Origin of the sequence: Tenggerimyces flavus, from assembly GCF_016907715.1 — a bacterium.
GTDB classification, from domain to species: Bacteria; Actinomycetota; Actinomycetes; order Propionibacteriales; family Actinopolymorphaceae; genus Tenggerimyces; species Tenggerimyces flavus.
Genome location: NZ_JAFBCM010000001.1, coordinates 8,136,548 through 8,519,422, shown reverse-complemented (window position 1 = coordinate 8,519,422; position 382,875 = coordinate 8,136,548). Strand labels below are relative to the sequence as shown.

The window sequence follows — 382,875 nt, the reverse complement described above, 5'->3', positions numbered from 1 at the left end:
GCCGGGTCCGCGCTGACCACGCCGGACGGGCAGATCATCGCCGACTCGGCGCGCCTGCTCGGTGAGTCCGTGCCGCGGCTGCCGGCCAACCCGGCGGCGACGCTCGACGTGATCTCCGGCGACACGCTGGGCGCGAGCTCGCTGCGGGTGGGAGTGGCGGGCAAGGCGTACCCCGCCGTCAGCTACGCCGTCACGAGCGTGGCCAAGTACCTCGGCGGCGGGCTCTGGGGGCTCACGCCCGCCGAAGAGGTCGAGCGGCAATCCCTTGTCCAGAAGGCGAACGAGTGCCTCGCCGCGCAGTATCCGTCGGCTGCCGTGCAGGTCAACATCGACGGCTATCCCGTCGAGGTCAGGTCGAACAGCTCTCCGGTGGCCGCGCCCACCGAGGGTCCGTCGGCCGGGGTCACCGAGGACGTGCTCAGCAGGATCACGGCGCAGGAGAGCAACTGCGTTCCGCCGGAGCTGTACCGGCCGAGCGAGCAGGCGCTCGCGTACAACCGCGCGGAGACACGGCTGACCAGCCAGTGCCTGGACGGGTACGGCGTGACGTACTCGCTGGAGAAGGGGCCGGACGGGCTGCAGGCGATCCGCCCCGACGAGGTCGATCTGGTCAAGGCGAAGAAGTGGGAGACGACCAAGGGCTCGGCGTCGAAGCCGGTGCCGGTGCCCGAACCGACCGAGCGCGCCGAGTCGTCCGCGCCCACTGCCAAGCCGGAGCCGGGGACGACCGACAGGTCGGACTCCGGGGCGGCGGCCGGCGGCGGGGGCGAGCAGGTCGCGCAGCGCGCGCTCGACGCGTTCTCCGACTGCTACACGACGTCGCGGGCGCAGGCCTTGCAGCCGTACGTCGCGCCGACCGCGCTGCTCTACCTGGGGTCGAGCGAGCGGTTCGACGCGTTCTCGGCGGACGGCTGGTGGCGTACGGCGTCGACCGCGCTCGCGGTGCTGGTGGTGGCCGCGGGCATCACGTTGCTCGGCGGCCAGCGGCTCGTCCGCCCGATCCGGGCGTTGACGACGGCGGCGCAGCGGATGGAGGCCGGCGACCGGGCGGCGCGGGTGCCCGTGCAGGGCGCCGACGAGGTGGCCCGGCTGGGGCACGCGTTCAACTCGATGGCCTCGGCGATCGAGTCCGGCGAGCAACAGCGGCGTGCCCTCGTGAGCGACGTCGCGCACGAGCTGCGTACGCCGTTGGCCAATGTGCGTGGGTATCTGGAGGCGGCCGAGGACGGCGTGGTCGAGCTGGACTCGGCGCTGGTGCGGTCGCTGCTGGAGGAGGCCTCGCTGCTCGAACGGCTGGTCACCGACCTGCAGATGCTCGCGCAGGCCGACGCCGGGATGCTGCGGATCTACCCGGAGGAGTGCGACGCCTCCGACCTGACCGCGCAGGTGGTGGCGGCACACCGTGCTGCTGCCGAGGCCGCCGGCGTACGGCTGACCGCTCAGGCGCCTTCGTCGTCGCCCATCCATGCTGATCCGCATCGGATCCGGCAGGCGCTCAGCAACCTGGTCGCGAACGCGCTGCGCTTCACCCCGTCCGGCGGCTCGGTCGTGGTGGCGGTAGAGCTGGAGGGGCGACAGGTCGTGTGGTCGGTGTCCGACACCGGGCCCGGCATCGGCGAGGAGCATCTGCCACACCTGTTCGACCGCTTCTACCGCGCGGACCCGTCCCGGTCCCGGGCGACGGGCGGCAGCGGGCTGGGGTTGGCGATCGTGCGGCACCTGGTCGAGGCGCACGGCGGGCAGGTCGAGGTGGCGAGCGAGGTGGGCCGCGGGTCGACGTTCGTGATCCGGCTGCCGGTTTCGACGGCTACTTCCTGACGGGTACGGCCTCGGCGAGGCGTTCGGTGACGGTGCGGGCGTGCTCGATCAGCTCAGGTGGCTCGTGGATCTCGAAGTCGAAGCCGTACAGGGCGACGTAGAGCAGCAGTTCGTCGAGGGAGTTCGAGCCGGCGCGCATCGTGCACGACCGTTCGTCTCGCTCTTCCAATGCGCCGACCGTCGGCGGGATCCGGTCGGCGGCGACCTCGATCGGGACGTGCAGCGTGAACCTCGCGCGATAGCGGTACGCCTGGGTCGTGATGCCGCGCGAGACGAACGTCGCGAGGTCGTCGGCGGGCAGCGGCCTGGGCGTGAAGCGCGGGCCGGTGGGGATGCGCGGGTGGAGGCGGTCGACGCGGAAGCTGCGCCAGTCGTCGCGGTCCAGGTCGTACGCCACGAGGTACCAGCGCCTTCCGGTGTGGACGAGGCGGTGTGGCTCGACGCGCCGTACCGACGACGTGCCGGAGTGGCTCGCGTAGTCGAACCGCAGCTGCTCGTGGACACGGCACACGTTCGCGACCGTGGTCAGGACGGACGGGTCCACCTGCTGTCCGCCGGCCGGCATCGTCACGGTCACCGACTGCAGCGTCTCGACCCGATGCCGCAGCCTCGAGGGGAGGACCTGCTCGAGTTTCGACAACGCCCGAAGGGAGGACTCCTCCATCCCCGCGACCGAGCCGACGGACGCGGTACGCAGTCCCACGGCGACCGCGACCGCTTCGTCGTCGTCGAGCAGCAGCGGCGGGACGTTCGCGCCGGCGCCGAGCCGGTAGCCGGCGACGCCGACTGTCGCCTCGACCGGGTAGCCGAGCTCGCGCAGCTTCTCGACGTCCCGGCGTACCGTGCGAACGTCCACCTCCATCCGCTCGGCGAGCTCGGCGCCGCTCCAGTCGCGCGGCGACTGGAGCAACCCGAGGAGGCGGAGGAGTCGTCCTGAGGTTCGCAACATGGTCCGAAGTTTCGCACGAAGCTAGGACCGAAGCTGTCCTAACCGACTCCTAGAGTGGTGGTCATGACGAACAACGAAGAGATCCGGCCCTTCACGATCGACGTTCCCCAGGCCCAGCTGGACGAGCTGAAGGCGAAGCTCGACGCGGCTCGGCTGCCCGCGGCGCTGCCCGGCGACGACTGGGACACCGGCGTGCCGGTCGGGTGGCTGAGCGGCCTGGTGGAGTACTGGCGGAGCGGGTACGACTGGCGCAAGGTCGAGCGCGAGCTGAACGAGATCCCGCAGTTCACCACCGAGATCGACGGGCAGCAGATCTACTTCATGCACGTGCGTTCGGCGCATGACGACGCGTTGCCGCTGGTGCTGACGCACGGCTGGCCGGGGTCCGTCGTGGAGTTCCTCGACGTCATCGGTCCCCTCACCGACCCCGTTGCCCATGGTGGCAAGGCGGAAGACGCGTTCCACGTCGTGATCCCCGCGCTCCCCGGGTTCGGCTTCTCGGGCCCGACCTCGGAGGGCGGCTGGACAGCCGAGCGGATCGGTCGGACGTGGGCTGAGCTGATGCGCCGGCTGGGGTACGAGCGCTACGGCGTGCAGGGCGGCGACATCGGCGGCGCGGTCTCGCCGGAGGTGGCGCGGGCGGCTCGTTCGAACGTGGTCGGTGTGCACACCAACGGCGGCCCCGGCCCGATGCCTCCGTTGCCCCTGTCCGACGCGGACCGCGCGTCTCTGTCCGAGCTCGACCTCGATCGCGTCCGGCGGATCGAGGAGTTCATGCAGCGCGAGTTCGGCTACATCGCGATCCAGTCGACGCGGCCGCAGACGATCGGCTACGCGCTCGTCGACTCGCCGATCGCCTTGCTGGCTTGGATCATGGACAAGTTCCGCGAGTGGACGCACCCGTCCTCGACGCTGCCCGAGGAGATCATCGACCGGGACCGGCTGCTGACGAACGTGATGCTGTACTGGCTGACGGGCACGGGCAACTCGGCGGCGTACGTCGGTTACGCGCAGGGGATGGCGTGGGGCCAGGGCAAGGAGAACTCCGGCGTTCCCACCGCTGCCTTGGTGTTCGCGCACGACGTGGCGATCCGGAAGTACGCGGAGACGGAGAACACCATCACCCGCTGGACCGACGTCAACGACCGCGGCGGCCACTTCGCGGCCCTCGAGGAGCCCGAGCTGCTGGTGTCCGACGTCCGCGAGTTCTTCCGCGACCTCCGCTAGCCCGCCCGTTTTGTATGAAGGGCACCTTCATTCGAACCTATTGAATGAAGGTGCCCTTCATACAATCCGCCGGCGTTGAGAGTGCGCACGGCGGATGGGCTGGCCTTTGGATGAAGGGCACCCCACAGTTTGATGGGACATGGTGGGTTGGGCCGGGCTATTGAATGAAGGTGCCCTTCATGCGAAACGTGGAGCCCGGTCAGATCGGCTCGGCTTCGGGGAGCAGGCGCTTCGCGCGGTAGGCCGTCGGCGTCAGGCCGACGAGGGCGCGGAAGCGGCGGGCGAAGTACGTGGGGTCGGGCCAGCCGACCAGCGCGCCCACGCGGGCGATCGCGTAGTCGGTCCGGGTCAGCAGGGCGGCGGCGCGTTCGGTCCGGACCCTCGCCAGGTAGCCCATCGGCGGCAGGCCGAGGTCGCGCCGGAACAGCCGGGTGAGGTATGCCGCGTCGAGGTTGGCCAGCCCCGCCAGTTCGTCCATGCTCCACGGGTGCGCGGGGTCGTCGTCGATCCGGGCGGCAGTCGCGGCGACCGACGGATGGTGCCGCGGCGCCACCGGCGAGGCCTCGACCAGATAGCTCAGCACCGTCAGCAGTTGTCCAAAAACCCTTGCCTGGTTGGCGTTCGAGCCGATCAGCTCGCCCAGCTCGGCGATCTCCGACACCGCCGCGGCAGCGGACGACGGCGACGTACGTTGCCGCCACCAGCCATGCCTGCCTGGCCGAACGGGCGACCGCCAGACCAGCTCGGCGACGCCCGGGACCTCCCGCAGGAAAGCCAGCTCCGAACCGAGCGCGGCCACCGACAGGCAGGTGTTCGCGACGATCAGATGCGAGCACCGCGCGAACCCGTGCCACGCGCCCGGCCGCAGGACGAGCACGTCGCCCGCCGACAGGAGCTCCTGGCCGGACGACGTCTCGTGGAATCCCGTCCCGCCGCCCACCACCGCGATCTCCACGAAGTCGTGCCCGTGCACCTCGCCACCGTGGACGACGTCGTACACCGCGGCGAAGATGGCCGCGCGGCCGAACAGGTCGCTCTGGTGATAGGTGGGCAGCATGTCAGGATCGTACGATTGCCCGCACGGATATTCCTAGCCCTCGGCGGCGTCGAAGAGTCAGGCTGGGAGCATGACGATCAGCCCACCCGCAGAGCGAATCAGTGACGTCGACGCCGGCGGCCGGATCTCCGACGAGCTCATCGCCTCGTACCGTGACAACGGATTCGTCCGGATCCGAGGCATCCTCGAGCCCGACGAGGTCGAACGCTTCCGCGCCGGCGAGGCCGCGTTCCTCGAGGCGCACCGCGCCGAGGGACTCAACTACGACCGCAAGGTCTTCACCCAGCTGGTGAACGTCTGGCAGCACGACGAGGTCGCCCGCGAGCTCACGCTGCACCCGCGGATCGGCCGCGTCGCCGAGCAGCTCGCCGGCATCCCGTTGCGGATCTGGCACGACCACATGCTGGTGAAGGAGCCGCACAGCGACACCGCGACCGAGTTCCACCAGGACCGCCCGTACTGGCCGCACCAGGGCGACCGGCACTCGCTGTCGTGCTGGGTCGCGCTCGTGGACGTGCCGCCGGAGAAGGGCTGCATGTCGTTCATCCCGGGCACGCAGAACGTGAAGGGCCTCAAGCCGCAGAACCTGCTGGACGAGGAGGACCTGTTCCTGCACGACCCGTCGCTGCGCTGGCATCCGCGCGTCACGGTCCCGCTGCGCGCGGGCGACTGCACGTTCCACAGCAGCTACACCGGCCACATGGCGCTGCCCAACAAGACCGACCTGGCGCGGATGGCGCACGTGAACATCTACATGGACGAGGCGACCCAGTTCAACGGGAACCCGCACGTCGTCACCGACCCGCTCGGCCTCACCGCCGGCGACCGGCTCGACGGCGAGACGTTCCCGCGTCCTTGGGCTTAAGCCTCCATGCGGGAGCGGCGGAGAACGACCTCGCTCCCGCTGCGGACCCCGAGCCGCGCGGCCGCGTCGCCGCCGTTCACCGCGAGCGCGACGCGGCCGTCGGAGTCGACGAACAGCACCAGCTCGCGCTCGGGCACCTCGCCGAACGTCCTGCCCACCGTCGCCCAGGCCGCCACGTCGCCGCAGCGGACGTCGACCCGTCCCGGGCCGAGCACGTCGAGCGCGTCCGGCCCGGCGGCGAGCTGGATGTTGCCGTACCTGTTCACGTACGACACGTCGCTGGTCACCACGCCGTCCGCGATCCGCGACCGCAGCGGCGGCAGTTCGACCAGGGTGTCGACCGGCGTGGGCTCTCCGACCTCCGCCAGCGGTCTCCCCGCGGCGAGGTGGCCGACGACCGGCGCGAAGATGTCACGCCCGTGGAACGTACGGCCGACCGTCGGCAGCCAGAGCGCGGAGTTCGTGAGCACGTACGCCTCGCTGGCCCCGCCGAGCGCCGCGGCGCCGGCCGCGAGCAGGCCGTTGTCGGGGCCGACGATGATGCTCTCGCCGGCTCGTACGGCGGCCGGGCGGCGCTTGGTGCCAACGCCCGGATCGACGACCACGAAGTAGATCGCCGCTGGCAGGTAGGGCAGGACGCGGGTGAGGACGGCAGCGCCGTGACGGACGTCCATCGGCGGGACCTCGTGAGAGATGTCGAACAGCGACGTCTCCGGCGCGCGCTCGAGGATGATGCCCTGGCAGAGCGCCACGAACCCGTCACGGGTGCCGTAGTCAGTCAGCAGCCCGACGCGGATCACAGCCGAAGATTAGCGATCAGTGAGGTCGAGCGAACTGCGTGGGTGTCCCCATGTAGAACATCGACTTGATCTCGACGCTGCGGCGCGGGTTGGGCGCGTGGATCATCTTGCCGCCGCCGACGTACATCGCGACGTGGTAGATCGTGCCCGGGTCGCCGGGGTTGCGCGAGAAGAAGATCAGGTCGCCGGGGCGGAGTTCGTCCATCGAGAGCTTCTCCGACCGCCGGTACTGCCCGCGCGCGGTGTGCGGCAGGTAGACGCCGGCCTCGCCCCAGGCGCCCATGGTCAGGCCGGAGCAGTCCCAGGTACCGGGGCCGTCGCCGCCGAAGACGTACGGCTCGCCCAGCTGGGCTCTGGCGAACTGGACCGCGATCCGGCCCTGCGCGGACGTGGACTCGCCGCCTCCGCCGCCCCCACCGCCGCCGTCGTCATCCCCGTCGTCGTCGTTGTCGCCGCCACCGTCGTCGTTGGGGCTGCGGTCCCGTTCGCGGCGCTGCTTCTCCTGCTCCTCGCGCTTGCGGCGTTCCTCCTCGGCCTTCTTGCGGGCCTCTTCGGCGCGCTGGCGGGCCTGTTCCTCCAGGCCGTCCTGCCGCTGTTGCGCGAGCGTCGCCGAGATCCCCTCGAGCTGCGCGAGCCGACCCACGAGCGCGGTCTTCTCCTGCTCGATCGAGGCGACCGACGACTGCTGCTCGCCGAGTGCCTTGGTGGCTTTGTCCTTCGCCGTGTCGGCGACCTTGGCGGCGGACTGCCGGCTGTCGCGCGCCGTGGCGGCCTGTCGTTCGAGGACGCCGGCGACGACCTCGCTCGCCCGCAGGGCCGCGAGGTTCTGCGCCGCGGAGGAGGAGACCATCTCGACGGTCGAGGCCTGGTCGAGCAGGCTCTGCGGCCCGTCGGCGCCGATGAACGCCGAGAGCTCTCGCAGGCCGGTCTGGTGCTGGTACGAGGCCGCGGCGAACTGGCCGATCGCGCGGCGCTTGTCCGCGGCCGCCTTCGTCGCCGCATCCGCCTTCTGCTTCGCCGCAGTGGCCGCCTTGTCGGCGAGTTGCAGGTTGTACGTGGCCTCGTTGTACTCCTCGACCGCGGTCTGCGCCGCGATGTCGAGCTGGCGCAGCCTGTCGTTCGCGGTCGCGAGCTGGGCGCGGATCCGGCCCACGTCGGCGGCGGCGTTCAGCGCGTTGTTCTGCGCCTCGTCGACCTGCTGACGGCTGGGGATGGGGTCTTCGGGATCGGCGATCGAGGGAGCGGCCGTACCGAACGTGAGAGCGGCGGCGGCGAGTGCGACGAGACCGACGCGGAGCTGCCGAGACGAGGGGAAGGAACGGCTCGGTCGAGATCCGGTCGGCTCGTCGCTGCTCGGTCCCACGGCCCTGACTCCCTCACACAACCGCTTCATGATCACGTTCTCATTCACGGAACGTAGCGACTCGGTGTCCCAAATGGAACACCTTTCACACGAAAAACTTCTGTCACACGCGTGTCGCGTTGACAAACCACACTGATGTCATTCGTGCGGGCTCGTTCCCGACCGTCCCATGATCGGATGGCCGCGCGGTTTGTGGGAGAGGTTTCGACGATCTCGGCACTTTCGTGCAAGACCATTTACAACGTTGCCACCTATTAGGTACATGTCGGTCATGACCAGTCAGCTGCGACGTGTGGTCCTTGCCGCCGCGATTGCGGCATTTACCCTGCCGATCTCCTTGCCTGCCGCCGCGTTCGGCGCGGCAGGTCCGTCCGCCGACCCCTGCGAAGGGCTGATCCGCAGTGCTCTGGCGGGCGGCTGCTCGCCCGGAGCGACGGCGATCCCGGCGGCCGATGTCGGACGCGCGCCGGTGCCGCTTCGGCCCGCCGTCGCGGACGCGGTGATCGCCGCGAACCCGGTCGTCTGCGAGGGCGACGGGGTGTCGGGCAAGCGGGTGGAGGTGCTGTACGTACGCCAGGACTCGACGGCGTCGCGGTTCGCCCGCTTCGAGGCGTCGTTCCAGGCGTTCTCGCACGAGATGGACGCCGCGTACAACGACAGCGCGGCGCAGACGGGCGCGAGCCGGCACATCCGCTTCGTGACCGAGCCTGCCGGCGCGGGCTGCCGGGTGAAGGTGACCGAGGTCGTCGTACCGGACGGGTCGCTCGCGAACTGGGACTCGGGCGTCAAGGCCCTGCAGGACAAGGGATTCACCGACGCGTCGCGCAAGTACCTGATGTACGCCGACGCGCAGGTCATCTGCGGGCAGGGGACGCTGTACGACGACGACCGTCCCGGGCTCGACAACGCGAACAACACCAACGTCGGCTACGCGCGCGTCGACGCCTCGCCGAACTGCTGGGGCTTCAACGCCGCCGGGCACGAGCTCGGCCACAACCTCGGCGCCGTCCAGCTGTCCGCCCCGAACGCCGACAGCGGCTTCCACTGCCGCGACGAGTGGGACCTGATGTGTTACGGCGACACCCAGGTCGTGTGCGCCGAGAAGGACACCGACCGGCTGATGGACTGCAACCACGACGACTACTTCCACACCTCGCCGCCGGCCGGCTCGTACCTCGCGACGCACTGGAACGTGGCGAACAGCGACTGGCTGATCAAGAGCCCGACGCCAGACCCGGGCGGTGGCCCGAAGCACGGCGAGGCGTACGTGATCACCAACGTGGCAACGGGAAACGCGATGGACGTGATCGACGGGTCGCCCAACGACCTGGTACGGCTGTCGCATCGCGCACCGAGCGGGGGGACGAGCCAGCAGTGGCGGTTCCAGTACGAGACGGGCTGGCAGCTCGCCAACGTGAACAGCTCGAAGTGCGCGGACAGCGCGTTCAGCGGCACGGAGCCGGGAACGGAGATCCTGCAGTACAGCTGCAACGGCCAGGACGGCATGCGCTGGGCACTGAATCCGTTGGGAGACGGGAAGTTCGGGATCGTGAACTTCCTGACCGGCTACGCGATCACCGACTCCGGCGCCTACCCGGCACCGCTGACGCAGCAACCGTTCACGGGAGCGGAGAGCCAGCAGTGGGAGCTCACCCGCCTGCCGTGAGTGGCAGGCGGGCCTGACGACGGGGATGCCAGCGGCGTCTGTGACCGCGGGATCTGGATCCATCCTGCTACCGACGGTTGAGCAATGCGACGCACTCGACGTGGTGGGTCATGGGGAACGCGTCGAAGGCGCGGAGGTCGGTCAGGTCGTAGCCGCGCTCGGCGAACGAGGCGAGGTCGCGGGCCAGGGCGGCCGGGTCGCAGGCGACGTAGACGACGCGGTCCGGGCGGCGGCGTGCGATCGACTTCACGATGCGGCTGCCGGCGCCCTTGCGGGGTGGGTCGAGGACGACGACCCGCGGATCGGGGAGCTGGGCTCGGTCCAGGACAGCCTCGACGCGGCCGGCGAAGACCCGTACCTGCGGCAGGTCGGCGAGGTTGTCCGCGCCCTGTTCGGCGGCCCGGCGGTCGGACTCGACGGCGACCACGGTGCCCTCGGCGCCGACCTGGGCGGCGAGGATGGAGGCGAAGAGCCCGACGCCCGCGTACAGGTCCCACGCCACCTCGCCGGCGGCCGGGGCGGCCCACTCGCGGACGACCTGGGCGAAGGTGTCAGCGGCGGCGGGATGGACCTGCCAGAACCCGTGCGGCGCGACCGTCCAGTCCCTGCCGGCGGCCCGTTCGTGCGCCGTGGATCCGCCCGAGACGGGGCGGCGGCCCTCGGCGACGAACGTCTCGCCGGTGCTGTCGACGGCGACCGAGAGCTCCGCGCCGGCCGCCCAGTCGCGGTCGACCACCTTGTCAACCGTGCCTTGCGCCGCGATCGGGCAGCCGTCGATCGTCACGACCGCGTGGCTGCGATGCCCCCGGAATCCCGCCTTGCCGTGCGCGTCGACCGCGAGCCGTGTCCGCGTACGCCAGTGCAGCAGCCCGTCGCCCGGCAGCGCCTCGACCACGACCTCGCGGTCGATGCCGGCCAGCCGCCGGAGCTGCTCCGCGACGACGTCCGCCTTCAGCGACCGTTGCCGTTCGGCGGAGACGTGCTGCCAGTCGCACCCGCCGCACCCGCCCGGAACCGCAACGGGGCAAGGAGGAACGACCCGATCCGGCGACGCCTCCAGCACCTCGACGGCGTCCGCCCGCCAGAACGACCCCTGGCGATCCTCGGTGACCGACACCACGACCCGCTCACCCGGCAGCGCATGCCGTACGAACACCACGCGCCCCTCGTGCCGCGCCACACAGTGCCCACCGTGCGCGACCGGACCAACGGTGACCTCGAAACGGCTCAATTCGTCGCAGCCCGGCTCGTCGAAGAAGCTCCAAGAGAACATCGCGATGCCGCCCCACAGGCGGTGGCGTGCGGCGAAACTGAGCGAGCCGGGGCTGCGACCATCAGTGCTGTGAGACGAAGCGGTCACGCGACGCGACGATCTCCGCCTCGGCTTCCGTACGGCCGGTCCAGCTCGCGCCCTCGACGGACTTGCCGGGCTCGAGGTCCTTGTAGACCGCGAAGAAGTGCTGGATCTCCAGCCGATCGAACTCCGGCAGGTGATGGATGTCACGCAGGTGTTCCATCCGCGGGTCCGCCGCGGGGACGCAGATGACCTTGTCGTCGCGGCCCTTCTCGTCGCTCATCCGGTACATCCCGATCGCGCGGCAGCGGATCAGGCAACCTGGGAACGTCGGCTCCTGCAGCATCACCAACGCGTCCAGCGGGTCGGTGTCCTGGCCGAGCGTGTCCTCGATGAAGCCGTAGTCCCACGGGTACTGGGTCGCGGTGAACAGCGTGCGGTCGAGCCGGATCCGACCGGTCTTGTGGTCCATCTCGTACTTGTTGCGTTGCCCCTTCGGGATCTCGATCGTCACGTCGAAGTCCACCGCGGCCGCCCTTCTGAGTCAGAACTGGGCACGATTCTCCCGTACGCTGGTCGAACCCCCGCCGTGGGCACCCGGGGGAGCAAGCAGGCAACGAAGGTCGGGGGCTGGCCGTGACGGCCGAAAGGCTGCACCAACAGACGTGGGCGCGCGTCGCGCTCGCGCTCATCGTCGTCGGTGCGCTCGCCCTCGCCGGGTACGCCGCCGTCGTCACCGATCTGGTCGACGTCTCCTGGGGCGCGGGCAAGAGCGCCGCGACCCCGTCCGCGACCCCGTCGCACCAACCCACGCCCACCCCGAAGCCCACGCCGTCCCCCACCCGCACCCCGGCGGAACGCGTCCTCGACGCCCTCGAAACCGGCGCCCTCCCCACCCGCGAGGGGATCTTGGCCAAGGTCGCCGACCCGCTGAGCAGCCAGGGCGTCGGCCCGCACGTCGGCGTCGCGATCCGCGACGCGCTGACCGGAAAGCTCCTCTACGGCAAGGGAAACGACGCCGGGTACGTGCCGGCGTCGACCACGAAGATCGTCACCGCGACCGCCGTCCTCGCCGCGCTCGGCCCACAGCACCGCTTCGAGACCAAGGTGGTCGAAGGTGCCAAACCCGGCCAGATCGTGCTGGTCGGCGGCGGCGACCCGTTGCTCGCGACCAAGGCCGCGAAGGGCTATCCCGAGCGCGCCACGATCGAGGACCTCGCGGCCGCTACCGCGAAGGAGCTCAAGAAGCGCAAGCTGACACAGGTGGACGTCCTCGTCGACGCCAACCTGTTCAAGCAGCCGATCAGCCCGCAGTGGGAGCCGCAGTACGTGCCGGGCAGCGTCGTCTCCCGCATCACCGCGCTCTGGGTGAACGAGGGCCGCACCCGCCCGGGCGCCAGGCCTCGCTCGAAGGACCCGGCGCGGGCGGCGGGTCAGGCGTTCGCCGAGGCGCTGGTGGCGAACGGCATCAAGGCCGGCGCCAGTGAGGGCACGGCCGCGAACGGCGCCGAGGTCATCGCGCGAGTCGAGTCCGCCCCGCTGGACGAGATCGTCGAGCACGTGCTGACGACCAGTGACAACGAAGGCGCCGAGGTGCTGGCCAGGCACGTCGCGCTGAGCCAGGACCTGCCGGCCACGTTCGGCGGCGCGATCGAGGGCGTCCAGGCGGTGCTCGGACAGCTCGGCGTCGACGCGACCGACCTGCGGATCTACGACGGCAGCGGGCTGTCCCGCCAGAACAAGCTGACCCCGAACGCGATCAGCTCCGTCCTCGCGCTCGCCGCCCACCCTGACCACCCCGAGCTGCGTGCCGTACTGACCGGGCTGCCGGTTGCGGGGTTCAGCGGGACGCTCGACGAACGGTTCGGCGGCGAGGCGTCCGACCCCGGCGAGGGCGTCGTACGGGCCAAGACCGGCACGCTCACCGGCATCGCCTCGCTCGCGGGCGTGGTCACGACGAAGGACGGCGCACTGCTCACGTTCGCGCTGATGGCCGACCGTACGACGGCCGGCGACCCGCGCCTGGGCCTCGACCGCGCGGCCGCTGCCCTCGCCACCTGCGGCTGCCGCTGACGCCCACCGTTCCACCAGCCGTCACCCGAATGCCAGCCGTTGCCTGCAGACTGCGCCCATGAACGTAGCCCGCCGCCGGCTGCTGCAAGCCGCCGCTGCCGCCCCCGTCGTCGCCCTCGCGACGGACCTGCCCGCCGCCCAGGCCCAGGCGGAGACCAGCAAGACCGGCAAGCCCGCCGCCTCGACCGATCGATTCACGCTGGCGGTGCTGCCGGACACGCAGTACCTGCTCGACGAGGGCGGCTCGGACCACGAGCCGGTCCGGGCGACCCTGCGCTACCTCGTCAACGAGCGGGACCGGTCGAACCTCGTGTTCATGGCCCAGCTCGGCGACATCACCGAGCACGGCACCGAGGCTGAGCTGCGCGACGCCAACACGGTGTTCAAGACGATCGACGGACGGCTGCCGTACAGCGTCCTGGCCGGCAACCACGACGTCCCCGGCAGCACCGACGACCAGCGAGGCGACACCCCGTATCTGCGGACGTTCGGACCGCAACGGTTCGCGCGGTCGAGGACGTACGGCGGCTCGTCGCCGGACGGCTACAACAGCTTCCACCGGTTCCGCGCGGCCGGGCACGAGTGGCTCGTCCTTGCGCTGGACTGGCGTGTCTCGGACGCCGGTCTGGCCTGGACGCAGCAGGTTCTGGACAAGAATCGCCAGCTGCCCACGATCCTGACAACGCACGAGCTCGTGTGGGCGGAGGACAACGGCGAGGCACACCTGTCCGACTACGGGCAGCGGCTGTGGGACCGGCTGATCCGCGGCAACGACCAGATCTTCTTGGCGCTCGGCGGGCACTACTGGCCGCCCGGGCGGGTGACGATGGACAACGACGCCGGCAACGCCGTGCATCTGCACATCACCAACTACCAGGACCGCTACTACGGCGGCGCCGGGATGGTGCGCACGTACGAGTTCGACCTGGCGCGGAACACGGTCGACGTGTCGACGTTCTCGCCATGGCTGCGGGAGCAGGCGGAACGGTCGCCCGATCCGCTGGAGGTGGAGAACGCCGACCTCACCACCGGGGTCGACCGGTTCAACATCGACCTCGACTTCCGCGCCCGCTTCGCCGGCTTTGCGCCGCCGAAGCTGCCGGCGCCCCGTCCGCCGAAGGCCGTCATGCCGCGCGGCACGGTCGCGTACTGGCGCTTCGACCCGGCCGGGATCTCCGTCCCTGGCGCCGACGGGACGCCGATCACGAGTGGAGCGGTAGTCCGCGACCTCACCGGCTCCGGCAACGACCTCACGGTGGAGCGTCTGCACTCCAGCGGCCCGGACGCGCTGCTGTGGTCGGCCGACCACCACGACGCGCAGCCGGCGCACGCGAGCCTGCGCTTCGGCGGCGGCAAGGCCCCGGACCGCGGCGCGGTGCTGCGCGCGGGTGCGAGCGCGCCGATCAACAGCCTGAAGTTCCGGTCCGGCTACACATCGAGACGTTCGTCAAGCTGCCCGATCCGTTCGAGGGCGACCACGCGTGGATGGGGATCCTGAGCTGGGAGGGCCGCGCGGGCGACGCGGGCAAGCACAGCGGCTGGTCCGACGCCGAGCCGACCTGCAGCCTCAACCTGTCGCCGGAACGGTTCCTGCAGTTCGTGGTCTATCCCGTTCCGGTCGACGCCGACCCGACGTCGTGGAGCCACGCGCTGCCGATCGGCCGGTGGACGCACCTCGCCGTGGTGAACGACGGCAGGCACACCACGGTCTACGTCGACGGCTCGCGGATCGCCCGGAACGCCATCGAGGTGTCGAACGGCATCACCACGCTCGGCAAACCGTTCGCGATCGGCGGCACCCAGTTCGACGGGGCGTTCGGGCAGGGCTTCTATGGCTGGATCGGCGACACCCGGATTGTCGACCGCGCCCTGCGGCCGAACCAGTTCCTCCGCGTGGTCTAGCCCGGAGTCTTGTCGGAGTCCGGAGCATCCCTGGTTCGTCCCTGTGACCGGTTCCTTGGCGCTCCACACCGCGTACGGTGAACCCATGAGCACCGACGACACCACCGCGACTGCCGACGCGACCGAGTCGATGGTCGACTGGGACTTCGCCGTCAGCACGGCCCGCAGGCTCACCCGCCCCGGCCCGGACATCAGCCGCGAGGAGGCCGCGCAGGCCGTCAGCGACCTGCGTGAGTTCGCCGCGCTGTCCGAGGGGCACGTGCGTGAGTACACCGGCCTGCACACGAGCGGCGGCCGGGCGCCGGTGCTCGTCGTCGACCGGAACGGCTGGGTGCAGGCGAACGCCGACGGGTTCCGTGAGGTGCTCGCCCCGCTCGCCGCGAAGCTCCGCGAGAAGCGCGGCAGCGACCAGGGCGGCGGCGGCCCCTCTCTCGGCTCGTTCGGCGCCCGCGTCACCGGGTTCGAGGCGGGGGCGCTGCTCGCGTTCCTGTCCGGCAAGGTGCTCGGCCAGTTCGACCCGTTCTGGAACGGTGGCACGCCCAGCGCCAACGGCAACGGCCACGGCGCGCCGCCCGTCGGCCGGCTGCTGCTGGTCGCGCCGAACGTCGTCCACGTCGAGCGCGAGCTCGGCGTCGACCCGCGCGACTTCCGCCTCTGGGTCTGCCTGCACGAGGAGACGCACCGCGTCCAGTTCACCGCCGTGCCCTGGCTGCGCGACTACCTGCGCGGCCAGATCGGCGAGTTCCTGCAGCAGACCGACCTCGACCCGTCGGCGATGTTCTCCCAGCTCAGGCAGGGTCTGGAGCAGGTCGGCAAGGCCGTGCGAGGCGAGGGCCAGGAGGTGTCGTTCATCGACCTGGTCCAGACACCCGCGCAGAAGGCGATCCTCGACCGGGTCACCGCGGTGATGTCGCTGCTCGAGGGCCACGCCGACGTGGTGATGGACGGCGTCGGCCCGGGCGTGATCCCGTCCGTCGACCACATCCGGGGCAAGTTCCAGGAGCGGCGCGGTGGCGGCACCTGGCTCGACCAGCTGCTCAAGCGGCTGCTCGGACTGGACGCCAAGATGAAGCAGTACCGCGACGGCGCGATCTTCGTCCGCGGGGTCGTCGACAAGGTCGGCATGGAGGGCTTCAACCGGGTCTGGACCTCGGGCGAGACGCTGCCGACCAAGGCCGAGATCACCGACCCGGACGCCTGGGTGCGCCGGGTCCACGGGGACGCTGCGGTCGCCTAGGCCGTGTCTCTTAACTATCGCCTGGCGCGCGACACACCGCATCCCGCCTGGCCGCGGTCCAGTTCGTCACCCATAGGACGAACTATGAATTCCTCCTGCACCACGCCCAGCCGGGCGCGGTGCGCCGCGCGCCATCGCGCTACGCGCGATGACCAGCGCTACTTAAGAGACACGGCCTAGTGGGCCCCCACCCGGCGGTCGCGGCGGTCCGGCTGGCGGTTCGTACGGCGCTGGCCGACCTCTCCCCGGGCGATGTCGTGCTCGTCGCGTGCTCCGGCGGGGCGGACTCGCTCGCGCTCGCGTCGGCGCTGGCGTTCGAGGCGCCCGCGGCCGGCTGGCTCGCCGGCGGGGTGACCGTCGACCACGGGCTGCAGCTGGGCTCGGACACCCGCGCGGAGGGCGTGGCCGCGACGTTGCGCGGCCTGCGGCTCGACCCGGTCGAGATCGCCCGCGTGACCGTCGGGACCGCCGGCGGACCCGAGGCGGCGGCCCGGACCGCTCGGTATGAGGCGCTGGACGCGATCGCGGAGAAGTTGTCGGTGGCCGCTGTTCTCCTGGGCCATACGCGCGACGACCAGGCGGAGACGGTGCTCCTCGGGTTGGCGCGCGGCTCGGGAGCGCGGTCCCTGGCGGGGATGGCGGCGCGCTCGGGCACGTACCGCCGACCGTTCCTCGCGTTGGACCGGTCGACCACCCAGCGCGCGTGCTCGGAGGCGGGGCTCGCGGTCTGGGAGGACCCGCACAACCTGAACGCCGCGTACACCCGGGTGCGCGTCCGGCACGGCGTGCTGCCGGTGCTCGAGCACGAGCTCGGCCCGGGCGTGACCGCGGCGCTCGCCCGTACGGCCGACCAGCTGCGCGACGACGCCGACGCGCTCGACGAGTGGGCCACCCGGGCCGCCGAGACCTGCGTGGGGCAGTCGGGCGTGGACGTGGCCGCGCTCGAAGGCCTGCCCGCGGCGATCCGCCGGCGGGTGCTCCGGCGCGCGGCGCTGGCTGCCGGCTCGCCGGCGAACGACCTGTCCTCCGGTCACCTCGCCGCGATGGACACGCTGGTGACGGACTGGCACGGGCAGGCGTTCGTGGAGCTGCCAGGCGGCATTCGCGTCCATCGGGTCGACGGACGACTGGAGCTAGGCCGCGTCTGACGGATATCGCCGGGCTCGCGACACCCCGCATCCCGCCTGGCCGCGTTGCAGATCTGCGTCCGTATTCCCGATATGGCCTTGACCTGCACCACGCCCAGCCGGGCGCGGATGCGCCGCGAGCTGATCCGACGCTCTCCGTCATCCCCGGCCTTGGTCACGCCGGAGTGACTGACGTCACCTGTCCTTCCTGCGTTGAAAGTCAGGGTCTGCCGGGCAGGTCCCGCTTGGGTATGAAACGCTGTTCCGGCCGTACTTCTCCGCCGCACCTGGGAGCTCTCAAGGTGGACGCCGACCAGATCGATCACGACCTCGAGTCGATCCTCCTCACCGAAGAGCAGATCCGTACCCGGGTCGCCGAGCTCGCGGCCGAGATCGAACGTGACTACGAGGGCCAGGACCTGCTGCTCGTCGGCGTGCTCAAGGGCGCGGTGATGGTGATGGCCGACCTCGCCCGCGCCCTCAGCCGGCACGTCGAGATGGACTGGATGGCGGTGTCGTCGTACGGCTCCGGCACCCGTTCGTCCGGCGTGGTCCGGATCCTCAAGGACCTCGACACCGACCTCACCGGCCGGCACGTGCTGGTCGTGGAGGACATCGTCGACACCGGGCTCACGCTGTCCTGGCTCGCGTCGAACCTGAAGTCGCGCGGCCCGGAGTCGGTGGAGATCTGCACGATGCTGCGGAAGCCGGACGCGATCAAGACCGACATTCCGGTCAAGTACGTCGGGTTCGACATCCCGAACGAGTTCGTGGTCGGGTACGGCCTCGACTACGCCGAGCGGTACCGCAACCTGCGCTCGATCGGCACGCTCGCCCCGCATGTCTACTCGAGGTCGTGACCAGCGTCACTGACTAGCCGGCCAGTCAGGGCCAGCCCTCGGGAACACCAGCGGTGACCTGCGACGTTCGATGAGGGAGACGCACGCGAAAGGTACGCTGCTCGTGCGCCGGCCGTTGGCCCGGTGTACCTTCGTAGTCTCCCCACGCCGTGGGCTGTGAGCGGTGTTGGGCCCGACAGCGGTGCGGTCACCGCCGAGGGGACGCCGATCGTACTGGTGCGCCGCATCGACGACTCCCCGTCGATCGGTTACGTGGATGAGCAGGAGGGACGGAGCCCGACGCTCCGCGCTATGGACTTCAAGCGATTCTTCCGTGGGCCGATCTTCTGGATCGCCGTCCTCATCATCGTGGTTCTGCTCGTCGGCGACTTCGCCACCCGCTCCGGCGGCTTCAAAGAGGTCGACACGTACCGCATCATCCAGGAAATCGATGGAAACGATGTGCGGTCCGCGGTCGTCGTCGGGGGCACGGAGCAAGAGATCCGGATCACGACGAAGGACGGTCAGAAGCTTCGCGCCGCCTACATCGAGGGCCAACAGGTCGAGCTGGTCAAGACTCTCCAGGAGAAGACCGACAGCAAGCTGATCCCTGACGGCTACGACGTCAACATCTCTCGGCCGAGCCTCATCGGGACTCTGATCTCGACACTGCTGCCGTTCATCCTGATCGCGATCCTGTTCCTGTTCTTGATGAACAGCGTCCAGGGCGGCGGCTCACGGGTGATGAACTTCGGCAAGTCGAAGGCGAAGCTGATCAGCAAGGACACCCCGAAGTCGACGTTCGCCGACGTCGCTGGTTGCGACGAGGCGATCGAGGAGCTTGGCGAGATCAAGGAGTTCCTGCAGGAGCCGGCGAAGTTCCAGGCCGTCGGTGCCAAGATCCCCAAGGGCGTGCTGCTGTACGGGCCGCCCGGAACCGGTAAGACGCTGCTCGCCCGAGCGGTCGCCGGCGAGGCAGGAGTGCCGTTCTACTCGATCTCCGGTTCGGACTTCGTCGAGATGTTCGTCGGTGTCGGTGCGTCCCGCGTACGCGACCTGTTCGAGCAGGCCAAGGCGAACGCGCCGGCGATCATCTTCATCGACGAGATCGACGCCGTCGGTCGGCACCGTGGCGCAGGCCTCGGTGGCGGTCACGACGAGCGCGAGCAGACGCTGAACCAGCTGCTCGTCGAGATGGACGGCTTCGACGTTCGCGGTGGCGTGATCCTGATCGCCGCGACCAACCGGCCGGACATCCTCGACCCGGCGCTGCTGCGCCCGGGCCGGTTCGACCGACAGATCGGCGTCGAGGCGCCCGACCTGATGGGCCGGCACAAGATCCTGCAGGTGCACGCTCGCGGCAAGCCGATGGCGCAGGCCGTCGACCTGATGGCCGTCGCGCGTCGTACGCCGGGCTTCTCCGGTGCCGACCTGGCGAACGTGCTCAACGAGGCGGCGCTGCTCACCGCGCGGCAGAACAAGAAGCTCATCGACGACGACGCGCTCGACGAGGCGATCGACCGCGTGATCGCCGGCCCGCAGAAGCGGACGCGTCTGATGAGCGACAAGGAGAAGAAGATCACCGCGTACCACGAGGGCGGACACGCTCTCGTCGCGGCGGCGCTGCCCGGGACAGACCCGGTCCACAAGGTCACGATCCTCCCGCGTGGTCGCGCGCTCGGCTACACGATGGTGCTGCCGGACGAGGACAAGTACTCCACGACGCGTTCGGAGATGCTCGACAAGCTCGCGTACATGATGGGCGGCCGGGCCGCGGAGGAGCTTGTCTTCCACGACCCGACGACCGGTGCGGCGAACGACTTCGAGAAGGCGACCGGCCTAGCGCGCGCGATGGTCACGCAGTACGGCATGACCGAGAAGCTCGGCGCGATCCGGTTCGGTTCGGACGCCAACGAGCCGTTCCTCGGTCGCGACCTCGGACACCAGCGCGACTACTCCGAGCAGGTGGCGGCACAGGTCGACGCCGAGGTGCGGAAGCTGATCGACACCGCGCACCAGGAGGCGTTCGACATCCTGGTCGAGAACCGTGACGTGCTCGACAACCTCGTTCTCGAACTGCTCGAGAAGGAGACCCTCGACAAGGAGCAGGTCGCGCGGGTGTTCGCCCCGATCCGGCGGCGCGAGCTTCGTCCGGCCTGGACCGGCTCGGCCAGCCGCGTTCCGTCGGAGATCCCGCCGGTGGACACGCCGAAGGTGGCCATCGCGAACGGTCAGAAGTCCGGCGAGCAGGGCGGCCTGGTCATCGCGCCCTCGCCGGCCGGTGAGGCCGACGTGCACGAGAAGCGGACGCAGGACCCGTCACCGGGGCAGACCCCGGGTTGGTCCGGCGCCTGATACCGGCAGTCGAGAACGGGCATATCCCTCGGGGTATGCCCGTTCTTCGTTAGGTGAGTGGTGTGAACAGATCCGACGAGCCCGAGGGCTATGTCGACCCCGCGAAGGTGCCGCCGTTCGACCACGAACGTGCGGAGGCGGCCGTTCGGGAGCTGCTGTACGCGGTGGGGGAGAACCCGGACCGTTCGGGGCTGGCCGACACCCCGGCCCGGGTGGCGCGGGCCTACGCGGAGATGTTCGCCGGGCTGCGGATGCGGCCCGAGGACGTCCTGTCGACGACCTTCGAGCTCGGGCACGACGAGATGGTGCTCGTGAAGGACATCGAGGTCTGGTCGACCTGTGAGCACCATTTGGTCCCGTTCACGGGCGTGGCGCACATCGGCTACATCCCGAACCGGGCCGGCGAGATCACCGGCCTGTCCAAGCTCGCCCGCCTGGTCGACGTCTTCGCCCGCCGGCCGCAGGTGCAGGAACGACTGACCACCCAGATCGCGGAGGCCATAGTCCGCATCCTCGAGCCGCGCGGCGTGATCGTCGTGATCGAGTGCGAACACCTCTGCATGACCATGCGCGGCGTCCGCAAACCGGGCGCGAAGACAGTGACCTCCGCCGTCCGCGGCCAACTCCGCGAAGCCGCTACCCGCGCCGAGGCCATGAGCCTGATCATCGGCTCCTAGCGCCACCAGCCCACCCCAGACGCGACTCTGCCCGCCGCGGGTAGGCGGCGGGCAGAGTGGGGGCGACCCCGCTCGACGTCGTTTCGGGGGCGACGCCGAGCGGCGCTTTCTATATGAACCGACCGTGAGGCCGGGTGTCCAAAGTTGAGGTGACGCGGGTACTGCTATCGGGCCTAGAGGCCAACGGGAACGTGGGGAAGGTCGACCCAGAGCTGACGCTGGTGGACGTACACGCGGTCGGGAAGCTGTTCGAGCAGGGCGATCAAGTCCGGACGCGCCGCCTGGGCGTGCGCCGTCTCGATCAGCTCGCCGCGGCCGGCAGGGCCGTGAGCGAACGCATCATCGAGAACGTCGAGGATCTCGACGCGAGTAACGGGATCAATCGCGACATTCACCGTGGGACGAACGGCGAAGTCAGCGGGGGCGGTGCTCATGACGCTCCTTCCGCGATCAGTGTGGGCTCTGATCGACTTCGGGTGACCCTTCCCTCACCCATGGTCAACGCGCGAGATCGCCGGAGGCTACGGGGTTAGGAGCCTTTATCGCGAAAACTTCCATGGAAATCTGCCGACCTAAGACGGACAAATCGCCACAGAATCGAACATTTAAGGCCATCGAGACCTCCCACGAGACCACCTCCGACGATCGCACCCCCGAGCAAGCGGTGTAGAAACGGGATCTGACTACCAGGAGGCACGTGGATGATCGGACGACCGGCTCGCTACGTCGACGGCCTCCCGACGCCGCCCCGCACCCTGGTCATGGGTGTGGTGAACGTCACCCCCGACTCGTTCTCCGACGGCGGCCTCTGGCTCGAGCCCGACAAGGCCATCGCCCACGGAAGGCAGCTCGTCGAGGACGGAGCCGACCTCCTCGACGTCGGCGGTGAGTCCACCCGCCCTGGCGCCGAGCGTCCCAGCGAGGAAGAGGAGCTCCGCCGCGTCATCCCCGTCGTCACCGCGCTCGCCGCCGAAGGCGCCCTCGTCTCCGTCGACACCATGCGCGCGAACGTCGCCCGCCAGGCGATCGACGCTGGCGCCAGAGCCATCAACGACGTCTCCGGCGGCCTGGCCGACGAGCGGATGCTCCCCCTCGTGGCCGAGACAGGCGTCGCGTACGTCTGTATGCACTGGCGCGGCCACTCCCACGACATGCAGTCGCGCGCCACGTACGCCAACGTCGTGGAGGAGGTCGTCGAGGAGCTCGCCCCGCGGATCAAGGCGGCCGAGCAGGCCGGAATCGACCGCAACAAGCTCGCGATCGACCCCGGCCTGGGGTACGCCAAGACCGCCGACCACAACTGGACGATCCTCGCTGGCCTGGACCGGCTGCATCAGCTCGAACTCCCCGTGCTCGTCGCCGCGTCGCGCAAGACATTCCTGGGTAGGCTGCTAGCGGATCAAGAAACGGGCGACCTGCGCCCCACCCGAGATCGCGACGACGCGAGTTCGGCGACATCGGCATTGGCCGCGATGGCTGGGGCGTGGTGCGTACGGGTACATGCCGTACGACCGTCGCTCGACGCGGTCCGGGTCGCCGCACGCTGGGCGGCCGAACCCCACGGGGTCTGATCGGCAATCCCACCGTTCCCAGCCAGGTGACGAGGGGCACACGGGTGGTCGGATGGTTGGCATACGTCGGTACTGTCTTCCGCGGGGTCGGCGGTATGGGGTCAGGCAGGAGGTGGGACGCACGATGGGAGATCGGATCGCTCTGCGAGGGCTTCAGGCTTTCGGCCATCACGGAGTCCTGCCCGAGGAGCGCCTGAACGGGCAACCGTTCGTCGTCGATGTCGTGCTGGGCGTGGACACCCGCGCCGCGGCCAAGACCGACGACCTCGCCGAGACCGTCGACTACTCGTCCCTGGCTGGCCGCGTCGTGGAAGCGGTCGGCACTGATCCTGTGAACCTGATCGAGACCCTGGCCAAACGCGTCGCGGACGTCTGTCTCGCCGAACCCAAGGTGAACGACGTCGAGGTGACCGTGCACAAGCCCCAGGCCCCGGTCGGGGTGCCGTTCGACGACATCGCCGTGACCATTCACCGGAGCCGCACGTGACCGAGACGCCGAACCCCCACATCATCGATGCCGACACCCTGACGGGCGGGCTGCGTCCGATCCGTCGGGTCGTGCTCGCGTTGGGCAGCAATCTCGGCGATCGCGCCGCCAATCTGCAAGGCGCGTTGAACGCACTGGCGGACACGCCCGAGCTGCATATCGTCGGTGTCTCGCCGATCTACGAGAACCCCGCGATCGGCAGCCCGGACGAGTCGCCGGACTTCCTGAACGCGATCGTGGTCGCGGACACCACCCTGCAGGCACGGACGATTCTTGAACGTGCGTTGGCTGTTGAGGACGCGTTCGGTCGCGTACGTACGGTGCGGGGCGCGCCTCGTACGTTGGACGTCGACCTCATCGTCGTCGGCGACAAGGTGATCGACGAGGAGGACTTCGTGCTGCCGCATCCGCGGGCGCACGAGCGCTCGTTCGTGCTGATCCCGTGGTCGCACGTCGACCCCGACGGCGAGGTTCCGGGGCATGGCAAGGTGGCGGAGCTGGCTCGTTCGGTGGACACCTCGACGCTCACGCGGGTGGACGGGCTCGAGCTCCGGCTCGACGACTGAGCGGTTCCTTGGGTCCATACGCGAGAATCGAAGAGTGAACCCGGTTCGGACCACCTCGATCCCGCTCGTCGTCGGCCTCGTCCTGCTCGGCGGGGCGGTGGGCTGGTCGGGGGTGTCGATCATCGAGGCGACCGGTGGGACGGTGCCGCGCGCGCCCTGGTCGGCCGCCGCGGGGCTGGCCTTCTTCGCCGCGCTGCTGTTCGCCGGCGCCTGGTACATGTACGACCGGCTGCAGCGCAAGCACCGCTGGGTGGAGCCGCTCCTGGCCGTTCGCCTGCTGGTGCTGGCCAAGGCGTCGGCGCTGGTCGGGGCGCTGGTCGGCGGGGCGTACGTCGGCTTCGCGCTGCACTTCGTAGCTGAGTACGGCACCTCGACGGGCCGCGACCGGGTCGTGCTGGGCCTGCTGGCCGCGGTTGCCGGCCTGCTGGTCGCTGTGGGTGGGTTGCTGCTGGAACGGGCCTGCAAGGTGCCCAAGGGGCCTGACGACCCCGCGACGGACGACTCGCCAGCGACAGGGTCGAACCACCGCCACTAGAGGCTGACGGGGCCAGACGGCGGTAGCTGTTCGTTGCCCTTCGGCTGGGTGTCGCCGAACGCGTCACGTTCGGCGCGGTCGTGCCACGGGCCAACGGAATAGCGTCGGTCGACGACGTAGCCCACGATCAGCAAGATCACGACGCCGAGCAGGATCCAGATCCACACCATGGCCGCAGTGTGACAGGCCTCACACCCCAAGGCAACGAAGCGGTCCGGGCCTGATAGCCAGCCCGGTGACGCGCTGTCTGACGGGTGAACGTGACGTGGACACAGAGCGTCGCCCGTTTTGTGGTCGATTGACTACTTTGCGTGGCCGACAGGCCGATTGGGCAGGGGGTGCTAGCGGATCCCGGTCACACATCGTAATGTCGGCGCTATGAGTGTCGGCGGTCACCACCGGAGCCACAGCCTGGCGAGGCTGTTGGCTACTCCCTTGTTGTTGGCGGTGGCCGCGCTGGTCGGGTTCGCCGTCTATCGCGGCCAGACCGTTCTCCTCCAAGTCACCGCGGTGATGGCGCTGGCGATCGGCGTCCTGGCCGTCATCCTGTTCGACCGGGAGCTCGTCAACGCCCGCCGCGACCACGGCGCCGACCGGGCGAGCCTCGCGCGCTCGTACATGACGATGTACGCCGCCCGCGTGCGCGAGCAGGTGGAGGCGACCAGCGGCGTGACGCTGCCGCTCACCGGTGAGGAACTCGCCGCGGAGCCTGTCGCCGAGGTCGCCGAGGTCGCCGAGGTCGCCGAGGTGCCGCTTGCTGAGCCGGCAACCAACGGCATCGCCTCGCCGCTGCCGGTGGTGGTGGAGCTGGGTTCGGTCGCCGCTCAGACTGAGACGCCGGAACTGTGGGAGAACCTCCGCGACGCCCCCACGGTCGTCGATCTGATCGCCTTCGAGGAACGCGCCAAGCTCGCCGAGCTCATCGCCGCAGCCGAGGCCGCCGACGAAGCGAAGGCCAAGGCGGAGGCAGCGGAGTCCGACGAAGCCGCGGAAGCCCCAGCGGCCGAAGAGACTGCCTAATGGGAGCTGCGCGTCTCGCGCAGCAAGGTGAGCAGCGCTTCGCGAATGCCGCTTTACCTGGCGTTTGGGTGCTCTACCAGGGGTGTATCCCAGGTAGAGCGGCAAATGATCATGTAAACATGATCATTTGCCGTCGCTGGGAGCCACCGGAGAGGCATCCAGGAGCATCCGGGGCGGCCTGCTCGTCAGCCATGCCGAGATGCCATTGCGTCGCTCCAGACACGTTCGTCGCAGGCGCTAGTCGGCTGGCTGGTCCGGCTTGCCGGTCCGCTTCTGGTCGTAGGCCCGCAGGACCCTGGTCAGCAGCTCGGCCAACGTCGCCTGCTCGGCCTTCGACAGCACCGCCAGGTACTCCGTCTGCGTCTTGCGCGCCAACACCATCAGCCGCTTCGTGAAGCCCTTCCCGCTGTCCGTCAGCCCCACCAGCTGCCGCCGTCGATCCCGTTGGTCACGGAACCGTTCGACGTACCCCATCCCCTCGAGCGCGTCCAGATAGCCCACCAGGTGGCTCCGGTTGAGGTCCAGCCGCTCGGCCACCTCGAACTGCGGCATCGGCCCGAAGTCCTGCAGCGCCAGGAGCGCCGCGAACTCGGGGAACTTCAGCCGGTGGTCGTCCAGCACCCCGCTCAACGCCAGTCGCCCGATCCGGGACACGTGCCCGGCCAGGTACGACTGCAGTCCAAGCAGGCTTGGCGGTCGCACCCCGGCATCATCCATGGCGGGCATCATATCCAGCAGGCATCGTGCTTGGCGGAAAGGATGTCATGATGTAACTATATCTGCATGACATCGAATCCAACGGGCATTGATACACCGAGACGCGATGTCGGCGGGGCATTCGCGGCCCTGCTGACCGCCGTCCTGGCGTTCTCGCTGATGCAGACGCTCGTGGTACCCGCGCTCCCCGATCTCCAACGCCAGTTGGACGCCTCGACGACCGTCGTGCCGTGGGTGCTGAGCGCGTTCCTCCTCACGGCCTCCGTCGCCACCGGGCTGCTGGGCCGGCTCGGCGACATGTTCGGCAAGCGCCGCATGCTGCTCGTCGCCCTACTGGTGTTCGGCATCGGCACCCTGATCGCCGCGATGGCGAGCTCGATCGGCGTCCTCATCGCCGCGAGGGCGATCCAAGGCCTCGGCGCAGCCACGATGCCGCTGGCGATCGGGATCGTTCGCGACGTGTTCCCGCGCGATCGCGTACCCATCGCGATCGGCTGGATCAGCGCCACGTTCGGCGTGGGCTTCGGCGTCGGCCTCGTGGTCTCCGGCCTGATCGTGGCCAGCCTGGGCTGGCAGTGGATCTTCTGGCTCGGGCTCGTCGTGATCGTCGCATCGATCGCCATGGTCGCGGCATTCGTGCCCGAGTCGTCGGTCCGTTCGCCCGGTCGCGTGGACGTCGTCGGAGCGATCCTGCTGAGCGCCGGGCTCACCTTGTTGCTGCTCGCGATCAGCCAGAGTCGGGTGTGGAACGCGGTCGCGATCACCGCGCTGCTCGTCGCCGCCGCGGGACTGCTCGTCGCGTTCGTCCTCGCCGAGCGCCGGATCCGCCAACCCCTCGTCGACGTACGCTTGCTGAGCCGCCGCCCGATCCTCACGACGAACGTGGCGACGCTCATCATCGGGTTCGGCATGTTCGGGACGTTCACGCTGATCCCGCTGTACGTCGGCAGCGCATTCGGGGCGTCGGTCGTCGAGGCCGGGTTGTTCCTCCTGCCGATGGCCGCCGGCATGCTCGCCGCGGGTCCGATCGCTGGGCGGCTCGGGGCCAAGGCGGGGTTCAAGACGCCGCTGGTGCTGGCGACGACGATCGGTGTGTTGGGGTTCGCGCTGTTCGCGTTCGCGCACGACCTGGCCTGGACGATCTACGCCGGCTCGGCGGTGCTGGGCATCGCGACCGGCTTCGCGTTCGCCGCCGTCGCCAACCTCATCGTCACCGCGGTCGATCCGCGCCAGACCGGCGAGGCGACCGGCATCAACACGATCATGCGGACGATCGGCGGTTCGCTCGGCACGCAGAGCGCGGCTGCCGTCGTGGCGGCGATGCCGGGCGAGAACGGCTACACCGCGGCGTTCGCGATGTCAGCAGTTGCCATGGTGGTCGCGACGATCGCGGCGCTGGCGTACCCGCGGCTACTTGTCGATGTCGCCGACCACGAAGAACATCGAGCCGAGAATCGCGACCAGGTCGGCGACGACGCAGCCGGGGACGAGCTCGGGCAGCACGGCGATGTTGTTGAACGAGGCCGAACGTAGCTTCAGCCGCCACGGCGTCTTCTCGCCGCGGGAGACGAGGAAATATCCGTTCAGGCCAAGGGGATTCTCTGTCCAGGCGTACGTGTGACCTTCAGGTGCCTTGAGGATCTTGGGCAACCGTACGTTGATCGGCCCGGCGGGAAGCGTGCGGAGGCGGTCGAGGCAGGCGTCGGCGAGGTCGAGGGAGACGTGGACCTGTTCGCGGAGGACGTCGAAGCGGGCGAAGCAGTCGCCCTCCGTGCGGGTGACGACGTGGCCGGGGCCACCGGGAGCGAACAACTCGGCGTAGGCGAGGTACGGCTCGTCGCGGCGCAGATCGAGATCGACGCCGGCGGCTCGCGCGATAGGGCCGGAGATGCCGTACGCGTGCACGAGCTCGGGGGAGACCACGCCGACGCCGCGGGTGCGGGCGCGGAAGATCTCGTTGCCGAAGACGAGATTCTCCAACTGGGGAAGGCGAATCCGTACCGCAGTGAGGGCGGCTTCGACACGATCGAGCCAGCCGGCGGGCAGGTCCTCCTTGAGGCCGCCAACCCGGTTGAACATATAGTGCATGCGGCCGCCGGAGATCTCCTCCATGACGTGCTGGAGGGTCTCGCGTTCGCGGAACGCGTAGAAGATCGGGGTGATCGCGCCGACCTCGAGCGGGTAGCTGCCGAGGAACATCAGGTGGTTGAGCACGCGGTTGAGTTCGGCGAGCAACGTACGCGCCCAGATCGCGCGGACGGGGACCTCCATGCCGAGCATGCGCTCGACGGCGAGGACGACGCCGAGCTCGGAGGAGAACGCGGACAGCCAGTCGTGGCGGTTGGCGAGCACGATGATCTGGCGGTAGTCGCGTACCTCGAAGAGCTTCTCGGCGCCGCGGTGCATGTAGCCGACGATCGGCTCGCAGGCGACGATGCGCTCGCCGTCGAGGGTGATGCGGAGCCGGAGGACGCCGTGGGTGGCGGGGTGCTGCGGGCCGATGTTGAGGACCATGTCCTGCGTGGCCAGCTCGTCCCCGCCGCCGCGCTCGTATGTGGGCGTGGGCGCCAGCCCAGTCGCGCCGGCGCCGAGGCTGACGATGCGCTCGGTACTCACGGGGCCATGCTCGCACGTGCGATGCTGGGCGCGTGAGCGAGCTGCGGGGGAGTTCCGGCGACATGTTGGCCGGCGCGGAGATCCGCCGGCTGACGGAGCTGGCCGACCAGCGCGCCCTGGACCCTTCCCAGCCGGTGTACAACCCGATGGCGCATGCCGAAAAGTCCAAGGTGGAGTCGGTCTCGCCGGTGGAATCGGCCCGCATCAACGCCATCGACGCAGCCGACGCCGTGGAGTCAGAACGGGCGGAGCGCCCGAAATGGACCCTGGACACCCCCGTCGGCGACGAGACAGCCCGCGACGTCCTGAAGCGCTATTGCGGCGGCGAGCTGTCCGAAGCCGACACTCAGTCGCTGGCGGACTACATCAAGGACAACCGGGCCACCAAGCCGATGGTGTCGGTCGTGGACAACGCGGACCCGCTCGTGCAGAAGGTCTACATCGACCAGCTGCGAGCCGGCGGCCACCAGGCCGAGCGCCACGACAGCTGGAACGACGACCTCGCCCAAGCCGAACGCGCCCGACTGAGACTGGACACGGCCAGCCCGACCGAAGACCTCAAGTACTGGCGCGGCTCAGACGCCTTGGAGGGTCAGGACCGCTTCCACTTCTGCGCGGCGCACGCGACGCGGATCCATGACCCGGTGGCTTTCACTGTGGCAACGGCCAGATTGCTCGAGCATCCGAAGGTGAAGGCCGCGCTGGAGAGGCCATATCAGCCAGGGTTTCAGCCTCAGAGGATCAGCGACGTCACCATCGAGGAGATTCTCGACAGCGATGGTCACCTCGCATGTAGTGGCTTCCAGCTGTCGGGAGACGACACTCGCAAGGCGATGGATGATCGACGCGACTTCATGCAAGCTGTGCGGGCTGAGATGAAGAAGCCCGGTGAGGACTGCTCTGACCCGGCCGCTGATCATGAGCGAGCCGCTGAGAAGGTGCACCGCGAGACCGGAAGGGCTGCGCCGGAGATCGAGGCCATTTCGTCCTTCGAGAATGGAACGATCACCGTGTCGTTCCAGGCGAGAGCTGACATGAGCGGATACGAGGTGCATACGTTCTATCCGCTGCCGCCGAAGGTGCAAGGAGAAGGATGACCGACACATGGGTGCGCGGTGGCGACAAGCCATTCGGCACGTTGCTGAGCTATTGCGGGACGTACCTGCATCCGGACGACTACTACGGCGGTCTCGAGCAATTGAGATTGCAAGTGAGTGTTCCGGAGGAGGAGCGGCATCCGGATACGAAGCAGTTTCTGGTGGAGCTCAGGCGGGTGATCGTGGGTGATACCGAGGGGCTGCCGAAGGACGCTCTCTTCGAGGCTGCCCAGTACGACGACGGCAGCGACGATGCCTTTGTGAAGCGAGTCTGGGCGCAGCTCTTCCCCGACGAACCGCTGCCGACGAAGGGCTAGTGCCGGCTCGGACGGGGCCTGAGATTGCAGATGCTCCGCTGCCGCAGGAGGAAACCTGAGTAAGAACGATAGTTGGGTGCGCGATCGCGAGAAGCCCTTCGGCACGTTGCTGGGCTATTGCCGGACCTATGTGCATCCTGAGGTCTACTACGACGCCTTCGAGACGTTGAAGTACGCGTGCAGCCTTCCGGAGGAAGAGCAGAACGTCGACACGAAGCAGTTCAAGGTTGAGTTGCGGCGGGTCGTTGTCGGCGATCGTGCGGCGGCTATGGACCGAACTGTTCCCGACGAGCCACTTCCCACGAAGGAATAGTCGCCTGCTCGGGCGAGGCCGGTCTTTCGGCGAAGAAGACAGGACGGAGGTTGTGTCGTGAGCAGTGTGGGTGAGGCATCCGGAGAAGCCATTCGGGACGTTGTTGAGCTACCTCGGGAAGTTTCTCCATCCAGAGATCCTGGACGACGACTCATGGAGCGAGCTGAGGTCTCTGACGAGCAGGTCCGAGTCCGAGACGGATGAGCACACGCGCCGGTTCAAGGCAGAGCTGCGGCTGGTCGTTGTGGGGGATCGCGAGGAGTTGCCCGACGGGGCGCTTTTTCAAGGCCTGTTACTACGAGGACGGGAGCGAGGAGGCTTTCGTCCGGCGGCTGTGGACCGACCTGTTTCCTGGCGAGCCGTTGCCTACAAGGGGTCTAGCTGCCTCAGGAGTGGAAGAGGAGGAACGTGAGCAGTGACGTCTGGGTGCGTGACAGGGATAGGCCATTCGGCACGTTGTTGAGCTATTGCGGCACCTACTTGCATCCTGAGGTCTACTACAGCGGCATGAGGTCGCTCGTCTATGCATGCAACCTGCCAGAGGACGAGCAGCATCCGGACACGAAGCAGTTTCTGGTGGAACTCGAGCGTGTGATCGTGGGGGACGCTGAGGGTCTTGCGGAGGACGCGCTCTTCAAGGCTGCCGAATACGACGATGGCAGTGACGAGGCTTTCGTGACGCGTGTGTGGACCGAGATCTTTCCCGGCAAGCCGTTGCCGACGAGAGATTTAGGTCCCGGGTCGGACTAGGCCTGTTTCGTAGGCGAAGACGACGAGTTGGACTCGGTCTCGCAGCGACAGTTTGGCGAGGATGCGGCCGACGTGGGTTTTGACTGTGGCTTCGGAGAGGTAGAGCTTCGCCGCTATCTCCGAGTTGGACAGGCCTCTTGCCACTTCCAGGAGGACTTCGCGTTCGCGGTCGGTCAGGGAGCCGATGCGGTCGTCAACCGCGGGTTGCTGGTCCGGGAGGAAGGGGGAGAAGCGCTCCAGTAAGCGCTTCGTCGTCGAGGGAGCTACGACGGAATCCCCAGAGTGCACTGAGCGGATCGCTGACAGCAGGTTCTCCGGTGGGGCGTCCTTCAGCAGGAAGCCCGAGGCCCCGGCTTTGATGGCTGAGAAGACGTACTCGTCCAGGTCGAACGTCGTCAGCACCACGACGCGGGGGGTGGGGTCGGGCAATGTTCGGACGTGGCGGGTGGCTTCTACGCCGTCCATGCGGGGCATGCGGACGTCCATCAGGACGACGTCCGCCCGCGTTGCCAGCAGTTTCTCGATCGCCTCGCCGCCGTCGCCGGCTTCGCCGACGACGGTCATGTCTTCTTGGGAGTTCACCACCATCCGGAAACCGGCGCGGACCAGCACCTGGTCGTCGACCAGGAACACCCGGATGGTCACGACTTCTCTCCTCCAGCTGGCAACGACAGCAATGACAGCTCGGCCACGACTTGGAACCCGCCGCCCGCGCGGGGGCCGGCGGTGAACGTTCCGTTGTACAGCGCGACACGTTCGCGCATCCCGAGGATGCCTTGTCCGCGCCCGTCGTTCGCAGCCGCCGCGCCGCGGCCGTCGTCGCGGACCGACACGCGGAGCAGGGCCGGCTCGTACGCGAGCGTCACAAACGCCTTCGCTCCCGGGCCGGCGTGCTTCAGCGTGTTCGTCAACGCCTCTTGGACGATCCGGTACGCCGCGAGCTCCGCGCCACTCGGCAACGGGCGTGGGGTGCCGGTGATCTCCAGCGACACCGCCAGTCCACCGCCGCGCAGGTTGCCGACCAGCTCCTCGACCTGACCAAGGCTCGGCTGCGGTGCCAACACCGTGCTGTCGCCGTCGTTTCGCAGTACGCCCAGCAGCCGGCGCATCTCCGTCAACGCCTGCCGCCCGGTCGCGCCGATCGTCGCCAGCGACTCGCGCGCCGCCCCCGGGTCCGACGAGCCGGCGTACAGGCCGCCGTCCGCCTGGGCGATCACCACCGACAACGAGTGCGCCACCACGTCGTGTAGCTCGCGCGCGATCCGCGCCCGCTCCGCCGCCCGCGCGATCTGCGCCTGCTGGTCGCGCTCGATCTCCAGCCGGCGCGCGCGTTCCTCCAGCTCACCCACGTACGCCCGCCGGGTCCGCAGCAGGTCGCCGAGCGTCCAGCTGAACGCGACCAGCGCGCCCATGATGCCGACGCTGAACAGGAACGACCCCGTGGTCCCGAGCCAGTCGATCGACCCGAGGATCGCGCCGAGCCCGCCGACCACCAGCGCCCCGATCCGCGCCCACTGCTTCGTGGCGTACGCGCTCACCGCGTACAGCGACAGCAGGAACCCGACGTCCAGCGGGATCCACGTGTCGACCACGATCAGCTGCACCGCGCAGGCGAGCGAGATCGCGGTGAACGACGCGATCGGGTACGTGCGGCGGAAGATCAGCGGGATCGAGAAGAGCCCGATGAACCCCACTCCGACCAGGAACGAGCCCAGCACGCTCCCGATGCCGAAACCCCAGAGCGCGAGCGCGCCGGCAATGCCGACGTCCAGCACGTACGGACGCCGGCGCAGCCAGTCGTAGATCGGATGCTCACGCACAACAATCCGAGCGTACGGTGCCTGACCTGGCCGAACGTCCGTCGCAGGGATGACGCGCCGTCAGCCAGAAGATGCCGGCGCCAGACCGCCCTCGTCCGGCCAGTCGTCGTCGCGGAACAACTCCTCGAGCGAGAACCCCTCGCGCTCCAGCCGCCGGCGCAGGCGGCGGTTCTCCGCCCGCAGCCGAGAGTTCTCCTCCAGGAGCGCGTCGAGCTCGTCGTGCAGCTCCACCCGCCGGCTGCGCAGCGGCGCGTCGGACGGAAGAGACGTCAGCGGCGCGTCGCTCTGGTAGCCCTTCAGGTGCTCGAGCACCTTCGTACGCACCGTGTCCAGCTCCGCGCCGAGCTTGACGAGTGCCTGCGCCGCCACCCCCTCGCCCTCGCGCACCAGGCCCAGCAGCAGATGCTCGGTGCCGATGTAGTTGTGGCTGAACTGCAGTGCCTCGCGCAGCGCCAGCTCCATCACCCGCTTGGCCCGCGGCGTGAACGGGATGTGCCCGGACGGCGCGTGCGATCCCTCCCCGATGGTCTCCAGGACGACCGTACGGATGGCCTCGCGTTGGATGCCCAGCGCCTCCAACACCTTCGCGGCGACGCCGTCGCCCTCATGGACGAGGCCGAGCAGGACGTGCTCGGTGCCGATGTAATTGTGGTTGAGGTCTCTGGCCTCTTCCTGCGCGAGGACGACAACGCGCCTCGCTCGGTCGGTGAACCGCTCGAACATCTTCCCTGACGTCCCTTCGATCGGAGGCGGGGCCGGACCAGGCCCTGTGGGGCGGTTGCGGACGCGGTGGCGGAGCAGACCGATCACCTTGTCGAGCCGGGACAGATCGAGAACGGCGTTCAGGTGCTCGACCGGCTCCAGCTCGAAGCGGCCGCCGTTGAGTGACACGAACTGGACGGTCGCCGCGACCGCGATCCGCCGGTTGAGCCGGCGAAACGGGCGGTGCGTGACCAGGCCATGGAGCAGGACCGCGGCGGGGAACGAGAGCTCGCCGGACTCGGACGCGGACCGCGCGTCCGCCGCCGTGATCGCGAGCAGCTCGAGGTCGGTCTCCTCGACGATCTGCGTCGAGCCGCGGTCGAGGATCCGCGCGGCGATCGCGAGCAGATCGGCCAGGTCGAGGGCCCGCATCAGTCGTCCTCCCGGAGCTTGCGTAGTGATTCCTCATGGCGGGCAAGGTTCTGGTCCAGGAGCTCGGCGAACGACGTGTCGTTACGGCGTTCCTCGACCAAGCGGGCGATCGCTTCGCGGGCTACGTCGGAGACCGTTCGGCCCTCGACGTCGGCGACGGTCTGTAGGCGTTCGGCGAGCTCCGGGTCGAGTCGCAGCAGCATGTTCTTCGTTCCGCTTCCCTTGCTCATGGCTAGCAAGATATCACGATATCTATGGCGCGAAGCCCGATCCCTCAGCGAATGTGGACGTCGTCGGCCGGGTGCGGCAGAGCAGCCTCATGATCGACTTCGCGCAATCTAGTTAGCGCAATACAGTGCGCGTGGTGAGCTGGCGGACCTGGCGTGAGGCGATGACGGACGCGCTGTACGGGCCGGCCGGCTTCTACCGCACGGCGGCTCCGGTCGATCACTTCCGCACGTCTGTGCATATCTCGAGCGCGTTCGCTCGTGGCGTACTCCAGCTCGCGCGGCTCACCGGGCTTCGGACGATCGTCGACCTCGGCGCCGGCCGCGGCGAGCTGCTGGAATCCCTTGCCGCGTTGGACTCTGAGCTCACTCTCGTCGCGGTGGAGATCCGAGAACGACCGCTGGAGCTGTCGGAACGGATCGAGTGGGTCCCGACCATGCCCACAGCGATACAAGCCATGGTCGTCGCGAACGAGTGGCTGGACAACGTTCCGCTCGACGTTGTGGAAAACGGCCGCCTCGTCGAGGTTTCCCACAGGGGTGTGGAACGTCCCGGCGCCGAACCCTCGCTCCGGGATAACGTCTGGTTGGCGGAGTGGGGCGGTGTCGAGGTCGGCCACCCCCGCGACGAGGCGTGGGAGTCGGTGGTCGGGCGGCTCGAGCGCGGCGTCGCGGTGGCGATCGACTACGGGCACGTCCGTGCGGCGCGCCCAAAGGAGCCGACGCTCGCCGCCTACCGCGATGGGCGGATGGTGTCGCCGGTGCCGGACGGTTCGTGCGACCTCACGGCCTGGGTCGCGATGGACGCGGTCGCGGCGGCAGGCGTACGGGCAGGGGCGACGAGGACGCTGCTCACCACCCAACGCGAGGCGCTCACCGCCCTCGGCCTCGACGGCGGGCGCCCGCCGCTGGAGCTGGCGACGGCAGACCCGGCCGCCTACCTGAAGGCGCTGGCGAGAGCGGGCGAGGTCGGCACGCTGCTGGACCCGAACGGGCTCGGCGGCTTCTCCTGGCTAGTCCAGGCGAAGGGGATCGAGCTACCCGTCGAGCTGGGCTGAGTCCTTCTCGGCAGGCGAGTCAGCAGAGTCGGCAGCAGAGTCAGCAGGCGGCGCGGACTGCATCCAGCGCTCCGGCCCAGCGGACCGGCGCGCGTGCCGCGACCGCTCAGCCTGTCCCTGCGCCAGCTCCCGCGCAAGAGAGGCGTCCCGGTGCAGCGCGACCGCGTTCACCGGGCCGACAGGCGTGTCCACATGCACGTTCGCCAACCCGAGCCGGCGCTGGAGTGGCCCCTGCTTGATCCGCACGCTCTGCATCTTCGGGTGCGGTACGACGGCCGTACGCCGCGTCAGCCAGCCCGCGTCGGTGACGAAGACCGCCTCGTCGTACCCGTGCTTGAGGTTGCGCCACCCGATCGGCCGCAGCCACCGGGCAGACCGCGGCGCGACCGTACGCGGGATCGCGTCCACGTCCACGCCGGGCAGGATCCGCTGCAGCAAAGAGCGCGCGACCGGCCAGGGCGCGACGGGCAACAGCGTCGAGGCGTTCGACGACTCCTCACCCGTACCGCCGCCGTACCCGGCCACGTCGACGGACAGCTTCACCCAGCCCTTCGTCCGCCACAACAGCTGCTGCTCGATCTCCACACCCTGCACGCGACCCGGCGGCACCGTCTGCGAACGGGTGTCGAGCAAGCCCTTACGGATCCGCAGCCCGTCCGGCGACTCCGACACCGTAAACCCGTACTCCGACACGAACTGCCGCCAGATCACGCCGATCCCGCCCAATACCCACGGGATCAGGAACGCGAAGCCCACGATCTCCTGCATGATCAGGGAGAAGACCAACACGGCGACAATGCCCAACGAGGCAACGAGAAACGGCGCCGACAGCAGCGTCGAGGCCAGCAACGGCCCGGGCGGTACGGTCACCAGCTGCGACTCCGGAGCCTCCGGCGTCGACGCGTCCAACCCGGCTGCCCGGGCGAGCAGCTCCGCCCGCAGCCGGTGCGCGTCCGGCTCGGTCAGGTACGCCAGCGGCGCCTCCGTACGGCCACCGCCCGCGACCTCCAGGCGCAGCTCCGCCAACCCCAACATGCGTGCCAGCACCGGCCGGACGATGTCGACCGCCTGCAGCCGGTCGATCCGGATCCGCCGCGACCGGCGGAACAGGAAGCCGCTCTCGACGTTCAGGTTCTCCCCGTCGATGCGGTACTTCGTGAACCACCACGAGAACAACCCGAGCACGAGGCCGATGACCAACGCCCCGCCGAGCTGCAGCAGGAAGAGCTTGAAGTTGAGGTTCCGGACCGCTTCCTGCCCGAGCACCGCCACCGCGACCGCGAAGAACTTCCAGCCCCGCAGCAACGGCGTTGCCGGATGCAGCCGGCGCAGCTCGGTGACCGCGGCGGTCAGGTCGGCGTCCGGCGCGACGGAGAGGTCCTCCCGCATCTGGGCCGGCGCGGTTTCGGGGGACTCGGTCACAGGCCGGCCGCCCTGGCCTCTCCGAGCGCCGCGAGCCGGTCGCGAAGCTGCGCGGCTTCCTCGGGCGTCAGCCCGGGGATCTCCGCGTCGCTCGCCGGTGTCGCCGTGTGCAGCTGCAGCTTCGCGATGCCGAACTTGCGGTCCAACGGCCCCGCGGTCACGTCGACGAACTGCATGCGGCCGTACGGAACGACCACCAGCGTCTTGAACATCACGCCGTGCGTGACGAGCAGGTCGTCCTCGCGTTCGGCGTAGCCCCACGACTGCCAGTTCCGGCCGATGAGCCACCAGCCCCAGAGGAGTACGGCGCCGACCACGACCAGCAGCAGCACGCCGATCCACCACGCGACCAGCACGATCAGCACGATCGAGCTGGCGAGCCCGAGCACGCCAAGCCACGAGACCAGCAGCAGACGGCGCAACGTACGCAGCTTCGGCGACACCGCTTGCCAGCGTTCTCCAGGCGGCGCGAACAACGTGTCCACGAACGTGAGGCTATCCCGCCAACCTCAAAGGCCGACCTACCGGCGCACCAAACATGGTCGATCCGGCTCGCTCAGTTTCGCCGCACGCCACCGCCGGTGGACTGCTTCACGGTGTTCTCTTGGGGCTTCTTCGACGAGTCGAATCGACGGTGTACCGCAAATGCGTGACGCCGGTGCCCTCGGTGAGCGTCGGGCCGTCGAGGATGACCGGGACGTCCTTGAGGTTCGCGAAGAACGGGATGCCGCCGCCCAGGATCACGGGTACGAGGTCGATCCGCACCTCGTCGAGCAGCCCGAGATTCAGGCACTGCTGCACGAGATTCGGCCCGGCGACGCCGACGACCTTCTCGCCGGCCGCCTCCCTGGCCTGGGCGATCGCGCTCTCGATGCCGTCGAGCACGATCGTGAAGTTCGCCTCCGGGCGCGGCCAGCCGTCCGGCTGGGAGTGCGTGACCACGAAGACCGGCACGTGCGGCCCGGACGGGCTCACGCCGCCCCAGCCTTGGGTGAAGTCGAACAGCTTCCGGCCGATCACGTACGCGCCGGTCTCCTTGTCGCCGCGGCGTACGTGCTCCGCGCTCACCTCTGACATGTGGAACGTCCGTTTGCCGTCGCCGCTGACCACCTCGACGTCGCCGTTGCCGTACCAGTCGAACAGTGGCCCCACGTGACCGGACTCGTACGCGATGTAACCGTCGAGCGACATCGTCAGCTCGGTGACTACCAGTGCCATCTCTGGAGTTCCTCTCTAGAAGGCGTCGCCCATGCGCCAGGCCATCTCCTGCAGTGCCCAGGTGTTGCCGTCGGGATCGGCGAAGTACGCGTACTTGATCGAGCCGCCGTCGTGCTCCTCGATCTCGCCGACGTCGACGCCGCGTGAGATCAGCTCGGCGCGAGCTTCGGCGACGTCGAGGACGAGCAGGTGTGTGGACTTCACCGAGCCCGGCGGCAGCGCGTCGATCTCGGGGATGCCCTTGCTGAGCGTGATCGAGCAGGCCGAGCCGGGCGGCGTGAGCTGCACGATCCGCATGCCGTCGCGGTCGACGTCGACGTCCACGCCGAAGCCGACCTGCTCGACGTAGAAGGCCTTCGCCTTGTCCACGTCGGTGACCGGAAGCAGTACGAGTTCGAGTTTCATCTGGACCATGGGGACAGCGTGCTCGCGCCGCGGGGTGCCGCGCACGCGTACGGACCACCTGTCCGGCACGTACGCGCCACCTGCCGACGGGTTCAGGCGAGCAGCCGCAGTGTGCAGGCGTGTTCGAACGTCGCGCCGAGGCGTTCCCACTGCGCGAGCGACGACTCGAGCAACGCGCGGTCGTCGTGCAGCCGGCCCTCGGCGCGGGTGAGGCAGGCGGCGGCCCAGTCGTTCTCCTCGCCCGCCGGCCGCGCGGCGGCCAGCAACGCGGCGGCGTCCGGAAGCGACGCGACGACGGCCAGCTCCGCCGCGGCGGAGCGGGCGTACGAGAGGTACCTGCCCTGCGTCAGCTGCGCGTCCGCCCGGGCCACGAGCGCGGCGGCGTCGGTGTAGTCGCGCAACTCGACCGCCACCCGCGCGTCGACGAACGCGCCCAACGGCGACAGCCGGACCTGGAAGACGTTCGGGATCCCCGCGACCTCGGCCGCCCGCGTACGCCACAACGTCACGCCCGCACGATCGCCCCGCAGCCCGCAGGCCAGCGCGACGAAGTGCACCGTGGTCTGCAGCCAGAACGCGAGCGGCCGCCCTGCCCGCTGCCAGCCGTCCCAGGCGGACGAGGCGAGCCGCAGCGCGAGGTCCAGCTCGCCGACGAGCACGTACGCCGGGATCACCTTGCTCGTCGTCAGGTAGTCGTGCTCGGCGCGCGGATCGTCGGACAGAATCAGCCGGGCGACCGACAGCGCCGCCGGCAGGTCCCCGGCCGCCACCGCGTCGCTGCAGGCCAGCGCCAGTGTGTCCTCGATCTCCGGCGCGGCCGTCGGGTCCTCCGAGCTCATCGTCGCCAGCAACGTGAGCCGCTGGGTCGTGATCCGGTGCGCGTCCCGTGCCCGGCCGGCGGTCAGCGCGGCCGTCCGTACGGCGTCCAGGCCGGCGCTGATCAGCACCGGATCCCCGCTCGCCTTCGCGGCCTCGACCGCCACCTCGGCGAGCGCGGCGTCCGGCGTCAGCGGCGCGGGTCCCGCGGCCCACGCTGACGCGACGGCGATCCGGGCGGCGACCATCGGGTCGTCCGACGGTTTCGCCGACGCGAGCAGCGAGCGCAGCCGATCGAGCGGGATCTCCTCGCGGAACGTCGCCGGATACCGGCAGGCCAGCTCGACCGCACGAGCCAACGCGAGCGCCCGCGCGTTGTCGTCGGGAGCGTCGGAAGCCGCGGCGAGCTGCAGCTCGAACGCCAGCCCCGAGTCGTTCAGCAGCTGCGCGGTCTCCGCGGCCGCCGCGAGGTCCTGGAACGCTGCGCGTCGATCCGGCGCGCGTTCGGCCGCCTCCCGGAAGTGCCCGAGCGCCTCCATCAGGAACTGCCGCGCGAACGTCAGCCGCCCCAGGTCCCGCGCCAGGGCATGCGCACCCGACGGCGCCGACGCGAGCGCGGCGCGCAGGTCGGTCGCCACCAGGTCGAACGCGTCCCGCCATTGGCTGCTCGGCCCGGTGAACGACGCGGCCGCCTCCGTCGCCCAGGCGAGATGAAGCCGAACGATGTCAGCCCGCTCGCCACTGGCGTCGAGGCACTCGCCGGCATACGCGCGGATCGTCTCCAGTAGCCGCCAGCTCCCAGCCCGATGGGTCACGAGGCTCTTGTCGACGAGCCGCCCGAGCACATCGGCCGCCGCCACCGCGTCCCCGTCCGTCGCGATCGAGGCAGCCGCGGCCAGGTCGAACGGACCCACGAAGACAGCGAGCCGGCGGAACATCGCCTGCTCGTCTGCGGACAGCAGCTCGTGGCTCCAGTCGAGCACGCCGCGCAGCGAACGGTGCCGTACGACCGGCCCGCGCCCGCCCGCGAGCAGCCGCAGGTAGTCGCCGAGCCCGGTCAGCAGCCCGGTCGCGCCGAGCGACGCCGACCGAGCCGCGGCGAGCTCGATCGCCAGCGGCATCCCGTCCAGCCGCGAGCACAGGTCGGCGACGACACCAGGGTCCGGCGCGAACGCGGGATCAGCAGCGCGCGCCCGGTCCTCGAACAGAGCCTCCGCGTCCGACCCCAGCGGCAGCGGCGCGAGCGGTAGAGCCCGTTCGCCCGGCAGCCCGAGGCGTTCGCGGCTCGTCGCCAGCACTACGGCCGACGGGCACGCGGTCAGCACCCGGTCGACGAACGCGGCCGCGGCGTCGACGAGGTGCTCGCAGTTGTCCAGTACCAGCAGGGATCGGCCGCGGCTGAGCCGGTCGACGATCGCGTCGACGAGCGGCCGCTGGCCGCGTTCGGTGACGCCGAGTGCCGCGGCGACGGCCTCGGGCAGGAACTCGTCGCGGACCGGGACGAGGTCGACGAATGCCCCACCGAACGGAAACAAGGACGCCGCAGCCTCCGCGACCGCCGCCGCGAGCCGGGTCTTCCCGACCCCACCAGCGCCGACGAGCGTCACGAGTTGGTGCGACGCCAGCGCGGCGAGAACGTCATCGAGATCCTGAGCCCGGCCGACGAACGTCGTCCGCGACTGCGGCACCCCCACGACGTGCCCCGGCGCCGGGACCGACGCGGTGGTGGTCGAAGCGAGCGCACCGAGCTCGCGGCGGTCTGCAACGCCGTACTTGCGCAGCAGCGACGAGACATGGCCCTCGACCGTACGTACCGAAATGTGCAGCCGACCGGCGATCTGCGCGTTCGACAACCCGGCGCCGAGCGCGGCGAGGACCTCCGCCTCGCGTTCGGAGACCTCGGTGGGACCGGGTGCGCTCACCGCCACATCATGCCCGGCTCGCGGGGCACGTGGCCGCCCCGTGGTGGACACGTGGCCCGCACGGATGCCCAGCCAGTCCGGCAGATCGACGATGGCTGCATGGCCGACGACCGAGAGTTCACGATGCCGCGTCCGAGCGGCGCGCTGCGGCGGCTGGAGTTCCTGGTCGGCACGTGGCGGTCGGTGGGCACGCTCGAAGGGCCGGCCGGCACGGTGTCGGGAACGGAGACGTTCGCCTGGCTGCCCGGCGGCTTCTTCCTCGTCCACCACTGGGCCGGCGCGTTCGACGTCGGCGGCGCGACGGTGATCGACGCGGGATACGAGTTCTTCGACTTCGACCCGGTCGCGTGCGGGTTCCGGACGCATTTCTTCAGCAGCCTCGGCCCGTACGACGCGGCGAACTCCCAGTACCGCGGCGACTTCCACGGCCCCGCGCTCGTCCTCGTCGGACCGGCACGCGTCACCCGCGAGCCGGACGGCGACGACAAGGTCCGCTACGTCGGCGAGGTCCCGGACGGCAAGGGCGGCTGGGCACCCTGGCTGCGTGGCGAGCTCACGCGAGCACCGGCTCCAGCATCCGGTGCGGCTGTCGGAGCGCCACGCTGACCCGGTCGGTACGGAACGGATCGGCGCCCGGACCCGGGCGCATCTCGACCTCCGCGGGGTCGACCTGCCCGCACGTCGGGCACTGAGCGAGCGCGTCCAGCCTGGTGTCGCAGCCGACGTGGACGAACAGGCGTTTCGGCCCCTTCTCGCTGCCCAGATGCCGGTCGCCCCAGCGGGCAAGCGAGTGCAGCGTGGGCCACAGCCCGAGGCCCATCTCCGTCAGCACGTACTCGTCGCGCGGCGGAGCCTCCTGGTAGCGGTGCCTGGCGAGCACACCCGCGTTCGTCAACGCGGTCAACCGCTCCGCGAGCACGGCCCGCGGGACGTCGAGGTGGACGAGGAAGTCGTTGTAGCGCCGCACGCCGTAGAACGCGTCGCGAACGATGAGCATCGTCCACCGCTCGCCGAGCAGCTCCAGTGCCCGGGCGAGCGAGCAGTCCTGGTCGGGGTAGTCCTTGCCGAGCGCCATAACCAACACTTTACCTCAGCGGGTTCAATGAACGAACCAACTCGAGTACCTCGGTTCAGTGACCGAACTCATGGAGCCCGCGACCGCGGTCGAGACCACCGCGAAGCGATCCACGACGCTCGCGGTGACGAGCGCCGCCACGCTGCTCGTGCTGATGAACTACGTCGCGCCGCTCGCGACCATGCCGGCGATCGCGGCCGGCGTCGACGCCGGCGTGCTCGGCCGGACCTGGATCCTGAACGGGATCGCATTCGGCCTCTCGGCGCTGCTGCTGGTCACGGGCAACCTGGCCGACGCGTACGGGCGGCGCCGGATGTTCGTGATCGGGGCCGTCGTGCTGGCGTTCTCGAGTGTGGTGAGCGCGGTGGCGAACGATCCCGGCACATTCGTGCTCGGCCGGATCCTGCAGGGTGTCGCGAGCGCGGCGGTGCTGACCGCCTCGCTCGGGCTGATCGGTGTCGCGTACCCGTCCGGCCCGGCGCGTGTGCGCGCCACCGGCATGTGGGGCGCGATGATCGGCGCCGGCATCGCGCTCGGGCCGTGGGTCGGCGGGCTGTTCGCCGAGTGGGGGAGCTGGCGCGGCGCGTACTGGTTCTTCGCGGCCGGCTCGGCGCTCGTCGTCTTCGCCGGCGCACTAGTCCTGAGCGAGTCGCGCGCCGCCGTCAGGCCGAGGTTCGACGTCCGCGGGACGGTGGTGTTCGCGCTCGGCGTGGGCGCGCTGCTGTTCGCGGTCACCGAGGGCCGACTCGGGTGGACGCGGCCGACCGTGCTCGCCGGTCTGCTCGCGGCGGCCGTCCTGCTCGGCACGTTCGTGCTCGTCGAACGGCGAGCGCTCCATCCGCTGCTGGACCTGAGGCTGTTCAGGCGGCCGCTGTTCCTGGCGGCGACGCTCGGCGCGCTCACGACCGGGCTCGCGATCATCGGCGTGATGAGCTACGTGCCCACGGTCATGCAGCTCGCGCTCGGCCAGACGCCGATGATCACCGCGGCGGTCGTGCTGATCTGGTCCGGCGCGTCGTTCCTCACGTCGTTCTTCGCGCACCGGCTGCCGTTGGGTGGGCGGCACCAGCTGGCGGTCGGCCTGCTGTTCGCCGCGGTGGGCAACCTGATCCTGCTCGGCTTCGTCGAGCGCTGGTCCTGGCTGCACGCGACCGCGGGCTTCGTCGTGGCCGGGATCGGAAGCGGGCTGGTCAACGCGGCGCTGGCGCGGCTGGCGATCGAGAGCGTGCCGCCGGAGCGGGCGGGAACGGGCTCGGGCATCAACCAGACCGCGCGGTATGTCGGGTCCTCGCTCGGCGTCGCGGCGGTCGTGGCGCTGGTCGCGGCGGTCGCTGGGCCGTCGAACGACCTGTCCGCCGGCGTGAACGCCGCCCTCGTCGCGGGCGCCGGCGTGGCCCTGCTCGGCGGGGTCGGGGCGCTGCTGCTCCGTCGCTGAGGTCGACCAATTCTGGCCGTTCGCCGAATCTTGTATAACGTTGAATACAACGTAATACTACCGACCACCAGGGCACCTCCCAGATCCCCCCGAGGTCGAGTTCGGCTATGTCGGTTGTCGCCGCGCCACGCAGGACGCAGCTATGGGTATGGCTGCTATTGACGCCGACCGTCGTCGTGTACGGCGTCTACACGGTCTATCCGATCGTCGCGAGCTACTGGTACTCACTCGTCGAGTGGAACGGGTTCGAGGCCACCAAGACCTTTGTGGGATTGCGGAACTACCAGGAGGTCTTCGGCGATCACCTGTTCTGGAACGCGTTCTGGATCACCGTGCTGTTCGTGGTGGTCGTCGTTCCGGCGAAGGTCGTTCTGACGCTGCTGCTGGCGATCCTGCTGAACTCGCCGAAGCTCCCGTTCGCGACGTTCTTCCGCACCGCGTTCTTCCTCCCCGTCGTCACGACGACCGCGATCGTCGGCGTCGTCATGCAGTTCGTCTTCGACCCCGCGAGCGGGCCGATCAACCAGCTGCTGGTGAAGATCGGGCTGCTCGACCAGGGCGTGAACTTCCTCGGTGACTCGTCGGCCGCGCTCTGGACGGTCGCCGGTGTGTACGTGTGGAAATGGTTCGGCATCACGATGATCTACTGGCTGGCCGCGTTGCAGACCGTTCCCGAGGAGGTCTACGAGGCCGCGCGGATCGACGGGGCCGGCGCGTGGCAGCTGCTCCGGCGGATCACGTTGCCGCTGCTGAAGCCTTTCGCGGTCATCATCGCGCTGCTGTCGATCGAGTCGGCTCTGAAGATCTTCGACCTGATGCAGACGATGACCGGCGGTGGGCCGTTCTACTCCACCGAGGTCATGGAGATCTACATCTACCGGTGGGCGTTCACGGCGACGATTCCGCAACTGGGGTACGCGTCCGCGGCCGCCGTGCTGTTCGGCATGTTCGTCTGCGTCGTCGGGCTGCTGCAGCTGCTCGGCGTCCGCGCCGTGCAGAGGGCGAGGGTCGAACGGTGACCGCCACCACGACCGCGCCGCGACCGACGACCGAGCAAGCGCGGCCCCGGCGCAACCGCCGGTCCGGCTCCTGGCTCCTCCGCCGGCTGCCCTGGTGGATCGTCACGCTGGTGCTGCTCGGCGGCGTGCTGCTGTGGATCTACCCGTTCCTGTGGATGGTGTCGGCGTCGCTCAAGGACCCGCTGGAGATCTTCGGCTCGGGCTTGAACCTGCTGCCCGACACGCTGTTGTGGGAGAACTACACCCGAGCCTGGGTGGACGCCGACTTCAGCCGCTACATGTGGAACACCGTCGTCGTCACTGTGGTGACGGTCGCGCTGGTGGTGATCCGGTGCGCGATGGCCGGATACGCGATCGGCCGCTACGACTTCGCCGGCCGCAAGGTGGTCGTCGTCGTTCTCGTTGCCACGCTGTTCGTTCCGACCGGCTACACGATCATCCCCGTCGTCGAGATCTCGCAGCAGCTGGGTCTGCTCAACTCGTTGACCGGTGTGATCCTCGCGCTGACAGGTGGCGGGCACGTCGCGATGATCCTGTTGTACTGGGGCTACTTCCGGCAGATCCCCAAGGAGCTCGAGGAGTCGGCGGTCGTCGACGGCGCCGGCTTCTTCACGATCTTCTTCCGGATCATGCTGCCGCTCGCGATGCCGGTGACGGCGACCGCGACGTTGCTCACGTTCCTGTCGACGTGGAACGCGTTCTTTCTCCCGCTGGTGTTCACATTCTCGCGGCCGGACCTGCGCACGTTGAGCGTCGGCATGCAGGCGTTCGTCGGCGAGAACACCACCGACTGGTCCGGCATGGCCGCGGCCGCGACGCTCTCGCTGCTGCCGGTCGTGATCCTCTTCGTCGTACTGCAACGGCATTTCGTCAAAGGACTGGCAGGAGCGATCAAGCAATGACCGACCGGCCGAACATCCTGCTGATCTGCACCGACCAGCAACGGTTCAACGCGCTCGCGGCGTACGGCAACCCCGAGATCGACACGCCGCACCTGGACCGGCTCGCCTCGGAGGGCACGCTCTTCGAGAACTGCTACGTGCAGAGCCCGGTCTGCGGTCCGTCGCGGGCCAGCCTGATGACCGGCCGGTACGTACACTCCCATGGGCTGTGGGCGAACGGCGTCGCGCTGCCGCGGCACGAGCGGCTGTTCACGCGCGACCTGGCCGACGCAGGGTACGACTGCGGGTTGGTCGGCAAGCTCCATCTCGCCGCCTGCTTCGGCGGCCGGACCGAGCCGCGGCTGGACGACGGGTTCCGGGTGTTCCGCTGGGCGCACGACCCGTACCCGGGATCGTCGGAGAACGCCTACCACCGTTGGCTGAAAGCGAGCCGTCCCGCGCTGTACGAGGCGGCGCTCGATCCGGAGTCCGACGTCACGTTCGACTCGATGCCGACCGAAGGGCACTACAGCCACTGGATCGGCGAGGAGACGATCGACTACCTGCGGGCGAGTCGCGAACGGGACAAGCCGTTCTGCTTCATCGCGAACTTCTTCGACCCGCACCACGGCTTCGGCGCCCCGAAGGAGTACCTCGACCGGTACGACGCCTCGAGCCTGGCGCCGCCGCGGACGACCCCGGACGAGCTGGCGAGCAAGCCGCCGATCTACACCGACGCGTCGCGGAAGTCCTATGCGGGGCACGCGAAAGGCTACGCGGAGTACACCGCTACCGAGCTCGCGGAGACCAGGGCGGCGTACTACGCGATGGTAAGCCTCGTCGACGACGAGGTCGGCCGCATCCTCGCCGCCCTCGACGAGGAAGGGCTGGCCGACGACACGATCGTCGTCTTCACCAGCGACCACGGCGAGATGCTCGGCGACCACCAGCTCATGCTCAAGGGCCCGATGATGTACGAGTTCGCGGTGCGGGTCCCGTTGCTGGTCCGCTGGCCGGCGGTCGTTCCAGCAGGGCAGCGCAAACGCGAGCTCGTGCAGTGGATCGACCTCGCTCCGACGATGCTCGAGGCCGCTGGTTTGCCGCCGTCGCCAGCTCATCAGGGCGCGAGCCTGCTCGCGATGCTGACCGGGACGTCGGAGTGGGAGCGCGACTGGTCGTTGTGCGAGTACCGCGACAGCGGGCATCCGTACGATCCGCCCGTCCACACGACGATGCTGCGGCACGACCACTGGAAGCTCGTCGTGCACCACGGTGTTCCGGCGACCCAACGGGATCGCACCGGTGAGCTGTACGACCTCGCCGTCGATCCCGACGAGCTCACCAACCTCTGGAGCGATCCCGCCCACGCGGCCGTGCGGATCGCGCTCTACGAGCGACTGCTCGACGTTCTCGTGGGCACCGAGGACCGCTCCGCGCCGAGGGAGGCGTTCTGGTGACCGATCACGCAACAGACCTACACACACGCCGAGGTGAGGCATGAACACGTTCAGCCGTCGTCGCTTCCTCCAGGCCGCCGGCGCCGCCGGTGCGCTCGCTCTCGGTGCCGCCGCCTGCGGTGGCGACTCGGGATCGGGCTCGGGTACGGGCGGCGCGAGCGCGCTGACCTGGTGGGACCACCAGCTGCAGCTGCAACCGGCCAAGAAGCGGATCTTCGAGAAGTTCGCGAAGGCGCCGGGCGGCATGCCCGTCGACTACACGTTCAACAACCCGGAGAAGCTCGGTCAGGCGCTCCAGCTCGCCAAGCAGAGCAACCAGCTGCCGGACGTGCATTCCAATGCGGGCTTGCAGGTTCCCGCGCCGCAGCTGATCAACGAGGGGTGGATGGCGCCGCTCGAGCTCAGCAGCGAGGCGGTGGCCAACCTGAAGGACGTGCTGCTCGACGGCATCCACATCTTCGACGGGAAGGTCTACTCGTTCCCGATCTTCGACTACCACGTCTACACGAACGTCACCTGGTTCAACACCAAGGTCGCCGAGCAGGCAGGCCTCGACCCGTCCGCTCCGCCGACGACGTACGACACCTTCCGCGCCGCCGCGCGTGCGGTGCAGTCGAAGGGCGGCGGTGCTGCGCCGTGGACCTGGAACATCGGCATGACCGAACGCACCGCGGACCAGCTGAACTACCTCGCGCAGGCGGCCGGGTTCGAGGGCAACACCGGCATGCTGTTCAAGAACGGTGAGTTCGCGTATCACGACGACGCGTACGTCGACTCGCTGGACTTCCTGCTGTCGTTGAAGAAAGACAAGCTGATGATGGCCGGCTCGGAGTCCTGGGTCGACACCGACGCGCGCGGCCGCTGGAGCGCTGGGGCGGCGTGCTACTACTTCGACGGGCCGTGGTGCCCGGGCGTCGTGCTGTCGGCGGCACCGCAGTTCGCCGAATCCCTCGGCGTGGCGCCGATTCTCACCCCGTCCGGCGGCGCGGTACGGACGTACCACGGCCCGCAGAGCGGTGACTACTGGCTCACGCCGAAGTCGAAGCACGCCGAGGCGGCCAACAAGCTGCTCAGCGACTACTTCACCACGCCGGACTACTCGGTCGAGGTCGCCAACACGATGTCGCAGCCGCCGCGTGACCTCGACGCGGTCGAGAAGTCCACCGCCCATGCGGAGTACAAGAAGCTCATCGGCTGGTTCCGCGACACCGTCTTCCTCGCGCCGACCCCTGTGGTGAAGAACGTCGCGATCACCAAGGTCCAGGTCGAGACGAAGCCGGTGGAACCCAACCTGGGCACGATCATCCAAGGTGCGTTCACCGGAGACGTGCCGGATGTCAAAGCCGCGTTGAAGAAACTGAGCGACGACAGCAGCGCCGAGCGGGAACGTGCGATCAAGGCCGCGCAGGCGAAGGGCGCCGAGGTGAGCCTCGACGACTACGCGTTCCCCGACTGGAAGCCAGGCGCCGACTACACGCTCGACCAGTACAAGTAGGAGATCGCGATGACGCGCGTGCGTGTGGTCCTCGTAGTAGGTGCGCTTCTCCTTGCGTTGTTGCCGAACGCGGGAGTTGTGGCCGCTGAGCAACCCGTCTACACCAACCCGGTGGCCGACGAGGCGTCGCCGAACTTCGCCGACCCCTCGATCATCCGCGGGCGCGACGGCTACTGGTACGCGTACGCCACCGCCGACCCGAAGCAGGCCGGCGACACGTACCGCCTGATGAAGATCATCCGGTCGCGGGACCTGACGACGTGGGAGTACGTCGGCGACGTCTTCACCCCGCAGACCGAGCCCCGCTACGACGGGTACGGCGACGCGGCCCGGCGGATGTACTGGGCGCCGGACATCGAGTACTTCGGTGGCCGGTACGTCCTCTACTACTCCTACGTGGTCAACGTCGGAACCGACACCCACTGGCGCGCGATCGGGGTGGCCACCGCGCCGCATCCGGCCGGTCCGTGGACGGACTCCGGCGCGTACGTCACAGGCCCGGAGACGTACGAGCCGCGACCCGGCCAGACCGCCTGGCGGAACGTGATCGACCCCGACATCATCGCCACCGCGAACGGCGACCGGTATCTCTACTACGGCTCGGTCAACGGCGGCGTCCGCGTGGTGAAGCTGTCGCCGGACGGGCTGACGGCGGTCGGCGAACGGACCCAGCTGACGCCGTCGGATCGGTACGAGGCCGCGGACCTGGTGTTCCGCGACGGCTACTACTACCTGTTCCTGTCCGTCATCGGCGGCTGCTGCAACGGCGCCGCGTCGGCGTACCCGGTGCACGTCGCTCGGTCGAAGAGTCCGCGCGGCCCGTTCCTCAGCAGGGACGGGGTGTCCGTGCTGGACCAGAAGGGCGGCGGCACGCCCGTCCAGGTGCCGAACGGCAACCGCTGGGTCAGCGTCGGACACACCTCGGTCACCGCCGATCTCGCTGGCCAGCAGTGGCTGGTGAGTCATGCGATCGACCGCTATCGCCCGTACTACCAGGGGACCGCGAACAACCGGCAGCTCGTGATCAGCCGGCTGGACTGGATCCGCGGCTGGCCGACGGCGAACGCGGGCCGCGGTATCCAGGACGGGCCGCTGCCGGCGCCGGTGGCCGACGCGTGGATCGCGGACAGCTTCGAGTCCGGCACTTCGCCCGGCGAGCAGTGGGCTGATGGTGCCGGCTGGACTCTCTCGCGCGAGCCGGCCGGCGGATTCCTGGAGAGTCTGGGCGGAACGCTCTTCGCCAACAGGCGAGTCGAGGGCGACGTACGCCTGCGCGGAATGGTGCGCGGTGCCGCTGGCTTCGTGCTCGAGCGCGGCCATCGCTCGGTGCGGGTGGCGCTGCCGCCGCGTTTCGCCAACGAGGGTTGGCATCAGCTCGACGTACGGATCCGTGGCCGGCAGGTCACCGCCGAGGTCTCCGATGCCGGTCTCGGCGACGTGCTCGCCACTGTCAATGCGACCTTGCCTGGCGACGGCCCGCTGCGCGTTGGCCTGTCGGCGAAGGCACCTGGTGCCGCGTTCGACGACGTCACCGTGGCGAGGCTGTTCCAGCCGGTCACGCATCAGGAGCCCGATCCGCGGCTCGGCCGTCCGCTGCGCGAGCTCGACGAGGAGTTCAAGGGCGCGCTCGGACCGCGCTGGTCGTGGCAACGTACGCCGGCCGCGACCGTGGCGAACGGCCAACTGCGGTTCGCCGTTCAACGCGCGGACCTCGTCGACCGGCGCCCGAACCCCGACGACTCCGCGTCGGTGCTGTTGACCGACGCGCCGGCGGGGGACTGGGCGCTCGAGACGAAGGTCACCGTCCCGTTCGGTGACAGCGTGCCGCTCGGCTGGCCGCAGGCCGGCGTCGTCATGTACGGCAACGACGATCACTACGTCAACTTCACGTACGCGGCGCACAACCACAGCCGGCTGGTCGACTTCGGCACCGAGCTGCCGTGGGGGACCGGCGTGGTCTCCGGCGGTGCGCAGGTCGGACCGACCGCGGACACGATGTGGCTGCGGCTGCTGCACACGGTCGACGACGCGACCGGTGAGCACCGCTACCGGGCGGCGACGAGTACGAACGGCCGGCACTGGATCTGGCACGGCGCACGCGTCCTGCCCGCGGGCGCGACGCCGAGAATCGGCCTCGCCGCCTATGGGATCGAGAGTGCCGACGAGCTGACCGCATCGTTCGAATACGTCCGGTTCTCCCGGCTGAACCTATAACGTGGGACGAACCATGCCTGCCACCATCAAGGACGTCGCGAAGCTGGCTGGCGTGTCCATCAAGACGGTCTCGAACGTGCTCAACGGCTACCGCTATCTCACCGACGAGACCAGGGGCCGGGTCGAACGAGCGATGGCCGACCTCGACTACCGGCCGAACATCGCCGCCCGCAACCTGCGTCGCGGCCGCACCGGTGTGATCGCGCTCGCGCTGCCGAACCTGAGCAGCCCGTACTTCGCCGAGATCGCCCACCTGGTGGTGAAGGAGGCGGCGGCACGCGACCTCACGGTGCTGATCGACGCCACGGACGGCGACCCCGAGCGGGAGAAGCTCGTTGCCGAGGGGTTTCGCAGCCAGCTGCTCGACGGGATGATCCTGCAGCCGTGGTCGATCTCCGCGCCGTTCCTTCGGGCGCGCGTGGACAAGACGCCGCTGGTCCTGCTCGGCGAGCGGCGGGTGCCGACCGCCGACAGCGTGGCGATCGACAGCCGGGCGGCCGCTCAGGCCGCGGTCGCGCATCTGGTCGGTCTCGGCCGGCGGCGGATCGCGGCGGTCGGTGCGCCGCGAAAGCGGAGCGGACCGTTGGAGCCGGGGCGGCGGAACGAGGGATACGAGCGAGGGCTTGTCGAGAACGGGTTGCCGTTCGACCCTGCCCTCGTCGCGCATCCCGTCGGCGACCACACGCCGGAGGCCGTGGCCGCGGCGGTCGACGACCTGCTCGAGCGCGCGAAGGACATCGACGCTGTCTTCGCGTTCAACGACCGGGCCGCGCTCGGCGTGATTCGTGCGCTGACGTCGCGGGGACTGCGCGTACCCGAGGACGTCGCGGTCGTCGGCATCGACGACATCGAGGCCGCCCGGCTCGGCACCCCGTCGCTGTCGACGATCGCGCCGGACAAGCCCGGCATCGTCCGTACGGCGCTCGAACTGCTGACCGACCGCATCGCCGGCGTCGACCGCCCGGCGCGGCAGGTGGTCGCGGACTTCACGCTGATCGAGCGCGAGAGCACGCTAGGCGGAGTGCCGCACCACTAGCTCGGTGGGCAGGACCCGGGACGACATCGGCTGGCGGCGGATCAGGCCGAGCAGCACTTCGACGAGCTCTTTCGCGACCTGGTCCAGCGGCTGCCGGACGGTGGTCAGCGGTGGGTCGGTGGTCGCCGCGACGCTGGTGTCGTCGAAGCCGCCCACCGCCACGTCGTCGGGGACGCGGCGGCCGGCCCGGCGCAGCGTCGCCAAGGCTCCGGAGGCGAGCTGGTCGGAGGCGGCGAAGACCCCGTCCAGGTGGGGGTTTCGTTCCAGCAGCTCGGTCATCGCCGCCTCGCCGGCCGCGTGGCCGAAGTCGGGCGCGTACGCGACGAGGCGCTTGACCGCCTTCCGCCCGAGCACGTCGCGGAAGCCGGCGAGCCGGTCGATGCCGCCGGCGGTGTCCTGGGGTCCCGCGATGGTCCCGATCTGCGAGCAGCCCCGCTCGCGCAGGTAGCGGGTGAGCTGCCGCGCGCCCTCGCGGTCGTCGGCGGCGACGTACGGGATCGCGACGTCGAGCGGTCGCCCGCACGCGACCGCGGGAACGTTGCCGTGCTCGAGCGCGGACAGGATCGGGTCGCCGCCGTGCGTCGAGATCAGCAGTACGCCGTCGACGTGCCCGCCGCGGACGTACCGCAGCGTCCGGTCCCGCGCGGTCGCGCTCTCGGCGATCATCAGGATCAGGCTGAAGTCGTGGTCGGCGAGGGCCTTGGTGCACGCGAGCAGCAGTACGCCGAGGTTCGGGTCGTTGAACAGGTGCTCCGGCGCCTCCGAGAGCACGAACGCGACCGTGTTGGACTGGTTCGTGACCAGGCTGCGAGCGTTGACGTTCACCGTGTAGCCGATGTCGCGCACGGCTCGCTCGACCGCCGCGAGGGAGGACGGGCTGACGTACCGGCCGCCGTTGAGCGCTCGCGACACCGTGCCGCGAGACACCCCGGCGACTGCGGCGACGTCGTCGATCGTCGGCCGTCGGCGCGCGGCCCGTCGCGCGGCGCCCCTCGACTTGGGATGCGCCGGTGTGTGACCGTTCACAGCGTTCATCGTCGACCAGTGTCGGCCAAGTCTTGCCTGCGCACAACCACGAGGCGCACAGTGTCTGTGACCGCTCACAGAGGAGACTTCCATGCGCGCGATCTCTCGACGAGTCTTGCTCGGCTCGGCCCTCACCGCGTCGACGATCGGTCTCGCTCAGGCACCGGCCCAGGCAGGCGGGGGCAGGGCGCTCTCCGTCAGGGGCGCGGACATCGGATTGACCTTGCAGACTGAGGATCTCGGGATCCGGCTGCGCGATCTGGACGGCCGAGTACGGCCGATCGAACAGATCCTCGCCCGCCGTGGTGGGACGCACGTTCGTCTTCGGGTGTGGACCAATCCCCCAGCGGGGTACAGCAATCTCGCGTCCGCCCTCACGCTCGGACGGCGGGCGAAGCGGGCGGGGCTGAAGATCCTGCTCAACCTGCACTACTCCGACTTCTGGGCGGATCCGGGCAAGCAGCCCACGCCGGTCGCGTGGCGGGGCCAGGATCTGCCGACGCTCGCCGCGACGATTCGCCAGTACACCAAGGACGTTGTCGCCGCGTTCGCCGCACAACGCACGCCGGTGGACATGGTCCAGGTCGGCAACGAGATCACGAACGGCATGCTGCATCCGGTCGGCGAGCTGTACCCGACCGACGGCCGGCCGGAGCAGTGGCCGGCGTTCACCACGCTGCTCAAGGCCGGCGCGGCCGGCGCCCTCGCCGGAGCCCCGCGCGGCCGCAGACCAAAGATCATGCTGCACATCGACAAGGGCGGCGACAACGGCGCGTCGCGCTGGTTCTTCGACCACATGGAGGAGTACGGCGTTCCGTTCGACCTGATCGGCCAGTCGTACTACCCTATCTGGCACGGCTCGCTCGCCGACCTCGAGGCCAACCTGCACGACCTCGCACCGCGCTATCGCAAGGACCTCGTGGTGGTCGAGACCGCCTATCCCTGGACCAGGGCGAACGGCGACGCGCTCGGCAACTTCTACCCCGGCCCGGAGCCGCTGCCCGACGAGGCGACGTACCCCGCCACGCCGGCGGGTCAGGCCGCGTTCTTCGAACGACTGCGGAAGATCCTGCTAGGAGTTCCGCGTGGGCGCGGGCTCGGTTTCTTCGACTGGGAGCCCGGTTGGGTTCCCGGCGTCCCCTGGGCTCCCGGAGAGGCCGGGACCCCGAACGACAACCTCACCATGTTCGACTTCGGCGGTCGCGCTCTGCCCGTCCTGCGGGCTTTCCGCCGTCCCTGACAGCTTTCCGCGCCGGTGCATGCGGAAGACGGCGAACGCCGTTCCCAACGCGACCACGAACAGCCCGGCCGCGCTGAGCCAGGGCACTGACCAGCCGCGGCCGAGGTCCTCGACAGCGCCGATGCCGGTGTTGCCGAGCGCGGTGGTGATGCCCGACGCCGTGCCGAACATGCCGAGATAGGTGCCGGTGAGGGCGGGCCGGGCGAAGCCGACGACGAGCTCCTGCGTGAACGGCTGGGCGATGTCGAGACCGAGCGTCAGCCCGATCGCGGCGAGCGCGACCGGGATCGCGGCCCAGAGCGAATGGTCGTCGCCGATGAACGCCATGCTCAACGCCAGTGGGACGAACGAGACTCCGATGATCGCCAGCCCGAGCGCGACAGCCGTACCGGGGCTGGCGCGGCGGTTGAGCCAGCGGATCAGCCGTACCTGGGCGAGCAACGTGACGATCGTCGACACGATGAACACGCCGCTCGTCGCGCCGGTCCAGCCGGTGACGCGCGTCGCCTCGAGCGGCAACGCGAGATAGAACTGGTTGTAGAACAGGAACAGCACGCTGGTCGCGAGCGCGAAGCCGAGGAACGCCTTGTTCTGCAGGACTTCTCGCCAGGACGCGAGGGTCGAGCCGGTGTCCTTGTCGACGTGGTGGGCGGGCAGCTTGAACAGCTGCCAGATCGTGAGGATGCCGAAGACAGCGGCCGAGCCACCGGCAGTCCAGCGGAAGTCGATCGCGACGAGCACGCTGCCGATCAGCGGGCCGGCTAGGGCGCCGACCGTCATGGCGATGTTCTGCAGGGCGAACGCGTCCAGCCGCTTCTCGCCCGCGGCGATGGCGAGGTACGCACGCGAGGCCGGGCTGAACAGCGCGCCGGCGAACCCGACGAGCATCGAGGCGGCGATCAGGCCAGCGACATTGTCGAAGACCGCGAACATCGCGAACGCGACCGTGCGGAGTGCGCAGCCGGCGATGATCATCGGCCGGTGCCCGATCCGGTCGGCGAGCGTACCTCCGACGAGCGTGAGGCCCTGCTGGCAGAGGACGCGGAGCCCGAGGACCGCGCCGACGACCGCGGCGGCGAGCTGGAGGTTGTCGCGGAGGTAGATCGCGAGGTAGGGAAAGAGGAGGTAGAAGCCCAGCGCGATGCCGAACGTGTTGACGAGCAACAGCTGGACCGCGTCGGGCAGGGATCGGGCGAGTCGAATCGTCTTCACGGTGCTTGGCACTGTAATAACCAGTAGCGGTCTCTGCAACTTACCTGTCTGGTTCCGGCCGCACCGCGTTTGAATGAAGGGCACCTTCATTCAATAGGTTCGAATGAAGGTGCCCTTCATTCAAACGGGGAGGGGGCGGAAGGGGCCGGCCGTACGCCGGAGGTCGCATGGGGTCCGCCGCGAGGGGGACCTGATCCCCCACGTGAGGCTGACGCTGCCGACCCCGCCCGAGCCTTAGCGTCTGGCAAGTGAACAGAACCCCTGCGCCGATGCCCCCTGCGCCGGCAACCGAAACGACTGCGCGGATCGCCGCGAGTACCAGCGACGTCGTCAAGATCTACGGCTCCGGTCCCACCGCTGTCCGTGCCCTCGACGGGGTGACCGTCGGGTTCGAGGCCGGCCGCTTCTCCGCGATCATGGGACCGTCCGGGTCCGGCAAGTCCACGCTCATGCACTGCCTCGCCGGGCTCGACGAGGTCACCAGCGGCAGCGTCCGGATCGGCGACACCGACCTCACCAAGCTCAACGACAACCAGCTCACCAAGCTCCGGCGCGAACGCGTGGGCTTCCTGTTCCAGTCGTTCAACCTGCTCCCGACGCTCACCGCCGAGCAGAATCTCCTGCTCCCGTTGGAGCTCGCCGGTCGCAAGCCCGACAATCAGTGGATCGACAGCCTGGTCGAGGTGCTCAGCCTCCAGGACCGGATGAACCACCGCCCGTCCGAGCTGTCCGGCGGGCAGCAGCAGCGGGTCGCGCTCGCACGTGCCCTGATCACCAAGCCGGACGTGGTTTTCGCCGACGAGCCGACCGGCAACCTGGACTCCAAGACCGGTGCCGAGGTCCTCAGCTTCCTCCGTCAGTCCGTACGCGAGCTCGGCCAGACCGTCGTCATGGTCACCCACGACCCGGTCGCCGCGTCGTACGCGAACCGCGTGGTGGTCATCGCCGACGGGAACGTCGCGGGCGACATCGACGACCCGACCGCCGAGGACGTCCTCACCGCGATCAGCCGGCTGGGGGTCTGAGGTGCGCACGGTCGTCCTCGCCTCGATCAAGGGCCACGGCCGGCGGTACGTCGCCGGCATGCTCGCGATCGTGCTCGGCGTCGGCTTCGTCGCGGCCGCGCTGATGGTTCTGTCCTCTGCCAACTCAGCCTTGACGAAGGCCGCGGGCGCCCCGTTCGTCAAGGCCGACCTGGTCGTCTCGGCCAACGGAGACTCGCTCGACGAGAACAAGGTCACCAAGGTCGACGGAGTCGCCTCCGTCGCGGGCCTGGACCGGCCGTACCTCAAGGCCTCGTTCGGCAACGGCACCGTGAACTGGGTCCAGGCGGGAACGGTCCCCGCCAGCCCCGACCTGCGCTGGGAGCAGCTGGCGCGGGGCAGGTTCCCCACGAAGGCGGACGAGATCGTCGTCGGCAAGTTCGCCGCCGACGACCGTCAGCTCGCGCTCGGCAGCGAGGTCAGCATCTGGGGCGCGGACGGGAAGGCCAAGCAGTACGAGGTCGTCGGCATCAGCGCGGGAACGAGCGGTCGTCGTTGGGACAACGACGTGCAGCTGTTCGGCGCGACCGCCACAGCGCTCGGCGGCGAAGGCGGTCCGTCGAGGGTGCTGGTCAGCGCGAAGGAAGGCGTCGACGTCGACCAGCTCCGCGAGCGCCTCGCCGCGGCGCTCGGCGACACAGCACAGGTGAACACGGGCGCGGAGGCGGCCGAGGCGGAGGCCCTGGACGTCACCGGCGGGTTCGACGTGATGGGCGCGGTGCTGCTCGGGTTCGCGGCGATCTCGGTGTTCGTCGCTGGTCTCGTCGTCTCGAACACGTTCACGATCGTGCTCGCCCAACGGACCCGCGAGCTCGCGCTGCTGCGGTGCGTCGGCGCGAACCGGCGCCAGGTGTTCCGCGGCGTGCTGCTCGAGTCGTTCCTCGTCGGAACGATCGCCTCGCTCGTCGGTGTCGCGGTGGGGACGGCACTGGCGGCGATCACCACGCTCGGCGTCAAGCAGCTCGGACCGGACCTGCAGCTCGGCACCCTCGAGGTGACGGCCTCGAGCGTGCTGATCCCGATCGCCGTCGGGCTCGTGACGACCGTGCTCGCCGCGCTGCTGCCGGCGAGCAAGGCGACCCGGGTCTCGCCGCTCGCGGCGCTGCGGCCGGACCTCGCGGTCTCGGTCCGATCGCGCGGCGGTGTGGTGCGGCTGGTCATCGCGCTGGTGGTGCTGGTCGGTGGTGCCGCGGGGCTCAAGCTCGGCGCGGACAGTGGAGCGCTGCCGCTGGGCATCGGCGGCGGGTTGCTCTCGTTCTTCGGCATCCTCCTGCTCGGACCCGTCCTCGCGCCCGCGGTCATCCGGCTGGTCAGCCTCGTCACGACCAGTCTCGGCGGGGTGCCGGCGCGGGTCGCCTCGACGAACGCCGTACGCAACCCCGGCCGGACCGCGGCCACCTCCACGGCGCTGCTCGTCGGCGTGACGCTGATCGTGATGATGAGCGTCGGCGCGCTGACCGTGGAACGGACGACGATCAAGGCGCTCGCCGCGAACTTCCCGCTCGACATCGCGGTGCGAGCAGTGGGGGACACTCTCCCGCGGTCGACGATCGACGCGGTCGAGGGCGTGGACGGGCTGTCGGCCCAGACGGTCGTGACCGGGGCGATCGGCAAGGTCGGCGAGCAGGACCTGCAGCTGTTCGGCATCGACCCGGCCGCCGCGGCCACGGTGCTGCGCAGCACCGACACGTTCGACGGGCTCCGCGACGGCGTCGCCGTGCTGCCCGAGGGGATCGCGGAGGAGCTCGGCGTCAAGCAGGGCGGGTCACTGACCGTCAGCACGCCGGCCGGCAAGGGCATATTCCAGGTGCGCGTCGGTGGCGGGTTCAGCGAGGCGAACGGCGTCGTACTCACCCCGCGCGACCTCGCGCGGGTGGCACCGGACGCCGGGGAGGTCGCGGTCTGGGCGCGTGCCTCCGACAGCGCGGATCTGACCAAGACAGTGCACGGGTTGGAGTCCGCGATCGGCGTCGACGGCCGGATCGAGGGCGGCGCGAAGATGCGCGCGGAGTACTACGACCTGATGAACATCCTGCTGCTCGTGGCCACCGGGCTGCTCGCCGTCGCGGTGCTGATCGCGCTGGTCGGCGTGGGCAACACGCTCAGCCTGTCGGTCCTCGAACGGACGCGGGAGCAGGCACTGCTCCGGGCGCTCGGCCTCACCAAGGGGCAGCTGCGCCGCACGCTCGCGGGCGAGGCGGTACTGGTCGCGTCGGTCGCGATCGTGCTAGGGATCCCGCTGGGCCTGCTGTACGGGTTTGCGGGCGCGGCCACGCTGGTCGGCCAGGCGGTCGGTGGCAGGATGGCGTACGGCGTCCCGTACGGCACCCTCGCCCTGGTCGCCGGCGTGGCCCTGGTCGCCGGCCTGCTCGCCTCTGTCCTCCCCGCCCGCCGCGCCGTCCGCGTCAAGCCGGCCGCGGCGCTCGCCGAGGAGTAGGTCACCAGACGGTGTAGCCGCCGTCGACGACGAGAACGGACCCGGTCATGAACGAGGACGCGTCGCTGGCCAGGTAGATCACGCTCGGCGCGATCTCCTCCGGCGACGCGTACCTCTGCATCGGCGGGTCCTGCACCCAGTGCTGCTGGAACTCCGGCCGGTCGACCGGCGCCATGTCGGTCTTCACGTAGCCCGGCGCGAGCGCGTTCACGCGGATCCCGGACAGCGCCCACTCGGCGGCGAGCGACTTGGTGAGCTGGTGGACCGCGGCCTTGGAGGCGTTGTACGCGGGCTGCCACTGCGGTCGGTTGACGATCAGCGCCGAGATCGAGCCGATGTTCACGATCACGCCGCCGCCCGCCTCGATCATCGAGCGCGCGACGACCGTGCTGCACAGCCAGACGCCGAACAGGTTGGCGTCGATGATCTGGTGGAACTCCGCGTCCGGCACGTCCAGCGCCGGCTTGTGGATGCAGTCGCCGGCGTTGTTCACCAGAACGTCGATCCGCCCGAACGCCGCGAGCACCTCGCCGGTCATCCGTTCGACGTCCGCCCGGTCCGTCACCGAACCCTCGACGACGAGCCCTTGCCGGCCGCGTGCCTCCACGTCGGCCAGCACGCCGTCGGCCTGTGAACGGTCCCGCGTGGTGATCGCGACGTCCGCGCCCGCGTCGGCCAGCGCGGCCGCGAACGCGCGGCCCAACCCTCGCGTCGCGCCGGTGACGACCGCCTTCTTGCCGGCCAATCCGAACGAGTCCAGAACTCCCACTGCGCGCCTCCTACAGCTCCACGGGAACGTTGTCGATCAGCCGTGTCTTGCCCACCCGTGCCGCGACCAGCAGCCGCGCGGGGCCGGACTCCGGCGCCGGTTCCAGCTCCGGCGATCTGAGCTCCAGGTAGTCGACGTCGACCAGCCCCTCGTCCGCGAGCACCTTGCCGGCCGCCTCGAGCACGGCCTCGGCACCGTTCTTGCCCGCGGCGGCTCCTGCTGCCAGCGCCTGCGAGAGCGCCACGGCCGCGCGGCGCTGCGGCGACTTGAGGTTGCGGTTGCGCGAGGACAGCGCGAGCCCGTCCTGCTCCCGGACGGTCTCCACCGGTACGATCTCGACCGGCAGGTCCAGGTCTTTCACCATCTGCCTGACCAGCACCAGCTGTTGGTAGTCCTTCTCGCCGAACGTCGCGAAGTCCGGTTCGGTGAGGTGCAGGAGCTTCGCCACGACCGTGAGGACGCCGGAGAAGTGGCCTTCGCGTACGGCACCCTCCAGCTCGCTGCCAAGGGGGCCGGGGTCGATCCGTACCCGCGGCTGGCTGGGGTAGACGACGTCCGGCGTGGGCGCGAACACCAGGTCGACGTCCTCGGCGGCGGCGATGCCGAGGTCGGAGTCGAACGTGCGGGGGTACGTGTCGAAGTCCTCGGCGGGGCCGAACTGCAGCGGGTTGACGAAGATCGTCAGCACCACGCTGTCGGCGAGGGAGCGCGCCCGGCGGAGCAGCATCGCGTGACCGTCGTGCAGGGCACCCATCGTCATCACGACGGCACGCGGGCGCGGGAGCCCCTCGACGGCGGTCGCGAGGTCGGCGCGGCTGCGGACGACCTTCGGCGTGCTCACGGCGCGCTCCGGTCCAGCACGGCTCGCAGCTGGGCTGCGGCCTCGTCGGAGAGCCTGCCGTCGAGGACCGCGCGTTCGACGGTGGCCTCGTACAGCGCGACGTACGACGGGAGCACAGCAGGCGCGGTGAGCGAGACGGCCTCGAGGTGCGCGGCCACGGTCTGGGCGTCGCCGCGCACGATCGGGCCGGTCAACGCCGCGTCGCCGTGCGCGAGCGAGTCGGTCAGCGCGTGCTGCGCGAGCGGCCCGAGCACCGTCGCGGGATCCGGGATGCCGGCCGCGCGCAGCAGCTGGGTGGCCTGGGCGATCACGGTCACGAGGTGGTTGACGCCGTGGGCGAGCGCGCTGTGGTAGACCGCCCTTGCCTCCTCGGCGATCCAGACCGGGTTGCCGCCGAGGTCGTGCACGATGCCCTCGACGAAGTCGTGCAGCTCCGGCGCCGCGGTCACGCCCATCGCGCAGCCGTACAGCCGGCCGACGTCGGAGTAGTGGCCGCGGAACGCCATCGCGGGGTGGATCGCGGCGACGAGCGCGCCGCGCTCGGCGGCCGGCGCGAGGACGGCGGTCCCGTGCATGCCGCTCGGGTGGACGACGTACTGGCCGTCCGCCACGGCGCCCGCCTGCGCCAGTTCGTCGACCACCGGGCCGATCGCGTCGTCGGGTACGCCGAGCAGTACCAGCTCCGACGTTCGCGCGATCTCCTCGGCCGCGCCCTGGGCCACGCCCGGGAGGACGGTCGCCGCCTTCACGCTGGAATGGTCGGAGTGCGTGGAGACGCCGACCAGGTGGTGGCCGGCGTTGCGCAGGGCCAAGGCCAGCACCGTGCCGACGCGACCCGCGCCGATCACCCCGACCCGCAACCGTGACCGGGCCGTCCGGGCCATCAGCGTCGCCTCCCACCAGTTCCGTGTGCGGTTTTGCGGCGAGCGTATCGGGGCCGGAACGGGCGCGTCCCGGATCCGTCCGAGACCTCGCATCCGGGCGTGACTCGCGTCACAAACCGGGAGTGGGTCGGTGCCGCTCAGCGGTAAGCCAGGGCTTGTGATTGGCTCGTCATCCACAGGAGTTCCGGGGTTGGGCACCTTCTCGGCGCCGGCGACGTCAGACTGGTGTTGGCAATCCGGAGGGCACCCGGGGGAAACGAATGAGCGACTGGCAGTCGATACGAGCATCAGACGCGGACCGCGAGCGAGCGGCCGACGTCCTGAAAGCCGCGCTCGCCGAAGGGCGACTGGACTTCGACGAGCACCGCACCCGTCTCGACCGGCTCATGCGTTCCAGCACGTACGGCCAGATGCACCAGGTCATCGGCGACCTGCCGACGAGCGGCATCCCGATGCCCCTCAGCCCGCCAGGTGAGCTCGTCCGTCCCACGGCGGGGGCCGTCAGCCCGTGGGCGACGCCGTACCAGCCGTACGTTCACCCGAAGCCGAACGAAGGCATGGCGACCGCGTCGCTGGTGCTCGGGATCATGGCTCCGTTCTGTGGTGTCACGGGCATCCCCGCGATCATCACCGGGCACGTCGCGCTCAGCCGCATCCAGGAGTCCGGGGCGGGCGGCAAGGGCATGGCGATCGGCGGGCTGGTCCTCGGGTACGTGTTCACCGGGTTGATCCTCCTGGCCGTGATCGCCGGGATCGCCGGAAGCTGACGGAAGGGCTGCGCGCAGATGACCCACGACTCGCCCGGCATGCGGGCCTCGGACAACGACCGCGAGCGCGCGGCCGACGTCCTGAAGGCCGCCCTCGCGGAGGGCCGGCTGAGCTACGACGAGCACTCCACGCGGCTCAACGACGTGATGACCTCGCGGACGTACGGCGAGCTCGTCCAGGTCACGTCCGACCTGCCCGGCGGCCTTGGCAACCACCCGGCGCCGATGGCGAACACCTGGCAGCAGCCTCCTCCCGGCTACGCGCCCCGCCGCGAGCCCGAGCAGCTCGCCGTGGCGTCGCTCGTGCTGGGCATCCTCGGCTTCTTCACCGGGATCACGGCGATCCCCGCGGTGATCACCGGGCACCTCGCTCTGAGCCGGATCAAGCGGAACAAGACCGAGGGCCACGGCATGGCGGTCGGCGGCCTGGTGATGGGCTACCTCGCGATCGCGATCGGCGTCGTCGTGGCGATCTTCGTGGTCGGGATGATCATGTTCGTGGGAACGAGCGGCGGCTTCGACGGCGGCCCCGGCGGACCCCCGCCGATCCCCGCCGACGCCGTCCCCGGCCCGGGCGACGGCCCGGGCTAGGAGCTGTCGCGTACGCCCGGGGGGGCAAATGATCATGTAAACATGATCATTTGCCGTCGCTCAGACGACCTGCCCGGTCGCGTGCGGCCAGTGCGCGTCCTCCAGGGCCCGGAGCACCGGCTGGGAGGTCATCGACAGCGCTACCTCGTAGTCCTCGGCCTTGCCGCGCGCCTCCAGCCGGCGCAGGAAGTCGACCCCAGCCCGGCCGAACGCCGTGACTTCCCGGGTGTCGACCACCGCCCGATGCAGGTCGTCCACCCGTTCGAGCAGCCCGACCTGGTCCAACGCGGCTGACAGCTGAGCAGCCATGCCGCTGGTGATGTCACCCCGCAGGAAGACGACGATCTCGCGGCTTCCGCGGTCCACGACCTCGACCTGTCCCATGTGCACCTCCATGGAATCGCTCGCTCTCCACAGAGTGACAGGCTCAGCCGCGCTTCGCGAGCAGCTCCAGGGCCTCGTCGTCGCCGGTCAACACACCGCGCAGCCGTTCCGGGAAGTCCGACGTCACCCCGTCCGCCCCGCACCGCAACGCGTGCACGAGCTGCTCCCGCGAGTTCACGGTCCAGGAATAGATGTCGAGACCGTTCGAATGACATTCCTCGGCGAGCTCCGGAGTGAGCGAGGAAATCCCCACGCACAGCACTTCCGCACCCAGCGAACGCGCCTGCTGGATCGCGTCGGCCGGAACCTCCCCGAAGATCAGGCCGCGATGCGCTTCCGGGCAGATCCGCTGGGTTTCGGCGAGCACCTCCGGGATGAACGAGATCACCCAGACGCGGTCGAGCAGATTCCGTTCCCGAATCAACTCCACCGTCCCCGCGGTCGCCGCGGGAGCCTTGATCTCGGCCTGGACTGGAACCGTGACCACATCCAGCACTTCCGCGAACGTAGGAATGCGCTCCCCCTCGCCCGCGTCCAACTGCTTGGCTTCGGCGAGGGTAAGTGCGGAAATGTCGCCCGAACCGTTCGTCGTGCGCGCGACGTCGTGGTCGTGCAACACCACGAGTTGTCCGTCGCTGGTCACGCGCAGATCCAGCTCGACCATGTCCGCACCGACCTCGGCGGCGCGGCGAAATGAACGAAGTGTGTTCTCGGGCTCGGTGCCCAGGGAGCCACGATGTCCGACCAGAGTGAACGTCACGTCGACCTTCCGTTCCAGCTGATTTGTTGGCCTTCTCGGCAACGGGATGCCGATCACGACCCTCTCACGCCGGGACCGTAGCCTTGTCTGTCATGACCGACGTCAGTCACGATCAGCCGGCAGATTCCGAGGACGACCTCCCCGAACAGATGCGTGTTCGCCGGGAGAAGCGGGCTCGGCTGCTCGAGCGCGGCGTCGATCCCTATCCGGTCTCCGTGCCGGCCACCCACACGTTGGCCGAACTCCGCGGCTCTTACGACGCGTTACCGGCCGATCACCAAACCGGCGATACGGCGACAATCACCGGTCGGGTCATCTTTCTCCGGAACACCGGGAAACTGTGTTTCGCACGGCTTCGCGACGGCGACGGCACCGAGCTGCAGGCGATGATCGGCGTGGACCGAGTCGGCGCGGACGAGCTCGCGGAATGGAAGTCGATCGTCGACATCGGCGACCACATCGGCGTCACCGGTGAGGTCATCACGAGCCGTCGCGGCGAATTGAGCATCGCGGCGACGCGCTGGTTCATGGTGTCCAAAGCGCTTCGCCCATTGCCGGTCGCGCACAAGGCACTTTCCGAAGAGGCCCGCGTTCGGCAGCGTTACGCCGACCTGATCGTCCGGCCGGAGGCGCGCCAGCTGCTGGAGGCGCGGTCGGCCGTCGTCCGTTCGATCCGCGAGACGTTCGCCCAACTGAGCTTCGTGGAGGTGGAGACGCCGCTGCTGCAGCCGATCCACGGTGGAGCGGCCGCTCGTCCGTTCGTGACGAAGGTGAACGCGTACGACCGCGATTTCTATCTGCGCATCGCGATCGAGCTGTACCTGAAGCGGCTGATCGTCGGCGGAGTGCACCGAGTTTTCGAGATTGGGCGGAATTTCCGCAACGAGGGCATCGACTCGACGCACTCGCCCGAGTTCACGATGCTCGAGGCGTACCAGGCCTTTGCCGACTATCACACGATGGCTGACCTGATCCGGACGTTGGTGTTGGACGCCGCGAACGTGTTGGGAAACACGGTCGTTCCGGACGGCCGTGGAGGAGAGATCGACCTCGCGGCCGAGTGGCGTTGGCTGCCTATCCACGAAGCCGTTTCGCAAGCCGTTGGCGAGGAAGTGACTCCGGACACCACCGAAACGGCGCTGCAGGGTTACGCCAACCGACTTCAGGTGGAACTGCAGCCGGGCTGGACCGCTGGCGAAATCGTTTTGGAACTGTTCGAAAAGCTCGTGGAGCACACCCTGCTCCAACCGACGTTCGTCGTCGACTATCCGGCCGATGTACGCCCGCTCGCCCGGCCGCATCGCAAGGACCCGCGGTTGGGCGAGGCATTCGACCTCGTTGCCGCCGGCGTCGAGTTGGGCGTCGCCTATTCCGAGCTCGTGGATCCCGTCGAGCAACGAGACCGGCTGGTGGAACAATCCGTTCGCGCCGCCGGTGGCGATCCCGAAGCCATGCAGTTGGACGAGGATTTCCTCCGCGCTCTCGAATACGGCATGCCGCCCACGGGTGGGATGGGTATGGGAATCGACCGGCTGGTGATGTTGCTCACTGGCGTTCGCAGCATTCGCGACACGATCCTCTTCCCGCTGCTGAAGCCGGAGTCGTCGGTTTAACGGGTTGTCGAGTCCGGATCGATACCTTTGCAGGGATTGACCAGGTGAAATAGGGTGGGAAAATCCAGGCAGGTCCTTTGCTGGCCATGCCTGCTGCCTCTAAAGTTGGGCCGGCCCCTGTGTGTAGTGGAAGAAGGGAACAGCGGTGGCGACTAAGACCAGTGTCATTCTTATCGACGACCTCGATGGTAGTGAGGCCGAGGAGAGTGTGAAGTTCACCCTTGACGGCGTCTCGTACGAGATCGACCTGTCGGGCAAGAACGCACAGAAGCTTCGCAATGCTTTTTCGCAGTACGTCGATTCCGCCCGCCGGGTCGGCGGCCGGGCCGCCCGAGGCCGGGCGCCGAAGGCCGCCGCTCGCAGCGGCGGGTCCCGCAAGCCCGAGACGGCCGACATCCGGGCCTGGGCCAAGGGGCAGGGCTACGACGTCAGCGACCGGGGCCGCATCCCGGCGGACGTGATCGAGGCGTACCAGAGCAAGGGCCGCCGCTGACCCCAGGGCACATCAGCACAGCCACCGCTACGAGGCCTCCGCGGCACGATCGCCCGGGGGCCTCGGGCATGATCCGGGGCATGATCAGGGGCTCCACCGGGCATGTTCGCTCCACGCGTAACGTGTGCACTCCACGCCTACGCGAGGAACACTGAGGCTGGTCAGCCAGTTACACCGTTACAGAACGTGCTTGCTGCCACGCCCGGAAGGTCCAGTCTGCGAGACATGGGCACCGGGCGTGGTGGCGACCGGGACTAGCATGAAGAAGCAGGTGGCAGAGCCGGGGAAGGACCCCAGCCCCGCATGCCTGCTGGCACGCGACATGGACACCGGGCCTGGTGGCGACCGGGACTAGCATGAACAAGCAGGAGGCGGGGAAGGACCCCAGCCCCGAGACCGTCTCCATCCGGGGAGCGAGAGATGTTCGAGAGATTTACCGACCGAGCGAGGCGGGTTGTCGTCCTGGCCCAAGAAGAAGCCAGGATGCTCAGCCACAACTACATCGGCACCGAGCACATCCTGCTCGGGCTGATCCACGAAGGCGAAGGAGTGGCCGCGAAGGCGCTCGAGAGCCTGGGGATCTCGCTGGAAGCTGTTCGCGCCCAGGTGGAAGAGATCATCGGCCAGGGCCAGCAGGCCCCGTCCGGGCACATCCCGTTCACGCCGAGGGCCAAGAAGGTCCTCGAGCTGTCGCTGCGGGAAGCACTCCAGCTCGGCCACAACTACATCGGCACCGAGCACATCCTGCTCGGCCTCATCCGTGAGGGCGAGGGTGTGGCCGCCCAGGTGCTGGTCAAGCTCGGCGCCGACCTGGGCCGGGTGCGCCAGCAGGTCATCCAGCTGCTGTCGGGCTACCAGGGCAAGGAGACCGCCAGCGCCGGTACAGGCGCGGCCGGCGAGAGCTCGCCGCAGGGTTCCTTGGTGCTGGACCAGTTCGGCCGCAACTACACGCAGGGCGCCCGCGAGGGCAAGCTCGACCCGGTCATCGGGCGAGAGAAGGAAATCGAGCGGGTCATGCAGGTGCTGTCCCGCCGTACCAAGAACAACCCCGTGCTGATCGGCGAGCCGGGCGTCGGCAAGACCGCGATCGTGGAGGGTCTCGCGCAGCAGATCGTGCGCGGCGACGTTCCCGAGACGCTCAAGGAGAAGCAGATCTACAGCCTCGACCTGGGCGCGCTGGTGGCCGGGTCGCGGTACCGCGGTGACTTCGAGGAGCGCCTGAAGAAGGTGCTGAAGGAGATCCGTACCCGCGGCGACATCATCCTGTTCATCGACGAGCTGCACACGCTCGTCGGCGCTGGGGCGGCTGAGGGCGCCATCGACGCCGCGTCGATCCTCAAGCCGATGCTCGCCCGCGGTGAGCTGCAGACGATCGGTGCCACGACGCTCGACGAGTACCGCAAGTACCTCGAGAAGGACGCCGCGCTGGAGCGCCGTTTCCAGCCGATCCGGGTCGAGGAGCCGTCGATCGCGCTGACGATCGAGATGCTCAAGGGCCAGCGGGACCGGTACGAGGCGCACCACCGGGTCACGATCACCGACCAGGCGCTGGTGGCCGCGGCCGAGATGTCCGAACGGTACATCTCCGACCGGTATCTCCCGGACAAGGCGATCGACCTCATCGACGAGGCCGGCTCGCGGCTGCGGATCCGCCGCATGACCGCGCCGCCGGACCTGCGCGAGTTCGACGAGCGGATCGCCAACGTTCGCCGCGACAAGGAAGCCGCGATCGACGCCCAGGACTTCGAGCGTGCGGCCGGGCTGCGGGATGAGGAGAAGAAGCTCATCGCGCAGAAGGCCGAGCGCGAGAAGCAGTGGAAGGCCGGCGACATGGACGTCGTCGCCGAGGTCGACGAGGAGCTGATCGCGGAGGTGCTGTCGAACGCGACCGGCATCCCGGTGTTCCGGCTCACCGAAGAGGAGTCCCAGCGACTGCTCAAGATGGAAGACGAGCTGCACAGGCGCTACATCGGCCAGGAGGACGCGGTCCACGCGCTCGCCAAGTCGATCCGGCGTACGCGTGCGGGTCTGAAGGACCCGAAGCGCCCGTCCGGCTCGTTCATCTTCGCCGGCCCGTCCGGTGTCGGTAAGACGCACCTGTCGAAGATCCTCGCGGAGTTCCTGTTCGGCGACGAGCACTCGCTGATCGCGCTGGACATGTCGGAGTACTCCGAGAAGCACACGGTCTCCCGGCTGTTCGGCTCGCCTCCCGGCTACGTCGGGTACGACGAGGGCGGCCAGCTGACCGAGAAGGTGCGGCGCAAGCCGTTCTCGGTGGTCCTGTTCGACGAGATCGAGAAGGCGCACCCGGAGATCTTCAACTCGTTGCTCCAGATCCTCGAGGAAGGCCGGCTCACCGACGCTCAGGGTCGGGTGGTCGACTTCAAGAACACCGTGATCATCATGACCACGAACCTCGGGACCAAGGACATCGCGAAGGGTGTCAACCTCGGCTTCACGCAGTCGAACGACTCCACCGGGTCGTACGACCGGATGAAGGTCCGGGTCCAGGAGGAGCTCAAGCAGCACTTCCGGCCCGAGTTCCTCAACCGCGTCGACGAGATCATCGTCTTCCCGCCGTTCACGCGGGAGGAGATCCTCTCGATCGTCGACCTCAACATCGCCGAGGTCGAGGAGCGGCTCAAGAGCAAGGCCATGGGCATCGAGCTCACGCCGGCCGCCAAGCAGTTGCTGGCCGACCGTGGCTGGGACCCAGTCATGGGCGCCCGGCCGCTGCGCCGGACGGTCCAGCGCGAGATCGAGGACACGCTGGCCGAGAAGCTGCTGTTCGGCGAGCTCCACGCCGGCCAGTTGGTTCTGGTCGACATCGAGGGTGAGGGCGCCAAGGCGACGTTCACCTTCGTGGGGACCACCACGGCCCCCGTCCCCGAGCTCCCGCCGGTCAGCGCCTCGGCGTCCGGCAGCGAGCCCGGCCAGACGGCCCAGGAGGGCTAGGCACCCTCTCTAGTACGACGACGAAGCCCCCGGCGACCTCCACGGTCACCGGGGGCTTCGCCGTTCCCTGGCGCCATCCCCGCCACCCCCCACCACGTCGCGCCTTGTCGATTGGGTCGGGGGCACCCTCGTCCCAAACGCCGGGCCCACCCGCCCAACTGCCCCCACGCCCGTGATCATGAACGTGATCATGAAGCCGAACCGGTCGTATACGCCGGGTTTGCCTTCATGATCACGTTCATGATCACGGGCAGGTGGCGGAGGTGGGGTGAGGGGCGCCCTGGTCCCATAGGTTCGGACCGGGGTGCCCCCGACCCAAGACGTTCGCGGCCTCGCCCTGACCGAGCGGCCGATGGTGGACTGTCCCGGTCACGGTCGCGAACAGCGGTTGACAGCGACTCAACGTTGCAAAAGGCTCACCTGGCACCGCCGCGCCGCGGAAACAACCTCCGGCGCGGATTTCACGGTTCGAGGGGGAGGCCTACCGTGTCGGATCATGACGTCACCACGTCCTCGTTGAGTCTCAGCCGGCGCGACGTACTCCGCGCCGCGGCTATCGGGGCCTCGCTGGCCGCGGCCGCCGCCCCACTCGCGGCCAGCGCCAACCGCCAAGCCGGCGCCGCGGCAGCCGAACCAGCGGCAGCCGTCAGTGCGGACTGCTCGAACCTGCCGCTCGTCGGCGGCCCCGAGTTCCCGATCGGCATCTTCTGGCCGCCGCCACCGTTCGAGACCAACCGGGACCGCTACCAGGAGATCAAGGACGCCGGCTTCACGTTCGTCGTCACCGGCAACTACCTGTTCGACGAGTTCATCACCGACTACGCCCTCACCCAGGCCGACCAGGCTGGGCTCCAGGTCCTCGTCGCCGACGATCCGGGTGTCAAGGCGGTCACCAGGCTGTTCACGATCAACGACGACCGTACGGTCCCGAACTCCATCACGATCGCCGACGCCAGAACGCACATCCAGCGCGCCCTCGGCCGCTACAGCCGGCACGTCTCGTTCGCCGGCTTCAACCTGTTCGACGAGCCGTTCCCGGTGAACTACCCGACGCTCGGCAAGGCCACCCAGATTGTCCGCGAGCTCGGCCCCACCGCGCTGCCGTACTCGAACCTGCTCCCCGGCCAGGGCCCCGACTACGACACCTACGTCGGCGAGTACGTCAAGCAGACGAAGCCGCCGCTGATCTCGTTCGACCGCTACCCACTGCTGGCCGACGGATCCGACGACCTCAACTACTTCCAGAACTGGGTGCAGATCCGCAAGGCCGGGTTGACAGCGAATCTCCCCACCTGGGTGTACATCCAGACCCTCGCGTACAACAACCACCGCTCGCCGACCAAGGAAGAGCTGCTCTGGCAGATCAACGTCTCGCTCGCGTACGGCGCGAAGGGCATCCAGTACTTCACCTACTGGACGCCCGATCCCGCCCGCGGCGAGGGGTTCCAGCCGGCGCTCATCACCATCGACGGGCAGCGTACGCCGCGGTACGACTTCTCCCAGGAGATCAACACCAGCTGGCTCCCGCAGGTAGGAAGGCAGCTCAAGCCGCTCGTCTCCGAGCTCGTCGTGCACGCGAACGAGACGCACCTCCCACCGGCGACGACCCCCTTCACCCCCGACGCGTACCTGCGGTCGGTGACCGGCGGCGCAGTGATCCTCGGTCGCTTCGCCAGCCCTGACTCCGCCCAGGCCGACACGCGATGGCTGCTGGTCGCCAACCGTTCGCACAAGCAGAGCACGACGGTCCAGCTGCGCACCGAGGCGCGGAAGGTACGAAGGGCCGACCGGTTCGATCCGGGGACGAACTCCTATGTGGAGCTGCGAGATCCCAGCCGAATACCGGTGACGGTCGGGCCAGGCGCCGCCACGTTGCTGCGACTCCGGGGAGGCAGCGATGCGTAAGACTCTTGCCCAGGTGGGGATCGGCGTCGTCGCGGCAGCGCTCGTTCTCGCTGTCTTCGGCGTCGGCTCGTGGATCGGCAACCGCGACGTCGCGCCGGCCGCGACCGGCGCGGAGCTGCAGGTGATCTCGCAGGCGAACGGTGGGCTCTGGCACTCGCTGCGCCGGGCGAACGGCGCCTGGACCGCTTTCGGCAACGTGTACGGGGAAACCGGCAACCCCGGGACGACGAGCCTGGTCGCGACGACCAAGCTGGGAACGGATCTCGCGGTCGTCTCGGTCGTGTCCGGGCGGGTGTTCGTGACCGCGCGACACGCGAACGGGTTCTGGGACGGCATCGCCAAGATCGGCGAGTGCGGCGCGGTGTCGTCGGTGGCTGCCGCCGGAGTCGGCGGCGAGCTGCACGTTTTCGCAGTCACCGATGACGGAACGCGGCTCTCGTGGGCGACGCGCAAGGCGGACTTGACATGGTCGCCGTTCGTGGACGCGTTCGCCGTTGCCGGTACGCCGCCCGGCGAGGTCACCGACGTCGCGGCCACTGAGGTCGGAGGCCTGCTGCACGTGGCGGTCGTCGCCGACGGGGCGCTGCACTCGGCCACGAGGCAGGCCGACGGCACCTGGTCACCGTTCGCGCCCGTGCCCGGCCTAACGGGTACGGCGGACAAGGTCAGTCTCACCGACGTCAACGGCACCTTGACGCTGGTCGCGACGGCCAACCAGGGCGAGGCGATCGCGACCGCGACGAAGACCGGCGCGACCTGGTCGGCGTTCACGGCCATCCCGACGAACGGCGTCACCGGAGCCGTCACCAGTATCTCGGCGGCGAGCGTCGCGAACGCCCTCCACCTCGTCGTGGCGACCGAGACCGCCGTCCTGCACTCCACCCGCACTGGTGACACCTGGGCGACGTTCGGCCAGGTCGGCACCAACCAACCGCCCGGCCCGACCCTCGACCTCGGCGCCAGCGGCGTCTGACCATGACCTAGAGCAGGTCGACCGCGACCTCGTGGTGGGTGACGCGTTCGTCCCACCGGGAAAGGACACGCGCGGCCTCGTCCTCGACCACGGCCAGCTCGTAGTTCGAGCCGGCGAAGCCACGGACGGCGTCGAGTGAGTCGAAGAACGTGATCGAGGTGAACCGCACCTCGCCCGCCTCCTCCACCCGGAAGAGGCGGGCGCCGCGGAAGCCCGCGACCTGGCGGAGGTGGCTGGCCACCTCCGCCTCGTAGTGGCGTTGGTAGTCGTCGGCCGTGGCGAGTGGGGCCCAGCCGATCCACATCCTCGCGATCATGGTGGCGAACCTAGGCCATGTCTGCGACGGTCAGGGCGCCGTCGGGCAGGGTCGGGAGTTTCCATTCGGGCGACGGGCGCCACTCGCTCCAGTCGTCGGTGAACGGGCCGTTGCCATGTTCGATCAGGTCGACGACCTCCTCTCGGGCGGCCTCGACCTGCTGGTGCTCGGTGTCGTCGATGATGCCGAGCCGGCGGGCCCGGTCGTACTCGTCGAGGTCCTTCCACGCATACGTCAGGTCCTCGGCGACTACGAGGTCCAGTGCGAGGTCGAGCGTGTCGATGCCGATCGCGGTGCGCCGGAACGGGCGCTCGAAGTTCACGTACCAGCTCAGCGGCATGCCGTCGACGGGAATGGTCACGTCGACGCTGAAGTACTTGCCGGGCAGGTGCGAGATCACCTTCGTGGTCCACTGCCACGGCCAGGGGGCGAGTTCCCAGCTGTTGTCGGCGAGGGAGGCGATCGCGGACTTCCGTCCGGTGTCGTCGCCGGTCCTGAGCCAGCGGATCCAGTCCTTGTTCCCGTACCCGACCGCGCCGGGCCAACGGGCGACCACGAGCCGGGTGGCCGTGTCGGAGAGGACCCGGCACGGCCACACGGACCAGACTCTGTCGTGGTGGATGTCGCGGCGGGCGATCGAAGCTCCAGGGTCGAAGGTCACGTCCGCCAACGGTAGTGGGACGTCAGTTCGAGCAGCCGGACGTGGCGAGCTGGCCCGGCGTCGGCACCGAGGCGCCGTCGTAGATCGCCAGCAGCATCGCCTGCGGGCAGCGCAGGGCGCCACCGAAGCGGATCTGCAGGTGCAGGTGCGGCCCGGTCGAGTTGCCCGTGTTCCCGCTGTCGCCGAGCTTCGCGCCCGCCGCGACCGTAATCCGGCCGGACATCGCGCGCGCCGACAGGTGGCAGTACCGGTACTCCGCGCCGTCCGAGCCGTCGACCTGCACGCCGAGCCCGCAGCTGCTGGTCGTTCCGCCGATCGGGAACGCCGAGCCGCCGGTCACGGCGAACACGTCGGTGCCGGTCGGGACCTGCAGGTCGATCGCCGGGTAGTCGTGGTGCGGGTCGTCGTACTCGCTCCGCGGCGCGGACGCGCGCGGGATCGGCAGCGAGTGGTTGCCGCCGGAGTTGCCGGTCAGCTCGCGCCAGGTGTCGGCCTCGACGACGCCGTTGACCGGCAGCGCGTGCTTGCCCTCGAAGTCGCGTACGGCGTCCGCCGTCCCCGTCCCGTACTGCCCGTCCACGGCGACCGCGTAGCCGTGCTTGGCGAGTTGCACCTGGGCGCCCCGTACGGCGTCGCCGGTGCTGCCCTCCTGAACGGTGATCGCGAGCTGCCCCCACGTCAGCGGCCCGACGATCCCGTCCGCGGTCAGGCCCTTCGACGTCTGGAACGCCTTCACCTGGGTGGCGGTGTTCGGCCCGAAGATGCCGTCGGCGGTGGTCGCGAACCCGTGCGCGCTGACCAGGTACTGCACGGTCTGAACGTTCGGCCCGCGGTCGTTCTGGCGGACGGTCGGCCAGGCCGCGGCGGCCTGCGCGGTGGCGGACATGCACACGACGACGGCCAGGAGGGCCGCGGTACACAACAAGGCGAGGCGTCTCATCACTGCTCCCTGAACGGGTTCGATGGCAGATACCTACGGGTCATGCTCGTTCTCCGTCAGAAATTCTTCACGACTCCGGGCCAGGCAACCAGATGCCAGGCCACAAGCTGCCGCCATCGGGGGGAGCTAACCGGGTAAGGCGAAGCGTCCGTTCGGCAACGGGTCGACCAGGCCGTCGGCGACGAGCCCATCTAGCGCACGTTCGCGTTGAACGGCGTCCGGCCACACCGCCTCCAGGGCAGAACGGCGAACGGGACCGGGAGCTTCTCGCAGCACCTTCAACAGCCGGCCGCGGCACTGCCGGTCGGTCCCCTCGTACGTCTGCCTCCGCCGCGCCGGTCCGTCGTACGCCGGCCGCCCCGCCAACCGCCACGCGCACAGCGTCGCGATCGGGCAGTCGTCGCAGCGCGGGGAGCGCGCCGAGCAGACGACCGCGCCGATCTCCATCACCGCGACGCCCCAGGTCGCGGCGGTGTCGGCGTCCTCGGGCAGCAGGTCGACAGCGGTCCGCCGTTCGGTCGCCGTGGTCGACTGCGGCGGGTACTGCACACCGGCCACGACCCGCGCGAGCACGCGGCGGACGTTGGTGTCGAGCACGGGATGCCGCTGCCGGTATGCGAAGGACGCCACGGCGGAGGCGGTGTACTCGCCGACTCCGGGCAGGGCCAGCAGCGCCTCGTACTCGTCCGGCACGACCCCGTCGTGACGCGCCGTGATCGCCACCGCCGCCGCGTGCAGGCGCAGCGCGCGCCGGGGGTAGCCGAGCCGACCCCACTGCCGGACCGCCTCGCCGGGCGCGTCCTTGGCCTGCGCGGCGGGCGTCGGCCAGCGGGCCAGCCACGCCACGTACGCCGGCAACACGCGCACGACCGGCGTCTGCTGCAGCATGATCTCGCTGACCAGCACGTCCCAGGCCGACGCGTCCGGGCGGCGCCACGGCAGGTCGCGCTGGTGGGTCGCGTACCAGTCGAGCACGGGTGCGTGGAGTGACGATTCTGGCATCAAAGGCATCCTCCCACGGCGCGCTTACGTGGCTACGGGGCACAAGATCGTTACGCTCCGCAGTATGAGCCCGCTGCTCCGGCCGGTCGGGCCCCTGCCGGCGTCGGTGTACTGGGTACGCCGCGCGCTCGCACTCGCCCTGGTCGGCCTCGCCACCTGGTTGCTGATCAGCGTCCTCCCGTTCGGCGCGCCCGGATCAGGTGACGCCGCGCCGCCGGCGCCCACGCCTGGGGCGGATCGTCCGGTCACCACCACGTCGCCGCGCCCCTCGGCCTCGACGTCGACCAAGCCGGCGCCCCAGCCCAAGCCCACGGCGAAACCGAAGCCGAAGCCGAAGCCGACCGGCACGCCCATCTGCCCGGACAGCGTGGTGTCGATCGCGGCGGACGCGAAGAACAGCAAGTCCCCCGCCGGCAAGCCGGTGCTGATCGAGGTCGAGCTGGAGAACACCGCGTCGGTCGCCTGCCGCGTCACGGTCGACGCGAAGTCGCTCCAGGTCACGGTCACCTCGGGCAAGGACCAGATCTGGACCACCGAGCACTGTGTCGCGGCGATCAACCCCGGCCCGTTCACCCTGCAGGCAGGCAAGGTGCGCACGCTCGGCATCGTCTGGATGGGCGAACGTTCGAAGAAGGGCTGCCCGACCGGTCAGCAGAAGTCGCTGCCGGGCTTCTACGCGGTGGACGCGTCGTTCAACGGCATCGCGGCAAAGAAGGGCCACTTCCTGCTCGACTGAGCTCATGGCGACCGCTCGCACGCGTCGGCCGTGGCCGGCCTTGCGGCTTCGGGTCGCGGTGCTCGGCGACGCCGGGTGGCCCTGTGGCGACAGACGGCGGCCTTCGGCCGGAATGTCGTCCTCGGACCCCGGAAGCCGGCGCCGCCGAGCGTGGTCGCGACGAGGGCGGTGTCGACTAGCCCTTCGCCGCTCCCGAGGTGAGGCCGCCGATGAGCTGGCGTTCGGCGACCGCGTAGAACGCGAGCGCGGGGACCATCGCGAGGACGACGTACGCGAGGATCCTCGCGGTGTCCTGGCCGTACTGGCCCTGGAACTGCCGTACGCCCAACGGGATCGTCCACCAGCTCGGATCGTTGAACACCACCAGCGGCAGCATGAACGAGTTCCAGCTCGCCACGATCGCCAGCACTGAAACGGTCGCCAGCGCGGGGCGGGCCATCGGCAGCAGGATGCGCCAGAAGAAGCCGAGCGGGCCGCAGCCGTCCAACGTGGCCGCCTCCTCGAGCTCGCCGGGGATCGCGCGGAAGAACGTCCGCAGCACGATGATCGTCACCGGCAGCCCGAACGCGGCCTGCGGCAGGATCACGCCGAGCGGGTTGTTCAGCAACCCGAGCTCGCGCAGCAGCACGAACAGCGGCAGGATCGCCACGGCGAACGGGAACATCAGGCCCACCGCGAACAGCATGAAGATCAGCTCGCGGCCGCGGAACGCGAACCGCGCGAATACGAACGCCGCCAGCGCCGCCACTCCTACCAGGAGCAATGTGGTCGCGACCGCGATGATCGTGCTGTTCAACAGCGGCCGCCAGAACGCCGACGACGCGATGATCTCGGCGTAGTTGGCGAAGTTCCACGGTTCTGGAAGTCCGAACGGGTTGACCGACAACTGCCCGTTGTCCTTGAACCCGCCCAGGACCGCGAACCCGATCGGCACCACGACGAACGCCGTGATCGCCAGCAGCGCGGCGTAAAGGCCGACTTGACGCGCGACTCTCATGACCGCATCCCCGTCATCGCTCCCTCGAGATCACGCCGCATTACGAACTTCTGGTACAGCAGGGCGAACGTCAACGCGATCACGAACATCAGGATGCTGATCGCGCTCGCGTACCCGACCTGCGAACGGCGGAAGCCCGACTCGAACATCGTGATCGCCATCGTCTCCGAAGCGTGCAACGGGCCACCGCCGGTCAGCACCCACACCAGGTCGAAGAGCTCGATCGTGCCGAGTACCGACAAGAACACGCTGATCCGGATCGTCGGCGCGAGCAGCGGCAGCGTCACGTACCGGAAGATCTGCCACGGGCTGCCGCCGTCGATCGCGGCCGCTTCCATCAGCTCGTTCGGGATGTTCTGACGCCCGGCGAGGTAGAGGATCATGTGGAAGCCGAAGTACTTCCACGTCATCACGAAGGCGAGCGAGTAGAGCACGGTCTTCGGATCGGCCAACCAGGTCTGGCCGAGCTCGCCCAACCCCACGAGGCCGAGCAGGTGGTTGGCGAGGCCGAGGTTCGGCGAGAAGAACAGGCTGAACAGGACCGCGGTGATGACCTCGGACAGCACGTACGGCGCGAAGAACAGCAGCCGGAAGAACGCGCGTCCGCGGATCTTCTGGTTCAGCACCATCGCGATCGCGAGGGCCAGCGGAAGCTGGACCAGCAGCGAGAGCGCGATCAACGTCGCGTGCCGGCCCAGGTCGCCGAGGAAGATCGGGCTGGTCAGTGCCTGGACGAAGTTGCCCAGCCCGACGAAGTCCGTTGGCGCGCCGCCGTACCCGTTCCACTTGAACAGGCTGGTGTAGCTGGCCAAACCGATCGGCGCGAGGACGAGCAGGCTGAACAACACCAACGCTGGAAGGAGAAACAGCGCGATCGTCAGCCAGGGGACGCGCCGCCGGCGACGCGGAGGCGCGTCGGTCGCCGGCGGCGCGGGACTATGCAGCGTTGCGACACCCATCGCGCCGCGCCTACTGCGCGCTCTGGGCCGCGTCGGTGATCGCCTTCGCCACGTCCTCGGGACTGGACTGGCCGGCGATCAGCGCTGCCACGCTGTCGTTGACGGTCTGCCCGACCTCGGGCGCGTACGCCTGGTCCAGATAGAGCTGGAACTTCGTCGCCTTCGCCAGCTGGTCGACGACCATCTTCTGGCTGGGCTCCTTGACCGCGTCCTCCGCGCCCTTCACTACGGGGAGCAGCCCGCCGGCCGCGGCCGCCTTGCGCTGGTTCTCCACACTGGAGATGAACTTCAGGAAGTCCGCGGCCTCCGGCGGAGCGTCCCGCCCGACCGCGAAGCCGCCACCACCGCCGAACACGTCGGTCACCGTGCCCTTGCCACCGTCGACCGCTGGGAACGGGAAGAAGCCCAGGTCCTCGCCGAGCCCCTTCTTGTTCGCCGAAGAGTTGCGCTGCTCGCCCGGAGCCCACTGGCCCATCAGCTCCATCGCGGCCTTGCCGTTGCCGACGAACGCCGACTGGCCGTCGGGGGAGCCGAACGGCGCTCCGAGGAAGCCCTTCTGAAACGGCTGCAGGTCGACGAGCTCCTTCAGGCGCGCGCCCGCCTCCACGAACTCCGGCGCGTCGAACTTGCCGTCGGATTCCGCCTGCTTCAGAGCGTCGACACCGGCGACGCGGATCGCGAGGTATGCCCAGTAGAAGTGCCCGGGCCATTTCTCCTTGCCACCAAGGGCGATCGGCGTGATGCCGGCGGCCTGGAGCTTGCGTACGACATCGAGGAACTCGGCCCACGTTTCCGGCGGCTGGGTGACTCCAGCCTGCGCGAAGAGCTTCTTGTTGTACCAGAAGCCGACCATTCCCACATCGAACGGAACTCCGTACGTCCGCTCGTCGATCTGGTACGGCAGGAGGGCCGTCGGTGTGAACGTGTCGGCGATGTCGGCGAGGTCGTCGGTGATGTCCTTGGTGAGCCCGGCTTCGGTCTGCTGCTTCAGCACGCCGCCACCCCAGGTGTGGAAGAGGTCCGGCGGAGTGCCGGCCTGGGTGACGGTCGTGAGCCTGGCCTTGAACGCCTCGTTCTCCAACGACGTGATCTTGATCGTCACATTCGTGTGCTGCTTCTGATACTCGGCCGCCATCGCCTTCCAGATGCCGAGCATCGGCTCCTGGTTCTGGATGTGCCACCAGTCGATGGTGACGGCTCCACCGCTGCCCGCGTCGCCGCCGGTCCCGCCTCCGCCGCTTCCGCCGTTCCCACCGCAGGCGGCGACGAGCAGGGCGGCCGCCGCGCCCAGGACGGCCCTCCGATGCCACTTCGTCAGCTTCATGAGCGAGTTCCTTCCGACGGGCAGCCTGGAGTAGGTGCGAAAGTTTCGGAGAAGTATCGATAGTTACGCTCGTGTGTCCCGTAAGCTACGACCGCTCGGATGCGCGGTCAAGACCTCTTTTCACTCTGAAAGTTCCGCCTATAGTGGCGGCGTCGACGATCGGAAGGCGTCCGAAACTTTCGGAGGTGCGTATGCAGGCATCCGCTGTCTGGCGGGATCCGTCGCGGTCGCCGGCGGAACGGGCCGCCGACCTGCTGGAGCGCATGACGCTGTCGGAGAAGGTCGGCCAGCTGTACGGGGTCTGGGTCGGGCTGACCGCTTCCGAGGACGCGGTCGCGCCGCATCAGCACGAGTTCGCCGACGAACTGCCGGACTGGAAACCGTTGATCGAGAACGGACTGGGTCAGCTCACCCGACCTTTCGGAACTGTTCCGACAGATCCGGCCGTCGGTGCCCGTGCGCTCGCCCGAACCCAAACCGAGATCGTCGCCGCCGGGCGCTTCGGCATTCCGGCGCTCGTGCACGAGGAGTGCCTGTCCGGCTTCACCGCCTGGGGCGCGACGATCTTTCCGACGCCGTTGGCCTGGGGCGCCACGTTCGATCCCGAACTCGTCGAACGGATGGCCGCCTCGATCGGCTCGTCGATGCGTGGCGTCGGTGTGCATCAGGGGCTCGCGCCGGTGCTCGATGTTTGCCGCGACCCGCGCTGGGGGCGGACCGAGGAGACGATCGGCGAGGACCCGTACCTCGTCGGAACTCTCGGCTCGGCGTACGTGCGCGGGCTGGAGTCTTCCGGAATTATCGCGACGCTGAAGCACTTCGTCGGGTACTCGGCCTCGCGGGCGGGCCGCAACCTCGCGCCGGTCTCGGTAGGGCCGCGCGAGCTGGCGGACGTGCTGCTGCCGCCGTTCGAGCACGCTCTGCGCGCTGGTGCGCGCTCGGTGATGCACAGCTACACCGAGCTGGACGGCGTTCCCACGGCTGCCGATGCGTCGCTGCTGAGCGGTTTGCTCCGTGACACTTGGGGATTCTCCGGAACGGTGGTGGCGGACTACTTCGCGGTCTCGTTCCTCCAGCTCCTGCATGCTGTCGCGGACTCGCCCGCCGCGGCTGCCGGTCTCGCGTTGGCCGCGGGGATCGACGTCGAACTCCCGACCGTGCGTTGCTACGGCGATCCGTTGTTGCAAGCCGTGGTTGACGGTGCTGTCGACGAGGCGTTGGTCTCTCGTGCGGCCGCCCGGGTGCTTCGGCAGAAATGCGAGCTCGGCCTGCTGGACGAGGACTGGGATTCGCTGCCTCCGGTTGTGGCGGGCGAGGACGAGGAGGTCCGGGGAACGATCGACCTCGACCCACCGGAAGCTCGGGTGATCTCTCGGCAGCTGGCCGAGAGTTCCATCGTTCTCCTTCAGAACAAGGGGGTTCTGCCACTCCAGCACGGGCGCATCGCGCTCGTCGGGCCGCTCGCGGACGACCCGATGGCGATGCTCGGTTGTTACACGTTCCCGAGCCACGTCGGGCGGTCCTATCCCGATCTTCCGCTCGGTGTCGTCGTGCCGACGGTCCGAGCCGCTTTGGCTGCCGAGCTAGCGGAGGCGGAAGTTTCGTACGCACTGGGCTGCGAAGTTTCGGGCGCCGATACTTCCGGGATCGAGGCGGCTGTTTCGCTCGCACGGTCGTCGGACGTTTGCGTCGCTGTGGTGGGGGATCGGGCCGGACTGTTCGGTGCCGGAACTTCCGGAGAAGGTTGCGATGCCGAGGACCTGAGGCTGCCGGGGGAGCAGGCCACCCTGATCGAAGCGCTCCTGGACTCGGGCACGCCGGTCGTACTCGTGCAGCTGACCGGGCGGCCGTACGCGCTCGGCGCCTATGTCGACCGGCTCGCGGCGATCGTGCAGGCGTTCTTCCCTGGTGAGGAAGGGGCGAACGCGATCGCCGGCGTGCTGTCCGGACGGGTGAACCCGTCCGGCCGGCTACCGGTAAGCGTGCCGAGAGTTCCGGGCGGACAGCCGTCCACGTACCTCGCACCACCGCTCGGCCAGCGCAGCGGCGTGAGCAACCTCGACCCGACTGCGCAGTTTCCCTTTGGGCATGGGCTTTCGTACACGCGGTTCGCTTGGTCCGAGGCGACCGCCGCCGAGTCGTTCGGCACCGACGAGACGCTGGAAGTATCGGTCGTCGTACGAAACCTCGGGGAGCGGGCGGGGACCGAGAACGTGCAGCTGTACCTGCACGATCCCGTCGCGCAGGTGACCCGCCCGGTCGTACGACTGATCGGGTACGTGCGGGTGCCGCTCGAGCCGGGCGAGCAGCGCCGGGTGCGCTTCTCGGTCCATGCCGACCTCACCTCGTTCACCGACCGGCGCGGGGTGCGCGTCGTCGAGCCGGGCGACCTGGAACTGCGGTTGTCCACAAGCAGTGTGGACGTGTGTCACGTTGTGCGCGTGCGCATGGTTGGGTGGGAACGAGTAGTCGACCATCGACGCCAGCTCGTCGCGGGCGTCCGGGTCGAGCAGCCCACGGCCGGAGGTGACGCATGACCGAGACGACGACGACGAGGACCTGGTTCCCTGGCGGGACCGCGGTCACGCAGCTGCGCGTCTACGACTGGCCGGCGGCCGACGGGCTGCGCGGCGGCTCGCCGCATCTGCACACAGCGTCGACCGAGGGGTACGTCGTGCTGCGCGGCGCGGGAACGCTGGAGACGCTGAGCGGAGCGGGGTACGTCGAGCATCCGCTCGAGCCGGGAACGCTGCTGTGGTTCACACCCGGCACCGTGCATCGGTTGGTCGCCGCGTCGCCGGAGCTGGAGATCCTGGTCGTGATGCAGAACGCGGGGCTGCCCGAGGCTGGGGACGCGGTGCTGACGTTCCCGCCTGTGGTGTTGGCGAGCGCGTCGGCGTACGCGTCGGCGGCCTCGTTGCCGGGGCTCGCCGATCTGGAGGCCGGTCCGCAGTCGGACGATCCGCACGTCGTCGCCGCCCGGCGCCGGCGGGACCTCGCGATCGAGGGCTACCTCGCGCTGCGTACGTCCGTTCAGACGGAGGGTCCGTCGGCGCTGACGCCTTTGTATGAGGCGGCGGCGCTTCTCGTTCAGGGCAAGGCGATCGGGTGGCAGGCGTTGTGGCACGAGCGCGTGCTCGGGTCGGCCGAGCGGACCGCGGACCACCTGTCCCTGTTGGCCTCTGGGCGTGCTGATCATTTGGCCGAGTCGGCGGTGCTCACAGCCGACCAGTCGTCGCCGGTGCCGACGTGGGGGATGTGCGGGCGGCTCACCACCTGGGATCTGGAGGGTGCCTAGTGACCGTTGAGCAACAGCCGAGGGTCACGATCTCGGCCATCGCGCGGGAGGCTGGCGTCTCCGTACCGACCGTGTCCCGGGTCCTGAACGGCCGGTCGGACGTGTCGCCGGCGACGCGGAACCGGGTCGAGCACCTGCTGCGCGTTCATGGGTACAAGCGTCGGGTCGCTCGGACGCAGGAGAAGGCATCGCTGATCGACCTGGTGTTCAACGACCTGGACAGCCCGTGGGCGGTGGAGATCCTGCGCGGGGTCGAGGACGTCGCGCACTCGGAGTACGTCGGGGTCGTGGTGTCGGCGATCCACCGGCGCAGCGCTTCGGCCCGGCAGTGGATGCGCAACCTGCGCGAACGAGCCTCGGACGGCGTGATCCTGGTGACGTCGACGCTGGATTCGCCTTTGCAGGAAGAGCTTCGGCGGCTGTCCATCCCCATGGTCGTGGTCGACCCCGCGGGCGTGCCCACGCTGGACGCACCCACCGTCGGGGCGACGAACTGGGCCGGCGGCCTGGCGGCGACTGAGCACCTGATCTCGTTGGGACACAGGCGAATCGGCTTCATCGCCGGGCCGCCGCAGCTCCGGTGCAGCCGAGCGCGGCTGGATGGCTACCGCGCGGGGCTGGAGTCGGCGGGGATCGAGATGGCGGATGAGCTCGTGCGGCCGGGGAACTTCTACCACGAGTCGGGCTTCGTGGGGGCGTCCGTGCTGATCGATTTGCCCGCGCCGCCGACGGCGATCTTCGCGGCGAGCGACCAGATGGCCTTCGGGGTGTACGAGGCGGTGCGCAAGCGGGGACTGCGGGTGCCGGACGACCTGAGCGTGGTGGGTTTCGACGACCTTCCGGAAGCCCGCTGGTTCTCCCCACCCCTGACCACAGTCCGCCAACCCCTGGCCGAAATGGGCGGCCTCGCCGCCCGCACGGTGCTGCGCATGACCAGAGGAGAAGAAGTAGAGAACCCGCGCATAGAGCTAGCCACCGAGCTCCTCATCCGCGAAAGCGCCGCCCCCCTCCGCTAACCACCCACCACCCGGCCGGGACAGGAACACCTCGCCCACCCCGCCGCTCTCCGCGCTCGCGCCCTGCCTCACACATCCGCCACTCGCAGCGCGCACCGCTCGCTGCCTCGCGTGTCCACCTCTTGACCCTCGCGGAGGGCCCCTCCCCTCCACCCCGTTCGGGCGCTCCCCGCCGCTTCCCTCAGTCGCCCTCGCGGCGGTCCACCTCGCCCTCTCGCCGCCTCGCCGCCTCGCGGCGGTCCACGTCGCCCTCTCGCCGCCTCGCCGCCTCGCGGCGGTCCACGTCGCCCTCTCGCCGCCTCGCCGCCTCGCGGCGGTCCACCTCGCCCTCTCGCCGCCTCGCCGCCTCGCCGCCTCGCCGCCTCGGCCTCGCCGCCTCGGCCTCGCCGCCTCGGCCTCGCCGCCTCGCTCTCGCCATCCCGTGCGGCGATGCCGTGTCCGCGTGCTGCCTCGTGCGTCCGCCACCCACTTCACCCACTGGGCCGGGCGGCGGTGCCGACTTCACCGACCGGACCAGGCGGACGCGCACCCACGTCACCCACCCTGCCCTGCCTGGTCGGCCATCCCACTCGCAGCGCGTGCAACTGATCGAATTCGAGCGTGGCACGGAGAGCTGTTGGACAGATCTCGGCCTCTATCCCGACATCTGTCCAACAACTCCCGGGGTGCTGCTCGGACGAGCAGGCGCGCGACCCGTGCGACCCGCGCCGCCATGCCGCCTGTGGTGCCGCGCCATCGCGCACCGTTGGGCGAAACATCGCCGCGCCGCAGCCACCGGCAGCGACGCGCCGGCGAGCAAGTCGCTGGACACGACGAAACTCCGCCCGGAGGGGTCGGGCGGTGCTCGCGCCTTGCCTTATGCGTCTCGCCATTCGCCGTCGCAGGGCGTCTCGCCATTCGCCGTCGCAGGGCGTCTCGCCATTCGCCGTCGCAGGGCGTCTCGCCATTCGCCGTCGCAGGGCGTCTCGCCATTCGCCGTCGCAGGGCGTCTCGCCATTCGCCGTCGCAGGGCGTCTCGCCATTCGCCGTCGCAGGGCGTCTCGCCACCCCACGCAGCCATCCCTTGCAGCCGATCCGGCGCTCCCGTCACCACTCGCTTCGGCGTGCTCGCGCCACTGCCTCGGGCGTCCGCCATCGTCGCTGCCCCCACTTCACCCACCGGACCGGGCCGCCATCTCCACTCTCACCCTCGCGCGGGGCGCGACCGGGCCGCTACCGTCTCTCCTCGTGACTGCGCGCAAAGCTCTCCTTATCGGTATCGACGGGCTGTTGTTCCGGAAAGTCGCCTCAGTTGCGGCGCCGACCCTGCAGCGGTTGGCTTCGACGGCGGTGTTCGCCGAGTCGCGGATCTACCCGGACGGCACGACCAAGACCGTCTCGGGACCGGGGTGGTCGACGATCGTTACCGGAACTTGGCCCGAGAAGCACGGGGTGCAGGACAACGACTTCGTCGACCATCGGCTGTCGTCCTACCCGGACCTGCTGACAAGGGCGACGCGCGAAGGCCTCACCACGTTCGTGGTCGCGGCGTGGAAGCCGATAACTTCCACTGTCATTTCGGACGAAGTTTCGGTGCGGCACGACTTCTCCGAGGCGGTCGACTGGGCCGAGGCCGACCGTGCCGCGGTCGATCGAGCTACGCCGCTGCTGGCGGGCGACGTGGACCTGGCGTTCGTCTACCTCGGCCAGGTGGACGAGGTCGGGCACGCGAGCGGGGCGGCGTCGGCGGAGTACGCGGCCGCGGTCGAGAGCGCGGACGCCAATGTGGCGCGGGTGATCGCGGCGGTGGAGGCGCGACCCGAGTACGCGGACGAGGAGTGGCTGGTGGTGATCACGACCGATCACGGCCACACCCCGGTTGGCGGGCATGGCGGACAGAGCGACGACGAGCGCAGTACGTTCGTGCTGACGTACGGCGCCAGCGTTGCCGCCGAGGCGCGGATCGAGCTGGTCGACATCGCTCCCACGATGCTGTCCCACCTCGGTGTCGCCATCGACGAGCGCTGGGAACTGGACGGCCGTTCGGTGCTCGAGGGCGTAAGGGAGTAAGTGGTGTCCGACCTCCAGATTGGCGTGATCGGCTACGGCCTGCGCGGAACGTTGTCGCGCCACGCGCACAAGCCTGGCGGGGGCTCGCGGGTCGTGGCGCTGTACGACCCGGAACCGACGTCGGGGGAGCGGTTCCGCGAGGCGTACGGCGAATCGGCTGCTGTGCATACCGATCTGGCGGCGTTCCTGAAGTCCGAGCTCGACGCGGTGTTCGTGATCAGCCCGGACTGGCTGCACGAGGAGCACGCGGTCGCTGTGCTGGAGGCCGGCCTCCCCGTCTACCTCGAGAAGCCGATGGCGATCACCACCGAGGGCTGCGACCGGCTGTTGCGTACGGCGCAGACGACGGGCGGAAAGCTGTACCTCGGGCACAACATGCGGCACATGCCGTTCGTACGCGAGATGAAGCGGCTCATCGACTCCGGAGCGATCGGCGAACCGAAGGTCGCGTGGGGCCGCCACTTCGTCGGGCACGGCGGTGACTTCTACTTCCAGGACTGGCACGTCGAGCAGAAGTACGGGACGAGCCTGCTGCTGCAGAAGGGCGCCCACGACCTGGACGTGCTGCACTGGCTGTGCTCGGCGTACACGACCGAAGTGACCGCGATGGGTGCGCTGACGCTCTACGACCAGACGCAAGACAAGGGCGACGCCGACCCGTGGTGGCACGGATCGGACGAAGAGCGGCTGACCCGCTGGCCGCCACTGTCACTGACCGGGCTGAACCCGAAGATGGACATGGAAGACGTGTCGATGATGCTGATGCGCCTGTCCAACGGGGTGCTGGCGTCGTACCAGCAGTGCCACTACACGCCGGACTACTGGCGGAACTACACGGTGATCGGGACCGAGGGGCGGATCGAGAACTTCGGGAACGGCGAGCCGGGCACGACCATCCGCATCTGGAACAAGCGGCATCACGGCTGGCAGGAGGCCGGCGACCAGACGTACGAAGTGCGCCCGGGCGAAGGTGGGCACGGCGGAGCGGACCCGGAGATCGTGGGCGAGTTCCTGCGGTACGTCCGCGAGGGTGGAGCAACGGACACCTCGCCGGTCGCCGCGCGCTACTCGGTAGCAACGGGTGTCGCTGGCGCCGAGTCCTTGCGTGCGGGCTCCACGCCGGTACGAGTGCCAGCGGCAGACCCCGAGGTGGCCGCCTACTTCGCCTAGGACCTCTTGGGTAAGTCGGTGGTGCTGGCGGACGGGCACCGATGCCGCTTTACCTGGCGTGTGGGTGCCTTACGCGGGGTGTATCCCACGTAGAGCGGCAAATGATCATGTAAACATGATCATTTGCCGTCACGGGGGAGTCACTTGGGGGGACCGGAGAGCCTACCTAGGAGTACCTGGGGCGGCCTGCTCGTCAGCGATGCCGAGACGCGACTGCGTCGCTCCAGCCACTTTCGTAACAAGCGCTGGCCCCGGGCGTGGTGTTACGGACGTAAGGCGTCCGCCTTTGCTGTTATAGGTGTGAGAGATCCCGCTCGGTTGCTGCGGTTGCTGCGGTTGCGGCGGTTTGCGGGGGGTTGCGGGGGGTTGCGGGGCGGGGTACCTGCGCGTGGTGTTACGGACGTAAGGCGTCCGCTTTTGTTGATACAGGTGTAAGAGATCCCGCGCGGTTGTGGCGGACGCAGGCGGGATTGGGGCGGGTGGTGTTACGGACGTAAAGCGTCCGGATGGGCTGACCCGGCTCCGGTCAGACGTAGCGCTCGAGGATGCTGGACTCGGCCAGTCGCGACAGGCCTTCGCGAACGGTTCGGGCGCGGTTCTCGCCTACGCCGTCCACCGCTTGCAGGTCGTCGATCGAGGCCGCGAGCAGCTTCTGCAAGCTCCCGAAGTGATCCACCAACCGGTCGATCACGGTCCCCGGCAGCCGCGGCACCTTGGCCAGCAGGCGGTAGCCGCGTGGCGACACCGCCGCGTCCAGGGCGTCCGACCCATGCCCCAGAGCACGAGCCACCGCCCCGAGGTCGAGCAGGTCGGCCGGCGACAGGGCATCCAGATCCGTCAGCGCGTCCTCGACCGTGCGATGACGCCGCGAGGCAACGTGCGGCAGGTAGTCCCGCGACACCAGCTCGCGCTCCGGCTCGACCCCAGCCACCAGCTCGTCGAGCTGCAACGAGAGCAGCCGGCCGTCGACACCGAGCTCGACCACGTACCCCTGGATCTCGTTCGCGATCCGCCGCACCATCTCCAGCCGCTGAGCAACGGCGGACACGTCACGGATCGTGACCAGATCCTCGATTTCCAGCGCCGAGAGCGTGCCCGACACCTCGTCCAGCCGCAGCTTGTACCGCTCCAGCGTCGCCAGTGCCTGGTTCGCCCGGGACAGGATCTGCCCGGTGTCTTCCAGCGTGTAGCGGATGTCGTCCACGTACAGCCCGATGATCCGCATCGACTGCGACACCGACACCACCGGGAAGCCGGTCTGCTTGGCGATCCGCTCCGCCGTCCGGTGCCGCGTGCCCGTCTCCACCGTCGGGATCGACGGGTCGGGCATCAGGTGGACGCCGGCGCGCAGGATCCGGGTGCAGTCCCGGTCCACGATGATCGCGCCGTCCATCTTGGCGAGCTCGCGGAGCCCGGTCGCGCTGAACTCGACGTCCAGCGCGAAGCCGCCGGTGGACACCGACTCGACGACCTTGTCGTACCCGAGAACGAGGAGCGCACCCGTACGACCGCGAAGGACTCGCTCGAGTCCGTCACGCAAGGGTGTTCCGGGCGCTATCGCAGCGAGCGTCGCCCGCAGCCTCGCGTCCGGGCTCTTGTCACTGGCTGCCACAACTCTCCCGGGTCGTTATAGTCCGCTGCGCTGAGTCTACGGTGCCTCCGATTCCGGCGGACGGTCGCCCGTGAAACGAGAGACCGACAAACCATTCCGACTTCACCCGAGGCGTTGTGGTTTCCGTTCGCGCCAGCCTTGACCGATTGTGGTCAGTGGGGCCGAATGTGGTCGGCCAGCCCGGACCTCTCGCTGGTCTTTATCCGCGGCGGTCGGCCAGAGTGGATCTTGTTTCTGCTCATGGTGTTTCGACCAGTGGAACGGCGGGCAACGTGGCGATTTCCAGCGTGCGGCCGACCAGGCTTCGAGTCGAGTACGCGGACCAGCCGCTCGGCCTCGACGAGCCTCACCCGAGGTTCTCCTGGCTGCTCGAAGCGGACGGCGGCCAGTCCGACGCGCAGCCGCTCGCCCAGTCCGCGTACCAGGTCGTCGTCGGCACCGAGACCGCCGACGGCGAGATCTGGGACTCCGGCAGGGTCGACTCGACCGCCAACGGACAGGTCGAGTTCGCCGGCGCTGCCTTGCACTCCAGCACGATCCATTACTGGGCGGTACGAGTCTGGGACCGGGCGGGCAACGCGTCGGAGTGGTCGCAACCGTCGACATTCGAGACCGGACTCCTCGAGGTCGAGGACTGGGTCGCGGCGAGCTGGATCTCCGCACCGAGTTCGGCGTTCGACGGAATCCCGCCAGCGCCCTTGCTGCGCAGGGATTTCGAGCTTTCCCGTACCGACGTGGTCCGGGCGCGACTCTATCTGTGCGGCCTCGGGTACGGCGTCGGCTATCTCGACGGCGAACGCATCGGCACTCGCGTTCTCGATCCCGCATCGACGAACTATGCGGAAACCGTTTTGTACAGCACGTATGACGTCTCCGAGCACCTCGCCACCGGCGGCCGCCACGTCCTCGGTGTCGAACTCGGCCGCGGACGGTACGGCGAGCCGGCCGGCAGTGTCTGGTGGTGGGAACGTTCCCCGTGGTGGGATCACTCGAAGCTGTTGGCGTTGCTCGTCGTCTGGTACGCCGACGGAACGGTCCAACGCATCGGCACCGATCCGTCCTGGCGAACGATCGACGGCCCCACCAGGTACGACTCCCTCTACTCCGGCGAGCGGTACGACGCACGCCTCGCGCGTCCCGGATGGACATCGCCCGGATACGACGATGCCGAATGGGGCAACGCGGTTCAGGCCACGCCACCCGCTGGCCAGCTGAGGTCACAACAGCTCGAGCCGATCGCCATCGTTCAGGAGTTGGAGCCGGTCGCGCTGACCGAACCGACGCCCGGCACGTTCGTGTACGACCTCGGCCAACAGGTCGCCGGCTGGGCGCGGTTGACGCTGAACGGGCCTGCCGGCACCGAGGTCGAGGTGCGCTACACCGAGCGCGTCGACGCCGAAGGTCTCGTGGCGCTCGAGCAGCACTTCGTTCCGGACGGCATCCAGACCGACGTCTACGTGCTGCGCGGCGAAGGTCCGGAGACGTACGAACCGGAGTTCAGCTACAAGGGATTCCAATATGTCCAAGTGACCGGACATCCGAGCCGTCCCGAACTCTCGGATCTGCGCGCATTCGCGGTACATAGCGACGTCGCTTCGGTCGGTGAGTTCGAGTGTGACGACGATGACGTAAATCGATTGCATGCCGGAACGCGGTGGGCCGTTCTCAACAACCTGCATGGAATTCCGACGGACACGCCGGTCTTTGAAAAGAACGGTTGGACCGGCGACGCGCACCTGACCGCGAATGTCGCGGCGCTGAACTTCCACATGCCGCGCTTCTATACGAAATGGTTGGACGACTGGGTCGACGCGCAGTTGCCGAGCGGCGAGCTGCCGCCGATCGTCCCGACCAGCGGTTGGGGCTACCACGGCACGCCGTCGGGGATCGTCGGCCCGATCCCCGCCTGGGACGCGGCGTACTTCGAGATCCCGTGGGTGATGTATCAGCACTACGGCGACACCCGGATCCTCGCGCGGCACTACGACAACCAGCGGCGCTACCTCGACTTCCTGCTCGCCGACTTCGTGACCGACGGCGTCGCGACAGTCGGGCTCGGCGACTACCTGCCGCCCGGTGGAGGTGGTGTTCCGCCGGAGGGGCCGACCGTCTACGAGACCGCGTACACGTACCGGATCGTCGACCTGTTGAGGCAGATCGCGGAGGTGTTGGGGCGGCCGGAGGACCTGCCGGCGTACGGCGAGATCGCGGCGACGGTGCGTGCGGGCTTCCAGCGCGAGTTCTTCGACGGCGCGTCGGGGACCTTCCGTGGCGAGGTCGAGCTTCCGTACCGGCAGTCACCGAACGTGGTCGCGCTGGCGTTCGAGCTCGTGCCCGAGGGCGAGCGGCAGCGAGTGCTCGACAACCTCGTCGCGGACATCCACGCGCGGGACGACCACCTCGATACCGGTGTGATCGGGACGAAGTTCCTGTTCCCCGTGCTGACCCGGGCAGGGCAGGTGGACCTCGCGTTCAAGGTCGCGATGCAGCGGACGTACCCGGGGTACGGCTACTGGCTCTCGCTCGGCTCGACGGCGCTGTACGAGATGTGGCAGGCCGAGTCGCGGTCGCTGAACCACCACTTCTACGGGACGGTGGACCAGTGGTTCATCGAGGATCTCGCCGGGCTGGCGCCGGCCGCGCCGGGCTGGTCGGAGGTGCGGGTCCGGCCCGTTCCGCCCGCAACGCTCGGTCGCGCCCGGGCTTCGGTCGAGACGGTGCGGGGCCGGGTCGCGACGTCTTGGCACCGCGTCGGTAGCGGGTATGAGGTCGCGGTCGACCTGCCCGTCGGAGTGGTCGGGCACGTGCACGTACCGCAGTCCGACGGCACGCACGCCGTCCAGGTCTGCGGTCCTGGCTCGTCGGTGTTCCGGTCCGGCTGAGTCCCGGCTCAGCCGGGGCCCGGGCAGGGCGGGAGCTGCTTCTGGGCCAGGGCCTTGTCGAACCGTTGGAGGGCGGAGTCCCGGTCGAAGCCGACGAAGACCGCGACCGGCTCGTTCGCGAACCTCGACACGATGACGAACGCGGTCGCGCCGATGCGTTGGCCCTCGTGCTTGTACACGGTCGCGGTGAGCTGGCTGTCGGCCGACGCGGGCTTGTAGACGCGGGTGATGTTCACAGTGAGCTTGTTGGTGTCGCTCGTCGGGCCCGGCTGGACGTCGGTGATGACGCCGTCGACGATGAGGGTCGCGCAGGAGACGAGGCCTTCCTCGGTAAGGTCCATGCCGCCGCCGAGGGGTCGCCTGTCGGAGGGGTTTGGCGCTGCCCGGGGTGGCTCACCACCCGAGCCAGCGGATTGTCCGCCTTCACTCCCCGCGGTGTTCTGGTCTGTTCCACCGAGGAACGAGGGTGCGGCGACGAGTCCGCCGAACGTGACGGCGGCGAGGGTGCAGGCGGCAACGGCGAGGATGACGTTCCCGTTCCACCTGCCGCGTTGAGCCTTCGGCGGCTTGGGCGTCGCGGCAGCGACGAGGTGGAGGCCGCGCTTGATCGCCTCGACGTCGGCTTCAGCTTCGGCGAAGCGTGGGTCGGCTCGTACGTCGTCCGGGATCGGATCGTCGTCGAGGAGGTACGCGAGCGGGTCGCGGTCGGTCATGGTTCAGATCACCTCCGTGGCGCGCAGCCGTTCGCGTACCGCCTTGACCGCCCAGTGCAGGCGGCTCTTGACGGTGCCGATCGGCAGGTCGAGCGCGGTCGCGATGTCCTTGAGCGGCAGGTCCTCGTAGAAGCGCAGGATCAGGACCTGGCGCTGGTCGGGCGGCAGTTCCGCCAGCCCGCGGGCGACCGCGGCCGCGAGCGTGGCGTCTTCCTGGGGATGGTGGGCGGCTGCGGGAACGTACTCCGCGAGCCTGTTCGTGATGCGCCGGTCCTTCGCCGTCCGGCGGTGCCAGTCGGCGGCGATGTTGCTGGCGACGACACCGATCCAGGCATGGGCCGACCGCAGCTGCTCGGCGTCGCGCGCTTGGCGCTCGAGCAGCTTGAGGCGCACCTCTTGGACACCGTCGTCGAGGTCACCCGCGGGGACCCCGCCGAGGTACAAGATGGCGCGAACCCGATCCGCCTCAGCCGCGCTGAGCGGATCCTCGGTACTGCGTTTCAGCAGGCGCATCCAACCCTCCCGTGCTCCTAGGACGGAGACGGTAGGGGAAACGTTCGCTGGCGGCACTCGCCGTCCCGGCGAGTGCCGCCAGATCGACGGATCGGCTGACCTGGGGTGCGTGTCCGGCGGACGTGCCGGCGCAAGGGTAGCCGCTACAGTGCGCGACCCTGCCCGTACCGCTGGACTACCGCGAGCCGGACGGGCCGAAGATCGACGTCATGATCTCGCGGCTGGCGAGCCAGAGTCCGGCCAAGCGGCGAAACGGTGTGGGCGGCCGCTAGCGGCGGGCTAGGGAGGCGGCGGCGTGCATGGCTTCGGCGAGGTTGCCGACCTCCAACACGTTCATGCCGTCGGGGATGGGCCCGCTCTCCCGCGGCACGATGGCGTGGGTGAAGCCCAGCCGGAGGGACTCGCTCAGCCGGCGCTGCACCCCGGTCACGCGGCGCAGGTCGCCGGCGAGGCCGACCTCGCCCACCGCGACGAGGTGGCTGGGTAGCGGTTCGTCGGTCGCCGCGCTCGCGATCGCCAAGGCCACTGCGAGGTCGGACGCGGGCTCGCGCAGCTTCACGCCTCCCACGGTCGCCACGTACACGTCCTTGTCCCCGAACACGATGCCGCCGCGGCGTTCCAACACGGCCAGCACCATTGCGATCCGGCTGGTGTCGAGCCCCGAGTTCGCGCGCCGCGGGGACGGCAGGCTGGACTTGGCGACCAGCGCCTGGACCTCGGTAAGCAAGGGGCGCTTGCCCTCGACCGTGACGGTGACACAGCTCCCCGACACCGGCTCCGGCCGCTTGGTCAGGAACAGCCCGCTCGGATCCGGCAACGACGTCAGCCCACCGTCGGCGAAGTCGAAACAGCCCACCTCGTCGGTCGGCCCGTACCTGTTCTTCACCGCCCGCACCATCCGCAGCCGCGAGTGCCGGTCGCCCTCGAACGACAGCACGACGTCCACCAAGTGCTCCAAGACGCGCGGCCCCGCGATCGAGCCGTCCTTCGTCACGTGCCCGACCACCAACGTCGAGATCCCGCGCTCCTTCGCGACCCGGATCATCGCCCCGGCCACCTCGCGCACCTGGGTCACTCCACCAGGCGCCCCATCCACCAGCCCCGACGACACCGTCTGCACGGAGTCCAGCACGATCAGGTCGGGCTCCACCGAGTCGATGTGCCCGAGGATCGCGGACAGATCAGTCTCCGCCGCGAGGAACAGCGAGCTCTCCATCGCGTTCACTCGTTCCGCCCGCAGCCGCACCTGTGCCGCCGACTCCTCGCCGGACAGGTAGAGCGAACGGCCACCAGAACGTGCTCGCTCCGCCGCGACCTCCAACAGCAGCGTGGACTTGCCCACACCCGGCTCGCCGGCGACCAGCACGACACCACCGCGGACGAGTCCGCCGCCGAGGACCCGGTCGAGCTCGGAGATGTTCGTCTTCTCCGCGCGCGCCGCCTCGATGTCGACCTGGTCGATCGGCAACGCAGGCGACGCAACAGGCCCGGCGACCGTCACCGCACGCTTCGGCGCGCCGAGCTCCTCGACCGTTCCCCAAGCCTGGCACTCACCACATCGCCCCACCCACTTGCCGGTCTGCCAGCCGCACTCGGCACAGCGGTAAGCGGGTCGGATCGCTCGGGTCGTGCTGGTCTTCGCCACCAGCCAGACAGTACGGCGAAGCACCGACAGTCGCGCTGTCCCGCGCCGAAGCCTGTGGACAACGCCTTGGTCGACAGTCAGAACGACCTTCCCGCGCCCGCCACCCGCCTCGCCGAAGCGATACGTCCGCGCGACCCGGACCGAGAACGCGGATCATCGTTCGCTCCGCCATCCCGGGCGCGACGGTTGCCGGGCTGGCGGCGGTGGCGATCACGGCGTTTATCGTTCCTGTGTTGGGATTGGGCGTTGTGGAGATGCTCGGGTTCCTCGGCGCCGCGTTGCTCGCCGCTGCGGCATCCGGTTCAGAACCTGCGCCACCAGAGGTTGACCGCGTAGTCGACCTCGGTGCCGGCGTGCTCCTTGATCACCTGCTTGGCGATCTTGGGGCGGAACTCGATGTTCACCACGGCCTCGAAGTCCTCGCGGCGGTCGAAGCGCCAGTGCATGGTGAGGGGTTCGCGGTTCCAGCCGTGGCTGGCCCAGAACCGTTCCACGTCGTTCGGCTTGTACTTCGGGAACGCGCGCTGGAACCAGCGGCCGAACGTACTGCGCGTCGCGTCGTTGTCGATGACGAACGCGGCGCCGCCGTGGCGTACGACTCGGGCGATCTCGCGCAGGCCGGGCTCGCTGCCAGGCCCGAAGAAGTAGGCCCAGCGGGCGTGCACGACGTCGACAGAGAGCGGCTCGACGGGGAGGGTCTGCGCGGCGCCGTCGCGTACCTCGATGTTGGTGAGGAACGCGGTCCGCTGGCGTGCGCGTTGGGCGAGGTCTGGGTGGGGCTCGACGCCGATGACCTTGGTGGCCCGTTCGGCGAAGCGGGGCAGGTGAAAGCCGGTGCCGCAGCCGATGTCGAGGACGGTCGCCTGGTCCCACGTTCTGCGTGCCCACATGGCTGCTTCGAGGACGCCGTCGGGGTCGACGGCGCGGTTCTCGAGCTCGTAGACGTCGGGGTGGTTCCAGATGTTGGGGCTCGGGCGAGCTCCGTCCGCGATGCCTGACATCTCTACGAGTGCTTGGCGATCGCCTTGTCGGAGATGCGTACGGAGAGTTCGATCGGGACCGGGCCTGTACTCGCCGGGTGCGGCGCGACGCGCGGGTTGGCGGCGAGGTGCTGCTCGCAGTACTCGGCGAGCTGGTCGTACGCGTTCCGCCCCATCAGCTCGACGAGCTCGGCCTGGTTGGACAGGTAGACCGGCTCAGCGCCGACGTGGGCCTCGGTGTTGCCGGTGCAGTACCAGTTGAAGTCGTGCCCGCCAGGTCCCCAACCACGGCGGTCGTACTCGGTGATCGTGACCTCGGTGTACTCGGTGCCGTCGGCCAGCTCGACCTCGCGGAAGAGGCGGCGGATCGGGAGCTGCCAGCACACGTCGGGCTTGGTCTCGAGCGGGTGCAGGCCGTTGTTCAGCGCGTGCTTGTGGAGCGCGCAGCCGGTGCCGCCCGCGAAGCCCGGGCGGTTGTGGAAGATGCAGGCTCCGTCGACGACACGGGTCTTGCGGTCGCCGTCCTCGTCGACCTCGGCCCAGTCCTTGCGGCCCTCGTCCTTGTACTGCCACTCGTCCTTGCTGAGGCGTTTGACGAACTGGCGTACGCGCTTCTCGTCCGCCTTGTCGGCGAAGTGCGCACCGAGGACGCAGCAGCCGGCGTCGGGTTCGGTGGCGTAGATGCCCTTGCAGCCGGAACCGAAGATGCAGGACCAGCTGGAGGTGAGCCAGGTGAGGTCACACCGGTACTGCTGGGCGGCGTCGTCGGGATCTTGGAACTCAACCCAGGCGCGGGGAAACTCGAGTGCGACTTCTGGCACGTTGACACAGTACACGCAGGGGTTTCACGTGTTGGTGGGGTTCAGCGTGCTTGCTTGTTGGTGTCGATGGCGAGGGTGGTGATCCAGCCGAAGCCGATGATGACGCACACGCGTTGGAGCGCGCCGCCGTACTCGACGAGGCCCGGGGTTTGGCTCATGGCGGCGGCGAATGCGACGAAGAACGCTGCCGTCGCGATTCCCGCGATGGTGGTCGCGGTGGCTCGTGCGCGATGGCGTCGTGCGTTGACGAACATGGCCGCGATCAGGCAGAGGAAGCCGATCACCGAGAACCCGTCGTGCAGGCTGCCTTCGAGAGTGGGCTCTCCGATGGCGGGAGTGCCTTTCGGGAACCCGCTGACGGGGTCGGTGACGAAGATGCCGGCGGCGATGAGGCCGAGTCCCCAGAGCCCGATGAGTACGGCCGTCGGTTTGTCGGTCTTGCTTCGCGCGATGGCGGCGAAGGCGAGGACGAGTACGCCGGTGAGGAGGAAGTTGGCCGTTTGGATCCATCCGTGCGGGCCAAGGGCGAGTGAGCTGACGGGATGGCGGAGGGGGTTGTAGTCGGGCTTGAGGAATCCCTGCACGAGGAAGGCGGCGACGAACAGCGGCCCGGCGACGATGCCGCACCACACGGCGACTCTGGTCGCGATGTAGTGCGGGGGAGTGAGCGTGGCGGTGGTCATGCGACCCAGGCTGACAGAAATGTGCGCACTGCGCAATATTGCCCACCCCGCAACTTCAGGAGGAGGTAATCGCTCTCGTTTGAATGAAGGGCACCTTCATTCGAACCTATTGAATGAAGGTGCCCTTCATTCAAAACAGCGGGGACGGAAGGCCCGGCGTCATCTGAGCCACAAGAGACCGAGGGCCAACAAGCGACGCAAGCACGGCAGCAAACCCCAACAGCAAGAAACCTCCCCCGGGACACCTGTTCCGGGGGGAGGGGGCGGCGCGTGAAAAACAGGTGGCCGGGCCGGGGCGAGTCAAGGGCCGCTCCGCGGTCGCGAAGCGACGTCGCCCGTCTGCGAAGCCGCCGCGACCCCCTTGACGCGCCCCGGACCGGCCACCAAAATCGACCGCCGCCACAGACCCCGAGAGCACCAAACCCCCGCAGAGATCTCATCGAGGACCGCACCAGAACCAGAAGAGCTTCGCCAAGAACCCGAGCCGCATCCGTCGGACAAGATGGCGCCACGCCGAGATTCTTCGAATGAAGGGCACCTTCATCTCAACCTATTGAATGAAGGTGCCCTTCATTCAATAGCGCGCGATGGCCGCTGTCGAGGTGGCCGGGTAGTGCTGGTGTGGCGAGGGTTCGGCTGGGTCGGGGGCACCCTGGTCCGAACCTATGGGACCAGGGTGCCCCTCACCCAACCCTCGGCGCGCCACCGGTCCGTGATCATGAAAGCGAACCAGTCGCATACGACCAGTCCGGCTTCACGATCACCATCATGATCACGGTCGTACAGGGCACCCACTCTGCCCATGAAGAGGAGCGGGCGGGAACACCCCTTCGCGACACGGGATGCGGAGATGCGAAAGGGCCCGCGTCAACCAGTGGTTGACGCGGGCCCTTTCACGTTCCTACAGCCCTACCGTAAGGGCATCAGCCGGAGGTGAACCAGCTGATCGCGGCGTAGCTCAGGACCATGCAGTCGTTCTTCGTCTGCAGGGTCAGCGGACGGTTGCCCTTCCCCGCGGGCACGAGGCCCTTGGAGATGTTGCGGCGGCGGTCGTCCCAGTCGCGGCCGGCGGAGGTGGTGAAGTAGTTCCCCGGCGTGACGTTGCCGCGGTTGAACTTCATCGGGTTCTCCTGCTTCCACGACGTCGCGTCACCCACACCGAAGTGCAGGCCGGGCGCGCGGAAGTGGCGGCCGTTGCCGTACGTGTACAGCTGGGCGGACGCGGTGCCGTTGTTCGCCAGCGCGCTCGAGGCGCCGACGCGCAGGGTCACGCGGCCCTTGAGGCCGGTCGGCTTGCGGAACAGCACGATCAGCGAGGCGCCCTGGCCGTCGGTCTTGCCGGCGCCGACGCCGCTGATCGGGTAGTTGCCGTTCTTGGTGACCTTCACCGAAGCGAGGTACGTACGGTTCGGCTGACCGGTGTTGAGGTTCGTGCAGGTCGGCTTCGAAGCACCGACCAGCGCGCCCTTCGTCACCTTGCCGTTGAACGTCACCGTGGAGTCCGGACCACCGATCGTCGTCCACACCAGCTTGGCGAGGTAGACCTTCGCCCCACCGGGGATGCCGCTGATCTTGAACGAGGTCGACGACGCACCGCCGTCGCGCCGGGCCAGGCCGACGCCGTCGGAGGTCATGTCGAGCTGCGGCGCCGTGTAGTTCGCGGCGACGCGCAGGCCCGTGTCAGCCAGACGCACACCCGCGGACAGCACCCGGATGCGGCGCTTCAGCACGCCGTTGTCGTTGTCCTTCACGCCCGCGCCGGTCGCCTTCAGCACGCCCTCGATGGTCGAGACCGCGGAGCCCGGACGGATGCCCTTGAGGATCGCGAACGCGCCCGCGACGTGCGGGGCGGCCATCGAGGTGCCGTCGAAGCTGGCGTACTTGCTGCCCGGGATCGAGGACAGGATCCCCACGCCCGGAGCGAGCAGGTCGACGTAGGAGTTCGAGTTGGAGAACGAGGCCACCGAGCCGCCGTTGGTCGCGCCGACCGTGACCGCCGAGGAGATGCAGCCCGGAGCGCCGACGCCCGTGTTGGACGAGGAGTTGCCGGACGAGATCACGGTCGCGATGCGCTTCGACTTCAGCGTGTCGATGATCCGCTTGCGCGGGTCGGTGTCACACGGACGCGAGTACGTGTTGAACGAGCCGAGGCTCATGTTCGCCGACGCGATCTTCTTCGTCTTGCTCAGGCCGTAGACCCGCTCGAGCGCCTTGATCTGGTCCGACGTGTACGACAGCGCGCAGGGCGCGTTGCCGCCACAGGTCGAGTTGTCGTAGAACACCGAGAAGACCCGGAGCGAGATCAGGCCGGCGTCGCGCGCAACACCGCTCATGTCCTTGCCGCGGCCGGCGGCGATGCCACCGACGTGCGTGCCGTGGTGGCACTGCGTGGTGCCGCTGCAAGGAGCACCGACGCCGGGCTTGGTGGTGAGCGACGTGCCGCCGGGGCAGGCGCGAACGAGGGAGTAGCAGCCCTCGGCGATCACCTTGCTCTTGCCGTTCGCGAAGCGCAGGAACGGGTGGTTCTTCTGAATGCCCGTGTCGAGGATCGCGACGTTCTGGCCCGCGCCCGCGCGGCCCATCTTCCAGCTCTCGGTCGCCTCGACGCGCACCGTCGACTCGTTCAGGTTCAGCTTGTCGAGCTCGTTCTCCTGCACCGAGGACGCCAGCCCCGACTCCTGCAGGCGGTCCAGAGCCGCGGAGCTGAGCTCGAGCGCGACGTACGGGGAGTACTCGAACGTGGTCACCACGCGGGCGCCGTCACCGGCGACCGCCGCGCGGATCTGCGAGGTGCGCAGGCCGATCATCGCCCGCTGCGAGTCGGCCGCGGTCGCCGACAGGGCGCCCTCGGCCGTGTGGGACATCCGGAGCCCAGCGATGACCTGGACCTTGCCGGACTTCTCCGCCTTCGCGCGCAGCTTGGTGAACTCGGCGGGCTTGGCGATCTGGAGAGTGGTGTCGACCGCGTTGTACTTCTCGACCTCGAACTTCTCGGTGAGCTCGGAGAGCGGTTCGACGACGGGCTTGTCCGCGGCGGACGAGGACTTGGCCTCATCGTCCGCCAGCACCGCCGAAGTCGGTGCGACGAAAGTGGCGCCGACCAGGGCGGCCGCCACGAGGAAAACGCGAGGCAGCACAGTGCCACCACGACGACGGAGCATAGGTAGATCCCCCTTGCAGTCAGGGACTGAGGCCCCTCGGAGGAGGAAACCGTACCAAGGTGGCGGCAGGCGTGATCAGGCGCCGATGTCGGACCTGTGGATAATGCGGCTTGACCGCTCCCATGCGTACCTGGCGTAGCGAAACGGTAGCGTTCCCACCATGCGGCTCGGTGTTCTGGACGTGGGTTCCAACACGGTCCACCTCCTCGTGGTCGACGCACGACCAGGTGCGAGGCCGCTCCCGGCGTACTCCCACAAGACCGAGCTGCGCCTCGCGGAGCATCTCGGCAAGGGCGGGGAGATCTCCTCCGACGGCGCCAAGAACCTCGAGCGAGCGGTCGCCGAGGCACTCGAGATCGGCGAGGACAAGGGCTGTGAGTCCGTGCTCGCCTTCGCGACCTCCGCGATCCGCGAGGCCAGCAACGGCCCGGCCGTCCTCGAACGCGTGAACGACGCCACCGGCATCGAGCTCTCCGTCCTGACCGGCGACCAGGAGGCACGGCTGACGTTCCTGGCCGTACGGCGGTGGTACGGCTGGTCCAGCCGCCGGCTGCTCGTCCTCGACATCGGCGGCGGCTCGCTGGAGATCGCCACCGGGTCCGACGAGGACCCCGACGTCGCCGTCTCGCTGCCGCTCGGCGCGGGCAGGCTGACCAGGGACTGGTTCAGCAGCGACCCGCCGCACAAGGACGAGGTCCGCAAGCTCCGCCGCCACGTCCGCGCGGAGATCGCGCGGAACGCGGGCCAGGTGCTCAGGCACGAACAGCCCGACAAGGTCGTGGGAACGTCGAAGACCTTCCGCTCCCTGGCCAGGATCTGCGGGGCCGCGCCGAGCTCGGAGGGCACGTACGTACGCCGCACGCTCGCCCGCGACGACCTCGAGGACCAGCTCCCGCGGCTCGCCTCTATGTCCGCCGACGACCGAGCCGACCTGCCCGGAGTCTCCGGGGCGCGGGCACCGCAGCTGCTCGCCGGCGCGATCGTCGCGGACGCGGCGATGGACATCTTCGAGGTCGACGTGCTCGAGCAGTGCCCGTGGGCGTTGCGCGAGGGCCTCATCCTGCGGCACCTCGACACGATGGAGCCGGAGCAGAACTGATCCACCCAGCAACAGTCAACGGGGACGAGCACGGGAGGAGACGTACGCGATGAGTGTGCGGCTGGTGGTCGACGGCGGGGCGACGAAGCTCCTCATGGGGCGGCTCGAGGACACCGCTGACGGCCCGCGCGTGGCCGAGCAGGTCGAGGTCACCGGCTTCCAGTGGTCGTCGGAGGTCGATCCTGTCCAGGTCCAGTGCGACCGGATCGACGCCGCGTGGCAGCAGCTCGGCAGCCCGGCGCCGATCGAGGTCGCGGCGTTCGGGCTGGCCGGTGGCTCCGCCGATCCCGCGGGCCGGCCGATCCTCGCGCCGGCGGTCGCGAAGCGCCTCGGCGCCCGTACGGTGCTGCTCACCAGCGACGACGTCACCACTCATCTCGGCGCGCTCGAAGGCGCGCCTGGCGTGGTGATCACGGTCGGAACGGGGACGAACTGCCTCGCGGTCTCGCCCGACGGCGAGCTCTTCAACGTCGACGGCATCGGCTACCTGTTCGGCGACGCGGGCAGCGGGTTCGCGATCGGTCGGGCCGGCGTACGCGCGGGGTTCGCCGCGATGGACGGGCGCGGGCCGGCGACCGAGCTGACGGCGGCGGCCGAGGAGCACTTCGGCGCCCCGCTCGGGCTGACGCTGCGGGCGGCGTACCGTTCGCCTCGGCTGGTCGCCACCGTCGCCGGGTTCGCCACCGCGGTCTCGGCCGCGGCCGTGAACGACACGGTGGCCGCGCAGATCTGCCACGACGCCGGCCGGGATCTCGCGATCACGGTCTCCGCGGCGATCGGGCGTGGCTTCCCCGACGCGGGGATCGGGACGGTCGCGGTGTCGTGGGCGGGCAGCGTGCTCACCTCGCCGGTGATCTTCGACGCGTTCTCGACCGCGCTGACCGGCATGTGCCCGGGTGCCCTGCTGCGCGAGCCGCGCGGGGATTCGATGTCCGGCGCGGTCCGGCTCGCGTCCGGCGAACAGGTCCCGCACCTCGCCGGAGTGGTCGTCGCCCACGCCTAGACGGCCAAGGCCAGAGCGGGACGCCACGCGCCTCCTGACCGGGCGGTAATCCGGGCCCCACCGTACGCTGACTCTCGTGCACGCTGACGAGGTCGAGACTCACCGGCGGGGTAAGGATGCCGTCGTGCGTGTTCCGGATGCCCGGATCACACTGTCTTCCTCCGCGGTCTACCCCGAGTCGACGGCCACGGCGTTCGAGCTGGCGGCCCGGCTGGGGTACGACGGCGTCGAGCTGATGGTCACGACCGATCCGCTCAGCCAGGACATCGACGCGGTCCGGCGGCTGTCGGAGTACCACCAGATGCCGGTCTACTCCGTGCACGCGCCGACGCTGTTGATCACGCAGTACGTCTGGGGCGACGCGTGGGGCAAGGTCGACAAGAGCGTCGAGGCCGCGAAGGCGTTCGGCGCCGACGTCGTGGTCGTGCACCCGCCGTTCCGTTGGCAGCAGACGTACGCGCGCGACTTCGCCACCGGCGTCGCCCAGCGCGAGCAGGACAGCGGCATCGGCATCGCGGTCGAGAACATGTTCCCCTGGCGCGCCGGGGTCCGGGAGCTGCAGGCGTACCTCCCCGGCTGGGACCCGCGCGACTTCGACTACGCGCAGGTCACGCTGGACCTCTCGCACACCGCGACCGCCGGTGTCGACGCGTACGAGATGGCCGTCGACCTCGGCCCGCGCCTCACTCACCTGCACCTCGCGGACGGCTCGGGGTCGTTGAAGGACGAGCACCTGGTGCCCGGCCGCGGCAACCAGCGTTGCGCCGACGTGCTCGAGCTGCTGGCGCGGCGCGGCTACACCGGCTCGATCGTGCTCGAGGTCAACACCCGACGGTCGACGACGCGGTCCGAGCGCGAGACCGACCTCGCCGAGGCCCTCGCGTTCGCGCGGCTGCACTTCGCGGCGCCGGTCGAGCCCTCGTACGCGGTGAGCACCGACGGCACCATCGAGGTGGTCAGCGGGTTGCGCAGCCTGGGAACGGGTCCGGTCGGGTGAGCCGAGCGACGAAGTCGCGGGGTCCCGGCCGGCGGCCGGGCGCGCCGGACACTCGCGGGGAGATCATCGAGGTCGCCCGTGCGGAGTTCGCCGCCCGTGGTTTCGAGGGAACGAGCATCCGCGGCGTCGCCCGCGCGGCCGGGGTCGACCCGGCACTGATCCACCACTACTTCGGGTCGAAGGACGACCTGTTCCTCGCGGTGATGGACGTCCCGTTCGACCCGCGCGACTTCGTGAAGCTGATGGTGGACTCGCCGTACGACGAGGTCGGGACGATCGTCGTGCGTACGTTCCTCGGCCTGTGGGAACGCAGCGAGATCCAGCAGCGGTTCCGCGGGCTGCTCGGCTCGGCGTTGACGAACGAGGCCGCGGCGGAGCTGATGCGCACCGCGCTGACCCGGCTGCTGTTCGACGCGGTGGCGGACCGGATCCACGAGGAGGACGGCCGGCTCCGGGCCAACCTCGCAGGCTCCCAGCTGATCGGGCTGGCGATGGCCAGGTACGTGATCCGGCTCGAGCCGCTCGCGTCGACCCCGACCGACGAGGTCATCGCCTGGATCGCGCCCACCCTGCAGCGTTATCTGCACGGCCCGACGCCGGGCTGATCCCATGTACGCGATCAGAGCCGGCCGCGCGTTCGACGGCGAGCGCCTGCACACGGACGGGGCGACGGTGTTCGTCGAGGGCGCGCGCATCGTCGGCGTCGAGGCGCCTGGCTTCGCGGTGCCGGACGGCTACGTGGTCGTCGACGCCCTGAATGGAACAGTCCTGCCGGGGCTGTTCGACACCCACGTCCACCTCTGCGGCGACGGCGGGCTCAGCGCGCTGGAGCGGCTGCCCGACTTCACCGACGAGCATCTCGAGGACGTGATCACGACCTCGCTCGCGCAGCAGCTCGCGTGCGGCGTGACGACCGTGCGCGATCTCGGGGACCGCCGGTACGCCGTTCTCGATCGGCGCGACCGGGCGAACGGCCAAGCAGAGCCCACGATTCTCGCCGCCGGCCCTCCCGTCACCACGCGCAGAGGGCACTGCTGGAACATGGGCGGCGAGGTCTCCGGACCCGACGAGATCAGGGCCGCGATCCGCGAACGTGCCCAGCGTGGCGTCGACCTCGTGAAGGTGATGGCGAGCGGTGGCGCGATGACGCCGGGCACCGACATCCTGGCCTGTCAGTTCACCCTGGACGAGCTCCGGCTCGTCGTCGATGAGGCTCATGCCGCCGGGTTGCAGGTGACCGCGCACGCGCACGGGTTGCCGTCCGTGGAGCAGGCGGTCGCGGCGCGCGTCGACGGCATCGAGCACTGCACCTGCCTGGTGGAGACCGGCATCGACGTACCCAACAGGCTGCTGGAACGCCTTGCCGAGCAGCGGATCGCCGTCTGCCCGACGTTGGGCAAGGCCGACGGCACCGAGCCGCCAATGCCGGTCCGCGAGCTGCTGGAACGCAACGGCATCACCTGGGAGTTGCGGCAGCGGTTGATGGCGCGGATGCACGAGGCCGGCGTGCGGCTGATCGCGGGATCGGACACGGGGATCAGCCCGGGCAAGCCGCACGGTTTGGTCGCGCACGCCATCGGGGACTACGTCGCCGGCGGCATCCCGACCGAGGCGGCGCTGGCGTCCGCGACGTCCGTGGCGGCCGAGGCCTGCGGGCTGGGCGCGTACAAGGGCCGGCTGCGGGCCGGGTTCGACGCCGACGTGCTGATCGTGGACGGGGATCCGTTTGCCGACATCGCCGCCCTCACGCGCGTTTCGACGGTCTTCGCCAACGGCCACCGTCTCGACCCGCCGCAGCTTTGAATGAAGGGCACCTTCATTCGAACCTATGGAATGAAGGTGCCCTTCATGAGAAAGAGCGCTAGGAGACGGCGCTGTCGTCGCGGCCGGAGTACGGGCGCGGGGTCTGGCGCGCGGAGGCGGGAGCCGGGAGCGTGGTCCAGTCGGGGTGGTTCGGCATCGGCGGCGTCTTCGTTCCGTACGCCCAGTCGGCGAGGAACGGGGTCACCGACGGGTCACCCGAGACGTCGGCCGCGAGCGCGATGAAGTCGTCGGTGGAGATGCTCTTGTCGCGGTACCGCTTCAGATAGGCCCGCTCGATCTTGTTGAACAGCTCGGCACCGAGCTTCTCGTGCAGCGCGTACAGCACGAGCGTCCCGCCCTGGTAGCGCTGCGCGTGCCACAGCGAGGCGACGGGCGGCTTGGCGACCGGTCCGTGGTCGCGGCGCCACTGGTCGCTGAGTCCGTACGTCCGCTTCATCCGCGCCTCGAACGTCGTCAGGCCGAACTGGTCCGGCCAGCCGCGCTCGTACTTGTAGGTGAGCGCGTAGTACTCCGCGTGCCCCTCGTTCAGCCACAGGTCGTTCCAGCTCTTCGGCGACACGCTGTTGCCGAACCAGCTGTGCGTGATCTCGTGCATCATGTGCGCCGCGATCGCGGACTCGATGCCCTCGAGGTACTTCGGCTTGTACAGCGTGAGGGTCTGCGTCTCCAGACCGGTGAAGTCGAACGCCGCCGGGTCCTCGTTGTTCAACGGCAGCAGGCCGTACGCCTCGAGCGGGAAGTGGCCGAGCTGCGGCTCGATCCAGTCCAGCAGCCCTGGCGTCAGCGCGAGCGCCGGCTCGAGCAGCTCGACCTTGTGGCTGGGAACGACGTCGCGCAGCCGCGTTCCGCGTACGGTGCCGCGCTCGACGATCGTGTAGTTGCCGACGACGGCCTGCAGGATCTCCGTCGCGATCGGGTGCTCGGACCAGAACGTGTGCGTCGTCCGTCCGTTCCGGGTCTTCAGGCCGATGGGCACGCCACTCGCGACCGCGGTCAGGTCCTGCGGCACGGTGAGGGTCACGACGAAGCCGGCCTTGTCCGACGGGTGGTCGTTGCAGGGGAAGATCGTGTGCGCACCGGCCGGCTGCGGCGCGATCGCGAACCCGTCGTCGGTGGGGCACCAGCCCGAGATGACGCCGGGGACCTTGAGCCGCGGGTCGGCGGTGAAGCGGATCTTGGTGCTGAACCGCTCGCCCTTCCGCAGCTTGCGGACCGGGGTGACGAGGAGTTCCTCGCCCTGCTGGGAGAACGTCGCGCTCCGCCCGTCGACCTCGACGGAGTGGATCACCAGGCCGACCGAGTCGACGTAGAACGACGACAGGTCCTGCTGTGCCCTCGACTTGGCGGTGACGCATCCGTCGACGAGCTTCGTCGTCTCGCGGTAGTCGAGATCCAGCAGGTAGAGGTCGACCAGGTAGCCGCCGTTGCCGAGGTTCGGGAACACCTCGTCGCCTATGCCGGGTGCGCCCGGGCTGCCCGAGCCGGCGTACGCGACACCGGAGCCGAGGATCGGAACGGATGTGGCCGCGAGAGCGGCCGAACCAAGCAGAACGGAGCGGCGAGAACAGAACACGAGTACGAAACCCCCGAGGTCGATGGGTACTGCACTGCCAGGAAGAGACACCCGATCGGGCACAACGGTTGCACCTGTCGGCCAGGGAATCTTGCCTCGAACCCGTTCCTCGCGTCCATCCCCGGAGTCCCGGCCTGCCTTCGGTTACGGTGAGTGCCGTGGGTGACAACGAGCTGGCCGCGTTCGTCCAGGGACTGCCGAAAGCCGAGCTGCACCTGCACATCGAGGGGACGCTCGAGCCGGAGCTGAAGCTCGAGCTGGCGCGGCGGAACGGGATCTCGCTGCCGTACTCGACGCCCGAGGAGATCCGGGCGGCCTACTCGTTCCACGACCTCACGTCGTTCCTCGTCGGCTACTACGACGGCATGAACGTGATGCGGGGTGAGGAGGACTTCTACGACCTCGCGCTCGCCTACCTGCGCAAGGCGTCCTCGCAGGGAGTGCGGTACGCGGAGATCTTCTTCGACCCGCAGGCGCACACCTCGCGCGGTGTGCCGTTCCCGGTCGTCGTTCGCGGCCTGCGCCGCGCGCTGGTCGACGGGCGGCGGCTGTTGGGGATCCGTGCGGAGCTGATCATGTGCTTCCTGCGCGACTTCTCCGCCGAGTACGCGATGGCGACGCTGATGGAGGCGTTGCCGTTCAAGGACTGGATCCTGGGGGTCGGGCTGGACTCCGACGAACGCGACAACCCGCCGGTGAAGTTCGCCGCGGTGTTCGCGCGGGCGCGTGCCGAGGGCTTCTTCTTGACTATGCACTGTGATGTTGATCAGCAGGACACGGCCGAGAACCTGCGTCAGGTGCTCGAGGTGATCGGGGTCGACCGCATCGACCATGGCGTGAACGTGCTCGAGTCGCCCGCCCTGGTTTCAGCCGTGCTGGAACGTGGGATCGGTTTCACGGTGTGCCCGGTGTCGAACGGGTTCGTCACCGACGGTCTCAAGGCTTTGGAGGTGAAGCGGATGTTGGAGCTCGGGCTGAAACCGACGCTCAACTCCGACGATCCTGCCTACTTCGCCGGCAAGTACGTGGCGGACAACTTCGTCGCCGTGGCTGAAGCTGGGTTGAGCCGGTCCGAGCTCGTGCAGCTGGCGCGAAACTCGTTCGAGATCGCCTGGTTGCCGGACTCGGCCAGGCACACGTTCGTCGCCGAAGTGGACGCGTACGCCGGCGGCGCGTGACAGGAAGGTGCCTCGGCCATCTGTTCACCTGTCGGGGTCTTGATTTGGTCCGTCCGTACCCGTGATCCTTGTTGTCACCCTTGGTCCGGTATCGGTACCACTGCGTGACGCTTCTCCTCCCCGGACCTCGCGTCGACCGGAAGGAGAGCGGGCATGGGCGAGTCAGGACGCCGGATGCTCAGGGTCGGTATCGCGAGCGTGATAGCGCTTGCCTGTTTTGTCGCCTTGGGCGGGACCGCGCAGGCCGCGCCCGCGTACACGGCGTTGGGCGACTCGTACACCTCGGGCGTCGGCACCCGCGTGTACGCGTACGACTCCTCCAGCTGCAAGCGCTCCAACTACGCCTACCCCGTGCTCGACTCGCAGCGGCTCGGGTTGACGCTCACGTTCGCCGCGTGCTCGGGAGCGAGGGTGCCGGACGTGCTGAACCAGCTCGGCAGCCTGAACGCGAACACCGCGTACGTGACCGTGATGGTGGGCGGGAACGACGCTGGCTTCGCGCCGGTGATCACCCAGTGCGCCAAGCCCGCGCCGTACTCCTGCACGAGTCAGCTCGACGCCGCGCAGGCGTACGTCCGGAACACGCTGCCGGGGACTTTGGACAACCTGTACGACCAGATCCGCTCGCGGGCCGCGAACGCGAAGGTGGTCGTGGTCGGGTACCCGCGGATCTTCATGGGCGAGGACTGCAACGCTGGGACGTTCTTCTCCGCTTCGGAGATGACGCGCCTGAACGCGACGGCGGATCTGCTGAACTCGACGATCGCCGCGCAGGCGAGTGCGCACGGGTTCGGGATGGTGAACCCGACGCAGGCCTTCATCGGGCACGCGGTGTGCGGTAACCCGGAGTGGCTCAACGGGCTCTCAAACCCGATCGGTGAGTCCTACCACCCGAACACGCGTGGCCAGGTGGGTTACGCGGATCTCGTCGAATCTGCCCTGCGCTGAGCTTGACTCTCCTGCCGGGGGAGGCCGTTTGCTTCCTTGCATGATTACTGGACTGTTTCCTGTTCTTTGCAGCACTGATGTCGCTGCTTCGCGTGCGTTCTATGCCGAGTACTTCGGCTTCCAGGCGATCTTCGACGCCGAGTGGTACGTGCAGCTCGAGGCGCCGGACGGGGCGAAGCCGCAGCTGGGCATCGTGGCGCGCGACCACGGGTCCGTACCCGCCGCGCACCGCCGCGATCCTGCTGGGGTGCTCATCTCTTTGGAGGTCGACGACGTCGACGTTCTGTACTCGCGCCTCGTCGCGGATGGGGTCGAGGTCGCTTTGCCCTTGCGGGACGAGGCATTCGGGCAGCGGCACTTCATCGTCGTCGAGCCGAGCGGTGCGATGGTCGACGTGATCAAGCCGATCCCGCCGACAGGGGAGTTCGTCGCTTTGGACGAGGCGGCTACGTCGCCGTAGCGAGGTCAGGTCGCCGCCTTCACCGCTGGGCGGAGCAGGTCGAGCACGTACGGCACGGAGTAGATGGTCGGGCTGCCGAAGCCGACGGCATTGTCGTTGGTCACGAACACCGTGGCCTGGTTGCGTACGGCCGGGAGGTCGTTCCAGCCGGGGGTCTTCTCGAACGTCTCCGGGCCGCCGGCCAGTGGCCAGAGGACGAGGACGTCGGCTTCGAGGAGGTCGGTGCGTTCCTGGGAGACGAGGACGCGGTCGCCGCCCTTCACGACTTCCTTGAGCTTGGGGAACAGCCTGAGCCCGGTGGAGGCGATCAGCTTGGCGGCCGCGTCGCTCTCGGCGGCGACGAGGCCGATCTGGCCGTCGGCGGCGAGTTGGCCGAAGACGAACGTTTTGCCTTGTGCAGTGGGGAATTCTTGCTTGAAGTCCTCGAGCTCTTGCTCGACGTTCTTGACGAGGGCGGTGGCCTTGTCCTGCTGGCCGAAGATGCGCCCTGCTGTGGTGGTGACGTCCTGCCAGGTGTCGAGGACGGCCTTCTTGTCCATGACGGGGATCGTGGGTGCGACGCCTTCGAGCTTCTGGTAGACCTGCTGGTCGCCGACGTAGCCGGCGAGGATGAGATCGGGGTCGAAGCTGGCGAGCTGCTCGAAGTCGACCTCGCCGATGGTGGTCATCTCGATGATCTTCGAGTCGTGCTCGGGCGTCCAGGCGAAGCGATTTCCCTTGCCCGCATAGCCTTTGGTGACGAACTCGGCCGTGATGGGGACGTCGAGCGCGATGAGCGCATCGGTCCAGCTGTTCGACATCGTCACCACGCGTGCGGGCTTGGCGGGCACCTTCGCGCTGCCGTACTGATGCGCGAGCTCGAGCGGTGCGGCCGCCGCGGTCGCCGGCCCGGCCTCCCGCCCACACCCGACAGCGAGCCCCGCGAGAGCGATGATCCCCGCCGAGAGCGCCGCTCTCCTGCCGATCCCAGGGCGATGCATGTGGTTAGGCTAACCTAACCACGATCCTGACCGACGGGGTCCAGATCAACACCGACCGGCATCGGCCTACCGCAAGGGTCCCGGGTCAGCGGACGAGGATGGCGATCAGGGCGGCGATGCCGGAGGCGAGGAAGGTCGCGATGACGCCGCCGACAATCTGGACCGCCATGGGTTGGTTGGTCATCCAGCGCCAGAGGCCGCGCTTGGCCGGCGCCGAAGCCGGGGCAGCCGCGGCGGGCGTCTCGGTGACGGCGACGCCGTTCCGTCCCAGGAACTGCGACACCGCGTCGTGCAGCTCGTTGAAGTCGTCCGCGAGCCCGGAGTCGCTGTAGATCGTCACCGCCGGCTGTTCGCTGTCGCCGAAGCCCACCACCCAGACGCCGGCCTTCATGCTCTGGGCGCTCGCGTAGAACTCCACCCGGTGCGGCGGCGTGGCCAGTGCGGCCGAGGTGGCCCGGGCACTCGCGATGTCCGGATACGTGCTGGCACCCTCATCCGAGAGGACGGTCGCCGCGAGGTTCAGCTTCCAGGCGAACGCCGAGATCAGCGGCTCCACCTGGAACAACACAGGCCAACAGAGCGCCGCCCGGTCGAAAGTGAACGTGGTGCTGTCCTGGTAGTCGGCCACTCGGAGAACATAGCCACCCGCGGCGTCAAACGTCGGCGTGCCGGTCGAGGAACGTGTAAACGTCGGTCTCGTCCACGCCCGGGAACGTCCCCGGCGGCAACGCGGCCAGTACGTGCGAGTGCGCCCGCGCCGACGGCCAGGCGTTGCCTTCCCAGCGACTGGCCAGCTCCGCGGGCGGGCGCGAGCAGCACTGCCCCGACGGGCACCGCGACGTCGCGCGCTGAGTCGTCTCGCGTCCCCGGAACCACTTCGACTCCTTGAACGGCACCCCCAGCGTCACCGCGAAGTGCCGCTCGCCGCCCGGGTCCACGTGCGCCACGCACCAGTGCGTCCCGCCCGGCGTGTCGGTGTACTGGTGGAACGACGAGTACCGGTCCGGCGACGCGAACACCTGGCGCCCCGCCCAGAAGCGGCACATCCGCTGCCCCTCGATCGCCCCCGACGAGTCCGCCGGGAATGCGAGCCCGTCGTTCTCGTAAGCCTTGTAGATGATTCCGGACTCGTCGTTGCGCACGAAGTGACACCGCAGGTCGAGATACCGCGTCGCCAGGTTGGTGAACCGGTGCGCCGCCATCTCGTACGACACCGCGTACACGTCCCGCAGATCCTCCAGCGCCAGGTCCCGAGAAGCCTTGGCTTGTTGCAGAAAGTCCGCCGCCGAACGTTCCGGAACGAGCACCGCCGCGGCGAAGTAGTTCGCCTCCACCCGCTGCCGCAGGAAGTCGGCGAAGTCGCGTGGCTGCGCGTGCCCGAGCAGGAAATGTCCCAACGTCTGCAGGAGAATCGTCCGCGGCGTGTGCATGCCGAGCGACTCCCGACGCAGGTAGATCCGCCGGTTGCGCAGGTCCGTCACCGAGCGGACCGAGCGCGGCAGATCCTGGACGTACCGCAACGCGAAGCCGTTCCGCGACACCATCGCGACGACGAGCCCCTCCGACAGGGCGCCGGCGCGATAGCCGACCGACTCGAGAACAGAGACAGCGACGCGCTCGATTTCCGGAAAGTAGTTGTCCTGTTCTCGCATCGCGAGCCGCAAGTCTCGGTTCGCTAGCCGCGCCTCTTCCGGCGTCGCCGTCGGCTTCGTGTCGCGCCGCTTCAGCTCCTCGTACAGCCCGAGCACGTGCTCCAACACCTCGGTAGGGACGCGCTTGCCGACCTTGAGGTACGGAAGTTCCAGCGACCGGTAGACCGGGTCGCGCTGCGCCTCCTCGAGCTCGATCTCGAGCTGCGCACGGCGGCTCGGCGCTTCGGAAGCGAGCAGCTCGTCGACCGGAACTTGCAGCGCTTTGGCGATACCCGCGATCAGCGAAAGTTTCGGCTCGCGCTTGCCGTTCTCCAGCAGCGAGAGCTGGGACGGCGCCTGGCCGACCTGCTCGCCGAGCTGCACGAGCGTGAGGCCGCGCGCCCGCCGCAGGTGTCGGAGCCGCTGGCCGAACGTCGCCAGATCGAGATCGCCAGCCAAGAACGCTCATCCTTTCGCCTCGAAGGAGCCCGAGAATTCGCGGATCAGTAAACTTTCGCCGAATTTATCACGCCGAACGACTCCACGGCAGGCACGCCAGCGTAAAAACTGCACTTACGAGCACAGGTAGTCAGCCCAGGAGGCGATCTTCATGACCGAGACCACAGCAGCAGCCCAGGCCGCGGCCGACCTCCGCCGAAGCTGGGACACCGACCAGCGGTGGAACGGCGTCGAGCGCGCGTACTCCGCCGAGGATGTCGTCCGCCTGCGCGGCTCGATCCAGGAGCAGCACACGCTGGCCAAGCTCGGCGCCGAGCGCCTGTGGCAGCTCCTGCACGACGAGGACTACGTCAACACTCTCGGCGCACTTACCGGAAATCAGGCGGTCCAGCAGGTCCGCGCCGGCCTCAAGGCGATCTACCTGTCCGGCTGGCAGGTCGCCGCCGACGCGAACCTCGCCGCCCAGACGTACCCGGACCAGAGCCTCTACCCGGCGAACTCCGTCCCGCAGGTCGTGCGCCGCATCAACAACGCGCTGATGCGCGCCGACCAGATCACCTGGTCGGAGGGCGACGAGACCGCGCCGTACTGGCTCGCTCCGATAGTTGCGGACGCCGAGGCGGGCTTCGGCGGCGTGCTGAACGCGTTCGAGCTGATGAAGTCGATGATCGCCGCCGGCGCCGCGGGCGTGCACTGGGAGGACCAGCTCGCCTCGGAGAAGAAGTGCGGTCACCTCGGCGGCAAGGTGCTGATCCCGACCGGCCAGCACGTCCGTACGTTGAACGCGGCCCGCCTCGCGGCCGACGTGTGCGGCGTTCCCTCGTTGGTGATCGCGCGGACCGACGCGCAGGCCGCGACGCTGATCACCTCCGACGTGGACGAGCGCGACCGCCCGTTCATCACTGGGTCGCGGACGGCCGAGGGCTTCTACGAGGTGACGAACGGCATGGACCCGTGCATCGCGCGCGGCCTGGCGTACGCGCCGTACTCCGACCTGCTGTGGATGGAGACGTCGAAGCCGGACCTCGAGGTGGCACGGACGTTCGCCGAGGCAATCAAGGCGGAGTACCCCGACCAGATGCTGGCGTACAACTGCTCGCCGTCGTTCAACTGGAAGAAGCACCTCGACGACGGAACGATCGCGAAATTCCAGCGAGAACTCGGGCACATGGGCTACAAGTTCCAGTTCATCACGCTGGCCGGCTTCCACGCGCTGAACCACTCGATGTTCGCGCTGGCCTCGGGCTACGCCGCGGAGGGCATGACGGCGTACGTCGCACTGCAAGAAGCCGAGTTCGCGGCTGAAACTTCCGGCTACACCGCGACGCGGCACCAGCGCGAGGTCGGCACCGGGTACTTCGATCTGGTGAGCACGGCGATCACCCCGCAGTCCTCGACGACCGCGCTGCGCGGCTCGACCGAGGAGGAGCAGTTCGCGGCGGTGTCGTGACGAGAAGCTCGACGAGCGCACGGGCGCGGGCGGCAGGGCCGTCCGCGCCCAGCGCCTGAACGGTGGCGTACACGCCCTCAAAGACCAGCATCAGCTGGTCGGCGAGGGTGTCGCTGTCGTTTGGCCTTGTTTTCTTGGCTAGTTGGGCGAACTGCTCGCGTACCCACGCCTTGACCTCGACCGCGTGCCGGTGGATCGCGAGTTCCTCGTCGGGGAACTCGGTGAGGGCCATCAGGTACGGGCAGCCGCGGCACACCTCGGGTTGGGTCGTCGCGACCTGGGCGTCGAAGAGCGCGAGGATCCGTTGCGCCGGGTCGTCGCCGCCCCGCTCGGCAGCCGCGCTGAACCAGTCGCGGTAGTCGTTCGCGGCGTTCTCCACGTAAGCGGCGACCAGGTCGTCCTTGGAGGCGAACAGCCGGTAGAGCGTCGTCGGCGCGACGCCCGCCTCGGCCGCGACCTTGTCGACGCCGACGGCGTGGATGCCGTGCCAGTAGAAGAGCTCGTGGGCGACCTCGAGCACGTGCGTCCTGGTGTCGGCGCTCGATCGGCGACCCGTTGTCGTGGCCATGGATCCAGGGTACCGTCGTTTGTAGTGGAACGTTCCCTAACATTTGATGGAGTGAACGATATGGGCATCCTGGACGGCAAGACGGCCCTGGTGACGGGCGGCTCTCGGGGCATCGGCCGGGCCATCGCCGAACGGCTGGCTTCGGACGGGGCGCTGGTGGCGGTGCACTACGGGAGCAACGAGACCGCGGCGAAGGAGGCGGTCGCCGCGATCGAGGCGGCCGGTGGTCGGGCGTTCGCCGTACGGGCACTGCTCGGCACGCCGGGCGACGTAGACACGCTGTTCGCCGGCCTCGAGCGCGGGCTCGAAGGACGGGGCCTGGACATCGTGGTGAACAACGCGGCGATCCAGGGCTACGGGGCCTCCACGCTCGAGGGAGCGACCGAGGCGGACTTCGAGCGCACGTTCGCGATCAACGCCCGCGCACCCCTGTTCATCGTTCAGCGCGCGCTGCCGTTGATGTCGGAGGGTGGGCGGATCATCAACATCTCTTCGGGAGTGACGTGGTTCGCGATCCCGGAGGTCGTGTACGCGATGACGAAGGGCGCCCTGAACGTGATGACCCGCTCGCTCGCGCACGTGCTGGGTGAGCGCGGGATCACGGTGAACACGGTGTCGCCGGGGATCACCGAGACGGACATGAACCAGTGGCTCGTCGACAGCACGGAGTCCCAGCGCAAGGTGGCCGCGATGGTCGCCCTCGGTCGTCACGGCCAGCCCGACGACCTGGCCGACGCGGTCGCGTTCTTCGCCTCGCCGGACAGCCGCTGGGTAACCGGTCAGACGCTGGAGGTGAACGGCGGCCTCTGGCTCGGCCCGCGCGAGGAACGCTGAACCCGCCGCTACGCTCGCGGGATGGGGTTGGAGTTCGAGCAGCGTGGGTCGGATTCGCCCTATGTGGAACGGATCTGGCGGAGCCGGAGTGCGGGTCTGGACCGGATGACCTCGGTCGCCACCGCGCACTGGACGATGGTGTTCTGGGTCGAGGCGGGCGAGTTCCACGCCGCGGTGCAGGGGCCGGAGACGCGGGCGGCGTCCGCGCCGGTGCCGGAGGACGCGACGTTCCTCGGCGTCCGGTTCGCGCTCGGAACGACGATGCCGTGGCTCCCGATAGGACAGCTCGTCGACGGGTTCGCCGAGCTCCCCGACGCGTCCCGACGGTCGTTCCGGCTGAACGGCTCGAGCTGGTCGGTGCCGGACTTCGACAACGTCGAGTCCTTCGTGCGGCGATTCGCCCGTACCGGCGGTCTCGTCCGTGACGGCGTCGTCCGGGAGGTGCTCGCTGGTGGCGCTCCGGACCTGTCCGTGCGGAGCGTGCGGCGGCACTTCCTCGGCGCTACGGGGCTCACGCCGGGTGCCATCCGGCAGATCGAACGGGCCCGCCGTGCCGCGGTGCTGATCCAGGCCGGCGTGCCGATCGCCGACGTCACGAGCGATGTCGGCTACTTCGACCACGCGCACCTCGCACGCTCGCTCCGGCGCTTCATCGGCCAGTCGGCCACCGAGCTGCGCGGGGAGGCGCCCGAGCAGTTGTCCCTTCTGTACAAGCCCTGACGGCTCGGCCGGACCTATGCTCCTGGACGCGTTCCGACGAGACTTCAGGAGGCACTCGTGCGCAAGGTCGTGCTCGCCATGATGACGACGCTGAACGGCAGGTTGGACGATCCGGCCGCCTGGATGACGGGTCTGAGCGACGACCAGTACCAGGAGATCGTCGATGGCTACGCGGCGTTCGACACCGTGCTGGTGGGCCGTGTGACGTACGCGGAGATGGCCGAGGACTGGCCGAAGGCGCTCGACGACCCCAATGCCGGCGAGACGCATCGCGCGATGGGCCGGATGATGAACGACTACAAGAAGTTCGTCGTCACCGGCAGCCCGCAGGACAAGCTCGAGTGGAACAACTCCGAAGCGGCCGTCGTGACGAACGACGAGGAGCTCCGGGCCTTCATCGATGGGCTGAAAGCCCAACCAGGCAAGGACATTCATCTCTCAGGTGGAGCGAAGCTCGCCGCGAGCATGATCCGGCTCGGGCTGGTCGACGAGTACCGGCTCTTCGTGTACCCCGTCGTGTCGCCAGGCTCGACCTGGTTGGAGCCGCTGACCGGCAGGCAGCTGGAGCCGTTGGCCGCGAAGCCGTTCGAGAGCGGCGTCGTCGCGCTCTACTACCGCCCGCGGCCTTAGCCTCGGGATTTCAGGTGTTGGTGGGCGACTTTGGCCTGTGAAGACGGAAGTGCCTGCCCTGCTGGGGATCTTGGGATTGCGACCTCTCAAGTGATCCGAGCGGGAAGGCACTCCCATGGGGAAGTGTCGTGGTCGCCTTACCCGGCCAGTGCCCCCTCTACCTGGCGTCCACCCCACGTAAAGCGGCCAATGATCATGTAAACAGGCTCTTCTTAGCCAAGGGTGGTGGTGGGGCTGGTAGCAGACCTGTCGGCGTGTCTCCTCGTGAGGGGGGTCCTGTGCCGGTCAGTCTCGGTTGGTTGCGAATCAGCCGGGGCTGGAAGGAGCACAGGACCCGTGGATGACGTTACTGGGTGGACGGCCGCGTTGGGCCTTGAGGGGTTCGAGGTGACTCGGGCGGTGGAACTGCTCGGGGAGTGGAACCTGCTGATTCAGACCACGGCCGGGTCGCAGGCGTGTCGGGAGGCGTGTCGGGGGTGTGGGGCGGTCGCGTCGCCGCATGGTCGGCGGCCGGTGGTGGTGCGGGATCTGCCGATTGCGGGTAAGCCGGTGCTGCTGGTGTGGCATAAGCGGTTGTGGCGATGCCGCGAACCTCGTTGCCTGCAAGGAAGAACGACCACGGCGACGGCCACGGCCACGACGACGACGACGACCACGGCGACGGCGGTGACGTGGTCTGAGACGAGTGAGCTGATTCGGCCGCGGCGGTGTATGACCGAGCGGGCGGTGGCCGAGGCGGTGCGCCGGGTCGGTCAGGACCAGTCCGCGGTGGCGACGGTGGCCGCGGAGTTCGGTGTGTCGTGGGGCACGGTCAACACCGCCGTCGTGGCCGCCGCGAAGGCGCTGCGCCGGCCACCGGAGGCGCGTGCGGTGACCGCGGTCGGCGTCGATGAGCACGTGTTCGGGGCCCGTGGGCCGGTGCAGTGGATGCGGTTCTGCACCACCATCGTCGACGTCGGCCGCGGGAAGCTGCTCGATGTGCTGCCGGGCCGCACCGGCCGGATCGTGTCCGACTGGTTCGCCCACCGGGACCCGGCCTGGCGGGCCGGTATCCAGGCCGCGGTGTGTGATCCGCTGCGCTCCTACCGGTCCGGGCTACGGACCGGGCTGCCGCAGGCCAGCGTGGTGCTCGACGCCTTCCACCTGGTCAAACTCGGCACCGACACGACCGAACTGGTCCGCCGCCGGGTCCAGTTCGACCAACTCGGCCGCCGCGGCCGCAAGGGCGACCCCCTGCACGACACACTGCGGCTGCTGCGCAGCAAACCCGAGGCCTTCACCCCCGACGGACACCGCGCCACCCGACTGCGCACCGTCCTACTCGACCACGACCCCACCGGCCAGGTCGGCGCCACCTGGGAGATCGCCCACCGCCTCCGCCACCTCTACCAACGCGTCGACACCACGGCGAGGCAGCGTTTCCCCAACAAAACAAGGGTCACCGCACGCCTTGACCGGCTCATCGCCGACGCCCGCTACTACGCCCACCACGACGACATCCCCGAACTAGCGACCCTGGCGAACACCCTCACCGAGTGGCGCGACCCCATCCTCGCCCGAGCCGACCACCCCTACGCCAGCAACGGCCCCACCGAAGGCACCAACACCATCATCAAGAAGATCAAACGCATCGGCTTCGGCTTCCGCAGCTTCACCAACTACCGCGCCCGCATCCTCCTCGCCTGCGCCGACATAGACTGGCCACCCAAACCCGCAGCCACCCACATCAGACACCGCACACCACGCTTGGCTGCGTAGAGCCTGTAAACATGAGGATCATTGGCCCCAGGGCGGGCCGGACCGGGCGAACCCACCGCCGGACGAAAGATCGAGGTTGGGCCGTGTCTCTTAGCTATCGCCTGACGCGCGACACCTCGCATCCCGCCTGGCCGCGGTCCAGTTCGTCACCCAGAGGACGAACTATGAATTCCTCCTGCACCACGCCCAGCCGGGCGCGCTCTGTGATTTTCCTTGGGCCGCGCACCATCGCGCGGAGCGCGATGACCGGCGCTACTTAAGAGACACGGCCCAGCGAGGGGTGAGGCGGAAGGCGGGGAAGCCGGGGGCTACGGCTTCGAGCTCGGCATCGGTGGAGTTCTTGGTGAGGGTCTCGAAGAACGCGCCGACCTCCCAGCCGAAGCGCTTCAGGTATGCGCGCAGGACGGGGACCTTCGCGTCGTCCGCCAGCTCGACCGCGGTCACCGGCCACTCGCGGCGGCCCAAGGTCAACTCGGCTTCGCCGGACGCGGCGCGGAGGTTGCGGACCCACTGGGTGTGGCCGCGGGGCGCGACGAGGTACTGCGCGCCGTCCACCTCGAGCAGGTTCACCAGCGTCGAGCGCGCTTCGCCGGTCTTCCGTCCCCGGACGCGGAGCATGCGCGACGAGTACAGGCTGACGCCGTGCGCGGTCACCCACTTCATCGCGCGGTGGATCAGGGCGGCGCGCTTCGGCGGGGCCAGGTAGCGCGTGGCTTGCTGAGTCATGCGGATCACCTCTCCAAGTTTGTGAGCACTGCTCTCGTTTGAGTCCACTGTTCACGAGACTAGTGCTCTCTGTCAAGAGCAGTGCTCTCGTTTGTGTCACAATGGTCCGCATGGCCAAGGTGCGAGGAGTACGGGAACGGGCCCGCGAGGAGCTCACCCAGGAGATCAAGAACGAGGCCCGCCGCCAGCTCGGCGAGCACGGCGCCCAGGGGCTCTCGCTCCGCGCCGTCGCGCGCGAGCTGGAGATGGCCTCGTCCGCGATCTACCGCTACTTCCCGAGCCGGGACGACCTGCTCACCGCGCTGATCATCGACGCGTTCAACGCAGTCGGCGCGCACGTCGAGAAGGCCGAGGCGAAGCAGGATCGCGCCGACCACCTCGCGCGATGGCAAGCAGCCTGCAAGGCCGTACGGACCTGGGCGCACGCCCACCCATGGGAGTACGCCCTCCTCTACGGGTCACCCGTCGTCGGCTACCGCGCTCCCCAGGACACCGCGGCCCCCGCCGCCCGCGTCCCCGTCGTCCTGCTCGGCATCGTCGCCGACGCCCACCAGGCTGGCGAGCTGCAAGCCGTCCAAGGTCCGCCGCTCACCGACCAGGTGTCGCAGGAGATCGAGCACCTCGTCGCGCTCCTCCCCGCTCTCGCCCTCCAAGACGTTCTCCGGTCCAACCTCGCCGTCCTCATCGCGGCCTGGACCCAGCTCTACGGCCTACTCAGCTTCGAGCTCTGGGGCCACCTCGAAGGTGTCGTCGAGGACCGGACGGCCATCTTCGAGTACGCCACCAACCAACTCGCCCACCTCCTGGGCCTCCGGCGCCGAGGAGGGCGTGGGTAACCTGTGGTGGCTGAGCAGGACGTTTCGACGGAAGGTCACCAGGGTGTTACGTCAGGCGCTGTTGTCTGCCGCCAAGAGCACGCGGCTCAAGAAGGTGGTGTCGACGGTGCCCGTTTCGGCGAGCATCGTGACCCGGTTCGTCGCGGGCGAGACGCTGGACGAGGCCGTCGAGGCCACGCGCAAGCTCGTCGTCGACGGGCTGCAGGTCAGTCTCGACCACCTCGGCGAGGACACGCACGACCGCGAGCAGGCGGACAAGATCACCCAGTCGTACCTCACGCTGCTCGAACGGCTCGGCCGCGCCGGCCTCACCCGGGGCGCCGAGGTCTCGGTCAAGCTCTCCGCGGTCGGCCAGGCGCTCGGCGCCGAGGGCGAGAAAATCGCGACCGAGAATCTCCAGGCGATCGCGCTCGCCGCGCACAACGCCGGCACCACGGTCACGGTCGACATGGAGGATCACACCACGATCGACTCCACGCTCGGCATCCTCGCCGACGTTCGCCGCGACTTCCCGCAGACCGGCGCGGTCCTGCAGTCCTACCTCTACCGCACCGAGGCCGACTGCCGCGATCTCGCCTACGAGGGCAGCCGCGTCCGCCTGTGCAAGGGCGCGTACGACGAGCCCGCCTCCGTCGCGTACCAGAAGGACGCCGACGTCGACCGCGCGTACGTCCGTTGCCTCAAGATCCTGATGGCCGGCCGCGGCTACCCGATGGTCGCCACCCACGACCCCCGCCTGATCGAGATCGCCGGCGCGCTCGCCACCCGCCACGGCCGGTCGAAGGGGTCGTACGAGTACCAGATGCTGTACGGCGTCCGCCCCGACGAGCAGCGCCGGTTGGCCGGGCTCGGCGAGACCGTTCGGGTGTACGTGCCGTACGGCGAGGACTGGTACGGCTACCTCGTCCGCCGCCTCGCCGAGAGGCCGGCGAACATCGCGTTCTTCCTTCGCTCGTTGGTGACTCGCACATGAACCCCGGAGTGCACAAGGTCGCTGTCATCGGCGCCGGCAAGATGGGCGAGACCATTCTGTCCGGCCTGCTCCGCGCGGGTTGGCCGGCGGGCGAGCTGGTCGCTACTGCACGCCGCGAGGACCGCGCCGAGCAGTTGCGCACGCAGTACGGCATCGAGGTGCTCGGCAACGTCGAGGCCGCGCAGGCGGCGGACGTGCTGGTGATCGCGGTCAAGCCGCAGGACGCGCCGACGCTGCTCGCCGAGATCGGCCCGAAGGTGCCCGCGGGCAAGCTCGTCGTCTCGCTCTGCGCCGGCCTGCCGACCTCGTTCTTCGAGAAGCGGCTGCCGGACGAGACGCCGGTCGTACGCGTCATGTCCAACACGCCCGCGCTCGTCGACGAGGCGATGTCGGCGATCTCCGCGGGCTCCCACGCGACCGCGCAGCACCTCGAACTCACCGAGGAAATGCTCAGCCCGCTGGGGAAAACGCTTCGCGTGCCGGAGTCGCAGCAGGACGCCGTGACCGCGCTGTCGGGGTCGGGTCCGGCGTACTTCTTCTACCTCGTCGAGGCGATGACCGACGCCGGGATCCTGCTCGGCCTACCGCGCCAGGTCGCGCACGACCTCGTCGTCCAGACCGCCCTCGGCGCGGCGCTGATGATGCGCGAGTCCGGCGACCGCCCGGTCGCGTTGCGCGAGGCGGTCACGTCGCCGGGTGGTACGACGACCAGCGCGATCCGCGAGCTGGAGAACCACCGCGTCCGCGCCGCCTTCCTCGACGCCATCGAAGCCGCCCGCGACCGCGCCCGCCAGCTCGCCGCCTCCGTCGACTGAGCCCTTGTCTCGATGAGCAAGCGGCGAGTCGCCGCGGTCGTCGTCGCGGGGCTGCTGGTGCTGGCGTGGGTCGCGAACACGTCGTTGCTCGCGAGTCCGCCGGACGAGGAGCCGCGGCTGTTGGCGCACCGAGGGATGGCGCAGACGTTCGACCTCGCCGGGGTGGAGAACGACACCTGTACGGCCGAACGGATCCACCCGCCCGAGCACCCGTACCTCGAGAACACGATCGCCTCCATGCGTGCCGCGTTCGACGCCGGCGCGGATGTCGTCGAGCTCGATCTCCAACCCACCAAGGACGAACGGTTCGCGGTCTTCCACGACTGGACGGTCGACTGCCGTACGAACGGCAACGGCGTGACGCGCGACCACACGCTCGACGAGCTTCGCAAGCTCGATGTCGGGTACGGCTACACGGCCGACGGCGGCAAGACTTTCCCGTTCAGGGGCAAGGGAATCGGCCTCATGCCCACCCTCGACGAGGTACTCGAAACGTTCGACGGCAAGAACCTCCTCCTGCATGTGAAGAGCGACGACCCCTCCGAAGGCCGCGCCCTCGGGGAGAGGCTCGCGAAGCTCCCGCCCGACAGGCGAGCGAGGCTGGCGGTCTACGGCGGCGACCGGCCGATCGCGGAGCTGGCCAAGCGGCTGCCGGACCTGCGCGTGATGTCGAAGGCCACGATGAAGGCCTGCCTGCTCCCGTACCTCGGCACCGGCTGGAGCGGGTACGTCCCGAAGGCCTGCCGCCATACCCAGCTGCATCTCCCCGACAACCTCGCGCCATGGCTGTGGGGCTGGCCGAACAGGTTCCTCGAGCGCATGAAGCAGGCCGACACGTACGGCTATCTGGTCCGCGGCGGCGACGAGTTCTCCGGCGGCTTCGACTCCGCCGCCGACCTCGAGAGGCTGCCCGACGGCTACACCGGTGGCATCTGGACCAACCGCATCGACCGGATCGAGGGCCTTACGGGCGCGCGGCGTCCTCGCTGAGCTGCAGCGGCATCGCCATCCCCACCTCGGTGAGCTGCGGGTTCGACGGCAGCTCCTGGCGTTCGCCGGTGTAGGTGAAACCAAGGCGCTCGTACAGCCGCTGCGCGGACTCGTTGCCGTCGGTCACCCACAGATGGAGCCGCGCGGCGCCGAGGCCGCGAGCCCAGGCGGCGACGACGTTCACGAGCTGCTCGGCCACCCGCTTGCCGCGCGCTACCGGGTCGACCCACATCGACACGAGCTCGTAGCTGCCGTCCTCCTCGACGAAGCCGCCGGACAGGCCGATCGCCTTGCCGTCGAGGTACGCGATGAACATCGGTCCGGCCTCGAGCCGCTTCTGCCACTGCTCGTCGGACCGCGCGACCGAGTCCTCGTACGTCGACCCGAACGCCGTCGGCGCGTCGAGCAACGCCGCCAGCCGTACGTCGCGCAGCTCGCGCCAGCCGTCGAGTTCGACCTGCCTGATCTCCACCATGGGCGGCATGTTCGCAGGGCTGCGCCCGGGTCCGCCAGAGGTTATGCTCATTGCATGCGCAACGTTTGCCAGCTTGGTTGGTGGACCGCCTAGGGCGGTCCCCTCGCGTTGTGCTGCCGCCCTGACGAGGGCGGCTTTCGCATGTGTGCCCTCTGCTCAGGGCGGCTCCATCTCCAGAGCCACGAAGGAGCACAGAAACCATGCGCACGATCTTCTCCGGCATCAAGCCGACCGGACACCTCACCCTCGGCAACTACCTCGGCGCCCTCGGCCGGTTCGTCGACCTGCAGCACGAGGCGCTGTGCGTGTTCTCGATCGTCGACCTGCACGCGATGACCGTCGAGCACTCACCCGACCGACTCCGCGAGCTGACCCGCGAGGCGGCGACGCTCTATCTCGCCGCCGGCCTCGATCCCGACGTATGCGTGGTCGTACGACAAAGTGCGGTCGGCGCGCTGCACGCCGAGCTCACCTACCTGATGGAGTGCACGGCGTACGTCGGCGAACTGCAGCGGATGATCCAGTACAAGGAGAAGGGCCGCGGCAGACCGAAGACGCGGGCGTCGCTGCTCACGTACCCGGCGCTGATGGCGGCCGACATCCTGCTGTACGGAACGACGCACGTGCCGGTCGGCGACGACCAGAAGCAGCACGTGGAGCTGACCCGCGACCTCGCGGTGCGGTTCAACCGGACGTACGGCGAGGTGTTCGTCGTCCCCGAGATGATGGACGCCGCCGTCGCGGCGCGCGTGATGGACCTGCAGGAGCCGACCAAGAAGATGATGAAGTCGACGTCGGACGACTCGCTCGGTCAGATCAGGCTGCTCGACCCGCCCGACGTCGTGCGGCGCAAGATGCGGCGCGCGGTGACCGACTCCGATGGCGTCGTCCGTGTCGACCGCGATGGCAAGCCGGGGTTGACGAACCTGCTGGAGATCCTCGCGGCCGCGACCGGAGAGGAGTCCGTCGAGACGGTGGCGGCGCGGTACGCGTCGTACGGCCAGCTCAAGCGCGACACGGCCGACGCGGTGGTCGCGGTGCTGGAGCCGTTGCAGAAGTCGTACGCCGACCTCGCGAAGGACCCCGCCGCGGTCGACGCGATCCTCGCCGCCGGCGCCGACCGTGCCCGCGACCTCGGCACGCCCTACCTCGCGGCAGCCAAGGAGGCGATGGGCGTGGGCTGAACCGCTGGCCTCGGGATTTCGGGTGTTGGTGGGCGACAGTGGCCTGGGAAAGCCGGACGTGCTTGTCCTGCTGGGGAGACGGGGGGCGCCGTCTCGAGTGAGCTGGGCGGGGGAGGCACTCCGTTGGCGAAGCGTGTCGTGGTCGCCTTACCCGGCCAGTGGCCGCTCTACCTGGCGTCCACCCCACGTAAAGGGGCAAATGATCATGTAAACATGATCATTTGCACTGGGCGGGGCGGGGCGCGGCGGACCGGTCGAACCCACCGCCGGACGAAAGATCGAGCCTATGCGTCGCGCTCGGCTTGCCGCTCCGCCCGCTTCCAGTCCTCGCGCTCTGCCTTGGCTTCCTCGGTCTGGCCGAGGACGTACAGCCCGGTGTCCAGCTGGAGGTAGCCCATCGCCTTCAGCAGTCGCGCCGCCGAGTCGTCGTCCAGGCTGAGGAGCTTGCCGGCCTGAGCGGGTGTCCACTCGTGGCGCAGGGCGAGGAAGGTGCGGATCTGCCTCGGGTCGTGGATGCCCTGCCGATGCCACTGCGCGACCTGCTCGCTCGCTGTACCGGTCAGGACGTTCTCCTCGAAGCCCGGCTCGTACAGGTCGAACAGGATCATCTGGTGGTGGCCGAAGTGATAGGCGAGGCCCTGGTCGCGCTGGAAGAGCGCGAACGCCTCCTCGAAGACCTCGCGCAACGGTCGGTCGTCAGTAGCGTCGACCGTCACCGCCGGGAGCTCGTCCCATCGGATCACCCTGGTGTCCGGCTCGACGATCTCCTGGACCTCGCCGGACTCGTCGCGTTCGTACCGATGGAGGTCTCCGGTGACCGGTGAGTGGCCGCCGAGCAGCAACCTGACTTCTACGTTCACCCGCGCGAGGCTACGGGCCGGGTTCCGGATGCGGTGGCTGGGGAAGCATGATGTGAGGACTTGCGGACCGAGGGAGGTGGGCGCGTGGCGGGCAGTGCGCGACTGGTGTATGACGAGAGCCTGACCGCGTACGACTTCGGACCTGGCCATCCGCTCGCGCCGATCCGGGTCCGGCTCACCGTCGAGCTCGCGAAAGAGCTGGGCGTCCTCGGGCCGAACGGTCTGCCGACGGTCAAGGCGCCCATGGCGTCCGACGACCTGGTCGCGACCGTGCACGACAAGGCGTACATCGAGGCGGTCAGGCGCAGCAGCGAGGACCCGTCGCTGCTCGACCTCTCGGTCGGGCTGGGCAGCTCCGACAACCCCACGTTCGAGGGCATGCACGAGGTCTCCGCGCACATCGTCGGCGCGAGCGTCGAGGCCGCACGCTCGGTCTGGGAGGGCGAGGTGCTGCACGCCGCGAACATCGCCGGCGGGCTGCACCACGCGATGCCCGGCGCGGCAAGTGGGTTCTGCGTCTACAACGACCCCGCGGTCGCGATCCAGTGGCTGCTCGACAATGGCTGCCCGCGCGTGGCGTACGTCGACCTCGACGTCCACCACGGCGACGGCGTGCAGGACGTCTTCTACGACGAGCCGCGGGTGCTGACGATCTCGGTGCACGAGTCGCCGCGGACGCTGTTCCCGTACGTCACCGGCTTCCCGTCCGAGACAGGCGGACCGGCGGCCGAGGGCATGGCGGTGAACCTCGCGCTGCCGGAGAACACCGCCGACGCGGGCTGGCTGCGGGCGTTCCACGCGGTCGTGCCCCAGCTGCTCGAGGCGTTCGAACCGACCGTGATCGTGAGCCAGCACGGCTGCGACAGCCACGTGGACGACCCGCTCGCGCACCTCGCACTGTCGGTCGACGGGCAGCGGGCGGCGTACCTCGCCGTGCACGAGCTCGCGCATCAGCTGTGCGAGGGGCGCTGGGTGGCGACGGGCGGTGGCGGGTACGCGATCGCGTCGGTGGTGCCGCGGGTGTGGACGCACCTGCTCTCGATCGTGGGCGGGGCGCCGGTCGACCCCGAGACGCCGACGCCGCCGGGGTGGCGCGAGCTGGTGCAGCGGCTGTTCGGTCGGCCGGCGCCGCTGTCCATGACCGACGGATGCTCGGCGGCGTACCGGGACTGGTCGTCGGGGTACGACCCGGCCGACCCGGTGGACCGGGCGATCATCGCGACGCGGACGGCATCGTTCCCCGGACTGGGCCTCGATCCCAGCTACTGAGCGTGACCGCAAGGTCGCTTGCCGGAATTGCTCACGCCGCAACCCCTTCCCCACGCGCCCCATCTGGCACTACTCTCCCCTCACGCACGTACCTGCGAAGGCCCGGGCGCGAGGGCTCCGGCGGGGAAGCCGGAGCACGTCATGTGAGGCGAAGGCACGGTGGCCCCAATGGCTTCACCAGAACGTCCGGACCGCCCGGCTGGCGGCGGTGGTCCGATCTCCGAGGCGCGCTTCCTGACGGTCGCCGAGGTCGCCGCTGCGATGCGGGTATCGAAGATGACGGTGTACCGACTCGTGCACGCCGGTGAGCTGCCGGCGCACCAGGTCGGCCGCTCGTTCCGCATCCCGGAGCGTGCCGTCCACGACTACCTGCGGGACTCCTTCTACCAAGCCGGTTAGCTCATCGCAGTCCGGCCTCGTCGAGGAAGCCCCAAGTGAACATCGGGATGCCGCCCTGTAGGCCGTGGCGTGCAGCGAAACTGAGCGAGCCGGAGCTGCGACAAACAGGACTAGCACAGTGACCGAGCTCGTCGTCGACGCCGATGTCCTGGCGAACGCGCGGTTCGGCACGTCCCAGCTGACCGAGACCGTTGCCGCGCTGCGGATCCTGCTCACGCCGGACGTCGAGCCGTGGTTCCGCGGCTGGTACCGCGAACACCTGCCCGCGCTCCGGGAACGGCTCGCGCAGAACGACGTCGAGGCGGCGCTCGTCGAGAACGCGTTCCGGCCGGGCTGGGTCGCCGACTTCCTCACGATGCCGCCACTCGCGCCGGACCAGGAGCTCGACGACGAGCTGGCGGCGATGGTCGCGCTGGGCGACGACCGCATCCGGGCCGATCTGGCGTTCGTACGTTCGCCGCTGCTGCCCGCCCTGGCCGTCGACAACCTGGCCGAACGGGCCGCGGAGTTCCTGCGCTGGGTCTGGACCGCGACCGTGCTCCCCACCTGGCCGCGACGGCTCCGGGTGCTCCGGGCGGACGTCGTCTCGCGGACGTCGAGGCTGAGCGAGCTGGGCTGGTCCGGGGTGCTCGAGGGGCTCGGCCAGCACGTGCGCTGGCTGGGCGACGGCCGGATCCAGGTGAACGACAACACGTACCCGCCGCTGGACGTCCGCGGCGGTGACCTGATGTTCATCGCCGCGCACCGCAAGGGCGTCGGCCTCGCGTGGCGGCGGCCGGACCGGTACGCGGTGTCGTACCCGGTGACCGGGATCTTCGCCGACCACCAACCGCTCGCCGAGCCGCTGGTGCGGCTGCTCGGCAGGACGCGGGCACGCATCCTCGCCGAGGCGGCCGAGCCGATCAGCACCACCGCGCTGGTGGCGACCACCGGGCTCGGGCTGGGAACGGTGGCGGACCACCTGCGGGTCCTCGCCGACGCCGGCCTGCTCGAGAACCGGCGGTCCGGCCGGGAGGTCCTGTACTGGCAGAGCGAGACCGGCCGCCGGGTCGCGAACGGTCAGTGAACGGGCGGGTGCCACCCGCGCCCGCGCCTCGGGGTAGCCTTGGGGCCAACATTGGCGAGCTCCCGGACGTTCGGCGTCCGCGCCGAATCAGGCACTGTCAGAAGCACAAGCGTCCGGTAGAGGGGAATCCGCGTGGGTTCTGTCATCAAGAAGCGTCGCAAGCGTATGTCGAAGAAGAAGCACCGCAAGCTGCTCAAGAAGACTCGCGTCCAGCGCCGCCGCCAGGGCAAGTAAGCCCCAAGGCAGATGCCTGTCGTCCTCGTCACGGGCTGCTCCAGATATCTCGGGGCGAGGTTCGCGCGCCTCCTGGCCGCCGACCCGCGGGTTGACCGCGTGGTCGGCGTCGACGTCATCCCACCTCCGCACGATCTCGGCGCGGCCGACTTCGTCCGGGCGGACATCCGCAGCCCGGTGATCGCGCGCGTCCTCGCGCGCGAAGAGGTCGACACCGTCGTTCACATGAGCGTCATCGCGACCCCGCTGCACGCCGGCGGCCGGGCCACGATGAAGGAGATCAACGTCATCGGGACGATGCAGCTCCTGGCGGCCTGCCAGCGGAGCCCGTCTCTGCGCAAGCTGATCGTGAAGTCGTCGACGACGGTGTACGGCGCCTCGTCGAGCGACCCCGCGATGTTCACCGAGGAGATGGAGCCGCGGTCGCTGCCGCGGAGCGGGTTCGCGAAGGACTCGGTGGAGGTCGAGGGGTACGTACGCGGCTTCGCCCGGCGCCGCCCTGATGTCGACGTCACCACGCTGCGGTTCGCGAACGTGATGGGCCCGGCCGTCGAGACGCCGCTCACCCGCTACTTCACGCTGCCGGTCGTCCCGACCGTGATGGGCTTCGACGCGCGGCTGCAGTTCACCCACGAGGACGACCTGATCGACGCGTTGATCCTCGCGACGCTGTCCGACGCGACCGGCCGCTACAACGTCGCCGGCGACGGGATCATCATGCTGTCGCAGGCGATCCGCCGCGCCGGCCGGCCCGCGCTGCCGGTGCCGAGCTTCGCCGTCACCGCGTTCGGGCAGGCCTTTCGCCAGGCCAGGCTCGCGGACTTCACGCCGGAGCAGCTCGCGTTCCTCACCCATGGCCGGGGCGTGGACACCGCGCGGATGCGTTCGGACCTGAAGTTCGAGCCGCGGTACTCCTCCGCCGAGGCGTTCGCCACGTTCGTCGACGTACGCGGCACCGGGTCGTTGGACTCCGACCGGGTCAAATCCGCCGAACGGCGGGTCGCATCGGTGCTCGGCGCGCGTAGTGTCGGGAACGGATGGGAGGACAGCCATGGCTGACCACGCCCGGGTGATCCCGATCGACAGCCGCGACCGTGACCGTTCCGGTGCCGGCTCGCGTCGTCGCAAGCCGCCTGTGGAGGAGCCGCGCGAGGAAGCTCCCGCGGAGAAGCCGAACGTGCTCGTCGAGGCCGTCGGCGCGCTCGGGCAGGCCGTCGCGGAGGAACTGCTCGGGGACGAGTGGGAACGCAAGGTGCTGTCCGGCCTGGCGTTCGTCCGCCAGCGCCTGACCGGCGAGTACGAGGTCGACGAGCTGGGCTTCGACGCGCACCTCACCGAGAACGTGCTGCTCAACCTGCTCCGGCCGTTGTATCGGGACTGGTTCCGCGTCGAGGTGCGGGGGATCGAGAACATCCCGATGACCGGTGGGGCGCTGATCGTCGCGAACCACTCGGGCACGTTGCCACTGGACGGGCTGATGACGCACGTCGCGGTGTTCGACACGCACCCGGCGCGCAGGCATGTGCGGATGCTTGGGGCTGATCTGATCTTCAAGACGCCGTTCGTGGGCGAGCTGGCCCGCAAGGGCGGGACGACGCTCGCGTCGTCGGAGGACGCCGACCGGCTGCTGTCCAACGGCGAGCTCGTCGCGGTGTTCCCCGAGGGCTACAAGGGGCTGGGGAAGCCGTTCTCGGAGCGGTACAAGCTGCAGCGCTTCGGCCGCGGCGGCTTCGTCTCCGCGGCGCTCGGAGCGGGGGTGCCGATCATCCCGTGCTCGATCGTCGGCGCGGAGGAGACGTACCCGATGCTGGGCGACATCGAGCCGCTGGCTCGGCTGCTGGGCTTCCCGTACGTACCGGTGACGCCGACCTTCCCCTGGCTCGGGCCGCTGGGCATGGTGCCGCTGCCGTCGAAGTGGATCATCTCCTTCGGCGAGCCCCTGTCGACTTCGGGCTACGGGCGCGAGGCGGCGGACGACCCGATGCTGGTGTTCGACCTGACGGACCAGGTGCGGGAGACGATCCAGCACACCCTGTACGCGCTGCTACTCGACCGCCCGCGCGCGTTCTTCTAGCCGTCGCTCCCGCTTGCGGGGGTGGCGGTTGCGGGGTCGGGTGGCGAGCTGGCCGTCGTGCCGCTGCCGTCGAAGTGACTGTGCTCATCTCGTTCGGCGAGCCGCTGTCGACTTCGGGCTATGGGCGCGAGGCGGCGGACGACCCGATGCTGGTGTTCGATCTGACCGACCAGGTGCGGGAGACGATCCAGCACACCCTGTACGCGCTGCTACTCGACCGCCCGCGCGCGTTCTTCTAGCCGTCGCTCCCGCTTGCGGGGGTGGCGGTTGCGGGTCGGGTGGCGAGCTGGCCGTCGTGCCGCTGCCGTCGAAGTGACTGTGCTCATCTCCTTCGGCGAGCCGCTGTCGACTTCGGGCTATGGGCGCGAGGCGGCGGACGACCCGATGCTGGTGTTCGATCTGACCGACCAGGTGCGGGAGACGATCCAGCACACCCTGTACGCGCTGCTACTCGACGCCCGCGCGCGTTCTTCTAGCTCGCCAAGACCGCGATTTCGCATGTGGGTCGCCTAGAACGTCGCTCGGGTTAGTTACGAAACTTTCGCAGGCCGCGGATCTACTCGGCGTCAGTAGGCCGACGGTGGTGAAACTCATCGATGAGGGTCAGCTGGACGCAGAGACGCCTGGCAGGCGTCGGCGCATGGTGAAACTCACCGACCTGTTGGCGTACCGGCAACAGCGTCGTGAGCAGCAGTATCGGGCGCTGGTCGAGACTTCGATCGACTATGACGAGCCGGAAGAGAGCCCTGAGGCCATGGCCGAAAGGTTCCGGCGGATTCGCGCCGAGGTTGCCGCGGAACGGCGCGCGAAGCCCACGTCCTAGGTGGTTGAGAGGATGGCGGCCATGTTCGCCGCCCTCCTTGACACCTGCGTGCTCTACCCAGGTGAGGCGTTACGACATGGTGGAGGTCGGTGAGATCTTGGCGCCTGCACTATCCGAGGACTAGCGCACGTTCAACCACCGCTATTCGACAGCCGCGGCTAGGACCTGTTGGGTAAGTCGGTGGTGCTGGCGGATGGGTGCCGGTGCCGCTTTACCTGGCGAGCGGGCGCTTTACGCGGGGTGTATCCCACGTAGAGCGGCAAATGATCATGTAAACATGATCATTTGCCGGCTCCGGCCTAGTCGTCGCCGGGGATCGGGAGGTCGGGGAACTCCGGCAGCGGACCCTCGTTGTCCGGCGCGGGAGTAGAGGGAGCTGGCTGCGGGGACTCCGACTTGGGCTTCTTCTCGTCGACCAGGTCGTCACCACCCGGCAGCGGCAGCGGTAGCGGCAGGGACGTCGGCAGCGGCAGCGAGGTCGGCAAGGGGAGTGGGAGCTCCGGCGGCAACGGCAGCGGCAAGGACGTCGGCAGCGGCAACGGCAGCGCCGTGGGTAGGGGGAGCGGGAAGCCGCTCGGCAGCGGCAACGGCGGCAGGGGGACCGACGTCGGCAACGGGAGCTCGGTCGGCAGCGGGACGCGCGGCGACGTGGGCACCGGGTTCGGGATCGGCGGGAGAGGCAGCGGCGCCTTGGTCGGCCCGGGGTCGCGCGGGCCCGGCTCGGTCGTCGGACCAGGCCGCGGACCCGGCGGGAACGGGCCGGGCGGCACCGTCGGGATCCCGTCGAGGTTCGGCTTCGGCGACGGCGAGGTCGCTTCCTTCTTCTCCGGCGCGGGTGCCGGCGCGCTGTCGTCGGACGGGGCCGGCGAGTCGGCGCTCAGCAGCGTGACCTCGCCGCCGGTCGGGTTGGTCCCGCACTCCGGGCACAGGTCGAGCGCCTTGCCGTCGAGTGCGTCGAGCGTGGTCATCGCCTCGTCGTACGACGGCATCAACGTCGGCGGCAGGAACTGCTGCAGCGCCTGCACCTTCGGCCGCGCCTCGGAGACGAAGTGCCGGATCATCACCAGCGGCGCCTGGCGCTGGTCGAGGCGGTACGCCTCGGTGAGCAGCCCGCCGCCGCGCTTGGCGTCGATGACGAAGTCGGTGAGCGAGCCGCGGACGAGGTCCAGCTCCTCCGGCTCGGCCGAGTTCAGCGACACGCCGCCGACCAGGCCGACCGTCTCGTCGAGCCGGATCTCCGCCTGGCGGAGGAACGCCCGGCCGCGCGACTCGGAGTTGGAGGTGAAGCCGGCCTCGGTACGTTCGAGGCCGCGCTTCAACCCGTACAGCACATCGCCGGGCAGCGCTGTGCGCGCTGCCGCGGCGGTGCCCACCATGCCGCCGGCCAGGGCGACCGATGCGGCTGCCGCCACGAGCCGAACTCGTGGCGGTCGCACCGCGGACCGGGCGGCATGGGCGGGTGCCGCGGGCTCGCCGAGCGGCAGTTCCTCGGCGGCCGAGACCAGGCGCTCGCGCAACGAGCTGCGGAACGCCGGGGCTGGCTCGATCATCGCGGGCGTCAACATCGCGACCACGTCGAGCAACGGCACGATCTTGGGGTCGCGGGACTGCCTGCGTTCGTCGACGAGCCGTGCGAAGTCCTCGGCACGCCGGCGTGTCGCCAGGAGCGAGGTCATCGACGGTCTCCTTGATCGAGCGATCCGGACATCTCGACCAACGAGTCGAACCATCGCAGGGTTACGCTGCCGGCGCGTACCGTGCCAACGCCAAAGGGCCTAATGTTCACGATGCCCCCGACCGGCTCTACCGGAGGCCTTCGGGCAACAGCTTGGCGAGATTGCGGATCGCCCGAAGCTGCAGCTGTTTGACCGCCCCCTCGCTCTTCGCGAGGACGTGCGCGGTCTCGGCCACCGAGAGGCCGTTGAGGAACCGCAGAACGAGACATTCCTGCTGGTCGGCGCCGAGTTGCTTGAGCGCCTTGACCAGTTCCTCGTTCGCGAGGCTTGCGAGGACGTCGTTCTCCGGGCCCTCAGAAGCGGAGTCGTAGTCCAGGATCTCGCCGGTCGCGACCTCGAGCCGGAAACGTCCGGACTTGAAGTGGTCGGTGACCAGGTTGCGCGCGATCGTGACCAGCCAGGCGCCGAAGTCGCGACCCTGCCAGTGGAACGAGTTCAGCGCGCGCAGCGCCCGGAGGAACGTCTCGCTGGTGAGGTCCTCGGCGAGCACGTGCGTCCCGACGCGGTAGTAGATGTAGCGGTAGATCGTGGAGAGGTAGTGGTCGTACAGCTGCCCGAATGCCTCGGCGTCGCCACCCTTGGCGAGCTCGACCAGCGCGATCATGCGGCGGGTCTCGGCGTCCTCGATGGTGTCGTGCAGCCCGTCGCGCGGGTGAGCCAGGTGAGCGCCACCGGCCCTCGACCGCGCGGTCTCGCTGTGAACGGCCTGGAGGATTCCGTCAGATCGGTCGAATTCTGGCCGTGACTCAGGTAGGGGTTCGCTCGTTGACGTCTTTGCTAGCGCGTAAGCAGGCTCGATCGCGCTTGCCAGCGCGTCGTGCATCGCGCGCACAACTGCACGGAACTCCGCCATTCCCGCCGAATCGGCGAGCGCGGGTCGTGCCCTGTCCACCATCAGTTCAACTCCTGCCCCCCGAGCAGGGATCGCTCGTGGCCTCCATCAGGCATCGTAGGGAACATCCCCCGAGATGTGAACAGTCAGTAGCCGACGATTACTCTCAGTGAACGATCTCTTGGAGCCTGGCCCCGGCTCGCCCACACTATGCCGCCTGGCGGAGCAGGTCGACCCCTCCGCGGGATTGGGAAACGACCGGCTGCGGGACGCCTGTCGACGTATCCGGGCAAAGGTCGCGAAGGTGTTCCTGTCACACCGAGGGGTGCTCGCCGTGTCATGCGGGTGAAGCCAACTCACCCTCGGAAAGGACACCTCATGCGAGTCTTCGTCACAGGCGCGACAGGAGCCCTGGGACAGCACCTCGTTCCCCAGCTCCTCGCTGCCGGCCACGACGTCACCGCCACGACGCGATCGCCTGACAAGGCGGCAGGTCTGCGCGCAGCTGGCGCCGAGCCCGTCGTGCTGGACGGCCTCGACCGCGACGCGGTCGTCGCGGCGGTGGTCGCCGCCCGGCCGGACGCGATCGTGCACCAGATGACCGCGCTGGCGGACCTGCACAGCCTGACGAACCTGGACGAGTCGTTCGCCGCGACGAACGAGCTGCGCACCCGCGGCACCGACAACCTGCTCGCCGCCGCGGAGACCGCGGGCACACGCCGGGTCGTCGCGCAGACCGCCGAGCGGACGCTCTACCGTTCCGGCGCCTCGGCGAAGGTCGAGACCGATCCGTACGACGAGCCGGTCTCGGCGGCGGCACGGACGCAGGCGGCGATCCGGTACGTGGAGCAGACGGTTCCCGCGGCGGTGCCCGAGGGGATCGTGCTGCGGTACGGGACGTTCTACGGGCCGGGTGCCTCGGACTTCCTGCTGGAGGCCGTGCGCGCCCAGCACCTGCCGGTGATCGGCGGTGGGACCGGGATCTGGTCGTTCATCGAGACCAGCGACGCCGCTTCGGCGACCGTCGCGGCGATCGAGCGGGGCGAGCCGGGCATCTACAACGTCGGGGACGACGACCCAGCGCCGGTCGCGGACTGGCTGCCGTACCTCGCCGAGGTCGCCGGCGCGCAGCCGCCGGCGCAGGTGCCGGTCTCGGTGGGCGAGGAGCTGGCTGGCGAGTTCGTCGTGGTCCAGATGACGACGGCGCGCGGGATCTCCAACGAGAAGGCGCGCAAGGAGCTCGGCTGGGAGCCGCGGTTCGCGAGCTGGCGGGACGGGTTCCGGGCCTGGGTCGCCTAGAAGCCCTTGAACCAACGGCGGTGCCGGCGCTTGGCCTTTTGCCGGATCGCGACGACGGCCGCGGCCGCGCCGCCGGCGGCACCGAGCAGCACGGCGATGAAGAAGCCCAGGCGCGCGGCTCGGCGGCCGCGGCGGAAGTCGCGGATCCGCCAGTTGCGCGCCTTGGCGTACGAACGGAGCTTGCGGTCGGGGTTGATCGCGTACGGCGTCCCGACCAGCGAGAGCATCGGGACGTCGTTCGCGCTGTCGGAGTACGCCGAGCAGCGGGCGAGGTCGAGGCCCTTGTCGGCCGCGAGCAGCGACACCGCGTCGGCCTTCGCGGTCCCGTGCAGCAGGTCGCCGACGAGGCGGCCGGTGTACCGGCCGTTCTCGATCTCCGCGACGGTCCCGAGCGCCCCGGTGAGGCCGAGCCGACGCGCGAGCACGCGCCCGATCTCGACCGGTGCAGCGGTCACCAGCCAGACGCGTTGCCCCTGGTCGAGGTGCAGCTGGGCGAGCGCCCTCGTGCCCGGCCAGACCTTTGTCGTGATGACCTCGTCGAGGATCTCCTCGGCCAGCTCCTCGAACTGGTCGACCGGCCAGCCCGCGACGAACTCCAGCGCGTGCTCGCGGACCCAGGCGATGTGATCGGGGTCCTCCGAGCCGAAGATGCGGAACGACAGCTGCTTCCAGGCGGCGTTGAGGACGTTCGCCGTCGAGAAGAACTTGCGGGCGTGCAGGCCGCGCGCGAGGTAGAAGATCGACGCACCCCGCATCAGCGTGTTGTCGACGTCGAAGAAGGCCGCCGCGGTCAGGTCGGGCTCGACGTCGAGCGCGGAGCCGGGCTCCTCGGCCTCGGCAACGGCCACGACCTTGTCGACGTGATGCTCGTCGCCGGGCGTCATGAGGCCACCTTAGAGGCTCCGCTCAGCCTCGGCGTTCCTGGTGTGGCACACTCCCGTCGTGGTCTCGCCCGCCGTTGTGCAGACCGTTGCGGTCAACCTGGCTGACCTGGTCCGTCAGGCAGCCAAGGATGCCCCCGAACGAGCGGCGCTCATCGCCGGCGACCGGCGCGTGACCTGGTCCGAGCTCGATCGGGCCGTCGACGCGCTCGCGGCCGGGCTGGCGGCGCAGGGTGTCGTGGCCGGGCACCGCGTCGCGGTGGCTTTGCCGAACGGGATCGACCTCGTGACGGCGATGTTCGCGACCGTCCGCGCCGGGTTGGTCGTCGTACCGCTCAACCCCGAGAGCCCCACGGCGGAGTACGCGCGGGCGCTCGAGCACGTGCGGCCGCGGCTCGTTCTGGCTGGTCCCGGCAGCGTCGAAGCCGTGCGCTCGGCCGTCGCGACTCTGTCGTCCTCCGATGGTGACGGGCCGCGGCCCGTCGTCGTCGCCGTGGACGCGCCGGCCCAGGCTGGCGAGCTCGCGTACGCCTCGCTGCCGGGCTCCGGGCCGGCTGCCGTGCCGCCGCGCGACCCGGAGGCGTTGGCCGCTCTGCTGTTCACGTCTGGCACGAGCTCGGCGCCGCGCGCCGCGATGCTCACGCACCGCGCGCTGCTCGCGAACGTCGCGCAGATGGCGTCGATCGAGCCGCCGGCGATGCGTGCGAACGACGTCGTGCTCGGGTTGCTGCCGTTGTTCCACGTCTTCGGGCTCAGCCTGCTCGCGCTGTGCGCTCGGGCCGGGGCGACGATGGTGCTCGCGGGCCGGTTCGACCCGGAGGCGACGCTGGACCTGGTCGCCTCGGAGAAGGTCACGAACATCCCGGTCGCGCCTCCGGTCTTCGTCGCGTGGCAGTCTTTTCCGGATCTGGCTGCGCGGCTGGCGAGCGTGCGGCTGCTGCTGTCGGGCGCGGCACCGCTGCCGATCGCCGTCGCCGATGCGATCAAGGCCTCGTCGGGGCTGATGGTGCACGAGGGGTACGGGCTCACCGAGGCGGCGCCGGGCGTGACCAGCACGTTGTGCTCCGCGTCGCCGAAGGCCGGCTCGGTCGGTGCGCCGCTGCCGGGCGTCGAGGTGCGTGTGCAGGTCGACCCGGGCGCCGAGGACGCGGACGAGCCGGGCGAGATCCTCGTACGTGGCGCGAACCTCTTCTCCGGCTACTGGCCCGACGGTGTCGACGGTCCTTCTTCGGATGGCTGGTTGGCGACGGGTGACGTGGGCTACCTCGACGCGGACGGCGACCTGTACCTCGTCGACCGGGTCAAGGAGCTCGTGCTCGTCTCCGGCTTCAACGTCTACCCGCGCGAGGTCGAGGACGTGATCGCCTCGTTCCCCGGCGTCTCGTCCGTGGCGGTGATCGGCGTGCCCGACGAGCGCACGGGTGAGTCGGTGAAGGCGTACGTCGTTCCTGCTGCCGGTGCCTCGGTGATTCCGGAGGACGTGCTGGCGTTCGCTCGCGATCGGCTGGCGCGCTTCAAGTGCCCGGCGGCGGTCGCGATCGTCGAGGAGCTGCCTCGCTCGGTGGCCGGCAAGATCGCGAAGGCGCGGCTCCGGCTGGCCGAACGCGAAGCCTCGCTGGGGTTCTAGCGCTTGTGTAGGCCGAACGCGATAGCGACGGCGGCGAGTCCGGCGGCGGTCCACGCGGCGGTGGTGTAGCCCGTTCCGGTTGGCGCGAACTGGCCTGACGGCGTGTGCGCGGCGAGGAGCAGGCCGCCGAAGGCGCTGCCGATCGAGAAGCCGACGGACCGTACGACCTGGTTGACGCTCATCGCGGCGGCGGTGTCCTCCGGCGGTGTGACGGCGAGGATCGCCTGCGGCATAGCGGCCGAGAGCCCGCCGACCGCGAAGCCGAGCAGGGACATCGCGACGATCGGCCACGCCACCCCGGCCGCGCTGGTGAGCGCGAACGTGCCGCAGGCCGCGACCACCACGACGCCGCTGCCGGCGAGCAGCTTGAACGGGCCCGTTCGTTGTCCGATCTGCGGTGCCATGCGGCCCGCGACGAAGCCGAGGACGGAGAACGGGACGAGCACCAGCCCGGCTTGGAAGTCGGTGAGCCCGTAGCCATAGCCGACGGTGGGAGGCGTCTGGACGTAGCGGGTGATGCTCGCGAACAGCAGGTACATCGCGATGCCTGCCACGAGCATGATCAGGTTGGCTCTCGCGACGGCAGGATGTCTGAGCGCGCGGACGTCGACCAGCGGTCTCTGGACGCGACGTTCGACCGCCACCCAACCGGCGAGCACGGCGACGGCCGCGGCGAGGACCGCCGCGGCGATGACGGGGTGGGTGGTCCAGCGGATCGCGTTGCTGGTGACGAGCAGGACGGCGATGAGGCCGATCGAGAGCAGTGCGGCGCCGGCCCAGTCGACGGGGCCGGCCTTCGGTGCGTCCCTGTCGTCGCGGGGGATCGCGACGATCGCCGCGACGAGGGCGGCGGTGGCGACGACGAGGCCGAGCAGGTACGCGGCACGGACGCCGCCGAGCTGGGTCAGGAGCCCAGCGAGCGGATAGCCGACGCCGACGCCGACCGTCGAGGCGACCGAGAGCATCGCGATCGTGCTCGGTGCCTTGTCGCCGAGGTGCTGCCGCGCGATCGCCATCATCAGCACGGTCAGGCCGAGCCCGACGCCTTGGGCGGCCCGGCCGATGAGCAGGACGGCGAACGGCGCTTCGACGACGGTCGCGACGCTGCCGGCGACGACGATCGCCAGCATGGCGAGGACGACCTTGCGCCGGTGTCTGCCGTTGCCCAGCCTGCCCAGGAGCGGGGCCGAGACCGCGCCCGCGAGCAGGGCGATCGTCAGTGTCCATTGCGAAGCGCTGAGCGAGACCTCGTACTCCTCGGCGACGGCGGTGATCAGCGGGGCGCCGATGCTGCCGATGGCGGCGGTGACGAGGGCGACGAACAGCAGGGCCGCCCTGATCATGTGTTGCCCGTTGTAGTACTTGCCCATCGCCGTCAGCTGACCAGCCCGTGCTCGTGGGCGAAGACGACGATCTGCACGCGGTCCCGCAGCGCGAGCTTGCGCAGGATCGAGCCGACGTGGGTCTTCACCGTCGACTCGCTGACGAACACCGTCCCCGCGATCTCGGTGTTCGACAGGCCCCGAGCCACGGCGGTGAAGATCTCGCGTTCCTTCTCGGTCAGCGACTGGTACGCGACCGGCACCGAGGTCCGAGCGCGGAACGAGCCCTCCAGCAGCGAGGACAGGTCGTTCGGCGCGAGCACCGCGTTGCCCGCGTGCACCGTACGGATCGCGTGCCCGAGCATCGGCGGCGTGGTGTCCTTGAGCAGGAATCCGCTTGCCCCGTAGCGAATCGCGGTCGCCGCGCGGTCGTCGAGGTTGAACGTGGTCAGCACGATCACGCGCACCGGCCGCTCGCGCGCGACCACCCGCTCCGGCGAGAAGATCTGCCGCGTCGCCTCGACGCCGTCCAGCTCGGGCATCCGGATGTCCATCAGCACCACGTCGGGCGCGAGCGCGTCGACCAGCGTGACCGCCTCCAGGCCGTCGGACGCCAGGCCCACGACCTCCATGCCCCCTTGGGCGTTGACGATCACCTCGACTCCGGCGCGGAACAGCTCCTGGTCGTCGGCGAGCAGGACCCGAATCGGCGGCGCGGTCACGGAGCCGACCGGACCGGTACCCAGGCGGTCGTCGTGTACGTGGGGCCGCCCGCCTCGTCCCGGCGACGGACGTCGAGCCGTCCGCCCACCGCCTCGAGCCGCCGGCGCATGCCCTCGACACCCTGCCCGGCGCCGGAGTGGGCCGTACCGATCACGTTGCGCACTTCGATCCTCAGCTCCCCGTCCCAGTGGCGTTCCACGATCACCGGCGAACCGCGCCGGCCGTGCTTGATCGCGTTCGTCAGCATCTCCTGCAGCACGCGGAAGGCTACGACGGACAGCTCCGGCGGCAGTGGGCGCAGGGTGCCTATCTCCGAAGACAGCACCTCGTGCCCGCTCGCCCGGACCCCGTCGATCAGCTCGTCCAGCGCCTGCGGACGTACGGGCGGAGTCGAGCCGCCGGTCCGGGCGAGCACCTCGCGTACGTCCTGCAACGAGGTCCGCGCGGACGTCGCGATGTTCGCCATGGTCTGCTTCAGCGAGCTCGGATCGTCGAGGTACTGCGCGGACTCGGCCTGCGCGAGGATCACCGCGAGGGAGTGGCCGACGACGTCGTGCACGTCCCGCGCGAGCTCGGTCGCGGTGTACGCGCGCGCCGCGTCCGCCTCCGCCGCCTGCTTGTGGACCTCCTCCTCGCGAGCACGCGCGCTGTAGCGCAGCGACAGGCCGGCGAACCACGGCACCATCAGCACGGCCGCGCCGAGGAAGACGACCGCGAGCTGCCAGCTGTTGGTGAAGCCGATCGCGGCGTCGAAGACCGGCTTGATCGCGCTGATGTCGATGTCGCGGATCACGCCGCCGATGCCGACGAACGTGGTCGCTGCGGCGCCGATCGGGATGGACACGCCGGTCAGCGCGACCACCGTACGGCTGCCCCATCGAGCGCCGCCGAACGCGATCAGCACGAACGAGAGGTTGACCAGCATCACCTCGCCGTTGCTGATCCACATCAGTACGAACACCGCCCAGGCGAGGGCGAGCGCGAGCCCCGGCCTGCGGCGGAACATGCTCACGGCGACCGCCGTACCCAGCGCCTCCGGAGCGCCGGACAGCCCGTCGGACCACACCTCGGCCAGCCCGAGTAAGGCGACCATCGCGCCGACGAGGAGGTCCGGCGTCCAGTCCTGGAGGCGTTGGCGGTCGATCGTGATCGTCATGCGACGCGCACCCGTTGCAGCGGTCGCTCGACCAGGTGCCAGCTGACGGTGGCCATAGCGAGGGTCCCGACGAGCGCCACGATGCCGGCCCAGGCGTCCAGGTGCGGGCGGAGCCAGATCGAGAGCGGGTAGTTCCACAGGTACGCGCCGTACGAGACCGTGCCCAGCCAGGTCAGCGCACGCAGCGCCGGCGTGGTCACGTCGGTCCACGTACGCCACGACAGCAGCAGGACGCCGGTGAGCAACGCGATGGCCGGACCTCCCGCCAGATAGGTGAACGCGGTGCCTCGCAATGGAATCACGCTCTGCACGGCGAGTGCCGCCAGCGCGGCGGGAACCGCCCAGGCCGGCGGGTGGATGCGGTCGCGGTAGACGCGCGTCGCGGCGCCGATCACGAAGCAGACCGCCCAGGAGGTCGGCAGCGAGTACGCGAGGTCGGGTGCCTCCCAGAGCCAGCCGAGCGTGGCGACGCAGCCGACGACGCACGCGACACCGACCGCGACGAGGGCCGTCCGGACCTTCAGGCGCGCGAAGGCGAACGCGAGGATCGCGGGCCAGAGCAGGTAGAACTGCTCTTCGGTCGCCAGTGTCCACAGGTGGAACGTCGCGTCGCTCGCGTGCCCGAACGGCAGGTTGCCCGTCCAGGTGAGCGCGACCGCGACGGTCTTGCCGAGCTGCCAACGGTCGCCGATCGGGTTCAGCGTGAGCGTGACCGCGACGACGCCGGCGATGAGGAACAGCATCGCCGGAACGAGCCGCCGCGCCCTTCGCAGGTAGAAGTGGCGGAAGTTCACCCGGCCGGTCTCGTCGAGCTCGTCGACCAGCAGGCCGGTGATCAGGTAGCCGCTGAGCGCGAAGAACATCACGACCCCGACCACGCCGGCGCCGGCGAACTGATCGGGGAACGCGTGCCGCAGCATCACCAGCCCGATCGCGATCCCGCGAAGAACGTCGAGCCCAGCGATGCGTCCAGGTCGTGTCTGGCGAATAGCGCCGGTCATCGCGCTCCGCGCCAGGCGATCCTTGACAGACACGGCCTAGTCACGGGACCGCCAGCGCGTCGGCGATGAGCAGGTCGAGCAGCTCGGCGTACGTCAGGCCCGCGGCGGCGAACAACCGCGGCACCTGCGAGTGCTCGGTGAAGCCGGGCATCGTGTTGACCTCGTTCAGCACCCAGCCCGCGTCGGTACGGAAGAAGTCGACCCGCGCGACGCCGCGACAGTCGAGGGCGGTGTACATGGTCTGCGCCGCGTCCTCCAGCGCCTTCCGGTCGCCGTCCTCGAGCGGTGCGGGGACGACGAACTTCGCGCCGCCGCCGTACTTCGTCTCGTAGTCGAACACGCCCCCGTTGGCGATCTCCAGCGGCGGCGAGACGCGGCTGCCGAGCACGGCGATGTCGATCTCGCGACCGACCAGCAGGTCCTCGACGAGCACGCGGTCGTCGTACGCGAACGCCTCCTCCAGCGCCCGAGCCAGCTCGCCGGCCTCGCGCACGAGCGCCACCCCGCGGCTCGAACCCGCGGCGACCGGCTTCACGACGACCGGATGCGTCCACGCGTATCCGGCCGCCGAGGACCGGGTCAGCAGGACGCCTGGCGCGGTCGCGATGCCCATGGCGTTCGCGATCAGCTTGGTCGTCCACTTGTCCATCGCGATCGCGCCGGCTCGGACGCCGGACCCGACGTACCTGACGCCCGCCAGCTCGCACAGCGCGGCCAGCGTGCCGTCCTCGCCGCGCGGGCCGTGCACGATCGGCAGCACGACCTGGCAGGTCTGCAGCCGCGCGACCGCGGCGGCGAGCCCGACCGGCCGGCCCTCGTCGAGCCACAACCCGTCGCGGGTGATCGTGAGCGGTACGACCTCGTACGGCCCGGTCCGCAGCGTCGAGGCGACCGACGCCGCGGAGGACAGCGACACCTCGTGCTCGCAGTTCTGGCCGCCGCCGATGACGGCGACCCTGATCCTGGCGTTCATGCGACCCTCCGCCGTACGCGGCTGCCGATCCGCGTGACGATCTCGTGTTCGATGGTTCCCGCCCAGGTCGCCCACTCGGCGACCGTCGGCTCGCCCGCGTCGCCCGGCCCGAAGACGGTGGCGACCTCCCCGGGCAGGACGGGATCGTCGCCGAGGTCGACGACGAGCTGGTCCATGCTGATGCGGCCGACCACCGGGTGGCGCCGGCCGCGGAGCGCCACGTGCGCTGTCCCGCTGGCGCTGAGCGGCAGGCCGTCGGCGTACCCGAGCGGCAGCAGGCCGAGGTACGTCGCGGCGGGCGCGGTCCAGGTGTGGCCGTACCCCACCGGTGTGCCGGCGCGGACCCTTCGCACGGTGACGACCGGCGCTTGCAGCGTCATCGCGGGCCTGAGCCGCGTCGTGCGCGACGGGTCGATGCCGACGAGCCCGGCGCCGATCCGGCACAGCGTGTGGTGCGCGAGCGGGTCGGTGAGCGTCGCGGCGGTCGCGGCGAGATGCCGCCATCGCGGCCGCAGTCCCGCCGCCCGTGCGGTCTGCAGTCCCCAGGCGAACCGCGTCCGCGCGGTGGAGTTGGCGCTGTCGCCGGGGACGTCGGCGTGGCTGAGGTGGCCCATCACGCCGACGACCTGGAGCGTGCGGTCGAGCTCGGCCCGGCGCGCGGCGCGGCACAGGTCCGACCACGCCTCGGGCTCGGCGCCGTCGCGGGCGAGGCCGGTGTCGAGGTGCAGGTGGACGTACGCGCCGGGGCTCCTCGTTGGGTCGGGGGCACCCTCGTCCCATAGGTTCGGACGAGGGTGCCCCCGACCCAAACCACCGGCGATCGCGTCCAGGTGCTCGCGGCTGGGGACGGCGAGCTCGACGCCGGCCAGCCCGGCCGCGCCGAAGTCGGCGTCGACCGCGTTGAGCCAGCTCAGGATGGGTGCGTCGATCCCTTCGTCGCGCAGTGCCAGGGCCTCGTCGACGTTCGTCACGCCGAGCCTCGTCGCGCCGTTCGCGAGCGCGGTGCGGGCGACGTCGGCGGCGCCGTGGCCGAAGCCGTCCGCCTTGACGACCGCCATGACCGCGGCCGAGGTCCGGGCGGCGAACGTGCTCGTGTTCTCGGCGATCGCTCCCAGGTCGACGGTGAGCTCCGCGCTCTGGGTGCCGCGCGGGGCGAGGAGCACGCTCACGCCGCGGTCGGTAGGTCGACGGGTCCGTACAGCGCCGCTGGTGCGTCCGTCATCAGCGCCCAGTAGCGGTCGCCGTAGCTCCAGTGCCACCACTCGGTCGGATAGTTGACCAGGCCCACGCCGCCGAGGGCTGCCGCGAGCAGGTCGCGGTTGCGGCGAGCCCAGAAGCTGATGTTGTCGGCCGCGAAGTAGCAGGCCTTGTCGCTCTCCTCCGGCGTCGCGTCGATCGGTGTCCCCAGGTCGAGCTTCTGGCCGTGCCGGTCGACCAGCGTGAGGTCGACCGCCGCGCCGGCGACGTGCGGCGCGACCTCCAGCGGGGAGACCCACCGGCTGGTCAGGCGGTGCAGTTCGTCGGCGTCGATGCCCGGATGCGCTGCGCGCAGCTTGCGTGCGTACTGGTCGATGATCCTGAGCTGGTCGGCGGGGGAGCGGTGGCCCTCGCGTACGCGGATCCGGACGCCGCGTGGCAGATCCTTCCGTGCCTCGACCAGCTTGTCGGCCAGCGGCCGGCGGACGAGGGCGCGGGCAGGGCCGAAGTCGGGATCCAGCCGGACGAGAGGGTCGTGGTTCTCGTGGACGGGGATCGCGGCGACCCGGTGGTCGGACAGCAGGATGATCACGAACGGGAACGCTAGGAAGTCAGGGGTACCGCCGGCCTCCACCTGAGGTGCCGGACCGCTGGCCGGGAGGACAGGGTCTGGTGGCCGTCAGGGCAGGAGGAACCCTGACACGGTCTTGGCGACTCGAGGTGCGGTCTTGCCTTCGGGGCCGAAGTGGTCGAGTCCTTCGATGGTCTCGAACGTGGCGGTCTTCAGCTCATCTTGGAGTGGTTGGAAGTCTCCGCGCGACTTGGTGCCCGTGAGGACCAGGGTGGGGGTGGTGAGGTCGGCGTACCTGCCGGTCTCGCCCTGGAGGGCCGCGAGCTGCTGGTGCTCGGCGAGGCACGGCCTGAGGAGGGGGACCGTGCGGCGCCATTTCTCGCCGGGGAAGACGAAGCGCATCATCAGCCGGAGGTACCAGTCGGGCATGCGTTCGATCAGCCTTGGCGCGCCGCCGGAGCCCTTGACGAAGTGCACCAGGGCGCCTCGGGGATCGCCCCGATCCAGCGCTTGCTCGTACGGCTTCATCCAGGTGGTCGGGAACGGGTCGCTCGGCAGCCCGGGCTCATACGTGGCGACCTTGTCGAACGCGTCGGCCGCCTCGAGCGCGACGAACCCGCCGTAGCTGTGGCCGAACACGAACCGCGCGCCGGTCGCGTTCTGCACGGCGAGCAGGTCCTCGACCTCCTTGCGTACGTCGTAGTCCTTGCCCTGCGGGCCGCTGTCGCCGCGGCCGCGCCGGTCGACCGTGTGGACGGTGAAGCTGGTGAGCGCGTTGGCCAGGTCTCGGTAGTCGTCGGCTGTCTTGAGCGCGCCGCCGACGACGATCAGACCGGGTCCGTTGCCTGTGGTGCTGAAGGCGATCTTGGTGCCGTCGCGGGAGGTCGTGGTGGTCATCGCAGCACTCCGAGCAGCCGCTCAGTCTGCATTGCGTACTCCTCGTATTTCACGCCACTCGCCTCGACCAGCTTCGCGAACCTGTCCTCGAGCAGTTGCTGAGCCTTGCTGACCAGCCGCTTCCCCTCGGGCGTCAACACGAGCTGGCGTCTGTGGCCGCCGCCGGGGTCCGGGCGTACGTCGAGCCAACCGTCGTCCGCGAGCACGGCCGTCATCCGCGACACCGACGGCTCAGTGACCCCGAGACTGTCCGCAAGCGCCCGCTGCGTGGTGGCCCCGAGCTCGCCGACGTGGGTGAGCGCGAGGAACCTCCGGTACGAGACCTCCAACTCGGCACGCAGAATCCGGTCCGCCGCCCGATCGAGCAGCGCGGTGAGAACATGCAGATCAAAGCTCAAGCGACGGTTCATGGGATGAACTTAGCATGCTTAGTTAGCAAGGCAAGGTTTGAATGAAGGGACCCTTCATTCGAACCTATTGAATGAAGGTGCCCTTCATTCAAAACAGCGGGGACGGAAGGCCCGGCGTCATCTGAGCCACAAGAGACCGAGGGCCAACAAGCGACGCAAGCACGGCAGCAAACCCCAACAGCAAGAAACCTCCCCCGGGACACCTGTTCCGGGGGGCAGGGGCGGCGCGTGAAAAACAGGTGGCCGGGCCGGGGCGAGTCAAGGGCCGCTCCGCGGTCGCGAAGCGACGTCGTTTGCAAACTGCGCGAAGCGCCCGTCCAAACGGCGCCCTTGACGCGCCCCGGACCGGCCACCACCATCGACCGCCGCCACAGACCCCGAGAGCACCAACCTCAAGAAGAGCTCTCATCAAGGACCGCACCAAGACAGCACCAGACCCAGAAGGGCTTCGCCAAGCTCATGAGCGTGATCATGAAGGCAAACCCGTCGTATACGACCAGTTCAGCTTCACGATCACGCACATGATCACGGGCGCAGCGCACCCAGCGGATCGGCCAGCCTCTTGGATGAAGGGCACCTTCATACAAAGCTCCTCGAGTGAGGGGACCCTCTGCCCTTCGCGAGAGTGTGGGGTTCTGGTCGCGACACGCCGGCGTGTCGCGACCAGAACCCCACAGTTTGATGGGACATGGTGGATGGGCCGGCCTATTGGATGAAGGTGCCCTTCATCCAACGCGACAGGGTGGCTTGGGTCGAGGTGGCTGGTGTGGCGAGGTGTGGCTGGGTCGGGGGCACCCCGGTCCCATAGGTTCGGACCAGGGTGCCCCCGACCCAAACCGGGCCAGGCGAGCGGGCCGCTACGTCGAGGTGCGTAGGCGCGATGACGCCGCCGAGCGGACGACCCGAGCCAAGATTCACGCGACGCTCGAGGCATGAATCAGCCGCTTCGTTCCCGCACCTTCCTCGGCACCTCGTGGCCGGCCTGGCTCCTCGTGACCCTGATCGCGCTCGGGCTGCCGCGCACCGTCCTCTCCGACCTGGGCGTGATCGAGCCGGAGGGCTCGTTGGTCTACTACGTGCTCGCGCTGGCCCCGTTCGCCTTCTGGTTCGCGGTCGCGATCTTCCGCAGGACGCCCACCCCGATCAGGGATCACCTGGTCGCCGGAGGCCTGTATGGGCTCTCGCTCATCGCGGTGCACGAGCTGCTCTGGGCGTTCGGCTCCTCGCTCGGCCACCACCCGCCGCAGGCGGGCCTTGACCTGGCCGAACGGTTCGAGTCGCCGCTGCGCGAGCTGGTGCTGCACGGCTACACGTCCGGCATCGCGCTGGCGATCGGGCTCGGCGTCGGCGTCGTGGCAGCCGCCGTCGCCACGGGAGCCAACAAGATCCGAAGGTAGGGTCCGGAGCATGGCGAGGGTGACGTTGTACTCCAAGCCGGGCTGCCACCTCTGCGACGACGCCCGCACGGTGATCGAGACGGTCTGCGGAGACCTCGGCGAAGAGTGGGCCGAGGTCGACATCGAGCAGGACCAGGCGCTGTACGACAAGTTCTGGGAGCAGATCCCGGTCACGTACGTCGACGACAAGCAGCACGACTTCTGGCGGGTCGACGAGCAACGCCTCCGCGCCGCCCTCGCCTGACGGCGCCGGACCAGCGCGGAACCGTGTCCTTGCTGGCCAGGGCGACCTAAAACGCTTCAATTTGTTCGCACGTTCACAAAGTCCTAGTCTTGGGCGTACCAGCCCGAGCCGCTCCGGCTGGAAACCCCAGGAGAATTGTGAGCTCGTCGCGTCCCCGCAGGTCCGCCGACATCGACCCGCGCCCCAGCCGAGGGATCCCCGAGGCGACGGTGGCACGGCTACCTGTCTACCTGCGCGCGCTCACCGGGCTGGCCGAACGAGGCACGACCACCGCCTCCAGCGAGGAGCTGGCGAGGGCCGCCGGCGTCAACTCCGCGAAGCTCCGCAAGGACCTCTCCTACCTGGGCTCGTACGGCACCAGAGGTGTCGGTTACGACATCGAGTACCTCCGGTACCAGATCGCGCGAGAGATCGGCCTCACCCAGGACTGGCCGGTCGTCATCGTCGGCATCGGAAACCTGGGCCACGCGCTCGCCAACTACTCCGGCTTCGCGACCAAGGGCTTCGGCATCGTCGCCCTCCTCGACGCCGACCCGCAGCGCGTCGGCGAGCGGATCGGTGACCACACGATCCGCCCGTACAGCGACCTGGAGCAGGTCGTCCGCGAGAGCGGCGTCGCGATCGGCGTGATCTCGACGCCGGCGTCCGCGGCGCAGGAGGTCTGCGATCGGCTGGTCGAGGCCGGCATCACCAGCGTGTTGAACTTCGCGCCAGTCGTGCTGTCCGTCCCGGAGGGCGTCGACGTACGCAAGGTCGACCTGTCCACCGAGCTGCAGATCCTGGCCTACCACGAACAACGCAAGGCGCTTTCCCAGAACGGACACGTTCCGGGGATCGAAGGCCTGCCCGTGGAAGGAGTGAGCTAGCCACCATGAGTGTGCTCGTTGTCGGTGTCTCCCACCGCAGCGCGCCGATCGAGCTGCTGGAACGGGTCGCCGCACCTCGCGACGGTTTCGACAAGCTGCTCGCCGACGCCGCCGCGTCGACCCATGTGGGCGAGGCCGCGCTGCTCGCCTCGTGCAACCGGGTCGAGGTGTACGCCGAGGTCAGCCGTTTCCACGGCGGTGTCGAGGAGCTCTCCGAGTTGCTCGCCAGCCACTCCGGCGTGCCGCTGACCGAGCTCACCCCGCACCTGTACGTCCGGTACGAGGACGGCGCGGTCAGCCACCTGCTGTCGGTCGTCTGCGGGCTCGACTCGCTCGTGGTCGGCGAGAGCCAGATCCTCGGCCAGGTCAAGAAGTCGCTGCGCCAGGCCCAGGACGCCGAGACGATCGGCCCGGAGCTGAACGGGTTGTTCCAGCACGCCCTGCGCGTCGGCAAGCGGGCGCAGACCGAGACCGAGCTGGGCCGCGCGGGCGCGTCCATCGTGGGGGCCGCGCTCGACTACGCCTCGCGCCAGCTGGGCGGGTTGGTCGAACGTACGGTGCTCGTCGTCGGCGCCGGCTCCATGGCCGCGCTCGCCGCCTCGACCGCCTTCCGCGCGCACCAGGCGAACGTGGTCGTCGCCAACCGCACGCCCGAGCACGCCGTACGCCTCGCTGGCAACGTCGGCGGTCGTGCGGTCCCGATGTCCGACCTCCCGGCCGCCGCGGCCGGCGCCGACGTGCTGGTCTCCTGCACCGGTGCCGTCGGCACGGTGATCGAGGCCGACCTGATCCGCGCCGCCGCCACCGGTCGCCCGGCAGACCAGCCGCTCGTCGTGCTCGACCTGGCGATGCCGCGCGACGTCGACGAGGCCGTCGGCACGCTCCCCGGCGTCGCCCTGCTCGACCTCGCCAGGCTGGCCGAGGCGCTCGCGGACGAGGGCCGCACCGACGACATCGAGGCCGTTCGCGCGATCGTCGCCGAAGAGGCGGCAGCGTACGCCGCGTCCCGCAGGGCCGCGACCGCCGCGCCGACCGTCACCGCGCTGCGCACGATGGCGGCGAGCGTCGTCGAGGCCGAGCTGCAGCGCCTCGCCGTCCGCGTTCCCGACCTGCCGCCCGGCGAGCGGGCCGAGGTGGAGAAGACCGTACGCCGCGTCGTCGACAAGCTCCTGCACGTCCCGACGACGAGGGTGAAGGAGCTTGCCGAGCAGCCGGTCGGCACGTCGTACACCGACGCGCTGCGCGAGCTGTTCGCGCTCGACCCGAACGCGGTCGACGCGCTCACCGACCCCCAGATCCCGGAAACACAGTCGGTGCAGCCGAACGAGGGGGAGACCTCGTGACCGCGATCCGGATCGGGACCAGGCGCAGCGCGCTCGCCCTCGCGCAGAGCCAGCTGATCGTCGACGCGCTCGCACGCCTCGGCATCGAGGCCGAGCTCGTCGAGGTGACCACCGAGGGCGACCGCAACCAGACCTCGCCGCTCACCCAGATCGGTGGCACGGGAGTGTTCGTGAGCGCGCTGCGCGACGCGCTGCTCGCCGAGGAGATCGACCTCGCCGTGCACTCCCTGAAAGACCTTCCCAGCAAGGGGATCGAGCCCATCGCGCTCGCTGCCGTACCAGGCCGCGAGGACCCGCGCGACGTGTTGGTCGCGCGCGACGGGCTCACGTTGGAGTCGCTGCCCGCGGGGGCGCGGATCGGTACGGGTTCGCCCCGCCGGGCCGCACAGCTGCGGCTGCTCGCCAAGGAGTCGACCCACTTCGAGGTCGCCGACATCCGCGGCAACGTCGACACCCGCGTCCGGAAGGTCCGCGAGGGCGCGTACGACGCGGTCGTGCTCGCTCGCGCGGGCTTGGCGCGGCTCGGCCGCCTCGACGAGGTGACCGAGACGTTCGACCCGGCGGCCTTCGTGCCGGCGCCGGGGCAGGGCGCGCTGGCGATCGAGTGCCGCACGGGGGACGAGCGCATGCTCGCCGCCGTCGCGCCGCTGGAGGATCGGGAGACGCGCGCCGCGGTCACCGCGGAACGCGCGCTGCTCGCCGAATTGGAGGCGGGTTGTGCCGCCCCCGTGGGAGCATTCGCGCAAGTGCTCCCGGGGCCGGATAATGCACAGCTCTCCTTGCATGCAATAGCCGTCGCACCAGACGGCTCCGCAAGTGTCCGTATGTCCATGTCAGGGTCGTTCGGTGAGGCTCATGAGCTCGGCCGCAAGGTCGCGGCCAAGCTGCTCGCCGACGGTGCTGGCCGGTTGATCGAGGAACGCGTCACGTGACCGCCAAGAACAAGAGCAACAAGAAGCCCGTGGGCTCGGTGGCCTTCGTGGGCGCCGGCCCGGGCGATCCTGCCCTCGTCACCGTCCGCGCCCAGGAGCTGCTCGCCCGCGCCGACGTCGTCGCCGGTGATCTCGCGCTGCACGAAGGCGTGCTGCATGCGTACGTACGCGCCGACGCGATGCGCCTGGAGCTGACCGAGGAGACGGCGACGCCGGCCGAGGTCGTCCGGGTGCTCGCCAAGCACGCCAAGGACGGCGACCACGTGGTCCGGCTCTACCCGGGCGACCCGTTCGTCGAGGGCCACGCCGCCGAGCACGTCGCCGCGATCGTGCGGCACCACGTGCCGTTCGAGGTGGCGCCAGGGCTGTCGGCCGCGACCGCCGTGCCGTCGTACTCCGGTACGCCGCTCACCTCGACGAAGGTGCGCGAGGTGCGGATCGCCGACCTGACCGGCGGCGACCCCGACTGGGACACGCTCGCCGCGGGGACCGCGACGCTCGTGCTCACCGGCGTGGTCGACCCGATCAAGGACGTCGTCGACCTGCTGGTGAAGGCCGGCCGGGACGGCTCGACGCCCGCGTCGGCGACCGTCGCGGGCACCTCGACACAGCAGAAGACCGTCGCGGGGACGCTCGACACGATCGCCGCGGACCTCAAGGCCGCACGGCTGGTGGGTCCGTACGTGCTCATCGTCGGCGCGAACGTGGCTCTGCGCGACAAGCTGTCGTGGTTCGAGACCAAGCCGCTGTTCGGCTGGCGCGTGCTCGTGCCCCGTACCAAGGAGCAGGCCGGCCTGCTGTCGGACCTGCTGCGGCAGTACGGCGCGGTGCCCGAAGAAGTGCCGACGATCTCCGTCGAGCCGCCGCGCAACCCGCAGCAGCTCGACCGCGCGATCACCGGGCTGGTGACCGGCCGCTACCAGTGGGTGGCGTTCACGTCGGTGAACGCGGTGCGCGCGGTGCGGGAGAAGTTCGAGGAGTACGGGCTCGACGCGCGCGCCTTCGCCGGCTTGAAGATCGCGGCCGTGGGTGACAAGACCGCCGAGGCGATCCAGGCGTGGGGCATCAAGCCCGACCTGGTGCCGTCGGAGGACCACTCCGCGCGCGGGCTGGTCGACGAGTGGCCGCCGTACGACCGGGTCCTCGACCCGATCAACCGGGTGTTCCTGCCGCGCGCCGACATCGCGACCGAGACGCTGGTCGCGGGGTTGGTCGAGCTGGGCTGGGAGGTCGACGACGTGACCGCGTACCGGACCGTCCGCGCAGCCCCGCCGCCGGCTCCGGTGCGGGAGGCGATCAAGACCGGCAAGTTCGACGCGGTGGCGTTCACCTCGAGCTCGACCGTGCGCAACCTCGTCGGGATCGCGGGCAAGCCGCACACGACGACGGTGATCGCGGCGATCGGCGAGCAGACGGCGAAGACGGCCGACGAGCACGGGCTGCGGGTCGACGTCCAGCCTTCTGCGCCCTCGATCGAGACGCTGGCCGAGTCGCTGGCCGAGTTCGGCGCGGCGCGACGGCTGGCGCAGCTCGAGGCGGGCGAGCCGGTGACCCGGCCGTCGGAGCGGCGTTCGGCCGCTCGGCGGCGGAAGTAGGCTCTCAAGACATGGGGTTCCCCGAGATCCGGCCGCGCCGGCTGCGTACGACACCCGCGATGCGGCGCCTCGTCGCCGAGACCAGGCTGGCGCCGTCGGACCTGATCCTGCCGATGTTCGTCCGCGAGGGCGCGTCGGAGGTAGTCCCGATCGCCTCGATGCCGGGCGTCGTGCAGCACACGATGGAGACGTTGCGGAAGGCGTCGGTCGAGGCTGTCGAGGCCGGCGTCGGCGGGCTGATGATCTACGGGATCCCCACGTCGAAGGACGCCACCGGCTCCGGGGGCATCGATCCCGACGGGATCCTCAACCGCGCGATCCGCGAGGTCGTGTCGGAGGTCGGGCACGACACGGTCGTCATGGCCGACCTCTGCCTGGACGAGTTCACCTCGCACGGGCACTGCGGGGTGCTGGCCGCTGACGGTTCGGTCGACAACGACGCGACGCTCGCTCTGTACGCGGAGATGGCGCTGGCGCAGGCTTCCGCTGGGGTGCACGTGGTGGCGCCGAGCGGGATGATGGACGGCCAGGTCGGCTTCGTCCGGTCGGCTCTGGATGCCGCCGGCCGTACGGACGTTTCGCTGCTGGCGTACTCGGCGAAGTATGCGTCGGCGTTCTTCGGCCCGTTCCGCGAGGCGGTCGAGTCGTCGCTGACGGGGGACCGCAAGGCGTACCAGCAGGACCCGGCGAACGGCCGTGAGGCGATCCGCGAGGTGCTGCTGGACGTCGAAGAGGGCGCCGACATGGTCATGGTCAAGCCGGCGCTGGGCTACCTCGACGTGATCGCCCGCGTCAGCGACGTCGTCGACGTCCCGGTCGCCGCGTACAACGTCTCCGGCGAGCACGCGATGATCGAGGCCGCGGCCGCGAACGGCTGGATCGACCGCGAGCGCGCGATCCACGAAGCCCTGACCTCGATCAAGCGCGCCGGCGCCGACATCGTGCTGACGTACTGGGCCACCGAACTGGCCCAGACGCTCCGCTAGGCCGCGTCCCTTCCCCCGCCCGCCCGGGGGCCAATGATCATTTTTACATGATCATTGGCCACTTTACGTGGGGTGGACGCCAGGTAGAGGGGCCACTGGCCGGGTAAGGCGACCAACGACGCTCCCCTGAAATCCCGAGGCTAGGGCTTGCAGGCGGCGATCTTCGGCTCGTACTCCTCGGCGACGAGCAGGTCGCCGCTGTTGAGCAGCGACTGTTCCACGTCGAAGCCCGACTTCCACTTCTCCCAGAGTTCTCGGGCGCGCTTGGTGAGCACGTGGTCCAGCGAGCCGGGGAAGTCCTTCAGGATGTTGGCGGACACGTTCGCCCCGATGCCGGCCGAGAAGCTGATGTTCACGACGGCGGAGTCGCACATCGCCACCCCGAGTCCACCGCTGTGCGTCATGCCCCAGGAGACCACCATCTTCCCGTAGATCCCGCTGATGAACTGCGGCAGCCCGACGCCGACGATCACCTTGAACTCGAAGGCGAAGACCACGCCCAGCGGTCCGACCGCGACGTTGTGCACCTCGTCGAGCAGCTTGCCCAGCGTCGAGGCCTTCGGTGCCGATCCGGTGCCGATGGGCCCGGAGATCGGGTGCGTGATCTGGCCCGTCACCACCGACTTCTTCGACGTGATCCCGAACGTGACGATCGCCTTGGCCTTGATGACCGCCGACACCGGGACCCCACCCGCGAACGCCGGGCCGAACGGGGCGTCGATCGGGATCTCGAGCCGGCCCTTGCTCTGTTCCAGGCCGCCGAACTCCCAGCCGCCGGAGATGGCCTCCAGGCCGGACAGGGAGTACGACGACGACTTCGACACCTGCCCGTTCGAGATCGGCATGTTGACCTGGACGTGCGGGTTGCTCCACTTGAGCTTGACCGTGATGCCTCCGCGTACGGTCTCGCCGCCCAGCTTGCCGCTCCGCAGGAGCTGAAGGGACACCTCGTTCGGGTTGTCCTTCTTGAGCTGGGCTTCCCAGTTGCCGAGGGTGACCTTGGCACTCGAGGTGTTCGGCGCCCGGAGCGGGAGGCCGCCCTGCACCATGGCAGCCGGGCGGAGCGCCGGCAGCGTGATCCGTTCCGGCAGCTGCCGGCTCCGCGGCGACGTGGGCGTCGGACTCGCGGTCGCGCTCTTGCTCAGATCGGTGAACGCTCCCGGCGCTTCCGGGCTGGCGTCGAACGTCATCGCGTTCAGGTCGAGCGGGCTGTCGACCTTGATGACGCCGTCCTTGACGATCTCGTTGACGAGGACCGGGGCCAGGTCGACCTGGACGTCGCCACCGTTCTTGCGCACGTCCATCACCCGGCCGACCGCGCGTTGGCTCGCGAACATGATCTTTCCGGGTTCGAGGTCGCTGACTCCCCGGGCGCCGGCGTCGAGGGTCCAGACCAGACCGTTGGGCGCGACCGACCTGATCGCCTCGGGGCCGTTGTCGATGAAGACGACGTCCGGCTGGTACGTGGTCTTCGGGTCCTTGACCGCCGGCAGGCCGTACCTCGCGACGGCCTCGGACTGGGTGGTCGGATTGCCGGGCTGGTTCGGCTGGTTCGGCTGGTCGGTGGTCGTCGGTTGGTTCCCACCGCCGCACGCGGTGAGGACGACGAGCGCCGCGCAGGTGGTGAGTGCGGCGACGACCCGAAGTCGCGATGTGCCCATGGTGAGCTTCCCCCTGTGGATGGTCGGACGAGTCCAGTCCCGACCCTCCCAACTCGGGGCATACCGGCGAATCCGGAAACTCCCTCGCTATCAACCACCGAGCACGAGCCGATCGCCGAGCAGGGCGCCCCCGGATCGGGCTTCGTCACCGCGTCGGTCATCGACCCGTTCGGCAACGTGCTCGGCCTGTTCTACAACCCGCGCTACCTCGAGCTGTTCGCCGCCCGGACCAACGCGTGACCGTCCGCCCTTAGCGCCTCCGGGCCAGGTCGTACGTCGCGGCGCCGATCAGCTCTAGCGACACCTGCAGCCGCTCCTTGCTCACGTTGCCGGCGACCGTGTCCTCCGGCGTGTGGTAGACCGGCTCGAGGTTGGCCGGCCCGCCCTCGCCGCGCCAGCTGAAGTTGGCGGCGGCGACTCCTCGTTCGTGGAACGGGACGTGGTCGCTCGACCCGCGCACCACCGGGCCGTCCACCTGGTCGACGTACCCCAGCCGCTCGGCCGCCCCGGCCACCGCGCTCGTGGTCGCGTTGTGCAGGCCGTCGAGGGAGAGCAGCCAGTACGTGTTCGCCGGCGGGTGGCTCGTCGCGACCATGTCGTTCTGGAACAAGCCCGTGATCCGCCCGGTCTCGGCGTCGGTCAGCCCGTTCACGTAGAACCGCGAGCCGATCAGCCCGTACTCCTCCGACCCCCACCAGGCGAACCGCAACCCCTGCTGCACGGGCAGCCGCCGCAGCACGCGCGCCAGCTCCATCGTCAGCACGGTCCCGCTGCCGTCGTCGTTCGCGCCCGGCGACCCCGGCACGCTGTCGTAGTGCGCGGACACCATCACGACCTTCTTGTCCGGGTGCGCGATGGTCGGGCGGCGTTCGGCGAACACGTTGTACGACGTGAGCCCCGCGTGGTGCACCGTGGTCGCCACCACGTCGACCGCCCCACGGGCGAGCCGCGCCCGGAGCCACTCGCCGTGCGCCTGGCCGAGGCCGAGGATCGGCACCGGGTACGTCGTCGGGAAGCGCGGCGAGAACGCGCCGGCCTTGAACGGTGGCGCGGTCTGCACGCCGACCAGCAGCACGCCCCGGGCACCGCGGGACACCGCGAGTGCGACGCGTTGGGAGCTGTCCGGGTCGGGACCGCCGGCGACGCCGCGGTCGATCAGCACGAGCTGGCCGGCGACGTTCTCCGGGTAGTCGGTCGCGCCGCCCTGCTTGCCCTCGACGACCGGGCCGGCCACGCTGACGTTCAGCGCGCCGTTCGGCGACGAGCCGGTGTGCCAGGCGTCGCGCCCGACCTTCAGCGAGCCCATGAACTTGTCGTCGACGGCGAACGGCTGCAGCGTCACGTCGTACTGCAGGCGGCGCATCTCGTGCGCGATGAACTGGGCGGCGCGGTGCTCGGCAGGCGTGCCGCTGATCCGCGCGCCGATCACGTTCGACAGGTAGTGCAGGTCGCGCAGGGCACGCTTGGCGTTGACCTTCCCGACGACCGCGCGGTCGCCGAGGCTGAGATTGGGTGCGGCGGCCGCGCCCGGGCGGCGCCGCGTGCTGGCGGCGGCCGTTCCCGGGAGGAACGCGACGGTGGCGAAACTTGCGAACGCGGCGGCGCCGGCGAGCACGTCGCGTCGGGGAATGGTGGGCATGGTGCCTCCTCCGAGTATCCGTCGAACGTCGCACCGCCCAGCCAGGCGCGCAAGGGCACGCGGCGGGCACCTCGCGGTCGCGGTTGGCGCGCGGCTCGGCCAGGATGGCCTGCGTGCACACGGGGTTGAAGATCGCGGGCGTGGTCGTGGCGCCGTTCTTGCTGGTCGCGCTGGGTACGTCGCTGCTCCGCGCCTTCGGGGTGAGCGACGGGCCGGCGGCTGTCGCGGTCGGGCTGGCGCCGTTCGCCGCGCTGCTCTACGGCGTCCCGCTGCTGTGGTCGATCGTGGCCGCGGCCCTGTCGCGGCGCGCGGGGCCGCTCGTGATTGGCGGCGTCTCGGTCCTCGGCCTGGTGGCGCACGGGCTGTGGCTGATGCCGTTCTACGTCGAGGACGCGCCCCGGTACGGCGACAAGCTGACGGTGCTGACGCAGAACCTCGAGTACGGGCGGGCCGACGCCACCGCCCTGGTGCGGGAGATCACCCGCGCCAAGGTGGACGTGGTGGCGATCCAGGAGCTCACGCCCGACGCGGTGAAGGCTCTGCAGGCGGCGGGGATCCACAAGGTGCTGAAGTACTCGGCGCTGGCCGAGGAGACCGGCGCGAGCGGGGCAGGCGTCTGGAGCCGGTTCCCGTTGTCGCCCGGAGTGCAGGTGCCGGGGATGTCGTTCCGGAGCATCTCGACGACGATCACGTTGCCGGACGGGCCGTTGCGGTTCTACGCGGTGCATCCGTTCCCGCCGATCCCGATCGGAGACAACTCGCGCTGGCAGTCCGACCACGTGGCGCTGGCGAAGGCGCTGACGGTCGACCGGCGCAAGCGCGTCGTCGTGGCGGGCGACTTCAACGCGACGCCGGACCATCCCGCGATGCGTGCGCTGGACGAGCTGGGCTATCTCGACGCGGCCGATGTGGCGGGGGCCGGCGTGCAGCCGACGTGGCCGTTGGGGCGCTCGTACCCGCCGCTGTTCGCGATCGACCACGTGCTGGTGACCGCGTCGCTGGGGGTCTCGTCGGTGTCGCTGGTCACGGTGCCGGGGACCGATCACCGCGGCGTGCTGGCCTCGCTTGTCGGTGGTCGGGCGTAGCTTGCTGGGCATGACACTTCGGGAGCAGGTGCTGGCGAGGTACGTGGAGGTCAACGGTTCGCACCCGATGACCCCGGAGGACGACGCGTACGTCTCGACGTACTTCTCGACGGTCGAGTCGGTGGTTTCGGGTCGGTCGCTGACGGCCGACGACGTGCGGTCGTCGATGCTCGCAGGTCTGGTGCCGCTGCCGAGCTACCTGCGGTCGGACGGCACGGAGATGGTGCACGCGGACCTGCTGTCGTTGGGCGACACCGCGGGCGGGTTGTCGCTGTTGCCGGACTGGTTCCGTGCGCAGTTCGACGACGAGGCGGTCGGCAAGGAGGAGTGGTCGTCGTACCTGTCCGGCCAGTACGTGTGCCTGTGGACGGTCTCGCCGCGCACGATCCAGCGCAAGGACGTGCTGACCGAGCGCATCTCGGCTCTGCTGGCCTCGCCCCAGGCGGAGTCGGCCGCTTGGCTGGCGTCCCTGCACGAGGCGGTCGACGAGCTGGACGAGCTCGAGCCCCCGTTCACCGCGTACGACAGGCTGCGCTTCGGCGGCCCGGTCTCGCGAGACACCATGATCACCGCCGTCCGCCGCGACTACCCCAGGCCTGTGGACAGCTGAAACCGCGTCTTTGCTGAACTGGCTAGCGTTTCCCGCTCACCGTGACTGTCCGATCACCTAGGGGTGGGAATGTGGAAACGTCTACGCTTGGTCCATGGAGATCCGATGAGCACCGCGCCGTTCAGCGGGCAGCTGATGAACCTCGAGGAGTTCTTCGCGCTCGGCGAAGAGTTCCCGTATCGGAACGCTGAGCTGCAAGAAGGCCGGCTCATCTTGAACTCCGCGGTCCCTCTTCATCAACGCGCGATCTTCGGCCTCATGCGCCAGTTGGCCGACCAGCTTCCCGAAGGTTGGGAGGTGCTCTCCCAATCAGATGTCATCCTGGAACGTGAGTTCCCGCCCACAGTCCGGCAGCCGGATGTCCTCGTGACGACGACCGCGACAGTGGATTCGATCAAGAAGCTCGAGGCCCAACACGTCCGCCTCGCCGTGGAAGTCCTGTCGCCCGGCACGAAGCGGGTCGACCGGGTGCTCAAGCCGGTCGAGTACGCCGAGGCGGGGATCCCGCACTACTGGGTGATCGACCTCGATCCACCGCTCAGCCTGGCCGCGTACCACCTGGCGCCCGCGTTCGAGGCCTACCAGGAGGCGCCCGCGGTAACGGGGGAGTTCCTCACGCGGGAGCCGTTCCCACTCCGCCTCGACCTCGACCGGCTAGCTCGGCGCTAGCGATGGCGAGCCCGGTCCCGTTGGCGCGGCACCTGCTCCGCGTCCGCGACCTGATCGACCGGGACTACGCGGAGCAGCTGGATCTCCCCGCGCTCGCCAGATCCGCACACGTCTCCCGCGCGTACTTCGCCAGGTCGTTCAAGGCCACGTTCGGCGAGACCCCGCACCAGTACCTGATGAGCCGCCGGATGGAACGGGCCAAGGCGCTGCTGCGCAAGAACGAGCTCACCGTCACCGACGTCTGCCTGGCCGTCGGGTTCACCAGCCTCGGCTCCTTCAGCACCCAGTTCCGAAGGTTCGTCGGCGACAGCCCCACCGCCTACCGGGACCGCGACGGCCACGACGACCTGGCCAGGCTCCCGGGCTGCTTCGTCAAGCGCTTCACCCGCCCGGTGGGTTGAGCACTTTTCGAGAAGCCACCCCGACCGACCTCTCCCTAGGCTCGAGAAACACCAACGAGCCAAGGAGAAACCACCATGGAAACCGTCACCTCCAAAGACGGCACCACGATCGCGTACGACAAGCTCGGCGCCGGTCCGAGCCTGATCCTCGTCAGCGGCGGCAGCTGCGACCGCATGGTCGACGCCGGGCTGGCGAACGGGCTCGCCGAGGTCGCGACCGTCTACAACTACGACCGCAGGGGCCGCGGCGACAGCACCGACACCCTGCCGTACGCCGTCGAACGGGAGATCGAGGATCTCCAAGCCCTGCTCGACGTCACCGGCCGGGCTGCCGTCCTCGGCCTGTCCTCCGGCGCCGCCCTCACGGCCCACGCCGCGGCGGCGGGCCTCGACTTCAGCCACGTCGTTCTCTGGGAGGCGCCCTACCTGAACGACGAGGGCCTGCTCGCCCGCGCCAAGAAGTACCGCGCGGACCTCGCCGCTGCCCTCGCGCAGGACGACCGCGACGGAGCCGTCGCGCTGTTCATGCGCCAGGTCGGCCTCCCCGACGAGATGATCGCCGGCATGAAGCACTCGCCGTACTGGGAGATCGGCAGGCGCCTCGCCCTCACGCTCGCGTACGACGCCGCCTGCCTCGGGGACGACCGGATCCCCGCGGAGACGTTCGCGAAGATCCGCGCGAAGACGCTCGTGCTCGACGGCGACCAGAGCCCGGCGTTCATGCGCGAGGCCGCCGCGGCCCTCGCCGGCGCGATCCCGAACGCGAAGGCCGCCACGCTCGCCGGCCAGGACCACGACGTCCAAGCCGCCGTGCTGAACCCAGTCCTCAGCGAGTTCCTGGCAAGCTGATGTGCCAAGGCCTGCCGACGTCCCAGCTCCTGAGGAGACAGCCGATGATCACCGGATTCGCCCTGGTGTGCTTGAACGTTCTCGACCTCGACGAGGCGAAGACCTTCTACGTCGACACCCTGGGCTTCAAGGAGGGCATCGACATGGAGCGCGATGGCTTCCGCTGGCTCACCGTCTACCCGCCCCAGCAGGACCTGCCGATGATGCTCGTCGTCCCCGACGCACCGGTCGTGGACGGCGAGACGGCCGAGCAGTTGCGCGGCCTGATCGCCAAGGGCTACCTGGGTCTCGGCTCGATGGCGACCGACGACTGCTGGGCGACGTTCCACGAGCTCAAGGCCAAGGGCGTCGAGTTCATCGAGGAGCCCGAGGACCGCTTCTACGGCATCGACGCCGCCTTCCGCGACCCGTCCGGCAACCACTGGCGACTCACCCAGCCGAAGAACCTCGACGCGATCAGGTCCAGCTGAGGGGGAGCGGTAAACGGCGTGCCGTTCGATCAGGTCGCGGGTACGCTCCCCGGCATGACCCATCGATTATGAGCCACCCCTGATCCCGTCCGGCGGATCGGTCGCCGGTTCGTCGCGTTCTCCGGGCTCGACGACGCGATCGTGCTGTACCCCGTGTACGCGCTGCTGTTCGCCGACACCGGCCTGTCGACCAGCGAGATCTCGTCGCTGTTCGTGATCTGGTCCGCGGGCGCCCTGCTGCTCGAAGTGCCGCTGGGCGCGCTGGCCGACCGGGTGTCTCGTCGCAAGCTGCTCGCGGTGGCGGCGGTCGTCCGTGCTGTGGGCTTCGGCCTGTGGGTGTTCTTCCCGTCGTACTGGGCGTTCGCGCTCGGCTTCGTCCTGTGGTCCGTCAAGGGCGCGTTGACGTCGGGAACGCTCGAGGCACTCGTCTACGACGAGCTGGCCGCTGTCGGTCAGACGTCCTTCTACACAAGGCTGCTCGGCCGTTCGTCCGCCGCGGAGAACGTCGGCAGCATCGTGGCAGCGGCCGCCGCGATCCCGCTGATGGCGTCGGGCAGCTACCTCCTCGTCGGCCTTGTGTCGATGGCGGTCTGCCTGCTGCAGATCCCGGTGGTGCTGAGCTTCCCCGAGACGCCCCGGGTGGAGGAGGTCGGCGAGGAGGGCGGGATCCGGGGCTACCTGTCGACGCTGAGGTCGGGCGTGGGCGAGGCGGTGCACTCGCCCGTGCTGCGCCGGCTCGTCCTGATCGCGGGAGTGGTGCCGGGCCTGCTGGCGTTCGACGAGTACTTCCCGCTGCTGGGGCGCGAGTACGGGATCGCGACCGCGGACATCGTGTGGCTGAACCTCGTACCGACCCTCGCCATGATCGCGGCCGCCCTCATCGTGGCCCGCTGGCAACCAGTACTGATCCCCGTCCTGCTGACCACAGCGCTGATAGTCGGCGGAGCATTGTGGGGCTCGGTCCCGGGAGTGGTGGCAGTAGGTCTCGGCATCGGCACGTACCACCTGGTCCAGCTGGTCCTCGAGTCCCAAGTCCAGCACGCGATCCAAGGAAGAGCCCGAGCAACAGTAACCGGCGTCGTAGGTTTGCTGGCCGAGCTCAGCGCCATAGCAGTCTTCGCCTGGTTCGCCTTAGGAGCCAACTGGCTCACCACAGCCCTCCTCTTCCTCGTCAACGGAGTAGCCATCCTGCCCTTGGGCATCTACGCGACCAAGGTGATGCGAGCAACGAGGCGAACCGACGGACAGTCGGGCTAAGAGGTCGTGCGCGTAAAAGCGCACGACCCGCCGAACTCTGTTCGGCAAATTAACACCGCCGCAGCGCCGGGTCGGGGGGGAGGTAACCAGGCGCTGCGGCGGCGGTGCGGCTCGGCGCGCCCGGGGGGGTGAGGGCGCCGAGCCAGCTCGGGGTGCCGTGTAGGCACAGATCTTTCTACACGGGTGCCAGCAACAGGGGAAGCGGGATGGGCAATGGTGGCAACGGAAGTGGCAGTTCGAGCCCACCGTCGTCGTCATCGGAGGTCGGCGAAGGCGACGGAGCCGGCTTGGTCGGACCCGGCTTCGGCGGCTCCGGGCGGGGATCGTTCGGCGAAGGCTTCGGATCCTTCGAGGGAACGGGTCCCGGTACCGGCGAAGAGGGGTCAGGCTTCGGCCCGCCCGTCGGCGCGGGATCCGGCCCAGGCGCAGGGCCACCCGTCGGAACGGGGTCCGGCCCAGGCGCGTCCGGTCCGGGAGGCGCCTGCGAGTCACCCGAAGGCGCGGGGTCCGGCGCACCCGGATCCGGCGATCCCGGCGTCTTCGGCGGCGGAGGTAACTGCCGCCCGTCGGCGACCTGCTGCCACTCGCCCGCCTCGTACGCCGTCTTCACCGCGACCACCAGGTCCGCGTACTCGGGCGAGGAGTTGTACCGGCCCAGCGCCGTCTTCAATCCAGACGAGGTCGCCAGATCGTCAGAGCCCGAGCACAGATACACGGCCCCGGCGAGCGTCGCGTCGTCCACATCCTGCGGATCGAGCTTGCTGTCGCGGTCGGCGTCGATCCCGATCGACCGCCACGTCTCCGGCAGGAACTGCATCGGTCCCACGCCGCGGTCGAACGAGCCGTCCTGGTCGAAAGCGCCCTCGTCGGTGTCGGCCACGTGCGGCAGCCCCGGCCCGCCGTCGAGCGACGGCCCGACGATCGCGGGTACGGCCTTGCCCTGGCGGGTCAAGGTGGACTCGTCCACGCGCCCGTGGTTCGACTCGACCCGGCCGATCGCGGCCATCAACGTCCAGGGCAGATGGCAGGGCTCGTCGCCCTCGACCATCGCGGCCTGGGCGAGCGCGTACGCCCGCAACGCCGACGCGGGAATCCCCGTCGATTTGAGCGTGCCGACGACGTCCGCGGCGGTCGCCGTTCCGACGCCGAGCCCGAGCTCACCGGACCGACCGGGCGCGTGCGCCGGGTCGATGTACGGGTTGTCCGGAACCGGCGGAACGACCGGCGGCTGGGTCTTCGCGACCGGCTTGCGGTCGGCACCCGTGTCCGTAGGCGACGTTGGGCCCTGCATGGCGTTGATCGCCCACGCGCCCACGAGAAGAGTCAACGGAAGGGCAACGAGCGACGGCAAGAATGCGCGCGCCCGCAGCTGCTTGTGACGGCCACGGCCCCGTGGCATGCGGCGGTCCTCCCCAAAGTCCCGGTCCAAAAACGCACCCAGGAGCTGCCCTCAGTAGATCCCGGCATACAACGACCCGGCTACACGTGGGTTACGCATCACACGCAACCCGGGCAACTCCTGTTTCAGGGGGCTCGGTGACAATGGCCCGGTGACCAAGCCCCACCCTGCGTCTTCCATCCCTGCGGCGACGAACGTTACTCCAGAGTCGCCTTCCAGGACACCCGCTTCGGCCTCTTTGTTCGATCGCGCCCGGCTTGTCACGCCAGGAGGGGTTAATTCACCTGTGCGGGCATTTCGCGCGGTAGGCGGAACGCCACGGTTCGTGACGAAAGCGTACGGTCCGTACCTCGTGGACGCCGACGGCACCGAGTACGTCGACCTGATCGGCTCCTGGGGCCCGGCCATTCTCGGACACGCGCACCCCGAGGTCATCGCGGCCGTGACCCAAGCGGTCGCGAACGGGACGTCGTACGGCACCCCGACCGTGCCCGAGGTCGAGCTCGCCGAGGAGATCGTCGCGCGGACCCCGATCGACCAGGTGCGCTTCGTCTCGTCCGGAACCGAGGCCACGATGTCCGCGATCCGCCTCGCCCGCGGCGTCACCGGCCGCGGCAAGGTGGTGAAGTTCGCCGGCTGCTACCACGGCCACGTCGACGCGCTCCTCGCCCAGGCGGGATCGGGCGTCGCGACGTTCGGCCTGCCCGACTCCCCGGGCGTCACCGGCGCGCAGGCCCAGGACACGATCGTCGTGCCGTACAACGACCGGGCGGCCGTGACCGCGGCGTTCGAGCAGTACGGCGCGGAGATCGCCTGCCTCATCACCGAAGCGGCGCCGGGCAACATGGGAGCGGTCCCACCCGAGGCCGGCTTCAACGCGTTCCTCCGCGACACCTGCCACGCCGCCGGCGCGCTGTTCGTCTCCGACGAGGTGATGACCGGCTTCCGCGTCAGCCGGCGGGGTTGGTACGGCATCGACGGCGTCGAGGCCGACCTGTTCACCTACGGCAAGGTGATGGGCGGCGGCTTCCCCGCGGCGGCGTTCGGCGGCAAGGCCGAGTACATGGCGCAGCTCGCGCCGGCCGGCCCCGTCTACCAAGCCGGGACGTTGTCGGGCAACCCGATCGCGACCACCGCGGGCCTCACCACGCTGCGGCTCGCCACCGAGGACGTCTACCCCGTGCTCGACCAGACCGCGCACGAGGTCGCCCGCATCGTCGGCGAGGCGCTGACGAAGGAGGGTGTGCCGCATCTCGCACAGTTCGCGGGGAACCTGTTCAGCGTCTTCTTCGTAGACCCGACCGTGGTGCCCGTCGTACGGAACTTCGAAGACGCCCGGTCGCAGGAGCTGCATCGCTTCAAGGCGTTCTTCCACGCGATGCTCGACGGTGGGGTCCACCTGCCGCCCAGCGCGTACGAAGCCTGGTTCGTCAGCACCGCCCATGACGACGCCGCGTTGGAACGGATCGCCGCCGCGGTCCCCGACGCGGCCCGAGCGGCCGCGGCCGCGCAACCGGAGGCCACCTCGTGACCACGACCATCGTCCACCTGCTCCGGCACGGCGAGGTGCACAACCCGACGAAGGTCCTCTACGGCCGGCTGCCGAACTACCACCTGTCCGAGCTCGGACTGAAGATGGCCGAACGCGTCGCCGAGACCGTCGCCCACCGCGACATCGTGCGCGTCGTCGCCTCGCCGCTCGAGCGCGCGCAGGAGACGGCCGAGCCGATCGCCACCGCGCTGGGCAAGGACATCGGCACCGACCCGCGGGTGATCGAGGCGGCGAACGTCTTCGAGGGCCAGACGTTCGGTGTCGGCGACGGCTCGCTGAAGAAGCCGCAGTCGTGGTGGCACCTGCGCAACCCGTTCCGCCCGTCCTGGGGCGAGGCGTACCGCGAGATCGTCGTCCGCATGCTCGCGGCGATGGCCGACGCGCGCCGCGACGCCGAAGGCCACGAGGCACTGCTCGTCTCCCACCAGCTGCCGATCTGGACCGTGCGGTCGTACGTCGAGGGCAGGCACCTCTGGCACGACCCGCGCAAGCGCCAGTGCTCGCTCGCGAGCCTGACCAGTTTCACCTACGAGGACGAGCGGATCGCCTCGGTGACGTACTCCGAGCCGGCGGCCGACCTGCTGCCCGTCCGCGTCACGAAGAAGTTCGTCGCGGGGGCGTGATGTCCGTCCGCAAGCTGATCGTCGCCGCCGCGCTCGCCGCGGCGCTGGTCGGCTGCAGCACCCCAGGAGCGGGAACCGGTGCCGACTCCGACGTCCGCTACGTCTCGGGCAACGGCACCGTGACCACGATGAAGCCGGCCGAACGCAAGGCGGTCGCCAACCTGCAGGGCGAAGACCTCGACGGCAAGCAGGTCTCGCTCGCCGACTACAAGGGCAAGGTCGTCGTGCTGAACGTGTGGGGCTCGTGGTGTCCGCCCTGCCGCAAGGAGGCGCCCGACCTCACTGAGGCGTCGAAAGCCCTTGCCAGCAAGGGTGTTCAGTTCATCGGTATCAACACCCGCGACAACGACAAGGGCCCGGCGAACGCGTTCGTCCGCACGTTCAAGGTCCCCTACCCGAGCGTGTACGACCCCGACGGCGACCAGCTGCTCGCGTTCCGCGACACGCTGCCGCCGAGCAGGATCCCTTCCACGCTCGTGATCGACGCCGAGGGCAGGGCGGCGGCCCGTGTGCTCGGACCAGTGACGAAGACGACGCTGGAACAGATCGTGCTGGACGTCGTGGCGAAGTAAATGAACAACCTCGCGTCGATCGGTGACAGCTTCGCCGAGCTGGCCTTGTCGGGCTCGCTCGCGTTGGCGATCCCGGTCGCGCTCGCGGCGGGCCTGGTGTCGTTCCTCTCGCCGTGCGTGCTCCCGCTCGTGCCAGGCTACTTGTCCTACGTCACAGGGCTTTCCGGCGCCGATCTGGAGTCGGCGAAGAAGGGCCGCATGGTCACCGGCGCCCTGCTGTTCGTCGCCGGCTTCGCGCTGGTCTTCGTGTCGGCAGGCGCTCTGTTCGGCGCGCTCGGCGCGTTCCTCGGCGAGTACGACGACGTGATCATCCGCGTGCTCGGCGTCGTCACGATCGTGCTCGGGCTCGCGTTCGTCGGGCTCGTCCCGTTCCTGCAACGCGACTTCCGCATCCACAACGTGCCCGCCGTCGGTCTCGGCGCCGCGCCCCTGCTGGGCGTGCTGTTCGGCCTCGGTTGGACGCCGTGCATCGGGCCGACGCTCGGCGTCGTGGCGACGCTCGCGGCGAACGAGGGGACGGCTGGCCGCGGCGCGCTGCTGATGGTGGCGTACGCGTTCGGGCTCGGCATCCCGTTCATCCTGGTGGCGATCGGATTCCGCAAGCTGGTCGGCACGCTGAAGTGGGTGCGCCGGCACCAGCAGTGGGTGACGCGCGCCGGTGGTGTGCTGCTGATCGCGGTCGGCGTGCTGCTCGTCACCGGCGCGTGGGACGACGTCGTGGGGCCGCTGCGGCAGCTCGTGAGCGGCTTCGAGACAGTGGTGTGACCATGCAGACTCCGCCCCTGGACACCGTGCCGGCGCAGGAAGCGCCGGACAAGCCGTCGGCTCCGCCACTCAAGCCGGTCGAGTTCGCCCGCTGGATGTGGCGGCAGCTGACCTCGATGCGGACGGCGTTGCTGCTGCTGTTCGCGCTCGCGGTCGCGTCGGTGCCGGGGTCGATTCTCCCGCAGCGACAGGTGAACCCGGTCTCGGTCGTCGAGTTCCGCCGGGACAACCCCGGCCTCGGGTCGTTCTACAACGCGCTCGGACTGTTCGACGTCTTCGGTGCGCCGTGGTTCGCGGCGATCTACCTCGCGCTGCTGGTCTCGTTGATCGGCTGCATTGTCCCGCGTACGTTCCAGCACGTCCGCGCGCTCCGGGCTCGCCCGCCGGCGGCGCCGCGGCACCTGGACCGGATGCCGGAGCACCGCTCGTTCGACTCCTCCACCGAGTCCGCCGCGGTGCTCGCGTCCGCGGGCGAGGCGTTGAAGGCGGGGCGGTTCCGGGTCGTCGACGACGGCTCGTCGCTGGCGGCCGAGCGCGGCTACCTGCGCGAGGTCGGCAACCTGGTCTTCCACCTCGCGGTCGTGGTCGTCTTGCTCGGCGCCGCGATCGGCACGCTGTTCGGCTTCAAGGGCACGGCGTTGGTCGTCGTGGGGAACGGTTTCTCCAACACCGTCACGCAGTACGACGGCTATCAGGGCGGCCGGCTGTTCGACGAGCAGAGCCTCGCGCCGTTCTCGCTGAAGGTCGAGAAGTTCACCGTACGGTTCGAGACGCAGGGCGAGCAGCGCGGCGCCGCGCGCGAGTTCGACGCGCAGCTGTCGTACGTTCCGACGCCCGGCGACAAGCCGCGGGAGTACCACCTGCGGCTCAACCACCCGCTCGAGATCGACGGCTCGCGGGTGCACCTGATCGGGCACGGGTACGCGCCGCGCTTCACGGTGCGCGACGGGAACGGCGACGTCGCGTTCACCGGGCCGACCCCGTTCCTCCCGCAGGACGGCAACTTCAGCTCGACCGGCGTGGTGAAGGTGCCGGACGCGCGGCCCGAACAGCTAGGCCTGCAAGGGATTTTCGCGCCGACAGCGGTGCTCGACCCGCAGCGTGGGCCGATCTCGGCGTTCCCGGACGCGGTCGCGCCGGCGGTGTTCCTCACCGCGTACCACGGCGATCTGGGCCTGGACAACGGCATCCCGCAGTCGGTGTACCGGCTGGACACGTCGAAGCTCACCCAGTTCCGGGTGTCGAACGGTGAGCCGGTGCGGTATCAGATGGTGCCGGGCGAGACCGTCACGTTGCCGTCGGGTGCGGGCACGGTGACGTTCGAGGGCTACTCGCGCTGGGTCAACCTGCAGATCAGCCGCGACCCGGGGACGCCCGTGGTGCTCGTGGGGGCGGTGCTGGCGCTGAGCGGCTTGCTACTATCCCTTGTAGTACGTCGCCGCCGGGCCTGGGTGCGGGTATCCGAGGTCGACGGGCGTACGGTCGTCGAGGTTGCGGGCCTGGACCGCACCGAGGGCGGGGAGCTCGGCGCGGAGATCGACAAGCTCACGGCAACGATGCAGGCTCGGGTTGGATCGGCTGAGGAGGAGCGGTGACCGCCACGTTCGCGGTGCTGTCCAACAACTTCATGTACTCCGCCTCGGCGGTGTTCGCGCTGGCGATGCTGGCGTACGCGGCGGAGTGGGCGTTGACGCGGGAGCGGAAGACGTCGGCGGCCGCTGTCGCCGTCCGTACGGCGGTGCCGGTCGGCGCCGGCGCGCCGGTCCCGGACTCCTCTCCTGCTGTCGAGGCTCCCGCGGACGACCGCGGCGACCGGTTCGGGCGGATCGGGGTCGCGCTGTCGATCCTCGCGACCTTGCTGCTGGGTGCGGCCGTGCTGTGCCGCGGGCTGGCGGCCGAGCGGGTGCCGTGGAGCAACCTGTACGAGTTCACCACGACCGGCGCGTTCGTGATCGCCGTCGTGTACCTCGCGTTCCTGCCCCGGCTGCGGATTCGCTGGCTGGGGCTGCCGATCACCGCGTTCATCCTGCTGGTGGTCATGGTCGCGCTGATCCTGCTGTACACGCCGGTGTCCGGGCTGATCCCGGCGCTGCGCTCGTACTGGCTGATCATCCACGTGTCGGCGGCGGCGCTCGCGACCGGCGTATTCTCGGTCGGGGCGTTCGCCTCGGTCTTGCAGCTGGTGAAGGCCCGCGGCGAACGTCGCGCCGTCTCGTCGGGCGCGCCGTTGGGCGGGATCCTGTCCCGATTGCCTTCGGCCGAGGCGATCGACCGGGTGGCGTACCGGCTGCACGCGTTCGCGTTCCCGGTCTGGACGTTCGCGCTGATCTGCGGCGCGATCTGGGCGGAGCGGGCGTGGGGCCGGTTCTGGGGCTGGGACCCCAAGGAGACGTGGATGTTCATCACGTGGGTCGTCTTCGCCGCGTACCTGCACGCGCGCTCGACTGCCGGCTGGCGGAACAAGGTCTCCTGGATCTCCCTGGCCGGCTACGCCTGCCTGCTGTTCAACCTGATCGGCGTGAACATCCTGTTCTCCGGCCTGCACTCCTACTCCGGCATCTGACGCTGCACACGCATGCGCTGATGTTCTCCGGGACGACGCTGACCAAGCGGTACGTCTCCTGGTCTCGGGGCGAGCATCTGCGGGAGTGGGCCGTGCTCCGGCACCTGGCTCTTCATTCGCCGGGGCTGGCGCCGTTGCCGTTGTCGGCGTCGCTCGAGACGGTGCCGCCTGAGGTCGTGATGGCGGTCATCCCGGGCTCGCCGGTCCCGCCGTCCCAGCTCGACGCTTTGGCTTCGGCTCTCACGCGGCTCTGGGCAGTGCCGATCGCCGGGCTGCCGGCGGTGTGTGCCTGGGTGGACGACCTGCGCTTCGGGCGGATGCTGGTCGACGGCCCGCGCCCCTCGTGCGGGGTGACCGCTTCCGCGTACGACGCCGCCGTCGAGTGGTGGACCGGGCCGGACCCGGCACTGCTGCGGACGCGGCCGGACGCGCTCGTCCTCGGTCATCGCGACCCGAACCTCGCCAACTACCTGTGGGACGGCAGCCGGGTGCGGATCGTCGACTTCGAGGACGCCACGATCTCCGATCCGGCCACCGAGCTGGCGATCTTCGCCGAGCATCTCGCCACGCGCGAGGTGCCGCTGGAGGAGTTCGCCGCGCGCTTCGACGTGGACTCTTCGCGCTACCTGGCCGCCCGCCGGCTGTGGGCCATGTTCTGGCTGCGGCTGCTGCTGCCGGGCGGTCCGGCCGAGCCCCGCAACCCACCGGGCACCGCGGATCGCCAGGCCGAACGGGTGTTGACCCTGCTCCAGCGCCTGTGACGAACGTGGCTGGAGGCGACGCAGCGGCGGGCGAATGATCATGTTTACATGATCATTTGCCACTCTACGTGGGATGCGCGCCACGTAAAGCACCCATTCGCCAGGTAAAGCGGCCTCGGTGCCCCATCCGCCAGCGCCGCCGACTTGCGGAACCTGCTCTAGCCGTACGTCGGGTGCTGCGGCCAGCCGGCGGGGGAGTCCTCCCACTCCTCCTGGCGGCCGAACGGCGTGACGTCGAGGATGTTGTGCGTGAACAGGACCCGGTCGACGCCGCGCGACGTCGTGTTGTACGTCCGGTGGACCTCGTCGCCGTCGCGCAGGAACGCGGTCAGCATGAAGCCGCCGCCCGCGCCGCAGTCGTCGGCGAACGTGGTGCCGCGCGAGGAGTAGAACGGCAGCGTCCAGCCCATCTGCAGCTTGTAGGCCTCGATCTGGGCTAGCGGCATGTTCGAGACCGTGGCCCAGGAGATGTCGTAGTTCGCGAGCTCCGACGGCGCGTACGCCGGCACGTTGTTGGTGAAGTTGGTGCAGCCAGGGCAGTACGCGTCCGGCCCGTTGTCCATGAACTGGTACACCACCAGCTGCCGCCGGCCGTCGAACAGCTCGAGCAGCGTCTTCGTGCCGTCCGGGCCCTCGAACGGATAGTCGTTCGCGAACGCGGTCATCGGCAGCCGGCGCCGGCGTGCGGCGAGGGCGTCCAACGCGCGGGTGGCTTCCTTCTCGGCGACCAGGAGCTCGTCCCGCGCCTTCTGCCACTCTTCGAGGGACACGACAGGCGGCTGGGCGTTCGTCTCAGTGCTCATGGCGGTCACCCTGCCAGCGGCGCACCCTCGAGGCTAGGGCTGATCGGGACGTTCGTCCGGCGACTTGGAGTCCTCGCCGAGGTCACGCTCGCGGCGCTCCAGCTCGTCCTGCCACTTGCGCAGCCGCTCCTTCTCCTTGGACAGCTGCTGCTGCTTGAGCTTGTTCAGGAACTCCGGGTCGTCGTCCGGCGCCACCACGCGCCGGGGCTCGTCGCCGGGCAGGCCGCCGTACCCGCCCGGGCCGGCGCCGACGAGCGGCGCGCGGTCGTTGCGCGGTCGGCCGGCCACCAGCCAGCCGATCGACCCGATCAGCGGGATCGCCACGATCACCAGCGCCCACGCCCAGCGTGGCATCGTGCGCACACGGTCGGCCGGGCTCTGCACCACGTCCACGAGGCAGTAGATCGCCAGCGCGACCAGGATCAGAATCGGCAAAGCTCGCTGCACTAGCCTGACCTTTCCCTTCTCACTCCATGCCCCGTAAGAACGAGCGTAGCCCGCGAATGGTTGCAAGGTCGGGCGAACTCATCTCGGGTAGAGACCGGTACGGTCGCGATGTGACGCTGATCAGCCTCGCCGATGTCCAGGCCGCCGCTGAACGGATCCGGGGCGGCATCGTCCGTACCCCGCTCGTTCCCACCCTCTGGGCGGACCGGCTCTGGCTCAAACCGGAGAACCTGCAGGTCATCGGCGCCTTCAAGATCCGCGGCGCGCTGAACGCCGTCGGCAAGCTCGCGCCCGAGGTCCGCGCCAGGGGAATCATCAGCCATTCCAGCGGCAACCACGCGCAGGCCACCGCGCTCGCTGCCCGGCACTACGGCGTCAAGGCCGTCGCGGTCATGCCCGAGGGCAGCCCTCGGGTCAAGGTCGAGCGCACTCGTGCTCTCGGGGCCGAGGTCGTGATCGTGCCTCCGCAGGACCGCGAGCCGCGCACCCTCGCGCTGGCCGAGGAGCACGGGTACGTCATCGTTCCGCCGTTCGACCACCCGGACGTCATCGCGGGGCAGGGGACGATCGGCCTGGAGATCCTCGTGGATCTGCCGTCGGCCGGGACCGTGCTCGTGCCGACGGGTGGCGGCGGCCTCGTGTCGGGGATCGCGACCGCCGTCAAGGCGCTCTCCCCGGAGACCAGGGTCATCGCGGTCGAGCCCAAGTTCGCCGCCGAGCTCCAGGAGAGCCTCGAGGTGGGCGAACGCGTCACCTGGCCCGTCGACCGTACGTACCGGACGATCGCCGACTCGGTCCGCGTCGGCGTCAGCGAGCTCACGCTGGCCCACATCCGCGAACGGGTCGACGGGGTCCTGACCGTGACCGAGGACCAGATCCGGCACGCCGTCCGTACGCTCGCGACCGAGTCCCGGCTCGTCGCCGAGCCGGGCGGCGCGATCGCCGTCGCTGCCTACCTCGCCCACTCCGGCTCGCTCCCGCCTGGCGACGTCGTCGCGGTCGTCTCCGGTGGCAACATCGACCCCCCGCGCCTGGCCGAGATCCTCGGAGAGACACTGGACGGACCATGAGAACGTTCCTGATCTACAGCCTGCTCCGGGCGGCCGTTTTCGCCGGCTGCTTCGGCGTGCTGTACGTCCTGTTCGGCAGCCAGGTCTCGGTCTGGCTGGTCGCGATGCTCGCGATCGTCTTCACCGCCGGCCTGTCCTGGCTGCTGCTCCGCCAGCGCGGCGCCGAAGCCGGCGCCGAGCTGTCGAAGGCGTTCCGCAAGGTCCAGCACCGCATCGACGAGTCCGCCCGCAAGGAAGACGAGGCGCTCGACGCCCAGCCGGGTGAGGAAGCTCACCAGCCGCCGCGCCGCGAGGTGTGACACGATCGACTGGTCGGCTCCGGTCTGGGGCTGACCCGGACGAGTAGCGAGCCGTACCCGGTGGTGTAAAGACGGCCCGCACCACACCATGACCGAACAGATCGTCCAGCTCGTTGGCGCCGTCCTCGTCCTCGGAGCGTTCGTGCTCTCCCAGGCCAAGGTCGTCGACGCCAACTCGCTTCCCTACCTCCTGCTCAACGCCGTCGGCGCCAGCGTGCTCGCCGTGCTCGCGTTTCACGAACGCCAGTGGGGCTTCCTGCTGCTCGAAGGCGTCTGGGCACTCGTCTCCCTCGTCGGGCTCACACAACGGGCTAAGGCAATACGTCCGACTTCCCGTGCTGGATGAGCCACTCGCGGCCGCGTAGCTCGAGCTCGACGTCGTCGCCCTCGCCGCCGTCGATGGTGTCGCGGCCAGGACCGCCGAGCAGGACGTCGTCGCCCGGGCCGCCGCGCAGGATGTCGGGGCCGTCGCCGCCGATCAGGACGTCGTCGCCCTCGCCGCCGTCGGCCTCGAGCTGCGGCGCGGTCGACGTCAGCCCAGTCGCGTCCAGGACGTCGTCGCCGAACAAGGCGGAGAACGCCAGCCGGTCGCCGGGCTCGCCCGTCACCACGTTCACCTGCGTCGCCAGTCCTTCGACCGAGACGAGCTCCGAGTCGCCGTGCGCGATGACCACGTCGTCGCCGTTCGTCCCGCGCACGATCACGTTGTCCGGCGCCCGGTCGGCGACCTCGCCGCCGAGGAGGCCGGTGAGCTGGGCGTGGAACGTCGCCAGGTCGGTGCCCGACAGGTCCTGCACGGTGACCGTGTCGGCGCCGCCGAGCGGGTTCGCGGCGATCGACTCGACGTCGTTGAGGTCCATGACGATGAAGCCGACGTCGCGGGTGAAGCGCACCCGGCCGCCGTTCGCCGAGGCCTCGAACTTCTCGTTCGCGGCGTTGCCGTTGAAGCCGAGCTCGTCCGTCCCGTCCTGTCCCTCGACCACGTCGCTGCCGTCGCCGGGGTTCCAGACGAAGACGTCGTCACCCGGGCCGAGGAACGCGACGTCGTTGCCCTGCCGGCCGTCGACGACGTCGATACCGTCGCCACCGAGGAACACGTCGACCCCGTTGCCGCCTGTCAGCGTGTCGTTCCCCGCCCCGCCGTCGACCTGCAGCTTGATCGCCGGGTTGCCCACCGCGTCGAACGTGTCGTCACCGCCCCTCGCCACGAGGGAAAGCTCCTCCGAGGAGCCGATGTCGAGCGCGAACGGAGCGGCGCCGAGCCGGTCGAAGCGGACCCGCGTACCCACGGCCGTCGCGGTGAACCGCTCGGCGCTCTCCTCGCCGTTCACCTCGACCGTGTCGGTCCCCGCACCGCCCTCGAGCGCGTCCCGGTCGTCGCCCGGATTCCAGACCAGGCGGTCCGTTCCGGCCTCGCCGAACACCTGGTCGGCTCCACGACCGCCGACCAGCGTGTCGTTCTCCGAACCACCGAAGAGGAAGTCGCTCCCGCCGGCGCCGTTCAAGGTGTCGTTGCCCACCTGCCCGAACAGCTGGTCCGCGCCGGCGCCGCCGGTGAGAGTGTCGTTGCCGGCCGAGCCGAACAGGTTGGCGCGGGGCAGTGGGCCGTTGAGCTCGCTGAGCGTGAGCGTGTCGTTCCCGCCCTGCCCGAAGACCTGGATCAGCGTCGTGTTCTCGATCCGCGGCGTCCCGCCCGAGACCGGGACCGCGCCGCCGTTGACGAGGATGGTGCCGGTCGTACCGCGGCTGACCGTGAACGAGTTGTCCAGGTTGTCGCCGAAGACCGTGAGCACCCCGGCACCGAACGTGGCGATCGGCGCGGCGTGCGCCGGCACGCTGGTGCCGGCGACCATCCCTGCCCCGACGACGAGGCCGACGGCGAGTCGTCTGACTATGCGCATTTCTATCCCTCCCGTATGACTTGTCCGCCGTAGTGAAGTCGGTGCCGTCTAGGTGCCGCATCGGTAGAAGGTGCCTATATCGGGGAACGGGCTACTCTCGGCGCATGTCATGTACGGGCGACTCGACGCAGGGCCGGTGTGCGTTCGACCGGGCGTGGGTGAACGAGGCGATCCGGCGCGTCGAGGCCGACGCCAACCGCAGCGCCGACACCCATCTGCACGTGTTCCCGCTGCCGAGCGAGTGGGGCATCGACCTCTACCTCAAGGACGAGTCGGTCCACCCGACCGGCAGCCTCAAGCACCGGCTCGCGCGGTCCCTCTTCCTGTACGCGTTGACGAACGGCTGGATCGGCGAGGGCACGACCGTCATCGAGGCCTCCAGCGGTTCGACCGCCGTGAGCGAGGCGTACTTCGCCCGGCTGCTCGGGCTGCCGTTCGTCGCCGTGATGCCGGCGTCGACGTCGCCGGAGAAGATCGCGCTGATCGAGCTGTACGGCGGCAAGTGCCACCTCGTCGACGACGCGCGCGGCATCTACGCCGAGTCCAAGCGGCTGGCCGAGGCGACCGGCGGGCACTACCTCGACCAGTTCACCTACGCCGAACGCGCGACCGACTGGCGTGGCAACAACAACATCGCGGAGAGCATCTTCGAGCAGCTGTCCGCCGAACGGCATCCCGTGCCGGAGTGGATCGTCGTCGGCGCCGGAACGGGCGGGACGAGCGCGACGATCGGCCGGTACGTGCGGTACCGCCGCTACGACACCCGGGTCTGCGTGGTCGATCCGCAAGGGTCGGCGTTCTACGACGGGTGGCGGTACAACGACGCCGACCGGACGGGCGTGGGCTCGCGGGTGGAGGGCATCGGGCGGCCCCGGGTGGAGCCGTCGTTCGTTCCGACCGTCGTCGACCGGATGATGCGGGTGCCGGACGGTGCCTCGATCGCGGCGATGCGGTATCTCGCGCGGGTGACGGGTCGTCGTTCCGGCGGCTCGACGGGCACGAACCTGTGGGGCGCGCTGCGGTTGGTGTCGGAGCTGCTGGCGGCGGGGCGGCAGGGCAGCGTGGTGACGCTGATCTGCGACGGCGGGGATCGCTACGCGCACACGTACTACGACGACGCGTGGGTGGCGGCGCAGCACCTCGAGCTGGAGTCATACACGGAGACATTGAGCCGGTTCGGCGCGAATGGGGAGTGGGTGGAGCCGTGAGCTCGTCCTTGTACGACGACCTGTCCTTGTCCGCGTTGCGCGAGCGGCAGTCGGAGAAGTGGCGGGCGTTTCCGCCGGACGTGCTGCCGGTGTGGGTGGCGGAGATGGACTACCCGCTCGCGCCGCCGATCCGCGAGGTGCTGCACTCGTTCGTCGACCGGGGCGACACGGGCTATCCGTGGGTGGGCGAGCTGCCTTCCGCTTTCGCGTCGTTCGCGCTTGCTCGGTACGGGGTCGCTGTGGATCCGTCGCGGGCTTACGTGGTGTCGGACATCATGCGCGGGATCCAGGTGGCTCTCGAGGTGTTGACGCCGCCGGACTCGGGGGTGGCGTTCCTCACGCCGGCCTATCCGCCGTTCTTCGAGTCGGTCCCGTACGTCGGGCGCCGTGTGGTGTCGGTGCCGCTGGTCTTTGCTGCTTCGGGCCGGCCCTCGGTCGACCTGGACCGGCTGGCCTCGGCGCTGGCGCGGCCAGACGTGTCGGCGTTCCTGCTCTGCAACCCGCACAACCCGACGGGGCGGATGTTCACCGCTGGTGAGCTGTCCGCGATGGCGGAGATCGCGGAACGTTCGGACGTCGTCGTGCTGTCGGACGAGGTGCACGCGCCGCTGACATATGGCGCCGCGCGGCACGTGCCGTTCTGGTCACTGTCGTCCGACGTCGCTCGGCGGTCGGTGACGTTCGTGTCCGCCTCGAAGGCGTGGAACGTCCCCGGCCTGAAGTGCGCGATGGCCTTGGCCGGCAGCCCCGAGGTGTCGAAGGCACTGCAGACCTTGCCGGCGGAGATCCTCGTCGGCAGCAGCGTGCTGGGCATCGCCGCCAACATCGCAGCGTTCCGTTCCGGTCTTCCCTGGTTGACGGAAACCCTGGACTACCTGGCTGTCAACCGCACGTTGCTCCAGTCGCTGCTGGCGGAGAAGCTGCCGAGCGTTCGGTACGCCTTGCCGGACGCGACGTACCTCGCCTGGCTGGACTGCCGCGACCTGGGCCTCGGCCCCGACCCCGCCGCCGCCTTCCTGGAGCGGGGCCGCGTCGCCGCAGTCGGCGGCCACCACTTCGGCGTGGAAGAGGGAACGGGCTTCGTCCGCTTCAACTTCGCCACCTCGAAGGCCATCCTCACCGAAGCCGTCGCCCGCATGGCCTCCGCAGTCGAGAGCTAGTCACGGCGTCGACGGCTAAGTCATCCATCGCGCTCGTTCGTGGTCCCAACGCCCTTCGGTCACCATCGCCGTGAGAATGGGGTCCGCGAACGCGGCGACGTGGGCGACGGCGGTTCGAGAGTTGCCCGGAAGTCTCTGCTCGAGGTCGGAGCGAGCGAGGAAGCGTTTCCAGTCCGCTTGTCGCTCGTCGGCTAGCGTGACGAGAACGCTCGCGATCGAGCGAGCGGTCACACCGCGGTGGTTCGCCGTCGCGGTTATGGCCGCAGCGAGTTGCGAGGCGTCCACTGGGCGCTGATCGATCAGCAGGAGCACGTCCGCGAAGTCTCTGTCGCGAGTGTTGGCGTCGCCTCGATCGACCATCGTGACCAACTTCTCTGCCAGCACGGTTTCGGCCGGATAGCTCAAGACCTCGAACGTATCGCCCAACAATGCGGGATACGCGATCTTGGTCGGGGCGGGGGTGACGGGGTCTCCGACGCTGACATCGACCCGCAGGGTTTGACGAGCTCTGTCCACGTGCGCCGGCATGGTGACTCTGACTGCCGGATAGATCTCGTTCTCCCGTATCGCTTCCGCGGTGAGGAGCGCCGGGTCGAAGGCGACCCCGTCGTCAACGGAAAGGTCAGCTATCTCGCCGATGATCGCGGAGATGGTTGCGGTGTCGTTGGAAACCGTTTCGGCAAGAAGGTCGATGTCACGGGTGGGGGGCCGTTCCGCGATCGCAGCCAAGAGCATTCCGCCCTTGAGGACGAGCCGCTGTCGATGCCGTGAGATGGAGACGCGGAACAGGAAGCGTTCGAGCACATACAACACGAGCAGTTCGTCGGTCGACCGGCCTTCATGTCGGGCGCGCGCACGCAGGTCGAGGTAGACGCGACCGGCAGTGGTCGCCCTGGTTGGTTTGTTCATGACTGAAGCACCCTAAGCGCCGCCGAGATCGCCCCCCAGGCCCGTAGAGGCCTGGCAACTTCTGCGAGTTGTCCGGTGTTTGGTCGCTTCTGCAGATAGTGGCGTAGTGCCCCGTGCGCTAGATCCTCGCCAACGAGATGGCGAAGCCGGAACACGTCTGCCAAGGTGCGTTCCCGATCGCTGATCCAGAATGCTTCGCCTCGGTCTCCGTCCACCTTGAGTCGGCCTAGGAGGAACGTTCGGGCCGCGAAGACGTGGACGTGGGTCGGTGGGTAGTCGATGCTGGGACGATGCGACCCCTCGGGCACGGCCAGATGCACCCTCCTCGGGATCTCGTCGCTGAGCTCCCAATGGGCGAGCGCCGAGTTCAGGCAGACCATTCCGTGCGGGGCGCGCCCGCTGACGGCGACGAAGTCGAGCTCACCACCGATCGTGTCGGCCAACTGATACAACCCTCGTGAGAGTTCCAGGATCTCGCCGTCATCTCGCAACGCGTACAGGTCCCGCCATGAAACACCAGCCATGACTGCGTCCTTCGACCGGAAGGACGGGCCGATCCGACGGAGGCGGTCGAGTGCGGCTTCGCGAGGCATGTATGAAATCCTACAGAGGTTAGCTCGACCTCTGCAGGATTTCATACACAGGCTGAGCTGCGTCCCCTACCCGGTGACGAACCAGATGCCCACCGCGGGTTCGGTGCCGTCGTTGCGGTAGCGGTGGGGGGTGGAGGACTCGAAGGACACGGAGTCGCCGGGGGTGAGGTGGTGTTCGTCGAAGCCCAGGGTCAGGACGAGCTCTCCGCTCAGCAGTAGGCCGTACTCCGAGCCCGAGTGGCGCATCAGCTCGCCGCTCGACGATGACGTTCCGCCTGGGTCGTACGTGATCCGCAGGAAGTCCGTCGCGTGCGGCGGCAGGGCGCCGAGGCGTTCCCAGGTCACGCCGGAGTCCAGGACGAGGACCTGTCGCGAGGACGGCGACACCAGCGGCCCCAACCGCATGCCCAAAGACGAGCCGAGCGCCTCCAGCACCGTGGTCGGCGGTCCGCCTGAGACGACTGGGACGGCGGCGGACTCCGCCGCGTCGAAGACGTCCTCGATCGAGATCCCCAGAGCCGAGGTGATCGCGTACAAAGTGCTCACCGAAGGCCGCGACCGCCCCGTCTCGATCTGGGAGATCATGCTTGCCGAGACCCCGACCTCCCGCGCCAACGAGCGCAACGACAGATCTTGGCGGAGGCGTTCGGCGCGGATCCGTTCGCCGACGGCCGGCAGCTCACTGGGCGACACAAGTGTGAAGTGTAGCTGTTCAAGGTGTTAAGTAATACTTGACAGCGCCCACCCGCGAGCCTACGTTCCAAGTACTCCACGGGAGGTGCGATGGCCATCCGTACGTTCGGTCCGAACGCGGTCGACTGGGAGCAGCGCATCGACCTCGCCCGCCTCCGCGACGAACGCCTCAATAGGCTGAACGACAGCCTCGAACGCACCAGCCTCGGCGCCCTGCTCGCGTTCGACTTCTCCAACATCCGCTACTTCACCTCCACCCACATCGGCACCTGGGCGATGGACAAGCTGATCCGCTTCGCCCTCCTCCCACGCCACCAAGAACCGATCAGCTGGGACTTCGGCTCCGCCGCCAAGCACCACCAGCTCTACAATCCCTGGCTGGATGGCGAAAAACGCGCAAGAGCAGGCATCTCCACGCTAAGAGGCGCCTTCCACCCCGACGCCGGCATCGCCGAAGAGGTCGCCACCAAGATCGCCAACGAGCTCCGCGAGCACGGCCTGGCAGACGAGCCCCTCGGCGTCGACCTGATCGAGCTCCCCATCCTCAAAGCCCTGCAAAACAAGGGCATCGACGTCGTCGACGGCCAGCAAACCTTCCTCGAAGCGCGCGCCATCAAGACAGCAGACGAGATCAGCCTGCTCGCCCAAGCGGCGGCGATGGTCGACGCCGCGTACGAGGAGCTCTACACGTTCCTCCGCCCCGGCGTCCGCGAGAACGAGTGCGTGGGCCTCGTCAGCAAGGTCCTCTACGACCTGGGAAGCGAGTACGTCGAAGGCGTCAACGCCATCTCCGGCGAGCGCTGTTCGCCCCACCCGCACGTCTACTCCGACCGGCTGATCAGACCAGGCGACCCCGCGTTCTTCGACATCCTGCACAGCCACCTCGGCTACCGCACCTGCTACTACCGCACGTTCGCGGTCGGCAGCGCGTCCCCAGCGCAACGCGACGCCTACAAGAGATGCCGCGACTACATGGACGAGTCGATCGCCCTCGTCAAACCCGGCGCCACCACGGCGGACATCGTGAACGTCTGGCCACGCGCCGAAGAGTTCGGTTTCCCCCACGAGGAAGCCGCATTCGCCCTCCAGTACGGCCACGGCGTCGGCCTCGCGATCTGGGAGAAGCCGATCTTCAGCCGCCTCGTCTCCCTCGACTATCCCGAGATTCTCCAAGAGGGCATGGTGTTCGCGCTCGAGACGTACTGGCCCGGCGCGGACGGCTGGTCCGCCGCGCGGATCGAGGAGGAGGTGGTCGTCACGGCCGATGGCTGCGAGGTCATCACGAAGTTCCCCGCCGAGGAGCTGCTCGTCGCCGGCCGCAAGTACTGGACCGCCACCGGCCCACTCGCCGCGACGCGGGAGAGCCAGTCACATCTCAACACCACAAGGACATCCGGCAATGGCCACGCCGCCGACTGAGGCCGAGCTGCTCACGATGTACGAGCAGCTCGCGCTGATCCGTCGCACCGAGAAGGCCGCGTACGACCTGTTCATGGCCGGACTCGTCAAGGGCACCACGCATCTTGCCGCCGGGCACGAGGCCGTCGCGGTCGGCGCCACCGCTGCGCTCAGACCGGACGACTACGTGTTCGCGACGTACCGCGGCCACCACCACGCGATCGCCCGCGGCGCGACACCGGAGGAGTGTCTCGCCGAGCTGATGAGCAAGGCCACTGGGCTGTGCGGCGCCAAGGGCGGCTCGATGCATCTGACCAAGGCGGACCGCGGCATGCTCGGGTCGTACGCGATCGTCGGCGCGCACCTCCCGATGGCCGTCGGCGCCGCGTGGTCGGCGATGCTTCGCGGCACTGGGCAGGTCGCGGTCGCGTTCTTCGGCGACGGCGCCACCAATATCGGCGCGTTCCACGAGGCCCTCAACCTCGCCGCGGTGTGGAAGCTGCCGGTGATCTTCTGCTGCGAGAACAACCTCTACATGGAGTACACGCCGATCGCCTCCGTCACGGCGGTCGCCAACCCGGCAGCAGATCGAGCGTCCGCGTACGGAATGCCGGCCGAGCTCATCGACGGCAACGACGTCCTCCAGGTACGCGACGCGTTCGCCCGCGCCGTCACCAGAGCCCGCGCGAACGACGGGCCGACGGTGATCGAGGCCCAAACGTACCGCCACTACGGCCACAGCCGCACGGACCCCGCGAAGTACCGCACCGAAGAAGAGCTGAACAGCTGGCTCGCCAAAGACCCACTGCTGAAGGCGGCAGGGCACCTCCGTCAAGCCGGCATTGACGAGACAACCATCGACAAGGTGAACGCCGACGTCGAGCAGGTCATCGCCGAGGCGATCGAGGCAGCCAAGCAGGCACCAGCCCCAGATCCCAAACAGGCGTTCACCGACGTCTGGGCCGACGGGAGCTCCACATGGCGGACGTGACCTCTCGCCGTCAGCTTGGACTGGGTGAGGGTGCCCCCGGTCCGAACCTATGGGACAAGGGTGCCCCCGACCCAAGCCCTAGCGCCGACGGGAGCTCCACATGGCGGACGTGACCTATCGCGAGTCCGTCGCCGAGGGGATCGCCCGGGAGATGCGGCGCGACCCGACCGTCGTCTGTCTCGGTGAGGACATCGGCAAGGCCGAGGGCGTCTTCAAGACCACCGTCGGCCTGTACGAGGAGTTCGGCCCGAAGCGCGTCTGGGACACCCCGATCTCCGAGCAGGCCATCGTCGGCGCCGCGATGGGCGCGGCGATGACCGGCATGCGGCCCGTCGCCGAGATCATGTTCTCCGACTTCCTCGCCTGCTGCTGGGACTACCTGGCGAACGAGATCCCCAAGGTCCGCTACATGACCGGCGGCCAGGTCACCGTCCCGCTCGTCGTCAGGACGGCGAACGGCGGCGGCCTCGGCTTCGGCGCGCAGCACTCCCAGGCCGTGGAGAACTGGGTGTTCACCGTTCCAGGCTTGAAGATCGCGGCCCCGTCGAACCCGGCGGACGTCGTCGGCATGATGGCCGCCGCGATCCGCTCCGACGACCCGGTCGTGTTCTTCGAGCACAAGGGCCTGTTCGCGACCAAGGGGCCAGCCGCCCCGGACGGCCACGTCGTCGAGCTGGGCGAGGCCGCCACCGTACGCAGCGGGACGGACGTCACGATCGTCGCTCTCGCGTCGACCGTCCCGCTCGCCACGCAGGCGGCCGAGATCCTCAGCCAGGAAGGCATAAATGCCGAGGTCATCGACCTCCGCTGCCTCATCCCGCTCGACCTCGCCACCGTCCTCGCCTCGGTCCAGAAGACCTCCCGGCTCGTCATCGTCGAGGAGAACCCGTACCAAGGCGGCTGGGGCGCGACCGTCGCCTCCGTCGTCGCCGACAAGGGCTTCGAGAGCCTCGACGCACCTATCCGCCGCGTCGCCGCCGCGAACGTGCCGCTGCCGTTCGCCGACGCGCTCGAAGCCGAAGTGATGCCCACCACCGAGAAGGTCGCCGACGCGGTTCGCCGGCTCGCGGCCTACTGAGGCAACGCCGCAAAGGAGCGTCATGACCAAACGAACGCTGGTACGGGGTGGCCAGATTCTGTCCATGGACAAGCAGATCGGGGACCTGCCGCGCGGCGACGTCCTGATCGAGGACGACCACATCGTCGCGGTCGAACCGCGGATCGACGCCGACGCCGAGGTCATCGACGCGGCCGGACACATCGTCATACCCGGCTTCGTCGACACCCACCGGCACACCTGGGAGGCCGCGATCCGCGGCAGCGCGCCGAACGCGACCCTCGACGACTACTTCGTCGAGATCCTCGACACGTTCGCGCCGCTCTACAGTGCCGAGGACGTGTACGCCTCCAACCTCGCCGGCTCCCTCGAGTGCCTCAACGCGGGCATCACCACGCTCGTCGACTGGTCGCACATCAACAACACCCCCGAGCATCCCGACGCCGCGATCCAGGCCCTCACCGAGACCGGCATCCGCGCCCAGTACGCGTACGGCAGCGCCAACACCTCGCTCGCCGACTACTGGTTCGAGAGCAAGCTCGCCATCCCCGGAGCCGACGTCCGCCGCATCCGTGATACGTACTTCGCCAGTGACAACGGCCGGTTGACGATGGGTCTCGCGACTCGCGGACCGGGCTTCTGCCAGGAAGAGGTCGTCCGTGCGGAGTGGGCGCTCGCGCGCGATCTCGGCATCCCGATCACCGTCCACGTGGCGATGGGCAGGCTCGCCGGTCGGTTCGGCATGGTCAAGCAGCTCAGCGATCTGGGCCTCCTCGGTCCTGACACGACGTACGTCCACTGCTGCTACTTCAGCGACGAGGAGTGGCAGCTGGTCGCCGACAGCGGCGGCACGATCTCGATCGCACCGCAGATCGAGGTGCAGATGGGCCACGGCTGGCCGCCGGTGATGAAGGCGATCGAGTACGGGCTGCGGCCGAGCCTCTCGATCGACGTCGTCACCACCGCTCCGGGCGACATGTTCACCCAGATCCGGTCCGCGTTCGGCACCGAACGCGCCCGCGTCAATGCCCTTGCCTGGCAGGCGAACGAGAACGTACCCGACACGATGCTGACCGCCCGCCAGCTGCTCGAGCTGGCGACAATCAACGGCGCGCACGTCGCCGGCGTCGAGGACCGTACGGGCTCGCTCACTCCCGGCAAGAAGGCCGACCTCGTGCTCATCGATGCCCGAGCGCTCAACGTCGCGCCGGTCCTCGACCCCGTCGCGGCCGTCACCCTCAGCGCGGACGTCTCGAACGTCGACACGGTGATCGTCGACGGCGTCATCCGCAAGCGCGGCGGCAAGCTGGTCGCCGACACCGAAGCCGCACGCCTGCTCGTCGAAGCGGCCAGCGAGCGGCTCGTCGCGAGAGCGGCGGACAAGGCGGCCGCGGCGGTATGACCTCCAGGCACGCGGTCTTCCACGCCGGCGACGCCGTCCTCGCACCGACGGACGGCGCCGCCGGCTACCGGCGCTGGACGCCGATCGGCGAGTCGAACGCCGTCCACACCGGCTTCGGGCTGTGCGAGCTCAATCCCGGCAGCGCGGTGGGAGCGCACGTGCACTCGTTCGAGGAGAGCGTGTACGTCCTGGGCGGCGCCGTGATCGTCGAGACCGAGGAGAGCGCGACGACGCTCGGACCTGGCGACTATGGGCTGCTGCCGGTCGGGACGCCGCACGGCCTGCGCAACGACGGCGCCGTGGCCGCGCGGTGGGCTGAGATGCTCGCACCGCAGCCACGGGCGAGAACGAACGGCGACACGTTCGCCCTTCCACCGTTGACGTTCCGTACCGCGACACCGATCGACGTCCGCGACCCGCGCAACCGGCTCTTCGGCCACGTCGACCCCGCGAACCTCGACGCGGCCAAGCAGACCCAGGACCTGCTCGCGGTGTCGGCGAGCATGCGGACCGCGCTGCTCGTCTACAGCGGGATCAGCGTGAAGCTGATGGTCGACTCCGACCTCGGGGCGCAGCTGTCGACGATGTTCATGGTGCAGTACGAGCCGAACGGCGTCGCGGGGCCGCACGACCACCCGTTCGAGGAGGTCTACCTGTTCCTCGAGGGCACGGCGGAGGCGACGTTCGACGACGAGCGGTACGAGCTCGGGCCGGGCGACCTGGCGTTCGCCGGGGTGGGGTGCGTGCACAGCTTCCGCAACCTCGCCGGCGGTCCGCTGCGCTGGTTGGAGACCCAGGCACCGATGCCGCCGCGCCGCCACTCCTACCGGTTCGCGCGGGACTGGGACTATCTACGCAGGAACCTCGAAGGGAGCTGACCAGATGGGCGCGATCATCATCGTCGGGGGAACCTCCGGTCTGGGACTGGCCGTCGCCGAGCACTTCGTCGGGCAGGGCCGCGAGGTCGTCGTGACGGGCCGCGACCCCGACCGCGCCAAGTCGATCGCCGCGGAGCTCGGCGCGGCGGGCGGGCTCGGCTTCGACCTGTCCAAGCCGGAGCAGATCGCGCCCGCGCTGGCCGAGCTGGGAGCGGTCGACCACGTCGTGCTGATGGCGATCGAACGTGACGCGAACTCGGTCGGCGCCTACGACCTGACCCAGGCCCTGCAGCTGGTGACGATGAAGCTGGTCGGCTACACCGAGGTCGTGCACGCGCTGCAGGACAGGCTGTCCGAGCAGGGTTCGGTGCTGGTGTTCGGTGGTTTGGCGAAGGACCGCCCGTACCCGGGCTCGACGACCGTGTCGACCGTGAACGCCGGCGTGCTGGGGCTCACCCGGACGCTGGCGGTCGAGCTCGCTCCGATCCGCGTGAACTCACTGCATCCGGGCATCGTCGGTGACACCCCGTTCTGGAGCGACAAGCCGGCGGAGGTGCTCGAGGGTCACCGCAAGGTGACGTTGACAGGGCGTCTCACTGCGACGAAGGACATCGTCGGCGCGGTCGCGTTCCTGCTGGAGAACGCGTCCGCGAACGACGTCCACCTCAACCTCAACGGAGGCATCCGCTGGTAGTCGCGATGATCGGCACCGGCCGGATGGGTGCCGCGATGGTAGGCCGGCTGCGTGGCGCCGGTCATCCCGTGGTCGTGTGGAATCGCACGCCAGCAAGGGCGAAGGGCCTCGACGCCGACGTGGCCGCGACCGCTGCCGAGGCCGCGGCGGCGGCCGACGTGGTGCTGGTGTCGCTCGCCGACGACGCCGCGGTGCTCGCGATGTACGAGGGCCCGGACGGGCTCGTCGCCGGGCTGCGCCCGGGCACGATCGTCGTCGACACGAGCACGGTCGCGCCGGCAACGGTCCGGAAGGCAGCAGCGCTCGTCGCCGAGCGCGGAGCCGTGCTGCTCGACGCCCCAGTTTCCGGAAGTGTTCCGGTCGTCCAGCAGGGCGCGATCACGTTCCTCGTCGGCGGTCCGGCTGACGCGTTGGACAAGGTGCGGCCGATACTTTCGGCGTTCGCCACCCGGATCTTCCACCTCGGCGACGTGGGTTCCGGTGCGACGATGAAACTTTCGGTCAACTCCGTCGTCTACGGGCTGAACCAGTCGGTCGCCGAGGCGCTCGTGCTCGCCGAGAAGGCCGGCGTGGAGCGGGCGGTGGCGTACGAGGTGTTCGCCAACAGCGCGATCTCGGCGCCGTTCGTGCACTACAAGCGCGAGAGTTTCGAACGGCCCGCCGAAACTCCCGCCGCGTTCATGCTCCAGCTCGTCGTGAAGGACCTCGACCTGATCGGCGCGCTCGCGGACGAGGTCGGCGCGCGGATGGACCAGCGGGCGACCAACCGGAAGCTCGCCGCCGAGGCGCTCGCCGACGGGCTGGGGGAGCGCGATCTGAGCGTGGTCGCGGAGTTCCTACGCCGCCAGCACGAGGCCGACGGTCAGTAGCGCGGAGAACGCCAACTCGGAGACGCCGGTGTCGCGCAGAACGGGGATCAACGCGCGCCCGGTGATGCCGCTGAGCATGATCCGGATGGGCCGAATCGCCAACGGGAGCGCGAGAAGCGCGAGTAGCACCCACCACGAGGTGGTGACCGCGAGCACGACGACCGCGACGTACCCGAGCGCCTGCAGCCCGACGTAGAACTGGCGGCTCGGCCCGTCGCCCATGACGACCGCGAGCGTGCGCTTGCCGCTCTCGGCGTCGGTCGGGATGTCGCGCACGTTGTTCGCGACGAGCAGCGAGCAGGTCAGCGCGCCGACCGCGATCGCGCCGGCGACCGAGGGCCAGGTGATGCCGCCCACTTGGACGAACGTCGTGCCGAGCACCGCGACGAGGCCGAAGAACACGAAGACCGAAACCTCGCCGAGCGCGCGATAGCCGTACGGGCGATCCCCGCCGGTGTAGAACCACGCGGCGGCGATCGCGACCGCGCCGACCGCGATCAGCCAGATCGCGCTGGTGAGCGCCAGCACGAGGCCGGCTACGGCGGCGACGGCGAAGCAGACGAACGCGGCGGTCCGTACGGCTGTGGGCGTGGCGACGCCGGAGCCAACCAGACGCAGCGGGCCGACCCGCTGGTCGTCGGTGCCGCGGATCCCGTCGGAGTAGTCGTTCGCGTAGTTGCAGCCGACCTGGATCGCGACGGACACGACCAGTGCCAGCAGCGCCTTCCACCACACGAAGCCGTCCGCCGCCGCGGCCGCGCCGGAACCGACGAGCACGGGCGCGATCGAGGCCGACCAGGTCCGCAGCCGCGCACCCTCGAACCATTCACCAGGAGTCGCCACGATTTCATCCTGTCAACTCGGCTCCGCCGCGCACCACCCTGGGTGCTCCTGGGTCCTCCTGGATGGCTCCCTAGCCGGCCAATGATCATGTTCACATGATCATTTGCCGCTCTACGTGGGATACACCCCGCGTAGGGCACCCACTCGCCAGGTAAAGCGGCATCGGTGTCTCTCCGCCAGCACCCCGGCTTACGCAACAGGCCTACGGGTGGCCGGCGTGGGGTGCGGGTGCCTGCCAGGTGCTGACGATGCCGGTCTCGGGCCCGGTGGTGAGGCGTTCGATGTTCTGCTCGAAGCCCTCGTCCATCCGCCATTCGGCCGACAGCATGAAGAGCGTGCGGCCGTCCTCACCACCCAGCGTGCAGGCGAATCCGAAGCGGTCCAGCGGCACCGTCGCCAGGAGTTCGCCACCCTCGGCCACGCGCACGCAGACGGGCTTGCCGTCCGCGGTCATGCACGGCGTCCATACCGCACCCTCGGCGTCGAGCACGATGCCGTCGGCCATGGCCTTAGCCCACACGCGCCGGTTCGCCAGGCCGCCGTCCGGCTCGATGTCGAACGCGGTCAGGAGGCCCGCGAACGACTCCGCCACGATCAGCGTCGACCCGTCCGCTGTGACCGCCATGCCGTTCGGGAACGCGAGCCCGTCGGCGACCTTGCGCACGGCACCATCCGAGGTGACCAACGCGATGTACCCCGGCGCCTCGCCCTCGTCGGGGTGGAAGTCCGTTCCGCCGTTGACGTACACGTTTCCGCGACCGTCCACCACGATCTCGTTCAGCCCACCGCCGACGTCCGCGAAGTCGACCAGCGAACCGTCCGGCTCCTGGCGCAGCACCCGGCCGGATGGTCCCGCGGCCACCAGCAGCGTGCCGTCGGGCAGCCAGTCGAAGCAGAACGGGATCGTCACCGGCACCCGCGCCATGACCTCGGTCGAACCGTCGGCGTCGACGGCGAGGATGTCGTGCGTACCCCAGTTCGACAGCCACAGCCGGCCATCGTGCCACCGTGCGGACTCTCCGATCTTCAGACCGGTCACCAGAATGTCGCTCATCGGAGCCTCCCTCGTCACCGTTCACACGAACGGCAGGGGCCCGGATCGACAGGGTCAGAGAATTCGCAGCGCCGGCCGGTCGACCTTGCCGGACGGGAGCAGCGGCAGTTTGTCGATGACGACCAGCTCGCGAGGTGCGTGCGTACGTGGCAACGACTCCGCCACGTGGTCGCGGACCGCCGCGAGCGTGGGCGCCGGAACGTCCTTGTGCAGCACGAGGTGCGCGACCACCCGCGTGCCCCACTCGTCGTCCGGAACGCCGACCGCGGCCGCTTCGGCCACGCCGGGCAGGGTGGCGAGCGCGTGCTCGACCGCCGTCAAGGGGATGTTGACGCCGCCGGAGATCACCACGTCGTCGACCCGGCCGAGGATCCGCAGCACACCGTCGGCGTCGAGCTCGCCGAGGTCGCCGGTGCGATGCCAGCCGTCGACCAGCGCCTCGGCGGTCAGGTCCGGCCGCAGCCGGTAGCCGGCGAACAGCACCGGCCCGCCGATCAGCACCCGCCCGTCGGCGTCGAGCCGGACCTCGACGTCGCGCAGCGGGCGGCCGTCGTACACGCAGCCTCCGGAAGTTTCGGTCATCCCGTACGACCGGACGACCGCCACGCCCGCCTCCTCGGCCCGGGAACGCAGGCTCGGCGGCGTGGACCCGCCGCCGAGCAGGATCGCGTCGTACGACCGCAGCGCGTCGGTCGCGGCGGCGTCGGCCAGCAGCCGCGCCAGCTGGGTTGGGACGAGCGACACATACCTACGCGTGCTGTCAGACAGGCGTTTCGAGGCGGCGACGAACGAGTCCGCCGTGAGCTTCTCCTCGAGGACCGTCGGCTCGGTCCCCGCGACGATGCCGCGAACCAGCACCTGCAGGCCGGCGACCCGCGTCGGTGGCAGTGCGAGCAGCCAGCTGCCCGGTCCGCCGAGCCGTTCGTGGGTCGCGTACGCCGAATGCAGCAGCGCCGACGCGGGCAGCAGCGCCGCCTTCGGCTCGCCCGTCGAACCCGAGGTCGGAAGGATCGCGGCGATGCCCGGAAGTTCCAGCGGAGTCTCGGGAGCGAGAACGTCGAGCAACCGTTTCCGCTCTTGGCCAGATGCCACCGGAGCGACTGCCGAGCCGCCATCGAGCGCGGACCGTAAGGGCGCGAGCACGGCTTGTGCGTCGAACGGAGTCGACGCGACCTCAATCACGTAAAGGTCACGATCGATCCCGGTCACGTGTCTAGGCTACGAGGGGAGTTCGTGACAGTCTGTAGCGCTATCACCATTTCACTGGTCAAAACGGCACGGGCTGGACGAAGCAGGAGGCTGCGGTAATGGTCACGCGTGGGGACGGGACCCCTCTCGTCTTCGCGATCGGCATGCGTACCCGGTTCCGGGGCATCGAGGTCCGCGAAGGCGTGCTGCTGCGCGGCCGCGCTGGCTGGGGCGAGTTCAGCCCGTTCTGGGACTACGACGCCGCCGAGTGCGTGCCCTGGCTCCGCGCCGCTCGCGAGGCGGCCGACGAGGGCTGGCCCGCGGCGGTGCGTACGAGCGTCCCGGTCAACTGCACGATCCCCGCCGTCGGCCCCGAAGCCGCCCAGGCGGTCGTCGCCGCGAGCGCCGGCTGCCGGACCGCGAAGATCAAGGTCGCGGAGCCGGGGCAGACCGAGGCGGACGACCTGGCTCGGGTCGAGGCCGTCCGCGATGCGCTCGGTCCGGGCGGCAGGATCCGCGTCGACGCCAACGGTCTGTGGGACGTCGACACCGCCGTCCGCATGACGCGCCTGCTCGACAAGGCGGCTGGTGGGCTGGAGTACGTCGAACAGCCCTGTCGCACGGTCGAAGAGCTGGCCGTTGTGCGCGCGCACATCGAGGTGCCTGTCGCGGCGGACGAGTCGATCCGGCGGGCGGCCGACCCATACCGCGTGGTCGAGCTCGATGCGGCCGACGTCGCCGTGCTTAAGGTCCAGCCGCTCGGGGGAGTCCGGGCCTGCCTGGAGATCGCCGCGCGGATCGGGCTACCGGTAGTCGTGTCCAGTGCGCTCGAAACTTCCGTAGGTATTTCGGCCGGCTTGGCACTTGCAGCCGCCCTGCCGGAACTTCCGTACGCCTGCGGGCTCGCGACCGGTGCGTTGCTGACCGGTGACGTCGTCGACGCGCCGTTCACCGTGGTCGACGGGGCCTTACCGGTAGCTCGACCGGAACTTGCGGAAGTTCCGGCCGCAGCTCCGGAAACGATGGCGCGCTGGACCGAGCGCCTCGCCGCGGTGGAGGCGCTCGCGTGAACCCGTCGACCGCCCTCGCCCGCGTGCTCGTCGACGAGCTCTGCCGGGTTGGCGTCCGCGAGGCGGTCATCGCCCCAGGGTCGCGGAACGCCGCGCTCGCCTTCGCCCTGCACGCCGCCGACGAAGAGGGACGGCTCCGGCTGCACGTCCGCATCGACGAACGCAGTGCCTCGTTTCTCGCGCTGGGCTTGTCGAAAGTCAGCCGCCGGCCGGTTCCCGTCGTGTGTACGTCGGGTACGGCGGCGGCCAACCTGCACCCGGCCGTGCTCGAGGCGTTCCACACCGGCGTACCGCTGATCGTGATGACCGCCGACCGTCCGGGCGACCTGCGCGGCGTCGGCGCGAACCAGACGACGGACCAGGTGAAACTTTTCGGTGACGCGGTCCGGATGTTCCACGACGTTCCGGCGCCGGAGCGTCGGACGGGCCAGAACGCGTACTGGCGCGAGCTCGTCGGCCGCGCCGTCTCTACCGCGCGCGGCTTCCGCGACCGCGATCCGGGGCCGGTGCATCTGAACATCGCGTTCCGCGAGCCGCTCGTGCCCGACGACTCGGCGGCGCGCCCGTGGCCGGAGTCGCTCGACGGCCGGCCCGACGGAGCGCGGTGGACGCGGGTCGAACGGCTCGTCACCGATCGGATCTCCTGGCTCGAGGCCGGCCCGCGGACCGTGGTCATCGCCGGTGACGGCGCGGACGCGCAGGCCCGGTGGCTCGCGGAAACAGCGGGGTGGCCGCTGCTCGCGGAGCCGACGAGCGGTGCGCGTTCCGGGCCGAACGCGTTGGGTCCGTACCAGCTGCTGCTGCGCGCGGACACGAGGCTGGCGCAGGCGATTGAAAGGGTCGTGGTCTATGGACGGCCGACGCTGTCGCGGCCGATCACCCGACTGCTGGCGCGCGAGAACATCGAGCTGGTGATGGTCGCGCGGCGGCCGTCGTGGCCGGATCCGGGGCACAACGCGTCGCTGATCGCGGCGACCGTGGCGTTGGAGGGAACGGTCGACGGGGCTGGACGTTCGGAGCCGGACGAATGGCTCGCCGCGTGGCTGTCGGTCGACGCGGCCGCGCGGATCTCCGTCGACAAGGTGCTGGCCGACGAGCCGACGCTGACCGGCCTGCACGTCGCACGCGAGGTCGCGGCACAGCTGCCCGGCGGCGGCCTGCTGGTGGCGGGCTCGTCCAACCCGATCCGCGACCTCGACATCGCCGCGATGCCGTGGGACAACCGGCTCGTCGACGACGCGGGCAGGATCGACCCGCGCGACCACCGCCGGGTGATGGCGAACCGCGGGCTCGCCGGCATCGACGGCACGGTGTCGACCGCGATCGGCTCCGCGCTCGTGCACCGGCTCGGCCCGGCGTACGCGCTGGTGGGCGATCTGACGTTCCTGCACGACGCGAACGGGCTGGTGCGCGGACCGTACGAGGCGCGGCCGGATCTCACCATCGTGGTGGTGAACGACGACGGCGGCGGGATCTTCACGACGCTCGAGCAGGGCGCGCCGGAGTACTCCGACGCGTTCGACCGCGTCTTCGGCACGCCCCACGGCGTCGACCTCGCGGCGTTGGCGGCGGCGACCCGGACCCCGTTCGCCCGGGTGCGCAACCTGTCCGAGCTGCGCGGAGCCTTGTCCCGCGCGCGGGGTCTGCGGATCGTCGAGGTGCCGGTGGACCGTTCGGGCCTCCGCGACCTGCACGCCCGCCTCGCCGCCGCCGTGTCCGACGCGATCGCCGACTAGAACCTCCTTGCGGCGTTGGCCGCGTCCTCCTCGGCCTGTCGCATGGCCTTGTCTGGGTCGCCCGTGAGTGTCGGGTGGTACCGGATCTCGCGGAGGTCGTCGATGCCGGTCCAGCGCAGCCAGTCGTTGAAGAACGTGGACTGGAAGTCCACGCCGAACGCGCTGGACTTGTCCGGTCCCCACACCGCGCTGGTGTAGATGATGGCGGCGCGTTTGCCCTTGCCCGCAAGGAGATGCTCGTAGCCATCGTACGGGTCGACGCCGAAGATCATGCCAGGTTGGGAGATCACGTCGATCAGTTGTTTGAGGATGTACGGGATGCCGGCGTTCCACATCGGGACGCTGAACAGCAGGCGGTCGGCCGAGTCGAACCGGGCGAACGTCTCCTCCGCTCTCGCCCAGTAGCGCGCCTGCTCGCCGGTGGGCGTCTGGCCGGCGAAGACGGTCATCTTGGCGTGCGCGGCGGCGGGGCCGAAGTCGGGCAGCGAGCCGTCCCAGAGGTCCCAGTGCTCGACGGTCGCGTCGGGCTGGGCGTCGGCGTAGGCAGCGAGGAACGTCCGGGCGATCCGCAGCGACGCGGAGGCCTCGCCCCGAGGCGAGGCGGAGAGGTGCAGCAGTTTGGTCATGTGTGACACAAGCGGACTCTGGTCCGATTCTATTCCCATGCGGTCGCCGACGTGGGAATGGCAGGGTGGAGCATGCGCTGCGAGACGACGAGTGATCCGAACGCGTTCTGGGAGCTGGCCGGTGAGTTCCTGCTCTCCGATCCAGTCCGGCACAACATGATCACGACGAACGTCTGGTCCCGCCGCGGCGGTGTTCGCGAAGGGGAGGAGCCGCTGTTCGTCGCGGTCCTCGACGGTGACGAGGTCGTCGGCGCGGGGATGCGGACGAAGCCGTTCCCGCTGACCACGACGCCGATGAGCGAGCAGGCGGTCGCCACGCTGGTCGAGGAGGTCTGGCCGGTGGCGGGCGACTCGAGCGGCGTCGCGGGCCCGGTCGAGACCGTACGGCCGCTCGCCGAGCGCTGGTCCGCCAAGGCGGGCAAGGAACTCGTCGTCACCTCGCGCCAACGGCTGCACCGCCTCGACGAGGTCGCGCCCGTTCCGTCGCCGCCCGGCACCTGGCGCCACGCGACGAAGGACGACCGCGAGCTGCTGGTCGAGTGGAACGTCGCGTTCCACGAGGACGTGGGCATGCGTCCGCCGCTCGACCCCGCCCATGGGATCGACGCGAAGATCGAAGCCGGGCACGCGTTCTTCTGGGAGGACGGCGGCGAGCACGTCTCCCACGTCGCCACCCACGAGCCCGTCGCCGGCGTCAGCCGAGTGGGCCCGGTCTACACGCCGACAGAACGCCGCGGGCGTGGGTACGCGACCGCGCTGACCGCCGTCGTCAGTCAGCTGCTGCTCGACAACGGTTCGATGGCCTGCTCGCTCTACACCGACCTCGCGAACCCCACGTCGAACAAGATCTACGCGGCCATCGGCTATATCCCCGTGCTCGATGTCGAGGTCTACACGTATGCTTGAACCTGTCGTCAACTGAGGAGTTCATTTGTGACCTGGTGAGAAAGCCGACCCTGCGGACACGTGTGTCCGCTCGTTCTCGCATCTCACCGGAGTGTCATGTCCCTCGGAACTATTCATATTCGCGACGTCCAACTTCACCTCGGCCCGCAGGCCGTGCTCGCTGGCGTGTCCGCGGTCATCGGCCCTGGCGTCCGCCTCGCCATCGTCGGGCCGAACGGCGTGGGCAAGACCACACTGCTCCGCCTCGCCGCCGGTGAGCTCACCCCTGACGAGGGTGCGGTCGACCGGCGGCCGACGACCGCGACCGTCGGTCTGTTGCCGCAGGAACGTGACGCCAGGCAAGGCGAAACGCTGCGCGCGTACCTCGCCCGCCGCACCGGCGTAGCGGCCGCCGAGAACGAGCTCGATGCCGCGACGACCGACCTCGCCGCCGGCGCTGCTGGCGCGGACGACCGGTACGCGCTCGCGCTCGACCGCTACCTGAACCTCGGTGCGGCCGACCTCGACGCTCGCGCGCCGGCCGTCCTCGCCGACCTCGGCCTCGATCCGGAGAGGCTGCCGTCGCCGGTCGAGGGCCTGTCCGGCGGGCAGCTCGCGAGGCTGGCGTTGGCGTCGGTTCTGCTTGCCCGCTTCGACGTTCTGCTGCTCGACGAGCCGACGAACGACCTCGACCTCGCCGGCCTCGAGCGCCTGGAGAGCTTCGTGCTCAGCCGAGACGGCGGCGTCGGGCTGGTGTCGCACGACCGCGCGTTCCTGGAACGGGTCGCTTCGGACGTGTTGGAGATCGACCAGTTCAGCCGGCGGGGGAAGGTCTACGGCGGCGGATTCGCCGCGTACGTTGAGGAAAGAGCCCGAGCGCGAGCGCAGGCACAGGAGGCGTACGACACGTACGCCGAGCAGCGCGACGCGCTGGTCGACCAGGCGCGCCGGCAGCGCGAGTGGGCGCGCCAGGGTGCGGAACGGGCGAAGAAGAGCGGCGAGACGGACAAGTTCATCCGGCACGCGGCCATCTCGGGAGCGCAGCGAATGGGTGCGTCGGCGGCTAAAGCCGATCGAAACTTAGAGCGACTCGAAGTTGTCGATGAGCCCAGAACTCCATGGGAGTTGAGGATTCGGCTCGACCAGGCACGACGTTCTGGCGAACGAGTGCTCGGACTGTCGGAGATGGTCGTGACACGGGGATCGTTCACGCTCGGCCCGGTGTCGTTGGACATCCGGTATGGCGACCGCGTGGCGGTCGTCGGTCCGAACGGCTCGGGCAAGTCGACGTTGATCTCCGTGCTGCTTGGCCGGTTGGCGCCGTCGTCGGGCACGCGGCACCTCGGTCGCGGCGTGGTCGTGGGTGAGATCGACCAGGTGATCCGCGGCGTCGCGGCGGACGAGACGTTGCTTGACGCGTTCCGTTCGGTCACCGCGCTGGACGAACCGGAGGCGCGCAGCCTGCTGGCGAAGTTCGGCCTGGAGGCGGACGACGTTCTGCGTCTCACCGGCTCGCTCTCGCCGGGCGAACGCACCCGCGCCGACCTCGCGCTGCTGATGGCGCGGCAGGCCAACCTACTGGTGCTGGACGAGCCGACCAACCACCTCGACCTCCCGGCGGTGGAGCAACTCGAGCAGGCCCTGGCCGCGTACGAGGGGACGATCGTCCTCGCCTCGCACGACCGGCACCTGCTGGAGGCGGTCCACGCCACCCACGTCCTGCACGTGTCCGACGGACAGGTGAGTGTCGAAGCGCGCTGAGCGTCGGATCAACGAAGTTGATGAGTCGCCCGCGGAACTGGCATTGGACGTCATGGCTCTCCTGGGCCATCGTGGAATTACGGACGAGCCGTGGAGCGGGCCAGCCCAGCGGAAACGGACCTCGAAACCACGGAATCGGACCTCGCGGAACCTGCGACTTGCGACTCCTTGAAACTGTGTCTATGGTACACAGTGTCCTAGGGACGCAGTTTTGCGAAGAGCTACGAGAAGGGCAGAACGATGAGCACAGGTGCGGGCAGGGTGACCAGCGAGTTGACGATCTCGGCCGACGGCTACGCGGCCGGGGTCAACCAGACCGAGCAGCGTCCGTTCGGTGAGGACGGCGGCGACGGCTGGGCCGACAAGCTGCACGGCTGGTACAACGACGACGACACGGCGACCACGGACATCGACCCGGCGGCGGCGCCCGGGGCGTTCATCATGGGCCGCAACATGTTCGGCCCGATCCGCGGCGAGTGGGACCGGCCGTGGACGGGGTGGTGGGGCGACAACCCGCCGTACCACGTCCCGGTGTTCGTGCTCACCCACCACGAGCGCGAGCCGCAGCCGATGGAGGGCGGGACCACGTTCTACTTCGTCACCGACGGCATCGAGTCGGCGCTGAAGCAGGCGCGTGAGGCGGCGGGCGACCGCGACGTCAGCGTCCAGGGTGGCGCACAGACCATCAACCAGTACCTTGCCGCCGGTCACCTCGACGAGCTGCGGCTGCACATCGCGCCGATGCTGCTCGGCGGTGGCTCCCGGCTGTTCGACGGCGTCCCGCTGCAGCACCTCGAGCAGGTGGAGTCGCGTACGGCGAAGAACGTCATCCACGTCACCTACCGCGTGCTGAAGGGGTGATCGCGATGCCTGACGCCGAGCTGCAGGCCTTCATCGACGACGTGGAGGTCGTGCTCGCGAAGACCGACGACCAGTACGAGATCACGAAGCTGCTCGCCGAGCGGCTGTCGGCTCTGCTGGCTTCGGGCTACCAACTCCCGCCGGCGTTCACGCGTCCGTCGCCGGAGCGGCACCTGAACTACCCGCTCTACCTCGCGCCGGACGAGAGCTGGTGCCTGGTGTCGGTGGTCTGGAACATGGGCCAGCGCACCCCCATCCACGGCCACGAAACCTGGGGCGTCGCGGGCGTGTACTCGGGCTCCGAGCGGGAGTTCCGCTACCTCAAGCCCGCGATCGCGGGAGAGGGCGGCCCACTCGAGCCGGCCGGCGAGGAGCAGTTCGAGCGCGGCCAGGTGACCGTGTGCTGCACGACCGACGACGACGTCCACTCGGTCGTGGCCGTCGGTGACGTGCCGACGATCGGGATCCACGTGTACGGCGGCAACATCGGCACCCTCAACCGCCCCGCCTACGACCCCGAGACCGGTGCGGTGCGGTGGTTCGTGTCGCCTTGGGATACGCCGACAGTGGATTAGGCAGCAGCCGCCGCACGCCCGCGGTCAGCCCTTGGCCGTGGACGCGCGGTGGCGGCGGGCTCGAAAGGTGGCGCACCCTGGAACAAACCCGCTGATGGGCCCGTTGTTACCGACGGGTAAGATATGCCCAGAGCGGGGCCTGAGGCCCAGGGAAGGACACCTTCATGCAGATGCCCGACCTTCCCGACCTGGGAGCGGCGGTCAGTGACGTCGCCAAATCCGTCAAGCCCAAGCTCCGCGGGTGGTTGCACGCCGGTACGTTCCCGCTCGCTGTCGCGGTCGGTGTCGTACTCGTCATCCTCGCCCCGAGCGTCGAGGCCAAGGTCGCGACCGCGATCTTCGCCGTCACCGCCGCCCTGCTGTTCGGCGTCAGCGCGCTCTACCACCGCGGCAAGTGGTCCCCCAAGGTCGCGGCCGTCCTGAGAAGGCTCGACCACGCCAACATCTTCCTGATCATCGCCGGCACCTACACGCCGTTCACGCTGCTACTCCTGCACGGCAACCAGGCCAAGATCCTGCTCAGCATCGTCTGGATCGGCGCGCTCATCGGCGTCGCGTTCCGCGTGCTCTGGCTCGGCGCTCCGCGGTGGCTCTACGTTCCGGTGTACGTCGCCCTCGGCTGGGCCGCCGCGTTCTGGCTGCCCGACTTCTGGGCCAACGGCAAGGCAGCGATCTTCTTCTCGATCATCGTCGGCGGCCTGCTCTACTCCGCCGGCGCGATCGTGTACGCCACGAAGAAGCCGAACCCCTCACCGAGGTGGTTCGGCTTCCACGAGGTCTTCCACGCCTTCACCGTCGCCGCGTTCGTCACCCACGTCGTCGGCGTCTCGCTGACCCTCTACGGCACGGCTTAGTCGAGTCCGGCTCGTCGAAGAAGCTCCCAGCACATCGGTCATGCAACTGACAGGCCGATGGCTCTCGAACCCGCGAAACTGAGCGAGCCGGACTCGACCAATGTGTGGCTAGGCGATGTACCAGCCCAAAGCGCGCGGCTCGAAGAAGAACGAGGGCTGCGACTCGCCGGGCCAGGTCGCCTCGTTCGTCGAGCCGCTGTCGATGCAGCCCTCGCCCCACCAGTAGCTCACCAGCTTGTCGGTGAAGTTCTTCGCCGAACGGACGACGTACGGCAGTTCCTCGCACGTCACCGGCGGGTTGACGTGCTTCGTGCCGGTGTAGTTCGGGCCTTCCCACACGCACAACTGCCCTTGCGCGCAGCTCGAATCCGCCGCCTGCGCGGGGATCGCGACCGCGACGAACGTCGTCGTCGCGGCGAGGACCAGGCTTGCTCCGACGGCGACAGCCGCCTTGCGAATACGCATCGAACGCCCCTCCCTAGTAGATGTAGCTGCTGATGGACCAGGCGGTCGGTACGTCGAGCCGCGGGCTCTCCTCGCCGGGTCGGAGTACGTCGTTCCACGTGCCGCTGAAGATGCAGTCCTCGCCGACCCAGAAGTTCGCGAGGGTGTCGGAGTAGTTCTTCGCCGACTGCGCGCCGTACCCGAGGTACGTGCACTCCGAGCGCTCCGGGTCGACGTGCTTCGTACCCGTGTAGTTGGCGCCCTCCCAGACGCACAGCGAGCCGGCCGGACAGCTGCTGTCCGACGCGAGTGCCGTGGATCCGGTCAGACCGGTGATCGTGAGGACCAGCCCGGCCGCGCCCGCGAGGGCGAGCGTCCGCAGCCGGCCAGGTGAGTTGCCCATGACCGCCTCCCCTGTGATGTGCAACGTGAGAAACCCAAGCTAGCGATCTGGAAAATTCCTCCGCAACCCTGGAAGACTGCGAATGAGACTTACATGCGGCCGGGAGGGGACAGCGAAGATGAGGCTGCGGATCGCGATCTGCGTGTTCGCGCTGCTTTCGGCGGTGGTGCCGGCGACGGCCCACGCCGAGCCGAACTGGGTCGAGTCGACGCTCGCGCGGATGACGTTGGAACAGAAGGTCGGGCAGCTGTTCAACGTGTACGTGTTCGGCTCTGACGCCACGAACCCGAGCGCGTCCGACCGCGCGCAGAACCTCCGCTACTACGGCCTCGAGACGCCCGCGGAGATCGTCGACCGCTACTCGCTCGGCGGCGCCACGTACTTCGTCTGGGCCAACAACCTGCCCGATCCTCGGCAGACCGCGGTGCTTTCGAACGGGCTGCAACGGGCCGCGCTCGGCAGCAGTGGCGCGCCGATGATGATCGCGACCGACGAGGAGCAGGGGTACGTCCATCGCCTGCCCGCTGCGGCGACGCTGTTTCCGGGCAGTATGGCGCTCGGCGCTTCAGGGAGCGCTTCCGACGCCTATCGGGCCGCCCAGGTGACCGGTGCGGAGCTGCGCGCGATGGGCATCCACGACGCGTACGCGCCCGTCGCCGACGTCCACCTGAACCCGATGAACCCGGTCACCGGCGTGCGCGCGTACTCCGACGACCCGCTGCTGGCGGCACGGCTGACGGCGGCTCAGGTGCTCGGCTTCCAGCAGGGAGCGAACGTGGTGGCGACGCCGAAGACGTTCCCCGGGCACGGCGACACCGACAAGGACAGCCACGTCGTGCTGCCCGTGATCGACCACACGCGGGCGGAGTGGGAGCGCCTCGACGCGCCGCCGTTCCGCGCCGCGATCGCCGCGGGTGTGGACACGCTGATGACCGCGCACGTGGTGTATCCGGGGCTCGATTCGTCGGGCGAGCCGGCGACGTTGTCGCGGACGATCCTCACCGAGCTGCTGCGGGGCGAGCTGGGCTTCGACGGCGTGGTGGTGACGGATGCGCTGAACATGCAGGGCGTACGGAACAAGTACCCGGACGACCGCGTCCCCGTGTTGGCTCTTCAGGCGGGCGCGGATGTGCTGCTGATGCCGCCGGACCTCGATGTGGCGTACTCCGCGGTGCTGGCGGCGGTGCGGTCGGGTGAGCTGACGGAGGCGCGGATCGACGCTTCGGTGCGGCGGATCCTTCAGCTGAAGGTGAAGCGGGGGTTGGTTGCTTCGCCTTACGTGTCTGAGAATGCGGCCGTCCGGGACGTGGGCTCGGCGGCTCACCTCGCGGTGGCGCAGCAGGTGGCAGACCGTACGGTGACGGCGGTGCGCAACGCCGACGGGGTGCTGCCCTGGTCGCCCGCCGGGCGGCGTGCGTTCGTGGTGGGCTTCGACAACGTGGCGAACAAGCCGATCGCGACGCTGGTGTCGTCGTTGACCACTTTGGGCGCCTCGGCCAGCGGGTTGGCGACGGGCATCCGGCCCTCGGACGCCCAGATCGCCTCGGCGGTGGCGGGAGCGGAGCAGGCGGATCTCGTTGTGGTGTTGACGAACCGGGCGTGGGAGCAGGTACTCAACGACCCCGACAAGCGCCAGGCACTGCTCGTCTCGTCGCTCCAGGCGACCGGCAAACCGGTGGTGGTCGCCGCGGTCCGCGACCCGTACGACCTGGCCGCCTTCCCCACGGTGCCGACCTACCTGGCGACGTACTCCGCGGCCCAGCCGTCGATGTCCGCCCTGGCCCGGGTCCTCACCGGCAGCGTGCGCCCACAGGGCAAGCTGCCGGTCCCCATCACCGCCCTCGACGACCCGTCCAAGGTGCTCTACAAGCGCGGCTTCGGCATGACCTGGTAACCCGCCCGCTAGGAGAGTCGGGGGACGGTTGTGTACCTCCACTGGTCTGCTTGGTAGGTCGCTTGCATGCCGACGGCTTCGTACAGACGGAGCGCGCCGGTGGCGTTGTCGACGTCGAGGGAGATTCGGGTCGTTCCGCGACGATAGAGGTCAGAGAAGGCGGTCTGGAGAAGCAACTTGGCCAACCCACGACCGCGGTGCGCGGTTCGAGTGCCGACCCAGCCGATCCAACCGTCCTGGTCCGGGAGTTGGCGCGCGATGACGGCCGCCGCGGGCACGCCCTCGCACTTGGCCAGGTACCAGAGGTCTGGGTCATGCCCGGTGGCGGCTTGCTCGTCTCTGAGGAACTGGCTGGCCTCCTTTAGGTGGTGGTCCCAGGTGCCGGCAAAGGCGGCTTCTAGCGTGGCGTGAACCTGCCGTTGCCCCGCGTCGTCGCTGGCCGCTTCGACGGAGGTGCCGGGCGGAGATGAAGGCCGAACCGGTGGCTCGGTGAGCTCCGCAACCAGGTGGCTGAAGCGCTGAACGGCCGTCCACCCACGATGGAGGAGTGCAGGCTCCGCGATCGCACCGGGAAGCTGCCAGGTCACAGCTGCTGCCTCCGACCACCGATGCGTCCGAGCGCCCATCCTTGCCTGCTGCTCGACCCAAGCAAGGAGGTCGTCGGCGACGCGTCGCGCGTGCGTCAGGTCGATTCCCAGTGTTGCGCGAACGTAGCGGCGCTCGTCGAGGCGTTCAAGTGTGGCGAAGCCCACCGGCCGGCCTTGTGGATCCAAGAGAATCCTGCTGTCTTCTCGCAGGTCGATGCCGGGCATTCCCAGGATCCGCGCGACATTTGTCTCTGTCGTCGTCGCCTGCCCGGTCTCGGCGAGATCCATGTCGCGGAGGAGGCCGAGCACGACGCGCGCGTCGTCGCGCGTGACGGCCCTATGACCGAACCCGCCGATTCTGCGTGCCACCCGCATGAGCCTATGCGCGCTCCCACCCGCCACGTCTCCAGCGAGGGAGGCGAGCCAATCCTTGCTGGCGGACCAAGGCCGCATCCTGCTTCCCTTGCGCCCATGAGTGCCGAAGGGGCGCATGAGCATGAGCCGCACAAGGAAGGGCTGGCCCAGCGGCTGAACTGGTTGCGGGCCGGGGTGCTGGGCGCGAACGACGGGATTGTCTCCGTTGCCGCCGTGGTGGTCGGGGTCGCCGGGGCCACCTCCTCGCGGCCGGCTGTGGTCACCGCCGGCCTCGCCGCGCTCGTTGGCGGGGCAGTGTCGATGGCGCTCGGGGAGTACGTCTCCGTCAGCAGCCAGCGGGACAGTGAGCGCGCGCTGATCGCGAAGGAGCAGGAAGAGCTCGAGGAGATGCCGAAGCAGGAGCTCGAGGAGCTCATCGGCATCTACGAGGAGAAGGGCCTCAGCCCCGAGACCGCCCGTACCGTGGCCGTCGAGCTGACCAAGCACGACGCGCTCGGTGCCTATCTCGAGGCCGAGCTCGGCCTCGACCAGGACGACGTCGTCAACCCCTGGCACGCCGCGTTCGCCTCGGCCGTCGCGTTCCTCACCGGCGGCCTGCTCCCGCTCCTCACGATCCTGCTGCCCGCGAACGCCCGCGTCCCCCGTCACCTTCGGAGCCGTCCTCGTGGCCCTCGCCATCACCGGCGCGACCGGCGCGGGCATAGGCGGCAGCTCCAAGCGCAAGGCCGCCACGAGAGTCGTCGTCGGCGGCGCGCTCGCGCTCGGCGTGACGTACGGGTTAGGCACTCTCCTCGGGACCACCGGGCTTGTCTGACCGGCGCCGCCGCAGCAGCCGCGTCACGAAGATCCCGAGCCCGACGGACACCACCGCCGCGACGCCGGTCTCGACCCGGTGCTCGCTCACCGTACGGCGGATCCGCGACAGTCCCTGCCGGACCGGCTGCTGCAACGTCTGGAAGTCCCGCTCGTCGTGCCCGAGATACCCGATCGCGATCGGCTCCGCCGCGCCGTTGTCACCTGCGTAGATGCGCACCCGCACGGTCGGCGCGATGCGTTCGTGCTCGTCGTCGTGCGGATGGTGCACCGGGTCGTGCACGACGATGCGCTCGCCGCCGTCCAGCTTGCCCGGGTGGTCGATCACCCACGTCTCCAGCAGCGCACGCGCGACCGCGGGCGCCGTGCGGGAGAACGTGTCCGAGTCCCGGGCCGTTCGCCGCCACGTCGTTCCGTCGTGGGTCGTCTCGATCTCGTACGTGTACCGCTGCCGCATATTCACTACCCTAGGCCGCCGCGCGCACCTACGCTGGCGAGCCGATGGAGCTTCTGAGACGCAGTGACATGAACGAGGTCGTCGAACAGTGGCTGTTCGCCGAGCTCGAGTCCTCCCGCTTCCAGGCCCAGCTCGAGGCGCTCCTCGACGGTGAGTCGCTGGACGATCCGGCCGTTCAGCTGCGCGTTCTCTCCATGTTCCGGCACCAGGACGTCCCGGAAGTGAAGGGCGCGACGTACGTCGACGGCCTCCCGGTGTCCGAGATCGACTGGTGGTGGGCGACGCTGGGCCGGGAGGAGCTCGCCGACGTTCTCTACATCGACTGGGAGTACTGGCTCGAGGTGACGAACGGCACCCGCAGGCCGGGCGACTTCCTCCGCCACCTCGAGCAGGAGCCGAACGACGCGATCGCCGCCATCGCCGCTGGCCTCCGCGCGGGCTCCAAGCCGCGGCCGATGATCTTCGTCGACGCCGGCCCCGGCACGCGCCTGGTCGTCGCCGAGGGGCACTTCCGGCTGACCGCGTACCTCCTCGCCGAGATCGACCAGGTCGACGTGATCCTCGGCCGCTCACCGCTGCTCGAGGACTGGCCGGATTACTAGAGCTTGCGGAACGTCTCCACGTGCAGTCCCTCGGCCTCGTAGATCGCCCGCAGGACGACGCCGTCGCCGATGCGGTCGGTCGACACCAGCTGCTCGAGGGGCGCCGAGCCCAGCCCGTCGTGGTAGCAGTCGAGGGCCGCACGCTTCGCCGCGGCGGACGCGTCCGGCGACTCGATCGCCAGCACGTCGCCGGTCACGCCGCGGACGCCGCCGTCGCCGATCGCCTTGCCCGGCGCCAACGAGGCGAGACGCGAGGTGCCCGCCTCGAAGGCCCATTGACGTACGCAAGCGCCCAGGCCGAGGACCGTGGGCGGCAAGGCCGCAGCCACCGCCTCGTGCATGCGAACGTGGTCGGGATGGTTCGTCACGCCGTCCGGTCCGACGGTGATCACCACGTCCGCAGTGGCCGCTGTCAACACGTCCTTGACAGCCCGAACGACGTCCACCAAAGGCGCGTGCGCGAGCGATCCCGGCACCCCGCGCGGCACCAGGTCCTGCCACGGACCGACCCGCGAGCCAACCTCGACGCCCAACGCGGCGCAGGCCGACGCGTACGCGTCCATCCGACGCGGACCGAGAGCCTCGCCGGCCGAGAACGTCACCAGCCGGACGTCGCAGCCGTGCGAGGCGTACGTCGCCAACGTCGAGCCGGCGAAGAAGGATTCGTCATCTGGGTGGGCGAAAAGGCCCAACACCCGAGTCGAGGAGCCACGCGGCAGCGGCAGCAAGGCTCAGGTCTCCAGCGCGTCGCGGATCGGCACCAGCTTCGCCTGGGTCTCCGCGAGCTCGGAGTCCGGTACTGAGTCCGCGACGATCCCGCACCCGGCGAACAGCCGTAGCCGCGACGGATCCGAGGGCGACACCTCGGCGCAGCGCAACGCGATGCCCCACTCGCCGTTCCCGGCCGCGTCGAGCCAGCCGACCGGCCCGGCGTACCGGCCCCGGTCCATCTGCTCCAGCTCGGCGATCAGCGAAAGCGCAACGGGGGTTGGCGTTCCGCACACCGCGGCCGACGGGTGCAGCGCAGCGGCGAGCTGCAGCGACGACGAGTCGTCGGACACGACGCCGGCGATGTCAGTGGCGAGGTGCATGACGTTCGGCAGGTGCAGGACGAACGGAGACTCCGGCACGTTGATGCTCGTGCAGTGTGCGTCGAGCGCCTCGGCGACGGAACGGACCGCGTACTCGTGCTCCTCCAGGTCCTTCGACGACCGCGCCAACGAGGCCGCCAACGCCAGGTCGTGCGCGTCGTCGTCGGACCGCCGGATCGTCCCCGCCAGCACGCGGGAGGTGACGAGGCCGTCCTCGAGCCGGACGAGCATCTCGGGGGTCGCGCCGAACAGGCCGCGGACGGAGTACGTCCAGCAGGCGGGGTACTGCTCGGCCAGGCGGTTGAGCGGCCACCTGAGGTCGAGCGGGGCATCCAGCTCGGCGAGCAGGTCGCGGGCCAGCACGACCTTGTCGAGCTCGCCCGCGTTGATCCGCTTGACGGCGTCGGCCACGACGCCGACCCACTCGGTCCCGGTCAGGGCGCCGTCGGCGAACGACACGTCGTTCGGGCGCTCGACGGGGGCGGCGGCCTCGGCCAGGGTGTCGAGGCGGGGGACGAGCGGCAGCGCGGGCTCGACGGCGACCGTTGTCAACCAGGACTTGCCACTGCGCCGGCCGACGACGACGTTCGGTACGACAAGCGACGAATCCCCTGGTGTGGAAGCGAAAGCGAACGAGCCGAAGCCGACGAGCCCGGTGCCCGGTGCGGACACCTCATCTCGTACCGCCGCGGCGGCGACCAGATCCTCCCACCAGGCAACGGCATCCTCGAAGCGCGTCGGCCCGGAGGCGTCGAACCGCACGGCCTCGCCGATCCCGATGAACCCCTCACCGCGGCGCGTCCAGACCGTCGCCCCGTCGCGAGGCAGCAGGTCCATCAGCTGCACGTCGTGCTGGAGCTCGACCGTCCGGACCACGAGCCGGGGAGCCGCACTCGGATACTCGCCCTGTCGCAGCGCTGGCGTACTCGTCACGGCTCTCAGCGTAGGACGGACTCCGTTCGATGCGACGGGGGAGGCCGTGAGACATTGACCACGTGAGCCGTCCCAGCCTGGAGAAGAGCCCGCAGGACGTGGCCGCGATGTTCGACGACGTCGCGCCGCGCTACGACCTGGTCAACGACGTGTTGTCGCTCGGCCAGGACCGGCTGTGGCGCCGCGCCACGGTGCGGGCCGTCGACGCCCGGCCGGGCGAACGGGTGCTCGACCTCGCCGCCGGAACGGGTACGTCGACGCAGCCGATCGAGGACGACGGCGCGTTCGTCGTGCCGTGCGACTTCTCGCTCGGGATGCTCGAGACCGGCAAGCAGGTAAGGCCGTGGCTCCCGTTCGTCGCCGGCGACGCCCTCGCGCTGCCGTTCGCCGACGGGTGCTTCGACGCGGTGACGATCTCGTTCGGCATCCGGAACTTCGCCGACGTCCCGGCCGCGCTGGAGGAGCTGCGCCGCGTCACCCAGCCTGGCGGGCGGCTGGTGATCTGCGAGTTCAGCCAGCCCACGTTCGCGCCGTTCCGGACGGTGTACACGGAGTACCTCATGCGCGCGCTGCCCACGGTGGCGAGGGCGATCTCGTCGAGCCCGGACTCCTACGTCTACCTGGCCGAATCCATCCGCGCCTGGCCCGACCAGCAGGGCCTCGGCGCCCTCATCGGCGAAGCCGGCTGGACCGCAGTCCAGTGGCGCAATCTCTCCGGCGGCATCGTCGCCCTGCATCGGGGGACGGCCGCCTGACCTGGGCCGAAGGAGCAGGAATGTTCGACCGCATCACTGTCGAGCCCGGGAAGATGGACGGCCGGCCGTGCGTCAGGGGGATCCGGCTCACGGTTGCCCAACGTCGTACGGCTGGTCGCTGCCGACTGGACATCCGATCAGATCCTGGCTGAGTTTCCCGACCTCGAGCGCGAGGACATCCGTCAGGCTCTGTTGTACGCGGCCGACTCGGCGGAGGTTGCGCTCCTCCCGCGTCATGACTCCGCGTGAGATGTTCTGGTCGACCAGAACATCGCGCACCGGCTCTGTCGACCACTCGAGTCCGCTGGTCACGACGTCGTGCATGTTCCTGACCTCGCACTTCACGAGGCCGAGGATGTCCTGCTCGCAGCAACCAGAGCGGAGGCCTTCGGTCATTCTCACGCGAGCGATCTTGGAGATGCCGGCGCCTGAGATGGCCGAGCTTCTGTTGGCGAACCTGGACGCGATCGAGGACGTCCTAGCCGCCGGGCGCCATAGTTGCTGTCACCCGACGCGGCATGCGAGTGCGCCGGCTACCCATCGGCTGAACCCTCGTCGCCCGTGATCATGTACGTGATCGTGAAGCCAAACTGGTCGTATACGGCGGGTTTGCCTTCATGATCACGTACATGATCACGGGACAGGGCGCGCCGAGGGTTGGGTGAGGGGCACCCTGGTCCCATAGGTTCGGACCGGGGTGCCCCCGACCCAGTCCAGCGGTCGCTCGTGATGGCCTCATCGGGGGACGGCTGGGTGACGTTTCGGATGCGGCCCATCGGGAACGGTTTCCCTCATAGAGGGAGGCCAACCATGCCGCTTCGAGCACGAGGGACGCACCGCAGGCACGTCGATCGGGACGCGATGCGGGAAGAACACGTCGAACGCGTCGCTGCCTACGAGTCGCCGTACAACCCGCGCCACCTGCGCCCGCTCGACGAGAAGGTCGTCGACGACCACCACCAGGTGCCGCGCGAACAGGTCGAGGCTGTCCGGACCTGGATGGAGTCGCCACGCGCCACCGGCGAGCAGTAACCCCACCGAGCAAAACGGGCGAAAGCCCCCATCGGATCCCTTTCCCGATGGGGGCTTTTCCGCAACATATAGATCGCGTAAATCCGCAGGTCAGCAACGGTGTGGGCGGTTTACCCAGTCCTTGAACGACCCTTTAGACTGTCCCTCGTCAGGGTCTCGTGAACTGCTTCACAATCTCACAGCCTCGAACCTCACGCACCAGTGCTGAAGGACCGATGAGCCGCACCAGCCCGCCGCAGCAGACCGCGCTCGATGCCGATGTCATCGTCGTAGGCGCAGGTCCGGCCGGGTCTACCGCCGCGTTTCACCTCGCCAGCACCGGCCTCGACGTCCTCGTGCTGGAGAAGACCAGCTTCCCCCGCGAGAAGGTCTGCGGCGACGGCCTGACCCCCCGCGCGGTCAAGAGCCTCGTCAGAATGGGCGTCGACACCAGCGAGGAAGCCGGCTGGCTGCACAACCACGGCCTGCGGATCTACGGCGGCGGCATGCGGCTGGAGATCCCCTGGCCGGATCTGGCCGAGTACGGCAACAAGGGCCTCGTCCGCCGCCGCCTCGACTTCGACGAGACGCTCGCCCGGCAGGCCGAGAAGGCAGGAGCCCGCCTCCAACAGGAGACGAACGTCACCGGCCCGGTCCGCGACGAACGCACCGGCCGCATCGTCGGCGTCACCGCCAAGCCCAAGGGCGGCGAGGAACGGACGTACACCGCCAATCTCGTCGTCGCCGCCGACGGCAACTCCAGCCGGCTGTCCGTCAAGGCCGGCAGGCAGCGCCTGGAGAACCGCCCGATGGGCGTCGCCGTACGCACGTACTTCGACAGCCCGCGGCACGACGACGACTGGCTGGAGTCCTGGCTCGAGCTCTGGGACGGCACGCCCGGCCAGAGCAACCTGCTCCCCGGGTACGGCTGGATCTTCGGCATGGGCGACGGCACCAGCAACGTCGGCCTCGGCCTGCTCAACACCACCAAGGGTTTCGCGAACGCCGACTACAAGGGCCTGCTGCACAGTTGGCTCCAAGGCCTTCCGGAAGAGTGGCAGTTCACCGAGGAGCACCAACAGGGCAAGGTCCTCGGCGCCGCTCTCCCGATGGGCTTCAACCGCAAGCCGCACTACGACGACGGCCTGCTGCTCGTCGGCGACGCCGGTGGCATGGTCAACCCGTTCAACGGCGAGGGCATCGCCTACGCGATGGAGTCCGCGGAGCTCGCGGCCGACGTCATCGCGCAAGCCCTCAGCCGCCCCGAGGGCGCTCTCAGGGAACGCGCGCTGCACAACTACCCGCGCGTTCTCAAGGACTGGTACGGCGGCTACTACACGCTCGGCCGCATCTTCGTGCACCTGATCGGAAACCCGAACGTCATGAAGATCGCGACCAGGCACGGGCTGCCGCACCCGCTGCTGATGAAGTTCACGATCAAGCTCCTCGCCAACCTCACCGACCCTCGGGGTGGCGACGCGATGGACCGACTGATCAACGCCATGTGCAAGCTCGCGCCGGCAGCCTAGGCCATGTTGCGAAAGGATCGCCTTGCGCGCGACACTCCGCATCCCGCCTGGCTGCGTTGCAGGCCGGCGGACGTACAGACGAGTACGACCTTGACCTGCCCCACACCCAGCCGGGCGCGCTCTATGAATTTCCTTGGGGCCGCGCGCCATCGCGCGGCGCGCGATGACCGGCGCTACTTTCGCAACACGACCTGGGGGTGGCGCGCAAGTGTCGATGAAGATCACTCCTAAGATGAGCGACCGACCCGCGACGACGCGGTCCGGGATCCCAGCAGCCAACGGGAGAGAGGCATGAACCTCTACCTGCCGATTCTCGTGCTCGCCATCCTGGGCGGCGGCTTTGTCGTCGTCTCCGTGGTGGCCGGCCTTCTGATGGGTCCGGTGCGCTACAACCGGGCCAAGGTCGACTCGTACGAGTGCGGTATCGAGCCCACCCCGCAGCCGATGGGCGGCGGCCGGTTCCCGGTGAAGTACTACATCACCGCGATGCTCTTCATCATCTTCGACATCGAGATCATCTTCCTCTACCCGTGGGCCGTCTCGTTCGACCAGATGGCGCTGTTCGGGCTGGTGGAGATGGTCCTGTTCATCCTCACAGTCTTCGTGGCGTACGCGTACGTCTGGCGCCGCGGCGGCCTCGAGTGGGACTAGCTATGAATGGTCGCGGATCGGCTCGCTCAGTTTCACTTCGCCGCGGTGGCGGGAGTGGAGCAGGCCAGGGGCTCCCGCTGCTTCGACGAGCCGACCGCGACGAAGGGGTGTGTGAATAGCCATGGGCATAGAGGAAAAGCTGCCGGCAGGCATGCTGCTGACCACGGTCGAAGGCCTGATCGGCTACATGCGCAAGGCCTCGGTGTGGCCCGCGACGTTCGGCCTCGCGTGCTGCGCGTTCGAGATGATGACGATGGGCGCGCCCCGCTACGACGCCGCCCGCTTCGGCATGGAGGTCTTCCGCGCCTCGCCGCGCCAGGCCGACCTGATGATCGTCGCCGGCCGGGTGAGCCAGAAGATGGCGCCGGTCCTGCGGCAGATCTACGACCAGATGGCCAACCCGAAGTACGTGCTGGCGATGGGCGTCTGCGCCAGTTCCGGCGGCATGTTCAACAACTACGCGATCGTGCAGGGCGTCGACCACATCGTCCCGGTCGACATGTACCTCCCGGGCTGCCCGCCGCGGCCGGAGATGCTGCTCGACGCGATCCTCAAGATCCACGAGAAGATCCAGCACGCGAAGCTCGGCGTCAACCACCGCAAGGAGCTCGTCGAACGCGAGCAGACCGCGCTCGAGGCGGCGTCGACGATCGAGATGAAGGGCTTGCTGCGATGACCGAACAGCAGGGCCCCGACGAGACCCTGGACAGCCGGCTCCCCGACACCAGGGAGCCGAAGCCGGACGTGATCGGTGTCCAGAAGGGCTCGTTCGGTGTGCAGGGCACGCCGGACACGTCCGGGTACGGCGGCCTCGTTCGCCCGATCACGTTGCCCGGCTCGACCTCGCGCCCGTACGGGGGCTGGTTCGACGCCGTCGCCGACCGGCTCGCCGAGGTGATGCCCGAGGGCGACGGCAGCACGTACGACGAGGCGTTCGAGAAGGTCGTCGTCGACCGGGACGAGCTCACGTTCTACGTACGCCGCGAGTCGCTGCTCAGCGTCCTGCGGACGTTCCGCGACGACCAGGAGCTCCGCTTCGAGTTCTGCAGCGGCGTCTCCGGCGTGCACTACCCCAATGACAAGGGTCGGGAGCTGCACGCGGTCTACCACCTGCTGTCGATGACCCACAGCCGGCGCGTCCGGCTCGAGGTGACCTGCCCCGACTCCGACCCGCACCTGCCGTCGGCCGTCGGCGTCTACCCGACCGCCGACTGGCACGAGCGCGAGGCGTACGACTTCTTCGGGATCATCTTCGACGGGCACCCCGGACTGACCCGGATCCAGATGCCGGACGACTGGCCGGGACACCCGCAGCGCAAGGACTACCCGCTGGGCGGCATCCCGGTGGAGTACAAGGGCGCGACGATTCCGCCGCCCGACGAGCGGAGGGCCTACCGCTGATGACTACTGACAACGTCACCGATCCGTACGCGAGCGTCCGCGACACCACCGAGGGACAGGTCTACACGGTCACCGGGCAGGACTGGGACTCCGTCGTGGCCGGCGTCGCCGAGTCCGGCGACGAGCGCGTCGTGGTCAACATGGGACCGCAGCACCCGTCCACGCACGGCGTGCTCCGGCTCGTGCTCGAGCTCGACGGCGAGACCGTTCGCGACACGCGGCTGATGGTCGGCTACCTGCACACCGGCATCGAGAAGAACATGGAGTACCGGACGTGGACGCAAGGCGTCACGTTCTGCACTCGCATGGACTACGTGATGCCGTTCCACAACGAGGCGGCGTACGTCGGCGCGGTGGAGAAGCTGCTCGGCATCGAGGAGCAGATCCCGACCCGCGCGCACGTGCTCCGAGTGATGATGATGGAGCTCAACCGGATCTCCTCCCACCTGGTCGCGATCGCGACCGGCGGCATGGAGATCGGCGCGATCACGGTCATGACGATCGGCTTCCGCGAGCGCGAGAAGGTGCTCGACCTGTATGAGCTGATCACCGGGCTGCGCATGAACCACGCGTACTTCCGGCCCGGCGGCGTCTCGCAGGATCTGCCGCCGAACGGCCTGCAGGAGCTCAAGGACTTCTCCAAGTGGATGAAGAAGCACCTCGGTGAGTACGCCGACTTCTGCAACGCGAACCCGATCTTCAAGGGCCGCCTGAAGGACGTCGGCTACCTCGACCTCGCCGGCTGCATGGCGTTCGGGGTCACCGGGCCGACGCTCCGCTCGACCGGCTACCCGTGGGACCTGCGCAAGAACCAGCCCTACTGGGGTTACGAGACGTACGACTTCGACGTGCCGATCCACGAGGGCTCCGACGCGTACGCGCGGTTCCGGATCCGCCTCGACGAGATGCACGAGTCGGTGCGGATCATCGACCAGTGCATCAAGCGGCTCGAGGAGCCCGGCCCGGTGATGATCGAGGACAAGAAGATCGCCTGGCCCGCGCAGCTCGCGATCGGCGCGGACGGCATGGGCAACTCCCTCGACCACATCAAGCACATCATGGGCGAGTCGATGGAAGCGTTGATCCATCACTTCAAGCTCGTGACCGAGGGCTTCCGCGTTCCGGCGGGGCAGTCGTATTTCGCTGTCGAGTCGCCGCGCGGTGAGCTAGCGTGCCACGCCGTGTCCGATGGTGGAACGCGTCCGTACCGCGCGCACTTCCGCGACCCGTCGTTCGCCAACCTCCAGGCCGCGGCAGCGATGTCCGAGGGCTGTCAGGTCGCCGACGTCATCGTGGTCATCGCCAGCCTCGACCCCGTCCTGGGCGGAGTGGACCGTTGATCTCTGAAGAAACCAAAGTCGAGCTGCGCGCCATCATGGCGCGCTACCCGCAGCCGCGGTCGGCGCTGTTGCCGATGCTGCACCTGGTGCAGAGCACGGAGGGGTACGTCACCCCCGAGAGCATCGAGGTCTGCGCCGAGCTGCTCGAGCTGACCTCGGCCGAGGTGGCGGCGGTCGCGACGTTCTACACGATGTACAAGCGGCGTCCGGTCGGCGACTACCACGTCGGCGTGTGCACCAACACGCTGTGCGCGGTGATGGGTGGGGACTCGATCTTCCAGTCCCTGAAGGAACATCTCGGCGTCGGCAACGACGAGACCACCGAGGACGGCAAGGTCACGCTCGAGCACATCGAGTGCAACGCTGCCTGCGACTTCGCGCCGGTCATCATGGTCAACTGGGAGTTCTTCGACAACCAGACGCCGGACTCCGCCAGGGCGCTGGTCGACGACCTGCGCGCCGGCAAGGAGGTCCAGGCCACCCGCGGTGCGCGCGTTTGCACGTTCCGCGAGGCCGAGCGCGTGCTCGCCGGCTTCCCCGACGGCCGTGCCGACGAGGGCGTCACCGCCGGTCCGGCGTCGCTCGCTGGTCTTCGGCTCGCCGAGGAACGCGGCTGGGCCGCGCCGGAGTCGTCGAACGGCCGTACGCGCCGCAAGGCTCCGGAGCACACCCCGGCGTCCGCGGTCGCGCAGGCCGACACCAAGCGCGCGGAGTCCGAGACCCGCCAGGCCGAGGTCGGCTCCGGCACCGGCGCCGGTGGCCCGGACAAGCGTGGCGACGCTCCGCACGACGACACCGCGAAGGGGGAGGGCTGATGGTCGACCCACTGGGGCCCGTCCTCACCGCGAACTGGGGCCAGGACCGCGCGTGGACGTACGACGCGTACGTCGACCAAGGCGGCTACGACGGCCTGCGCGCCGCCGTCGCGCTCGATCCCGACGCCGTCATCCAGATGGTCAAGGACTCCAACCTGCGCGGCCGTGGCGGCGCGGGCTTCCCGACCGGCATGAAGTGGGGCTTCCTGCCCCCGCTGGGCGACAAGCCGCGCTACCTCGTGGTCAACGCGGACGAGTCCGAGCCAGGCACCTGCAAGGACATCCCGCTGATGATGGCCAGCCCGCACACGCTGGTCGAGGGCGTCATCATCTCCTCGTACGCGATCCGCGCGCGGCACGCGTTCATCTACGTGCGCGGTGAGGTGCTGCACGTCGTCCGCCGGCTGCAGCAGGCGGTCGCGGAGGCGTACGCCGAGGGCTACCTGGGCGAGAACATCCTCGGCAGCGGCTACGACCTCGACATCATCGTGCACGCGGGCGCCGGCGCCTACATCTGCGGCGAGGAGACCGCGCTCCTCGACTCGCTCGAGGGTCGGCGCGGGCAGCCGAGGCTGCGTCCGCCGTTCCCCGCGGTCGCTGGTCTGTACGCGTCCCCCACAGTGATCAACAACGTGGAGTCGATCGCCAGCGTTCCCGCGATCATCGCGAACGGTCCGGACTGGTTCTCCTCGATGGGCACCGAGAAGTCCAAGGGCCACGTGATCTACTCGCTGTCCGGGCACGTCACGAACCCCGGCCAGTACGAGGCCCCGCTCGGCATCACGCTGCGCGAGCTGCTCGACCTCGCCGGCGGCGTCCGCGAGGGACACCAGCTGAAGTTCTGGCACCCCGGCGGCTCGTCGACGCCGCTGCTCACCGCCGAGCATCTCGATGCCCCGTTGGACTTCGAGGGCATGGTGGCGGTCGGCAGCATCCTCGGCACCCGCGCGCTGTCGATCTTCGACGAGACCGTGTGCGTCGTACGTTGCGCGCTGCGTTGGACCGAGTTCTACAAGCACGAGTCCTGCGGCAAGTGCACCCCGTGCCGCGAGGGCACCTGGTGGCTGGTGCAGATCCTCGAACGGCTGGAGAAGGGCGACGGCAGCGAGGAGGACCTCGAGACGCTGCTGGACCTGACCGACAACATCGCCGGCCGCGCGTTCTGCGCGCTCGCCGACGGTGCGGCCGCGCCGATCCAGTCGTCGATCAAGCACTTCCGCGACGAGTACCTCGCGCACTTCGAGCACCACGGCTGCCCGTTCGACCCGGCCGCTGCCCAGCTCTTCCCGAGCGAGCAGCTCGTCGGAGCGTCCGCATGACCACAGCCCTCGCGCCGGTGCTCACCGCCAACTGGGAGCAGGATCGTGCCTGGACGCACGACGCCTACGTCTCCCAGGGCGGCTATGAGGCGCTGCGCAAGGCCGTGACGCTCGACCCGGATGCCGTCGTCCAGCTGGTCAAGGACTCCGGCCTGCGCGGCCGCGGCGGTGCCGGCTTCCCCACGGGCATGAAGTGGGGCTTCCTGCCGCCGCTCGCGGACAAGCCGCGCTACCTCGTGGTCAACGCGGACGAGTCCGAACCGGGTGCCTGCAAGGACATCCCGTTCATGATGGCGAGCCCGCACACGCTGATCGAGGGCGTGATCATCTCCTCGTACGCGATCAGGGCGCGGTACGCGTTCGTCTACGTCCGTGGCGAGGTGCTGCACGTCGTCCGCCGGCTGCAGCAGGCGGTCGCGGAGGCGTACGCCGAGGGCTATCTCGGCGACAGCGTGCTCGGCACCGGCTACGAGCTCGACGTGATCGTGCACGCCGGCGCGGGCGCGTACATCTGCGGTGAAGAGACCGCGATGCTCGACTCGCTCGAGGGCCGTCGTGGCCAGCCGAGGCTGCGGCCCCCTTTCCCCGCGGTGGAAGGGCTGTACGCCTCGCCGACCGTGGTCAACAACGTCTGCACGATCGGGACCGTGCCGGCGATCGTGCGCGGTGGCGTCGAGGAGTTCCGCAAGCTGGGCACGGAGAAGGCGCCGGGGACGGCGATCTACTCGATCTCCGGGCATGTCGTGCGACCCGGGCAGTACGAGGCGCCGATGGGTACGACGATGCGGCAGCTCCTCGACTACGCCGGCGGCGTCCGCGCCGGGCACCAGCTCAAGTTCTTCACCCCGGGCGGCTCGTCGACGCCGATGTTCACCCCCGAGCAGCTCGACGTCCCGCTCGACTACGACTCGGTCGCCGCGGCCGGCTCGCAGTTCGGGACCGCCTCGCCGATGGTGTTCGACGAGACCGTGTGCGTCGTGCGGTGCGTGCTGCGCTGGATGGAGTTCTACAAGCACGAGTCCTGCGGCAAGTGCACGCCGTGCCGCGAGGGAACGTTCTGGATGACCCAGATCCTGCAGCGGCTGGAGAACGGTGAGGGCGGCGAGCAGGATCTCGACACGCTGCTCGACCTGTGCGACAACGTCTCCGGCCGGTCGTTCTGCGCGCTCGGGGACTTCGCGGTCGGTCCGGTGATCTCCTCGATCAAGCACTTCCGCGAGGAGTACCTCGCGCATCAGACGTACGGCGGCTGCCCGTTCGACCCGGCCGCTTCCATGCTCTTCGAAAGCCCCGCTACCGCTGGAGTCGCATCATGACTGTGCAGGCGTCGGACGGCGCTGCCACGGAGGTCGAGAACCTCGTCACGCTGACGATCGACGACATCGAGGTCAGCGTGCCGAAGGGGACCCTGATCATCCGTGCCGCCGAGCTGATCGGGATCCAGGTCCCGCGGTTCTGCGACCACCCGTTGCTGGATCCGGTCGGTGCGTGCCGGCAGTGCCTCGTCGAGATCACCGACGCCGGCAACGGCCGAGGGATGCCGAAGCCGCAAGCCTCGTGCACGATCGAGGTCGCGCCCGGCATGGTCGTCAAGACACAGCTCTCGTCGCACGTGGCGGACAAGGCGCAGCAGGGCGTGATGGAGTTCCTGCTCGCCAACCACCCGCTGGACTGCCCGGTCTGCGACAAGGGCGGCGAGTGCCCACTGCAGAACCAGGCGATGAGCAACGGTCGCCCGGAGACGCGGTTCCACGAGACCAAGCGCCTCTTCGAGAAGCCGATCCCGATCTCCAGCCAGGTGCTGCTGGACCGCGAGCGCTGCGTGCTCTGCGCGCGTTGCACCCGGTTCTCCAACCAGGTCGCGGGTGACCCGTTCATCGAGCTGCTCGAGCGCGGCTCGCTGCAGCAGGTCGGCATCTACGAGAACGAGCCGTTCTCCAGCTACTTCTCCGGCAACACGGTCCAGATCTGCCCGGTGGGCGCGCTCACCAGCGCGGCGTACCGGTTCCGGTCGCGGCCGTTCGACCTGGTCTCCTCGCCCGGCATCGCCGAGCACGACGCGTGCGGCGCGGCGATCCGCGTCGACCACCGGCGCGGCAAGGTGATGCGCCGACTCGCCGGCGACGACCCCGAGGTCAACGAGGAGTGGATCAGCGACAAGGACCGCTTCGCGTTCCGGTACGCCCAGCAGCCCGACCGCCTCGAGCACCCGCTGGTGCGCGACGAGGACACCGGTGAGCTGCGGCCCGCGTCGTGGTCGGAGGCGTTCCGCGTCGCCGCCGAGGGACTCGCGAAGGCCAAGGCCGACGGTGGAGTCGGCGTGCTGCCGGGCGGTCGGGTGACGGTCGAGGACGCCTACGCGTACGGCAAGTTCGCCCGCGTCGCGCTCGGCACGAACGACGTCGACTTCCGCGCCCGCTCGCACTCCGACGAGGAGATCGACTTCCTCGCCTCGACGGTGGCGGGCACCGGACTCGGCGTCACGTACCGCGACCTGGAACACGCGAGGACCGTGCTGCTCGTCGGCCTCGACCCCGAGGAAGAGGCCGCGATCGTCTTCCTTCGGCTCCGCAAGGCGGCGCTGAAGAACACCACGAAGATCTGGTCGGTCGCCCCGTACACGACGCGTGGTCTCACCAAGATGCGCGGCACGCTGCTCCGTGCGGCTCCCGGCACCGAGGCCGAGTACCTCGAGGCGCTCAACCGCGGCGACGAGGACTCCGGGCTCGACGAGTTCGGGATCGCTGCCTCGGAGGCGCTGCGCGGCGGCAACGCGATCGTCCTGGTCGGCGGTCGGATGGCCAGCGTGCCAGGCGCGCTGTCCACGGCCGTCAAGCTCGCCGAGACGACGGGCGCGCGGCTGGCCTGGGTGCCCAAGCGGGCGGGCGAGCGCGGCGCGGTCGACGCCGGTGCGCTGCCGACGCTGCTGCCCGGCGGCCGTCAGGTCGAGGACGCCGCGGCGCGGGTCGACATCGGCACCGCGTGGGGAACGGGCACGCTGCCGACCGTCCGTGGCCGCGACACCTCCGGCATCCTTGCCGCGGCCGGCTCCGGCCGGCTCGGCGCGCTGGTCGTCGGCGGTGTCGACCCGGTCGACCTGCCCGGCCCGCGGGTGGCGCTGGAAGCGTTCGACAAGGTGCCGTTCCTGGTGAGCCTGGAGCTGCGGCCGAGCCAGGTCACCGAGCGCGCGGACGTCGTGTTCCCGGTCGCCGCGATGGCCGAGAAGGCCGGCACGTTCTTCAACTGGGAGGGCCGGGTCCGCCCGTTCGACAAGGCGATCCCGAGCGTGGGTACGCACTCCGACCTCTACATCCTCGCGGGGCTGGCCGACGAGCTCGGCGCGTCGCTCGGCTTCACCACGGTCGCCGGAGCGTGGCGCGAGCTCACCGAGCTCGGCGCCTGGGACGGCGAGCGCGCGGCGGCACCGAGCGTCGCGGCGGCCGAGCCGGCGCAGCCCGGTCCGGGCGAGGCCGTTCTCGCGACCTGGCAGCAGCTGCTCGACAACGGTCGCGCGCAGGACGGCGACGCGAACCTCGCCGGCACCGCGCGCGCGCCGAAGGCCCGGCTGTCCGCCGCGACCGCCGAGGAGTTCGGCCTGGTCGAGGGCGACCGGGTGTCGGTGACCGCCAACGGTGGTGAGATCGTGCTGCCGCTGGAGATCGCGGACCTGCCCGAGCGGGTGGTGTGGCTTCCCACCAACTCGCCGGGTTCCGCGGTACGCAGGGACATCGGTGCCGGTGCGGGCACCGTGGTCAGGGTCGGGAAGGCCTCGGCACCCGCCGAAGAAGGAGGCGCGGCATGATCGCCACCGCCGCGACGACGATCCCGTACGCCGCCGAGGAGCTCGCCGCGTTCGGGCGGGACCCGTGGTGGATCGTCGTCATCAAGGCGCTCGGTGTCTTCGTCCTGCTGATGCTGTTCGCGATCTTCAACATCTGGTTCGAGCGCCGCGTGCTCGGCAAGATGCAGCACCGCATCGGCCCGAACGTGCACGGCCCGTTCGGTCTGCTGCAGAGCCTCGCGGACGGGATCAAGCTGTCCCTGAAGGAGGAGATCCTCCCCAAGGGCGTCGACAAGGCCGTGTTCTTCATCGCGCCGATGATCTCCGCGACGATGGCGTTCGTCGCGTTCTCGGTGATCCCGCTCGGCCCCGAGGTCAGCATCTTCGGGCACCGTACGCCGCTGCAGCTCACCGACCTTCCGGTCGGCGTGCTGTTTGTGCTAGCGATCGGCTCGCTCGGCATCTACGGAATCGTCTTGGGTGGTTGGGCTTCCGGCTCGACGTACCCGCTGCTCGGTGGGCTTCGCTCGTCGGCACAGATGATCTCGTACGAGGTCGCGATGGGCCTCGCGCTTGTCTCGGTGTTCCTCTACTCCGGCGCGATGTCGACGTCCGGCATCGTGGCGGCGCAGGCGAGCGGCGGTACGGCGAACATCTTCGGCGTCACGATCGAGCTGCCGAGCTGGTACGCGATCGTGCTGTTGCCCTCGTTCCTCATCTACGTCGTCTCGATGATCGGTGAGACCAACCGGGCGCCGTTCGACCTGCCCGAGGCCGAAGGCGAGCTCGTCGCCGGCTACATGACCGAGTACTCCTCGATGAAGTACCTGCTGTACTTCCTCGCCGAGTACACCAACATGGTCACGGTCTCCGCGCTCGCGACCACGCTGTTCCTCGGCGGCTGGCGCGCGCCGTGGCCGATCTCCATGTGGGACGGGGCGAACGAGGGCTGGATCCCGGTGATCTGGTTCCTCGGCAAGGTCCTGCTCTGCATGTTCTTCTTCATCTGGGTCCGCGCGACACTGCCGCGGATGCGCTACGACCAGTTCATGAAGCTCGGCTGGAAGTTCCTGATCCCGGGTGCGCTGATCTGGACGGTCTTCGTCGCGACCGCGCGGGCGATGCTCAACGCGGACCTGCGGTTCCAGTTCTTCGTGGGTGTCGCCGCGATCCTCGTCGTCGTGCTGATCGGCTCGATCGTCTGGGAGTTCGTGACCGGCCGCGACAAGGAGTCCGAGGTGGAGCCGACCGAGTTCGACCCGTTCTCGGGCGGCTACCCTGTCCCGCCGATGCCCGGGCAGACGTTGCCGCGGCTCCAGCCGGTCACGGTGCCGGCGGAAGCGGAAGCCGTGGAAGAGCCGAGTGAGACCCCGAGTGCTGACCCGAGTCAGGAGGACTCCCGTGGCTAGCCTCAAAGAACAACTCTGGGACCCCATCGCGGGTTTCGGGGTCACGTTCAAGACGATGTTCCGGAAGACGTTCACCGAGCAGTACCCGTTCGAGAAGAAGCCGACCGCGCCACGCTTCCACGGCCGGCACCAGCTCAACCGGCACCCAGACGGGCTGGAGAAGTGCATCGGTTGTGAGCTCTGTGCCTGGGCATGTCCGGCGGACGCGATCTACGTCGAGGGCGCCGACAACGCCGAAGGCGACCGCTTCTCTCCGGGCGAGCGCTACGGGAGCGTCTACCAGATCAACTACCTGCGCTGCATCCTCTGCGGGCTCTGCATCGAGGCGTGCCCGACGCGGGCGCTCACGATGACGAACGAGTACGAGCTCGCCGACGACGACCGCGGCCGGTTGATCTACGAGAAGAAGGACCTGCTGGCGCCGTTGCTCCCCGGCATGGAGGAGCCCCCGCACCCGATGCGGCTCGGCGACAACGAGAAGGCCTACTACCTCGGCGCGGGCATCCCGGTCGGTCGGCCGGAGCAGTCCGCCAACCCGGCAGCCACCAGCGAGGCGGCCTCATGACTCCGCTCACCACCTTCCGAGCCCCAAACTGTGGGGTTCTGGCACGACACGCCAGCGTGTCGCGCACCAGAACCCCACAGTTGACGTCCGCCACCAGTTCGTCGAGAGGAGGGCGGGTCTGATGGCGTTCACGTTCTGGGTCTTCGGCCCGCTGTCCGTGCTCGCCGCGTTCGGCCTGGTGCTCGGCAAGAAGGCCGTGCACTGCGCGCTGATGCTCGCGGGCGTGATGATGTGCCTCGCGATCCTGTACGCGAGCCAGGACGCACCGTTCCTGTTCGCGGTCCAGATCGTCGTCTACACCGGCGCCGTGCTGATGCTGTTCCTGTTCGTCCTCATGCTGGTCGGCGTCGACTCGTCCGACTCGCTGGTGGAGACGATCCGCGGGCAGCGCTGGCTCGCGATCACCGGTGCCGTGCTGTTCGGCATCCTGCTGCTGGTCGGCATCAGCCAGATCACGCTGCTGGTCCCGACCGGGCTCGACGCGGCGCAGCCGAACGGCAACGTGCCGGCGCTCGCGCAGCTGCTGTTCTCCAAGTACGTCTTCGCGTTCGAGGTCACCAGCGCGCTGCTGATCACCGCGGCGGTCGGTGCGATGGTCCTCGCCCACCGCGAGCGGCTCGGCAAGAAGGTCACGCAGAAGGACTACATCGAGCAGCGGATGAAGGAGTACGCCGAGGACGGGAAGCACCCCGGCCAGGCGACCCCGCCCGGTGTGTTCGCCCGCCACAACGCGGTCGACACCCCGGCGCTGCTGCCCGACGGCAGTCCCGCACCAGGTTCGGTCTCGCGGGTGCTGGTCGCCCGCGGCAACATCCGTGCGCCAGAGCAGTACAGCAAGGACATCAACGTGGTCGAGCGAAACATCGCGGGTGACGAAGGAGGTGAGTCGGCGTGAGCACGACGCCGTACATCGTCTTGTCGGCGTTGCTCTTCACGATCGGCGCCCTGGGCGTTCTGATCCGTCGGAACGCCATCGTGGTCTTCATGTGTGTCGAGCTGATGCTGAACGCCGCGAACCTCGCGTTCGTCTCGTTCGCGCGCCAGGTCGGCAATCTCGAAGGGCAGGTCGTGGCCTTCTTCGTGATGGTCGTCGCCGCGGCTGAGGTCGTGGTGGGCCTGGCGATCATCGTGACCATCTTCCGGACTCGTCGGTCGGCCTCCGTCGACGACGCGAGCTTGCTCAAGTACTGACGGATGAGGCTCTCGTGACTCCGATGACAGGCACTGTCCTCCTCGCGGCGACAGAGCAGCACGCCGCCGGCGCCGCCGACGGCGTGTTCGCCCTGCTGTGGTTGGTGATCGCCCTCCCCGCGCTGTCCGCGATCGTGCTGCTCCTGGGCGGCCGCGCGGTACGGTCGTGGGGCCATCTGCTGGGCTGCGTCACCCCGATCACGTCGTTCGTGCTCGCGGCGTTCATGTTCTTCTCGATGCTCGGCCGGGGCGCTGAGGAGCGTGCGGTCAGCCAGCACCTGTTCGACTGGGTGTCGCTGCCGTCGTTCGACATCTCGGTCAACCTGCTGCTCGACCCGCTGTCGATCTGCTTCGTCCTGCTGATCACCGGCGTGGGCAGCATCATCCACGTCTACTCCATCGGCTACATGGAGCACGACGAGCGGCGGACGAGGTTCTTCGGCTACCTCAACCTGTTCATCACCGCGATGCTGCTGCTGGTGCTGGCCGACAACTACCTGATCCTGTTCATCGGCTGGGAGGGCGTCGGTCTGGCGTCGTACCTGCTGATCGGGTTCTGGCAGCACAAGCACTCGGCGGCGACCGCGGCGAAGAAGGCGTTCGTCGTGAACCGGGTCGGTGACTTCGGCCTCGCGGTCGGCGTGATGCTGATGCTGGCGACGTTCGGCTCCTCGGCGTTCTCCGCGGTGTTCGGCGGCGTCACGGAGGCCGGTACGGCGACCGCCACCGCGCTCGGGTTCCTGCTCCTGCTCGGCGCCTGCGGCAAGTCGGCGCAGTTCCCCTTGCAGTCCTGGCTGTTGGACGCGATGGAAGGCCCGACCCCAGTCTCCGCGCTGATCCACGCCGCGACGATGGTGACCGCCGGCGTCTACCTGGTGGTCCGGTCGTCGGCGATCTTCGACGCGGCCCCGGTCGCGCGGACGGCGGTCGCGGTCATCGGCACGATCACGCTGCTGATGGGTGCGATCATCGGTTGCGCGAAGGACGACATCAAGAAAGCCCTCGCTGGTTCGACGATGAGCCAGATCGGCTACATGATGCTCGCCGCGGGGCTCGGCCCGGTCGGTGCGGCGTTCGCGATCTTCCACCTGCTCACGCACGGCTTCTTCAAGGCCAACATGTTCCTCGGCGCCGGCTCGGTGATGCACGGCATGCATGACGAGGTCAACATGCGCCGCTACGGCGGGCTGCGGAAGTTGATGCCGGTGACGTTCGCGACGTTCGCGATCGGCTACCTCGCGATCATCGGCATCCCGCCGTTCGCCGGGTTCTGGAGCAAGGACAAGATCATCGAGGCCGCGTTCTCGCAGAGCATCTGGTACGGGCTCTGCGCGCTGCTCGGCGCCGGTGTGACCGCGTTCTACATGACCCGGTTGATGATCATGACCTACACCAGCGAGAAGCGCTGGGCGGAGAACGTCGAGCCGCACGAGTCGCCTTCGGTGATGACGATTCCGCTGATCCTGCTGGCGATCCTTTCCGCGGCGGGCGGGTTCCTGCTGCTGGGCAACGGGATCGTGCACTGGCTCGAGCCGGTCGTCGGCGAGGAGCACGCCGAGCCGCCGCTGTCGATCCTGGTGATGACGATCCTGACGCTGTTGGTCGTGATCATCGGCGTCGCGATTGCGTACTTCTTCTACCAGCGTCAGCAGATCTCGGCCGAGACGCCGCAGCGGGTCTCGCCGATCACGACGCTGGCGCGCCGCGATCTGTACGGTGACGCGTTCAACGAGGTCGTGCTGATGCGTCCCGGCCAGGAGCTCACCAAGGGCCTGGTGGTGTTCGACAACAAGGGTGTCGACGGATTCGTCAACGGGCTCGCGGCGTTCATCGCTGGCTCGTCCGGCCGGCTGCGGCGACTGCAGACCGGCTTCGTTCGCTCGTACGCGTTAGGCATCTTCGGGGGCGCGGCCCTCGTCGTCGCAGCGATGGTGTTGGTGAGGCTCTCGTGAACGTCGCTCTCAACGGCTCGATCCCGTGGCTGACCATCACGGCTCTGCTGCCGGCGGTCGGGGCGATCCTGCTCGCCCTGGTCCCGAGCAGCAACCCCCGCGCGACGAAGGTGCTCGCGCTGGTGTTCTCGCTCGTGACGCTCGTGCTCGCGGCACTGCTGGTGGTCGGCTTCGATCCCGCCGGTGCCCAAGGAAATAACACTTTCCAGTTCGTCGAGGAGCACCAGTGGATCCCGGCGTTCGGGGTCAACTACGCGCTCGGTGTCGACGGCATCGGCCTCACGCTGGTCGTGCTGACCGCGCTGCTGACGCCGGTCGTGATCCTGGCCTCGTGGAACGACGCCGAGGACGGCAAGCGGAGCGTCAAGACGTTCTTCGCGCTGATCCTCGTGCTGGAGACGCTGTCGATCGGTGTGTTCGCGGCGACCGACGTCTTCTTGTTCTACCTGCTGTTCGAGGCCACGCTGATCCCGGTCTACTTCCTGATCGGCAGCTACGGCGGCCAGGGACGGTCGTACGCCGCGGTGAAGTTCCTCATCTACAGCCTCGTCGGCGGTCTGCTCATGCTGGCCGCGGTCGTCGGGCTGTACGCGGTGTCGAACGCGCAGACCGGTGGCGAGCCCTCGTTCCTGCTGAGCGCGCTGCGCGACCTGAACATCGACCCGGGCACGCAGAAGTGGTTGTTCGCCGGGTTCTTCATCGCGTTCGCGATCAAGGCGCCGATGTTCCCGGTGCACACGTGGCTGCCGGACGCCGCGCGCGAGGCGACGCCGGGCACCGCGGTGCTGCTGGTGTCGATCCTGGACAAGATCGGCACGTTCGGCATGATCCGCTTCTGCCTCCAGCTGTTCCCGGAGGCCTCGCAGTGGGCGACGCCGTTCGTCATCGTGCTGGCGGTGGTCAGCATCATCTACGGCGCGATCCTCGCGATCGGGCAACGCGACATCAAGCGGTTGATCGCGTACACGTCGATCTCCCACTTCGGCGTGATGGTGCTGGGCATCTTCGCGATGACCTCGGCCGCGCAGACCGGCTCGACGCTCTACATGCTCAACCACGGGCTGTCGACCGCGGCGCTGTTCCTGGTGTCGGGCTACTTCATCAAACGACGGGGCTCGGCGCAGATCGGCGACTTCGGCGGTGTCGACAAGGTCGCGCCGGTGCTGTCGGGCACGTTCCTGTTCGCCTGTCTCTCCGGGCTGTCGCTGCCGGGGTTGTCGACGTTCGTCGGTGAGTTCCTGGCGCTGTCGGGGACGTTCGCGCGCTACCAGGCGCCGGCGATCATCGCGACCGTGGCGATCATCCTGGCCGCTCTGTACATGCTGATCCTGTACCAACGCACGATGACCGGACCGACGCAGGACTCGGTGAAGTCGATGCCGGATCTCAAGCCGCGTGAGCTGGTCGCCATCGCCCCGCTCATCGTGCTGATCCTCGGGCTCGGCCTGTTCCCGAAGCCCGCCACCGACCTCATCAGCCCAGCGGTCGAGGAGACCATGAAGCAGGTGGGCGTGACCGATCCGGCGCCGCGCGTTCCCACGGCCTCTGAAGAAGGTGCGAGGTAGTTCGAAGTGCCTGAATTCACCGCTCCGACCATCGAGTACGGGCAGATCATGCCCATGCTCGTGGTCTTCGGCGTGGCCATCCTCGGCATTATCCTCGAGGCGTTCCTTCCGCGCCGGATCCGGTACGTCGTGCAGGTTGTGCTGTCGCTCGGCGCGCTGATTGTCGCGCTGGTGTTGACGATTCGCCTCGCGGGTGCGGGCAGCCTGGTAGCCGAGGGAACGCTCGCGGTCGACGGCTTCACGCTGTTCCTGTGGGGGACGATCCTCGCGCTGGCGATCCTGTCGCTGCTGCTGATCGCCGAACGTTCGGTCGACGGCGGTGTGACGGCATTCGCGGCTCAGGCCGCGGCGCTGCCGGGCACCGAGGCCGAGCGCGAGACGTTGGCGCGCCGCCTGGAGCAGACCGAGGTCTTCCCGCTGTTCCTGTTCGCGGTCGGCGGCATGCTGATGTTCCCGGCCGCCAACGACCTGTTGACGATGTTCGTCGCGCTCGAGGTGCTGTCGCTGCCGCTGTACCTGCTGTGCGGTCTCGCGCGGCGTCGCCGGCTGCTGTCGCAGGAGTCTGCGCTGAAGTACTTCCTGCTCGGTGCGTTCTCGTCGGGCTTCTTCCTGTACGGCGCCGCTTTGCTGTACGGCTTCGCCGGCTCGGTCTCGTTCTCCGGGCTGTCCGCGGCGGTGACGTCCGCGGTGGGTCTGGACGGGCTGCTCGTCGCCGGCATCGCGCTGGTGGCCGTCGGTCTGTTGTTCAAGATCGGCGCTGCGCCGTTCCACGTGTGGACGCCGGACGTCTACCAGGGTGCGCCGACCTCGATCACCGCGTTCATGGCGGCCTGCACGAAGATCGCCGCCTTCGGTGCGCTGATGCGGCTGTTCTACGTCGGCCTCGGTGGCGCGCGCTGGGACTGGCAGCCGATGATCTGGGTCGTCGCGATCCTGACGATGGCGGTCGGCGCGGTGCTGGCGCTGACGCAGTCGGACATCAAGCGGATGCTCGCGTACTCCTCGATCGCGCACGCCGGCTTCCTGCTCGTGGGCTTCGTCGGGGTGCGCGACTCGATCGAGGCCTCGACGTCGAGCGTGCTGTTCTACCTCGCGGCTTACGGCTTCGCGACCGTCGGCGCGTTCGCCGTCGTGACGCTGGTGCGGGACGCCTCGGGCGAGGCGACGCACCTGTCGCGCTGGGCCGGGCTGGGGCGGAGGTCGCCGTTGGTGGCCGGGGTGATGACGCTGTTCCTGCTGGCGTTCGCGGGCATCCCGCTGACCTCGGGCTTCATGGGGAAGTGGGCGGTGTTCTCCGCGGCCTGGGCGGGCGGCGCGTGGCCGTTGGTGGTCGTCGCGGTGATCGCTTCGGTGGTGGCGGCGTTCTTCTACGTGCGGATCATCGTGCTGATGTTCTTCTCCGAGCCGGCGCCCGAGGGCCCGACCGTCGCCGTACCGTCGGTGTTCACCTCGGTCGCGGTCGCTGTGGGCGTCGCGGCTACGGTGGTGTTGGGTCTGCTGCCGCAGCCGCTGTTCGAGCTGGCGTCACGGGCCGCCCAGCTCGTCGGCTAGCCGTTGCTCTGAGGGAGGTGCGATGACGATCGCCGGTCTTCCGCTGCCTCCCGTCGACGCGGGCCTGGACGCGCGCGTTCGTACCTCCCTGGAGGAGGTCGAGAAGCGGCTGACCGCGTCGGTGGCGTCGGACACGGGCTTTGTCACGGAGACGGCTTCGCACCTGATCGTGGCGGGTGGGAAGCGCTTCCGGCCCTTGCTCGCGGTGCTGGCCGCCGAGTTCGGCGACCCGTCCGCGCCCGAGGTGATCGAGACCGCGGTCGTGGTGGAGCTGATGCACATCGCGACGCTGTATCACGACGACGTGATGGACGAGGCGCCTCTCCGGCGTGGGGCGCCGTCGGCTAACACGCGGTGGAACAACACGGTCGCGATCCTGACTGGGGACTACCTCTTCGCGCGGGTGTCGGAGATCACGACCGAGCTGGGGTTGCCGACCGTCCGCATCCAGGCCCGTACGTTGTCGCGACTGGTGGACGGGCAGCTCCGGGAGACTCTCGGCCCCGCTGAGGGCCAAGACCCTTTGGCGCATTACCTCGACGTTCTCTCCGACAAGACGGGCTCGCTGATCGCCACGTCTGCTCGCCTGGGGGCCCTCCACGCCGGCGCGTCCCCTGAGATCGAAACCGTCGTCACCGACTTCGGCGAGAAGATCGGCATCGCGTTCCAACTGTCCGACGACGTGATCGACATCGCCTCGACCTCGGCAGAGACGGGCAAGACACCGGGCACGGACCTCCGCGAAGGCATCGCGACGTTGCCGGTGCTCTTGGCCCGCCGCTCCGGCTCCCCCTCCGACGCCCACCTCTTCTCCCTCCTGGACGGCGACCTCACCGACGACGCGAAGCACGCCGAAGTGCTGTCGTTGCTCCGCCAACACCCGGCCATGGCCGAGTCCCGAGCCTTCGTCCAGAAGTGGGCCGACGACGCCCGAGCCACCCTCACCGCCCTGCCCAACCTCCCCGCCAGCGCAGCCCTCAGCGCCCTCTGCGACCTGGTCGTCTCCCGCACCGGCTAGAGCCTGTGACGAAACTGGCTGGAGCGACGCAGTGGCGCCTCGCCATGGCTGATGAGCAGGCTGTCCCAGCTGCTCCCGGATGGCTCTCCGGTGGCTCCCGACTGAGGGCAAATGATCATGTATACATGATCATTTGCCGCTCTACGTGGGGTACACGCCGCGTAGAGCACCCATTCGCCAGGTAAAGCGCATCGGTGACCGTCCGCCAGCACCGCCGACTTACGCAACAGGTCCTAGGGCTGCAGGGGCTCGATCGCCGCGAGCAGCTTGTACATCGTGGACGACGGGTTGTCGTCGGGAAAACGCGTCAGGTTCTTCCCATGCCAGTCGGCAGCGTGTCGCGCACGTCGTGCGGCTTCTGCTCGACGGTCGAGGTACGCGGCGGGATCGATGGACTTGCCTGATCGGCTGTCCAGGTCGCGACTCAGCCGTTCTGCCTCGGCCGTTGTCAGGCACGCGGTCTGATCCTGGAAGTGGAGGATCAGCCAGAGCTCGAAGCACGGATTCGAGACGGCGACCTGGATACCGTGCCGTTCGGCAAGCTGGACGGCACGCCGCAGCTGCGGATGGTTGTCCGGCCACTCCACGTCGAACACGCACCAGCACTGGTCGACCTCGTCGTCCTTGCTGCGCTCGATCGCGCGCCTCACCAGCATGAGGGGATCGCCGTGGCGCGGATCGATCTCGATGTTGATCGACACATTGTCCCGAATGTGCTGAAGGCGCTTGAGCCCGTTGAGGTAGTCCGGCTCGGAGGTCCTTCCTTCGCAGAGGATGACGAACGTCTTGCGCTCGGGCCGTCGGGCCGCTCGCCGGGTGAGAGTCCGCGGCCTGGAACGTCGAATTGGCATGGATCAGGCGATGAGACCGAGGGCGCGAAGCATGTCCGTGCGGTCGACGTCGGGAAGGGCGCCGAATCTGCCATGGAGATAGGCACGTTCCAGATTCTGCGACCTCCGCACGCGCTCGCCGGCGAACTCCGCCAGGGCGCCGAGTCTGGTCGCTCCGTTCTCGTCCTTCTCCGTCAGCCAAACCTCGTCGCGGTTCAGGTGGTTGAGCAGGCTGGTGTCGTGCGAGGTGAAGATCAGCTGCGCGCCGTTCGAGTTGGTCGTCGGGTCGTGGAAGAGACGGATCAGCTGCTCGGACAGCGAGGGGTGCAGGCTCGCGTCGAGCTCGTCGATGACCAGGAGCGAACCTGACTTCAGTGCGCTGAGCACCGGGCCGATGAGCTCGAACCAGGCCCGGGTACCTCTCGACTCCGACTCGAAGTCGAGTGGCACTCGCCGCGTTCCTGCCCGGTGGAGCAGGCGTGTTCGTCGGACTCGTTGAGGCTTCGCCAAGTAGGAAGCCGGATTCTCCATGAGCTGGTCCTCGACGATCACGTCGGCCACGCCGAGATCGGCGAGTTGGAGAAGGGCGAGGGCCTGGCCTCGGTCGATGAACGCGTCGTCGTCCAGATACTCGAGCTCGGCGATGGGAAGCTGGTCGCGCCCGACGGGATCTTCGAACCAGGTCTGCGTGGATCGAGCCGTTCCTCGCAGCTGCGAACGCCAGAGCTGGTCGATCTGCTGAAGGCCAAGGACCTGGATGTTGCGGATCTGCTCGACGAAGTCGGAGACGAGCCTCTCGTTGAACCGGCGGGCGATGGAGAGCACCAGCGAACGGTCGGTGAGAAGGTCGCGCGTCCCCGTGAGATGACCGAGTCCTCGCTGAAGCCGCAGCTCTCGTCCTTCGCGTTCGAAGATCCGCCGACGCTTCTTCTCCGGGTAGTGGAAGAGCGCCTCATAGCTCACCGCGTCCTGGCCGAGCTCGACGACGTACTCGAAGCGGACGCCTTCGACGACTGCCTCGATCGTGAACGCGGCTGAGCTCTCCGCGCTGGTGCCGAAGGCGAACGGCTCCACCGGGATCCGGTCTTCCCACCGGACGAGCGACCTCAGAACGGCCATCCGCAGCCAGGCCAACGCGGCGACGACGTTGGACTTTCCGGACGCGTTGGCTCCGTAGACGCCCGCAACCGCGAGGAGGCTCTCGCCGAGGTTCTCGATGTGGTGGGTCTCCGTGCGATCTTGATCGATCGCGACCATCGACAGCTCGACGGGATCGAGGATCGAGCGGAAGTTGGCGACCTCGAACCGGATCAGCACCGCAGCCCCTCTCTGACGACTCAGGCGCAATCATAACCCGAGTTTCGTCGGGAACTGACGAAATAGGGCTTCTGCTTGCATCACGGTCGCGAAGTGGTGTCGATTCCCGCGAGCCGGGCTGTCCGACTCGAGAAGGCCGGAGCGACCTCGTCGTCTCCCCGCACGGGCCGAAGTCCGGGCGGCTGGTTTCCGCTCGTTCGACGAAGCGGTTGTCGGCGAGGCTCGGCAGACTGGGGGCTATGCGGGTCGCCAGTCTGTTCGTTCATCCGGTCAAGGGCTGCCGCGCTGTGCCGGTCAACGCCATGCGGGTTGAGCGGTGGGGTGCGGTGGGGGATCGGTGCTGGATGGTGGTGGACGAGGGCGGGCGGTTTCAGACTCAGCGCGAGGTGCCGGCGCTCGCTACTGTCGTCGCAAACCTGACCGACGATGGGCTCGAGCTCGACGCGCCCGGCATGGAGCGAATCGCGGTCAAGGCCCCCGAGCCGGGCACGAAGCTCACCGACGTGCGGGTCTGGAAGGCCGACTTCCAGGCCGTCGAAGCCTCCACTGACGGGCACGAGTGGTTCTCCGACTTCCTCGGCATCAAGGCCCGGCTGGTCTGGCTCGACGACCCGAACAGGCGCCCGCCGCGCGAGGATGATGGGGCGCGGGCGACGTTCAGTGACGGCTATCCGCTGCTCGCCACGAACGAGGCGTCGCTCGACGACCTCAACAGGCGCCTGGAAGCAGAAGGCGAAGACAAACTCCTCATGAACCGCTTCCGCCCCAACCTCGTGATCGATGGCGCCGAGCAATGGGCGGAGGACCACTGGACGACCCTCCGCCTCCCCGACATCGAGCTCACCAACGCCAAACCCTGCGGGCGATGCGTCGTGACCACGACCGATCAGGAAACCGGGGAACGAAGAGGCAAGCAGCCGCTCAAGATCCTCGCGAAGTTCCGCCTGGTCAACCAGAAGATGCTGTTCGGCGTCAACCTGACCTTGACGGAGCCCGGCTCCATCAAGGTCGGCGACGAGATCAGCCCTGGGTAGGCCGGGGCGCGTTCAACCGCTCGGCCGCCGTGCCGATGGCCAGCAGGAGGCCCCATGGGCCGATCACCCACATCGGCCAGAAGTAGCCCGCCTCGCCGCTGCCCAGCGAGGTCATCAGGTAGATGAACAGCACGATCACCGACGTGGCGAGCCACGAGGCCCAGACGCCGTGGTCGCGCTTGCGGCGCGGTGCCGTGGCGGCCACCGAAGCCGCGGCGGGCCGGGCGAGCTCTTCGCGCGGCAGGTCCCGCAGCAGTTGGTCCAGTGCGCCGTACGTCCTGGCCTCGTAAGCCGCGGACACGCGCTCGTCGAACTCGGGCATCGTCAGCCGACCCGTGGCGAGGTGTTCGCTCAGCTGGCGAACGACTCGCTCGCGGTCCTGATCCGCCGCTCGCATCTCTAGATCGGTCATGGCCACAGCATGCATCTTCCAGCAGTGACATGTCAAGACTTACATGTCACTCTCAGAACGTCACCGACAGGCCACCGTCGACCGGCAGCACCGCGCCGCAGAGGTACGAGGCGTCCGGGCCTGCCAGGAACGCGATCACCGAAGCGATCTCCGCCGGCTGCGCCGCCCGCCGCAGCGGGATCCGTCCGCCCTCGACGTAGACCGAGCGGAACGCCGGCGTCTGCAACTCGTCGACCCCGTCCACCACCGACATCGGCGTGTCCACGAACCCCGGCGCGACGGCGTTCACCCGGATTCCGTGGTCCGCCAGCTCCAGCGCCAGACACCGCGTGAGCTGGTCCACCGCACCCTTCGCCGCGTTGTACGAGCTCGACGACACCAGGCCACGGGTGGAGTTGATCGACGACACGTTCACGATCACCCCAGGCGCCGAAGCGGCGACCATCGCGCGGGCGACCTCCCGCGCGCAGAAGTACGCGCCGAACGCGATCACGTCGAACGACCGCACCGACGACTCCGACGCCACGTCGCCCTCGATGAAGGTGGCGTCCACACCCTCCGAGACCAACAGCCGAGCAGCGGCGACACCAGCCACAGGCCGACGGTCCACGAGCACCACCCGCGCGCCATCAACGCCAAGCCGCCGCGCCGTCGCCAGCCCGATCCCGCTCGCGCCGCCCGTCACCAGCGCAGTACGGGTCACGACAGCACCGAAGCCGTCATGTCGCACGACACGACACCACCGGCCGCAAGGACCTGATGTGAACCCGCCGCGACACCGTCCAGGACGCTCAGCGGATACCCCGTACAGGGCTCGAGCACCAACACCCGCAGATCCCGCCAGCCGCCGTAGCTCGCGAACGTCCAACAAGACCGCAGCACCGAGGCATCGAACGAGAGACCCAACCCCGTCCCCCGCGACGGATGGCGAACCGCGCACCACCCCCGCTCCAACGACGTCGCGTACTGCAGCTCGCTCACCCCCGACGACGACGGCAGCGTCGTGCGCAGGTCGTACGTCACGCCGTCCGCCCCCACCGCGTACGGCCAGGTGTAGGAAGCACCGCCCAGCCCACCGCGCGGCGAGCCCCACGGATCGACCAGCATCGTCCCCGCCTCCAGCTCCACCAAAGAGTCGTCGTCCAGCGCCACCGCGACGTGCGGCTTCCACAGGTACGGCAACGGATCCGCGCCCTCATTGACGATCCGATACCGGAACCGCAACGACGCCCCGTCCAACGTCACGACCTTCGACACCCGGCAAACACCCGGAGAAACAGCCAACCGAGCCGAGGACGGAGACAACTCAGACCACTCCCAAGGCATCGACCACACCTCGCCGTGGTCCGGCCGCGCCACCCCACCCAGCACCTCCGGCACGTCGTTCGGGAACAACTCGTCCCACCCACCGAAGAACACGTCGTCGTACGGCGACCCGAACGGCACCGCGCGCGGAGCCAGCGACGGATGCTGCCACAACAGGTCGAACCCGGTCCGCTTGTCGACGAGCTGCCACAGCTTCCCGCCCAGCTCCGGCAGGAAGACCGCACGCAGCGAAGCGTTCTCCAGGACCGCCGAGACAGGCATCAGGCCTCCGGCTCGAGCAGCACGACCTCGCTCACCCGGTCACCGTCCAGCCGCAGCGTCAACCCGTCCCTATGCAGGTCGGCACCCGACACGACGGACGACGACCCGGCATCGACGAGCGACACTCGATACAGAGTCGACGGCCGCAGCCCGTGCAACGGAATCCGCCGCGTGGCAAGGGATCCCAGCTTGTGCACGAAGACGACAGCGGAGTCCGAGACCTCGTCGTACGACCCGACAGCGTCCCACCCGTCCCAGCCGTCGCCGACCCGCTGGTCCAGCTGCGGTTCTAGCAGATGCAGCACCTTCCCCCGCAGCACGCGGTGCCGAACAGACTTGTACAGCGCGATGTTCCGCCGCAGCACGTCCCACTCGGCCGACGACTCCGCCAAGGCATGAATGGGCGTCATCAGGATCAGTGGCCCGCCGAACATGTGGCTCCGGAGCTCCCAGTCGCCCATCGGCTGGTCCGGCGCGTAGCTGTCGAGGTACCGCGGCGGCAGCACCCGCGAGATCCGGTACTTGTTCACCCGCTCCCACAGCGCACCCGGCGCATCGACGCCGATCGAGGTCATGTTCTGCCGCACCATCTGGAACGTCGGCAGCGCGAGCCCGTCGTCGCAGTGCTCCATCACCACGTCCGGCCGCAGCTGGGCGACCCGCGCGAGCACCAGGTCGAACCCCTCCGCCACGGTCACATAGTCGTTCGTCGCATGCAGGTCGTACGTGTTCGGCAGCTCGCCCCACAGGAAGTGGTCGGTGAGGAAGTAGTCCACGCCGTTCTCGTCGATCACCTCGACGAGCTTCCGCACGATCCACTCGCGCGTCTCCGGGTTGCCGAGCGTGAGCCCGTAGACCTCGCCTTCGCGGCGGTACGCCCACTGCCCAGGCCCATGAGCCCACTCGGGATGCTCCGCGTACATCCGCGACAGCGACGACACGTTGCCGAAGCTCAGGTGGATCCCGAACAGCAGCCCGCGATCATGGGCCTCCCGGGCGAGAGGCGCGAGCCCCTTGGGAAAGCGGTCCGGCAGCGGCTTCCAGTCCGGGTCCTCCCAACCGAAGTCGACCACGAACAGCTCCACACCGAGGCGCGAGCACACGTCCAGGCACTGCCGCATCCCGTCAGCGTCGATGTCGGCGCCGTACCCCCAACTGTTGAACTCCACATAGGGAAAGCGCTCGTCGGACACCTTTCGCGCGAGCACGTCGTCGACGAAGCGGTGGCAGCGATACGACAGCTCGTCCAGGTCGCCGTGGGCCACACCGACGAACCCCGCCGGCCCGGTCAGCGTGGCGCCCGCCGACAGCTGGTACGAAGGGGCCAACGCGCAGTCCACACCGACCCGCCCATCACCGGTGAGGTCGCCGAACTCGCACGTGGCTTGGGCATTCGACTCCCAACCCACATAGATCCCCGGTCCGCCACCGGGCAAGGACAGCCCGAGCCAGGTCGCCTCGCGCCGGTGCCCCGACCGTACGGCGTCCACGACGCCCGGCCCCAACGGGACCGAACGCCACGTGTACCAGTCAGCCCGGCCGCGGCCAGCCCCGCGATAGGGCCGGCGGTCCAGCCCGCAATGCGCCTCGAGCGAGTTGGCAGCGGTCCCGAACGAGGCGGCGAGGACGGGCAGCCGCGCGACCGTGGTCGGCTCGGAGGCCGTGAGCGTGACGAACTGCCGTACGGTCGCGTGCTCGGCGAACGCCTGCACGGTCCAGCGCGCGAGAATCGGCAAGCCCGCAGCACGAATCGCCACCGAAACCTGCGAGCCGTCGACAGCGACGTCGGCGAACGGGACGGTCGCCACCGGCGTCGTGTCGACCCACGACAGCCCGGTACGAACGTCGTGCAACCGCACCATCAGCAGCTCACCAGCTGCGACCGCCACCCACTCCGCCTCGATCAGCGGAGCCGACAGCCGAAGCCGCCCGCCCTCGGCGTCCCACTCGAAGCCCATGTCACCCCTTCAACAGCGCTGTGCCCTTGTCGTCCATCTGCTTGGCCGCCTGCTCCGGCTTGAGCTTGTTGTTCCACAGCTGCTCGAACGTCGGCCCGAAGACCTCTTCGATGAGCTGCAGGTTGTTCGCGTGGTAGATGTCGCCGATCCGGGAGTTGTCGAGCTGTCTGATGCTCTGCTCGAAGCCGTCTGGCATACCCTCGAGCATCACGCCGGAGGAGCGCTCGGCGTTGCGCAGCGGGATCCAGTCGTGGTCCTTGGCCATCTGCGGCTGGAACGTCGAGGCGCTCCACTTGGCGTACTCGAACGCCGCCTCCTGCGCCTTGCCCGCCTTCGGGATGTTCCAGCCGCCCAGCCAGTACGGCGCGACGCGCTTGCCCTTGAACAGCGGCAGCGGTGCGACCGCCCACTTGAACGAGAGCTTCTTGTAGCTCGCGATCTGCCAACCGCCCGCCGGCCGCATCGCGATCTTGCCGCTCTCGAACGCGCCCACGTCCTGGGCGACGCTGGTCGTCTGCGTGGGTGACGGCGCGACCTTGTGCTTGTAGATGAGGTCCTGGATGAACGCGATCGACTCGACGTTGCGGGGATCGCTCAGCTGGAGCTTCGTCGGCTCCAGCTCCTTGTCGACGAACGCGGTGTCCTGCGCCCACGACAGCGTCTGAAGTCCCCACCAGATGGACAGATCGCCGATGTCAAGGCCCCATTGCGTGACCTTCGAGCCTTGCCGCACGGTGAGCTTCTCGGCGGCGGTGATGACGTCGTCCCAGGTCCAGGTGTCGTCGGGGTACTTCACGCCGGCCTTGTCGAACAGGTCCTTGTTGTAGAAGAACACCATCGTCTGCACGTTCTCCGGGCAGCCGAACATGCTCTTGCCGTCGAACTTCCACGGATCGTAGAGGTTGGTCGGGTACGTCGCGTCGTCTGTCAACTTGGCGTTGTCGATGTCCGGCTGCAGGTCCTTGAGCAGTCCGCGCTTGTAGTGCGCGTACGCCTGCACGTCCCAGTAGTAGATGTCGTACGGCTGCCGCGCGGAGTAGGCGAGCTGGATCTTCTGCCAGTACTGGTCGTACGGCAACAGCTGCAGCGTCGCCTTGATCTTGCCCTTCTGCGCGTCGTTGAACGCCTTCAAGCGGGCTTTGAAGTTGGCGTCGATGCTCGGGCTGTTCGACCAGGCGAGTACGCGGATCGAGCCGCTGCCGCCCGACCCGCCGGAGTCGTCATCGCCGCCGCAGCCGGCCAGCAACGGCAGCCCGACGGCGCCTGCCGCGGCCATCGCACCGGAGAGGAACCGCCGCCGATCGATGCCGTGCCGAACGTTCTCCATGGGCCTTCCTTCCATCCCTATCGGGTGATTCCGCTCAGCACGATGCCGCGAACGAAGTACCGCTGAGCCAACAAGAACACGAGGATCGACGGGATCGCGGCGATCGTCGTCGCCGCCATGAGTAAGTGCATCTGCGGTCCGATGCGTGGCGACCCCGTGAACGTCGACAGGGCGACCGCGATGGTCCACTTCGACTCGTCGGTGAGATAGATCAGCGGACCGAAGAAGTCGTTGTAGGCCGCGATGAACGTGAAGACCATCACCGTCGCCAAGGCGGGCTTGCTCAGCGGCAGCATGATCGTCCACCAGATGCGGAAGTACCCGGCACCGTCGATGCGGGCGGCGTCCTCCAGCTCACGCGGAATGGTCAGATAGAACTGCCGGAGCAGGAAGATGTAGAACGGCACACCGAAGAACGCGGGGATGATCAACGGCTTGAAGCTGTTGATCCACCCGAGGTAGTTGAACATGATGTACGTCGGCACGAGCGTGACCGTCGTCGGCAGCATGATCGTCGCGATCACGAGGAGGAAGATCGCGTCCCGTCCCGGCGCGCGCAGCCGCGCGAACCCGTACGCCGCGAACGAGCACGACACCAACGTGCCGAGCACGACGAGCGAGACGACCGTCGCGGTGTTGAGGGCGAACTTGTAGAACGGCACCAGGGTGAGCGCCTCCGCGAAGTTGGCGAAGTGCGGCGAGCTGAACCACTCGGGTGGGAACTTGTAGACGTCCTCCTGCCGCTTGAGCGCCGTCGACAGCATCCAGAAGAACGGCATCAGGATCGCGACTCCGCCGAGCCCCAGCACGAAGTAGCTCAGGACCAGGCGAACGATGCGGCGCGCCGTCGGGCGGCCGGGTCGGGAAGGCGACGATCCCGTCGTCGGATGGGCCGCGGTGGCGCGAAGGAGGTCGCTGCTCATCGGTTCCTCTCTTCGGTACTGCCCTCGAGGTGCACCCAGTAGGGGAGCGACTTGAAGACGAGCAACGTGAGCGCGAGCACGATGAGGAACGACGCCCACGCGATCGCGGACGCGTAGCCCATCTTCAGGTACTCGAACGCGTTGCGGTACAGGTAGAGCGGCAGCAGCAGCGTGGAGTTGTTCGGCCCGCCGCCGGTCAGTACGAACGGTTCGGCGAAGACCTGCAGCGAGCCGATAACTCCCATGACGAGGTTGAAGAACGTCACGTTCGACACCATCGGCATGGTGATGTGCAGGTGCTGGCGGAGGCGGCTCGCGCCGTCGACCTGCGCCGCCTCGTAGATCTCGTTCGGCACGCCCTGCAGTCCGGCGAGGTAGATCAGCGTCGTGCTGCCGAACGTCCACAGGCTCGTGACGATCAGCGCCGGCAGTGCCCACGACTCGTCCTGGAACCAGTTCGGTCCGTCGATGCCGATCTTGTCCAGCAGCGTGTTGACCAGGCCGTACTCGCCGTTGAACATCCAGCGCCACAGCATCGCGACCGCGACGCCGGAGATGACCGTGGGCAGGTAGTAGACCGAACGGAAGAACGAGATGCCGCGGATCTTCTGGTTCAGCAGGTTGGCGAGGATGAACGAGATGACGAGGATCGTCGGCACCGTCACGAGCGAGTAGACCGCGGTGACGCGCAACGACTTGTGGAACAGCTCGTCGCCGATCAGCGCCTGGAAGTTGGCGAGCCCGACCCACTGCGGCGCGGAGAGCATGTCGTACTCGGTGAAGCTCAGCAGGAGCGAGGCGATCATCGGGCCGATCGCGAACAGCAGCAGGCCGAGGATCGCCGGTGCCATGAAGATGTAGCACGCGATCGCCTCGCGACGCCGCATGCTCAGCCTCCGGCGCGGAGGTGTGGAGGTGGTGGTCACGGCGGCGCTCCCTCCTCCAGCGGCGGGGTCGCATAGAGCACCGTGTCGCCGACGCGGATCTCCACGTCCATCAGGTAGCCGCGGACGTTCGCCGGCGTCGGCGTGAGGCCGAGGCCGGGGGCGTCGGGCAGCCCGATCGTGCCGTCGGCGTCGGGTTCGATGCGGTCGGTCGTCAGTGCCGCGGCGAGCGGCGAGGGCTCGGCGGGGTACTCGGCGAGCGTCGAGTCGGCCAGCCCGGCGAACGCGTGCAGCGAGGCGGCGAGCGCGAGCTGGGAGGTGAACGTGTGGTTGATGTAGCCGATGCCGCGTTCGGCTGCGTACTCCGCGACCCGCGCCGACGGCCCGATGCCGCCGATGCGGCCGGTCTCCACCTGGACGTACGCGATGCCGGCGTAGTCGATGAGGTTCATCGCGCCGCGCGGATCGTGGGCGCCTTCCCCGGCCGCGATCGCCACGCGACCGTCCGCGGCGAGCCGGCTGTAGGCACCGAACGCGGCGGTGCCGAACGGTTCCTCCAGCCAGCCGACGCGATGCGCCTCCAGAGCGGGCAGTCGCGCGGCCGCCGCCTCGACGTCCTCGCCCCACACCGTCCCGGCGTCGACGAACAGCCGGGGCTCGTCGCCGAGTCCCGCGCGAGCGGCCTCGACGAGCTCGGCGTCGACGGCGACCGTGCCGTGGCCGTACGGCCCCCAGCCGAACTTGGCGGCGCGGAAGCCGCGGTCGGCGATCTCTTTCGCCCGCTCGTACGTCTGCTGGGGCGTGTCACCGAACAGGACCGAGGCGTACGCGACCTTGCGATGTGCCTTCGACTGGCCGAGGAGCGCGTACACCGGTGCGTCGAGGTGTTTCCCGAGCAGGTCCCACAGCGCGATCTCGATACCGGAGTACGTGTGCGGCGCCTGCAGGAGATCGAGGCTGTTCTCCCTTACCCGCTGGGAGATCCTCGCGATGTCCTTGGCGTCGTTCAGGGTTTCGCCTTGCACGGAAGCGAGAACGGGCTTGCACGCGCTGTGCGACATCGGCGTGACGAGGCTCGCGATCGAGGTGAGCGGCGAGGCCTCGCACTCACCCCAGCCGACCTCGTCGCCAGCGAGTACCCGGACCAGCAGCATGTCCTGGCTGCCGTCGCCGACGTCGCGGATCTCCGGCATCGCGAGGTAGAAGAAGTCGACGGCGTCGATGCGCATCGGTCAGCGCCTCACCAGCACGACGATCTCCGAGCCTTCCTCGGGCAGCCGCAGGTGGAGGCCGGTGGTCATCAGGTCGGCGCCGCCGCGGGTCTCGCGCCGGTCCGCGTCGAGCCAGCTGACGTCGTAGTCGGCGTCCTCGGCGAGCCCGTGTAGGGCGATCGTGCGTTCGTCCTCCCCACCAGGCAGGCGGAACAGCAGCGCGAGATGGCTGCTGCCGTCGGGCCGCGCGTACTGGAAGCCGGCCCAGCGGTCGCCCTCGCCGAACCGCTTCGGCTGGTCGGTCAGACGGTGCAGGTCGGCGTCGCGGATGTACGGGCGGACGAGCTCCGCGTACGTGCGGTTGTTGCTGGCGAGTCGTGCGTGCACGTTCTCCGGGAGGTTGGGCAGGCCCCAGGACAGGCCGGTCGAGCCGACCATGGCGATGCGGCGGTAGTAGTCGACCTGGTGGGGTTGGAGGTTGGGGTCGCGCGGGTCGAACGTCTGGTGCCGGTGGTCGCCGTACCACTCAGAGAATCCCCAGTGCAGCAACAGGTTCGGCGGCAGCATGAGGCTTGCGCCCCACAGCAGCTGGAGTCCGTGCTCGGGCCAGTCGGGGTCGCTGAGGAACGTGAGGTGCGTCTGCCGGAGCATGCCGAGGTCGATGCGGAGGCCGCCGGAAGAGCAGTTCTCGAGGACGACGTCGGGATGGCGTTCGCGGATGCGGGTGAGGACGCCGTAGTAGCCGCGGTAGTGCTCGAACAGCCCGTCGTCCGGGCCGTGTCCGTGGTCGGTCCGGTTGCAGCCGAGGCCGGGGTCGAGGTTGAAGTCGAGCTTGATCCAGTCCGCGCCCTCGTCGCTGACGAGGCGGTCGAGGGTCTCGTACGCCCACTGCGCGGCGTCGGGATTGCCGAAGCAGACCTGGCCGAGGGGCTGGCCGTCCCGCCTCGCGGGGAGGTCCGGCCGGCGTTCGGCGACGGCCGCCTTGGGCCCGATCGCCTCGATCTCGCACCAGATGCCGAACCGCATGCCGCGTTCGTGCACGTAGTCGGCGAGGGCGCGGAGCCCGCTCGGGAAGCGTTCGGCGTTGACGTGGTCCCAGTCGCCGCGGTGGTCGGTCCAGTGGCTGCCGGTGTCGGAGGGGCCGAACCAGCCGGCGTCGAGCGTGCAGACCTCGATGCCGAGCTCGGCGGCGGCGTCGACGTTCGCGCGGAAGACCTGCTCGTCGATGCTGTGGTCCTCGTACGTCCACCAGGTGTTCCACTCGACCGGAAGCTGGCTCGCGAGCGCGTTCGCCGGCGCCGTCTCGCGGGCTACGTGGGCGAACGCGACGGAGGTGGCGTCGACGTCGGCACCCGTAGCGAGGACGACGTGCGGCGCCTCGATGTCCTCACCAGGGCCAAGCCGCTTGGCGAATCCCTCGTCGTGGAGCCCGCCCGAGAGCCGGTGCCCCTGCGGTGTCTCCTCGAACCGGAACACCCAGTTGCCCGACCAGACGGGTGCGCCGGCGAGGGCGACGCCGTCGGGACGGACGAGCGCGAACCAGGGATGCTCGTTCTTGGACGAGCGTCCGGCCAACGTCTGCAGGGTTCTGTCGCCTGTCAACGGTTGGTTGACAGGCTCGAACTCCAAGCCCCAGCTGCTCGTGAACGACCGGAGCTCGGCGCCTGCGCCGCCCGTCGCGAGGTCGACGCGGATCGAGTCGAGCCGGTCGACGGTGAGCTCTCCGGGGCCGAGGTTGCGGACGACCACCCACGCCTCGGCGAGCTCGAGGGCGTCGCGGCGCTCGACGTGCCACTCGACCGCGAGCGCGGGAGTGTCCGCTCGTTCGTAGCGGACCACGGTCTCCTCGACGCCGTCGCCGAGGATCGTCCGGTCGAGGCCCTGGACGCGGAGCCCGGGAGATCGGGCGGTGAGCAGCTCGCCGTCGACCCGTACGCCGAACGCCTCGCTGCTCGCGAGCTCCGCCCACGGACCCAGCTCGACGGCGAGGCCGCCCTGGTCGAGGTCACACTTCAGCACCGCGCACTCCTCCAGGCTTGTGTCCTGTAGTAGTTCGCAGGATCCTATAGGATCATCTTGATCGCTACAAGATCGCCGGCCGCTCCTGGCCCGGGCCTAGCGGCGGGCGGGGTGGGTCTCGCTGTCCAGGAACTCGCCGAGCTGCCACTCGTAGCGGTCGAGGTGCGCGCGGACGGCCTCCGCGGCGCCTCCCGCATCGTGCGCCTTCACCGCGTCGAAGATCGCGCGGTGCTCCACCGCGTTCTCCCGGTTGTCGAACTCCCCGAACTCGTGCACGAGCCGCGCCAGTTGCGCGTGCACGTGCAGCCCGCGGAACGTGTCGAGCAGGAACACGTTGCCCGACGCGGCGACCAGCGCCTCGTGGAACAGCTGGTCGTGATGCACGTACGAACGAAAGTCCCGGTACTGCGGCGTCGGCTCCAGCAGGTCCATCGCGGCGAGCTCGCGCTCCATCGCCCGCAGGTCGGCGAGGATCGCCCGGGTCGCCGCGAGCTGGGCTGCGTCCATCTCGAGCAGCCGCCGCACGTGCAGCAGATCCGCGAGCTGGCGCTGGGTCAGCAGCGGCATCGTCGCGTACCCCTTGAACGGCTCGAACGTCACCAGCCGCTCCGCCGCCAGCCGGGCGAGGGCCTCGCGGACGGGCGTCGGGCTGACCTCGAGCTCGACCGCCAGCAGCTCGATCGTCAGCCTGCTGCCGGGCGCGACCGCCTGGTCCATGATGCGTTCCTTGAGCGCGTCATAGACGGTGTCGACGAGCATCGCGCGATCGTTCCTGGCCACGAAACCTCCCCCCGGAAATCCTGCATGGGACCGGGCAATCCTATAGGGCGTGTCTCTCAAAGATCGCCTGGCGCGCGACACCCCACATCCCGCCTGGACACGGTGCACCTCGTCACCCATATAACCAATATGAATTCCTCCTGCACCACGCCCAGCCGGGCGCGGGGCGCCGCGCGCCATCGCGCTACGCGCGATGACCGGCGCTATTTGAGAGACACGCCCACCCCTTCCCAGCGGTTGCCCATCGAATGCCCACCGCCCGAGCCGAGACTGCCCACGACACCAGACGTGGGAGGGACAAGAAGATGGCAGTGGACGAAGGACGGTTGATGGAGTTCGTCGGCAAGTTCGTCGGCGACGTCGGCGCCGCGATGGCGGCCGGCAACGTGGTGGTGGGGGACCGGCTCGGGCTGTACAAGGCTCTCGCCGAGGGGCCGCAGCGGCCCGAGGAACTGGCCGCGCGCACCGAGACGGCGCCGCGGTACGTCGAGGAGTGGCTGCGCGGCCAGGCCGCCGGCGGCTACGTCGAGTACGACCCGGCCACGGGCCGCTACTCGCTCACCGAGGAGCAGGCGTTCGCGCTCACCGACCCGTTCGCGCCGGTGTTCGCGCCCGGCGCGTTCCAGCTCGCGGTCGGCACGCTGCGCTCGGTCGACCAGATCACCGAGGCGTTCAAGACCGGTGAGGGCTTCGGCTGGCACCAGCACGACCCCGAGGTGTTCGAGGGCTGCGAACGGTTCTTCCGTCCGGGCTACATCGGCAACCTGCTCCCGAGCTGGCTCCCTGCGCTGGACGGCGTGGTCGAGCGCCTCCAGCACGGCATCCGCGTCGCCGACGTCGGCTGCGGTCACGGCGCCTCGACGCTGCTGATGGCGCAGGCGTTCCCGGCGTCGGAGTTCGTCGGCTTCGACTACCACCAGGGCTCGATCGAGGAGGCGCGCAAGCGAGCCGCCGACGCCGGCCTGAGCGATCGGGTGAGCTTCGAGGCGGCGTCCGCGCAGGACTTCGGCGGCGGGCCGTACGACCTCGTCACCTCGTTCGACTGCCTGCACGACATGGGCGACCCGCTGCTCGCCGCGCGGCACATCCGCGAGTCGCTCGGCCCGAACGGCACCTGGATGGTCGTCGAGCCGTTCGCCGGCAACGCCGTCGAGGACAACTTCAACCTGGTGGGGCGTTCGTACTACTCGTTCTCCTCGTTCCTGTGCGTGCCGAACGCGCTGTCCCAGGACGGCGGGTACTCCCTCGGCGCCCAGGCCGGCGAGGAGCCGATCCGCCACATCGCCAAGGAGGCGGGCCTGTCCAGGTTCCGCCGCGTGGCCGAGACGCCGTTCAACATCGTGTACGAGGCGCGGCCCTAGCGCCTGCGAACCTGCCACCGCCGCCCGACGGAGTGAAACCCGGCGAGCGGCGGTGCACTACCTGCTTGGCGGGTCAGTCCTTCCAGACGCAAGCCACCGATGGGCGGGGCACGCCGCCGAACGGCCAGTGCGAGGTCGGCTCCGCGACGGTGCCACCCTCACCCGGGTGCTGCACCGCGACGATCGCGGTCCGCTGGTCGTCGGTGATCCACGGCCCGCACGTCTCGGCCTCGGCCGGCACTGTCAAGAACTGCTTGACGTGGCCGCGCTCCGCGCCCTTGGTCGGCACCGCGAAGAAGCCGTCGTTGGAGCCGAGCGTGTTGCCGTCGGTCGAGATCCACAGGTTGCCGGACTTGTCGAACGCGACGTTGTCCGGGCAGGAGATCGGGCTGACCTTCGTCTTGTCGTACCCGCCGAAGTACGTCGACGGGTCGGTCGGGTCGCCGCAGACCAGGAAGATCCGCCACCGGAACAGGTCCGACGCGGCGTCGCCACCGGCCTCGTCCAGCTCGATGATGTGCCCGTCCTTGTTCGCCGGGCGCGGGTTGGCCTCGTCGACCTGGGCCGGCGTCCGTGCGGTGTTGTTCGTGCACGCGATGTAGACCGAGCCGTTGACCGGGTTGCGCTCGACGTCCTCGGGCCGGTCCATCTTCGTCGGTCCGACCGTGTCGGCCGCGAGCCGCGTGTTGATCAACACCTCGGCGACGGTGAAGCCGTCGACGTACGACTCCTTGTCCGACGTCAGCGGGATCCACTCGCCGATGCCGTCGTACTCGGTGTCGCCGGGCTGCTCGTCGAGGAAGCGCGCGACGTAGAGCGTGCCGCGGTCGAGCAGGCTCAGGTTGTGCTCGCGGTCGCGGCGGGAGTGGCCGCGGCGGTACTTGTCGCGCGAGACGAACTTGTAGAGGTAGTCGAAGCGCTCGTCGTCACCGGTGTAGGCGACGAGGTGGCCGTCCTCGGAGAGCGTGGTGGTCGCGCCCTCGTGCTTCATCCGGCCGAGCATCGTGCGCTTGCGCGGGGCGGCGTCGGCGTCGTACGGGTCGAGCTCGACGATCCAGCCGAACCGGTTGGCCTCGTTCGGGTTCTTCGCGACGTCCCAGCGCTCGTCGACGCGGGCCCAGGAGCGGCCGGCGTTGACCGCCAGCGGGAGGCCGTACCGCTTGAACGCCGCCTCGTAGGCGCTGTTCACGGGGCCGGACGCCTCGAAGTAGCCGTTGAAGTTCTCCTCGCCGTGCAGCGTGGTGCCGTACGGCGTGGTGCCACCGGAGCAGTTGCCGATCGTGCCCTTGACCCAGCGGCCGGACGGGTCCGCGGCGGTCTTCAGCAGCGCGTGGCCCGCGGCCGGGCCAGTCACCTGGATCTTGGTCGTCGCGGTGATGCGGCGGTTGTACCGGCGGCTGCCCTTCTTGCGCTGCGCCCAGCGGCCGGTGCGGCCGACCCGCTCGATCTCGACGACCGAGAGGCCGTGCGCGGCCTGGGCGATCTTCAGCTGGTCGACGGTGGCGGCGGCGCCGGTCGTCCAGCCGTCGAACATGTTGTTCTCGTTGGTGTACTCGTTGTTCACGACGAGCAGCGCGCGCTCGTGGCTCCAGTCCTTGTCCAGCGGCATGACCGCGACGTAGTCGCAGTTGTAGCCGAACTGGCCTTCCTGGGCTTTCGGCGTCTGGGCGTCGAGGTTGAACGCCGGCGCGCCGGGCACGATCGGGTCGCCCCAGGCCACGATGACCGCCTGCTGGAAGCCCTTCGGGACCGTCAGCTTGTCGTCACTGTTCGGCGGGACCGTGTCGAACTTGAGGCTGTTCAGCTTGAACCCGCCGCCTCCGCCGCCACCACCGTGCTTGGCGGCGCCGTTCCCCGTCGAGTCGGCGGCTGCCGTCGTGGCGCCGGCGAGCATGGATCCGGTGCTCAGCACGAGCGCGCCGGCGGCGCTTCCCTTGAGGAGGTTTCGGCGGCTCAGCGCCGACTGGATGATGTCCCCGAGGTACTTGTTGTCGGACTTGTTCGGCACCGGCTTGTCGCAGGCGTTGCCGCAGCGGTACTCACAGGTGACGTGGCTGCGGGAACCTCGCCGGTGGATCAATGGCAGCATGACACGCTTCATCGGCTAGCTACTCCTGGTCAACGCGGGGAGAACGGGCTCGGCCGTGACGCTAGGCCCGGAATTCGATCGCGGCGGAGACGCAATCTGAACGTACGGTGTCCATGGGCTGTCGCGCAGCGGACCGCCTCGTCAAACGCGGCTTTAACGGCTCGCGCTGTCGCGGAGCGCTGGTGGCCGGTCACGGCCTGCTGATCTTTCCCCCCGGTCAGTGTCGTCCTAAGCCGGGCGTACGGTACATATGGGCCACTTTCCCTCGACCAGCCGTGTCGGTAGCCGCTGCTGGTCGCAACCGGATGGTAGGCGAGCGTGCGCGGAAGCATTCGAATAGGCGAGAGTGGGAGGGTGGACAGAACCCTCGAGATCGCCCAGCGGGTCATACCCGCGTACCGGGCGCTCGGCGGCCTGTCCTTCGCGTACGGCCACGGTTCGGTCGTGGCCGGCTACACCACCACGTCGGCGTTGGACCTGGTCATCGTCTGGGACCGAGACGAGGCGCCGCGGCTGCGTGGCCGGCCGGTGCGGGAGCTGAACGACTCCCAGCGGCGGCCGACGAGCTTCGACTACCAGCCGGGGTACGTGCTCGACCGGTTCTGGGTCGAGGGACAGCGGGTCGAGGTGGCGCACCGGACGCGTCGGACGTTCGAGAGCTGGGTCTCCGACGTACGGCAGGGCTGGGGCTGGGAGGAGGCGGCGTTCCCGATGCCGCTGTACGCCGTCTCGGGGTTCGTGTACGGGACTCTGCTCGCGGACACGAACGGGGTAGCCGGGGCAATTCGTGACAAACTGACCACGTTCCCCGAGGAGCTGGTGACGCGGTCGCTGACGATGGTCGCGGCCGAGCTGTCGTCGTACGACCACGACCTCGGCGACTGTGCCTCGCGCGGCGATGGGCTGCTGTTCCACGAGCTGTTGGGGAAGGTGCTGCGGCACACGCTGGTCGCCTGGTTCGCCGCCGAGGGACGCTATTGCCCGAACCCGAAGTGGCTGCACCGCTGGGTCGCGCGCTTCGCGATGAGCCCGGCGATCGCGGGGTTGGAACGGTCGTTGTGGGGACCGATCACCCTTGCTCGACGACGGGAGTTGTTCCTGACGATGGCCCGGCAGGTGCTCGCCTTGAAGCCCGCCGGCGAGCCAAGCCGTCCCAGGTGAAGATCGCGAGCGCGAGCCAGACGATCGCGAAACCGGCGAGTCGTGTCGGCGGCATCGGCTCGTGGAAGAGCGCGACGCCGATCACCAGCTGAATCGTCGGGGCGAGGTACTGCAGCAGGCCCAGCGTGACCATGCTCGTTCTGGTCGCGGCGCCGGCGAAGAGCAGGAGGGGAATCGCGGTGATGACGCCCGCGGACATGAGCAGGAGCGCCTTGCCGATGCCTTGGTGCCCGAACGTGGCCTGGCTGGTGGCGTGCAGGAAGACGATGTAGCCGAGCGCGACGGGCATCAGGACGGCGGTCTCGACCGTGAGGCTCTCGATGGCGCCGGCATTCGCCTTCTTCTTGCACACGGCGTAGATCGCGAAGCTGATCGCGAGGCAGAACGAGATCCACGGCGGTTTGCCGTAGTCGACGGTCAGCAGCACCACCGCGGCGCCGGCGACGGCCATCGCGATCCACTGGGTCCTGTTGAGCCGTTCGCGGAGGAGGGCGACGCCGAGCAGAACGGTGACGAGCGGGTTGATGTAGTAGCCGAGGCTGGTCTGGACGACGTGGCCGTGGTTGACGGCCCAGATGTAGACGAACCAGTTGACCGCGATGACCACGGCCGCGATCGCGAGGTAGGCGACCGTCCTCGGCCTCGCCCGCATGGCGGTCCACCAGCCGTTGCGCCGGGTGACAAGGAGCAGTCCGGCGACGAAGACGAGCGACCACACGATCCGGTGGGCGAGGATCTCGAACGCGGTGGCGGGCTCGAGGAGGGTCCAGTAGAGCGGGAAGAGCCCCCAAGCCGCATAGGCGCCGACGCCGAACAGAATTCCGCGCTGGCCCTCACCCATCGCCTGCCCACCCGCCATGCCGCCAGGCTACGGCATCGTCCGGTCATCAGATGAATCGCAGGGAGTGGCTCGGAGCGCTCTTCTTGTGGCTCTCCCACGCACCCACCCTCGGCTGCCCGCCACCGCCATCGTGGCCGGTGGTTTGGGTCGGGGGCACCCTGGTCCCATAGGTTCGGACAAGGGTGCCCCCGACCCAGTCAGCCTGCGCAACGCCAGCACCACGGGGTCGGCTCGACAGCCAGCGTGGCCCCGCGGTTTGGGTCAGGGGACCCCTCGTCCCATAGCCCGGCCCATCCACCATGTGGCATCAAACTGTGGGGTTCTGGTCGCGACACGCTGGCGTGTCGCGACCAGAACCCCACAGTTTCGCGAAGGGCGGAGGGTCCCCTCGCTCGAGGAGGTTCGGACCAGGGTGCCCCCGACCCAACAGGCCTCGCCACATCAAGCACCACCGGTCCGCCTCGACACCGCCCGCGCCGCCGACCGATCTGGTTTACACAGGGGTGGCGACTTCCCTATCCAGGCTGGGGTTTACCTCGTGGCAAGCATGGCCAGGAACCCCGTTTCGGCTAGGGAAGTGCGCGCAAGCTGTGGACGACCGGCGGGTGCGTCAGTCCGCGCTGTGGGCCGGCTCGTAGGTGGCTTGCATGCCGCGGATGATCAGGTCCAAACCCCGGGCGAAGCGGCGGTCGGGGTCGCTGAACATATGCTCGCCGGCGGCTTGGGTCAGCGGGAGCTCGTCGCCGACGCGGCGGGCGCGGTCGGTGGGGTCGTACTGGTCGTTCCGCTCGCCTGGCTTGGGATAGACCGCCTGCTCTTCGATCACGAAGCCGACGACATACGAGTTGATCGTCGTCAGCCCGATCACGGCCTCCTCGATCGAGCTGGCGACGCGCGCGAACATCGCCATCACCGTCTCCATCGGCTCATACAGCGACCGGTCGGTGAGGTACGTCCCGCTGAACATCTTCGCCCCGTCGCGATGTTCGAGCAGCATCCGGCGATAGCTGCTGCCGTACGTGCGGGCCCAGGTCTCCCAGCTCAGCTCGTCCTGCTGGGGCGCCATCGTGCGCAGGCTGTCGGCGAGCATCGTCGTCGCCATCTCGTCCAGCAGGGCTTGCTTGTTGGCGAAGTGCCAGTACAGCGCCGGAGCCTGGACGTTCAGCTTCGCGGCGAGCTTGCGCAGCGTCAGGCCGTCGAGGCCGACCTCGTCGAGCAACTCCAACGCGGTCCGCACCACGGTCTGCTTGGTCAGCGCCATCGGCCTTTCCTTCTCCTTTGCATTCCGCTGGTTGACACCTTAACAGCGTTAAGGCAATGTCGACAGCGTTGGACTTAACGTTGTTAAGGAGTGGACCATGAACGATCCAGTGCTGATCGCGGGGGCAGGCCCGACCGGGCTCACGGTGGCGATCGAGCTGGCGCGCCGCGGGGTGCCGTTCCGGATCGTCGACCGGGCGACCTCGTACGCGGTGGGTTCGCGCGGCGACGGGCTGCAGCCGCGGACGCTGGAGGTGTTCGACCGGCTCGGCGTGCTCGACCGGATCCTCGAGTCCGGGCAGCTGCCGCCGGCCATGCGCGCGTACCAGGACGGGACCTTCGTGGGGGAGGTCGGGCAGTACGAGCGGCTCGAGCCGACCGCCGAGGTGCCGTACCCGAACCCCTGGCTCGTCCCGCAGGACCGCACCGAGGAGATCCTCCGCGAGCGGCTCCTCGAGCACGGTGGTGTCGTGGAGCTCGGGACCGAGGTGGTCTCGTTCGCGCAGGACGGCGACGGCGTCGCGGTGACCGTGGCGCGCGACGGCGCGGACGAGCAGCTCCGCGCGAGCTACCTCGTTGGCGCCGACGGTGGGCGGTCGGTCGTGCGCAAGGGACTCGGTGTCGGGTTCCTCGGCGACACGGACGACTCGATCCGGGTGGTGCTGGCCGATGTCGACATCCCGGGGCTCGACCACGCGGTCGGGCACTGGTTCGGCGACGGTTCGGGCGCGCAGGTCGGCGTCGGGCTGACTCCGCTTGCTGGTAAGGGCGAGTCGTCGTTCGTGTACGCGACACCGCTGACCGAGGAGATCGGGGAGCCGGACCTCGCGTACCTGCAAGAGCGTCTTGACAAGTACTCCGGCCGCGCCGATCTGCGTCTGGAAAACCTTACCTGGTTGTCGGTTTGGCGTCCGAACGTGCGGATGGCCGAACGCTTCCACGTCGGTCGCGTGTTCCTCGCCGGCGACGCGGCGCACGTGCATCCGCCGACCGGTGGGCAGGGTCTCAACACCGGCGTGCAGGACGGGTTCAACCTCGGCTGGAAGCTCGCCGCGGTGCTGGCTGGCGCGCCGGCTGCCCTGGTGGAGACATACGAGGGGGAGCGGTTGCCGAACGCCGCTCGGGTGCTCGGGATCAGCGCGGCGTTGCTGAAGAAGTACACCGACGGCGATGCGGACGCGCATGAGCGCGGCGAGGAGACTCGGCAGCTCGACGTGTCGTACCGCGGCCGACCGCTGTCGCGCGACGCCGTCGACGTCGGCTCGCTGCGCGCGGGCGACCGGGCGCCGGACGGCGTGATCGCGGAGGGCCGGCTGTTCGACCTGTTCCGCGGTGGTGAGTGGACGTTGCTCACCCACGCACCGTTGCCGACCACGGTGGGCGTGCCGACCTACGTGACGGACGTCTACGAGGCGCCGATCGTGCTGGTGCGGCCGGACGGGTACGTCGGTCTCGTCACCGACGAGCCGGCCGACGTCGAGGACTACCTGAGCGGCGTCACACCTCGATAGCGCCGCCGACGTCGCGGAGGTGTTCGCGCAGGGTGAGGCTGGGATTGTCCTTACGGCGCTGGAGAAACTCGGTGAACCGTACCTGCTCGCGCAACGTCGCCTCGCCGGTGCGGATCCGTTCGGCCTGCCGGTGTTCGGTGTCGCGGATGGTCTCGGCCAGGTCGAGAACGTCCGCGGCCCGGTCGGCCGGCACGAACAGCGCACCATCGTCGTCGGCGAACACCAGGTCGTCGCGGCCTACCGTCCACTCGCCCACGGTTGCCGCCTCGAGAGCATCGTCAGCTCGTGGGTCGAGCCGCAACGGTCCGGTAGGCACGGCGCCGAGGCTGAACACCGGCAGCCCGATCGCCTGGACGTCGGCGGTGTCGCGGTGCAGTCCCCAGATCAGCACCCCGGAGACGCCGGCCGCCCGTGCGTCGGCGACGACGAGGTCGCCCACGCAGGCCTCATCAAGACGCCCGGCGTTGTCGGCCACCAGCACATCGCCAGGCTCGGCGGACTCGAACGCCTCCAGGAAGACATCCACACTCCCCGCATGCCGCGCGGGCAACACCCGCCCGACCAGCCTGTCCCCAGCGGAGACCGGCCGCAGCCCCGCCGGCCCACACCGCACAGCAACCGAAGCCCGCACACACCCATCCGCGACATGCGCCGTCGTCAACGCCGCGAACCTCCGAACAAGCTCATCGTGATCCATGGGCAGCATCCTTCCGGAGAGGTCGGAGCCCATGCCCGGCTCGCGATCGGCAGTGGTAGCTAGTTCACGGTCCAGGTGTCGGATCCGGTCAAGAGGGCTCCTAGGTCGCCGGGGCCCTTCTTGGCGGTGGCTTGCTCGAGCTGGTCGCGGGCGAGGTCGTCGTAGGTGGGGCGGTCGACCTGGCGGAAGATGCCGACGGGGGTGCGGTTGAGGGTTTGCGGGTCGGAGAGGCGGGAGAGGCCGAAGGCTGTGGTGGGGTCGTCGGCGTACGCGTCGTGGACCAGGACCGCGTCTTCGCCGACCTCGGCGACCTCGGCCACGCGGAGTGCGCCGGACGATGGGTCGCGGATCACGCCGTGCTCGTTCGAGGCGCCGAAGCGGATGGGCTCGCCGTGGGTGAGGCGGATCACGGCCTCGGCCGAGGTGTCCCGGTCCTTCAGCAGGTCGAAGGCGCCGTCGTTGTAGATGTTGCAGTTCTGGTAGATCTCCACCAGCGAGGCGCCGCGGTGGGAGACCGCCGCGCGCAGCACGGAGGTGAGGTGCTGACGGTCGGTGTCGAACGTCCGGGCCACGAACGTCGCCTCGGCGCCCAGTGCCAGCGACACCGGGTTGAACGGAGCGTCCAGCGAGCCGAACGGCGTCGACTTGGTGACCTTGCCCAGCTCGGACGTCGGCGAGTACTGGCCCTTCGTCAGCCCGTAGATCCGGTTGTTGAACAGCAGGATCTTCAGATTCACGTTACGCCGCAGCGCGTGGATCAGGTGGTTGCCGCCGATCGACAGGCCGTCACCGTCACCGGTGATCACCCACACCGACAGGTCCGGCCGCGAGGTCGCCAGACCGGTCGCGATCGCCGGCGCTCGGCCGTGGATACCGTGCACGCCGTAGGTGTTCAGGTAGTACGGGAACCGCGACGAGCAGCCGATGCCGGAGACGAACACGACGTTCTCGCGCCGCACCCCCAGCTCCGGCAGGAAGCCCTGCATCGCCGCCAGGATCGCGTAGTCACCGCAGCCCGGGCACCAGCGCACCTCCTGGTCGGAGGTGAAGTCCTTCCGCGTCTGCGGGGCATCGGCCTTCGGGACACCCGTGAGCGAGGGCAAGCCGAGGTTGACAGTGTCGGTCATCGAACGCGCATCTCCTGCTCCGCGGGCGCCGACTCGTCGGCGTCCTCCAGCGAGCCCACCAGGTCGGTGATCGCCGCCGTCAGCTCGGTGCTGGTGAACGGCATGCCTCGCACCCGGTTGTAGCTGACCACGTCGACCAGGAACCTGCCGCGCAGCAGCATCGACAGCTGGCCCAGGTTCATCTCCGGCACCAGCACCCGGTCGTACGCCTTCAGGACCTCGCCGAGGTCCGGCGGCAACGGGTTGAGGTGCCGCAGGTGCGCCTGCGCGACCGGTGTCCCGAGCTCGCGAACCGCCCGGCAGGCCGCGCCGATCGGGCCGTACGTCGAACCCCAGCCCAGCACGAGCACCCGCGCGTCGCTGGTCGGATCGTCCACCTCCAGAGGAGGAATCGTCCGAGCGATCGCGTCAATCTTGGCTTGACGCGTGCGGATCATCAGGTCGTGGTTGTCCGGGTCGTAGGAGATGTTGCCGTGCCCGTCGGCCTTCTCGATGCCGCCGATCCGGTGCTCCAGGCCCGCGGTCCCCGGCACCGCCCACGGACGGGCCAGCGTCTCCGGGTCGCGCTTGTACGGCCAGAACACCCGCTCGCCGGTCTCGGTCTCGTGGTTGGGCTCGGTCGCAAACTCGACCTTGATCTCGGGCAGCTCCGCCACCTTCGGGATCCGCCACGGCTCCGAGCCGTTCGCCAGGTAGCCGTCGGACAGCATGATCACCGGCGTCCGGTACGTGACCGCGATCCGCACTGCCTCGATCGCCGCGTCGAAGCAGTCGGCCGGCGACTGCGGCGCGACGATCGGCACCGGGGCCTCGCCGTTGCGCCCGTACATCGCCATCAGCAGGTCGGCCTGCTCGGTCTTCGTGGGCATGCCGGTCGACGGTCCCGCGCGCTGGATGTCGGCAATGACCAACGGCAGCTCGAGCGACACCGCGAGCCCGATCGACTCCGCCTTCAGTGCCATGCCCGGGCCGGAGGTCGACGTGACGCCGACCGCGCCACCGAAGGCGGCGCCGATCGCCGCGGTGATGCCGGCGATCTCGTCCTCGGCCTGGAACGTCGTCACACCGAACGACTTGTGCCGGCTGAGCTCGTGCAGCACGTCGCTCGCCGGGGTGATCGGATACGACCCCAGGAACAGCGGCAGCCCGGCGCGTTGGGTGCCCGCGATCAGCCCGTACGCCAAGGCCAGGTTGCCGGAGATGTTGCGGTACGTTCCCGCCTTCATCTCGGCCGGCTTGACCTGGTACGACACCGCGAACGCCTCGGCGGTCTCGCCGAAGTTCCACCCGGCCCGGAACGCCGCGATGTTGGCGTCGCGGATCGCCGGCACCTTCGCGAACTTCGAGGTCAGGAACGACAACGTCGAGTCGGTCGGCCTGTTGTACAGCCAGGACACGATGCCCAGCGCGTACATGTTCTTCGCCCGGGACGCGTCCTTGCGGGACAGCCCGAACTCCTTGACCGCCTCGGTCGTCATCGAGGTGAGCGCGAACGAGTGCAGCTGGTAGGCCGCGAGCGAGTCGTCCTCGAGCGGGTTCGCGTCGTAACCCACCTTCGTGAGGTTGCGCTTGGTGAACTCGTCGCTGTCGGCGATGATCGTCGCGCCGCGCGGCAGGTCCGGCAGGTTGGCCTTGAGCGCGGCTGGGTTCATCACGACCAGCACGTCCGGCGCGTCGCCGGGCGTGAGGATGTCGTGGTCGGCGAAGTGGATCTGGAACGAGGAGACGCCCGGCAACGTGCCAGCCGGTGCGCGGATCTCCGCCGGGAAGTTGGGCAAAGTGGAGAGGTCGTTGCCGAAGGCCGCCGTCTCCTGGGTGAATCGGTCACCGGTCAACTGCATTCCGTCACCGGAGTCTCCGGCGAAGCGAATGATCACACGGTCGACCTGCAGCACCTGCTTGGTCACCGGAGCGACGACCTCCTCACGCCGCATCGGGGCGGGATGTCCGCCGGGTGGCGGCGCTTTAGCGAACGTTCTTCTTCTCGATTTCATCGTACGTCGGTGCGTCTCAGCCCGATGGGAGGTCTCACGATTTCGAGACACGTGCCCACGTGCGGTGTCCGCCCACGGCCAGTCCTTGCCAGGCAAACGATTCCCCACCTTCGGCAGTGTCCCCGCTGACCTGCGGAAATACGTGACGGAAGGGGCGAATCGGCGCCGGGGCGTGCGCTTCGTCACAGTTGCGCGAGGAGCCCCAACTGGCCAGGCAGGTTGGTGCCGGAACGACGTGATCATGATCACTCCTCCAGGGAGAACGACGGTCTTCGAACGTGTGTTCGACACCATAGCTCGGTCGAAGCCGTAGTGCTGGCGTCGTCCACAGGCCGCGCTGGGCAAGATCACGCGGCCGTATCCTGACCCTCGCCAGCGCCATCTCGTCACCGGAGCCACCCATGCGCGCCCCTGCCGTCCTCGCCCTCGCCGCTGCCGCAGCTCTCGCCGTCGCCGCCTGCGCCCCCGAGGACCCCACCACGTCCGCGCCGACCGACCAGCCGTCGGCGACCACGCCCACCGCGTCGTCCGACCCGTGCGCGACCGACGGCCTCCCCGTACGGACGAAGGGCAAGCTGACGATCGCCACCGACCAGCCCGTCTACGGGCCGTGGTTCGAGGACGACAAGCCCGAGTCCGGCAAGGGTTTCGAGGGCGCCGTCGCGTACGCCGTGGCCAAGGAAATGGGCTTCGAGCAGCCCGACGTCGTGTGGACGCGGGTCAAGTTCAACAACGCGATCCAGCCCGGCCCGAAGGACTTCGACTTCGACATCAACGAGTTCTCCATCACCGAGGACCGCAAGAAGGCCGTCGACTTCAGCAGCCCGTACTACGACGTCAGCCAGGCGATCATCGCGCTCGAGGGCAGCAAGATCGCCAACGCCGAGAGCCTCGCCGACCTGAAGGATGCCCGCCTCGGCGCCCAGGTCAGCACCACGAGCTACTCGGTGATCACCGACCTGGTGAAGCCCACCGTCGAGCCCCGGGTCTTCCCCAACAACGACAACGCCAAGCTGTCCCTGCAGAACGGTCAGATCGATGGCCTCGTCGTCGACCTCCCGACTGCCTTCTATATGACGGGCGCCGAGATCGAGGGCAGCAAGGTCGTCGGCCAGTTCGAGTTGGGGCAGGGTACGCCGGAGCAGTTCGGCCTGGTCCTCGACAAAGGCTCGCCCCTCACCACCTGCGTGAGCAGGGCTGTGGACGCGCTGCGCGAGGACGGCACGTTGGACGACCTCGCGCAGGAGTGGCTCGCTGACGTGGCCGGGGCCCCGGTCCTGGGCCCTGGCTGACGGAGAGCGTCGGCCTAGCGCGAAGCGCGCGGCAGGCGGCGCATCCGCGCCCGGCTGGGCGTGGTGCAGGAGGAATTCATATTGGTTATATGGGTGACGAGGTGCACCGCGGCCAGGCGGGATGCGGGGTGTCGCCTGCCCGGCGATATCCGGCAGCCCGGGCCTAGAGTGACCTGATGCCATCAGCCGACGCGCCGGCACCGAGCGCCTTACAAGTAGAGCGACAGCGGTTCAGGAGCCGCCAGACCGTACGTTCGGTGCTCGTCGCGGCGGCCTCGACGGCAGTGCTCGGTGTCGTCCTCTACTTCGCGGTCACGGGCGCACCCGGCTGGGAGCGCGTGCAGGAGCGGTTCCTCGACCCGAAGATCGCGGCGGACACGTTCCCCGCGATCCTGCGCGGGCTCTGGCTGAACATCAGGCTGCTCGTCGTCTGCGCGATCTGCGCGTTCGCGCTTGGCCTGTTGGTCGCCCTGATGCGGACGTTGCGCGGCCCCGTCTTCTTCCCCCTGCGCGCGCTGTCGACGGCCTATACGTATGGCTTCCGCGGCATGCCGCTGATCATCGTGATCTACGTGATGGCGCTCGGCGTCCCTGGTCTGCGGCTCGCGGGGACGCCCGGCGTGCTGGTGCTGGGCGGTGCCGCGATCGTGCTGACGTACGGCGCGTACCTCGCCGAGGTCTTCCGCGCCGGCATCGAGTCGGTGCATCCGAGCCAGCGCGCGGCCGCCCGTTCGCTCGGCCTCACCTACCGGCAGTCGATGCGGTTCGTGATCCTGCCGCAGGCCGTACGCAGGGTCTCGCCGCCGTTGCTGAACGACCTCGTCGCGATGCAGAAGGACGTCGGGCTCATCTCGTTGGCCGGCCCGATCGACGCGGTGTCGGCAGCCCAGATCGCGACCGGCCAGTCGTTCAACTTCACGCCGTACGTCGTCGCGGGAGTGCTCTTCGTGCTGCTCGCGGTGCCGCTCGTCGCGGTCACCGACTGGGTCACGCTGCGGGCGGCACGGCGGCAGTCCGCAGAGGGGGCTGCGTAGATGGCCGGTCCGGTGCTCGCTTGCTACGACGTTCACAAGTCGTTCGGCAAGCGTGCCGCCCGCGTGGACGTCCTCCGCGGCATCGACCTCAGCGTCGACGAGCACGAGGTCGTGGCGCTGATCGGTGCTTCGGGGTCGGGCAAGTCGACGTTGCTGCGCTGCGTCAACCTGCTCGAGCGGGTCGACGACGGCGTCATCCAGCTCGACGGCCAGGACATCACCGACCCGCGCGTGAACGCCGACGCGATCCGGCAGAAGATCGGCATCGTCTTCCAGTCGTTCAACCTGTTCCCGCACATGACCGTCCTGGACAACGTGACGCTCGCGCCGCGCCGCGTCCACCGGCGGGCTCAGGTCGAGGCGGAACGGACGGCGCTCGGGCTGCTCGAGCGCGTCGGTCTCGCCGACAAGGCGCGCGAGTACCCCGACCGGCTGTCCGGCGGCCAGCAGCAACGGGTGGCGATCGTCCGCGCGCTGGTGAACTCGCCGCGGCTGATGCTGTTCGACGAGGTGACGTCGGCACTCGATCCGGAGCTCGTGGGGGAGGTGCTGGCGCTGATCCGGGACCTCAAGCTGGACGGGGCGACGATGCTGCTGGCGACGCACGAGATGTCGTTCGCCCGCCGGGTTGCCGATCGGGTGTGCTTCCTCGACGACGGCGTGATCCTCGAACAGGGTCCGCCGGCGCAGGTGCTGGACGACCCGATCGAGCCGCGGACCCAGCAGTTCCTCCAGCAGGTCCTGGCGGCTAGGCGGTTCTAGGTCGCGTCTGCTGAAGATCGCTGGTCATCGCGCGCAGCGCGATGGCGCGCGGCGCATCGCGCCCGGCTGGGCGTGGTGCAGGAGGAACTCGATTGGCTATCTGGGTGACGAGTCCCACCACGTCCAGGCGGCCTCTGCCGATTTCTGGGAGGTGTCGCGCGCCAGGCGAGGTTCAGCAGACGCGGCCTAACCCCCTAAACTCTCCCGCACGGGTGAAGGAGGCGAGCACAGCGTGGGCCCAGCCGGCACCGCGAACTACTACGCGACCTACACGACCGTTCTGGGGATCGTGCTCGTCGGCATCGCGTTCGCCGCGCTCGCCTTCGGGGCCAACCGGCTGCTCCGGCCGACCCGGCCGACCCGCGAGAAGCTGCTCACGTACGAGTCGGGCGTCGACCCGGTCGGCTCGGGATGGGCGCAGGTGCACGTTCGCTACTACGTCTTCGCCTATCTCTATGTGGTGTTCGCTGTCGATGCCATCTACCTGTTTCCGTGGGCGACGGTCTTCGCCGCGCCGGGGTTCGGGTGGGGGACGCTCGTGGAGATGTTCGTGTTCCTCGGCTTCATCGCGGTCGGTCTGCTCTACGCCTGGCGCAAGGGGGTGCTGACATGGACGTAGATCTGCCCATGCCGACCGTGGGTCCGCAGCGGCTGGGGGCTCTGCAGCAGTTGGCGCCGGAGCCGTTGCGGCTGGTGCTGAACTGGGGTCGGCGCTACTCGCTCTGGGTGTTCAACTTCGGCCTCGCCTGCTGCGCGATCGAGTTCATCGCCTCGTCGATGTCGCGGCACGACTTCATCCGGCTCGGCGTGATCCCGTTCGCTCCGGGACCGCGGCAGGCCGACCTGATGGTCGTGTCGGGGACGGTGACGGACAAGATGGCGCCGGCTATTCGGCGGTTGTACGAGCAGATGCCGGAGCCCAAGTACGTGATCTCGTTCGGGTCCTGTTCGAACTCCGGTGGGCCGTACTGGGACTCGTACTGCGTGACGAAGGGCGTCGACCAGATCGTTCCGGTGGACGTCTATGTGCCGGGGTGTCCGCCGCGGCCGGAGGCTCTGTTGCAGGGGATCGTCAAGCTGCAGGAGAAGATCGCGCACGAGTCTTTGGCTGAGCGGTATCCGGCTTCCCCAGTGGCGCCGGTCGAGCGGAAGCGGCGGGGGCCGGCGGCTTACCTGCGGTCGTTGATCGAGCAGCCGCCTGGTCGTGGGCCGGAGACGAAGTCGTGAGTTGGCGGGAGTCCGTCAAGGTCGCGTTGACGGCTGCGCTCGACATCGAGGTGACGTACGACGAGGGCTTTGGGCCGCCGACGTTCGACGTCCCGAGTGAACGGTGGATCGACGCGCTGTCGGCGTTGCGGGCGCATGGGTTCTCGTTCTTCGACTTCCTGACGGCGGTGGACGAGCTGGATGCCTTCACCGTCGCCTGCCATCTGGCGGCTTTGCGTGGGCCGGGTTCGGTCGAGCACCTGGTGGTGCGTACGCGGGTGCCGAAGGCGGCTGCCTCGTTGCCCACGGCTGTAGGGGTCTTCGCGGGTGCGTCATGGCACGAACGTGAGACGCACGAGATGTTCGGCATCGACTTTCCGGGGCACCCGGGCTTGGCGCCGCTGCTGTTGCCGGACGAGTTCGAGGGCCATCCGCTCCGCAAGGACTTCGTGCTCGCCGCCCGCGTGGCGAAGGCTTGGCCGGGTGCGAAGGAGCCGGGGGAGTCCGACCACGACACCGGCCGCTCGCCCTCCCGCCGCCGCGTGGCGCCGCCGGGAGTGCCGGGGCCGGACGCCTGGGGGCCGCGGGAGCCCGGCTCGCCGACGCCCGACCCTTCGGCCGCCACAGCCCCGGCCCGCCCAGCGCGGCGTGAACGTCGCGAACGCCCAGCTCGTGCGGTGACTGCTGCGACGGAGCACGCCACCGGCCGGCCGGGCACCGAGCCAGCCGCACCGGCCGACCCGACCACCATCCAGGACGCCGCGGCCCAACGGGCGGCTGGTGAGGTGGCTGAGGAGAACCAGCCCGGCGACGGCGATTCCGAAGCCCAACCCACATCCCCACCTCGGCGGCCGGAGGGGGATGCGGATGCCTGAGGTGCTCGAGTTCGTGCTCCGCATCGGCGTCGTCTTCGTCGCGTTCCTCGTCCTGCCCCTCCTCGTCGGCCAGACCGAGCACAAGGTCATGGCACACATGCAGTCCCGCCTGGGTCCCATGTACGCGGGCGGGTTTCACGGGTGGGCGCAGCTCGTCGCCGATGGCGTCAAGTTCGCGCAGAAGGAAGACATCGTCCCCACCAACGCCGACAGGCGGGTCTTCCAGCTCGCCCCAGTCGTCGCCCTGATCCCGTACCTCATCGCCCTCGTAGCCATCCCGCTAGGCCCGGGCCTCGTCGGCGCGGATCTCGAGACCGGACTGTTCTTCGTCCTCGCCGCGATGGGCGTCGGCGTCCTTGGCAGCCTGATGGGCGGGTGGGCGAGCGCCAACAAGTACAGCCTGCTCGGCGCGTTCCGAAGCGCTGCCCAGCTGCTCGCCTACGAGCTCCCGTTCGTCCTCGCCGCCGCCAGTGTCGCGATGGCAGCCGGCACCCTGAGCCTGCAAGGCATCGTCGACCAATGGCAACCCTGGTGGCTGATCTGGCAGCTCCCCGGCATGCTCTGCTTCTTCGTAGCCGGCCTCGCCGAGCTGCACAGGCCACCGTTCGACATGCCCATCGCCGACGCCGAGATCATCTTCGGCCCGTACACGGAGTACACCGGCATCAGGTTCGCTCTCTTCCTGCTCGCCGAGTACGCCGGCATCGTGGTCCTCGGCGCCCTCACCACCGTGCTGTTCCTCGGCGGCTGGAAGGGTCCGTTCGACGACCAGCTCGGCTGGCTCTGGACCCTCCTCAAAACAGGGGGCGTGGCGTTCGTCGTCATCTGGGCCCGCGTCGCCTACCCCAGACTGAGGGCGGACCAGCTCCAGAAGCTCGGCTGGCAATTCCTCGTTCCCCTCGCTCTGTTCCAACTCGCCCTGACCGGCGTCGTGGAGGTGGCCTTCTAGATGGAACTACCCGGCAAGGGACTCGCCCAGGGTCTCAAGGTGACATTCGACAACCTCACCAAGCGCTCGGTCACCCAGCAGTACCCCGACGTCAAGCCCGACTTGCCCCCACGCTCCCGCGGCGTCATCGCGCTGTTCGAGGAGAACTGCACCGTCTGCATGCTGTGCGCGCGTGAGTGCCCGTGCTGGTGCATCTACATCGACTCGCACAAGGAGACCCAGCCGCCGACCGAGGAAGGTGCGAGGGAACGGAGTCGCAACGTCCTCGACCGGTTCGCGATCGACTTCTCCCTCTGCATGTACTGCGGCATCTGCATCGAGGCCTGCCCGTTCGACGCCCTCTTCTGGTCGCCCGAGTTCGAGTACGCCGGCACCGACATCCAGGAGATGACGCACGAGAAGGACCGCCTCCGCGAGTGGATGTGGACCGTACCGCCGCCGCCCCCGGTCGACGAACACGCCGAGGCTCCGAAGGAGATCGCCGCCGCGGAGAAGGTGGTCGACAAAGCCCGCGAGGCAGACGCATGACGGCAGTGAACGTGCTGTTCCTCCTCTTCGGTGTGATCGCGATCGGCTCCGCGCTGCTCGTCGTTTCCACCAAACGGCTCGTGCACTCCGCCCTCTGGCTGGTCGTGACCCTCGGCGCGATCGCCGGCTGCTATCTCCTGCTGACCGCGGAGTTCGTCGCCTGGGTGCAGATCCTCATCTACGTAGGCGCCGTGGTCGTCCTGCTGCTGTTCGCGCTGATGCTCACCAAAGCGCCGATCGGGCTCAGCCACGACCTCACCACGAAGAACGCCTGGTTCGCCGGCGCGGTAGCGGTAGCCGTCGCCGCCGTCCTCGGTGCGACGATCGTCGCCGGCTTCAACGGCGAGGTCATCGACCTCCACACCGTCGAGATCGGCGGCGCCGGAGCGACCGGCCGCGCCGTGTTCTCCAGCTGGGTCCTCCCGTTCGAGATCCTCTCCGTCCTCCTCCTCGCCGCTCTCGTCGGCGCGATCACGCTGTCCCGCCGGGACAAGGCGGAGGCGAACGACTGATGCCGCTCCTCTACCCGCTGCTGCTGGCGACCGCGCTGTTCGCGATCGGTGTGTACGGCGTCCTTGCGCGCCGCAATGCGGTCATGGTGCTGATGGGCGTCGAGCTGATGCTGAACGCGGTCAACCTCAACCTCGTCGCGTTCGACGCCTGGCTGCACGACACCCTGCACAGCGGGCAGATCCTCACCCTGTTCGTGATCACGATCGCCGCCGCCGAGATCGGCCTCGGGCTCGCGATCGTGCTGCTCGTGTTCCGTACGCGGAAGCTTGTCGACGTCGACAAGCTGGTCGAGCTCGCCGACCGCGACCAGGCGGAGTCGCGCGCATGAGCCTGCTCCTCATCGCGATCGTCGCCTCGATCGCAGCTGGCGTCCTGGCCCTCGCGCTCGGACACCGCCAACCCCGTGCGATAGGAGCGATCGGCGTCGTCGGCGCGGGCATCGCGTTCCTGTCCGCCTGGGGCGTCGTGGGCGCGGGCCTGGTCGGCGACCTCGGTACGCAGCTCCTGTCGCTCGCGCACATCCCCACCGGAAGCGTCGGCTTCGACCTCGCGTTCCGAGCCGACGGCCTGTCCGCGTTCACCAGCCTGCTGGTCGCGAGCGTCGCCCTGGCCGTCCAGATCTACTCCGTCGACTACCTGCGCGGCGACGCGCGCTACCCGTCGTACGTCGCGATGGTCTCGCTCTTCACCGCGGCGATGCTCGTCGTGGTCGCCGCGGACGATCTGCTGGTGCTGCTGGTCGGCTGGGAGCTGATGGGCATCTGCTCGTACTTCCTGATCGGCCACCACTGGGAGCGCGCCGACGCCCGCGACGGCGCGGTGAAGGCGTTCATCGTCACGCGGCTCGGCGACATCGGCTTCCTGTTCGGCATCTTCGTGCTCGGGCTGTCGGCCGGTACGTTTCGGATCAGTGAGCTCCAGCGCCTAGCAGCGAACGGCGAGCTGTCCACCGGCATGGTGACGCTCGCGACCCTCCTTCTCCTCTGCGGAGTGGTGGGCAAGTCAGCCCAGTTCCCCTTGCACGTCTGGCTTCCCGACGCCATGGCCGGCCCCACCCCCGTGTCCGCGTTGATCCATGCCGCGACGATGGTCGCTGCCGGCGTGTTCTTCGTCGCCCGCATGCTGAACGTGTTCGCGCTCGCGCCCGTGACGATGGCCGTCCTCGCGGTGATCGCGTCGATCACCATGCTCGGCGCGGCGCTCGCCGCCCTCGCCCAGGACGATGTCAAGCGCGTCTTGGCATGGTCGACGGTGAGCCAGCTCGCGTACATGCTGGCCGGACTCGCCGTCGGCGGCTACACCGCGAGCTTCCTGCACCTGGTCAGCCACGGCGCGTTCAAGGCGCTGCTGTTCCTGTGCGCGGGCTCGGTGATCCACGCCGTGGGCGGCAACGCGATGTCGGCGATGGGCGGGCTGCGGCGCGCGATGCCGGTGACGTTCTGGACGATGACGGTCGGCCTTGCCGCGCTGGTCGGGCTGCCTCCGTTGTCCGGCTTCTTCTCCAAGGACGCGATCCTCGGCGTCGCGCAGGAGTCGGCCTTGCACGGCAACCTCGTGGCGTGGCTGGTCCTCGTTGCCGGCTTCGCGACCGTGGTCGTGACGGCGATGTACGCGACGAGGCTGTGGCTCCGCGTCTTCTTCGGTCCGACTGCCGCCGGCGAGAGGGCGGAGGCGCCGGTGCTGATGCGGTGGCCGCTCGTCGTCCTCGCCGTTCCCGCAGCCCTGCTTGGGTTGTTGGCGTTCATGCCGGCTACGTTGACGAGCTGGCTGGGCAACGGTCCCGCGCCGACACTGGAGGCTGGCGAGCTCGTGCACCCGCTGACCGCGGTGATCTCCGTCGCACTGGCAGTGCTCGCCGCCGGGTTCGTGATCGGCGAGTGGCACCGGATCGACAAGCGCGACCCCTCCCGCACGCTGGGCCGCTTCGAACCCATCCTCGCCAACGCGTTCGGCGTGGACGCGTTCTACGAACGCTGGGTCGTCCGCCCGGTGTACGGCCTCGCCCGCACGGTGGTCGCCGGCGACCGCGACGTCGTCGACTTCTACGTCCTCGGCTCCGGCCGCGCCGCCCGCGCGATCGCCGGCCTCCTGCGCATGATCCAGACCGGAAACGCGCAGACGTACCTCACCCTCCTGCTCGCCGGTGTCGTCCTCCTCGCGATCGCCGCCGGGGTGGTGGTCTCGTGAACGTCCTCCTCTGGCTGCTCCTCGCCCTCCCACTCGCCGGATCCGTTGCGCTGTTGGCGTTCCCGCGCTGGATCCCGTACGAGAAGGTCCCCCTCGTCGGCCTCGCGGTAGCAGGCGCGACCCTCCTGATCTCGCTGCTGATCGCGGCGCTGTTCGACTACGGCGACTCCGGAAGGGTGCAGTTCGAGACGAACGTCAGCTGGATCAGCGCGATCGACGTCCGCTGGCACCTCGGCCTCGACGGCGTCTCGCTGCCGATGGTCCTGCTGACCACGCTGCTCGTCTTCCTCTGCCTGCTCTACACGACCCGCATCACGCCGGAGGTCGGACGCGTCCGCGCGCTCGTCGCCCTTGCCCTGTTGCTCGAAGTCGGGATGGTCGGCACGTTCGTCTCGTTCGACCTGATCGTGTTCTTCCTCTTCTTCGAGGTCGTCCTGATCCCGATGTGGTTCGTGATCGCGGTCTGGGGCGACCAGCACGATCCAGCGGGCCGGCGGCGCGCGGCGAACACGTTCATCCTGTACACGTTGCTCGGCTCCGCCGTGATGCTGCTCGGTTTCCTTATCGTTTACGCCAACGCGGGAACGTTCGACATCGTGGAGCTCGCCTCCGGCGAAGGCGAAGGCATCGCGCGCGGCGCCCAGATCCTCGCGGCCGCGGCGATCGCGATCGGCCTCGCGGTGAAGAGCCCCCTGTGGCCGTTGCACTCTTGGCTGCCGGACGCGCACGCGAAGGCACCGACGATCGGCTCGGTGCTGCTGGCGGGCGTGCTGCTGAAGATGGGCACGTACGGGTTCGTGCGCGTGTGGCTGCCGGTCGTTCCCGACGGCGCCCGGGCGGTGGCGCCCTTCCTCGCGGGGCTGGCGACGGTCGGCATCCTGTACGGCGCGCTGGCCTGCCTGGCGCAGCGCGAGCTGAAGCGGCTGATCGCGTACTCCTCCGTCGGGCACATGGGTTTCGTCGTGCTCGGCATCGCGACGCTGACGCCGGTCGGCGTGAACGGCGCGCTGTTCGCCGGCGTCGCGCACGGGCTGATCACCGGGCTGCTGTTCTTCCTGGCAGGCGCGATCAAGGACCGGCACGGTACGGGTGAGCTGGCGTCGCTCGGCGGCGGACTGTACGCGCGCATGCCCCGCCTGGGTGGGCTGTTCGTCTTTGCCTGCGTCGCGAGCCTCGGCCTGCCCGGCCTGGCCGGGTTCTGGGGCGAGATGCTGTCGCTGCTCGGCGCGTACGAGCCGCACGCCTCGTTGTCGCGCGGAACGTACGTCGTGCTGATGGTGCTCGCCGGCCTCGGCGCGGTGCTGACAGCGGCGTACTTCCTGCTGCTGGTGCGACGCATGTGCCAAGGGGAGGACACGTTGGGCGCTCGGCAGGACGTCACGCCGATCGAGCTCGGCGCGTGGGTGCCGCTGGTGGCGTTGACGATCGTGCTCGGCCTGTACCCGAAGGCGATTCTGGCCGTGACCGATCCGGCCGTGCAGCTTCTGGTGGGGCGGTGAACGGGGTGATCCAAAGCGTCGACTGGCTGGCACTCGGGCCCGTACTCGCCGTCGCCCTGACGGCCGGCGCGGTGCTCCTCACCGACGCGTTCGTTCCCGCGCGGCTGCGCTGGGTGGCGACGTGGATCTCGGTCGGTGGTCTCGCCCTCGCGCTGCTGTTGGTGCTTCCGCTCTGGGGAGCGCCGCGGGCGACGTTCTGCGTCGAGCAATCCTGTTCGTACGTGGTGGATTCGACCGCCGCGGTATTCCAGGTACTGGTCGCGGCCGCCACCGCCGTCGTCGTGCTGCTGTCGGCGCGTGGCACGTTGCGCGAGGGCGTCCCGGCGGGGGAGTACCACTTCCTGCTGCTGTGCTCGGCGACCGGCGCGATGGCGCTGGCGGCGTCGCGGGACCTGATCACGATCGTGGTCGCGCTGGAGACCGTGTCGCTGCCGGCGTTCGCCCTGGTGGGGTTGCGATCTGGCGATCGGCGCGGTGCCGAGGCGGCGATGAAGTTCTTCCTCGTCTCGGTGGTCTCCGTCGCCGTGATGCTGTTCGGCGTCTCGTTGGTGTATGGCGCGACCGGCGCGGTGCACCTGGACCGGATCGCCGCGGAGCTGGCACGCGGCTCGGCGCCGTCGTCGGTGGTGGGTGTTGGCGTGGTGCTGACGCTGGCGGGGTTGGCGTTCAAGGTGGCGGCGGTGCCGTTCCACTTCTGGGTGCCGGACACGTACGTCGGCGCGCCCGTCCCGGTGGCGGCGTTCCTGTCCGTGGTCTCGAAGGCCGCCGGACTCGTCGGGCTGCTGCTCGTGCTGAGCGTCGGCTTCGCGCCGCTCGTGTCGGTGTGGGCGCCGGTGGTCGCGGTGCTGGCGGCGTTGACGATGACGCTCGGCAACCTCGTCGCTTTGCGGCAGAAACACGCGGTGCGGCTGCTCGCCTGGTCCTCGGTCGCGCAGGCCGGGTATCTGCTGGTGCCGTTGGGTTCGGCGGGTCCGGGCGTGTCGGTGCTGCCGGCCACGGTCGCGTACCTGGTGATCTACGCGGTGGTCAACCTCGGCGCGTTCGCCGTGGTGGCGTTGACGTCCTCGTCGCTGGAGGACTACCGCGGGCTGTTCTGGGTCGACCGGCCGCGCGCGCTGGCGTTCGGGTTCTTCCTGCTGGCGTTGGCCGGACTGCCACCGGGCGTGATCGGCCTGTTCGGCAAGGTGGTGATCTTCCAGGCGGCCGTCGACGGCGGCGTTGGCTGGCTCGCGGTCGTGATGGCGGTGAACGTCGTGATCGCGCTCGCGTACTACCTGTACTGGACGGCGCTGCTCTTCGCGCCGCGGCCCGAGGCCCCGGCGCGCACGCCGACCCCCTGGCCGGCCGCCGTGGCCGTCGGCCTCACCACCGCGGTCGCGGTCGTGCTGTCGGTCGCGCCGGACCTCGCGCTGAACGTCCTCGACGTTGTGCGGCTGCCGCTCTGACGCCGTAGCCTGCACCGGGGATCGCTGTCGTCGAAGGGGAGGGCATGGACGCTCGGGAGTATCGGCAGGTCGTCGACGAGGCGGGGGCACGGTCGGCGGCGGAGGAGTGGGCGGCGGCGGCCGCGCTGTGGGCGCGGGTCGTCGAGGCCAATCCGCACGACGGGCGCGGCTGGGACCAGCTCGCCGAGGCTCGGTGGTTCGCCGGTGACTTCGCGGGTGCGCTGCCCGCGTTCGAGCAGGTGCGGCGGCTCGGCGTCTACCACGGCGACCGCTTCGCCACGTTCCGCGGCGTCGTGCCCGTGATGATGGCGTCCTGTCACGCCGGGCTCGGCGACTTCGACGCCGCGATGGAGCTGATGGAGCAGGCGATGCGCGAGGGTTTCGTGCACGCCGACGAGGTTCTCGAGCTCGAGGTGTTCGCCAGTCTGCGTACCGACGAACGGCTCCCGGCGGTGCTCGGCGTCGTGAACGTCGAGGGCATGGACCGCGACGAGGGCTGGCGTACGGACCTCGCCGTGGTCGTCCGCGAGGCGTATCGCCGGCGGCCGGTGCCGTTCACGCCGGAGCACCAGGAACGGTTCGACGCCGCTGCCGGGCGGCTCCACGAGGACCTCCCCCGGCTGCGCGACGAGGAGGTCGCGGTCGAGCTGACCAAGCTCATCGCATCGCTCGGCGACGGCCACGCGAGCCTGTCGCCCAAGGCGGGAACGGACCTCGCGCTCGCGCTGCCGATCCATCCGTACCTCTTCGACGACGGCGTCTACGTCGTCGCCGCCGAGGAGTCGCACCAGAGCCTGCTCGGTGCGCGGATCCTGGCCTTCGACGGTCGGCCGATCGACGAGGTCGTACGGGGTGTCGACCCACTCATCGGCCGCGACAACGAACGCAACCCGCTCGAGTCGAGCCCGGGGTGGCTGCGCCGGACGCCGTACCTGCACGTGCTCGGCCTTGTCGACGACCCGGGCAAGGTGCGGTTGACAACGTCCTCCGGCGAGGTCGAGGTGGCTGCCGAGCCCGAGGACGAGGCGCGGCCCCGGCACTTCCCGGAGAGCAAGGCGATGGCGCAGTACCACAACCAGCTCGGGGCGCCGTTGCCGTTCTACCTTCGCGACGTCGAGGCGGCGTACTGGTTCGAGCACGTTCCCGAGCACCGGCTCGTCTACCTGCAGTTCAACCGGGTCGCGGAGGATCCGGGCGAGTCGCTCGCCGCCTTCACCGATCGGTTGGGCGACTTCCTCGACGCGAACGAGGTCGAACGGCTCGTGGTCGACCTGCGCTGGAATGGCGGCGGCAACACGTTCCTCGTGGGTACGTTGCTCAAACGCATCATCGGCGCGCGCCAGCTCGACCACCCGGACGGCATCTTCATGATCGTCGGGCGGCGGACGTTCTCCGCGGCAGGCAACACCGCGAAGTACCTCGAGTGGCTGTCCGGACCGAGCATCACCGTGGTGGGCGAGCCGACCGGTTCGAGCCTGCAGTTCATCGGCGAGACCAACCCGTTCGTCCTGCCCTACAGCGGCATGCGGTGCAACATCTCCAACCTGTACTGGCAGGGCATGACACCGCTCGACCGGCGGAGCTGGATCGCGCCGCACCTGTACGCGCCGCCGACGTTCGCTGCGTACGAGGAGCAACGCGACCCAGCAATGGAGGCCATCCTCGCCGTGCTGCCCGGGTCAGCCGGCTAGGTCGACCAGCCGTTCCAGGTCGCTCCGCGTGGGCAGTCCGCTGAGCAGATGCCGCACGCTGCGGTTGCCATGCTGGCGGTCGGCCTCCGCGGTCGCGGCGAGGGCGTAGTCGACCTGGCCCCACACGTAGTTCGCCAGGCTGATCACCGCGCCGCGGAACATCGGGAGATCCAACCGCGGCAGGGAGCCCGCCACCTCCCGGTAGCCGTCGAGCATCGCCCGGGCGCCTGTCGGGCTGCGCAACACCCACTGCTGCAGGGCGATCGCGAGCTCCCAGCTCGGCGGCAGCCCACCGACGTGCTCCCATCCGACCACGATCAGCCGACCTTCGGCAGCTCGCCGGACGTTGTTCGGCGTGAGGTTGTTGTGCGTCAGCACCGGAGCGGGCGGCTCGACGTCCGCACCGATGCGCTCGAGATCGGCCAGGTTGTACGACGCGTTCGAGAGGTCGCCGGCCCAGTCGATGTCCGCGCCCTTCGCCTTCGTGGTGAGGTCGGCCCAGGTCTCGTCGGTGAGCCGACGGGAGTGGTACGGCGAGATCCCGTCGACCTCGAGCCCGAGGCCGTGCAGCGTCGCGAGGATCTGGCCCGCGCCGTACGCGGCCTTCGCGCCGACCGGTGCCGACAGCGGTGGGCCGGCGTGCACCCACTCGTCGACGCGCCAGGTGTGGTCGCCGATCGTCTCGATGACCGCGCCGGCGCGGCTGCGTACGGGCAACGGCAGCTCTACGCCCGCCTTCGCGGCCGCCTCCTGCAACGCGACGCCGGTGTCGGCGTCGACGATCGGCCACCAGTCGTCCATCGTGCGCACCTCGAACCGGCCGCGCGCGGTCTCGAGCGACCACCGCCGCCCGCTGTCGTCCGGTCGTGCGATCGACCGCATCGGCCCGGTGATCTCGCCGAGGTCGTACGCCGCGGCGATTGCCCGGGCCAGCGCGGCATCGGCCTGGTCGCCGGCTCCGGTGCGGTGGTCGACCTCGGCCTTGAGCTCGGGCCAGGTACGGAACCCGTACTGCTGGGCGAGCTGCGCCTGAGCCTCGGACAGCGTCGTCTGCGGCCTGCTGTCGCGCAGGCCCGCGAGCAGGTCCTTGGCCTGCTGACGCAGGTGATCGAGGTTGGGGTTGTCGGGGAGCGTCTTCATGGGACACCACGGCTCTTCCGCCCGGGCTCGCACGAGCAGGTCAAGAGCTTCGGCATCCGTCGCTCAACTCGTCAACTCACCAACTGGGATGGCTTCGAGCCTTCCGGCGAGCCCGCGGCGCGCTCCCAACGCGCTGTCTACGAGGGTAGCCACGAACGTCGACCTGCTGTCAAGCCCCGCGCCAGTTGACCTTCAAGCCGGATGAAGGTTGATACTCCGAGATGTGTCGGAGCCGTTGTTGACGATCAGCGCGTTCGCTCGCGCGGTCGAGCTGGCGCCGAGCGCCCTGCGCTACTACGACGAGGCGGGGCTGCTCCCGCCGGCCGAGGTGGACCCGCGGACGGGGTACCGGTACTACACGCCCGAGCTCGAACGCCGTGCGTTGCTGATCCGGCGGATGCGCGACGTCGGCGTGCCGGTGGACTCCATGCGGATGGTGTTGGCCGGTCCTCCGTCGCGTGCGGCCGAGATCCTGGCCGGGTTCGCCGAACGGGCGGCGCGCAACGCTCGGCAGGCTTCGGCGACGGTGGACGAGATCGTGTCGGCCCTCTCGGGCGAGGCCAGCATCTCTCCCGTTGCCGTGACGGTCGACGGGCCGGCGTTGGCGGCGGGACTGCGGCGGGTGGCGCGAGCTGCTTCTGTCGTTGAGGATCCGTTGCGTGGCGTCCTCCTCGATCTGGGTCCCGGCGGGATCACGGTGGTCGCGACGGATCGGTATTGGCTTGCGTACTGGACGATTCCGGTCGCCGAGGCGCAGGTCGCGGATCGTCGAGCGTTCGTTTCCCTCGCTGGGCTGGAGGAGTTGGCCGATCACCTGGCGCGGCGCGATGTGGTGACGGTCTCGTTCGCCTCGGGCGCGCTCGAGGTGTGCGACGAGTCCGGCGTGGTGCCGTTCACGACGGAGGACGACCGGTTTCCGGCGTACCGGTTGATCATTCCGGCCGAACGAGTGGGACGGGTGACGTTCGACCGTTCCGTGCTGGCCCGGCTGTTGCCTGCGGACGAGACGCCGATTCGCCTTGCGGCAGGGACGGATCGGCTCGTGGTGAGCGTGGCGGGCGACAGCGAGGGTGCTCGGGTCCAGGCCGTCACCTCCGGGCAGCCGGAGACGTTGTGGCTCTCCTCGTCGTTGCTGCGGTCGGCCCTGGACGTGATGGTCGGGACGTTGGTCTCGCTGGTGTACGCGGGTACGGATCGGGCGGTGCAGCTGTTCCCGGTCGAGCAGAACAGCCTGTGCGTCCTGCTGATGCCGGGACGTCCGCAGTCGTGAGTTCTCGCTTGCTGCGTGGGGGATTCCTCGCTTGGTTGGGCGCGGCCACGATCTCCGCGATCGGCGACGGCATCTTCTACTTCGCGTTGTCATGGACCGCGTCGGGCCTCGGCGCCGGCGTCGTCACCGCGGTGATGGTCGCCGGCCTGGTGCCGCCGCTGCTGCTCACTCTGGTGGGCGGCGTGTCCGCCGACCGATGGGGGTTGCGGCGAACGATCATCGCCTCCGACATCGCGATGTGCCTGCTGCTCGCCGGCTACCTGCTGCTCGCGCACTTCGTGCCCGTTTCCGCTGCTGTGCTGGTGGGTCTGTCCGTGTGTGGCGGGATCGTCGGGTCCTTCCGGCGGCCGGCGAACAACGCGTTCCCGCGGCTCTTCTTCCCGGAGTCCGGTGTGGCGCGGGCGATGTCGCTGACCGGGTCGGCGATGGAGATCGCGCGGATGGCCGGGCCGCCGCTGGGCGCGGTGGTCGTGGCGATTTCGTTCAGCGGGGCGATGCTGGCGGATTTGGCAAGCTTCGTTGGCGTTCTGGTCGTTCTGCTGGTGGTACGGCCGCCGTACGAACCTCCGCGCACCGTGGGCGGCTCCGCCTCGTTGGAGCTGCGCGCGGGGCTGCGTGCCGTCCGTTCGGTGCCCGGCGTGGTCGCGATGCTGTGCGCGGTGGGGATCGTGGCGGGCAGCGTGATCCCGATGCTCGGGCTGGCGGTTCCGTTGCTGGCGCGCAGCCGCGGTTGGACCGTGGGCGACGCGGGGCTGATGGAGGCGTTCTGGATCGTGGGCGCGCTCGCGGTCTCGCTGGTGGTGGCGAAGGTCGGGACGTACAGGCGCCCCGTCGTGCTGCTGGTGGCCGGACCGCTGCTCGCGGCGGCGGGCGTCGTCATCGCGGCGCTGGTGCCCGAGCCGTACCTCGCGTTCGCCGGCACCGCGGTCATGGGCGTCGGTACGGCGCTGTTCACCAGCCACCTCTTCCCGCTGTACCTGTTGCGCACTCCGCCGGACATGCTGGCGCGCTTCCAGTCCGTGCTGATCGTCGTGCAGATGCTGACGATGCTGCTCGGCGACCTGCTGCTCGGAACGCTGGCCGCCCAGCTGAGCCCTGCCACCGCGATGCTCGCCGCGGCCGCCCTCTGCGCCCTCGCCGGTGCCCCCATCCTGCTCAGCCGCGCCCTGCGCCTAGGACTAGCGACCTAGGCTTTGGACTTCGTCGCCTCACCTGGCCAGTGGCCCCTCTACCTGGCGTACACCCCACGTAAAGGGGCCAATGATCATGTAAACATGATCATTCGCCCCGGGTCGGGATCGGTCGAAGCGACCGCCGGACGCTGCGGCTAGGCGGGGGTGAGCTGGATGATGTCGGCGATCAGGGCGCGTTCGTGCCGGGCCGTACGGAGCGGGGTGGTGCCGATCGTCCTGGTCAGGGACCTGGTGAGGTCGGCGCCGCCGATCGCGACGAGGGCTGAGCTGAGGGCGCGGCGGGGAAGGCTCGGCGGAGTCTCGATGAACTTGCCCAGGATCCAGATGCTCCCCATCGGCGCGAGCACGCGAGCGGCTTCGCTGAGCGCCTTGGTGGGATCGGCGACCACGCTGAGGATGCAGTTCATGACGACGACGTCGAACGAGTCGTCGTCGAACTCCAGCTGCTCGGCGTTCATCCGCAGCAGCGTCCAGTCGTCCCGCCGCACCTTGAGCTCGGCCTGCCGCAGCATGTCCGCGGACAGGTCGATGCCGGTCACCCGCGCGTCAGCCGGCACGAGTTCGAGGTCCAGCCCCGTGCCGACGCCGACGACCAGGACGCGGTCACCCGGCCGGATGGCGGCGAGCTCGAACTGTCGCTGGCGCGGCTTCTCGATCAGCGGATTGCGCGCGAAGAGGTCGTAGATCGGGGACAGCACCCGATACTTCCGTACGTTCTCCTCGTTCTTGCCCACCAAGGCACCTCCGCGGCTACGTCGGGTCGTAGGTCGTCCGCCCGTACCAGCCCAGAGCGGCACGCAGCTCGCGGGCCTCGGCGTCGCGGTGGGGGCGCCGGCGTTCGTGCGCGATGGGGTACACGCGGAAGCCCCCGTGGTACGGGCGGAACATCGCGGTCGCCGGTACGGGCCAGCTGGAAGGATGCCCAGCCAGCCAGATCGCTAACCAGGGCTTCTTGTTGTGCTCGACGACCCGGGTACGAGCGATCGCCGCCCACGGCAGCTGCCGGCGCTCGTTCCCGCGCGACACCACCAGCCCGTCGGGCGAGACTTCCACCGCGAACTGCGGACGAATCGCCTGTATCAGCAGGCGAATCCCGAAGATCCCCAGCGCGATGAACAGGCAGAACGCGACCAACCGACCCACCACGCCGTAACCGGAGGCCGGATCGGCCGCCCCGCCCGCGATCAGTGCGCCCACGACGGATCCCGAGCCCCACGACGCGGCGACGACCCGTGACGTACGGAAGCGCGCGCCCCCGGCCGGCGCTGTCGCCACTGCCGTGTACGCCCGCGTCGGGTTGGGTGCGGACGGGGGAGCCAGCTGCCGGAGCTCCGTCTGTCGTTGCTGCACGAGCGTCCGTACCGGCGTCGGCAACCAGGTGCCGTCCGGCGGAGGTGGTCCGACGACGTCCCGCAGCCGCGCCAGCAGCCACGCGGGCTCTGGCCGCAGCGACGGATCCCGTTGTAGGCAGGCGGCGACGAACTCGCGCAGCGCGGCCGGCACGCCGCTGAGCTCGGGCTCGTCGTGCAGAGCCCGGTACATCAACGCCGACGTCTCACCCTCACCGAACGGTCCACGCCCGGTCGCCGCGAAAACCAACACGGCACCGAGCGCGAAGACGTCGCTGGATGGCCCGACCGAGGAACCCGTGATCTGCTCAGGCGACAGGTAGCCCGGCGTCCCGAACATCACCCCGGTCGCCGTCAGCCCCACCTCGGCGACCGCCGCCTTCGCGATGCCGAAGTCGATCACCCGCGGACCGTCCGAGGCGAGCAGGACGTTGGATGGTTTGAGGTCGCGATGCACCAGCCCAGCCGCGTGAATCGCCGCCAACGCCTCCGCGAGCCCGGCCGCGAGCCGACGCAGCGACGCCTCCGGCAGCGGCCCGTGCGACGCGACCGCCTTGGCCAGGCTCGGGCCAGCCACGTACTCCGTTGCCAGCCACGGACGCTCGGCCGAAGGATCGGCGTCCACCACCGCGGCCGTCCAGAACGCCCCGACCGAACGCGCCATGTCCACCTCGCGCCGGAACCGCTCCCGGAACGACGGGTCGTCCGCGAGGTCGGCGCGCACGACCTTCACCGCGAGGGGTCGCCCACCGGGTGATTGCGCCAGATAGACCGTTCCCATCGCACCGGCACCCAGCCGGCAGAGCACCGCGTAGTCGCCAATTCGTCCCGAATCGTCCACTGCCATGGACGTTTCTCCTCACCGTGACCATCGGCAGGCGTCGAGACTGCACCCTACTGCCGAGAACTAGCGCCCGAGATCGGTGAGACGACGCTCGAGATGCCGGCGTTCCGCCTCGTCCGGCATCAGCTCGACCAGTGCGCAGCCGAGCCGGATCGCCTCGGCGGCAAGATCGACGCCACTCGTGTAACCCTCGTTGAAGATCAGGTAGGCGACGGCCAGTACGGCGGCCAGCCGATCCGGCGGCAGATGGTCGGCCGGGACCCGGAACGGAATGCCCGAGGTCCTGACCTTCCGCTTGGCCCGCACCAGCCGCTGCGCCATCGTCGGCTCCTGGGCGGCCTCCTCGGCGAGGTCGAAGTCGCTGAGGAACCCGACCTGTGCTGCCAGGACGCGTCCCCACAGCTCGCGGAAGACGCGGTCCAGGACGTCGGTCATTCGTGCAGCGGACGGATCTCGATCGCGCCGCCCTGCCGGGCCGCGGGGATGCGGGAGGCCAGCTCGATCGCCTGGTACTCGGTCTAGGACAAACGGGCCACGGCGAGATCGACACCGAGACGCTACCTATTTTCGAACGTCTCGGGCCTGGTCGGCCCGGGCGGCACCGACCATGTCGAAACGCGATCGACTTGATCGAGAATCATCGCTTTTCCTGAACGACCTTGCCTGCCTAGCTTGGCTGGCATGACAGTCATCAGGGCGCTCGCGTCGTGCCACTTCGTCGTTCGTGCCGGCGGGTTCGTGCAGACGTTCCTCGTTCTGTACCTGACCCAGGACCGCCACCTCTCGGCCGGGACCGCGGGCTCGGTCGCGACGGCCGTCGGCATCGGCGCGGTGGTGTCGCTGCTGGCCGGTGGCTGGCTGGGCGACCGGATCGGCCGGCGGCGCACGATGCTGATCGGGTTCTCCGGCACAGCGCTGGCCCTGCTCGCGCTCGCCTCGGCGGACACGTTGCCGGCGATCTGGGTGGCGGCGCTCCTGGTCGGTCTGCTCTCGGAGCTGTTCCGTCCGGCGGGATCGGCGACGGTGGCCGACCTCCCTGGCGAGCGGGAGCGGATCAGGTCGTTCGGCCTGCTCTTCTGGGCGTCGAACCTCGGCTTCTCCGTCTGCACCGCCACGGGCGGGCTCTTGGTCCAGTACGGCTATGGCCTGCTGTTCTGGCTGAACGCGGCCGCCGCCGTCATCGCGGCGCTGATCGTCTGGCGCCGGATGCCCGAGACCCGCCCGTCTGCGCCGACGGGCCGTGCCCGGCTGCTGCCGGCTGTGCTCGGAGACCGCCGACTGCTGGCGCTGGCCTTGGTCTTCGCGGCGCACTTCGCGCTGTTCGCCCAGGCGTTCTCGTCGCTCCCGCTCGTCATGGCTGCGGGCGGGTTGGGCACGTCGACGTTCGGGATGGTGCTCGGTCTGAACGGTGTGGTGATCCTGGTCGCCCAGCCGTTCGCGGTGCGTGTGCTCGCCGGGCTGGATCGCTATGCGGTGTTGAGTGTTTCGGCGCTGCTGGTCGGGATCGGCTTCGGGCTGGGTGTCTTCGTGGACAGCGGGCTCGGCTACGGCTTGGCGGCGCTGGTGTGGACTGCGGGTGAGATCGGGATCGCGGTGATGTTCGCTGCCACGTTCACCGACCTGGCGCCGGCCGGCATGCGCGGCGGCTATCTGGGCGTCGCGTACGCCGCCTGGGGCGTCGGCACCGCGCTCGGACCGGTGCTGGGTACCGCGCTGCTCGAGCGGGCCGGCCCGACCGTGCTGTGGCTGGCCTGTGCGCTCATGGGCCTGGTGTCGAGCGCCATCCTCCGAGCTTGCCGCTCACTTGTTCTGGCTGGCGATAGCGGCGGCGAACGTGGTGCGTAGGTCGGTGAGCCACTTGGCGTCCGCCTCGACGCGGGCGTCGAAGTCGGTCTCCGCGAGGTGCTGGCTCCAGACCGGGTCGCCGGCCGCGGCTTGGGCCTTGATGTTCGTAGTCGTTTGCTCCTTCATCTCCGTCACGAGGTCGAGCAGCTCGTCGGCGCGGTCGGGCGCGAGGCCGTACGCGGCGGTGAGCACGCCGAGGCGATGGGCCGCGTCGAGGGCGTCCGGCGTGGCCAGCCGCGCACCCGGCGCGTGCAGTGGCGCCCACTCCTCGGCGGCGATCGCGAGGTCCCACAGGGGCCGGCCCGGACCTGCCTCGTCGAAGTCGATCAGCGCGACCGGGACGCCGTCGCGGAACACGACGTTCTCCGGGAACAGGTCGTTGTGGCAGACGATCGGCCCACCGTGCGGGTCGCACCACTCGGTGGACCAGCCTTCCAGCCCGGTGGCGTCGAACGTGGCGACCGCTTCGTGGTAGTCCCGCACCAGGTGCCCGAGTGCTTCGAGCGCCTCGTCGGTGAGCGCCCATGCCGGGTAGGGCGGGACGGGGACGTCGCCGTCGACCCACGACACGACGTCCCGACCGTCCTCGTCTTCGCCGAGGTACCGCGGCGCACCGTCGAACCCGACCGCCTCCAGGTGCCGCAACAGGGCCCGCACCGGACTGCGCATCCCCGGCCGCCGCACCGTGTCGCCGACCCGAATCACGCCCCGATTCGGGTTCATCCCACCCACCAACGCGTTGTCGGTCATCGCCTCAGCATGGCGCACCCAGCTCGGCGAGCGTGTGCCGGAGGAAGGCGCTGGCCCGGTCGGCGAACTGCCGTGGGCTGTCGGTGCGTCCTTGTTGCCGGTAGGCGGTGAGCATGCGGGCGCTCTTGCGGAGGGCATCGAGACCGCAGACCAGGTCGAAGACCGGGAGGTCTTGAGGTGTCGCGCCGCCTGCGGTCACGTAGTGGTCCGTCAGCCGGTCCGCGGCTTCGCGGTCGAGCAGGAGGGCGACGTCGGCCCGGCAGTAGGCGAGCTCGTACGCGGCCGGGCCGAGCCGGGACTCGCACCAGTCCGCGATGCCGGTGAGCTTGCCGTCGTTCCACAACGTGTTGCCTGGATGGAAGTCGCCGTGGATCAGGACCGGCTGCCAGGACACGTTCGGGAGATGGCATTGGATCGCAGCCACGGTGTGATCGACCAACGTGCTCGGTCGTCGGGGCTTCGGCGGCCGCCAGGTCTCTACGGCCGACTTCCGCAGGAGCGCCCCACCGGCGCCAGCTGTGTCGGTGGCGTGGATGGCGGCGAGTGCGGACGCGAGCTCTTGCAACCACCCGTCGACGTTGCTTGGACTGACATCGGGGCTGCCATCGAGGCGGGTCATGGCGAGCGCCGGCATGCCGAACCAGCGGCCCTCGGCGTCGAGGGCCAGCGGCCGCGGCACGGGAACGTCCATCCGCTGGGCGAAGCTGAGCCGTTCCCACTCGTTCTGCACCGTCGTGCTGCGCCGCCGTGGGTAGCGCTTGACGATGACGCCTCCGTCGGAGGTGTCGACAGCGAACGTCTCGGCGACCACCCCACCACCGACGCGAGATACTCCGCGTACCGATGCGCCAGGCACACTCTCGGCGATCACCGCCGCCCATCCAGGTCCGTCGGCGACCGGCTCGCGATGCCTCATCCGACCTCCGTACCTGGAAGGGTTGCTCTTGGGCTCTCTGACTGTAGGCACCTTCAACGTGTGGCGCAGCGGTGAGCCTTGGCGCTACGCCCTCGACCGAGGCATTGTCCGCGGCGCCATCCCGGGCAGCGCCGCGGTCACGATGCGGCCCGAACGTGGCGTCTGGTCCCGGCGGCTGCCACTGATCGCGGACGCGCTGAGGAAGGCCGAGTTCGACATCGTCGGCTTGCAGGAGGTGCTGGACGAGGACGGTGGTGAGCCTGCGGGAGACGCGTTGGCCTCCAGACTGGGCATGAGCCACGCGGGCGAGCCGGACAGTCAGCTCGCCGTTCTCACGCCGCACCGCATCAGGTCGTGGACCACCGTCTCCTTGTCCTCGACCGAAGCCCGGGAAGAGGCCAAACGCGGCTACGGCGCCGCTCGCATCCTGCACGCCGTGGTCGCGACGCCGGGTGGCGACACGAACGTCGTCGTGGCCCATTGGTCACCCCGTTCGGCCGCCGCTCGCATCGGAGCCGCGCGAGCGCTGGTCGACTACCTGGCTGGCCTGCCGCTGGAGCGGCTGGTGGTCGTGGGCGACCTCAACACCGTTGACCGGGGGACGCCGGAGCTCGCCATCCTCAGCCAGGGTGCACGACCACTCGTCGACGCCTGGGCGGCGATCCACCCGGACCGTCCTGGACCGACGATGCCCAGCCACGACTCGGTCGTACGCCTGGACTACGTGTTCCTCAGCCGAGATCTCGCTCCGGTGGAGGCCCGGCTGTTCGGAGGCGCACCGGACTGCGACGGGTTCTATCCGTCGGACCATCTCGGCGTCCGCGCGACAGCCGAGCTGACCTGACCTCCACTTGTCACCCGAGCAGTGCCTCGAGGTCCGGAATTCGGCCGAACAGGTCGGGCAGGCCGCGTACGCCGTTCCACGCAGACTCGTGCGACAGCGCGAGGTCGGGGCCGGTGGTCGCCTCGACGCCGGCGAGGCAGCGGAGGATGTTCCACCTCGTGTGCCCCAGCCAGCCGCCGATCAGGAACACGAACCAGCTCGGACCCGGCGGCGGCAGCGCGCCGCCGCCCGCGACGTACCCGTCGAGGACCGCGCGGAAGATGGCGGGCTCGATGCTGTCGTAGCCGGGTCCCTTCGCGATGCTCAATGCGGTCGAGCCGAGCTCACTGGACAGGTCGAGCATCCCCGAGAGCTCCCAGTCGAGCACCACCGGCCGACCGTCTTGGGCGAGCAGGTTCCACGGCTGGATGTCCTTGTGGGTCAGGACGACGGGGCCCGGCCGTTCGCAGGTGTCGACGAAGTGGGCGATCGCGAGGAACGTCTCGACGTGGGAGGCGAGCTCATCGGCCCACGGCTGTCCGGTCGCCGCCGCCCGCTCGGCGAGCTCGGGCCAGTCTCGTGCCGTCGGGTCCTCGTTCGACACGTGGGTCCACTCGACGTCGAGTGCATGAATGCGCGCGAGGATCGCACCGATCTCGAACGCGTACGCCGCGGACACCGGTGCTTCGGGCACCTTCTCTCCCTCGATCCACCGGTGCACGAGCACCCCGGCATCGGCGGAGATCGGCTCTGGCATCGGGACGCCGGCGGCGAAGGCAGCCCGCTCGAACCTGAACACGTCCTCGACGCGGTAGGCCGAGCGGCGGTCGACGACGTTCAACTCCTTCACCGCGAACGACCCCTGGTCGGTGTCGAGCCGGTACATCCGGTTGGCGAACCCGCCGTGGACGCGGATCATCGGCCCGGTCGGCACGCCGAGGTGCGCAAGGTCGGTCACCCCACGCAACCTAGGGCTCGCCGTTCTTCGACGCACTGGAATATGACGCAGCCCTCCTTCTGTCAGGGTGGTGGTGTGTCGGAGCAGCGGCTCGATGGCGGGATCGCGAACGCGGGCCAGGTCGTTCGCGTCGGTCCGCATGTGCTTCGTCCGTCGAGCCCGTACTCGGGTTCGATTCACGCCTTCCTGCGGGCGGTGAAGGACGCCGGATTCGAGGGCGCCCCGATGCCAGCCGGCATCGACGAGGATGGGCGAGAGCGCCTCGTGTTCATCGATGGCGAGGTCCCCGTGGCGCCCTATCCGGACTGGAGCCAGTCCGACACGGCGCTGGCTTCTGTCGCCAGGCTGCTGCGCGGGCTGCACGACGCCGCCCGCGAGTTCGACCCTCAGGGTCTCGCCTGGAACGACGGTCTGGCTGACCCGGCTGGCGGAACGATCGTGTGCCACAACGACGTGGAGCTCTCGAACGTCGTCTTCCGCGATGGCGTCGCCGTTGCGCTGCTCGACTTCGAGTTCGCCGCCCCTGGCCGCCCGGTGTACGACGTTGCCCAGCTCGCCCGCCTCTGCGTACCGATCGAGCACGACTTCGACCAGGACCGGATCGGCTGGCAGCCCGCCGACCGACAGGCGCGGTTACGACTCGTCGCCGACGCCTACGGACTGGACCGAGACGGCCGGGCAGAACTGCTCCCCGCGATGAACGACGCCCTCGCCCGCATCGAAGCAGCCGCGCGCCGCAGCCTCGCCTCGGCCGACCCGAACGCCGTCGCGATGATGAACCAACGCGGAGGCATCGAGAAGTTCGACCGCCGGCGCCGCTGGTGGACCGCCCGCTACGACCAGTTCGCCAACGCCCTCCTCTAGCGCATCAGCGTTGACGGGTCCTGCCATAACGGTTGGCGTAGATGTCGCGCACCATGCAGATCTGCGTGCCGTGGTGGCTCACCTCGTTGAGCATCGCCGCGAGGGCGTGGTCGCCGCGTCGCCAGGGATGTCCCGGGTAGTCCCGCTCGAGCATCTCGTCGGTCGTGTTCTGGAGCGCTTCCTTGAGCGCGGCCCAGCCGTCGTTGAATCGCGCCAGGCCGTCGACGACAGTGGGGATGATCGTGTGGCCCCACATGCGGTCGTAGATCTCGCGAGTCGGGGTGATGGGGCCGCCGACGATCTCGAGCTCGGCGAACAAGCCGGGCGCGGCGCCGAAGTGGTTGAGCAGCCAGTTGATGGTGGTCATGGGCATCACGACCGGCTTGCCGTCGTACTCGTCGGTCGCCAGGTCCCAGTCGCGCTCGGCGACCCACTGGCCGCTGTCATCGCCGTCGGCGTGCTTCGTACGTTGCTCGCTCCGCGGGCGGATGCCCCATGCTCCCGGGTGTGGCTCGAAGTCGAGCTCGTCTTGGATGAGGTCCTTCCGCGCTCGATCGAGCGTGTAACTGTCGATGAGTCCCATCCAGGTGAGGAACAGCTCAGCACGCTTGCCCGTCATGGCGCCGAGCCTGGCATCCCCTTGCTGCGTACTGCAAGATCACCGGGGCGGTCAAGCTCACCGGCAGGAACCAGGACATGAAGAAGCCCCGGACCTGTTGGTGCAGGTCAGGGGCCGATTCTCGTGCTGTGGCAGGTACTGGGTTCGAACCAGTGTAGGCGTAGCCGACGGTTTTACAGACCGCTCCCTTTGGCCGCTCGGGCAACCTGCCGGGTGCCGCGCTGCAGCGGCGAGTTGAGAGGATAGCGCAGGTGTCTCGCACTCTCCCTACCCAGGTCAGGGTGCCAGCGCTGTCGCTCTGCCGTCTACTGAGATTGGAGTCCGGATGGCTGCCGAGTCGTCGTTCGACATTGTGAGCAAGGTCGACCACCAGGAAGCTGACAACGCCCTCAACCAGGCTGCCAAGGAGATCTCGCAGCGGTACGACTTCAAGGGCACCGACGCCAGGATCACCTGGCAGGGCGAGGGCGGGGTGCTCATCGTCGCGAACTCCGAGGAGCGCGCGAAGGCCGTTCTCGACGTGTTCAAGGAGAAGCTGGTCAAGCGGAGCGTCTCGCTCAAGACGCTCGAGACCGGCGACCCGAAGCAGTCGGGCAAGGAGTACCGGATCGAGTCGACGTTCGAGGCGGGCATCTCCCAGGAGAACGCCAAGAAGGTCGCCAAGATCGTCCGCGACGAGGGCCCGAAGGGCGTCAAGGTCCAGGTCCAGGGCGACGAGCTGCGGGTGACGAGCAAGAAGAAGGACGACCTGCAGGATGTCATCAACCTGCTCAAGGGCAAGGAGCTCGACTTCGCACTGCAGTTCGTGAACTACCGGTAGGTGTGGCATGGCGGCTTGGTGGGACGTCCCGTCGCTGATCGCGAACGACGACCTCCCACCGCTGCCACCCCGCCTCGCCACCCTCGCTGCGCTGACCGGCCGGCTGCCGCTGGCGCAGTACGAGGCAGCCCATGGGCCGTGGTCGTGGCCGGAACCGTCTGAGCTGACAGAGATCGCCCAGCTGGCGCGGGACGGCTGGCACCTGCCCGAACCGCACGTGGTCAACCTCGTCCTCCCCTTCGCCTGGCCGGCGGAGCACCGCGGCTGGCTGCCGAACCGGGTCCCGCACGTCTGGCACTCGAATGTCCACCTGATCCCACCCACGGCGGCCGACGACGAGCACGACACCGACCCCGCCGCGGACGAACTCGGCGCAATGGGGGTCGACGTCTTCCCCGGCCGACGCCTCTGGCTGCTGAGATCACCGTTCCCGGCTGTCCCAGTCCCGGCTCTCCTCGACGGCCTCCTCGCCCACGCCAAGACCCTCGCCGCCCAGCGCGGGGTGGACTTGTGGCAGCACAAACAAGTTGTCTTCGACGCCGCACACGTGGTCTTCTCCCTCGACGCCAAGGCGTTCGACGCCTGGCGACGGATGTTCGTGACCTAGGGAGCGGCGTGATCATGTCCGTGATCATGAAGGCAAACCCGGCGTATACGACCAGTCTGGCTTCATGATCACGAACATGATCACCCGGCAGGAGTGAGGCGACCGCGATCGGGAGGCGGCCTCTAGGCGGTCGCGTCCAGCGACGCGATCTCCTCTGCCGACAGCGACAGGTCCACGGCCTGGACGGAGTCGCGGATCGTCTCCGGGCGGCTCGAGCCGGGGATCGGGATCACCACGGGCGCCTTCGCCAGCATCCAGGCCAGCACCACCTGGTGCGGGCTGACGCCGTGGGCGTCCGCCACCGTCTGGAACGGGGCGAAGCGGGAGCCCAGCTCCCCGGCGCGCCGGATCCCGCCGAACGGGCTCCAAGGCAGGAACGCGATCCCCAGCTCAGCACACAACGAGAGCTCAGGCTCACTCGACCGGAAGGCCGGCGAGAACTGGTTCTGCACCGACACCAGCCGCCCACCCAGGATCTCGTTCGCCTCCTGGATCCGTGCAGGAGTGGCGTTCGAGATGCCCGCGTACCGGATCTTGCCCTCGTCCAACAGGTCCCGGATCGCGCCCACCGACTCCGCGTACGGCACCGAAGGGTCCGGCCGGTGGAACTGGTACAGCCCGATCGCGTCCACGCCGAGCCGCTTCAGTGACGCCTCGGCGGCCGAGCGGAGGTACGCGGGCGAGCCGTCGACCTGCCACGAGCCGTCGCCCGGGCGCAGGTGCCCGCCCTTGGTGGCCACGAGCACGTCCGAAGCGTCTCCGCCGTACGACGCCAGCGCGCCGGCGATGAGCGACTCGTTGTGGCCGACGTCGTTCGCGTACAGGTGGTACGCGTCCGCCGTGTCGATCAACGTCACGCCCGCGTCCAGCGCCGCGTGGATCGCGGCCACCGAACGGGACTCTTCTGGCCGCCCCTCGATCGACATCGGCATGCCGCCGAGGCCGATCGCCCCGACGCTGGTTTGGCCTATCTCGCGCTGCTGCATGGATGCATCACCCTTCGTCGGAGGTCTCTCTACCCAGCATTCGTCGCAAATCAGCAGCACGCCAACAGAAGAATGTGCTCAGACCGATCGCTCATAGCGATGAATCAGCGCCAGCGGCGCAGCCCGGCCATCCGTTCGAGACGGGCGACCCGCTCGTTCGTCGACGGGTGGGTGGAGAACAGCCGCGAGAGGATGCCGCCGCGGAACGGGTTCGAGATCATCAGCGCGGCCGTCGGGCGCAGTGCCGGCGTGGGCGGCAACGGGTTGCGCCGCGTCGCCGCGTCCAGCTTGCGCAGCGCGCTCGCCAACGCGAGCGGTTCGCCGGTCAGCTGGGCGGAGGCGGCGTCGGCCTCGTACTCCCGCGACCGGGTGATCGTGACCTGGATCAGCGTCGCCGCGAGCGGGCCGACGACGAGGAGGAACAGGGAGCTCAGCGGGTTGCGCGTACGGCCGAACGCGGCGACCTTGACCACGAACATGATCATGCTCGCGAGCGCCGAGGCGACCGACGAGACCAGGATGTCCCTGTTCGCCACGTGTCCGAGCTCGTGCCCGACCACGGCGCGCAACTCGCGGGCGTCGAGCAGCCGCAGCAGGCCCGAGGTCACGCAGACGGCGCTCCGGCGCGGGTTGCGGCCGGTGGCGAACGCGTTCGGCGTGCTGACCGGCGACACGTACACCGCGGGGATCGGCAGGCGCATCGTCGTGGCCAGCTCGCGGACGATGCGGCACAGCTCCGGGTACTGCGTCTCGCTGACCGGGTGGGCGCGCATCGAGCGGAGCGCGATCTGGTCGCTCCAGAAGAAGGCGGCGCCGTTCATGGCCAACGTGGGTACGAGGGCGACGGCCAGACCGACCCGGCCACCGACCCCGTATCCGGCCAGCAACACCACCGCGGACGCCGTCGCCAAGATGGCCGTCGTCTTCAGCTGGTTGCGCTGGCAATGCACGTTGACCTGCATATCGTCGCTTTGACCTCCCACGTGCAGAACGCCGACGCGGGCGGTTGCGTTCCCACGGTGGCGTTCTGCGGGGTGGATCTACACGCGGCACCATTCAGCTAGAGAGCCGCCGCTCTGGGCCAGGTTGGTTGCGGCCCTGTCCGTTAGAGAGCGGCCTCGTCCCAGATGCCGAGGGTGCCCTCGAAGTACGCGCCGACGATGTCGGGGTCGGGGTTGCTGCGCAGGCCGAGGTAGCCGTCGGGGCGGATCGCGAGCAGCATGCCGGCGTTCCTGGTCAGCAGGCGGAGCGAGTCGCCGTGGCGGTCCTGCAGCGTGACGCCGCGAACGGTGTTGGGGCCGACGCCACCGCCGATGACCTCGGCGCGGACGGAGCTGCCGAAGCGGTTGCGGATCGACAGGACGGCTTCGGCGGTGACGCTGCCGATGCCGAGGACGGTCCAGCGGGGGCCGCGGAGGAGCTCGTACAGGCGTACGTCGCCGTACTCCGGGCCCCAGAGACGGAGGTCGGGGACGCGGTCGCCGGACTGGATGCGCGTCTTCCGGCCGCCGAGCTGGAGGCTCATCCGCAGCTCGCGGTAGTGGCAGTTCTGGGCGCCGTCGCGCTGGTTGCGGGCGAGCGCGCGTTCGGCCGCATACGTCTCGAGGAGCTCCTGCTCGGCACCGTAGAGGACGGCGGCGAGCTTCCAGCCGAGGTTGTAGGCGTCTTGGATGGCGAGGTTGTGGTCGTCGTGGTCGACGAAGAGGCGGTTGCCGTCCTGGAACGTGTCGTGGCCGGCCTCACCGCGGGCGCCCTGGTGAGCTTCGACGACGTACTCGCTCGCGTCGCCGCTGCTGGTCAAGATGCGGATGCCCTGTTCGGTGAGCTTGCCGTGGAGCACGTTCGTCAGGCCGTGGACGGTGACGGTCATCGGGTCGGGGAACGGGCGTCCGTCCCACTTCTTCCTGCGCTTCGGCCGCTTGTCCTGCCCGGTGGTGTGGGGGAGCAGGCGTTCCCGTACGCCGAGGTCGTCGAGCACGTCCTGCGTACGCGGCAGCAACGTGACCTCGCCACCGGGGTCGCGGCCCCACCGCACCACGCGCACGGTGATGTCCCGCCGCCCCAAATCCAGCGCCGCCACCATCCCCGCCGGCGTCGCCCCCAGCACCACCACCTCGCTCCGCGTCACACGCCCACATTCCCAGAGGCGCCCGCCGTTCGCCAGCGAAACGTGTCCGCCGGGGGTGGGTGGGCGGGATACTGGCTCCGGGCGGGGTTCAGGAGATAAGCACGATGACTGAGGTGTGGACGGACGGCGGGCCGTATGAGCGGTACGTCGGACGGTGGAGTCGGCAGGTTGCTCCGAAGTTCCTCGACTGGTTGCCCGATGCGCCGGGCGCGGCCTGGTGTGACGTGGGTTGCGGGACGGGTGCGCTGTCGCACGCGATCCTCGCCACTCGGCAGCCTGTGCGGGTGGTGGGTGTCGACCCGTCCGAGGGGTTCCTGGGCGTGGCCATCCGGAACGCGGACGGGCCGTTCGAGGGTCGGGTGGGGAGCGCGACGGACATCCCGGCAGGCGATAGTGAGTTCGACCGCGTTGTCGGCGGGCTCATGCTCAACTTCGTCCCCGACTACGAGCGCGCCATGACCGAGATGCGGCGAATCGCCAAGCCTGGTGGATACATAGGCGTGTACGTCTGGGCCTACGCCGAGGGCATGGAGATGATGCGGCTGTTCTGGGACGCGGCGATCACCGTGGACGAGAACGCGCTGGAGCTCGACGAGGGGCCGCGCTTCCCGGTCTGCCGTCCCGGCGGGTTGACCGCGCTGTTCTCCCAAGCGGGGTTGGCAGATGTCAAGGTCGAGGGGATCGAGATTCCTACCGTCTTCGCCGACTTCGACGACTACTGGCAGCCGTTCCTCGGCGGACAGGGCGCGGCGCCGGCGTACTTCGACCGGCTCGACGAGTACCAGCAGGTGGCGATTCGCGAACGGCTGCGCGCAGCACTGCCCAAGGGCGAGATCGCGCTGACCGCGCGGGCATGGGCGGCGCAGGGGCGCACGTAGGCTGTCCAGCGTGCGGATCCTCTGCGTCGACTTCGGCTCGACGTTCACCAAGGCTGTGCTCGTCGACGCCGAGTCCGGCGCGCTGCTGGCGACGGCGAGCCATCCGACGACGATCGGCACCGATCTGATGGAGGCGCTGGACGCGATCCGCGCCACGGTCGGTCCGGTCGACGAGGTACGGGCCTGCTCGAGCGCTGGCGGTGGGTTGCGCATCGCTGTCGTCGGGAACGAGGAGCTCGTCACGAGCGAGGCCGGTCGCCGGGTCGCGATGTCGTCGGGCGGTCTGGTCGTGCACGTCGCGTCCGGCGAGGTCGATGTCAACGAGATGTTGACGGCGCGGCCGGACATCATTCTGCTCGTCGGCGGCACGGACGGCGGGAACACGAAAGTCCTTCGTACGAACGCGAATCTCCTCGCGCAAGCCCGCATTGCGCTTCCGATCGCGGTGGCGGGCAACGTGGAGCTGCGCGACGAGATCGCCGCGCTGTTCGAGGCCGCGAGCGTGGCGTACGTACCTGCCGGCAACGTGCTGCCGGAGATCGGCGTCGTGAAGCCGGAGTCGGCTCGAGCAGCGATTCGCGAGGTGTTCGTCCGGCACGTGATCGGCGGCAAGGAGCTCTCCCGCCGGGACGAGTTCGCCGCGATCGTGCGCGGCGCCACGCCGGACCTCGTCCTCCGCGGCGTCGAGGTCCTCGCGTCGGCCGGCTCGGGTGACGTCGCCGTGGTGGATGTCGGGGGAGCGACGACCGACGTGCACTCGGTTCTCGCCGTCGACCCCGAAGCGTCGGAGCTGTCGCGCGAGGTCGTCGCGACGCTGCCGGTGAGCCGTACCGTCGAGGGCGACCTCGGCCTGCGCTGGAACGCCGCGGGCATCGTCGCCGCCGGCCAGCGCGAGGGTCTGCTCGACGACCCGATGGACGCCGCGGTCAAGCAACGTACGGACGATCCGGCCTTCGTCGCGACGACCGGGGAGGACCTCGCGATCGACGAGCTCCTCGCGAAGACCGCGATCACCGTCGCGCTGCGCCGCCACGCCGGCCGTTCGCAGGTCGTGACGACGCCCGCGGGCCGGGTGGTCGAACGCACGGGCAAGGACCTGCGTGGCTTGGCGGTCCTCGTCGGCTCGGGCGGCCTGCTGCGGCACGGCGGAGCGGACCTCGCCGAACGGGTTCTCGAGGGCGCGCTGGCCGACGAGACCGGCGGTGGCTGGCTCCTGCCGGAGACCCCCCGCCGGACCGTCGACAAGCACTACGTCCTCGCCGCCGCCGGCCTGCTCGCCGACGACTACCCCGACGCGGCTCGCGCGTTGGTGCGGGCGAATCTGCTCTAGGCGCCGAGCTCGCGCAGGCGAGGGAGGAGCTTGGCGGCCGCTTCGGCGTTCCGTACGGCGTCCGGCTGCGCGACGACGTACACGACCTCGGTGAAGCCGAGCCCGATCAGGCGTTCGGTGTCGCGGATCGCCTCGTCCGCGTCGGCGCCCGGGCGGTACTGCGTCGTGCGCCGGATCGACGCCGGGTCGCGGCCGACGTCCTCGCAGTGCCGGTCGAGGACCTCGTGCAGCTCGCGGGCAGTGGCGTCGTCGGGCGCTCCGGCGACGTTCCACGCGTCCGCGTACTCCGCCGTCAGCCGCAACGTGCGCTTGCGGCCGCTGCCGCCGATCCAGATCGGCGGGTACGGCTTCTGCACTGGTTTGGGGTTCGCGATCGCTTCCTTGAGCTGGTAGTGCCGGCCGTCGAACGTGGTGCGTTCCTCGGTCCAGAGCGACCGGATGATCTGCAGGGCCTCCTCGAAGCGGTCCATCCGCTCGCCGATCGTGTTGAACTGCAGGCCGAACATCGTGTGCTCGATCTCCGCCCATGCGGCACCGAGCCCGAACTCCAGCCGGCCGCCGGACAGGTGGTCGACGGTGGTGGCGATCTTGGCAAGGACGCCCGGGTGCCGGTACGTGTTGCCGGTCACCATGCAGCCGATCCGCGTACGCGACGTGGTCACCGCCATCGCCGCGAGCAGTTCCCAACCCTCGTGGATGATCCCGGTCTCGGGGCCGCCGATGGTCGCGAGGTGGTCCATGACCCAGGTGTGGTCGAAGCCCGCGTCATCGGCGATCTGCCAGAACTCCCGGTACTCCTCGATCGTCGCGTGCTGCGACAGCTTCAGTCCGAAGCGCAATGGATGCATGTGAACCATTCATACTCTGCCGCGGTGAACGAACGCGACACGGTGACCGGATCGCAGAAGGACTCCGCGCCGGGCTGAGGGGCGGGATGGTCGGTGGCGCTGCCGGTCTTGGCCGGTCGAGGCCCTCGGAGATGGAGGACCACGGCCAGGCTGGTGGTTAGCGGGGGCGGGGTGGGGGGCGGAGGGCGAGGAGGACTTCGCGGAGGGCGTCGGCGGCTGATCTGAGGACTGAGGGCGGGACCTCCATCAGGACGTCATCTTGGGCTTCGGCCGAGGCCCGGAGGACTGCTTCCGCTTCCTGCTGCCCCTTCATGGTCAGCTGCACCCATCGGGAGCGGGCGTCGGAAGAGTCCTCGCCGCGCTCGACGAGGCCGGCTGCTTCGAGGCGCTGGAGCACGTTGCTGATCCCGCCCGAGGTGAACAGCAGCGAGCGCGTCAGGGCGCTCGGTCGCAGTTGGTACGGGGGGCCCGAGCGGCGCAGGGTGGCCAGCACGTCGAACTCCGCCCACGTCAGGCCGTGGTCGCTGATCACGTCCTTCGAAGCACCCCCCAGGATCGCGCTCAGCTTGGCCGCCCGCTTGGCCAGCTCCAACTCCGCCGTGGCCAGCTCGGGCAGCTCCCGCTGCCAAGCCGCCACCAGCTCGTCCACCTCGTCGCCGCCCTGCCGCGTCATGCTTCCAGCTTACTTTGCTCAGCAGATAGCTTTCGAAATAGCTTTCCGAAAAGCTTTTGGCTAAGGTTTCCGCCATGACATCTCTGCTGCTGAAGAACGGCCTGCTCGTCGACCCGGCTGAAGACCCGACCCGGCCGCGTCGGGCGGACCTGCTCGTCGACGGGACGCGGATCGCCGAGATCGGCCCCGACCTCGCCGTCGGCTCGGACGTGACCGTCATCGACGCCACCCACCGGATCGTCCTACCCGGCTTCGTCGACACCCACCGGCACACCTGGCAGGCCGCGATCCGGATGATCGACCCCGACGACACCCTCGGCGGCTACCTACAGCGCATCCTCAACACCATCGCCCCGAACTACCGCCCGCAGGACATTCACGCCGCCACGCTCGCCGGCGCGGTCGAGGCGCTGGACAGCGGCATCACCACACTCGTCGACTGGTCCCACCTGCAGCTCACGCCCGAGCACACCGACGCGGCGATCGACGCCCTGCGCGCGTCCGGCATCCGCGCGCAGTTCGGGTACGGATCGCCGTCGCTCGCCGGCCCAGACGCGGCCTCCACTCCCATGCCCACAGACATTCGGCGCGTCCACGCCACGCTCGACGACCCACTCGTGACCCTGATCATCGCGGCCCGTGGGCCAGGCTTCTCCAGCCCAGAGGTGGCCCGTGCCGAGTGGCAGCTCGCGCGTGAGCTCGGCGTACCGATCAGCGTGCACGCCCACGGCGACGACCTGATCGACTTCCTGCGCGACGAGGACCTGCTGGGCCCGGACATCCTGTACGCGCACGCGAACCAGTTCACCGACAAGGCCCTCCAAACCGTCGCCGACTCGGGCGGCGGCCTCTCGATCGCCCCGATCGTCGAAGCCCAGATGGGACACGGCCAACCGATCACCGGCCGCGCTCTGGCCGCGGGTGTCAACACCGGCTTGGCAGTGGACGCGATGACCAGTACGTCGACCGACATGTTCAGCGTGATGCGCGTGGCCTACTCGCTCGAACGCGCGAAGACCAGCATCACCAGCGCGCAGATCCTCCGGATGGCCACCACCGGCGGCGCCGAAGCGGCGGGACTCGCCGATCGAGTCGGCGCCCTCCGCCCAGGCATGCAGGCGGATCTGATGGTGCTGCGTACGGACACGCTCTCGATGGCCCCACTCCACGACCCAGTGGCAGCCATCGTGATGAACGCTGACCGCAGCGCTGTCGACACCGTTCTCGTCGCCGGAAGAATCGTCAAGCAGGCAGGCGCAATCGCCCACCACAACGTGACAGAGATCGTCGAACGAGTGACCGAGAGTGGTACCTACCTGGCCAAATCGATTGGCACCCCACGCTAAGCGGAACCCGCCGCTAGGTTCGCCAGCATGTTGAGCTTGATTCGCCGAGTCGCGCTGATCGCACTTCCGATCGTCGCGCTCGCCACGGCGATCCCGGCGACAGCGTCGGCCGCCCCAGAGAGCGAGGCGGGCAACGCGCCCGTCTACCTCAACCACACCTACGGCCTGTTCTCCGAGGCCACGATGAAGGCGCTCCAGACCAACGCGTACCTCAAGGACACGTTCGGCACCGTCGAGACCCGCACCACCACACGGCCGGACCTGACCTACACCGGCACGTACGTCTACGGCCGCGAGACCTACCTGGAGGCCTTCCCGGACGGAACGTTCGGGCTGGGGACCGACTTCATGGGCCTGGCGCTCGGCGACGAGAAGGCCGGCGGCATCGAGTCGGTGCAAGCCCGCTGGGCGCGGGAGTTCGGTGCCGACGGCGTCAGCCCGGTCGACATGATCTCGCGCAACGTCAACGGCGTGAACGTGCCGTGGTTCAAGACCGTCAACCCCAAGTGGGCCGAGACGTCGCCGACCACGTTCGTCTGGAACATGGAGTACGTGCCCGACGCGGGTAAGGACACCCCGCGCAATCGTCGCGAGGGGTTGGTGACCAAGTACGACCCGAGCAAGCTCGTCGAGAACATCCAGGCCGTCGTGTACGGGCTGTCCGACTCCGACCGGGCCAACTTCCGGCGAACGCTAGCGGCGGTGGGCTGGCGAATCGTCAACACTGGTGACGGATTCACCGCCTTCACTCCGATCGACAACGGAACGTCGCGGGTCATCCACGTCACCCCGGCCAAGCCCGGGCGGCAAGGCCTGCTCGGCCTGGTGTGGAAGCTGAACCGCACTCCGGCCAGGCACGTCGAGCAGCTCGGCGACGCCGTGCTCGAGGTCGGCGTCCACCGGCTCCCGTTCGCCACGCTGTGGTTCGTCCCGCCGACCGCCGCTGACCAGGCAGCCGTCATCCCTACGCGCTAAGGAGAAACAACAAACGGCAGCAAGGCCTGCCCGAGCCCCGAGCTCGGGCAGGCCCGCCGCCGTTCGCCTAGCGGGTGATCTCGATGGCCACCGAACGTGTCACGCCGTTCACCTTGACCCACACCATCGCCGGCCCGGCCCGGAGTGCCCGCACCGTGCCTGACGCGAGGTCGAGCCGCAGGTTCGACGTCGTCTTCCAGTCCGCGCTCACCGGGTACGCGACCGGCACCGAACGCGTACCCTGCATGACCGACGCGTTCACCGCGCCCGACGACCCCACCGCGAGCGTCGACGGAGCGGTCAGGGAGAGCTCGTCGACGTGCGGACGGATCTGCGCCGACACCCAGTCTGGCCCACCCTGGAAGGGGAAACGCTTCGCGCGAGCCTGCTCCGGCGCCGACACGAGATCGGCCCCGAACAGGGTCCACCCAGTGAACCCGCCCTCGGACGGGTCGGTCGCCGGTGCCTTGCCGGAGTTGCCGTTCACCAGGTACGGCACGTTGTCCACCTTCGAAGCATGGAACGTTCCCACATGCGCGCCGACGAAGAGCGCGCCCTTGCCGGTGGAGCGTTGGAACGAAGCCAACCAGTCCTCCAGCAGAGCCGCCTCGTGCCGATCGGCGAGCTGGCTGTTCTTCGCCGGCGTCGGGTCGCGCGGCGGGTGGTGCTCGATCAGCACGACCGAGCTCACCGTACGGTCACGCGCCGCCGAGTCCAAAGCCGAACGCAGCATGGCGATCTGATCGAACCCACCACCGCGCAACGTGCCCGCCGACGAGTTCAGCGTGATGAACTTCGTGCCCTTGTGGTTGAACGAACGGTTCGTCGCGCCGAAGTACTTCTCGAAGTTCGTGATCGCCGCGCCCATGATCTCGTGGTTGCCCGGCACGTAGTAGTACGGCAGCGACGTCCCGATCTCTTCATCGAGAACGCGCTTGGCCAGTTGGAAGTCCGCCTCGGTCGCCTCGTCGACGAAGTCGCCGGCGATCACGAAGAAGTCGGGGCGCGCCGCCTTGATCTCCCGCAGCGTACGCCGAGCCGCCTGCACCAGTGGCGAATCCGGGTCCCGAGCCACGAACTGCGCGTCCGACATCACCGCGAAGCGCCACTTGCGACCGTCAACGTCGGCTTGCGTCTGGACGAACGACGCCTCGACGGGAGCCGCGGGCGGCACGGAGACGGCCGGCGCGGCCTTCACGTACAGGTTGTCGATCAGCACGTCGCCCGTGTACTGCGCGGCCGCCTTCGTCTCCAGCGTGTAGATCCGACCGATCGTCACCGGCTGCGGCAGCCCCGCCGGGACCTCCAGCTCGATGTTCTGCCAGCCGAACCACGTCACGTATGGCCCGTACACAGCGGTGAACTTCCCCGTCGCGTCGTACAGACCGAACGCCGTCCACTCGCCCTTCCCGGACCCGTACATCGACACGCCGAACGACCGAGCCTGGCCCGGAACGCCCAACCGCACAGGCGGAATCGCGTACGCGTTCCGCGTCAACGTCGTCTGCGTGAAGTCGTACGCGAGCTTCAGCCCCGCGCCGTCCTCGCCGTCCGGCACCTTGCTCACGGTAGCTGTGGCCCGGGCCACGCCGACCGTCCACTTGTCCGCGTCGTCGAACGTCGCCAACATCTGCTTCTCGACCCCGACCGACACCGCGAGCTGGGTCGACCGCGAGCCCACCCGGGCGGTGACCAGTCCAGCGCCGGACTCCTTGCGCGGCGTCACGGTGAACCGGCCGTCGGCGGCTGGCGTGACCTCGAACACCGCGTGGTCGTACTCCAGCCGGATGTCCGAAGGATCGATCGGAGCCGACGTACCGAACGCGTCGAACCCGACGATCCCGAAGGTCCCACTGGCGTTGATGGTGGGGACGTTCACGGTCTGCGCCGTCGGTGCGAGCCGTGCCACCGGCCCGAGGACGTCGAGCGACAACGTGCCGCGCGCGGAACCGGACCGGGCGGTGATGGTGGTCGGGCCTTCGTAGCTCGCGCGGAAGATGCCGTTCTTCACCGAGCCGCGCGAAGCGGACCAGGAGATCGGCACGGATCTGGTGACGGGCCCGTACACCTCGTCGTACGGCGTGGCCGTCAACGACCGGGACAGCCCCCGGAACACCCGGTCCGGACGCGCGTGACCGGAAACAGGGCTGTCACTCGCCGCGGTTTCGCGCGAGGCGGCGGTGTCGACCCAGAAGCCGGCGAGCTTGCCGCTGCCCTTCGGGCCCATGACCGCGAGACCGTTCGGGACCGGCCGCACGGAGCCGTCGCCTGGCGTGTTGTCGACCTGCACCTTCGGCGCACCGGGGAGCCGGGTCACCAGCGTGGTCGAGCCGCCACCGTCGAGCTCGACACCCACCCAGGCGCCGCGAGCCGCCAGCAGCCGACCCATCTCCGTCAGGGTCGCGCCGCGGCTGTGCGTCTGCCGGTCGCTGTCGACCGAGACGATGAAGATCTTCTTGCCGTCCTTGGAGAAACCGATCCCGGTACGGCCGGCGAACTCGGCGTCGTTCACGGGCTGCGCCACGCCGTCCTTCACCAGCAGCGAGTGCACGCCGATCGCCGCGTGCAAGGCGCCGCCGTCCGACGGCCGCGGCTCGAGATCCACCGCGACCCTGTCGCCGGGCCGGAGTGCCGCCAACGTGTCGGCGCCCGCCTCGCGCCCAAGCAGGATCGTCGTGTTGGGGGCGATCGCGCCCTCGCCAGCGGCATCGCGTACGGCGGTGACGATGCCGTCGGTGACCGTGACCTCGACGACGCGTTCCACGCCCTGCACCGAACGGGACCGCGTGTACGAGCCCCACAGCGTGGTGAACGCCTGGAGCTCGTCCTTGTTCAGCAGCGGGCTGTTCAGCCGATCGAGCCGCACCGGGCCTGAAGGCAGAGTCGCCGTGCCCTCGAACAGCACCTCGAGGACGCGGCCGAGGCCGTTCTGGTCGAAGCCGACGACGCGGTACGGGTCCTCCGACTGCGACTTGACGATCTTGCCGTCGTCGACAGCCGGGCCGAGCGGCGAGCCGGAGTTGTTGATGTCGAAGAAGTCGCCGTTGATCGCCGCGACCGCGCCGGCGGCGTCGGCCGTCTCGTTCAGCGGCTTGAGCGTGGTCAACGAGTCGTTGCCCAGGTAGTCGATCCGCGCGCCCTTGCCGGTGTCGATCGTCAGCGCGTTGCCCTGCTGCCAGCCGCGGGCGTCGAGCGTCTCGAGCTGCTCGACGGTGACGCCGGGCGCGACTGGCCGGGACCGTTCGTACGTCTCGATCGCGCCTGGTACGGCGGCGGCCGACGGGACCGCGGAGGGGACCGCCGCGGTCGCCACCGACACGGCGGGCTGCAGGCCGGACACGAGCAGAAGCGCCAGGACGGAGAGCAGCATGGCGCGGACGCGCTTGGGCACGATCGACCTCCCGCCGAAGGAGAATGACAGCGGCAGTCTCATCGCTGGAGAGAATTTACGCCAGATCCGCGAGGTGAACGATCTTCGACAGTCCGGTGTCGGTCGACTTCTACAACGTGGGAAACGCGGACATACGACTCAATTCGCGGTCAGAACGAACGTCTCCGAGGCGAGGGAACGGACGAACTCCTCGTCCACCTCGTGCCCGAGCCCGGGCCGGTCGTACGGCACCGGCACCTCGCCGTCGTGCGCGCGGATCGGCGGGTCGACGATGTCCCGCGCGTAGTACTTGTCCGACCCCGACAGGTCGCCGGGCAACGAGAACCCGGGCAGGCTCGCGAGCGCCACGTTCGCCGCCCGGCCGATGCCGAACTCGTGCATGCCGCCGCTCCACACCTGCCAGCCCGCGGCCGTCGCGGCGTCGTGCGCGCGGCGGGCGACGGTGAGCCCGCCCATCCGCGACGTCTTGATGTTCAGGATCTTGCCCGCGCCGAGCTCGATCGCCGAGTCCAGCTGGTCCAGGTCGTCGATCGACTCGTCCAGGCACACTGGAGTCTGCAGCCGGGCCTGCAAACGGGCGTGCGCGGCCAGCGCGCCAGGCGCGAACGGCTGCTCGACGAGCAGCAGCCCGTAGGCGTCCAGTGCGAGCAGCGAACGCAGGTGGTCGGCGTCGTCGTACCGGTACGCGCCGTTCGCGTCGACCTGCAGCATCAGGTCCGGGAACGCGGCCCGCACCGCCCGCGACGGCTCCTCGTCCCACGCCGGCGCGATCTTCAGCTTGACCCGGCGGTAGCCCTCGTCGACGTACTTCGACACCTCGGTGAGCAGGTCGTCGACGGTCGGCTCGATCCCGAGGCTCACCCCAGCGACGGCGGACGTACGTTCGCCGTCCAACGCCGACGCGAGCGACACCCCCGAGGCGCGCGTCGCGAGGTCCCAGCACGCCATGTCGACGCCGGCTTTCGCGAAGTTGTGCCCGCGGATCCGTGCCCACGCGCGCGACGCGTCGCCGGGCTCCTCCCAGGTGTGCACGAGCAGGGCCGGCGCGAGGTGGCGGCGCAGGATCAGCCAGCAGGTGTCGACCGTCTCCGAGGAGTAGAACGGGTCGCTCGGCGACGCGATCTCGCCCCAGCCGACCACGCCGTCAGCGTCGGCGATGCGGACGAGGATGTGCTCGATCGACGACTTGCGGTGCGAGCTCGTCTCGAACTCGTGCACCAGCGGCAGCTCGACGCGGAACGCCTCGACGGAGGTGACCTGCATGGGTTTCCCTTCTACAACGCGCCCGCGGGGCGGAGTCGGTAGTAAGCGGTGTCGTCGTCGGCCACCACGCAGGACGTGGCGACGTACCCGTCGGCCAGTGCCTCGGTGAGCGCGGCGCTCACCACCGTACGGAGTCGCTCGGCGTACTCGTGGTCGGTCGCGACCTTCGACCAGTGCCGCGGTACGCCGAGCAGCAGGTCGACGTGGTCGCGGACGAGCTCGCCCCACGCCGGCACGTTCGTCAGCGACGACGTGGCGGGCGGGACGGGCTCGCCGGCGAGGTCCCACTCGACGATCAGCCGGTCGCTGCGATGGCCGGCGTCGCGGCCCATGTCGTCCAGGCCGTAGAGGTTCGGCACGAACCAGCGGCCGCGGGCGCCGAGCACGTCCAGGTTGAAGTGCGCGTTGCTCGCGCGGACGGGGTCGTACGACCAACGCATCTTGGTGATTCCGGTGCTGAGGATGAACTCGCGCTGCCCGTACTTCAGCGCGCGGCCGATCCCGCGACCCTGGTACGAGGCGTCCACGGCCGCGGTCTGCGAGTAGTGGTAGATCTCGCCGCTCTTCGGGTCCTTGCCGATGAACCCGTACGCGAAGCCGACCAGCCGGTCGCTGTCGTACGCGCCCATCACCGAACCACCGTTGAGTCGCAGCGACGCGAGCAGCCGGGGGCTGACGGCGGGATCGGTCCGTTCGAGCTCGAACACGGACCGGTAGAGGTCGATCGCCGTACGCAGCTGCTCGGGTTCGTCGAGCGGCACGACGGTCACGGAGGCGTTCATCGGCAACGAGCGTAGTCGAGCCGGCTCGTCGAGGTAGCGGTCAATGTCGGGCGGTCAACGACCGCAAATCGGAGTCGTAACTGAGCGAGCCGGCTCGACCATGTATCTAGTTGAATGTCCCGGTGCTCCCCTTCGCCGAGATCGCCAGGACCGCCGCCGACCAGCTCGACTTCGTGCGCGAGCAGGTGCGGACGTACGCGCTCGCCGAGTCGCCGACGCGCGAGCTCGAGGCGCTCGCGGCCTGCGCCGACCTCGTCGTCGCCGGGCACGCCGACACCGGCGGCCGGACGCGGCGCGTGCCGAGCGCGAACGGTGACCACCTCGTCACGACCTGGGGACCCGACAACGGCGAGCACCTGTTGCTCGTCGGGCACTACGACACCGTGTGGCCGATCGGCCGGCTGCCGTACGTCGACGACGGCGAACGGATCGCCGGCCCCGGGGTGTACGACATGAAGAGCGGTCTCGTCGTCATCGAAGCCGCGCTGAAGACCCTTGCCCTGTTGGGGATTCCGCTCACGCGCCAGGTAAGACTCGTCGTGATCGCGGACGAGGAGATCGGCAGCCCGACCGGACGCGCGGTCGTCGAGGCCGAGCTCGCGGGTGCCGTCGCCGTTCTCGGGTTCGAGTCGCCGCATCCCGGCGGCGTGTTGAAGAGCGGGCGCCGCGGCTCGACGCGCGTACGGCTGAACGTGGAAGGCCGCGAGGCCCACGCCGCGCTCGACCCGGACAAGGGCGTGTCGGCGATCGACGAGCTCGTCGACCAGCTGGCCGCCGTACGGAAGCTGATCCCGGACGACGGGACCACGCTCGCGAACGTCGGCACGATCGCCGGCGGCGGCCGCGCGAACGTCATCGCGGGCAGCGCGTCCGCCGAGCTCGGCCTGCGCTTCACCACACTCGAGGCCGAGCAGCGGGTGCTCAGGGCCCTGGACGCGCTGAGCCCAGTCAGGGAAGGCGCGAACGTCACCGTCGTACGGCTCTCGCATCGCCCTGCGTGGTCTCCGCCGGAGCCGAATCCCCTGCTGAACAAGGTGATCGAGGTCGGGGCGGCGCTCGGCCAGGAGATCAGCGGCAAGCCCGCTGCCGGTGCCGGCGACACCAACCTCACCGGCGCGGCCGGCGTACCGACGCTGGACGGCTTCGGCCCGCACGGCCAGGGCGCGCACGCCCCCGACGAGTCGGTCGTCGTGAGCACGATTCCGGACCGAATCGCCCTCACCGCCGCCCTCCTCGCCTCCCTCTGACAACCCGCCTCACAAACTGTGGGGTTCTGGTCCAGACACGCTGGCGTGTCTGCACCAGAACCCCACACTTTGTGGGCCACCAGCGACCCCGGGCGGCGGTTTGTGAGTGGTATCCGCCACAATCACGTGATCACACACGGAGGATAAGACCGTGGCTACCAGCTCATCGCGTCTGCCGGGCTCCCTGGAGCTCCTGTTCACCGACGAGCCCGTTCTGGACCTGTACGCACGTGGTCCGTGGCGGATTCCGGACGGTCTCGTCGACGACCTCGCGGGTCGGATCGACGCGCTCGTCGCGGACGGGCGGTCGGCCCGTCTCACGGTCGAGAAGCACCCCTTCCTCCGTTCGCCCACGCCCGCCGTCGTGGCCGACGCGCTCGCGATCGTCCGCTTCCTGTTCGGCGACCTCGCGGTCCGCGGCGGCTCGCGGTCCGGGTTCGAGGAGGAACTGCTCGGCCGGTTCCGTACGGCCGGCAACGGTCCCGCGCACGGCCCCACCCGCTGGCTCGCGATCCCCGCGCCATGGCGTCCGCCGGGTGGCGAGCTGTTCCGCGTCGCCGGCGAGGACCCGACGCTCCGCGAGGCCGCGTGGGACCTGACCGTCGAGATTCTCCATGCTCTGAAGGGAATCTCGCCCGTCGACGAGCGGCGCCGCGCGTTGCTCGGGCTGTTCGAACGGGTCCGCGCCGACGCCGACCTCACCGAGGCGACGCTCGTCGTGCCCAACCTGCGTGCGGAATGGACGCGGATCGAGGAGCTCTGGGCCGACCTCGCGCCGGACGAGACCGCGCAGCTGCTGCCCGAGCTCACCGGGCCGGTCGGGTACCTCAGCTGGCTGCTCGACGGCTGGCTCGCGGCGCACGAACGCCTGCTCGCCGTCGTACCCGGCCTCGCCTCCGGCACGGACGCGTTCGCCGAGCTGGTGCTGCAGGCCGGGGTCACCGAGGCGCCCGCCGAGCTGGCGGTCGGCGTACGCGGCGACCTGTACGACGACCTCGACGCGCGCATCGCCGCGCTCGCGCCGGACTGGCGGGTCGAGGACTGGCAGCGGTCGATCCGGGCGTTCCTCGCCCGTGGGCTGGTGGCGGGCGAGGTCGTGCTGTGCCGGAGCTGGCTCGACCTCGCGGTCCGGCTGACCGGCGCGCTGCAGGGCGTTCCCGGCAGCCCGGTCGCGCCCGATCCGTGCGCGGTGCCGGTGGGCGCGTTCCAAGAGGACCTGCGGCGCCTGTTTCGGGTCCGGCGCATCCGGCATCCGCTGACCGTTCCGGGCACGCCCGAGCCGACCTGGTTCGAGGAGCCCGAGGAGGAGCCGGTCGTCGAGGAGGAGCCGGAGGTCGTCGCCGAGGAGGAGCCGGTCGAGCCGGAGCCCGAGGACGAGGACGAGCTGCCCGAGACGGTCGACCCGCTCGCGGGCCGCGGTCAGCACGCCGGGCCGCCGGCCGCTCCCGAGCCGGAGCGCCCGGCCGAGGCGGAGTCCGCACCGGGGCAGCACGAGGGTCCCGCGGCCGAGGAGCCGGAGCCGGTTGTCGAGGAGGAGCCGGAGCCGGCCGCCGAGGTGCAGGTCGACGAGACCTCCGAGCTGCAGGTGACGCTGCCGAACCTCGCGCCGCCGGTCATCGGGCCGACCGTACGACCGCCCGCGCAGGCACCGATGGCCGTTCCCGAACAGGCGACCGAACCCGAACAGACGCAGGAGGTCGGGCTCGACCTGCTGCCGCCGCGCTCGGTCGTCGAGGCGACGACGTTGGCCGACCGGATCGTCGGTCAGCCGGACCTGGTGTCGGCGCTGCGAGAGCTGGCCGAACGGCACGAGCAGGAGGTCCGGCTGCTCGTGGTCGGGCCGCCCGGAACGGGGATGGGCCTTACCGTCGACGTGCTGCGGAAGCTCGTCGTGGCGCGCGGCTTCGACGGAAGCGCGGCGTGGGTGAGCTACGAGGACTACGAGCGGCTCGGTACGGCGGCGGCTGTCACGCGGCTGCAGGACACCGTGGCGTCGGCGCTCGGCGAACGGCTGGTCGCGATCGCCGGGCTCGACCTGCTGGTGAGCAACGCGCTGTCCGGCCGGGCGGTCGCCGACGAGCTGAACCGGCTGTTCGAGGCGCACGGGCCGAAGCTGCAGGTGGCCGCGTTCTGTGGCGTCGACGGGTACCGGCGGCTGGTCGAGGTGGATCCCGCGCTGGCGGCTCGGTGGCGGATCGTTCGGACCCGGGACTTCGACGCGCGCGACTTCGCGACGATCTTCGGCCGGGCTTGCGAGGAGCGGGGCGCGGCGACGACCGCGTCGGCAGCGGTGGCGGCCGGCGACCTGCTGGCGACCACGCCTGGTCAGCGGGAGTTGCGGAACGGCAAGCTGGCCGCGTACCTCGCGGACCTGGCCGTCGACTCCGCCCGCCGCCGTTCGCGCGGCGTGGAGGCGGTGGTGGTCGACGTACCCGACCTCCCGTCGCTTGGCGCCCCGTCACTGCCGCCGATCAACCCGCCGGCCCGACCGCCCGGCCCGGTGCCCGGCCTCGGTGGCCGGCTGACCTAGCCGCCGAAGTCGCCGCCGCCGAGGTGGCCGTCATGGGCGCCGGGGCAGGTGCCGAGCAGGTTGGTCCAGCTGGTGTCGAGCTGGACCTGGATCTCCTCGCCGCCGAGGTACGTCATCGTCGCCATCGCCGGGCCGTCGCCGTTCGCCGTGCAGCCCGCGCGGGTCAGCCGCAGGACGACCTCCGCCGTCTGGCCGGGCTTGAGTGCTCCGTCCGGCTTGGCCGGGTCGCGGGAGACCCGGCCGACGCTCTTCGGGACGGCGACCCGCGCGTAGGTGAGCGGCCGGCCGCCGGTGTTCTGGAACCGTACGGCGACCTGCGCCTCACCTTGGCTCGCGACCACCACCCGGACGTTCGACACCGACGCGACGCCGCGGTCGGGGGTGTCCTCGCAGACCGGCGGGATCAGCGCGGACCAGGTCGGCAGCTCGCCGCGCACCCGGATCGTGTCGCGGCTGCCCGTGTAGGGGCCGGTGAGCATCGCCAGGTCGAGCGGCTCCGACCCGTGGGCGGCGGCCTGCTCGCAGTCGACGACCGTGACCCTGGTCGTCGCGACGTCCGAGCGGCGGTCGCCGAGCATGACACGGGACGTGTCGACGTCGAAGCCTTCCTTCTCGGCGAGCCGAGGCAGGACGTACAGGTCGCCGCTGGTCAGGTTCGTCGCGCCCACGTCGAGCTCGGCCACGTACCTGCTCACCATCCGCACCTGCTGGAACTCCGCCCGTGCCTGGTCGGCCGTCAACCGCCAGAACACGAACAGTGCCACGGCCACCACGCCGAGTGCGATCAGCAGCCGCACCAACCAGCCGGGCCAGTGCCGAGGAGGGCGTTCCTCGAGCGCGGCGACGTCGGGCTCGTCGGACAAGGCGTCCCGGTTCCACTGCACGCCCCCAGTGTTGTCCGCGAAGAGCCCCGCGCGTCAGGTCCGATCCGGCTGTCGCCGCATCGTTATCGGAGCAGATCGGCCGGATCGGGACAAGACGAGAACGGTCAGCCTGCTCGAACCGCACCGGAACGGCCCCGCGCCCGGGCGTGTGGGCAGTTGATCATGTTTACATGATCAACTGCCGCCTTACGTGGGGTAGACGCCGCGTAAGGCGGCCACTGGCCAGGTGATGTCCGGGTTTCCTCCACAGTGACAGAACGTCGGCCGTCGTCCCCAGATCGAGGTTCGGCCCGTCAGACGGCGGTACCGGCGGGGAGAGTTCTCACCATGGAAACGCAGGTACTCTCCCGTCAGCAGGCGTTCGCGCTCGGGTACAGCGACAAGCAGATCAAGGCGCGAATCCGACGCGGCGAGTGGGAACATGTTCGGCGTGGCGTCTACGTCGACGGCCCTGCCTGGCGCGCGATGGACGCGTTGGGACGGCATCGAGTGTCGATTCAGGCGGTCAGGCTGACGTTGAACGACGACGCCGTGGTGAGTCACATCTCCGCGGCGATACTGCATGGATGGGACAGCTGGCGAGTCCCGCTCGACACCGTCACCGTGACGCGCGAACCTCCACAGCATCCTCGTCGGGAGGCTGGCGTCGACCATCACGTGGCGACCCTGGCTGCGGACGAGGTGGTCGAGATCCGTGGCATGCGTGTCACCTCGCCCGAGCGAACGATGGTCGACGTTGCTCGGTCGTACGCGTTCGAGCAGGCGGTCGTGCTGTGTGACGGCGCGTTGCGGTCCGGTGCTGCCCTTGGCCGAGCGCTGGAGCTGTACCTCCGCCAATCCCAATGGCCTGGCGCCCGGCATGCGCTCCCGGCCATCGAGTTCGCGGACGGCGGATCCGAGTCCGTGGGCGAGTCGCGCCTACGCGTGCTCTGCCATCGGCACGGGTTGCCGCGGCCGATCTTGCAAGCACCGATCTACGGGCTCGACGGGTGCGTGATCGCGCGTGGGGACCTTCTGTTCGAGGACGAGCGGACGCTGGTCGAGTTCGACGGCAAACTGAAGTACGGGCGGGGCGCCCGCTTCGACGTCGATCCGCGGGAAGTCCTCTTCAAGGAGAAGCGACGGGAGGACGCGATCCGCGAAGAGGCTGGCCTCGAGGTCGTCCGCGTGGTCTGGAGCGACCTGGATTCGCCCGATCACACCGCCGCCAGACTGCGTGCCGCCTTTGCCCGAGCCCACGCCCGCCACCACCGCGCCGCCTGACCGGCCCGCCTCCACCGCGCCGCCTGCCCAGCGCCCCGGGCCAATGATCATGTTTACATGATCATTGGCCCCTTTACGTGGGGTGGACGCCAGGTAGAGGGGCAACTGGCCGTGTGAGGCGAGCGCAAATCGACCTATGTAGATCAGGCGGGGTCGGGCGGTGGTGGGGTGGCGTCGAGGCCGAGCTGGCTGGCGACGAGGGCGATCTGGTCGGCGTAGTGGCGCAGGAACTCGGGTGACCGAGGGTCGACGCCGCACACGCCCTCGATGACGTGGGGGAGCGTGGTGGCTGCCATCGAGGCGCCCATCAGCATGATCAGCAATGTGGCCGGATCGACCTCGGCCGGCAGTCGGCCCGCGGTCTGGGCGGCCCGGAGCTGCTCGACGCTCGCCTGGAGTCGCTCCGTCCGTACGCCCTGGTCGGGGTCCGACGACGGCCCGTCGTACTGCAGCCCGGCCCACGCGAACAGCCGCGGACTCTCCGGGCTGGTCACCCCCTCGAGCACGAACCGGCGGAGCTGCTCGGGCAGCGCGACCTCAGGCGACGCGAGCTCCGCCTGGCGCTGCCACCACAGCTCGGACATCGCCTGGTAGAGCCCCTCCTTGCCGTCGAAGTAGTACGAGATCAGTTGCTGGTTCACCCCCGCCCGGGAGGCGATCGCGCTGATCCGGGCGCCGGCGTACCCGTGCGCGGCGAACTCGGTGGCCGCCGCGTCGAGGATCAGCTTCCGGGTGCGCTCGGGATCGCGCTGGCGCTCCTGCGGCGTGGGGGATCGGCGTGGCGACATGAGTCAACCATACAGTCAGAGGAATTAATCAAACAAACAGTTGACACAGTGATGCAAGCGACTGATTATCGAAGCCATGGACAAACATCCCCTGAGGTGGTGGGCACTGGCCGTCGCCGTGCTCGCCGTCTTCGTCGACATGGTCGACAACCAGATCGTCACCGTGGCCCTCCCGACGATCCAGCAGCACCTCGGCACCGGCGAGGCGGCGCTGCAGTGGATCTCGGCCGGCTACGCACTGGGCTTCGCGCTCACGCTGATCACCGGCGGCCGGCTCGGCGACCGGTACGGCCGCAAGGCGCTGTTCGTGACCGGCATGGCGATCTTCACCGCGTCCTCGCTGGTCGCCGGAATCGCGCCGAACGTGGGCGTGCTCATCGCCGCGCGCGTCGCGCAGGGCATCGGCTCGGGCCTGATGGTTCCGCAGGTGCTGTCGTTCATCCACGCCGAGTTCGACGACACCGAACGGCCGAAGGCGATGGCGCTGTTCGCCGCCGCGTTCCCGCTCGGCGGCCTCGCCGGCCCGCTGCTCGGCGGCGTGCTGACCGAGGCGAACCTGTTCGAGTCCGGCTGGCGCGCGATCTTCCTGGTCAACCTGCCGATCGGCCTGCTCGCGCTGGTCGGCGCCCTGGTCGCCATGCCGCGACGCCCGCGGGCGGCCATGCACCGCATCGACCAGGGTGGACTGGCCCTGTTGACCGCCGGACTGTTCGCGATCTTCTACCCGCTGGTGCAGGGCCGCGAGCTCGGCTGGCCGGCGTGGACGATCGCGCTGCTGGTGGCCGGCGTGCTGGTGCTCGGCCTGTTCGCGTACCAGCAACGCAGGCTCGCCCAGAACGGTGGCGAGCCGCTGATCGCGCCGGAACTGCTCAAGTACCGCAGCCTGGTCGCCGGCCAGGCGGTCATGTTCTGCGTCAACACCGCGGTCGGCGTGTTCTTCGTTCTCACGTTGCATCTGCAGCTGGGGCTGGGGTTCTCGCCGCTGCACGCCGCGCTGACGTTCGTTCCCGCCACGGTGGGCATCGTCGTGGGGAACGTCCTCGCGATGCGGATGGCCGCCCGGATCGGGCGCGCGTTCACGGCCGCCGGGATCGTCGTGCTGCTTGTGAGCGTGGCGGCGATGGCCGGTCTCGTGGTCTGGCGAGGTACGGACCTCGGCTCGCTCGCGCTGGCCCTGCCCGCGGTGGGACTGGGGCTCGGTATGGGAACGGTCCTAGGTTCGCTGATGGGCGCCTCGCTGTCGGAAGTTCCGGCGCGGCTCGCGGGGTCGGCGTCCGGACTGGTGAATACGACGATGCAGCTCGCGACGGCGACCGGAATCGCCTTGTTCGGCACGGTTTTCTTCGGTCGGCTGCACGGCGGTGACTTCACCGCGGCGACCGCCGGAACGATGCTGGTCAGCGTCGGCGTGCTGGTCGTGGCGCTCGCCCTGACCGCTGCTCTTCCGAAAGTTTCGAGCGCTTCGAAAGTTCCGGAGTTCGCCGGCTGAGCTGCGTTCAAGAAGGGAACGCAAGATCATTTCCGGACACCATTGCCGCTGTTGTCCGTGGCAGCAGGCATCATGCGTTCCATGACCGACCATGCGACCGATGGCGTGGTGTTGGCGATCGACATCGGCGGCACGAAGCTTGCCGTCGGTGTCGTCGACGCCAACGGCCACGTCCTGAGCTCCGACCGTGCGCCCTCCTCTCTCGGGCCGGAGGACGACGGCGAAGCTGTCTGGGAACGATTGCACAAGCTGTGTGAGACCGTTCTCGCAGGTGTGGGCCGCCCGCCTCTCGTCGGCGTCGGCGTCGGTTGCGGTGGACCGATGCTGTGGCCGGCCGGCGAGGTCTCGCCACTCAACCTGCAAGCCTGGCGCGGGTTTCCGCTGCGTAAGCGGTTGCGTACGGCGTACCCCGGGCTCCCGGTACGCGTCCACAACGACGCGGTCGCGCTCGCCGTCGCCGAACACTGGCGCGGCGCCGGACAGGACGTCGACGACATGCTCGGCATGGTCGTGTCGACCGGCGTCGGCGGCGGCCTCGTGCTCGGTGGCCGGCTGGTCGACGGGGCGAGCGGGAACGCCGGACATGTCGGACACATCGTGGTCGATCCCGACGGGCCGCCGTGCCCGTGCGGCGGGCGCGGCTGCGTCGAGGCGATCGCGCGCGGCCCGGGCCTCGCCGCGTGGGCGCGCGAGCTCGGCTGGCGGGCCGACCGTTCGGAAGCCGAAGCGACCGCTAAGGAGCTCGCCGACGACGCGCGGGCCGGTGACAAGATCGCGCTGTCGGCGTTTGAACGCGCCGGTTGGGCGCTCGGCGTCGGCATCGCCTCCGCGGTCGCGTTGTGTGACGTTCGCCGCGTTGTCGTCGGCGGTGGCGTGTCGCAGGCCGGTCCGCTGCTGTTCGAGCCGTTGGAACGTACGCTGCGCGAGTACGCCAAGATGGCCTACACCAAAGCCGCCCAAGTCGGTCCGGCGACGCTGAACCAGGACGCCGGGCTGGTGGGAGCGGCGGCGCTCATCCTCGCGGGTGATCGGTACTGGTCAGCGGACTAAGCAGGCAGGGTTGGGTGGAATGGCGCAGAGCTGGATCGGCAGGCTCCGGCAACGCATGCAGGAACGGTCGCAGCGAGGCGGCCTGACCTCCCGACCAGGGGTGAACACCAGACCACCACGGCCCCGTGATCCCAAGCCTGCCGACCGTCCGCTGGACATCCCGTGGGCCGTACGACTCGCCGCCGGCTGGTCCTGGCGGCTGCTGCTGATCGGCCTCGCGGCAGCGGCGTTCCTGTTCCTCGTCGTCCAGCTGCGCGTGATCGTCGTCCCCGTACTGGTGGCGATGCTGCTCACCGCGCTGGTCATCCCGGTCGCCGACGGGCTGCAACGCGTCGGCGTACCGCGCGGCCTTGCCGCGGGCATCACGTTGATCGGCATGCTGCTCATCGTCGGCGGCTTGCTGACGATCGTCGGGCAACAGATCGCGTCCGGCTTCGACGACCTGGCCAACCAGGTGACCGACGGCATCGACCAGATCCACGACTGGCTCGTCACCGGTCCGTTGCAGCTGTCCGACGCGCAGATCACGTCGGCGTTCGACGCCGCACGCGACGCGATCAGCGGGAGCAACGCGCAGTTGACGCAGGGCGCGTTGAAGATCGGAACGACGGTCGGGCACGTCGCGACCGGCTTCTTCCTGGTGCTGTTCTCGACGTACTTCATGTTGTACGAGGGCGGCAAGATCTGGGGCTGGGTCGTACGGATCTTCCCGCGCGCCGCCCGTGAGCGCGTCGACGCCTCCGGCGAGCGGGCGTGGGTGTCGCTGACCGCGTTCGTCCGGGCCACCGTCATGGTGGCGTTCGTGGACGCTGTCGGCATCATGGCGGTGGCGTTACTCCTGCGCGTGCCGTTGGCGGTGCCGATCGGTGTGCTGGTGTTCCTGGGTTCGTTCATCCCGATCATCGGTGCGCTGATCTCCGGTGCGGTCGCGGTGATCGTCGCGCTGGTCACGCACGGGCTGTTGGCCGCCCTGCTGATGCTGGTCGGCGTGATCGCCGTGCAGCAGCTCGAGGCGCACGTCCTGCAGCCGTTCCTGCTCGGCCGGCTCGTTCGCCTGCACCCATTGGCGATCATCTTGTCGATCGGTGGTGGCGTCTACCTCGCCGGCATCATCGGCGCGCTCTTCGCGGTGCCGCTGGTCGCGATGGTCAACGCGGTGGTCTCGTACCTCGCCGGCGGCGACGATCCCTCACCCGCAGGTGCTCTGGTCGTGACAGAGGCGGAGGCCGAGTCGCACAGCGACTCGCCTCCGCCTCCGGACCCCCCTCGGGATACGCCTAGTGAGAGATCGTCGGAGTGAGCTCCTCGGCCTCTTCCGGCTTCTTCGCCTGACCGGTCGCGAGCGGGATCTCCTTCAGGAAGAAGGCGATGATCAGCGCGCCGAGCACGAACGGGATCCCGGTGAGGAACACGTCGTGCAGTGAACGGACGAACGCCTCGAGCACCGGCTCCTTCACCTGCGGCGGCAGCCCCTTGATCGCCTGCACGTTGTCCGCGGCGCCGGGCGGCAGCTGAGCCAGGACCCGCCCCGGCACGACCTCGGTCAGGTGCGTGGCCAGTCGGGACGTGAGCACCGCGCCGAACACGGCCGTACCGACCGCGCCGCCCATCGAACGGAAGAACGTCAGCGCGCCCGTGCTCGTCCCCATGTCGCGGAACTCCACCGAGTTCTGCGTCGCGGTCATCAAGACCTGCATGGAGAAACCGAGTCCGAAGCCGACGAGGAACTGGTAGAAGCCGACCAGCCACATCGACGAGTCGGTGTGCAACGTGGACAGCAGGTACATCGCGACCACGAGCGAGATGCCACCGAGGATCGGGAAGATCTTGTAACGGCCCGTTCGCGTCATGATCTGGCCGGAGCTGATCGACGACGTGAAGATTCCGGCGACCATCGGCAGCATCGCGAGGCCGGACGCCGTCGGCGACAGGTCCTTGACGACCTGCAGGTAGATCGGCAGGTAGACGATCGCGCCGAACATCGCTATGCCGGCGAGAAGCCCGTACACGTTGGCGATCGTGAACGTCGGGTTGCGGAACAGTCGCAGCGGGATGATCGGCTCGGCGGCCCGCGACTCGATGAACACGAACAGCCCAGCGAGCAGGATGGCCCCGACGAGCATCGCGAGAGCCCAGCCGTCGGTCCAGCCGAACTCCTGCCCACGCCAGGTCAGGTAGAGCAGCAGCAACGACACCGAGGCGACGATCGTGGCGGCGCCGAGGTAGTCGATCTTGTGGCTGCGGACGACCTTGGGCAGCTTCAGCGCCCACGACGTGACGAGCAGCGCGCCGATGCCGATCGGCACGTTGATCCAGAAGATCCAACGCCAGCCCGGACCGTCGGTGAAGAAGCCGCCGAGCAGCGGGCCGGCGACGCTGGAGACGCCGAAGACCGCGCCGAAGTAGCCCATATAGCGGCCGCGTTCGCGCGGCGGGATGACGTCGCCGATGATCGCGAACGACAGCGCCATCAGGCCGCCGGCGCCGAGGCCCTGCAGCGCGCGGAACCCGATCAGCTGCGGCATGTTCGTGGCGAGGGCCGCGAGCACGGAGCCGATCAGGAAGATGACGATCGCGACCTGGAAGACCGAGCGCCGTCCGTACAGGTCGGAGATCTTGCCCCAGAGCGGCGTCGAGGCGGTGTTCGTCAGCAGGTACGCGGTGACGACCCAGGAGAGCTGCTCGAGGCCGCCGAGCTCGCTGACGATCCGGGGGAGCGCGACACCGACGATGCTCTGGTCGAGCGCGGCGAGCAGCATGCCCGCCATGAGTCCGCCGAGAACGACGAGAATCTGCTTGTGCGACAGGTAGTTCGGGCCTTGCTGTTCTTGTGGTGGTGCTGCTTGTGGTTGTGCCCCGGGTGTTTCGGTCATGCGTTGGTCCCCACTGTGTTGTGCTCGAGTTCGTTCGCGAGTCGGCCGAGCAGCCGCTCGAGGTTCTTGCGGTCGCTCTCGGTCCACTTGGTGAGAGCGGAGTCGAGCAGTTCGACCTGTGCGGCTCGTCCTTCGTCGAGGATCCGCGTTCCCTTGGCGGAGATGGAGATCTGCGTCGCGCGCCGGTCGTCCTTGTCCGGCGTACGTTCCAGATAGCCCGCGTCCTCGAGGGTACGGACGTGCCGGCTCACCGTGGACAGGTCGAGCTGGAGCCGGCCGGCAAGATCGGAGAGGCGCGACGGCCCCTCGCACGCGGTCGCGTGCAGGACCCACAGCAGCGCGGGCTCGAGCGGGCCGTGGGATCGCTTCAGCGCCCGGCCCATCCGCCAGAACGCCACCAGCAGATCCTCGTTCTTTGCTTGCACTCCGGAAGGGTACGCGCTTGCTTGCACCATGCAACTATTACTGATCGTCGCCGGCGATCAGCGGGGTGTGACGTTCAGGCGTCCATGCAGGGTCAATGGATCGCCTTACCCCGTTGGCGATCGGCGATCTTTTGCCGGCTTTTGACCGACCCGATAGCATCGGCGCCGGTCGAAACGGCCTTGAACGGGGAGCACATGAGCATTCTGAGATCGGTGGCGGCGTGCGCTGTCGCCGTCGTCGCGGTGGCTGGTTGTACGTCGGCGGGGACCGACGTCGAGCAGCCGGCACCGAGCACCAGTCCTTCGGCGACGCCCAGCGCCACTCCGACTCCCGCGCTGGCCGAACGGGCAGCGGTGTGGGAGGTCGACCTGCCGGGCGCCGGAACGTTCGAGAACGCGACCGTCGTCGGCGAGACCGTCCTGGTCCAGGCCGAGCGTCAGCTAGTCGCGTTGAACCGGACGGACGGGAAGGTGCTGTGGAAGCTGGCGGTCGAAGGCGAGACGCGGGTCTCGGCGACCACCACGTCCGTCGTGGTCGAGGACCGCAGGCGGTTGCAGGGCGTCCACCTGCGTACCGGGCGTCCCCGCTACCAGCGACCCCGTGATGGCAGTTCCCCGGACGCCGCCGTCACCTCGGGCTGGGTCGTCGTTCCCGACTGCGCGCGGAAGACCTGCGAGGCCGTCGGCCTGCGGCTCCCCGGCTTCAGCAAGCGCTGGACGTACGACTTCCCCCGGCTGGTCGACGCTCGCCGCACCTCGCCGAACGTCGACGCGCGGGACTCCGACCTGTACCGCCACTACTTCGACCTCACCGACCCCGCCCTGGTCGGACCGTCCGAGCTCGTCGTCGTCGGTCGGGAGATCGAGGGCGACCGGGTGATGACGGCGCTGGACACCGCGACCGGCAATCCCGGACGTACGTTCTCGGCCCTCGGCCCGACCATCGTCCTGTCCGGCTCGATCGGCCTGACCTGGGACCGCAGCACGACGGGCTGCGAGGCTCGGCTCGTCGCGCAGGACGTTCGCACCGGCAAGCAGGCTTGGGAACGAGACGTCAACACCTGGGACTGCGTGTCCGAGTCCGGGTATCCGCTCGTGGACGGCAAGGTGGTGGCCGGTACCACCGTCAACGGCAAACCGACCGTGATCGACCTGGCCACGGGCGAGGTGCGGTGGACCGGCCAGCTCGACGCGAGTCCGATGGCCCTGACCGACGGGACCCTGCTGGCGCGCACGGGCGACGACTCGCGGGCCGAGTCCCTCGTCGGCCTGGACCTGGCGGACGGCCGGCAACGGTGGAAGCTCGATCTGCCCGGGACGCTCCTCGTCGGGGATCGCGCGAACGCCGCCGTGAACGGCGACCGCCTCGCCTACACCGCGCCGTCGACGAGTCAAGCCGGCCCCCGTCGCGTGGTCAATGTCCACGACGCGCTCACCGGTGAGGCGTTGTGGATCGCGACGGGAGCCGACGACCTGCTCGGCCTGAGCGCTCAGTGGATGGTCACCCAGGCCGGCGCTGGGCGCGTCCAGCTCTTCTCGTCCCGCTGAGGCGCGTTACGGCAGGAAGTAGTTCGGGTTCGGCAGCTTGAACGTACGGTCGGCGTGGCCGCCCTCGAGGTCGCTGAACTGGTCGCCGAAGTTCGCGACGATGTCGTACCCGAGCGACTCGATGTGGGCGCGGGTGGCCGACTTGTAGTGGATCGTGGTGCAGCTGCCGTTCGGGTCGTTCGCGCAAGCCTGCTTGAGATAGGCGGGGTAGTCGGCCACGGCCGGCTTGGTGAACAGGCCGTCCTCGCCGTTGCCGAGCGCCGTGGGCTTCGGGTAGCCGGCGTCGATGCCGACACCGTCGGCGGTGAGGTTGCCGAGCGTCGCCGGCTCCTGCGCGGCGGGGCGGCCGGTGAGGAAGAAGACCGCGTACCCCTCGCGTTCGGCCTTGTGCACCAGATCAACCATGCCGGGCACGGCCGGGAAGCGCTGCTCGGTGACGAACTGGCCGTTGGTCGTCGGGTTGTACGCCCAGTTGCTGGCGATCTCGTGGTTCCAGGTCGCGAGCGTGGTGTCGTCGACGTCGAGCACGATCGCCTTGGTCTTGTGGCCGTGGTAGCGCTTGTCGAGCTGGCGCTTGCCGTTCTTGGCGACCTGCTTGGCTTCCTTCGCGTAGTTGCTGTCCGCGCCGAACGTGCCGGTGCCGAGCGGATCGCCGTAGTAGTTGCGGAGCTGCTGCCGGAGCACGTCGATGTTGGTGACCTGCCGCTCGCTACGCGGGGTGCTGGTCTTGATCGCCGGCTCCTGCGTGGCCGAGTACGCGACGCCACCGGCCGCGAGCACGGCCACGGTGGCGATCCCGGTCAGCACGATCCGGCGGGTCAGATGGAACGGCATGGCGGCTCTCCCTCGACGTGGGCACACAAACGTCAAGGACGGTAGTGGCGGCCGAGGGAGATCACGCGTTTCTTAGCCGTGCCTTTGCCGAATCTAGGTCGTGTCTGGCAAATAGCGCCGGTCATCGCGCGTAGCGCGATGGCGCGCGGCGCCCCGCGCCCGGCTGGGCGTGGTGCAGGAGGAATTCATATTGGTTATCTGGGTGACGAGACGCACCGCGTCCAGACGGCCTCTGCTGACTTCTGGGGGGTGTCGCGCGTCAGGCGATCTTTGCCCGACGCGGCCTAGGCAAGCTTGCGCAAGAGGTTCGTCGCTCCGTCGATGTCGAGCTCGCCGCGGGCGAGCTTGGCGAGGACGTCCGTACGGGACAGCTCGGGCTCCGGGCTCGGCGGTGTCTCGACGGGCTCGAGGCCCAGCTTCGTCAGCAGGTCCGCGTACCGCTGGCGGGCCGTCGGGTAGCTGACGCCGAGGTGCCGCTCGACCTCGCGCATGTTGCCGCGCGACACCAGGAACACCCGCAGCAGGTCGCGTTCGGCGTCGCTGAGACCGCAGAACGAGCAGGTCTCGAACACCCCGGACAGCTCACTCCCGCACGACCCACAGCTCAGCCGGGTGAGCGCCAGTCCCGAGCCGCAGACCGGGCAGTCGCTCGGCGGCCGGAACTGGTGCGCATCGGAGTGCGCCAAGCTCACAGTGCCTCCCGCACCGTCGCCGCGCCCATCATCACCTCGAGCGACAGCTTCGCGTCGCCGGCGCCGACGATGTGCTCCTTGCGGTCCTTGCCCGGCGGCTCCCACTTCACCTGGCCGAGCTGGATGTCGGGCTTGATCCGCACGTTCGACCCCGGCCACAGGTGCAGCGTCACCGAGCCCGACTCCGCCCGCAGGCGGGACTCGCCGCGGCTGATCCGGCCTTCGACCTGCGCCGAGCCGGCCTGCACGAGTACGTCGATCGGCCCCTCGACGTCGCGGATCTTCGCCGATCCCGCGGTCACGCGGACCTGCTCCAGCGACGGCAGCCGTTCGGTGTTGATCGAGCCCGCGGTGATCTCGGCCTCGACGAGCAGCCGCGGGTTGACCCGGATCGACAGCTCGCGGCCGAAGCCGAAGACGCGTTCCGGGACCTCGCTGAGCGAACGCGAGCGGAGCAGCTGGAACCCGTCCAGCGAAGCGCCGAACTCGCCCTCGCTCGTCACGATCAACGTGTCGCCTTCCTGGCGGATCACGTGCGGGCCGTCGATGGCCACGGTCGACACGAACGGCTCGCCGATGATGCGCACCCGGCGGCCGACCGCGCGCACGCGCAGCTTGGTCGCCGCGACCGGGTTGGCGGGCGGGGTGTCCGCGGGCTTCGCGCCGTCGGTCTTCGTCTGGGTCTTGGTCTTCGCCTTGGGGTCGTCGCCGACGCTCGCGGCACCGGCCTTGACCTCGTCGATCAGCTTCGCGGCGCTGTCGGGGTCGATGCTCCCGTCGGCGACCATCGCGAGGATCGAACGGATCTGCTCGTCCGGCGACGCAGTCGTGCCAGGGGTCGCTGTCGCCTCTTCCTCGACGTCGTCGGCGGTCGCGCCGAGCTCCGCCTCGATCTCCGCCTCGATGGACGCGGTCAGCGCGGCCTCGTCCTCACCGTCGTCGACGTCCTCGGACTCCTCGACCTCGTCGGCCGCCTCCTGCGCTTCGTCGGCCTCTTCCTGGGCGCTGTCGGCGAACTCCTGCGCGCGCTCGGCGGCGGCGTCCGCCTCCTCCTGCACGCGGTCGGCCTCTTCCTGCGCGGTGTCCTGAGCGGGTCCGCCCGGAGCCTCGTCCGCCTTCTCCTGCGCCTCGTCGGCCTTGTCCTGGAACTTCTGTGCGATCTCCTCGGCCTTCGCCTGAAGGTCGTCGGCCGTCGACTGTGCCTTTGCCGCGGCGGCCTGGGCGACCTCAGCGGCGGATGCGGCCGCGGACCGCACCGAATCAGTGACCTCGGCCCACAGGTCGGTCTCAGGGCCCTTCGAGTTCTCCGGCATGCGTCCATTGCACGTCGCGACTGAGCTTCTGTCAAGTGAACCTTGTGTTCTGTAAAGCTCGACTTTCTAGAAGATGACGACGTACCCGGCCGCGCGCAGCCGGGAGAGGATCCCCTCCTTGTGCGTGGCGCCGCGCGTCTCGACCTGGAGCGCGACCTCGACCTCGTCCAGGTGCAACGTGGCGGACGTACGTTCGTGCACCACGTCGAGCACGTTCGCCTCGGCGGCCGCCAGCTCGCCGAGCATCCCGGCGAGCCCGCCGGGGGTGTCGGGGATGCGGACGCGGAACGACAGGTACCGCCCGGCCGCCGCCATCCCGGAGCGGATCACGCGCATCAGCAGCAGCGGGTCGATGTTGCCGCCGGACAGCACCGCGACCACCGGCGCCTCGTACGTCTCGGGCGCGTCCACCAGCGCCGCGACCGCGGCGGCGCCCGCCGGCTCGGTGACGAGTTTGGCGCGTTCGAGCAGCAACAGCAGGGCCTTGGAGAGCGAGTCCTCCGAGACGGTGACGACGTCGTCCACGTACCGCTGGACCAGCCCGAACGGCACCGTTCCCGGCAGCCCGACCGCGATCCCGTCCGCCATCGTGGCCATCGCCTTGGCCGCGACGGGGTGCCCGACCTTCAGCGACAGCGGGTACGCCGCGGCGCCGGACGCCTGCACGCCGACGATCCGCGCCTTCGAGCCCTTCGCCCGCAAGGCCGTCGCGATGCCCGCGATCAGCCCGCCGCCGCCCACCGGCACCAGCACGGTCTTGACGTCCGGCACCTTGGCCAGGATCTCGAGCCCCACCGTGCCCTGGCCGGCGACGATGTCGGCGTGGTCGAACGGGTGGATGAGGATCGCGCCCGTCTCCTTCGCGAGCTCGGTCGCGGCCTCGATGCAGTCGTCGATCACGGTGCCGGTGAAGCGGATGTCGGCGCCGTACGCGCGGGTCGCGTTCTCCTTCGGGATCGGCGCGCCGTTCGGCATGAACACGGTCGACTTGGTGTCGAGCAGGTGCGCGGCCAGGGCGACACCCTGCGCGTGGTTGCCGGCGCTCGCGGCGACGACCCCGCGGGCACGTTCCTCCGCGGACAGCCGGCTGAGCCGTACGTACGCGCCGCGGATCTTGAACGAACCGGCGCGCTGGAGGTTCTCGCACTTGAAATGAACGGGGCCGCGAACCCGACTGGACAACCAGCGCGAGCCCTCCATCGGCGTGACGCGGGCAATGCCGTCGAGAGTCTGCTGGGCGGCCTCGATGTCGGCCAGCAGCTCGGCGAGGGTCGGATCCGTGCTCATGCGCGCATCTTCGCAGGAGAATGGATGGATGGTGCGCCGACCGCCTGGCCCGGGACCGCTGGCAGCGCTGACGTTCCGCCGGGACCCGATCGCCTCGTTCGAACGGATCGCTCGGGAGAACCCGCGGATCGCCCACGCGCACTTCGGACGCGAGCACATCTACGTCCTCAGCGACCCGGCGGTCGTCCGCGAGATCTACGTGTCCAACGGCCGCAATCTGAAGAAGGGCCGCACGCTCGAGCGGATCAAGGTGCTGCTCGGCGAAGGCCTCCTGACCAGCGAGGGCGAGCACCACAGGCGGCAGCGGCGGATGATCCAGCCGAGCTTCCACAGCAAGCAGATCACGGCGTACACGGCACCGATGGTCTCGACCGCGTTGGAGTACGACGCGCGCTGGCAGCTGGGTGCGGAGCTCGATCTGGCGAAGGAGATGTCGGCGCTGACGCTGTCGATCGTCGGGCAGGCCCTGTTCGGCACCGATGTGCGGTCGGAGTCGGACGAGGTGTCGCGGTCGCTGTCGATGCTGATGGCTGGCTTCCAGCGCTACATGCTGCCCGGTGCCGATCTGCTGCTCGCGGTCCCGACGCCGCGGCGGCAGCGGCTGTTCGCGGCGGTGCAGCGGCTGGACGCCGTCGTACGTTCGCTCGTGGCGGCCCGCCGGACCCGGCCGCCGGGCGACGACCTGCTGTGGCGGCTCATCGAGGTACGGGACGACGGGCACGCGATGTCCGACACGCAGGTGCGCGACGAGGTGATGACGCTGCTGCTCGCCGGCCACGAGACGACGGCGACGTTGCTGACCTGGACGTGGTGGCTGTTGGACCAGCACCGCGCGGTCGCCTCGTGGCTGTGGGAGGAGCTCGACGCGCTGCCCGCGCGGGCGTTGACGTACGAGGACATCGAACGGCTGCCGCGCACGCACGCGATCGTCGCGGAGTCGATGCGGGTCCGCCCGCCGGTGTGGCTGCTCGGGCGGCGCGCGACGACCGACCTCGAGGTGGACGGCTGGACGATTCCGGCGGGGTCGTTGTGTACGGCGAGCCAGTGGGTGCTGCACCGGGACGCGCGGTTCTGGCCCGCCCCGTTGGAGTTCCGGCCTTCGCGGTGGCTGTCGTCGTCGGGTGAGTTCGACGAGTCGGCGCCGGGGCAGTCGCGGACGACGTACTTCCCGTTCGGCCTGGCGGCGCGGACCTGCGTGGGCGAGTCGTTCGCCTGGGCCGAGGGTGTGCTGGTACTGGCCACGTTGGCGCGTCGGTGGGATCCGCGCCTCGTCCCCGGCCACCCGGTCGAGCTGCAGCCTGCGGTGACACTGCGACCCAGGCACGGCATGCGGATGACACTGCACCGCCGCTAGACCATGCGGTAGCGGCCCAGGGTCTCGCCGGGGTGGCGGTTGAGGGCGATGGTGTCGCGGACTGTCCAGACCACGCGGGGGCTGCACCAGGACTGCGACGGTTTGCTGAACGCCCAGCCGCCGCCGATCGTGACGGCGGCGTGGAGGACGACGCGCTGGGTGTTGCGCCAGACGAGCACGACGCCGGGAGAGTCGTCGGACTCCGTGCCGCGGATCGGGACCGTATGGGACGCGAGCCATTCCTCGAACGGCTCGCACACCACCCACTCCGACGCGGCGCCCGGAACGCCGGCGCCGGCCATCACGGTGCCGAAGCAGTTGGGGCCGGAGCCTGGCGGGAACGTGCCGGCAAGCTCCTTCGCGTTCGGAACGACCGAGCGCGCCGCGCGCCACACCGACGCGGACACCTCACGATGCCGGCTCGGCGCGACACCCTCCTCGACGTACTCGATCACCGGACCGTCGCCGACCCGCGCCAACAGCGAAGGCCACCACGGAAACCGGCGACCGTTCTCGCTGCCTGTCGCCTCGCGCTTGGTCAGCAGCGAGCGCCGCACCCGATACGGCAACGCTTCGAACTCGGCCTCGTCGAACCAGACCCAGGACCCGTTGTACATCTGGAAGGTGTCCCGCACCTCGCGCGTCGGCTCCTGCCGAGGACCGGTCAGCGCATCGGAGCGAAACGGCTGCATCGCCGGCGCGAACCACTCGCGCCAAGACTCCACGAGAGCGGCGGAGACACCGATCCCCAGGACGATTCGCGGCATTCGTTCCCTAGAGACCTAGGCCTGGAACGGCACCGTGTCGACGATCTCCACGGCCACGTCGCGTCCGTTCGGCGCGGTGTACGACGCCTTCTCGCCCTTGCTCTTGCCGGAGATGGCCGCGCCGAGCGGGGAGTTCGGGGAGTAGATCTCGATGTCGACCGAGTCGTCCAACGCCAGCAGCTCACGCGACCCGAGTACGAACGTCTCGGTGTCGTCGTCGCCGGCGAACTTGATCGTCACCTTCATGCCCGGCTGCACGATGCCGTCGTCCTTCGGCGTGCCGCCGACCCGCGCGCGCCGCAGCATGTCCTGCAGCTTGCGGATCTGCGCCTCGGTCTTGCCCTGCTCTTCCTTCGCGGCGTGGTAGCCGCCGTTCTCCTTGAGGTCACCCTCGTCGCGGGCCTCACCGATCTTGCGCGCCAAATCCGCTCGCACCGGACCCGTGAGGTGCTCGAGCTCCGCCTCGAGACGTTCGAACGCCTCTTGAGTGAGCCAGATCACATTCGTGTCGGTCGGTTGCGTCACGGTTTCTCCTTGTTCCGTAGCCGGGCCATACGCCGACGGCCAATGAAGCCGAGCTGGGAATGAACTGCGAGTGTCCAGCAGCGTACGGACAGGCCTTTGAGGCTAACAATGCCTGCGCCCGAGCGCTATCGCGTTCGAGCCTGTCCAGGAACCGAACAGCTTAGCAGCTCCACGCTCAGCGCCCGGTCGGACGTGACGATCGGATGGGTGACGAGCTGCGTCCTGCGGCCGTCCGATGCGTCGAAACGTACGTCGACCTGCGACGTTCCGACCGTCGCCATCCGTTCGCCCCGCGCAACGAGCTCGCACGACACCGTACGCGTCGCCTCCACCTGCAGCCGGACGGTCACCGAGGTGTCCGAGACCGGGTCGAACGTGATCACGCGCGCCGCGATCGGCGGCTGAGCCGCACGAATGCCGCTCCACAACACGATTCCGACAGCGACGGCGATCAGGACGCCGATCGCGACGAGCCCGGCCGTACGTCGTGAACCGCGCGCGCCGCCGTACCGGTCGGACAGCGGATGCGCGGGCATAGCTTCGGCCTTCCGGATGTTCGTGGGGTGGTCTGCGCGATCATTGTTGCTCCACGCTTGAACTGAGAGGAAACAAGGTGCCGTCCACCGCACCGGGCCCGTTTCGGCTGATGCACGTTCACGCCCACCCCGACGACGAGTCCAGCAAGGGCGCCGCGTCCACCGCGAAGTACGTCGCCGATGGCGTCGAGGTCCTCGTCGTCACCTGCACAGGAGGCGAGCGCGGCTCGATCCTCAACCCGAACATGGACCGCCCGGACGTGCTCGCGAACCTCGCCGACATCCGGCGCGAGGAGATGGACCGTGCCCGCGAGATCCTCGGCATCTCGCAGGTCTGGCTCGGGTACGTCGACTCCGGCTACCCCGAGGGCGACCCGTTGCCGCCGCTGCCCGAGGGCAGCTTCGCGGCGCGGCCGGTCGACGAGGAGGCGGCGAAGCTCGTCGCGGTCATGCGGTCGTTCAAGCCGCACGTGGTGACGACGTACGACGAGACTGGCGGCTACCCGCACCCGGACCACATCCGCTGCCACGAGGTGACGGTCGCGGCGTGGGAGGCGGTGGGCTCGGACTCGGCGTACCCGGAGGCGGGAGCGCCCTGGCAGCCGTTGAAGCTGTACTACCACCACTCGTTCCACCGGGCCCGGACGCTGGCGCTGCACGACGAGATGATCCGGCGCGGCCTGGAGTCGCCGTACGCCGAGCGGCTGGCCGAGTGGAAGCGCGACCCGGCGTGGGACGCGCGGGTCACGACGCGGGTGCCGTGCGCGGAGTACTTCGCGGTCCGCGACAAGGCGCTGCTCGCGCACGCGACGCAGATCGACCCGGAGGGGCCGTGGTTCGTCTGCCCGCTCGAGGTGCATCAGGCGGCCTGGCCGACCGAGGACTACGAGCTGGCGCGTAGTCTCGTCGAGACAGAGCTTCCCGAGAGCGACCTGTTCGCCGGGGTGAGGTGAGGACAAGTGGTGACGCTGCTCGCGGCCGAGCGGGACCCGAGTGTCTGGGTGGGACCCGGACTGCTCGGCTTCGTCGTGATCATGGGGTTGGTCGTGGCGACGATCCTGCTGTGGCGCAACATGAACAAGCAGCTGAAGAAGGTCACGTTCGACGACGGCAGCGAGCCTGCGGCGCCGACGCCGACCGAGCCGGCCGAGCCTCAGCCGAACGGGAAGCCCTCGCCCAGCTAGCCGCCCCTCGGGTTTCGAATGAGGCAGTTCCTCTGTCGAATGGGCCGGTGCATCCCCTGGGGACCGTGGACGCGCCTGGTCGGTTTGGGTCGGGGGCACCCCGGTCCGAACCTATGGGACCAGGGTGCCCCCGACCCAACCAGGCCTCGCCACACCCGGACCACCGGCCACCTCGACCCCCGCCACCCAGCCACGTCTTGGATGAAGGGCACCTTCATTCAATCGCCCGGCCCATCCACCATGTCCCATCAAAGTGTGGGGTTCTGGTCGCGACACGCCGGCGTGTCGCGACCAGAACCCCACACTTCGCGAAGGGCGGAGGGTCCCCTCGCTCGAGGAGATCGCTACAGGGACGCCCTCATTCGAAACCTCCGGCCCATGAGCGTGATCATGAAGCCGAACTGGTCGTTTTCGACGGGTCTGGCTTCATGATCACCGACATGATCACGGCGGCTGGCCAAGCTATTCGAATGAGGGACGCCCTCATTCGAAACGGCCGGTGGCGAAGATCGCTGGTAGCCGGCCGCTGAGCAGTCCGGCGAGCACCTGGTCGACCGGTTCCACGACCGGGGTCGGCAGGTCCTTCAGCCCGTACCAGCCCAGCTCGGCGCACTTGTCCGGCTCCAGGTTCGTGGGCTCGCCAGCCCAGACCTCGGCGGCGAAGAAGAAGTCGACGCGTTCGTCGACCGGTTTGCCGCTCCCACCCGTCCGGTGCACCGTGCACAGCGGCACCAGGTCGTCGGGACGTACGACGATGCCGATCTCCTCAACCGCCTCGCGCAGACAAGCGGCCATTGCGGACTCGCCGGCCTCGATGTGGCCAGCTGGCAGCGACCAATACCCGTCCCGCCACCCTGTGCCGCCGCGAAGCGAGAGCAGCACCTCCTCGCCCCTGCGCAGGATCAGATAGGACGCCGGGACCAGCTGGAAACCCACGCGGAGGCCTTCCTAAGCAGTAAGACGCGACTCGAGGAAGGACTGAGCCACCTCGACTTCGCCGCTGAGGCTAACGCCGGCCACCGACACGTTCTGCCGCTTCCACAGCATCATCAGCAAACCGGCCGCCGTTCCCTCGATCGTCGCCTCGGCGGTCTTGGCGACGTCGTCCGCGAGCACCGGCCCGTCGGCCGTGGGCGGTCCCATCGGTACGTCCGCGGTGTGCGGCGGGCGCAGCAGCCAGCGTTCGGCCCGGTCGGTGCACGCCAACAAAACGGGCGCGGCGAGGTCCGGCGTCCCGCTCCGGCGGGTGATCCGCGGCAGCCACAGGTCGAGCACCTCCGCGATCCCATCCGCGGCGACCTCGCCGTCGATCCGTACCGACCCGCCGACCGCGACCTCCGCGTCGACCCGATGAACGACCAGCTCCAGCGCCTGCCGCCGCGACCAGAACCGGGCGACCTCGTTCTCGGGCTGCATCGTCCAGCACGGTTTGCTCGGGTCGGTCCTCGCCAGCGTCTCGAGCAGGTCGCCGACGCACCGCTCGTACCAGTCGGCGAGGTCCTCGCCGTCTTCGGCGGGCGTCGTCACCACGTCGCCCGGCCCCTCGCCGAGCACGATGCCGCGCGCCCACTGATGGACCTGGCCGACGTGGTCGACGAGCTGGGTGAGCGTCCAGCCGGGGCAGGCCTTGACGTGCGCCTCCGGATCGCCGTGGGCGTACGCGGCGACGAACGCGTCCGCCTCCCTGCGGATCACCGCCTGGTACGTCTTCGGATCGAACGCGCCGTACGGCTGCTGGGTCACGCTTCGGAGCCTACTAAGCTCCTTGACCTGCTCACGGCAAGCGGAGGAGGCCGGCGTGGTCGACACAGCAGCAGCATCGACGCAAGCGAGTCGCAAGCCGCTCACCGAGGTCGTCGAGGCCGGCTGGGCTCAAGCGCTCGAGCCGGTCGCGGAACGGATCGCCTCGCTGGGTGACTTCCTGCGCGCCGAGCTCGCCGCCGGCCGTCGCTACCTCCCGGAGGGCGCGAACGTGCTGCGTGCGTTCCAGCAGCCGTTCGCGGACGTGCGGGTGCTGATCGTCGGGCAGGACCCGTACCCGACACCGGGGCACCCGGTCGGGCTGAGCTTCTCGGTCGCGCCGGACGTACGCCCGATCCCGCGGAGCCTGCAGAACATCTACCGCGAGTACACCGCCGACCTCGACCTCCCAGCGCCGGCGAACGGCGACCTCTCGCCCTGGTCGAAGCGCGGCATCCTGCTGCTCAACCGAGCCCTCACCGTCTCGCCTGGCAAGCCCGCGTCGCACCGCGGCAAGGGCTGGGAGGACGTGACCGACCAGGCGATCCGCGCGCTCGTCGACCGCAACGAGCCGATGGTCGCGATCCTGTGGGGCCGCGACGCGCAGAACCTCCGCCCGCTGCTCGATGACGTCCCGTGCATCGAGTCCGCGCACCCGAGCCCGATGTCCGCCGACCGTGGGTTCTTCGGGTCCCGCCCGTTCAGCCGCGCGAACGAGATGATCGCCGAACTGGGCGGGGATCCCGTGGACTGGTCTCTGGCCTAGGTCGCCTTGTAGACGGCGATCTCCGTCATCGTCGGCGTGTAGATCTCGGTCGGGATCTTCTCGGTGAGCGCCACCCGCAGCTTGGACGTCGTGATGTCGCCGAAGCCCGTCACGGTGCGGTCGTGCCCGATCCCGTCGTCGCGGGTCGCGAACGTGACCCACTGGCTGGTGCCGGAATCCCAACGCTGCAAGGCGAACGACTGCACCCGTGGGTTCGTGCCGGAGTCGGTGTACTCGTCCAGGTAGACCTGGTCGAACGTGGTGTCCGCGCCGAAGTCGATGTCGAGCGTGACCGGGTACGCCGCGTCGTCGGCCGCGGCCCATCGGGTCGCGAGGTTGCCGTCGGTCAGCTTGTCCGCGGTGAGCGTCCCGCCCGCGCCGGGGTGCGTCGAGCTCGCGACCGCCGGCTTGCCCAGCGCGAGGTTGACCCTGTTGTCGACCTCTTCCTCGATCGGGTCGTCGTCGACGGGGTGGGCGACCTTCCTTCCCTGCTTGCGTTCTGACATGCCGATGTCGGGCGCGGCGCCGTAGTAGATATGCGTGCCGACGAAGTCCTTCGTGCCCAGGTGCGGGTTGTAGCGACCGGCGTCGATCAGCGGCGAGTCCTTGCGCAGCGCGAAGTGCTCGCCTGCCTTACGGATCCGGTCCACGCCCAACCCGGTCGGGTACTTCGCCGGGTCGCCGACGAACCTCGGATCCACCGCCACCCCGCGCGGATCGGCCGGTTCCTGGGTGGAGTGGGTGCCGCTCGCCTCATAGAAGTCGTTGTTCGAGAACACCGCCTGGCGGAGCGCGCCGGTCCTTCGATACCAGGGCGTCGCTTCCGCCGTCGAGTAGTTGTAGAAGATGTTGTTCAGGAAGTAGACGCGGCTCAGGAACCGTTCGTCATGGAAGTAGTCGAGGTCCGCGCCGTCGTAGACGAACGTGTTGTTGACGAAGTACGTCGGCGAATAGTTGGTCGACAGCATGTTCTTCACGAGCACGCCGTTGTCGTTGACGCTGAGGTTGTAGCGGGCGACGGAGTTGGAGCTGTTGCCCATGTACGACATCCAGCCCGCGGCGTTGTCGTGCGAGTAGTTGTGCTGGTACGTGACGTTGAAGTTCGTGTACTCCAGATCCCACGGCGTGCCGTCGAACTCGTTGTTCGGGCCGCCGTAGACCTCGTTGTACTGCATGACGGAGTCGGCGCCGGCCCAGAGATAGAGCGCGACCGACACCGAGCCGTAGCGCACGAGGTAGCCGTTCACCTCGTTGTACTCGACCTTCATGTTCTTCGTGTTCGCGAGCTGGATCGCACCCTGGCCGATGCTCTCGGCGTAGTTGTGGCCGATGTAGACGTCGCGGCTGTAGAGGTCGCGCGTACGTACCCAGAGCTGCTCCCAGCCCTCGTGCCACTTGCCCGCCTCGTCGAACTGGCCGGCCTCCGGGTAGCGGTCGTTGAACCAGTTGAACGCGAACTGGATCGCGTGCAGCTCGACGTTCACGAACGTGTTGTTCTCGATCCGCACGTCCTTGAAGTAGTAGCCGCCGGTGCCGTACTCGGTGTACTTCTTGCTGCCGAACACCTGGAAGTTGATGCCGCCGTAGTGCATCTGCTGCCAGAAGTCCGGGCCGTCGGTGTGGTGGACGTACACGTCGTTGATGCGGAAGTGGTCCATGATGCTGTCCGCGCCCGCCGCGAGCTTGTCGGCGTTGATCGACACCATGATCCCGTCGCGGACGAGGCGTTCGGTGGTGATGTCGGTGGCGAAGTCGTCGTCGTTCGACAGCTCGATGTTGTTGATCTTCCAGTACTGGGTGTTGCGCAGCACGACCGCGCCGGTCAGGCCGACGGTCTCGGGGTTCTTCGTGCCGTCTGCCTTGAACGGGCTGGGCACGTTGCCGTTCGTCGCGATGTACGGGCGGCGTGCGCGCTTGTCGCCGTACGCGGAGATCGTGATCGGTTTGCCCTTGCTGCCTGAGCCTTTCGGCCACAGCTGCTCGTCCTGCCACTGCTCGCCGGCCTTGAGCAGGATGCGGTCGCCGGGCTTGAACGTCGTCGCGTTCGCCTTCGCGAGCGTGCGCCAGGCCTTCTTCGGCGAGGTTCCGGTCGCGGTGTCGGATCCCTTGCTGGCATCGAGGAAGTAGTCCTTGCCGCCGGTCTTGTTCGAGGCGTTGCCGGGCCAGTCCTGCTTGCCGCCGTTCGCGCCGTCCGAGGCGGAGGCGGGCATCGCGGTGACGAGGGCTCCGGTGAGAAGCGCGGCGAGCAGGCCCGCCAGAGCAGTGGTGACAGGCTTCATTCCCGCACATCCTTCGCGTCGGTGTCGATCTGGATGTCGCTGGCGGCGATCCGGCGCTGGACGTACTGGTCGAGCTTCTTCTCGACCAGCGACTGGCGGATTCGCTTGGCGTACTTGGTGAACGCGGCGTTCTCGTCGACGGTCTCGCCGTCGAGCTCGTAGTAGGTGATCTCGTCGGTGCCCACGACCGGTGCGGAGATCTGGCCCTCGTCGAGCTGGTCGAGCAGGCCCGCGAGGTCCTGGTCCTGGGCGACCATCCCGGTCTGGCTGGCGTCGTACGTGCCGGTCGTGAGCGTCGCGCGAGGCTCGCGGGCGAGGTCCGCGAGCCTGTTCGCCGCAGCCGCCCGTCGTTGGAGGTCTGCCGCGTCGGCGGGCTGGCGGACGACGAGCTTCGAGTAGCGGTACGTCGTCGCGCCGGCGCTCCACGCGTCGCGGTCGGCGTCGAACGCGCGCCGGACGTCGGCCTCGGTGACCCACAGCGGATCGCCGGCGCGTGCGCTGAGCCGCTGCTTCAGCGCGGTCCTGACCTCGGTGAGCAGATGCGAGTAGTACTCGTCGATCGAGAACTCGGTCAGTCCGTAGACGACCTCGCCGTTCGCGACGGCGTCGGCACGCCGTTCGTTCTCCTCCGCCAGCTCGGTGAGGATCTCCTCATGATCGACGGGGACGGTGAGCCCCTGCTCGTTCGCGAGGATGAGCGTCGCCTTGTCCCGCCACAGCGCGTCCAACGGCTCGTGGCGCTGACCATGGAAGGCCAGCTCAGCGCGGGTGACGGGGTGGCCGTCGATGGAGCCGACCTCGTTCGTTCGCTGGGCGAGCGCGAAGCCGGTGACCACCAGTGCGGCGATGACGATGCCCACACCGGCGACCAGGGCGACTCCGACCCGTCGCGACAGCATGCCCGCACCATGGCATCGATAACATGGCGCGGCAAGAGGATCTGCCGGACGCGGCCAAGCGGCTCAGCGCGCGGCCGGTGGTGCGGTCGAGGCGCGGACCGTCAGCGTCGCGGGAACGAACGGGGCGTCGACGTCCGGCCCCTGGAGCAGGAGGGCGACCGCGGTGGCGCCGCAGCTGTAGAAGTCCTGCCGCACGGTGGTCAGCGGCGGCGAGCAGTACGCCGCCAGCGCGATGTCGTCGACGCTCACGATCGACAGGTCGTCCGGCACCCGCCGGCCGCGTTCGCGCATCGCGCGGATGACCCCGAAGGCCATCTCGTCGCTCGCCGCGAAGACCGCGGTGACGTCCGGGATCAGCGCGACGACCTGCCCAAGCCGGTAGCCCGAGTCGGGTGTCCAGTCGCCCTCGAGCGGTGGCGGCGCCTCGATCCCCGCGGCGGCCAGGCACTCCTGCCAGCCCTGCCGCCGCTGCCGCGCCTCGATCCACTCGTCCGGCCCGGAGATGTGCCAGACCTGCCGGTGCCCGAGGTCGAGCAGGTGCTGCGTGGCGAGGCGCCCGGCTTCCAGCTGGTCGATCCCGAGCACGAGGGCGCCCGCGGTCCGCGAGCCGTCGAGGGTGACGGTCGGGATGTCGCGGGTGATGTCCTCCATCTTCTGCGTGGTCGAGATGAGCGGAACGGCGAGGATGATGCCGTCGACGCCCTGGTCGGCGAGCTTGGAGAGCGAACGTTCCAGCAGGCCGGTGTCGGGCGCGGCGATGGTGGCGATGGTCACCGCGAACCCGGCCTCGCCCGCGGCCGCCTCGACGCCCGCGGTGACCGCCGAGCGGGAGTAGTACCCGCCGGACTGCATCAGCACGAGGCCAATCGTGTGGCTGCGGCCGGAGGAGAGCATCCGGGCGGCGCTGTTGAACCGGTAGCCCAGCTGGTCGACCGCGGCGAGGACGCGGCGCTTGGTCTCGGGGCTGACGTTCGGAGAGTCGCGGAGCGCGCGCGAGACCGTCTGGGCCGACACCCCGGCGGCGAGCGCGACGTCAGCCATGTTCGGCGGTCGTGTCGAGCGCGCGTCGGCCCCGTTCATGTCGCTCCCTTCGTTGTTACGGATGCTATCGATGACATCCAGGGAGGTTCCAGACGAACGCACCAGCGGTTGTCGGCTTGGCATGTCATGATGCCTGGGCATTCACCGGGTACCTGTCGCGCGCCGTGACGGGTCATGACGCAGAGGGACTTCTCGCATGTGGGCAAGGGTTCTCCGTACGAGCTGTGCGCTCATCGCGCTCGCACTGATCCCGCTTGCCTGCAGCAAGGACGACCCGCGCGACCAGGCCGGTCCGGTCGTCGAGGGCTTCGCGAAGGCGTGGACGTCCGGCCAGGCGAAGTCCGTCACCGACGCGATTCAGGTGGCCGCCGAGTCCAAGCAGGCGACCGCCGCGCTGGCGGACTTCAAGAAGACCCTGGACGTCTCGAGTACGAAGGTCACGCCGAACGGCGAGGTCACGTGCCTCGACGACGAAGCGCTGAAGAACGCCGTCAAGAGCATCGATCCCAAGCCGCAGGCGATCTGCCGCCAGCAGGTCACCGTTCTGCTGGACCTCGACGGGCTCGGCCCGTGGAGCTACCACACCTCGGTCGAGGTCTACCGCACGGGCGAAGAGGCGTGGCGCGTGCACTGGACGCCGGAGACCCTGCACCCCGATCTGTCGGCGACGACCCGGATCCAGCGCAACCGCGACCTCCCCCCGCGCGCGTCGATCCTCGACCGCGCGGGCAAGCCGATCACCGAGGACCGGCCGGTCTTCCGCGTGGGCGTCGAGGCGGGCAAGGTGACGGCGGCGACGTACTCGCAGCTCGCGAACCTCGTCGGGGTCAACACCGCGAACCTCAAGAAGCGCGTCGACGCCGCGCCGAAGACCCAGCTCGTCGACGTGATCGTGCTGCGCGAGGCGGCGTACTCGAACGTCTCCTCGTCGCTGGACGACGTGCCCGGCGTGATCGTGACCGAGGGCAAGCGTTCGCTCGCGCCCTCGTCCTCCTACGGCCGGGCGATCCTCGGCGCGGTGTCCGTGGCGACCGCCGAGTCGTTGAAGACGGCCGGTCCGCTCGCGGGACCGACGGACGACGTGGGTGGCTCGGGGCTGCAGCTCGCGTTCCAGCAGCAGCTCGCGGGCAAGCCGGGCGGTTCGATCGAGATGTACGACAAGGAGTCCGACTCGCTGACGGGCACCCTGCTCGAGGTGCAGCCGGAGCCGGGGACGCCGTTGCAGACCACGCTGGACCGGCGCGTGCAGAACGCGGCGGAGGCCGTGGTCGCGGGCCAGGCGAAGCCCACTGCGGTGGTGGCGGTGCAGGCGAGCACGGGTGAGATTCTCGCGGCGGCGAACGGGCCGGGCGTGACGTCGTTCAACCGCGCGTTCGTGGGGAAGTACCCGCCTGGGTCGACGTTCAAGGCGGTCAGCGCCGCGGCGTTGTTGGACGCGGGGATGGTCGAGGCCTCGACGCCGGTGGAGTGCCCGGCGAACGTGGTGGTCGGTGGGTTCCGGTTCAAGAACTCGCACTCGTTCCAGCTGCCGGTGGGGACGTTCCAGAACGCGTTCGCGCACTCGTGCAACACGACGATGGTCGAGCGCGCCGCGCAGCTGGACAACGACGCGATGCCGGACATGGCGGCTCGGTTCGGGATCGGCGAGAAGTGGGACCTGGGCGTTCCCGCGTTCTCCGGCTCGGTGCCGGAGCCGCGAGACCTGACCGACCGCGCGGCGACGATGATCGGGCAGAGCCGCGTGGAGATGTCGGCGCTGGGCATGGCGTTGGTGGCGGGAACGGTCGCGTCCGGGCAACCGCAGAAGCCGGTGCTGCTGCCGAAGGAGAAGCCGGGCGGTCCGGTGGGGGAGAAGCTGCCGGACTCGGTGCACAAGGACCTGCGGAACCTGATGCGCGCCGTGGTGATGACCGGCTCGGCGAAGCTGCTCAACCTGCCGGGTGAGCCGGTGTTCGCCAAGACGGGGACGGCGGAGTACGGCTCGGCGGACCCGCCGCGCACGCACGCGTGGATGATCGGCTTCCGCGGCGACTTGGCGTTCGCGGTGGTGATCGACGACGGCGGCGGTGGCGGCGCGGACGCCGGCCCGGTGGCGAAGCGCTTCCTGGACCTCGCTCCGGTCATCAAGTAATAAGGACTCGCGCCGAGGCCACGCTAGAGGGAGAGCGCGGTGAACGCCCTGTACCGGTGGAGTGTCGTCACCGCGGTCGCAGCGACTCAACGAGAGCCTGGCTGAGCGGCTGGGACACGTCGGCTCGTTCCACCCGGTGCCGATCGAGGTGGACGCTGACGACTCGCTGTTCGTGGCCCGGATCGCCGCGTTGCTGCATGATCACGCGCGGCAGAACGCTTCCTGGTGGAGATCCGGTTCGGTGGCGAGATCGCGCACCGTTCCGGCTTCACATGGTTCCGGAACGCCTAGCGGGCCGAGGCGATCGCGATCGTCGTCGAGTTCGCGCTGGAGGACGTGGACGCGTTCGTCGATCGGTGCCTCGAGGTCGAAGGCCTTGCTGGCGTGGACTTCCTGTACGCGCCATACCACGAGGAGGCCTCGTGGGCCGAGCGCCACCGCCGCGCCGAGCTACCGCCGCGCCGAGCGGATCGCTCCGGCCGGACTCGGCATCACCGCGCACGCAGGTGAGCTGTCGCCCGCGAACATCGGCGGCGCCGCCGCGCGGATGCCCGGGCTGACCCGGATCGGGCACGGCATCCATGCAGCGACCGATCCCGCGCTCAAAGAAGGACTCGCACCGAAGTGACGCCAGACGGAGAGCGCGGTGAACGTCCGGCACCGGCAGACCGTTCGTCGACCGCGGTCACCGCGATCAGCGGGCGCATCGATCGGCCTTGAGATTCGACTAGCTGACCTCGCTGGCAGCGCAGCCGGTGCAGGGCGTTCACCGCGCTCCGGGTCTGGTGCAGCGTCCGCTGGTTATCCTTCCTGGATGGCCCGTTCGAACGACCAGGTAGCCGCTCTCATGCAGGAGTATGCCGACCTGACGGCGATCACCGGCGGGCAGGCGTTCCGGGTCCGGACCTACGAGAAAGCGGCCCGTTCGATCGGCGGCTACCATGAGGACCTCGCCAAGCTGGACCGCGCCGGGCTGCGCAGGATTCCCAACGTCGGCGACTCGATCGCGGACAAGATCACCGAGTTCCTCACCACCGGCACGATCGCCTCGGTCGAGAAGCTCCGCGCGAAGATCCCGCCAGGCGTCCTCGCGCTCACCGAGATCTCCGGACTCGGCCCGAAGAAGGCGCTCGCGCTGTACGAGGAGCTCGGCATCGCCTCCGTCGAGCAGCTCGAGGAAGCCCTCGACGCCAACCGGCTCGACGGCCTGCCGGGCTTCGGCGCCAAGACCATCGAGAACATCCAGCACGGCATCGCACTCCTGCACTCCTCCGGCGGCCGGGTGTTGATCAGCACCGCGCTCGAGATGGCCGAGGACATCGTCGCGGCGCTCTCGCAGCTCGAGGGCGTCGAGCGCTGCACGTACGCTGGCTCGCTGCGCAGGATGCGCGAGACGATCGGCGACGTCGACATCCTCGTCGCGTCGCTCGATCCCGCGCCCGTCATGGCGACGTTCGCCGAGCTGCCGCTGGTCGCGGAGGTGATCGCGCGCGGCGAGAAGAAGACGTCGATCCGTACGGTCAAGGCCTTCCAGGTCGACCTGCGCGTCGTACCGCCGGACTCGTGGGGCGCCGCACTGCAGTACTTCACCGGCTCGAAGGAGCACAACGTACGCATCCGCGAGATGGCCGTGCGGAAGAAGCTCAAGCTGTCGGAGTACGGCCTCTTCCACGCCGAGAACGACGAGCTGATCGTCTCGCAGACCGAGGAGGAGGTGTACGAACGCCTCGGCCTGCCGTGGATTCCGCCCACCCTGCGCGAGGACCGCGGTGAGGTCGCGGCGGCGCTGAAGAACGAGCTGCCCGTTCTGATCACCGAGGCAGATCTGCGCGGCGACCTGCACACGCACACGACGTTGACCGACGGCATCGCGACGCTGGAGGAGATGGTCGCGGTCGCGGCGACGCGCGGGTACGAGTACTACGCGATCACCGACCACGCGCCGGACCTGTTCATGCAGCGCATGACCGACGCGAAGATGCTCAAGCAACGCGAGCAGGTCGAGAAGCTCGCCGCGAAGTACCCGTCGATGGTGCTGCTGCACGGCACCGAGCTGAACATCGGTCCGGAGGGCGAGGTCGACTGGCCGGCGGACTTCCTTGCGGGCTTCGACATCTGCGTCGCCTCGGTGCACTCGCTCTTCGACCAGCCCGTCGAGGTGATGACGCGGCGCTTCGTCCGCGCGTGCGAGAACCCGTACGTTCACGTCATCGGCCACCCGTTCACCCGTCTGATCGGCCGGCGCGACCCAGTCGACGTCGACGCGGACGAGGTCTTCAAGGCCGCCGCGCGTACGGGCACCGCGCTGGAGATCAACGCCGCGCCCGATCGGCTCGACCTGTCCGACGAGCACGTGCTGCGCGCGAAGCGGCACGGGGTGAAGTTCGCGATCGACTCCGACGCGCACTCGACGTTGCATTTGCCCTTCATGCGTTACGGAATCGGCGTCGCCCAACGAGCCTGGCTCACCTCCGACGACGTCATCAACACCTGGCCACTCGACAAGCTCCGAGCGTTCCTGCGGAAGGGCAAGACATGAACGTGCTGGTGGCGTTCCGCGCCGAAGCCGAGGCGCTGGACAGCGCGCTTGCCGGGTTGACGATCGCGGATCTTGCGCGGCCGACGAACTGCCCGCCCTGGAACGTGAAGGAGCTCCTCGTCCACATCGCCGGCGGCCTCCCGCCGACCGGCGTCCTTCGTGCGACCTCGCGCGAACCGCAGTTGGACACCGTCTCCAACTATCAGCGGCCCGAACGAGCGACGACCGCCTACCATGACGACAACGTGAGGCGAACTCAGGCCGGAGCCGCGACCATCGTCGCCGACGATGTCAAGGAGATGTTGACGCAGCGTTGGCAAGCCGCGTTGGCCGACTGGTCCGATCGGCCGGACGGTCCGGTCGAGGGCCACATGGGCGTCATCCTGCTGTCGGACTTCGTTCTCACGAGGGTGATCGCGCATGCCGCGCACGGGCTCGACCTCGCGATCAGCCTCGACCTCCCACCATGGACGACGAACGAAGCGCTGGCGGTCATGCGCCCGGTCTGGATCGCACTCCTCGGAGCCGATCCCTCTTGGCCCGACGCCCGCCTCTTCTCCTGCGCCACCGGCCGTACTCCCCTCACCGACGCCGAACGCACCCAGCTCGGCCCCCTCGCCGCAACCTTCCCCCTCCTCTCCTGACCCCTCCGCACTTCACCCACCGAACCGGGGCTCCGCGCCCGATTTGCACCCCCGCGAACCCCGTTTCGATCGGTGAAGTGCGCCGAACCTGTGGACAGCGGGCGGCTGAATTGGGTTGTGGCGGGGTGGGCGGTGGTCGACGATGGGTCGCGTGATGGAGATCGTCGAGGAGACGCCGTACCGGTTCCGCATCGACCCGCGTGATGACATGCGCGTACCCGGAATCGCCTTTGTCTCCAGGGCATTGCTGCCCGACTCCGGCGCCGACAAGTGGCTGGAGCAGGTCGCGAACGTGGCGACGCTGCCGGGCATCGTCGACGCCTCGTACGCGATGCCGGACGCCCACTGGGGTTACGGATTCCCGATCGGCGGCGTGGCCGCGACCGCTGTCGAGGAAGGCGGCGTGGTGTCGCCCGGCGGGGTGGGGTTCGACATCTCGTGTGGCGTACGGCTGTACGCGGCCGACCTCACGCGCGACGAGCTGGCGCCCCTGAAGGCCGCGCTGATGGACGGGCTGGGCGAGGCGACGCCGCGCGGGATGGGTACCGGCGCGGTGTGGAAGCTGGCCGGCAGGGACGAGCTCGAGGACGTGCTGATGGGTGGATCGCGTTACGCCGTTCAGGAAGGGCACGGTACGCAACGCGACCTTGACAGGTGCGAGGACTTCGGCGCGGTGGCCGACGCCGACGCGCGGCAGATCAGCGACCGGGCGATGGAGCGCGGGCTGCATCAGCTCGGCAGCCTCGGGTCGGGCAACCACTTCCTCGAGGTGCAGGCCGTCGAGTCCGTGCACGACGAGGCGGCGGCTTCGGCGTTCGGGCTGCGGGTCGGGCAGATCTGCGTGATGATCCACTGCGGTTCGCGCGGGCTCGGGCACCAGATCTGCACCGACCATGTGAAGACGATGGAGTCGGCGATGCCGTCGTACGGAATCTCGGTCCCGGACCGGCAGCTCGCGTGCGTGCCGGTGCGGTCGCCCGAAGGTGCGTCGTACCTCGGTGCGATGGCGGCCGCGGCGAACTACGCGCGGGCCAACCGACAGCTGCTCGGCGAGGCGACGCGGCGGGTCTTCTCGCGGGTGACGGGACGGTCGCTGGAGCTCGTGTACGACATCTCGCACAACCTCGCGAAGCTGGAGACGCACGGCGGACGGGAGCTGTGCGTGCACCGGAAGGGCGCGACGCGGGCGCTGCCGCCGGGGCACGGCGACCTGCCGGCGGACCTCGCGCCGCACGGTCAGCCGGTGCTGATCCCGGGCTCGATGGGGACGGCGTCGTACGTCCTGCGCGGAGTCGTCGGTGGTGCCGCGTTCGCCTCCACCTGCCACGGCGCCGGCCGGCTGCTGAGCCGGCACCAGGCGATCAAGACGGTGGACGGCACCGCGCTCCAGGCCCGCCTCGAGTCCGCCGGCATAGCCATCCGCGGCGCCTCACCCCGCGGGCTGGCCGAGGAGACGCCGGAGGCGTACAAGGACGTCGACGAAGTGGTCGCCGTCGCCGAAGGAGCCGGCCTCGCCACCCGCGTAGCCCGCCTCGTCCCCGTCGGCGTGGTGAAGGGCTAGCTCTCGAGCAGCCCCGTCACGCCGTCCGCATCGGGAACGACGTGACGGACGCCGACTGGCATCGGCTCGGCGGCAAGAATCCTGTTCTGGGCGGCGACTCGGCGGTGAGGAGCCGAGGGCAGGCCGCGGTCGATCGCCTCGCGAACGACTGCGGCGACAGAAGTCTTCCGCTGCTTGGCGAGGGTCACGATGCGCTCATAGCGCTCCTCGTCCAGGAGAAGCTGAAGACGGTGGCTCGACATGTACAAACTGTAGGACGTGAATGTCACACCTATGGGAGTGCGCCGTCCTCGGGAGACCGTCTAGCGTGCTGGCCATGAGCTCCACTGTCGGTCACCAGATGCTGCCGCACACGGCGGATGTGCGGTTCGAGGCGTGGGCGCCGACGCGGGAGGAGTGCGTTGCGGAGGCGGTCGTGGCGGCTGTCGAGACGTTCGTCGACGTCTCGACCGCCGAGCCCACGGCGGAAGTCGCCTTCCAGGTGGACGCCGCGGAGCCAGTCGACCTGCTCGCGGCGGTGCTGGACGAGCTGATCTTCCTGATGGACACCCGCGACCTCCTCCCGCTCCGCGCCGACGTACGAGCGGCGACCGACGGCGCGCTGGACGTCCGCTTCACGATGACCGCGGTCGCCCAAGCCACCCTGATCGGCGCCGTGCCCAAGGCGGTGTCTCTGCACGAGATCGCCTTCGAGCAGAACGAGCCTGACCGCTGGGTGTGCCTCGTGACGCTGGACGTCTGACGGTGGATCTGCTTCGCGACCACGACTTCCACCCCCGCGAGGACACCGTCCGCGTGTTCCAGCACCCACCGGCCGGCGTGCTCCGCGCCGATGCCGACTGCCTCGTCGTCGTGGCCCGGTACGGCGACGTCCTGCTCTGGCACTACGCGTTCCGGGACCGCTGGTTCAAGGTCAACGTCACCACCGACCAGGAGGGCGCGCTCGTCGAGACCGCGCCGAGCGAGGGGGCGCCGGCGTTCGCGTTCAACATCGACCTCGCCACGCCGCTGCGACTCGAGGGACGCAACGCCTACGCCGTCGATCTCGAGCTCGACGTGCTCGTCCACGCCGACGGCGTCAGCCAGGTCGTCACCGACGAGGACGACTTCGAGTGGTCGGTCCGTGCCGGCCTCATCTCGCCGGCCGAGGCGGCGGCCACGCGAGCGGAGCTGCGACGGCTCGTCGGCGACATCGAGCGCGGCGACCTGCTCGCACTCCTGCGGCGAGCGTGGCCACTCGGCAAGGTCGACGCGCCGGGGGCGTCGCCGGTCGTGCGGGTGCCGGTTGCGGACGTTGCGGCCATCCGGCCCCGAACCCGCTTGACCTGGACGGCATGATCGAAGCCGTGGACTATCGCGTGAAGGGGCTACGAGGACCGGTCGAGCTGATCATCGACGAGTGGGGCATCCCCCATCTGTACGCCGAGAACACCGACGACGTCTTCTTCGCGCAGGGGTTCAATGCCGCGCGGGATCGGCTGTTCCAGATCGATCTCTGGCGACGCCGCGGGTTGGGGCAGTTGGCGGAGGCGTTCGGGCCGGAGTACGTCGAGCAGGACCAGGCCGCTCGCCTCTTCCTCTACCGCGGCGACCTCGAACGCGAGTGGGCCTCCTACGGGCCGGACGCCGAGCAGATCGCCACCCAGTTCACCACCGGCATCAACGCGTACGTCGACTGGCTCGACGACCACCCCGACCAGCTGCCGCCCGAGTTCGGCATGCTCGACTACCGCCCCGCCAAGTGGGCACCCGAGGACGTCGTCAGGGTCCGCAGCCACGCGATCATCCACAACGTCACCAGCGAGCTCGCCCGAGCAAGATTCCTGCACGCCGGCGGCGGAAGCGAAGCCGACAAGCTCCGACGCCGCATCGAGCCCGAGCACGACATCGAGATCCCCGACGGCCTCGACCTCGACATCCCGAGCGGCGTCCTGCGTACGTTCGCGCTCGCCGCCCAGCAGGTCGTCTTCACCGGCGACCCGCGCGAGCCACTGCTCCGGGTCGGCGAAGGCGCACCCCCGCCGGCCGACCAGGAGGGCAGCAACAACTGGACGATCCACGGCAGCCGCACCGCCACCGGACGGCCGATCCTCGCGAACGACCCCCATCGCGCCTACAGCACGCCGAGCCTCCGCTACGTCGCCCACCTCGTCGCTCCCGGCCTCGACGTCATCGGCGCCGGCGAGCCCGCCCTGCCCGGCGTCTCGATCGGGCACAACGACGCGATCGCGTTCGGCCTGACGATCTTCCCGATCGACGGCCAGGACGTGTACGTCTACGACCTCGACCCTGACGACCACACGAGATATCGCTACCGAGACGGCTGGGAGAACCTCGAGATCGTCACCGAGTCCCTCGCCGTCAGGGGCGAGGACGAGCGCAAGGTCGACTTGACGTTCACTCGCCACGGTCCAGTCGTCCACACGGATGTCCAACGCAGCAAGGCGTACGTGGTCCGTTCGACCTGGTCCGAGCCCGGCACCGCCGCGTACTTCGGCAGCATCGGCTACATGCGCGCCCGCAGCTGGCCGGAGTTCCGCGAGGCGCTCGCGAACTGGGGCGCGCCGGGCGAGAACCAGGTCTATGCCGACATCGAGGGCAACATCGGCTGGAAAGCGGCCGGGTTCGTTCCCAAGCGCGTCGGTTACGACGGCCTGCTGCCCGTGCCCGGCGACGGCAGGTACGAGTGGGACGGCTTCTTCTCGAGCGCGGAGTTCCCCGAGATCTTCAACCCAGACGAGGGATTCTGGGCGACCGCGAACCAGTTCAACCTTCCCGACGGCTACCCCGCCGAGCGCGCGTTGTCGTACGAGTGGTTCGACCCCGGCCGCTACCAGCGCATGGTCGAGGTGCTCGCGGCGAACGAGAACGTCACGATGCAGGACGCCATGCGGCTGCAGACCGACGTCAACTCACTCGCCGCCCGCGAGGTCGTCGGGGCGCTCCGCGACGTCGCGCCGGACGATGACGTCACGACGCGGGCACTCGAGCTGCTGACGTGTTGGGACGGCGAGACGTCGGCGGAGTCGGCGGGCGCCGCGCTGTTCGAGGTGTGGATCATGCGCCACTTCGCCCGCGCGTACCTGCGCATGGCGGTGCCGCCGGCGGGGATGCGCGTGCTCGAGACGTTCGACTACGAAGGCATGCGCGAGTCGCTCCGCAAGCCCGGCCCGGTCTTCGGTGTCGACGCCGAACGCAAGCGCGACGAGCTCGTCCGGTCGAGCCTGCGCGCCGCGTACGCCGACCTCGAAGGGATGCTCGGCGACGACCCGGCGGCGTGGCGATGGGGCGACCTGCACCGGACGACGATCCCGCACCCGCTCGGCTTCCTCGACCCGAGCCTCGAGCCGCCGTCGCTGCCGATGGGCGGCTCCGGAACGACCGTGAACGTCGCCGGCTACCGGCTGTCGGACTTCCTGCTCACTGCTGGCGCGAGCTTCCGTACGGTGATCGACGTGGGGGAGTGGGACAACTCCGTGGTGATCAACACGCCCGGCCAGTCTGGCAACCCGAGCAGCAAGCACTACCTCGACCTGCACGACAGATGGCACCAGGGCGAGTACGTGCCGCTGCTCTACTCCCGCGAAGCCGTCGAGCAGCACGCCGACGAACGCCACCGCCTACTGCCGGAGTGACCGCATGCTGCTGATGCTCGACCTCGACAACACGCTGGTCGACCGGGACGCCGCGTTCCGGCTCGTGGTCGCGGATCTGCTCGCCGAGCACGGACAGCCGGCCGCGGACGGGGACTGGGTGATGTCCATCGACGGCAGCGGGTTCGAGCCTCGCGAGGACGTCGAACGCGCGATGGTCGCACGCTACGGCGCGGAGGTGCCCGTTGCGGCGATCCGCGCGTTGCTCAACGGTGGCGCCGCGGAACGGGTCGAGCTCTCCGACGACACGCGGTCCGCGTTGGAGGCAGCGAAGGCGGGGGGTTGGCGGCTCGCGATCGTGACGAACGGCCGCGTTCCTCAACAGGAGAAGAAGATTCGGCGTACCGGCCTGGACGCGATCGTCGACGCCTGGGTCGTGTCGGACGGCGTGGGCCACCGCAAGCCGGAGCCGGAGATCTTCCACGCCGCAGCCGTCGCCGCCGGAACGGACCTCGCCCACGCTTGGATGATCGGCGACAACGAGTCAGCCGACATCGCCGGTGCGGACCGCCTCGGCCTGCCGAACGTGTGGGTGTCGAACGGCCGCGCGTGGGTCGAGCAGACGTTCCGCCCGACCCACGTCGCGCTCACGTGCGTGGCCGCCATCCACCACGTTCTCTCCAGGTCCTAGAGCCGCGGGTCGACCGGCTCGGACTCCATGGCGAGGACCGCGAAGACGCATTCGTGGATCCGCCACAAGGGCTCGCCGCGGGCCGCGCGGTCGAGGGCCTCCAACCCGAGCGCGTACTCCCGCAGTGCCAGCGAGCGCTTGCGCCCCAACCCGCGGTCGCGCAGCCGAGTCAGGTTGTCCGGCGCGGTGTAGTCCGGGCCGTAGATGATCCGCAGGTACTCCCGCCCGCGCACCTTCACGCCCGGCTGCACCAGGCCGCGCGGCCCGCGGGTGAGGTTGGCCAGCGGCTTCACCACCATGCCCTCGCCACCCGCCTCGGTCAGCGACGTCCACCACAAGACGCCCGCCGCGACCGACTCCGGCGACGTCGTGTCCACGACCAGGTTGCGCGTCTCCGCGAACAGCTCCGGATCGGCGCCCACCAGCCGCGCACCCACCGACAGGTGCCAGTCGTGCGAGGTCTCCTGGTACGTACGCCCCTCCGACGCCAGCACCTGGAACGGCGCCACCCGCACGCCTTCCAGTCCGGACACCGGCCAGCAGTACGGCCTGTACGCATCGCGGAACAACTCGGCGTTCGAAGCCCGCGACGTCGTCCGCGCGAGCAGGTCGCTCACATCGACCCCGCGCGCGGCCACCGACGTCAACGCCGACACCGCCGCCGGCAGCGCCGAAGAAGCGGCCGCACCCACTGACGCGTACTGCTCGGTGATCAACGACCCTGCTTTCGCGCTCCACGGCATCAGCTCCGCGTCGAGCAGCAGCCACGACGTCGACAGCTCGTCCCACAGCCCCGCTGCCGAGACGGCCGACGACACCCGAGCAAGCAGCTCAGAAGTCAACGCAGGCTGGAAGAACGGACGCCCCGTTCGTGTGAACACGGCCCCGGCGCCGTCGATCCCGAACCGCTTCGGGGCCACCGACCCGTCGCGCGTCACCAGCAGCACGGCCCGCGACCCCATGTGCTTCTCCTCGCACACGACGGACTGCACGCCGTCCGCGCGGTACGACGCGAACGCCTCCTCCGGGTGCTCCAGCATCCCCTCGACCGACGACGTGGCCGACGGAGACATCGTCGGAGGCAGGTAGAGCAGCCAGCGCGGATCGACCGCGAACCGGCTCATCACCTCCAACGCTGCCGCAGCCTGCTCGGGGCGCACCGAAACGCGCCCGTGGTGTTGCGTCTCGATCACCCTCGTGCCCAGGACGTCGGACAGGTCGAGGACGTCCGATTCCCGCTGTGGAACGGCAGTGGGCGGCAGGTCCTCGGCCGGCAAGAGCGGCTTGACAGGCTCGTACCAGACCCGGTGCGCGGGAACGCTCACGACCTCGCGCTCGGGGTAGCGAAGCGCCGACAGCTTGCCGCCGAACACCACGCCGGTGTCGAGGCACATCGTCCCGTTGATCCACTCCGCTTCCGGTGTGGGAACGTGTCCATACAGCACGGTCGCTGTGCCGCGGTAGTCGTTCGCCCAGGGCAGCCTCACAGGCAGGCCGTACTCGTCGGTCTCGCCCGTCGTGTCGCCGTACAGCGCGAACGAACGCACCCGCGCCGACGCGCGGCCGTGGAAGCCCTCGGGCAGTCCGGCGTGGCAGACCACGAGCCGGCCGCCGTCGAGAACGTAGTGCGCGATGAGACCGCCGCAGAACTCCTCGGCCTGCTTGCGGAACTCCTCGTCCTGCTCGCCCAGCTGCTCCAGCGACTCCGCAAGCCCGTGCGACACCCTCACGTTCTGCCCGCGGAGCGATCGCACCAGCTTCTGCTCGTGGTTGCCGCACACCACGAACGCGTCACCCGAACCCACCATCCCCATCGCGATCCGCAGCACGCCAGGCGTGTCCGGGCCGCGGTCGACCAGGTCGCCGAGGAAGATCGCGCGCCGGCCCTCGGGGTGACGGGCGCCCACGCAACGGCCGGCGGCGTCGAACGACCGCGCATACCCGAGCTGGTCGAGCAGCTCCTCCAGCTCCGCGCGGCACCCGTGCACGTCGCCGATCGCGTCGAACGGACCGGTCTCGTGCCGCTTGTCGTTCAGCAGCGGCTCGATCGCGATCGTCGCCTCGTCAACGTCCGCTTGACTGCGTAGCACGTGGACCTTGCGGAATCCCTCACGCTGCAAGGACTTCAGCGATCTCCGCAGCTCCGAACGGTGCCGCCGGATCACGCGCGCGCCGAAGTCGCGGTCCGGCCTTGCCTCGGTGCGCTCGACGCACACGTCCTCAGGCAGATCGAGCACGATCGCCGTCGGCAGCACGTTGTGCTCCTTCGCGAGCTTCACCAGCGGCGCGCGGGCGTGTGACTGCACGTTGGTCGCGTCGACGACCGTCACGAGCCCGGCCGACAGCCGCTTGCCCGCGACGTAGTGCAGCACGTCGAACGCGGCCGCCGAGGCGCCCTGGTCGGTCTCGTCGTCGGACACCAGCCCGCGGAAGTAGTCGCTCGACAGCACCTGCGTCGGCTTGAAGTGCCGCGCGGCGAACGTCGACTTGCCCGAGCCGGACGCGCCGATGAGCACGACCAGCGACATGTCGGGAATCAGGAGCTCAGCCATCACGCGGCCTCCTCTCGGGTGAAAACGGCAAGCTGGGTTGGCGGTCCGACCTCGGGGTCGTCGGGACCAACGGGCAGGTAGCGCACCGCGTACCCGCGGCGTGTTGCGACGCCGCCGGCCCACTCCTGGAACTCCGCGCGGGTCCACTCGAACCGGTGGTCGCGGTGCCGCGAGTGACCCTCGGGCAGCGTCGGGAACCGCACGTTGTACTCCACGTTCGGCGTCGTCACGACGACCGTGGCCGGCTTGGCGTACTGGAAGACCGAGCGTTCCAGTGCCGGGAGCCGCTCCATGTCGACGTGCTCGATGACCTCCATCAGCACGGCCGCGTCGTACCCCTCCAGCTCGCGGTCGCGGTAGGTCAGCGAGGACTGGCGCAACGTGATCCGGTCGCGAGCCCGTTCGCCGCGCCGGTCGAGCTTGAGCTTGCGCGCGGCGAGCTCCAGTGCGTGGGCGGACACGTCGGTGCCGACGATCTCGGTGAAGGTCGTGTCGGCGAGCAGATCGTGCAGCAGCGCCCCGCCGCCGCAGCCCAGGTCGAGCACGCGCCTGGCCCCGCTCGCTCTCAGCGCCGCGAGCACGGATCCGCGCCGCAGCATCGCCAGCGGCTCCGGCCGGTCGGGCAGCTCGGTGACGACCGGTTCGTCCAGCGCGTCGTCGAGCACCTCGGGTGCGGTGTCGTCGGCCTCGGCCAGCTGCGCGAGCGCGCTGCGTACGAACGCGCGCCGGTGCTTGAGGTACCGCTGGGTGATCAGCTCCCGCTCCGGGTGCGCGGCGAGCCAGTCGCCGCCCGCTCTCAGCAGTTTGTCGATCTCGTCCTCGGCGACCCAGTAGTGCTTGGCGTTGTCGAGCACGGGCAGGAGGACGTACAGGCTCGTCAGGGCCTTGGCTAGCTTGAGTCGGCCGGTCAGGCGGACGGAGAAGTAGCGCGAGTCGCCCCACTCCGGGAACGCCGGATCGAGCGGGACTGGGGTCGCCTCGACCGTCCAGCCCAGTGGCGCGAACAGCCGCTCGATCAGCTCCGCGCCGTTCCGGCACGGGATTGCGGGGATGCTGACCTCGATCGGGACGGCCGTGGCCGCGAGCTCCGGCCGCTGGTCGCAGCGCCCCGAGAGCGCGGTGCGGAACACATTGCCGAGCGCCACCGCGAGGAACGACGACGCGGCGTACGGCCGGTCGTTGACGTACTGCCCGAGCTCGAAAGCCCCTGGCCCACTCTTCCGCCCCCGCACCAGCCCGACCGGATCCACCTCGAGCACCAGCGCGACTGTGCACCGCTCGGGCGTGGCCTCCGGGTAGCAGACGTGGGCCACACCCATCGCGACGTCGAACGACTGCAACCGCTCGGGGTGCTTGTGCAGCAAGAACCCCAGATCGGTCGCAGGCGTCGCCTCGTCGGGCGCGGTCATGGTCAACGTGATCAGCACCGCGCCAGTCTCCCCGAAGTGGCCGCATTAGGCCGAACGGATATCCCCAACCCTGTGGACCTAGGCGTGGGTGGGCCGCGACCGTCCGGGACGACACGGTGACGATCTCCCGAGGCGTGATCCGCTGCTGGGCGATGGTCGTCTGGCGGACGAGGCCCGACAAGGGCCCGTCCTGCCTACGCCGAGACGTCGGAGCTGATCAGACGGCTTCGGTCGCCGGGCGCTGGTGGGGGAGCCGACCCAGCCGGTGGCGGTGCAGCCAGCGGGAGAGGCGGCCGGTGGTTTGGGCGGCCAGGCGGGCGGCGATGTCGTCGGCGGTGCGGCGGTCGGTTTCGGTCAGGTGCTCGATGCGGGCCAGGAGGTGGGCCTGATGTTCGCTCATGCCCCCACGACGAACGCCCTCCAGCCAGATGGACACACCCCGCAAAAGATTTCTCCGACCGCGATGTCCATCCAGCCCCAACCCGTACGTCGTCGGGATGACACCACCCCCCAAGGAGGCAGACATGACCCGACCCGACGTCGTCACCCGCGAGGACTGGCTCAAGGCCCGCACAGACCTGCTCACCCAAGAGAAGGCGCTCACCAGGGCCACCGACGAGGTCACCCTCGCCCGCCGCGCGCTGCCGATGGTGAGGATCACCAAGGAGTACGCGTTCGAAGGCCCCCACGGCAAGCAGACGCTCAGAGACCTGTTCGACGACAGCGAGCAGCTGCTCGTCTACCACGCCATGTTCGACCCCAAGTGGGACGAGGCCTGCCCCGGCTGCTCCGCAGGCATGGACGAGACCTCCGCGCCAGCGATGACGGCCAACCTGAAGGCGAAGAACACCGAGTACGTCAGGATCTCCAGAGCCCCCTACGACAAGATCGCGAAGATGGCGAAGCAGAGGGGCTGGACGTTCAAATGGGTCTCCTCGTACGGCAGCGACTTCAACGACGACTTCGGCGTCACCGTCGACCCCACCAGAGGCGAACCGCGGTACAACTACGCGCCCAGCCCGCACACAGAACCAACAGAGCTCCCCGGCTTCTCCTCGTTCCTCCGCGAAGGCGACGACGTCTTCCACACCTACTCCGCCTACGCCCGTGGCACCGAGCCGCACGGCGGCATCGACCACCTGCTCGACCTGACGGTCCTGGGGCGCCAGGACGGCTCCCGCCTGTAGCTTTCGCCCCGAAGGAGGGAACGAGGCATGGAGTACCTGCTCCTGATCTACATCGACGAGACGCTCGAGCACACACCCGAGGAAGCCGCCCAGATCGACCAAGCCACCCAAGAGTGGGACAAGCGCATGATCGAGCGCGGCTTGCTCAAGCAGGCGCAGCGCCTCAGCCTGTCCAGCGCGGCCACCACCGTGCGGGTACGGCAAGACGAGGTGCTGCTCAGCGACGGCCCGTTCGCCGAGGCGAAGGAGCAGCTCGCCGGCTTCGTCGTTCTCGACGTCGCCAACCTGGACGAGGCTCTCGAGGCCGTCGCCGACGACCCGCTCGCCCGCATCGGATCCATCGAGGTGAGGCCGTACTGGTCGGAGTAGTGGAGGCGGTCGAGGCCGCGTTCCGGGCGGAGTGGGGCCGGGTCGTCGCGACGCTCATCCGGGTCACCAACGACTGGGACCTGGCCGAGGAGTGCGCCTCGGAGGCGTTCGCGCAGGCGCTCCAGGTGTGGGCTCGCGACGGGATTCCGCGCGTGCCCGGGGCGTGGCTGACCACCGTGGCGCGCAACCGGGCGCTGGACCGGTTGCGCCGCGCGGCCACGGAGGCCAAGAAGCTGAGCGAGGTGGCGACGTTGTTGCCCGACGAACCCGAAGTAGACGATGACGAGAGCGGCGTGCCGGACGACCGGCTGCGGTTGATGTTCACCTGCTGCCACCCGGCGCTGCGGCTCGAGGCGAGGGTGGCCCTGACCCTGCGTACGCTCGCGGGCCTCACCACCGCCGAGATCGGGCGGGCGTTCGTCGTACCCGAGCCGACGATGGCCAAGCGGTTGGTACGCGCCAAGCACAAGATCCGCTCGGCCGGCATCCCGTACCGCGTGCCGCCCGCCCACCTGCTGCCCGACCGGCTGACCGGCGTACTGGCGGTGCTGTACCTGCTGTTCAACGAGGGGTACGCCGCCAGCTCCGGCGCGGATCTCGTACGGCGCAACCTCTGCGCCGAGGCGATCCGGCTCGGCCGCGTCCTGGCCGGCCTCATGCCGGACGACGCCGAGGTGCTCGCGCTCCTCGCGCTGCTGCTCCTGCAGGACTCGCGGCGGACGGCACGGCTCGACACGACCGGCGATCTGGTGACGCTGGAGGACCAGGACCGATCGAGCTGGGACCAGGACGAGATCACGGCCGGTCTGGAGCTCCTCGCGGTCGCCAAGCGCCGCGGCCCGCGCGGCTTCTACCTGCTGCAGGCGGAGATCGCGTCCTGTCACGCCCGCGCGACGACGGCGGCGGAGACCGACTGGAAACGGATCGCCCTCCTGTACGACGAGTTGTATACCGGAGCCCCCTCCGAAGTGATCGGGCTCAACCGCGCGGTCGCGGTCGCGATGGCCCACGGCCCGGCCGAAGGGCTCGCGCTGCTCGATGGCCTCGATCTGCCGGGCTACCACCTGCTCCCCGCGATCCGCGCCGACCTGCTCGCCCGTCTCGGCCGCCGCGAGGAGGCGGAGGCGAACTACCGAGAGGCCCTCGAGTTCGTCGGCACCGACGCCGAACGACGATTCCTGACCCGCCGCCTCGTCTCATTGCTTGAGACCGGGTAACCCTCCGTACGCTCCAAAAGGGTCAGCAGGTCCATACCTCTCGGTAACCTGGAGAAGTCCCTTGGGCGTGCAACGTGGGAAAGGGTGGGGACTGTGCTACGGATCGGCGGACCGGAGCGACCTCCGGCTGCCCAACGTGGCCGCTGGAGCGAGTCGGTCGTCATCCTCACGCTGACCACCGTCGTCGTCCTCGGCATCCTGGGCGGCCGGCTCTCGCCGGACTGGACGCCGCCGCGATGGATCCCCAACCACATCGACCCGCCGCTCGCCGGACCACCGGAGCCCACTCCGGGAGCCGCCGGCATCAAGGAGGAGAAGGTCAGGATCCCGGTCGAGGACACCACCCTGACCGCGACGATCTTCTCGCCCAAGAAGGCCGGCCGCTATCCGGGCATGGTCTTCGTCTCCGGTGCCGGGACGGGGGAGCAGGCCGGCTTCCACAGCCAGGCCCGCGGGCTGGCCGAGGACGGGATCGTCGCGATCACGTACGACAAGCGCCAGGTCGACTACGGGTTCCTCAAGCGCGACTTCAACCTGCTCGCCCGCGACTCGCTGACCATGCTCGAGACGCTGCGCAAACGTGCTGACGTGCGCCCCGACCGGGTGGGCATGTGGGGCGTGAGCGAGGGCGGCTGGATCGTCCCGCTTGCCGCGTCGATGAGCCAGAACGTCGCGTTCACGATCCTCGTCGCGTCACCCACGACGACACCTCGGCGGCAGGCGGCCTGGTCCGTCACCGAGGGCCTCCGCCGCCGCGCGACGCCTCCGGGCGCACGCAACCTCGCCGCCGCTGCGGTCGGGCTGGCCAGGCTGAACTTCCTCGACTGGGACCCGCTCCCGTCGCTGCGTTCGCTGAAGAAGCCCGTACTCGCGATCTTCGGCACCGCCGACGTCGCCGTGCCGCCGGTCGAGAGCGCCGCGCGGCTGAAGGAGATCCTCAACGAGGTCGGCAACCACCACCTGACCGTGCGGTTCTTCCAGGGCGCCAACCACGGGATGCGCATCGACAAGGAGGGGTCGCTGCCGGCGGGGTACGTCCAGACGATGGCCGGCTGGATCACGGCGCTGCCAGGGGTGGCGCGGTCGGTCGGCCAGTCTCGGCCGTCGACGACGGACGTGACGCGACCCGTTCCGGAGATCCCTCCGGTGCCGGACTTCATCCCGGTCAGCGTGCAGTTGCCGTACCCGTGGCTGTTCACCGGCGGCCACGCGCTGGTGATGGCGTTCGGTCTCGTCCTGGCTGGCTATCTCGCCGGACCGTTGATGAGCGCGCGCAGCCGCCTGCGGACCCGCCGGCGCGAGCCCGAGGACGAGGAGTGCTGGCTGTCGTTGCGCCGTCGGCTGCGGCAGTTGGTCGCGTGGGGTGCCGGAACGATCTTCGGCCTGCTGTTCGTGAGCGCCGCGCTCGTGGCGCTGGGGTTCGCGCGGCAGGGCGAGTACACCCAGGTCGGCTCGTGGCTCGTCACCGGCTCGCTGTGGTGGGCGATCCGGGTCGTCGGCATCGTGACGGTCGCAACCTGGGTGATCACGACGGCGACATTGGTACGGTTCCGCCGCGAGGGGTGGCGGCCGTCCCGTTCGCAGTGGTGGCACATCGGCGGCGTGCTGTTCGCCTCCGGGTTGATCATCCTGGTCGCGGCGTACTGGGGGCTGTTCGCGCTCAGCTGGTGAGCAGCCATCGCTTGATCTGCGCGTCGAGCTCGCCCGGCTCGAGGCCGCCCGGCCAGCCCTTGACCAGCTTGCCGCCCTTCGCGACGAGGACGATCGCGGGCGGCTCGCGGACCGCGTACTTCCGCCAGATCGCCTGGCTGTCGTCCAGGCCGACCTCGTACTCGACCCCGTGGTCGTCGACGTACGTCTTGAGGGCGCCGGCGTCGTCGGCCGCGGCGATGCCGAGGAACGTGAGGTTGTCGCCGTACTCCCTGGCCAGCTTGGCGATCTCGTTCTCGCGCGCCTCGCAGGTGGTGCACCAGGAGGTGACGAACGTGAGCACGACCGGCCGCTCGCGCCACAGCCTCGAGGCCTCGATCGTGGAGCCGTCGAGGAGCTCGAGCTCGAAGTCCGGCGCCTCGACCGCGCTCGAGGGCGCTGCCCGCGGCTCGAGCGCCTCCGTGGCGCAGCCGGCGAGAACGAGGCAGGCGATCAACGCCACGACTCTCACGGGATGACCGCCACGAGGTCTTTGCCCTTGCTGGTCAGGGGAATCGGGTCGCGTCGCCCGTCGACGGCGAGCTGATAGGCATCGCCGTCCGGCAGCGCGACGCCGAACTCGAACTGGCAGAACGTCGGCACCCGGTCGACCTCGAGATCCTCCTTCAAGGCTGGGACGGACGTGCCGGCGGGCAACGTACCCTCGCCCATGGTGTCGCCGGCGTCGTCGACCACGCGGAACTTCGCGGTCCGGTGGAACGCGAGGTACGGGCCGCTGCCGGAGCAGTCCACGCCGACCTCGCGCAGGTTCGAGTCGCGCACGAGCAGCTGCACGGTGTGGCTGGGCGCAGCGGGCGGTCCGGGCGACCCACCGCATCCCGCAACCACCACTAGCGCCACCGCTGCCACCCAAGCCACTGCGCCGTTTGAATGAAGGGCACCTTCATTCCATAGGTTTGAATGAAGGTGCCCTTCATTCAAACCCGAGGTCAGCGTGCGACGGTGCACGTTGCCGTTGCCTGCTTGGACCTGTCGCTCTCCGACGTCGCGGTGAGCTGCACCGTCGCGGTCGCCGCGGCGCTCGCGTCCGGCGTGGCGAGCGCGGACACCTGGACGGACGTGCTGACCTCGGCCGTCGCGAGCTCGTTCGGCAACCAGGTCGACCATCCCGCGCCGGTCACCTTCGCCGAGAGCCGGTAGACGTCCGAGCGCAAGTACGCGTTGACATCCTCCGGATGCCCGCCGACGTTGCGCGCATGCCCGGTGTTGCTGAGGGAGAACGAGCAGCTCGTACCGTCCGCGACACCCGCGCCGAGTGCGACCCCGCGAGGCTGCGGACCGGAGCCCGACGTCGACTTCACCGCGACCGTGTACGAGAGCACGCCCTCGGTCGTCCGGTGGACGTCGATGACGTAGAAGTGCAGCCGGTTGTCCGCGTCGACGAACTCGTACTCCGAGCCGGAGTCCGCACCAGCGTGGAACAAGGCGTCCGACAGCTGCCGGTAGTCGCCGCGGGTGAGCTTCTTCGGTGTGCCGTCCGGAGTGTAGAAGTCGACGACGTCGATGTCCTCGGGGTGCGCGTCGATGACCCAGATGAACGGTGCGGAGTCGACGTTCTTCGTCTTCGCGAGCAGCACTCCGTTGTCCGGCGTGAACGAGTCGCTGCCCATCCGGTCGACGACCTCGAGCGTGTAGTTGTTGTAGTTGAAGCCGTCGCACAGTACGTCGCGGGTGATGATGCAGCGCCGGGTGAGGTCGCGGTCCATCGCGATGTTGATGCCAGCAAGGCCGTTCGCGCCTGGCTGCGCTGACCTCGCGGTCACGCGGCCGACGACGATACCGGTGTTGCGCAGCGCTTGGCGGCTGAGGCGGAGGACGTTCTTCTCGTCGACGATGCCGAGGTCGAGCTTGTCGCGCAGCATGTGCTGCGCGCCCATCGAGGCGCCGTTCTGCGGCGGGATCTGCCACCGGCTGTGCGGTCCACCGGGGCCGTTGAACGTACCGCGGCTGAGCATGCCCCAGATGCCGGAGTACGCGCGGCGCAGCGGAACGCCGTACGGGTTGTTGTAGTTGTCGCCGATGCCGAGGATGTGGCTGAACTCGTGCGCGTACACCGACTGCCCCGAACTCTCAGCCTGGGTTGACGATCCGCCGCCCGCGTTGGGCCAGATCGAGGACGCGGCCTTCCAGGACGTCCATTCGACGTAGCGGGTCTTCGACCAGTTCGGCAGGTTGGGGTCGGGCGGGCCCCACGCGTCCGGGACGTCCTCCTTGTTCTGGAACATCATCTCGCCGAACTCCTGCCAGGTGGACGACTCGTCCTGCCCGGCGGAGAGGTAGAAGATGAAGTCGAAGTCGTCGATGCGGCCCTCGCCGACGTCGGCCGCCCAGGCCGCGCGGCCGTCGGTGCGGATGTTGCGCGCGCAGGGTGCGCCGGCGGGGCAGGCGCCCGGGTTGAAGCCGTTGTCGATGCCGTACTGGTAGGACTTCGACGGCATCCGGTACGGCCCGAACGCGGTCAGGTCGACGCCGAAGCGGCCGCCGGAGTCTTCCATCCAGTACTCGTTGATCGTGTGGCCGCGGTTGAGGTCGTTCGGCTTGTTCAGGAAGTCCTCGTAGAACTTGCCCACCTGGGTGCGCGGGATGCCGGACGCGACGGCCTGCGGGTTGCCGAAGATCGTCGACTCGGGCGGGCGGGTGACGACGAAGTCCTCGTCGGGATAGTCGAGCAGGACGAGCGCGCCCTTGAAGTCGCGAACGGTGGGGGTCAACGCCGGGTTGGCCCAGTCGGTCCCGGGGACAGCGCGGAAGTCCTCCCACGTCATGTCGTCTGGGTTCTCCCAGTTCTGCGGGTCGATCGGCTGGCGTTCCGCGGCCGCCGCGGGTGCCCGTTCCGCCTGTGCGGGTTGGCCGATTCCGCCGGCCAAGAGTCCGGCGACGCTCAGCGCGACGAGCGCGGGCACGGCTGTCCGCAGGTGCCTTGTCACGAGGAGTGAGCGACTGTTCGTACGCATACCTACCCCCCAGCAGTTCGACGACCTCGTCATTGTGAGTCGCCTCGAGCCTCCGGGCTCGTCGTTCGCCCGGATCTGGCCAAACGCCAGCAGCTCCGCGGCAGAGACGAATGCGCCTGTCGAAGGCCCTCTCGTTGGCGGAATGCCTTTCGTCTTCCCTTTCATCAGGGAAAAGTTCGAACACGAACCGGCTGACATTCTGGACCACACCAGTAGACGAACGTTCCTATCGGAGCACCCCACCGCCTTGACATGCTCGCCGCACTTGTCCTGCGTAGAAAGGTGGTCGTCATGGTGCGACGCTTCGTCGCAGTCCTCGGGGCACTTGCCATGTCCCTGGTCGGATTCATCGGGGTAGCAGGATCCGCGCACGCCTACGTCAGCAACAACGGACGATGTGAGTCCGGCGAGGTCTGCCTCTGGCAGGCCGTCGACTTCCGAGGCGGGAGATACGACACCGGAAACAGCACCAGGAACTTCAACACGGTGACCTACTATCCGGGCACCTGTACTGCGAGCTGCACCTTGAACGACACCGTGAGCTCGGTCAAGAACTACGACGCGGGAAAGAAGGTGCGGTTCTTCGAACACGCGAGCATGGGCGGCGCCTACTTCAACCGTGCCGCGTCGAACAGCGGCACGACTGACCAAGCCCAGAACCTGACCCTCGACCGGCTCACCGACGGACAGGTCGCGAACGACAAGTTCAGCTCGTTCTGCTTCGTCTACGCCGGCAATCCCATCTCCACTCGTTGCCGGAACTAGTTTCACCGGGGTTGGCCGAGCAATCTCGGCCAACCCCGCTTTCCCTTCGGGAGTTTCCAATGCGAGCTCTGATCGGCGCCATCTCCGCCGGGATTCTGTTGATTGGTCTGAGCGGTTGTGGAAGTGAGCGGCAGTCCGTTCCCTTGAAGGAATCCGGGTACGACTTTCCACTCGATGCCTTCTATCCGTTGAAGGACCAGGAGCTGGTGATGCAACGGGCGCAGGGCGCGCTGACCGCACGGTGCATGCTCCGGTTCGGGTATCGCTACCAGCCGCCCGAGCCGGTCGCCGGGGACATTCGGGCCACCAGGGAACGGACCTTCGGACTGGTGGACGAGGCCGAAGCCGCCCGCGACGGCTACACCGGCCCGGTGATCCCGGCTGGCTCGGAGAAGCCCGAGCCGAAGCTGCCCGAGGCCGAGTACACCACCCTCACCGGGATCGACTTCAGCAGCGGAGAGCCCCGACCCGCGAAGGGTCGGGTGCCCAAGGACGGCTGCGCGGGCGAGGCAGGCCGGCAGCTCGCGGCGGGCGCCGACGGCCTCGGTCCGGATGCGCTCGACGAGCTCACGATGCACACCTACCACCAGGCCGAGGCCGACCAACGGGTCAAGGCGAAGTTCGGCGAGTGGTCGGTGTGCATGAAGGCGAAGGGCTTCGCGTACGCCAATCCCTGGGAGCCCAACGACAGTCCGAAGTGGGTGCCGGGCAAGCCGACCACGTTGGAGAAGAAGACCGCGGTGGCGGACGTTCGGTGCAAGCACTCCACCGGCCTGGTCGACACCTGGCACGCGGTGATGGTCGAGTACCAGCGCAAGGCGATCGAGCAGAACGCCGTTCAACTCGATCGCCTCACCAAGTCCACCGCTACCAAGGTGGCGAACGCGAAGCGCGTCCTGGCCGGCTGAGCCGGTCAGTCGATGTGGGTCCGGCCGGTCAGTCGCGGCGGCCAGGTGAAGGGCTCGAGCAGCCCGAAGACGTACGCCCGGGCGATCGCGTCGGCGCGGGTACGGGCCTGGAGCTTGCGGAACGCGTCGCTCAGCCGGTGCGCCACGGTCTGCCGGCTCAGGTACAACTCGTGGGCGATCTCGTCGTTGGAGTGTCCGTAGGCCGCGAGTTCCAGGATGCTGAGCTCGCGATTGGTCAGCCGGGGAACGTCGTACTCGGTCGGGTGCGATAGTGCCACGTTCGGCCTCCCCATCTGGTCCTGTCCTTAATGTGGGACAGCTTTCCGGGGGGCTCTAACAACTCGCTAACAAGCCGACGCGACCCAGTCTAGGACTCGGGCCGGAACACCCGGCCAGAGGCATCGATATGGGCCAGCCGGCGCAGCGCCAACAGCATCGAGCCGCCCAGGACGGTGCCCACGACGGCGCCGTCGATGATCGACTCGAGGTCCTTGCGCCGCGACACGACAGCCAGGTCGATCGCCGCGACCTTCTCCGCCGCCTCGGCGTACGTGTCCAGGATCTCCAGCAGGTCGTCCTCGCCGAGCGCGCGCATCGCCGCCACCAGGTCGATCAACACGTCGAACGTCGGGTCGTGCGCGTCGATCCGCCAGCCGCGGCTGTGCACGAGCTTCTGGACCCGGGCCGCCGCGTCCGCCCGGGTCTCGTCGTCCACCCGTTCCCGCGAAGGGTTCAGGTTGAGCATCGTCCGGCCGAGGAGGCTGTCGACCGAGGCCTCGGGATTGTCGAGCTGCCCCAGCAGGTCGCGCGTCGTCGCGATCGACAGGCCGCCGATGTCGATCAGCGCGCGGACGAGGCGGATCCGCCGTTCGTGCCGTTCGTCGTACGTCGCCTGGTTGCGGCTGGTGAGCTCGCCGCGCGGCACCAGGCCTTCCCGTACGTAGTACTTGATCGTCGGCACCGGCACCGCGGTCCTGCGGCTCAGCTCGGCAATACGCATGGGATCCAGTCTAGACGAATGGATAGCGGATAGTGCTACTATCCATTCTGATGAACACGGGGCTTGACCTGGGAGGGTTCCATGAGGGAACGACTGGCCGGTTGGCATCGGCCGCTGCTCGTCCTGACGGCGGCGTCCGTCCTCGTCGGCGTCGTCTGCCTCGGCGGGCTCGCGTTCGACGACCGCGTTCTCACCGGCGCGCCGATCTGGATGAAGCCGTTCAAGTTCTCCGTCTCGATCGCGATCTACTCGTTCACGATCGCCTGGATGCTGACCCTGCTCCGCTTCCGCCGGACCGCCTGGTGGCTCGGAACGATCGTCAGCGTCATGCTCGGCGGCGAGCTCGTGCTGATCGTGCTGCAGGTGATCCGCGGCACGACCAGCCACTTCAACTACGCGACGCCCTTCGACGCGACGATCTTCACCGCGATGGCCGGCATGATCGTCACGCTCTGGGTGGCGAACCTCGCGATCGGCGTTCTCCTGCTGTTCCAGCGGCTCGACGACCGCTCCCTCGCCTGGTCGCTGCGGCTCGGCACGCTGGTCGCGCTCGTCGGCATGGCGGTCGCGTTCTTCATGCCCCAGCCGACGCCCGAGCAGGAGGCCGCGTTCGACAACGGCGGCTCCTCCGACATCGTCGGCGCGCACAGCGTCGGCGTGCCGGACGGCGGACCGGGCCTGCCGATCGTCGGCTGGAGCACGGTCGGTGGCGACCTGCGGGTCGCGCACTTCCTCGGGATCCACGCGCTGCAGGCGATCCCGCTGCTCGCGTTCGCGCTCATCCTGCTCATGCCGCGGTTCCGCGTCCTCGCCAGCCAGGCGGTCCGGACGGGGCTGGTGGTCGTCGCCGGGCTCGCGTACCTCGGCCTGGTCGTCATCTCGGCCTGGCAGGCGCTGCGCGGGCAGTCGGTGATCCATCCGGACGGTCTGACGCTCGGCGCGGTGGGCATCCTGGTCGCGGCCGTGGCGGCCAGCACGTTGGCGATCCTGACCGTGGGAGCCCGGCAGTCACATCGGCAGGAGAAGGAGAAGGTGGCATGACCGAGAGGTTGTTCGACCTCACGTTCTATCTCGCGGTGCCGTTCTGGGCGCTGATGATCTTCGTGCCGTTCTGGTCCTGGACGCGGCGGATCATCGGCTCGCCGTACATCGTCGTGCCGCCGCTGGTCGTCTGGCTCGTGCAGCTGCTGCCGGAGTTCGGGTCGTGGGCGGCCGAGATGGTGTCGCCCGACCTGGACGGCGTCCGTGCCGCGGTCTCGACAGCGGTCGGTACGTCGGCGGTCTGGGCGCACCTGATCGCGTTCGACCTGTTCATCGGGCGGTGGATGTTCTTCGACAGCCGTACGCGCGGCATCCATCCGCTAGTGATGGCGCCGGTGCTGGTGTTGACGATCTTGCTGTCACCGCTCGGGCTGGGGGTGTATCTGCTGCTCCGGCTGGTGCCCGGAATCGGTCGCCGTACGCCGGCTGTGGACCAGCAAGCGGTTTCCGTCCACTGAGCGACCGTGGCAGGCTGGGGGTGTGACTACCTCAGAAGAGCCACTGAAGTTCGCTGCAATCGGCCTCGATCACGGCCACATCATGGGCCTGATCCTGGGCCTCCAGGGGGCCGGCGCGGACTGCGCCGGCTACTGGAGCGAGAACGACACGCCGTACACCGCGATGGTCGCGCAGCAGGCGCCACACATCCCGCGCGTGAACGAACGTGCAGCTCTGCTTGAGGATCCGACGATCTCGCTGATCGTCACCGCCGCCGTGCCCGTCGAGCGGGCCGGGATCGCCGTCGAGGCGATGCGCGCGGGCAAGGACGTGGTCGCCGACAAGCCGGGCGCGATCCGGCTCGACCAGCTGGCAGAGCTGCGTACGGCGGCGGCCGAGACCGGGCGGTTCTGGTCGGTCGCGTTCTCCGAGCGGACCAGCTCGAAGGCGACGTACCACGCGAAGCAGCTGATCGACGAGGGCGCGATCGGGCGGGTCGTCCAGACGATGGGCACCGGCCCGCACCAGCTGCGGCCGAAGACCCGGCCCTCCTGGACGTTCGACGCCGACCTGGCCGGCGGTGCGCTGGCCGACATCGCGTCGCACCAGGCAGACCAGTTCCTGTTCCTCACCGACTCGACGTCGGCTGAGGTGGTCTCCTCGACCGTCGGCAACTTCGGCAACCCCGACTACCCGAAGTTCGAGGACTTCGGCGAGATGGTGCTGCGCAGCCCGCAGGCGCAGGGGTACATCCGGGTCGACTGGTACACCCCGGAGGGCCTCGGCGTCTGGGGCGACGGCCGGCTCCTGGTGCTGGGCACCGAGGGCTACATCGAGATCCGCAAGTACATCGACCTGCTCGGCCGCCCGGGCGGCGACCACCTGTTCCTGGTGGACCAGAAGGGCACGCACTACCTGGAGAGCTTCGACGTGCAGCTGCCGTACTTCCCGTCGATCGTGCGGGACGTGGCCGAGCGGACGACGACCGCGATTCCGCAGGAGCACGTGTTCACCGCGACCGAGGTCGCCCTGAACGCGCAGGCCTCCGCCACGCGAGTCGGAGGGCTGAAGTGACGCGACACCGGGTCGCCATCGTCGGCGCGGGCATCGGCACCTCGCACCTGATCGGCTACATCCAGAACCCGAGCCTGTACGAGGTCGCGACGATCTGCGACCTGAACCGAGCGCGCGCCGAATCGCTGGTGGCGATGGTCCCGACGGCGCGTTCGACCGACTCGTTCGACCGCGTGCTCGACGATCCGACGATCGACGTGATCTCGGTGGCGACGCCGCCGTACACGCACAAGGACCTCACGCTGCGCGCGCTCGAGGCCGGCAAGCACGTGGTGGTGGAGAAGCCGGTCGCGGCCTCTCCAGCCGACGTGGACCTGTTGGCCGCCGCCGCGTTGAAGGCTGACCGGCTGCTGGTCCCGGTGTTCCAGTACCGGTACGGACGCGGGCCGCGGCAGCTGCGTCGGCTGATCGCCGAGGGGCTGGCTGGCCCGCCGATCGCGGCCTCGCTGATCGTGCACTGGGACCGCGACGCCGCGTACTACTCCGTTCCCTGGCGGGGGAAACTCGCGACCGAGCTGGGCGGCGTGGTGATCGGGCACGTGATCCACGCGCACGATCTGCTGACGTACTTGACCGAACCGGTCGCGCGCGTGCGTGCCGAGGTCGCCACGTTGGTACATCCGCTGGAGGTCGAGGACACGGCGGCGATCACGATGCGGCTGTCGAACGGTGCGCTCGCGACGTCCGCGGTGACGATCGGGGCGGCGGGCAACTACAGCCTCTACCGGTTCGTGTACGCGGGGCTGACCGCGGAGAGCGGGTCCTCGGCGTACGCGCCGGGGGAGGACGTGTGGACGTTCACCGCTCGGGATCCGGGGCTGCAAGAGGAGGTTGACGAGCTCGTTCGGGCCGAGTCGACACCTCGGCGGAACGGGTTCGCGGGGATGTTCGAGGACCTGGGCGCCGCGCTGTCCGGCGACGCGCCGCCGCCGGTGACGATCGCCGAGGCACACGAGGCGCTGTCGTTGGTGGCCGCGATCTACCATTCGGCGGAGAGCGGGACCACGGTCGACCTGCCGTTGGCGCCCGACCACGGGGCCTACTCGCGTACGCCCTGAGCCGCTACTGCAGGTTGACGAACATGCCGCCGTCCACGAGGACGTCGGACCCGTTCAGGTAGCTCGACTCCGGTTGGGAGAGCAGCCAGATCACGCCGGCGATGTCGTCGGGCTGGCCGATTCTCCCTACCGGGATGCGCTGGTTGAAGTAGTCGAGCTTCTCGGCGTTCGTCCAGTCGTCCTTGTTGATGTCGGTCGCGATCGCGCCCGGGAGAACGGCGTTGCAGGTGATGCCGTGCGGGCCGAGAACGATCGCGAGACTCTTCATCAGCGAGGAGATGCCAGCCTTCGTCGTGCAGTAGTGGACCTGCTGCGAGCCGCCGACCCAGGCCGAGATGCTCGAGACGGAGATGACGCGGCCGGGCTTGCCCTCGTCGACCATCCTCTTCGTGAACGCCTGGGTGACGAGGAACGCGCCACGCAGGTTGACGTGCTGGACTCGATCCCACAACTCGAGGTCGATGTCGAAGAAGTCTTTGAACGGGCAGATGCCGGCGTTGTTGACGAGGACGTCGAGCGCGCCCCACTCCTCGTGGACCTCTGCCGCCATGCGCTGAACCGCTTGCGGGTCGGCGAGGTCGGCCTCGACGAGCAGGCTGGTGCCGCCCCCGTCGGAGATGAGCTGCGCGGTCTCGTCGGCGTGGTCGCGTTCGCCGGGCGGGTAGTTCACGACGACGCGTGCGCCCTCCTTGCCGAACCTCGCGGCGGTGGCGCGCCCGATGCCGCGGGCGGATCCGGTGACGAGAACGGTTCGGCTCATCCGACCTTGCCTTCCGGGTAACGGTCGAGGTTGCCCAGATCGTAGAGCGGGACGATCAGGTCCGCGGTCTCGCGGACGCGCTTGTACGCGGCGATCGCCTCGTACATGTTCTCGTTGATGCCGATCGGGATGCCCTTCTCGACGTTCTCTCGGACGAAGAAGCTGTCCGAGATCGCCGCGACGCCGTTCGGGGTGTCGACCTCGACGACGACCGACGCGCGGTGGTGGACGCCGCTCCACCAGGTCCGCAGGCCGGGCGCGAGCTCGTCCTCGTCGGCGAGCAGCCTTACTCGTGGCCAAGCCTCGGTGACGAGGTGGACGAGGATGTCGTCGGGCAACGAGGTCGCGCGGTTGTCGTGCGGGTGCTCGTGGGTGGTGTGGAAGTGCACCCAGCCCTTCTCCGCGATGCAGATCTGCGCGTTGCTGAACAGCTTGACGTTGCTCACCGTGTAGAGCTGCAGCGGCGTGAGGATCACGTGCGTGATGTCGGCCGGGGTCACGCCGTGCTTGGCGAGCTGGTCGACGATGAACTCGTCGTCCTCGCGTCGCATGACGGCCCGTTCGCCGAGGACGAGAGACCAGTGCGCGTTCATCGGCCCGAGGTCGGCCGCCGGCCCGGTGTTGACCAAGGCGGTCACGCCGTTGCCGCGGATGAGCACGGACTGGAACAGCAACGTGTGCCAGTCGTTCCAGCTGCTCATCCAGAACAGCTCCGGGCCGGGGATGTCGCCCCGTCCCATCGGCAGGATCTGAACGTCGTATACCACCCCACGGAATCGCTCCGTGGCCTGATCGCTTTCCGTCGGATCCTGAGGGCGCGATTCCGCGGGGACCCCGGAAGAGCTTGTAGACATCGTCAACGAACCTCCACGGACGCGACCATGCGCGCCGGTCGGTAGCCCAGCGCGGCCGAGATCTGCCCGGCGGCGTCGGTGAGCATGGCATGAGCACGTTCGCGGTGCTTGGGGGTGAACCTGATCGTCGGCACGGACACCGACAACCCGGCAACGGTGTGCCGGCTGTAGTCGTAGATCGGAACGGCCACACAGCGCAGGCCGATCGTGTACTCCTCGTTGTCCACCGCGAAACCGCGGCGCCGCACCTGCTCCAACGTCGCGAGCAAGCGCTGCTTGTCGAGGATGGTGTTCTGGGTGAACGGCTCCAGCCGCGCGACCCGCAGCCGTTGAACCAGATCGTCATGACCAAGTCCGGCCAGCAGGACCTTACCGACGCCGGTGGCGTACGCTGGCAGCCGTCGACCGACCTCGGACGCGAGTGTCAACGTCTGCTTGCCATCGACCTTCGCGACGTACACGTTCTGCATCCCGTCGAGGACCGCGAGCTGGACGGTCTCGTCGATCGAGTCGCGGATCTGCTCCATCAGCGGCAGCGCGCGCTCGACCAGTCCTAGACAACGCGTGTAGACGTTCCCGGCTTCGAGGGTACGAATACCCAAGGTGTAAGAGCGATGCGTGAGGTCGAAGTCCGCCCAGCCGCGCTCGACCAGTGTCCGCAGCAGCCCGTGCAGGCTGGACCGCGGGTACTGCAGCGAGTCGGCGATGTCGGTGAACGTCAGCGGGCGCTCGGTCGTCGTGAGCAGCTCGAGAATCGCGAGTGCTCGTTCTGCGGATTTCACTGCCTCGGCCATGCGGACCTCCCGAGGGATGTGCCCGGGCAAGTTCGTATATGTGAACCCAACTTCACACTACTGAAACTCGCCATACGGTAACCAGCAAGACCGTCGCGCGTCACCTCTTGACCGATACCGGACCCAAACCGATTGGGTGGATGCATGTCTCGGCCTTCCGCACACGCTGACCTCTTCGACGGCTTCTCCACACCACGGCCTGAGTACTCTCCGGTGCCGATCTGGTGGTGGAGCGGCGAACGCCTGGAGCTGGATCGGCTTTGTTGGCAGCTGGACCAGCTCGTCTCGCAGGGCGTCTACAACGTCGTCGTCCTGAACCTCGCCCCGACCGGCCCGACGTACGGCTCGCTCGCCGACGATCCGCCGCTGCTCTCCGAGGAGTGGTGGGCGATCTGGGAGGGGCTGTGCGCGCACGCGCGCGGCATCGGCGCGCGGCTGTGGTTCTACGACCAGATCGGCTTCTCCGGCGCCAACCTGCAGGGCCTGCTCGTCACCGAACAACCCGAGTTCATGGGCGCTTCGCTGGAACGGGTGTCCGTCGATTCGGCCGACGCTATCGAGCTGGAGACGCCGGCCGCTGGCGCGCCGCTGGCGGCCTTCGCGCTGCCACTCGACGCGTCCGGTGAGGTCGCCGGACCACCTGTACCGCTGGAGATCGCCAACCGCCGGGCGCGCTGGGAGGGCGGCGCCGGCCCGCACCGGGTGATGCTCGCGTACAGCCTCCGGCAGGGCTTCGACTACACCTCGCGCGAGGCGTGCGCGAAGCTGATCGACACCGTGCACGGCGAGTTCGACCGCCGGCTGAGCAAGTTCATCGGCGAGGTGATCGTCGGCTCGTTTCAGGACGAGCTGCCCTCGCTGCCGACCTGGAGCCCGTCGTTCTCCGGCGAGTTCGTCTCCCGCCGCGGCTACCGGGTCGAATCCCAGCTCGCCGCGCTCTGGGAGGACTGGGGACCGGAGTCCGCCCGCGTCCGCGCCGACTACCAACGCGTACGAGCCGGCCTTGCCGAGGACGCGCTCTTCCGGCCGTTGTTCGACTGGCACGACAGCCGCGGCCTGCTGCTCGGCGTCGACCAGCAGGGACCGTCGCGCGCCGGCGAGCCGATCAGCTGCACCAAGCAGTACGCGGACTACGCGCGTACCCACCGCTGGTACAGCGCGCCCGGCAGCGACCACCACGGCGAGGCGCGCATCCACAGCTCGCTCGCGCACCACTACGACCGGCCGCGGACCTGGATCGAGTCGTTCCACTCCAGCGGCTGGGGCGGCACGCTCGAGGAGACGTTCGACTGGCTCGTCCCGTGGCTGCTCTCCGGCGCGAACCTGTACAACCCGCACGCGGTCTACTACTCGACCCGCGGCGGCTGGTACGAGTGGGCGCCGCCGAGCACCTGCTGGCGGCAGCCGTACTGGCGGCACTACCGGCACTTCGCCGACACCGTCAGCCGGCTCAGCTGGCTGCTCACCGAGGGCGAACACACCTGCGACGTCGGCGTGCTGTTCCCGTCCGCGACCATCCAGGCGGCGTCGCTGCTGGGCGGGCCGCGGCCGGAGGCCGAGCGGGCACACCGCGCGTACCTCGACCTGGTCGGGCGCATGGTCTGGTTCGACCCGGCACCCGGCGTGTTCGACCGGGCTGGGCTCGACTTCGACGTCCTCGACGACGACACCGTCGCCGGCGCGCGGGCCGACTCGGCCGGGCTGCACACCCGCGCGGAGACCTACCGCGCGATCGTGCTGCCGTCGTCCTCGGTGCTCGAAGCCGACACCGCGTCGCGGTTGGTCGAGTTCTGCGAGCAGGGTGGATTGCTCGTTGTCGTGGGCGATCTCCCTTCGTTGGCTGACACTTCAGCAGGCGACACGGCGGTTGCCCGGCTGCGCGACCTGGTCGCGGCCGGCACAGCCGTCCACGTCGAGACGTCCGAGGACGTCCCGGCCGTACTCGAGCGACTCGGTCGCGCGATCCGTACCGACGGCCGCCTGTTGCGGCGCGTCGTCGACGACCGTCAGGTGCTGTTCGTCCCCGCCACTCCGGCGGCGGGTGGAACCATCACCCGGATCCCCAACTCCCAGGACTGGATCGGCGGCATGCGCGGCAACGGGTACGGCTTCGAGCCGACCGACTGGTTGCCGAGCTCGACCGTCACGATCGACGGCCCGGCCGCCGAGGTCGAGCAGTGGGACCCGTTGACCGGCACCTCGCGGCCCGCCTCCGTACGGCAGGTCGACGGCGGCGTCGAGGTCACGGTCGACTTCGCAACGGCACCCGCGGCGGTGCTCGTGTGGCGCGCCATTGCGGCGGATGACGCAGCAGTCGACGCGGCCGCAGCGACGGCACGCAGCGCTTCGCCGGGTCCGGTCGATCGGACGGAAATCTCGCTCGAAGGTTCATGGTCGAGCATCCTGCTACCGACCACCGACAACTCTCATGGCGACTTCGCGCTGCCGGCGCACGAAGGCCCGTTGCCCATCCAGCAATGGCGCCTGGACCACCGCCTGGACGACGCCGAGGAGTGGGGCTCGGTGCTTGTCGGGCAGGGCACATTCGGCTGGCTGCGCCGGTCGGGTGCGGACTGGACGCCGATCAGGTACTCGCTGTCCCGAGGCATCGAGAACGACCACGCGCACTCGCGGATGCTCGGACCGAAGGCGCGCGTGCCGGACGAGTTCTGGCACGTCGACCGGGTCGAGCCGGGCGAGGTCGTCGAGCTGCGGACGACGTTGCCGGTGCCCGAGGCTGGCGAGTACACGTTGGCCGTCGGCACGAACGGCGTCGCCGAGGTGACGTGGAACGGCACGGTGCTGCCGGCCGATCCTGGTGGGTTCCTGCGGCTGGACACCGTCGCGGCTCGCGCGGGCGACAACTCGCTGGAGCTGCACGTCACGGCCGAGAAGGCCGGATTCCTCCGTGGGTACTGGGCGTTGACGACCGACGCGGCGGCGTTCGTCCGGCCGGAGTGGCTCGTGCCGGGAGACGGATCCGCCCGTGGGTCGGCGGTCGTCGCCAGAGCCCCCTTGACGCTGCCGTCGGCTCCCGTTCAGGCGACGCTGCAGCTGGGGACCGACGGGCCGGCGACGCTGTGGGTCAACGGTCAGGAGATCGCGACGCAGGGTGCGTTCGAGCCGTACGGCGGGCAGAACCGGGTGCTGCCGTACGACGTGACGTCGGTGCTTCGGTCTGGGGACAACGAGATCGAGGTCCGCTTCACCGACATCGGTGGGCCGTTGGCAGTGCTCGTCGATGCCGAGATCTCGTTCGGCGACGGGGCTGTGCGGGCGTTCATCACTGATGACGCGTGGACGTTCTCGCGTGACGGCGTCACGGTGCCGACCGCGCGCCGGCGCGAGCAGACGTACGACCCGCGCTGGGCACTGCTCAGGCCGCGGCCACATCCGTTGCGCCATGCGGGTTGGTTCGAACCGATCGCGCACGCGGAGACCGTGCTCGACGTGGTGCCGAACGCGTTCGCCGGAAGCGAACGGTCCGCGGAGTGGTACCGCCTGACGGTGCCGCCTGGCGCCACGTCCTGCACGTTGCCGGTCGCGTCGGATCGGGTGAGCCTGTGGATGGACGAAAGCGAACTGTCGGCAGATCGTGGCATGCTGTCGTTGCCGGGTTCGGAACGCGAGCACCGGGTGTTGACGATTCGGGTCGAGCCGGTCGATGGTCGCACGGAAGGAGCTCTCTGGGACGGCCCGCCGATCTTCGCTTGTGGAGAAGGCACACTGAGCGAGGGTGAGTGGGCTGATGCGGGTCTAGGCTCGTACTCAGGAGGAGTGACGTACCGCCGTCAAGTCGAGATTGACAGTGCCGACGTGACAGACGCGGCGACGGTACTGGAGCTGGGGCGCGTGCGTGGCACGGCAGAGGTTCGAGTGAACGGCGAGTTGATCGGTGCACGGGTATGGTCGCCGTATCGGTTCGACATCTCTGCCGCGGTGCGACCGGGCGCGAACGAGATCGAGGTGAGCGTGTTCAACACATTGGCGCCTTATCTGGATGACGCCTCACCTACGACGATGGTCTTCGGCGGACAGCGGGTCTCTGGCCTGCTGGGTCCGGTGAAGCTGGTGCGAGAAGAGAATCCCGAGTGATGGCAACGCCACGGATGCGTACGGTCCGTCCCCACGCCACCACGCCGGGCCGGAACGGGCACGCCGTCACGTCGACAGGGGAGTCTGTCTGATGGCGATGCCACGTAGCGAGAAGGCCGAGTCGCGCCGCTCGGCCGATGCGAGAACTGCCCGCGTGATGGCAACGCCACGGATGCGTACGGTCCGTCCCCACGCCACCACACCGGGCCGGAACGGGCAGGCCGTCGTGCCGGTTGACTGCGCAGTCGACGGCGATGCCCGTAGCAGGGCGGCCGCGGCCGCCGCGAGGAGAGCCCGCGTGATGGCAACGCCACGGATGCGTACGGTCCGTCCCCACGCCACCACGCCGGGCCGGAACGGGCACGCCATCACGTCAGCAGGGGAGCGCAGCTGATGGCGATGCCACGTATACGAGCGGTCCGGGCGTTCGTGGTCCGTGGTGGTGGCGCCGACTACCACGACCAGGGTGCGGAGCACTGGATCGACGACCACATCGCCACGCCGATGGCGAAGTATCCCGAGTATCGGCAGAGCCGTCAGGCCTTCGGGCTCAACGTGCTCGGGACGCTCGTGGTGGAGGTCGAAGCCGACGACGGCACCGTCGGCTTCGCCCTCACGACAGCTGGTGAGCCCGGCGCGTACATCGTCGAGCGGCACCTCGCGCGATTCCTCGAGGGCGCGCCGGTGACCGACATCGAGAGAATCTGGGACCAGCTGTACAACGCGACGTTGTACTACGGCCGTAAGGGCATAGTGGTCAACGTGATCAGCGCGATCGACCTCGCGCTGTACGACCTGCTGGGCAAGCTGCGCGGCGAACCGGTGTACGCGCTGCTCGGCGGTCCCGTACGCGATGAGCTCGTGTTCTACGCGACCGGTGCCCGCCCGGATCTCGCGGAGGGCATGGGTTTCATCGGCGGCAAGCTGCCCCTGCACCACGGCCCCGCCGAAGGCCCGGCGGGCATGCGCGCCAACCTGCGCGAGCTCCAGACGATGCGCGAACGGGTGAGCGACGACTTCTTCCTGGCCTGGGACTGCTGGATGTCCCTCGACCTGGACTACGCGACGCGGTTGGCACACGCGGGTGCGGAGTTCGGGCTGCGCTGGATCGAGGAGGCACTGCCGCCGGACGACTACTGGGGCTACGCCGAGCTGCGCCGCCGCGTGCCGCCCGGCATGTGGGTGACGACCGGCGAGCACGAGTCGACGCGGTACGGGTTCCGGCTGCTGCTGGAGATGGGCTGCGCCGACCTCATCCAGCCAGACGTCAACTGGTGTGGAGGAATCACCGAGCTGCTCAAGATCTCCGCCCTCGCCGACGCGCACGGAGCGATGGTGGTGCCGCACGGGTCGAGCGTGTACTCGTACCACTTCGTCGTGACCCGCCACAACAGCCCGTTCGCCGAGTTCCTGATGATGCACCCGCAGGCGAGCGAGGTCGTGCCGATGTTCTCGCCACTGCTGTTGGACGAACCGGTCCCGGTGAACGGTCGGCTCAAGCTGCCCGAGACCCCAGGCTTCGGCGTCAGGCTGAACCCGGAGTGCGAGCTGCACCGCCCCTACCCGCGCTGACCGCCCCGGCGGGTCTACTCGACCGGCAAGCCGCCCTTGCCGACCAGCAGCGCGAACACGTTCGTCCACCCGAGCGCCAGATAGAGCCGCTCGCCCTCGGCGCTCGCGGTGAGGTACGCGGTCTTCGCGCCCGCGGCGACGGCGTGCTGCGCGAGGGCGGCCATGACGACGCGGCCGATGCCGCGGCGTTGGTGTTCGTCGAGGGTGCGTACGTCGTGGACGGCGGCGTCCGGACCGTTCACCGCCGCGTGCCCGTACGCCGCGACCTCGCCGTTCGGCAGCCGCAGCTCCGCGCGGATGACCCGGCCGTTCCGCACCACCGCGAGCTCGTACGGCGCGGGTGCCGCGGCGTCCGGGTGGTCGGCGAGCGCGATCGACATGAACCGTTCGCGGTACGGCGCCGGCGGCAGGCCGCCTTCCTTCATCGCGACCTCGGCCGAGTCCGGCCGGGTGGTGAAGACCGTGAGCCAGGTCGCCACCGACGCGGAGGCGACCTCGGCGGCCAGCCGGCGGACGCGGTCGCCCTCGTCGAAGACGAGCAGCTCGTACACGCGGCCTGGCAGGCCGAGCTTGGCGCGGAGTCCGTCAGCCGTCCGCTCCGCCGGTGGCAGGTCCCGGATCGCACCCCATGGTTCCTGCCAGCGGCGGATCAGGTCCTCCATCAGGCGCTGACCAGCTGGTAGTCACCGGCTTCGTCCAGCGCCGAACGCACGTCGTCGAGCTCCAGCGGCGCGGCGCTGGTCACCGTGACCTTGGACTCGCCGCCTGGTACGAGGTCGACGGTCACTTCGCTCACGCCGGTGAGGGCGGAGAACTCGGACGTGACCGCGTGCACGCAGTGGTCACAGGTCAGGCCGGAGACGGAGTAGGTGGCAGTAGGCATGCGGATCCAACCCTTCGGGTGCGGTACGCGCGGCGGACTATGAACGAACGAGGCGGGCGATGGCTGCCGACGCCTCCTTGACCTTCGCGTCGGCCTCCGCGCCGCCCTCGGCGACAGCTTCGGCGACACAGTGGGAGAGATGCTCGTCGAGCAAACCGAGCGCGAACGACTCGAGCGCCCTGGTGGCCGCCGAGACCTGGGTCAGTACGTCGATGCAGTACGTGTCGGACTCGACCAGCCGCTGCAACCCCCGCACCTGTCCCTCGATCCGGCGAAGCCGCTTCAGATGCGCGTCCTTGGTGCCCTGGTAGCCAGGCACGCTCGCATGCGAGTGCACCACGGCGCCCTCGCTCGTCCCGTCAGTGTTCGGCATCGTTCCTCCCTCGCCCACCACTATACCCCCACCTGGTATTAGTCCGACCAGTCGTACCGCACGGAACCCTCGCTGGACTGCCAGAGACGTGGGGTGGGGGTGTCGAGCCAGTCCACCGGTTCGATCCCGCCGGCGTCGCCGCCGGAGAGCGCGAGGCGGAGGGCGGCGGACAGATCGGCGTCCACCTCGTCGGTGCGCGCCGCCGGGTCCACCGAGACGAACAGGGCGGTGCCGGAGCGGGCCACGAGGTCGAGGAACTGGCGGTTCAGCGACCACGGCGTCCGCGGCGTGGCGGGGACGCAGTCCGCGTCCATCGTGAAGAACCGCCCATGCTGCGCCAGCCGGAACGCGAGCGTGTTCACGCCCATCTTCCGGGTCCGCTCCCACTCCCGCCCGGACGTGTCGTCACCCGTACGCTGCGCGTCCACCAGCCCGGCGGCGAGGTGCCCGACCACGTTGCAGCCGAGCACCACCGCGGAGCCGGCGGCCTCGCGGATCGTCCGGTAGAAGCGCAGCAGCAGCTCGGCGTTCGTCAGCGAACGGTCGGCGAACGACCACCCGTCGTCGGTCAGCTCGAGCCCCATCGACGGACCCCACCGGGCGAAGACGTCGAACGTCGAGAAGTCGTGCTTCAGGAACCGGTACCCCCAGTCGACGAGCCGCGCCGTGTCCTCGCGCACGAGGTCGAGGACCGAAGGCAGGCTCAGGTCGAGGGCCTGCTCCCGGACCGGCTGCGGTCCCGCGCGGAGCAACGACGGATCCGAGACGTACGACAACGACGCCGGTCGGAACCAGATCCCCGGCTCCGCACCGACCTCGGCGATCGAGGCGGCGAGCCCGGCCAAGTCGTCGAACAGTCCGGGGATCCCCGCCGTCCACGGTCCGCCCGGCGCCGAACCGCCGGGGCTCCACCCGGCGTCGACGACCGAGTACGGCCGCACCGGGTGCCCGTCGGCGAGCTCGACCACAGTGCGCGCGTCGTTGAGGACGTTCGACGGCCCGAAGTTCTCGCCGTACGCGTAGTACCAGTTGTTCGCCCCGACGAGCGGGCCGCGCGACGGCAGCGGGTCGAGGCACATCGCCGCGCAGAGCCGCTCGTGCACCAGCCGCGGCGACTCGTCCGGCTCACCCGCGATGTGCACGATCGTCGCCGCCTCGAGCTCACGATCGCCAAGCAGGACAGGGGATCCGCCGTTCCGCACGTTCAGGTGCAGCGACAGGAACCCGTCGTCAACTGTCCACGCGCAGAACGCGTTCGGCCGCACCCGGACGCCGATGCCGATCGTGCGCGAGACGACCTGGGCGTGCACGAGCACGTACCAGGGGAGCACCTCGGGCGGCACCAGCCGCCAGGCCTGCTCGCCGTACGTTCGCTCCCATGCGTCGCCGAGCACGTACGCGTCGGCCGGCCGGGCGAACGGCCAGCGCAGCACGACCCGGCTGAGTGGGCCAGAAGAGCGGACGAAGACGGTGACCGAGTCGTCGGCCGCGACATCGAGGCGGACCTGGTCCGCGCCGGGCCGGAGCTCGCTCCAGCCCTCGGCGGCGACCAGAACTTCAGAGGGTTCGTCGAAGACAGGAAGCACGCTCCCTAGTCTTGCAGCCACCTGGCTCGAAGGTCGGGGCGGACGAACGCGGCCGGCGAGGCGATCGACAGGCCGCCGTCGACCGGCAGCACGACGCCGGTGACGAACGAGGCGTCGGCAAGGAACGTCACCGCGGCCGCGACCTCCTCCGGCCGGCCCGTGCGGCCCAGCGGATATCCGGCGGCCGAATCCGGCACCGTCTCGCCGCCGATGAGGCCGGGTGCCACGGCGTTCACGCGGATGCCGCGCGGCCCGTACTCCAACGCCAGTTGGCGAACCAACCCCTCGAGACCGGCCTTCGCCGCCGCGTACGCGGGCACGCCGGGGGCAGCGAGGAAGGCGTTCACCGAGCTCACCGCCACGATCGCCGAACCCTCGCCGAGCAGGGGCAACGCGGCGCGGCACACGAAGAACGCCGAGTCCAGCGCTGCGCCGAGGGCCGACCGCCACTGCGTGTCCGAGGTCGTGTGCGCCGGCGCCACCGGCATGATCGCCGCGGCCAGGACCACAACATCGAGCCCGCCCAGCTCCCGAGCGGCCCGGGCGACCACGTCCGAAGCGACGTCGGAGGACGAGCAGTCGGCGACCAGGTACGAGGCGAACGCGGGATCGGCGCAGGGAGTCAGCCCCACCCCCACCACCGGCGGTCCGAACGCGCGGGCGATCGCCAGCCCGATGTCCGAGCTGCCGCCGACGAGGAGGACGCGGCGGCTCACCCGGCGAACTCGGGCAGGGCGAGATCGTGAAGCAGCGTGTCGATGTCGCGCCGATCCGCGGCGGACAACGGCGCCGCCGGCAACCGCACGCGGTCCGAGGCGATCACCCCGCGCTGGACCAGCACGTGCTTGTGCACCGCCCAGGCGATGGGTCCCTGCATCCCCGACCGGATCAACGGCAGCAGCCGCGCGAACTCCGCCCGCGCGGCGGCCAGGGCGTCGGCGGCGAACGAGACGAGCGCCAGCCGGAGAGCATCGGCGAACTCGCACGCCGGCATCGTGCCGACCGCGCCCCGCGCGTACTCCTCCAGGACGAACAGCGCGTTCTGCCCACCCAGCACGGCGAAGTCGTCCTCCACCGCATCGACGACCGCGCTCACCTTCGGCGCCGTCGGCTGCGTCTCGACCTTCACCGAGGTCACGCCGTCCAGCTTGCTCAGCTCGACGAGCATCGGCACCGGCATCGTGACCCCGGTCGCCACCGGCGCGTCCTGCACCATCACCGGCAACCCGACCGCGGCGACCTCGCCGTAGAACTCGACCAGCTGTCCCGGCGACGGCTTCACCAGGTACGGCGGCAGCACCATCAGCCCCGTCGCGCCACTCTCCGCCGCCAACCGCGCCTGCTCGACCGCGGTCGCCGTACTCGTCGCGTTCACGCCCGCCACGATCGGCATCCCCGACGGCACCCGCGCGGCCAGCACTGCCAACACGGCCGAACGCTCCGGCGTCGTCAGCGCGAAGCCCTCGCTCGCCATCCCGAACGTCGCCACACCGTCGACGCCGCACCACAGCTGGAAGTCGACCAACCGGTTCAGCGAAGCCGTGTCCAGGGCGCCGCTGTCGTCGAACGGGGTCGCGAGGATCGGCACCAGGCCGCTCACCGGATGCGTCATGCGCTCATCCCTTCACCTTCGTGGTCCGCTCAGCGTGCCGGCGAACGAGATCCTCGTCGACCTCGACGCCGAGCCCCGGTCCCGCGGGCACCGGCATCGAGGCCGGCGACAGCTCCAGGGGCGTATGGAGGATCCGGCTCGCCACCTCGAGCGTCGCCGGTTGGTACTCGAACAGCAGCAGACCCTCGGTGGCCGCGGCGACGTGCAGGCCGGCGGCGACGCTGACGCCGAGCCCTACCGAGTGATGAAGCGCGACGGGAACGTGGCGCGCGGCAGCGACCGAGGCGATCTCCATCGCCTCGGTGATCCCGGTACGTCCCACGTCCGGTTGCGCGACGCTCAGCGCGCGGGCGTCCAGCCAGGCGGCGAACTCGTACCGGTTGCGCAGCGTCTCGCCCACCGCGACCGGCGTCGCGAGCAGGGCCTGCAGCTCCGCATGGCCTGCCAGGTCCTCCGGTGCGAGCGGCGCCTCGTAGAACAGCGCGCCGCGCTCGTCCAGACCGCGGCCGAGCCGGATCGCGTCGGCGCGGTCGTACGCCCAGTGCGCATCGACCGCGATCCGCAACGACGGCGCAGCGGCAGCCACCGCGTCGTACGTCGCGAGGTCCGCCGCGACCCCGTGCCCGAGGTGCAGCTTCACCGCGCGAGCGCCGCGCTCGACCCAGGAGCGCGCGAGCGAAGCCCGCTCCGGATCGGTCGGAACCGGCAGCCCCGACACATACACGGGCACCGGGTCCGTGAACGCGCCGCCGAGCAAGGTGCCGACTGGCACCTTCAGAAGACGACCGGCGAGATCCCACAACGCGATATCCACAGCGGCGATCGCGTCGGCTTGGTGCCCGACGAGATGCCCTCGTTCGCGCATCAGCTCGCGCAGTGCCGACGACACCGGCCGCACCCGCAGCGGGTCCGCGCCGACCAGCTGCGGCGCGAGCAGTTCGTCGACGGCCGAGGCGACGACCGAGGGCCCCACCGGTGCCAGGGCCTCGCCCCAGCCGACCTGTCCGGAGTCGGCCTCGACCCGGACGAGCACGGTCTCGTACCGCGCCGAGTACAGGCTCCGCCACGGCGGGCGGACGACGTACCCGGCGTCGGCCAGCTTGCTGCCGTCCGCCTGGACTCCGAGGTAGATCCCGTCCGCGCTGGCAGGCGTCAGCCGCAGGACGAACGTCTCGACCGAAATGATCCGCATCGCTTCCAGTATCCGCCACATCAGAGTGACTAGTGCTTGACGTCATCCGCTATCTGCGTAGGCTGCGTAATAATTGCACAACGGAACCCGAGAGGCATCCGAATGGCTCCGACCACCCCCTCCAGCGCAGCCGCGAACCAGAGCGTCGAACGCGGTGCCGCCGTCCTGCGCGCGTTTCTCGAGGCCGGCTCCGGCCGCACCGAGCTGCGCGTCAGCGACGTGGCACGGGCGATCGGCCTCGGTCAGTCGACGACCTCGCGGCTGCTCGCGACGCTGGAGTCGGTCGAGTTCGTCGAACGTGACCCGGTCAGCCAGCTCTACCGGCTCGGCCCCGCGCTCATCACGTTCGGCAGTGCCGCGCTGAACCAGCACCCGGTGCACCGCGAGTCCCGCCAGGTCGCGCAGAACCTCGCCGCCGAGCTCGGTCTCGGCGCGAACGTGGCCATCCGGCGCGGCGCCAGCTTGTTCTACCTGTGCAACTTCGAGGGCCGCCGCGCGCCGAAGAGCTTCGTCCAAGCAGGACGCAAGAACCCGCTGCACGCCACCGGTCTGGGCAAGTGCCTGCTGCTCGGCTCCACCCTCGACCAGCGCAAGGAGCTGCTCGGCCCGGAGCTGCCGACCTACACCAAGCACACGATCGGCGACCACCAGAAGCTCGACACCGAGCTCGAGGCCGCCACGGTCCGCGGGTACGCGACCGAGGTCGAGGAGCTCGCGCTCGGCCGCGCCTGCGTCGCGACGCCGATCCGCGACGCGTCCGGCGACGTGGTCGCCGCGATGTCGGTGTCCGGACCGCTGACCGCGCTCAACCTCGAAGCCAGGGAGGGCGAGCTCGCTGCCACGCTGATCGAGGCGGCCGACTCGGTGAGCATCGCGCTCGGTTACACCGCGAGCCATCCGGACGGGGTCGCGGTGTGACCACGTTCACCGGCTCCGAGCGGCGCCGAGGTCTGTCGGACCGGACGTTCGGCGTCCTGCTGACGCTGCCGGCGCTCGTCCTGCTCGCCGGCATCGTCTTCTACCCGCTGATCTCGGCGCTCAGCACGAGCCTGTTCCGGCAGAGCCTCGTGCTGGCGGGGCGCAGCTTCGTCGGCCTCGACAACTTCGCCGACGTCCTGCGCGGTGACGCGCTCGAGATCGCCCGCAACACAGCGGTCTTCACGATCTCCGCGACGCTGCTCCCGTTCGTCATCGGCTTCGCCGCGGCGCTCGCGCTGAACGCCGGCGTCCGCGGACAGGCCTTGCTGCGCAGCCTGTTCCTGCTGCCGTGGGTGCTCCCCGGCGTGGTCGTGAGCTTCGTCTGGCTGTGGATCTTCAACACCAACTACGGACTGCTGAACGGTGTCCTCGTCCGCACCGGGCTCGCGACCGACAGCACGTCGTGGCTGAGCGACCCGTTGTGGGCGATGGTCGCGGTGGTCGTCGCGAAGACCTGGGCGAGCTTCCCCTGGATGATGGTGATGCTGCTCGCCGGCCTGCAGACCGTTCCCCGCGACCTGTACGAGGCCGCGGCGCTCGACGGCGCCGGCGCGGTACGGCGGTTCTTCAACGTCAGCCTGCCCCACCTGCGCGGCATCATCGGCATCGTCGTGCTGCTCGAGCTGATCTGGAACCTCCAGCACTTCGACACGATCTACGTCCTCACCGGTGGCGGACCGGCCGGCGCCACGACCACGTTCGCGGTCGCCGTCTACACCACTGCGTTCAAGGGCTTCGACCTCGGCCACGCCGGTGCGCTCGGCGCGCTCTGGATGTTGGTGCTGACCGTCGTCGTGATCGTCTACCTGCGTTACTCCGAACGTCGCGAGCCGAGGCCGGTATGACGTCGACGCTCACCGCGCCCGCACCGAGCCGCTCGCGCAGCGCCGCGGCGAGGTCCAGGAGGCGCAGGCCGATCGACAAGGGCAAGCTCCTTGCCTGGTTGACGATCGTCCTCGTCGGGGCGTTCGCGCTGCTGCCGGTCTACTGGATGCTCGTCACCGCGGTACGGCCCGCCGGCGAGGTGTTCCAGTTCCCGCCGAAGCTGCTGCCGACCTCGGTCACGTTCGCGCACTTCCAGTCGTTCGTCAGCGACCCGAAGCTGCTCGGCTACCTGCTGAACAGCGTCGTCGTGTCGGTCGCCACCGCCGTGCTCACGCTTGCCGTCGCGACGTACACCGCGTACTCGTTCTCGAAGTTCCGCTACCGCGGCCGGTCGTCGCTGATGTACCTCGTGCTCGCGTCGCAGATGTTCCCGCACGCGCTGCTGCTGATCACGTTGTACCTGCTGTTCAACGCGTTCGGCCTGCTCAACTCCTATCTCGGCCTGGTTCTCTCGTTCACCGCGTTCACGATGCCGTTGTGCATCTGGATGTTGAAGGGCGTCTTCGACACGATCCCGGACGCGATGATCGAGCAGGCCAAGGTGGACGGCGCGGGCCGGTTCACGATCATCCATCGCATCGTGCTGCCGGTCGCAGCGCCCGGTGTCGTCGCCGCGGGGCTGTTCGCCTTCATCCGCGGCTGGAACGACTTCATCTTCGCGCTGACGCTCGCCGGTCCGGACAAGCAGACCTTGCCGCCGGGCTTGGTGAACACCTACGTCGGCGAGTTCCAGACCGCGTGGCCGGCGCTGATGGCGGCCTCGCTGATCGTTTCGGTCCCGGTCATCGTCGGATTCGTCAGCCTGCAGCGTTATCTCGTCGCCGGCCTGGCCGGCGGCGCCGTCAAGGGCTAGGCCGTGTTGCGAAAAGATCGCCTGGCGCGCGACACCTCGCATCCCGCCTGGCCGCGGTCCAGTTCGTCACCCATAGGACGACTATGAGTTCCTCCTGCACCACGCCCAGCCGGGCGCGATGCGCCGCGCGCCATCGCGCTACGCGCGATGACCGGCGCTATTTCCGCAACACGACCTAGTGGAGGGCACCATGGATCGCACCCTCAGTCGCCGCGTCCTGCTCGGCGCGCTCGCGGCCGGCACGCTCGCGGCGTGCGCACCGTCCGGCGGTCCGCCGCCGAGTACGCAGAACGAGAACGCCGACGGGCTGACCACGGACGACGGCGTGAAGGACGTCACGTTCACCAGCTGGTCGATGAACGAGGCGGCGTCGAAGGCGCAGCTGCAGGAGCTGCTCGACGCGTACAAGTCGTCGGCCGGCGTGACGATCAAGACGCCGTCGTACCCGTACAACGACTACCTCAAGCAGGTCATCCTGCAGCTGCAGGGCGGTCAGGTCGCCGGCGCCGTGCAGCTCGACGTGACCTGGGTCGCCTCGCTCGGCGCGATGGGCAAGCTGGCCGACCTCGCACCGCTCGCCAAGGACGTCCGGTACACCGAAGCGGGATTGAAGGTCGGGCAGTACGACGGCAAGCAGGTCGGGTTGCCCTGGACGCACGGCGCGATCGGCCTGGTCGGCAACTCCGAGCTGATCGAGCGCGCCGGCATCACGACGGAGCCCGAGACGCTGGAGGACTTCGAAGCGGCGTTGACCGAGCTCAAGGGCCTCGGTGGCGGAGTGGTGCCGTACGCGGCGATGACCAAGGTCGCGAACCTCAAGGACATCGTCGTGTGGATGTGGACGTTCGGCAGCCCGGTCGTCGAGGACGGCAAGATCGTGGTCGGCGACGAGCCGTCCGTCGAGGCCCTGACCTGGTACAAGGGCCTGTACGACAAGGGGCTGATCGGCAAGGACATGGACCGGTTCGACGCCCGCGCGCTGTTCGGCCAGGGCAAGGTCGGCCTGTACGACGACGCCGCGCCGGCGCGGAAGTTCGTCTCCGCGAACGCGACGGATCCCAAGATCGGCGAGAAGCTCGTCGCCTGGAAGCGGCCGGTGTTGAAGGCCGGCGACCAGCCGCAGGCCATGGCGTGGGGGCATGTGCTCGCCGTCGTCGCCGGCGGGGAGGGCGAGTACGCGGCGGGGCAGTTCGTCAAGCACCTCACCAGCGACGCCGACACCGCGATCACGTACTTCAAGAGCGCCGGGTATCCGCCCACCACCCAACAGGCGTTGGAGAATCCGACGTTCACCGGCGACCCGTTCGCGTCCTCGTTCGTCGAGAAGGTCACCGCGACCTCGAAGTCGGATCCGCTGTGGGTGTATCCCCAGTCGGCGCAGCTGTACGAGACGCTCGCCAAGCAGGTGCAGGCGATCCTCATCGGCGACGCGACGCCGAAGCAGGGCTTGGAGACGGCGCGAGAGGCGATGCAGAAGCTTGTCGGCTGAGCTCGAGGGCGTTGTCAACGCGACCTTGCGGTGCTCGTTCAAGGTCTGGGGGTTCGGCATCGGCCCCGCGCTCAACGGGCTCGTCCGAGCGGGGCACGGCGAGTACGTCCGCGACCTGATGAGCGCCGCCGCGGCGCGGCCGCCGGGTGACCCGACCGATCACCTGGTCCCGGTCGAGGCGTTGGTCGAGCTCGGGTTGGATGGCCCGTGGGCCAAGGCGTTCCGGTCCGCGGTCGTCGATGCCGTACGGCCCGTGCCTGGCCGGCCGCGCGTGCATCGGCCGGACTTTCCCCCGTGGCAGCGCACGATCTGGGTCGACTGCCTGCACACCGACGGGCCTGGGCTCGCGTTGCTCGGCGAGGATGAGGCCGCGGTGGAGCTGACCGAGGAGGCGTGCGCCGCGCTGCAGCGCGACGACGGGCTGTTCGACCACGGGTACGACGTCGCCGCGGGACGCGGGAACGGCGTCGCGTGGGGACGCGGCCAGGGCTGGGCGCTGCTCGGGCTGACCGGCGTCCTCGCCCACGTACCGGACGACCGTCTCGCCAGGCGGCTGCGACGGTTGGTGGAAGCACTGGCGGCGTGCGAACGCGACGGCCGCTGGGGAACGGTCGTCGACCGACCGGACGCCCCGGTGGAGCTGTCGACGTCCGCGTACGTCGCGCACGCCGTGGGCGCCGCCGTACGGCACGGCCTGGTCGACGCCGCGTACGCCGACCTCGCCGACCGCGCGCTCGCGGCAGCCCTTGCGGGCTTGAAGAACGGCGCGCTCCCGACCTCCGAGGCGACGCCCGTCGGAACGGTGGAGAGCTACCTCGACCGCCCGCTCGGCCTGCACCCGTGGGGCCAGGGACCGCTGTTGCTCGCGCTGCTGGACAGGAGACAGGCATGAAGGTCGTCAAGCTCGAGACGTTCGCGCTGCGCGCCGAGCCGGCCGAGACGTACTGGGGCGCGCGGACGTGGAGCTCCGAGCAGCGGATGCCGACGTACCCGCCGGAGTCGCGTCGCCACTACCTCTACTCGCGCACGATCGACACCGCGCTCGTCCGCGTCGAGACCGCGGACGGCGTCGTCGGCTGGGGTGAGGCGAAGGCGCCGGTGGCCGTGACCGCGACCTGCGCACTGATCGACGAGCTGCTGACCCCGTTGGTGCTCGGCTCGCGGCTGGACGAGCTCGCGGTGACGTGGGACCGGATGTACGCCGGCATGCGCGTCCGCGGTCACGACTCCGGCTTCTGGATCGAGGCGCTGTCCGGCGTCGACATCGCGCTGTGGGACGCGTGGGCACGGACGCTCGGCCAACCGCTCTACGCGCTGCTCGGCGGCAGGCAGCGAGAGCGCGTCCCGGTGTACGCGTCCGGCATCCCCGCGGCACCGGCCGGCTCCGGTGCCGACGGACTCCGCGCCGTGCGGGCAGAGGCGGAGACGCTGCGCGGGCAGGGCTACGACGCGGTGAAGGTGGCGATCGGGGTCGATCCGGCGTCCGACGTCGCGTCGGTCGCCGCGGTACGCGAGGTCTTCGCCGACGGCTGCCGCGTCTACGCCGACGCCGCCGGGCAGTACGACGCGCGCCAGGCGCTGCTCGTCGGCCGTGAGCTCGAACGGCTCGGGGTCGGGTTCTTCGAGATGCCTGTCGGCCCGGAGCTGCTCGACACGTACGCGATGTTGGCCGCCCGCTTGGACATTCCACTCGCGCTGGACTCGCTCGCCGGCCGGTTCCGCGCGCTGGAGTTCCTGCGTCGCGAGGCGTTGCACGTTCTCCAACCCGACGTCTGTCGCGCCGGCGGGATCACCGAGACCATGCGCATCGCCGCGCTCGCCGACGCGTTCGGGGCGCGAGCGACTCCGCACGTGAGCATCGGCTCCGCCGTCCACCTGGCCGCCAGCCTGCACTGCGCGGCCGCGATCCCCAACCTGGACGTGCTGGAGTACTGGGTCGGCACCAACCCGCTCGGCCGCCCGCTCGCTACCGACGTGCTCGTCCCCGAGGCGGGTAGCGTCGCGGTCCCCGAGGGGCCTGGCCTGGGCATCTCGGTCGACGAGGCGGCGGTACGAGCGCTCGCCGGCTGACGGAGCTGGCAGCAAGCTGCAAATCACCTACCGAAGTCTGGATGGCATCGTCAATATCTGGCAAGCTCGTGCACAGAACGCGTAGAGCTAAGCGCTACGTGACCATCTGGGAGCCAACGATGATCCCGATCCGAATCTCGGCACTCGCCACCGCCGTCCTCGCCACTGTTCTCGCCGGCGCCGTTCTGGCGCCGCCCGCCTCGGCGGCCGTCGTCCTCGGACCGCTCGAGACCATCTCGGTCGCGGTCGACGACAAGAACCAGGCGGGCTGGTGGTCGCCGATCGACGAGTTCGCCGGCCGTACGTACCTCGCGTACAACACCGACGTGCTCGACAACCCCGGCCGGCACAACGTCTGGGTCACCCGCCGCGACGCCGCCGGAAGCTATGCCCGCGGCTGCCTCCCGAACACGACGGGAACGGTGTGCGCGGAGTTCACCGACGACCTCGGCCACAACCAGCCGTCGCTCGCGGTCGACGGTGACGGCTTCATCCACGTGTTCGCGGCGATGCACAACAGCACCGGCATCACCTACTACCGGTCGGTGCGGCCGGGGGACCCTACGGAGTTCGCCCGCCGGACGTCGGAGCTGCCCGACGGGAGCCTCGGCTTCACCTATCCCAACGTGACCCGCGCCCCGAACGGCGATCTGTGGTTGATCATTCGCGCCCGCAGCGTCCCGACCCGTGCCGGGGCGCGGCTCTATCACTGGACGAACGCGACCAACAGTTGGTCGCTGGTCGGCGGCACCGCGTTCGCCTACCAGCAGAGTCCGCAGCGCACCGTCTACCCGGACGACGTTCAGGTGACCGCCGACGGGGTGGTGCACATCGCGTTCGAGTGGGCCTACGCCGCGACGGGTGTGCGGCACGAGGGCTCGTACCTGCAGTACAGACCGGGGACGAACACGTTCCACGTCGCGAACGGCACCCAGGTCGCCATCCCGACGACGCCGGCCACACCAGGGCTGATCTTCCAGCCGCTGATGGCGGGCGAGGCGTACGACGGCGACTTCGGCGTGCAGAGTGCCAAGCTGGCCTTGCGTCCGTCCGGGACGACCTGGACGCCGGTGATCGCGTACCGCTACCGAGAGGTCGGCACGCCCACGTTCAAGGTTCGTCGCGCGCGTTTCGTCAACGGGGCTTGGACGAGGGACATCATGTACGGCGGACCCTCGCAGACCACCGCGGCGCTCGACGTGACCACGGCGGGCAGCTCGGACCGCGTCTACTACGTCAAGTCCGACGCCGGCGGTACCGCGATCGCGGCCGAGCAGAACGGCGCGAGCTGGGTGGAGACGCCCGTGGCGGCGGGTAAACCCGTGCAACGGTTGGGCGTCATCACTCGCGCCAACGGTACGGACCTCGCCTATCTCTGCGCGCCAACGGCGATCTCCGCGCGACGAGGTGAGCTCTACTACCGGGAGATCGGACGATGATCGCCAAGGTCGCCCTGGCCGGGCTGCTCTGCGCCGGCGGGCTCGTCCCTCCGCTCTCGGCGGCAGCGCCGCCGTTGCCGCCGACCGAGTCCGTGGTGACGTTGGCGAACGGACCGCGCTACGAGCGCGCGACGAACGGCGTCGTCTACAGCCCGTTGAACGAGCCGAGCTTCATCGCCGGCCACGACAACGGCCAGAGCGCGGGCTACGACAACGGGCAGGGGTTGCGGTTCTCGTACTGGTCGTTCGGCGACACGTTCCTCACCCAGCCGAACGGCGACGGCCGGCGGTTCCTCGGCAACACCGGCGCGCTCACCGTCGACCTCGACCTCGCCGACAGTGTGAGCGACTGGTGGTACGAAGGCGGCGACGGCGCACCGCGCGAGTTCATCGGGCTCAACCCCACCGAGCGGGCGTGGAACATCCAGCGGGCCGACACGAGTCCTGCCGCGGGTTGCCAACCCCGAGCCGGGGTTGCCTGGATGCAATGCGGCGACGAGCTCGCGCTCTGGGGCGGCTCGGTCGTCGCGGACCCCGCTCGTGGGCGGATCCTCGCGTTCTACAGCCTGATCAAGCGGTACCACGCGTTGAAGCAGGGCTGCACGCAAGACGACATTGACAACCGCAACGAGGCCTGCCGCGAGTTCCGGTTCGACGGCGTCGGGATCGGCGTGAACGTCTGGACCGAGGCCACCTCCGACGGTGAGGGCTGGGTACGGCAGAACGTCGCGAACGCCACCGACCCGACGACGCCGAGCGCGATCTGGCCGTACGACACCGACCCGGCCACGGCCGATCCACACTTCGACACCGGCATGCACGTCGACGGCGGATTCCTTTACGCGTATGGGTGCTACGGGTTCCTCGCGTCCGAGTGTCGACTGGCACGCGTCCCGCTGACGCCCGCGAACGCGGTGTGGGATCGTGCCGCATGGCGGTTCTACGCGGGTCCCGGCCGCGACTCAACGGCCTGCCCGGACGTGTGGTCGACCGCGTTGTCGTGCGCGACTCCCTTGCCCGCTGGGGAGAACGGCAAGCTCAGCGGCGGAGCCGCCGGGACGTCGGTGTTCTGGAGTCCGTACCTGAGCAGGTTCGTGGCCCTCTACAGCGTGCCGCTCAGCAACGACATCCACTACCGCGTGGCGGCGCGGCCCGAGGGCCCGTGGTCCGCGGCGGGCCTGCTCACGACCGCGTTGCCCTCCGCCGGAACGGGTCTCGCCTCGATCAGCTACGCCGCGTTCGCGCATCCGGAGTACGCGGAACAAAACGGCAAGGTGCAGTACGTGACGTACGCCCACACGACAGGCCCGACCAGCTCGGACTTCCCCGTCGTCAAGGTGACCTTCGGAGGTGGTGCGCAATGAGGCGCAGACAGTTTCTCACCGGTACGGCGGCGCTCGGAGCCGCGGCGACGCTCGCCGGTCCGGCAGCCGAGGCGGCACCGCCCGACACGTTGCCGACCCGGGCCGAGGTCGTCGAGGTGCTGAACCGGGTCGACAACTACTGGATCGGCACGCACGCGAACCCGGGCGGGACCGACTGGGCGCGCGCCACGTACTTCAGCGGGCTCATGCACCACTACTGGCTCACCCGCGAGCAACGCCTGCTGGACTACGGCCTCGCGTGGGGCAACCAGAACGCGTGGGGCCTCACCGGCGGCGTGACCACGCGGAACGCCGACAACCACTGCGCAGGGCAGGCGTACCTGGACCTGTTCGAGGAGGTCGGCGGCGCCAACAAGATCGCGATGATCGAGTCGTCGGTCTCGCGCATGCTCACCGACCAGCCGGACAAGAACGACGACTGGTGGTGGTGCGACACGCTGCACATGGCGATGCCGGTCTTCGCCCGTTTCGGCAAGCTGCGTGGGAACAACCTGTACTGGGTGAAGCTCTACCGGCTCTACCACTACTCCAAACGCCAGCATGGCAACGCCGCGGTCTACGTCAAGCCGGGCAACCGGAGCGAGTCGTCGGCGTTCTGGTATCGCGACCACCGGTTCCAGGTCGACGGCGAGGCGGCAGCGTCGCCGAACGGCAAACCGGTGCACTGGTCGCGCGGCAACGGCTGGGTGATGGCGGCGTACGCCAAGACGCTGAAGGTGATCCCGTCTACTGACAAGCGCGGGCCGGAGTACGTGCGCGGGCTGCGGGACCTTGCGTCCGAGCTGCGAACCGTCCAGCAGGCCGACGGATTCTGGTACCCGAACCTGTCCGACCCGCAGCACTTCGGCGCTCCGGAGACGAGCGGCACGGCGTTCTTCGCGTTCGGGATCGCGTACGGGATCCGCGCGGGGCTGCTCGACCGGGCGACGTACCTGCCGGTGGTCGCGCGTGCGTGGAACGGGATGGTAGCGACGGCCGTACGTTCCGACGGCTTCCTCGGGTACTGCCAGCCCGGCGGTGACCGGCCGGCGGCGGCGCCCGCGACGCGGACCGAGGACTTCGGCGTCGGCGCTTTCCTCATGGCCGGTTCGGAGATCGCGGGGCTGACCTCATGAGACGCATGTTGGTGGTGCTGGCCGCGTTGGCGTCCCTTCTCGTCGTCCCGTTGCCGTCCGCGGCGGCGGACTGCTTCGGCTGGTCTGGCCAGCTGCCGCTGCGCGACGCGGTGAGCGCGAACGCGTGCGTGCAGGTCGCGCCGGGCGTTTGGGACGTGGACGACTTCGTCGTCGTGCCTGCTGGCCACACCGTGCGGGGGACGCCGGGCGGCGACCGTTCGGCCACGGTGCTGCGTGCCGTGCAGCCGTGGGAGAACACAGTCGCGGAGGGAATCCTCAACGACGACGGGTCGAACGGTGCACCGTTCGTCGTCGCCGACCTCACGCTCGAGAGCGGCGGTCTGGCCACGTCGGCGCTGTGTTGCCGCGGCTTCACGGCCCGGAACGTCGTCCTGCAAGGAGCTCGGTGCTACGGGCTCGGCATCGCCGGTGTGCGCGTCGACGTCACCGACAGCCTGATCCGCCACAACGGCGCGTGGTCCGGCTGCCCGAGCCCACCCGGCGCGGGCGTGTACGTGGTGTCGACCGTGGCGGGGCCGTCGAACTGGGCGCCGCGGATCGCGAACACGACGATCCGCGACAACACCGGTCCCGGCCTCGACATCGCGAGCGTCTGGGGAGGGCAGCTGATCGGCAACACGATCGTCGCCAACACCAACTGGGCGGGCATCTCGCTGTTCGGTTCGCACTGGCTGATCGAGGGCAACACCGTTCGCCATCCGGCGACCAACCAGGGCCAGCCCTACCAGCGACCGTGCGCTTCCGGGCCATCCGGTGAGCGCTCGGCGGCGATCATGCTCTGCCAGCTGCACGACACCGACAACGACGTGACGACCGACAACGTCGTGCGCGGCAACGCGGTGTCGAGCTGGTACGGCATCCTGCTGGTCGGCAACGACGAGACCCGCCCGTACTGGGCGCCGCGCACCAACACGGTCGAGAACAACGACGTCACGGGCAGCGTGCACGGGTGCGCGGACGACTTCCGGCCGGGTCAGTGGTTCAGCGACCAGAACACGTGGACCGGCAACAACTGCTCGGGATCGCCGAACAGCGGGCCGTCGTACTTCTAGCGTCCGCTCGTCGTCCGTGCCAGGTAGCGGAGCACTGCGTAGACCAGCGATCCGTCCACCGCGTCGCCGTTCAGCACCAGGGTCACGACGTCTGGCCACGGCATGAGAACCACGTCGATGACCTCGTGCTCATCGAGGTTCTTCGAGCCGAGCCGCAGGTCGCGAGCCACGAAGACGTGGCACGTGTGCGACATCGTGCCGGGCATCGGGTTGAATCGCCCCAGCGATTCGATCTCGCCGGCGACGTAACCCGTCTCTTCGGCGAGCTCGCGGAGCGCCGCGGCTTGCGGTTCCTCACCTGCGCGAAGCCCGCCGGCGGGCAGGTCGAAGATGGTCTGCCGAAGCGGATGCCGATACTGCCGCGTCAACACCACCTGCTCGTCCTCGGTGAAGGCCAGGACCGACGACGAGCCCGCTGAGGCGAGGTAGTGGTAGTCCAGCTCGCCACCATCCGGCTTGCGGAGGCGGTCCCGGACGACGGTGATCCAGGTGTCGTAGACGACCTCGGAAGCGAGGACGCTCCACTCTTGCGGAGTCACACCGGTTCTCCCTCGAGTCTTGGGCCAGTAGCCTCGATCTTTCGTCCGGCGGTGGTTCGACCCGGCCCGCCCTGGGGCCAATGATCATGTTTACATGATCATTGGCCCCTTTACGTGGGGTGGACGCCAGGTAGAGCGGCCACTGGCCGGGTAAGGCGACCAAGACACGCTCCACCCACCAACACACGAAATTCCGAAGCTAGAGCAGGGCCTGTAGGTCTGCCACCGTGCTGACGGGGCGGTCGCAGACGAAGCCTCGGCAGACGTACGCCGCGGCCTTGCCGTCGAGGAGGCCGCGGTGGGCAAGCAGGGGGATGGCTGCCTCGCCCTCGGTCGGCTCGCCGGCGACGACCACCGCGCCGGGGCTGGTGCCGTTCAGCGCCGCGTCGAGAAGTTCCTTGCGCAGTGGGTCGTTCGGGTCGCCGACGATCGCGATCTCGAGCGGGCCGGCGAGCACCGCCTCGGCGACGGCGAGGCCCCAGCCGGCGGCTCGCGGTGCTCGATCGGCGAGCAGGCCGGTGACGCCGAGCGCGCGTTCGGCCGCCTCGCGGTGCCTGGCCGAGCCGGTGTAGGCGGCGTACGACAGGAGCGCGCCGGCCGCGGCGGAACGACCGGACGGCGTGGCGTTGTCGGTCGGGTCCTGCGGCCGTCGTACGAGCTGCTCGGCGTCGTCGGCGGTGTCGTACAGGCCGTGCTCGGCGTCGTCGAACCGGTCGAGTACGAGGTCGAGCAACTCGCCCGCCCACTCCAGCCAGCGCGCGTCGCCGGTCACCGCGAGCAGGGCGAGGCTGCCTTCGGCGACGTTCGCGTAGTCCTCGAGCACGCCCTGGCTGGTGCCGGGCTTGCCGTCGCGGGAGGTGCGGACAAGCCGGCCGTCGACCGTGTGCAGGTCGCGGAGGAGCTGCGCGGCCTCGATGGCGGCGTCGACGTACGTCGGCTCGTCGAGCAGGGCGCCGGCCTCGGCGAGTGCGGCGATCGCGAGCCCGTTCCACGCCGCGACCACCTTGTCGTCGCGGCCGGGCGCGATGCGTTGTGCGCGAATCTCGAACAGGCGTGCGCGAAACTCCTCGAACCGGTCGGAGTCGGCGGGCAGCTGCAGGGTCGAGCTGCCGTGCTCGAACGTGCCTTCCTCGGTGACGAGGAAGAGCTCCATCGCGACCTCGGCGTCGTCGTCGCCGAGGGCATCGCGGAGCTGGTCGGGTGTCCAGACGTAGAACTTGCCCTCGACGCCCTCGCTGTCGGCGTCGAGCGCGGAGGCGGAACCGCCTTGTGGGGTTCGCAGATCGCGCAGCAGGAAGTCGGCGGTCTCGCGCACGATGCGTTCGGCGAGAGCGGTCTTGGTGAGGCGCCACCAGTGCAGATAGACGCGGAGCAGGAGCGCGTTGTCGTACAGCATCTTCTCGAAGTGCGGCACGATCCAGCGGTTGTCGACGCTGTAGCGGGCGAAGCCGCCGCCGAGCTGGTCGTAAAGGCCGCCGCGGGCCATGCGTTCGCAGGTGAGCGCGACCATGGCGAGCGTGCCCTCGTCCTCGGTGCGGGCCGCGTGCCTCAGCAGGAACTCGAGCAGCATCGACGGCGGGAACTTCGGTGCGCCGCCGAAGCCGCCGTGAACGTCGTCGAAGTTCTCGCCGATCGAGGCGACCGCGCCGTCGAGGGCTGCCTCGTCGGGTGGGCCGTCACCTTTCACCACCCCTGTGGACAGTCGCTCCACGATGTCGGCGCCGGCACGTACGATTTCGTCACGCCTCTCCTTCCAGGCTTCGGCAATCGCCTCGAGGAGCTGGCCGAACGAAGGGAGCCCGTGCCGCGGGCTCGGAGGAAAGTACGTGCCGCAGTAGAAGGGATCGCCTTTGGGAGTGAGGAAACAGGTCATCGGCCAACCGCCGCTGCCGGTCATCGCCTGCGTGGCTTCCATGTAGACCGCGTCGACGTCCGGCCGCTCCTCGCGGTCGACCTTGATGTTGACGAAGTGCGCGTTCATGTACGCGGCCGTCTGCTCGTCCTCGAACGACTCGTGCGCCATCACGTGGCACCAGTGACAGGCCGAGTAGCCGACGCTCAGCAGGATCGGCACGTCGCGTTCGCGAGCCTCCGTGAACGCGTCCGGTCCCCACTGCCACCAGTCGACGGGGTTGTCCTTGTGCTGGAGCAGGTACGGACTGGTCGCTTCGCCGAGCCGGTTCATCCGCCCATCGTCACACGTGCGGGGTGACGTGCTCTCAGGCGGCATGCCTCGGTTCGGGTGCGGTGGTGTGCGAGCGCCGCACCGTGCGGAGCAGCCACCAGCCGTACGCGAGCTCGAAGACCGCGATCGCGAGCTGCCACCACCATGGGGCGGCGCCTGGCGACGTCAGCTGGAGGAAGTCGCCGAGTCCGTGCAGGATCGCGAGCGGCCAGATGGTCAGCCCGCGCCAGCGCAGTGCCGTCAGGGCGAAGGCGAACGTGAACGTCGAGATCAGCTGCGCGATTTGGTCCTCGAGGGATGCGCCGAAGAAGACGAAGTTCAGCCAATGCTGGTTGGAGAACAGCAGCGCGACGATGAGCGAGCTGACGTACGGGCCGAGCCGGCTGAGCGGGTACAGGATGATGCCGCGGCTCCAGAGCTCCTCGTTCAGGCCGATGAGCAGGCACCAGACCGCCGTGCAGAAGACGATGTACGGCTCACCCTGGATGCCCGGGAGCGCGAACGTCAGCGTGAGCACGAACAACGACGCGATCGTCCACAGCGATCGGTCGATCCGCTGCCGGCCGAGCCCGACGTCGGCGCGTCGCCAGCCGAGCAGCCAGACCACGAGCAGCCCGAAGATGAAGCCGATCGCGTTCACGTACATCGGCCCGTAGAGCGGATGCGGCGGCAGCTGGATCGCCGCCAGGATCAGGCCGACCCAGAACAGCGTCGCGATGACGCCGAACCAGATCGGATGCGCGTGCGCGAACGCGTTCGCCCGCTCGCGAACCATCGAACCCCCCAAGTCCCATGTGGTGCAGTCGCAGAGGCCACGATTCCACCCAGACCGCGCGTGCAACGTGAGAATGGGTGAATCCTCATGGCCGATTCGGGCGGCCGGCGCTCGTCGCCCGGCGAGCACGAGCCGCGCGTTGCCGTATCGATGTAATCGTGTAATCATCCAAGCATGAAGACGACGCAGGAGCGCGAGGAGCGCATCCGGGGTTGGCTGGCGGGCCGGCTTCCGGGGGAGTGGTTCACCGAGGCGATCGAGATCACCATCGACCGCGAGGAGATCACCGTGGTCGGCCGGCTGGCGGCGCCGACGGTCGGGGACGAGGCGTCCGCGGCGGAGAAGGCGGCCGCGGAGTCGGGTCGGATCAAGGAGTTCCGCGAGCGTACGCGCGATGACCGGATCGGGATCGCACGCGAGCTCGAGCACGGCGCCGGCCGGAAGGTCGCGTGGGGCGCGACGTGCGGCGACACCCAGGAGCTGTTCACGACGCTGTCCGTACCGGTGATGACGCGGCTGCGGCAGGCCGAGCGCCAGGTGCTGGACACCCTGGTCGACTCCGGCGTGGCCCGGACCCGGTCCGAGGCGCTGGCGTGGTGTGTGAAGCTGGTCGGCAGGAACACCGAGGCCTGGCTGGGCGAGCTGCGCCAGGCGATGGCGCATGTCGAGGAAGTTCGGTCCAAGGGTCCTGACAGCGGCACCGGATCGGCCGACAATCTCGAGGACAGCGCGGAGCAATAGCTCCCCCTCGGGAGGCCGGCATGCGGACCGAACGCGTCACCTTCGCCAGCGATGGCATCGAGCTTGTCGGCGACCTCCGGGTCCCGGGCGATGCGAGCGGGCCGATGCCGGGGCTGGTGTTCACCGGCCCGTTCACGGGTGTCCGTGACCAGGTCGCCGGCGTCTACGCCGACCAGCTCGCCGAGGCCGGGTACGTGACGCTCGCGTTCGACCACCGCAACTTCGGCGAGAGCGGCGGCAGTCCCCGCCAGCACGAGGACGCGCAGGGCAAGGTGCACGACCTCCGCGAGGCCGTGACGTACCTGAGTAAACGGCCCGAGGTCGCGGCCAGCAAGATCGGGGCGGTCGGC

The 382,875-nt window shown here is 69.3% G+C and carries 364 protein-coding genes, 1 tRNA gene, 7 pseudogenes and 1 riboswitch (1 of these 373 running past the window's edge); of the genes and pseudogenes, 217 read left to right on the top strand and 155 right to left on the bottom strand.

The genetic code is table 11. The annotated features are described in order from the left end of the window. Positions 1-1,818 (top strand): sensor histidine kinase (locus tag JOD67_RS39705; RefSeq protein WP_205122797.1); only part of this gene is annotated, 1,818 nt, incomplete at its 5' end. Here JOD67_RS39705 and JOD67_RS39700 read toward each other — a convergent pair. Continuing rightward, on the bottom strand, positions 1,808-2,767 hold the full coding sequence (locus tag JOD67_RS39700; RefSeq protein WP_205122796.1) for a helix-turn-helix transcriptional regulator: 960 nt from the start codon (positions 2,765-2,767) through the stop codon (positions 1,808-1,810). The genes JOD67_RS39705 and JOD67_RS39700 overlap by 11 nt on opposite strands. Before the next feature lie 63 nt (positions 2,768-2,830). On the opposite strand from JOD67_RS39700, the gene JOD67_RS39695 reads away from it, so the two are divergent. Beyond that, positions 2,831-3,994 carry an epoxide hydrolase family protein gene (locus tag JOD67_RS39695; RefSeq protein WP_205122795.1) on the top strand — a complete coding sequence of 388 codons (1,164 nt, stop codon included), beginning with the start codon at positions 2,831-2,833 and terminating at the stop codon, positions 3,992-3,994. A 199-nt stretch (positions 3,995-4,193) separates the two neighbouring features. On the opposite strand, the gene JOD67_RS39690 is transcribed toward JOD67_RS39695, so the two are convergent. Then, entirely contained in the window at positions 4,194-5,051 is an 858-nt protein-coding gene (locus JOD67_RS39690; protein WP_205122794.1) for a helix-turn-helix domain-containing protein, read from the bottom strand. A gap of 70 nt (positions 5,052-5,121) precedes the next feature. Between JOD67_RS39690 and JOD67_RS39685 the strand changes: the two genes are divergently transcribed. Continuing rightward, complete coding sequence (locus tag JOD67_RS39685; RefSeq protein WP_205122793.1) at positions 5,122-5,916, top strand: phytanoyl-CoA dioxygenase family protein; 795 nt, start codon at positions 5,122-5,124, stop codon at positions 5,914-5,916. On the opposite strand, the gene JOD67_RS39680 is transcribed toward JOD67_RS39685, so the two are convergent. Both JOD67_RS39680 and JOD67_RS42320 read right to left on the bottom strand, forming a co-directional pair. After that, positions 5,913-6,716 carry an SAM hydrolase/SAM-dependent halogenase family protein gene (locus JOD67_RS39680; protein ID WP_205122792.1) on the bottom strand — a complete coding sequence of 268 codons (804 nt, stop codon included), beginning with the start codon at positions 6,714-6,716 and terminating at the stop codon, positions 5,913-5,915. The two genes, JOD67_RS39685 and JOD67_RS39680, sit on opposite strands and share 4 nt — an antisense overlap. 16 nt (positions 6,717-6,732) lie before the next feature. Next, positions 6,733-8,079, bottom strand: a complete 1,347-nt coding sequence (locus JOD67_RS42320) for a C40 family peptidase (RefSeq protein ID WP_205122791.1) — start codon at positions 8,077-8,079, stop codon at positions 6,733-6,735. 271 nt (positions 8,080-8,350) lie between these two features. Between JOD67_RS42320 and JOD67_RS39670 the strand changes: the two genes are divergently transcribed. Then, a complete protein-coding gene (locus JOD67_RS39670; protein WP_205122790.1) occupies positions 8,351-9,745 on the top strand; it encodes an RICIN domain-containing protein in 1,395 nt (464 codons plus the stop codon). Between the two features lie 67 nt (positions 9,746-9,812). On the opposite strand, the gene JOD67_RS39665 is transcribed toward JOD67_RS39670, so the two are convergent. Both JOD67_RS39665 and JOD67_RS39660 read right to left on the bottom strand, forming a co-directional pair. After that, positions 9,813-11,018: a class I SAM-dependent RNA methyltransferase gene (locus JOD67_RS39665; protein WP_205122789.1), complete on the bottom strand. Its 1,206-nt coding sequence runs from the start codon at positions 11,016-11,018 to the stop codon at positions 9,813-9,815. 61 nt (positions 11,019-11,079) lie between these two features. Further along, positions 11,080-11,565: an inorganic diphosphatase gene (locus tag JOD67_RS39660; RefSeq protein WP_205122788.1), complete on the bottom strand. Its 486-nt coding sequence runs from the start codon at positions 11,563-11,565 to the stop codon at positions 11,080-11,082. A gap of 110 nt (positions 11,566-11,675) precedes the next feature. On the opposite strand from JOD67_RS39660, the gene dacB reads away from it, so the two are divergent. The 8 genes from dacB (at position 11,676) to folE (ending at position 21,249) form a co-directional block, all read left to right on the top strand. Beyond that, positions 11,676-13,112: a D-alanyl-D-alanine carboxypeptidase/D-alanyl-D-alanine endopeptidase gene (dacB, locus tag JOD67_RS39655; protein WP_205122787.1), complete on the top strand. Its 1,437-nt coding sequence runs from the start codon at positions 11,676-11,678 to the stop codon at positions 13,110-13,112. Positions 13,113-13,170: 58 nt separating this feature from the next. Next, a complete protein-coding gene (locus JOD67_RS39650) occupies positions 13,171-14,610 on the top strand; it encodes a metallophosphoesterase family protein (RefSeq protein ID WP_239554269.1) in 1,440 nt (479 codons plus the stop codon). Beyond that, positions 14,598-15,014, top strand: coding sequence for a LamG-like jellyroll fold domain-containing protein (locus JOD67_RS40940; protein WP_239554268.1), 417 nt, complete (start codon positions 14,598-14,600; stop codon positions 15,012-15,014). Before JOD67_RS39650 ends, JOD67_RS40940 begins: the two co-directional genes overlap by 13 nt. 85 nt (positions 15,015-15,099) lie before the next feature. Continuing rightward, the gene (locus JOD67_RS39645) at positions 15,100-16,251 is read left to right on the top strand and encodes an Rv3626c family coenzyme F420 biosynthesis-associated protein (RefSeq protein ID WP_239554267.1); all 1,152 of its coding nucleotides are present in this window, start codon (positions 15,100-15,102) and stop codon (positions 16,249-16,251) included. 179 nt (positions 16,252-16,430) lie between these two features. Continuing rightward, on the top strand, positions 16,431-17,399 hold the full coding sequence (gene tilS / locus JOD67_RS39640; RefSeq protein WP_205122786.1) for a tRNA lysidine(34) synthetase TilS: 969 nt from the start codon (positions 16,431-16,433) through the stop codon (positions 17,397-17,399). Positions 17,400-17,680: 281 nt separating this feature from the next. Further along, on the top strand, positions 17,681-18,238 hold the full coding sequence (hpt, locus tag JOD67_RS39635; protein WP_307782721.1) for a hypoxanthine phosphoribosyltransferase: 558 nt from the start codon (positions 17,681-17,683) through the stop codon (positions 18,236-18,238). Between the two features lie 291 nt (positions 18,239-18,529). After that, entirely contained in the window at positions 18,530-20,572 is a 2,043-nt protein-coding gene (ftsH, locus tag JOD67_RS39630) for an ATP-dependent zinc metalloprotease FtsH (RefSeq protein ID WP_205123369.1), read from the top strand. A gap of 62 nt (positions 20,573-20,634) precedes the next feature. After that, positions 20,635-21,249, top strand: a complete 615-nt coding sequence (gene folE, locus JOD67_RS39625) for a GTP cyclohydrolase I FolE (protein WP_443735047.1) — start codon at positions 20,635-20,637, stop codon at positions 21,247-21,249. Between the two features lie 173 nt (positions 21,250-21,422). On the opposite strand, the gene JOD67_RS39620 is transcribed toward folE, so the two are convergent. Continuing rightward, positions 21,423-21,683: a DUF2795 domain-containing protein gene (locus JOD67_RS39620; RefSeq protein WP_205122785.1), complete on the bottom strand. Its 261-nt coding sequence runs from the start codon at positions 21,681-21,683 to the stop codon at positions 21,423-21,425. A gap of 267 nt (positions 21,684-21,950) precedes the next feature. Between JOD67_RS39620 and folP the strand changes: the two genes are divergently transcribed. The 4 genes from folP (at position 21,951) to JOD67_RS39600 (ending at position 24,408) form a co-directional block, all read left to right on the top strand. Beyond that, positions 21,951-22,820 (top strand): dihydropteroate synthase, encoded by an 870-nt coding sequence (folP, locus tag JOD67_RS39615; RefSeq protein WP_239554266.1) that lies wholly within the window; start codon positions 21,951-21,953, stop codon positions 22,818-22,820. 124 nt (positions 22,821-22,944) lie between these two features. After that, on the top strand, positions 22,945-23,307 hold the full coding sequence (gene folB, locus JOD67_RS39610; RefSeq protein WP_205122784.1) for a dihydroneopterin aldolase: 363 nt from the start codon (positions 22,945-22,947) through the stop codon (positions 23,305-23,307). Continuing rightward, a complete protein-coding gene (folK, locus tag JOD67_RS39605; RefSeq protein ID WP_205122783.1) occupies positions 23,304-23,873 on the top strand; it encodes a 2-amino-4-hydroxy-6-hydroxymethyldihydropteridine diphosphokinase in 570 nt (189 codons plus the stop codon). The genes folB and folK overlap by 4 nt, the downstream gene beginning before the upstream one ends. A 34-nt stretch (positions 23,874-23,907) precedes the next feature. Next, positions 23,908-24,408 carry a DUF3180 family protein gene (locus JOD67_RS39600; protein ID WP_205122782.1) on the top strand — a complete coding sequence of 167 codons (501 nt, stop codon included), beginning with the start codon at positions 23,908-23,910 and terminating at the stop codon, positions 24,406-24,408. Here the strand turns inward: JOD67_RS39600 and JOD67_RS39595 are convergent. Next, positions 24,405-24,578, bottom strand: coding sequence for a hypothetical protein (locus tag JOD67_RS39595; protein WP_205122781.1), 174 nt, complete (start codon positions 24,576-24,578; stop codon positions 24,405-24,407). The genes JOD67_RS39600 and JOD67_RS39595 overlap by 4 nt on opposite strands. Before the next feature lie 208 nt (positions 24,579-24,786). Between JOD67_RS39595 and JOD67_RS39590 the strand changes: the two genes are divergently transcribed. Further along, complete coding sequence (locus JOD67_RS39590) at positions 24,787-25,428, top strand: hypothetical protein (RefSeq protein WP_205122780.1); 642 nt, start codon at positions 24,787-24,789, stop codon at positions 25,426-25,428. 237 nt (positions 25,429-25,665) lie between these two features. On the opposite strand, the gene JOD67_RS39585 is transcribed toward JOD67_RS39590, so the two are convergent. After that, a complete protein-coding gene (locus JOD67_RS39585) occupies positions 25,666-26,145 on the bottom strand; it encodes a MarR family winged helix-turn-helix transcriptional regulator (RefSeq protein ID WP_205122779.1) in 480 nt (159 codons plus the stop codon). 66 nt (positions 26,146-26,211) lie between these two features. On the opposite strand from JOD67_RS39585, the pseudogene JOD67_RS39580 reads away from it, so the two are divergent. After that, a pseudogene (locus tag JOD67_RS39580) lies at positions 26,212-27,537 on the top strand (MFS transporter); the annotation flags it as partial. Positions 27,538-27,555: 18 nt separating this feature from the next. Here JOD67_RS39580 and JOD67_RS40935 read toward each other — a convergent pair. Further along, positions 27,556-28,761 (bottom strand): NADH-quinone oxidoreductase subunit D, encoded by a 1,206-nt coding sequence (locus tag JOD67_RS40935; RefSeq protein WP_307782720.1) that lies wholly within the window; start codon positions 28,759-28,761, stop codon positions 27,556-27,558. A gap of 32 nt (positions 28,762-28,793) precedes the next feature. Here JOD67_RS40935 and JOD67_RS39575 point away from each other — a divergent pair, with 32 nt between their 5' ends. From JOD67_RS39575 to JOD67_RS39560, 4 genes are all read left to right on the top strand, one after another. Further along, on the top strand, positions 28,794-29,858 hold the full coding sequence (locus tag JOD67_RS39575; protein ID WP_205122777.1) for a hypothetical protein: 1,065 nt from the start codon (positions 28,794-28,796) through the stop codon (positions 29,856-29,858). Beyond that, positions 29,855-30,175 (top strand): hypothetical protein, encoded by a 321-nt coding sequence (locus tag JOD67_RS39570; protein WP_205122776.1) that lies wholly within the window; start codon positions 29,855-29,857, stop codon positions 30,173-30,175. Before JOD67_RS39575 ends, JOD67_RS39570 begins: the two co-directional genes overlap by 4 nt. A 76-nt stretch (positions 30,176-30,251) precedes the next feature. Beyond that, entirely contained in the window at positions 30,252-30,488 is a 237-nt protein-coding gene (locus tag JOD67_RS39565; RefSeq protein ID WP_205122775.1) for a hypothetical protein, read from the top strand. Positions 30,489-30,896: 408 nt separating this feature from the next. Then, positions 30,897-31,238: a hypothetical protein gene (locus JOD67_RS39560; RefSeq protein ID WP_205122774.1), complete on the top strand. Its 342-nt coding sequence runs from the start codon at positions 30,897-30,899 to the stop codon at positions 31,236-31,238. Here JOD67_RS39560 and JOD67_RS39555 read toward each other — a convergent pair. The 4 genes and pseudogenes from JOD67_RS39555 to JOD67_RS39540 form a co-directional block, all read right to left on the bottom strand. Beyond that, a complete protein-coding gene (locus JOD67_RS39555) occupies positions 31,218-31,883 on the bottom strand; it encodes a response regulator (RefSeq protein ID WP_205122773.1) in 666 nt (221 codons plus the stop codon). The two genes, JOD67_RS39560 and JOD67_RS39555, sit on opposite strands and share 21 nt — an antisense overlap. Further along, a complete protein-coding gene (locus JOD67_RS39550; protein WP_205122772.1) occupies positions 31,880-33,058 on the bottom strand; it encodes a sensor histidine kinase in 1,179 nt (392 codons plus the stop codon). Before JOD67_RS39550 ends, JOD67_RS39555 begins: the two co-directional genes overlap by 4 nt. Positions 33,059-33,295: 237 nt before the next feature. Continuing rightward, positions 33,296-33,781, bottom strand: a pseudogene (locus JOD67_RS39545) (Clp protease N-terminal domain-containing protein); the annotation flags it as partial. Positions 33,782-34,191: 410 nt separating this feature from the next. Further along, positions 34,192-34,422 (bottom strand): ribbon-helix-helix domain-containing protein, encoded by a 231-nt coding sequence (locus JOD67_RS39540; protein ID WP_205122771.1) that lies wholly within the window; start codon positions 34,420-34,422, stop codon positions 34,192-34,194. A 134-nt stretch (positions 34,423-34,556) separates the two neighbouring features. Here JOD67_RS39540 and JOD67_RS39535 point away from each other — a divergent pair, with 134 nt between their 5' ends. Further along, positions 34,557-35,477, top strand: coding sequence for an SAM-dependent methyltransferase (locus JOD67_RS39535; protein ID WP_307782719.1), 921 nt, complete (start codon positions 34,557-34,559; stop codon positions 35,475-35,477). Here JOD67_RS39535 and JOD67_RS39530 read toward each other — a convergent pair. The 5 genes from JOD67_RS39530 to JOD67_RS39510 all read right to left on the bottom strand — a co-directional run bounded on the left by JOD67_RS39530 (position 35,457) and on the right by JOD67_RS39510 (position 41,260). Further along, positions 35,457-36,899 carry a PH domain-containing protein gene (locus tag JOD67_RS39530; RefSeq protein ID WP_205122770.1) on the bottom strand — a complete coding sequence of 481 codons (1,443 nt, stop codon included), beginning with the start codon at positions 36,897-36,899 and terminating at the stop codon, positions 35,457-35,459. The genes JOD67_RS39535 and JOD67_RS39530 overlap by 21 nt on opposite strands. Further along, complete coding sequence (locus JOD67_RS39525; RefSeq protein ID WP_307782718.1) at positions 36,896-37,384, bottom strand: PH domain-containing protein; 489 nt, start codon at positions 37,382-37,384, stop codon at positions 36,896-36,898. Before JOD67_RS39525 ends, JOD67_RS39530 begins: the two co-directional genes overlap by 4 nt. Before the next feature lie 106 nt (positions 37,385-37,490). Then, positions 37,491-38,117 carry a dihydrofolate reductase family protein gene (locus tag JOD67_RS39520; protein ID WP_205122769.1) on the bottom strand — a complete coding sequence of 209 codons (627 nt, stop codon included), beginning with the start codon at positions 38,115-38,117 and terminating at the stop codon, positions 37,491-37,493. A 15-nt stretch (positions 38,118-38,132) separates the two neighbouring features. After that, entirely contained in the window at positions 38,133-38,531 is a 399-nt protein-coding gene (locus tag JOD67_RS39515; RefSeq protein WP_239554264.1) for a VOC family protein, read from the bottom strand. A gap of 83 nt (positions 38,532-38,614) precedes the next feature. Next, positions 38,615-41,260: an ATP-binding protein gene (locus JOD67_RS39510; protein ID WP_307782717.1), complete on the bottom strand. Its 2,646-nt coding sequence runs from the start codon at positions 41,258-41,260 to the stop codon at positions 38,615-38,617. A gap of 99 nt (positions 41,261-41,359) precedes the next feature. Here JOD67_RS39510 and JOD67_RS40930 point away from each other — a divergent pair, with 99 nt between their 5' ends. Then, positions 41,360-41,866: a hypothetical protein gene (locus tag JOD67_RS40930; protein ID WP_239554263.1), complete on the top strand. Its 507-nt coding sequence runs from the start codon at positions 41,360-41,362 to the stop codon at positions 41,864-41,866. On the opposite strand, the gene JOD67_RS39500 is transcribed toward JOD67_RS40930, so the two are convergent. Next, positions 41,814-42,335 carry a winged helix-turn-helix transcriptional regulator gene (locus tag JOD67_RS39500; protein WP_205122766.1) on the bottom strand — a complete coding sequence of 174 codons (522 nt, stop codon included), beginning with the start codon at positions 42,333-42,335 and terminating at the stop codon, positions 41,814-41,816. The two genes, JOD67_RS40930 and JOD67_RS39500, sit on opposite strands and share 53 nt — an antisense overlap. 58 nt (positions 42,336-42,393) lie before the next feature. Here JOD67_RS39500 and JOD67_RS39495 point away from each other — a divergent pair, with 58 nt between their 5' ends. From JOD67_RS39495 to JOD67_RS39465, 7 genes are all read left to right on the top strand, one after another. Next, positions 42,394-43,770 carry an MFS transporter gene (locus JOD67_RS39495; RefSeq protein ID WP_205122765.1) on the top strand — a complete coding sequence of 459 codons (1,377 nt, stop codon included), beginning with the start codon at positions 42,394-42,396 and terminating at the stop codon, positions 43,768-43,770. A gap of 107 nt (positions 43,771-43,877) precedes the next feature. Beyond that, positions 43,878-44,789, top strand: a complete 912-nt coding sequence (locus JOD67_RS39490) for a carbohydrate ABC transporter permease (RefSeq protein WP_205122764.1) — start codon at positions 43,878-43,880, stop codon at positions 44,787-44,789. Next, positions 44,786-45,691 carry a carbohydrate ABC transporter permease gene (locus tag JOD67_RS39485; protein ID WP_307782716.1) on the top strand — a complete coding sequence of 302 codons (906 nt, stop codon included), beginning with the start codon at positions 44,786-44,788 and terminating at the stop codon, positions 45,689-45,691. Before JOD67_RS39490 ends, JOD67_RS39485 begins: the two co-directional genes overlap by 4 nt. Beyond that, positions 45,688-47,127: a sulfatase-like hydrolase/transferase gene (locus JOD67_RS39480; protein ID WP_205122763.1), complete on the top strand. Its 1,440-nt coding sequence runs from the start codon at positions 45,688-45,690 to the stop codon at positions 47,125-47,127. The genes JOD67_RS39485 and JOD67_RS39480 overlap by 4 nt, the downstream gene beginning before the upstream one ends. Positions 47,128-47,167: 40 nt before the next feature. After that, on the top strand, positions 47,168-48,622 hold the full coding sequence (locus tag JOD67_RS39475) for an ABC transporter substrate-binding protein (protein ID WP_205122762.1): 1,455 nt from the start codon (positions 47,168-47,170) through the stop codon (positions 48,620-48,622). A 9-nt stretch (positions 48,623-48,631) separates the two neighbouring features. Then, entirely contained in the window at positions 48,632-50,836 is a 2,205-nt protein-coding gene (locus JOD67_RS39470) for a family 43 glycosylhydrolase (RefSeq protein WP_205122761.1), read from the top strand. Between the two features lie 13 nt (positions 50,837-50,849). After that, positions 50,850-51,872: a LacI family DNA-binding transcriptional regulator gene (locus tag JOD67_RS39465; protein ID WP_205122760.1), complete on the top strand. Its 1,023-nt coding sequence runs from the start codon at positions 50,850-50,852 to the stop codon at positions 51,870-51,872. On the opposite strand, the gene JOD67_RS39460 is transcribed toward JOD67_RS39465, so the two are convergent. Continuing rightward, positions 51,849-52,907: a LacI family DNA-binding transcriptional regulator gene (locus tag JOD67_RS39460; protein ID WP_205122759.1), complete on the bottom strand. Its 1,059-nt coding sequence runs from the start codon at positions 52,905-52,907 to the stop codon at positions 51,849-51,851. The genes JOD67_RS39465 and JOD67_RS39460 overlap by 24 nt on opposite strands. Before the next feature lie 82 nt (positions 52,908-52,989). Here JOD67_RS39460 and JOD67_RS39455 point away from each other — a divergent pair, with 82 nt between their 5' ends. Continuing rightward, on the top strand, positions 52,990-54,138 hold the full coding sequence (locus JOD67_RS39455; RefSeq protein ID WP_205122758.1) for a glycoside hydrolase family 53 protein: 1,149 nt from the start codon (positions 52,990-52,992) through the stop codon (positions 54,136-54,138). Positions 54,139-54,282: 144 nt separating this feature from the next. On the opposite strand, the pseudogene JOD67_RS39450 reads toward JOD67_RS39455, so the two are convergent. Then, positions 54,283-55,440, bottom strand: a pseudogene (locus tag JOD67_RS39450) (MFS transporter); the annotation flags it as partial. A 179-nt stretch (positions 55,441-55,619) separates the two neighbouring features. On the opposite strand from JOD67_RS39450, the gene JOD67_RS39445 reads away from it, so the two are divergent. Both JOD67_RS39445 and JOD67_RS39440 read left to right on the top strand, forming a co-directional pair. Then, positions 55,620-56,375 (top strand): ABC transporter ATP-binding protein, encoded by a 756-nt coding sequence (locus tag JOD67_RS39445; RefSeq protein WP_205123361.1) that lies wholly within the window; start codon positions 55,620-55,622, stop codon positions 56,373-56,375. Position 56,376: 1 nt separating this feature from the next. Beyond that, positions 56,377-58,830, top strand: coding sequence for an ABC transporter permease (locus JOD67_RS39440; protein ID WP_205122757.1), 2,454 nt, complete (start codon positions 56,377-56,379; stop codon positions 58,828-58,830). Between the two features lies 1 nt (position 58,831). Here JOD67_RS39440 and JOD67_RS39435 read toward each other — a convergent pair whose 3' ends face one another. The 3 genes from JOD67_RS39435 to JOD67_RS39425 are packed head-to-tail and all read right to left on the bottom strand — an operon-like array spanning position 58,832 to position 61,324. Beyond that, complete coding sequence (locus JOD67_RS39435) at positions 58,832-59,599, bottom strand: SDR family NAD(P)-dependent oxidoreductase (protein ID WP_205122756.1); 768 nt, start codon at positions 59,597-59,599, stop codon at positions 58,832-58,834. Positions 59,600-59,609: 10 nt separating this feature from the next. Beyond that, on the bottom strand, positions 59,610-60,440 hold the full coding sequence (gene panC / locus JOD67_RS39430; RefSeq protein ID WP_205122755.1) for a pantoate--beta-alanine ligase: 831 nt from the start codon (positions 60,438-60,440) through the stop codon (positions 59,610-59,612). Beyond that, positions 60,437-61,324 carry a Rossmann-like and DUF2520 domain-containing protein gene (locus JOD67_RS39425; RefSeq protein WP_205122754.1) on the bottom strand — a complete coding sequence of 296 codons (888 nt, stop codon included), beginning with the start codon at positions 61,322-61,324 and terminating at the stop codon, positions 60,437-60,439. Before JOD67_RS39425 ends, panC begins: the two co-directional genes overlap by 4 nt. A 260-nt stretch (positions 61,325-61,584) precedes the next feature. Here JOD67_RS39425 and JOD67_RS39420 point away from each other — a divergent pair, with 260 nt between their 5' ends. Together JOD67_RS39420 and JOD67_RS39415 are read left to right on the top strand one after the other, a co-directional pair. Next, positions 61,585-62,091 (top strand): DUF1707 and DUF4190 domain-containing protein, encoded by a 507-nt coding sequence (locus JOD67_RS39420; protein ID WP_205122753.1) that lies wholly within the window; start codon positions 61,585-61,587, stop codon positions 62,089-62,091. Between the two features lie 18 nt (positions 62,092-62,109). Beyond that, entirely contained in the window at positions 62,110-62,682 is a 573-nt protein-coding gene (locus tag JOD67_RS39415) for a DUF1707 and DUF4190 domain-containing protein (protein ID WP_205122752.1), read from the top strand. 60 nt (positions 62,683-62,742) lie between these two features. Here the strand turns inward: JOD67_RS39415 and JOD67_RS39410 are convergent, their stop codons facing one another. Beyond that, a complete protein-coding gene (locus tag JOD67_RS39410; RefSeq protein WP_205122751.1) occupies positions 62,743-63,066 on the bottom strand; it encodes an STAS domain-containing protein in 324 nt (107 codons plus the stop codon). A gap of 43 nt (positions 63,067-63,109) precedes the next feature. After that, entirely contained in the window at positions 63,110-63,826 is a 717-nt protein-coding gene (locus JOD67_RS39405; protein ID WP_205122750.1) for a glycerophosphodiester phosphodiesterase, read from the bottom strand. Between the two features lie 92 nt (positions 63,827-63,918). On the opposite strand from JOD67_RS39405, the gene lysS reads away from it, so the two are divergent. The 5 genes from lysS to JOD67_RS39380 all read left to right on the top strand — a co-directional run bounded on the left by lysS (position 63,919) and on the right by JOD67_RS39380 (position 71,765). Further along, positions 63,919-65,439 carry a lysine--tRNA ligase gene (gene lysS, locus JOD67_RS39400; RefSeq protein WP_205122749.1) on the top strand — a complete coding sequence of 507 codons (1,521 nt, stop codon included), beginning with the start codon at positions 63,919-63,921 and terminating at the stop codon, positions 65,437-65,439. Positions 65,440-65,584: 145 nt separating this feature from the next. After that, positions 65,585-65,932, top strand: coding sequence for a histone-like nucleoid-structuring protein Lsr2 (locus JOD67_RS39395; protein WP_205122748.1), 348 nt, complete (start codon positions 65,585-65,587; stop codon positions 65,930-65,932). Positions 65,933-66,352: 420 nt separating this feature from the next. After that, positions 66,353-68,887, top strand: a complete 2,535-nt coding sequence (locus JOD67_RS39390; protein WP_205122747.1) for an ATP-dependent Clp protease ATP-binding subunit — start codon at positions 66,353-66,355, stop codon at positions 68,885-68,887. A gap of 486 nt (positions 68,888-69,373) precedes the next feature. Further along, positions 69,374-70,792, top strand: coding sequence for a hypothetical protein (locus JOD67_RS39385; RefSeq protein ID WP_307782715.1), 1,419 nt, complete (start codon positions 69,374-69,376; stop codon positions 70,790-70,792). After that, positions 70,785-71,765 (top strand): hypothetical protein, encoded by a 981-nt coding sequence (locus tag JOD67_RS39380; protein WP_205122746.1) that lies wholly within the window; start codon positions 70,785-70,787, stop codon positions 71,763-71,765. Before JOD67_RS39385 ends, JOD67_RS39380 begins: the two co-directional genes overlap by 8 nt. 7 nt (positions 71,766-71,772) lie before the next feature. On the opposite strand, the gene JOD67_RS39375 is transcribed toward JOD67_RS39380, so the two are convergent. The 4 genes from JOD67_RS39375 to JOD67_RS39360 all read right to left on the bottom strand — a co-directional run bounded on the left by JOD67_RS39375 (position 71,773) and on the right by JOD67_RS39360 (position 74,684). Further along, positions 71,773-72,081: an antibiotic biosynthesis monooxygenase family protein gene (locus JOD67_RS39375; protein ID WP_205122745.1), complete on the bottom strand. Its 309-nt coding sequence runs from the start codon at positions 72,079-72,081 to the stop codon at positions 71,773-71,775. Between the two features lie 10 nt (positions 72,082-72,091). After that, positions 72,092-72,742, bottom strand: a complete 651-nt coding sequence (locus JOD67_RS41615) for a DUF402 domain-containing protein (RefSeq protein ID WP_205122744.1) — start codon at positions 72,740-72,742, stop codon at positions 72,092-72,094. A gap of 22 nt (positions 72,743-72,764) precedes the next feature. After that, positions 72,765-73,682 (bottom strand): peptidoglycan-binding protein, encoded by a 918-nt coding sequence (locus JOD67_RS39365; protein ID WP_205122743.1) that lies wholly within the window; start codon positions 73,680-73,682, stop codon positions 72,765-72,767. 126 nt (positions 73,683-73,808) lie between these two features. Continuing rightward, positions 73,809-74,684, bottom strand: a complete 876-nt coding sequence (locus tag JOD67_RS39360; protein WP_205122742.1) for an iron-sulfur binding domain-containing protein — start codon at positions 74,682-74,684, stop codon at positions 73,809-73,811. A 64-nt stretch (positions 74,685-74,748) separates the two neighbouring features. Between JOD67_RS39360 and JOD67_RS39355 the strand changes: the two genes are divergently transcribed. Then, a complete protein-coding gene (locus JOD67_RS39355; RefSeq protein WP_205122741.1) occupies positions 74,749-75,420 on the top strand; it encodes a hypothetical protein in 672 nt (223 codons plus the stop codon). A gap of 175 nt (positions 75,421-75,595) precedes the next feature. Here the strand turns inward: JOD67_RS39355 and JOD67_RS39350 are convergent, their stop codons facing one another. Genes JOD67_RS39350 through JOD67_RS39340 form a run of 3 tightly spaced genes read right to left on the bottom strand, consistent with a single transcriptional unit; the run spans position 75,596 to position 78,700 of the window. Beyond that, complete coding sequence (locus JOD67_RS39350; RefSeq protein ID WP_205122740.1) at positions 75,596-76,417, bottom strand: carbohydrate ABC transporter permease; 822 nt, start codon at positions 76,415-76,417, stop codon at positions 75,596-75,598. Next, positions 76,414-77,376 (bottom strand): carbohydrate ABC transporter permease, encoded by a 963-nt coding sequence (locus JOD67_RS39345; protein ID WP_205122739.1) that lies wholly within the window; start codon positions 77,374-77,376, stop codon positions 76,414-76,416. The genes JOD67_RS39350 and JOD67_RS39345 overlap by 4 nt, the downstream gene beginning before the upstream one ends. 10 nt (positions 77,377-77,386) lie before the next feature. Continuing rightward, complete coding sequence (locus JOD67_RS39340) at positions 77,387-78,700, bottom strand: extracellular solute-binding protein (protein WP_205122738.1); 1,314 nt, start codon at positions 78,698-78,700, stop codon at positions 77,387-77,389. A gap of 191 nt (positions 78,701-78,891) precedes the next feature. Between JOD67_RS39340 and JOD67_RS39335 the strand changes: the two genes are divergently transcribed. The 3 genes from JOD67_RS39335 to JOD67_RS39325 are packed head-to-tail and all read left to right on the top strand — an operon-like array spanning position 78,892 to position 83,014. Beyond that, positions 78,892-81,237, top strand: coding sequence for a beta-xylosidase/alpha-l-arabinosidase (locus tag JOD67_RS39335; RefSeq protein ID WP_205123359.1), 2,346 nt, complete (start codon positions 78,892-78,894; stop codon positions 81,235-81,237). Continuing rightward, a complete protein-coding gene (locus JOD67_RS39330; RefSeq protein WP_205122737.1) occupies positions 81,234-81,998 on the top strand; it encodes a cupin domain-containing protein in 765 nt (254 codons plus the stop codon). The genes JOD67_RS39335 and JOD67_RS39330 overlap by 4 nt, the downstream gene beginning before the upstream one ends. Further along, positions 81,998-83,014: a LacI family DNA-binding transcriptional regulator gene (locus JOD67_RS39325; protein WP_205122736.1), complete on the top strand. Its 1,017-nt coding sequence runs from the start codon at positions 81,998-82,000 to the stop codon at positions 83,012-83,014. The genes JOD67_RS39330 and JOD67_RS39325 overlap by 1 nt, the downstream gene beginning before the upstream one ends. A gap of 181 nt (positions 83,015-83,195) precedes the next feature. Here JOD67_RS39325 and JOD67_RS39320 read toward each other — a convergent pair whose 3' ends face one another. Continuing rightward, positions 83,196-83,336, bottom strand: coding sequence for a hypothetical protein (locus JOD67_RS39320; RefSeq protein ID WP_205122735.1), 141 nt, complete (start codon positions 83,334-83,336; stop codon positions 83,196-83,198). Between the two features lie 905 nt (positions 83,337-84,241). Here JOD67_RS39320 and JOD67_RS39315 point away from each other — a divergent pair. Continuing rightward, the gene (locus tag JOD67_RS39315) at positions 84,242-85,063 is read left to right on the top strand and encodes an alkaline phosphatase family protein (protein WP_205122734.1); all 822 of its coding nucleotides are present in this window, start codon (positions 84,242-84,244) and stop codon (positions 85,061-85,063) included. 3 nt (positions 85,064-85,066) lie between these two features. Then, positions 85,067-86,233 (top strand): Gfo/Idh/MocA family protein, encoded by a 1,167-nt coding sequence (locus tag JOD67_RS39310; protein WP_205122733.1) that lies wholly within the window; start codon positions 85,067-85,069, stop codon positions 86,231-86,233. Between the two features lie 526 nt (positions 86,234-86,759). Here JOD67_RS39310 and disA read toward each other — a convergent pair. Beyond that, positions 86,760-87,845: a DNA integrity scanning diadenylate cyclase DisA gene (disA, locus tag JOD67_RS39305; protein WP_205122732.1), complete on the bottom strand. Its 1,086-nt coding sequence runs from the start codon at positions 87,843-87,845 to the stop codon at positions 86,760-86,762. Positions 87,846-88,117: 272 nt separating this feature from the next. On the opposite strand from disA, the gene JOD67_RS39300 reads away from it, so the two are divergent. Continuing rightward, positions 88,118-90,727, top strand: coding sequence for an alpha-L-rhamnosidase (locus JOD67_RS39300; protein WP_205122731.1), 2,610 nt, complete (start codon positions 88,118-88,120; stop codon positions 90,725-90,727). An 8-nt stretch (positions 90,728-90,735) separates the two neighbouring features. On the opposite strand, the gene JOD67_RS39295 is transcribed toward JOD67_RS39300, so the two are convergent. From JOD67_RS39295 to JOD67_RS39265, 7 genes are all read right to left on the bottom strand, one after another. Then, the gene (locus JOD67_RS39295) at positions 90,736-91,440 is read right to left on the bottom strand and encodes a hypothetical protein (RefSeq protein WP_205122730.1); all 705 of its coding nucleotides are present in this window, start codon (positions 91,438-91,440) and stop codon (positions 90,736-90,738) included. A 3-nt stretch (positions 91,441-91,443) separates the two neighbouring features. Continuing rightward, positions 91,444-91,953 (bottom strand): RNA polymerase sigma factor, encoded by a 510-nt coding sequence (locus tag JOD67_RS39290; RefSeq protein ID WP_205122729.1) that lies wholly within the window; start codon positions 91,951-91,953, stop codon positions 91,444-91,446. A 268-nt stretch (positions 91,954-92,221) separates the two neighbouring features. After that, positions 92,222-93,601, bottom strand: a complete 1,380-nt coding sequence (gene radA, locus JOD67_RS39285) for a DNA repair protein RadA (RefSeq protein WP_205123358.1) — start codon at positions 93,599-93,601, stop codon at positions 92,222-92,224. 299 nt (positions 93,602-93,900) lie between these two features. Next, positions 93,901-94,599 carry a class I SAM-dependent methyltransferase gene (locus JOD67_RS39280; protein ID WP_205122728.1) on the bottom strand — a complete coding sequence of 233 codons (699 nt, stop codon included), beginning with the start codon at positions 94,597-94,599 and terminating at the stop codon, positions 93,901-93,903. Positions 94,600-94,601: 2 nt separating this feature from the next. Beyond that, positions 94,602-95,399, bottom strand: a complete 798-nt coding sequence (locus JOD67_RS39275; RefSeq protein WP_307782713.1) for a DUF3109 family protein — start codon at positions 95,397-95,399, stop codon at positions 94,602-94,604. A gap of 41 nt (positions 95,400-95,440) precedes the next feature. Continuing rightward, positions 95,441-96,082 carry a DUF998 domain-containing protein gene (locus JOD67_RS39270; protein WP_205122727.1) on the bottom strand — a complete coding sequence of 214 codons (642 nt, stop codon included), beginning with the start codon at positions 96,080-96,082 and terminating at the stop codon, positions 95,441-95,443. Positions 96,083-97,005: 923 nt separating this feature from the next. Further along, the gene (locus JOD67_RS39265) at positions 97,006-99,243 is read right to left on the bottom strand and encodes a S8 family peptidase (protein WP_205122726.1); all 2,238 of its coding nucleotides are present in this window, start codon (positions 99,241-99,243) and stop codon (positions 97,006-97,008) included. Between the two features lie 160 nt (positions 99,244-99,403). On the opposite strand from JOD67_RS39265, the gene JOD67_RS39260 reads away from it, so the two are divergent. From JOD67_RS39260 to JOD67_RS39240, 5 genes are all read left to right on the top strand, one after another. Continuing rightward, positions 99,404-100,342 (top strand): Ppx/GppA family phosphatase, encoded by a 939-nt coding sequence (locus JOD67_RS39260; RefSeq protein ID WP_205122725.1) that lies wholly within the window; start codon positions 99,404-99,406, stop codon positions 100,340-100,342. 49 nt (positions 100,343-100,391) lie between these two features. After that, the gene (locus JOD67_RS39255) at positions 100,392-101,345 is read left to right on the top strand and encodes an N-acetylglucosamine kinase (protein WP_205122724.1); all 954 of its coding nucleotides are present in this window, start codon (positions 100,392-100,394) and stop codon (positions 101,343-101,345) included. A 124-nt stretch (positions 101,346-101,469) separates the two neighbouring features. Further along, a complete protein-coding gene (locus JOD67_RS39250; protein ID WP_205122723.1) occupies positions 101,470-102,342 on the top strand; it encodes a sugar phosphate isomerase/epimerase family protein in 873 nt (290 codons plus the stop codon). Then, positions 102,339-102,947, top strand: coding sequence for a TetR/AcrR family transcriptional regulator (locus tag JOD67_RS42315; RefSeq protein WP_205122722.1), 609 nt, complete (start codon positions 102,339-102,341; stop codon positions 102,945-102,947). The genes JOD67_RS39250 and JOD67_RS42315 overlap by 4 nt, the downstream gene beginning before the upstream one ends. Positions 102,948-102,951: 4 nt before the next feature. Continuing rightward, positions 102,952-104,145 (top strand): amidohydrolase family protein, encoded by a 1,194-nt coding sequence (locus tag JOD67_RS39240; protein WP_205122721.1) that lies wholly within the window; start codon positions 102,952-102,954, stop codon positions 104,143-104,145. A 58-nt stretch (positions 104,146-104,203) separates the two neighbouring features. Here the strand turns inward: JOD67_RS39240 and JOD67_RS39235 are convergent, their stop codons facing one another. Next, positions 104,204-105,739, bottom strand: a complete 1,536-nt coding sequence (locus JOD67_RS39235; protein WP_205122720.1) for a M1 family metallopeptidase — start codon at positions 105,737-105,739, stop codon at positions 104,204-104,206. 158 nt (positions 105,740-105,897) lie between these two features. Here JOD67_RS39235 and add point away from each other — a divergent pair, with 158 nt between their 5' ends. The 3 genes from add (at position 105,898) to JOD67_RS39220 (ending at position 108,325) form a co-directional block, all read left to right on the top strand. Beyond that, complete coding sequence (gene add, locus JOD67_RS39230) at positions 105,898-106,917, top strand: adenosine deaminase (RefSeq protein WP_307782712.1); 1,020 nt, start codon at positions 105,898-105,900, stop codon at positions 106,915-106,917. 153 nt (positions 106,918-107,070) lie between these two features. Next, a complete protein-coding gene (locus JOD67_RS39225) occupies positions 107,071-107,865 on the top strand; it encodes an SGNH/GDSL hydrolase family protein (protein ID WP_239554261.1) in 795 nt (264 codons plus the stop codon). Between the two features lie 40 nt (positions 107,866-107,905). Further along, entirely contained in the window at positions 107,906-108,325 is a 420-nt protein-coding gene (locus JOD67_RS39220) for a VOC family protein (protein ID WP_205122718.1), read from the top strand. A gap of 5 nt (positions 108,326-108,330) precedes the next feature. On the opposite strand, the gene JOD67_RS39215 is transcribed toward JOD67_RS39220, so the two are convergent. The 3 genes from JOD67_RS39215 to JOD67_RS39205 all read right to left on the bottom strand — a co-directional run bounded on the left by JOD67_RS39215 (position 108,331) and on the right by JOD67_RS39205 (position 111,395). Beyond that, positions 108,331-109,305, bottom strand: a complete 975-nt coding sequence (locus JOD67_RS39215) for an ABC transporter substrate-binding protein (protein ID WP_205122717.1) — start codon at positions 109,303-109,305, stop codon at positions 108,331-108,333. An 85-nt stretch (positions 109,306-109,390) separates the two neighbouring features. Further along, on the bottom strand, positions 109,391-109,933 hold the full coding sequence (locus JOD67_RS39210; RefSeq protein WP_205122716.1) for a hypothetical protein: 543 nt from the start codon (positions 109,931-109,933) through the stop codon (positions 109,391-109,393). A gap of 25 nt (positions 109,934-109,958) precedes the next feature. After that, positions 109,959-111,395: an XRE family transcriptional regulator gene (locus JOD67_RS39205; protein WP_205122715.1), complete on the bottom strand. Its 1,437-nt coding sequence runs from the start codon at positions 111,393-111,395 to the stop codon at positions 109,959-109,961. A gap of 151 nt (positions 111,396-111,546) precedes the next feature. On the opposite strand from JOD67_RS39205, the gene aceA reads away from it, so the two are divergent. Next, entirely contained in the window at positions 111,547-112,845 is a 1,299-nt protein-coding gene (aceA, locus tag JOD67_RS39200) for an isocitrate lyase (RefSeq protein WP_205122714.1), read from the top strand. Here aceA and JOD67_RS39195 read toward each other — a convergent pair. After that, on the bottom strand, positions 112,775-113,413 hold the full coding sequence (locus JOD67_RS39195; protein WP_205122713.1) for a TetR/AcrR family transcriptional regulator: 639 nt from the start codon (positions 113,411-113,413) through the stop codon (positions 112,775-112,777). The genes aceA and JOD67_RS39195 overlap by 71 nt on opposite strands. 60 nt (positions 113,414-113,473) lie before the next feature. Between JOD67_RS39195 and JOD67_RS39190 the strand changes: the two genes are divergently transcribed. The 5 genes and pseudogenes from JOD67_RS39190 (at position 113,474) to JOD67_RS39175 (ending at position 117,355) form a co-directional block, all read left to right on the top strand. After that, entirely contained in the window at positions 113,474-114,247 is a 774-nt protein-coding gene (locus JOD67_RS39190; RefSeq protein WP_205122712.1) for an SDR family NAD(P)-dependent oxidoreductase, read from the top strand. Positions 114,248-114,268: 21 nt separating this feature from the next. Next, a complete protein-coding gene (locus JOD67_RS39185; RefSeq protein ID WP_205122711.1) occupies positions 114,269-114,967 on the top strand; it encodes a helix-turn-helix domain-containing protein in 699 nt (232 codons plus the stop codon). A gap of 57 nt (positions 114,968-115,024) precedes the next feature. Then, positions 115,025-115,597 carry a dihydrofolate reductase family protein gene (locus tag JOD67_RS39180; RefSeq protein ID WP_205122710.1) on the top strand — a complete coding sequence of 191 codons (573 nt, stop codon included), beginning with the start codon at positions 115,025-115,027 and terminating at the stop codon, positions 115,595-115,597. 222 nt (positions 115,598-115,819) lie between these two features. Beyond that, a pseudogene (locus JOD67_RS42310) lies at positions 115,820-116,137 on the top strand (hypothetical protein); the annotation flags it as partial. Between the two features lie 126 nt (positions 116,138-116,263). Beyond that, positions 116,264-117,355, top strand: coding sequence for an ISL3 family transposase (locus JOD67_RS39175; protein WP_307782728.1), 1,092 nt, complete (start codon positions 116,264-116,266; stop codon positions 117,353-117,355). Positions 117,356-117,607: 252 nt separating this feature from the next. Here the strand turns inward: JOD67_RS39175 and JOD67_RS39170 are convergent, their stop codons facing one another. Next, entirely contained in the window at positions 117,608-118,081 is a 474-nt protein-coding gene (locus tag JOD67_RS39170) for a nitroreductase family deazaflavin-dependent oxidoreductase (protein WP_205122709.1), read from the bottom strand. A 110-nt stretch (positions 118,082-118,191) separates the two neighbouring features. Here JOD67_RS39170 and JOD67_RS39165 point away from each other — a divergent pair, with 110 nt between their 5' ends. From JOD67_RS39165 to JOD67_RS39150, 4 genes are read left to right on the top strand one after another with little or no spacing between them, the layout of a single operon-like run. Beyond that, positions 118,192-118,917 (top strand): TetR/AcrR family transcriptional regulator, encoded by a 726-nt coding sequence (locus JOD67_RS39165; protein WP_205122708.1) that lies wholly within the window; start codon positions 118,192-118,194, stop codon positions 118,915-118,917. Between the two features lie 43 nt (positions 118,918-118,960). Continuing rightward, positions 118,961-119,890, top strand: a complete 930-nt coding sequence (locus JOD67_RS39160; protein ID WP_205122707.1) for a proline dehydrogenase family protein — start codon at positions 118,961-118,963, stop codon at positions 119,888-119,890. Next, positions 119,887-120,705, top strand: coding sequence for a pyrroline-5-carboxylate reductase (gene proC / locus JOD67_RS39155; protein WP_205122706.1), 819 nt, complete (start codon positions 119,887-119,889; stop codon positions 120,703-120,705). Before JOD67_RS39160 ends, proC begins: the two co-directional genes overlap by 4 nt. A 12-nt stretch (positions 120,706-120,717) precedes the next feature. Then, positions 120,718-121,695 carry a glycerophosphodiester phosphodiesterase family protein gene (locus tag JOD67_RS39150; RefSeq protein WP_205122705.1) on the top strand — a complete coding sequence of 326 codons (978 nt, stop codon included), beginning with the start codon at positions 120,718-120,720 and terminating at the stop codon, positions 121,693-121,695. Here the strand turns inward: JOD67_RS39150 and JOD67_RS39145 are convergent. Further along, positions 121,670-122,170: a GNAT family N-acetyltransferase gene (locus tag JOD67_RS39145; RefSeq protein WP_239554260.1), complete on the bottom strand. Its 501-nt coding sequence runs from the start codon at positions 122,168-122,170 to the stop codon at positions 121,670-121,672. The two genes, JOD67_RS39150 and JOD67_RS39145, sit on opposite strands and share 26 nt — an antisense overlap. A gap of 200 nt (positions 122,171-122,370) precedes the next feature. Between JOD67_RS39145 and trpS the strand changes: the two genes are divergently transcribed. Next, positions 122,371-123,354 (top strand): tryptophan--tRNA ligase, encoded by a 984-nt coding sequence (gene trpS, locus JOD67_RS39140; RefSeq protein ID WP_205122703.1) that lies wholly within the window; start codon positions 122,371-122,373, stop codon positions 123,352-123,354. Between the two features lie 284 nt (positions 123,355-123,638). Here trpS and JOD67_RS39135 read toward each other — a convergent pair whose 3' ends face one another. Then, positions 123,639-124,214 carry a hypothetical protein gene (locus JOD67_RS39135; protein ID WP_205122702.1) on the bottom strand — a complete coding sequence of 192 codons (576 nt, stop codon included), beginning with the start codon at positions 124,212-124,214 and terminating at the stop codon, positions 123,639-123,641. An 84-nt stretch (positions 124,215-124,298) separates the two neighbouring features. Here JOD67_RS39135 and JOD67_RS39130 point away from each other — a divergent pair, with 84 nt between their 5' ends. From JOD67_RS39130 to JOD67_RS39090, 9 genes and pseudogenes are all read left to right on the top strand, one after another. Then, positions 124,299-125,483: an acetoin utilization protein AcuC gene (locus JOD67_RS39130; RefSeq protein ID WP_205122701.1), complete on the top strand. Its 1,185-nt coding sequence runs from the start codon at positions 124,299-124,301 to the stop codon at positions 125,481-125,483. Between the two features lie 168 nt (positions 125,484-125,651). Next, a complete protein-coding gene (locus JOD67_RS39125) occupies positions 125,652-125,882 on the top strand; it encodes a helix-turn-helix domain-containing protein (protein WP_205122700.1) in 231 nt (76 codons plus the stop codon). Between the two features lie 118 nt (positions 125,883-126,000). Further along, positions 126,001-126,948 (top strand): ArsR/SmtB family transcription factor, encoded by a 948-nt coding sequence (locus JOD67_RS42305; RefSeq protein ID WP_205122699.1) that lies wholly within the window; start codon positions 126,001-126,003, stop codon positions 126,946-126,948. A gap of 132 nt (positions 126,949-127,080) precedes the next feature. After that, complete coding sequence (locus tag JOD67_RS39115; RefSeq protein WP_205122698.1) at positions 127,081-127,182, top strand: 30S ribosomal protein bS22; 102 nt, start codon at positions 127,081-127,083, stop codon at positions 127,180-127,182. A 12-nt stretch (positions 127,183-127,194) separates the two neighbouring features. After that, positions 127,195-128,241, top strand: coding sequence for an NAD-dependent epimerase/dehydratase family protein (locus JOD67_RS39110; protein ID WP_205122697.1), 1,047 nt, complete (start codon positions 127,195-127,197; stop codon positions 128,239-128,241). After that, positions 128,234-129,256, top strand: coding sequence for a lysophospholipid acyltransferase family protein (locus JOD67_RS39105; protein WP_205122696.1), 1,023 nt, complete (start codon positions 128,234-128,236; stop codon positions 129,254-129,256). Before JOD67_RS39110 ends, JOD67_RS39105 begins: the two co-directional genes overlap by 8 nt. 74 nt (positions 129,257-129,330) lie before the next feature. Continuing rightward, positions 129,331-129,495 carry a hypothetical protein gene (locus JOD67_RS39100; RefSeq protein ID WP_205122695.1) on the top strand — a complete coding sequence of 55 codons (165 nt, stop codon included), beginning with the start codon at positions 129,331-129,333 and terminating at the stop codon, positions 129,493-129,495. Between the two features lie 79 nt (positions 129,496-129,574). Continuing rightward, positions 129,575-129,769, top strand: coding sequence for a hypothetical protein (locus tag JOD67_RS39095; RefSeq protein ID WP_205122694.1), 195 nt, complete (start codon positions 129,575-129,577; stop codon positions 129,767-129,769). Between the two features lie 40 nt (positions 129,770-129,809). Beyond that, a pseudogene (locus JOD67_RS39090) lies at positions 129,810-130,079 on the top strand (helix-turn-helix domain-containing protein); the annotation flags it as partial. A gap of 299 nt (positions 130,080-130,378) precedes the next feature. Here JOD67_RS39090 and JOD67_RS39085 read toward each other — a convergent pair. After that, a complete protein-coding gene (locus JOD67_RS39085) occupies positions 130,379-131,755 on the bottom strand; it encodes a DUF5667 domain-containing protein (RefSeq protein WP_205122692.1) in 1,377 nt (458 codons plus the stop codon). 127 nt (positions 131,756-131,882) lie between these two features. Continuing rightward, complete coding sequence (locus JOD67_RS39080; RefSeq protein WP_239554258.1) at positions 131,883-132,710, bottom strand: ECF subfamily RNA polymerase sigma factor, BldN family; 828 nt, start codon at positions 132,708-132,710, stop codon at positions 131,883-131,885. Between the two features lie 315 nt (positions 132,711-133,025). Between JOD67_RS39080 and JOD67_RS39075 the strand changes: the two genes are divergently transcribed. Next, the gene (locus JOD67_RS39075) at positions 133,026-133,946 is read left to right on the top strand and encodes an NAD-dependent epimerase/dehydratase family protein (protein ID WP_205122691.1); all 921 of its coding nucleotides are present in this window, start codon (positions 133,026-133,028) and stop codon (positions 133,944-133,946) included. On the opposite strand, the gene JOD67_RS39070 is transcribed toward JOD67_RS39075, so the two are convergent. After that, entirely contained in the window at positions 133,943-134,830 is an 888-nt protein-coding gene (locus tag JOD67_RS39070; protein ID WP_205122690.1) for an HAD family hydrolase, read from the bottom strand. The genes JOD67_RS39075 and JOD67_RS39070 overlap by 4 nt on opposite strands. Positions 134,831-134,888: 58 nt before the next feature. Here JOD67_RS39070 and JOD67_RS39065 point away from each other — a divergent pair, with 58 nt between their 5' ends. After that, the gene (locus JOD67_RS39065; RefSeq protein ID WP_307782711.1) at positions 134,889-136,454 is read left to right on the top strand and encodes an AMP-binding protein; all 1,566 of its coding nucleotides are present in this window, start codon (positions 134,889-134,891) and stop codon (positions 136,452-136,454) included. Here JOD67_RS39065 and JOD67_RS39060 read toward each other — a convergent pair. The 9 genes from JOD67_RS39060 to JOD67_RS39020 form a co-directional block, all read right to left on the bottom strand. After that, a complete protein-coding gene (locus JOD67_RS39060) occupies positions 136,451-137,824 on the bottom strand; it encodes an MFS transporter (RefSeq protein ID WP_205122689.1) in 1,374 nt (457 codons plus the stop codon). The two genes, JOD67_RS39065 and JOD67_RS39060, sit on opposite strands and share 4 nt — an antisense overlap. A gap of 5 nt (positions 137,825-137,829) precedes the next feature. Beyond that, on the bottom strand, positions 137,830-138,498 hold the full coding sequence (locus JOD67_RS39055; protein WP_205122688.1) for a response regulator: 669 nt from the start codon (positions 138,496-138,498) through the stop codon (positions 137,830-137,832). Beyond that, entirely contained in the window at positions 138,495-139,655 is a 1,161-nt protein-coding gene (locus tag JOD67_RS39050; protein WP_205122687.1) for a sensor histidine kinase, read from the bottom strand. The genes JOD67_RS39055 and JOD67_RS39050 overlap by 4 nt, the downstream gene beginning before the upstream one ends. Continuing rightward, the gene (locus JOD67_RS39045) at positions 139,652-140,656 is read right to left on the bottom strand and encodes an acyltransferase family protein (RefSeq protein WP_205122686.1); all 1,005 of its coding nucleotides are present in this window, start codon (positions 140,654-140,656) and stop codon (positions 139,652-139,654) included. The genes JOD67_RS39050 and JOD67_RS39045 overlap by 4 nt, the downstream gene beginning before the upstream one ends. Before the next feature lie 40 nt (positions 140,657-140,696). Next, positions 140,697-141,629, bottom strand: coding sequence for a D-alanine--D-alanine ligase family protein (locus JOD67_RS39040; RefSeq protein ID WP_205122685.1), 933 nt, complete (start codon positions 141,627-141,629; stop codon positions 140,697-140,699). After that, a complete protein-coding gene (gene alr / locus JOD67_RS39035; protein ID WP_205122684.1) occupies positions 141,626-142,798 on the bottom strand; it encodes an alanine racemase in 1,173 nt (390 codons plus the stop codon). The genes JOD67_RS39040 and alr overlap by 4 nt, the downstream gene beginning before the upstream one ends. Then, a complete protein-coding gene (locus JOD67_RS39030) occupies positions 142,795-143,418 on the bottom strand; it encodes a M15 family metallopeptidase (protein ID WP_205122683.1) in 624 nt (207 codons plus the stop codon). Before JOD67_RS39030 ends, alr begins: the two co-directional genes overlap by 4 nt. Positions 143,419-143,505: 87 nt before the next feature. After that, positions 143,506-144,294: an alpha/beta fold hydrolase gene (locus tag JOD67_RS39025; RefSeq protein WP_205122682.1), complete on the bottom strand. Its 789-nt coding sequence runs from the start codon at positions 144,292-144,294 to the stop codon at positions 143,506-143,508. After that, on the bottom strand, positions 144,291-144,704 hold the full coding sequence (locus JOD67_RS39020) for a MarR family winged helix-turn-helix transcriptional regulator (RefSeq protein WP_205122681.1): 414 nt from the start codon (positions 144,702-144,704) through the stop codon (positions 144,291-144,293). Before JOD67_RS39020 ends, JOD67_RS39025 begins: the two co-directional genes overlap by 4 nt. A 932-nt stretch (positions 144,705-145,636) precedes the next feature. Here JOD67_RS39020 and JOD67_RS39015 point away from each other — a divergent pair. From JOD67_RS39015 to hemB, 7 genes are all read left to right on the top strand, one after another. After that, the gene (locus JOD67_RS39015) at positions 145,637-146,101 is read left to right on the top strand and encodes a hypothetical protein (RefSeq protein WP_205122680.1); all 465 of its coding nucleotides are present in this window, start codon (positions 145,637-145,639) and stop codon (positions 146,099-146,101) included. A gap of 10 nt (positions 146,102-146,111) precedes the next feature. After that, positions 146,112-146,345 (top strand): glutaredoxin family protein, encoded by a 234-nt coding sequence (locus tag JOD67_RS39010; protein ID WP_205122679.1) that lies wholly within the window; start codon positions 146,112-146,114, stop codon positions 146,343-146,345. A gap of 137 nt (positions 146,346-146,482) precedes the next feature. Further along, a complete protein-coding gene (locus JOD67_RS39005; RefSeq protein ID WP_205122678.1) occupies positions 146,483-147,211 on the top strand; it encodes a redox-sensing transcriptional repressor Rex in 729 nt (242 codons plus the stop codon). 5 nt (positions 147,212-147,216) lie between these two features. Then, positions 147,217-148,554 carry a glutamyl-tRNA reductase gene (locus JOD67_RS39000; protein WP_205122677.1) on the top strand — a complete coding sequence of 446 codons (1,338 nt, stop codon included), beginning with the start codon at positions 147,217-147,219 and terminating at the stop codon, positions 148,552-148,554. After that, positions 148,551-149,486 (top strand): hydroxymethylbilane synthase, encoded by a 936-nt coding sequence (hemC, locus tag JOD67_RS38995; RefSeq protein WP_205122676.1) that lies wholly within the window; start codon positions 148,551-148,553, stop codon positions 149,484-149,486. The genes JOD67_RS39000 and hemC overlap by 4 nt, the downstream gene beginning before the upstream one ends. Beyond that, the gene (locus tag JOD67_RS38990; protein WP_205122675.1) at positions 149,483-151,081 is read left to right on the top strand and encodes a bifunctional uroporphyrinogen-III C-methyltransferase/uroporphyrinogen-III synthase; all 1,599 of its coding nucleotides are present in this window, start codon (positions 149,483-149,485) and stop codon (positions 151,079-151,081) included. The genes hemC and JOD67_RS38990 overlap by 4 nt, the downstream gene beginning before the upstream one ends. Positions 151,082-151,092: 11 nt before the next feature. Continuing rightward, entirely contained in the window at positions 151,093-152,067 is a 975-nt protein-coding gene (hemB, locus tag JOD67_RS38985; protein ID WP_205122674.1) for a porphobilinogen synthase, read from the top strand. A 140-nt stretch (positions 152,068-152,207) separates the two neighbouring features. Here hemB and JOD67_RS38980 read toward each other — a convergent pair whose 3' ends face one another. Beyond that, a complete protein-coding gene (locus JOD67_RS38980; protein WP_205122673.1) occupies positions 152,208-153,728 on the bottom strand; it encodes a hypothetical protein in 1,521 nt (506 codons plus the stop codon). A 15-nt stretch (positions 153,729-153,743) separates the two neighbouring features. Here JOD67_RS38980 and JOD67_RS38975 point away from each other — a divergent pair, with 15 nt between their 5' ends. Next, entirely contained in the window at positions 153,744-153,968 is a 225-nt protein-coding gene (locus JOD67_RS38975; RefSeq protein ID WP_205122672.1) for a hypothetical protein, read from the top strand. 10 nt (positions 153,969-153,978) lie between these two features. Here the strand turns inward: JOD67_RS38975 and JOD67_RS38970 are convergent, their stop codons facing one another. After that, the gene (locus JOD67_RS38970; RefSeq protein ID WP_205122671.1) at positions 153,979-155,367 is read right to left on the bottom strand and encodes a M28 family peptidase; all 1,389 of its coding nucleotides are present in this window, start codon (positions 155,365-155,367) and stop codon (positions 153,979-153,981) included. 113 nt (positions 155,368-155,480) lie between these two features. Here JOD67_RS38970 and JOD67_RS38965 point away from each other — a divergent pair, with 113 nt between their 5' ends. The 7 genes from JOD67_RS38965 (at position 155,481) to JOD67_RS38935 (ending at position 160,708) form a co-directional block, all read left to right on the top strand. Then, on the top strand, positions 155,481-156,452 hold the full coding sequence (locus JOD67_RS38965; protein ID WP_205122670.1) for an endonuclease/exonuclease/phosphatase family protein: 972 nt from the start codon (positions 155,481-155,483) through the stop codon (positions 156,450-156,452). A gap of 10 nt (positions 156,453-156,462) precedes the next feature. Further along, positions 156,463-157,062 carry a DUF6058 family natural product biosynthesis protein gene (locus JOD67_RS38960; RefSeq protein WP_205122669.1) on the top strand — a complete coding sequence of 200 codons (600 nt, stop codon included), beginning with the start codon at positions 156,463-156,465 and terminating at the stop codon, positions 157,060-157,062. A 105-nt stretch (positions 157,063-157,167) separates the two neighbouring features. Further along, a complete protein-coding gene (locus JOD67_RS38955) occupies positions 157,168-157,731 on the top strand; it encodes a Uma2 family endonuclease (protein WP_205122668.1) in 564 nt (187 codons plus the stop codon). Positions 157,732-157,733: 2 nt separating this feature from the next. After that, positions 157,734-158,132 (top strand): helix-turn-helix transcriptional regulator, encoded by a 399-nt coding sequence (locus JOD67_RS38950; protein ID WP_205122667.1) that lies wholly within the window; start codon positions 157,734-157,736, stop codon positions 158,130-158,132. A 75-nt stretch (positions 158,133-158,207) separates the two neighbouring features. Then, positions 158,208-158,981 carry an alpha/beta fold hydrolase gene (locus JOD67_RS38945; RefSeq protein WP_205122666.1) on the top strand — a complete coding sequence of 258 codons (774 nt, stop codon included), beginning with the start codon at positions 158,208-158,210 and terminating at the stop codon, positions 158,979-158,981. 44 nt (positions 158,982-159,025) lie between these two features. Next, the gene (locus JOD67_RS38940) at positions 159,026-159,451 is read left to right on the top strand and encodes a VOC family protein (protein ID WP_205122665.1); all 426 of its coding nucleotides are present in this window, start codon (positions 159,026-159,028) and stop codon (positions 159,449-159,451) included. A 96-nt stretch (positions 159,452-159,547) separates the two neighbouring features. Continuing rightward, positions 159,548-160,708, top strand: coding sequence for an MFS transporter (locus tag JOD67_RS38935; RefSeq protein WP_307782768.1), 1,161 nt, complete (start codon positions 159,548-159,550; stop codon positions 160,706-160,708). 175 nt (positions 160,709-160,883) lie between these two features. On the opposite strand, the gene JOD67_RS38930 is transcribed toward JOD67_RS38935, so the two are convergent. Next, positions 160,884-162,023 carry a lytic transglycosylase domain-containing protein gene (locus tag JOD67_RS38930; protein ID WP_205122663.1) on the bottom strand — a complete coding sequence of 380 codons (1,140 nt, stop codon included), beginning with the start codon at positions 162,021-162,023 and terminating at the stop codon, positions 160,884-160,886. Between the two features lie 262 nt (positions 162,024-162,285). On the opposite strand from JOD67_RS38930, the gene hemL reads away from it, so the two are divergent. From hemL to JOD67_RS38895, 7 genes are read left to right on the top strand one after another with little or no spacing between them, the layout of a single operon-like run. After that, the gene (gene hemL, locus JOD67_RS38925) at positions 162,286-163,638 is read left to right on the top strand and encodes a glutamate-1-semialdehyde 2,1-aminomutase (protein WP_205123354.1); all 1,353 of its coding nucleotides are present in this window, start codon (positions 162,286-162,288) and stop codon (positions 163,636-163,638) included. After that, positions 163,635-164,282 carry a histidine phosphatase family protein gene (locus JOD67_RS38920; RefSeq protein ID WP_205122662.1) on the top strand — a complete coding sequence of 216 codons (648 nt, stop codon included), beginning with the start codon at positions 163,635-163,637 and terminating at the stop codon, positions 164,280-164,282. Before hemL ends, JOD67_RS38920 begins: the two co-directional genes overlap by 4 nt. Then, a complete protein-coding gene (locus JOD67_RS38915) occupies positions 164,282-164,854 on the top strand; it encodes a TlpA family protein disulfide reductase (protein ID WP_205122661.1) in 573 nt (190 codons plus the stop codon). The genes JOD67_RS38920 and JOD67_RS38915 overlap by 1 nt, the downstream gene beginning before the upstream one ends. Continuing rightward, a complete protein-coding gene (locus JOD67_RS38910; protein ID WP_205122660.1) occupies positions 164,855-165,619 on the top strand; it encodes a cytochrome c biogenesis CcdA family protein in 765 nt (254 codons plus the stop codon). A 2-nt stretch (positions 165,620-165,621) separates the two neighbouring features. Further along, a complete protein-coding gene (gene resB, locus JOD67_RS38905) occupies positions 165,622-167,214 on the top strand; it encodes a cytochrome c biogenesis protein ResB (protein WP_205122659.1) in 1,593 nt (530 codons plus the stop codon). Further along, a complete protein-coding gene (ccsB, locus tag JOD67_RS38900; protein ID WP_307782710.1) occupies positions 167,211-168,182 on the top strand; it encodes a c-type cytochrome biogenesis protein CcsB in 972 nt (323 codons plus the stop codon). The genes resB and ccsB overlap by 4 nt, the downstream gene beginning before the upstream one ends. 20 nt (positions 168,183-168,202) lie before the next feature. Further along, on the top strand, positions 168,203-168,943 hold the full coding sequence (locus tag JOD67_RS38895) for a phosphotransferase (RefSeq protein ID WP_205122658.1): 741 nt from the start codon (positions 168,203-168,205) through the stop codon (positions 168,941-168,943). 158 nt (positions 168,944-169,101) lie between these two features. Here JOD67_RS38895 and JOD67_RS38890 read toward each other — a convergent pair whose 3' ends face one another. Together JOD67_RS38890 and JOD67_RS38885 are read right to left on the bottom strand one after the other, a co-directional pair. Then, positions 169,102-169,746, bottom strand: a complete 645-nt coding sequence (locus tag JOD67_RS38890; protein WP_205122657.1) for a DUF899 domain-containing protein — start codon at positions 169,744-169,746, stop codon at positions 169,102-169,104. A gap of 33 nt (positions 169,747-169,779) precedes the next feature. Continuing rightward, positions 169,780-170,181 carry a PLD nuclease N-terminal domain-containing protein gene (locus JOD67_RS38885; RefSeq protein ID WP_239554256.1) on the bottom strand — a complete coding sequence of 134 codons (402 nt, stop codon included), beginning with the start codon at positions 170,179-170,181 and terminating at the stop codon, positions 169,780-169,782. Between the two features lie 122 nt (positions 170,182-170,303). On the opposite strand from JOD67_RS38885, the gene JOD67_RS38880 reads away from it, so the two are divergent. From JOD67_RS38880 to JOD67_RS38870, 3 genes are all read left to right on the top strand, one after another. After that, positions 170,304-171,263 carry a threonine ammonia-lyase gene (locus JOD67_RS38880; protein WP_307782709.1) on the top strand — a complete coding sequence of 320 codons (960 nt, stop codon included), beginning with the start codon at positions 170,304-170,306 and terminating at the stop codon, positions 171,261-171,263. Further along, entirely contained in the window at positions 171,260-171,562 is a 303-nt protein-coding gene (locus tag JOD67_RS38875) for a DUF4229 domain-containing protein (RefSeq protein WP_205122654.1), read from the top strand. Before JOD67_RS38880 ends, JOD67_RS38875 begins: the two co-directional genes overlap by 4 nt. An 11-nt stretch (positions 171,563-171,573) precedes the next feature. After that, a riboswitch (guanidine-III (ykkC-III) riboswitch) is annotated at positions 171,574-171,643 on the top strand. Between the two features lie 7 nt (positions 171,644-171,650). After that, the gene (locus JOD67_RS38870; protein WP_205122653.1) at positions 171,651-171,908 is read left to right on the top strand and encodes a CBU_0592 family membrane protein; all 258 of its coding nucleotides are present in this window, start codon (positions 171,651-171,653) and stop codon (positions 171,906-171,908) included. Here the strand turns inward: JOD67_RS38870 and JOD67_RS38865 are convergent. Continuing rightward, on the bottom strand, positions 171,874-173,463 hold the full coding sequence (locus JOD67_RS38865) for a calcium-binding protein (protein WP_205122652.1): 1,590 nt from the start codon (positions 173,461-173,463) through the stop codon (positions 171,874-171,876). The genes JOD67_RS38870 and JOD67_RS38865 overlap by 35 nt on opposite strands. Before the next feature lie 104 nt (positions 173,464-173,567). Between JOD67_RS38865 and cds1 the strand changes: the two genes are divergently transcribed. After that, a complete protein-coding gene (cds1, locus tag JOD67_RS38860) occupies positions 173,568-174,671 on the top strand; it encodes an L-cysteine desulfhydrase Cds1 (RefSeq protein WP_205122651.1) in 1,104 nt (367 codons plus the stop codon). After that, positions 174,668-175,831, top strand: a complete 1,164-nt coding sequence (locus JOD67_RS38855; RefSeq protein WP_205122650.1) for a MalY/PatB family protein — start codon at positions 174,668-174,670, stop codon at positions 175,829-175,831. Before cds1 ends, JOD67_RS38855 begins: the two co-directional genes overlap by 4 nt. Before the next feature lie 15 nt (positions 175,832-175,846). Here JOD67_RS38855 and JOD67_RS38850 read toward each other — a convergent pair whose 3' ends face one another. From JOD67_RS38850 to JOD67_RS38840, 3 genes are all read right to left on the bottom strand, one after another. Next, positions 175,847-176,740 carry a nucleotidyl transferase AbiEii/AbiGii toxin family protein gene (locus JOD67_RS38850; RefSeq protein ID WP_205122649.1) on the bottom strand — a complete coding sequence of 298 codons (894 nt, stop codon included), beginning with the start codon at positions 176,738-176,740 and terminating at the stop codon, positions 175,847-175,849. Next, positions 176,737-177,333, bottom strand: coding sequence for a type IV toxin-antitoxin system AbiEi family antitoxin domain-containing protein (locus JOD67_RS38845; protein ID WP_205122648.1), 597 nt, complete (start codon positions 177,331-177,333; stop codon positions 176,737-176,739). Before JOD67_RS38845 ends, JOD67_RS38850 begins: the two co-directional genes overlap by 4 nt. Positions 177,334-177,399: 66 nt before the next feature. Beyond that, a complete protein-coding gene (locus JOD67_RS38840) occupies positions 177,400-178,026 on the bottom strand; it encodes a helix-turn-helix domain-containing protein (RefSeq protein ID WP_205122647.1) in 627 nt (208 codons plus the stop codon). A 90-nt stretch (positions 178,027-178,116) separates the two neighbouring features. Between JOD67_RS38840 and JOD67_RS38835 the strand changes: the two genes are divergently transcribed. The 7 genes from JOD67_RS38835 to JOD67_RS38805 all read left to right on the top strand — a co-directional run bounded on the left by JOD67_RS38835 (position 178,117) and on the right by JOD67_RS38805 (position 185,315). Next, positions 178,117-179,445 carry a M24 family metallopeptidase gene (locus tag JOD67_RS38835; protein ID WP_205122646.1) on the top strand — a complete coding sequence of 443 codons (1,329 nt, stop codon included), beginning with the start codon at positions 178,117-178,119 and terminating at the stop codon, positions 179,443-179,445. Continuing rightward, positions 179,426-180,415, top strand: coding sequence for a thiamine pyrophosphate-dependent dehydrogenase E1 component subunit alpha (locus JOD67_RS38830; protein ID WP_205122645.1), 990 nt, complete (start codon positions 179,426-179,428; stop codon positions 180,413-180,415). The genes JOD67_RS38835 and JOD67_RS38830 overlap by 20 nt, the downstream gene beginning before the upstream one ends. A gap of 100 nt (positions 180,416-180,515) precedes the next feature. After that, positions 180,516-181,493, top strand: coding sequence for an alpha-ketoacid dehydrogenase subunit beta (locus JOD67_RS38825; RefSeq protein ID WP_205122644.1), 978 nt, complete (start codon positions 180,516-180,518; stop codon positions 181,491-181,493). 22 nt (positions 181,494-181,515) lie between these two features. After that, a complete protein-coding gene (locus tag JOD67_RS38820; RefSeq protein ID WP_205122643.1) occupies positions 181,516-182,874 on the top strand; it encodes an amidohydrolase family protein in 1,359 nt (452 codons plus the stop codon). Continuing rightward, positions 182,871-183,752 carry a cupin domain-containing protein gene (locus JOD67_RS38815; protein ID WP_205122642.1) on the top strand — a complete coding sequence of 294 codons (882 nt, stop codon included), beginning with the start codon at positions 182,871-182,873 and terminating at the stop codon, positions 183,750-183,752. The genes JOD67_RS38820 and JOD67_RS38815 overlap by 4 nt, the downstream gene beginning before the upstream one ends. Positions 183,753-183,756: 4 nt before the next feature. After that, entirely contained in the window at positions 183,757-184,446 is a 690-nt protein-coding gene (locus JOD67_RS38810) for an SDR family oxidoreductase (protein ID WP_205122641.1), read from the top strand. Positions 184,447-184,451: 5 nt separating this feature from the next. Continuing rightward, positions 184,452-185,315, top strand: coding sequence for an NAD(P)-dependent oxidoreductase (locus JOD67_RS38805; protein WP_239554255.1), 864 nt, complete (start codon positions 184,452-184,454; stop codon positions 185,313-185,315). On the opposite strand, the gene JOD67_RS38800 is transcribed toward JOD67_RS38805, so the two are convergent. From JOD67_RS38800 to menE, 3 genes are all read right to left on the bottom strand, one after another. Then, positions 185,283-186,158 carry a 1,4-dihydroxy-2-naphthoate polyprenyltransferase gene (locus tag JOD67_RS38800; protein ID WP_205122640.1) on the bottom strand — a complete coding sequence of 292 codons (876 nt, stop codon included), beginning with the start codon at positions 186,156-186,158 and terminating at the stop codon, positions 185,283-185,285. The two genes, JOD67_RS38805 and JOD67_RS38800, sit on opposite strands and share 33 nt — an antisense overlap. 202 nt (positions 186,159-186,360) lie before the next feature. Continuing rightward, positions 186,361-187,212, bottom strand: a complete 852-nt coding sequence (locus tag JOD67_RS38795; protein ID WP_205122639.1) for an SMP-30/gluconolactonase/LRE family protein — start codon at positions 187,210-187,212, stop codon at positions 186,361-186,363. 54 nt (positions 187,213-187,266) lie between these two features. Then, positions 187,267-188,421, bottom strand: coding sequence for an o-succinylbenzoate--CoA ligase (gene menE, locus JOD67_RS38790; protein ID WP_307782708.1), 1,155 nt, complete (start codon positions 188,419-188,421; stop codon positions 187,267-187,269). A 98-nt stretch (positions 188,422-188,519) separates the two neighbouring features. On the opposite strand from menE, the gene JOD67_RS38785 reads away from it, so the two are divergent. Next, on the top strand, positions 188,520-189,470 hold the full coding sequence (locus tag JOD67_RS38785) for an o-succinylbenzoate synthase (protein ID WP_205122638.1): 951 nt from the start codon (positions 188,520-188,522) through the stop codon (positions 189,468-189,470). Continuing rightward, complete coding sequence (gene menD / locus JOD67_RS38780) at positions 189,467-191,206, top strand: 2-succinyl-5-enolpyruvyl-6-hydroxy-3-cyclohexene-1-carboxylic-acid synthase (protein ID WP_205122637.1); 1,740 nt, start codon at positions 189,467-189,469, stop codon at positions 191,204-191,206. The genes JOD67_RS38785 and menD overlap by 4 nt, the downstream gene beginning before the upstream one ends. On the opposite strand, the gene JOD67_RS38775 is transcribed toward menD, so the two are convergent. Beyond that, positions 191,203-191,832, bottom strand: coding sequence for an FMN-dependent NADH-azoreductase (locus JOD67_RS38775; RefSeq protein ID WP_205122636.1), 630 nt, complete (start codon positions 191,830-191,832; stop codon positions 191,203-191,205). The genes menD and JOD67_RS38775 overlap by 4 nt on opposite strands. Before the next feature lie 72 nt (positions 191,833-191,904). On the opposite strand from JOD67_RS38775, the gene JOD67_RS38770 reads away from it, so the two are divergent. The 5 genes from JOD67_RS38770 to trhA all read left to right on the top strand — a co-directional run bounded on the left by JOD67_RS38770 (position 191,905) and on the right by trhA (position 196,768). Then, entirely contained in the window at positions 191,905-192,738 is an 834-nt protein-coding gene (locus JOD67_RS38770) for a GNAT family N-acetyltransferase (RefSeq protein WP_205122635.1), read from the top strand. Positions 192,739-192,834: 96 nt separating this feature from the next. Next, positions 192,835-194,478, top strand: a complete 1,644-nt coding sequence (locus JOD67_RS38765) for an ABC-F family ATP-binding cassette domain-containing protein (protein ID WP_205122634.1) — start codon at positions 192,835-192,837, stop codon at positions 194,476-194,478. A 240-nt stretch (positions 194,479-194,718) separates the two neighbouring features. Next, the gene (locus tag JOD67_RS38760) at positions 194,719-195,339 is read left to right on the top strand and encodes a dihydrofolate reductase family protein (protein ID WP_205122633.1); all 621 of its coding nucleotides are present in this window, start codon (positions 194,719-194,721) and stop codon (positions 195,337-195,339) included. A gap of 5 nt (positions 195,340-195,344) precedes the next feature. Further along, positions 195,345-195,914, top strand: coding sequence for a cysteine dioxygenase family protein (locus JOD67_RS38755; RefSeq protein WP_239554254.1), 570 nt, complete (start codon positions 195,345-195,347; stop codon positions 195,912-195,914). Positions 195,915-196,078: 164 nt separating this feature from the next. Beyond that, positions 196,079-196,768, top strand: a complete 690-nt coding sequence (gene trhA / locus JOD67_RS38750; RefSeq protein WP_239554253.1) for a PAQR family membrane homeostasis protein TrhA — start codon at positions 196,079-196,081, stop codon at positions 196,766-196,768. 108 nt (positions 196,769-196,876) lie between these two features. Here the strand turns inward: trhA and JOD67_RS38745 are convergent, their stop codons facing one another. Together JOD67_RS38745 and JOD67_RS38740 are read right to left on the bottom strand one after the other, a co-directional pair. After that, on the bottom strand, positions 196,877-197,233 hold the full coding sequence (locus JOD67_RS38745; RefSeq protein ID WP_205122632.1) for a peptidase inhibitor family I36 protein: 357 nt from the start codon (positions 197,231-197,233) through the stop codon (positions 196,877-196,879). A gap of 13 nt (positions 197,234-197,246) precedes the next feature. Further along, the gene (locus JOD67_RS38740) at positions 197,247-197,615 is read right to left on the bottom strand and encodes a peptidase inhibitor family I36 protein (protein ID WP_205122631.1); all 369 of its coding nucleotides are present in this window, start codon (positions 197,613-197,615) and stop codon (positions 197,247-197,249) included. Between the two features lie 118 nt (positions 197,616-197,733). On the opposite strand from JOD67_RS38740, the gene JOD67_RS38735 reads away from it, so the two are divergent. Next, positions 197,734-199,509, top strand: a complete 1,776-nt coding sequence (locus tag JOD67_RS38735; RefSeq protein WP_205122630.1) for a glycoside hydrolase family 3 protein — start codon at positions 197,734-197,736, stop codon at positions 199,507-199,509. 8 nt (positions 199,510-199,517) lie between these two features. Here JOD67_RS38735 and JOD67_RS38730 read toward each other — a convergent pair whose 3' ends face one another. Continuing rightward, positions 199,518-200,135, bottom strand: coding sequence for a GNAT family N-acetyltransferase (locus JOD67_RS38730; protein WP_239556579.1), 618 nt, complete (start codon positions 200,133-200,135; stop codon positions 199,518-199,520). On the opposite strand from JOD67_RS38730, the pseudogene JOD67_RS42300 reads away from it, so the two are divergent. Together JOD67_RS42300 and JOD67_RS42610 are read left to right on the top strand one after the other, a co-directional pair. Next, a pseudogene (locus tag JOD67_RS42300) lies at positions 200,049-201,038 on the top strand (VIT1/CCC1 transporter family protein); the annotation flags it as partial. The gene JOD67_RS38730 and the pseudogene JOD67_RS42300 overlap by 87 nt on opposite strands. A gap of 97 nt (positions 201,039-201,135) precedes the next feature. Then, positions 201,136-201,285, top strand: a complete 150-nt coding sequence (locus JOD67_RS42610; protein WP_372442357.1) for a hypothetical protein — start codon at positions 201,136-201,138, stop codon at positions 201,283-201,285. On the opposite strand, the gene JOD67_RS38720 is transcribed toward JOD67_RS42610, so the two are convergent. Continuing rightward, positions 201,250-201,741 (bottom strand): hypothetical protein, encoded by a 492-nt coding sequence (locus JOD67_RS38720; RefSeq protein ID WP_205122628.1) that lies wholly within the window; start codon positions 201,739-201,741, stop codon positions 201,250-201,252. The genes JOD67_RS42610 and JOD67_RS38720 overlap by 36 nt on opposite strands. Before the next feature lie 68 nt (positions 201,742-201,809). On the opposite strand from JOD67_RS38720, the gene JOD67_RS38715 reads away from it, so the two are divergent. Then, positions 201,810-202,343 (top strand): hypothetical protein, encoded by a 534-nt coding sequence (locus JOD67_RS38715; protein WP_205122627.1) that lies wholly within the window; start codon positions 201,810-201,812, stop codon positions 202,341-202,343. Here the strand turns inward: JOD67_RS38715 and JOD67_RS38710 are convergent. Then, complete coding sequence (locus JOD67_RS38710) at positions 202,340-203,035, bottom strand: PIG-L family deacetylase (RefSeq protein ID WP_205122626.1); 696 nt, start codon at positions 203,033-203,035, stop codon at positions 202,340-202,342. The two genes, JOD67_RS38715 and JOD67_RS38710, sit on opposite strands and share 4 nt — an antisense overlap. 39 nt (positions 203,036-203,074) lie before the next feature. Continuing rightward, complete coding sequence (locus tag JOD67_RS38705; protein ID WP_205122625.1) at positions 203,075-204,367, bottom strand: isochorismate synthase; 1,293 nt, start codon at positions 204,365-204,367, stop codon at positions 203,075-203,077. A 62-nt stretch (positions 204,368-204,429) separates the two neighbouring features. On the opposite strand from JOD67_RS38705, the gene JOD67_RS38700 reads away from it, so the two are divergent. From JOD67_RS38700 to JOD67_RS38600, 21 genes are all read left to right on the top strand, one after another. Beyond that, positions 204,430-205,122 (top strand): demethylmenaquinone methyltransferase, encoded by a 693-nt coding sequence (locus JOD67_RS38700; RefSeq protein WP_205122624.1) that lies wholly within the window; start codon positions 204,430-204,432, stop codon positions 205,120-205,122. A gap of 93 nt (positions 205,123-205,215) precedes the next feature. Beyond that, on the top strand, positions 205,216-205,371 hold the full coding sequence (locus JOD67_RS42605; protein WP_205122623.1) for a DUF433 domain-containing protein: 156 nt from the start codon (positions 205,216-205,218) through the stop codon (positions 205,369-205,371). Between the two features lie 6 nt (positions 205,372-205,377). Beyond that, positions 205,378-205,554 carry a hypothetical protein gene (locus tag JOD67_RS42600; protein ID WP_205123349.1) on the top strand — a complete coding sequence of 59 codons (177 nt, stop codon included), beginning with the start codon at positions 205,378-205,380 and terminating at the stop codon, positions 205,552-205,554. A gap of 378 nt (positions 205,555-205,932) precedes the next feature. Beyond that, entirely contained in the window at positions 205,933-206,154 is a 222-nt protein-coding gene (locus JOD67_RS38685; protein WP_205122622.1) for a hypothetical protein, read from the top strand. Positions 206,155-206,369: 215 nt separating this feature from the next. Continuing rightward, entirely contained in the window at positions 206,370-207,662 is a 1,293-nt protein-coding gene (locus tag JOD67_RS38680) for a geranylgeranyl reductase family protein (RefSeq protein ID WP_205122621.1), read from the top strand. 291 nt (positions 207,663-207,953) lie between these two features. Next, entirely contained in the window at positions 207,954-208,313 is a 360-nt protein-coding gene (locus JOD67_RS38675; protein WP_205122620.1) for an NADH-quinone oxidoreductase subunit A, read from the top strand. A 121-nt stretch (positions 208,314-208,434) separates the two neighbouring features. Then, positions 208,435-208,989, top strand: coding sequence for a NuoB/complex I 20 kDa subunit family protein (locus JOD67_RS38670; protein ID WP_205122619.1), 555 nt, complete (start codon positions 208,435-208,437; stop codon positions 208,987-208,989). Further along, complete coding sequence (locus JOD67_RS38665; protein ID WP_205122618.1) at positions 208,986-209,714, top strand: NADH-quinone oxidoreductase subunit C; 729 nt, start codon at positions 208,986-208,988, stop codon at positions 209,712-209,714. The genes JOD67_RS38670 and JOD67_RS38665 overlap by 4 nt, the downstream gene beginning before the upstream one ends. Then, positions 209,714-211,054: an NADH-quinone oxidoreductase subunit D gene (locus tag JOD67_RS38660; RefSeq protein ID WP_205122617.1), complete on the top strand. Its 1,341-nt coding sequence runs from the start codon at positions 209,714-209,716 to the stop codon at positions 211,052-211,054. Before JOD67_RS38665 ends, JOD67_RS38660 begins: the two co-directional genes overlap by 1 nt. After that, a complete protein-coding gene (nuoE, locus tag JOD67_RS38655) occupies positions 211,051-211,869 on the top strand; it encodes an NADH-quinone oxidoreductase subunit NuoE (RefSeq protein WP_275577228.1) in 819 nt (272 codons plus the stop codon). Before JOD67_RS38660 ends, nuoE begins: the two co-directional genes overlap by 4 nt. Continuing rightward, a complete protein-coding gene (gene nuoF, locus JOD67_RS38650) occupies positions 211,869-213,188 on the top strand; it encodes an NADH-quinone oxidoreductase subunit NuoF (RefSeq protein ID WP_205122616.1) in 1,320 nt (439 codons plus the stop codon). Before nuoE ends, nuoF (JOD67_RS38650) begins: the two co-directional genes overlap by 1 nt. Beyond that, positions 213,185-214,504 (top strand): NADH-quinone oxidoreductase subunit NuoF, encoded by a 1,320-nt coding sequence (gene nuoF, locus JOD67_RS38645; RefSeq protein ID WP_205122615.1) that lies wholly within the window; start codon positions 213,185-213,187, stop codon positions 214,502-214,504. The genes nuoF (JOD67_RS38650) and nuoF (JOD67_RS38645) overlap by 4 nt, the downstream gene beginning before the upstream one ends. Beyond that, a complete protein-coding gene (locus JOD67_RS38640) occupies positions 214,501-216,990 on the top strand; it encodes an NADH-quinone oxidoreductase subunit G (RefSeq protein ID WP_205122614.1) in 2,490 nt (829 codons plus the stop codon). Before nuoF (JOD67_RS38645) ends, JOD67_RS38640 begins: the two co-directional genes overlap by 4 nt. After that, positions 216,987-218,378, top strand: a complete 1,392-nt coding sequence (gene nuoH / locus JOD67_RS38635; RefSeq protein ID WP_205122613.1) for an NADH-quinone oxidoreductase subunit NuoH — start codon at positions 216,987-216,989, stop codon at positions 218,376-218,378. The genes JOD67_RS38640 and nuoH (JOD67_RS38635) overlap by 4 nt, the downstream gene beginning before the upstream one ends. Beyond that, on the top strand, positions 218,371-218,943 hold the full coding sequence (nuoI, locus tag JOD67_RS38630; protein WP_205122612.1) for an NADH-quinone oxidoreductase subunit NuoI: 573 nt from the start codon (positions 218,371-218,373) through the stop codon (positions 218,941-218,943). The genes nuoH (JOD67_RS38635) and nuoI overlap by 8 nt, the downstream gene beginning before the upstream one ends. A gap of 28 nt (positions 218,944-218,971) precedes the next feature. Beyond that, positions 218,972-219,838, top strand: a complete 867-nt coding sequence (locus tag JOD67_RS38625; RefSeq protein WP_307782767.1) for an NADH-quinone oxidoreductase subunit J — start codon at positions 218,972-218,974, stop codon at positions 219,836-219,838. Next, on the top strand, positions 219,835-220,134 hold the full coding sequence (gene nuoK / locus JOD67_RS38620; RefSeq protein WP_205122610.1) for an NADH-quinone oxidoreductase subunit NuoK: 300 nt from the start codon (positions 219,835-219,837) through the stop codon (positions 220,132-220,134). Before JOD67_RS38625 ends, nuoK (JOD67_RS38620) begins: the two co-directional genes overlap by 4 nt. A gap of 23 nt (positions 220,135-220,157) precedes the next feature. Further along, positions 220,158-222,086 carry an NADH-quinone oxidoreductase subunit L gene (gene nuoL / locus JOD67_RS38615; RefSeq protein WP_205122609.1) on the top strand — a complete coding sequence of 643 codons (1,929 nt, stop codon included), beginning with the start codon at positions 220,158-220,160 and terminating at the stop codon, positions 222,084-222,086. Further along, a complete protein-coding gene (locus JOD67_RS38610) occupies positions 222,083-223,651 on the top strand; it encodes an NADH-quinone oxidoreductase subunit M (protein ID WP_205122608.1) in 1,569 nt (522 codons plus the stop codon). Before nuoL ends, JOD67_RS38610 begins: the two co-directional genes overlap by 4 nt. A gap of 6 nt (positions 223,652-223,657) precedes the next feature. Next, complete coding sequence (gene nuoN, locus JOD67_RS38605) at positions 223,658-225,202, top strand: NADH-quinone oxidoreductase subunit NuoN (protein WP_307782707.1); 1,545 nt, start codon at positions 223,658-223,660, stop codon at positions 225,200-225,202. A 22-nt stretch (positions 225,203-225,224) separates the two neighbouring features. Further along, positions 225,225-226,220: a polyprenyl synthetase family protein gene (locus JOD67_RS38600; protein WP_205122607.1), complete on the top strand. Its 996-nt coding sequence runs from the start codon at positions 225,225-225,227 to the stop codon at positions 226,218-226,220. Between the two features lie 233 nt (positions 226,221-226,453). Here the strand turns inward: JOD67_RS38600 and JOD67_RS38595 are convergent, their stop codons facing one another. Further along, positions 226,454-227,071, bottom strand: a complete 618-nt coding sequence (locus JOD67_RS38595) for an RloB family protein (RefSeq protein WP_205122606.1) — start codon at positions 227,069-227,071, stop codon at positions 226,454-226,456. 3 nt (positions 227,072-227,074) lie between these two features. Continuing rightward, the gene (locus JOD67_RS38590; RefSeq protein ID WP_205122605.1) at positions 227,075-228,367 is read right to left on the bottom strand and encodes an AAA family ATPase; all 1,293 of its coding nucleotides are present in this window, start codon (positions 228,365-228,367) and stop codon (positions 227,075-227,077) included. A 239-nt stretch (positions 228,368-228,606) separates the two neighbouring features. On the opposite strand from JOD67_RS38590, the gene JOD67_RS38585 reads away from it, so the two are divergent. Next, positions 228,607-229,401: an MOSC domain-containing protein gene (locus JOD67_RS38585; RefSeq protein WP_205122604.1), complete on the top strand. Its 795-nt coding sequence runs from the start codon at positions 228,607-228,609 to the stop codon at positions 229,399-229,401. Here the strand turns inward: JOD67_RS38585 and JOD67_RS38580 are convergent. The 10 genes from JOD67_RS38580 to JOD67_RS38535 form a co-directional block, all read right to left on the bottom strand. Continuing rightward, complete coding sequence (locus JOD67_RS38580) at positions 229,388-229,813, bottom strand: DUF1707 SHOCT-like domain-containing protein (RefSeq protein WP_205122603.1); 426 nt, start codon at positions 229,811-229,813, stop codon at positions 229,388-229,390. The genes JOD67_RS38585 and JOD67_RS38580 overlap by 14 nt on opposite strands. Before the next feature lie 52 nt (positions 229,814-229,865). Next, positions 229,866-230,516, bottom strand: a complete 651-nt coding sequence (locus JOD67_RS38575; RefSeq protein ID WP_205122602.1) for an SDR family NAD(P)-dependent oxidoreductase — start codon at positions 230,514-230,516, stop codon at positions 229,866-229,868. After that, complete coding sequence (locus JOD67_RS38570; RefSeq protein WP_205122601.1) at positions 230,513-231,400, bottom strand: aldose epimerase family protein; 888 nt, start codon at positions 231,398-231,400, stop codon at positions 230,513-230,515. The genes JOD67_RS38575 and JOD67_RS38570 overlap by 4 nt, the downstream gene beginning before the upstream one ends. Next, positions 231,400-233,358 carry a glycoside hydrolase family 36 protein gene (locus tag JOD67_RS38565; protein WP_205122600.1) on the bottom strand — a complete coding sequence of 653 codons (1,959 nt, stop codon included), beginning with the start codon at positions 233,356-233,358 and terminating at the stop codon, positions 231,400-231,402. The genes JOD67_RS38570 and JOD67_RS38565 overlap by 1 nt, the downstream gene beginning before the upstream one ends. 1 nt (position 233,359) lies before the next feature. Then, entirely contained in the window at positions 233,360-234,685 is a 1,326-nt protein-coding gene (locus JOD67_RS38560) for an ABC transporter substrate-binding protein (RefSeq protein ID WP_205122599.1), read from the bottom strand. A 17-nt stretch (positions 234,686-234,702) separates the two neighbouring features. Next, a complete protein-coding gene (locus JOD67_RS38555) occupies positions 234,703-235,608 on the bottom strand; it encodes a carbohydrate ABC transporter permease (protein ID WP_205122598.1) in 906 nt (301 codons plus the stop codon). Further along, positions 235,605-236,534 (bottom strand): carbohydrate ABC transporter permease, encoded by a 930-nt coding sequence (locus JOD67_RS38550; protein WP_205122597.1) that lies wholly within the window; start codon positions 236,532-236,534, stop codon positions 235,605-235,607. The genes JOD67_RS38555 and JOD67_RS38550 overlap by 4 nt, the downstream gene beginning before the upstream one ends. Then, positions 236,531-237,721, bottom strand: coding sequence for a mandelate racemase/muconate lactonizing enzyme family protein (locus JOD67_RS38545; protein ID WP_205122596.1), 1,191 nt, complete (start codon positions 237,719-237,721; stop codon positions 236,531-236,533). Before JOD67_RS38545 ends, JOD67_RS38550 begins: the two co-directional genes overlap by 4 nt. A gap of 3 nt (positions 237,722-237,724) precedes the next feature. Next, positions 237,725-239,722 carry an alpha-galactosidase gene (locus JOD67_RS38540; RefSeq protein ID WP_307782706.1) on the bottom strand — a complete coding sequence of 666 codons (1,998 nt, stop codon included), beginning with the start codon at positions 239,720-239,722 and terminating at the stop codon, positions 237,725-237,727. A 96-nt stretch (positions 239,723-239,818) separates the two neighbouring features. After that, complete coding sequence (locus tag JOD67_RS38535; protein ID WP_205122595.1) at positions 239,819-240,502, bottom strand: GntR family transcriptional regulator; 684 nt, start codon at positions 240,500-240,502, stop codon at positions 239,819-239,821. Between the two features lie 305 nt (positions 240,503-240,807). Between JOD67_RS38535 and JOD67_RS38530 the strand changes: the two genes are divergently transcribed. Further along, positions 240,808-241,863 carry a class I SAM-dependent methyltransferase gene (locus JOD67_RS38530; protein ID WP_205122594.1) on the top strand — a complete coding sequence of 352 codons (1,056 nt, stop codon included), beginning with the start codon at positions 240,808-240,810 and terminating at the stop codon, positions 241,861-241,863. A gap of 73 nt (positions 241,864-241,936) precedes the next feature. Here JOD67_RS38530 and JOD67_RS38525 read toward each other — a convergent pair whose 3' ends face one another. Beyond that, positions 241,937-243,964, bottom strand: a complete 2,028-nt coding sequence (locus tag JOD67_RS38525) for a PhoX family protein (RefSeq protein ID WP_205122593.1) — start codon at positions 243,962-243,964, stop codon at positions 241,937-241,939. 342 nt (positions 243,965-244,306) lie between these two features. On the opposite strand from JOD67_RS38525, the gene JOD67_RS42295 reads away from it, so the two are divergent. Further along, positions 244,307-245,113 carry a DUF4037 domain-containing protein gene (locus tag JOD67_RS42295; RefSeq protein WP_205122592.1) on the top strand — a complete coding sequence of 269 codons (807 nt, stop codon included), beginning with the start codon at positions 244,307-244,309 and terminating at the stop codon, positions 245,111-245,113. Here the strand turns inward: JOD67_RS42295 and rarD are convergent. Together rarD and JOD67_RS38510 are read right to left on the bottom strand one after the other, a co-directional pair. Next, positions 245,022-245,972, bottom strand: coding sequence for an EamA family transporter RarD (rarD, locus tag JOD67_RS38515; RefSeq protein WP_239554251.1), 951 nt, complete (start codon positions 245,970-245,972; stop codon positions 245,022-245,024). The two genes, JOD67_RS42295 and rarD, sit on opposite strands and share 92 nt — an antisense overlap. Positions 245,973-246,564: 592 nt before the next feature. Next, positions 246,565-247,215 carry a TetR/AcrR family transcriptional regulator C-terminal domain-containing protein gene (locus tag JOD67_RS38510; RefSeq protein ID WP_205122591.1) on the bottom strand — a complete coding sequence of 217 codons (651 nt, stop codon included), beginning with the start codon at positions 247,213-247,215 and terminating at the stop codon, positions 246,565-246,567. 97 nt (positions 247,216-247,312) lie between these two features. Here JOD67_RS38510 and JOD67_RS38505 point away from each other — a divergent pair, with 97 nt between their 5' ends. Beyond that, positions 247,313-248,725 (top strand): FAD-dependent monooxygenase, encoded by a 1,413-nt coding sequence (locus tag JOD67_RS38505; RefSeq protein ID WP_205122590.1) that lies wholly within the window; start codon positions 247,313-247,315, stop codon positions 248,723-248,725. Here the strand turns inward: JOD67_RS38505 and JOD67_RS38500 are convergent. Genes JOD67_RS38500 through JOD67_RS38490 form a run of 3 tightly spaced genes read right to left on the bottom strand, consistent with a single transcriptional unit; the run spans position 248,712 to position 252,483 of the window. Then, on the bottom strand, positions 248,712-249,422 hold the full coding sequence (locus JOD67_RS38500; protein WP_205122589.1) for an RraA family protein: 711 nt from the start codon (positions 249,420-249,422) through the stop codon (positions 248,712-248,714). The two genes, JOD67_RS38505 and JOD67_RS38500, sit on opposite strands and share 14 nt — an antisense overlap. A 59-nt stretch (positions 249,423-249,481) precedes the next feature. Continuing rightward, on the bottom strand, positions 249,482-250,549 hold the full coding sequence (locus JOD67_RS38495; protein ID WP_205122588.1) for a 2-oxoacid:ferredoxin oxidoreductase subunit beta: 1,068 nt from the start codon (positions 250,547-250,549) through the stop codon (positions 249,482-249,484). Beyond that, positions 250,546-252,483: a 2-oxoacid:acceptor oxidoreductase subunit alpha gene (locus JOD67_RS38490; RefSeq protein ID WP_205122587.1), complete on the bottom strand. Its 1,938-nt coding sequence runs from the start codon at positions 252,481-252,483 to the stop codon at positions 250,546-250,548. The genes JOD67_RS38495 and JOD67_RS38490 overlap by 4 nt, the downstream gene beginning before the upstream one ends. A gap of 461 nt (positions 252,484-252,944) precedes the next feature. Between JOD67_RS38490 and JOD67_RS38485 the strand changes: the two genes are divergently transcribed. The 14 genes and pseudogenes from JOD67_RS38485 to JOD67_RS38420 all read left to right on the top strand — a co-directional run bounded on the left by JOD67_RS38485 (position 252,945) and on the right by JOD67_RS38420 (position 266,524). Beyond that, a complete protein-coding gene (locus tag JOD67_RS38485) occupies positions 252,945-253,835 on the top strand; it encodes an ABC transporter substrate-binding protein (RefSeq protein ID WP_205122586.1) in 891 nt (296 codons plus the stop codon). 176 nt (positions 253,836-254,011) lie between these two features. Beyond that, on the top strand, positions 254,012-254,869 hold the full coding sequence (locus JOD67_RS38480; RefSeq protein ID WP_205122585.1) for an amino acid ABC transporter permease: 858 nt from the start codon (positions 254,012-254,014) through the stop codon (positions 254,867-254,869). Then, positions 254,870-255,631, top strand: a complete 762-nt coding sequence (locus tag JOD67_RS38475) for an amino acid ABC transporter ATP-binding protein (RefSeq protein WP_205122584.1) — start codon at positions 254,870-254,872, stop codon at positions 255,629-255,631. Positions 255,632-255,863: 232 nt separating this feature from the next. After that, positions 255,864-256,250, top strand: a complete 387-nt coding sequence (locus tag JOD67_RS38470) for an NADH-quinone oxidoreductase subunit A (protein WP_205122583.1) — start codon at positions 255,864-255,866, stop codon at positions 256,248-256,250. Next, positions 256,241-256,858, top strand: coding sequence for an NADH-quinone oxidoreductase subunit B (locus JOD67_RS38465; RefSeq protein ID WP_239554250.1), 618 nt, complete (start codon positions 256,241-256,243; stop codon positions 256,856-256,858). Before JOD67_RS38470 ends, JOD67_RS38465 begins: the two co-directional genes overlap by 10 nt. Beyond that, positions 256,855-257,712, top strand: coding sequence for an NADH-quinone oxidoreductase subunit C (locus JOD67_RS38460; RefSeq protein ID WP_205122582.1), 858 nt, complete (start codon positions 256,855-256,857; stop codon positions 257,710-257,712). Before JOD67_RS38465 ends, JOD67_RS38460 begins: the two co-directional genes overlap by 4 nt. Further along, positions 257,705-258,661, top strand: coding sequence for an NADH-quinone oxidoreductase subunit NuoH (nuoH, locus tag JOD67_RS38455; RefSeq protein ID WP_205122581.1), 957 nt, complete (start codon positions 257,705-257,707; stop codon positions 258,659-258,661). The genes JOD67_RS38460 and nuoH (JOD67_RS38455) overlap by 8 nt, the downstream gene beginning before the upstream one ends. A 126-nt stretch (positions 258,662-258,787) precedes the next feature. Beyond that, positions 258,788-259,012 (top strand): annotated as a pseudogene (locus JOD67_RS40890) (4Fe-4S binding protein); the annotation flags it as partial. Between the two features lie 173 nt (positions 259,013-259,185). Further along, complete coding sequence (locus tag JOD67_RS38445; RefSeq protein WP_205122579.1) at positions 259,186-259,701, top strand: NADH-quinone oxidoreductase subunit J family protein; 516 nt, start codon at positions 259,186-259,188, stop codon at positions 259,699-259,701. After that, positions 259,701-260,030: an NADH-quinone oxidoreductase subunit NuoK gene (nuoK, locus tag JOD67_RS38440; protein WP_205122578.1), complete on the top strand. Its 330-nt coding sequence runs from the start codon at positions 259,701-259,703 to the stop codon at positions 260,028-260,030. Before JOD67_RS38445 ends, nuoK (JOD67_RS38440) begins: the two co-directional genes overlap by 1 nt. Further along, positions 260,027-261,889, top strand: coding sequence for an NADH-quinone oxidoreductase subunit 5 family protein (locus JOD67_RS38435; protein WP_205122577.1), 1,863 nt, complete (start codon positions 260,027-260,029; stop codon positions 261,887-261,889). The genes nuoK (JOD67_RS38440) and JOD67_RS38435 overlap by 4 nt, the downstream gene beginning before the upstream one ends. Continuing rightward, positions 261,886-263,388, top strand: a complete 1,503-nt coding sequence (locus JOD67_RS38430) for a complex I subunit 4 family protein (protein ID WP_205122576.1) — start codon at positions 261,886-261,888, stop codon at positions 263,386-263,388. Before JOD67_RS38435 ends, JOD67_RS38430 begins: the two co-directional genes overlap by 4 nt. Continuing rightward, on the top strand, positions 263,385-264,833 hold the full coding sequence (locus JOD67_RS38425) for an NADH-quinone oxidoreductase subunit N (protein WP_205122575.1): 1,449 nt from the start codon (positions 263,385-263,387) through the stop codon (positions 264,831-264,833). The genes JOD67_RS38430 and JOD67_RS38425 overlap by 4 nt, the downstream gene beginning before the upstream one ends. Positions 264,834-264,877: 44 nt before the next feature. Further along, entirely contained in the window at positions 264,878-266,524 is a 1,647-nt protein-coding gene (locus JOD67_RS38420; RefSeq protein WP_205122574.1) for a hypothetical protein, read from the top strand. On the opposite strand, the gene JOD67_RS38415 is transcribed toward JOD67_RS38420, so the two are convergent. Then, the gene (locus JOD67_RS38415; protein WP_205122573.1) at positions 266,513-267,664 is read right to left on the bottom strand and encodes a glyoxalase superfamily protein; all 1,152 of its coding nucleotides are present in this window, start codon (positions 267,662-267,664) and stop codon (positions 266,513-266,515) included. The two genes, JOD67_RS38420 and JOD67_RS38415, sit on opposite strands and share 12 nt — an antisense overlap. A 223-nt stretch (positions 267,665-267,887) precedes the next feature. On the opposite strand from JOD67_RS38415, the gene JOD67_RS38410 reads away from it, so the two are divergent. Together JOD67_RS38410 and JOD67_RS38405 are read left to right on the top strand one after the other, a co-directional pair. Continuing rightward, positions 267,888-268,934 (top strand): MerR family transcriptional regulator, encoded by a 1,047-nt coding sequence (locus tag JOD67_RS38410; RefSeq protein WP_205122572.1) that lies wholly within the window; start codon positions 267,888-267,890, stop codon positions 268,932-268,934. After that, positions 268,931-270,124 (top strand): MFS transporter, encoded by a 1,194-nt coding sequence (locus JOD67_RS38405; RefSeq protein WP_205122571.1) that lies wholly within the window; start codon positions 268,931-268,933, stop codon positions 270,122-270,124. The genes JOD67_RS38410 and JOD67_RS38405 overlap by 4 nt, the downstream gene beginning before the upstream one ends. Positions 270,125-270,261: 137 nt before the next feature. Here the strand turns inward: JOD67_RS38405 and JOD67_RS38400 are convergent, their stop codons facing one another. The 3 genes from JOD67_RS38400 to JOD67_RS42290 are packed head-to-tail and all read right to left on the bottom strand — an operon-like array spanning position 270,262 to position 272,755. Next, positions 270,262-270,861: a class I SAM-dependent methyltransferase gene (locus JOD67_RS38400; RefSeq protein WP_205122570.1), complete on the bottom strand. Its 600-nt coding sequence runs from the start codon at positions 270,859-270,861 to the stop codon at positions 270,262-270,264. Between the two features lie 16 nt (positions 270,862-270,877). Further along, entirely contained in the window at positions 270,878-272,323 is a 1,446-nt protein-coding gene (locus JOD67_RS38395) for a serine/threonine-protein kinase (protein ID WP_205122569.1), read from the bottom strand. A 60-nt stretch (positions 272,324-272,383) separates the two neighbouring features. After that, on the bottom strand, positions 272,384-272,755 hold the full coding sequence (locus JOD67_RS42290) for a DUF6596 domain-containing protein (RefSeq protein ID WP_205122568.1): 372 nt from the start codon (positions 272,753-272,755) through the stop codon (positions 272,384-272,386). Positions 272,756-273,001: 246 nt separating this feature from the next. Between JOD67_RS42290 and JOD67_RS38385 the strand changes: the two genes are divergently transcribed. Continuing rightward, entirely contained in the window at positions 273,002-274,165 is a 1,164-nt protein-coding gene (locus JOD67_RS38385; RefSeq protein WP_205122567.1) for an MFS transporter, read from the top strand. Here the strand turns inward: JOD67_RS38385 and JOD67_RS38380 are convergent. Next, positions 274,121-274,915 carry a phosphotransferase gene (locus JOD67_RS38380; RefSeq protein WP_205122566.1) on the bottom strand — a complete coding sequence of 265 codons (795 nt, stop codon included), beginning with the start codon at positions 274,913-274,915 and terminating at the stop codon, positions 274,121-274,123. The genes JOD67_RS38385 and JOD67_RS38380 overlap by 45 nt on opposite strands. Positions 274,916-274,919: 4 nt before the next feature. Further along, a complete protein-coding gene (locus tag JOD67_RS38375) occupies positions 274,920-275,831 on the bottom strand; it encodes a phosphotransferase family protein (RefSeq protein ID WP_205122565.1) in 912 nt (303 codons plus the stop codon). Between the two features lie 28 nt (positions 275,832-275,859). Between JOD67_RS38375 and JOD67_RS38370 the strand changes: the two genes are divergently transcribed. Then, positions 275,860-276,675: an endonuclease/exonuclease/phosphatase family protein gene (locus JOD67_RS38370; RefSeq protein WP_205122564.1), complete on the top strand. Its 816-nt coding sequence runs from the start codon at positions 275,860-275,862 to the stop codon at positions 276,673-276,675. 10 nt (positions 276,676-276,685) lie between these two features. On the opposite strand, the gene JOD67_RS38365 is transcribed toward JOD67_RS38370, so the two are convergent. Continuing rightward, entirely contained in the window at positions 276,686-277,612 is a 927-nt protein-coding gene (locus JOD67_RS38365; RefSeq protein ID WP_307782705.1) for a phosphotransferase family protein, read from the bottom strand. A 75-nt stretch (positions 277,613-277,687) separates the two neighbouring features. Here JOD67_RS38365 and JOD67_RS38360 point away from each other — a divergent pair, with 75 nt between their 5' ends. Beyond that, positions 277,688-278,476, top strand: coding sequence for a phosphotransferase (locus JOD67_RS38360; RefSeq protein ID WP_205122562.1), 789 nt, complete (start codon positions 277,688-277,690; stop codon positions 278,474-278,476). A gap of 4 nt (positions 278,477-278,480) precedes the next feature. Here the strand turns inward: JOD67_RS38360 and JOD67_RS38355 are convergent, their stop codons facing one another. Both JOD67_RS38355 and JOD67_RS38350 read right to left on the bottom strand, forming a co-directional pair. Next, positions 278,481-279,095: a DinB family protein gene (locus JOD67_RS38355; protein WP_205122561.1), complete on the bottom strand. Its 615-nt coding sequence runs from the start codon at positions 279,093-279,095 to the stop codon at positions 278,481-278,483. 129 nt (positions 279,096-279,224) lie between these two features. Beyond that, a tRNA-Tyr gene (locus JOD67_RS38350) sits at positions 279,225-279,306 on the bottom strand. A 114-nt stretch (positions 279,307-279,420) separates the two neighbouring features. Here JOD67_RS38350 and JOD67_RS38345 point away from each other — a divergent pair. Then, positions 279,421-279,915, top strand: coding sequence for a YajQ family cyclic di-GMP-binding protein (locus JOD67_RS38345; RefSeq protein ID WP_205122560.1), 495 nt, complete (start codon positions 279,421-279,423; stop codon positions 279,913-279,915). 7 nt (positions 279,916-279,922) lie between these two features. After that, positions 279,923-280,522 carry a hypothetical protein gene (locus JOD67_RS38340; RefSeq protein ID WP_205122559.1) on the top strand — a complete coding sequence of 200 codons (600 nt, stop codon included), beginning with the start codon at positions 279,923-279,925 and terminating at the stop codon, positions 280,520-280,522. 122 nt (positions 280,523-280,644) lie between these two features. Here JOD67_RS38340 and JOD67_RS38335 read toward each other — a convergent pair whose 3' ends face one another. From JOD67_RS38335 to JOD67_RS38325, 3 genes are all read right to left on the bottom strand, one after another. Next, positions 280,645-281,508, bottom strand: a complete 864-nt coding sequence (locus JOD67_RS38335) for an aldo/keto reductase (RefSeq protein ID WP_205122558.1) — start codon at positions 281,506-281,508, stop codon at positions 280,645-280,647. 104 nt (positions 281,509-281,612) lie between these two features. Beyond that, entirely contained in the window at positions 281,613-282,470 is an 858-nt protein-coding gene (locus JOD67_RS38330) for a M48 family metalloprotease (protein WP_205122557.1), read from the bottom strand. A 143-nt stretch (positions 282,471-282,613) separates the two neighbouring features. Continuing rightward, on the bottom strand, positions 282,614-283,636 hold the full coding sequence (locus JOD67_RS38325) for an FAD-dependent monooxygenase (RefSeq protein ID WP_307782704.1): 1,023 nt from the start codon (positions 283,634-283,636) through the stop codon (positions 282,614-282,616). Positions 283,637-283,740: 104 nt separating this feature from the next. On the opposite strand from JOD67_RS38325, the gene JOD67_RS38320 reads away from it, so the two are divergent. Both JOD67_RS38320 and JOD67_RS38315 read left to right on the top strand, forming a co-directional pair. Next, entirely contained in the window at positions 283,741-284,514 is a 774-nt protein-coding gene (locus JOD67_RS38320) for a class I SAM-dependent methyltransferase (protein ID WP_205122556.1), read from the top strand. 10 nt (positions 284,515-284,524) lie between these two features. Further along, the gene (locus JOD67_RS38315; protein ID WP_205122555.1) at positions 284,525-285,844 is read left to right on the top strand and encodes a glutamate mutase L; all 1,320 of its coding nucleotides are present in this window, start codon (positions 284,525-284,527) and stop codon (positions 285,842-285,844) included. Here JOD67_RS38315 and JOD67_RS38310 read toward each other — a convergent pair. Together JOD67_RS38310 and JOD67_RS38305 are read right to left on the bottom strand one after the other, a co-directional pair. Continuing rightward, complete coding sequence (locus JOD67_RS38310) at positions 285,841-286,692, bottom strand: LLM class F420-dependent oxidoreductase (RefSeq protein WP_239554248.1); 852 nt, start codon at positions 286,690-286,692, stop codon at positions 285,841-285,843. The two genes, JOD67_RS38315 and JOD67_RS38310, sit on opposite strands and share 4 nt — an antisense overlap. 157 nt (positions 286,693-286,849) lie before the next feature. Beyond that, on the bottom strand, positions 286,850-287,365 hold the full coding sequence (locus tag JOD67_RS38305; RefSeq protein ID WP_205122553.1) for a MarR family winged helix-turn-helix transcriptional regulator: 516 nt from the start codon (positions 287,363-287,365) through the stop codon (positions 286,850-286,852). Between the two features lie 74 nt (positions 287,366-287,439). On the opposite strand from JOD67_RS38305, the gene JOD67_RS38300 reads away from it, so the two are divergent. Together JOD67_RS38300 and JOD67_RS38295 are read left to right on the top strand one after the other, a co-directional pair. After that, on the top strand, positions 287,440-288,711 hold the full coding sequence (locus JOD67_RS38300; protein ID WP_205122552.1) for an amidohydrolase family protein: 1,272 nt from the start codon (positions 287,440-287,442) through the stop codon (positions 288,709-288,711). Between the two features lie 27 nt (positions 288,712-288,738). Then, the gene (locus JOD67_RS38295) at positions 288,739-289,686 is read left to right on the top strand and encodes a DUF5829 family protein (RefSeq protein WP_205122551.1); all 948 of its coding nucleotides are present in this window, start codon (positions 288,739-288,741) and stop codon (positions 289,684-289,686) included. Between the two features lie 67 nt (positions 289,687-289,753). Here the strand turns inward: JOD67_RS38295 and JOD67_RS38290 are convergent, their stop codons facing one another. From JOD67_RS38290 to JOD67_RS38280, 3 genes are all read right to left on the bottom strand, one after another. Then, positions 289,754-293,119: a phosphodiester glycosidase family protein gene (locus JOD67_RS38290; RefSeq protein WP_205122550.1), complete on the bottom strand. Its 3,366-nt coding sequence runs from the start codon at positions 293,117-293,119 to the stop codon at positions 289,754-289,756. A 96-nt stretch (positions 293,120-293,215) separates the two neighbouring features. Beyond that, positions 293,216-294,340 (bottom strand): o-succinylbenzoate synthase, encoded by a 1,125-nt coding sequence (menC, locus tag JOD67_RS38285; RefSeq protein ID WP_205122549.1) that lies wholly within the window; start codon positions 294,338-294,340, stop codon positions 293,216-293,218. Positions 294,341-294,351: 11 nt separating this feature from the next. Beyond that, complete coding sequence (locus JOD67_RS38280) at positions 294,352-295,122, bottom strand: GNAT family N-acetyltransferase (RefSeq protein WP_205122548.1); 771 nt, start codon at positions 295,120-295,122, stop codon at positions 294,352-294,354. 122 nt (positions 295,123-295,244) lie between these two features. Between JOD67_RS38280 and JOD67_RS38275 the strand changes: the two genes are divergently transcribed. Together JOD67_RS38275 and JOD67_RS38270 are read left to right on the top strand one after the other, a co-directional pair. Further along, complete coding sequence (locus JOD67_RS38275) at positions 295,245-296,369, top strand: M20/M25/M40 family metallo-hydrolase (RefSeq protein ID WP_205122547.1); 1,125 nt, start codon at positions 295,245-295,247, stop codon at positions 296,367-296,369. A 151-nt stretch (positions 296,370-296,520) separates the two neighbouring features. After that, on the top strand, positions 296,521-298,899 hold the full coding sequence (locus JOD67_RS38270; RefSeq protein WP_205122546.1) for a serine/threonine-protein kinase: 2,379 nt from the start codon (positions 296,521-296,523) through the stop codon (positions 298,897-298,899). Here JOD67_RS38270 and JOD67_RS38265 read toward each other — a convergent pair. Continuing rightward, positions 298,896-299,783, bottom strand: a complete 888-nt coding sequence (locus JOD67_RS38265; RefSeq protein ID WP_205122545.1) for a hypothetical protein — start codon at positions 299,781-299,783, stop codon at positions 298,896-298,898. The two genes, JOD67_RS38270 and JOD67_RS38265, sit on opposite strands and share 4 nt — an antisense overlap. A 327-nt stretch (positions 299,784-300,110) precedes the next feature. Between JOD67_RS38265 and JOD67_RS38260 the strand changes: the two genes are divergently transcribed. Then, on the top strand, positions 300,111-301,046 hold the full coding sequence (locus tag JOD67_RS38260; RefSeq protein ID WP_205122544.1) for a type IV toxin-antitoxin system AbiEi family antitoxin domain-containing protein: 936 nt from the start codon (positions 300,111-300,113) through the stop codon (positions 301,044-301,046). A gap of 143 nt (positions 301,047-301,189) precedes the next feature. On the opposite strand, the gene JOD67_RS38255 is transcribed toward JOD67_RS38260, so the two are convergent. Then, entirely contained in the window at positions 301,190-301,834 is a 645-nt protein-coding gene (locus JOD67_RS38255) for a TetR/AcrR family transcriptional regulator (RefSeq protein WP_205122543.1), read from the bottom strand. 76 nt (positions 301,835-301,910) lie between these two features. Between JOD67_RS38255 and JOD67_RS38250 the strand changes: the two genes are divergently transcribed. The 3 genes from JOD67_RS38250 to JOD67_RS38240 all read left to right on the top strand — a co-directional run bounded on the left by JOD67_RS38250 (position 301,911) and on the right by JOD67_RS38240 (position 305,673). Next, positions 301,911-303,323 (top strand): MFS transporter, encoded by a 1,413-nt coding sequence (locus JOD67_RS38250; RefSeq protein ID WP_205122542.1) that lies wholly within the window; start codon positions 301,911-301,913, stop codon positions 303,321-303,323. Between the two features lie 81 nt (positions 303,324-303,404). Further along, positions 303,405-304,373 (top strand): ROK family protein, encoded by a 969-nt coding sequence (locus JOD67_RS38245; RefSeq protein ID WP_239554247.1) that lies wholly within the window; start codon positions 303,405-303,407, stop codon positions 304,371-304,373. Between the two features lie 19 nt (positions 304,374-304,392). Next, a complete protein-coding gene (locus tag JOD67_RS38240; protein ID WP_239554246.1) occupies positions 304,393-305,673 on the top strand; it encodes an AI-2E family transporter in 1,281 nt (426 codons plus the stop codon). Here JOD67_RS38240 and JOD67_RS38235 read toward each other — a convergent pair. Beyond that, the gene (locus tag JOD67_RS38235) at positions 305,651-307,246 is read right to left on the bottom strand and encodes an MDR family MFS transporter (RefSeq protein ID WP_205122540.1); all 1,596 of its coding nucleotides are present in this window, start codon (positions 307,244-307,246) and stop codon (positions 305,651-305,653) included. The two genes, JOD67_RS38240 and JOD67_RS38235, sit on opposite strands and share 23 nt — an antisense overlap. After that, entirely contained in the window at positions 307,243-307,671 is a 429-nt protein-coding gene (locus tag JOD67_RS38230; protein ID WP_205122539.1) for a MarR family winged helix-turn-helix transcriptional regulator, read from the bottom strand. The genes JOD67_RS38235 and JOD67_RS38230 overlap by 4 nt, the downstream gene beginning before the upstream one ends. A 195-nt stretch (positions 307,672-307,866) precedes the next feature. Here JOD67_RS38230 and JOD67_RS38225 point away from each other — a divergent pair, with 195 nt between their 5' ends. Continuing rightward, positions 307,867-309,219 carry an outer membrane protein assembly factor BamB family protein gene (locus JOD67_RS38225; protein ID WP_205122538.1) on the top strand — a complete coding sequence of 451 codons (1,353 nt, stop codon included), beginning with the start codon at positions 307,867-307,869 and terminating at the stop codon, positions 309,217-309,219. A gap of 6 nt (positions 309,220-309,225) precedes the next feature. Here the strand turns inward: JOD67_RS38225 and JOD67_RS38220 are convergent, their stop codons facing one another. From JOD67_RS38220 to ilvA, 4 genes are all read right to left on the bottom strand, one after another. Next, a complete protein-coding gene (locus JOD67_RS38220; RefSeq protein ID WP_205122537.1) occupies positions 309,226-310,053 on the bottom strand; it encodes an HAD family acid phosphatase in 828 nt (275 codons plus the stop codon). Positions 310,054-310,337: 284 nt separating this feature from the next. Further along, positions 310,338-310,745, bottom strand: a complete 408-nt coding sequence (locus tag JOD67_RS38215; protein ID WP_205122536.1) for a DUF2089 domain-containing protein — start codon at positions 310,743-310,745, stop codon at positions 310,338-310,340. Then, on the bottom strand, positions 310,742-312,058 hold the full coding sequence (locus JOD67_RS38210) for a hypothetical protein (protein ID WP_205122535.1): 1,317 nt from the start codon (positions 312,056-312,058) through the stop codon (positions 310,742-310,744). Before JOD67_RS38210 ends, JOD67_RS38215 begins: the two co-directional genes overlap by 4 nt. Positions 312,059-312,124: 66 nt before the next feature. Further along, positions 312,125-313,345: a threonine ammonia-lyase gene (gene ilvA, locus JOD67_RS38205; protein WP_205122534.1), complete on the bottom strand. Its 1,221-nt coding sequence runs from the start codon at positions 313,343-313,345 to the stop codon at positions 312,125-312,127. Between the two features lie 28 nt (positions 313,346-313,373). On the opposite strand from ilvA, the gene JOD67_RS38200 reads away from it, so the two are divergent. Next, entirely contained in the window at positions 313,374-314,699 is a 1,326-nt protein-coding gene (locus tag JOD67_RS38200; RefSeq protein ID WP_205122533.1) for a cytochrome P450, read from the top strand. Here the strand turns inward: JOD67_RS38200 and JOD67_RS38195 are convergent. The 3 genes from JOD67_RS38195 to JOD67_RS38185 all read right to left on the bottom strand — a co-directional run bounded on the left by JOD67_RS38195 (position 314,696) and on the right by JOD67_RS38185 (position 316,527). Next, positions 314,696-315,466: a hypothetical protein gene (locus tag JOD67_RS38195; protein WP_205122532.1), complete on the bottom strand. Its 771-nt coding sequence runs from the start codon at positions 315,464-315,466 to the stop codon at positions 314,696-314,698. The genes JOD67_RS38200 and JOD67_RS38195 overlap by 4 nt on opposite strands. Positions 315,467-315,481: 15 nt before the next feature. After that, positions 315,482-315,991, bottom strand: a complete 510-nt coding sequence (greA, locus tag JOD67_RS38190) for a transcription elongation factor GreA (RefSeq protein ID WP_205122531.1) — start codon at positions 315,989-315,991, stop codon at positions 315,482-315,484. Positions 315,992-316,116: 125 nt separating this feature from the next. Next, positions 316,117-316,527 carry a DUF4307 domain-containing protein gene (locus JOD67_RS38185; RefSeq protein WP_205122530.1) on the bottom strand — a complete coding sequence of 137 codons (411 nt, stop codon included), beginning with the start codon at positions 316,525-316,527 and terminating at the stop codon, positions 316,117-316,119. Between the two features lie 77 nt (positions 316,528-316,604). Between JOD67_RS38185 and mca the strand changes: the two genes are divergently transcribed. Both mca and JOD67_RS38175 read left to right on the top strand, forming a co-directional pair. Then, positions 316,605-317,480, top strand: a complete 876-nt coding sequence (mca, locus tag JOD67_RS38180; protein ID WP_443735046.1) for a mycothiol conjugate amidase Mca — start codon at positions 316,605-316,607, stop codon at positions 317,478-317,480. A 6-nt stretch (positions 317,481-317,486) separates the two neighbouring features. Continuing rightward, a complete protein-coding gene (locus tag JOD67_RS38175) occupies positions 317,487-317,711 on the top strand; it encodes a hypothetical protein (RefSeq protein ID WP_205122529.1) in 225 nt (74 codons plus the stop codon). Between the two features lie 483 nt (positions 317,712-318,194). Here the strand turns inward: JOD67_RS38175 and JOD67_RS38170 are convergent, their stop codons facing one another. Next, on the bottom strand, positions 318,195-318,647 hold the full coding sequence (locus tag JOD67_RS38170; RefSeq protein ID WP_307782703.1) for an NUDIX hydrolase: 453 nt from the start codon (positions 318,645-318,647) through the stop codon (positions 318,195-318,197). A 12-nt stretch (positions 318,648-318,659) separates the two neighbouring features. Further along, complete coding sequence (locus JOD67_RS38165; RefSeq protein ID WP_205122528.1) at positions 318,660-319,454, bottom strand: maleylpyruvate isomerase family mycothiol-dependent enzyme; 795 nt, start codon at positions 319,452-319,454, stop codon at positions 318,660-318,662. A 55-nt stretch (positions 319,455-319,509) separates the two neighbouring features. Here JOD67_RS38165 and JOD67_RS38160 point away from each other — a divergent pair, with 55 nt between their 5' ends. Next, a complete protein-coding gene (locus JOD67_RS38160; protein ID WP_205122527.1) occupies positions 319,510-320,217 on the top strand; it encodes a uracil-DNA glycosylase in 708 nt (235 codons plus the stop codon). Here the strand turns inward: JOD67_RS38160 and JOD67_RS38155 are convergent. From JOD67_RS38155 to JOD67_RS38145, 3 genes are all read right to left on the bottom strand, one after another. Further along, on the bottom strand, positions 320,214-322,496 hold the full coding sequence (locus tag JOD67_RS38155; protein ID WP_205122526.1) for a galactose-binding domain-containing protein: 2,283 nt from the start codon (positions 322,494-322,496) through the stop codon (positions 320,214-320,216). The genes JOD67_RS38160 and JOD67_RS38155 overlap by 4 nt on opposite strands. Next, entirely contained in the window at positions 322,493-323,395 is a 903-nt protein-coding gene (locus JOD67_RS38150) for a peptidyl-prolyl cis-trans isomerase (protein ID WP_205122525.1), read from the bottom strand. Before JOD67_RS38150 ends, JOD67_RS38155 begins: the two co-directional genes overlap by 4 nt. Positions 323,396-323,458: 63 nt before the next feature. Then, on the bottom strand, positions 323,459-324,436 hold the full coding sequence (locus JOD67_RS38145) for a LacI family DNA-binding transcriptional regulator (RefSeq protein WP_239554244.1): 978 nt from the start codon (positions 324,434-324,436) through the stop codon (positions 323,459-323,461). Positions 324,437-324,632: 196 nt separating this feature from the next. On the opposite strand from JOD67_RS38145, the gene JOD67_RS38140 reads away from it, so the two are divergent. From JOD67_RS38140 to JOD67_RS38120, 5 genes are all read left to right on the top strand, one after another. Then, complete coding sequence (locus tag JOD67_RS38140; RefSeq protein ID WP_205122523.1) at positions 324,633-326,567, top strand: penicillin-binding transpeptidase domain-containing protein; 1,935 nt, start codon at positions 324,633-324,635, stop codon at positions 326,565-326,567. 376 nt (positions 326,568-326,943) lie between these two features. Next, positions 326,944-327,195 carry a hypothetical protein gene (locus tag JOD67_RS38135; protein WP_205122522.1) on the top strand — a complete coding sequence of 84 codons (252 nt, stop codon included), beginning with the start codon at positions 326,944-326,946 and terminating at the stop codon, positions 327,193-327,195. Between the two features lie 186 nt (positions 327,196-327,381). After that, positions 327,382-329,106, top strand: coding sequence for a DNA polymerase/3'-5' exonuclease PolX (gene polX / locus JOD67_RS38130; protein ID WP_205122521.1), 1,725 nt, complete (start codon positions 327,382-327,384; stop codon positions 329,104-329,106). After that, positions 329,103-329,750: a maleylpyruvate isomerase N-terminal domain-containing protein gene (locus tag JOD67_RS38125; RefSeq protein ID WP_205122520.1), complete on the top strand. Its 648-nt coding sequence runs from the start codon at positions 329,103-329,105 to the stop codon at positions 329,748-329,750. The genes polX and JOD67_RS38125 overlap by 4 nt, the downstream gene beginning before the upstream one ends. A gap of 154 nt (positions 329,751-329,904) precedes the next feature. Then, entirely contained in the window at positions 329,905-331,311 is a 1,407-nt protein-coding gene (locus tag JOD67_RS38120) for an RtcB family protein (protein WP_205123339.1), read from the top strand. Here the strand turns inward: JOD67_RS38120 and JOD67_RS38115 are convergent. Beyond that, positions 331,308-331,553, bottom strand: coding sequence for a ribbon-helix-helix domain-containing protein (locus tag JOD67_RS38115; RefSeq protein ID WP_205122519.1), 246 nt, complete (start codon positions 331,551-331,553; stop codon positions 331,308-331,310). The two genes, JOD67_RS38120 and JOD67_RS38115, sit on opposite strands and share 4 nt — an antisense overlap. Positions 331,554-331,627: 74 nt before the next feature. On the opposite strand from JOD67_RS38115, the gene JOD67_RS38110 reads away from it, so the two are divergent. Genes JOD67_RS38110 through JOD67_RS38095 form a run of 4 tightly spaced genes read left to right on the top strand, consistent with a single transcriptional unit; the run spans position 331,628 to position 335,595 of the window. Continuing rightward, on the top strand, positions 331,628-332,053 hold the full coding sequence (locus tag JOD67_RS38110; protein WP_205122518.1) for an archease: 426 nt from the start codon (positions 331,628-331,630) through the stop codon (positions 332,051-332,053). A gap of 2 nt (positions 332,054-332,055) precedes the next feature. Continuing rightward, the gene (locus JOD67_RS38105; protein ID WP_205122517.1) at positions 332,056-332,649 is read left to right on the top strand and encodes a ribonuclease FAU-1 family protein; all 594 of its coding nucleotides are present in this window, start codon (positions 332,056-332,058) and stop codon (positions 332,647-332,649) included. Further along, positions 332,646-334,946 carry a penicillin acylase family protein gene (locus JOD67_RS38100; protein ID WP_205122516.1) on the top strand — a complete coding sequence of 767 codons (2,301 nt, stop codon included), beginning with the start codon at positions 332,646-332,648 and terminating at the stop codon, positions 334,944-334,946. Before JOD67_RS38105 ends, JOD67_RS38100 begins: the two co-directional genes overlap by 4 nt. A gap of 4 nt (positions 334,947-334,950) precedes the next feature. Next, positions 334,951-335,595, top strand: coding sequence for an HAD family hydrolase (locus JOD67_RS38095; RefSeq protein WP_205122515.1), 645 nt, complete (start codon positions 334,951-334,953; stop codon positions 335,593-335,595). On the opposite strand, the gene JOD67_RS38090 is transcribed toward JOD67_RS38095, so the two are convergent. From JOD67_RS38090 to JOD67_RS38080, 3 genes are all read right to left on the bottom strand, one after another. Then, the gene (locus tag JOD67_RS38090) at positions 335,592-338,147 is read right to left on the bottom strand and encodes a polynucleotide kinase-phosphatase (protein WP_205122514.1); all 2,556 of its coding nucleotides are present in this window, start codon (positions 338,145-338,147) and stop codon (positions 335,592-335,594) included. The two genes, JOD67_RS38095 and JOD67_RS38090, sit on opposite strands and share 4 nt — an antisense overlap. Beyond that, positions 338,147-339,574 (bottom strand): 3' terminal RNA ribose 2'-O-methyltransferase Hen1, encoded by a 1,428-nt coding sequence (locus JOD67_RS38085; protein WP_205122513.1) that lies wholly within the window; start codon positions 339,572-339,574, stop codon positions 338,147-338,149. The genes JOD67_RS38090 and JOD67_RS38085 overlap by 1 nt, the downstream gene beginning before the upstream one ends. Before the next feature lie 199 nt (positions 339,575-339,773). Beyond that, complete coding sequence (locus tag JOD67_RS38080; RefSeq protein WP_205122512.1) at positions 339,774-339,956, bottom strand: hypothetical protein; 183 nt, start codon at positions 339,954-339,956, stop codon at positions 339,774-339,776. A 124-nt stretch (positions 339,957-340,080) separates the two neighbouring features. Between JOD67_RS38080 and JOD67_RS38075 the strand changes: the two genes are divergently transcribed. From JOD67_RS38075 to JOD67_RS38060, 4 genes are all read left to right on the top strand, one after another. Next, entirely contained in the window at positions 340,081-340,743 is a 663-nt protein-coding gene (locus tag JOD67_RS38075; protein WP_239554243.1) for a DUF899 domain-containing protein, read from the top strand. 27 nt (positions 340,744-340,770) lie between these two features. After that, on the top strand, positions 340,771-341,112 hold the full coding sequence (locus JOD67_RS38070; protein WP_205122510.1) for a YciI family protein: 342 nt from the start codon (positions 340,771-340,773) through the stop codon (positions 341,110-341,112). Beyond that, on the top strand, positions 341,112-342,329 hold the full coding sequence (locus JOD67_RS38065; RefSeq protein WP_307782702.1) for a sigma-70 family RNA polymerase sigma factor: 1,218 nt from the start codon (positions 341,112-341,114) through the stop codon (positions 342,327-342,329). The genes JOD67_RS38070 and JOD67_RS38065 overlap by 1 nt, the downstream gene beginning before the upstream one ends. Before the next feature lie 84 nt (positions 342,330-342,413). After that, the gene (locus tag JOD67_RS38060) at positions 342,414-344,000 is read left to right on the top strand and encodes an alpha/beta hydrolase family protein (RefSeq protein ID WP_205122509.1); all 1,587 of its coding nucleotides are present in this window, start codon (positions 342,414-342,416) and stop codon (positions 343,998-344,000) included. Here the strand turns inward: JOD67_RS38060 and JOD67_RS38055 are convergent. From JOD67_RS38055 to JOD67_RS38045, 3 genes are all read right to left on the bottom strand, one after another. Further along, positions 343,990-344,481 (bottom strand): TlpA family protein disulfide reductase, encoded by a 492-nt coding sequence (locus JOD67_RS38055; protein WP_205122508.1) that lies wholly within the window; start codon positions 344,479-344,481, stop codon positions 343,990-343,992. The two genes, JOD67_RS38060 and JOD67_RS38055, sit on opposite strands and share 11 nt — an antisense overlap. 5 nt (positions 344,482-344,486) lie before the next feature. Continuing rightward, complete coding sequence (locus JOD67_RS38050; RefSeq protein ID WP_205122507.1) at positions 344,487-344,879, bottom strand: hypothetical protein; 393 nt, start codon at positions 344,877-344,879, stop codon at positions 344,487-344,489. An 89-nt stretch (positions 344,880-344,968) separates the two neighbouring features. Beyond that, entirely contained in the window at positions 344,969-346,993 is a 2,025-nt protein-coding gene (locus JOD67_RS38045; RefSeq protein ID WP_239554242.1) for a M6 family metalloprotease domain-containing protein, read from the bottom strand. Between the two features lie 291 nt (positions 346,994-347,284). On the opposite strand from JOD67_RS38045, the gene JOD67_RS38040 reads away from it, so the two are divergent. Next, the gene (locus JOD67_RS38040) at positions 347,285-347,758 is read left to right on the top strand and encodes a peptidase inhibitor family I36 protein (RefSeq protein ID WP_205122505.1); all 474 of its coding nucleotides are present in this window, start codon (positions 347,285-347,287) and stop codon (positions 347,756-347,758) included. A gap of 59 nt (positions 347,759-347,817) precedes the next feature. Beyond that, positions 347,818-348,666 carry a hypothetical protein gene (locus JOD67_RS38035; RefSeq protein ID WP_205122504.1) on the top strand — a complete coding sequence of 283 codons (849 nt, stop codon included), beginning with the start codon at positions 347,818-347,820 and terminating at the stop codon, positions 348,664-348,666. A gap of 5 nt (positions 348,667-348,671) precedes the next feature. Here the strand turns inward: JOD67_RS38035 and JOD67_RS38030 are convergent, their stop codons facing one another. Then, positions 348,672-348,944 (bottom strand): helix-turn-helix domain-containing protein, encoded by a 273-nt coding sequence (locus tag JOD67_RS38030; protein WP_205122503.1) that lies wholly within the window; start codon positions 348,942-348,944, stop codon positions 348,672-348,674. 89 nt (positions 348,945-349,033) lie between these two features. After that, positions 349,034-349,666, bottom strand: a complete 633-nt coding sequence (locus tag JOD67_RS38025) for a MerR family transcriptional regulator (protein ID WP_205122502.1) — start codon at positions 349,664-349,666, stop codon at positions 349,034-349,036. Positions 349,667-349,747: 81 nt separating this feature from the next. On the opposite strand from JOD67_RS38025, the gene JOD67_RS38020 reads away from it, so the two are divergent. The 4 genes from JOD67_RS38020 to JOD67_RS38005 are packed head-to-tail and all read left to right on the top strand — an operon-like array spanning position 349,748 to position 353,277. Next, positions 349,748-350,707 (top strand): hypothetical protein, encoded by a 960-nt coding sequence (locus JOD67_RS38020; protein WP_205122501.1) that lies wholly within the window; start codon positions 349,748-349,750, stop codon positions 350,705-350,707. Next, the gene (locus JOD67_RS38015) at positions 350,704-351,165 is read left to right on the top strand and encodes an ABA4-like family protein (RefSeq protein WP_205122500.1); all 462 of its coding nucleotides are present in this window, start codon (positions 350,704-350,706) and stop codon (positions 351,163-351,165) included. Before JOD67_RS38020 ends, JOD67_RS38015 begins: the two co-directional genes overlap by 4 nt. 22 nt (positions 351,166-351,187) lie before the next feature. Beyond that, positions 351,188-352,219, top strand: coding sequence for a Gfo/Idh/MocA family protein (locus JOD67_RS38010; RefSeq protein WP_205122499.1), 1,032 nt, complete (start codon positions 351,188-351,190; stop codon positions 352,217-352,219). Further along, positions 352,216-353,277, top strand: a complete 1,062-nt coding sequence (locus tag JOD67_RS38005) for a Gfo/Idh/MocA family protein (RefSeq protein WP_205122498.1) — start codon at positions 352,216-352,218, stop codon at positions 353,275-353,277. The genes JOD67_RS38010 and JOD67_RS38005 overlap by 4 nt, the downstream gene beginning before the upstream one ends. Positions 353,278-353,281: 4 nt before the next feature. On the opposite strand, the gene JOD67_RS38000 is transcribed toward JOD67_RS38005, so the two are convergent. The 3 genes from JOD67_RS38000 to JOD67_RS37990 all read right to left on the bottom strand — a co-directional run bounded on the left by JOD67_RS38000 (position 353,282) and on the right by JOD67_RS37990 (position 355,685). Then, positions 353,282-354,037, bottom strand: a complete 756-nt coding sequence (locus tag JOD67_RS38000) for an SDR family NAD(P)-dependent oxidoreductase (RefSeq protein ID WP_205122497.1) — start codon at positions 354,035-354,037, stop codon at positions 353,282-353,284. Then, a complete protein-coding gene (locus JOD67_RS37995; RefSeq protein ID WP_205122496.1) occupies positions 354,034-354,804 on the bottom strand; it encodes an MBL fold metallo-hydrolase in 771 nt (256 codons plus the stop codon). Before JOD67_RS37995 ends, JOD67_RS38000 begins: the two co-directional genes overlap by 4 nt. Positions 354,805-354,893: 89 nt before the next feature. Further along, on the bottom strand, positions 354,894-355,685 hold the full coding sequence (locus tag JOD67_RS37990; RefSeq protein ID WP_205122495.1) for an IclR family transcriptional regulator: 792 nt from the start codon (positions 355,683-355,685) through the stop codon (positions 354,894-354,896). Positions 355,686-355,829: 144 nt separating this feature from the next. Here JOD67_RS37990 and JOD67_RS37985 point away from each other — a divergent pair, with 144 nt between their 5' ends. Further along, positions 355,830-359,780 (top strand): glycosylhydrolase-like jelly roll fold domain-containing protein, encoded by a 3,951-nt coding sequence (locus JOD67_RS37985; protein ID WP_205122494.1) that lies wholly within the window; start codon positions 355,830-355,832, stop codon positions 359,778-359,780. Between the two features lie 393 nt (positions 359,781-360,173). Beyond that, on the top strand, positions 360,174-361,352 hold the full coding sequence (rhmD, locus tag JOD67_RS37980) for an L-rhamnonate dehydratase (protein WP_205122493.1): 1,179 nt from the start codon (positions 360,174-360,176) through the stop codon (positions 361,350-361,352). Positions 361,353-361,366: 14 nt separating this feature from the next. On the opposite strand, the gene JOD67_RS37975 is transcribed toward rhmD, so the two are convergent. The 7 genes from JOD67_RS37975 to JOD67_RS37945 are packed head-to-tail and all read right to left on the bottom strand — an operon-like array spanning position 361,367 to position 366,998. Further along, complete coding sequence (locus tag JOD67_RS37975; RefSeq protein WP_205122492.1) at positions 361,367-362,014, bottom strand: GNAT family N-acetyltransferase; 648 nt, start codon at positions 362,012-362,014, stop codon at positions 361,367-361,369. Further along, complete coding sequence (locus tag JOD67_RS37970; RefSeq protein WP_205122491.1) at positions 362,014-362,235, bottom strand: heavy-metal-associated domain-containing protein; 222 nt, start codon at positions 362,233-362,235, stop codon at positions 362,014-362,016. Before JOD67_RS37970 ends, JOD67_RS37975 begins: the two co-directional genes overlap by 1 nt. Positions 362,236-362,272: 37 nt before the next feature. Next, on the bottom strand, positions 362,273-362,608 hold the full coding sequence (locus JOD67_RS37965) for a metal-sensitive transcriptional regulator (RefSeq protein WP_205122490.1): 336 nt from the start codon (positions 362,606-362,608) through the stop codon (positions 362,273-362,275). Positions 362,609-362,646: 38 nt separating this feature from the next. Next, positions 362,647-364,194 (bottom strand): alpha-amylase family protein, encoded by a 1,548-nt coding sequence (locus tag JOD67_RS37960; protein ID WP_205122489.1) that lies wholly within the window; start codon positions 364,192-364,194, stop codon positions 362,647-362,649. Positions 364,195-364,199: 5 nt separating this feature from the next. Beyond that, positions 364,200-364,910, bottom strand: a complete 711-nt coding sequence (locus JOD67_RS37955; RefSeq protein WP_205122488.1) for an SDR family NAD(P)-dependent oxidoreductase — start codon at positions 364,908-364,910, stop codon at positions 364,200-364,202. Beyond that, positions 364,907-365,806 carry a dihydrodipicolinate synthase family protein gene (locus tag JOD67_RS37950; protein WP_205122487.1) on the bottom strand — a complete coding sequence of 300 codons (900 nt, stop codon included), beginning with the start codon at positions 365,804-365,806 and terminating at the stop codon, positions 364,907-364,909. Before JOD67_RS37950 ends, JOD67_RS37955 begins: the two co-directional genes overlap by 4 nt. A gap of 4 nt (positions 365,807-365,810) precedes the next feature. Next, positions 365,811-366,998 (bottom strand): mandelate racemase/muconate lactonizing enzyme family protein, encoded by a 1,188-nt coding sequence (locus JOD67_RS37945; protein WP_205122486.1) that lies wholly within the window; start codon positions 366,996-366,998, stop codon positions 365,811-365,813. A gap of 102 nt (positions 366,999-367,100) precedes the next feature. Here JOD67_RS37945 and JOD67_RS37940 point away from each other — a divergent pair, with 102 nt between their 5' ends. From JOD67_RS37940 to JOD67_RS37895, 10 genes are all read left to right on the top strand, one after another. Beyond that, a complete protein-coding gene (locus tag JOD67_RS37940) occupies positions 367,101-367,916 on the top strand; it encodes an IclR family transcriptional regulator (RefSeq protein ID WP_205122485.1) in 816 nt (271 codons plus the stop codon). Then, the gene (locus JOD67_RS40880; protein ID WP_205122484.1) at positions 367,913-368,821 is read left to right on the top strand and encodes a carbohydrate ABC transporter permease; all 909 of its coding nucleotides are present in this window, start codon (positions 367,913-367,915) and stop codon (positions 368,819-368,821) included. The genes JOD67_RS37940 and JOD67_RS40880 overlap by 4 nt, the downstream gene beginning before the upstream one ends. Further along, positions 368,818-369,714 (top strand): carbohydrate ABC transporter permease, encoded by an 897-nt coding sequence (locus tag JOD67_RS37930; protein ID WP_205122483.1) that lies wholly within the window; start codon positions 368,818-368,820, stop codon positions 369,712-369,714. The genes JOD67_RS40880 and JOD67_RS37930 overlap by 4 nt, the downstream gene beginning before the upstream one ends. 190 nt (positions 369,715-369,904) lie before the next feature. Then, positions 369,905-371,203: an extracellular solute-binding protein gene (locus JOD67_RS37925; protein ID WP_205122482.1), complete on the top strand. Its 1,299-nt coding sequence runs from the start codon at positions 369,905-369,907 to the stop codon at positions 371,201-371,203. Continuing rightward, positions 371,193-372,095 (top strand): glycoside hydrolase family 88 protein, encoded by a 903-nt coding sequence (locus tag JOD67_RS37920; protein ID WP_205122481.1) that lies wholly within the window; start codon positions 371,193-371,195, stop codon positions 372,093-372,095. The genes JOD67_RS37925 and JOD67_RS37920 overlap by 11 nt, the downstream gene beginning before the upstream one ends. Next, positions 372,092-373,273, top strand: coding sequence for a mandelate racemase/muconate lactonizing enzyme family protein (locus tag JOD67_RS37915; protein WP_205122480.1), 1,182 nt, complete (start codon positions 372,092-372,094; stop codon positions 373,271-373,273). The genes JOD67_RS37920 and JOD67_RS37915 overlap by 4 nt, the downstream gene beginning before the upstream one ends. Before the next feature lie 119 nt (positions 373,274-373,392). Further along, entirely contained in the window at positions 373,393-374,712 is a 1,320-nt protein-coding gene (locus JOD67_RS37910; protein WP_205122479.1) for a BNR-4 repeat-containing protein, read from the top strand. Beyond that, entirely contained in the window at positions 374,709-376,076 is a 1,368-nt protein-coding gene (locus JOD67_RS37905; protein WP_205122478.1) for a DUF4185 domain-containing protein, read from the top strand. The genes JOD67_RS37910 and JOD67_RS37905 overlap by 4 nt, the downstream gene beginning before the upstream one ends. Continuing rightward, positions 376,073-377,212 (top strand): glycoside hydrolase family 88 protein, encoded by a 1,140-nt coding sequence (locus JOD67_RS37900; RefSeq protein ID WP_205123337.1) that lies wholly within the window; start codon positions 376,073-376,075, stop codon positions 377,210-377,212. The genes JOD67_RS37905 and JOD67_RS37900 overlap by 4 nt, the downstream gene beginning before the upstream one ends. After that, entirely contained in the window at positions 377,209-378,285 is a 1,077-nt protein-coding gene (locus tag JOD67_RS37895; protein WP_205122477.1) for a right-handed parallel beta-helix repeat-containing protein, read from the top strand. The genes JOD67_RS37900 and JOD67_RS37895 overlap by 4 nt, the downstream gene beginning before the upstream one ends. Here the strand turns inward: JOD67_RS37895 and JOD67_RS41595 are convergent. The 3 genes from JOD67_RS41595 to JOD67_RS37880 form a co-directional block, all read right to left on the bottom strand. Then, a complete protein-coding gene (locus tag JOD67_RS41595) occupies positions 378,282-378,824 on the bottom strand; it encodes an NUDIX hydrolase (RefSeq protein ID WP_205122476.1) in 543 nt (180 codons plus the stop codon). The genes JOD67_RS37895 and JOD67_RS41595 overlap by 4 nt on opposite strands. 199 nt (positions 378,825-379,023) lie before the next feature. Then, a complete protein-coding gene (locus JOD67_RS37885) occupies positions 379,024-381,009 on the bottom strand; it encodes a thioredoxin domain-containing protein (RefSeq protein WP_205122475.1) in 1,986 nt (661 codons plus the stop codon). Positions 381,010-381,043: 34 nt separating this feature from the next. Next, positions 381,044-381,784 carry a CPBP family intramembrane glutamic endopeptidase gene (locus JOD67_RS37880; protein ID WP_205122474.1) on the bottom strand — a complete coding sequence of 247 codons (741 nt, stop codon included), beginning with the start codon at positions 381,782-381,784 and terminating at the stop codon, positions 381,044-381,046. 174 nt (positions 381,785-381,958) lie between these two features. Here JOD67_RS37880 and abmR point away from each other — a divergent pair, with 174 nt between their 5' ends. Continuing rightward, positions 381,959-382,525 (top strand): ATP-binding transcription factor AbmR, encoded by a 567-nt coding sequence (gene abmR / locus JOD67_RS37875; protein WP_205122473.1) that lies wholly within the window; start codon positions 381,959-381,961, stop codon positions 382,523-382,525. A 20-nt stretch (positions 382,526-382,545) separates the two neighbouring features. Then, positions 382,546-382,875: the start of an alpha/beta hydrolase gene (locus JOD67_RS37870; RefSeq protein ID WP_205122472.1), read on the top strand. The gene runs 576 nt beyond the window's last position; only the first 330 of its 906 coding nucleotides appear in the window; the start codon lies at positions 382,546-382,548; the stop codon falls past the right edge of the window.

Bases quoted from the DNA above. Each gene is read 5' to 3' on its own strand.
- JOD67_RS39700 (WP_205122796.1), bottom strand. From the start codon at position 2,767: ATGTTGCGAACCTCAGGACGACTCCTCCGCCTCCTCGGGTTGCTCCAG.
- JOD67_RS39695 (WP_205122795.1), top strand. From the start codon at position 2,831: ATGACGAACAACGAAGAGATCCGGCCCTTCACGATCGACGTTCCCCAG.
- JOD67_RS39690 (WP_205122794.1), bottom strand. From the start codon at position 5,051: ATGCTGCCCACCTATCACCAGAGCGACCTGTTCGGCCGCGCGGCCATC.
- JOD67_RS39685 (WP_205122793.1), top strand. From the start codon at position 5,122: ATGACGATCAGCCCACCCGCAGAGCGAATCAGTGACGTCGACGCCGGC.
- JOD67_RS39670 (WP_205122790.1), top strand. From the start codon at position 8,351: ATGACCAGTCAGCTGCGACGTGTGGTCCTTGCCGCCGCGATTGCGGCA.
- JOD67_RS39665 (WP_205122789.1), bottom strand. From the start codon at position 11,018: ATGTTCTCTTGGAGCTTCTTCGACGAGCCGGGCTGCGACGAATTGAGC.
- JOD67_RS39650 (WP_239554269.1), top strand. From the start codon at position 13,171: ATGAACGTAGCCCGCCGCCGGCTGCTGCAAGCCGCCGCTGCCGCCCCC.
- JOD67_RS40940 (WP_239554268.1), top strand. From the start codon at position 14,598: ATGGGGATCCTGAGCTGGGAGGGCCGCGCGGGCGACGCGGGCAAGCAC.
- JOD67_RS39645 (WP_239554267.1), top strand. From the start codon at position 15,100: ATGAGCACCGACGACACCACCGCGACTGCCGACGCGACCGAGTCGATG.
- ftsH (WP_205123369.1), top strand. From the start codon at position 18,530: ATGGACTTCAAGCGATTCTTCCGTGGGCCGATCTTCTGGATCGCCGTC.
- JOD67_RS39620 (WP_205122785.1), bottom strand. From the start codon at position 21,683: ATGAGCACCGCCCCCGCTGACTTCGCCGTTCGTCCCACGGTGAATGTC.
- folP (WP_239554266.1), top strand. From the start codon at position 21,951: ATGATCGGACGACCGGCTCGCTACGTCGACGGCCTCCCGACGCCGCCC.
- folB (WP_205122784.1), top strand. From the start codon at position 22,945: ATGGGAGATCGGATCGCTCTGCGAGGGCTTCAGGCTTTCGGCCATCAC.
- JOD67_RS39595 (WP_205122781.1), bottom strand. From the start codon at position 24,578: ATGGTGTGGATCTGGATCCTGCTCGGCGTCGTGATCTTGCTGATCGTG.
- JOD67_RS39590 (WP_205122780.1), top strand. From the start codon at position 24,787: ATGAGTGTCGGCGGTCACCACCGGAGCCACAGCCTGGCGAGGCTGTTG.
- JOD67_RS39585 (WP_205122779.1), bottom strand. From the start codon at position 26,145: ATGGATGATGCCGGGGTGCGACCGCCAAGCCTGCTTGGACTGCAGTCG.
- JOD67_RS39570 (WP_205122776.1), top strand. From the start codon at position 29,855: ATGACCGACACATGGGTGCGCGGTGGCGACAAGCCATTCGGCACGTTG.
- JOD67_RS39540 (WP_205122771.1), bottom strand. From the start codon at position 34,422: ATGAGCAAGGGAAGCGGAACGAAGAACATGCTGCTGCGACTCGACCCG.
- JOD67_RS39520 (WP_205122769.1), bottom strand. From the start codon at position 38,117: ATGGCACTGGTAGTCACCGAGCTGACGATGTCGCTCGACGGTTACATC.
- JOD67_RS39515 (WP_239554264.1), bottom strand. From the start codon at position 38,531: ATGGTCCAGATGAAACTCGAACTCGTACTGCTTCCGGTCACCGACGTG.
- JOD67_RS40930 (WP_239554263.1), top strand. From the start codon at position 41,360: ATGGCCGACGACCGAGAGTTCACGATGCCGCGTCCGAGCGGCGCGCTG.
- JOD67_RS39500 (WP_205122766.1), bottom strand. From the start codon at position 42,335: ATGGCGCTCGGCAAGGACTACCCCGACCAGGACTGCTCGCTCGCCCGG.
- JOD67_RS39490 (WP_205122764.1), top strand. From the start codon at position 43,878: ATGTCGGTTGTCGCCGCGCCACGCAGGACGCAGCTATGGGTATGGCTG.
- JOD67_RS39480 (WP_205122763.1), top strand. From the start codon at position 45,688: ATGACCGACCGGCCGAACATCCTGCTGATCTGCACCGACCAGCAACGG.
- JOD67_RS39475 (WP_205122762.1), top strand. From the start codon at position 47,168: ATGAACACGTTCAGCCGTCGTCGCTTCCTCCAGGCCGCCGGCGCCGCC.
- JOD67_RS39470 (WP_205122761.1), top strand. From the start codon at position 48,632: ATGACGCGCGTGCGTGTGGTCCTCGTAGTAGGTGCGCTTCTCCTTGCG.
- JOD67_RS39465 (WP_205122760.1), top strand. From the start codon at position 50,850: ATGCCTGCCACCATCAAGGACGTCGCGAAGCTGGCTGGCGTGTCCATC.
- JOD67_RS39460 (WP_205122759.1), bottom strand. From the start codon at position 52,907: ATGAACGCTGTGAACGGTCACACACCGGCGCATCCCAAGTCGAGGGGC.
- JOD67_RS39455 (WP_205122758.1), top strand. From the start codon at position 52,990: ATGCGCGCGATCTCTCGACGAGTCTTGCTCGGCTCGGCCCTCACCGCG.
- JOD67_RS39445 (WP_205123361.1), top strand. From the start codon at position 55,620: ATGCCCCCTGCGCCGGCAACCGAAACGACTGCGCGGATCGCCGCGAGT.
- JOD67_RS39425 (WP_205122754.1), bottom strand. From the start codon at position 61,324: ATGGCCCGGACGGCCCGGTCACGGTTGCGGGTCGGGGTGATCGGCGCG.
- JOD67_RS39420 (WP_205122753.1), top strand. From the start codon at position 61,585: ATGAGCGACTGGCAGTCGATACGAGCATCAGACGCGGACCGCGAGCGA.
- JOD67_RS39415 (WP_205122752.1), top strand. From the start codon at position 62,110: ATGACCCACGACTCGCCCGGCATGCGGGCCTCGGACAACGACCGCGAG.
- JOD67_RS39410 (WP_205122751.1), bottom strand. From the start codon at position 63,066: ATGGGACAGGTCGAGGTCGTGGACCGCGGAAGCCGCGAGATCGTCGTC.
- lysS (WP_205122749.1), top strand. From the start codon at position 63,919: ATGACCGACGTCAGTCACGATCAGCCGGCAGATTCCGAGGACGACCTC.
- JOD67_RS39390 (WP_205122747.1), top strand. From the start codon at position 66,353: ATGTTCGAGAGATTTACCGACCGAGCGAGGCGGGTTGTCGTCCTGGCC.
- JOD67_RS39380 (WP_205122746.1), top strand. From the start codon at position 70,785: ATGCGTAAGACTCTTGCCCAGGTGGGGATCGGCGTCGTCGCGGCAGCG.
- JOD67_RS39375 (WP_205122745.1), bottom strand. From the start codon at position 72,081: ATGATCGCGAGGATGTGGATCGGCTGGGCCCCACTCGCCACGGCCGAC.
- JOD67_RS39365 (WP_205122743.1), bottom strand. From the start codon at position 73,682: ATGAGACGCCTCGCCTTGTTGTGTACCGCGGCCCTCCTGGCCGTCGTC.
- JOD67_RS39360 (WP_205122742.1), bottom strand. From the start codon at position 74,684: ATGCCAGAATCGTCACTCCACGCACCCGTGCTCGACTGGTACGCGACC.
- JOD67_RS39355 (WP_205122741.1), top strand. From the start codon at position 74,749: ATGAGCCCGCTGCTCCGGCCGGTCGGGCCCCTGCCGGCGTCGGTGTAC.
- JOD67_RS39350 (WP_205122740.1), bottom strand. From the start codon at position 76,417: ATGAGAGTCGCGCGTCAAGTCGGCCTTTACGCCGCGCTGCTGGCGATC.
- JOD67_RS39345 (WP_205122739.1), bottom strand. From the start codon at position 77,376: ATGGGTGTCGCAACGCTGCATAGTCCCGCGCCGCCGGCGACCGACGCG.
- JOD67_RS39340 (WP_205122738.1), bottom strand. From the start codon at position 78,700: ATGAAGCTGACGAAGTGGCATCGGAGGGCCGTCCTGGGCGCGGCGGCC.
- JOD67_RS39335 (WP_205123359.1), top strand. From the start codon at position 78,892: ATGCAGGCATCCGCTGTCTGGCGGGATCCGTCGCGGTCGCCGGCGGAA.
- JOD67_RS39330 (WP_205122737.1), top strand. From the start codon at position 81,234: ATGACCGAGACGACGACGACGAGGACCTGGTTCCCTGGCGGGACCGCG.
- JOD67_RS39295 (WP_205122730.1), bottom strand. From the start codon at position 91,440: ATGACCGACCGCGACCCGCTCGCGTACCTCCTCGACGACGATCCGATC.
- JOD67_RS39290 (WP_205122729.1), bottom strand. From the start codon at position 91,953: ATGCGCCTGCTGAAACGCAGTACCGAGGATCCGCTCAGCGCGGCTGAG.
- JOD67_RS39280 (WP_205122728.1), bottom strand. From the start codon at position 94,599: ATGTCAGGCATCGCGGACGGAGCTCGCCCGAGCCCCAACATCTGGAAC.
- JOD67_RS39270 (WP_205122727.1), bottom strand. From the start codon at position 96,082: ATGACCACCGCCACGCTCACTCCCCCGCACTACATCGCGACCAGAGTC.
- JOD67_RS39265 (WP_205122726.1), bottom strand. From the start codon at position 99,243: ATGCTCCGTCGTCGTGGTGGCACTGTGCTGCCTCGCGTTTTCCTCGTG.
- JOD67_RS39260 (WP_205122725.1), top strand. From the start codon at position 99,404: ATGCGGCTCGGTGTTCTGGACGTGGGTTCCAACACGGTCCACCTCCTC.
- JOD67_RS39255 (WP_205122724.1), top strand. From the start codon at position 100,392: ATGAGTGTGCGGCTGGTGGTCGACGGCGGGGCGACGAAGCTCCTCATG.
- JOD67_RS39240 (WP_205122721.1), top strand. From the start codon at position 102,952: ATGTACGCGATCAGAGCCGGCCGCGCGTTCGACGGCGAGCGCCTGCAC.
- JOD67_RS39225 (WP_239554261.1), top strand. From the start codon at position 107,071: ATGGGCGAGTCAGGACGCCGGATGCTCAGGGTCGGTATCGCGAGCGTG.
- JOD67_RS39220 (WP_205122718.1), top strand. From the start codon at position 107,906: ATGATTACTGGACTGTTTCCTGTTCTTTGCAGCACTGATGTCGCTGCT.
- JOD67_RS39215 (WP_205122717.1), bottom strand. From the start codon at position 109,305: ATGCATCGCCCTGGGATCGGCAGGAGAGCGGCGCTCTCGGCGGGGATC.
- aceA (WP_205122714.1), top strand. From the start codon at position 111,547: ATGACCGAGACCACAGCAGCAGCCCAGGCCGCGGCCGACCTCCGCCGA.
- JOD67_RS39195 (WP_205122713.1), bottom strand. From the start codon at position 113,413: ATGGCCACGACAACGGGTCGCCGATCGAGCGCCGACACCAGGACGCAC.
- JOD67_RS39190 (WP_205122712.1), top strand. From the start codon at position 113,474: ATGGGCATCCTGGACGGCAAGACGGCCCTGGTGACGGGCGGCTCTCGG.
- JOD67_RS39185 (WP_205122711.1), top strand. From the start codon at position 114,269: ATGGGGTTGGAGTTCGAGCAGCGTGGGTCGGATTCGCCCTATGTGGAA.
- JOD67_RS39170 (WP_205122709.1), bottom strand. From the start codon at position 118,081: ATGACTCAGCAAGCCACGCGCTACCTGGCCCCGCCGAAGCGCGCCGCC.
- JOD67_RS39165 (WP_205122708.1), top strand. From the start codon at position 118,192: ATGGCCAAGGTGCGAGGAGTACGGGAACGGGCCCGCGAGGAGCTCACC.
- proC (WP_205122706.1), top strand. From the start codon at position 119,887: ATGAACCCCGGAGTGCACAAGGTCGCTGTCATCGGCGCCGGCAAGATG.
- JOD67_RS39150 (WP_205122705.1), top strand. From the start codon at position 120,718: ATGAGCAAGCGGCGAGTCGCCGCGGTCGTCGTCGCGGGGCTGCTGGTG.
- JOD67_RS39145 (WP_239554260.1), bottom strand. From the start codon at position 122,170: ATGGTGGAGATCAGGCAGGTCGAACTCGACGGCTGGCGCGAGCTGCGC.
- trpS (WP_205122703.1), top strand. From the start codon at position 122,371: ATGCGCACGATCTTCTCCGGCATCAAGCCGACCGGACACCTCACCCTC.
- JOD67_RS39125 (WP_205122700.1), top strand. From the start codon at position 125,652: ATGGCTTCACCAGAACGTCCGGACCGCCCGGCTGGCGGCGGTGGTCCG.
- JOD67_RS39110 (WP_205122697.1), top strand. From the start codon at position 127,195: ATGCCTGTCGTCCTCGTCACGGGCTGCTCCAGATATCTCGGGGCGAGG.
- JOD67_RS39105 (WP_205122696.1), top strand. From the start codon at position 128,234: ATGGCTGACCACGCCCGGGTGATCCCGATCGACAGCCGCGACCGTGAC.
- JOD67_RS39085 (WP_205122692.1), bottom strand. From the start codon at position 131,755: ATGACCTCGCTCCTGGCGACACGCCGGCGTGCCGAGGACTTCGCACGG.
- JOD67_RS39080 (WP_239554258.1), bottom strand. From the start codon at position 132,710: ATGGTGGACAGGGCACGACCCGCGCTCGCCGATTCGGCGGGAATGGCG.
- JOD67_RS39075 (WP_205122691.1), top strand. From the start codon at position 133,026: ATGCGAGTCTTCGTCACAGGCGCGACAGGAGCCCTGGGACAGCACCTC.
- JOD67_RS39070 (WP_205122690.1), bottom strand. From the start codon at position 134,830: ATGACGCCCGGCGACGAGCATCACGTCGACAAGGTCGTGGCCGTTGCC.
- JOD67_RS39060 (WP_205122689.1), bottom strand. From the start codon at position 137,824: ATGGGCAAGTACTACAACGGGCAACACATGATCAGGGCGGCCCTGCTG.
- JOD67_RS39050 (WP_205122687.1), bottom strand. From the start codon at position 139,655: ATGACGATCACGATCGACCGCCAACGCCTCCAGGACTGGACGCCGGAC.
- JOD67_RS39045 (WP_205122686.1), bottom strand. From the start codon at position 140,656: ATGACCGGCGCTATTCGCCAGACACGACCTGGACGCATCGCTGGGCTC.
- JOD67_RS39040 (WP_205122685.1), bottom strand. From the start codon at position 141,629: ATGAACGCCAGGATCAGGGTCGCCGTCATCGGCGGCGGCCAGAACTGC.
- JOD67_RS39025 (WP_205122682.1), bottom strand. From the start codon at position 144,294: ATGACCACCACGACCTCCCGCGACGGCACCAAGATCGCCTTCAGCACC.
- JOD67_RS39020 (WP_205122681.1), bottom strand. From the start codon at position 144,704: ATGAACCGTCGCTTGAGCTTTGATCTGCATGTTCTCACCGCGCTGCTC.
- JOD67_RS39015 (WP_205122680.1), top strand. From the start codon at position 145,637: ATGAATCAGCCGCTTCGTTCCCGCACCTTCCTCGGCACCTCGTGGCCG.
- JOD67_RS39010 (WP_205122679.1), top strand. From the start codon at position 146,112: ATGGCGAGGGTGACGTTGTACTCCAAGCCGGGCTGCCACCTCTGCGAC.
- JOD67_RS39000 (WP_205122677.1), top strand. From the start codon at position 147,217: ATGAGTGTGCTCGTTGTCGGTGTCTCCCACCGCAGCGCGCCGATCGAG.
- hemB (WP_205122674.1), top strand. From the start codon at position 151,093: ATGGGGTTCCCCGAGATCCGGCCGCGCCGGCTGCGTACGACACCCGCG.
- JOD67_RS38980 (WP_205122673.1), bottom strand. From the start codon at position 153,728: ATGGGCACATCGCGACTTCGGGTCGTCGCCGCACTCACCACCTGCGCG.
- JOD67_RS38970 (WP_205122671.1), bottom strand. From the start codon at position 155,367: ATGCCCACCATTCCCCGACGCGACGTGCTCGCCGGCGCCGCCGCGTTC.
- JOD67_RS38960 (WP_205122669.1), top strand. From the start codon at position 156,463: ATGACACTTCGGGAGCAGGTGCTGGCGAGGTACGTGGAGGTCAACGGT.
- JOD67_RS38955 (WP_205122668.1), top strand. From the start codon at position 157,168: ATGAGCACCGCGCCGTTCAGCGGGCAGCTGATGAACCTCGAGGAGTTC.
- JOD67_RS38950 (WP_205122667.1), top strand. From the start codon at position 157,734: ATGGCGAGCCCGGTCCCGTTGGCGCGGCACCTGCTCCGCGTCCGCGAC.
- JOD67_RS38945 (WP_205122666.1), top strand. From the start codon at position 158,208: ATGGAAACCGTCACCTCCAAAGACGGCACCACGATCGCGTACGACAAG.
- JOD67_RS38940 (WP_205122665.1), top strand. From the start codon at position 159,026: ATGATCACCGGATTCGCCCTGGTGTGCTTGAACGTTCTCGACCTCGAC.
- JOD67_RS38915 (WP_205122661.1), top strand. From the start codon at position 164,282: ATGTCCGTCCGCAAGCTGATCGTCGCCGCCGCGCTCGCCGCGGCGCTG.
- JOD67_RS38910 (WP_205122660.1), top strand. From the start codon at position 164,855: ATGAACAACCTCGCGTCGATCGGTGACAGCTTCGCCGAGCTGGCCTTG.
- resB (WP_205122659.1), top strand. From the start codon at position 165,622: ATGCAGACTCCGCCCCTGGACACCGTGCCGGCGCAGGAAGCGCCGGAC.
- JOD67_RS38895 (WP_205122658.1), top strand. From the start codon at position 168,203: ATGTTCTCCGGGACGACGCTGACCAAGCGGTACGTCTCCTGGTCTCGG.
- JOD67_RS38890 (WP_205122657.1), bottom strand. From the start codon at position 169,746: ATGAGCACTGAGACGAACGCCCAGCCGCCTGTCGTGTCCCTCGAAGAG.
- JOD67_RS38875 (WP_205122654.1), top strand. From the start codon at position 171,260: ATGAGAACGTTCCTGATCTACAGCCTGCTCCGGGCGGCCGTTTTCGCC.
- JOD67_RS38870 (WP_205122653.1), top strand. From the start codon at position 171,651: ATGACCGAACAGATCGTCCAGCTCGTTGGCGCCGTCCTCGTCCTCGGA.
- JOD67_RS38865 (WP_205122652.1), bottom strand. From the start codon at position 173,463: ATGCGCATAGTCAGACGACTCGCCGTCGGCCTCGTCGTCGGGGCAGGG.
- cds1 (WP_205122651.1), top strand. From the start codon at position 173,568: ATGTCATGTACGGGCGACTCGACGCAGGGCCGGTGTGCGTTCGACCGG.
- JOD67_RS38850 (WP_205122649.1), bottom strand. From the start codon at position 176,740: ATGAACAAACCAACCAGGGCGACCACTGCCGGTCGCGTCTACCTCGAC.
- JOD67_RS38845 (WP_205122648.1), bottom strand. From the start codon at position 177,333: ATGCCTCGCGAAGCCGCACTCGACCGCCTCCGTCGGATCGGCCCGTCC.
- JOD67_RS38835 (WP_205122646.1), top strand. From the start codon at position 178,117: ATGGCCATCCGTACGTTCGGTCCGAACGCGGTCGACTGGGAGCAGCGC.
- JOD67_RS38830 (WP_205122645.1), top strand. From the start codon at position 179,426: ATGGCCACGCCGCCGACTGAGGCCGAGCTGCTCACGATGTACGAGCAG.
- JOD67_RS38825 (WP_205122644.1), top strand. From the start codon at position 180,516: ATGGCGGACGTGACCTATCGCGAGTCCGTCGCCGAGGGGATCGCCCGG.
- JOD67_RS38820 (WP_205122643.1), top strand. From the start codon at position 181,516: ATGACCAAACGAACGCTGGTACGGGGTGGCCAGATTCTGTCCATGGAC.
- JOD67_RS38815 (WP_205122642.1), top strand. From the start codon at position 182,871: ATGACCTCCAGGCACGCGGTCTTCCACGCCGGCGACGCCGTCCTCGCA.
- JOD67_RS38810 (WP_205122641.1), top strand. From the start codon at position 183,757: ATGGGCGCGATCATCATCGTCGGGGGAACCTCCGGTCTGGGACTGGCC.
- JOD67_RS38805 (WP_239554255.1), top strand. From the start codon at position 184,452: ATGATCGGCACCGGCCGGATGGGTGCCGCGATGGTAGGCCGGCTGCGT.
- JOD67_RS38795 (WP_205122639.1), bottom strand. From the start codon at position 187,212: ATGAGCGACATTCTGGTGACCGGTCTGAAGATCGGAGAGTCCGCACGG.
- JOD67_RS38785 (WP_205122638.1), top strand. From the start codon at position 188,520: ATGGTCACGCGTGGGGACGGGACCCCTCTCGTCTTCGCGATCGGCATG.
- JOD67_RS38775 (WP_205122636.1), bottom strand. From the start codon at position 191,832: ATGACCAAACTGCTGCACCTCTCCGCCTCGCCTCGGGGCGAGGCCTCC.
- JOD67_RS38770 (WP_205122635.1), top strand. From the start codon at position 191,905: ATGCGCTGCGAGACGACGAGTGATCCGAACGCGTTCTGGGAGCTGGCC.
- JOD67_RS38765 (WP_205122634.1), top strand. From the start codon at position 192,835: ATGTCCCTCGGAACTATTCATATTCGCGACGTCCAACTTCACCTCGGC.
- JOD67_RS38760 (WP_205122633.1), top strand. From the start codon at position 194,719: ATGAGCACAGGTGCGGGCAGGGTGACCAGCGAGTTGACGATCTCGGCC.
- JOD67_RS38755 (WP_239554254.1), top strand. From the start codon at position 195,345: ATGCCTGACGCCGAGCTGCAGGCCTTCATCGACGACGTGGAGGTCGTG.
- trhA (WP_239554253.1), top strand. From the start codon at position 196,079: ATGCAGATGCCCGACCTTCCCGACCTGGGAGCGGCGGTCAGTGACGTC.
- JOD67_RS38745 (WP_205122632.1), bottom strand. From the start codon at position 197,233: ATGCGTATTCGCAAGGCGGCTGTCGCCGTCGGAGCAAGCCTGGTCCTC.
- JOD67_RS38740 (WP_205122631.1), bottom strand. From the start codon at position 197,615: ATGGGCAACTCACCTGGCCGGCTGCGGACGCTCGCCCTCGCGGGCGCG.
- JOD67_RS38735 (WP_205122630.1), top strand. From the start codon at position 197,734: ATGAGGCTGCGGATCGCGATCTGCGTGTTCGCGCTGCTTTCGGCGGTG.
- JOD67_RS38730 (WP_239556579.1), bottom strand. From the start codon at position 200,135: ATGGGCGCTCGGACGCATCGGTGGTCGGAGGCAGCAGCTGTGACCTGG.
- JOD67_RS38720 (WP_205122628.1), bottom strand. From the start codon at position 201,741: ATGCGGCAGCGGTACACGTACGAGATCGAGACGACCCACGACGGAACG.
- JOD67_RS38715 (WP_205122627.1), top strand. From the start codon at position 201,810: ATGAACGAGGTCGTCGAACAGTGGCTGTTCGCCGAGCTCGAGTCCTCC.
- JOD67_RS38685 (WP_205122622.1), top strand. From the start codon at position 205,933: ATGCCGCTTCGAGCACGAGGGACGCACCGCAGGCACGTCGATCGGGAC.
- JOD67_RS38680 (WP_205122621.1), top strand. From the start codon at position 206,370: ATGAGCCGCACCAGCCCGCCGCAGCAGACCGCGCTCGATGCCGATGTC.
- JOD67_RS38675 (WP_205122620.1), top strand. From the start codon at position 207,954: ATGAACCTCTACCTGCCGATTCTCGTGCTCGCCATCCTGGGCGGCGGC.
- JOD67_RS38670 (WP_205122619.1), top strand. From the start codon at position 208,435: ATGGGCATAGAGGAAAAGCTGCCGGCAGGCATGCTGCTGACCACGGTC.
- JOD67_RS38665 (WP_205122618.1), top strand. From the start codon at position 208,986: ATGACCGAACAGCAGGGCCCCGACGAGACCCTGGACAGCCGGCTCCCC.
- JOD67_RS38660 (WP_205122617.1), top strand. From the start codon at position 209,714: ATGACTACTGACAACGTCACCGATCCGTACGCGAGCGTCCGCGACACC.
- nuoF (WP_205122616.1), top strand. From the start codon at position 211,869: ATGGTCGACCCACTGGGGCCCGTCCTCACCGCGAACTGGGGCCAGGAC.
- nuoF (WP_205122615.1), top strand. From the start codon at position 213,185: ATGACCACAGCCCTCGCGCCGGTGCTCACCGCCAACTGGGAGCAGGAT.
- JOD67_RS38640 (WP_205122614.1), top strand. From the start codon at position 214,501: ATGACTGTGCAGGCGTCGGACGGCGCTGCCACGGAGGTCGAGAACCTC.
- nuoH (WP_205122613.1), top strand. From the start codon at position 216,987: ATGATCGCCACCGCCGCGACGACGATCCCGTACGCCGCCGAGGAGCTC.
- nuoL (WP_205122609.1), top strand. From the start codon at position 220,158: ATGACAGGCACTGTCCTCCTCGCGGCGACAGAGCAGCACGCCGCCGGC.
- JOD67_RS38600 (WP_205122607.1), top strand. From the start codon at position 225,225: ATGACGATCGCCGGTCTTCCGCTGCCTCCCGTCGACGCGGGCCTGGAC.
- JOD67_RS38595 (WP_205122606.1), bottom strand. From the start codon at position 227,071: ATGCCAATTCGACGTTCCAGGCCGCGGACTCTCACCCGGCGAGCGGCC.
- JOD67_RS38585 (WP_205122604.1), top strand. From the start codon at position 228,607: ATGCGGGTCGCCAGTCTGTTCGTTCATCCGGTCAAGGGCTGCCGCGCT.
- JOD67_RS38580 (WP_205122603.1), bottom strand. From the start codon at position 229,813: ATGACCGATCTAGAGATGCGAGCGGCGGATCAGGACCGCGAGCGAGTC.
- JOD67_RS38570 (WP_205122601.1), bottom strand. From the start codon at position 231,400: ATGCCTGTCTCGGCGGTCCTGGAGAACGCTTCGCTGCGTGCGGTCTTC.
- JOD67_RS38565 (WP_205122600.1), bottom strand. From the start codon at position 233,358: ATGGGCTTCGAGTGGGACGCCGAGGGCGGGCGGCTTCGGCTGTCGGCT.
- JOD67_RS38560 (WP_205122599.1), bottom strand. From the start codon at position 234,685: ATGGAGAACGTTCGGCACGGCATCGATCGGCGGCGGTTCCTCTCCGGT.
- JOD67_RS38555 (WP_205122598.1), bottom strand. From the start codon at position 235,608: ATGAGCAGCGACCTCCTTCGCGCCACCGCGGCCCATCCGACGACGGGA.
- JOD67_RS38545 (WP_205122596.1), bottom strand. From the start codon at position 237,721: ATGCGCATCGACGCCGTCGACTTCTTCTACCTCGCGATGCCGGAGATC.
- JOD67_RS38530 (WP_205122594.1), top strand. From the start codon at position 240,808: ATGGCAGTGGACGAAGGACGGTTGATGGAGTTCGTCGGCAAGTTCGTC.
- JOD67_RS38525 (WP_205122593.1), bottom strand. From the start codon at position 243,964: ATGAAGCGTGTCATGCTGCCATTGATCCACCGGCGAGGTTCCCGCAGC.
- rarD (WP_239554251.1), bottom strand. From the start codon at position 245,972: ATGGCGGGTGGGCAGGCGATGGGTGAGGGCCAGCGCGGAATTCTGTTC.
- JOD67_RS38510 (WP_205122591.1), bottom strand. From the start codon at position 247,215: ATGGCGCTGACCAAGCAGACCGTGGTGCGGACCGCGTTGGAGTTGCTC.
- JOD67_RS38505 (WP_205122590.1), top strand. From the start codon at position 247,313: ATGAACGATCCAGTGCTGATCGCGGGGGCAGGCCCGACCGGGCTCACG.
- JOD67_RS38500 (WP_205122589.1), bottom strand. From the start codon at position 249,422: ATGGATCACGATGAGCTTGTTCGGAGGTTCGCGGCGTTGACGACGGCG.
- JOD67_RS38495 (WP_205122588.1), bottom strand. From the start codon at position 250,549: ATGACCGACACTGTCAACCTCGGCTTGCCCTCGCTCACGGGTGTCCCG.
- JOD67_RS38490 (WP_205122587.1), bottom strand. From the start codon at position 252,483: ATGCGGCGTGAGGAGGTCGTCGCTCCGGTGACCAAGCAGGTGCTGCAG.
- JOD67_RS38485 (WP_205122586.1), top strand. From the start codon at position 252,945: ATGCGCGCCCCTGCCGTCCTCGCCCTCGCCGCTGCCGCAGCTCTCGCC.
- JOD67_RS38480 (WP_205122585.1), top strand. From the start codon at position 254,012: ATGCCATCAGCCGACGCGCCGGCACCGAGCGCCTTACAAGTAGAGCGA.
- JOD67_RS38475 (WP_205122584.1), top strand. From the start codon at position 254,870: ATGGCCGGTCCGGTGCTCGCTTGCTACGACGTTCACAAGTCGTTCGGC.
- JOD67_RS38465 (WP_239554250.1), top strand. From the start codon at position 256,241: ATGGACGTAGATCTGCCCATGCCGACCGTGGGTCCGCAGCGGCTGGGG.
- nuoH (WP_205122581.1), top strand. From the start codon at position 257,705: ATGCCTGAGGTGCTCGAGTTCGTGCTCCGCATCGGCGTCGTCTTCGTC.
- JOD67_RS38445 (WP_205122579.1), top strand. From the start codon at position 259,186: ATGACGGCAGTGAACGTGCTGTTCCTCCTCTTCGGTGTGATCGCGATC.
- nuoK (WP_205122578.1), top strand. From the start codon at position 259,701: ATGCCGCTCCTCTACCCGCTGCTGCTGGCGACCGCGCTGTTCGCGATC.
- JOD67_RS38435 (WP_205122577.1), top strand. From the start codon at position 260,027: ATGAGCCTGCTCCTCATCGCGATCGTCGCCTCGATCGCAGCTGGCGTC.
- JOD67_RS38420 (WP_205122574.1), top strand. From the start codon at position 264,878: ATGGACGCTCGGGAGTATCGGCAGGTCGTCGACGAGGCGGGGGCACGG.
- JOD67_RS38415 (WP_205122573.1), bottom strand. From the start codon at position 267,664: ATGAAGACGCTCCCCGACAACCCCAACCTCGATCACCTGCGTCAGCAG.
- JOD67_RS38395 (WP_205122569.1), bottom strand. From the start codon at position 272,323: ATGGCAGTGGACGATTCGGGACGAATTGGCGACTACGCGGTGCTCTGC.
- JOD67_RS42290 (WP_205122568.1), bottom strand. From the start codon at position 272,755: ATGACCGACGTCCTGGACCGCGTCTTCCGCGAGCTGTGGGGACGCGTC.
- JOD67_RS38385 (WP_205122567.1), top strand. From the start codon at position 273,002: ATGACAGTCATCAGGGCGCTCGCGTCGTGCCACTTCGTCGTTCGTGCC.
- JOD67_RS38380 (WP_205122566.1), bottom strand. From the start codon at position 274,915: ATGACCGACAACGCGTTGGTGGGTGGGATGAACCCGAATCGGGGCGTG.
- JOD67_RS38375 (WP_205122565.1), bottom strand. From the start codon at position 275,831: ATGAGGCATCGCGAGCCGGTCGCCGACGGACCTGGATGGGCGGCGGTG.
- JOD67_RS38355 (WP_205122561.1), bottom strand. From the start codon at position 279,095: ATGACGGGCAAGCGTGCTGAGCTGTTCCTCACCTGGATGGGACTCATC.
- JOD67_RS38345 (WP_205122560.1), top strand. From the start codon at position 279,421: ATGGCTGCCGAGTCGTCGTTCGACATTGTGAGCAAGGTCGACCACCAG.
- JOD67_RS38340 (WP_205122559.1), top strand. From the start codon at position 279,923: ATGGCGGCTTGGTGGGACGTCCCGTCGCTGATCGCGAACGACGACCTC.
- JOD67_RS38335 (WP_205122558.1), bottom strand. From the start codon at position 281,508: ATGCAGCAGCGCGAGATAGGCCAAACCAGCGTCGGGGCGATCGGCCTC.
- JOD67_RS38330 (WP_205122557.1), bottom strand. From the start codon at position 282,470: ATGCAGGTCAACGTGCATTGCCAGCGCAACCAGCTGAAGACGACGGCC.
- JOD67_RS38320 (WP_205122556.1), top strand. From the start codon at position 283,741: ATGACTGAGGTGTGGACGGACGGCGGGCCGTATGAGCGGTACGTCGGA.
- JOD67_RS38310 (WP_239554248.1), bottom strand. From the start codon at position 286,692: ATGCATCCATTGCGCTTCGGACTGAAGCTGTCGCAGCACGCGACGATC.
- JOD67_RS38305 (WP_205122553.1), bottom strand. From the start codon at position 287,365: ATGACGCGGCAGGGCGGCGACGAGGTGGACGAGCTGGTGGCGGCTTGG.
- JOD67_RS38300 (WP_205122552.1), top strand. From the start codon at position 287,440: ATGACATCTCTGCTGCTGAAGAACGGCCTGCTCGTCGACCCGGCTGAA.
- JOD67_RS38295 (WP_205122551.1), top strand. From the start codon at position 288,739: ATGTTGAGCTTGATTCGCCGAGTCGCGCTGATCGCACTTCCGATCGTC.
- JOD67_RS38290 (WP_205122550.1), bottom strand. From the start codon at position 293,119: ATGAGACTGCCGCTGTCATTCTCCTTCGGCGGGAGGTCGATCGTGCCC.
- menC (WP_205122549.1), bottom strand. From the start codon at position 294,340: ATGCAGGTCACCTCCGTCGAGGCGTTCCGCGTCGAGCTGCCGCTGGTG.
- JOD67_RS38280 (WP_205122548.1), bottom strand. From the start codon at position 295,122: ATGAACGCCTCCGTGACCGTCGTGCCGCTCGACGAACCCGAGCAGCTG.
- JOD67_RS38260 (WP_205122544.1), top strand. From the start codon at position 300,111: ATGGAAACGCAGGTACTCTCCCGTCAGCAGGCGTTCGCGCTCGGGTAC.
- JOD67_RS38255 (WP_205122543.1), bottom strand. From the start codon at position 301,834: ATGTCGCCACGCCGATCCCCCACGCCGCAGGAGCGCCAGCGCGATCCC.
- JOD67_RS38250 (WP_205122542.1), top strand. From the start codon at position 301,911: ATGGACAAACATCCCCTGAGGTGGTGGGCACTGGCCGTCGCCGTGCTC.
- JOD67_RS38245 (WP_239554247.1), top strand. From the start codon at position 303,405: ATGACCGACCATGCGACCGATGGCGTGGTGTTGGCGATCGACATCGGC.
- JOD67_RS38240 (WP_239554246.1), top strand. From the start codon at position 304,393: ATGGCGCAGAGCTGGATCGGCAGGCTCCGGCAACGCATGCAGGAACGG.
- JOD67_RS38235 (WP_205122540.1), bottom strand. From the start codon at position 307,246: ATGACCGAAACACCCGGGGCACAACCACAAGCAGCACCACCACAAGAA.
- JOD67_RS38225 (WP_205122538.1), top strand. From the start codon at position 307,867: ATGAGCATTCTGAGATCGGTGGCGGCGTGCGCTGTCGCCGTCGTCGCG.
- JOD67_RS38220 (WP_205122537.1), bottom strand. From the start codon at position 310,053: ATGCCGTTCCATCTGACCCGCCGGATCGTGCTGACCGGGATCGCCACC.
- JOD67_RS38210 (WP_205122535.1), bottom strand. From the start codon at position 312,058: ATGCCGGAGAACTCGAAGGGCCCTGAGACCGACCTGTGGGCCGAGGTC.
- ilvA (WP_205122534.1), bottom strand. From the start codon at position 313,345: ATGAGCACGGATCCGACCCTCGCCGAGCTGCTGGCCGACATCGAGGCC.
- JOD67_RS38200 (WP_205122533.1), top strand. From the start codon at position 313,374: ATGGTGCGCCGACCGCCTGGCCCGGGACCGCTGGCAGCGCTGACGTTC.
- JOD67_RS38195 (WP_205122532.1), bottom strand. From the start codon at position 315,466: ATGCCGCGAATCGTCCTGGGGATCGGTGTCTCCGCCGCTCTCGTGGAG.
- JOD67_RS38185 (WP_205122530.1), bottom strand. From the start codon at position 316,527: ATGCCCGCGCATCCGCTGTCCGACCGGTACGGCGGCGCGCGCGGTTCA.
- JOD67_RS38155 (WP_205122526.1), bottom strand. From the start codon at position 322,496: ATGAAGCCTGTCACCACTGCTCTGGCGGGCCTGCTCGCCGCGCTTCTC.
- JOD67_RS38150 (WP_205122525.1), bottom strand. From the start codon at position 323,395: ATGCTGTCGCGACGGGTCGGAGTCGCCCTGGTCGCCGGTGTGGGCATC.
- JOD67_RS38145 (WP_239554244.1), bottom strand. From the start codon at position 324,436: ATGGCTGACGTCGCGCTCGCCGCCGGGGTGTCGGCCCAGACGGTCTCG.
- JOD67_RS38140 (WP_205122523.1), top strand. From the start codon at position 324,633: ATGTGGGCAAGGGTTCTCCGTACGAGCTGTGCGCTCATCGCGCTCGCA.
- polX (WP_205122521.1), top strand. From the start codon at position 327,382: ATGGCCCGTTCGAACGACCAGGTAGCCGCTCTCATGCAGGAGTATGCC.
- JOD67_RS38125 (WP_205122520.1), top strand. From the start codon at position 329,103: ATGAACGTGCTGGTGGCGTTCCGCGCCGAAGCCGAGGCGCTGGACAGC.
- JOD67_RS38120 (WP_205123339.1), top strand. From the start codon at position 329,905: ATGGAGATCGTCGAGGAGACGCCGTACCGGTTCCGCATCGACCCGCGT.
- JOD67_RS38115 (WP_205122519.1), bottom strand. From the start codon at position 331,553: ATGTCGAGCCACCGTCTTCAGCTTCTCCTGGACGAGGAGCGCTATGAG.
- JOD67_RS38110 (WP_205122518.1), top strand. From the start codon at position 331,628: ATGAGCTCCACTGTCGGTCACCAGATGCTGCCGCACACGGCGGATGTG.
- JOD67_RS38100 (WP_205122516.1), top strand. From the start codon at position 332,646: ATGATCGAAGCCGTGGACTATCGCGTGAAGGGGCTACGAGGACCGGTC.
- JOD67_RS38095 (WP_205122515.1), top strand. From the start codon at position 334,951: ATGCTGCTGATGCTCGACCTCGACAACACGCTGGTCGACCGGGACGCC.
- JOD67_RS38090 (WP_205122514.1), bottom strand. From the start codon at position 338,147: ATGGCTGAGCTCCTGATTCCCGACATGTCGCTGGTCGTGCTCATCGGC.
- JOD67_RS38080 (WP_205122512.1), bottom strand. From the start codon at position 339,956: ATGAGCGAACATCAGGCCCACCTCCTGGCCCGCATCGAGCACCTGACC.
- JOD67_RS38075 (WP_239554243.1), top strand. From the start codon at position 340,081: ATGACCCGACCCGACGTCGTCACCCGCGAGGACTGGCTCAAGGCCCGC.
- JOD67_RS38070 (WP_205122510.1), top strand. From the start codon at position 340,771: ATGGAGTACCTGCTCCTGATCTACATCGACGAGACGCTCGAGCACACA.
- JOD67_RS38045 (WP_239554242.1), bottom strand. From the start codon at position 346,993: ATGCGTACGAACAGTCGCTCACTCCTCGTGACAAGGCACCTGCGGACA.
- JOD67_RS38040 (WP_205122505.1), top strand. From the start codon at position 347,285: ATGGTGCGACGCTTCGTCGCAGTCCTCGGGGCACTTGCCATGTCCCTG.
- JOD67_RS38035 (WP_205122504.1), top strand. From the start codon at position 347,818: ATGCGAGCTCTGATCGGCGCCATCTCCGCCGGGATTCTGTTGATTGGT.
- JOD67_RS38025 (WP_205122502.1), bottom strand. From the start codon at position 349,666: ATGCGTATTGCCGAGCTGAGCCGCAGGACCGCGGTGCCGGTGCCGACG.
- JOD67_RS38020 (WP_205122501.1), top strand. From the start codon at position 349,748: ATGAGGGAACGACTGGCCGGTTGGCATCGGCCGCTGCTCGTCCTGACG.
- JOD67_RS38015 (WP_205122500.1), top strand. From the start codon at position 350,704: ATGACCGAGAGGTTGTTCGACCTCACGTTCTATCTCGCGGTGCCGTTC.
- JOD67_RS38000 (WP_205122497.1), bottom strand. From the start codon at position 354,037: ATGAGCCGAACCGTTCTCGTCACCGGATCCGCCCGCGGCATCGGGCGC.
- JOD67_RS37990 (WP_205122495.1), bottom strand. From the start codon at position 355,685: ATGGCCGAGGCAGTGAAATCCGCAGAACGAGCACTCGCGATTCTCGAG.
- JOD67_RS37985 (WP_205122494.1), top strand. From the start codon at position 355,830: ATGTCTCGGCCTTCCGCACACGCTGACCTCTTCGACGGCTTCTCCACA.
- rhmD (WP_205122493.1), top strand. From the start codon at position 360,174: ATGGCGATGCCACGTATACGAGCGGTCCGGGCGTTCGTGGTCCGTGGT.
- JOD67_RS37975 (WP_205122492.1), bottom strand. From the start codon at position 362,014: ATGGAGGACCTGATCCGCCGCTGGCAGGAACCATGGGGTGCGATCCGG.
- JOD67_RS37970 (WP_205122491.1), bottom strand. From the start codon at position 362,235: ATGCCTACTGCCACCTACTCCGTCTCCGGCCTGACCTGTGACCACTGC.
- JOD67_RS37965 (WP_205122490.1), bottom strand. From the start codon at position 362,608: ATGCCGAACACTGACGGGACGAGCGAGGGCGCCGTGGTGCACTCGCAT.
- JOD67_RS37950 (WP_205122487.1), bottom strand. From the start codon at position 365,806: ATGACGCATCCGGTGAGCGGCCTGGTGCCGATCCTCGCGACCCCGTTC.
- JOD67_RS37945 (WP_205122486.1), bottom strand. From the start codon at position 366,998: ATGCGGATCATTTCGGTCGAGACGTTCGTCCTGCGGCTGACGCCTGCC.
- JOD67_RS37940 (WP_205122485.1), top strand. From the start codon at position 367,101: ATGGCTCCGACCACCCCCTCCAGCGCAGCCGCGAACCAGAGCGTCGAA.
- JOD67_RS37930 (WP_205122483.1), top strand. From the start codon at position 368,818: ATGACGTCGACGCTCACCGCGCCCGCACCGAGCCGCTCGCGCAGCGCC.
- JOD67_RS37925 (WP_205122482.1), top strand. From the start codon at position 369,905: ATGGATCGCACCCTCAGTCGCCGCGTCCTGCTCGGCGCGCTCGCGGCC.
- JOD67_RS37915 (WP_205122480.1), top strand. From the start codon at position 372,092: ATGAAGGTCGTCAAGCTCGAGACGTTCGCGCTGCGCGCCGAGCCGGCC.
- JOD67_RS37910 (WP_205122479.1), top strand. From the start codon at position 373,393: ATGATCCCGATCCGAATCTCGGCACTCGCCACCGCCGTCCTCGCCACT.
- JOD67_RS37905 (WP_205122478.1), top strand. From the start codon at position 374,709: ATGATCGCCAAGGTCGCCCTGGCCGGGCTGCTCTGCGCCGGCGGGCTC.
- JOD67_RS37900 (WP_205123337.1), top strand. From the start codon at position 376,073: ATGAGGCGCAGACAGTTTCTCACCGGTACGGCGGCGCTCGGAGCCGCG.
- JOD67_RS37895 (WP_205122477.1), top strand. From the start codon at position 377,209: ATGAGACGCATGTTGGTGGTGCTGGCCGCGTTGGCGTCCCTTCTCGTC.
- JOD67_RS37885 (WP_205122475.1), bottom strand. From the start codon at position 381,009: ATGAACCGGCTCGGCGAAGCGACCAGTCCGTACCTGCTCCAGCACAAG.
- JOD67_RS37880 (WP_205122474.1), bottom strand. From the start codon at position 381,784: ATGGTTCGCGAGCGGGCGAACGCGTTCGCGCACGCGCATCCGATCTGG.
- abmR (WP_205122473.1), top strand. From the start codon at position 381,959: ATGAAGACGACGCAGGAGCGCGAGGAGCGCATCCGGGGTTGGCTGGCG.